This is a genomic window from Marinicauda pacifica, from assembly GCF_004793635.1.
GTDB classification, from domain to species: domain Bacteria; phylum Pseudomonadota; class Alphaproteobacteria; order Caulobacterales; family Maricaulaceae; genus Marinicauda; species Marinicauda pacifica.
Genome location: NZ_SRXV01000002.1, coordinates 336,901 through 782,409 on the forward strand (window position 1 = coordinate 336,901; position 445,509 = coordinate 782,409).

The 445,509-nt window shown below is 65.1% G+C and carries 394 protein-coding genes, 5 tRNA genes and 1 riboswitch (1 of these 400 only partly in view); of the genes, 178 read left to right on the forward strand and 221 right to left on the reverse strand.

Translation table 11 applies throughout. The features are described from left to right. A protein-coding gene (locus E5162_RS08010) for an adenylosuccinate synthase (RefSeq protein WP_135944671.1) crosses the window boundary here: on the forward strand, window positions 1–1,066 show its 3' portion. The gene continues 224 nt to the left of window position 1, outside the view; 1,066 of the gene's 1,290 nt are visible here — the last part of the coding sequence; its start codon lies off the left edge, out of view; the stop codon is at window positions 1,064–1,066. Window positions 1,067–1,141: 75 nt separating this feature from the next. After that, window positions 1,142–2,431 (forward strand): dipeptidase, encoded by a 1,290-nt coding sequence (locus E5162_RS08015; protein ID WP_233342068.1) that lies wholly within the window; start codon window positions 1,142–1,144, stop codon window positions 2,429–2,431. Window positions 2,432–2,436: 5 nt separating this feature from the next. On the opposite strand, the gene E5162_RS08020 is transcribed toward E5162_RS08015, so the two are convergent. After that, window positions 2,437–3,576, reverse strand: a complete 1,140-nt coding sequence (locus E5162_RS08020) for an acyltransferase family protein (protein ID WP_135944673.1) — start codon at window positions 3,574–3,576, stop codon at window positions 2,437–2,439. A gap of 53 nt (window positions 3,577–3,629) precedes the next feature. Then, complete coding sequence (locus E5162_RS08025) at window positions 3,630–4,424, reverse strand: class I SAM-dependent methyltransferase (protein ID WP_135944675.1); 795 nt, start codon at window positions 4,422–4,424, stop codon at window positions 3,630–3,632. 178 nt (window positions 4,425–4,602) lie between these two features. Here E5162_RS08025 and E5162_RS08030 point away from each other — a divergent pair, with 178 nt between their 5' ends. Together E5162_RS08030 and thiC are read left to right on the forward strand one after the other, a co-directional pair. Then, window positions 4,603–4,992, forward strand: a complete 390-nt coding sequence (locus E5162_RS08030; RefSeq protein WP_135944677.1) for a hypothetical protein — start codon at window positions 4,603–4,605, stop codon at window positions 4,990–4,992. A 317-nt stretch (window positions 4,993–5,309) separates the two neighbouring features. Then, window positions 5,310–5,409: riboswitch (TPP riboswitch) on the forward strand. A gap of 86 nt (window positions 5,410–5,495) precedes the next feature. Next, a complete protein-coding gene (thiC, locus tag E5162_RS08035; RefSeq protein WP_135944679.1) occupies window positions 5,496–7,364 on the forward strand; it encodes a phosphomethylpyrimidine synthase ThiC in 1,869 nt (622 codons plus the stop codon). Window positions 7,365–7,425: 61 nt separating this feature from the next. On the opposite strand, the gene E5162_RS08040 is transcribed toward thiC, so the two are convergent. The 6 genes from E5162_RS08040 to cysS all read right to left on the reverse strand — a co-directional run bounded on the left by E5162_RS08040 (window position 7,426) and on the right by cysS (window position 13,025). After that, window positions 7,426–8,079, reverse strand: a complete 654-nt coding sequence (locus tag E5162_RS08040; RefSeq protein WP_135944681.1) for a hypothetical protein — start codon at window positions 8,077–8,079, stop codon at window positions 7,426–7,428. Further along, window positions 8,079–9,374 (reverse strand): AAA family ATPase, encoded by a 1,296-nt coding sequence (locus E5162_RS08045; protein ID WP_135944683.1) that lies wholly within the window; start codon window positions 9,372–9,374, stop codon window positions 8,079–8,081. Before E5162_RS08045 ends, E5162_RS08040 begins: the two co-directional genes overlap by 1 nt. A gap of 442 nt (window positions 9,375–9,816) precedes the next feature. Beyond that, window positions 9,817–10,698, reverse strand: a complete 882-nt coding sequence (locus E5162_RS08050) for a glycosyltransferase family 2 protein (RefSeq protein ID WP_135944685.1) — start codon at window positions 10,696–10,698, stop codon at window positions 9,817–9,819. Window positions 10,699–10,709: 11 nt separating this feature from the next. Further along, window positions 10,710–11,057 (reverse strand): membrane protein insertion efficiency factor YidD, encoded by a 348-nt coding sequence (yidD, locus tag E5162_RS08055; RefSeq protein ID WP_135944687.1) that lies wholly within the window; start codon window positions 11,055–11,057, stop codon window positions 10,710–10,712. A gap of 95 nt (window positions 11,058–11,152) precedes the next feature. Then, window positions 11,153–11,593, reverse strand: a complete 441-nt coding sequence (locus E5162_RS08060) for an iron-sulfur cluster assembly scaffold protein (RefSeq protein ID WP_135944689.1) — start codon at window positions 11,591–11,593, stop codon at window positions 11,153–11,155. A gap of 43 nt (window positions 11,594–11,636) precedes the next feature. Further along, window positions 11,637–13,025: a cysteine--tRNA ligase gene (gene cysS, locus E5162_RS08065; RefSeq protein WP_135944691.1), complete on the reverse strand. Its 1,389-nt coding sequence runs from the start codon at window positions 13,023–13,025 to the stop codon at window positions 11,637–11,639. A gap of 285 nt (window positions 13,026–13,310) precedes the next feature. Between cysS and folE the strand changes: the two genes are divergently transcribed. Then, window positions 13,311–13,940, forward strand: a complete 630-nt coding sequence (folE, locus tag E5162_RS08070; RefSeq protein ID WP_135944693.1) for a GTP cyclohydrolase I FolE — start codon at window positions 13,311–13,313, stop codon at window positions 13,938–13,940. A gap of 182 nt (window positions 13,941–14,122) precedes the next feature. Continuing rightward, window positions 14,123–14,539, forward strand: a complete 417-nt coding sequence (locus tag E5162_RS08075; protein ID WP_135944694.1) for a DUF4168 domain-containing protein — start codon at window positions 14,123–14,125, stop codon at window positions 14,537–14,539. Between the two features lie 63 nt (window positions 14,540–14,602). Here E5162_RS08075 and E5162_RS08080 read toward each other — a convergent pair whose 3' ends face one another. Next, complete coding sequence (locus tag E5162_RS08080) at window positions 14,603–16,318, reverse strand: alkaline phosphatase D family protein (protein ID WP_135944696.1); 1,716 nt, start codon at window positions 16,316–16,318, stop codon at window positions 14,603–14,605. 160 nt (window positions 16,319–16,478) lie between these two features. Beyond that, window positions 16,479–18,869 (reverse strand): TonB-dependent receptor, encoded by a 2,391-nt coding sequence (locus E5162_RS08085; protein WP_135944698.1) that lies wholly within the window; start codon window positions 18,867–18,869, stop codon window positions 16,479–16,481. A gap of 188 nt (window positions 18,870–19,057) precedes the next feature. Here E5162_RS08085 and E5162_RS08090 point away from each other — a divergent pair, with 188 nt between their 5' ends. Further along, window positions 19,058–20,068, forward strand: coding sequence for an RluA family pseudouridine synthase (locus E5162_RS08090; protein WP_135944700.1), 1,011 nt, complete (start codon window positions 19,058–19,060; stop codon window positions 20,066–20,068). Here E5162_RS08090 and E5162_RS08095 read toward each other — a convergent pair. Together E5162_RS08095 and E5162_RS08100 are read right to left on the reverse strand one after the other, a co-directional pair. Continuing rightward, on the reverse strand, window positions 20,065–21,195 hold the full coding sequence (locus E5162_RS08095; protein WP_135944702.1) for a redoxin domain-containing protein: 1,131 nt from the start codon (window positions 21,193–21,195) through the stop codon (window positions 20,065–20,067). The genes E5162_RS08090 and E5162_RS08095 overlap by 4 nt on opposite strands. An 87-nt stretch (window positions 21,196–21,282) precedes the next feature. Next, the gene (locus tag E5162_RS08100) at window positions 21,283–21,855 is read right to left on the reverse strand and encodes a GNAT family N-acetyltransferase (protein ID WP_135944704.1); all 573 of its coding nucleotides are present in this window, start codon (window positions 21,853–21,855) and stop codon (window positions 21,283–21,285) included. A 269-nt stretch (window positions 21,856–22,124) separates the two neighbouring features. Here E5162_RS08100 and rpoH point away from each other — a divergent pair, with 269 nt between their 5' ends. Next, window positions 22,125–23,012, forward strand: a complete 888-nt coding sequence (rpoH, locus tag E5162_RS08105; protein ID WP_135944706.1) for an RNA polymerase sigma factor RpoH — start codon at window positions 22,125–22,127, stop codon at window positions 23,010–23,012. A gap of 7 nt (window positions 23,013–23,019) precedes the next feature. On the opposite strand, the gene E5162_RS08110 is transcribed toward rpoH, so the two are convergent. Further along, window positions 23,020–23,751 (reverse strand): lysoplasmalogenase, encoded by a 732-nt coding sequence (locus tag E5162_RS08110; RefSeq protein WP_158291241.1) that lies wholly within the window; start codon window positions 23,749–23,751, stop codon window positions 23,020–23,022. Between the two features lie 111 nt (window positions 23,752–23,862). Here E5162_RS08110 and E5162_RS08115 point away from each other — a divergent pair, with 111 nt between their 5' ends. Then, on the forward strand, window positions 23,863–24,897 hold the full coding sequence (locus tag E5162_RS08115) for a DUF481 domain-containing protein (RefSeq protein WP_158291242.1): 1,035 nt from the start codon (window positions 23,863–23,865) through the stop codon (window positions 24,895–24,897). Window positions 24,898–25,251: 354 nt separating this feature from the next. On the opposite strand, the gene E5162_RS08120 is transcribed toward E5162_RS08115, so the two are convergent. Next, on the reverse strand, window positions 25,252–26,538 hold the full coding sequence (locus E5162_RS08120; protein WP_233342069.1) for a trypsin-like serine peptidase: 1,287 nt from the start codon (window positions 26,536–26,538) through the stop codon (window positions 25,252–25,254). A 177-nt stretch (window positions 26,539–26,715) separates the two neighbouring features. Here E5162_RS08120 and E5162_RS08125 point away from each other — a divergent pair, with 177 nt between their 5' ends. Next, window positions 26,716–27,195, forward strand: a complete 480-nt coding sequence (locus E5162_RS08125) for a hypothetical protein (protein WP_135944711.1) — start codon at window positions 26,716–26,718, stop codon at window positions 27,193–27,195. Between the two features lie 15 nt (window positions 27,196–27,210). On the opposite strand, the gene E5162_RS08130 is transcribed toward E5162_RS08125, so the two are convergent. Both E5162_RS08130 and E5162_RS08135 read right to left on the reverse strand, forming a co-directional pair. Then, complete coding sequence (locus tag E5162_RS08130; protein ID WP_135944713.1) at window positions 27,211–28,029, reverse strand: PhzF family phenazine biosynthesis protein; 819 nt, start codon at window positions 28,027–28,029, stop codon at window positions 27,211–27,213. Further along, a complete protein-coding gene (locus E5162_RS08135; RefSeq protein WP_158291243.1) occupies window positions 28,026–28,448 on the reverse strand; it encodes a thioredoxin family protein in 423 nt (140 codons plus the stop codon). The genes E5162_RS08130 and E5162_RS08135 overlap by 4 nt, the downstream gene beginning before the upstream one ends. Window positions 28,449–28,646: 198 nt before the next feature. On the opposite strand from E5162_RS08135, the gene E5162_RS08140 reads away from it, so the two are divergent. The 3 genes from E5162_RS08140 to E5162_RS08150 all read left to right on the forward strand — a co-directional run bounded on the left by E5162_RS08140 (window position 28,647) and on the right by E5162_RS08150 (window position 31,989). Continuing rightward, window positions 28,647–29,846, forward strand: coding sequence for an acyl-CoA dehydrogenase (locus tag E5162_RS08140; RefSeq protein WP_135944717.1), 1,200 nt, complete (start codon window positions 28,647–28,649; stop codon window positions 29,844–29,846). A gap of 8 nt (window positions 29,847–29,854) precedes the next feature. Beyond that, window positions 29,855–30,625, forward strand: coding sequence for an enoyl-CoA hydratase/isomerase family protein (locus E5162_RS08145; RefSeq protein ID WP_135944719.1), 771 nt, complete (start codon window positions 29,855–29,857; stop codon window positions 30,623–30,625). Window positions 30,626–30,720: 95 nt separating this feature from the next. Further along, window positions 30,721–31,989 carry an MgtC/SapB family protein gene (locus E5162_RS08150; protein ID WP_135944721.1) on the forward strand — a complete coding sequence of 423 codons (1,269 nt, stop codon included), beginning with the start codon at window positions 30,721–30,723 and terminating at the stop codon, window positions 31,987–31,989. Window positions 31,990–32,075: 86 nt separating this feature from the next. Here E5162_RS08150 and rpsU read toward each other — a convergent pair whose 3' ends face one another. Beyond that, the gene (gene rpsU, locus E5162_RS08155) at window positions 32,076–32,411 is read right to left on the reverse strand and encodes a 30S ribosomal protein S21 (protein WP_371872226.1); all 336 of its coding nucleotides are present in this window, start codon (window positions 32,409–32,411) and stop codon (window positions 32,076–32,078) included. Between the two features lie 181 nt (window positions 32,412–32,592). Here rpsU and E5162_RS08160 point away from each other — a divergent pair, with 181 nt between their 5' ends. Continuing rightward, a complete protein-coding gene (locus tag E5162_RS08160) occupies window positions 32,593–33,318 on the forward strand; it encodes a COQ9 family protein (protein WP_233342071.1) in 726 nt (241 codons plus the stop codon). Between the two features lie 5 nt (window positions 33,319–33,323). On the opposite strand, the gene E5162_RS08165 is transcribed toward E5162_RS08160, so the two are convergent. After that, a complete protein-coding gene (locus E5162_RS08165; RefSeq protein WP_135944722.1) occupies window positions 33,324–34,397 on the reverse strand; it encodes a 5-(carboxyamino)imidazole ribonucleotide synthase in 1,074 nt (357 codons plus the stop codon). Window positions 34,398–34,400: 3 nt separating this feature from the next. Beyond that, a complete protein-coding gene (gene purE / locus E5162_RS08170; protein ID WP_135944723.1) occupies window positions 34,401–34,904 on the reverse strand; it encodes a 5-(carboxyamino)imidazole ribonucleotide mutase in 504 nt (167 codons plus the stop codon). A gap of 155 nt (window positions 34,905–35,059) precedes the next feature. Here purE and E5162_RS08175 point away from each other — a divergent pair, with 155 nt between their 5' ends. Beyond that, complete coding sequence (locus E5162_RS08175; protein WP_135944724.1) at window positions 35,060–35,791, forward strand: GGDEF domain-containing protein; 732 nt, start codon at window positions 35,060–35,062, stop codon at window positions 35,789–35,791. On the opposite strand, the gene E5162_RS08180 is transcribed toward E5162_RS08175, so the two are convergent. The 3 genes from E5162_RS08180 to E5162_RS08190 all read right to left on the reverse strand — a co-directional run bounded on the left by E5162_RS08180 (window position 35,792) and on the right by E5162_RS08190 (window position 37,274). Then, window positions 35,792–36,001, reverse strand: coding sequence for a YdcH family protein (locus tag E5162_RS08180; protein ID WP_135944726.1), 210 nt, complete (start codon window positions 35,999–36,001; stop codon window positions 35,792–35,794). Between the two features lie 119 nt (window positions 36,002–36,120). Beyond that, window positions 36,121–36,633, reverse strand: a complete 513-nt coding sequence (locus E5162_RS08185) for a TIGR02444 family protein (protein WP_158291244.1) — start codon at window positions 36,631–36,633, stop codon at window positions 36,121–36,123. Then, complete coding sequence (locus tag E5162_RS08190; RefSeq protein ID WP_206751076.1) at window positions 36,630–37,274, reverse strand: UbiX family flavin prenyltransferase; 645 nt, start codon at window positions 37,272–37,274, stop codon at window positions 36,630–36,632. The genes E5162_RS08185 and E5162_RS08190 overlap by 4 nt, the downstream gene beginning before the upstream one ends. A 93-nt stretch (window positions 37,275–37,367) precedes the next feature. Here E5162_RS08190 and E5162_RS08195 point away from each other — a divergent pair, with 93 nt between their 5' ends. The 3 genes from E5162_RS08195 to E5162_RS08205 all read left to right on the forward strand — a co-directional run bounded on the left by E5162_RS08195 (window position 37,368) and on the right by E5162_RS08205 (window position 39,436). Next, window positions 37,368–37,550 carry a YdcH family protein gene (locus E5162_RS08195; protein ID WP_135944731.1) on the forward strand — a complete coding sequence of 61 codons (183 nt, stop codon included), beginning with the start codon at window positions 37,368–37,370 and terminating at the stop codon, window positions 37,548–37,550. A gap of 133 nt (window positions 37,551–37,683) precedes the next feature. Continuing rightward, window positions 37,684–38,547, forward strand: a complete 864-nt coding sequence (locus E5162_RS08200; RefSeq protein WP_233342072.1) for a tetratricopeptide repeat protein — start codon at window positions 37,684–37,686, stop codon at window positions 38,545–38,547. A 76-nt stretch (window positions 38,548–38,623) separates the two neighbouring features. Continuing rightward, window positions 38,624–39,436, forward strand: a complete 813-nt coding sequence (locus E5162_RS08205; protein ID WP_135944735.1) for an SDR family NAD(P)-dependent oxidoreductase — start codon at window positions 38,624–38,626, stop codon at window positions 39,434–39,436. An 81-nt stretch (window positions 39,437–39,517) separates the two neighbouring features. Here the strand turns inward: E5162_RS08205 and E5162_RS08210 are convergent, their stop codons facing one another. Further along, a complete protein-coding gene (locus tag E5162_RS08210) occupies window positions 39,518–40,171 on the reverse strand; it encodes a DUF1013 domain-containing protein (protein WP_135944737.1) in 654 nt (217 codons plus the stop codon). 173 nt (window positions 40,172–40,344) lie between these two features. Further along, window positions 40,345–41,331: an NAD(P)H-quinone oxidoreductase gene (locus E5162_RS08215; protein WP_135944739.1), complete on the reverse strand. Its 987-nt coding sequence runs from the start codon at window positions 41,329–41,331 to the stop codon at window positions 40,345–40,347. Between the two features lie 66 nt (window positions 41,332–41,397). Here E5162_RS08215 and E5162_RS08220 point away from each other — a divergent pair, with 66 nt between their 5' ends. After that, window positions 41,398–41,586, forward strand: a complete 189-nt coding sequence (locus E5162_RS08220) for a DUF1192 domain-containing protein (RefSeq protein WP_158291245.1) — start codon at window positions 41,398–41,400, stop codon at window positions 41,584–41,586. Between the two features lie 130 nt (window positions 41,587–41,716). Then, window positions 41,717–42,253, forward strand: coding sequence for a protease adaptor protein RcdA (rcdA, locus tag E5162_RS08225; RefSeq protein ID WP_135944743.1), 537 nt, complete (start codon window positions 41,717–41,719; stop codon window positions 42,251–42,253). Between the two features lie 59 nt (window positions 42,254–42,312). Here the strand turns inward: rcdA and E5162_RS08230 are convergent, their stop codons facing one another. From E5162_RS08230 to E5162_RS08245, 4 genes are all read right to left on the reverse strand, one after another. After that, window positions 42,313–43,437, reverse strand: coding sequence for a DUF3800 domain-containing protein (locus E5162_RS08230; RefSeq protein WP_135944745.1), 1,125 nt, complete (start codon window positions 43,435–43,437; stop codon window positions 42,313–42,315). Between the two features lie 1,508 nt (window positions 43,438–44,945). Beyond that, window positions 44,946–45,167 (reverse strand): 50S ribosomal protein L31, encoded by a 222-nt coding sequence (rpmE, locus tag E5162_RS08235; RefSeq protein WP_135944747.1) that lies wholly within the window; start codon window positions 45,165–45,167, stop codon window positions 44,946–44,948. A 144-nt stretch (window positions 45,168–45,311) separates the two neighbouring features. After that, the gene (locus E5162_RS08240) at window positions 45,312–46,328 is read right to left on the reverse strand and encodes a peptidoglycan -binding protein (RefSeq protein ID WP_135944749.1); all 1,017 of its coding nucleotides are present in this window, start codon (window positions 46,326–46,328) and stop codon (window positions 45,312–45,314) included. A gap of 16 nt (window positions 46,329–46,344) precedes the next feature. Continuing rightward, a complete protein-coding gene (locus E5162_RS08245) occupies window positions 46,345–47,367 on the reverse strand; it encodes a hypothetical protein (RefSeq protein WP_135944750.1) in 1,023 nt (340 codons plus the stop codon). Between the two features lie 329 nt (window positions 47,368–47,696). Here E5162_RS08245 and E5162_RS08250 point away from each other — a divergent pair, with 329 nt between their 5' ends. Next, window positions 47,697–48,149, forward strand: coding sequence for a pseudoazurin (locus tag E5162_RS08250; protein WP_135944752.1), 453 nt, complete (start codon window positions 47,697–47,699; stop codon window positions 48,147–48,149). An 83-nt stretch (window positions 48,150–48,232) separates the two neighbouring features. Here E5162_RS08250 and E5162_RS08255 read toward each other — a convergent pair whose 3' ends face one another. The 5 genes from E5162_RS08255 to E5162_RS08275 all read right to left on the reverse strand — a co-directional run bounded on the left by E5162_RS08255 (window position 48,233) and on the right by E5162_RS08275 (window position 51,879). Continuing rightward, a complete protein-coding gene (locus E5162_RS08255; protein WP_371872227.1) occupies window positions 48,233–49,027 on the reverse strand; it encodes an inositol monophosphatase family protein in 795 nt (264 codons plus the stop codon). Between the two features lie 4 nt (window positions 49,028–49,031). Next, window positions 49,032–49,598 (reverse strand): elongation factor P, encoded by a 567-nt coding sequence (efp, locus tag E5162_RS08260; RefSeq protein WP_135944756.1) that lies wholly within the window; start codon window positions 49,596–49,598, stop codon window positions 49,032–49,034. Between the two features lie 144 nt (window positions 49,599–49,742). Beyond that, the gene (locus tag E5162_RS08265; RefSeq protein ID WP_135944758.1) at window positions 49,743–50,696 is read right to left on the reverse strand and encodes a tetratricopeptide repeat protein; all 954 of its coding nucleotides are present in this window, start codon (window positions 50,694–50,696) and stop codon (window positions 49,743–49,745) included. Between the two features lie 119 nt (window positions 50,697–50,815). Continuing rightward, a complete protein-coding gene (gene thiE / locus E5162_RS08270; protein ID WP_135944760.1) occupies window positions 50,816–51,436 on the reverse strand; it encodes a thiamine phosphate synthase in 621 nt (206 codons plus the stop codon). A 62-nt stretch (window positions 51,437–51,498) separates the two neighbouring features. After that, a complete protein-coding gene (locus E5162_RS08275) occupies window positions 51,499–51,879 on the reverse strand; it encodes a DUF983 domain-containing protein (protein ID WP_135944762.1) in 381 nt (126 codons plus the stop codon). 110 nt (window positions 51,880–51,989) lie between these two features. Between E5162_RS08275 and E5162_RS08280 the strand changes: the two genes are divergently transcribed. Then, window positions 51,990–52,250, forward strand: a complete 261-nt coding sequence (locus E5162_RS08280) for a helix-turn-helix domain-containing protein (RefSeq protein WP_135944764.1) — start codon at window positions 51,990–51,992, stop codon at window positions 52,248–52,250. Window positions 52,251–52,327: 77 nt separating this feature from the next. Further along, window positions 52,328–54,028: a SulP family inorganic anion transporter gene (locus tag E5162_RS08285; protein ID WP_135944766.1), complete on the forward strand. Its 1,701-nt coding sequence runs from the start codon at window positions 52,328–52,330 to the stop codon at window positions 54,026–54,028. Window positions 54,029–54,709: 681 nt separating this feature from the next. Here the strand turns inward: E5162_RS08285 and E5162_RS08290 are convergent. The 10 genes from E5162_RS08290 to E5162_RS08335 all read right to left on the reverse strand — a co-directional run bounded on the left by E5162_RS08290 (window position 54,710) and on the right by E5162_RS08335 (window position 67,158). Then, window positions 54,710–55,066: a DUF1428 domain-containing protein gene (locus E5162_RS08290; RefSeq protein ID WP_135944768.1), complete on the reverse strand. Its 357-nt coding sequence runs from the start codon at window positions 55,064–55,066 to the stop codon at window positions 54,710–54,712. Window positions 55,067–55,130: 64 nt separating this feature from the next. After that, on the reverse strand, window positions 55,131–55,631 hold the full coding sequence (locus tag E5162_RS08295) for an SRPBCC family protein (protein ID WP_135944769.1): 501 nt from the start codon (window positions 55,629–55,631) through the stop codon (window positions 55,131–55,133). Then, complete coding sequence (locus tag E5162_RS08300) at window positions 55,624–56,310, reverse strand: TetR/AcrR family transcriptional regulator (protein ID WP_135944770.1); 687 nt, start codon at window positions 56,308–56,310, stop codon at window positions 55,624–55,626. Before E5162_RS08300 ends, E5162_RS08295 begins: the two co-directional genes overlap by 8 nt. Before the next feature lie 483 nt (window positions 56,311–56,793). Further along, window positions 56,794–57,825, reverse strand: a complete 1,032-nt coding sequence (locus tag E5162_RS08305; protein ID WP_135944771.1) for a class I fructose-bisphosphate aldolase — start codon at window positions 57,823–57,825, stop codon at window positions 56,794–56,796. A gap of 65 nt (window positions 57,826–57,890) precedes the next feature. Further along, a complete protein-coding gene (locus E5162_RS08310; protein WP_135944772.1) occupies window positions 57,891–59,081 on the reverse strand; it encodes a phosphoglycerate kinase in 1,191 nt (396 codons plus the stop codon). Window positions 59,082–59,118: 37 nt separating this feature from the next. Next, window positions 59,119–60,129 carry a type I glyceraldehyde-3-phosphate dehydrogenase gene (gene gap / locus E5162_RS08315; RefSeq protein WP_135944773.1) on the reverse strand — a complete coding sequence of 337 codons (1,011 nt, stop codon included), beginning with the start codon at window positions 60,127–60,129 and terminating at the stop codon, window positions 59,119–59,121. 141 nt (window positions 60,130–60,270) lie between these two features. Then, window positions 60,271–61,425 carry an acetylornithine deacetylase gene (gene argE, locus E5162_RS08320; protein WP_135944774.1) on the reverse strand — a complete coding sequence of 385 codons (1,155 nt, stop codon included), beginning with the start codon at window positions 61,423–61,425 and terminating at the stop codon, window positions 60,271–60,273. Beyond that, on the reverse strand, window positions 61,422–62,123 hold the full coding sequence (locus E5162_RS15135; protein ID WP_277872165.1) for an FKBP-type peptidyl-prolyl cis-trans isomerase: 702 nt from the start codon (window positions 62,121–62,123) through the stop codon (window positions 61,422–61,424). Before E5162_RS15135 ends, argE begins: the two co-directional genes overlap by 4 nt. A 110-nt stretch (window positions 62,124–62,233) precedes the next feature. Then, on the reverse strand, window positions 62,234–65,218 hold the full coding sequence (locus E5162_RS08330) for a M16 family metallopeptidase (protein WP_135944775.1): 2,985 nt from the start codon (window positions 65,216–65,218) through the stop codon (window positions 62,234–62,236). Between the two features lie 83 nt (window positions 65,219–65,301). Continuing rightward, on the reverse strand, window positions 65,302–67,158 hold the full coding sequence (locus E5162_RS08335; RefSeq protein ID WP_206751077.1) for an ABC transporter ATP-binding protein: 1,857 nt from the start codon (window positions 67,156–67,158) through the stop codon (window positions 65,302–65,304). A gap of 146 nt (window positions 67,159–67,304) precedes the next feature. On the opposite strand from E5162_RS08335, the gene E5162_RS08340 reads away from it, so the two are divergent. Further along, entirely contained in the window at window positions 67,305–70,274 is a 2,970-nt protein-coding gene (locus E5162_RS08340; RefSeq protein ID WP_135944777.1) for a PAS domain-containing protein, read from the forward strand. Here E5162_RS08340 and E5162_RS08345 read toward each other — a convergent pair. Beyond that, a complete protein-coding gene (locus tag E5162_RS08345) occupies window positions 70,271–70,993 on the reverse strand; it encodes a PepSY domain-containing protein (RefSeq protein ID WP_135944778.1) in 723 nt (240 codons plus the stop codon). The genes E5162_RS08340 and E5162_RS08345 overlap by 4 nt on opposite strands. A gap of 7 nt (window positions 70,994–71,000) precedes the next feature. Continuing rightward, window positions 71,001–73,583 carry a valine--tRNA ligase gene (locus E5162_RS08350; protein WP_135944779.1) on the reverse strand — a complete coding sequence of 861 codons (2,583 nt, stop codon included), beginning with the start codon at window positions 73,581–73,583 and terminating at the stop codon, window positions 71,001–71,003. Between the two features lie 201 nt (window positions 73,584–73,784). Between E5162_RS08350 and E5162_RS08355 the strand changes: the two genes are divergently transcribed. Then, the gene (locus E5162_RS08355) at window positions 73,785–74,984 is read left to right on the forward strand and encodes a hydroxymethylglutaryl-CoA reductase (protein WP_135944780.1); all 1,200 of its coding nucleotides are present in this window, start codon (window positions 73,785–73,787) and stop codon (window positions 74,982–74,984) included. Between the two features lie 45 nt (window positions 74,985–75,029). Here the strand turns inward: E5162_RS08355 and E5162_RS08360 are convergent, their stop codons facing one another. Continuing rightward, window positions 75,030–75,695, reverse strand: coding sequence for a DUF599 domain-containing protein (locus E5162_RS08360; RefSeq protein WP_135944781.1), 666 nt, complete (start codon window positions 75,693–75,695; stop codon window positions 75,030–75,032). A 49-nt stretch (window positions 75,696–75,744) separates the two neighbouring features. After that, a complete protein-coding gene (locus tag E5162_RS08365; protein WP_135944782.1) occupies window positions 75,745–76,356 on the reverse strand; it encodes a class I SAM-dependent DNA methyltransferase in 612 nt (203 codons plus the stop codon). A gap of 258 nt (window positions 76,357–76,614) precedes the next feature. On the opposite strand from E5162_RS08365, the gene E5162_RS08370 reads away from it, so the two are divergent. Beyond that, a complete protein-coding gene (locus E5162_RS08370; protein WP_135944783.1) occupies window positions 76,615–78,429 on the forward strand; it encodes an ATP-binding cassette domain-containing protein in 1,815 nt (604 codons plus the stop codon). Here the strand turns inward: E5162_RS08370 and E5162_RS08375 are convergent. From E5162_RS08375 to E5162_RS08395, 5 genes are all read right to left on the reverse strand, one after another. Further along, the gene (locus E5162_RS08375; protein ID WP_135944784.1) at window positions 78,426–79,505 is read right to left on the reverse strand and encodes a DUF2855 family protein; all 1,080 of its coding nucleotides are present in this window, start codon (window positions 79,503–79,505) and stop codon (window positions 78,426–78,428) included. The two genes, E5162_RS08370 and E5162_RS08375, sit on opposite strands and share 4 nt — an antisense overlap. 89 nt (window positions 79,506–79,594) lie before the next feature. Further along, a complete protein-coding gene (locus E5162_RS08380) occupies window positions 79,595–80,389 on the reverse strand; it encodes a thioesterase family protein (RefSeq protein WP_135944785.1) in 795 nt (264 codons plus the stop codon). A gap of 99 nt (window positions 80,390–80,488) precedes the next feature. Beyond that, a complete protein-coding gene (locus E5162_RS08385) occupies window positions 80,489–82,006 on the reverse strand; it encodes a flavin-containing monooxygenase (RefSeq protein WP_233342073.1) in 1,518 nt (505 codons plus the stop codon). A 127-nt stretch (window positions 82,007–82,133) separates the two neighbouring features. Next, a complete protein-coding gene (locus tag E5162_RS08390) occupies window positions 82,134–83,837 on the reverse strand; it encodes a carboxylesterase/lipase family protein (protein ID WP_135944786.1) in 1,704 nt (567 codons plus the stop codon). A 150-nt stretch (window positions 83,838–83,987) separates the two neighbouring features. Continuing rightward, entirely contained in the window at window positions 83,988–86,105 is a 2,118-nt protein-coding gene (locus tag E5162_RS08395) for a M3 family metallopeptidase (RefSeq protein WP_371872245.1), read from the reverse strand. A gap of 386 nt (window positions 86,106–86,491) precedes the next feature. Between E5162_RS08395 and E5162_RS08400 the strand changes: the two genes are divergently transcribed. Then, window positions 86,492–88,015 carry an aminoacyl--tRNA ligase-related protein gene (locus E5162_RS08400; protein ID WP_135944788.1) on the forward strand — a complete coding sequence of 508 codons (1,524 nt, stop codon included), beginning with the start codon at window positions 86,492–86,494 and terminating at the stop codon, window positions 88,013–88,015. Between the two features lie 240 nt (window positions 88,016–88,255). Here E5162_RS08400 and E5162_RS08405 read toward each other — a convergent pair whose 3' ends face one another. Both E5162_RS08405 and E5162_RS08410 read right to left on the reverse strand, forming a co-directional pair. Continuing rightward, the gene (locus E5162_RS08405; RefSeq protein ID WP_158291246.1) at window positions 88,256–90,406 is read right to left on the reverse strand and encodes a penicillin acylase family protein; all 2,151 of its coding nucleotides are present in this window, start codon (window positions 90,404–90,406) and stop codon (window positions 88,256–88,258) included. A gap of 73 nt (window positions 90,407–90,479) precedes the next feature. Further along, window positions 90,480–91,424 carry a hypothetical protein gene (locus E5162_RS08410; protein ID WP_158291247.1) on the reverse strand — a complete coding sequence of 315 codons (945 nt, stop codon included), beginning with the start codon at window positions 91,422–91,424 and terminating at the stop codon, window positions 90,480–90,482. Between the two features lie 413 nt (window positions 91,425–91,837). On the opposite strand from E5162_RS08410, the gene putP reads away from it, so the two are divergent. The 3 genes from putP to mnmH all read left to right on the forward strand — a co-directional run bounded on the left by putP (window position 91,838) and on the right by mnmH (window position 97,803). Continuing rightward, window positions 91,838–93,391: a sodium/proline symporter PutP gene (gene putP, locus E5162_RS08415; RefSeq protein WP_135944791.1), complete on the forward strand. Its 1,554-nt coding sequence runs from the start codon at window positions 91,838–91,840 to the stop codon at window positions 93,389–93,391. 181 nt (window positions 93,392–93,572) lie between these two features. Further along, complete coding sequence (ileS, locus tag E5162_RS08420; RefSeq protein WP_135944792.1) at window positions 93,573–96,731, forward strand: isoleucine--tRNA ligase; 3,159 nt, start codon at window positions 93,573–93,575, stop codon at window positions 96,729–96,731. Window positions 96,732–96,741: 10 nt separating this feature from the next. Next, window positions 96,742–97,803: a tRNA 2-selenouridine(34) synthase MnmH gene (mnmH, locus tag E5162_RS08425; RefSeq protein WP_135944793.1), complete on the forward strand. Its 1,062-nt coding sequence runs from the start codon at window positions 96,742–96,744 to the stop codon at window positions 97,801–97,803. On the opposite strand, the gene selD is transcribed toward mnmH, so the two are convergent. After that, window positions 97,784–99,994, reverse strand: coding sequence for a selenide, water dikinase SelD (selD, locus tag E5162_RS08430; RefSeq protein ID WP_135944794.1), 2,211 nt, complete (start codon window positions 99,992–99,994; stop codon window positions 97,784–97,786). The two genes, mnmH and selD, sit on opposite strands and share 20 nt — an antisense overlap. A 254-nt stretch (window positions 99,995–100,248) precedes the next feature. On the opposite strand from selD, the gene E5162_RS08435 reads away from it, so the two are divergent. The 7 genes from E5162_RS08435 (at window position 100,249) to E5162_RS08460 (ending at window position 102,972) form a co-directional block, all read left to right on the forward strand. Beyond that, a complete protein-coding gene (locus E5162_RS08435; protein ID WP_135944795.1) occupies window positions 100,249–100,554 on the forward strand; it encodes a hypothetical protein in 306 nt (101 codons plus the stop codon). 64 nt (window positions 100,555–100,618) lie between these two features. Further along, window positions 100,619–100,789, forward strand: coding sequence for a DUF1328 family protein (locus tag E5162_RS08440; RefSeq protein ID WP_135944796.1), 171 nt, complete (start codon window positions 100,619–100,621; stop codon window positions 100,787–100,789). Window positions 100,790–100,841: 52 nt separating this feature from the next. Continuing rightward, complete coding sequence (locus E5162_RS14900; protein ID WP_174234997.1) at window positions 100,842–100,982, forward strand: hypothetical protein; 141 nt, start codon at window positions 100,842–100,844, stop codon at window positions 100,980–100,982. Between the two features lie 97 nt (window positions 100,983–101,079). After that, on the forward strand, window positions 101,080–101,373 hold the full coding sequence (locus tag E5162_RS08445) for an ElaB/YgaM/YqjD family protein (protein WP_135944797.1): 294 nt from the start codon (window positions 101,080–101,082) through the stop codon (window positions 101,371–101,373). A 14-nt stretch (window positions 101,374–101,387) separates the two neighbouring features. Next, window positions 101,388–101,735, forward strand: coding sequence for a hypothetical protein (locus tag E5162_RS08450; protein WP_135944798.1), 348 nt, complete (start codon window positions 101,388–101,390; stop codon window positions 101,733–101,735). A gap of 54 nt (window positions 101,736–101,789) precedes the next feature. Further along, window positions 101,790–102,623 (forward strand): 16S rRNA (cytidine(1402)-2'-O)-methyltransferase, encoded by an 834-nt coding sequence (gene rsmI / locus E5162_RS08455; RefSeq protein WP_135944799.1) that lies wholly within the window; start codon window positions 101,790–101,792, stop codon window positions 102,621–102,623. A gap of 70 nt (window positions 102,624–102,693) precedes the next feature. Beyond that, window positions 102,694–102,972, forward strand: coding sequence for a YrhK family protein (locus E5162_RS08460; protein ID WP_135944800.1), 279 nt, complete (start codon window positions 102,694–102,696; stop codon window positions 102,970–102,972). Here the strand turns inward: E5162_RS08460 and E5162_RS08465 are convergent. Both E5162_RS08465 and E5162_RS08470 read right to left on the reverse strand, forming a co-directional pair. Continuing rightward, the gene (locus tag E5162_RS08465; RefSeq protein WP_135944801.1) at window positions 102,969–104,180 is read right to left on the reverse strand and encodes an ammonium transporter; all 1,212 of its coding nucleotides are present in this window, start codon (window positions 104,178–104,180) and stop codon (window positions 102,969–102,971) included. The genes E5162_RS08460 and E5162_RS08465 overlap by 4 nt on opposite strands. A gap of 162 nt (window positions 104,181–104,342) precedes the next feature. After that, the gene (locus E5162_RS08470) at window positions 104,343–104,768 is read right to left on the reverse strand and encodes an OsmC family protein (RefSeq protein ID WP_135944802.1); all 426 of its coding nucleotides are present in this window, start codon (window positions 104,766–104,768) and stop codon (window positions 104,343–104,345) included. 119 nt (window positions 104,769–104,887) lie between these two features. Here E5162_RS08470 and E5162_RS08475 point away from each other — a divergent pair, with 119 nt between their 5' ends. Further along, complete coding sequence (locus E5162_RS08475) at window positions 104,888–106,087, forward strand: BaiN/RdsA family NAD(P)/FAD-dependent oxidoreductase (RefSeq protein ID WP_135944803.1); 1,200 nt, start codon at window positions 104,888–104,890, stop codon at window positions 106,085–106,087. Window positions 106,088–106,123: 36 nt separating this feature from the next. Here the strand turns inward: E5162_RS08475 and E5162_RS08480 are convergent, their stop codons facing one another. Both E5162_RS08480 and E5162_RS08485 read right to left on the reverse strand, forming a co-directional pair. Continuing rightward, a complete protein-coding gene (locus E5162_RS08480; protein WP_135944804.1) occupies window positions 106,124–106,618 on the reverse strand; it encodes a DUF892 family protein in 495 nt (164 codons plus the stop codon). Between the two features lie 137 nt (window positions 106,619–106,755). Further along, the gene (locus E5162_RS08485) at window positions 106,756–107,649 is read right to left on the reverse strand and encodes a LysR family transcriptional regulator (protein WP_135944805.1); all 894 of its coding nucleotides are present in this window, start codon (window positions 107,647–107,649) and stop codon (window positions 106,756–106,758) included. Window positions 107,650–107,759: 110 nt separating this feature from the next. Here E5162_RS08485 and cysG point away from each other — a divergent pair, with 110 nt between their 5' ends. From cysG to E5162_RS08515, 6 genes are read left to right on the forward strand one after another with little or no spacing between them, the layout of a single operon-like run. Further along, a complete protein-coding gene (gene cysG / locus E5162_RS08490) occupies window positions 107,760–109,172 on the forward strand; it encodes a siroheme synthase CysG (RefSeq protein ID WP_135944806.1) in 1,413 nt (470 codons plus the stop codon). After that, window positions 109,169–109,447 (forward strand): DUF2849 domain-containing protein, encoded by a 279-nt coding sequence (locus tag E5162_RS08495; protein ID WP_135944807.1) that lies wholly within the window; start codon window positions 109,169–109,171, stop codon window positions 109,445–109,447. The genes cysG and E5162_RS08495 overlap by 4 nt, the downstream gene beginning before the upstream one ends. 6 nt (window positions 109,448–109,453) lie before the next feature. Next, complete coding sequence (locus E5162_RS08500) at window positions 109,454–111,085, forward strand: nitrite/sulfite reductase (RefSeq protein ID WP_135944808.1); 1,632 nt, start codon at window positions 109,454–109,456, stop codon at window positions 111,083–111,085. Then, complete coding sequence (locus E5162_RS08505) at window positions 111,075–112,169, forward strand: phosphoadenylyl-sulfate reductase (RefSeq protein WP_135944809.1); 1,095 nt, start codon at window positions 111,075–111,077, stop codon at window positions 112,167–112,169. The genes E5162_RS08500 and E5162_RS08505 overlap by 11 nt, the downstream gene beginning before the upstream one ends. Further along, complete coding sequence (locus E5162_RS08510; RefSeq protein WP_135944810.1) at window positions 112,166–113,185, forward strand: cysteine synthase A; 1,020 nt, start codon at window positions 112,166–112,168, stop codon at window positions 113,183–113,185. Before E5162_RS08505 ends, E5162_RS08510 begins: the two co-directional genes overlap by 4 nt. 17 nt (window positions 113,186–113,202) lie before the next feature. Further along, window positions 113,203–114,036 carry a ferredoxin--NADP reductase gene (locus tag E5162_RS08515; RefSeq protein WP_135944811.1) on the forward strand — a complete coding sequence of 278 codons (834 nt, stop codon included), beginning with the start codon at window positions 113,203–113,205 and terminating at the stop codon, window positions 114,034–114,036. Between the two features lie 17 nt (window positions 114,037–114,053). On the opposite strand, the gene E5162_RS08520 is transcribed toward E5162_RS08515, so the two are convergent. The 17 genes from E5162_RS08520 to E5162_RS08600 form a co-directional block, all read right to left on the reverse strand. After that, window positions 114,054–114,551, reverse strand: a complete 498-nt coding sequence (locus E5162_RS08520; protein WP_135944812.1) for a hypothetical protein — start codon at window positions 114,549–114,551, stop codon at window positions 114,054–114,056. Further along, a complete protein-coding gene (gspN, locus tag E5162_RS08525) occupies window positions 114,548–115,279 on the reverse strand; it encodes a type II secretion system protein N (RefSeq protein WP_135944813.1) in 732 nt (243 codons plus the stop codon). Before gspN ends, E5162_RS08520 begins: the two co-directional genes overlap by 4 nt. After that, window positions 115,276–115,779, reverse strand: a complete 504-nt coding sequence (gene gspM, locus E5162_RS08530; protein ID WP_135944814.1) for a type II secretion system protein GspM — start codon at window positions 115,777–115,779, stop codon at window positions 115,276–115,278. The genes gspN and gspM overlap by 4 nt, the downstream gene beginning before the upstream one ends. After that, window positions 115,776–117,053: a type II secretion system protein GspL gene (gene gspL, locus E5162_RS08535; RefSeq protein WP_158291248.1), complete on the reverse strand. Its 1,278-nt coding sequence runs from the start codon at window positions 117,051–117,053 to the stop codon at window positions 115,776–115,778. Before gspL ends, gspM begins: the two co-directional genes overlap by 4 nt. Further along, the gene (gene gspK / locus E5162_RS08540) at window positions 117,050–118,072 is read right to left on the reverse strand and encodes a type II secretion system minor pseudopilin GspK (protein ID WP_135944816.1); all 1,023 of its coding nucleotides are present in this window, start codon (window positions 118,070–118,072) and stop codon (window positions 117,050–117,052) included. Before gspK ends, gspL begins: the two co-directional genes overlap by 4 nt. Continuing rightward, window positions 118,069–118,743, reverse strand: a complete 675-nt coding sequence (gene gspJ / locus E5162_RS08545; RefSeq protein WP_135944817.1) for a type II secretion system minor pseudopilin GspJ — start codon at window positions 118,741–118,743, stop codon at window positions 118,069–118,071. The genes gspK and gspJ overlap by 4 nt, the downstream gene beginning before the upstream one ends. Continuing rightward, on the reverse strand, window positions 118,740–119,105 hold the full coding sequence (gene gspI / locus E5162_RS08550) for a type II secretion system minor pseudopilin GspI (protein ID WP_135944818.1): 366 nt from the start codon (window positions 119,103–119,105) through the stop codon (window positions 118,740–118,742). Before gspI ends, gspJ begins: the two co-directional genes overlap by 4 nt. Next, window positions 119,102–119,614: a GspH/FimT family pseudopilin gene (locus E5162_RS08555; RefSeq protein WP_158291249.1), complete on the reverse strand. Its 513-nt coding sequence runs from the start codon at window positions 119,612–119,614 to the stop codon at window positions 119,102–119,104. The genes gspI and E5162_RS08555 overlap by 4 nt, the downstream gene beginning before the upstream one ends. Window positions 119,615–119,650: 36 nt before the next feature. Continuing rightward, a complete protein-coding gene (gspG, locus tag E5162_RS08560; RefSeq protein ID WP_135944820.1) occupies window positions 119,651–120,103 on the reverse strand; it encodes a type II secretion system major pseudopilin GspG in 453 nt (150 codons plus the stop codon). A 32-nt stretch (window positions 120,104–120,135) separates the two neighbouring features. Continuing rightward, window positions 120,136–121,365, reverse strand: coding sequence for a type II secretion system inner membrane protein GspF (gene gspF, locus E5162_RS08565; RefSeq protein WP_135944821.1), 1,230 nt, complete (start codon window positions 121,363–121,365; stop codon window positions 120,136–120,138). Further along, window positions 121,352–122,848: a type II secretion system ATPase GspE gene (gene gspE, locus E5162_RS08570; protein WP_135944822.1), complete on the reverse strand. Its 1,497-nt coding sequence runs from the start codon at window positions 122,846–122,848 to the stop codon at window positions 121,352–121,354. Before gspE ends, gspF begins: the two co-directional genes overlap by 14 nt. Then, window positions 122,845–124,863 carry a type II secretion system secretin GspD gene (gspD, locus tag E5162_RS08575; RefSeq protein WP_135944823.1) on the reverse strand — a complete coding sequence of 673 codons (2,019 nt, stop codon included), beginning with the start codon at window positions 124,861–124,863 and terminating at the stop codon, window positions 122,845–122,847. Before gspD ends, gspE begins: the two co-directional genes overlap by 4 nt. A 1-nt stretch (window position 124,864) precedes the next feature. Next, window positions 124,865–125,719 (reverse strand): type II secretion system protein N, encoded by an 855-nt coding sequence (locus E5162_RS08580; protein ID WP_135944824.1) that lies wholly within the window; start codon window positions 125,717–125,719, stop codon window positions 124,865–124,867. Between the two features lie 152 nt (window positions 125,720–125,871). Next, window positions 125,872–128,574, reverse strand: a complete 2,703-nt coding sequence (locus E5162_RS08585; protein ID WP_135944825.1) for a TonB-dependent receptor domain-containing protein — start codon at window positions 128,572–128,574, stop codon at window positions 125,872–125,874. 78 nt (window positions 128,575–128,652) lie between these two features. Then, window positions 128,653–131,502 (reverse strand): hypothetical protein, encoded by a 2,850-nt coding sequence (locus tag E5162_RS08590; RefSeq protein ID WP_135944826.1) that lies wholly within the window; start codon window positions 131,500–131,502, stop codon window positions 128,653–128,655. A gap of 446 nt (window positions 131,503–131,948) precedes the next feature. Beyond that, window positions 131,949–132,635 (reverse strand): endonuclease III, encoded by a 687-nt coding sequence (nth, locus tag E5162_RS08595; protein WP_135944827.1) that lies wholly within the window; start codon window positions 132,633–132,635, stop codon window positions 131,949–131,951. A gap of 36 nt (window positions 132,636–132,671) precedes the next feature. Then, a complete protein-coding gene (locus E5162_RS08600) occupies window positions 132,672–133,052 on the reverse strand; it encodes a nuclear transport factor 2 family protein (protein WP_135944828.1) in 381 nt (126 codons plus the stop codon). 57 nt (window positions 133,053–133,109) lie between these two features. On the opposite strand from E5162_RS08600, the gene E5162_RS08605 reads away from it, so the two are divergent. Then, window positions 133,110–133,547: an acyl-CoA thioesterase gene (locus E5162_RS08605; RefSeq protein ID WP_135944829.1), complete on the forward strand. Its 438-nt coding sequence runs from the start codon at window positions 133,110–133,112 to the stop codon at window positions 133,545–133,547. Window positions 133,548–133,551: 4 nt separating this feature from the next. Here E5162_RS08605 and E5162_RS08610 read toward each other — a convergent pair whose 3' ends face one another. From E5162_RS08610 to ahcY, 7 genes are all read right to left on the reverse strand, one after another. Further along, a complete protein-coding gene (locus E5162_RS08610; RefSeq protein ID WP_135944830.1) occupies window positions 133,552–134,736 on the reverse strand; it encodes a hypothetical protein in 1,185 nt (394 codons plus the stop codon). A gap of 95 nt (window positions 134,737–134,831) precedes the next feature. Further along, window positions 134,832–135,647, reverse strand: a complete 816-nt coding sequence (locus E5162_RS08615; protein ID WP_135944831.1) for an SMP-30/gluconolactonase/LRE family protein — start codon at window positions 135,645–135,647, stop codon at window positions 134,832–134,834. Between the two features lie 136 nt (window positions 135,648–135,783). Then, window positions 135,784–138,183: an FtsK/SpoIIIE family DNA translocase gene (locus E5162_RS08620; protein WP_135944832.1), complete on the reverse strand. Its 2,400-nt coding sequence runs from the start codon at window positions 138,181–138,183 to the stop codon at window positions 135,784–135,786. A gap of 60 nt (window positions 138,184–138,243) precedes the next feature. Further along, window positions 138,244–139,551: an NHL repeat-containing protein gene (locus tag E5162_RS08625; protein ID WP_135944833.1), complete on the reverse strand. Its 1,308-nt coding sequence runs from the start codon at window positions 139,549–139,551 to the stop codon at window positions 138,244–138,246. 46 nt (window positions 139,552–139,597) lie between these two features. Next, window positions 139,598–142,066 carry a sensor histidine kinase gene (locus E5162_RS08630; RefSeq protein ID WP_135944834.1) on the reverse strand — a complete coding sequence of 823 codons (2,469 nt, stop codon included), beginning with the start codon at window positions 142,064–142,066 and terminating at the stop codon, window positions 139,598–139,600. Window positions 142,067–142,212: 146 nt separating this feature from the next. Then, the gene (locus E5162_RS08635; protein ID WP_135944835.1) at window positions 142,213–142,653 is read right to left on the reverse strand and encodes a TonB family protein; all 441 of its coding nucleotides are present in this window, start codon (window positions 142,651–142,653) and stop codon (window positions 142,213–142,215) included. 149 nt (window positions 142,654–142,802) lie between these two features. Further along, a complete protein-coding gene (ahcY, locus tag E5162_RS08640) occupies window positions 142,803–144,221 on the reverse strand; it encodes an adenosylhomocysteinase (RefSeq protein ID WP_135944836.1) in 1,419 nt (472 codons plus the stop codon). A 334-nt stretch (window positions 144,222–144,555) separates the two neighbouring features. On the opposite strand from ahcY, the gene E5162_RS08645 reads away from it, so the two are divergent. Then, the gene (locus tag E5162_RS08645) at window positions 144,556–146,061 is read left to right on the forward strand and encodes an ICP22 family protein (RefSeq protein ID WP_135944837.1); all 1,506 of its coding nucleotides are present in this window, start codon (window positions 144,556–144,558) and stop codon (window positions 146,059–146,061) included. On the opposite strand, the gene E5162_RS08650 is transcribed toward E5162_RS08645, so the two are convergent. The 4 genes from E5162_RS08650 to E5162_RS08665 form a co-directional block, all read right to left on the reverse strand. Beyond that, window positions 146,058–146,330 carry an HPr family phosphocarrier protein gene (locus E5162_RS08650; RefSeq protein ID WP_135944838.1) on the reverse strand — a complete coding sequence of 91 codons (273 nt, stop codon included), beginning with the start codon at window positions 146,328–146,330 and terminating at the stop codon, window positions 146,058–146,060. The genes E5162_RS08645 and E5162_RS08650 overlap by 4 nt on opposite strands. Further along, window positions 146,327–146,731 carry a PTS sugar transporter subunit IIA gene (locus E5162_RS08655; RefSeq protein WP_135944839.1) on the reverse strand — a complete coding sequence of 135 codons (405 nt, stop codon included), beginning with the start codon at window positions 146,729–146,731 and terminating at the stop codon, window positions 146,327–146,329. The genes E5162_RS08650 and E5162_RS08655 overlap by 4 nt, the downstream gene beginning before the upstream one ends. A gap of 102 nt (window positions 146,732–146,833) precedes the next feature. Further along, on the reverse strand, window positions 146,834–148,459 hold the full coding sequence (locus E5162_RS08660; protein WP_233342074.1) for a stimulus-sensing domain-containing protein: 1,626 nt from the start codon (window positions 148,457–148,459) through the stop codon (window positions 146,834–146,836). A gap of 13 nt (window positions 148,460–148,472) precedes the next feature. After that, window positions 148,473–149,177: a response regulator transcription factor gene (locus E5162_RS08665; RefSeq protein WP_135944841.1), complete on the reverse strand. Its 705-nt coding sequence runs from the start codon at window positions 149,175–149,177 to the stop codon at window positions 148,473–148,475. Between the two features lie 142 nt (window positions 149,178–149,319). On the opposite strand from E5162_RS08665, the gene E5162_RS08670 reads away from it, so the two are divergent. Continuing rightward, a complete protein-coding gene (locus tag E5162_RS08670; RefSeq protein ID WP_135944842.1) occupies window positions 149,320–151,092 on the forward strand; it encodes a hypothetical protein in 1,773 nt (590 codons plus the stop codon). On the opposite strand, the gene E5162_RS08675 is transcribed toward E5162_RS08670, so the two are convergent. From E5162_RS08675 to E5162_RS08695, 5 genes are all read right to left on the reverse strand, one after another. Beyond that, window positions 151,089–151,448, reverse strand: coding sequence for a gamma-butyrobetaine hydroxylase family protein (locus E5162_RS08675; protein WP_135944843.1), 360 nt, complete (start codon window positions 151,446–151,448; stop codon window positions 151,089–151,091). The genes E5162_RS08670 and E5162_RS08675 overlap by 4 nt on opposite strands. 2 nt (window positions 151,449–151,450) lie before the next feature. Beyond that, a complete protein-coding gene (locus E5162_RS08680; protein WP_135944844.1) occupies window positions 151,451–151,672 on the reverse strand; it encodes a Trm112 family protein in 222 nt (73 codons plus the stop codon). A 41-nt stretch (window positions 151,673–151,713) separates the two neighbouring features. After that, on the reverse strand, window positions 151,714–152,349 hold the full coding sequence (locus E5162_RS08685) for an LON peptidase substrate-binding domain-containing protein (protein ID WP_135944845.1): 636 nt from the start codon (window positions 152,347–152,349) through the stop codon (window positions 151,714–151,716). A gap of 94 nt (window positions 152,350–152,443) precedes the next feature. Next, window positions 152,444–153,397 (reverse strand): thioredoxin, encoded by a 954-nt coding sequence (trxA, locus tag E5162_RS08690; RefSeq protein ID WP_135944846.1) that lies wholly within the window; start codon window positions 153,395–153,397, stop codon window positions 152,444–152,446. Window positions 153,398–153,492: 95 nt separating this feature from the next. Beyond that, on the reverse strand, window positions 153,493–154,035 hold the full coding sequence (locus E5162_RS08695) for a prolyl-tRNA synthetase associated domain-containing protein (RefSeq protein WP_135944847.1): 543 nt from the start codon (window positions 154,033–154,035) through the stop codon (window positions 153,493–153,495). 142 nt (window positions 154,036–154,177) lie between these two features. Between E5162_RS08695 and E5162_RS08700 the strand changes: the two genes are divergently transcribed. After that, window positions 154,178–154,252 (forward strand) — tRNA-Gly (locus E5162_RS08700). A 313-nt stretch (window positions 154,253–154,565) separates the two neighbouring features. On the opposite strand, the gene E5162_RS08705 is transcribed toward E5162_RS08700, so the two are convergent. From E5162_RS08705 to E5162_RS08725, 5 genes are all read right to left on the reverse strand, one after another. Next, window positions 154,566–155,327: an HNH endonuclease gene (locus E5162_RS08705; RefSeq protein WP_135944848.1), complete on the reverse strand. Its 762-nt coding sequence runs from the start codon at window positions 155,325–155,327 to the stop codon at window positions 154,566–154,568. A gap of 7 nt (window positions 155,328–155,334) precedes the next feature. Further along, window positions 155,335–159,675 (reverse strand): Eco57I restriction-modification methylase domain-containing protein, encoded by a 4,341-nt coding sequence (locus E5162_RS08710; RefSeq protein ID WP_135944849.1) that lies wholly within the window; start codon window positions 159,673–159,675, stop codon window positions 155,335–155,337. A 3-nt stretch (window positions 159,676–159,678) separates the two neighbouring features. Then, window positions 159,679–162,465 (reverse strand): DEAD/DEAH box helicase, encoded by a 2,787-nt coding sequence (locus E5162_RS08715; RefSeq protein ID WP_135944850.1) that lies wholly within the window; start codon window positions 162,463–162,465, stop codon window positions 159,679–159,681. After that, entirely contained in the window at window positions 162,462–167,660 is a 5,199-nt protein-coding gene (locus E5162_RS08720) for a DEAD/DEAH box helicase (RefSeq protein ID WP_135944851.1), read from the reverse strand. The genes E5162_RS08715 and E5162_RS08720 overlap by 4 nt, the downstream gene beginning before the upstream one ends. A gap of 154 nt (window positions 167,661–167,814) precedes the next feature. After that, complete coding sequence (locus tag E5162_RS08725) at window positions 167,815–168,231, reverse strand: opioid growth factor receptor-related protein (protein WP_158291250.1); 417 nt, start codon at window positions 168,229–168,231, stop codon at window positions 167,815–167,817. A gap of 271 nt (window positions 168,232–168,502) precedes the next feature. On the opposite strand from E5162_RS08725, the gene E5162_RS08730 reads away from it, so the two are divergent. Then, a complete protein-coding gene (locus tag E5162_RS08730) occupies window positions 168,503–168,814 on the forward strand; it encodes a hypothetical protein (protein ID WP_135944853.1) in 312 nt (103 codons plus the stop codon). A gap of 133 nt (window positions 168,815–168,947) precedes the next feature. Beyond that, window positions 168,948–169,409 carry a nuclear transport factor 2 family protein gene (locus E5162_RS08735; RefSeq protein WP_135944854.1) on the forward strand — a complete coding sequence of 154 codons (462 nt, stop codon included), beginning with the start codon at window positions 168,948–168,950 and terminating at the stop codon, window positions 169,407–169,409. A 538-nt stretch (window positions 169,410–169,947) separates the two neighbouring features. Here the strand turns inward: E5162_RS08735 and E5162_RS08740 are convergent. From E5162_RS08740 to E5162_RS08760, 5 genes are all read right to left on the reverse strand, one after another. Continuing rightward, window positions 169,948–171,177, reverse strand: coding sequence for an AAA family ATPase (locus tag E5162_RS08740; RefSeq protein WP_135944855.1), 1,230 nt, complete (start codon window positions 171,175–171,177; stop codon window positions 169,948–169,950). Beyond that, the gene (locus E5162_RS08745) at window positions 171,164–172,132 is read right to left on the reverse strand and encodes a DUF7146 domain-containing protein (protein WP_206751078.1); all 969 of its coding nucleotides are present in this window, start codon (window positions 172,130–172,132) and stop codon (window positions 171,164–171,166) included. Before E5162_RS08745 ends, E5162_RS08740 begins: the two co-directional genes overlap by 14 nt. Window positions 172,133–172,134: 2 nt before the next feature. Continuing rightward, window positions 172,135–172,344 (reverse strand): helix-turn-helix domain-containing protein, encoded by a 210-nt coding sequence (locus E5162_RS08750; RefSeq protein WP_135944856.1) that lies wholly within the window; start codon window positions 172,342–172,344, stop codon window positions 172,135–172,137. 86 nt (window positions 172,345–172,430) lie between these two features. Beyond that, a complete protein-coding gene (locus E5162_RS08755; protein WP_158291251.1) occupies window positions 172,431–173,636 on the reverse strand; it encodes a tyrosine-type recombinase/integrase in 1,206 nt (401 codons plus the stop codon). A gap of 210 nt (window positions 173,637–173,846) precedes the next feature. Next, window positions 173,847–175,538, reverse strand: coding sequence for a LytR/AlgR family response regulator transcription factor (locus E5162_RS08760; protein ID WP_158291252.1), 1,692 nt, complete (start codon window positions 175,536–175,538; stop codon window positions 173,847–173,849). Between E5162_RS08760 and E5162_RS08765 the strand changes: the two genes are divergently transcribed. Beyond that, window positions 175,537–176,970, forward strand: a complete 1,434-nt coding sequence (locus tag E5162_RS08765) for an alpha/beta fold hydrolase (protein ID WP_233342075.1) — start codon at window positions 175,537–175,539, stop codon at window positions 176,968–176,970. The genes E5162_RS08760 and E5162_RS08765 overlap by 2 nt on opposite strands. 425 nt (window positions 176,971–177,395) lie before the next feature. Here E5162_RS08765 and E5162_RS08770 read toward each other — a convergent pair whose 3' ends face one another. Then, window positions 177,396–178,091, reverse strand: coding sequence for an SDR family oxidoreductase (locus E5162_RS08770; protein ID WP_135944860.1), 696 nt, complete (start codon window positions 178,089–178,091; stop codon window positions 177,396–177,398). 330 nt (window positions 178,092–178,421) lie between these two features. On the opposite strand from E5162_RS08770, the gene E5162_RS08775 reads away from it, so the two are divergent. The 6 genes from E5162_RS08775 to E5162_RS08800 all read left to right on the forward strand — a co-directional run bounded on the left by E5162_RS08775 (window position 178,422) and on the right by E5162_RS08800 (window position 190,034). Beyond that, window positions 178,422–183,338, forward strand: coding sequence for an NAD-glutamate dehydrogenase (locus tag E5162_RS08775; RefSeq protein WP_135944861.1), 4,917 nt, complete (start codon window positions 178,422–178,424; stop codon window positions 183,336–183,338). 246 nt (window positions 183,339–183,584) lie between these two features. Continuing rightward, window positions 183,585–185,765, forward strand: a complete 2,181-nt coding sequence (locus E5162_RS08780) for an AGE family epimerase/isomerase (protein ID WP_135944862.1) — start codon at window positions 183,585–183,587, stop codon at window positions 185,763–185,765. 27 nt (window positions 185,766–185,792) lie between these two features. Then, window positions 185,793–186,875 (forward strand): polysaccharide pyruvyl transferase family protein, encoded by a 1,083-nt coding sequence (locus tag E5162_RS08785; protein WP_135944863.1) that lies wholly within the window; start codon window positions 185,793–185,795, stop codon window positions 186,873–186,875. Continuing rightward, window positions 186,854–187,648, forward strand: coding sequence for a glycoside hydrolase family 16 protein (locus tag E5162_RS08790; protein ID WP_135944864.1), 795 nt, complete (start codon window positions 186,854–186,856; stop codon window positions 187,646–187,648). Before E5162_RS08785 ends, E5162_RS08790 begins: the two co-directional genes overlap by 22 nt. 14 nt (window positions 187,649–187,662) lie before the next feature. Continuing rightward, entirely contained in the window at window positions 187,663–188,724 is a 1,062-nt protein-coding gene (locus E5162_RS08795; protein ID WP_158291253.1) for a glycosyltransferase family 4 protein, read from the forward strand. Further along, a complete protein-coding gene (locus tag E5162_RS08800) occupies window positions 188,721–190,034 on the forward strand; it encodes a hypothetical protein (RefSeq protein ID WP_135944866.1) in 1,314 nt (437 codons plus the stop codon). Before E5162_RS08795 ends, E5162_RS08800 begins: the two co-directional genes overlap by 4 nt. On the opposite strand, the gene E5162_RS08805 is transcribed toward E5162_RS08800, so the two are convergent. The 3 genes from E5162_RS08805 to E5162_RS08815 form a co-directional block, all read right to left on the reverse strand. Next, window positions 190,019–191,293, reverse strand: a complete 1,275-nt coding sequence (locus tag E5162_RS08805) for a polysaccharide biosynthesis protein (RefSeq protein WP_135944867.1) — start codon at window positions 191,291–191,293, stop codon at window positions 190,019–190,021. The genes E5162_RS08800 and E5162_RS08805 overlap by 16 nt on opposite strands. Window positions 191,294–191,359: 66 nt before the next feature. Further along, window positions 191,360–192,082, reverse strand: coding sequence for a hypothetical protein (locus E5162_RS08810; protein ID WP_135944868.1), 723 nt, complete (start codon window positions 192,080–192,082; stop codon window positions 191,360–191,362). Then, window positions 192,079–192,339, reverse strand: a complete 261-nt coding sequence (locus E5162_RS08815; protein ID WP_135944869.1) for a spike base protein, RCAP_Rcc01079 family — start codon at window positions 192,337–192,339, stop codon at window positions 192,079–192,081. The genes E5162_RS08810 and E5162_RS08815 overlap by 4 nt, the downstream gene beginning before the upstream one ends. A 247-nt stretch (window positions 192,340–192,586) precedes the next feature. On the opposite strand from E5162_RS08815, the gene E5162_RS08820 reads away from it, so the two are divergent. The 8 genes from E5162_RS08820 (at window position 192,587) to E5162_RS08855 (ending at window position 199,014) form a co-directional block, all read left to right on the forward strand. Continuing rightward, window positions 192,587–193,801, forward strand: a complete 1,215-nt coding sequence (locus E5162_RS08820; protein WP_135944870.1) for a glycosyltransferase — start codon at window positions 192,587–192,589, stop codon at window positions 193,799–193,801. Next, the gene (gene gmd, locus E5162_RS08825; RefSeq protein WP_135944871.1) at window positions 193,798–194,916 is read left to right on the forward strand and encodes a GDP-mannose 4,6-dehydratase; all 1,119 of its coding nucleotides are present in this window, start codon (window positions 193,798–193,800) and stop codon (window positions 194,914–194,916) included. The genes E5162_RS08820 and gmd overlap by 4 nt, the downstream gene beginning before the upstream one ends. 4 nt (window positions 194,917–194,920) lie before the next feature. Next, on the forward strand, window positions 194,921–195,865 hold the full coding sequence (gene fcl / locus E5162_RS08830; RefSeq protein WP_135944872.1) for a GDP-L-fucose synthase: 945 nt from the start codon (window positions 194,921–194,923) through the stop codon (window positions 195,863–195,865). 174 nt (window positions 195,866–196,039) lie between these two features. Beyond that, on the forward strand, window positions 196,040–197,152 hold the full coding sequence (locus tag E5162_RS08835; protein ID WP_135944873.1) for a lycopene cyclase family protein: 1,113 nt from the start codon (window positions 196,040–196,042) through the stop codon (window positions 197,150–197,152). A 9-nt stretch (window positions 197,153–197,161) separates the two neighbouring features. Beyond that, entirely contained in the window at window positions 197,162–197,479 is a 318-nt protein-coding gene (locus E5162_RS08840; protein WP_135944874.1) for a NepR family anti-sigma factor, read from the forward strand. Continuing rightward, the gene (locus E5162_RS08845) at window positions 197,466–198,053 is read left to right on the forward strand and encodes a sigma-70 family RNA polymerase sigma factor (RefSeq protein WP_135944875.1); all 588 of its coding nucleotides are present in this window, start codon (window positions 197,466–197,468) and stop codon (window positions 198,051–198,053) included. The genes E5162_RS08840 and E5162_RS08845 overlap by 14 nt, the downstream gene beginning before the upstream one ends. Window positions 198,054–198,193: 140 nt before the next feature. After that, entirely contained in the window at window positions 198,194–198,406 is a 213-nt protein-coding gene (locus E5162_RS08850; RefSeq protein ID WP_135944876.1) for a NepR family anti-sigma factor, read from the forward strand. After that, window positions 198,403–199,014, forward strand: coding sequence for a sigma-70 family RNA polymerase sigma factor (locus E5162_RS08855; protein ID WP_135944877.1), 612 nt, complete (start codon window positions 198,403–198,405; stop codon window positions 199,012–199,014). The genes E5162_RS08850 and E5162_RS08855 overlap by 4 nt, the downstream gene beginning before the upstream one ends. 53 nt (window positions 199,015–199,067) lie before the next feature. Here E5162_RS08855 and leuS read toward each other — a convergent pair whose 3' ends face one another. Further along, window positions 199,068–201,596 (reverse strand): leucine--tRNA ligase, encoded by a 2,529-nt coding sequence (gene leuS, locus E5162_RS08860; RefSeq protein ID WP_135944878.1) that lies wholly within the window; start codon window positions 201,594–201,596, stop codon window positions 199,068–199,070. Between the two features lie 402 nt (window positions 201,597–201,998). Here leuS and E5162_RS08870 point away from each other — a divergent pair, with 402 nt between their 5' ends. Further along, window positions 201,999–202,370: a hypothetical protein gene (locus E5162_RS08870; protein ID WP_135944880.1), complete on the forward strand. Its 372-nt coding sequence runs from the start codon at window positions 201,999–202,001 to the stop codon at window positions 202,368–202,370. Here E5162_RS08870 and E5162_RS08875 read toward each other — a convergent pair. The 6 genes from E5162_RS08875 to E5162_RS08900 form a co-directional block, all read right to left on the reverse strand. Beyond that, a complete protein-coding gene (locus E5162_RS08875) occupies window positions 202,348–204,051 on the reverse strand; it encodes a methyl-accepting chemotaxis protein (protein WP_135944881.1) in 1,704 nt (567 codons plus the stop codon). The two genes, E5162_RS08870 and E5162_RS08875, sit on opposite strands and share 23 nt — an antisense overlap. Window positions 204,052–204,182: 131 nt before the next feature. Next, window positions 204,183–206,225, reverse strand: a complete 2,043-nt coding sequence (locus E5162_RS08880; RefSeq protein WP_135944882.1) for a TonB-dependent receptor plug domain-containing protein — start codon at window positions 206,223–206,225, stop codon at window positions 204,183–204,185. Window positions 206,226–206,260: 35 nt separating this feature from the next. After that, on the reverse strand, window positions 206,261–206,770 hold the full coding sequence (locus E5162_RS08885; protein ID WP_135944883.1) for a hypothetical protein: 510 nt from the start codon (window positions 206,768–206,770) through the stop codon (window positions 206,261–206,263). 239 nt (window positions 206,771–207,009) lie between these two features. Next, window positions 207,010–207,639 carry a 7-carboxy-7-deazaguanine synthase gene (gene queE / locus E5162_RS08890; protein ID WP_135944884.1) on the reverse strand — a complete coding sequence of 210 codons (630 nt, stop codon included), beginning with the start codon at window positions 207,637–207,639 and terminating at the stop codon, window positions 207,010–207,012. Next, the gene (gene queC / locus E5162_RS08895; RefSeq protein ID WP_135944885.1) at window positions 207,636–208,349 is read right to left on the reverse strand and encodes a 7-cyano-7-deazaguanine synthase QueC; all 714 of its coding nucleotides are present in this window, start codon (window positions 208,347–208,349) and stop codon (window positions 207,636–207,638) included. Before queC ends, queE begins: the two co-directional genes overlap by 4 nt. Window positions 208,350–208,546: 197 nt before the next feature. Continuing rightward, entirely contained in the window at window positions 208,547–209,899 is a 1,353-nt protein-coding gene (locus E5162_RS08900) for an OmpP1/FadL family transporter (protein WP_135944886.1), read from the reverse strand. Between the two features lie 198 nt (window positions 209,900–210,097). Here E5162_RS08900 and E5162_RS08905 point away from each other — a divergent pair, with 198 nt between their 5' ends. Genes E5162_RS08905 through E5162_RS08920 form a run of 4 tightly spaced genes read left to right on the forward strand, consistent with a single transcriptional unit; the run spans window position 210,098 to window position 217,580 of the window. Continuing rightward, entirely contained in the window at window positions 210,098–212,344 is a 2,247-nt protein-coding gene (locus tag E5162_RS08905; RefSeq protein ID WP_135944887.1) for an acyl-CoA dehydrogenase, read from the forward strand. After that, the gene (locus E5162_RS08910) at window positions 212,308–213,609 is read left to right on the forward strand and encodes an acetyl-CoA C-acetyltransferase (protein ID WP_135944888.1); all 1,302 of its coding nucleotides are present in this window, start codon (window positions 212,308–212,310) and stop codon (window positions 213,607–213,609) included. Before E5162_RS08905 ends, E5162_RS08910 begins: the two co-directional genes overlap by 37 nt. 9 nt (window positions 213,610–213,618) lie before the next feature. Beyond that, the gene (locus tag E5162_RS08915; RefSeq protein WP_135944889.1) at window positions 213,619–215,673 is read left to right on the forward strand and encodes a 3-hydroxyacyl-CoA dehydrogenase NAD-binding domain-containing protein; all 2,055 of its coding nucleotides are present in this window, start codon (window positions 213,619–213,621) and stop codon (window positions 215,671–215,673) included. Next, window positions 215,670–217,580 (forward strand): acetyl-CoA hydrolase/transferase C-terminal domain-containing protein, encoded by a 1,911-nt coding sequence (locus E5162_RS08920; RefSeq protein WP_135944890.1) that lies wholly within the window; start codon window positions 215,670–215,672, stop codon window positions 217,578–217,580. Before E5162_RS08915 ends, E5162_RS08920 begins: the two co-directional genes overlap by 4 nt. 516 nt (window positions 217,581–218,096) lie before the next feature. Here the strand turns inward: E5162_RS08920 and E5162_RS08925 are convergent. Next, entirely contained in the window at window positions 218,097–218,321 is a 225-nt protein-coding gene (locus tag E5162_RS08925; protein ID WP_135944891.1) for a hypothetical protein, read from the reverse strand. Between the two features lie 193 nt (window positions 218,322–218,514). On the opposite strand from E5162_RS08925, the gene E5162_RS08930 reads away from it, so the two are divergent. After that, window positions 218,515–220,500: a protein-L-isoaspartate(D-aspartate) O-methyltransferase gene (locus E5162_RS08930; RefSeq protein WP_206751080.1), complete on the forward strand. Its 1,986-nt coding sequence runs from the start codon at window positions 218,515–218,517 to the stop codon at window positions 220,498–220,500. Between the two features lie 342 nt (window positions 220,501–220,842). On the opposite strand, the gene E5162_RS08935 is transcribed toward E5162_RS08930, so the two are convergent. Beyond that, entirely contained in the window at window positions 220,843–223,002 is a 2,160-nt protein-coding gene (locus E5162_RS08935; RefSeq protein WP_158291255.1) for an alpha/beta fold hydrolase, read from the reverse strand. A gap of 295 nt (window positions 223,003–223,297) precedes the next feature. Between E5162_RS08935 and E5162_RS08940 the strand changes: the two genes are divergently transcribed. The 5 genes from E5162_RS08940 to E5162_RS08960 all read left to right on the forward strand — a co-directional run bounded on the left by E5162_RS08940 (window position 223,298) and on the right by E5162_RS08960 (window position 226,783). Continuing rightward, a complete protein-coding gene (locus tag E5162_RS08940; RefSeq protein ID WP_135944893.1) occupies window positions 223,298–224,803 on the forward strand; it encodes a SulP family inorganic anion transporter in 1,506 nt (501 codons plus the stop codon). A 14-nt stretch (window positions 224,804–224,817) separates the two neighbouring features. Continuing rightward, complete coding sequence (locus tag E5162_RS08945) at window positions 224,818–225,687, forward strand: universal stress protein (protein WP_135944894.1); 870 nt, start codon at window positions 224,818–224,820, stop codon at window positions 225,685–225,687. A 79-nt stretch (window positions 225,688–225,766) separates the two neighbouring features. Beyond that, window positions 225,767–226,051, forward strand: coding sequence for a TFIIB-type zinc ribbon-containing protein (locus E5162_RS08950; protein ID WP_135944895.1), 285 nt, complete (start codon window positions 225,767–225,769; stop codon window positions 226,049–226,051). Beyond that, the gene (gene ligD, locus E5162_RS08955) at window positions 226,051–226,245 is read left to right on the forward strand and encodes a non-homologous end-joining DNA ligase LigD (protein ID WP_325063723.1); all 195 of its coding nucleotides are present in this window, start codon (window positions 226,051–226,053) and stop codon (window positions 226,243–226,245) included. The genes E5162_RS08950 and ligD overlap by 1 nt, the downstream gene beginning before the upstream one ends. A 244-nt stretch (window positions 226,246–226,489) precedes the next feature. Further along, window positions 226,490–226,783, forward strand: coding sequence for a GIY-YIG nuclease family protein (locus tag E5162_RS08960; RefSeq protein WP_135944896.1), 294 nt, complete (start codon window positions 226,490–226,492; stop codon window positions 226,781–226,783). 212 nt (window positions 226,784–226,995) lie between these two features. On the opposite strand, the gene glpK is transcribed toward E5162_RS08960, so the two are convergent. Continuing rightward, entirely contained in the window at window positions 226,996–228,486 is a 1,491-nt protein-coding gene (gene glpK / locus E5162_RS08965) for a glycerol kinase GlpK (protein ID WP_135944897.1), read from the reverse strand. A gap of 87 nt (window positions 228,487–228,573) precedes the next feature. Between glpK and E5162_RS08970 the strand changes: the two genes are divergently transcribed. Together E5162_RS08970 and E5162_RS08975 are read left to right on the forward strand one after the other, a co-directional pair. After that, window positions 228,574–229,536 (forward strand): alpha/beta fold hydrolase, encoded by a 963-nt coding sequence (locus E5162_RS08970; RefSeq protein ID WP_158291256.1) that lies wholly within the window; start codon window positions 228,574–228,576, stop codon window positions 229,534–229,536. A 69-nt stretch (window positions 229,537–229,605) separates the two neighbouring features. Continuing rightward, window positions 229,606–230,535 carry an alpha/beta hydrolase gene (locus E5162_RS08975; protein WP_135944899.1) on the forward strand — a complete coding sequence of 310 codons (930 nt, stop codon included), beginning with the start codon at window positions 229,606–229,608 and terminating at the stop codon, window positions 230,533–230,535. Here the strand turns inward: E5162_RS08975 and E5162_RS08980 are convergent. From E5162_RS08980 to E5162_RS09015, 8 genes are read right to left on the reverse strand one after another with little or no spacing between them, the layout of a single operon-like run. Then, window positions 230,511–232,013 (reverse strand): flavin-containing monooxygenase, encoded by a 1,503-nt coding sequence (locus E5162_RS08980; RefSeq protein ID WP_135944900.1) that lies wholly within the window; start codon window positions 232,011–232,013, stop codon window positions 230,511–230,513. The genes E5162_RS08975 and E5162_RS08980 overlap by 25 nt on opposite strands. After that, a complete protein-coding gene (locus E5162_RS08985; protein ID WP_158291257.1) occupies window positions 232,003–233,823 on the reverse strand; it encodes an AMP-dependent synthetase/ligase in 1,821 nt (606 codons plus the stop codon). The genes E5162_RS08980 and E5162_RS08985 overlap by 11 nt, the downstream gene beginning before the upstream one ends. Beyond that, complete coding sequence (locus tag E5162_RS08990) at window positions 233,783–234,688, reverse strand: beta-keto acid cleavage family enzyme (RefSeq protein ID WP_135944902.1); 906 nt, start codon at window positions 234,686–234,688, stop codon at window positions 233,783–233,785. Before E5162_RS08990 ends, E5162_RS08985 begins: the two co-directional genes overlap by 41 nt. Window positions 234,689–234,692: 4 nt before the next feature. Beyond that, complete coding sequence (locus E5162_RS08995; protein ID WP_135944903.1) at window positions 234,693–236,654, reverse strand: acetyl/propionyl/methylcrotonyl-CoA carboxylase subunit alpha; 1,962 nt, start codon at window positions 236,652–236,654, stop codon at window positions 234,693–234,695. A 3-nt stretch (window positions 236,655–236,657) separates the two neighbouring features. After that, on the reverse strand, window positions 236,658–237,455 hold the full coding sequence (locus E5162_RS09000; protein ID WP_135944904.1) for an enoyl-CoA hydratase/isomerase family protein: 798 nt from the start codon (window positions 237,453–237,455) through the stop codon (window positions 236,658–236,660). Beyond that, entirely contained in the window at window positions 237,448–238,623 is a 1,176-nt protein-coding gene (locus E5162_RS09005; RefSeq protein ID WP_135944905.1) for an acyl-CoA dehydrogenase family protein, read from the reverse strand. Before E5162_RS09005 ends, E5162_RS09000 begins: the two co-directional genes overlap by 8 nt. Window positions 238,624–238,647: 24 nt before the next feature. Beyond that, complete coding sequence (locus E5162_RS09010; protein ID WP_135944906.1) at window positions 238,648–240,258, reverse strand: acyl-CoA carboxylase subunit beta; 1,611 nt, start codon at window positions 240,256–240,258, stop codon at window positions 238,648–238,650. Further along, a complete protein-coding gene (locus E5162_RS09015; protein WP_135944907.1) occupies window positions 240,258–241,142 on the reverse strand; it encodes an SDR family oxidoreductase in 885 nt (294 codons plus the stop codon). Before E5162_RS09015 ends, E5162_RS09010 begins: the two co-directional genes overlap by 1 nt. Before the next feature lie 138 nt (window positions 241,143–241,280). Between E5162_RS09015 and E5162_RS09020 the strand changes: the two genes are divergently transcribed. Further along, window positions 241,281–241,700, forward strand: a complete 420-nt coding sequence (locus tag E5162_RS09020; RefSeq protein ID WP_135944908.1) for a MerR family transcriptional regulator — start codon at window positions 241,281–241,283, stop codon at window positions 241,698–241,700. Between the two features lie 43 nt (window positions 241,701–241,743). On the opposite strand, the gene E5162_RS09025 is transcribed toward E5162_RS09020, so the two are convergent. From E5162_RS09025 to E5162_RS09080, 12 genes are all read right to left on the reverse strand, one after another. Beyond that, window positions 241,744–243,225 carry a methyl-accepting chemotaxis protein gene (locus tag E5162_RS09025; RefSeq protein ID WP_135944909.1) on the reverse strand — a complete coding sequence of 494 codons (1,482 nt, stop codon included), beginning with the start codon at window positions 243,223–243,225 and terminating at the stop codon, window positions 241,744–241,746. Between the two features lie 267 nt (window positions 243,226–243,492). Beyond that, a complete protein-coding gene (locus tag E5162_RS09030) occupies window positions 243,493–244,554 on the reverse strand; it encodes an SMP-30/gluconolactonase/LRE family protein (protein ID WP_135944910.1) in 1,062 nt (353 codons plus the stop codon). Between the two features lie 63 nt (window positions 244,555–244,617). Further along, window positions 244,618–245,841 carry a kynureninase/PvdN C-terminal domain-containing protein gene (locus tag E5162_RS09035; RefSeq protein WP_135944911.1) on the reverse strand — a complete coding sequence of 408 codons (1,224 nt, stop codon included), beginning with the start codon at window positions 245,839–245,841 and terminating at the stop codon, window positions 244,618–244,620. A 13-nt stretch (window positions 245,842–245,854) separates the two neighbouring features. Next, a complete protein-coding gene (locus E5162_RS09040) occupies window positions 245,855–246,631 on the reverse strand; it encodes a glucose 1-dehydrogenase (RefSeq protein ID WP_135944912.1) in 777 nt (258 codons plus the stop codon). A gap of 132 nt (window positions 246,632–246,763) precedes the next feature. Further along, window positions 246,764–248,809 carry a S9 family peptidase gene (locus tag E5162_RS09045; RefSeq protein WP_135944913.1) on the reverse strand — a complete coding sequence of 682 codons (2,046 nt, stop codon included), beginning with the start codon at window positions 248,807–248,809 and terminating at the stop codon, window positions 246,764–246,766. A gap of 165 nt (window positions 248,810–248,974) precedes the next feature. Continuing rightward, window positions 248,975–251,017 (reverse strand): S9 family peptidase, encoded by a 2,043-nt coding sequence (locus tag E5162_RS09050; RefSeq protein ID WP_135944914.1) that lies wholly within the window; start codon window positions 251,015–251,017, stop codon window positions 248,975–248,977. Between the two features lie 93 nt (window positions 251,018–251,110). Next, window positions 251,111–252,043 carry a transglutaminase family protein gene (locus E5162_RS09055; RefSeq protein ID WP_206751081.1) on the reverse strand — a complete coding sequence of 311 codons (933 nt, stop codon included), beginning with the start codon at window positions 252,041–252,043 and terminating at the stop codon, window positions 251,111–251,113. Between the two features lie 81 nt (window positions 252,044–252,124). Next, window positions 252,125–253,105, reverse strand: coding sequence for an alpha-E domain-containing protein (locus E5162_RS09060; RefSeq protein ID WP_135944915.1), 981 nt, complete (start codon window positions 253,103–253,105; stop codon window positions 252,125–252,127). Next, window positions 253,059–254,504, reverse strand: coding sequence for a circularly permuted type 2 ATP-grasp protein (locus E5162_RS09065; RefSeq protein ID WP_135944916.1), 1,446 nt, complete (start codon window positions 254,502–254,504; stop codon window positions 253,059–253,061). Before E5162_RS09065 ends, E5162_RS09060 begins: the two co-directional genes overlap by 47 nt. A gap of 123 nt (window positions 254,505–254,627) precedes the next feature. Then, the gene (gene pbpC / locus E5162_RS09070; protein ID WP_206751082.1) at window positions 254,628–256,724 is read right to left on the reverse strand and encodes a penicillin-binding protein 1C; all 2,097 of its coding nucleotides are present in this window, start codon (window positions 256,722–256,724) and stop codon (window positions 254,628–254,630) included. Further along, window positions 256,721–261,607 carry an alpha-2-macroglobulin family protein gene (locus tag E5162_RS09075; RefSeq protein ID WP_135944917.1) on the reverse strand — a complete coding sequence of 1,629 codons (4,887 nt, stop codon included), beginning with the start codon at window positions 261,605–261,607 and terminating at the stop codon, window positions 256,721–256,723. The genes pbpC and E5162_RS09075 overlap by 4 nt, the downstream gene beginning before the upstream one ends. Window positions 261,608–261,694: 87 nt before the next feature. Further along, window positions 261,695–262,279 carry a phosphoribosyltransferase gene (locus E5162_RS09080; RefSeq protein WP_135944918.1) on the reverse strand — a complete coding sequence of 195 codons (585 nt, stop codon included), beginning with the start codon at window positions 262,277–262,279 and terminating at the stop codon, window positions 261,695–261,697. Between the two features lie 94 nt (window positions 262,280–262,373). Here E5162_RS09080 and hemN point away from each other — a divergent pair, with 94 nt between their 5' ends. Next, window positions 262,374–263,759 (forward strand): oxygen-independent coproporphyrinogen III oxidase, encoded by a 1,386-nt coding sequence (gene hemN, locus E5162_RS09085; RefSeq protein ID WP_135944919.1) that lies wholly within the window; start codon window positions 262,374–262,376, stop codon window positions 263,757–263,759. A 36-nt stretch (window positions 263,760–263,795) separates the two neighbouring features. On the opposite strand, the gene E5162_RS09090 is transcribed toward hemN, so the two are convergent. Beyond that, a complete protein-coding gene (locus E5162_RS09090; RefSeq protein WP_174234999.1) occupies window positions 263,796–264,197 on the reverse strand; it encodes a MerR family transcriptional regulator in 402 nt (133 codons plus the stop codon). Window positions 264,198–264,273: 76 nt separating this feature from the next. Here E5162_RS09090 and E5162_RS09095 point away from each other — a divergent pair, with 76 nt between their 5' ends. The 3 genes from E5162_RS09095 (at window position 264,274) to E5162_RS09105 (ending at window position 266,267) form a co-directional block, all read left to right on the forward strand. After that, window positions 264,274–264,912, forward strand: coding sequence for a cation efflux transmembrane domain-containing protein (locus E5162_RS09095; protein WP_135944920.1), 639 nt, complete (start codon window positions 264,274–264,276; stop codon window positions 264,910–264,912). After that, on the forward strand, window positions 264,909–265,394 hold the full coding sequence (locus E5162_RS09100; protein ID WP_135944921.1) for a methyltransferase family protein: 486 nt from the start codon (window positions 264,909–264,911) through the stop codon (window positions 265,392–265,394). Before E5162_RS09095 ends, E5162_RS09100 begins: the two co-directional genes overlap by 4 nt. A gap of 99 nt (window positions 265,395–265,493) precedes the next feature. Continuing rightward, entirely contained in the window at window positions 265,494–266,267 is a 774-nt protein-coding gene (locus E5162_RS09105; protein ID WP_135944922.1) for a DUF2189 domain-containing protein, read from the forward strand. Between the two features lie 226 nt (window positions 266,268–266,493). Here E5162_RS09105 and E5162_RS09110 read toward each other — a convergent pair whose 3' ends face one another. Beyond that, window positions 266,494–266,730, reverse strand: coding sequence for a zinc-finger domain-containing protein (locus E5162_RS09110; protein ID WP_135944923.1), 237 nt, complete (start codon window positions 266,728–266,730; stop codon window positions 266,494–266,496). A 161-nt stretch (window positions 266,731–266,891) separates the two neighbouring features. On the opposite strand from E5162_RS09110, the gene E5162_RS09115 reads away from it, so the two are divergent. Together E5162_RS09115 and E5162_RS09120 are read left to right on the forward strand one after the other, a co-directional pair. Beyond that, entirely contained in the window at window positions 266,892–267,863 is a 972-nt protein-coding gene (locus tag E5162_RS09115) for an ABC transporter ATP-binding protein (protein WP_135944924.1), read from the forward strand. Between the two features lie 74 nt (window positions 267,864–267,937). After that, window positions 267,938–268,309 (forward strand): hypothetical protein, encoded by a 372-nt coding sequence (locus E5162_RS09120; protein ID WP_135944925.1) that lies wholly within the window; start codon window positions 267,938–267,940, stop codon window positions 268,307–268,309. On the opposite strand, the gene E5162_RS09125 is transcribed toward E5162_RS09120, so the two are convergent. After that, the gene (locus E5162_RS09125) at window positions 268,306–270,264 is read right to left on the reverse strand and encodes a potassium/proton antiporter (RefSeq protein ID WP_135944926.1); all 1,959 of its coding nucleotides are present in this window, start codon (window positions 270,262–270,264) and stop codon (window positions 268,306–268,308) included. The two genes, E5162_RS09120 and E5162_RS09125, sit on opposite strands and share 4 nt — an antisense overlap. A gap of 90 nt (window positions 270,265–270,354) precedes the next feature. Between E5162_RS09125 and E5162_RS09130 the strand changes: the two genes are divergently transcribed. Beyond that, a tRNA-Arg gene (locus E5162_RS09130) sits at window positions 270,355–270,431 on the forward strand. A 147-nt stretch (window positions 270,432–270,578) separates the two neighbouring features. On the opposite strand, the gene E5162_RS09135 is transcribed toward E5162_RS09130, so the two are convergent. From E5162_RS09135 to E5162_RS09150, 3 genes are all read right to left on the reverse strand, one after another. Continuing rightward, on the reverse strand, window positions 270,579–271,841 hold the full coding sequence (locus tag E5162_RS09135) for a serine hydrolase domain-containing protein (RefSeq protein WP_135944927.1): 1,263 nt from the start codon (window positions 271,839–271,841) through the stop codon (window positions 270,579–270,581). A 94-nt stretch (window positions 271,842–271,935) separates the two neighbouring features. Beyond that, window positions 271,936–272,430 carry an anthrone oxygenase family protein gene (locus E5162_RS09140; RefSeq protein ID WP_158291258.1) on the reverse strand — a complete coding sequence of 165 codons (495 nt, stop codon included), beginning with the start codon at window positions 272,428–272,430 and terminating at the stop codon, window positions 271,936–271,938. Window positions 272,431–272,970: 540 nt separating this feature from the next. Then, window positions 272,971–276,057, reverse strand: a complete 3,087-nt coding sequence (locus E5162_RS09150) for a TonB-dependent receptor domain-containing protein (RefSeq protein ID WP_158291259.1) — start codon at window positions 276,055–276,057, stop codon at window positions 272,971–272,973. Window positions 276,058–276,207: 150 nt separating this feature from the next. Here E5162_RS09150 and E5162_RS09155 point away from each other — a divergent pair, with 150 nt between their 5' ends. Together E5162_RS09155 and E5162_RS09160 are read left to right on the forward strand one after the other, a co-directional pair. Next, entirely contained in the window at window positions 276,208–277,953 is a 1,746-nt protein-coding gene (locus tag E5162_RS09155) for a sensor histidine kinase (protein WP_158291260.1), read from the forward strand. A gap of 3 nt (window positions 277,954–277,956) precedes the next feature. Then, on the forward strand, window positions 277,957–278,712 hold the full coding sequence (locus E5162_RS09160; RefSeq protein ID WP_135944931.1) for a LytR/AlgR family response regulator transcription factor: 756 nt from the start codon (window positions 277,957–277,959) through the stop codon (window positions 278,710–278,712). Between the two features lie 181 nt (window positions 278,713–278,893). On the opposite strand, the gene E5162_RS09165 is transcribed toward E5162_RS09160, so the two are convergent. From E5162_RS09165 to E5162_RS09240, 16 genes are all read right to left on the reverse strand, one after another. Then, window positions 278,894–279,697 carry a class I SAM-dependent methyltransferase gene (locus E5162_RS09165; RefSeq protein ID WP_135944932.1) on the reverse strand — a complete coding sequence of 268 codons (804 nt, stop codon included), beginning with the start codon at window positions 279,695–279,697 and terminating at the stop codon, window positions 278,894–278,896. A 298-nt stretch (window positions 279,698–279,995) separates the two neighbouring features. Then, the gene (locus tag E5162_RS09170; RefSeq protein WP_158291261.1) at window positions 279,996–281,219 is read right to left on the reverse strand and encodes an MFS transporter; all 1,224 of its coding nucleotides are present in this window, start codon (window positions 281,217–281,219) and stop codon (window positions 279,996–279,998) included. A 160-nt stretch (window positions 281,220–281,379) separates the two neighbouring features. Further along, window positions 281,380–282,744 carry an efflux transporter outer membrane subunit gene (locus E5162_RS09175; RefSeq protein ID WP_135944934.1) on the reverse strand — a complete coding sequence of 455 codons (1,365 nt, stop codon included), beginning with the start codon at window positions 282,742–282,744 and terminating at the stop codon, window positions 281,380–281,382. Continuing rightward, window positions 282,741–285,848, reverse strand: a complete 3,108-nt coding sequence (locus E5162_RS09180; protein WP_135944935.1) for an efflux RND transporter permease subunit — start codon at window positions 285,846–285,848, stop codon at window positions 282,741–282,743. The genes E5162_RS09175 and E5162_RS09180 overlap by 4 nt, the downstream gene beginning before the upstream one ends. Beyond that, complete coding sequence (locus E5162_RS09185) at window positions 285,845–286,930, reverse strand: efflux RND transporter periplasmic adaptor subunit (RefSeq protein ID WP_135944936.1); 1,086 nt, start codon at window positions 286,928–286,930, stop codon at window positions 285,845–285,847. The genes E5162_RS09180 and E5162_RS09185 overlap by 4 nt, the downstream gene beginning before the upstream one ends. A gap of 127 nt (window positions 286,931–287,057) precedes the next feature. Next, window positions 287,058–287,804 carry a metallophosphoesterase family protein gene (locus E5162_RS09190; protein WP_135944937.1) on the reverse strand — a complete coding sequence of 249 codons (747 nt, stop codon included), beginning with the start codon at window positions 287,802–287,804 and terminating at the stop codon, window positions 287,058–287,060. A gap of 92 nt (window positions 287,805–287,896) precedes the next feature. Then, complete coding sequence (locus E5162_RS09195) at window positions 287,897–288,715, reverse strand: transglutaminase-like cysteine peptidase (protein ID WP_135944938.1); 819 nt, start codon at window positions 288,713–288,715, stop codon at window positions 287,897–287,899. A 241-nt stretch (window positions 288,716–288,956) separates the two neighbouring features. After that, window positions 288,957–289,235: a hypothetical protein gene (locus tag E5162_RS09200; RefSeq protein ID WP_135944939.1), complete on the reverse strand. Its 279-nt coding sequence runs from the start codon at window positions 289,233–289,235 to the stop codon at window positions 288,957–288,959. 85 nt (window positions 289,236–289,320) lie between these two features. After that, on the reverse strand, window positions 289,321–290,313 hold the full coding sequence (gene galE / locus E5162_RS09205) for a UDP-glucose 4-epimerase GalE (RefSeq protein ID WP_135944940.1): 993 nt from the start codon (window positions 290,311–290,313) through the stop codon (window positions 289,321–289,323). Window positions 290,314–290,403: 90 nt separating this feature from the next. Beyond that, window positions 290,404–291,090 (reverse strand): sugar transferase, encoded by a 687-nt coding sequence (locus E5162_RS09210; protein ID WP_135944941.1) that lies wholly within the window; start codon window positions 291,088–291,090, stop codon window positions 290,404–290,406. Window positions 291,091–291,245: 155 nt separating this feature from the next. Continuing rightward, on the reverse strand, window positions 291,246–293,477 hold the full coding sequence (locus E5162_RS09215) for a GumC family protein (protein WP_135944942.1): 2,232 nt from the start codon (window positions 293,475–293,477) through the stop codon (window positions 291,246–291,248). 70 nt (window positions 293,478–293,547) lie between these two features. Then, on the reverse strand, window positions 293,548–294,783 hold the full coding sequence (locus E5162_RS09220; protein WP_158291262.1) for an outer membrane beta-barrel protein: 1,236 nt from the start codon (window positions 294,781–294,783) through the stop codon (window positions 293,548–293,550). 114 nt (window positions 294,784–294,897) lie between these two features. Continuing rightward, window positions 294,898–295,326 (reverse strand): hypothetical protein, encoded by a 429-nt coding sequence (locus E5162_RS09225; RefSeq protein ID WP_135944944.1) that lies wholly within the window; start codon window positions 295,324–295,326, stop codon window positions 294,898–294,900. Between the two features lie 181 nt (window positions 295,327–295,507). After that, complete coding sequence (locus tag E5162_RS09230) at window positions 295,508–297,340, reverse strand: O-antigen ligase family protein (protein ID WP_158291263.1); 1,833 nt, start codon at window positions 297,338–297,340, stop codon at window positions 295,508–295,510. Between the two features lie 21 nt (window positions 297,341–297,361). After that, on the reverse strand, window positions 297,362–297,943 hold the full coding sequence (locus E5162_RS09235) for a polysaccharide biosynthesis/export family protein (RefSeq protein WP_135944946.1): 582 nt from the start codon (window positions 297,941–297,943) through the stop codon (window positions 297,362–297,364). Window positions 297,944–298,133: 190 nt separating this feature from the next. Next, window positions 298,134–298,799 carry a sulfite exporter TauE/SafE family protein gene (locus tag E5162_RS09240; protein ID WP_135944947.1) on the reverse strand — a complete coding sequence of 222 codons (666 nt, stop codon included), beginning with the start codon at window positions 298,797–298,799 and terminating at the stop codon, window positions 298,134–298,136. 226 nt (window positions 298,800–299,025) lie between these two features. Here E5162_RS09240 and ccoN point away from each other — a divergent pair, with 226 nt between their 5' ends. The 8 genes from ccoN to ccoS are packed head-to-tail and all read left to right on the forward strand — an operon-like array spanning window position 299,026 to window position 306,976. After that, a complete protein-coding gene (ccoN, locus tag E5162_RS09245) occupies window positions 299,026–300,684 on the forward strand; it encodes a cytochrome-c oxidase, cbb3-type subunit I (protein WP_135944948.1) in 1,659 nt (552 codons plus the stop codon). An 11-nt stretch (window positions 300,685–300,695) separates the two neighbouring features. Then, the gene (gene ccoO / locus E5162_RS09250) at window positions 300,696–301,457 is read left to right on the forward strand and encodes a cytochrome-c oxidase, cbb3-type subunit II (RefSeq protein ID WP_135944949.1); all 762 of its coding nucleotides are present in this window, start codon (window positions 300,696–300,698) and stop codon (window positions 301,455–301,457) included. Window positions 301,458–301,462: 5 nt separating this feature from the next. Beyond that, complete coding sequence (locus E5162_RS09255) at window positions 301,463–301,669, forward strand: cbb3-type cytochrome c oxidase subunit 3 (RefSeq protein ID WP_135944950.1); 207 nt, start codon at window positions 301,463–301,465, stop codon at window positions 301,667–301,669. Continuing rightward, entirely contained in the window at window positions 301,662–302,621 is a 960-nt protein-coding gene (gene ccoP, locus E5162_RS09260; RefSeq protein ID WP_135944951.1) for a cytochrome-c oxidase, cbb3-type subunit III, read from the forward strand. The genes E5162_RS09255 and ccoP overlap by 8 nt, the downstream gene beginning before the upstream one ends. 49 nt (window positions 302,622–302,670) lie before the next feature. Beyond that, on the forward strand, window positions 302,671–304,146 hold the full coding sequence (ccoG, locus tag E5162_RS09265) for a cytochrome c oxidase accessory protein CcoG (RefSeq protein WP_135944952.1): 1,476 nt from the start codon (window positions 302,671–302,673) through the stop codon (window positions 304,144–304,146). After that, window positions 304,147–304,641: a FixH family protein gene (locus E5162_RS09270; protein ID WP_135944953.1), complete on the forward strand. Its 495-nt coding sequence runs from the start codon at window positions 304,147–304,149 to the stop codon at window positions 304,639–304,641. Then, on the forward strand, window positions 304,629–306,809 hold the full coding sequence (locus tag E5162_RS09275) for a heavy metal translocating P-type ATPase (protein WP_135944954.1): 2,181 nt from the start codon (window positions 304,629–304,631) through the stop codon (window positions 306,807–306,809). The genes E5162_RS09270 and E5162_RS09275 overlap by 13 nt, the downstream gene beginning before the upstream one ends. Next, window positions 306,806–306,976: a cbb3-type cytochrome oxidase assembly protein CcoS gene (gene ccoS, locus E5162_RS09280; RefSeq protein ID WP_135944955.1), complete on the forward strand. Its 171-nt coding sequence runs from the start codon at window positions 306,806–306,808 to the stop codon at window positions 306,974–306,976. Before E5162_RS09275 ends, ccoS begins: the two co-directional genes overlap by 4 nt. A 152-nt stretch (window positions 306,977–307,128) precedes the next feature. Here ccoS and E5162_RS09285 read toward each other — a convergent pair whose 3' ends face one another. Then, window positions 307,129–308,139 (reverse strand): glycerophosphodiester phosphodiesterase family protein, encoded by a 1,011-nt coding sequence (locus tag E5162_RS09285; protein ID WP_135944956.1) that lies wholly within the window; start codon window positions 308,137–308,139, stop codon window positions 307,129–307,131. A gap of 65 nt (window positions 308,140–308,204) precedes the next feature. Between E5162_RS09285 and E5162_RS09290 the strand changes: the two genes are divergently transcribed. Beyond that, on the forward strand, window positions 308,205–308,780 hold the full coding sequence (locus E5162_RS09290) for a hypothetical protein (RefSeq protein WP_135944957.1): 576 nt from the start codon (window positions 308,205–308,207) through the stop codon (window positions 308,778–308,780). Here E5162_RS09290 and E5162_RS09295 read toward each other — a convergent pair. Next, window positions 308,777–309,013 (reverse strand): hypothetical protein, encoded by a 237-nt coding sequence (locus tag E5162_RS09295; RefSeq protein WP_135944958.1) that lies wholly within the window; start codon window positions 309,011–309,013, stop codon window positions 308,777–308,779. The two genes, E5162_RS09290 and E5162_RS09295, sit on opposite strands and share 4 nt — an antisense overlap. A gap of 97 nt (window positions 309,014–309,110) precedes the next feature. Beyond that, window positions 309,111–309,329: a hypothetical protein gene (locus E5162_RS09300; RefSeq protein WP_135944959.1), complete on the reverse strand. Its 219-nt coding sequence runs from the start codon at window positions 309,327–309,329 to the stop codon at window positions 309,111–309,113. Between the two features lie 176 nt (window positions 309,330–309,505). Between E5162_RS09300 and E5162_RS09305 the strand changes: the two genes are divergently transcribed. Then, a complete protein-coding gene (locus tag E5162_RS09305; RefSeq protein WP_135944960.1) occupies window positions 309,506–311,437 on the forward strand; it encodes a transglycosylase domain-containing protein in 1,932 nt (643 codons plus the stop codon). A gap of 141 nt (window positions 311,438–311,578) precedes the next feature. After that, window positions 311,579–313,180, forward strand: a complete 1,602-nt coding sequence (locus E5162_RS09310) for a hypothetical protein (RefSeq protein WP_135944961.1) — start codon at window positions 311,579–311,581, stop codon at window positions 313,178–313,180. Window positions 313,181–313,219: 39 nt separating this feature from the next. Here E5162_RS09310 and E5162_RS09315 read toward each other — a convergent pair whose 3' ends face one another. Then, complete coding sequence (locus tag E5162_RS09315; RefSeq protein WP_135944962.1) at window positions 313,220–314,479, reverse strand: polyhydroxyalkanoate depolymerase; 1,260 nt, start codon at window positions 314,477–314,479, stop codon at window positions 313,220–313,222. A 53-nt stretch (window positions 314,480–314,532) separates the two neighbouring features. After that, window positions 314,533–315,180, reverse strand: a complete 648-nt coding sequence (locus E5162_RS09320) for an SCO family protein (RefSeq protein ID WP_135944963.1) — start codon at window positions 315,178–315,180, stop codon at window positions 314,533–314,535. Window positions 315,181–315,544: 364 nt separating this feature from the next. On the opposite strand from E5162_RS09320, the gene E5162_RS09325 reads away from it, so the two are divergent. Beyond that, window positions 315,545–316,906, forward strand: a complete 1,362-nt coding sequence (locus E5162_RS09325) for an ActS/PrrB/RegB family redox-sensitive histidine kinase (protein WP_135944964.1) — start codon at window positions 315,545–315,547, stop codon at window positions 316,904–316,906. Window positions 316,907–317,009: 103 nt separating this feature from the next. Further along, on the forward strand, window positions 317,010–317,561 hold the full coding sequence (locus E5162_RS09330; protein WP_135944965.1) for an ActR/PrrA/RegA family redox response regulator transcription factor: 552 nt from the start codon (window positions 317,010–317,012) through the stop codon (window positions 317,559–317,561). Window positions 317,562–317,596: 35 nt separating this feature from the next. Here the strand turns inward: E5162_RS09330 and mmcB are convergent, their stop codons facing one another. Beyond that, window positions 317,597–318,040 (reverse strand): DNA repair putative endonuclease MmcB, encoded by a 444-nt coding sequence (gene mmcB, locus E5162_RS09335; protein WP_135944966.1) that lies wholly within the window; start codon window positions 318,038–318,040, stop codon window positions 317,597–317,599. 114 nt (window positions 318,041–318,154) lie between these two features. On the opposite strand from mmcB, the gene E5162_RS09340 reads away from it, so the two are divergent. Further along, window positions 318,155–318,562 (forward strand): metallopeptidase family protein, encoded by a 408-nt coding sequence (locus E5162_RS09340; protein ID WP_135945118.1) that lies wholly within the window; start codon window positions 318,155–318,157, stop codon window positions 318,560–318,562. Here E5162_RS09340 and E5162_RS09345 read toward each other — a convergent pair. Both E5162_RS09345 and E5162_RS09350 read right to left on the reverse strand, forming a co-directional pair. Continuing rightward, window positions 318,559–319,266, reverse strand: a complete 708-nt coding sequence (locus tag E5162_RS09345; RefSeq protein ID WP_135944967.1) for an NAD-dependent deacylase — start codon at window positions 319,264–319,266, stop codon at window positions 318,559–318,561. The two genes, E5162_RS09340 and E5162_RS09345, sit on opposite strands and share 4 nt — an antisense overlap. 67 nt (window positions 319,267–319,333) lie before the next feature. Next, window positions 319,334–319,606 carry a histidine kinase gene (locus E5162_RS09350; protein ID WP_135944968.1) on the reverse strand — a complete coding sequence of 91 codons (273 nt, stop codon included), beginning with the start codon at window positions 319,604–319,606 and terminating at the stop codon, window positions 319,334–319,336. A gap of 131 nt (window positions 319,607–319,737) precedes the next feature. Here E5162_RS09350 and E5162_RS09355 point away from each other — a divergent pair, with 131 nt between their 5' ends. Then, window positions 319,738–320,019 (forward strand): 4a-hydroxytetrahydrobiopterin dehydratase, encoded by a 282-nt coding sequence (locus E5162_RS09355; RefSeq protein WP_135944969.1) that lies wholly within the window; start codon window positions 319,738–319,740, stop codon window positions 320,017–320,019. Between the two features lie 25 nt (window positions 320,020–320,044). Here E5162_RS09355 and E5162_RS09360 read toward each other — a convergent pair whose 3' ends face one another. After that, window positions 320,045–320,485, reverse strand: coding sequence for a hypothetical protein (locus E5162_RS09360; RefSeq protein ID WP_135944970.1), 441 nt, complete (start codon window positions 320,483–320,485; stop codon window positions 320,045–320,047). Between the two features lie 114 nt (window positions 320,486–320,599). Here E5162_RS09360 and E5162_RS09365 point away from each other — a divergent pair, with 114 nt between their 5' ends. From E5162_RS09365 to E5162_RS09375, 3 genes are all read left to right on the forward strand, one after another. Next, the gene (locus tag E5162_RS09365; protein WP_158291264.1) at window positions 320,600–321,403 is read left to right on the forward strand and encodes a MipA/OmpV family protein; all 804 of its coding nucleotides are present in this window, start codon (window positions 320,600–320,602) and stop codon (window positions 321,401–321,403) included. Between the two features lie 78 nt (window positions 321,404–321,481). Next, window positions 321,482–321,988 carry a CC0125/CC1285 family lipoprotein gene (locus tag E5162_RS09370; protein WP_135944972.1) on the forward strand — a complete coding sequence of 169 codons (507 nt, stop codon included), beginning with the start codon at window positions 321,482–321,484 and terminating at the stop codon, window positions 321,986–321,988. Window positions 321,989–322,081: 93 nt separating this feature from the next. Next, window positions 322,082–322,621: an alpha-ketoglutarate-dependent dioxygenase AlkB gene (locus E5162_RS09375; protein WP_158291265.1), complete on the forward strand. Its 540-nt coding sequence runs from the start codon at window positions 322,082–322,084 to the stop codon at window positions 322,619–322,621. Between the two features lie 103 nt (window positions 322,622–322,724). On the opposite strand, the gene E5162_RS09380 is transcribed toward E5162_RS09375, so the two are convergent. Next, window positions 322,725–324,566, reverse strand: coding sequence for a DUF262 domain-containing protein (locus E5162_RS09380; RefSeq protein WP_135944974.1), 1,842 nt, complete (start codon window positions 324,564–324,566; stop codon window positions 322,725–322,727). 494 nt (window positions 324,567–325,060) lie between these two features. Next, window positions 325,061–325,136: transfer RNA gene (locus tag E5162_RS09385), tRNA-Ala, on the reverse strand. 183 nt (window positions 325,137–325,319) lie between these two features. Between E5162_RS09385 and E5162_RS09390 the strand changes: the two genes are divergently transcribed. The 5 genes from E5162_RS09390 (at window position 325,320) to E5162_RS09410 (ending at window position 328,386) form a co-directional block, all read left to right on the forward strand. Beyond that, window positions 325,320–325,631: a YggT family protein gene (locus E5162_RS09390; protein WP_135944975.1), complete on the forward strand. Its 312-nt coding sequence runs from the start codon at window positions 325,320–325,322 to the stop codon at window positions 325,629–325,631. 22 nt (window positions 325,632–325,653) lie between these two features. Continuing rightward, entirely contained in the window at window positions 325,654–326,586 is a 933-nt protein-coding gene (gene folD, locus E5162_RS09395; RefSeq protein WP_135944976.1) for a bifunctional methylenetetrahydrofolate dehydrogenase/methenyltetrahydrofolate cyclohydrolase FolD, read from the forward strand. A gap of 89 nt (window positions 326,587–326,675) precedes the next feature. Then, the gene (locus E5162_RS09400) at window positions 326,676–327,083 is read left to right on the forward strand and encodes a DNA-binding transcriptional response regulator (protein WP_135944977.1); all 408 of its coding nucleotides are present in this window, start codon (window positions 326,676–326,678) and stop codon (window positions 327,081–327,083) included. Between the two features lie 48 nt (window positions 327,084–327,131). Further along, window positions 327,132–327,878 carry an SDR family NAD(P)-dependent oxidoreductase gene (locus E5162_RS09405; RefSeq protein ID WP_233342078.1) on the forward strand — a complete coding sequence of 249 codons (747 nt, stop codon included), beginning with the start codon at window positions 327,132–327,134 and terminating at the stop codon, window positions 327,876–327,878. 91 nt (window positions 327,879–327,969) lie between these two features. Next, complete coding sequence (locus E5162_RS09410; protein WP_135944979.1) at window positions 327,970–328,386, forward strand: DUF1330 domain-containing protein; 417 nt, start codon at window positions 327,970–327,972, stop codon at window positions 328,384–328,386. Window positions 328,387–329,440: 1,054 nt separating this feature from the next. On the opposite strand, the gene E5162_RS09420 is transcribed toward E5162_RS09410, so the two are convergent. From E5162_RS09420 to hemC, 7 genes are all read right to left on the reverse strand, one after another. Continuing rightward, window positions 329,441–329,929 carry a hypothetical protein gene (locus tag E5162_RS09420; protein WP_158291266.1) on the reverse strand — a complete coding sequence of 163 codons (489 nt, stop codon included), beginning with the start codon at window positions 329,927–329,929 and terminating at the stop codon, window positions 329,441–329,443. Between the two features lie 149 nt (window positions 329,930–330,078). Next, a tRNA-Thr gene (locus tag E5162_RS09425) sits at window positions 330,079–330,154 on the reverse strand. A 42-nt stretch (window positions 330,155–330,196) separates the two neighbouring features. Continuing rightward, the gene (gene udk / locus E5162_RS09430; protein ID WP_135944982.1) at window positions 330,197–330,919 is read right to left on the reverse strand and encodes a uridine kinase; all 723 of its coding nucleotides are present in this window, start codon (window positions 330,917–330,919) and stop codon (window positions 330,197–330,199) included. An 8-nt stretch (window positions 330,920–330,927) separates the two neighbouring features. Beyond that, entirely contained in the window at window positions 330,928–332,484 is a 1,557-nt protein-coding gene (locus tag E5162_RS09435) for a heme biosynthesis protein HemY (protein WP_135944983.1), read from the reverse strand. Then, window positions 332,481–333,824, reverse strand: coding sequence for a COG4223 family protein (locus E5162_RS09440; protein ID WP_135944984.1), 1,344 nt, complete (start codon window positions 333,822–333,824; stop codon window positions 332,481–332,483). The genes E5162_RS09435 and E5162_RS09440 overlap by 4 nt, the downstream gene beginning before the upstream one ends. 69 nt (window positions 333,825–333,893) lie before the next feature. Continuing rightward, the gene (locus E5162_RS09445) at window positions 333,894–334,616 is read right to left on the reverse strand and encodes a uroporphyrinogen-III synthase (RefSeq protein ID WP_135944985.1); all 723 of its coding nucleotides are present in this window, start codon (window positions 334,614–334,616) and stop codon (window positions 333,894–333,896) included. Beyond that, window positions 334,606–335,574 (reverse strand): hydroxymethylbilane synthase, encoded by a 969-nt coding sequence (gene hemC / locus E5162_RS09450; RefSeq protein WP_135944986.1) that lies wholly within the window; start codon window positions 335,572–335,574, stop codon window positions 334,606–334,608. The genes E5162_RS09445 and hemC overlap by 11 nt, the downstream gene beginning before the upstream one ends. Before the next feature lie 75 nt (window positions 335,575–335,649). On the opposite strand from hemC, the gene tsaD reads away from it, so the two are divergent. The 7 genes from tsaD to E5162_RS09485 all read left to right on the forward strand — a co-directional run bounded on the left by tsaD (window position 335,650) and on the right by E5162_RS09485 (window position 340,915). Continuing rightward, a complete protein-coding gene (gene tsaD / locus E5162_RS09455) occupies window positions 335,650–336,795 on the forward strand; it encodes a tRNA (adenosine(37)-N6)-threonylcarbamoyltransferase complex transferase subunit TsaD (protein ID WP_135944987.1) in 1,146 nt (381 codons plus the stop codon). Window positions 336,796–336,833: 38 nt separating this feature from the next. After that, the gene (locus E5162_RS09460) at window positions 336,834–337,835 is read left to right on the forward strand and encodes an NAD(P)H-dependent glycerol-3-phosphate dehydrogenase (protein WP_135944988.1); all 1,002 of its coding nucleotides are present in this window, start codon (window positions 336,834–336,836) and stop codon (window positions 337,833–337,835) included. A gap of 9 nt (window positions 337,836–337,844) precedes the next feature. Next, window positions 337,845–338,150 (forward strand): YciI family protein, encoded by a 306-nt coding sequence (locus E5162_RS09465; protein ID WP_135944989.1) that lies wholly within the window; start codon window positions 337,845–337,847, stop codon window positions 338,148–338,150. Continuing rightward, the gene (locus E5162_RS09470; protein ID WP_135944990.1) at window positions 338,147–338,482 is read left to right on the forward strand and encodes a Rieske (2Fe-2S) protein; all 336 of its coding nucleotides are present in this window, start codon (window positions 338,147–338,149) and stop codon (window positions 338,480–338,482) included. The genes E5162_RS09465 and E5162_RS09470 overlap by 4 nt, the downstream gene beginning before the upstream one ends. Window positions 338,483–338,555: 73 nt before the next feature. Then, entirely contained in the window at window positions 338,556–339,497 is a 942-nt protein-coding gene (gene rarD, locus E5162_RS09475; protein ID WP_135944991.1) for an EamA family transporter RarD, read from the forward strand. Beyond that, complete coding sequence (locus tag E5162_RS09480) at window positions 339,494–340,480, forward strand: alpha/beta fold hydrolase (RefSeq protein ID WP_233342079.1); 987 nt, start codon at window positions 339,494–339,496, stop codon at window positions 340,478–340,480. Before rarD ends, E5162_RS09480 begins: the two co-directional genes overlap by 4 nt. Window positions 340,481–340,528: 48 nt before the next feature. Beyond that, entirely contained in the window at window positions 340,529–340,915 is a 387-nt protein-coding gene (locus E5162_RS09485) for a DUF302 domain-containing protein (RefSeq protein ID WP_135944992.1), read from the forward strand. On the opposite strand, the gene E5162_RS09490 is transcribed toward E5162_RS09485, so the two are convergent. Continuing rightward, window positions 340,912–341,694, reverse strand: a complete 783-nt coding sequence (locus E5162_RS09490) for a class I SAM-dependent methyltransferase (RefSeq protein ID WP_135944993.1) — start codon at window positions 341,692–341,694, stop codon at window positions 340,912–340,914. The genes E5162_RS09485 and E5162_RS09490 overlap by 4 nt on opposite strands. Before the next feature lie 131 nt (window positions 341,695–341,825). Here E5162_RS09490 and mutM point away from each other — a divergent pair, with 131 nt between their 5' ends. Beyond that, window positions 341,826–342,689: a bifunctional DNA-formamidopyrimidine glycosylase/DNA-(apurinic or apyrimidinic site) lyase gene (gene mutM / locus E5162_RS09495; protein ID WP_135944994.1), complete on the forward strand. Its 864-nt coding sequence runs from the start codon at window positions 341,826–341,828 to the stop codon at window positions 342,687–342,689. Window positions 342,690–342,769: 80 nt separating this feature from the next. Further along, complete coding sequence (locus E5162_RS09500; RefSeq protein WP_135944995.1) at window positions 342,770–343,720, forward strand: IS1595 family transposase; 951 nt, start codon at window positions 342,770–342,772, stop codon at window positions 343,718–343,720. Between the two features lie 177 nt (window positions 343,721–343,897). Here E5162_RS09500 and E5162_RS09505 read toward each other — a convergent pair whose 3' ends face one another. Continuing rightward, on the reverse strand, window positions 343,898–344,692 hold the full coding sequence (locus tag E5162_RS09505; RefSeq protein ID WP_135944996.1) for a hypothetical protein: 795 nt from the start codon (window positions 344,690–344,692) through the stop codon (window positions 343,898–343,900). Between the two features lie 555 nt (window positions 344,693–345,247). After that, window positions 345,248–345,523, reverse strand: coding sequence for a DUF1902 domain-containing protein (locus tag E5162_RS09510; protein ID WP_135944997.1), 276 nt, complete (start codon window positions 345,521–345,523; stop codon window positions 345,248–345,250). A gap of 354 nt (window positions 345,524–345,877) precedes the next feature. Here E5162_RS09510 and E5162_RS09515 point away from each other — a divergent pair, with 354 nt between their 5' ends. The 6 genes from E5162_RS09515 to recF all read left to right on the forward strand — a co-directional run bounded on the left by E5162_RS09515 (window position 345,878) and on the right by recF (window position 352,534). Further along, complete coding sequence (locus E5162_RS09515; RefSeq protein ID WP_135944998.1) at window positions 345,878–346,822, forward strand: TraB/GumN family protein; 945 nt, start codon at window positions 345,878–345,880, stop codon at window positions 346,820–346,822. 155 nt (window positions 346,823–346,977) lie between these two features. Then, window positions 346,978–347,754: an enoyl-CoA hydratase gene (locus E5162_RS09520; RefSeq protein ID WP_135944999.1), complete on the forward strand. Its 777-nt coding sequence runs from the start codon at window positions 346,978–346,980 to the stop codon at window positions 347,752–347,754. Between the two features lie 114 nt (window positions 347,755–347,868). Continuing rightward, window positions 347,869–348,138 carry a 30S ribosomal protein S20 gene (gene rpsT, locus E5162_RS09525; protein WP_135945000.1) on the forward strand — a complete coding sequence of 90 codons (270 nt, stop codon included), beginning with the start codon at window positions 347,869–347,871 and terminating at the stop codon, window positions 348,136–348,138. 522 nt (window positions 348,139–348,660) lie between these two features. Further along, entirely contained in the window at window positions 348,661–350,103 is a 1,443-nt protein-coding gene (gene dnaA, locus E5162_RS09530) for a chromosomal replication initiator protein DnaA (RefSeq protein ID WP_233342080.1), read from the forward strand. 128 nt (window positions 350,104–350,231) lie between these two features. Continuing rightward, window positions 350,232–351,350, forward strand: coding sequence for a DNA polymerase III subunit beta (gene dnaN, locus E5162_RS09535; protein WP_135945002.1), 1,119 nt, complete (start codon window positions 350,232–350,234; stop codon window positions 351,348–351,350). A 53-nt stretch (window positions 351,351–351,403) separates the two neighbouring features. After that, complete coding sequence (gene recF, locus E5162_RS09540) at window positions 351,404–352,534, forward strand: DNA replication/repair protein RecF (protein ID WP_233342081.1); 1,131 nt, start codon at window positions 351,404–351,406, stop codon at window positions 352,532–352,534. On the opposite strand, the gene queG is transcribed toward recF, so the two are convergent. The 3 genes from queG to E5162_RS09555 form a co-directional block, all read right to left on the reverse strand. Continuing rightward, a complete protein-coding gene (queG, locus tag E5162_RS09545; RefSeq protein WP_135945004.1) occupies window positions 352,527–353,663 on the reverse strand; it encodes a tRNA epoxyqueuosine(34) reductase QueG in 1,137 nt (378 codons plus the stop codon). The genes recF and queG overlap by 8 nt on opposite strands. A gap of 250 nt (window positions 353,664–353,913) precedes the next feature. Further along, window positions 353,914–354,591 (reverse strand): FtsZ-binding protein FzlA, encoded by a 678-nt coding sequence (gene fzlA, locus E5162_RS09550; RefSeq protein WP_135945005.1) that lies wholly within the window; start codon window positions 354,589–354,591, stop codon window positions 353,914–353,916. 32 nt (window positions 354,592–354,623) lie between these two features. Next, window positions 354,624–355,634, reverse strand: a complete 1,011-nt coding sequence (locus E5162_RS09555) for a cation diffusion facilitator family transporter (protein ID WP_135945120.1) — start codon at window positions 355,632–355,634, stop codon at window positions 354,624–354,626. A gap of 85 nt (window positions 355,635–355,719) precedes the next feature. On the opposite strand from E5162_RS09555, the gene E5162_RS09560 reads away from it, so the two are divergent. Continuing rightward, window positions 355,720–356,520, forward strand: coding sequence for an undecaprenyl-diphosphate phosphatase (locus E5162_RS09560; RefSeq protein WP_135945006.1), 801 nt, complete (start codon window positions 355,720–355,722; stop codon window positions 356,518–356,520). Window positions 356,521–356,590: 70 nt separating this feature from the next. Here the strand turns inward: E5162_RS09560 and E5162_RS09565 are convergent, their stop codons facing one another. Next, window positions 356,591–357,589, reverse strand: a complete 999-nt coding sequence (locus E5162_RS09565) for a complex I NDUFA9 subunit family protein (protein ID WP_135945007.1) — start codon at window positions 357,587–357,589, stop codon at window positions 356,591–356,593. A 231-nt stretch (window positions 357,590–357,820) separates the two neighbouring features. Between E5162_RS09565 and E5162_RS09570 the strand changes: the two genes are divergently transcribed. Then, window positions 357,821–357,907, forward strand: a tRNA-Leu gene (locus E5162_RS09570). Window positions 357,908–358,016: 109 nt separating this feature from the next. Here the strand turns inward: E5162_RS09570 and E5162_RS09575 are convergent. From E5162_RS09575 to E5162_RS09605, 7 genes are all read right to left on the reverse strand, one after another. Continuing rightward, window positions 358,017–358,397 (reverse strand): response regulator, encoded by a 381-nt coding sequence (locus E5162_RS09575; protein WP_135945008.1) that lies wholly within the window; start codon window positions 358,395–358,397, stop codon window positions 358,017–358,019. 101 nt (window positions 358,398–358,498) lie between these two features. After that, window positions 358,499–359,941, reverse strand: coding sequence for a glycosyltransferase family 2 protein (locus tag E5162_RS09580; protein WP_206751083.1), 1,443 nt, complete (start codon window positions 359,939–359,941; stop codon window positions 358,499–358,501). Then, complete coding sequence (locus E5162_RS09585; RefSeq protein ID WP_135945010.1) at window positions 359,938–360,996, reverse strand: HEAT repeat domain-containing protein; 1,059 nt, start codon at window positions 360,994–360,996, stop codon at window positions 359,938–359,940. Before E5162_RS09585 ends, E5162_RS09580 begins: the two co-directional genes overlap by 4 nt. Before the next feature lie 13 nt (window positions 360,997–361,009). Further along, a complete protein-coding gene (locus E5162_RS09590; RefSeq protein WP_135945011.1) occupies window positions 361,010–361,387 on the reverse strand; it encodes a response regulator transcription factor in 378 nt (125 codons plus the stop codon). Window positions 361,388–361,477: 90 nt separating this feature from the next. Next, window positions 361,478–362,557, reverse strand: a complete 1,080-nt coding sequence (locus E5162_RS09595; protein WP_135945012.1) for a YaiO family outer membrane beta-barrel protein — start codon at window positions 362,555–362,557, stop codon at window positions 361,478–361,480. 94 nt (window positions 362,558–362,651) lie between these two features. Then, on the reverse strand, window positions 362,652–363,839 hold the full coding sequence (locus E5162_RS09600) for a hypothetical protein (protein ID WP_158291267.1): 1,188 nt from the start codon (window positions 363,837–363,839) through the stop codon (window positions 362,652–362,654). A gap of 135 nt (window positions 363,840–363,974) precedes the next feature. Then, window positions 363,975–364,430 (reverse strand): MarR family winged helix-turn-helix transcriptional regulator, encoded by a 456-nt coding sequence (locus E5162_RS09605; protein ID WP_135945014.1) that lies wholly within the window; start codon window positions 364,428–364,430, stop codon window positions 363,975–363,977. Between the two features lie 120 nt (window positions 364,431–364,550). On the opposite strand from E5162_RS09605, the gene E5162_RS09610 reads away from it, so the two are divergent. The 8 genes from E5162_RS09610 (at window position 364,551) to ptsN (ending at window position 370,914) form a co-directional block, all read left to right on the forward strand. After that, window positions 364,551–364,973, forward strand: coding sequence for an organic hydroperoxide resistance protein (locus tag E5162_RS09610; protein ID WP_174235000.1), 423 nt, complete (start codon window positions 364,551–364,553; stop codon window positions 364,971–364,973). A 160-nt stretch (window positions 364,974–365,133) separates the two neighbouring features. Next, window positions 365,134–365,748 carry a ribonuclease D gene (locus E5162_RS09615; RefSeq protein ID WP_135945016.1) on the forward strand — a complete coding sequence of 205 codons (615 nt, stop codon included), beginning with the start codon at window positions 365,134–365,136 and terminating at the stop codon, window positions 365,746–365,748. A gap of 90 nt (window positions 365,749–365,838) precedes the next feature. Continuing rightward, on the forward strand, window positions 365,839–366,528 hold the full coding sequence (lptC, locus tag E5162_RS09620) for an LPS export ABC transporter periplasmic protein LptC (RefSeq protein ID WP_135945017.1): 690 nt from the start codon (window positions 365,839–365,841) through the stop codon (window positions 366,526–366,528). After that, window positions 366,525–367,130, forward strand: coding sequence for an LptA/OstA family protein (locus E5162_RS09625; RefSeq protein ID WP_135945018.1), 606 nt, complete (start codon window positions 366,525–366,527; stop codon window positions 367,128–367,130). Before lptC ends, E5162_RS09625 begins: the two co-directional genes overlap by 4 nt. A 211-nt stretch (window positions 367,131–367,341) precedes the next feature. Next, complete coding sequence (gene lptB, locus E5162_RS09630) at window positions 367,342–368,097, forward strand: LPS export ABC transporter ATP-binding protein (RefSeq protein ID WP_135945121.1); 756 nt, start codon at window positions 367,342–367,344, stop codon at window positions 368,095–368,097. Between the two features lie 8 nt (window positions 368,098–368,105). Further along, window positions 368,106–369,617: an RNA polymerase factor sigma-54 gene (gene rpoN / locus E5162_RS09635; protein ID WP_135945019.1), complete on the forward strand. Its 1,512-nt coding sequence runs from the start codon at window positions 368,106–368,108 to the stop codon at window positions 369,615–369,617. Between the two features lie 174 nt (window positions 369,618–369,791). Further along, window positions 369,792–370,424 (forward strand): ribosome hibernation-promoting factor, HPF/YfiA family, encoded by a 633-nt coding sequence (gene hpf, locus E5162_RS09640; protein ID WP_135945020.1) that lies wholly within the window; start codon window positions 369,792–369,794, stop codon window positions 370,422–370,424. A gap of 28 nt (window positions 370,425–370,452) precedes the next feature. Continuing rightward, the gene (gene ptsN, locus E5162_RS09645; protein WP_135945021.1) at window positions 370,453–370,914 is read left to right on the forward strand and encodes a PTS IIA-like nitrogen regulatory protein PtsN; all 462 of its coding nucleotides are present in this window, start codon (window positions 370,453–370,455) and stop codon (window positions 370,912–370,914) included. A 16-nt stretch (window positions 370,915–370,930) separates the two neighbouring features. On the opposite strand, the gene E5162_RS09650 is transcribed toward ptsN, so the two are convergent. Beyond that, window positions 370,931–371,800 carry an isoaspartyl peptidase/L-asparaginase family protein gene (locus tag E5162_RS09650; protein ID WP_135945022.1) on the reverse strand — a complete coding sequence of 290 codons (870 nt, stop codon included), beginning with the start codon at window positions 371,798–371,800 and terminating at the stop codon, window positions 370,931–370,933. Between the two features lie 145 nt (window positions 371,801–371,945). Between E5162_RS09650 and E5162_RS09655 the strand changes: the two genes are divergently transcribed. The 4 genes from E5162_RS09655 (at window position 371,946) to E5162_RS09670 (ending at window position 376,183) form a co-directional block, all read left to right on the forward strand. After that, on the forward strand, window positions 371,946–372,719 hold the full coding sequence (locus tag E5162_RS09655; protein ID WP_135945023.1) for an SDR family NAD(P)-dependent oxidoreductase: 774 nt from the start codon (window positions 371,946–371,948) through the stop codon (window positions 372,717–372,719). A 158-nt stretch (window positions 372,720–372,877) separates the two neighbouring features. Beyond that, window positions 372,878–373,252 (forward strand): hypothetical protein, encoded by a 375-nt coding sequence (locus E5162_RS09660; RefSeq protein ID WP_135945024.1) that lies wholly within the window; start codon window positions 372,878–372,880, stop codon window positions 373,250–373,252. 125 nt (window positions 373,253–373,377) lie between these two features. After that, window positions 373,378–373,764 carry a hypothetical protein gene (locus tag E5162_RS09665; protein ID WP_135945025.1) on the forward strand — a complete coding sequence of 129 codons (387 nt, stop codon included), beginning with the start codon at window positions 373,378–373,380 and terminating at the stop codon, window positions 373,762–373,764. 160 nt (window positions 373,765–373,924) lie between these two features. Next, the gene (locus E5162_RS09670) at window positions 373,925–376,183 is read left to right on the forward strand and encodes a TonB-dependent receptor family protein (RefSeq protein WP_158291268.1); all 2,259 of its coding nucleotides are present in this window, start codon (window positions 373,925–373,927) and stop codon (window positions 376,181–376,183) included. Between the two features lie 97 nt (window positions 376,184–376,280). Here E5162_RS09670 and E5162_RS09675 read toward each other — a convergent pair whose 3' ends face one another. Beyond that, a complete protein-coding gene (locus E5162_RS09675; protein WP_233342084.1) occupies window positions 376,281–376,799 on the reverse strand; it encodes a CC0125/CC1285 family lipoprotein in 519 nt (172 codons plus the stop codon). A gap of 159 nt (window positions 376,800–376,958) precedes the next feature. Beyond that, on the reverse strand, window positions 376,959–377,621 hold the full coding sequence (locus E5162_RS09680; RefSeq protein ID WP_135945027.1) for a tetratricopeptide repeat protein: 663 nt from the start codon (window positions 377,619–377,621) through the stop codon (window positions 376,959–376,961). Between the two features lie 82 nt (window positions 377,622–377,703). Here E5162_RS09680 and E5162_RS09685 point away from each other — a divergent pair, with 82 nt between their 5' ends. Continuing rightward, entirely contained in the window at window positions 377,704–378,561 is an 858-nt protein-coding gene (locus tag E5162_RS09685; protein WP_135945028.1) for an SDR family oxidoreductase, read from the forward strand. Here E5162_RS09685 and E5162_RS09690 read toward each other — a convergent pair. Continuing rightward, a complete protein-coding gene (locus E5162_RS09690) occupies window positions 378,558–379,325 on the reverse strand; it encodes an alpha/beta hydrolase (protein WP_135945029.1) in 768 nt (255 codons plus the stop codon). The genes E5162_RS09685 and E5162_RS09690 overlap by 4 nt on opposite strands. Before the next feature lie 118 nt (window positions 379,326–379,443). Between E5162_RS09690 and E5162_RS09695 the strand changes: the two genes are divergently transcribed. From E5162_RS09695 to rplT, 7 genes are all read left to right on the forward strand, one after another. Beyond that, on the forward strand, window positions 379,444–380,574 hold the full coding sequence (locus tag E5162_RS09695; protein ID WP_135945030.1) for a glycosyltransferase family 4 protein: 1,131 nt from the start codon (window positions 379,444–379,446) through the stop codon (window positions 380,572–380,574). Further along, window positions 380,571–381,560: a glycosyltransferase family 9 protein gene (locus E5162_RS09700; protein ID WP_135945031.1), complete on the forward strand. Its 990-nt coding sequence runs from the start codon at window positions 380,571–380,573 to the stop codon at window positions 381,558–381,560. The genes E5162_RS09695 and E5162_RS09700 overlap by 4 nt, the downstream gene beginning before the upstream one ends. Window positions 381,561–381,764: 204 nt before the next feature. After that, on the forward strand, window positions 381,765–382,304 hold the full coding sequence (gene infC / locus E5162_RS09705) for a translation initiation factor IF-3 (protein ID WP_135945123.1): 540 nt from the start codon (window positions 381,765–381,767) through the stop codon (window positions 382,302–382,304). 144 nt (window positions 382,305–382,448) lie between these two features. Then, window positions 382,449–383,390, forward strand: a complete 942-nt coding sequence (locus E5162_RS14915; protein ID WP_188634450.1) for a hypothetical protein — start codon at window positions 382,449–382,451, stop codon at window positions 383,388–383,390. Between the two features lie 246 nt (window positions 383,391–383,636). After that, window positions 383,637–385,466 carry a hypothetical protein gene (locus tag E5162_RS09715; RefSeq protein WP_135945032.1) on the forward strand — a complete coding sequence of 610 codons (1,830 nt, stop codon included), beginning with the start codon at window positions 383,637–383,639 and terminating at the stop codon, window positions 385,464–385,466. Window positions 385,467–385,687: 221 nt separating this feature from the next. Continuing rightward, a complete protein-coding gene (gene rpmI / locus E5162_RS09720) occupies window positions 385,688–385,891 on the forward strand; it encodes a 50S ribosomal protein L35 (protein WP_135945033.1) in 204 nt (67 codons plus the stop codon). 32 nt (window positions 385,892–385,923) lie between these two features. After that, window positions 385,924–386,280, forward strand: a complete 357-nt coding sequence (gene rplT, locus E5162_RS09725; RefSeq protein WP_135945034.1) for a 50S ribosomal protein L20 — start codon at window positions 385,924–385,926, stop codon at window positions 386,278–386,280. A gap of 375 nt (window positions 386,281–386,655) precedes the next feature. Here the strand turns inward: rplT and E5162_RS09730 are convergent, their stop codons facing one another. Both E5162_RS09730 and E5162_RS09735 read right to left on the reverse strand, forming a co-directional pair. Next, window positions 386,656–387,297 carry a hypothetical protein gene (locus tag E5162_RS09730; protein WP_135945035.1) on the reverse strand — a complete coding sequence of 214 codons (642 nt, stop codon included), beginning with the start codon at window positions 387,295–387,297 and terminating at the stop codon, window positions 386,656–386,658. A gap of 110 nt (window positions 387,298–387,407) precedes the next feature. Beyond that, complete coding sequence (locus E5162_RS09735; RefSeq protein ID WP_135945036.1) at window positions 387,408–388,319, reverse strand: LysR family transcriptional regulator; 912 nt, start codon at window positions 388,317–388,319, stop codon at window positions 387,408–387,410. A 105-nt stretch (window positions 388,320–388,424) separates the two neighbouring features. On the opposite strand from E5162_RS09735, the gene E5162_RS09740 reads away from it, so the two are divergent. Further along, entirely contained in the window at window positions 388,425–389,177 is a 753-nt protein-coding gene (locus tag E5162_RS09740; protein WP_135945037.1) for an SDR family NAD(P)-dependent oxidoreductase, read from the forward strand. A gap of 643 nt (window positions 389,178–389,820) precedes the next feature. Here E5162_RS09740 and gdhA read toward each other — a convergent pair. From gdhA to E5162_RS09755, 3 genes are all read right to left on the reverse strand, one after another. Next, a complete protein-coding gene (gene gdhA, locus E5162_RS09745; RefSeq protein WP_233342086.1) occupies window positions 389,821–391,173 on the reverse strand; it encodes an NADP-specific glutamate dehydrogenase in 1,353 nt (450 codons plus the stop codon). 99 nt (window positions 391,174–391,272) lie between these two features. Then, entirely contained in the window at window positions 391,273–391,593 is a 321-nt protein-coding gene (locus E5162_RS09750) for a 2Fe-2S iron-sulfur cluster-binding protein (protein WP_135945038.1), read from the reverse strand. A gap of 70 nt (window positions 391,594–391,663) precedes the next feature. Further along, on the reverse strand, window positions 391,664–392,887 hold the full coding sequence (locus E5162_RS09755) for an NAD(P)/FAD-dependent oxidoreductase (protein WP_135945039.1): 1,224 nt from the start codon (window positions 392,885–392,887) through the stop codon (window positions 391,664–391,666). 126 nt (window positions 392,888–393,013) lie between these two features. Between E5162_RS09755 and tsaE the strand changes: the two genes are divergently transcribed. From tsaE to trxA (E5162_RS09785), 6 genes are all read left to right on the forward strand, one after another. Continuing rightward, window positions 393,014–393,463 carry a tRNA (adenosine(37)-N6)-threonylcarbamoyltransferase complex ATPase subunit type 1 TsaE gene (gene tsaE, locus E5162_RS09760; RefSeq protein WP_135945040.1) on the forward strand — a complete coding sequence of 150 codons (450 nt, stop codon included), beginning with the start codon at window positions 393,014–393,016 and terminating at the stop codon, window positions 393,461–393,463. After that, the gene (locus tag E5162_RS09765; RefSeq protein WP_135945041.1) at window positions 393,450–394,556 is read left to right on the forward strand and encodes an aminoglycoside phosphotransferase family protein; all 1,107 of its coding nucleotides are present in this window, start codon (window positions 393,450–393,452) and stop codon (window positions 394,554–394,556) included. Before tsaE ends, E5162_RS09765 begins: the two co-directional genes overlap by 14 nt. After that, the gene (locus E5162_RS09770) at window positions 394,553–395,299 is read left to right on the forward strand and encodes a nucleotidyltransferase family protein (protein ID WP_206751084.1); all 747 of its coding nucleotides are present in this window, start codon (window positions 394,553–394,555) and stop codon (window positions 395,297–395,299) included. The genes E5162_RS09765 and E5162_RS09770 overlap by 4 nt, the downstream gene beginning before the upstream one ends. Continuing rightward, window positions 395,277–398,333 carry a double-strand break repair protein AddB gene (addB, locus tag E5162_RS09775; protein WP_135945042.1) on the forward strand — a complete coding sequence of 1,019 codons (3,057 nt, stop codon included), beginning with the start codon at window positions 395,277–395,279 and terminating at the stop codon, window positions 398,331–398,333. The genes E5162_RS09770 and addB overlap by 23 nt, the downstream gene beginning before the upstream one ends. Further along, window positions 398,330–401,977: a double-strand break repair helicase AddA gene (addA, locus tag E5162_RS09780; RefSeq protein WP_135945043.1), complete on the forward strand. Its 3,648-nt coding sequence runs from the start codon at window positions 398,330–398,332 to the stop codon at window positions 401,975–401,977. Before addB ends, addA begins: the two co-directional genes overlap by 4 nt. A gap of 96 nt (window positions 401,978–402,073) precedes the next feature. Continuing rightward, complete coding sequence (gene trxA / locus E5162_RS09785) at window positions 402,074–402,394, forward strand: thioredoxin TrxA (protein WP_135945044.1); 321 nt, start codon at window positions 402,074–402,076, stop codon at window positions 402,392–402,394. A gap of 76 nt (window positions 402,395–402,470) precedes the next feature. Here trxA (E5162_RS09785) and pyrF read toward each other — a convergent pair whose 3' ends face one another. The 4 genes from pyrF to E5162_RS09805 all read right to left on the reverse strand — a co-directional run bounded on the left by pyrF (window position 402,471) and on the right by E5162_RS09805 (window position 406,033). Next, the gene (gene pyrF, locus E5162_RS09790; RefSeq protein WP_135945045.1) at window positions 402,471–403,157 is read right to left on the reverse strand and encodes an orotidine-5'-phosphate decarboxylase; all 687 of its coding nucleotides are present in this window, start codon (window positions 403,155–403,157) and stop codon (window positions 402,471–402,473) included. A 61-nt stretch (window positions 403,158–403,218) separates the two neighbouring features. Then, entirely contained in the window at window positions 403,219–404,064 is an 846-nt protein-coding gene (locus E5162_RS09795) for an SDR family NAD(P)-dependent oxidoreductase (protein WP_135945046.1), read from the reverse strand. A gap of 90 nt (window positions 404,065–404,154) precedes the next feature. Beyond that, the gene (gene glsA / locus E5162_RS09800; RefSeq protein WP_135945047.1) at window positions 404,155–405,468 is read right to left on the reverse strand and encodes a glutaminase A; all 1,314 of its coding nucleotides are present in this window, start codon (window positions 405,466–405,468) and stop codon (window positions 404,155–404,157) included. A 13-nt stretch (window positions 405,469–405,481) separates the two neighbouring features. Further along, window positions 405,482–406,033 (reverse strand): GAF domain-containing protein, encoded by a 552-nt coding sequence (locus tag E5162_RS09805; protein WP_135945048.1) that lies wholly within the window; start codon window positions 406,031–406,033, stop codon window positions 405,482–405,484. Window positions 406,034–406,165: 132 nt separating this feature from the next. On the opposite strand from E5162_RS09805, the gene E5162_RS09810 reads away from it, so the two are divergent. Then, window positions 406,166–407,392 (forward strand): argininosuccinate synthase, encoded by a 1,227-nt coding sequence (locus E5162_RS09810; protein WP_135945049.1) that lies wholly within the window; start codon window positions 406,166–406,168, stop codon window positions 407,390–407,392. A 236-nt stretch (window positions 407,393–407,628) separates the two neighbouring features. Here the strand turns inward: E5162_RS09810 and E5162_RS09815 are convergent, their stop codons facing one another. After that, complete coding sequence (locus tag E5162_RS09815; protein WP_233342087.1) at window positions 407,629–409,089, reverse strand: SLC13 family permease; 1,461 nt, start codon at window positions 409,087–409,089, stop codon at window positions 407,629–407,631. Between the two features lie 165 nt (window positions 409,090–409,254). Here E5162_RS09815 and E5162_RS09820 point away from each other — a divergent pair, with 165 nt between their 5' ends. Both E5162_RS09820 and E5162_RS09825 read left to right on the forward strand, forming a co-directional pair. Next, on the forward strand, window positions 409,255–409,884 hold the full coding sequence (locus tag E5162_RS09820; protein ID WP_135945051.1) for a hypothetical protein: 630 nt from the start codon (window positions 409,255–409,257) through the stop codon (window positions 409,882–409,884). Beyond that, complete coding sequence (locus tag E5162_RS09825) at window positions 409,881–410,348, forward strand: low molecular weight protein-tyrosine-phosphatase (RefSeq protein WP_135945052.1); 468 nt, start codon at window positions 409,881–409,883, stop codon at window positions 410,346–410,348. The genes E5162_RS09820 and E5162_RS09825 overlap by 4 nt, the downstream gene beginning before the upstream one ends. Window positions 410,349–410,351: 3 nt before the next feature. Here the strand turns inward: E5162_RS09825 and thpR are convergent, their stop codons facing one another. Continuing rightward, window positions 410,352–410,912 (reverse strand): RNA 2',3'-cyclic phosphodiesterase, encoded by a 561-nt coding sequence (thpR, locus tag E5162_RS09830; protein ID WP_135945053.1) that lies wholly within the window; start codon window positions 410,910–410,912, stop codon window positions 410,352–410,354. Between the two features lie 176 nt (window positions 410,913–411,088). On the opposite strand from thpR, the gene E5162_RS09835 reads away from it, so the two are divergent. Then, window positions 411,089–411,850 (forward strand): Bax inhibitor-1/YccA family protein, encoded by a 762-nt coding sequence (locus E5162_RS09835; RefSeq protein WP_135945054.1) that lies wholly within the window; start codon window positions 411,089–411,091, stop codon window positions 411,848–411,850. A 78-nt stretch (window positions 411,851–411,928) separates the two neighbouring features. On the opposite strand, the gene E5162_RS09840 is transcribed toward E5162_RS09835, so the two are convergent. Then, window positions 411,929–412,264 (reverse strand): DUF2794 domain-containing protein, encoded by a 336-nt coding sequence (locus E5162_RS09840; protein ID WP_135945055.1) that lies wholly within the window; start codon window positions 412,262–412,264, stop codon window positions 411,929–411,931. A 392-nt stretch (window positions 412,265–412,656) separates the two neighbouring features. Between E5162_RS09840 and E5162_RS09845 the strand changes: the two genes are divergently transcribed. The 4 genes from E5162_RS09845 to E5162_RS09860 are packed head-to-tail and all read left to right on the forward strand — an operon-like array spanning window position 412,657 to window position 417,030. Continuing rightward, window positions 412,657–413,427, forward strand: a complete 771-nt coding sequence (locus E5162_RS09845) for an ABC transporter ATP-binding protein (RefSeq protein WP_135945056.1) — start codon at window positions 412,657–412,659, stop codon at window positions 413,425–413,427. Further along, a complete protein-coding gene (locus tag E5162_RS09850; protein WP_135945057.1) occupies window positions 413,424–414,164 on the forward strand; it encodes an ABC transporter permease in 741 nt (246 codons plus the stop codon). The genes E5162_RS09845 and E5162_RS09850 overlap by 4 nt, the downstream gene beginning before the upstream one ends. Beyond that, window positions 414,161–416,005: a GldG family protein gene (locus tag E5162_RS09855; protein WP_135945058.1), complete on the forward strand. Its 1,845-nt coding sequence runs from the start codon at window positions 414,161–414,163 to the stop codon at window positions 416,003–416,005. The genes E5162_RS09850 and E5162_RS09855 overlap by 4 nt, the downstream gene beginning before the upstream one ends. Beyond that, the gene (locus tag E5162_RS09860; RefSeq protein ID WP_135945059.1) at window positions 416,002–417,030 is read left to right on the forward strand and encodes a DUF4340 domain-containing protein; all 1,029 of its coding nucleotides are present in this window, start codon (window positions 416,002–416,004) and stop codon (window positions 417,028–417,030) included. The genes E5162_RS09855 and E5162_RS09860 overlap by 4 nt, the downstream gene beginning before the upstream one ends. On the opposite strand, the gene E5162_RS09865 is transcribed toward E5162_RS09860, so the two are convergent. Both E5162_RS09865 and E5162_RS09870 read right to left on the reverse strand, forming a co-directional pair. Beyond that, window positions 417,027–417,755, reverse strand: coding sequence for a DUF1223 domain-containing protein (locus tag E5162_RS09865; RefSeq protein WP_135945060.1), 729 nt, complete (start codon window positions 417,753–417,755; stop codon window positions 417,027–417,029). The genes E5162_RS09860 and E5162_RS09865 overlap by 4 nt on opposite strands. A gap of 75 nt (window positions 417,756–417,830) precedes the next feature. Continuing rightward, on the reverse strand, window positions 417,831–418,370 hold the full coding sequence (locus E5162_RS09870) for an NUDIX hydrolase (protein ID WP_135945061.1): 540 nt from the start codon (window positions 418,368–418,370) through the stop codon (window positions 417,831–417,833). Window positions 418,371–418,492: 122 nt separating this feature from the next. Here E5162_RS09870 and E5162_RS09875 point away from each other — a divergent pair, with 122 nt between their 5' ends. Further along, window positions 418,493–419,035 carry a MarR family winged helix-turn-helix transcriptional regulator gene (locus E5162_RS09875; RefSeq protein ID WP_135945062.1) on the forward strand — a complete coding sequence of 181 codons (543 nt, stop codon included), beginning with the start codon at window positions 418,493–418,495 and terminating at the stop codon, window positions 419,033–419,035. Window positions 419,036–419,057: 22 nt separating this feature from the next. On the opposite strand, the gene E5162_RS09880 is transcribed toward E5162_RS09875, so the two are convergent. Genes E5162_RS09880 through ccmA form a run of 5 tightly spaced genes read right to left on the reverse strand, consistent with a single transcriptional unit; the run spans window position 419,058 to window position 421,888 of the window. Continuing rightward, window positions 419,058–419,591, reverse strand: a complete 534-nt coding sequence (locus E5162_RS09880; RefSeq protein WP_135945063.1) for a DsbE family thiol:disulfide interchange protein — start codon at window positions 419,589–419,591, stop codon at window positions 419,058–419,060. Then, entirely contained in the window at window positions 419,588–419,818 is a 231-nt protein-coding gene (gene ccmD, locus E5162_RS09885; RefSeq protein WP_135945064.1) for a heme exporter protein CcmD, read from the reverse strand. Before ccmD ends, E5162_RS09880 begins: the two co-directional genes overlap by 4 nt. After that, a complete protein-coding gene (locus E5162_RS09890) occupies window positions 419,815–420,567 on the reverse strand; it encodes a heme ABC transporter permease (protein ID WP_135945126.1) in 753 nt (250 codons plus the stop codon). Before E5162_RS09890 ends, ccmD begins: the two co-directional genes overlap by 4 nt. 56 nt (window positions 420,568–420,623) lie before the next feature. Then, the gene (locus E5162_RS09895) at window positions 420,624–421,292 is read right to left on the reverse strand and encodes a heme exporter protein CcmB (protein WP_135945065.1); all 669 of its coding nucleotides are present in this window, start codon (window positions 421,290–421,292) and stop codon (window positions 420,624–420,626) included. Beyond that, a complete protein-coding gene (ccmA, locus tag E5162_RS09900; protein ID WP_158291269.1) occupies window positions 421,289–421,888 on the reverse strand; it encodes a heme ABC exporter ATP-binding protein CcmA in 600 nt (199 codons plus the stop codon). Before ccmA ends, E5162_RS09895 begins: the two co-directional genes overlap by 4 nt. 300 nt (window positions 421,889–422,188) lie before the next feature. On the opposite strand from ccmA, the gene acnA reads away from it, so the two are divergent. The 3 genes from acnA to E5162_RS09915 all read left to right on the forward strand — a co-directional run bounded on the left by acnA (window position 422,189) and on the right by E5162_RS09915 (window position 428,430). Further along, window positions 422,189–424,864: an aconitate hydratase AcnA gene (gene acnA, locus E5162_RS09905; RefSeq protein WP_135945067.1), complete on the forward strand. Its 2,676-nt coding sequence runs from the start codon at window positions 422,189–422,191 to the stop codon at window positions 424,862–424,864. 154 nt (window positions 424,865–425,018) lie between these two features. Then, on the forward strand, window positions 425,019–427,793 hold the full coding sequence (gene polA, locus E5162_RS09910) for a DNA polymerase I (protein ID WP_135945068.1): 2,775 nt from the start codon (window positions 425,019–425,021) through the stop codon (window positions 427,791–427,793). Window positions 427,794–427,833: 40 nt separating this feature from the next. Then, window positions 427,834–428,430: a hypothetical protein gene (locus tag E5162_RS09915; RefSeq protein ID WP_135945069.1), complete on the forward strand. Its 597-nt coding sequence runs from the start codon at window positions 427,834–427,836 to the stop codon at window positions 428,428–428,430. Window positions 428,431–428,463: 33 nt separating this feature from the next. Here the strand turns inward: E5162_RS09915 and E5162_RS09920 are convergent, their stop codons facing one another. Then, window positions 428,464–428,850: a hypothetical protein gene (locus tag E5162_RS09920; protein WP_135945070.1), complete on the reverse strand. Its 387-nt coding sequence runs from the start codon at window positions 428,848–428,850 to the stop codon at window positions 428,464–428,466. A 155-nt stretch (window positions 428,851–429,005) separates the two neighbouring features. Next, the gene (locus tag E5162_RS09925) at window positions 429,006–429,419 is read right to left on the reverse strand and encodes a hypothetical protein (RefSeq protein WP_158291270.1); all 414 of its coding nucleotides are present in this window, start codon (window positions 429,417–429,419) and stop codon (window positions 429,006–429,008) included. Window positions 429,420–429,706: 287 nt separating this feature from the next. On the opposite strand from E5162_RS09925, the gene E5162_RS09930 reads away from it, so the two are divergent. From E5162_RS09930 to E5162_RS09945, 4 genes are all read left to right on the forward strand, one after another. After that, window positions 429,707–430,927 (forward strand): parallel beta-helix domain-containing protein, encoded by a 1,221-nt coding sequence (locus tag E5162_RS09930; protein WP_135945127.1) that lies wholly within the window; start codon window positions 429,707–429,709, stop codon window positions 430,925–430,927. Next, window positions 430,924–432,099 carry an SO2930 family diheme c-type cytochrome gene (locus E5162_RS09935; protein ID WP_135945072.1) on the forward strand — a complete coding sequence of 392 codons (1,176 nt, stop codon included), beginning with the start codon at window positions 430,924–430,926 and terminating at the stop codon, window positions 432,097–432,099. Before E5162_RS09930 ends, E5162_RS09935 begins: the two co-directional genes overlap by 4 nt. Window positions 432,100–432,207: 108 nt before the next feature. After that, a complete protein-coding gene (locus tag E5162_RS09940) occupies window positions 432,208–432,699 on the forward strand; it encodes a hypothetical protein (RefSeq protein WP_158291271.1) in 492 nt (163 codons plus the stop codon). A gap of 207 nt (window positions 432,700–432,906) precedes the next feature. Then, complete coding sequence (locus E5162_RS09945) at window positions 432,907–433,452, forward strand: baeRF12 domain-containing protein (protein WP_135945074.1); 546 nt, start codon at window positions 432,907–432,909, stop codon at window positions 433,450–433,452. 69 nt (window positions 433,453–433,521) lie between these two features. Here E5162_RS09945 and E5162_RS09950 read toward each other — a convergent pair whose 3' ends face one another. From E5162_RS09950 to htpX, 5 genes are all read right to left on the reverse strand, one after another. After that, on the reverse strand, window positions 433,522–434,979 hold the full coding sequence (locus E5162_RS09950) for a methyl-accepting chemotaxis protein (RefSeq protein ID WP_135945075.1): 1,458 nt from the start codon (window positions 434,977–434,979) through the stop codon (window positions 433,522–433,524). Next, the gene (locus E5162_RS09955; protein ID WP_135945076.1) at window positions 434,976–435,299 is read right to left on the reverse strand and encodes a hypothetical protein; all 324 of its coding nucleotides are present in this window, start codon (window positions 435,297–435,299) and stop codon (window positions 434,976–434,978) included. Before E5162_RS09955 ends, E5162_RS09950 begins: the two co-directional genes overlap by 4 nt. A 78-nt stretch (window positions 435,300–435,377) precedes the next feature. Next, window positions 435,378–436,118 carry an extensin-like domain-containing protein gene (locus tag E5162_RS09960; protein WP_135945077.1) on the reverse strand — a complete coding sequence of 247 codons (741 nt, stop codon included), beginning with the start codon at window positions 436,116–436,118 and terminating at the stop codon, window positions 435,378–435,380. Window positions 436,119–436,223: 105 nt separating this feature from the next. After that, complete coding sequence (locus tag E5162_RS09965) at window positions 436,224–436,652, reverse strand: DUF4149 domain-containing protein (protein WP_135945078.1); 429 nt, start codon at window positions 436,650–436,652, stop codon at window positions 436,224–436,226. Between the two features lie 69 nt (window positions 436,653–436,721). Beyond that, a complete protein-coding gene (htpX, locus tag E5162_RS09970) occupies window positions 436,722–437,672 on the reverse strand; it encodes a zinc metalloprotease HtpX (protein ID WP_135945079.1) in 951 nt (316 codons plus the stop codon). A 96-nt stretch (window positions 437,673–437,768) separates the two neighbouring features. Between htpX and E5162_RS09975 the strand changes: the two genes are divergently transcribed. From E5162_RS09975 to E5162_RS09985, 3 genes are all read left to right on the forward strand, one after another. Continuing rightward, complete coding sequence (locus E5162_RS09975; protein WP_135945080.1) at window positions 437,769–437,975, forward strand: DUF1674 domain-containing protein; 207 nt, start codon at window positions 437,769–437,771, stop codon at window positions 437,973–437,975. A gap of 83 nt (window positions 437,976–438,058) precedes the next feature. Continuing rightward, entirely contained in the window at window positions 438,059–438,418 is a 360-nt protein-coding gene (locus E5162_RS09980) for a hypothetical protein (RefSeq protein ID WP_135945081.1), read from the forward strand. Between the two features lie 90 nt (window positions 438,419–438,508). After that, window positions 438,509–438,979 (forward strand): thermonuclease family protein, encoded by a 471-nt coding sequence (locus E5162_RS09985; protein WP_206751086.1) that lies wholly within the window; start codon window positions 438,509–438,511, stop codon window positions 438,977–438,979. On the opposite strand, the gene E5162_RS09990 is transcribed toward E5162_RS09985, so the two are convergent. Continuing rightward, a complete protein-coding gene (locus E5162_RS09990) occupies window positions 438,976–439,266 on the reverse strand; it encodes a DUF2061 domain-containing protein (protein WP_233342090.1) in 291 nt (96 codons plus the stop codon). The genes E5162_RS09985 and E5162_RS09990 overlap by 4 nt on opposite strands. Window positions 439,267–439,455: 189 nt before the next feature. Between E5162_RS09990 and E5162_RS09995 the strand changes: the two genes are divergently transcribed. The 4 genes from E5162_RS09995 (at window position 439,456) to E5162_RS10010 (ending at window position 444,580) form a co-directional block, all read left to right on the forward strand. Beyond that, window positions 439,456–440,220 carry a 2OG-Fe(II) oxygenase gene (locus E5162_RS09995; RefSeq protein WP_158291272.1) on the forward strand — a complete coding sequence of 255 codons (765 nt, stop codon included), beginning with the start codon at window positions 439,456–439,458 and terminating at the stop codon, window positions 440,218–440,220. 64 nt (window positions 440,221–440,284) lie between these two features. Beyond that, on the forward strand, window positions 440,285–440,905 hold the full coding sequence (locus tag E5162_RS10000) for a LysE family translocator (RefSeq protein ID WP_135945084.1): 621 nt from the start codon (window positions 440,285–440,287) through the stop codon (window positions 440,903–440,905). A gap of 9 nt (window positions 440,906–440,914) precedes the next feature. After that, complete coding sequence (gene gyrB, locus E5162_RS10005) at window positions 440,915–443,335, forward strand: DNA topoisomerase (ATP-hydrolyzing) subunit B (protein ID WP_135945085.1); 2,421 nt, start codon at window positions 440,915–440,917, stop codon at window positions 443,333–443,335. A gap of 576 nt (window positions 443,336–443,911) precedes the next feature. Continuing rightward, the gene (locus E5162_RS10010; protein WP_135945086.1) at window positions 443,912–444,580 is read left to right on the forward strand and encodes a hypothetical protein; all 669 of its coding nucleotides are present in this window, start codon (window positions 443,912–443,914) and stop codon (window positions 444,578–444,580) included. Window positions 444,581–445,509: the final 929 nt, after the last annotated feature.

A 445,509-nucleotide genomic window follows, 5' to 3' on the forward strand; every position in this document is an offset into this window, starting at 1 on the left:
CTGGGCCTTCATCGACGAGGTCGAGCGCGTGCGCGCCCAGGGCGTGGACGTCACCCCCGATCTTGTGAAGATCGCCGAGACCTGCGCGCTGATCCTGCCCGTTCACCGCGACCTGGATGCCGCGCGCGAGAACCGCGATGACGGCATGAAGATCGGCACGACACGGCGCGGCATCGGCCCGGCTTACGAAGACAAGGTCGGGCGCCGCGCGATCCGTCTGATCGATCTCGCCGACGAGGACGGGCTGCGCGCCCGTGTCACCGATCTGCTTCACCATCACAACACGCTGCGCAAGGGCCAGGGCCTGGAGCCCTACAAGGCCGACGAGCTGGTCGCCGCGCTGCTGGAGATCGCTCCGAAAATCCTGCCCTACGCCGCGCCGGTCTGGCGCGAGCTGGACGAGGCGATGAACCGGGGCGAGAAAATCCTGTTCGAAGGTGCGCAGGGCGCCATGCTCGACGTCGATCACGGTACCTACCCCTTCGTGACCAGCTCCAACACCGTTTCGGGCCAGGCCGCCGCGGGCACCGGTGTCGGTCCGAGCAAGACCGGCTATGCGCTGGGCATCGTCAAGGCCTACACCACGCGCGTGGGCGAAGGCCCCTTCCCGACCGAGCTGACCGACGAGACCGGCCAGCGGCTCGGCGAGCGCGGGCGCGAGTTCGGCACCGTCACGAGCCGCCAGCGCCGCTGCGGCTGGTTCGACGCGGTTCTGGTGCGCCAGAGCGCGCGCCTGAATGGTCTGCACGGCGTGGCGCTGACCAAGCTCGATGTCCTCGACGGCTTCGACGAGCTGAAGGTTTGCACGGGCTACAAGCTGGATGGCGAGATCCTGGACCGTATGCCGGCCTCGACCCGCGATCAGGCCCGGATCGAGCCGGTGTACGAGACGATGGAAGGCTGGGGCGAGAGCACGTTCGGCGCAAGAAGCTGGGCCGACCTGCCCGCCGCCGCCGTCAAGTATGTGCGCCGCGTCGAGGAGCTGATCGGCTGCCCGGTCGCGATGCTGTCCACCTCGCCCGAACGCGAGGACGTCATCCTGATGGCGGACCCGTTCAAGGCCTGATCGCGGCACCGGCCAGATTGCACTCTCACGCCGACCTCTCTAGCCTCCCGGGAAATTCAATCCGGGGAGAGATGAATGCGTGAACTGTGCGTGATTTCGCTGGCGGCTCTGGCTGCTGGATGTGCGTCGATGCAGCCGGGCACCGCCATGGCGGGTTCTGCCGGCAGTCAGGCCGGGACCGAAGCCCGGACCGAGGCGTCCGGCGCCGACAACCTGCCGGTCAGCGACCGCGCGCTGCACGACCGCGTCTTCACGCTCGACACCCATGTCGACATCAACGAGGGCTATGCGACCTACCGGCTCGATCCGGGCGGCTTTACCCGCGCCCAGGTCGACCTGCCCAAGATGCGGGCCGGCGGGCTCGATGCCGCCTTCTTCATCGTCTATGTCGGCCAGGGCACGATCAGTCCGATCGGCTATGAAGAAGCCGCGCGTATCGCCGACGAGAAATATGAGGCGATCATGCGCATGGTGCGGGCCTATCCCGACCAGATCGCGCTCGCCACGACCGCCGACGAGGTCGAGGCCATCCACGCCTCCGGCCGGCGCGTCGCGCTGATCGGCATGGAGAATTCCTGGCCGCTGGGAGAAGATCTGTCCAATGTCGAGATGTGGGCCGATCGCGGCGTGCGCTACATGTCGGTCACCCATTTCGGCAACAACCAGTTTGGGGGCAGCTCCAATCCCAATCTCGCCGCCGGCGATCCGCCCGAAGATCCCGGCCTGACCGAGCTTGGCCGCGGCCTGATCCGCGAACTCAACGATCACGGCGTGATGGTGGACATCTCCCACGTGGGCAAGCGCACCATGCTGGAGTCGATCGAGCTGTCGCGCGCGCCGGTTATCGCCAGCCATTCCGGCGTCCGGGTGCTGTTCGATCATCCGCGCAATCTCGACGACGAGCAGTTGCGCGCCATTCGCGACAATGGCGGCGTCGCCCAGATGGTCGCCTTCCGCGGCTATGTCGGCGAGATCGACCCCGCGCTGCGCGCCGCCGAGCAGGCGCTGGCCGGGGAGATGGGCCTGGATACGCCCGAAGGGCGCGAGGCGGCCGCTCAGGAGGTCTTCGACACCTATCGCGACCGGCTGGCCGAGCTGCGCGCATCATCGGGCAATGACGTCACGATCTCGGACTTCGTCGACCATATCGACCACGCGGTCGAGATCGCGGGAATCGACCATGTCGGCATCGCGTCCGATTTCGACGGCGGCGGCGGTCTGGGCGGGTTTGACGACGCGACCCAGACCCCTGCAGTAACCGCCGAACTGATCGCGCGCGGCTATTCTGAAGAGGACATCGCGAAGATCTGGGGCGGCAACGTGCTGCGCGTCATGCGCGCGGTCGAAGCGGCCGCCGCGCGCTAGACCCTCTACTCTGCAGGCACGCCGGCGCGCGCCCCTGTGCGGGCATGCCCGGCAAAGCCGGTGCTGAAGACTGCGCTCAGGCGCGGCTTCAGCGCCAGCGCCGGCAGCTCGACATAGCGCCGCAGCAACCAGCCTGCACCCAGCGCGCCGGCCAGCATGGCTGCAAACAAGACGTGCGGTGCGATGTCCGGCATGGCGTTCAGCACGACCTGGCCGATGGGCCAGTGCAGGATGTAAATGCCGTAGGAGACATCCTCCACCTCGCGCACGGCTGCGCCCGCGCGTCCGGGCAGGCGGACGAAGCCGAGCCATAGCAGAACGTAGGCGACGGCGACCTGGCCGGAGACCATGGCCAGCGGCGTGCCGGCCAGCAGGACCGCCAGTCCGGTCAGGGCGAGCGCCGGGACTGCGCCCAGCGGCAGACGGTCGCGCAGCGCGAAGGCCGACGCCCCGATGAGAAATCCGCCGCCGAAGCGCGCCGCCGCATAGAGCGTGTCGTCCAGCGGGCCGGTATAGGGCGCGATGGCCTCGATCACCGACCAGGCCACGACCAGCGCGGTCAGGCCCAGCACGCCGGCCTTCCTGCGCCACACGCCAACAGCCGCCAGCAGGCCGGCGGCGAGATAGCAGGCCAGCTCGTAACGGATCGTCCAGAGCGGCCCGTTCATGTACGTCATGGCATGAGTGTCGAAGACGCCCGGCAAGGTGGCCTGCGGCGAAATCTGCCCGATCACCGCCAGCGGGAACCACCAGGTCTGGGCCTGTTGCAGATAGGCGCCGAGGCCCAGCCGGGTCTCCATCGGTCCGACGATGAGCCACAGCACCAGGACCGTGACGATGAGGCCGGGAAAGATGCGAAGGATGCGCGCAGCGGCAAAGCCGGAGAGCGACGCTCCGCGGAACAGGCTTGCGGTCAGCATGTAGCCCGACAGGATGAAGAAGCCGTCTAGCGCGTACTGGACCGCGCCATCGATCCCGGCGAACCAGGCCCCGGCCTGCTCGACCCCGAAGGGCAGCATCAAGGCGTGGCCGTACACGATGAAGACCGCGAGCGCGATGCGCAGGGCGGTGAAATTGTTGGACCGGTCTTCGATCCGGCCATGCGGGCCTGACAGCAGGGAGGCGGCGCGAAACGGGACGCTCATGGGCGATATCCTTCAGATACGCCCGATACCTCGCAAGATTTGCGCCGGTGCGCCTAGAAGCGCGCCACAACGATGTCCTGAAAGTCCGTCCCTGCGCCGCCGCGCCAGCTTCCGGGCCGGATCTCCACGCTCCGGGCACCGGCCTCGCCGAGCGTTTCGGTGAAGACCTCCGGGTCCAGCCCGACCGCCACCGACGGCGCGCCGGCCTCCTCGACGCGCGATCCCTCGAACACATGTTCGAAGCGGAAGGCGGCACGTCCCTGGCCGAGCGCGTCGCGCGCCCCGGCATCGAGCACGAAGGCGGTGGCATACAGCCGCCCGCCCGGCGCGGTCACGCGCGCGCTCTCTTTCAGGTAATGCACCACCTCGCGCCGCATCATGTGGGTGTAGACGCTCGTCGAGATCGACAAATCCATGCTGTCATCCTCGTAAGGGAAGCGGTACTCGGCCGGCGAGAGCGTCCCCCTCGGATTGTAGAAGCTGTTGGCGATATCGGCATGGTCGAAGCGAAAAGACGCGGCATGCCGGCGCGCCCAGCGCCGGCACCAGCGAATGCCGAACGGCACGATATCGAAGCCGGCATAGGCGATCGCCTCGCCATGGCGGCGATGCAGGGCGAGCGCGTTGCGTCCGATCGCGCAGCCAATGTCCAGCACCCGGTCGCCGGGCATCAGTCCGGTCTCGCGCTCGATCAGGGCCACCGTGTTGTCACCGACCTGCCGGTAATCGCCGCCGCCCGCGAAATTGATCAGGTCCGGCGGCCCGTCCGGCGCATCGAAGAGCGGCGTATAGCGGATCGCGGCGTCGCACAGATCGGCGACGAGCGTGTATTTGAGCCGTCGCAGCATCGTGTCGCCTCGTCCCCCGTCGCCCGTGCGCGCCCGCAGCCTGTATATCGGCGCGCCGGCACAAGGCAAAGCCGGAGCGGCACGTCGGTGAGAAGCCGGGTGTGCGCCCGAATATCGAATGACGGGACGAGCGATAAGTACTACTAAGAAAAGTAGGGTTAATCACCGGGAGGCTTTCATGACCGAGATCACGGCACTGCTCGCACGACTTGTCGGAATTTACTTTCTCGTCGCCGGACTGGGGATCGTGGTGCGGCGAAAGACGATCAGCGAGTTCATCGCGCGCTACCGCACCGATCCGGTCCTCAGCTTCATGGGCGGGGTGATGGCGCTCTGGTTCGGCCTCGTCATCCTCGCCCTGCACTGGCAGTGGGGCCATGTCCTGGCGGTCACGATCAGCGTGATCGGTCTGCTGGCCGTGCTCAAGGGTGTGGCGCTCATCCTGCTGGGAAACCGGCTGCTGGTCCTGGCCCGCCCGTTCGACGAGAATTTGCATGTGGCGGGGATCTGGGGCCTGGTCGTCGCGCTCGTCGGTGCGGGCCTGACCTGGGCCGGCTTCGCCGCATAGGCGAACGCGCAGGCCGTGTTTTCAGGGGCAGAAACAAGTGAACCCCCGGGCGTGTGCCGGGACACAGCACACACCCGAGGGCTCTGCACGCGAGACGGACGTGGCGGAGGCCTTGCGGGGGGAGGGTACGGGTACCGCGACGTCCGAAAAGCTGTCTCACGTGTTGAAAGCGAAACGCGGCCCGCCGACCCCGGTTCCTGAAAAAATACACGCAAGGGATGTTTTTTCCGGGCGGCCTGAAACCGGCGGGCTGCGTGGCTGTCGCGGCGTTCAGAAAGTCGGGGTTGTCAGCCGCTGCGCACTCGCACATGCTGGCCGCGACTTCCAGGGGGTGTCCCGGTGCGAACCGGGGCTGAGACCTTACCCTTTGAACCGGATCCAGATCATGCTGGCGTCGGGATGGAAATGTGACAGGCCGGGCCGCGACTGCCGCTCACCCCCCGTGCCGCCTGCGCTTCTCCTCTCCGGCGATCCAGCGCCATGCCCCGCGTCAGGAGAGCGCCATGAACAAGCCATCCAGCCAATCCGAATTCGCGACGCCGAAAGTCACCACCGGCCCGCTCGCCGGATCGAAGCGCGTCTATTCCTCGCCCGAGGCCGCGCCCCATCTCAAAGTCCCCCATCGTGAGGTCGAGCTTCATCCCACGGCGATGGAACCCGCGGTGCGCGTCTATGACTGCTCCGGCCCCTATACCGACACCGCCCAGACCATCGACGTGGAGGCGGGCCTGCCGCGCATCCGCACCGATTGGGTCACCGCCCGCGGCGGCGTCGAGACCTATGAAGGCCGCCCGCCCTCACCGCTCGATAATGGCGGCGCGCGCGGCAAGCATCTTGCCCGCGCCTTCCCGGTGCGCCACCAGCCCCTGCGCGCCACCGGCTCCGGTCCCCTCACCCAGATGGACTTTGCGCGCGCCGGCATCGTCACCGACGAGATGATCTACGCCGCCGAGCGTGAAAATCTCGGCCGCGCCCGCGCCCTGCCCGGCGCCGCCGAGCGCCATGGCGACGGCGAAAGCTTCGGCGCGGAAATCCCCGAATTCGTCACACCCGAATTCGTGCGCGACGAGATTGCCCGCGGCCGCGCCGTCCTGCCCGCCAACATCAACCATGGCGAACTCGAACCCATGGTGATCGGGCGCAACTTCCTGGTGAAGATCAACGCCAATATCGGCAATTCCGCCGTCGCCTCGTCGGTCGAAGAAGAGGTGGACAAGATGGTCTGGTCGATCCGCTGGGGCGCGGACACGGTGATGGACCTGTCCACCGGCAAGAACATCCACAACACGCGCGAATGGATCATCCGCAATGCGCCGGTCCCCATCGGCACGGTGCCGATCTACCAGGCGCTGGAGAAAGTCGGCGGCGTGGCCGAGGACCTCACCTTCGACATCTTCGCCGACACGCTGATCGAGCAGGCCGAGCAGGGCGTGGACTATTTCACCATCCATGCCGGGGTGCGCCTGCCCTATGTGCCGATGACCGCCGACCGGGTGACCGGCATCGTCTCCAGGGGCGGGTCCATCATGGCGAAATGGTGCCTGGCCCACCACAAGGAGAGCTTCCTCTACGAGCGCTTTGCCGAGATCTGCGAGATCATGCGCGCCTATGACGTCACCTTCTCGCTGGGCGACGGCCTGCGCCCCGGCTCGATCGCGGACGCCAATGACCGCGCCCAGTTTGCCGAGCTGGAAACCCTGGGCGAGCTCACGAAAGTGGCGTGGGAGCGCGGCTGCCAGGTCATGATCGAGGGTCCGGGCCACGTGCCCATGCACAAGATCAAGGCCAACATGGACAAGCAGCTGAAAACCTGCGGCGAGGCGCCCTTCTACACGCTCGGGCCCCTCACCACCGACATCGCACCGGGATACGACCACATCACCTCAGGCATCGGCGCGGCCATGATCGGCTGGTACGGCACGGCCATGCTCTGCTACGTCACGCCGAAGGAGCATCTCGGCCTGCCCGACCGCGACGACGTGAAGACCGGCGTCATCACCTACAAAATCGCCGCCCACGCCGCCGACCTCGCCAAGGGCCACCCGGCCGCAAAACTGCGCGACGATGCCTTGAGCCGCGCCCGGTTCGAGTTCCGCTGGGAAGACCAGTTCAACCTCTCCCTCGACCCGGACACCGCCCGCGATTTCCACGACCAGACCCTGCCGAAAGACGCCCACAAGGTCGCGCACTTCTGCTCCATGTGCGGCCCCAAATTCTGCTCGATGAAAATCACCCAGGAAATCCGCGACGAGTTTGGCAGTGCGCGGTCGCCGAATACGAGCGCGGAGCTGGAAGAAGCCGAAGAGGGCATGGCGGAGAAGGCGGAGGAGTTCAAGGCGATGGGGGGTGAAGTTTATGTGGATAAGGAATAATAAAGTAATAAATACCAACAATGATTTTTGACATCTTCAAAACTCAAAAGCACCGTAGTAATTACGGCCTGCTCAGTTCCTCTCTAAAACATCTAAAAGACGCACTACGGTTGCTTATCTGCGCCGCGTTCGCTGCTGCATCAGATGCTATGTGGCGATAATTATCAAGACTAGCATAGCAACCGTTCCTTGCCTGTCGAAGTAAGGATTTAACATCGCTAGATGGTACTCCCCACACCGAATCAATATCCGCCGATATACCCAAGAGCATCCAACCATCTGTACATGGATCGGGTGTAGCAAATACAATTCGATCTAGCGGAGCGTCAACATCCAGCTCTACAAGAAAATCTCGGATCGCGTCCTGAAATTTGTCTACTTTCTCCGCTTCGCCATCAAACGCTAGGGGAGTATTTCTATAGATTTGGAAAAACAAGTTCGCGATATCGAGATCCAAGTGTATAACCAATAAATCAAGAGGCGGTTGATCCGAGAACAAACCGCTCTCAAACCGTGCCGACAACCCATAACACGCCTCGGATCGAAGGCGCTCAATCAATTGAGTCCATCCACCGGGTACATATTCGTCAGTGCCTGTCGCATCTAAGTCGGGAAAAATTCTTGATATCCTTGGGGATTCCTCCAATAGCGTCCCCAGAAATTCGGGAATCGCCTTGCTATCAAATTTTCCCTCTGCGATTAATCCAATATGCATTAGCCTAGTGCATCCTGAATTTCATTAGAGATATACAATTCAGACAAGTTTTTACCTCGGGCCCTTTCATTCCATTTCTGAGGGGTCATTCCCTCTGGCGGAATTAGGCGCCTAAATTTTGTTTCACCGATGATTTCATGGCTATCAAGGCGAACCCCTTTAACTTGCATTCGTCTGGTTGTGACAAATACCGCATGATTTGAGTCAAATATGTCGAATGCATCTAATGCAGTCGGATTGTGAGATGTTAGGAAAACTTGCTTGTTAGGCTTAGAGTCTTCAGCCCCTTCCGATGAAACCTTAACAATGTGATCTACTAGCCTCCTGACAAGGCCGGGGTTGAGTGTACCGTCAACGTTATCTAGACCGAAGGAGGTTGGCGCCTCTGGATGAGAAAGCAGGGTCGCGACAAATATGAGGTATAGAGTTCCCTCGCTAGCATCATAAGGAGAAAGCATGTTGAAACTTGTTTTCATATATTTATCGCGTATATAGATAACCTCTCCCTCTGTTTTTACTTGCGGGGGGACAATATCATCATTTCGTCGACCAATATTTATGCGGTCTGCCCATCCCGGCGCCCAGATGATCTGAAGAATGTCTTCAAAGCGCTTCTTGCTTTCAAGGCCTTGAACTCGCTGCTTCTCAGACAGTGTCTCCTTGAATGCGGTCGCAAGCCGGGAACCAGTTAAGCCGAGCGGTTCAATAACGCGGCTATCGGTTGCCAAGCCCCTCATAACCGCCGTCTGTGGCGAGTAAATAACGTAACGCGAGAAAGCGTTTATTTCCGCTTCCACTTCATCGGGGATATCCGCAAATGGGCCGAGCACATCCCAAGCCCCCCTGTGAGGAGGAATTTCTTCCCGGAATTCCTCCCAGTCGAAGCCCTTCTTGTGTTTATGAAGCCTAGTGCCGTGGGGACTCCGGCCAATCACTAGCCCCCCATCCACGTAAAGAGACTCTGAATGAAAGCTCAGATTTCGACTCGCACCGCCAGCAGAGAGGGTGCATTTATAAGTAAACCTATCGAAATGGCCAATTAATTGAAATGTCTTAGGAATATTTTGATTACGAAATGATGACTTGAATAATCGTGGCGTAGACAGCCGAACGCCCTTATAGTCTAAGTCTTGTGGCGCCAAGCCTCGGCCCAATGCGGACGCGAGAATTCCAACGGCCTCTAGTATATTAGATTTTCCAGAACCATTTGGCCCGATAAAAATATTCACCTCGCCGAGCTCTATGTCGGCATGATGAATTGACTTAAAGCGGGATATTTCAATTCGTCTAAGCATATAGGCCTTGTTTTCTTTCTTCGTCGAACCAGCATTCGGGGCTTTAAGTTTGGCGCTCAGGCGGGCCTAGATCGGACTTTCGACGACGCGGCCCAGAGCCGATCCCGCCGCTAGCTCGTCGGATGAACGCTTATCACTATAATCCTTCGACATAAACGTTGTATAAGATATTGCGATAGTCGGGGACACACACCCATTTCCGCCCACCAGCCACACGCCCCCCAGAACCTCCCCCACCCTGCAAACCTGTCATCCCGGAAACCGCGTCGCGGTTATCCGGGACCTCGTGAGGGAGGCAGGCTCATACCCGGCACCGCCGCGAGGCCCCGGATCGCCTGCGGCGTCCGGGGTGACAGGGAGCTCTTGCGCTCAAGCGGTGGGGGGAAGTCTCCCTCCTCTCTTTCCCAGCGGACGCTGGGACCCAGAGAGCGTAGGGCGCCCCCTACCGCCGCCGGGCGATGAGGGCGGCGCGGCTCATCAGGGCGAGCCAGACGAAGGGGGCGGCGAGCGCGACGCCGACGCGTTCCAGCGGGCCGGAATAGTCCCAGAAATAGCGGATCAGCCCGTCAAACTTGTGGCGCTCGACAAAGAAGATGCTGGCCCGGCTGGTCGAGCCGTAATGGACGAGCTCGGCGCCCGGATCGAACACGACCTGACCGCCGGCATCGCGCACCCGGCGGCACAGCTCGACGTCCTCGACATGCAGGAAGTAGCGCTCGTCAAATCCGCCGACCTGCTCGAAGCCGGCCCGGCTCATCATCAGCGCGGCACCCGAGACACAGGGCATCTCGGCGGGCCGGTCGGGCAGCGGCTCGTTCTCGCGGTGTATGTCGCGCCAGCCCGGCACGAGACGGGACAGGCCGGTAAAGCTGATGAAGGTGCTGGCCAGGGACAATTCGCCCCGGCGCCCGCCGCGCTGTTCGTGGCCGTCGCGGTCGAGAATGCGCGCGCCGACGATCCACGGCATTGTCAGGCCCGCCCCGGTCCGGGCCATGCGCTGCGCCGTGCCCGGCGACAGCACGGCATCGGGATTGATGAAGAGGAGATGCGTGCCGCGGGCCGCCTTCGCGCCGATATTGCAGCCCTTGGAAAAGCCCAGATTGCCGCCGCTATGGATCAGGGTCAGGCGTGTCTCGCGCGTGTCCAGCGCCTCCAGAGTCTCCACGTCAACGGCCGGGTTGCCGTGATTGACCAGGATCACCTCGTCCACGTCGGCGGCGGCCAGCGCGGCGTTCAGCGACTCAAACAGAACCGGCCCGCTATGCCAGCTGACCATGACAACGCTGATCGAGATCGTCTCGCCGGAAGTGCTCGCCCTGGCCAACGCTGTGTCCTCTACCCCCCGTCGTGCCGCGTTCCGCAGCCCGAGTGATTCACCTTAACCGGGCGCTCGCGAAACGCCCAGATTTTCCACCACGCCGCACGCCCCGCGCTCTCCGGCACCGGGTCATACCCGTGCGTCCCGCCAGGGCGGCAGCGCAAGAACCGGCCAAGCCCCATCCAGCCGCCGCGCCACAGCCCGTGCAGGCGCAGCGCGTCCGCGGTGTAGTGCGAACAGGACGGCTCGTGCCGGCACCTGATCCCGAACGCATACAGGACCGGCGACAGGGCCAGCTGGTAGACCGCGATCGCCAGCAATCCGGCGCGCGCCGGCAGGCCCGGCTTTTCAATTGAATGGGGCATGGTCACCCTTGCCGCGCGAAAAGCGCGCCTTACTGGCCCGGACCGGACAGATTTGTCCAGTCTTCACATCCGTCAGTGTCATGATGGTGCGCGTTCTAGCGCGCGTCGAGCCGGTCCAGCGCCTCGCACGCCGCCTCGAAGGCCAGAAGGATCGAGCCGTGACGGGCCGGATAGTCCCTGGCGGGCTGCAGCGCGGCCAGGGCGGAAAACCGGCCCTGCGGCGCCGGTCCGTCCTGTTTGAGCATGGCCTTGAGCGCATCGCGCGCCTCGTAGACCTCGCCCACACCGGCCCCGACGCCCTCGCACGCCAGCACGCTGGCGGCGGCCTGGCCCAGCGCGCACGCCTGCACCTCCAGTCCGAGATCGGTGACGACGCCGTCCTCGACCTTCAGATCGAGATCGAGCGTGGAGCCGCACAGGCGCGCGACCCGGTGCGCACTCGCATCGGGATCGGCCAGCCGGCCGATGCGCGGAATGTCGGCGGCCAGGCGCAGCACGTCGCTGGAATAGGGCCCGGATGAGGTCTCGCTGGTCATGGCCTCTATGTCCGCTCGCGCGCTGTCCGTTTCAAGAGCGCGCTCAGCCGCGCGACAGGCGCCAGATGCTGCCCTCGGGGCTGTCTTCCATCTGGACGCCCTTGGCGGTCAGCGTGTCGCGGATCTCGTCGGCGCGGGCAAAATCCTTCGCCTTGCGCGCCTCGGCCCGCGCCTCGATCAGCGCGTCGATCTCGGCACGCTCGTCCGGATCCACGCTGTCCAGGCCGAACCAGGCATCGGGATCCTCCTGAAGCAGACCGAGCAGCGAACCGGCCGCGAGCAGCTCGCCCTTTGCGGCAGACTGCGCGTCCTTATCCCCGGCCTTGTTGGCCCGGCCCGCGATCTCGAACAGGGCGGCGAGCGCCTTGGGCGTGTTCAGATCGTCGTGCAGCGCGGTCAGCACCGCGCCCGGTTCGGCGCCGGACGCCGCCTCGACCCCGCCCAGGCGCCGAAGCACACCATATAACCGGTCCAGGGATTTGAGAGCGCGCTCGAGTAGCAGATTGTCCCAGTCCAGCGGGGCGCGATACTGCCCGGATAGCAGCGCGTAGCGCACCGATTCGCCCTTGATTCCGCGCGCCAGCATCTCGTGAACCGTCACGATATTACCTTCCGACTTCGACATCTTTTCGTCGTTCATCGACAAAAAGCCGTTATGAAGCCAGTAGTTGGCCAGCGCCTTGCCGCCATGGACGCAGGCCGACTGGGCAATCTCGTTTTCATGGTGGGGAAACACCAGATCCACCCCGCCCCCGTGGATATCTATTGTCTCTCCCAACTGCGATTCGATCATCGCCGAGCACTCGATATGCCAGCCCGGACGCCCCTCGCCGAACGGGCTGGGCCAGCTCGGCTCGCCCGGCTTGGCCGGCTTCCAGAGCACGAAATCGCCCGGGTCGCGCTTGTAGGGAGCGACCTCGACGCGTGCTCCGGCCAGCATGTCTTCCAGCGGCCGGCGCGAGAAGCCGCCATAGGCCTCGTAGGCCTTCACCGAGAACAGGACATGGCCCTGTTCGGCATAGGCAAATCCGTCCGCTACCAGGCGTTCGATCATCGCGACGATATGATCCATATGCCCGGTCGCAGTCGGCTCGAACGTCTTGGGCAGCACGTTCAGCGCCGCGGCATCGTCCAGATAGATTTTCGTAAAGCGCTGGGAAATCACCGAAATATCGACGCCCTCGCGCGCGGCCGCCGCGTTGATCTTGTCATCGACGTCGGTGAAGTTGCGCGCGAACAGGACCTGGTCCTCGCCATAGCGATGGCGCAGCACCCGGAACAGGACGTCAAAGACGACCTCGGGCCGGAAATTGCCCACATGGGCCGGCGCATACACGGTCGGCCCGCACACATACAGCGTCACCCGGCCTGCATCCTGGGGCACAAAGTCGCGCTTGGTCCGGCTTGCCGTGTCGTAGAGCTTCAGAGCCATGGTCGGTGTCATCACATCAGTGTTAAAAGCGGACAAGGCGCTTTGCCTAAACCGCCAGAATTGGGTAGACACCGCGCTCTCGACTATCCGCGCTGTTTGCAGTGGAAACGGCGTGCATGCAACATATCTAATGGCCATGAATACACCGGCCATCGAACGACCCGGCGCAAAGACGGGCTGATCCTTCAGCTACTTCCTGTGCTGGATCCGGAAACCGGAACTACACCGGCACCGCGCAACGGACCGCGCGGGCCGCAACCCGACAACGAAAGGATCCACGTGAGTATGGACGCCCTTACCGATAAAACTGTGCTCGACGCCGCTTCGGCGTCCGGTGTTGAACGCCCCTCGCGCGACGAAGCCGAAGAGGCCGTGCGCACCTTGCTGCGCTGGGCCGGTGACGACCCGCGCCGCGAAGGCCTTCTGGATACGCCCAAGCGCGTCGTGAAAGCCTATGAGGAATGGTTTGCCGGCTACACCAAGGACGCCGCCGCCGAGCTCGGCAAGGTGTTCGAGGACGTGCAGGGCTATGACGACATGGTCATGCTGACCAACATGGACGTCGAGAGCCATTGCGAGCACCACATGGCCCCGATCCTGGGCACGGCCTGCGTAGCCTACCTGCCCGACCGCGCCGTCGTCGGCATTTCCAAGATCGCCAAGGTGGTGGAGATCTTCTCCAAGCGCCTGCAGACGCAGGAGACCATGACGGCCCAGATCGCCGACGTGATCGAGAGCGCGATGAAGCCGCGCGGCGTTGCGGTCTTCGTGGATGCCAAGCACCAGTGCATGACCACGCGCGGGGTCCATCACCCCAATGTCTCGACGGTCACCACAACCTTCACCGGCGAGTTCAAGGCCAATCCCGAACTGCGCGAGCGTTTCATGCGCCTGTGCGAGCGTAACGCCCGCTAGCGCTCGCTCCGCGCTGAAACGCGTTTCGGATCAAATGGAAAGCGCCCTCCGGAGCCCGTCTCCGGCGGGCGTTTTTTGTGACGATTTCAAGGCGTTCGCAGCTCGGGTGTCGCGTGCATGGATCAGGATTGTTAGGTGGGCGTTGACACACGACAGACATCCGCAACCAAAGAGACGCATTCATGATTACCCGTACGCTGACTGCCGCCCTCGCCGCCGCGGGCATGAGCTTCGCCGCTGCCAGCCCTGCCCTCGCCCAGGCCGGTGCCGGTGCTCAAGGCCAGGCGCAAGGCCAGATGCAGGTCGAGCCGATCGACAATTCCGAACTGACCGACGCCCAGGTTGAAGCCTTCATCGAGGCCGCGACCTCCATCCAGGCCGTGATTGCCGAATACCAGCCCCAGCTCCAGGCGGCCGAAAGCCAGGAAGATGCGGCCGCGCTTCAGCAGGAAGCCCAGGGCCAGCTGGTCATCGCGGTTGAGGAAGCCGGTCTCACGGCCAGCCAGTACCAGCGCATCGCCGCAGCCGCGCAGACCGACGAAGAAGTCGCCGCGCGCCTCCAGGCCGAAGCGCAATCGCAGTCCGAGAGCGGCCGCTAAGGCACCGCACACCTCTGTGCATGACAGTGAAACGGGCGGCCGGCTGGCCGCCCGTTTTCTGTGTCAGGCCAGGCGTTCGACCTGAACCGGCTCGCTGCCATGGGCCGGGCGCACAAGCCACCGGCTGTCGATCCCCGCGACAAAGTCCCGGCTCTTGATATCGGACACCGACACGAAATCGGCCTGCGCCCCGTCGCGGTTCAAGGTCAGGTGCACATAGCCCTTGGTGTAGACCTCGTGATGAAGGATGTGGGCATTGCGCTCTGTCGTCAGCGCACCGAAATCGACGCCGGGCGCATTCACATACTCGAAGTCGGACGGGCTGGTGACCGAGGTCACGCCAAATTCGGTCCCGCGCCGTGTGCCTTGCCCGTCGACCAGGTCGTTGCACCAGAAATTATGCGTATCCCCGGTCAGAACGAGAATATCCGCATCGGCCTCGGCCACCGCCGCATACAGGCGTTCGCGCTCGGCCGGAAACCCGTCCCAGTCGTCCAGCGTCATCGGGATTGAGAAGCGCGATAGCTGAGCCGTTTCCCACACTTGTCCGCCAATCATGCGCATCGCGAAGCGCAGCCAGAGCGGCGTCTGGCGAGTGTAATCGGGCATGGTCTTCGGCGCGATCATCACCTGGTTGATGAGGACCCGCCAGGGCTGGCCCGCCTCGCGCGAGGCCCGCAGCGTCTGCGAGAATGCTGCGAGCTGGGCTTCGCCCATCATCTCGCGGGCCGGATTGCCGATCACCTCGTCGCGCCAGCGCTGGACGGCTTCGGCGACTTCAGGGTCTTCGGGATCGGCATCGACCGGGACCGGAAAGCTCGACCAGTCGACCGGCTCGGTGCGCGCCGACAGACGGGTCTCCATCAGGACCAGCGTTGCCAGATCGCCAATGGTGACAGCGCCCTGGCGGGCGTGGCGCGGCTCGGCGTCGCGCACGGGCAGCCAGGCATAGTAGGCGGCCAGCGCGCCATCGCGGCGCGCGGTCCACTCGCCCTCGCCCTCATTGTGATTCTGCGCGCCGCGGCTCCAGGCATCGTTGGCGGTCTCGTGATCGTCCCAGACGGCAATCCAGGGCGCGCGCGCCTTGAGCGCCTGCAAATCGGGATCGAGGCAGTATTGCGCATGGCGCCGACCGTAATCGTCCGCCGTCACGATTTCGCGGCGCGGATCGGGCACGCGCGACAGCGCCTCCGCATCCTCGGTCGCATACCCGTCCATTCCGTATTCGTAGATGTAATCGCCGAGATGGACGACCAGATCGACATCCTCGCGCCCGGCCGCATCGCGATAGGCATTGAAGAAGCCCGCCGGATAATTGGAGCAGGAAAACGCCGCGATCCGGAACTCGTCCACGCGGCCGTCCGGCAGGGTGCGGGTGCGCCCGACCGGGGAGTACTCGCCATCGCGCACGAAACGGAACATGTAGGCGCGTCCCGGCTCCAGCCCCTCGACCAGCGCCTTGTAGGGAATCGCCGGCTCCATATCCGGGCTCGTCACCGCAGGCCCGGCCGGTGCGGTCTCGCCCTCGAAGACCAGCTCGGAGAAACGCTCGTCGGCCGACACCTCGACACGAACGGGCGCATCGGCGCGCGTCCCGGTCAGGGCTGTCCACACCACCAGACTGGTCTGGTCCGGATCGCCCGACGCCACACCATGTTTGAACGCGCCCTCGGCAACCGCCAGCGGTTCGGCCTGCGGCCGGCTGTCCGAGCAGGCCGCCAGCGTCAGGCCGCCTGCCCCCGCCAGCGCGCCGCGCCGCGTAATCTCGCCAATCTTCATGGATGCTCTCCCCGGCTTTTTTCTGTTTGCTTACTCTTGGCCGCCCGCACGCCGGTGGCAAGCAGGCAGGCCCAAAAACGCAGCGCCGGAACGGGCCCCTCAACCCGTCCCGGCGCGCATCAGCCCCCGCTAATCCCCCCAGCGTCAGGCCAGTCCAGCTCTAGAAGCGGCCGCCGATCCGGACACCGGCCATGCGCGGCGCGCCGGCGATGAAGGTCGGAATGCCGAAGCTGTCACCGGTATTGCCGGCATCGATGATGTATTCCTCATCGAGCAGGTTATCGACGAAGGCCTCGGCCCACAGCGCTTCGCTTCCGGTTTCGTAGCGGACCTTGAAGTCGACGATGCCGTATTCGCCCTGCAGCTCGTCCTGGACCGCGTCGCTGCTTTGCAGGTCGGGACGGTCATTGTCGTTGTCGAAGAAGACCTCGCTCTGCCAGCTCCAGGTCGGCAGGAAGGAGAGCGTGCCCCCCGTCGGCATCTCGAAGCGCGCCTGCAGGCCGATGGCCAGTGCATGGTCCGGCGACAGGCGGAAGGAGTTGCCCGCAAACTCCTGGGCATTGCCCTCGTCGTCGGTGTCGTCGAATTCGGCGTGGTTGTAGGCGTAGCTGGCAAACATCGACAGCATGTCATTGAACGCGTGGGTCAGCTGGCCTTCAAAGCCGTATTGCGTGGCCAGGCCCGCATTGTCGGTGATGAAGACGGCCTGGTTCGGTTCAAAGCGGCTGGTCTGGAAGTTCTCGTATTCAGAATAGAAGACCGAGGCCTGGATGGTGGTGTTTTCCAGCGTCCAGAACGCCCCGGTTTCCACGCTGTCGACCAGCTCGGCCGGAACCTCGACGAAGTTTCCGCCGCTGAAGCTGATGACGTCCGGGCGGCGTCCGCGGGCATAGTTGGCCCAAACGTTCAGCTCGTCCGACACCGTATAGTTGGCTGCGACGCGCCAGGTGAAGTCGTCAAAATCGCGTTGGCCCGAATTCATGAACTGGCCGTTCGTGGACGGCAGGAACAGCGTCTGGCCGAAGGTGATGCGGTTCGGGCCGACCAGGCTGCCGCCATAGATGGAGGCGGTCTTCTCTTCGCGCGTGTAGCGCAGGCCGGCCGTCAGCTCGAGGCGGTCGGTCAGCTGGTAGGACACGTCGCCGAAGATGTCATAGGCGGTGTTCTCGCCAAAGTTCGCCGTCTCTTCCAGGTAGAAATCGCGCAGCGGCACGATCTGGCCGGTGGTGAACAAGGCCGGGACCGAGATCATCAGCGGATTGAACGGATTGTCGAAATTCTGCGCACCCGGCACGCCCATCAGGGCCAGCTGGGCCTCGATCTGGGCGACGGTGGCACCCGCGCCGGCGGCGATGACGCCGGCCTGGAAGGCCTGGGCCACGCCCTCATTGGTCGCCAGCGGAATGCGCTGCTTGGCTTCTTCCTCGAAGATGGACCCGCCGACAAAGCCGGTCAGGCGTCCGCCATTGTCGTAGTTCAGGCGCAGCTCCTGGCTCCATTGCTGGCCGACCGCGTCTTCGCCCACGACCAGCAGCTCGGCCCCGAACCCGTCCGGATCGAAGATTTCAAGGGAGTCGAACCCGCGCCAGCCCGTGATGGAGCTCAGCGAGAACATGTCGTTGATCTCGTAGTCGGTCAGGATGGTGACGCCGTAAACTTCGCGCTCCAGACCCAGATCGCGGCCTTCTTCAAAGCCTCCGAACGTGTTCAGCGCGGCCGGCTCCCACGCCTCCAGCGAACCGCCGGGGAAGGGCGCGATCGCATTGGACTTGAACGACGTCCCGGCCGGCGTATCTTCCTGGTAGTTGCCGATCACCGTGACCGACAGGTCCGCGGTCGGCTCCCAGCGCGCTGACAGGCGGTAGGCGGTCAGGTCGACCGAGTTGAAGTCCTCGTCGGTCAGCACGCTTTCGACATAGCCGTCGCGCGACTTGTCGATCATCGCAAAGCGCAGGCCGAACGTGTCGGTCACGGGCATGTTGAGCATGCCGCCGAACTCGAGCCGGTTATAGCTGCCCGCCCCGGCCCAGACTTCCGCCGCAAACGCGTCGAGATCCGGCTTGTTCTGGATGAGGTTGATGCCGCCGATCAGCGCGCCGCGTCCGAACAGGGTCGGCTGCGGGCCCTTGGCGACCTCGATGCGCTCCATGTCGAACAGCTCGACATAGGAGCCGCGCGACTTGGTGATGGACACCCCGTCCTGGAACACGGCCACGCGTGCCGCATCGGCGCCGCCGCCGCTATCGGAGGTGATGCCCCGGATCACGAAGCCCGGGTTGTTGGGCGATTGCTCCTGGATTTCCAGACCCGGCACGAAATCGGACAGATCGTCGAATTGCTCGATGCCCAGTGCGTCGAGCTGGTCGGCACCCAGCGCGGTCAGGGCGAGAGGGACTTCGGCCAGCGACTGTTCGCGCTTCTGCGCCGTCACCGTGATGACGTCGGAGATGAGCGGGTTTGCCGATTGTGACCCGGCCTGCGCCACGGCCACCGGCGTGAAGCCGGCCAGCGTGATAGACGCGGCACTGAGAAGACGAAGCTTGAAAGACATGATGTTTGTTTCCCCTCGCTGTAGAAGACCCCATCGCCATGAAAGGCGCGGGACTGATCGCGAGGCTGTTAGGCAGTTTGCGTGACAGTCTGGAGACGGGACGATGACAGCTCTTTGACGCACCGCAGCAAGCCGGGTCTTGTTGCCGTGACAACACGTTAGCTGTCACATTTGTGTAAGGAACGACCATGAGCGACGCCGTCGAAAGTCACGAGATCATCGCCGAGGACGCCGATCAGGGCACGCGTCTTGACCGATTCCTGGCCGAACGGCTCGAAGCGCTGTCGCGCACCCGGTGCAAGGCCCTGATCGAGGACAGCCGGCTCCGGGCCGACGGCGCGGTGCTGACCGACCCCTCGGCCAAGGTCCAGGCCGGCTCGACCTATGTTCTGGAGATCCCCGCGCCCGAGCAGGCCGAGCCGGTGGCCGAGGACATTCCGCTCGACATCCTGTTCGAGGACGAACACCTGGTCATCGTCAACAAGGCGGCCGGCATGACGGTCCATCCCGCGGCCGGCAACTGGACCGGGACGCTGGTCCACGCCCTGCTCCATCATTGCCGCGGCAGCCTGTCGGGCATTGGCGGCGTGGAGCGACCGGGCATCGTCCACCGTCTCGACAAGGACACGTCCGGTGTGATGGTCGCGGCCAAGACCGATGCGGCCCACCAGGGCCTGCAGAAGCTCTTCGCCAAACACGATATCGAGCGGGTCTATCTGGCCTTCGTGCGCGGGTCGGCCCAGCCGCGGGCCGGACGGATCGAAACCCGCCTGGTGCGCTCCAGCAGTGACCGCAAGAAATTCGCGGTCGCGCGCGACAATGACAGCGACGCGGGCAAGCACGCCATCACCAACTATGCCACGCTGAAGACGTTCGGCCAGGAGCCCAGGGCCGCGATCGGCACGCCGATGGCCAGCCTCATGGAATGCCGTCTGGAGACCGGGCGCACGCACCAGATTCGCGTGCACCTCGCTCATATCGCCTGTCCGCTCCTCGGCGATCCCCTCTATGGCCGCGGCGGGCGCAGCTCCGCCCTGTCGCGCACCGATGACGATCGCCTGCTGAAGGATTTCCGGCGCCAGGCCCTGCACGCGGCGGTCCTGGGCTTCGTCCACCCGGTCACCGGCGAAGCCGTTCGCGTCGAGACTCCGCTGCCCGAGGACATGAAGAAGCTGCAGGCTTTCCTGGAGTCGCTCTAGCCGCCGCGCGCCTCGCGCATCGACTGTTCGTTGTAGAAATGGCTGATGAGATTGTAGCGTACGCCGCGTGTCGTCTCCTCGATCTCGTGCAGAAGCGAGGAAGAGAAGACCAGCGCCGTGCCCGGCGCCCCGCGATAGCCCTTCTCGGCGTATTCGCGAAACACGAGCTCTCCGCCCTCGTAATCGTCATTCAGGCTGATCGACAGGGCGAAACGCCGGTAGGCACTCGACGCGGCCACATTGTCGCGATGGCCGATCTCGATACCGTCGCGGCGGCCGGAATAGCGTGCCACATGCAGGGATTCGCGCTGGGTCACGTCGAAGGCGAACGCCTTGCGGATCATCGGCAGCACGCGCTGGTGCAGCTTCTGGTCGACGCGCTGCAGGATCGCCGGATCGTGGATCACATGGTCGATCCGGTCCTGGCGGTTATAGTCGCTAACCGGGATTTTCAGGCCTTGAGGGCCCGGGGCGGCGGTCTTGGCAATCGCGAACTCGCCTCCCGCCTCGCAATGTTCGATCAGGAGACGGCAATCTTCCGGGTCGAGCGCATTGGGAAGGATCAGCACCGGTGCATGGCCGGGAATCCAGTCGCGTGCCGAAGCCGCCTCTTCTGCCAGCGCGCGGACCTGGGCTGCGGCAGCATCGGCGGATCCGGCATCGTCCATGATGGACCTCACTTGACGGTTAGGGGTGATGACGACGGTACGCTCGATCAGGCGCCCCGGAATATCGATGCCTTTCACCAGGCCATACTGCGCGAAGGCGGCGCCGTTCGCATCGCCGCAAACAGGTGCTGTAAGGCCGGTCTCGACGCGGAGCTGCCGCGCGCGGCGCCCGTCTGTGTCGGCGGTCACGACAATGAGGTTGGCCCCGGCCGCCGCAAGCATGCCCTGGGTGGCGGCACACCGCTCCAGCACGGCCCGGGTCGCAGACTCGCTCAGGCAGCCGCAGAACACCAGGACGAGCGGCCGGCCCGCGAACGCATCTTCGAACAAGCGCAGGCTCCGGCCGTCCTGATCCATCAGCGTGGCGTCCGGAGCCGGATCGCCCGGCCCGATGTCCTGGACATAGGCTTTCAGGAAAGGTGCGGAGCGCTCGTGAACGGGGCGAAGATCGGGTGTCATGACAAAACCGTAATGCGCGGCATCGGCTTGCCATAGCTAATTCGAAACAGCGTTAGGTTATCATAAGACTACTGACGCCATTCTGCATCACGAACCCAATCCGCCCTGCAACCCCCGGGCGAGGACCCAGTCCTCATAGACCGCCCCGCCGACATCGAAGCTGCGCTCGCCCACGGTTTCAAATCCCATCCGGGCATAGAAACCCAGCGCCTTCTCATTGCCCTTGTAGACGCCAAGCAGGAGGCGCGCTGCGCCCTGCTCCACGCCGAACCGGTAGGCCGCCTCGAACAGGGCCCGGCCCGCACCGCTGCCGTGAAACCGAGATAACAGGTAGATGCGCTTGATCTCCAGATCGCCCGGTCCGGTTTCGACCGGCAGGTCGGGCCCGGTCAGATGCAGATAGCCGACCGGCGCCGCATTCGGTGCCATCTCCGCAATCCACAGCGCCTGTGCCGGATCGGCCAGCGCGGCGGCATAATAGGGCGCGGTCTGGCGCTCCTCGCAATGACGGATGACGGCCTGGCCGTCAATCATCCCGGCATAGCTTTCAAGAAAGGTCGCCTTGCCCGCCAGCGCCAGCGCGGTCTCGTCCCCCGCGGCGCAACGTCTCACCTGCGGTCGCGCCCCGTCCTCGACAGACCGGCCCTCCAGACTAGTCATTCCACGCTCCCCGGCGGTCATTCCTGACGAAACCGGACCGATGTCTTTCTGAATTGTCACTTCAACGCAAGGGGAACCTGCGCCATGATTTTGCCGTTGCGATAGCATTCAATGCCATCGACAGCAGGAAATGTTCACATCGACGTGAAGACCCTCTCGCGCAAGCCGCTTTGCCTGCCTACATGGTAGCGGCGCTGCCTGGCAGCGTAAGATGCGGGAGAGGATGGATGGCACGATCGGCGCCGCCCGTCTTCTGAAGGGAGACACACATGGCCAACGCACCCACATTATCGATCAGTCCGGAAGCGGGTCTGTCCCGGTACCTGTCCGAAATCCGCAAATTTCCCATGCTGGAAAAGGATGAGGAGTTCATGCTGGCCAAGCGCTGGCAGGAGCATGAAGATTCCGAAGCCGCTCACCGCCTGGTCACATCGCACCTGCGCCTGGTGGCCAAGATCGCCATGGGCTATCGCGGCTACGGCCTTCCCGTGGCCGAAGTCATCTCCGAAGGCAATGTCGGCCTGATGCAGGCTGTCAAGAAATTCGACCCGGACAAGGGCTTCCGTCTGGCAACCTACGCCATGTGGTGGATTCGCGCCTCGATCCAGGAATACATCCTGCGCTCGTGGTCGCTGGTGAAGATGGGCACGACCGCCGCGCAGAAGAAGCTGTTCTTCAACCTGCGCCGGATGAAGAGCAAGATGCAGGCGCTCGAGGAAGGCGACCTGAAACCCCACCAGGTAGAGGAAATCGCCACCAAGCTTGGGGTGACCGAAGCCGAGGTCATGTCGATGAACGGACGCCTGTCCGGTCCTGACAGCTCGCTGAACGCGCCCCTGCGCCAGGACGGCGAAGCCGAATGGCAGGACTGGCTCACCGACAAGGACGCAGAGTCGGCCGAGGACACGCTGGTCGAGAGTGATGAATTCGACACCCGCATGACGCTTCTCCAGGAGGCCATGGGCCAGCTCAACGAGCGCGAGCGCCACATCATCCAGGAACGCCGCCTGACCGAAGATCCCAAGACGCTGGAAGACCTCGCTCAGGTCTACGGGGTCAGCCGCGAACGCATCCGCCAGATCGAGGTGCGGGCCTTCGACAAGCTGCAGAAGGAAATGAAGCGCCTGGCCGTCGAACAGGAGCTGGTCGAGGCCTGATCTTGCCCTAGCCGGGTTCAGACCCTGACGCTGCGCCGGCCCGGACCTCGTCCGCGCCGGCGCTTTGCGTTTGCCGCATCTCGGCCAGCTTCGTGCTGAAACCGAGCGCCAGGCAGATCTGCGCCGCGGCATAGGTGATCCAGACCGGCTTGATCTCGGCCAGCGGGCGCACATCCTTGAACCACCCCGCGGCCAGAAGGCTGTCGGAGATCACGAACAGGACCGCCCCGATGGCGAGCAGGCGCGGCCCCTTCACGAGGCCGGACGCCATCGCCATCACCAGGATGATCGCGTTGTAGAGCGTTGCCGCAAACGCCAGATCGCCCATGCCCGGGCGCAGCCAGGACAGCATCGCCGCCCCGTAAAGCGCCAGCGCGCCCGCCAGCACGAGACCGTCCCGCCGCCAGCCCTCGCGCCGTATCATCCAGATGAACAGGCCGAGATAGACCGCATGGGCCGAGGCGAAGGCGGCAATTCCGATCTCCAGACCGCCGCGAATCTCCAGCGAATAATCGCCGATCGCCGACAGGAAGAGCGCCAGCGCCAGCACCGGAGCCCGGCGCATCAGCGCGAACAGTCCCAGCATCACGATGCCCGACGCCTTGATGATCGGCGATCCCGGCACGCCAAGCCCCGCCATGTCGATCACCCAGTAGCCGGCAAGGCAGAGCAGCGCCGTCGCCAGATAGGCAGGCGCGGCCCAGCCCGGAATGGCGCCCGCCTTCGTATCGCCCGACATTTCCATAACCTGCACTCCGGTCTTTAAATGCGCTCCGGGCGGCCTAGAACCTGCCCCCGGTGTTCGACATGTCCGACATGTACGACAGGCGGGAGCAAGGAAGGAAGAGGCATGCGCAAGACGGCAGTGACGGCAATTTCAGGTCTGGTGCTCGCGACAGGCCCGGTCCTGGCCCAGGAGGCGCCGGTTCTGGAGCCCGCGCTCCAGCGCCTGCTCGATGCGGCAGCCCGGAGCGGCAACGCCGACGATCTGGCCGATGCGCTGCGCCTGATCGCGCTGAGCGAAGGGCGCGACGTTGCCTTTGATGCGGCCGCCCGCATGGGACGCCTCGACGCGGCGCAGGGCGTACTCGGCCCCGTGGTTGCCGAGGCTGCCGCCGACCAGCCGGTCGAGCCGGCCCCGGCCGATGACACGCCGCAGGCCGCTCCAGCCGAGTCCGGCACCCCCGCCGCGGCCGTCTGGCGCCGTGCCCCGGCCCAAGTCGCTTCGGCCTTCTACGGCGCTCAGTCCGACCTCTGGGATGGCCGCGTCCGGCTCGGGGCCCGCTTCGACAGCGGCAACTCGGACCGTCAGGACTATCTGGCCGGACTGGAGATCAAGCGCGCCCTGGCCGGCTGGGGCTTTGAGGGCGCGATCGAGTACGCCTACTCCGAGGTCAATTCCTCGGTCGGGCGAGACGAACTCATTGCCAATGCGCGCGGCGAACGCGAGGCCGGGGAACGTTTCACCTACTACGCGTCCGGCGAGTACGAACAGGACGCCCTGTCCGGCTATGACTGGACGACCTTCCTGGGCGCGGGCGTGGGCTACCGGCTCATCGAGAACGACACGACGAATTTTGTCCTGCGCGCCGGTCCCGGCATCCGCGTCCTGTCCGAACCCGATCGGCCCAACCAGGCGCGCGGCGCGCTCGATCTCGGCGCCGACTATTCCACCGCCTGGACGGATGCGGTCAGCTTCTCCTCGGAATCCTCGCTTCTGGTGTCGGACAAGTCGCGGGCCGACCAGCGCTTCGTGGTCTCCACGGCACTGGGCGAGGTCTGGGCGCTCGAACTGAAACTGCGTTACCGCCACGAGTTCGAGCCCGAACCCGGCTTCGAGGAGAGCGACACCCGCACCGACATCTCCATCGTGCGCGAGTTCTAGGCGGAGCAGCGCCTTCGATGCTTCGAGGCTCGCTTTGCTCGCACCTCAGCATGAGGGAGGTGGATTGGCTTTAAGACTTTGATATATCGATGATTTACGTCACTCAATGTCACGCATCCCCCTCACCCTGAGGTGCCCGGCAAAGCCGGGCCTCGAAGGGTCGGATGACGCGCGTCGGAATCTGGCCCTCTCTGGGTTCCGGGTCTCGCTACGCTCGCCCGGAATGACGAAAGGAGAGGGGTTTTTCAAACCACAACAAACCTCGTCATCCCGGACTTGATCCGGGATCCAGAGAGCGTGGAGCGCTGAAATCCCGGGCGGAGCGCGCACACCCGGGACCCGGCGAAGTGCCCCCTACCCGCCCGGCTTTCTGGCCCCGGTCACGCCCGGCTTGCCACCGCCCATGGGGCGGGTGGCGTTCGCCCCGGCTTCGCCCGAGGCGAACGCCTCGAGCCGGTCGACCCAGGCTTCCGCGCCCACGGCGATATTGATGACCGGGCCGGTCTCGACCCGGCGATAGGTGGAATCGCTGCCGATCACGAACCAGTCGCCCTCGTCCTCGATCAGGAAGGGCGAGCCGGAATCGCCCTGCGTGGTGTCGCATTCATGCGCGAACGTGGTGTCGGCGTAGATCTCGACCACGCGGCAATCGGTATTACCCGACAGATTCTCGCCCGTGTCCCAGGAGTACCCGGCCTGATAGATGCGTTCCTCCAGTCCGGCGCGGCGGCCAAGATCGCGGGTCAGCGTGCGCACGCCCAGCCAGCCGACCGTGTCGCCCAGCCGCCGGTCGAGCCGCAGCAGGGCCCAGTCGAGCGGGTCGTCCTGCTCCGTGCCCACGGCCGCGGCGCGACCGGGGTCGGTGAGATAGTCGATGACGCGGGCGCGCACCGGGCCCTCTTGACGGTCAAAACCGGTTTCGAATGTCCCGCGCGCATTCACGCGGCCCTGCTCGCCCTCGATGCAATGGGCCGCGGTCAGGAGGATGTCCGGTCCGATCAGCGTGGCGGTGCACGTGCCGCCCGCGTCCATCGACACCGTGCCGATGCGGCTCCAGGGCGCCTCGCCGGTATCGAGCAGGACCCGGTCGTCGCGGCCGAAGAAATGATCGTCGAAACTCATCGGCCGCTCGCGGCCGGCGCAATCGCTGCGATCGGTCCGCGCCTCGCAGCGCCCCGTGCCTTCGCCCGGCTCGTCGCAAACCCCGTTGAAGGCCAGATCGCAGGCATCGGTGCGAAAGCGCAGCCCGCTCAGATCCCCGCAATCGGCGAGGTCTGTGCCTTGCGTGCACACGCCCGTGCCCAGGCGCGGCTCGTCGCATTCGCCGTCATGGGCCCACTGGCAGGAATTGTCCTCCTCGCCGCTCATGATGCGCCAGCAATCGGACCGGTCCGTCCCGGCCGGGCAGGCGCCGGTACCCACGCCCGGCTCGTCGCATTCCATGTCGTTGGCGTGCTGGCAGCTATCATTGCCGCCGATGGCGCTGACACCGGCGCCCGGTTTGCCGGGCTTCTGAACGCTGGTCAGCCAGTGCTGCAGGTCGCGCGCGCTGAGCCGCTCTGGTGCCGCCGCCTGGCTCCACGCCGGCGCCGCAATCGAAATCAGCGCGAGGACCGCGCACACAGTGTGAAGAACACGCACAAACCGCCCCTGTTTTCCTGTCCGGCCCGTCTGTCCCCCAGCCGGACTGCCAATCCCGCAATTTCGTTCACAAGCATGAACCGGGGATGAAGGATACACCCACGCCGGGTTCAGCTACGGCGCGGCAGAATGGCTCCATCGTGACGCGAAAACCGTCAACTGAATCTGGAGGCCACTATGACCCGCCTGTCGAAACTTCTCGCGACCACCTTGCTGGCTGCCACCGGTGCGGTGGCCCTGTCTGCCGCCTCGCATGCCAATGATCGTGGCGCGCGCTGGCAGGCGCCGCAAGGCCATTTCGTCGTCAGCGCCGCCGCCTGCCCGGACCTGCGCGAGGATCTGCGCGACCGGCGCCATGATCGCTACGACCGCTATGATCGCCACAACCGCTATGACCGGCGCACCGACCGTCGCGACCGCCGGGTGCTGAGCTGCCCCCCGCGCGCCTGGGTCTACGTCCCAAGCCGGTATGAGCGCGCCCGCTACGATCATCGCATGCGACCGACGCATGCCGTCTACAGCCCGCGCCTGAACTCCTATGTCGTCCAGACCCGTTACGGCCATGTGCCGGTCCATATCGACTGGCGCGGTGCCGGGCGCGGCTATCAGCGGGGCCACGGCGTGGGCACGGGGCTGAGCTTCGAGTTCCGGTTCTAGGCCCCTGCTTGCGGGCTAGAGGGTGATCTCGCCTGAAAGATAATCGCGTGCTGTCCCGATCAGGCGCACGCGGCCATCGTCCCCGGTGCGCACACTCAGCGCGCCGGGGCGCGGGCCGATCTGGCGCGCATTCATCTCGCTCCGGCCCAACCGCTCCGCCCAGTAGGGCGCCAGCGTGCAATGAGCCGAACCGGTGACAGGATCCTCGGCATCCAGTCCCAGCGCCGGACAGAAGAAGCGCGACACGAAGTGCGCGCTCTTGCCCTCCGCGGTCGCCAGGACATTGACCCCCGTCGCCGCCAGCGCGCCGGTATCGGGGCGCAGGCGCGCGACATCGGCCTCATTGGCATAGACGAGCATCTGGTAGCGCGCGCCATGGATGCGCGCCACTTCGTACACCGCCGACGGCTCGATCCCGCCCATCGCGGCAACCACCGCATCCAGACGCTCGCCGGGCTTGTAGCCCACTTCAGGGAAGTTCATCTCGAACAGATCGCCCGCCCGGCGCACCGTCAGCCTGCCCGAGGCCGTCTCGAAACGCGCTTCCTCGCCGGTCACGTGATCGTTGCGGAACAGCCAGACGGCGGAGGCCAGCGTCGCATGGCCGCACAGATCGACCTCCTGGCCCGGCGTGAACCAGCGCAAGCGCCACAAATCCTCGTCCTGCTTCAGCAGATACGCCGTTTCCGACAGATTGTTCGACTTGGCGATGCCCTGCAGATCGGCGTCGGGCAGGGCCTCCTCCAGCAGCGTCACCCCTGCCGGGTTGCCGGTGTGCGGCGCATCGCCGTCGGGAAAGGCATGCAGCTCGGCATAGGGAAAGGTGCGCGTCATGATGCGTCTCCGGACGTGGGGGGCAGAATTGTCTCCAGCCAGGCCGCGACCGCGCCCGGATCGGCCGACCGGGCCGTGCGCCAGCGATAGAGATTGTCAGCATCGATCGGACGGCCGCCGGCGTCGAGCACCAGCACGGCCGGCACGCCCTCCAGCGGAACGTCGAGGCCGAAAGCGGCGACCAGCTGCTGATGCCGGTCGTGCCGTCCCACATCGACGAGCACGGTTTCCAGCCGCCTGCCCGGTCCTTCGGTGATGGCCGGTTCCTCGAGAAAGCCGGCAAAGGCGCGCGCATCCGGGCACCAGTTGGCCCCGAAGACCAGCATCAGCGCGCGGCCGGAGTCCTGCGCGCGCTCGCGCGCTGCAGCCACGCAGGGGCTGGCATCTTCGGCTTCGTCAAACGGGCGGGCCTCGCTCATTGCCGGGCTCCAGGCTGCGGAAAGGAGCTTTTCACCTAGACGCGCGCGCCTGTGCCGGCAAGAGGGCGAGACTTGCTCGCCCATGCCGCTCTCGGCTACCAACCGGGCCATGATACGTTTTGCGCTGGCCGCGAGCCGGCGTCCGGCTAGATGACGGCCTGTCGACGTCATCGAGCCGGCGGAAAAAGGACAAGAGCCATGGCTGCCCTGGATGCTGCGAACGAAACGCGCGTGACCTTCTCCTGGGAGGATCCGCTCCACCTCGACCGGGAGCTCTCCGAAGAGGAACGCATGGTGGCGCGCACCGCGCGCGAGTATTGCCGGACCAAGCTCCTGCCGCGCGTCCTGTCGGCCTATCGCGAGGAACGCTTCGACCGCGAGATCATGACCGAGATGGGCGAGCTGGGCCTGCTCGGCGCTACCGTTGCGGAAGAATATGGCGGCGCAGGGCTCTCCCACGTCGCCTACGGTCTGATCGCGCGCGAGGTCGAGGCGGTCGATTCCGGGTACCGCTCGGCGATGAGCGTGCAGTCCTCCCTGGTCATGTACCCGATCGAAGCCTTCGGCACCGAGGAGCAGAAGCAGAAATACCTGCCCAGGCTGGCCACCGGCGAATGGGTCGGCTGCTTTGGACTGACCGAACCCGATGGCGGCTCCGATCCGGGCGCCATGCGCACCACCGCCAAGAAGGTTGAGGGCGGCTATCTGCTCAACGGCTCGAAAATGTGGATCACCAACTCGCCCATCGCCGACCTCGCCGTGGTCTGGGCGAAGCTCGACGGCGAGATTCGCGGCTTCGTGGTGGAAAAGGGCACCGACGGCTTCGACTGCCCGAAGATCGAGGGCAAGATGAGCCTGCGCGCCTCGGTGACCGGCTCCATCTCGCTCAACGACGCGCTCGTGCCCGAAGACGCGCTCCTGCCGAACGTGAAAGGACTGCGCGGCCCCTTCTCCTGCCTGAACAAGGCGCGCTACGGGATCAGCTGGGGCGCCATGGGCGCAGCCGAGTTCTGCTGGCTGGCCGCGCGCGAATACGCCATGGAACGCATCGTCTTCGGCAAGCCGATCGCGGCCACGCAGCTGGTGCAGAAGAAGCTCGCCGACATGCAGACCGAAATCGCGCTCGGCTTCCAGGGCGCGCTGCGCCTGGGCCGCCTGCTCGACGAGGGCGCCTACGTGCCCGAGGCCATCTCGCTGATGAAGCGCAATAATTGCGGCAAGGCGCTCGATATCGCCCGCCAGGCCCGCGACATTCACGGCGGCAACGGCATTGCCGAGGAATATCATATCCTTCGCCACGCGGTGAATCTGGAAACGGTCAACACCTATGAGGGCACGCACGACGTGCACGCCCTCATTCTCGGCCGCGCCCAGACCGGGCTGCAGGCCTTCTACTAGGCGTCGGCGTGACAGAGGCGATCACGCTCGAGACCGACGGACGCGTCGCGCGCCTGGTTCTCGACCGCCCCGACAAGCGCAATGCGCTGAACGAGGCGATGTGGCAGGCCATTCCCGGCCTGCTGGAGCAGGTCGAGACCGACGACCGGGTGCGCGTGCTCATCGTCACGGGGCGCGGCGGCAGCTTTGCCGCCGGCGCGGACATCTCCGAGTTCGAGGATGTCTACGCCACGCCGGACCGGGCGGCGGCCTATTCGCGGACCATTGCCCGCGCGCTCGACGCCCTGGCCGCCGTGTCCAAGCCGGTGCTGGCGCGCATCGAGGGCGCATGTGTGGGCGGCGGCTATGCGCTGGCGCTCGCCTGCGATCTGCGCTTTGCCGCGCTCGGGTCCCGTTTCGCCATCACGCCCGGCAAGCTGGGCCTGCTCTACCCGTTCAACGATCTCAAACGCCTTGTCGACCTGGCCGGCGTCTCGACGGCGAAGGACCTGCTCTTCACTGCGCGCATGGTCGGCGACAAGGAAGCGCTCGCGCTCGGGCTGATCGACCGTCTGGAAGGCCCGGAAGCGCTCGACGAGGCGCTCGCCGCCTATATCGATCTCATCTGTGCGGGGTCGGCCCGCTCGGCCCGGATGACCAAGGCCATGCTCGCGCGCATCGCGGCCGGCCAGGCCGAGGACGACGCCGAGACCGAAGCCATGTTCCTGGACGCCTTCTCCAGCGCCGATTTCGACGAGGGCTATCGCGCCTTCCTGGAAAAGCGCAAACCGCGCTTCTAGGGGCGGACCAGACGTCGGCTCACCTGCTGCTTGCTTAAACCTCTCAGCCATCGGAGGCTCGGGTTTGCAGCTTCAAGGCAGGAAACGGGCGACGCATGGAGTTCTTCGAGATGATGGAGCGGCTCGCCGCGGCCCTGGCGATCGGCTTCCTTGTTGGCGTCGAGCGCGGCTGGAAGCAGCGCGAGGACGTGGAAGGCACGCGCGTCGCCGGACTGCGGACCTTCACGCTGATCGGGCTGCTCGGGGGTCTGTCCGGTATTCTGGGCCTCCTGCTCGGACCGGCGGCGTTTCTTGCCCTGGTCTTTGCCTTCGCGCTGCCCTGGACCCTCTACAAGGCGAGCGAGATCTGGCGTGAGGACGATGTCTCCATCACCGGCCTCATCGCCGGCATTGCGGTCTTCGCACTCGGTGCGCTGGCGAGCCTCGGACACATCCAGGAAGCGGCGGCGGCCGGGATTGCGCTCACAGCGATTCTGGCCGGCAAGGGCCTGTCGCACGGCTGGCTGCGTCAGCTGACCTGGCCGGAGCTGCGCTCGGCCCTGCTCCTGCTCGCCGCCACGCTGCTCGCCCTGCCGCTGCTGCCCGACCGGGCTCTCGACCCCTGGGGCGCCTTCAATCCGCACGAGCTCTGGCTCCTCACGCTCCTGCTGGCCGCCGCCTCCTTTGCCGGCTATGCCGGCCTTCGCATTTTCGGTCCGCGCCACGGGCTCTTTGTCGCGGGTGTGGCTGGCGCTCTGGTCTCGTCCACGGCGATGACGATCGACATGGCCAGGCGCGCCGCAAAGGGCGAGGCGGCGCCCCGCCTTGCCGCCTCGGTCGCCACACTCGGCAATGGTGTGATGATGGCGCGCGTCCTCGTGCTGCTGGCCATTGTCGCCCCGGCCTTGCTGACGACAGCAGGCCCGCCCCTGGCCGTCGCCAGCCTGACCTCCATCCTGATCGCCTTCGGCCTCGGACGCCGCGCGCTCAGGCATGCCGATTCAGACATGCCCGCCACGCCGGGCAACCCGCTCGACCTGCGATTCATCGCCCAGATCGCGCTGCTTCTTGTGACCGTTGTCGTCCTGGCCCGCCTGGCCTCCCATGTCTGGGGCGAGCAGGGTCTGGTGGGCTTTGCCGCGATTGCCGGGCTGGTGGATGTCGACGCCATTACGCTTGCCGCCGGACGGATGGTCACCAACGATACGGTCCCGCATGCCACGGGCGTGGTGGCAGTACTGGTCGCGGTAGGGGCCGACACCGTCTCGAAAGGCGTGCTGGGCGGGGTCATCGGACGTCAGGGATTTGCCTGGCCCTACGGCCTGGCCTCGCTCGCGGGGCTGGCAGCCGGGACCGGCACCTACGCGGCGATGCTCTGGCTCTAGCACCCGTCCACGCGAAAACGCCGCCCCGGCAGCCGGGACGGCGTTTTCTTTAGCTAGCGAGCGACCCTTTAAAGGTGCGCGGACGCCTAGCGGCGTGCGGTGCCGCTCTTGCTCGGCAGCAGACCTTCGCGCTGGGCGCGCTTGCGGGCCAGCTTGCGGGCCCGGCGGATCGCCTCGGCCTTCTGGCGCGCGCGCTTCTCGGACGGCTTCTCGTAATGGTTGCGGCGCTTCATCTCGCGGAAGGTACCCTCCCGCTGCATCTTCTTTTTCAACGCCTTGAGCGCTTGCTCAACGTTGTTATCGCGCACGACGATCTGAACGATGGTACTCTCTCCCTGGACTTCGCAACGGGCCTTGGGCCGCAGACTTGAGTTAAACACGGAACGGGCGCGAGACGTATCCGTTCCCTCGCATCCGCGCATGATCGCTACTAAAGAGGCGCGGGCTTTAGCAGAGGCCGAAGCCGGTGTCCATACAGGCGATGGAGTCGCACGCGCCTTGCTGCTGCGCCAGGACGCACCCGATCGGCCGGGCGGCCGCGCAAACAGGCTGCGTCAGGGCGTCCGCGTGACGCGCGCGCCGACAACCATTATGTAGGAGCTCATGACCCAGACTCAAGACATGCCGCCGCCCGCCGAAGACAGAAGCGAAGACAGCTCCGGCGCCCAGGAGGAGCGTTTCCCGCGCGCCGCTGCGGCCCGCCGCGCTCTGCTGGAGGCGGCCATCCCGGAGGCTGCCTTCGAAGGCTGGAACGAGGCGACGCTGGCGCGCGCGGGCGAAATCGCCGGCCTCTCGCCGGGCGAGATCGAGCTTTACTGCCCGGGCGGGGTGCTGGACCTGCTCGAGACCTGGTCGCGCCAGGGCGACGCCGCCGCGCGCGCCCAGATCGAGGCCGAGGGTCCGCCCAACCGGATTCGCGACAAGGTCACCCGCGCCGTGATGATCCGGCTGGAACAGTATGAGGGTGAGGAGGACGCCGCGGTGCGCGCCCGCGCCCGCCTGCTCCTGCCCGACGCGCTCGACCGTGGCGCGCGCCTCCTCTGGGCCACGTCGGACACGATCTGGCGCGCCATCGGAGACACGTCCACGGACGGTAATTTCTATTCCAAGCGCGCAATTCTCTCGGGCGTCTACGCCTCGACCCTGGCCATCTGGCTGGACGAGCACGATCCGGAAAAGCCGAAAACCCGCGCCTTTCTCGACCGCCGCATCTCCAACGTCATGCAGATCGAGAAGGTCAAGGCGCAATGGCGCAAGACGACGTCCGGCCTGCCCGACCTGACCGCCCTCGCCGCCCGTCTGCGCTACGGCCCGGGCCGGCGGAGCTGAGACCCCTAACCGCGTTCCACGATGTTCACATGGCCCATCTTGCGGCCCTCACGCACCTCGCGCTTGCCATAGAGGTGCAGCACCGCGCCCGGCTCCGACAGCCAGCGCTGCCAGTCATTCGCGTCCTCGCCGATCAGGTTGATCATGCGCGCCGGCGCGAAGGGTTCGGGGTCGCCCAGCGGCCAGCCCGCCACCGCGCGGATATGCTGCTCGAACTGGTCGCAGAGGCAGGCATCCATCGTCCAGTGACCGGTATTGTGCACGCGCGGCGCGATCTCGTTGACCAGTAGCTGCCCATCGCCCAGGTCGAACAGCTCCACACCGATCACCCCGACATAATCGAGCGCTTCGAGAATCTCCGTCGCGATGGCAAAGGCCGCCTCGCGGGTGCGGTCGTCGGCCTCGGCCGGCGCCGCGCTCTCGCGCAGGATGCCGTCCGTGTGCGTGTTCAGCGCCAGCGGATAGGCGCGCACCTCGCCCGACAGGGACCGGGCGGCAATGATCGACACCTCGCGCTCGAACCGGGCAAAGCCCTCCAGGATGGAGGGCGCACCGCCCACCGCCTCGAAGGCAGCCTCCGCGTCGTCCGGCGAGTTCAGCACCGCCTGGCCCTTGCCGTCATAGCCAAAGCGGCGCGTCTTAAGGATGGAGGGCGTGCCGATGGTCTGAACCGCCGCGCGCAGCTCGTCCAGCGTCGCCGCGGCCCTGAACGGCACGGTCGTGCCGCCATGGGCGTTCAGGAAGCTCTTCTCCACATCCCGGTCCTGGGCGACTTCCAGCGCCTTGGGATCCGGGCGCACCGGCGCGTGCTCGGCCGCGGCGCGCGCGGTATCGACCGGCACGTTCTCGAACTCATAGGTGACAACATCCACGCTCTGGGCAAAGCGGCGCACCGCATCGAGATCGGCATAGGCCGCGCGCACCGTCTCGCAGGCGACGCGCCCGGCCGGGCTGTCCTCTTCGGGAGCGTAGATCACCGCATCGAAGCCGAGGCGCGCGGCGGCCAGCGCCAGCATGCGTCCGAGCTGTCCCCCGCCGAGAATGCCGATCCGGGCTCCAGGCTTCAGCGGCGCAGTCATCGTCTAGTCCTCGACGGTTTCAGGCACCGAAGCGGTCTGCTCGGCGCGCCAGTTGTCCAGGCGCGCGGCCAGCTCCGGGTCGCTCAGCCCCAGGATCGACACGGCCATCAGCGCAGCATTCTTCGCCCCGGCCTTGCCGATGGCGAGCGTGCCCACCGGCACGCCGGCCGGCATCTGGACGATGGACAGAAGGCTGTCCAGTCCGCTCAGCGCTTTCGACTGGACCGGCACGCCCAGCACCGGGAGGCTCGTATGCGCCGCGATCATGCCCGGCAGGTGGGCCGCGCCGCCGGCCCCGGCGATGATGACCTTCACCCCGCGCGCCCGGGCCGTCCTGGCAAACTCGCTCAGCCGGTCCGGCGTGCGGTGGGCGGACACCACCTTGGCCTCATAGGCCGCGCCCAGCGCATCCAGCAGCGCGGTGCCCTCGCTCATGGTCGGCCAGTCCGAGCGCGAGCCCATGACAACGGCAATGGGGGCAGCACTGGCGGCGGTCGCGTCGCTCATGATCTCTATCCTGGACGGCGGGAAAGCGCGGCAGATTAATTGTGCGCCGCCGCGCGTCAAGCAGCAGCGCTTGCGCCGCGCTTAACCTTGACCTTTTCTTAACTGGCCGGGGGCCATGTTTTGGGCAGACGACGGACTTCCTGGAAAGGCCCGCCATGCGCATCCGCTCTGGCCAGTCGGTGACCGGCGCCGTATCTGCCCCGGCATCGCGGACCGAACGCGAAAAGACCTCAGGCGCACGCTCCTCGCGCGCGGGCGCGAGCGTGTCCGATACAGCCTCCATCATGGGTGTGCCCCAGAACGAGCTGACGCCGAACGTGCAGCGCGCCCTGCTGTCGCTGATGGGCGAGGTCGATCAGCTGCGCAAGGACACCGATGCACTGCGCTCCAAGGTGCGCGAGCTTGAAACCCTGGCCGACCGCGACGTCTTCCTGCCCGTGCTCAACCGCCGCGCCTTCCTGCGCGAGGTCTCGCGCGCGCTCGCCCTGGCCGAGCGCCACGATGCGCCTTCTGCCCTCGTCTACATGGATCTCAACGGCTTCAAGCAGATCAACGATACCCACGGCCATGCCGCCGGCGATGCGGCCCTGCGCGCCGTGGCCGACATCCTGGTCGCCCATGTGCGCGAAACCGATGCGGTGGGCCGGCTGGGCGGGGATGAATTCGGTCTGGTCCTGACGCTGACACCGGCCGGCCAGGCCGAGCACAAGGCCGGCGAGCTGGCCGAGACCATCGCCAACACCCCGATCCTGTATGAGGGAAGCGAGCTGCGCGTGGGCGCGGCCTGGGGCGTCCATCCGATCGAACGCGGCGTGAGCGTGGAAACCGCCATGAACCAGGCGGACGCGGCCATGTATGCGCGCAAGGCGGCGTCGGCGCGCGCCTGATCAGGCGATAATGTCGGGGTTCAGCTGGTCCTCGATGAAGGTGATCTCGTCCTTCAATTGCAGCTTCTGGCGTTTCAGCCGGACCAGCTTGAGCTGGTCGATCAGCCCGTTCTCCTGCGCCGCGCGCACCTGACCGTCGAGATCGCGGTGCTGCCCGCGCAGCGCGGCCAGGCGTTCGCGCAGGCCGGTATAATCGATTTCTCCGTCCATCAGGCCGTCAAATCCCTCTTGCGGCGCCGCGGCAGGCCGCCGCGCATGAAGCCATCATATCCGGTAGGGGGCCGAGGCCCGACATACGGGTCGTTCGCACTCGGCCGGATCGCGCCATACTACATTTTTTCGAGCGCGGAGAAAATCCTTTCCGCGAATGCCGCTATGCGTACACGATCGACCTGCGTCCCGGCATAGCGTCTCAGTCCGGCCTCGGCGCGCGCCCTCGCGCCGCCCTCGCCGCTCTGCTCGTCCTGGCTCTCGGCCGGTCCGCACGCCAGCCCCAGCGGCTCCAGACGCGCCTGCTGCAGGCGTTCGGCCTCCAGCTCGGCCTTCAGGATGGCCCGGCGCAGCGCCTGCGCCTCCTCGCCCTCAAACCCGTCCGGCGCCGGCTTCAGACCGTTGCGCGCGGCCCGCAGCGGCTCGACCACCTGCTGCTTCCACGGCGCGCTCAGGGCCATCGCCGCGTCGAGCCGGTCCAGCGGCTCGCCGCCGCGCGCCGCGACCCAGCAGATCCACAGGCCCAGATTGACGTCCAGCCCCTCGCTCTGAAAGGCCAGACACGCCGCCGGCACGCCCTCGCCGGCATAGACGCCGGTGGAAAAGCTCCAGAATCCGTCCGGCGCGTTCACGGTGCCCCGTCCCCCCGGCCGCCATCGCCCGGTCCGGACGATCGCGCCGCAGACGGACGTCGACCCTGCTCCAAATCCTCGCCCCAGCGCCGCGTCGGCGTCCAGTCCAGCCCGAACAGGTCGAGCGCCCGGCCCACCGACTGGTTGATCATGTCGTCCAGCGTCTCGGGATGGGCGTAGAAGGCGGTCAGAGGCGGCATGATGATCCCGCCCATCTCGGTCAGCGCCGTCATCGTGCGCAGATGGCCCAGATGGAACGGCGTCTCGCGCACCATCGCCACCAGCCGGCGGCGCTCCTTGAGCACCACGTCGGCGGATCGGGTCAGCAGGTTGGAGGTCACCCCGGTGGCGATCTCGCTCATCGTGCGCACCGAGCAGGGCGCGATCAACATGCCCAGCGTCTTGAAACTGCCCGAGGAGATCGGTGCGCCGACATCGGGCAGCTTGTAGGAATAATCGGCCAGCTCATGCAGCGCGCTCGGCTTCATCCCCGTCTCGTAGGACAGCGTCATCTCGGCGGCCTTGGTCACCACCAGATGGCTTTCCACCCCCAGCTCGCGGCAGGCCATGAGCGCGCGCACGCCGTAAATCACGCCCGACGCCCCGGACACCCCGATAATCAATCGATTTTTCACGCTCATGTCATTCATCCGTGCGCCGGAGCGGTTTTACCCTTTTCAGGGAGGGGGGTCTGGTGTTTCAATACACGTCTCTACATAGCGAAGGAGGCTCATATGCCAACTGCATCGCGTATCCGTGAACTCAATGCCCGGCACAGCAAGCTGGAGACCCGCATTGAAGAGGAACTCAAGCATCCCTCCGCCGATACCCTCCTTCTTGCCAAACTCAAACGGGAAAAACTTCGATTGAAGGAAGAGATTGCCGCCCTCGAACAGGATGAGCCGCTGGCCTCCTGACAGGTAGACCGGAAGGCCGGGAGCACCGCTCCCGGCCTTTTTTGTCACACCACGGCGATTGTCTGCAGACCCGCTCTTTGCGGCGGCGCGGCAAATGGGCAGAGTGGCCCCTTCGAAACGGAGGATGGCCATCGTGAAAGTCCTGCCTGCCTTGACCGCACTGGGCGCCGCTTTCGCACTGACCAGCGCGCCCGCGTGCAGTCAGAGCGCCAGCGAGCGCGCCGAGATCTGCCCTGACGGCTATGACGCCCTGTCGGAAAACGACGCCGGACGGGCCGTGGAGGCCTTCGAGGCCTGCCTGAATGCCCGCCAGTATGACTGGCCGGTCGAGGCGGAGCTGCGGCTGCGCCTGGGTAGTGCCCATCTCGGGCTGGAGCAGGGCCGCGAGGCGCTCATCGCCTTCAACCGGATTTTCGCGCTGATCGAGGATCAGGGCGGCAATGCGGACAACCCGCTCCTGCGCCGCAACCGGGCCGTGGCCTATCTCCAGCTCGAGCGTCCGGCCGACGCGATCGAGGATCTGGAAATCGCCGCCGCCGGCGTGCCCGACGACGCCTTCACCCATGTCCTGCTGGGCTCGGCCCATATGGACCTGGAGCAGCATGCCGAAGCGGTTGCCGCGTTCGACCGCGCCGTGCGCGCCGAGCCCGGCTTCCTGTCCGGCTGGGTCGGGCGCTCGGCCGCCTTCATCGAGCTTGAGCTGTATGAACGTGCCGTCGAGGACGCGCGCGAGGCCGTCGCCATCGAGCCGGAAAGCCCGGACGCGCTGAATGCGCTGTGCTGGGCGCTGGTCAATGACGGGCGCGCCGCCCAGGGCCTGTCCCTGTGCGAGCAGGCGGTCGAGGCCGATCCAGAAAGCGGCGCCATCGTCCACTCGCTCGCCTCCGCGCTCGAACAGGTCGGACGCGAGCGCGAGGCGCGCCGCCTGTTTGCCCGCGCCTACGAGCTCGATCCGGACAGCGACACCATCGCGGAAGACTACGAACGGACCCATTAGGCCGCCGGACCGGTTTACATCCGGTCCCGTCCGCGCGATATGGCGCGCCGGCTTGTTTGACCCGGAGTAAGAGAGCATGGCTCAGTCAGATCGCGTGGCGATCATCACCGGCGGCGCGCGCGGGATCGGCGCGGCGTGCGCGCGGCGTTTCGTCGAGGAGGGCGTCAGGGTCGTCATCGCCGATGTCGAGGAAGACGCCGGCGAGGCGCTCGCCAAGGATCTCGACGCGGGCAAGGGCCGGGCCCTCTTCGTCGATTGCGATGTCTCCGACAAGCTGGCCGTAGCCAATCTGATGGCCGAGACCCGCTCGGCCTTCGACCGGGTCGATGTCCTCATCAACAACGCCGCCATCGTCGCGGACGGCGATATTCTCGATCTCGAAGTGGCCGATTTCGACCGCGTGATGGGCGTCAATCTGCGCGGCGCCTTCCTGGTCGCACGCGCCGTCGCGCGCCAGATCGTCGGCCAGATCGAGGACGAGAGCATGCGCAGCGACGAATGCCGCAAGCGCTACGCCATCGTGAACATGAGTTCGGTCAACGCGCAGGTCTCCATCCCCAACCAGCTCGCCTACTCGATGTCGAAGGGCGCGCTCAACCAGATGACCAAGTCGATGGCCCTGGCCCTCGCCTCCCAGGGCGTCCGGGTCAACGCCATCGGACCGGGCTCGATCAATACCGATCTGCTGAAAGCCGTCTCCGACGACAAGGTCGCGCTCGAACGCATTATGAGCCGGACCCCGCTCGGACGCCTCGGCGACCCGGACGAGATCGCCTCCATCGCCTGGTTCCTGGCCTCGAAAGACGCCAGCTACATCACCGGGGAATGCATCTACGCCGATGGCGGCCGCCTCGCCCTGAACTACACGATGAGCAAGCGGGACGACTGAGTTCACCCGGCGCCATAATAAAAAAAGCCCCCGGCCAGACGTGACCGGGGGCTTTTTCTTCAAAGGCGCTATAACGCCGCGCTAGTCTTTCGGCTTGCCGAACAATTCGTCCAGCGTGGTCGGTGCGCCGGCGCCCTCTTCGGCCTCTTCAGCCGGGGTCAGCGTGTCCTGCGCGGATTCCACCTGGCCTTCGTCTTCCATCTTCTGACGGCGCGCGGAGGCTTTCTTCACCTGCTCGTCGAGCTCGATCTGGCTGCACAGTCCCAGCGAGACCGGGTCGGTCGGCTTGATATTGCTCGAATTCCAGTGCGTGCGCTCGCGCACCGCCTCGATCGTCGTCTTGGTCGTGCCGACCAGCTTGGAAATCTGCCCGTCGGTCAGCTCGGGGTGGTTGCGCACCAGCCAGGCGATCGCGTCCGGACGGTTCTGGCGGCGCGACAGCGGCGTGTAGCGCGGACCGCGGCGCTTCTGCGGGGCATGAAGCTCGGCATATTTGGGCGGCAGCGGCGTCAGGCGGTAGGTGGAATCCTTCTCCGCCTTCTCGATTTCCTCGCGCGAGAGCTGGCCGCCCGCAACCGGGTCGGCGCCGCGCACGCCGGCGGCGACATCGCCATCGGCAATGCCCTTCACCTCGAGGCGGTGCAGATTACACAGATCGGCGATTTGCTCGAAGGACAAGGCGGTATTGTCCACGAGCCAGACCGCAGTCGCTTTCGGCATCAAAATGTCGGCCATCAGTCCTGAAATCCTTTTGGTTAGACGCCATGGTCGCAACACGCAAAAACCCGGCGCCGGGCGCCGGGTTTTCCGTCGTTCCGGCCTCTTTCAAACGAAACGCAGGTCTCAGATGGAAGAGGATTTAACCGCAATATAGCCGCTCGGGGCCGGGTTGAAAACCACACCCGTAATCAGGGACGCAGCAGGATCTTGCCCGCATGTTCGCCTGAGTCCATGCGCGCATGCGCCTCGCGCACCTCGTCGAGCGGGAAGAGGGTATCGATGTGCGGGTCGACCTTGCCCGCCTCGATCCACGGCCACACCGTGGCGTGAACCGCGCGGGCGATCGCGCCTTTCTCCTCCACCGGGCGCGCGCGCAGCGTCGAGCCGGTGATCGTCTGGCGCTTCAGCATCAGGCCCATCAGGTCGACCTCGACGCGCGATCCCTGCAGGAAGGCGATCATGACCAGCCGTCCGTCGCGGTTCAGGCAGGACAGATTCTTCTGCACGTAATCGCCGCCGACCATGTCCAGGATCACGTCCGCGCCGCCCGCCTCCTTCACCCCGGCCGCCCAGTCCTCGCTCTTGTAATTGAAGACGCTATCGGCCCCGAGGCGGCGGCAGAGATCGCATTTGGCCGCGTCTCCGGCGGTCGCGAACACGCGCGCGCCGTGCGCCTTGGCCATCTGGATAGCGGTCGTGCCGATACCGCTCGCCCCGCCATGGACCAGCAAGGCCTCGCCGGGTTTCAGGCCCGCCCGGTCGAACACGTTCGACCAGACGGTGAAGACGGTCTCGGGCAGGCCGGCGGCGTGCTCGATATTCAACCCGGCCGGGGCCGGCAGCACGCAGGGCGCCGGCGCGCGGGCAATATCGCCATAGCCGCCCCCGGCGACCAGCGCGACGACCGCATCGCCTTCGGCCAGGCCTTCAACGCCTGCGCCCGCCTCGATCACATGGCCGGAGACCTCCAGGCCGAGACCTTCCGGCGCCCCCTGCGGCGGCGGATAGAGCCCCTGGCGCTCGAACACGTCGGGCCGGTTCACCCCGCTCGCCGCGACCTTGATCAGCACCTCGCCCGGCCCGGCCGGTGCCAGCGTGCGTTCGACCAGTTTCAGTGCCTCGGGACCGCCCGGCTCGGGCGCGATGACGATGCGCGATGTATGATTTTGACTCATGGGACGGGACTCTCCTCGGCTGCCTCGCTACAATCGCTCGTTCAAGCCACTCTAGGGAGGCCGTCCATGTTCCATGAAGACGCGCCGCGTGCAAACGCTGCGGCCATTGTGCCCGGAGAGGATTTATCCGGGTTCTCCATCGAGGATCTGGAAGATCGCAAGGCCGTACTGGAAGCCGAACTCAAACGCACCGACACCTTCATCGACAGGAAACGCGAAGGTCTGGCCGCCGCCGACGCGGTGTTCAAGATCTGAACCTGGCTGACCTCCCGGTGCACTGCGGTGCACTCCGGCGCACCCCGCGCGGCCCGGTTGGCCCCGGATTTGCTCCTTAGACGTTAATTCGGGACACAGCGTCCCAACCCGGCAACGCAAGAGAAACCAGATGACCCCTATCGAGACCAGCCAGGACGGCCAGATCAAATCGCCCGCGCAACGTGTCGCCGATTTCGCCGGGTCGGATGTGTTTCGCAAGCTGTTCCGCGACGGGATGGATCTGGTCGAGGAAACGGCAGCCTATCTCGACGGGCCGGGCCGCGAGGACGCCAAGCGTCTCGGACGCGCCGGCGCCCTGTCCTACGCGGCCGAGAGCATGGCGCTGACCACCCGCCTGATGCAGTCGGCCTCCTGGCTTCTGGCCCAGCGCGCGGTCGCCGAGGGCGACATGACGCCGGCCGAGGCCGCCGACGAGAAATACCGCCTGTCCGAAGTGCGCGGCTCCGACGCCGCCTGGCCGGCCGGCGACGATCCCTGCCCGGTCCGCCTCGCTGATCTGGTCGAGCGCGGCGTGACCCTCTATCAGCGCCTACGCCGCCTGGACCAGAGCCTCTTTGCCGAGAGCGAAAGCTTCGAGGGTCAGACCCCCAACCCGGTCCAGAGCCACATCTCGCGCCTGGAAAACGCCTTCGGCGCGCGGATCTAGGGCATTTTCAGCAAAAGTGGACACTGGTTTCGCGGCTCGAAAATGCTCTGAAACCAGACCTAGACTTCGAACCCACTGCCGACGGTTCGGAGAAAGATGTTCATTTTTTCGAGGTCACGCGTGCTTATCACGTGGTGCAAAAAAGCGATATTGGCCTCGTCTGAGGCATCGATTAAATCTCTAAGCAGCTCTGCGTTCTTCAAAGCGACACCGTCAAGTGACGCCCTTGCCGTTACGACCTCCTCCGCGGGGGTCTGTACGAGCCAAGTGTACATTTTTCCAATCAGCCCTGCGACAACGTCTGAGATTTGAATGCCAGGTTCGGACTTCGAGTCGGAAAACCTATAATGACCCACAAGTTGTCCGCCTGACGAAAGCTTCATAGCATCGATTTCTTTTTGAACAGTATCTTCGTCGTCAAGAATATGCTCCGAGTTCTTGAAAATCGCAATTCGATTCACATAAAAGATCGAAAAATCCTGTATAAGTTCGTGCGGTTCGAAGCCCTCAATGAATTCCATGCTTGGAATATTGCGTCCAGCCTGAAGCATCCCCTTCAACATCATCGCGTTGAAATCTGGTAGTAGCCCATGTTCGCGCTCCAGAATACAGAGCAAATCGTTCAGGAAAGGCTTTCTATTCTCTGGCGTGAGATTAGGGTAATCGTATCGGTAGAACATGCTTGCTGTCGCGCCCAAGTCGGCTCGCAGCAATGCCGTTAAATCAGCTTTGAGGTCGTGGTGTAGAGCATAAAAATGCGGCTCAGCTAATCCGTGGAGAATAGAGTCTATAATGTCGACTAAGGCCCAATGGATGGGGTCTAGGGCGTGATAGTGAGCAAGTAGGTCGTTATCGGCAATCCATTGCAGAAAGATGGCGATCTTGTTTGACTTCAATACATCAATAAATCCGCCCTTAGCAACGTGTTCGAATTTGATCTCGGGCGCACTTTTCTGGATACGCATCGCATCGCGAAGGGATTGAATGTCCAGCACGCGAGGCGGGCCGCTATGGACGACACCACCCAGGACAAACACGGACGGGTCCGAGACATTGAAGCGGTCTTCTTTGATGCGAAGCTTCTTAATGTTGTTGGTCTCGTCATAATAAAACACATAATGTGAATCTGCTCCTACGAGGCCAAAGGCTTTTATCGGTAAATCTCGAATATCATTGATGTCCATTATTCAATTCAACCTCGCATAAAAAGAAGCAAATTTTTTGCCCATCCCGTTCGGCCTAAAAAAAGGGACACACACCTATTTCTTCTTTTCCACTCCGCCGAGAAGCCGGCTGCATCTGGCAGGCGTCAGCCTATGCTCGCGCCGGTCGACATGAAAGCGCACGCTCGATCCCGGTGTGCTTGGGCGCGAGCCTGCCGGGCGAGCAGTAAAAGGGTGTGCGTCCCCGAATTCGTGTGCTCCCGATTTCCAGCTTTTTGCTGTAGAAGCACCGTTGACGCTCCAATTCATAGCCTAGAGAAGCCCCCTCAACCTGTCCGTTTTCTATTTTTAAGAGTACGTATCGAACCGCAGCGAGGCGATCCAGACCGCAGGACCAATTTGTGTGGCGAATTGGCAAATGGAACTTTGAGACAAGTGACGCTTGCTCCGACCTCTCTGCGGAGAAGACTCCCGCTTGAGATGCGGTGACAATTAACTCATCAGCAGAACGTTCCACATTCCCGTCCAAAAAAAGTGTTCCGCTAAAATTCTCCGGGGCAGCGCTTTCGTCTGTAAGGCAGTGCCATGTGCAGATTCCTTCTGCGTCTTGGACTTCTCCGCAGCCGATTAAGTAGCAAAATGCGGTAATGAGCGTCAGGGGTAGCCAGATAAACTTGTTCATTCGCACCCTCCTGACTGAAACCAGCCAGCCCCTCCAAGACCAAAGCCTGATGGGTGTGAAATAGGTGTGTGTCCCCGTTTAACCCGCGGTCACGAAGCAAAGGATGTGACTCTACGCGCCGACTCGGCGTAGGTGACTTAATCGTCGGCCTGTCAGCATTTTAGGTGAATCGAGATGAGCACCCGAGAAACTCCTGACATTCCCGAAAATCCCGTCTTTGAGGAGTTTCGCGGAATACTAGTCTGGTTGGCGACCGGTAATGGCGTTGGGCTAACGGTCGGATTGTCGACAGCAATCACACTTAGTGTAGAGCTAGATACGAAATTCAGTATTGCCCCGTCTGTCTTTTTTGCGGCAAGCTTGGTATGAAAAAATCGTATTAGGTTCAGGTCGAGATGAGCGCGAAATAAGTCTTTTCTGGATTCTGTTTGGCGCTTCTTCGTTCCTTTTTTCCCTAGCCATTATTTTAACGATTGCGTTGGCTTATAGTATGGTCGGTCGTTCTGCTTAGACGCCACCTATCGGCGGGACGAGGTTAGGTACCGGTCGCACCGGATGGGCCCTATCCATCGCGAAAATGATCGTTTCCGCGATGCTTCGGTCGCGGGCCTTTAGCTCCGCACCCGGAACCGATTTCCCCGTCCCGAAAACCTTCGCGAATTTCCGGGCTACTCGTAAGTTTGATTGTCGGCCTATTAGCCGCGCATCGCCCACACGGCAAAGCCCACACCCCCAAACAGAAAGACGCCCGCAGCTGAGGGGTGCTGCGGGCGTCTCTCAAAAGGGCCTTGGCGCTGGGTCGAAATGGACCCTGACGCCCTCGTGTTGAGGGGGGGTAAGGGCGTGTTTAGACGCCGAAGCCCTTGAACTTGTCTTTGAAGCGCGACACGCGGCCGCCGCGATCAAGCAGCTGCTGGCTGCCGCCGGTCCAGGCCGGGTGGGTGCGCGGATCGATGTCCAGCGTGATCGTCGCACCTTCCTTGGCGTAGGTGGAGCGGGTCTTGAACTTGGATCCGTCGGTCATCACGACTTCGACGAAGTGGTAGTCCGGATGAATGTCTTTTTTCATGGTCGCCGCTCCGGCAGGTCGTTTTTTCAAGCTATTGAGGCGGCCCTGGTCCGGCCGCCCCGCGCACGCAAACTGAATTTCGAGCGGCGGTCTATACACCCCTCGCACCGGGCGCGCAAGGCATAGTGCCCAGCGCTGCGCAGGCTAGCGATCGGTGAGCTTCAGCTCGATGCGCCGGTTGCGCGCCAGCGAGGCCGGATCGCGCCCTTCGGCAATCGGGTGATGCTCGCCGAACCCGGCCGCCAGCAGGCGGCTGGGCGGCACGCCCATGTCGATGAAGGCTTCCACCACCGACAGCGCCCGCGCGGTGGAGAGCTCGAAATTGCTGTCGAACGGCGCGTTGGGGCCAAGCGGAATCGGATCGGTATGCCCGTCCACGCGTAAGATCCAGTCGATATCCTCGGGGATTTCATCGGTCAGCTGGATGATCGCATCGGCAATCGGCTCCAGGCTCTGGCGCCCTTCCGGCGACAGCGTGGCCGAGGCGGACTGGAAGAGCACATCGGTCTCGAACACGAAGCGGTCGCCGACCACGCGCACCCCGGTGCGGTTGCCCAGGATCTCCACCAGCCGGCCGAAGAATTCGGAGCGATAGCGCGCCAGGCGCGCCACCTGGCTTGCCAGCGCCGCGTTCAGCCGCTCGCCCAGATTGACGATCTGGCTTTCCAGCTCTTCCTCGCGCGCCTCGCTGGCCTCCAGCGCCTCGTTGAGGCGGGCCAGCTGCTCGCGCAGGGCGGCCATCTGGTTGTTCAGAAGCGTGATGGTGGCCTGCGCCTCCTCGTTCAACGCCTCTTCCTCCTCCAGCGAGTCCGACACCGCCGCCAGGCGCGCCCCGACCGCGTTCAGCTCCTCGCTCATCTCGGCATTGGCCGCGCTCAGCGCTGCGTTTTCGTCGGTCAGGCTGGAAATCTGCAGGGAGAGCTGCTCGTTCTCGCTGCGCGCCATGTTCAGTTGCTCGGCGAGCGAGGACAGGCGGGCATTGAGTTCGGCCAGCTGCTCGTCGCGCCCGGTCAGGGCCTGGGACAGCGCGAACTGGCCGGCGGTGAACACCGCCAGCAGGAAGATGATGACCAGGAGCAGCGTCGCCAGCGCATCCACGAAGCCCGGCCAGTAATCGCCGCTATCGCTCTGGCTGATCCTTAGATGCTGGGGCAGTGCCAAGGTGTGCGTCCCCCTTCTAGTGGTCGTCGCCGCCGCGCCCGCGGCTCATCTTCGCCTGGGCTTCCAGCGCGCGGATCAGCACCTTGATCTCGTCGCGCAGCATGCGTGCGGCTTCGCGCTGGCTTTCGGCCGCATCCTCGGCAATGCGCCCCATCGTGGTTTCCAGCGCCCGGTTCTGGCGCTCCATCGTATGGGCCAGCCGGTCGAGCGCATCGGTCGTCTGTTCGAGCAGCGCGCCGATATAGGCCGAGCTCATCTCCCCGTCCTCGCTGGGCGCAGCCCCGGCCGGCGCCGCCGCGCTGAGGCGCGATATGGACGACAGCCATTCCTCGATCTCGTTATAGAAACGGTTCTGCGCCCGGCTCGCCTGCAATTCGAGAAAGCCGATGACCAGCGACCCGGCGAGACCGAAGAGCGAGGAGGCAAAGGCCGTGCCCATGCCCGAGATCGGGTCCTCGATCGCGCGCATCAGGGCCGCCGCATCCGCTTCCCCGCCGGTTGCCGTGGCCGAGACCGCGCGCACCGCCTCGCCGACATCGCCGACGACCAGCAAAAGGCCGTAAAACGTACCCAGCAGTCCGAGGAAGATCAGCAGCCGGCCGAAATAGCGCGTGAACGCGCCGCTCTCGGCCATGCGCGCCGCGACACTGTCCAGCACGACGCGGGTGGAGGCCGCCGACAGGCGCGCGCGGCCGTCGGAGGCTTCGGCGACCAGCGTGGCCATCGGCGCGATCAGCGCCGGGGGCGCCGGCAGGCGCGTGGCGTCGTCGCTGTCGCGCAGCCGGACCAGCCAGCGCGCGCTCGGCCCGATCGCGATGGCCTGGGCGAAGGTGTAGACAATGCCGATGACCAGCACCGCCAGGATCACGCCATTGATGGCGGGATTGGCCTGGAAGGCGGTCAGCAACGGCTCGATGATGAGAAGCGCCACGGCGGCCACAGCAGCCAGGAAGACGCCCATCCACAGGATATACTGACCGGGCCCGGTGAACTTCACCTTGCGCGGCGGGGGCGGCGGCGGCAAATCGCGTGCGGCCATGAACTGGACCTCCTCATCACCCGTTCGGATACCATGGATTGCGCGGTCAGGTATCAGAGGCAAGCTCTTTGACTGTTTTTAGGCGGCGCTTTGGCGACAAGCCGGCCATGCTCTGCTTTCCCGGCCCGCCGGTTACCCGGCGCGCCGCGCCGCGGCGCCCTGCCCGTTGCCCCGCCTGTTGCCCTTGCGTCAAAACACCGCATTTTCAAAGGCTTGGTCATTTTGCCGCGGCCAGTTTGCCGCAGTGAATTGTGCGCAGGCCGGCGTATATCGGGTCTCATCCAGACGCGGCACGTGTCGCGCTTCGCGATGATCCAGGGAGATCCACGATGAAATCGCTTTCCGTTATGGCCGCCGCCACGATGGCCGGTCTCGTCTTCGCCGGCTCGGCCATGGCCGAGGACCACCAAATCGAGATGTACACGCGCGGGCCGGATGGCGGCTCGATGGTCTTCGTGCCCAACTATCTCGAGGTCGCGCCCGGCGACACCGTGACCTTCGTGTCCACCCAGCCGACCCACAACGCACAGTCCATTCCCGGCATGCTGCCGGAGGGCGCCGAGCTGTTCACCGGCCGGATGAATCAGGACGTCTCGGTCACGCTGACCGAAGAAGGAGTCTACGGCATCAAATGCCTGCCCCATTACGGCATGGGCATGGTCGCGCTGATCAAGGTCGGCGAGGGCGAACCGGCCAACCTTGAAGAAGCCTCGGGCGTGCGCCATCCCCCGCTCGCCCGCCGCACGCTCGAAGGCCTGCTGGCCCAGGCCGCCGCAGAGTAGCATGGCGCGATCTCAACCGCACAATGCAAAACGGCGCGCCTTCAAGGCGCGCCGTTTTTTGTCCGTCACTGGCCGATTGCAGTCTAGGCCGCGTCGGCGAGGCGCTTTCTCAGCTCGTTCATCATGGCTTCGTTGCCGGCCACGATATCGCCGGTTTCCATCACGTCGCCCGTGCCGGTGATCGATCCGGCATAGCCGCCCGCCTCGCGCACCATCACGATGCCCGCCGCGATGTCCCAGGGCTGCAGCGTGCGCTCCCAGAACCCGTCAAACCGGCCCGCTGCGGTCCAGGCCAGGTCCAGCGACGCCGCGCCATAGCGCCGTATGCCGGCCGCGAACGGCATGATCTTGTGCAGTTCTTTCAGGAATTGCGCGTGGCCCTTCTTGCCGAAATAGGGCGTCCCGGTCGCGATCACGCATTCTTCCAGGTGGCGGCGCGAGGAAACGCGCAGGCGCCGGTCATTCATGTAGGCGCCGCGCCCTTTTTCGGCGTGGAACAGCTCGTCGGAGGCCGGATTGTAGATCACGCCCGCGATCAGTTCGCCTTCACGCTCCAGCGCGATGGAGACCGCGAAATGGGGCTGGGCGTGGAGGAAGTTCAGCGTGCCGTCCAGCGGATCGACGATCCAGCGATGGGTCTTGTCGCTGCCTTCGACCGCGCCGCGTTCTTCCATCAGGAAGCCATAGCCGGGCCGGGCCCGCGACAGCTCGTCGAAGATGATTTCCTCGGCTTTGAAGTCGGCCTTGGAGACGAAATCGGCCGGGCCTTTCTTCGAGACCTGCAGATTCTCGATCTCGTTGAAGTCGCGCGCCAGCCGGCGGCCCGCCTTGCGGGCCGCATCGGTCATCACCTGAATCAGTGCAGAAACCTGTCCCAAGACCCTAGTCCGCCCGTCGCACGTAGCTGCCGTCTTCGGTCGCGACGACGATGCGCTCGCCCACGCCCACGAAGGGCGGCACCTGGCTGCGCACATCGTTGGTCAGGATGGCCGGCTTGTAGGAATTGGCCGCGGTCTGGCCCTTCACCACCGGCTCGGTGTCGATGACTTCCATCTCCACGTGCTGGGGCAGGGAAAAGCCGATGGGCCGCTCTTCGTGAAATTCCAGCGTCACCATCATGCCGTCCGACAGGAAGGCGGCGCGCTCGGTGCCGACGAATTCCATCGGCAGGGCGATCTGCTCGTAGCTCTCGGTGTCCATGAAGGTCAGCATGTCGCCGTCGGAGAACAGGAATTGGTGATCCTTCTGCTCCAGGCGCACGCGCTCCACCTTGTCGGCGGACCGGAAACGCTCGTTCAGCTTGCGGCCGTCGATCAAATTCTTCAGCTCGACCTGGGCGAAGGCGCCGCCCTTGCCCGGCTTGACGTGATCGGTCTTGACCGCGACCCACAGGCCGCCGTCGTGCTGGATCACATTGCCCGGTCTGATTTCGTTACCGTTGATCTTCATCGAAAATGTCGTCCTGGAATGGCGGGCGGAAGGAGGCGTGCCGGCCTGTCATGAAGCTCTCTCGCGCATGATGCGGGCGCGAGGGCCTGTGCGGCGCCCCTTTAACAGCACCGCCCCGGCGGGGCAAGGCAGATGGGCGGCGAACTAGAAGTCGGCCGCCGTCAGGATCGCCTGTTCGCGCACCTGGGCGGCCACGGCCGGATCGAGCACGCGTTCCAGCGCCGCTTCCAGCTGCGCCCGGTCGCTGTCTTCGGCCAGGCTGCCCTGGCCGGGCTGGCCGGCCCGCAACACCCAGAGATAGGCGTCGCGCCGGTTGACCGCCGCGCCTTCGCCGGTCGCCAGCGCATAGGCCAGCAGGAACTGGCTTTCCGCGTCGCCGGCCCGGGCCCCCGCCTGCGCCCAGCTCACCGCGCGCGCCGGATCGGCCGGCACGCCCTCGCCCTGGAAATACAGCAGCGCGGTCTGGCCCATCGCGGCGGGAAGATTCATTTCGGCGGCCATCTCGACCAGTTCGGCGCCGTGCGCCTGGTCTTGCGCGCCCGCTTCGCCAGACAGGTAGAGCAGGCCGGCCTGAAGCGCGGCGTGGGGATCGCCGGCCAGTCCGCCGCGCTCGTACCAGTCGAGCGCCCGGGCCGGGTCGTGCGGGCCGTGCACCCATTGGTCGAGCGCGATCGCATATTCCGAATAGGCCTGGGCATAGCCGGACTCCGCCGACAGGCGCAGCCAGTCCAGCGTGTCCGACGCGCGCGCCGGATCGCCGCTTTCCATCAGGTAGAGGCCGTATTCAAGCGCCGCGCGCGCATCCCCGGTCTGGGCCGCCCGGTCGAGATAATCGCCCGCCTGCCAGGCCGACAGGCCGCCGCGCTCGGCCTGGGCCAGGCGCGACAGGGCGATCAGCGCATCGGGTTCGCCGCGTTCGGCCGCGCGGGTGAACCAGCGCACCGCCGCCCGGTCGTCCGGCTCGCCGTCCAGCCCGTGCAGCTTGATATGACCGGCGAGCGTGGCGCCGCGCGCCTCGCCTGCGGCCGCAGCGCGCTCGGCATGCAGCAGTGCGCCGGCATAATCGCCGACCAGATAGGCGCCCGACGCCTGTGCCATGGCGGCATTGGAGGTCGAGCGGCCCTCGACGGCGTCGCCGGCGCGATTGCGGTTGATTTCGTCGGCCAGGCTCGGCGGGAGTGACGGGTCGTCCTGGGCCAGCGCGCCGAAGGGCAGCGCTAGGAGGAGGCCAAGAGCTGCGAGAAGGCCTCGACCCCGGCCTGCGGTCCGTCCGGATAGGCCCAGACCCCGGAGGACACGGCGATATAGTCCGCGCCCGCCTCGATCAGAGGCCGGGCATTGTCCGGCGTGATACCGCCGATCGCGACACAGGGAATTTCGAATATCTCGCTCCACCATTCGAGGATCTCTATCGGCGCGGTGGCCTTGGGCTGCTTGGTCTGCGTCGGGTAAAAGGCTCCGAACGCGACGTAATCAGCCCCTTTCTCGCCCGCGTTCATGGCCAAATCGCGGCTATTGTGACACGTCACGCCGACGATCGCCTCCTTGCCCATCGTGGCGCGCGCCTCGGCGTAGGGCGTATCGGACAGGCCGACATGCACGCCATCGGCGCCGAACTCGCGGGCGAGGTCCGGGGAATCGTTCACGATGGCCGCGACACCGCGCGCCCTGGCGATCTCGATCAGGCGCGGCAGGTAACTGCGCACCTCCGCCTCGCTGTGCTCCTTCAGCCGGATCTGCAGGGCCGCGACCGGCCCGGCATCGAGCACGGACTCCAGCAGGGCGGGAAAGGCATCGTCGATGCGCGGCGGGGTGAGAAGATAGAGCTGGGCTTTCATGAGGGCGGAGTAGCGCAGGATCAGCCGCGGGGGAAGTGGGCGATACCGCCTGGGGCCAGACTTCAGCGCCCGCTCGACTGAATGCCCATGGCCCAGATCGCCCCGATGAAGCCGCCCTTGACCCGGGGCAGAAGGAGCAGGACCCCCGCCATGAGCACGAAAGCGGACATGGGGATGAGCACGATTTGCGGCGCGCCGCTGAAGGCCAGAAACAGCGCGGCCGGCACGACGACCGGGCCGAGCAGCAGGATGGTCAGCCAGGATGGGCCGTCCTCGGCCCGGATGGCCGACAGGTCCTCTCCACAGCTTGCGCAGGTCGCGACCGGTTTAAGGTATCCGGTGAACAGGCGGCCTCTGCCGCACGCCGGGCAACGATGGCGCACGCCGCGCCAGATAGCCCGGCCGGTCGGACGCGCCGGCGGAGTGGAAAGCCGGTTTGTCATTAAGGGAGGTTCCGGAATGGAGCTGATGACCCTTGCTTCCCGTCTCGGAAGCAAGTTGATATATCTGAACTGATGTTTTAAACATCTATTATCATGCCTAGGATACATAGATGATCACTGGACCTCAAGTCCGCGCGGCGCGTGCGCTCCTCGGCATCGACCAGAAGACTCTGGCCGAACTTGCAGGACTGTCCGTGCCGACAATCCAGCGCATGGAAGCCAGCCACGCCAATGTGCGCGGTGTCGTCGATAGCCTGACCAGGGTCGTGGCGGCGCTCGAACTCGCCGGTGTCGAACTCATCGCGGACGGCGCTGCCAGCACGGCAGGCGGACGCGGTGTGCGGCTGAAGACACCTCCACCCGGACCCTGATCCCTCAACCCCCGCGACGGCGACCGCCGACGACATGCCGACGATCCCGCCGCAACCTTTCCAAGGTGCGGCCACACATGAAAGACCAGACCCCAGGACAGAGCGGCGCTCCTCGCTTCGCCGAGCTCTTCACCCCGAAACTCGTCACCGTCCTGCGCGAAGGTTACGGCCTGGCCCAGTTGCGCGCGGACGCCATGGCCGGGTTGACGGTGGCCATCATCGCCTTGCCGCTCTCCATGGCCATTGCGATTGCGTCGGGCGCCACTCCGGCGCAGGGCCTCTACACCGCCATCGTAGGCGGATTTCTCGTCTCCATGCTCGGCGGCTCGCGCTTCCAGGTCGGCGGTCCGGCCGGCGCCTTCATCGTTCTGGTGGCCAGCACCGTCGCGCTCCACGGAATGGACGGGCTGATCCTCGCGACGCTGCTGTCGGGGCTGATGCTGGCCGCTCTCGGCTTCCTGCGACTCGGCGTCTTCATAAAGTTCATTCCCTTTCCGGTGACCATCGGGTTCACGGCAGGCATTGCGGTGATCATCTTCGCCAGCCAGATCAGGGCGCTGTTCGGGCTGGCGCTGGAGTCTGAGCCAGGCGAGCTTCTGGAGAAGCTTCCCGCCTTGTGGGCGGTCCGCGAGAGCGTCACGCCGGCTGCGGTCCTCCTGTCCGCCGCGACAATTGCAATCATCCTTGGCTTGCGCCGCTGGCGTCCGCACTGGCCGGGCATGCTGATCGCGATCGGACTGGCTGCGGCGGGCGCCGCCCTCCTGGGGCTGCCCGTCGAGACGATCGGCACCAGGTACGGCGGCATCCCGTCCTCGCTGCCGGTGCCCAGCCTGCCGGACCTGTCGATGGACAAGGTCGTGGCGGTGCTGCCGGCCGCGATCTCCTTCACCCTGCTCGGCTCGATCGAGTCCCTCTTGTCGGCGGTCGTCGCCGACGGCATGACCGGGCGGCGTCACCGGTCGAATTGCGAGCTGGTCGCGCAGGGCGCGGCCAATATCGGATCGGCCCTGTTCGGGGGTTTCTGCGTGACGGGAACCATCGCGCGCACCGCGACCAACGTGCGCGCCGGGGCGCACGGCCCGGTCGCGGGGATGCTCCACGCCCTGTTCCTGCTTGCATTCATGCTCGTTGCCGCGCCTCTGGCGTCCTACATTCCGCTGGCGGCGCTGGCCGGCGTTCTGGCCGTGGTCGCCTGGAACATGATCGAGAAGCCCGCCATTGCGATCCTCGTGCGCTCCGGCTGGGGCGAGGCGACGGTGCTGGGCGCCACCTTTTTCCTGACCGTCTTCCGCGATCTGACCGAGGCTATTGTCGTCGGCGTGGCCCTTGGCTCGGTTCTTTTCATCCACCGCATGAGCCGCACGACACAGATCGCCACCAACACCGCCTTCGTCGGTCGCGACGAGGCCGACACGGCCCACGAGCGCGGCGATTATCGCGAGGAGCGGGCCGCAAACCCGGATACCGTCATCTACCGCATCAACGGGGCGCTGTTCTTCGGCGCAGCGGCCTCCATCGGCTCGGTTCTCGACCGCATCCAGGACGGCCACAAAGTCCTGATCGTCGACTTCTCGGCGGTGCCTTTCCTGGATTCGACCGGGGCCAACATGATCGAGGGCCTGGCTCGCAAGGCGCGCAAGCGCGGGGTCACGCTCTGGCTCACGGGGGCAAGCCGCGACATCCGGCGCACCCTGCTGACCCATGGACTGAAGCGGCCCTGGGCCCATTACAGGACGAGCATCGACGCCGCTCTAGCGGCGGGCCGCGCCATCGAATAACCAGCCCCCCTTTCCTGACGAACGTCAGGACCCAGGAGAGGACGGGGCGCCAATGCCCGTCATCCGACCCTTCGAGGCCCGGCTGCGCCGGGCACCTCAGGGTGAGGGGGATGGGTGACATCGGCTGCGGGGGGCATTCGATTCAACGCCTCATCGTCGACCCCACCCACTTCCCTCATGCTGAGGTGCGAGCGAAGCGAGCCTCGAAGCATCGGACGGCAAGTACCGCCCCAACCCTTCGTCATTCCGGGCGAGCAAAGCGAGAGCCGGAACCCAGAGAGGGCAGGGCGCTGCCATCCCATAACCAGCCCCCTCTTTAGTGACGAACGTCAGGACCCAGACCGGCCAGAGCGCCAACGCCCGTCATCCGACCCTTCGAGGCCCGGCTGCGCCGGGCACCTCAGGGTGAGGGGGATGGGCGACATCGGCTGCGGGGGGCATTCGATTCAACAACTCATCGTCGACCCCACCCATACCCTCATGCTGAGGTGCGAGCGAAGCGAGCCTCGAAGCATCGGACGGCAGCTGCCACCCCCTCCCTTCGTCATTCCGGGCGAGCGTAGCGAGACCCGGAACCCAGAGAGGACAGGGTGCTGCCATAGAAAAAGCTGAAACCCCGGCCGAGCGAAGCGAGAGCCGGGGCCTCTCGTCAGCAAACTCACCGCGAAGACGAACTCGCCCTCACCCCGCCGGATCGCCGAGGATGGGTTCGAACCCGCCATGGATCATGCGCTGGCCGTCGAAGGGCATCGTCATCTCGGCCATCGCCGGGTCGTCCATCATCTTCTGCCAGGCCTCGTCGCGTACCGCCCTGGACGGCCAGACCACCCAGGAGAAGACGACGCTCTCGTCCGGCTTTCGCATGACGGCGGTATGCAGGGAGTTGACCTTGCCCTCGGGCACATCGTCGCCCCAGCATTCGACGACCGAGAGCGCGCCGTATTTTTTAAAGACCGGCTCGGCCTCCGCGGCATGCTTGCGATAGGCGTCCTTGTTGGCGGTCGGCACCGCCGCGATAAATCCGTCTACATACGCCATGATCCTGTCCTCCTTGGTGTGTTGATCACGCTTTCCTGCCCGCCGCTTCCAAGGCGGCGGCACCTCACGACGCGGCTTTCCCGGCGCGCCCGGCAATCTCGCGCGCGAGCGTTTCGAGCTGATCGGCGGCGACGCCCCAGCCTTCGTGAAAGCCCATCGCCTCATGACGCTCGCGTGCCTCGACCGACCAGTGACGCGCGCTGGCACGATACAGCGTGCCGCCGCCGGGCGCATCGGCAAACGTAATGCTCGCCGCCATGAAGGGCGTGCCGGAGCCGGGCTGCCAGTCTCCGACAAAGGCGTCGGTGAAGACCAGGCGATGACCGGGTTCGACCTCCACGAATTGACCGCGATTGGGCACCACCTCGCCGTCCGGCCCGTTCATCACCGTGTCGAAGCGGCCGCCGGGACGCAGGTCGATCTTCGCGTCCGTCACCCGCCAGGGTTTGGGGCAGAACCATTGCTCCAGCAGGTCGGGCTCGGTCCAGCAGCGCCACACGGCAGCGCGCGGGGCGTCGAGTTGGCGCTCCAGCACCAGCTCGGTTTCAGACTTGGCGTCAGGCATGTCCGGTCTCCTTCCGGTCAAACAGCTGTTCAAGATAGCGGCGCAGATGAGCCAGACTCTCGCGCGCCGGGCCGGCATGGCCCGCGCCCTTGGCCAGGATGAAGCCACCCTGCAGCACGGCCTGCGTATGTAGAGCCAGGCTCTGCGCGCTCGGTGCGTCTGGCGGACCGCAGAGCGCGAGCGCCTCGGCGAAATCGGCTTCCAGCGTGTGCGCGTGGCCGGTCACGCAGGCATAGGCCGCATCCCGGATCGCGGGGGCGCTCTCATGGACTTCCTGAATCATCGTGCCGGCAAAGCAGGTAAATTCCGGCACCGTGCCGGCCAGCAGCGCATCGCGGAAATCGAGATAGGCGAAGATGCGGTCCAGCGCGTCGTCCGGGTCGTGATAGGGCGCGGTCTCGAACAGCGCCCCGGTCGTCTCCGACCAGTGTGCCGCCGCCGCGACCGCGAGATCGTCCTTGCTGGCAAAATGGTGAAAGAAGGCGCCCTTGGTCGCGCCCGCCTCGGCGCACAGCGCGTCGACCGTGGTGGCCGCATAGCCGGTCTCGCGGATCAGCTTCAGCGCCGCATCGAGCAGGCGCTCGCGGGCATTGGGCCGGCGGCTTGCCGGAACGGACGGGCAGCCGGGTGCCTGACCGGAGGCAGACGAAAGCGGAGAGGGTGAAGCACTCTTGCTCATGACGATCTGAAAAACCCGATACTCTGAAAAACCCCGGCAGTCTGAAATCCCGGCCGGCCGAAGCGAAAGCCGGGGTCTCTGGAAAATCAATCTCCAAAAGGTCCCGGGCCTCGCCCGGGATTTCAGGGCGTGTGATCTGCCTGAATCCCGGGCGGCCCGCGACGCTCACGCGGCTTGATACTTGAACATACCGACTGGTTGGTATGTTCGCAACCGGAATTTGACCGGGGGCCCGAAAATTATCCCCGCCGCATTATCCCCGCCGCCTGGCCCTCTCCGGCGCCCGACTTATCCCCGCTTCGAGCGAGCCCCGCAGGGCGGCTTTATCCCCGCTTCGGCCACGAAAAAGCCGGCGACCCCTCTCGGAATCGCCGGCTCGTGTCGTTTAGTGGCCCGGTCGTGTCGCAGCGCAGGGCGGTAATCGCGACATAGCGGCGTTCAAACGCCCTGCCTGCATGGAGGCTGTGTCAGGGTAGACGCAGGCTATGCGCCCGTCTTCTCCAGCTCGGGCGACCACTCGCCGAGCGCGGCGAGACCGTTCATCCGGGCGCGGTGATTGAAGGCTTTCTGACCCGCCTCGACGTCCGTGCCGCCCCAGGCCTTGAGCGGCGCACCCTGCAGCGCGCGCCCGTAGGAGAAGGTCATCGGCCAGGGCAGGTCGAAGCCGGACGTCATCGCGTTGAGGTGCGCGGTCGCGTCCTCGTCGCTTTGCCCGCCCGACAGGAAGGCGATGCCCGGCACCGCCGCCGGGACCGCATTCTTCAGACATTGTATAGTCATTTCAGCGACTTCATCGCGGCTCGCCTGTTCCGGACAGGTGCTGCCGGAGATCACCATGTTCGGCTTCAGGATGGTGCCTTCCAGCATGATGCCCTGCTCGAACAGCTCTTCGTAAAGGCGCTTCAGGGTGAACTCGGTCACCTCGTAGCAGCGCTCGATATCGTGGCTGCCATCCATGATGACTTCGGGCTCCACGATCGGCACGATATTGGCTTCCTGGCACAGCGCCGCATAGCGTGCGAGCGCATGGACATTGGTGTTTATGCAATACGGGCTCGGGATGAGGTCGTCGTCCTCGCCGCCGATATTGATCACCGCCCGCCATTTGGCGAACCGCGCACCGAGCTTGTAATATTCGGCCAGACGGCCACGCAGCCCGTCCAGACCCTCGGTGATCATCTCGCCCGGCGAGCCGGCCAGATCCTTGGCGCCGGCATCCACCTTGATGCCCGGCACCGCGCCTGCGTCCTCGATCAGCTTGACCAGCGCCGTCCCGTCCTTGGCCAGCTGGCGGATCGTTTCGTCATACAGGATGACGCCGGAGACATGGTCGCTCATGGCCGGCTCGGTGCGGAACAGCATCTCGCGCCAGTCGCGGCGATTGTCTTCGGTGTTCTCGATATTGATCGATTTGAAGCGCTTGCCGATCGTGCCTGTGCTTTCGTCGGCGGCCAGAATGCCCTTGCCCGGGGCCATCATGCGAAGCGCGGTTTCGTAGAGCTGGTCGATATCCATTCAGTCCCCCAACAAGGTCAAAATCTCAAGCATACAAGGCCGGTCGCGTAGATCGTCAGGCGCGTTCAGTCCTCTTTCAGGACCGCCACGCCAGGCAGTGTCTTGCCTTCCAGCCATTCCAGAAAGGCCCCGCCGGCCGTCGACACGAAGGTGAAGTCTTCGGCCACGCCAGCGTGATTGAGCGCCGCGACCGTATCGCCGCCGCCGGCGACGGCCACCAGATTGTGGTTACGTGCGCGCCCGGCCGCGAAGTTCGCCGCTTCGACCGTGGCCGTATCGAAGGGCGGCGTTTCGAACGCGCCCAGCGGACCGTTCCAGACCAAAGTGCGCGCCGCCGCGATGGCGTCGGCCAGCCGGTCGACCGTGTCGGGACCGCAATCGAGCATCATCTCGTCAGGCTTGATGTCGTCGACCTGGGCCACGCGCCGTTCGGCGTGCGCCTTGAATTCCTTGGTCACAACCCCGTCCACCGGCAGCAGGATGTCGCAATCGGACTGGCCCGCAATGTCCAGAATCTCGCGCGCCGTCGTCAACAGATCGGCCTCGTGCAGCGATGCGCCGACATCATGGCCCTTGGCCGCCAGGAAGGTGTTGGCCATCGCCCCGCCGACAAAGAGCCGGTCAACTTTCGAGACCAGATTCTTCAGCAAATCCAGCTTGGTGGAGACTTTAGCGCCGCCCACGACCGCGAGCAGCGGGCGCGTCGGCGCTTCCAGGGCCGCGGTCAGATGGTCGATTTCGCGCTCCATCGCCTTGCCCGCATAGGCAGGAAGGTGATGAGCCACGCCCTCGGTGGAGGCGTGCGCGCGATGGGCCGCGGAGAAGGCGTCGTTCACGTAGAGATCGGCCAGGCCCGCCAGTCTGGCCGCAAACTCGGGATCGTTGGCCTCTTCGCCCGCGTGAAAGCGGGTATTCTCCAGAAGCAGGACGTCGCCGGTCTGAAGTGCTTTGGCGGCCCGCTCCGCGCTCTCGCCGACACAATCTTCGGCAAACAAGACCTTGGTCGCGAGCAGCTCGCTGAGCGGGGCCAGGACCGGACGCAAGCTCATGTCCGGCTCGCGCGCACCCTTGGGCCGGCCGAAATGGGCGGCCAGGATGACTTTCGCGCCATGCGACCGCAGCCACGCGATCGTGGGCAGCGCCGCCTTCAGCCGGGTATCGTCGGTGACCTGGCCTTCGCGCATGGGCACGTTGAAATCGACGCGCACCAGCACACGCTTCCCGTCAACCTCGGCGTCTTCGATTCGGCGCAACATGGCAGGTCCCTTTGTCAGGCAGCAGGGTCGGACGGGTCTAGAGCGTGCGCCCCATGGCGACCGTAGTGTCGATCATCCGGCAGGCGAAGCCCCATTCATTGTCATACCACGTCATGACGCGCGCCAGCCTGCCATCGACAACATTCGTCTTGTCGATGGCCACGATCGAGGAGCGCGCATCGTGATTATAGTCGATCGAGACCAGCGGGATCTCGTCAAAGCCGAGCACTCCCTTCATGGCGCCTTCAGCCGCCGCCTTGATCGCGGCGTTGATTTCCTCCGCCGTGGTCTCGCGCGACGGGGTGAAGACCAGGTCGATCAGCGAGACGTTCGGGGTCGGGACGCGGACCGAAGCACCGTCCAGCTTGCCCTTCAGCTCGGGCAGGACTTCGCCGACGGCCTTGGCCGCACCGGTCGTGGTCGGGATTATCGACATCGCCGCGGCACGGGCGCGGTGCAGATCCTTGTGGTTGCGGTCCAGCGTGGGCTGGTCGCCGGTATAGGCGTGGATCGTGGTCATGTGGCCGCGCTCGATGCCGATCGCGTCGTTGAGCACCTTCGCGACCGGCGCCAGACCGTTGGTCGTACACGAGGCATTGGACACGATGACATCGTCGGCCGTCAGGGATTCGTGGTTCACACCGAAGACGATGGTCTTGTCGGCATTCTTGGCCGGGGCCGAGCACAGCACGCGCTTTGCACCGCTGGCGATATGGGCCATCGCGGCGTCCTTGGAATTGAACTTGCCGGTGCATTCCAGAACGATGTCGATCCCCAGATCCTTCCAGGGCAGCTGGGAAGGATCGCGGTTGGAGACCTTCTGAATCCGGCCGAAACCGGCATCGAACCAGTCCGGCCCGGTCTCGATCTCGCCGGGATAGCGGCCATGCACGCTATCGTATTTGAGCAGGTGGGCGTTGATTTCCGACGTTGCGGAATCGTTGATCGCCACGACTTCGACTTCTTCCCAGCGCTTGTGCTCGAGCACCGCGCGCAGCGCCAGACGACCGATCCGGCCAAACCCGTTGATCGCAACACGAAGGGCCATGAACCCGCTCCTTTGATGGTGTGAAACGCAACGGGACGATGACCCGCGCGCACGGCATTTCCCAGTTGCGCGGCGGTTTAGCCGCTTCCGGTTGCGAGGTCCATAGCCCGCGCCACCCTCAGCCCGCCACGCCGTACCAGGCTAAGCTTCCAGACGGGTCTTGAGCCTCTGCATGAACTCCATGCAGGCGTCGATCTGGGAGAGTTCGATGAATTCGTCGCCCTGGTGGGCCTGCTCGATCGACCCGGGTCCGCATACCACGACCGACAGGCCGGCATCCTGGAACTGGCCCGCTTCGGTCCCGTAGGCGACCGTTCGCGGAGAATTGTCGCCGGTCAGGGCGCGCGCGAGCTCTTCAGCCGGTCCGTTTTCTTCGGGACGTAGCGGCGGCACGTTCGATCTCGGGCTGACCACGATACGCGAATCCGGTGCGGCCTTCTTCATGCGGGCCTCGACCTCGGCAGCCTTCTGGCGCAGGCGTTCGCCGAGCGCCGGCCCGTCATCCCAGGGCGCAGGCCGCATCAGCCAGGCGAACCAGGCGTGCCGGGCCAGGATGTTCACCGCCGTGCCGCCCCCCATCTGGCCGATGGTCAGCGTGCCGTAAGGCGGGTTGAACGGGCTGTCGGCAGGCGCAGCCTGCTTCATCGTTTCAGCTTCCTGGGTCAGGAAATGCATCAGCTCGACCGCATGGGTGACCGCGCACGCGCCGTCATTGACCAGGCTGGAATGAGCTTCCTTGCCATGGACTTCGACCCGCATGGAGAACAGGCCCTTATGGCCCGTCACCACCCGCATGTCGGTGGGCTCGCCCACGATCACGAGAGCCGGGCGCGGTTGTCCGGCGACCATCTTCTCGATCATCGCCGGAGCGCCGAGGCAGCCGACTTCCTCGTCGTAGGAAAAGGCGAAATGAACCGGTCGCTTCAGATCGGCCTTGGCCAGTTCCGGCGCGGCCGCGAGCGCGCAGGCGATGAAGCCCTTCATGTCGCACGTCCCGCGCCCGTAGAGCCGCCCGTCGCGCTCGTCGACCGCGAACGGATCGCTGGTCCAGTCCTGTCCATCGACGGGCACGACGTCAGTGTGGCCGGACAGAACCACACCGCCGTCCACATCCGGCCCGAGGATGGCGTGGAGGTTCGCCTTGCTGCCGTCGGCGCTGGCGGTGCGTTCGATGCGCGCGCCGAGCCCGCTCAGATACGCTTCTACCCAGTCGATCAGCACAAGGTTGGAATTACGGGACGTCGTGTCGAAACCGACAAGCGTCTCGAGTATGGCGCGCGCGTCGCTCGGGCTCATTCGTTACCGTCGCCCGCCCCGGGATCTCCCTCTGCCTCGTCGGCGGCATCTTCGGGCGTCTCGGGCTGGGCCTCTTCCACCGGCAGGTCCAGTAGTTCGAGGCGGAACATCAGGGCCTGGTTCGGGCCGATCGGCCCACCGGGCGTGCCCCGCTCGCCATAGGCGAGCTCGGCGGGGATGAAGAGTGTCCAGGCTTCGCCCACGCGCATCAGCGGCAGAGCCTCGACCCAGCCCTGGATCAGGCGGTCGGACGGGAAGGTCGCCGGTTCGTTGCGCGCATAGGAGCTGTCGAAGACCTGGCCGTCCATCAACTGGCCTTCATAGTGGACCGTCACCCGGTCTCCGCTGGCCGGGCTCGGAGCGGAATCATCGTCGACCGGCCGGTCGATGCGCAGGGACAAGCCCGACTGAAGTGTCACGACACAGGTCTGCGCGCGCGCCGCCTCCATGAAGGCCTGCGACATGGTGCTGTTGAAGACGAGCGGATCGCCCAGCGCCGTCAGCCCCTCGACCGAGAATTCGAACTCGCCCGGCTCGCCACCCTCGCAGGCGCGGGCCTCGGCCAGCACCTCGCGGGTTTCGACGTCGCTGGCGGGCGCTCCGGCGCGCGTTGCCGCGTCGCTCTGGCCCTCATCGGACGCGCCGCCGCCGCACGCGGCCAGGACGAGGAATGACGAAGCAAGAAGAAAACGGGTCACGGGCCAATCCTTATGACAAACAATGGGTAGTGGCCGGGCTCTGACCCGGCCGGGTGTTGCGGCGCACTCTAGCAGGCCGTTTCAGCCAGTCGAGCCCGCCTGCCGGCGCGCTACCGGCCTGCACCTTCGGGGCGGTCGCCTGCGCTCTCGCCGGAGCGGGGCAGGATGGTTACGCGGAAGGCGCGGTCCGGCTGCAGATACCGGGCTGCCGCCTCGGCGATCTCGTCGGCGCCGATCGTGCGGTAGTCTTCCATCATGGAGCGAATCTCGTCGAGACGGTCGGGCTCGCGCTGGGCCCGAGACAGCACACGCAGCCACCAGGGATTGGTTTCCCGCGCCTCTTCGATGCTTTCCAGGATGGGCTGGCGCGCCCGCAGCATCTCGTCTTCGCTGATATCGCCCGCGGCCAGTTCGGCAGCCAGCTCATCGGCGATCTCGTACATGCGGTCGATCTCGCGCGATTCCACGTCGAGACCGACCCACAGATAGCCGTAGTCTTCGAACACATCCGATTGTGTGCTCGACACGATGGCCGAATACGTCGCCCCTTCCTGCTCGCGGAAGCGATCCGTCGCCTTCAGGTCGTAGACTGCGCGCATCAAGGTCAGCACCCGGGCGCGTCGAATGTCCATCCCGTCATCGGTCGGCCAGTACACGTTGGCCATGGCCTGATAGTCCTGTCCGTTGAAGCGGACAATCTCGGGCGTTTCAGTGGCTGCCGGGAACTCGACATCGCGATTCTCGTCATAGGCGGGCCAATCGCTCTCGCGTTCGGGGAGTGCCCCGAAGGTCCGTGCGATCACGGAAACGACTTCTTCGGTCGTGATGTCGCCGACCACGGTGATCTCGACCGGGGCGCTTTCAAGCGCCGGCGAGAGGAATTCGCGACCCGCCTCCATCGAAAAGCCGGCAATCTCGCTTTCCGTCGGGAAGCCCCAGCGCGGATCGCCGCTGCGCAGCATGCGCGCGACGCGGTTGGTGGCCACCTGAACAGCCTGGGCATTCATGCCACGCCGGATCTCCTCGGCGATGGCGCGGAACTGGTTCAGCCCGTCGGCACGCCAGCCGGGCGCGGTCATGAAGGCGGTCATCACCTGCATCTGCAGTTCAAAATCGGTTGGCGTGGTTGTCTCGGAAAACACGAAGCTGTCCTCGGAAACATTCAGCCCGTAGCCGACCGAGCGCCCCGCCAGGATGCGCTGGAGCTCGTCGCGGCTGTGGGCTTCCAGCCCGGCACCGCCGAACACCGCCCCAAGAATGGTTCCCGCTGCCGGGACAGGCTGCGGTGTCAGATCCCCGGCGCCGAACTCGACTCGAACGCGGATCGCATTGTCTTCGAAATCGGTCGTCTTCACGTTCACGCGGACGCCGTTGTCAAAGATCAGCTGGTCGACGCCGAGGTCCTCGATCCGGTCGCGCGACACTACCTCGCCCGGCTCGCCGAACTCGGTATAGGCGAACGCCATGTCGCCTGTCTCGGCCGGCGGTTCGACTTCGGTACCGGCACTCGCCTGCCACGCCTGACGCACGGTCTCTTCAGGGGCATCGACCTCCTGGTTGGCAGCGACGTAGACTTGCGGCGGCGATTGGGTCCAGACGTCACGGAATGCCGCCTCGACCGCCTCGACCGTGATATCGCCGCGATAAGCCTCGAACCATTGCAGATCATAGGCCGGGGTCGTGAAGACGTCGCCCGACTGCCAGGCCTGCCAGAAGGAATCGGCCAGGCTGGCGCTGTCGCGCGTGCCGGCCTGCTCGGCGGAATCCCGCAAGGCCGTGTGCAGATTGGCCATCTGCTCGTTGAGCTCGGCCTGCGTGAAGCCGTGCTCCAGCGCCCGGCGCAGTTCCTGTTCGACGACGCCCAGGCCCTCCGCCCAGTTCTCGGGTGAGGAGACCGCGAGAAGATTGGCCCGCCGCGCCAGGTCGAAATCGCTCGTATAGGACAGATTGGCCTGGACCAGCGGGGAGTTGCCCGAATTGATGAGGCTCTGGAGCCGGCGCTGGACAATCGCGTTGCCCAGCCGGACGCGCAGCGCCCGCTGCCTGTTGGCGATGGTGTCGAGATCGCCCGCCCCCGGCTCGATCACGTCCACACTGATCAAGGTGAACACTTCCGGATCGTAGAAATAGCCGAATGAGGCGTCGGTGACGGGGGGCACGATCCCGATGTCGGGATCTCCGCGCGCGTCGTCGGGCTGCTCCCAGCTGGCAAAACTCGCGACATGGTCGACGTCCAGACCTGGTACCGAATAGTCGAACCCATCGCGAATCTTCGCCTCGATCGCATCCGGGTCAACATCCCCCGCGACGACCAGGAGGGCGCGCTCCGGCGTGTAGTAGTTGTCGTAATAGTCGGCGAACGCCTCGGCTTGCGCGGTCTCGATCACATCGGTCGTGCCGATCGCGTCGCGCTCGGCGATCAGCGTCTCGGGATAGAGAAATTCATAGTAGGCATTGAAAAAGCGCCGCACCGGCGTGTTGCGAAAGCGCTCCTCGCTCAACACGATGCCGCGCTCGCGATCGATCGCTTCGGGATCGAACGTCATCTCCGATGCCGTCTCGCGCAACAGGAACAGCCCGGTCTCGACGATCTGGTCGTCCGTGCTGGGGAGCGCGAGCTGATAGCCGACCACGTCCCGCCCGGTGAAGGCATTGGTATCCGGCCCGAAGGCCAGCCCGTACCGCTCGAGCAGCGGCACCATTTCGCCTTCAGGCACATTCGTCGTGCCGTTGAAGGCCATATGCTCGATGAAGTGAGCCAGACCGCGCTGGTGATCGGCTTCGGCCAGCGACCCGGCATCGAAGATCAGGCGCAGCGCCGCTGCGTCGGTCGGCGTATCGTTGACCAGAATGGCGTAACGCATGCCGTTGTCGAGCACGCCGTACCGGACGTCGTCGTCGGCCGGCAGGTCGCTTGCCTCATGCGGCCAGTCCGCGGCCTCGAAGGCCGCCCGCAGCGCCTCGTTCTGCTCGTCCGCGGGCGACCGGGTCTCGTTCCGCGCATCCGGCGTGTCCGATTGGTCGGGACCGCAAGCCTGCAAGAGGAGCCCGAAAGCGAGAACGAGGAAGAGCGAGAACCTGGACGCCGACGTCATGATGGGAGACGGGCCTTTCCTGATAGAACCGTGTTGCGGTGCGAAGGTAAGCCAGACACGCCTGCCTGCAAGTGAATTCCCGGTCAGACAGCACGTGCACCGTGCGGCTCGTCGGTTGCCGGATCGTGTTCGGCAACCCAGTGACCGGGTGCGACCTCGATCAGTTCTGGCCGGTACTGTTCCGCGGTCTCGTCGTCGATCAGCTTCGACTTCATGAAGATCAGCGGGGCGCGGCTATCCATCGGGCTGGGCAGGTCGCCGGTCAGCCTGATGCGTTCGCGGCTCTTTTCGATCTCCGGATCCGGGATGGGCACCGCCGAGATCAGGGCCCGGGTGTAGGGATGGCGCGCATCTTCGTAGATCGCCTTGCGGTCCGCCAGTTCAACCACCCGTCCCAGGTAGAGCACCATCACGCGATGCGAAATCTCGCGAACGACAGACAGGTCGTGAGAGATGAAGATCAGCGAGAGGCCGAACTCTTTCTGCAGGTCGATCAAGAGGTGGATGATCTGAGCCTGGATCGACACATCAAGGGCCGACACCGCTTCATCGCAAATGACCAGCTTCGGCCTCAGGATCATGGCGCGGGCGATTCCGACACGCTGGTTCTGCCCGCCGGACAATTCGTGCGGATAGCGATTGATCATGTTCGGATCGAGCCCCACGCGCTCCATCATCGCCTTGATCTCGCGCTCGCGTTCCGCCCGGCCCATAAGCTTGCGGAACGTCAGGAGCGGTTCGCCGATCGAGGCGCCGATCGTCATGCGCGGATCGAGCGAGGCGAGCGGGTCCTGGAAGACGATCTGAAGGTCTTCGCGAGCCTCGCGCATCTTCTCCTTCGGCAACGAGAGCAAGTCCTTGCCGATCCAGCTGACCTGTCCGGCACTTGCCGGCACCAGCCGCAGGACAGCCCGGGCCAGTGTCGATTTCCCGCACCCGGACTCGCCGACCACGCCCAGCGTCTCGCCCGGACGCAGATCGAAGCTCACACCGTCCACAGCTTTGAGCGGACGGGTCTTGGGGAATAGCCCGCCACCCACGGTCACCGGGTACCAGACCTTCACATCCCGCGCCGTCAGGACAGGCGTCTTGTCCCGAATTGCCTCATAGGGCTCCGGCTTGGGTTGACCGGGCTTGTCGGGCTGGTCGATACGCGGCATCGCGTCCAGCAGCATGCGTGTGTATTCATGTGCCGGCGCGTTGAAGATCGCATCGACGCTCCCGGTTTCTACATATGCCCCTTGTTCCATGACCTGCACCCGGTCTGCCATGCGGGCCACCACGCCCATGTCGTGCGTGATGAGCGCAATTGCCGCGCCGGTCTCGGCCTTAAGTTCGTCCATGATATCGAGCACCTGGGACTGGACCGTCACGTCCAGCGCGGTGGTCGGCTCGTCGGCGATCAGCAGGTCGGGTTCGCACAACATTGCCATCGCGATCATGATGCGCTGACGCATGCCGCCCGAGAGCTCGTGGGGATACTGGTTCATCCGGCGGCGGGCTTCGGGGATGCGAACCCGTTCAAGCCAGTCGATGCAGCGCTGCTCGGCAGCGGCGCCCTTGAGATTCATGTGAACGTCCAGAACCTCCTTGAGCTGCTGGCCCACCTTCATGTGGGGCGTCAGCGATGTCAGCGGGTCCTGGAAGATCATGGTCATGGACTTGCCGCGCACTTGATTCAGCTTGCGCGGGGGCAGGTTGAGAATTTCTTCGCCCCGGTAGCGGACCGAGCCCTGGGCCCGTCCGTTCGAAGCCAGCAACCCCATCGCAGCGAGAAAGGTCTGACTTTTGCCCGATCCGGACTCTCCGACCACGGCAAGGCATTCGCCGGGCTGAATTTCGAGATCAATGCCGCGGACGGCGTGAACGTCACCGTCGGGCGTGCCGAAACGGATATTGAGGTCGCGGACCTGCAGGATGGGGGACTTGGCATCACTCAAGTTCAGCGTCTCCTTGATCGGGCGCCCGGCGCGCGACCGCGCAGCATAATTACTGGCCCGATGAAGACCAGACCATCGGGCAGTCCACCCGCTGGTAACCATTCGCGCCTAGCCTTCCTGCTTGGAGAAGCAGAAGGGCAACCGGCATGACCGAGATGTCGCGCAGCGTCATCTTCGAGGCGTTTGACGCCTTTCCTCAGGCCTGCGCCGTTGTCGACGCCGACCTGCGCATCCTGCAAACCAATCCCGCGCTCTGCAGCCTTGCCGGCCGGAGCGCGAAGGCGCTCACCGGTCTCGGCTTCAATACCTTGCTTGCGGATCGGCTCGACATTGATCTTGTCCGCTCGAGCCTGTCCACCGACAGTCCCCTCTCCGGATTGTCCTGCCTGATCTCGCGATCAGATGGCGCGCCAGCACCCGTCACGCTTGACGTACGACTATTGCCGTCCTCGCCTGACTGTCGGCTGCTGGTCGTGACACCGAGGGCTTCGCCGGCGTCCCCGACGCAAGAGACCCACGGCTTGAGTGGCACATACCGGCTCGATCTCGCCCATCGCCAGGCTCGCGTCTCTCCGGCGCTCGAACACTTTCTCACAGGCCGGGCACGAGACGGGAGGATTTCTGTCGAGGCGTGGCTGAAGGCGATCCACGCGACCGACCGTGCCCGCATCAAGGATCGCCTCAGGGCGGTGTCCGGGCACCGGCTGGACGTACATGCCTTCGAGTGCAGGATGCGTCGGCACGATGGTGCCTGGCGCCAGATGCGCCATCAGTTTCGCGTTCTCACCCACGGGCGCCGCGGCCAGCCCCTGGCGTTCAGCGGTATCGTTCATGACGCGACGCGGACGGCGGCAACCGGTCCTGAGACCGATCCCCGCCTTCGCCTGGCCTGTCAGGCCGCCGATCTGTGTGCCTGGAGCTATGATTTCGAGGCCGACGAGGGCCACTCCACAGGAAGGCTTCATACCGGCCAGGAAGGACCGTTCTGTTATTCCGATTGGCGTAGCCGCGTGCACCCCGATGACCGCAGCCGGGTCAGTGCGGCGTTTCTCGCCCTTCAGTTCGGCGCCACCATGGAAGAGCGCTATCGCATTCGGGACGAAACCGGCAGCGAACAGACCCATGTCTGTCATGCGGAGCCATGCGACAGTGCAGGGCAGGCCTATGGCTTCACCCGCCTGGCTGAGTCCGCGTCCGCAGAGGCCGTCGCGAGCACGCCGGAAATCAATACCGTCGATCAGGCCGCGGCGCGTTCCATGCGGGTCGCGTCGATAACGGCCTGGACCCGCGACATGACCAGCGACCGCATGACGATCAGCGGCCCTTTGTGCGAGCGCCTCGATCTTGATCAGGTCGATGGCAGCTTTTCTTTCTCGAAATGGAAAGACTGCGTGCACCCAGACGACTGGCCGCGCCTGGTCGACCTGTGCCGCAGCAACTTTGAGACAGCGCCCAACGGGGAGATCAACTATCGCATCCGCGACAAGAACCAGCAGTATATTCACGTACGCGCGAGGGGCGGAGTCAGCGAGCAAACCCCTGACGGGCAGGTCCTGACCCTGGCCGGGGTGCTGAGCGAAACGGACGAGGTCGAACACCTGCGCGAGCAACTTGCTGTCACCGAGCGCGCCCGCGCGGAGGCGGCGGCGGCGGCCAACATTACGGCGTGGTTTCATGAAATCGCGACCGGACGATTGACGCTCGAAGGTCCGTTATGCCCCGCGATCGAGCTCGCTGAGGCCTTCAGTGACGGCGGAACGCGTCTCGTGCTGGATGCGGAAGACTGGCGTTCGGCCATTCACGAGGACGATCTTCATGGCCTCCTGTCCGGGCTCGGCCGCCTTGCGCCGGATCACCAGGAGGACTTCGAGGTCCGGATCAGGACCCGCGATGGCGACTATCGCTGGATCAACCTGCGCGGCGGAGTCTCGCAGGTCGGCCCGGACGGCGCCCCTACCCGGCTCTCGGGATTCATAACCGACATTACCGAGCGGCGCGTACTGGAGAAGGACCTGGCGCTCGAGAAGGCGCGACTGGATTCAATCTACCAGCAGACGCCGGCTCTGCTTCATACAATGGACAAGCATGGCAACACCTTGATGGTGAACCGTCACTGGGTGGCGCGCCTCGGCTATCGCGAGGACGAGGTTATTGGCCGCCCCGGCCTGATCGTGGTCCATCCCGACGACCGTGAGCGGGTTGCGAGGACGCTGTTGCCGCAAACCCTCGAAAAAGGCGAGCTGGTTCGCGAGCCTGTCCGACTTGTCACGAGCCAGGGGGAGGTGCTGGAGACACGGATTTCCGCTTTTGCCGAATACGATCTCTCCGGCACGCCGCGCGCCGCCCATGCCGTGTTCGAGGATCTCACCGATATCCAAGCCGCACGTAAGGAACTCGAAGCGCGCGCAGAAGAACTCGAACGCACAAACCGCGAGCTCAATCGCTTTGCCACTGTCGCCTCCCACGACCTGCAGGAGCCACTGCGCAAGATCGCCGCGTTCTCCGGCCTTCTGCGACGGCGCTATCAGGACCGGCTGGACGAGGACGGGCTGAGCAGTCTGGATTTCCTGGTCGATGCTGCGGGCCGAATGCGAACGCTCATCGACGACCTTCTGGGCTATTCACGCGCCTCAAGCCGCCCCCTGAAGACATCACGCATCGAACTGGAATCCGTGGTCGAAGCGCTGCTCAAAGAGCTGGGCGTCCTGATCGAGGAGACCGGGGCCATCATCGAGATCGACGCTCTGCCGGCGGTTTACGGTGACACAACGCTCCTGCGCCTCCTGTTTCAGAATCTGATCACAAACGCGATCAAGTATCGCGGCCAGGATGCGCCTTATATCCGGATCGGTTCTGTCCGCGCCGGCGATAGCTGGCGAATTCATGTGATGGACAACGGAATCGGGATCGAGGGAAAGTTCTTCAACAAGATTTTCGACCCTTTCCAGCGCCTCCACGCGCGCGGCGACTACGAAGGTACCGGGATTGGCCTCGCAATCTGCCAACAGGCGGCCGAGCGCCACGGTGGACGCATCTGGGTGGACTCCGCACCGGGCCGGGGAAGCAGCTTCTACTTCACGTTACCTACCGGGACCGCTGAAGACGTGCCTGACTAGGCGGCGCGGCCCTTCGAACGTTGAACGAGAATCGACCGTCTGACCCGGATCACGAGCAGGACGAGCCCGGCCAGGACGGTCGCCAGCGCCAGTCCAGCCATCGAAATGAGAAGCGGGTGATTGAAGTTTTCCCGCTCCCTGTAGTCCATCACGTGAAGCATCCAGAAGAAGTCGAAAACTCGCCAGCGGTCATTCCGGCGCGCCGTCACCTCTCCACTTTCCGGCGAGATGTAGAGACGCGTGCCTTCCCCGTCGTCAAACTCGGCGCGCCAGGCCGGACCCGACCGCCGATACTCCCAGGTCGGGGTCTCGAAATAGGTCAGTGATTTTACAGGCGCGACACCGGCATAGTTGGCTTGCGCCGTCTGTCTTGCCGCCGCCTCGTCCAACGGGGAAAGACGAGCGCCCGATTGCGCATCGACCATGACGACGCCGCGCGGGGTCTGGAATCGGTAGACCGGGCGCTCGTTCCAATAACCGAGCACAGCACCGCGCACCGTACTTACTGCCGCCTGCCGGGCCGCGGCTCCAGGGGCAAGAAGCATATCCAGCGCGAGTGGTTCAGTCCGAGCCGCCGGGATGGTGTGTTCGCTGCGTACTGCCTCGATGGGCAGCAGACTCATCACGAAACCGCCAAGGACCCAAAGCAGGATCTGCAGCCCGACAATCAGCGCGAGCCATTTGTGAATGCGCACCGCCCAGCGCGTCACAGCGATCATGTCCGGCTCATCCCTCTTCGGCGGCTGGCACCATGGTCAGCGTGACAGTGAACCGCTCGTCCGGCGAAAGTGCACTGGGAGCGCCATCGGGCGCGTGTTCAGCCCTGAGGATCTGCCGCGCATTGGTGACGGCCTTGATATCCTCCACGGTCTCACCGATCAGAGTCTCGATGTCACCTTCGCCCCCGGAAATCGTGAGGCTCTCCACCTCGGCGCGCATCGACACCTGAAGCTCTGACTTCACCTTGCGAGCCGCGGCGAGTATCGCCACGAACGTGTCACCCCGGGCGCGCAGGGCGTCCGGATCGATCTGATCGTCCTGCCTCGGCCACTCGCCGCGCGCATGCACCGTTCGCGGATCCGTGGTGTCGTTTCCGAGCATGATGTCGTTCAGAACATCGGTCACATAGGGCGTGAACGGCGCGAACAGGCGGATCAGGGTCACACTGGCGTGGTGCAGCGTGTAGAGGGCAGACCGCTCGCCGGCGTCGGGTTCGCCTTCAAAACGGGTGCGATGCTTCACCATCTCCAGGTAATTGTCGCAATAGGTCCGCCAGAAGAAATCCTCGGCGACCCGCAGCGCCTGGGCATACTCGTAATCTTCGAACGCCTCCGACGCGCGTTTTACGGTCTCGGAAAGCCGGCCAAGCAACCATTTGTCGAGAGGATGGACGATGTGTCCCGCCTCCAGGTCCGCACGCGCACTGGTCGGCGTGATGCTGGTGCCCGACAAGGACATATGCGCGAGCTTCACCGCATTCCACAGCTTGTTGACCAGGCGCTTGCCCTGGCCGAGCGTGTTCGGTGAGAGCGCCGTGTCGTGACCGAGGCGCGACGTGCCCGTCCAATAGCGCACCACGTCGCTGCCATGCTCGTCCAGCAACTTGATGGGGTCGATCACATTGCCTTTGGATTTGCTCATCTTCGAGCCGTCGCTGGCCAGGCACCAGCCCGAGATCGCGATATTTTTCCAAGGTATGGCACGCTCGTGGTGGAGCGCTTTCACGATCGTGTAGAACGCCCAGGTCCGGATAATCTCGTGGGCTTGGGGACGCAGCGCCATCGGGAAGAGCCGCTTGTGCGTCTCGTAATCGCCGACCGCGTACGTCTCACTGATCGCCCGCGTATTGAGTTGCGGGGAGACCGAGCTGGTCGCCCAGGTGTCCATGACGTCGCGTTCGCCTTCCACCTCGTGGGCTTCATAGCCTTTGGGCAGATCGGTGGTCGGGTCGACGGGCAGTTCATCGGCTCCGGGCACGATAATCCTGCCCTCCTCGCCCGCGCGCTTGGAATACCAGACCGGAAGCGGCACCCCGAAATGCCGCTGGCGGGAAATGGACCAGTCCCATTTCAGCCCCTCCACCCAGCTCTCGAAACGCTGGCGCATGTATTCGGGGCGCCAAGTGATCTCGCGGCCTTTCTCGAGAATCTGGTCCTTGTATTCCAGCGTCTTGATGAACCATTGCGGCGTGACGATAATTTCAAGCGGCGCGCCCGAGCGCTCGGCAACCGGGACGACCTGATGGGTCGTGTCCTGTTTGAGAAGCAGGCCCTCGTCCTTGAGAATCTCGAGAATCTGCGCCTTGGCCTTCTCCGCCTTCAGCCCCGCGAGCGCTTCGATGGTCGATTGCGCCCTGGCCAGGTCGAGCGTGGGCCAGTCATCGCTGCCGATTTCAAGAGTCTCCTTCATCTTGCCCGCGCGATCGATCACGACCCGCAAGGGAAGACGGTGCGCGCGGAACCAGTTGATGTCCTGAACGTCGCCGAAGGTGCAGCACATGACGATGCCGGTTCCCTTCTCCGGATCGACCGCCTCGTCGGCGATGATCGGGACGGGCACGTTGTAAAGCGGACTGATTGCGCGCTTTCCGACCAGTTCTTTGGCGCGGGGATGCTCGGGATGGATCATCAGCGCGCCGCAGCCGCCAATCAGTTCGGGGCGCGTGGTCGCGATGACGGCCGGTTCGCCGCCGCCTTCGATCTGGAACGGGATCTGGTTCAGCTTGCCTTCGCGCTCGATCTCTTCCACTTCGGCCTGGGCGATCGCAGTGCGGTCGGCCGGGTCCCACAATGTGGGTTCGAGACGGCGCTCCAGCAGTCCTTTCTCGTGGAGATCGAGAAATGACATCTGCGAGATCGTCCGGCTTTCATCGGAAATCGTCTGGTATTCCCGACTCCAGTCGACCGACAGGCCAATACGGCCGAACAGGTCGCGAAATTGCTGCTCGTAGGGGGGTATGACCTCACGGCACAGCGCCACGAATTCCTCGCGCGCCATAGTCCCGCCGCGTACCTTTTTCACCTTCTCCACCAGGCGCTCGGTCGGCAGACCGTTATCGTCCCAGCCGATCGGATACAGGACATTGCGCCCGCTCATCCGGAAGTAGCGCGCAAGGATGTCGGCCTGGGTATAGGAGTAGATGTGTCCGATATGCAGCGCGCCCGACACGGTGGGCGGCGGGGTGTCGATGACATAGTCAGAGTCGGCCGGCGCAGTCGGATCCCACTTGAAAGCCTCGTCCTTGGCCCATCGGTCGAGACACTCGCTCTCTGCCTGGGCGGGTTTGTACTTGTTGGGAAACTCTTTCATGAGATGCGCGCCGTCACTTCCAAAGGGTCGGGAAAGCGCCGGTCTTAACCGATTTTGCCCAGCCGCAAAAGGCGAACGACAGAGCGGGTGTCCGACCGCTTCAACCCGGACCCAGGCCCGGAGCCGGCCCTTGCGGACTCTCCTCCAGGCGCGCTCTGGGGCGTCTTGCGCGTGGCGACTGCGAGCTTAAGCTTGAAGGCGATGACCCAGCGACCCAACGATACCCGTCTCTCCGTCCCTCGTGACACGGAGAATGACTACAGTCTCGACGCCGCTCGGATCCGCCGGGATTTCATTTCGCGGCGGACCGGTGCGGATCTGACCCATACCGGCTCTTTCTCCATCAGCCCGGAAATCACCCGGGGCAATGTCGAGAACTTCATCGGCGTCGCCCAGGTGCCGGTAGGCCTGGCCGGCCCCTTGCGCATCGATGGCGAGCACGTGAACGAGGACGTCTACGTCCCGCTGGCAACCACCGAGGGCACGCTCGTGGCCAGCTATAATCGCGGCATGCGTATCCTGACCGAGGCGGGCGGCGTGCGCACCACGATCCATGAGCGTTTCATGCAGCGCGCGCCGGTCTTTCACTTCGACGATGCCCGGGGCGCGCGCGATTTTGCCGCCTGGATCGATGCCCGGACTGAAGACATTCGCGGCGCGGCCGAAGCCTCATCTTCGATCGCGAAGCTTTCTCACATCGAGCGCTATGCGGTGGGCCCGATGCTGCACCTGCGGTTCAACTATGAAACCGGGGATGCGGCCGGACAGAACATGGCCGGAAAGGCGACCTACGCGGCATGCGAGTGGATCGCGGCCAATCATCCCGGCGGCGCGCGCTACACGCTTTCCGGCGCGATGGACACCGACAAGAAGCATAGCCAGCTCAACGTGCTTCATTCGCGCGGGGCGCGCGTCATCGCCGAGGTGCGCATTCCCAGTGCGCTGCTGCGCGAAAGGGTCGGCGCGTCTGCCGAAACCCTGTTTCGCGCGCGTCTCAATTCCTTTGCCGGATCGGTCATGGCAGGATCGGCCAATAACGGCATGCATGCCGCCAACGCGCTCGCGGCCCTCTTTATCGCCACCGGCCAGGATGCCGCCAACGTGGCCGAAAGCCATGCGGCGATAACCTATGTCCGGCTCGAGGACGATGGGGAGACCTACTACTGGTCCATCACCCTGCCCTCCCTCATAGTCGCAACCTTTGGCGGCGGCACGGGACTGCCCACGCAGGCCGAATGCCTCGACATCCTGTCCTGCCGCGGCCCGGGCAAGGTCGGTCGTTTCATCGAGATCTGCGCCGCGACCGTCCTGGCCGGGGAGGTCTCCCTCGCCGGAGCCGTGGTGGCCGGCGACTGGGTGGACAGTCATGAAAAGCTCGGCCGCAACAGGGGCAAGCGATGAGCTCTCGGCACACCGGAGCCTCGAACCGGGCGGCCCCCGCATTCGTCAGCGCGGTTCTAGCGCCTTCAGGGCCGGACTGGCGAACTGGCGGTAGGCCAAGATGCCGACGATCAGCAACGTCGTGCTGATCTGGGCGACGGGACCGGCAATGAGAGCCAGGTAACCGATAGAAAAGAACAAGGTGCGCATACCCCGGTTGAACTGGCGGCCGGCAACCAGGTTCATCTCGGCCGCGCGTCCGCACGCGGCCAGCGCCGCCTCGGGATTGTCGCGTTCGGCCGCTGCACCAAGCAGGACCGCGGAGTAGTTGGTCAGTCTGTAAGCCCAGCCGAACTTGAAAAAGGCGTAGGCGTAGATCACCAGGAGCCCGAGGCTGATCATCTCCCACTGCGTACGCGAGGTGTGCGCCAGCAAGGGCAGATCGGCCATGGCCAGCATGATCGTCTCTAGCGCGGTCAGGATCGTGAAGGCGGCGCCGATGCCCAGAAGGGCCGTCGACGCGAAGAACGCGATCCCGCTCTGAAGCCCGGCAATGATCTGCGTATCCATGATGCGCACCGGCCGGGCCGCGACCGCGCGCATCCACTGTCGGCGCTCCTCGTTCATCGCCGTGGAAAGCGTATGCCGCGACAGGGGGGAATGGTCGACGATGAAGGAATAAATGCCTGCAATCAGCAGAAAACCGATCAGGCCGAAGTAAACGCTGTCCATGGCGGTCCTGCGAGGCGGCGGGAGCGCGCCGCCTCGCGGACGCGCGGAATTATTTCACCTCAAGCACGCACAGGCGGCACTTGTCGAGGTGGTAGTCGGTTTCTTCGATTTCGCGAATGGCCACAAGACCGTCTTTCTCAAGGGCTGAGAAATGAGCCTCGTAACCCTCAGGCCAGACATCATTGTGCACCGTGGCAACGATGAGCCCGCCTGGCTTCGTGATCCGCACCAGTTCGTTGAAGCCTTTCGGTCCCACATGAGAATGGGTAAACGTCCCGACGCAGATGACCGCTCCGTAGGCATCATCTTTGTAGGACAAGGGCTGGGTCATGTCCTCGACCTGCAGCTCACGATAAGCGCCCTTCTCGCGAGCAATGTCGAGCATATCCGGTGACAGATCCATGCCATCGATCGTGGTGAAGCCCCGGGTCGCGAGCTCCACGCCGGCCAGGCCCGTCCCGCACCCGGCGTCCAGAACGACGGTATCGGTCGCCACAAGCGACTTCAGCTTGTCGGCAGAAATCGCCGGAGCGACATAGCCCATGCCCTCGACCGTGTCCTTATCGTAGGACTTTGCCCAGTCCTTGTAAGTATCACGGCATTCATCCACACCGCCTTTAAGATTATAGATGCGGTCGAGAATCTCGTTTTCGTGTGCCATGACTCGTGTGGTGACCTCTGCGATTTTGAGAAAAGACGACTTACTTATTAACGCATACTGCGGTGCAGCGCAAAACCTTGACCCCATTATTCTTCCGTAGGCACCCCCGACTTGCTCCGGCCACGAACGAATTCTGGCCTGGAATGCGGCCCCTACACCCCGTGCTCGTGTCGTGCGCCTCACTCCAAAAGCAGGATGACAGCCAGGGACCGACTGGGCTAACGCAGGGCTACGCCGCACCGGCCAACAAGGACTGACATGGCTCCGCCTCTTCTCACGCTCCAGGATATTCACCTCACCTTTGGTGCCTCTCCCCTCCTTGCCGGAGCGGAGCTGAGCATCGAAGCGGGAGACCGGCTTTGCCTGGTCGGACGCAACGGTTCGGGAAAGTCCTCCTTGATGAAAGTTGCAGCCGGCCTCGTCGAACCGGATGATGGCGAGCGCTTCTTCCAACCCAACACTACGATCCGGTATCTGGAACAGGATCCGGACCTGTCCTCTTTCAAGCGGGTCATCGACTACGTGGAAGACGGGCTGGCACCGGGCGACGAGGACTATCGGGCGACCTACTTGCTCGAGGCACTCGGACTCAGCGGCGAAGAGGCGCCATCGCGGCTTTCAGGAGGCGAGGCGCGCCGCGCTGCGCTGGCGCGCGCGCTCGCACCCGACCCAGACATCCTTATGTTGGACGAACCGACCAACCATCTCGACCTGCCGGCAATCGAATGGCTGGAAAGCGAGCTCAAGGCGCGCCAGGGCGCGATCGTTCTGATCAGTCACGATCGCCGCTTCATGGAGAACCTGACGCGAGCGGTCGTCTGGCTCGACCGGGGAACGACCCGCCGGCTCAACAAGGGCTTTGCTCATTTCGAAGACTGGCGTGACGAGGTATTCGCGGCCGAAGAGACCGAGCAGCACAAGCTCGACCGCCAGATTGCGCGCGAAGAAGACTGGATGAGATACGGCGTCACCGCCCGGCGCAAACGCAATCAGCGCCGCCTCGCCGATTTCAGGGCGTTGAAAGACAAGCGCCGCACGCATCGCGGCCCTCAGGGCCAGGTCAGCCTCGAAGTGAGTGAAGCAGATACGTCTGGCAAGCGCGTGGTCGAGGCAAAGCATATTTCGAAGCGCTTCGGGGATCGCTCGATCGTCGATGACCTGTCGATTCGGATCAGCCGGGGGGACCGCCTGGCAATCGTCGGCCCGAACGGTGCCGGCAAGACGACCCTTATCAACCTGATGATCGGAAACCTCGAACCGGACAGCGGGACGATCCAGCTCGGGACCAATCTGGAAGTTGCCACTCTGGACCAGCGGCGCGCCGCCCTGCAGCCGGGTTGGACGCTCGCCGACGCCCTGACCCAGGGCGGCGGCGATCAGGTCGATGTTGCCGGCAAGACCAAGCATGTCATGGCCTACATGAAGGACTTCCTCTTCCGTCCGGAACAGGCACGGACGCCGGTGGAGGTGTTGTCAGGCGGAGAGAAGGCGCGCCTGATGCTGGCGCGCTCGCTCGCCCTGCCATCCAACATGCTGATCCTGGACGAACCGACGAACGATCTCGACCTGGAAACGCTCGATCTGCTCCAGGACATGATCGCCGACTATTCGGGAACCGTGATCCTCGTCAGCCACGACCGCGACTTCATCGACCGCATCGCGAGTTCCACACTGATGTTCGAGGGCCAGGGCAAGTGGCAGGAATATGCGGGCGGATATTCAGACATGCTCGCTCAACGCGGAGAAGGGGTGAAAGCGCGCAAGTCCGAAGAGAAGAAAGCTGGCCCCGCCAAGACCGCCCCTGCATCGACAAGCATCACAGCCGCCAAGAACCGGGCCAAGCTTTCCTTCAAGGACAAGTACGCACTCGAGACGCTCCCGGGTGAAATCGAGGCCCTCAGCGCCAGAATCAAGACGCTGGAAGCCGAGATGGCCGATCCGGCCCTGTTCTCGCGCAACCCGGAGCGTTTCGACGCGGCCAGCCGGGAACACGCTGATGCGCTTACCGAAAAGGCCGCGAAGGAGGAGCGCTGGCTGGAGCTGGAGATGCTGCGCGAAGAGATCGAGGGTTAGGCCCGAAGGGTCAACGCCTGCTTTGCCGGCACCTTGCCATCAATCAGGGCGCGATAGCTGGCCAGTGTTGCCTCGGCGCCCGAACGCTCCTCGAACTCGAACAGGGCACGGCCTTCGCTAGCGAAGGCCAGCCATGCCTCGCCATACCGGCGCCCGAATTCGCCAGCACCCCATTCCTTGATCCGGTCGCGCACATGATCGGGAGCAAAAAAGAAGACCGGCTTTGGTCCGGGCATCGCTCCAGGCGGCGCTGAATTCTCCCAATGAGCACCCCCGACCCGAATATTGCCGGCGAGCGCATCGCCGAGCCGGGAGTGGATCGCTTTGTTGACCGCGCTGTCACCCGCGAAATCAATGACCAGACGCGAAGGTTCGGCTTCCATGTCGGCCACATCATCATAAAGAGTCACCCGGTCATAGTAGCCGAGCGCCTCGACAAACCCGCGATTTCCCGGCGAGGTGATAGCCTCAATCTCGATGCCGTGACTGCGATCGCGATCAAGAAGGAAAGCCAGCGCGATTGCGGTCTTGCTCGATGCACTGGTCAGACTGACGCGCCTTGCACCCAGAAAGCCGGTATCGCGTAGATGCAGGTCAATCAGGAATGACGTGATGAAGAGGGGCTGCAGCACCATCTGCACCGCCTCGAGATCGGCGCGATACCCGGGATCCGAAGCGCAGCGCGTGTAGCGATTATAGGCCGACGGCAGGCCTGCACGATGATCGCTGGTGTCGATGAAGCTGCCGGCTTCGATCCGGCCCGGCTTCACGATCAGCTCGGCTCCGGCCGGAAGATAGCCGTAGATGCGTTCGCCGACCTCAAGACCGCCGGCGGCGCGGCAGTCCTCGACTTCTGCGAAGCCCCAGACGGGCAGATGGCCCGTAGTCTCTCCGGCTGGGAAGAAATCCCAATAGCGCATGGCCTCGCCGAAGGCTGCGTAGGTGATGTTGTTGGCCGTCAGTGCGAAACGGTCGACGCGCAACCGCGCCTCACCTTCCTGGAGCGGGCGCGATGGCACCTCGCTAATCGCGGCGGTGGAAATATCATTCTTGTCGATCGATAGCACCCAGCTCATCAAACATCTCCCGTCTCGCTCGATCTGCAGCCTCAAGGCTCGCGACAGACTTTACAAGCGCTTGTGAAAGACCATGACGAAGACGCCGGTCAGGCGAAGATCGCCACCATTTGCCGCGCCTTGATCACGCACTCGCCGTGCGCATTCCAGATGGTCATATCCTGCGTCGAATATCCGTCCCTCGCGTGGTCGGCGCTGGCTTCCAGAAGCCACCACCCCTCCTCGGTCCGGGGGGTATCGACAAGAACGTCGATCATCCAGGTCATCGACGATAACGGGGCGGCCCCGTTCAGGGCCGGCGTGACGGCCGGCGGCAACGCGTCGGCCAGCGCGATCAGGCTCAGCTTGTGGGCCCGGGATTTCAGGTCGCGCAGACGCACCCAGCTGAGTTCACGGGTCTGGCCGCCCCCTGTGAAGGGCGCGCCGTCACTCTTCCACACGAACTCGAGCTGGCGTGTGAAGGACGGAACGCCGCCGGGAAAGACCATGGGGGTGGCGTCGGGCCCAGGAAACGGCATCGCCGAGGCCGGCGCGGCTGGCGGAGCGAGGTTCAGATTGCTTTCGCGCGCCGCCGCGAAGGTGAATGTCGCATCGGCTCCTATGCCGGACGGTCCCGAGAGGCGTGTGTGAACGCTCGATGCCGTGCGACCTTCGCGCAGCACCTCCGCCTCGACGTTGACCTGGCCAGCGCTCGGCCCGACAAAGGAAATCATGGCGCTGCGCAGCGGACGACGCTCATCGACCAGACGCCGGGCCGCCATTAGACAAAGCGCAGCTGTGACGCCGCCGTAGGAGGTGCGTCCTTGCGTCCAGTCAGGACCTATCTCGACCTGCAATCCTCGATCCGTCGATTCAACAGCGTCAAACAGGTCGGACAGCGACATGACAGGCTCCGGCAAAGTGTGAACAGCGTTTACATCCGACTGAGCACACATTGCCCGGCCTGCCAAGAGCGGCGACGGTGCAAAGCTTCGCTGCCGCGCCTAACGCGCCGACTCCAGCAGCTCACCGGACGCAGGCTGCGTCTGGCCGGAAGCCTTGGCAAAACGCATATGGCCATCCTCAATCGGTCCGAACCGGATGGTCATCATGTCCATGATATAGTTCTGATAGGTCTTCCAGGGTGCCTTGGTCCCCTGCCTGGGCAGGGTGGCCAGTGCCCTCTGGACGTAGCCGGACGAGAAGTCGAGCAGGTCGCGGGTCTCGAGATCGGCCGGCGGCTCGGGAACGCAGTAATCGTAGCCCTTGGCGTCCATGTGGTTGAGCAATCGGCAGATTCGCTCATGGGTCAGGTCGATCTTCAGCGTCCAGCTCGCATTGGTGTAGCCAAACGCGAGCGCGCAATTGGGCACACCGGACAACATCATGCCGCGATACGTCACATGAGCGGGCGCGTTAAACCGCTCTCCGTCGATGACAATCTCGATGCCGCCTCCGATCAGCATCTCAAGGCCTGTGGCCGGGATGATCAGGTCGGCCTCCAGATGTTTGCCGGATTTCAACTGGATGCCGGTCGCATCGAAGCGCTCCACATGATCGGTCTCGATTGACGCTTCACCGGACTTCAGCACCTCGAAGAAGTCACCGTCCGGGGCCAGGCAGAAGCGTTGGTCCCAGGGGTTGTAGGACGGCGAGAAATGGGTTTCGACATCGAAGTCCTCGCCCAGCTGGTTGCGAATTTCCTTGAGCACGCCTTTCTTGACGTAGTCCGGGTGACGCCGCGACAGGTTGAAGAAAAACATGCCGAGCCCGATCTGCTTGACCCGCGTCAGCAGATAGGCTGCGCGGGCCGGCAATACCTTGCGCAGCCAGTCCGCGATCGCATCGCGTGAGGGGCGGCTGGCGATATAGGTCGGCGAACGCTGGAGCATGGTCACGTGGCTCGCACGCCCGGCCATCGCCGGGACCAGGGTTACCGCCGTAGCGCCCGACCCGATCACGACAATCTTCTTGCCCGTGTAATCGTAGTCTTCATCCCAGAGCTGGGGATGGATGATGTCGCCCTCGAAGTCGGCCATGCCTGGAAAATCGGGCATGTAGCCGTGGTCATAACGATAATAGCCAGAACACAGGATCAGGAAGTTGGCGCTGAAGCGTTTGCGCTCGCGCCGCTCGCCGACCTCGGCCTCCAGAATCCATCTTGCGCTGGCGCTGTCCCAGTCGGCGCGTACGACTCGGGTCTGGAAGCGGATATGCTCCAGTATGCCCGCCTCGCGCGCGGTGTCGGTCACGTAGCGCTTGATGCTGGGCCCGTCGGCAAACACCTTGCCGTCCGTCCAGGGGCGGAAGTTGAAGCCGAACGTGTACATGTCGCTGTCCGACCGGATGCCGGGATAGCGGAACAAATCCCAGGTTCCGCCCAGATCCTCGCGCGCTTCGAGAATCTGGTAGCCCTTGCCGGGCGAGCGCTGTTGGAGGTGATGCGCGGCGCCGACACCTGAAATTCCCGCACCGACGATCAATACATCCGTGTGCGTTTCCACCGGTGTCGTCATGTCCATGGCGCGTCCTCCCGCTTGCAGGCTCTTCTTCGAAGCGTCTCACAAAAGTGAACAACGTTCAAAAATTTTCGGCAAGTGGGCAGTGCAGCCTTGAAAGCGCGTGACCGGCGCGGCCAGGCGAAGGGTGTCAGCAGTCTACCTGGTCGCGCACACGCTGCGCGGCGGACCGGTCCCACTGCTCGATACGCACCACGATCTCGCATCGTTGTTCCGGCGTCAGACGCGGATCGGTCGCGAGGTCTTCACCGAGCTGCTCGAACGTTGCGACACCCTCGATCACCTCGAGCCCGCCGGCTTGCGGCGTATCGAAGCGCATCAGCTGTCCGCCATCGTCCCAGCGCGGCCATTCGGGAAAATCACCCCCGCCCGCGCCCGGATTTCCGCTGCGTGCGAACTCCGCCCAGTATCCTCCCATCGCCGCGGCGAGGCTTTCGCGCCCTTCCGCATTGGTATCGGTGAACAAGGCTCTATCGAGCCGGCCAAAGAACTCGAACCGATTGAACACGAACGGGATTTCGACGGCATGGCCGGAACCGATCAACTGGCCCAGATCCATGAAAAGGAAGCGCCCTCCCTCGTCCCAGTCGAACCGATAGGCCCAGACATCCTCGTGACCGTCGTCCACCAGGCTCTGGGCCATGCTGTCGACCGCATTGATGCGCCAGACACGTGACTGGTACTGCGCAAGCGCATCGTAGAAGTCGGCGTCTCGGGCAGTATAGAGCACACCAAACCAGGAGCGGACGAGCTGGGAATCGAGGAAGTTGAACAGTTTCATCTCCTCGAAATTCGTGCCGGTGATAACCGGCACGTCGTTGAACCACTCCGGATCGGTCAGGCCTTCGCGAATACCCTCGGCGGGCAAGGTCACGCCATCTGCGATCATCCTCGGCAGCTCAACGCCGAAGGCGAAACCCTCGTGATAGGTCGCGAAGATTTCCTCCAAAGACGCCGAGCGCAGAGCTTCAGCTGTCTGCCCACCAGCGAATTCGGCCGCTGCCTCGCGGGACGGATTGACGATGGCTTCACCGCCCTGTTCAGCGGCTTCGAGCGCGACCGTGTCGAGCCCGCCGCTTTGGATAATGGCCCGGTGAAACAGGCCGCGGGCCGGCGGTGAGACGAGCAGGCCGGCCACGTCGTACCCGCCCGCGCTTTCGCCGAATATGGTCACGCGATCCTCATCGCCACCAAAGGCAGAGATATTGGCCTGCACCCATTCGAGCGCTGCCGTCTGGTCGAGCAGGGCGAAGTTGGCACCGCGGTCGAGATCGGTCCCGGCTGTGTCACGGATGGCCTCGTGGGCGAAAAAGCCGAGCGGGCCGAGGCGGTACTGGATGACGACCACGATGACATTCTGGTCGGCAACAAGCTGGCTGGCATCGTACTGGGCGGCATAGCCCCAGACATTGGAGCCCCCGTGGATCCAGACCATGACCGGAAGGTCGCCCCCCTCGGCTGCCTGTTCCGGTGCGTAGATGTCGAGATAGAGACAGTCTTCGCGGCCCACTAGCAGGCCTGGCTCGATACCCTGGCCCTGGTCGAGCGGTGTCGTCATCTGCGCGCACCGGTCCGAAGACGCCAATGCCTCAAGCCGTCCCTCAAAGGCGGGCGCAGGTCGCGGCGCGCGCCAGCGCAGATCGCCAACCGGAGCGGCGGCGAAGGGAATGCCACGCCAGACCTGCGCTCCGGTGGAAGTCTCTGTAAAGCCAATGAGTTCGCCTTGAGCGATGGTGCGCGCCGTCGCCTCGTCGGGCACCGGCGGAGCGGGCGTATCATCGGCGCCACAGGCCGCGAGCATCAGGCCGATCAGAAGAATGAGTGCGCCGCGCATGAAAGCCTCCCCGCTTATTTCGCGAACCTGGTTCGAGAGGTTAGGCGGTGACCGGGCAACTCGGCAACACACAAAAAGAAACCCCGGCCTGAACGGCCGGGGTTTCCGGAGACGAGGCGCGTGCGCCAACACGATGGCGCAACGTGTCTGCTACTCCTGGTTCTCGCCGCCCTCTTGCAGGTCCTCAGGGACCGGGAAGCCGCGGTCACGCATCAGCGGGGCGATATCGGCATCGCGGCCACGGAACTCGCGATAGGCTTCAGCCGGATCCACAGAGTTGCGCGGGGCGAAGAGCGTCGAAACCATGCGCTCGGCCACTTCGGGGTCATAGAACCCGCCCGGTGCCTCGTCGAACGCTTCTGCGGCATCGGAGGTGAGCACGTCAGCCCACATATAGCCGTAATAGCCCGCCGAGTAGCCTTCGCCGGAGAAGATGTGACCGAAATGCGGGGAACGGTGACGCATCACCAGCTCGTCCGGCATGCCCAGCTCTTCCAGCGTCTCACGCTCGAACGCGTCCGGGTCGATGCCTTCAGGATCGGTCGTGTGATAGTACATGTCGACCAGCGCGGAGGCGAGATACTCCGTCGTGGCAAAGCCCTGGTTGAAGGTCGACGCCGCATTCAGCTTCTCGACCAGCTCATCCGGCATCGGCTCGCCGGTCTCCACATGACGCAGATAACCGTCGATGACGTCGTCGGTCAGCAGCCAGCGCTCGAGCAGCTGGGACTGGAACTCGGTGTAGTCGCGCACGCCGCCGTTCAGCGTGGGATAGGCGACGTTGGACGACAGCGAGTGCAGGGCGTGACCCATCTCGTGGAAGAAAGTCTCCGCATCGTCGAACGAGATCAGGACCGGTTCGCCGGGACTGCCCTGGATGAAGTTGGAGTTGTTCGACGTGAGCGGCGTTTCCTCGCCGTCGAAGGTGGTGTGACCGCGATAGCTGGTCGCCCACGCGCCCGATCGTTTGCCCTGACGGGCGAACGGATCGAGATACCACAGGCCGATATGCTCGCCGCTTTCGCGATCGGTTACATCCCAGACGCGGACGTCTTCGTGGAAGACCGGCACGGAACCATCGGTGATTTCCTCGAAGGCGAAACCGAATAGCTCGCCGGACACGTGGAACATCGCTTCGCGAAGGTTATCCAACTGGAAGTATTGCTTCACTTCCTCTGAATCGAGGTCGTAGCGGTCCTGCCGGACCTTCTCCATGTAATAGCGATAGTCCCACGGCGCGATCTCGAAATCGCCGCCCTCGGCGTCGACGATCTCCTGCATCATCGCGACTTCTTCCTCGACGCGGCCGACGGCAGCCGGCCAGACGGCTTCCATCAGCTCCATTGCCCGCTCGGGCGTACCCGCCATGCGGTTCTCGAGGCGCCACTGGGCGTAGTTGTCGTAGCCGAGGAGTTCGACGCGCTCGTCGCGGAGCTGGAGGATTTCCGCGATCAGGGCGTTATTGTCGAACTCGTCGTCATTGTCGCCGCGCGAATAGTAGGTTTCCCAGACCTGCTGGCGCAGCTCGCGCTCGTCCGAGTAGGTCAGGAACGGATCCATGGAGGAGCGGGTGTTCAGGACCGCATATTCACCTTCATGATCGCGCTCGGCCGCCAGCGAGGCCGCAGAGGCGATGAAGGAGTCCGGCAGGCCGGAGAGCTGGTCTTCCGACAGGTAAAGAACGTAATTCTCTTCGTCGGCCAGGACGTTGTTCGAGAATTGGGTGTAGAGCTCGGCCAGGCGCTGGTCGATCGCGGCGTAACGCTCGGCCGCCTCGCCCTCAAGCGTCGCACCGTCGCGCGCGAAATTGTCATAGGTCAGCTGAACCAGACGCTGCTGGTCCGGACGCAGCTCGCTCACTTCGTCAGAATTGTAGACAGCTTCGATGCGCTCGAAGAGGTCCTTGTTCTGCGTGATCTGGCTGAAATAGGCCGACAGCCTCGGCGCCATTTCCTGCTGAATCTCGCGGAATTCCGGCGAGGACAGGTTGGATGACCAGATGCCGTAATAGGTGAAGACCCGGCCCAGCGTGTCGCCGGCCCGTTCCATCGCGACGATCGTGTTTTCAAACGTCGCCGGTTCGGGATTGCTGGCGATCGCCTCGATCTCTTCGAGATTGCGGGCCATCGCGACTTCCAGCGCGGGCTTCAGATAGACCAGTTCCATCTGGTCGAACGCCGGAACGCCGCCATACGGGCCATCCCATCCGGCAAGGAGGGGGTTGGTTTCAGCCGTCGTGTATTCGCCTTCGCTCTGGCCGTCGGCCATTGCGCCGGCCCCTTCACCGTTCGTCGCAATTTCGCTTTGGGCCGCGTCTGCGTCCTCGGTCGGCCCTTCGGCTTCCGGCGCGCACGCGGCGAGTGCGAGCAGGCTCGCAGTTGTGATCAACAGATGGCGCATGATTGGCCCTCCCCTTTTTGACAACGCAAATCGATGTCTTCGAAACGCGGCAGCCTAGTGTGGCCGTAGCGCCCCGTCATATGAACATTTCACAAGGTTTTGCCTCAAGGCGGTAAAATCGCGGCGCCGAAAGACGATCCCTCGCTACAGAGTTTCGTTGACATTTTGCCTGTGGCGATGTGGTTGGGCTAAAGCTCCGGGCGCCATGCCCGGCGCCACCCTTTCACCGATTGAAATCCTGAGGCCAGTAGCCCGTGTCCCGTTCCGCTCTCGACGTGTCCCAAACCAAAGACTTCCCTGCCTGGTACCAGGCTGCCGTGCGCGAGGCGGACCTGGCCGAGGAGTCCGGCGTTCGCGGCTGCATGATCATCAAGCCCTGGGGCAACGGCCTGTGGGAGCGCATGAAAGCGATCCTGAACGGCGCGATCGAAGCGACCGGGCACGAGAACTGCTACTTCCCGATGCTCATTCCGCTGAAGCATTTCGAGCAGGAAGCCCAGCACGTGGACGGCTTCGCCAAGGAGATGGCGGTGGTGACCCACCACCGTCTCAAGGTGATCGACGGCAAGCTTCAGCCCGACCCCGAGGCCAAGCTGGAAGAACCGCTGATCGTGCGTCCGACCTCGGAAACGATTATCGGCTCGGCGATGAGCCGCTGGGTGCGCTCCTACCGCGACCTGCCGCTGCTTCTAAACCAGTGGGCCAACGTGATGCGCTGGGAAATGCGTCCGCGCATGTTCCTGCGCACGAGCGAGTTCCTCTGGCAGGAAGGCCATACCGCCCATGTCGACGAGGCAGACGCCATGGCCGAGACCGAGCGCATGCTCGGTGTCTACCGGGATTTCGCCGTCCACGCGCTCGCCCTGCCGGTCATAGACGGGCATAAGCCGGAGCATGAACGCTTCCCCGGTGCGGTAGAAACCCTGACCATCGAGGCGATGATGAGGGACGGAAAGGCGCTTCAATCGGGAACCTCGCATTATCTCGGGACCAATTTTGCCAAGGCGCAGAACATCCAGTTCCAGGACGACCAGGGCGAATGGAAACACGCCCACACGACGAGCTGGGGTCTGTCCACGCGGATGATCGGTGCGGTCATCATGGCCCATGGCGACGATGACGGCCTGCGCCTGCCGCCGCGTGTAGCCCCTCAGCAAGTCATTCTAGTGCCCATGCTGAAGGGCGGGGAAGCCGACGAGGCGATCAAAACCTACTGCCAGGAGCTGGCCGAGGCGCTGCGCGCGCAGTCGGTCTTCGGGGAAGCCTTGCGGGTGCGTGTCGATCTGGACGCCGACAAGGCCCAGAACAAGCGCTGGCGTTGGGTCAAGAAGGGTGCGCCGCTGATCTGCGAGATCGGCGCGCGCGACGTTGAGAACGGCAAGGTCGCCTTCCTGCGCCGCGATGCGCTGCGCACCGAGGACGGAAAAATCAACAGCCAGGTCGTCGAACGCGAGGATTTCCCGGCCATGGCGGCCGCGGCACTGACCGAGATTCACACCGCCCTCTATGACCGCGCGAGCACCTTCCTGGCCGAGCACACCCACCAGGTCGAGAGCTTCGAGGACATGGTTGCCCTGTTCAAATCGGGCGAGCCCGCCTTTGCCAAGCTGGCCTGGAGCCGTCCCACGGGCGAAGCGCTGGAAACCGTCATCAAACGCCTGAAAGACCACCAGCTGACCGTGCGCGTCGCCCCCTTCGATCAGGGCGAGGTCCGCGGGAAATGCGTGTTCACCGGCGACCAGGCCGTCGAGAACATTATCGTCGCCAAGTCGTACTGAGGTTCGCCGGACGGCGCAGATGCGATGTTATCCCGGCATGATCGCCGTACGCAGAGCCGCGATGAGTCCGCTATTCGCGCATATCCGTCCACTGTTTCCATGACCTCAGACCGTTACTCCCGTGACGGTTTCCGTGGCTCCTGTCCGGTTATAATTTTGCGGACAGACGGGGAGAAGATGAGCGGCTGACCCGGGGATAGCGGGCGCCCCCGCCGGGGGCGTCTCGTCTCCCCCCGCCGCCTATTCCTCGCCGGGCCGGTAGATCTCGACCGCGGCGCGGCGCACGGCCGCTTCGCTCATCGGCACCGGGCGAAGGCCCTCGCTGGCGAACATCTCCATCTGGGTGGTGTAGTGGTCGGTGCCGGGCCGGTTGGATGCGCCGTACTGGTGGGTGGCCAGAACCGACTGGGTCCCGTCCGCGCGCCATTCCACGAAATAGGTCAGCCCGTCCCCGGCCACCATGCGCAGCGTGCCGTCGTCCTGAGGATCGCCATAGACCGCGCGCAGCGTGTCCGGCCCGCCATCGAGCGGCAGGTTCACCTCGCCGCGCATCAGCCGGTTGATCTCACCCCATTCGGGATCGATCCGCCCGTGATGGGCCGTCAGCCAGTCGACGGCGAGCGGGAAGGCGGTCTCCACCTCGGCCAGCACGTCTTCGCCCTCGGTCATGTAGTAGGTCATGAGGACCAGGCCCGCGCCGCGGTTTTCGCGCGAGGCCGACAGGGTCCACGCCCCGGCACGTTCTGCGGCCTCGCGCACCGCGGCGTCCTCGAACGGCGTGGACGCAATCGCGTCGCGCAATTGCGCGGCCAGGCTCTCCGCGTCGTAGGCGTCGTCATACTTGATCTGGATCAGCTCGCCCTGCGTGGTCCGCCCGTCCAGATCGCCGGCCAGGAGCGAGGTGGCGCGCAGGGCCCGGTTGGTCATGTTGGTCTCGATGCCGAACTCGGCCGGATAATCGGCCGGATCGGGATCGTCCGCGCCCAGCGTCACCTCGAACGGGGAATGGTTGGCGTCCAGAACGTATCCCGCTTCCGGGTCGATCATGTGCGGCAGCGCGGACACCGGCGCGAAATCCTCCCAGATCAGGTCCGAGCGATCACCCGGCAAGATACCCGTCCAGTCCACACCGGCATCGGGGAGGCGGTCGGGCATGCGTGCGACGTAGAAGCGGGCGATGCGGCCGTGACGGTCGGCGACGATGCGGTTGGTATTGCCCATCGCCCCCATTTCGAGCGCGTTCTCGAACTCGTCGAGGCTGCGTGCCTTCATCATGGCGAAGGCCTGCTCGCCAAAACGAATGTCGCCCATTGTGGCATGGCGCACGGCAAAGCTGCCGTGGTCGGCGTGCAGGACCGGGCCGTGCGCCGACCAGTCGGCGGGCCGCGTGACCTGCCAGCCGAACGGGCCGAACAGGCGCACGGTCATACGCGCGGTCCGGCGGTCGAAATCGCGCATTTCGCCATCGAGCTCGTAGCTGTCCCCGTCTTCGGAGACGGTCAGCGCGTAGACATCGATCAGGTCGGGATAATTGACCGTGGCGGCATAGCCGAGATCGGGGTTGGTGCCCAGATGCAGGACCGGCGCGCCGGGAAACAGGCCGCCGGCAAAGTTCAGGCCCTCGCCGCTGATGAGATGGCTCTCATACCAGGCCAGCGCACCGTCGGTGGGCTGGTGGGAATTGACGATCAGGCGCGTCGCGCCATCCGCGGAGCGCGACGGGGCAATCGCGAAGGCGTTCGATCCCAGCGCGACATTCGACCCCTCCTGTAAGAACACCTGCAGCGCCTGGCCCTGCGCGGGGTCGCGCTCGGCCTGCGGCGCCATGATCTCGGCGACGGTGTCGCCGAAGCCGTAAAACAGCGGGCTGAAGAAGGACGACAGCGCGACCACGTCCTGTCCGGTCACAGGGAAGAGATCGCGCGAGACCCGCTCGCCGGGATGATTGGCCGCGTAGAGATTGAGCCCGGCCGCATAGCCCTCGGCGAAGGCGCGCGCCTCCTGCGACAGTTCGGTTTCATAACCCGCCTCGACATCCTCGCGGATGCGCAGCAGCTGGACCAGATAGCTGGTGCGCGCCTCCTCCTCGTTCGCGGCGATCATGCCTGCGCCGAGACCGGCGCGCAGCGAAGCCTGGATGGTCTCGAAATCGTCCTCGGCATGGGCGTAGGCGAGCCCGAAGGCGGCATCGGCGTCGCTGACCCCGATGATGCGCGGCACGCCCCATTCGTCGCGCACGATCTCGGCAGAATAGCCGGCGGCCATCTCGCGGGCGGACTCGGGATCGAAATCGCGTTCCAGTCCCGGCGTCAGGCGCAGCCCCAGGGCGAACGCGGCGACGATGGCGGCGGCGAGCACGGCCGCCAGCCCGAATCCGACAAATCGAAGCATGCCCATTTTCCTCCCGCTGGATTTTTATCGCGCAAGGTTAGGCGCACAGCCCGAACAGGCAAGCGAACAATGTTCACATCCCGCCGAGCCGGACCATCGGCAGGCGCACCGGCCCCTGGCCGTATTGCGGGTCGAAGACGAGGATGGAGGGATGGCCGGGCGTGACGACCTCGATCCCGCCGCGTCCGGCATGGGCGACGCCGGGAACACACGGCTCGACCGGCTCACCCTCCGGGCCGATCGCGCAATCGTATACGTAGAGGCCGGATTCCAAGGCACGAATGGTGCGCTCGACCAGCGGACCGGTATCGGGCTGGGCCGCCGCGACGATGGAGAGGGCGCGGCCCGGCTCGCGGCCGAACACGATCTCCAGGTCGTGGCGATGGCTGTGCGGGCGCATGTGGATGCTGGCCCGGTCCATGCGCTCGTCCCGATCGATATCGACCTCGATTGCCTGCGCCGTCGCGGTCTCCGGGAAAGGGGCAGGGTCGTCATGGGCGATAGCGTCCGCGATCGTTGGCGCTGCCGGATGGTTGACCAGGGCCGCGCCGTTGCGGCAGACGCCATGCCAGATCTCATGGGTGATGGAGTGGGGGATCGGGGCAATGGGAGCCTCGTCATCGCGCGAGACCGTAACGAGCGCCCGGCCGGCGCCATCGTAAACCGTCAGCGGGCCGGGCAGCATATGGTTCTGCCGGCAATCATAGGTATTGCGCTCTAGGGTGTAAGCCTGATCGGCCACACGCTTCGCGCCGTGATTCAGCGTCAACTCGCGCACGACGACTTTGACCGGCCGGGACGGTGCCGCGGCCGGATCGGCCAGCGCACCTTCCTCCATCCAGACCGTATGCCCGCTCGCCCCCGGGGTCATCGTGTAGGTGACGCGCAGCCATGGGCCAGGCGCCGACAGCGCGGCGTCCTCCAGGCGAGGCGGGTCGGCGAAAGCGCCGGGGCCGAAGCCGGCGAACATGGCCAGAAGACAAGCTCCGGCGAGACGCCGGACGAGACACGAACCCATGGACTCCTCGCCAAACAGGCGCGCCGGCCGCGGTTTCCCCGCCACCGTTCGCGCAATGTCGAAGCGGTCAGATTACTCCCGGCGCGCGGCGTCAGCTATCAGATTCATTCAGGCTGGCGCGATGCGGTCTGGCGCCGTGACCGGAAGGGCTGTCTTCAGCGCGGGGCAAGCCGGCTCGAAACGCTGTGTTTGGCGGCTATCCCCATCCGCGCCCTTGACCTTTGTGCGCCCCGCGTGTTGGCTCTGCGCGGCTTTTGCGGGGGCAAATGCCGTGATCTCGTGCGCCTGACCCCGGATGAACGTCCCGGCACGGCCGTCTCACAAGAACACGCCCCGGCACGGCTACGGCCATCCATGGCCGGCTGGCATGGCGCCGGTTCGATCAGTTTTGTGAATTGGAAACGGACACAGACATGGATTTTGGAACGGGCGTTTCGCTCGCCGCCTATTTTCTCATCATGATCGGGATCGGGCTCTATGGCTTCAGAGAATCCACCGACGATTCCTCGGGATATCTGCTGGGCGGGCGCAAGCTCGGACCGGCGGTCGTCTCGCTCTCGGCCGGGGCGTCGGACATGTCCGGCTGGATGCTGCTCGGCCTTCCCGGCGCCATGTTCGTCACCGGGATGAGTGCGGCCTGGATCGCGATCGGCCTGCTGCTCGGGGCGCTGGCCAACTATCTCATCGTGGCGCCGCGCCTGCGCGTCTATACCGAGACGGCCAGCGACGCGATCACCATCCCGGACTATTTCGAGAAGCGGTTCGACGACAAGACGCGCCTGCTTCGCGTCATTTCTTCCATCGTCATCATCATCTTCTTCACCCTCTACACCTCGTCCGGCGTCGTGGCCGGCGGCAAGCTGTTCGATTCCGCCTTCGGCCTGCCCTACACGCTCGGCCTGACCGTCACCGCCGGCGTGGTCGTGCTCTATACCCTGCTGGGCGGCTTCATGGCCGTGTCCATGACCGACTTCGTGCAGGGCGTGATCATGTTCATCGCCCTGGTCATGGTGCCCATCGTGGCCCTGACCGGCATTGGCGGGTTCGAGGGGTTGAGCGACACGCTGAACAATATCGACCCGGCGAGGGCCGAGGAGCTCAGTCTCGCCGACACCTGGTCCTTCTCGCTGATGGGCGGGGTCGGCATTGTCGGCATCATCTCGGCAATGAGCTGGGGTCTGGGCTATTTCGGCCAGCCGCACATCATCGTGCGTTTCATGGCCATCCGCTCGCACAAGGACATCCCGACCGCGCGCAATATCGGGATGAGCTGGATGCTCGTCACCATCGTCGGGTCGCTGGCGACCGGCCTGGTGGGCCTGGCCTACGTGCTCCAGAACGGAACCCCGGAAAACTATCTGGTCGACGGGGCGTTCGACGGAGAGACGATCTTCATCGTGCTCTCGCAGATCCTGTTCAATCCCTATATCGCCGGCTTCCTGCTGGCGGCCATCCTGGCGGCGATCATGTCCACGATCTCCTCCCAGCTTCTGGTCTCGTCCAGTTCGCTGACCGAGGATTTCTACAAGATCTTCCTGCGCCGCGGGGCGAGCCAGAAAGAGCTGGTGCTGGTCGGACGCATCGCGGTCGTCGTGGTTGCCATCGTCGCCTGCCTGCTGGCGCTGGATCCGGACTCCAACGTGCTGACGCTGGTGTCCAACGCCTGGGCCGGCTTCGGCGCGGCCTTCGGCCCGCTTGTCATCCTGTCCCTGTTCTGGAACCGCATGACACGCTGGGGCGCGCTGGCCGGCATGATTACCGGCGCGGTCACCGTTCTGGTCTGGACCTATGTGCCGCTGATGCCGACCGAGGCGGGTCTCGTCCCGTTCAACGATGCGCTCTACTCCATCGTGCCCGGCTTCATCCTGAGCACGCTGACCATCCTTGGTGTCAGCCTGATCACCCCCGGCCCCAAGGCCGGCGTGATGGACACCCATGCCGATGTCGAAGGCCAGATGCGGAGCTAGGCCCGCAAGCCTTCATCGCGACTGCAGCAGCCGTCCCGGCCACACCGGGGCGGCTGTTTGCCGTTAAGGGCCCCAGCCTTGCAATCGCCGGTGCGGATCAATAATCACACAGGTTCAGTTTGCCGCCCGCAGCCGCTCCGGCGCGCGGGACTTCAACGACGTAATAAAGAAAGTATGCGCGATGAGCGGATCATCCTCGCAGGAGTCCAAGTCCAAGACCCATTTTCCCGTGCTCGACAGCCCGGTGAACCTGCCTGCGATCGATCGCGAGATTCAGCAATTCTGGAAAGCGGACGACACGTTCCGCGCCTCGGTCAGCGAGCGGCCGGAGAACGACCAGTTCGTCTTCTATGACGGCCCGCCCTTCGCCAACGGCCTGCCCCATTACGGACATTTGCTGACCGGCTTCGCCAAGGACATCATCCCGCGCTACCAGACCATGAAGGGCAAGCGGGTCGAGCGCCGCTTCGGCTGGGACACCCATGGCCTGCCCGCAGAACTGGCCGCGGAGAAGGATCTGGGCATTTCCGGGCGCAAGGCCATCGTGGAAATGGGCATCGACAAGTTCAATGCCGCCGCGCGCGAAGGCGTGATGAAGTACGCGGCCGAGTGGGAGGAATATGTCACCCGCGCCGCGCGCTGGGTCGATTTCGAGAACGACTACAAGACGCTCGACACCACTTTCATGGAAAGCGGGCTGTGGGCGTTCAAGCAGCTCTGGGAGAAGGGGCTGGTCTACAAGGACTACCGCGTCGTGCCCTATAGCTGGGCGGTGGAATCCCCGCTCTCGAACTTCGAGACGCGGCTCGACAACTCCTACCGTAACCGCACCGATCCGGCCGTCACGATCGGCTTCGAGATCGAGGCGGGCCAGGGCGCACTTTCGGGGTCGAAATTCCTGATCTGGACGACGACGCCCTGGACCCTGCCGTCCAACCTGGCGTGCGCGGCGGGAGCCGACATCACCTACGCGATCATGGAAAAGGATGGCGAGCGCCTGATCCTGTCGGCCAACGCGCTGGAAAAATACAAGAAGCAGCTCGAAGGCTACGAGCAGACCGGCAGCGTACAGGGCCGCGAACTGGAAGGCCTGCGCTACGATCCGCCCTTCCCCTATTTCAAGGGCCGGTTCGAGAACGCGCACCAGATCCTGCTCGCCGACTTCGTCACGGACGAGGACGGCACGGGGATCGTGCACATGGCCCCCGGCTTTGGCGAGGACGATCTGACCGCCTGCCGCGCGGCGGGCATCGGCGTGGTCGTACCGGTCGATGCGGCCGGGCGCTATACCAGCGAGGTGCCCGACTATGAGGGCATGCTGGTGTTCGACGCCAACAAGCCGATCATGCAGCGCATGAAGGAAGAGGGAAAACTCTTCCGCCACGACACCTACGACCACAATTACCCCCATTGCTGGCGCACCGACGAGCCGCTGATCTACAAGGCGGTGGAGAGCTGGTATGTGCGCGTGTCGGATTTCCGCGAGCGCATGGTCGAGCTGAACGAGCAGATCAACTGGGAGCCCTCCCACGTCAAGCACGGCATTTTCGGCAACTGGCTGGCGGGCGCGCAGGACTGGAACATCTCGCGCTCGCGCTTCTGGGGCACGCCGATCCCGGTCTGGGTCAGCGACGACCCGGACTATCCGCGCGTCGATGTGTACGGCTCGATCGAAGAGCTGGAAGCCGAGTTCGGGGTCGAGATCACCGATCTGCACCGGCCCTATATCGACGAGCTGACCCGGCCCAACCCGGACGATCCTACCGGCAAGTCGACCATGCGCCGCGTGCCCGAGGTGTTCGACGTCTGGTTCGATTCCGGCTCCATGCCGTTTGCCCAGGTCCACTACCCGTTCGAGAACAAGGACTGGTTCGAGACCAATTTCCCGGCCGACTTCATCGTGGAATACGTCGCCCAGACGCGCGGCTGGTTCTACACGCTGATGGTGTTGTCCACGATGCTGTTCGATAGCCCGCCGTTCAAGAACGCGATCTGCCACGGCGTGGTGCTGGACGAGAACAAGCAGAAGCTGTCCAAGCGCCTGCGCAACTATCCCGACCCGCTGGAATTCTTCGATTCCTACGGCTCCGACATCATGCGCTGGTTCCTGTGCTCCTCGCCGGTGCTGCAGGGCGGCAACCTCCTGGTGCCCAAGGAATCGCGCGAGATCGCGGCGGTCGGGCGCGAGGCGATCCAGCCCTTCCTGAACGCCTATTCCTTCTTCTCGCTCTACGCCAATCTGGAAGAGCGCCGCCCCCGGCTGATCGAGAATGCCGAGGAGGCGCTCGACCGCTATATCCTGACCAAGGCGGGCGAGCTGGCCCAGTCGGTGTCCGGCGCGCTGGACGCATTCGACATCCCGCGCGCGCACGCGGAAGCCTCCAGCTTCTTCGACGCGCTGACCAACTGGTATATCCGGCGCAGCCGCGCCCGCTTCTGGGGCACGACCGAGCAGGCCTCGCGCAATGGCGCCTTCGACACGCTCTACACCGTGCTGGTCCAGACGGCGAAGGTCATGGCGCCGCTGATGCCGATCGTGGCGGAGAAGATCTACAAGAACCTGACCGGCGAGCGCTCGGTGCATCTGGCGCTGTGGCCGACGGCGGACGCCTTTGCCCAGGATCATGCGCTGTCGCGTTCCATGGACCTGGTGCGCAGCGCGTGCTCGGCGGCGCTGGCGGTGCGCGAGCGCTTCCGCCTGCGCGTGCGCCTGCCGCTCAAATCGCTGACCCTGGTTCATGCCGATGCCGAAAACATGGCGCCCTTCACCGACCTGATCGCGGAAGAGCTGAACGTGCGCGACGTGCGCCTGTCCACCGATCTGGGCGCGCACGGCTCGCTGGAGCTGAAGGTCGATCCGCGCATCGGCAAGCGTCTCGGCCCGGCGATGAAGCCGGTGATGACCGCCTCAAGGCAGGGCGAGTTCACGCTGAATGATGACGGCACGGCGAGCGTGGCCGGCGAGACGCTCTCCGCGGACGAGTTCGAGATGCGGGTGGTGACCCCGGACGGCAGTGCCGCCGAACCCTTCGCGGGCACCGGCGCTATCGTGCTCGACATCTCGGTGGACGAGGACCAGGAGCATGAGGGCCTCGCCCGCGACCTGAACCGGGAAATCCAGACCGCACGCAAGGAGATGGACCTCGATCTCAGCCAGCGCATCGCGATTTCCTACGATGCCTCCGACCGCTGGGCGCAGATCATCGAAAGCCACAACGTCTTCCTGAAGTCCGAAGCGCTGGCCACCGCGATCGTGCGCGAGCAGGGACTGTCGGCGACGCGCAGCGTGGAGCTTGGCGGCGAGACGGTGCGCCTGGCCATCACCCCGGCGGGGAGCTGACCCACAGGCGATGCGCGATCCGGTCGACAGCTTCGACGCCTCCCTGATCGAGCGGTTCGACGACATCATCGACGTGCGCAGCCCGGCCGAGTTCGATGAGGACCACGTGCCGGGCGCCCTCAACCTGCCTGTGCTCGACAATGAGGAGCGGGCGCGGGTGGGCTATACCTACAAGCAGGTCTCCCGCTTCGAGGCGCGGCGCATGGGCGCGGCGCTGGTCTCGCGCAATATCGCGCGCCATCTCGAGACGGCGCTGTCCGGCAAGCCCGCCGGCTACAGCCCGCTCATCTATTGCTGGCGGGGCGGGCAGCGCTCGGGATCGATGGCGCTGATCATGACGCAGGTGGGCTGGCCCGCGGCCACGCTGAAGGGCGGCTACAAGACCTATCGCAGCCACATCCAGACCGCGCTCTACGACGCCATGCCCCTGCCGCCGGTCATCCTGCTGGACGGCAATACGGGGACGGGCAAGACCGCGCTCTTGCCGCTTCTGGACGCTCTTGGAGTCCAGACGCTGGACCTGGAAGGGCTGGCGCGCCATCGCGGGTCGATCTTCGGCGGGCTCGGCCTTGACGCCCAGCCAAGCCAGAAAGGGTTTGAAAGCGCGCTGTGGCACGTGCTTTCACGGCTCGACCCGGAGCGGCCCGTCATCGTGGAAGCGGAATCCAGCAAGGTCGGCCTGCGCACACTTCCCCCCGTGCTGTGGCAGGCGATGGAGGCGGCCCCGCGCATCGAGGTCCGTGCACCGGTCTCCGCGCGCGCCCGTCACCTGGTCGAGGCCTATCCGGAGTTGCGCGCCAACGGCGAGCGGCTCGACGCCTGCCTGCTGGCGCTGAAAGAGCATGCCGGCAAGGCGCGCGTCGCCGAGTGGCAGGATCTGGCCGAAGCCGGCGCGTTCGAAACCCTCGCCGCCGGGCTGATCGAACACCATTACGACCCGGCCTATGCCCGCTCACGCGCCCGGATCGGCGGGGAGACAATCGCGACGCTGGAGGCTGACACTCTGGACGCGGCGGGGCTGGAGACGTTGGCGCGGCGGATCGCGGAAGAAGTCAAAGCGGTCCGAATGTGATCGCAGGCGGGCCGGGGACGACCCGGCCTATAATGGCGGCGGCGTAGCCTGCCGCTTCCAGCGCGGCGCGGCATTGCTCGGCCCGGTCACCGGGCACTCCGGCAAGAAGCCCTCCGGCCGTTTGCGGGTCGAACAGGAGCTGGCCGCGCGGCGAGGCGAGCGGCTTCGCCGACAGCTCCAGCACGCCGCCGGCAGCCGCAAGATTATCGCCATGAATAGAGCTGACGACGCCGCCGGCGATCAGATCGAGCGCGCCCTCCAGCACCGGCAGCCTATCGAGGTCGATGACGGCCCCGGTCCGGGACGCGATAAGCATCGCGCCCAGATGACCGGCGAGGCCGAAGCCGGTGACGTCCGTCATGGCGCGGGCGTGAGGGGCAAGCGTGGCGGCGGCCGCGCCGCTTTCCTGCTGCATGATCGCGAAGGCAGCGGCGACATCGCGGCCGCGCGCTGTCTGGCGCATCTCGCCGGCCAGCAATGTGCCCGTGCCCAGCGGCTTGGTCAGGATGAGCGCATCGCCGGGCTGGAGACCCTCCTGACCGATCGCGCGGCCCTGGGGAACCAGGCCCGTCGCGGTCAGGCCCACCGTGAACTCGGCGCCCTGAGCGGTATGTCCGCCCACCAGATCGGCCCCGGCCGGCTCCAGCGCGCTCTGCATTCCGGCCAGCACCTCGCGCGCGGTGCGAGACTGGAGCGTGGCCGACTGGGGCGGCAGGGTGAGCGAGGCGAGCCCGGCCTGCGGGGCGGCGCCCATGGCCCAGATGTCGCCCAGCGCATGCACGGCGAGGATGCGCCCGAGCACGTAGCCGTCCTGCGTAAAGGCGCGGAAATGATCGGTCGTGACGACCTGCTCGCCGCTCTCGCCCCAGCGCAGCACCGCCGCGTCGTCGCCTGCGCCCTTCACCGTGTCCGCACGGCGTGGCGGGGCAAGCGCGCCAAGCGCGTCGTCGAGGGCGGAGCGCGCCATTTTCGACCCGCACCCGGCGCACAGCATGTCGCGCCTTTCCATGTCGCGCACGCCCAGCGCGACCGGCCCGCGCACCGCGTCCGGCCCTGTCATGGCGGGCAGATCGCTCAGGCGGGCCATGAATCTGCGATCGATCCGGTCCTTCCAGCGCCAGATCCAACCCGCCGACAGCGCGACGCCCCATTTTTCCCCGGCGGCGCGCCGCTCGCCCAGGCTGACCAGTTTGAGATAGTCGCGCTGCGGCCTGAACGCGCAAGGGTCGCCGCCCGAGAGGATGGCGGTGAGATTGGCGTGCAGGGCCCGGCCCGCCCGCACCGCATAGACCCCGGCCTTGGGCCGCGGCGCATGGGAGAGATGGGCGATGTCGCCTGCGGCCAGGATATGAGGATGGCTAAGACTGCGCAGCGTCTCGTCCACGGCGATGAAACCGTCTTCCAGTTGAAGGCCGGACGCCTCCAGCCAGTCTGCCGGCCGGGCGCCCGCCGTCGAGGCGGCGAAGCCGGCCCGCACCGTGTCGCCGCTGTCCAGTACAAGCCCCTCCGCCGTCACGCGTTCGGCGGTATGCGAGGTCAGCACGGCGACGCCGCACCGGTCGAGCTGCGTGCGAAGCTGCCGGGCGAGGGCGGGATGCTCGCGCGACATCACCGTCTCATTGCGATCGATGACGCTGACCCGGACCGGCTGCCTGGAGACCTCGCTCAGGCGATGATGCATGGCGAGCGCGAGCTCGCATCCGCCTGCCCCCGCGCCGATAACCGCCGCCTCGGGCGCCGCGCGGCCTTCAGCGACCGCGTGTATGTAGTCGTCCCAGGCCTCGGCAAAGGGCTGCATCGGTTTGACCCGCTGCGCACCATCACCCTCTGCCAGACCCGAGCGCGAGGTGATGCCGATATTGATCGAGCAGACGTCGAAATCGAGCGGCGGGCGCCCGGCCAGGCGCAGGCGGCTGGACTCAGGATCGATTCCGGTGACCTCATCGAGAATGAGCCGCGCCCCGGCAAAGCGCGCCAACCGCACCAGATCGATCTCGACCTCGTCTGCGGTGTAGTGGCCTGCGACATAGCCGGGCAGCATGCCGGTATAGGGCGCGGTCGGAGCCGGATTGACGAGGGTGACCCGCACGCCCGGCAACGGCTTCATCGCCCACATGCGCAGGAAGACGGCGTGCGCATGGCCGCCGCCCGCCAGAACCAGATCGATCGTGTGAGGTGCCGCAGTCTGCATGGGGCAGGTTTAGCCGAAGCCGGGGCGAGGTCGAAACAAAGCTGACAGACCGCAGTGGGTTTTCGCGCGATCGCGAGCGGCCTGCCCGGCGGCGTGATGCGCCGGGGACCGGCGTTTGAGCCGGCCCCGCGGGGGCGGCGCACCTTCGCCTGGCCAGCAGTGCACGCCGGGAACCGGCCTCATACCCTCACGTTCTCTATCCTGCACGCCGCGCTCCTGTCGGGCGCGGCGGTTGCCAACAAGGATCAAGAACCATGCGTGCGACATACCCGCAAAGTCTCATCCGGCGCGAGATCACGCGCGCTTCGGCAATCTTCCTGATTGTCGCCGGGGCAGCGCTGGCCGTCACACCGATTCCGCTCGGCGCGTTCATGGTGGCGTTCGGCTTTGCGATGCTGATTCCGGTGAGCGCCTATACACGCCGCAAGATCCGCGAGACGCGCGAGTGCTACAGCTGGTTCGACAAGGCGATGACGGCGTGTTCGCGCCCGCTGCCGCCGGGCCCGCGCCGGATCATCGACTGGACCCGGCCTCGCTCGCGCGTCGCAGTTGGGAACTAATAATCCACCCGGCTCGTTTGAAGCCCTGTAACGCCCATAGCACCAGGTTTGCAGGAGGACCGATATGCTGAGACTTGCCCTCGCCTTTTTCATCATCGCCATCATTGCGGCGGTGTTCGGTTTCGGTGGCATCGCCGCCGGCGCCGCCACCATCGCCAAATGGCTCTTCTTTATCTTTGTCATTCTGTTCGTCGTCGCGCTTCTGGCTGGCGCCCTTCGCGGACGCAGGCCCTGACCGAACACCCGCTCACACGATCACCATAAGTGACCAATAGGAGACGAAATCCATGAAACGTACCGCATTTATTGTCGCCGCCCTGTCGAGCATCGGTCTTCTGGCCGCCTGTGAAGACGATGGCCCGATGGAAGAAGCCGGCGAGAACGTCGACGAAGCCGTCGAAGATGCCGGCGATGAGCTGGACGGCTAGGCCGCACGCTTATCGGCCACACCTCGAAGGCGGCCGCTTGGACTCGTCCGGGCGGCCGCCTGAGGTTTGAAAGACCTTGAGCATCAGGAGGTGCCCTATGGCTACCCGCACGACCACCCCGAAATCTGATGACGTGGAGTATGACACCGTGAAAGATGATATTGCTTCCCTGCGCAAGGACGTGAACCAGCTGGTCAGCGACCTGTCCAAGATCGCCCAGCAGGAAACCGACAAAGGCGTGAAGCGCACGCGCAAGGCTGCCAGCAATGCGGCCGACGAGATCGAAGACGCGACCGACGATGTGCGCGGCTATATCCGCAACAATCCGCTGTCAGCGTGTGGCGCAGCCGTAGGCGTGGGCTTTCTTGCCGCACTCCTCATGCGCAAATAGGAATAGGTGAGCTGTTGCGAATCCTACTTCTGATCGTCGCCGCGCTCGGACCGATCGTGGCGCTGATATTCGGGACACATGCCCTGTGGTACTGGCTGGCCGTCACCTGGACGGTGTCGATCGCCAGCGCCGTTGTGGCCGGTGCCTATCTGCTGCTCGCATCCGCGGCCGCCATCACCTTCCTGTTCCGTCAGGAACAGAAGAAGGAGGAGCCGCCCGCCCCGATTGCCGGTCTCATCGGCCTTCTGGAAGATTCCATCCAGAAAAAGCCGGTCGAGACGGTCGGCGCGATGGTGGCGGTCGGTGTCGTGCTGGGACGCCGGCCCGACCTGCTCATGAAGGTGATTCAGAAAGTTCTGTAATCACCGCAAGAGCGCGGCTGTTCGCCCGGCCCTTTCAGGGTTAGAAGACCGGTCATGAATGAAGGCAGGCTGGTTCTCGTTGCCACCCCGATCGGCAATCTGGAAGACATGAGCTATCGCGCGGTCCGGATCCTGTCCGAGGCCGACACGATCGCTGCCGAAGACACGCGCGTTACCCGCAAGCTGCTCGACCATTACAAGATCGAGCCCAAACGCCTCATCGCCTGCCACGACCATAACGAGCGCGCCAGCGCATCGGGGATCGCCGCGCTCGTCGAGCGCGGCGAAACCGTGGCTCTGGTTTCCGACGCCGGCATGCCGGTCATCAACGATCCGGGATACCGCGTCGTCCAGGCCGTGCGTGAGGCGGGGCTAAAAGTCGAGCTGGTTCCCGGCCCTTCGTCAGTACTGGCGGCCCTTGTGCTGTCAGGCTTTGCTCCCGACCGTTTCGTGTTTCTGGGCTTTCCCCCGCGCAAGGAAGGCCAGCGCAAGACCTGGCTGGCCGAAGCGGCGCAGTTTCAATGCACGCTGATCGCGATGGAAGCGCCGCACCGCCTGCCCGACCTGCTGCGCGACGCGCGCGAGGTCTATGGCGGAGATGTGGACGCGGCGGTGTGCCGCGAAATCACCAAGACCTACGAAGAAACCGTGCGCGGGACGCTGGATGAGCTTGTTGAGCGCTTCGCCGAGCCGCCGCGCGGGGAGATCATGGTCGTGATCGACGGGGCCACGATCAAGCCGGTCGACATCGAGGCCGTGCGCGCTCAGGCCAAGCCGGTCAGGACCAAGGGCAAGGGCAAACGCCGGCTCGCCCAGCAGGAGGCCGCCGCCGAGGCCAAGAAGGCCGCGGCGGGCCGCGATGCGGATACCGATACGCAGACGAACTGAAATCCGGCTTGCCACGAAACATGGCGCCGGATTTCCGCGTTGCCCGGTCAGGCAAGACCGGAGGATCGCGATGGCTCACCCGCTTCATGTTCTGATCCACGAATACGGCTGGATCCATACCGGCATCGGTGTGCTCGGCAACACCGCATTCTTTGCCGGAAGCCTGTTCTTCCTGCCCGCCCTGGAGGCCTACAAGACGGTCGGCGTCTGGCTGTTCATTGTCGGGTCGCTCTTCATGCTGATCGGTGCGGCCGGCAATATGGCGGTCAAATACTGGAACTCCGGCTCCGGTGCGCCGAGCCGGGCGGGACGGCGAGGTAGGCCGTCCCGCCCTGCACGACCCGACTAGGCGCTCTCCCCATGAAGCGCCACGTCGAGACCGGTGACTTCGTCTTCTTCCTCGACCCGCAGCTTGATGAAGCGCTCCATCACCCACAGGATCGCGAAGGTCAGGACCGCGCAGTAGGCCGCCGCGGCCAGCGCGCCCCAGGTCTGGGTCCAGACCAGCAGGGCGTTGCCTTCGATCAGGCCCGGCGTGCCGCCGATCGCGCTGCTGGCGAAGACGCCTGTCAGAATGGCGCCGATGAAGCCGCCCACACCGTGCAGGCCGAACGCATCCAGGCTGTCGTCGAACTTGAGCGCGGATTTGAGATGGTTGACGGCTGCGTACGTGCCGCCTGCGGTGAGCAGGCCGATGGCGACGGCCGCGCCCGGCGAGACGAAGCCCGCCGCCGGCGTGATCCCGACCAGGCCCGCGACGGCGCCCGAGGCCGCGCCCAGCACGCTCGCCTTGCCGCGCAACGCCCATTCCAGGCCCGCCCAGCCGAGCGCCGCAGAGGCCGCGGCGATCTGGGTGACCAGCGCGGCGTGACCGGCCAGCGCATCGGCAGCCAGCGCCGACCCTCCGTTAAATCCGAACCACCCGACCCAGAGCAGGCCCGCCCCGATCACGGTGAGCACGAGATTGTGCGGCGGCTGGCCTTCGTGCGGCCAGCCCCGGCGCGGGCCGAGCTTGAGCGCCAGGATCAGGCCGGCCACGCCGGAGTTGATGTGGACCACCGCGCCGCCGGCAAAGTCGAGAACGCCGGCTTCGCTCAGAAAGCCGCCGCCCCAGACCCAGTGCGCGATGGGCGCGTAAACGGCGATCAGCCAGACCGGCACGAAGATGACCCAGGCCTTGAAGCTCAGACGCTCCGCCGCAGCCCCGGCAATGATCGCCACGGTGATGATCGCGAACGTCATCTGGAACAGCACGAAAACGCTTTCAGGCAGCCCGCCAGAGGCCGAGTCCGGGGTCATGCCCGCCAGCCCGAGCCGGGCGAGCCCGCCCACGAAAATGCCTTCTCCGCCGAACGCGAGCGAATAACCGATCAGTACCCAGGCCAGGGTCACGAGCGCTGCCGCCGTCAGCGACTGCATCAGCGTGGAAAGCACGTTACTGCGCCGGACCATCCCGCCATAGAAGAGCGCGAGACCGGGCACGGTCATCATCAGCACCAGGGCGCAGGCGGTCAGCACCCACGCGACGTCTCCGGCGGCAAAAGCACTCGTTTCCATGGGCTCGCTCCTCGTCAATCGAACGAGCAAAGCCTAGGCAGAGTGGACAGGCCGGGAAGGCAAAGCCGCGATTCTTGTTCGCGACTGCACAAACTTGCCGCATAAAAAAGCACGCCTGCCCGGTTCGCGGGCAGGCGCGCCAAACACGTCGGACGCAGACGCCTAGTCTTCGAGCGCGGCGTCCAGGGTGATCTCGATATCGAGCGCCTTGGAGATCGGGCAACCGGTCTTGGCGGCCTCGGCGGCCTCCTTGAAGTCGTCCTCGCTGGCGCCGGGCACCTTGGCCCTGACGGTCAGCGCCGATCTGGTGACGGCAAAGCCGCCCTCGACCTCGTCAAGCGTGACGACCGCCTTGGCGTTGATGACGTCTGCCGTCAGGCCCTTCTGACCCAGGATCATGGACAGGGCCATCGCGTAGCAACCGGCATGGGACGCGCCGAGCAATTCTTCCGGATTGGTCCCGGCTTCATCTTCGAACCGGGTCTTGAAGCCGTAATTATTTCCGTCCAGGACGCCGGACTGGGTGGAAAGGCGGCCCTTGCCGGATTTGAGATCGCCGCTCCAGACCGCAGAGGCATGACGTTTCATGATGTGTCCTTTCTTGTTGATTGATGAGGCCATCAATTGTCTCTGAACAACGCAGCCGGACCTACCAAAGGTTCGTGACAGCTGACATTCGGCGAGACCAGAACAGGATGGCGGCGCCCATGCCCGACCCTTCCGCGCAGGGATATGACGTGATCGTCCTGGGAGCCGGGGCGGCCGGGCTGTTCTGTGCGGGCCGGGCGGGACAGCGCGGCCTGTCCTGCTGCGTCGTGGACCACGCGCGCAAGCCGGCCGAGAAGGTTCGGATCTCGGGCGGCGGACGGTGTAATTTCACCAATATCGACACAATGCCCGAGCGTTTCCTGTCGCAGAACCCGCACTTCGCCAAGTCGGCGCTGGCGCGCTACACGCCGGGCGATTTTCTCGACCTGATGACACGCCACGCCCTGACCTGGCACGAAAAGACGCTGGGCCAGCTTTTCTGCGACCAGAAATCGGGCGCCATCATCGACATGCTGCTGGCCGAACTGGAGGCCGGCGGCGGGGACTTGCGGCTGGACACCGCGATCGAGGCCGTCACCGCGACCGATGACGGTTTCGAGATCGAGACGCCGCACGGACGCCTGACGGCGCCCCGCCTGGTCGTGGCCACGGGCGGGCTGTCCATCCCGAAAATGGGAGCGACCGGCTTTGCCTACGAGCTGGCGCGCCGCTTCGGCCACGACATTGTCGAGCCGCGCCCCGGCCTGGTGCCCTTCACGATGGAGGGCGAGGCGCGCGAGGCTTTTGCGGCGATGTCCGGCGTGTCGACCCCGGTGACGGCGCAGGCCGACGGCCCGGCCTTTACCGAGGCGATGCTGTTTACCCATCGCGGCCTGTCCGGACCGGCCATGCTCCAGGTCTCCTCCTACTGGCAGGAGGGCGGGAGCGTGAGCATCGACCTGTTTGCCGGAGCCGACGGGGCGGGCATCCTGAAAGAGCTCAAGGCGGAACACCCGATGAAGTCGCTGGCCGGAGCGCTGGAAACGCGCTTTGCGCGGCGCCTGGTCGACTATCTGGTAGAGAGCGGACGGGTTTCGAATACCGGGCGGCTCGCCGATACCGGTCATCGCGAGCTCGAGGCCATCGCCAGCCAGCTTCAAGGCTTCGACGTACGCCCGGCGGGCACCGAGGGCTGGCGCACTGCGGAGGTGACAACCGGGGGTATCGACACCGCCGGCCTGTCCTCAAAGACGATGGAAAGCCGCCATCGGCCGGGTCTCTACTTTATCGGCGAATGCGTCGATGTGACCGGCTGGCTCGGCGGCTATAATTTCCAGTGGTCATGGGCAAGCGCCGCGGCGTGTGCCGCGGCGCTCTGAAGTTCTGGTTCGCCGGTCTGGTCGAACGCGCTGCGATCAGGCCGCGCGCTTGTTGACCTTGGTCTCGGCGATCTTGGTCATCTGCTTGTCGCCCTCGGCGGTCTCATCGAGGCATTTCTGGATCGCCTTGGCGTCATCGTCATAGCCCAGACGGCGGGCATAGGCGGCGACGCAGCCATAGCCGGCAATCGCGTAGTGAACCATGCGCTGGTATTGCGAGATGATCATCGCGTCGCGCGCGTCGTCATCGCTGAATTCGGCGTCGAGCGCGTGCGCCTTGGCTTCCTTGACCAGGCCCTGCATGCCCCGGCAGAATTCCTCCGTCGGGTCTTCATTGTGGCTTTTCACCAGCTTGGACATGGTTTCCAGGCCTTCGCCGATGCCTTTGACGCCACGGCTCAGCGCATCGGTCAGCTCCTGGCTGCTGGCGGCGTTTTCAAGCAGGCGCGTGACTTCGAGCGATTGCTTGTTCGCGCTGTAGATATCCTGCAGCTGGTCGATATAGACGTCCTTGAGCGAAGAAAGCGCCATGAAAGGCCTCCATTGGAATGCGGGACGGGAATGCCGGCTCTTGCCGGCGGGGTTGCCTGAATAACGGTCTCACCCGGTCGTGCGTTCCAAGTCCGGCCGGGCCGCGCTCACCCGGTCCTTTCCCAAGTCCTCCCACGCTATAATTCGTCGGCTGCGTCCTCGGCGCGTGCGCCCTCCGCGCGCAACCAGGAGCGCGCGGCCTGGGCGGGCGCCGACAGACGGCGGCCACGCCGCGTGATCAGGAAATGAGCGGCATCCATCACATGGTCGCCATCGGCAAAGACCGGGACCAGACGACGGGCCGCCAGCGCCGGTCCGGCCAGGCTGCGCCGGGCGAGCACGACACCGGCGCCCGCTTCGGCAAGGCTGAGAGCGATCAGACCGTCCTGGGCCTTCAGGGCGGGCGCCGGATCGAGGCCATAGGCACCGCGCCGGGCAAGCCAGGCGCGCCAATCGACGTCGAGGCCCGCCTCCTCGATCCGCGGCACGTTCGAAAGGGCCTCGACCTCACCGATGCGCGCTGCCAGTTCCGGCGTCGCCATGGGGGCGAGGATTTCACGGGCCAGCAACTGGCTCTCATAGCCGGCCGGGGCAGCCGCCGCGAAGGCGATGGCGAGCTCTGCACCCCGTTCGAAGACTGCCTCCGGCGGGCCGGTGATCACCGAGACCTTACGCAGGCCCTCCTCGCGCGTCGCCAGGCGCGGAGCCAGCCACGCCGCCGCGAAATCGGCCGGCGCGCCGATGACCAGCTCCACCTCGCCGGACGCTTCGCGCATGGCGCTGGAGGCTTCGCCCATCAGCTCGAACGCGCGGCCTAGCCGGTCGATTCCCGCCGCGCCGCGCTCGGTCAGGCGCACGCCCCGCCCTTCGCGCACAAAAAGCGGCGCGCCGATCAGTGCTTCGAGCTGGCGGACCTGCTGGCCGATGGCGGCCGGGGTGACGTTCAATTCCTCGGCGGCGGCCACGAAGCTGCCGCGCCGGGCGGCCGCCTCGAAGGCGCGAAGAGCGTTGAGCGGGGGCAAGGCGGACATGACCGCTCCTTCTAGTGCAAAGTTTTTCTTTCTTCAGAGGCTAGATAAGGTCATTTGAGAAAAGAATCCATGTGGGCCATCTCCAAGCTTCAGTCTGGAGGAGGTTCGCCATGGACCAGTTCATGCCCGCCATTGCCCTGAAGGGTGCGCGCGTCGTCGTCATCGGCGAGGGCGAAGCCGCGGAAAACAAGCTGCGCCTGTTCCGCACATCTCCCTGCGCGCTGGTCTGGTACACGCTGGACCGCGAGGCGCCCGCGCCCGCCGACCTGAAGTCCGACACCGAGATCGTCTCCGGTCCCGTGCCGGAGACGGCGTTCGACCGAGCGCGCCTGGTGTTCATCGCGATTGAGGACGAGGCGGTCGCCCGTCCGCTCGCGGACGCGGCACGCCGCGCGGGAGCGCTGGTCAACGTCGTCGACAACATTGCGCTGTGCGACTTCTACACCCCGGCCCTGATCGATCGCGGCGCGGTCACCATCGCGCTGTCGACCGGCGGCGCGGCACCGATCCTGGTGCGCGACATCCGCTCGGCGATGGAAAGCGTCATTCCCAAAGGCGTCGGCCTGCTGGCATCGGCCGGGCGTTCGCTGCGCGGTGCCGTCAAGCAGGTGGCGCCCGGCGTGGACGACCGCCGCCGCTTCTGGGAATTCGCCCTGCGCGGCCCTGCGGCGCGCGTCGCCGATGACGGGGACGAAGCCGGCACACGCCGCGCCCTCATCGAGGCGCTGGATCGGTTCCGCGACGGCGAGGCGCAGGCCGAAGGCATCGTTCACCTGGTCGGTGCCGGACCGGGAGACCCCGAACTTCTGACGGTGCGGGCAACGCGCCTGATCCGCGATGCCGACGTCATCGTCCACGACCGCCTAGTCTCCTCCGAGATCATCGACCGCGCCCGGCGCGATGCGCTGCGCATCGATGTCGGCAAGACGCGCGGCCAGCATCCCGTGCCGCAGGAAAAGATCATCGAATTGCTGATCGAACATGCCAGTCAGGGCAAGCGCGTCGTGCGCCTGAAAGGCGGCGACAGCTTCATATTCGGTCGCGGCGGCGAGGAAGTCGAAGCCGTGCGCGCGGCCGGGATCAAGGTCGAGGTCACGCCCGGCATCTCGGCGGCGCTCGCCTGCGCCGCGTCGACCCAGATCCCGCTCACCCATCGCGACGACGCCCAGGCGGTGACCTTCGTGACCGGACAGCCCAAGGCGGGCGGCCCCGAGCTCGACTACGCAGCCCTGGCCGCCGCCACGCACACAGTGGTGATTTATATGGGTGTGAGAACGGCTGCGGCGACCGCGCAGCGCCTCATCGAGGCCGGGCGCGACGCGGCGACCCCGGTGGCGATCATCGAGAACGGATCGCGCCCGGACGAGCGCAGCTTCATCGCGACACTCGCCACGCTGGCCGAGACGGTGGAGCGCGCTCGCCTGACCGGGCCTGCCATCATCGTGATCGGCGACGTGGTGCGCCGGGCGCCCGAACAGGTTCCGGCGCTGGCCCGCGAACTGAAGGAAAGGCAAGCGGCATGAAAGCCATCACTGCAAACCGCCTGACCGACGGGCGTGTCGTCTACCGACGCGCCGACGCAGGCTGGACGCCCGATCTGAAAGCGGCGGAAGTCTTCTCCGACGACGATAGCGCCCAGCCGGCGCTGGACGGCGCGCTGCGCGACATCCTCACCGTGGTCGGCCCCTATCTCATCGACGTGGTCGATGCCGAGCCGGCCGGGCGCGCGCGCGTGCGCGAAGCCATCCGCCTCACCGGCCCGAGCGCCGGCACGACCCGATCCGCAGAAAGCGCATAGAATCCCATGTACCGTTACGACGAGATCGATGCAGACCTGGTCAAGCAGCGTACCGACGAGTTTCGCGAGCAGGTCGAGGCGCGTCTGTCCGGCCAGCTGAGCGAGGACGCGTTCAAGCCGCTGCGCCTGATGAATGGTGTGTACCTGCAGCTGCACGCCTACATGCTGCGCGTGGCCATTCCGTACGGGGTGCTGTCCAGCGACCAGCTGCGCATGCTCGCCCATATCGCGCGCACCTATGATCGCGGCTACGGCCATTTCACCACGCGCCAGAACATCCAGTATAACTGGCCGGCCCTGGTCGATATTCCCGAAATCCTGGACCAGCTGGCCACGGTCGAGATGCACGCCATCCAGACATCGGGCAATTGCATCCGCAACACGACGACGGACCCGTTCGCCGGGGCGAGCGCGGATGAGGTGGCCGATCCGCGCCCGTGGTGCGAGCTGATCCGGCAATGGTCCACCTTCCATCCCGAGTTTTCCTTCCTGCCGCGCAAGTTCAAGATCGCGGTAACCGGCAGCGAGGCCGACCGGGCCGCCATCGGCGTGCACGATATCGGCCTGCGGCTGGTTCGCGACGAGGCGGGCGCGCTGGGCTTTGCCGTCTATGCCGGCGGCGGTCAGGGCCGCACGCCGCGCATCGCCGCCAAGCTGCGCGACTTCCTGCCCTGGCGCGACCTGCTCGCCTACCTGACCGCCATCCTGCGCGTCTACAATCTCGCCGGCCGGCGGGACAATCTGTACAAGGCGCGCATCAAGATCCTCGTGGAGTCGATGGGCGCGGAGGCGTTCACCCGCGATGTCGAGGCCGAGTTCGAGACGCTGAAGGGCGGCGAGCTGGCCGTGCCCCATGAAGAGGTGGAGCGCATCTCGGCCTTCTTCGCCCCGGTCAGGCCGGGCACAGGCGCAGCAGCACAAGTGATCGATCCCCATTATCGCCGCTGGAAGAGCGTGAACGTGAAGCCGCACCAGGTGGCCGATCGCGCCATCGTGGTCATCAGCCTGAAGCCCGTCGGCGGCACGCCGGGCGACGCCACCGACCAGCAGATGGAGGCCGTGGCCGACATTGCCGAGCGCTACGGCCTGTCGGAAATCCGTGTGACCAAGGAGCAGAATCTGGTTCTGCCCCATATCGATGCTGCCGCCCTGCCGACAGTGTTCGAGGCCTTGAAGGATGCGGGTCTGGCCACGGCCAACGCCGGGCTTGCCGGCGATATCGTGTCCTGCCCGGGGCTTGATTACTGCAACCTGGCCAATGCGCGCTCCATCCCGATCGCGCAGGAGATTTCGCGAGCGATCGAGGCCTCCGGCCTCGAGGAAGCCGCCGGGGAGGTCTCGATCAAGATCTCCGGCTGCATCAATGCGTGCGGCCATCACCATGTCGCCAATATCGGCCTTCTCGGCGTCGATAAGAAGGGCGAGGAAGTCTACCAGCTCACGCTGGGCGGCGTGGCCGACGGCGAGGCGGCCATCGGCGAGATCGCCGGGCGCGCCCTGTCAGCCGACGATGCGGTCAAGGGTGTGATCGCGAGCCTTCGCGCCTACGTCACCCATCGCGAGGCGGGCGAGAGTTTCGTGGCCACGCTCAAACGCACCGGGCTCGAACCGTTCAAGGAGTCGATCTATGACCATTAACGTGGCGCTGAAACCGAGCGATCTCGACACCGCCGAGCGCGTCGAGATCGATACCGCGACGAGCCCGGACGAGGCTCTGGAAGCGGTCACCGGCCAGGACGCGGTCGATATCCGCTTTGCCTCCTTCAAGGACGGGCGGGGGTTTTCGCTGGCCGCAGTGTTGCGCGCGCGCGGCTATGCCGGGCAGCTTCGCGCCGTGGGCGACCTCCTGCCCGACCAGATCGACCATCTGACACGGTCCGGCTTCGACGCGGTGACCCCGGACAAGGCCGACGACCCGCGCTGGCAGCGAACCGGCTTCTCCCACGCCTACCAGCCGGATGCGGCCGGCGCCGCGCCGGCCTACCGCCAGCGGACCTTCGCCGCGCGCAAGGCCAAGGTGGATGCGCTGAACCAGCGCTATCGCGACGCCTCGCCGGACGAGATCCTGGCTGCCGCGCAGGCCGAGTTTCGCGGCCGCATCGCCATGCTCTCCTCGTTCGGGACGGAGTCTGCGGCCGGGCTGGCGCTTCTGGCGCGCAGCGCACCGGATACCCCGGTCCTCTTCCTCGACACCAAGCGCCACTTTGCCCAGACGCTGAGCTATCGCGACGCGCTGATCGAGACGCTGGGCCTGAAACAGGTGAAAATCCTGGAGCCCGACCCGGCGGACGAGTCAAAGCTGGACGCCGACAACCGGCTCTACCAGCGCGACTCCCTGGCGTGCTGCGACATCCGCAAGGTCAAACCGCTGGCGCGCGGGCTGAACGGGTATGACGTGCTGATCACCGGGCGCAAACGCTATCATGGCGGCGACCGGACGCGCCTGGATCCGTTCGAGTTCGACGGCGAGCGCATCAAGGTGAACCCGTTTGCCTCGCTCAGCGAACAGGCCTTCGCGGCGCTGTTCCGCTCGCTGGACCTGCCCGCGCATCCGCTGGTGGCGCAGGGCTATCCTTCGGTCGGCTGCTGGCCCTGCACGGCCCCGGCCGAAGGAAACAGCACACGCGATGGTCGCTGGGCTGGATCGGACCGTACAGAATGCGGCATCTTCGATTCCGCGCGCACGACCCGCGCGCGTCAGGCCAGCTATCGTTTGATATGAACCGCCCCATTCTCGACCTGATCGGCAACACCCCGCTCATCCGTCTCGACGGCCCGTCGCGCGCGACCGGTTGCGAGATCCTGGGCAAGGCCGAATTCTTAAATCCGGGCGGTTCGGTCAAGGACCGCACCGCACTGGGCATCGTGCGCGATGCCGAGGCGCGCGGCCTGATCGCGAAGGGCGGGACGTTCGTGGAAGGCACGGCCGGCAATACCGGCATCGGCCTGGCGACGGTCGCCGGCGCGCTGGGATACAAGAGCCTGATCGTGATGCCGCGCACCCAGAGCCCGGCGAAGAAGGATGCGCTTCTGGCCGCAGGCGCGCAGGTGATCGAGGTCGATCCCGCGCCATTCTCCTCCGAACATCATTTCGTGCACATCTCGCGGCGCCTGGCCGGAGAGCTGAACACGACGCGAGGTGCCGCCTACTGGGCCAACCAGTTCGACAATCCGGCCAACAAGGCGTTTCACGCCGGCACGACGGGGGTGGAAATCTGGGAGCAGACCGGCGGGCGGATTGACGGCTTCATCGCCTCGGCCGGCACGGGCGGATCGCTGGCCGGCGTGGCCCAGGCGCTCCGGACCCGCAAGCCGGACGTGGCGATCGCGCTCGCCGACCCCGCCGGCGGGGCGCTTTACAGCTATTTCACTGAAGGCGAGCTGAAAAGCGAGGGTTCGTCGATCACCGAGGGCATCGGGGTCGGGCGCCTGACCGGCCAGCTCACAGACCTCGCTGTCGATCACGCCTACCGCATCCAGGACGAGGACTTCCTGCCCATCCTGTTCGACCTCGTCGCCACCGAGGGCCTGTCGCTCGGCGGCTCGGCCGGTGTGAACATTGCCGGGGCCATGCGCCTGGCGCGCGATCTCGGGCCGGGAAAAACCATCGTCACCCTTCTCTGCGACGCCGGGGCGCGCTATGCGAACCGGATCTACAACGCCGACTATCTGGCCGCCCGCAACCTGCCGGTTCCGCCCTGGAGCCAGGCGCATGCGGGCCTGTCCACCGCCGTCTGAAAAAAGAGATACTCCCCATGACCGACACCGCTCTGCGCCAGGACGGCGCGCCATTGCCCCATATCGAAGAAAAAGGCGCCTTCTTCGAGGTGGAAGTGCTCGAGGTCCAGCACTACACCGAGACCCTGTTCTCCTTCCGGACCGCCCGGCCGCAGAGCTTCCGCTTCCGCGCCGGCGAGTTCGTGATGATCGGTCTGGAGGGCGAGAAAAAGCCCGTCCTGAGGGCCTATTCCATCGCCAGCCCGACCTGGGACGAGGCGCTGGAATTCTACTCGATCAAGGTTCCCGACGGCGCGCTCACCTCGCGCCTGCGCAACATCGCGCCGGGCGACCGGATCCTCCTGGGCAAGAAGCCGACCGGCACGCTGGTCAGCGAGGCGCTGCGCCCAGGCCGGCGGCTCTACCTGTTCTCCACCGGGACCGGCGCCGCGCCGTTTGCCAGCCTGATCCGCGAGCCGGACATCTATGAGCGGTTCGACGAGGTCATCCTCACCCATACCTGCCGCACCCTGGCCGAGCTCGCCTATACCGAGCAGCTGGTCGAGACGGTCAGGCAGGACCCGCTGGTGGGCGAGTTCGCGAACGGCAAGCTGGTCTATTTCAACTCGGTCACGCGTGAAGAGGGCCCGCGCATGGGCCGGATCACCGACCTGATCGACACCGGAAAGCTGTTCGAGATGCTGTCGCGCGAGCCGCTCGACCCGTCGCGCGACCGCGCCATGGTCTGTGGCTCGTTCGAGATGCTGAACGATCTCAAGCACCTGCTCGAAGCGCGCGGCTTCGAGGAAGGTTCGAACGCGCGTCCCGGCGATTTCGTGGTCGAGAAGGCCTTCTCCGGCGAAGGTATCTGATCGGACGAAGGCGGCGCCTAGCGCGGGCTGGGCGCCACCGGGCTGCCGGTCCGGCAGGTCCGCAAACCCAGCACGGGCTGCACGATTTCCGCACCCGACGGTTGCTCGACGCGCAGCAAGGCGCGTTCGATGCGCGTGCCCGACCGGGTCCGCTCCCCGATCGTTCCGGTGACGGAGAATACCAGATTGTGCGAGGGTGCCGGATAGAGCCGCTCGAAGCTGTCGCCCACGATCATGTCGACGGTCTGGGCGACCACACCGAGCTCGATGATCTCGCCGTCATGGACCAGCTTCACGGCGCGCCGGGACTCGTTCTCGTACACGATGAAGCGGTGGGGGCTGGCGCTGGTCCAGAAGAACAGGCCGCACTCACCGTCCGGCAGGCTCTGCGGCGGCAACGCATCGATGCGGCCGCTTTCCTGACTCGCTGCGCGAACCGGTGCCTGTGGCGCAGGGACCGCGGTCGCGCATCCTGCCAGAACCAGGCCGGCCAACACGATCACACTCGGTCTCATCGATAGCTCCCTTCGCCTTCGGCGCGCCAGACCTGTCCGGTCTCCTCGAAACCTAACGCAATCAGCAGGGCAACAATATCGCTATTCCCGGTCGACGCCTCGCTGACCCAGCGATACCCCTCCGCGGTCACGCGCACCGATCCGGTGACCGTCAGCGCCTCGCTCTGGCCGTCATAGCCAAGGGCCACGGCCTCCCCCGCACAGCTCAGCGTTCCGGCAAGCTCGGGCAGGTCCGCGTCATGGCGCTGGCCGAGCCGGGACAGAAGCGGCGTCGTGACGTCGCCGGACGCCTCGTCGCAGATCCCATCGCGCCACACGATGCGATCAAGCTCAGCATACAGACGTTCTGTCTGCGGCACCGGCAGGGCCCGCAGCCCGGGAACCCGGCGCGCTTCGAAGGCGATGCGGCCATCGCGAAACTCGACGCGTCCGGGGCTGGCGACCAGCGTCCCGCGCGCCGAGGCGGTCTCGTCCTCAAGGGCGATCTGCGCCCGCGCCCGCCCGGTCAGGAGAGGCCAGAAGGCAAGTTGCAGGCGTCCAGTGGCAAAGCGCTGACCTCCGGCCTGGATCCGGTAGAGCCGCGCGTCCCAGACACTGCCGGTTACCAGATCTGCCGTCACACCGGCCGGACGCAGCAGCAGGTCCGCGGCGAGCTTGGCCGGCATAGCCGCGATCGCCGCGGCGAGCAGGCTGACCAGGCCGATGAGAAGCAGGGCGGTCCGGCTCATGCCCCGCCCCGCCCGAGCACGAGTTGCGCGCGCACAAGCCCGGACGCCTCGCGGTCCAGACTGACCCGGCTCGCATGCACGTTGTCGCGGTCGGCGAGCGCCACCAGAAGCGCCATCAGCTGGGCTTCGGGCGCCTGCTCGGCCCAGACGCTGAGCTGGCCGTTCTCCAGGGGCTGGACCCGCGTGATGGTGATCCCCGCCTCCCGCGCCCGGTTGGCGACCAGCGTGCGCAGCGGCTGGTCCTGGCCTTGTTGGGTGGCATTGGCCGTCTGAAGGCCGCGATAGCGTTCGATACCGGCAATGACGGCCATATGATCCTCGACCTGGGCCTCGAAGCCGGCGCGCATGGCATTGCGGTAGGAGAGCGCGGGCGATACCAGCGCGAACCAAACCAGCGCCGCGAGTATCAGGCCGGCACATACCGCCAGCAACACCTGTTCGCGCGGCGTCTGGCGGGTCCAGAGCCCGCGGAGAGCCGTGATCGGCATATCCATCTTCATGAGCGCCTCACCAGGAAATCGCTTGTCACGCCCTCATCGCCCTGGCGGGCGCCGCCTTCCTCGATGACGAGGCCGCGGGTCTGGGCAGCGGCGCGAAAGGTCTCGAAATCCGAGAAATCGGGATAGGTCGCGGTGACAGACAGACCGCCGCGTTCCGACGTATAGCGAAGCGACTGAATGGCCACGGTATCGACTTCCTCCATGACCGCGGCCAGTCCGGCGGCCAGATCGAGGAAGGCGCTCTGGTCCGGCCCGCCGCCGGCCGCCCGCAGCCGTACGCGCAGCTGGGCCGCCGGATCGGTCGCGCGCTCGTCGAACTCGGCCGAGTAGACCGACCGGGCAGCCTGATAATAGGTGTCGGCACGCTGGCCATAATAGATTCCTTCGCCGAGCAGAAGCACGACGCCGAGCAGGATCGCGGTTCCGGCCAGCAGCGCCGGACGCACCCACGGACCCAGCATCGCCTTCCAGTCCAGCGCGCTGACCAGGCCGGTTCCAAAGAAGGCCGGCAAACCGGCCAGCACCGCCTCGCCGGCACGGCTCGCTTCCTCGCGCAGGTCCGGGGCCGGCTGACGCTTCAGCGCCACCCCCGTGCCGTCAGGGGCGATGATGCCGGGATCGATATCGGGAGAGATCAGCATCCGGCGCGGCTCCATACGCTGGCCGAGCGCCGGCAGCACGATTTCGGCGAGGCCGGCATCGATGCCGCCGCAGATCGGATCGGTCTCGGCCACCCGGGCCGCATCGCCTTCCAGTGTCGCGCGGCGCATCAGATCGCCTGCCCGGGTCTGGAAGAGGATCACGCCATCGACCGCAGCGAGCGTCAGGTCGCCCCCGTGCCCGTTCAGAAGCATGGCGTCCGGCAGGGCGTAGACCGGCTTCAGGCCGAGCCCGGACAGATAATCGCGCCAGCTCGACTGGATATGTTTCGAGGTGGCGAAGAGCCAGGCTTCGCCGGTTTCGTTTCGCGCCCCGATAGCCACATGCTGGGTGTCGAGCGGGGCCGCCAGGTCCTCCTCGATCAGAAAGGGAGCAGCCTGCGCCGCTTCGCGGTCGCTGCGGCCGGGAATTGCGAGATACCGGACGAAAACGTCCTGGGCCGGCATCAGGGCGATCACGCGCTGCACGGGGAGACCCTGTGGAATCTCCGCGGCGGCACCGGGAAGGACCCAGCCCTCGGCCTGGACATCGCCGACCTCGCCGACCAGCGCCCACGGAGCCCGGATGTCCGCACCGCCGCCGCCCGGCGGCAAAGAGAGGACCAGAATGCTCATTGTACCGCTCCAAACCGCTGGGCATGCCTGCGCAAGCGCCCGTCCTGTGTCAGCTCGACCCGCTCGCTCAGAGAGAACGCCGTCTCGCCCAGTTCGACCTCGACCTCGATATCGAACCATTGCGTGCGCACAGTGACCGCGTCCCGCAGCGCCAGATCGGGCTCAAGCGCCGCGATCAGCGGGTGATCGAAGAGCTCTGTCGCTGCCTCATAGCCTGTTGGCGGGCGTTGCAAAAGGACCGCTTCGGCATCGCCGACACTCAGGCCGCCGCCAAAGAGCGCGCTCAGCAGCACCGCCTGATCGGGCTGCAGCGTATTGACGTTCAGCGGCGGCTGGGTGCGCTCGTCGCGGACACACAGATAGGGCGAGATACGCGCATACAGCCCCGGCGTGACCACGGGAAGAACCCGCAATTCTTCAAGCTCGACCATGGGCTGGTTGGCGGCGCGCAGCGGCGGCTCGAATCCGAGATAGGTCTGGTCTTCTGCGCCGCCCGCCTCCTGAAACGTGTTGGCGTCGATCCAGTCGATGATCTGGGCCTTGAGCGGTTCGATCCGGTCCGGCGCGACGCCGAGCCGGTCGAGCAGGGCTGAAAACATGAGCTGGGTCGACCGCATGTCCAGACCCCGGCCCGGCGCTTCGGGGGCAGCGCCCGCATTGCCGGCCAGCGCATTGACGTTGAGACAGTTATTGCCGTCGCGCACATGGCCCCGCAGCTGACCGCCTTCGATGGCAAACTGGCGCGGGCCGGTGAGCCAAGGCTCCTGCGGCCGCATGACGAGCCGGTCGGCCGAGCCGGAGCGAAGCAGGATGCTCTCCGAAAAATCGCGCGCGCCCATCGCGTACCAGTAGGCCTGGTCGCGCCGGTCCATGTTCGCCGTCCGGAACAAGGCAAATCGCGTCTGGTCGATCAGCGACACGGCGATGACGGCCATGAACGCCGTCATCAGGATGGCGGTCAGGAGCGCAGTGCCCTCCTCGCGCCGGTCGGCGAATTTGCGCACGAGCCAGTGTCTCATGGCACCAGCTCCGGCACCGGGGTCAGCACGACATGCTCGATCTCGCCCAGACCTTGCAAGGTATATCGCACGCGCACCGCACGCGGCATGGCCGGCCGGGTCTCTCCGTCCGTCACCGCGAGAATATCGGCGCGCCAGGCTGTTCCCACCAGGAATTCCAGGCGCAGGTCGGCCGCCTCCTCGATCACCGTCAGGGTAACCGGCTCGTTGCCACGCGCCGTATCGGGATAGGTCCAGGCCTGGCGCTTCAGCGTGGTCCCGTCATAGAGCCAGGCCACGCGCTGGAGCGAAGATCGCGGGGCCGCGCCGCCCGGATTGGCCCAGCCGCGGCGCGTCAGCACAAGAATTTCGCGTTCCTCGCCGGCCCGTGCAGGTTCGAACGGATCGGCCCCTTCGACATTGCCGGCAAGAGCCCGGCCGTCCGACACCCCCTCCTCGCCGCGATAGGCGCGCAGCACGAGCTGGCCCACATCGTCGCGGAGAAGCGTACGCGCCCGCTGGACCTGCGCGATACGGTCGAGCTGGGTCTCGTAGGTCTGCTCGCTGCGCAGCGCTGCGGTCAGCATGGCGAGCGAAATGGCGCTGATCATCGCGAAGATCATCACCGCAACCAGGACTTCGGTCAGCGTGAACCCGGCTTCGCGGCCGCGCGGAGCATGCATGGCCGTCATGACGGGCTCCGCGAGAAGCTGACGATCTCGGACAGCGGGCCGTGCCGGTCGGAGACGAGCAACGTCACCCGGCGCAGGGCCGGATCGGCGGTGTCCTCCACGTCGATTTCGTAGTCGTAGACAATACCGGCCAATTCATACTCGCCCGACGCATCGACCAGGCCGCGCGTGGGCGAAGCCTCCAGGATCGCCGTGTTCAGGATATTCTCGGCCGCAATCGCACCCAGCGCGCGTTCGCGCGTCTGCACCGCGCTGCGTCCGGCCGAGGTCACCGCGCTCATAAGAGCCAGGCCCGACATCGACAGGATGGCCAGCGCCGCCAGCATCTCGACCAGGGAAAATCCGTCCGCGCGCCGCATCATGATGGGGCTCCGCCGGACTCGATGCGCAAAGCCCCCTCACCGGTCCGCACCACGCGCACATCCCGGCGCGCATCCTGCAGCAGGATCGTGAAGGGCATGTCGAGCCCGGTCGGGTCGAACCACAGGCGCGGGGCCGGGTCGTCGTCGGCCTCGCCGCGGCCCGCGTCACTGCGCGCGGCGGGACCGTCCAGGGTGATGCGCACGCTGTCGGCGAGGCTGCGCGGCGCGAGCGCCGGGTGATCGGGCAGGTCCTGCCAGCGCCCGCCGCGATAGGTCACGAAGCGATAGCCGCCCGCATCGGGGTCGGGCGCGAAGCCGACCAGCGTCCCGGTGACCAATGCCGTTTCCCGGGCCTCGAGGAAGCGTGCCAGCAGGCGTTCGGCCTCCAGCTCGACCGGCGCGGGACGCCCGGTCACGCTCAGCGTGACCGCGCTGGCCATCATGGCGATGATGGCGACGACCACCATCATCTCGACCAGCGAGACGCCCGCTTCTCCCGATCGGTCCAAACCGCGCATCATTCCACTCAAGGGCGCAGGGCGCGCCTACAGCTCCCAGTTTCCGATATCGGCGTTGTCGCCCTCACCGCCCGGACGTCCGTCCGCGCCGAGCGAATACACATCGAAGCGGCCGTGCTCTCCGGGCGAGAGATACTGGTAGGCATTGCCCCAGGGGTCGTCGGGCAGGCGCTGGATGAAACCCTCTTCGGCATAACGTGCCGAGACGCGGTCGTCCTCCGGCGGATTAACCAGCGCCTCCAGCCCTTCGTCCGTAGACGGATAACGGCCATAGGTCGCGTAGAAGGTCGTCAGCGATCCCTCCAGCGTCGCCAGGTCGGCGCGCACCTTGTCCTCGCGCGCACCGCCCAGTAGCGGCAGCACGTTGACCACGACGATGGTGGACAACAGCCCGATGATGACGATCACGACCATCATCTCGGTCAGGGTCACGCCGCGCTCGCTCTTGCGTTTGCGGGTCAGCAGCTTGCGAAGGCTCATCGCGAGCTCTCCTTGAGGTTGGGGCCGGGCGGTCAGCCGCCCATGGCCAGGGTATTGAGACGCAGGATGGGCAGAAGGATGGAGAGGACGATCCCGGCCACCAGCCCGCCCATCACGATGATGATACCAGGCTCCAGCAGCGACAGCCCCGCACCGACCGCACTGTCCACTTCGGCCTCGAGATGCTCGGCGCCGCGCGCGAACATGTCCGCGATCCGGCCCGAGCGTTCGCCGGACGCCACCATGTAGACGACAAGCGGCGGGAACCAGCCGGTCGTGCGCAAGGCGTCGGAGAGGCCCCTTCCCTGCTCGACCTGCTCGATGACGCCGGCCAGCAGGGACTGGAATCGCGTGTTCGCGCTGGCCCGGCGCGCGGCGCGCAAGGCATCGGGCAGCACCGCGCCAGAGGCGATCAGGATGGACATGGTGCGGGCAAAGCGCGCGCTTTCGATCTTGCGCACGAAACCGCCGAGGCCGGGCACGCGCAGGATCGTGCGATCGAGCGCCGCTTTCACTGCGGGCCGCCTCAGCAGGACCGACGCAGCCAGCCCGGCCGCGGCAATTCCCACGAGCAGCCACAGCCAGGCCGCCTGCAGGAATTGGGACAGGGCGATCATGATCCGGGTAATCAGCGGCAGGGTCACATCGAGGCTGGTGAACTGCTCGGCGATGCGCGGCACGATGAAGACCATGAGCACGCCCACCACCAGGATGGCGAGCACGCCCAGCACCCCAGGATAGATCAGGGCGACGCCGACCCGGCGCTTGAGCGCCTCGGACTTTTCCAGATATTCGGCCAGGCGTTCGAGCACGGCGCCCAGCCCGCCCGAGCTCTCTCCGGCCGAGACCATGGCCCGGTAGACCGTCGGGAAGCTTTCCGGGTGTTCGGCCATGGCGTCGGACAGGCGCTCGCCCTCGGTCACCCGTCCGCGAACCGTCATCAGGGTACGGCGCACACGTGTCGTCTCGGCCTGGTCGGCCACCAGACCGACGGCCTCCTCGATCGGCATGCCGGCATCGATCAGCGTGGACAGCTGGCGCGTGATGCTCATCAGGTCGGCAGTCTTCAGCCCGGCCGGACTGCCGAGACGGGGCAGGCTCAGCCCGGAAGTCTCGCGCCGTTCGCCTGCGCGCGCGAGCTTGAGCGGGGCCAGGCGGCGCCGGCGCAATTCGCGGCGCGCGGCGAGCTCTGAATCTGCGGAGAGCAACCCCTTGGTGCGCTTTCCCGCGGGGTCGAGCGCTTCGTATTCAAACGCCGGCATGTCGCTCGCCCTCGTCGCGGCAGACGCGCAGCACCTCGGCCAGGCTCGTCTCGCCCTCGCGCGCCAGCTTCAGCCCCGCCGCGTACAACGTGTCGCGGCCCTTGAAGGCATGGCGGGCCAGATCGCCCTCGCGCGCATCGTCGTGGATCAGCGTGCGCAAGCCCTCATCGACCACGGCGACTTCGTACACGCCGCGCCGGCCGGCATAGCCGAGATCCTTGCAATGCTCGCACCCGGCCGGACGCCACAGGGTGACCGCCTCGTCCGGGCCGGCACCCAGAAGCTCCAGCTCGGCCTGGTCGGCCTGGTAGGGTTGCTTGCAGCTCGGGCAGAGCCGGCGCACCAGGCGCTGGGCCACGATGGCCGAGAGGGTGGAGGCGAGAAGATAGCTCTCCACGCCCATGTCACGCAGGCGCGCTATGGCCGCGACAGCCGAATTGGTGTGCACGGTCGACAGAACCAGGTGTCCGGTCAGCGAGGCCTGGACCGCGATCTCCGCGGTTTCCCGGTCGCGAATCTCGCCCACCATGACCACGTCGGGATCCTGGCGCAGGATCGCGCGCAGGCCGGCTGCGAACGTCATGCCGACCTTGGTGTTGACCTGGGTCTGGCCGATGCCCGGCACCGCGTATTCGACCGGATCTTCCACCGTGAGGATATTGCGGGTCTGGTCGTTGAGGCCGTTGAGCCCGGCATACAGCGTCGTGGTCTTGCCCGCGCCGGTCGGGCCGGTGACCAGCACGATCCCGTTCGGCTGGGAGAGTGCGCGGGTCAGGTCGGCCAGCGCGCCGGGCTCCATGCCCAGCTGGTCGAGCGAAAAGCGCGCGCTCTCCTTGTCGAGAAGACGCAGCACCACGCGCTCGCCATAGCGCGACGGCAGGGTGGAGACACGTACATCAATGCCCTTGCCGCCCAGCGACAGGGTCAGGCGTCCGTCCTGGGGGATGCGCTTCTCGGCAATGTCGAGACGCGACATCACCTTGATGCGGCTGACCAGCGGCGGTGCGACGCGCGGCGACAGGGAGACCGTCTCCTGCAGCACACCGTCGACGCGGAAGCGGACCGAGACGCGATCCTCGAACGGCTCGACATGGATATCGGACGCGGACAGGCGGACGGCCTCCGCGATCAGACCGTTGATCAGGCGGATGATCGGCGCATCCGAGGCGCTGTCCAGCAAGTCCTCGGTCTTCGGAATCTCGTCGATCAGGCGCGACAGGCTCTGGGCGCCGACCTCGTCATCGGCTTCCTCGTTCAGGCCCGCGGCCAGACCGTCGAAGGAATACAGCTCCGACAAGGCGCGGTCGAACGCCTTGGCATCGCAGCGCTCGACGGCGAACGCGCGGCCCGCCGCGCGGCGGGCCTCGACCAGAGCCATCGGATCGGCATCCGCGCGAAGCAGGAAGACGGGGCTCTCCCCGGTGCAAAGCGCCACACCGCGTTCGCGCGCGAAACTGTAGGCGATCGGTGTCCGGGCGGTCATTGCGGTCCTTCAGCCGGCTGGGCCGGAAGCGGGCGATCAAACGGGTCCTGGCCGTCCAGCATCATGTCCACGATCTGGTCCAGGCTCGACCCATTGCCCCGCGTGGCGGCGTTCTGCGCCGCGGTCATCGTGGTGTAGTTCTGCCGGGTCACACCGCGCATGTCCTGCGCCGACCGGATGATCTGTGGGCGGATGAACACCATCAGATTGCGGCGCTGCTGGCTCTGGCTTTCATACCGGAACAGCCGGCCGAGCGCCGGGATATCGCCCAGGAAAGGCACGGATTCGTCGCGATACTGGTCGTCATTCTCGATCAACCCGCCCAGCACGATGATCTCGCCATCGTCGGCCAGCACCGTGGTCTGGATTTCGCGCTGATTGGTGATCAGTTCGCTGAAACCGGCACTGACCGGACCGGCGATGGAAGAGACTTCCTGGCGGATGGTCAGGCGGATCGTGTCGCCCTCATTGATCTGCGGGGTCACGTCGAGCTGGACGCCGACGTCCTGGCGCTCGATCGTGCGGAACGGATTGGTGTTGTTGGAGCCCAGCGCTTCGCCGGTCGTGATCGGGATTTCCTGACCGACCAGAATGGAGGCTTCCTCGTTGTCGAGCACCATGACGGACGGTTTGGACAGCACGTTGGAGTCGGTGTCGGTCTCCAGCGCATTCAGGATCAGGCCGAACAACGTGCCGTCGTCGGTCTGGCCGCCGATCCCGATGAGCCCGCCCGAACTGCCCAGAAGCGAGGCAATGGCCGCCTGACGCAGCGAGACGGGATTGGCCGTATCGTCGTCATCGGACGAGTCCACACCGGCCAGCGCTCCGGTCAGGGCCAAGAGGTCGACCTGGTTGTCGCCAAAGCGCGAATAGGAGAAGGGCACCGCATCGTCCCCGTCCCCAGCCAGGATGTACTGCACCCCGAGATCGCGCGCCGCCCCGTCGGAAATCTCCACGATGATCGCCTCGATCATCACTTGCGGGCGACGGATGTCGAGCTGGCGGATGACGAGATCGAGTTCGCGCAGGACCTCCGGATCGCCGTTGACGATGATCGCATTGGTCGCGCGGTGAAAGGCGATGGACGTACCCGAGCGGGCCGCGCCTGCACCCTCGGCGCCGGCCGCCGGATCGATGGCGCGCGCGAACTGTTCCAGGATCGGCAGCAGCGTCTCGCCATCGGCATGATTGAGATAGATGACGCGAAAGGTCTGGCTCGACTGGCTGACCGCGTCGACACGCCGGGCCAACGAGATCATCTGGGCGACCGAGTCCGGAGATCCACGCAGCAGGATGGAATTGGACGCCGGCACGGCAGCGATGTTCACCGACGCGCTGCGCGAGTCCTCGCCGGTCACCAGGCTTTCGCGCATCCGGTCGAGAATGCGGGACATTTCATCGGCCGACACGTTATCGAGCGTGACCATCTCCACCACGGACGTATCGCGGTCCATCGCCACGAGCACGTCCTCGATGGCGCTGACATTCGATCCGTAATCGACGATCACGACCAGATTGCCCGCTTCGGACGCGTTCACCGCGCCGCTGGGGCTGACGAGCGGACCGACGCTGCGGATCGCCTCGCGCGCGCTGACATTTTCAAGGCGCACGACCGAGGTCAGGAAAATGTCGCCCTCGCGCTCGCCGCCCGCTCGCGGGCCGGCCCGCGGGCCGTCGGCTTCAGGCACGATCTGGAAGACACCCGGGGCGGTGCGCACCGCCGCGAAGCCGTGTGTGCGCAGCGTCGCGAGGAAAACCTGGAAAACCTCGGCTTCTGTCAGGGGGCTCTGCGAGGTGATGGTCACCGTGCCGCGAACGTCTGGATCGACAATAAAGGTGTAGCCGGTGACGATGGAGACGTCGTCGATGAAGGCCTGGATATCCGCATTGCGGAAATTCAGCGTGTGTTCCTGGGCATGAGCCTGGAACGGCGCCGCGGCGGGAAGCGGGCCGAGCACCATCGCGGCGGCGAGGGCGAGTGCGGCGCACGCGCGGGCAGAAAACAAGCCTGTCATCTTACAAATCCACTTCGATTGTACGCGCGTCACCGTCGCGAAGAAGAGTAAAGCGGGCACGCCCGCCCTGGCCAAGCCGCGCCAGGGCATCCAGCGCATCGGCAGGGCCTGAAAGCGGCCGGCCATTGATGGCGGTGATCAGATCGCCGGCCTCAAGGCCGGCCCGTTCGAGAAGGCGCGGCTCGCTGTCGGCGAGCACGCGGTAACCGGAGCCGTCCTCGGCCGGGCGGAGACGGAGTCCGCGTGTCCAGTCCTCGCGCGTCAGCGGCTCGGGCGGCGGCGTTGCCGTGCTGGTGACGGCCTCGGGCGCCTCGCTGGCGCGCAGGAGAGAGGTTCGCCGCGCGCGCTCTTCGCGCAGGTAGAGACTCTCTCGTACGCCGCGGCGATTGATGATCACGCGGTCGGGATAAATCGCTTCGAGGGTCACGCCGGGCGCAATCTCGGCATTGACCGGCAAGGTGCGCTGACCTTCGCCGGGCGCCTCGATGATGGCGGCGCCCGACTGGGCGTCGCCGCCCCGGCGAACCCCGTGAAGCGTCAGGTCCAGCTGGGTCTCGGGGGCATCCTCTACGGCCGCGGCGGCTGGCCCCGCTGACCCGGCAAAGAGGCGCCCTTCGGTGAGCACTGTCAGGTCGGCGGTCTCCTCGCGCGCGGACGCGGTTTGAGGAATGAGCGACGGATCGAGATCGAACCGGTCGATTTCCGCGCCATAGGCGACGAACCAGATCGCCCGCGCCAGGATCAACGCGATCAGCGCGGCCAGCGCAGCCTCCGCCACGGCGCGCGCGATCGCGACGGCCCGGCCGTTGCGGGTCGCCGCCCTGGCGGGCCATGGGGTGCGAAGAACTGGGCTCATGGGAGGTTACTCGGCTCTGACCGGGTTTGCGTCAAGAAATTCGTGTGCCGGATTTCGTGTGCCGGAATTTGTCTGTCTGAGTACGGGCAAGGCGGGCCTCCGTTGAAGAAGGCCCGCCTGCTCGCATGACGTCATGTCTCGTGAGACCGGACTTAGAAGGTCCGCGAGACCGAGATCGAGAAGGTGCTTCCGAGCTCGTAGCTGTCGACAACGACCGAGCTGCTGCCGGCCGACTGCGTGGCGACATAGTCTTCGCCCAGCAGGTTGCGGACCGCGAAGCGGACATCGAACGTGTTGCCGTCCGCCAGGTCGAACGCCCGGCTGTGTACCAGATCGAGCAGGATCGGCGGCTCTTCGATCACGGCCGGCAAGCCGACCGAGACGTTGGCCAGGGCCCGGCTGCGCTCGCCGGTATAGTTGAGCAGAAGCGCGGTACGCGTCTGGGCGTTGGCGTCCTCCCAACCGACCTGGATGTTGGCCAGATGCTCGGACTGACCCTGAAGCGGGTCGCCGTCCGCGATGAAGCCGCGAGCCGGGCCCACTGAAGGCTGCGGCTCGGCACCCGAGCTCGGCTGGGCCGTGATCACCGTATCGGTGTCGCTCGCCGTCATTTCCGAGCTGATGTAGGTGTAGTTCGACTTGAAGAAGAACTCGGCATTATCCCAGAACTCGCCATCGAAGCGGTCGGAGAAATCGAAGCGCTTCTCGAATTCGATCTCGAAACCGGTCAGCGAGGCTTCCGGCGCGTTGATGAACGACGTCGAGAGCGATTCCCCGTCCGGCAGGATGTATTCCACGATCGGGTTTTCGATCTTCTTGTGGAACATGCCGACCGTGAAGAACTGGTCGCGGCCGAAATACCATTCGAACCGGGCGTCGAAGTTCTGAAGCTCCGAGTTCACCAGGTACGGGTTGCCGCGGAAACGTTCGTCGATGTCCGGATCGAAGAACTCGGTGAAGCCGAGTTCGCGGAACTGCGGACGCACGATGGTTTCCGAGTAGCCGAAGCGCAGCTGCATGTTCTCGGCAAACGTCCAGGTCAGCGTCGCCGCTGGCAGGACGTAATCTTCCGAGATGAAGCCTTCATTGTCGCCGACATCGGTCGGGTCCTCGGCCGGGAAGCCGAACGTGTCCAGCGTCTGTTCGCCGTCTTCGAAGCGGACGCCGACAGCGGCCCGCAGGAAGTCGGTGAGCTGGGCATCGGTGCCCGCGTAGAAGGATTCCACTTCCAGTTCGCCGCGATAGGCTTCCGGGGTCAGGATCCCGCCCGTCTCCTGAAGGCGGAAGCGGGTGTCGAGGATGTTCTGATCCGCGAAGATGTAGTCGATGCGGCTGCCGCGCAGATCCTGCGGGATCGTGCCGGTGAAGCGGAACTCGCGGTTGAACGCCGTACGCTCGCGCTCGAGATGGCCGTAGCCGGCAGACCAGGTCCACTCATTGCCGAGCATCATCACCGGAAGGGCGAAGTCGACGCCGTACTCGTCCGTGGTTTCGTCCACGCGCGAGAAGGAGATCGTGTTGCCGTCCCCGGAGTTGCGCAGAAGGAATTCTTCGTTGAAGGGCGCAAAATCGAGCAGACCGTAATTGTCGCCGACGGCTTCGAGCTGGGCGGTCGTGCCGTTCCACTCATAGTCCGCATTGCGCTGGTTCGGCGCATTGCGCGACGCGTCCGCGGTGGACCAGCGCCAGTCGACGTCCAGACCCTGGCCGATTTCGAACGTGTGATCGCCCGACAGCTGGTAGGTGTAGACCTGACGCTCGTACCAGGCCGTCCGGTCGCGGCGCGACAGGGCGTCGAGGTCGGCGTCAATGCCCAGAAGCCGGTTGGCTTCCTTCTCGGTCGAGCGCAGCACGAGGGCCAGCGCCTGCACCGAGTGATTGCCCGCTTCCACGCCGACATTGAGCATGCCGTTGGACTCGATCGTGTTCGTCGTCGCCGTGCGCTCATAGTCCTGGCTCAGCGAGAGCGTGTCGCCGGTCACGCGCGCCTTGGCGCGGCGGCCGATGCGCGTTTCCCAGCTATTGTCGTAACCGGCCGAGGCCAGCACGCCGACGGAGAAGCCGTCGAAATCGTAGCGGTCGCCCATGGTGATCTCGCCACCAAGGTCGGCCGGGATCAGATCGTCGCGCTGCAGGAGCCACAGGCTGGAGTTTTCCAGCGACCGGCCGATTTCCGCGAGCGTGGTCGGATCCTGCTCCGACGGCCCGATTTCCGAACCGTTGAAGATGTCCTTGTACTGCTCCGGGAATTCGCGAATTCCGTCGCCGAAGCCGAGCCAGTCCTGGTCGCCGCCATCATAGGTGAGGCCATGCTCGGCCGTGGTCTGCGTGTTGGCCGCAGCGCTCACGCCGATCTCGATGAAACCTTCCTGCGGCAGGGCCGAGGTCTCGATCTCGACGACGCCGCCACCAAACTCGCCCGGGAATTGCGGGGAGTAGGTTTTCTGGACGGTGATGTTGCTGATCAGGCTGGTCGGAAACAGATCCAGCGGCACGGCGCGGCGGAATGGTTCCGGGCTCGCCAGCGGCGAGCCGTTGATCAGGGTGTTGGAGTAGCGCTCGTTCAGACCGCGGACCACGACGAAACGGCCGTCGGAGATCGACAGGCCGGTGACACGGCCCAGCGCCGAGGCGATATCGGAGTCCCCGGTGATCTGGATGTCGGCAGCGTCCACGACGCTGGAGACTTCCGAGGTCACGCGCTTTTCATCGGGCACGTACTGGTAGCGCACGGTGATGACGTCGTCCGGCTGCGAAGAGCCTTGAGCGGCGTCTTGCGCCCAGGCGGCACTGACAGGGACCATCGAGGTCGTTGCCAGCAGGGCCGCCGAGAGCGCGATGCGGTTCGCTTTCATGATATTCCCCAAATAATTTGCATCGCTAACGCGAGAGCGTGGGTCCGGCCTGAGGCTCAGGCCGGACCCGGCGCGCCCTTACTGCTGCTGGAGCGTCCAGCCCTGGTACCAGGTGTCGGCAGCGTTCTCGACGGCGCCGATATAGGTCACGCTGTCGAAGAAGGCGTCGACGGTGGACGGGTCGATCGCGGTGACGCCCGCTTCCGGACCGGCCGGGGCCGGCACCACACCGCTGGCATTGTTGGCCGACATGTCGGTGATGAAGGAGAAGCCTTCCAGCGACGTCGTCCCGGTCACGTTATTGGCACCGGCCGCGAAGAGGGCGGACGGTTGCGTGGCGGCCGGGTCGCCGGATTCGTCTTCGAAGTTGGTCGGGCAATCGAAGAAGGTGCTCTCCAGGCCCAGGTTGCCGGCGGCAGCCTGGTTGAAGGTCGCCGACTGGTCGATGTCCAGGCAGGCGTCGTTGAAGTCGACGACGATGCCGTTCATCAGGCGGCCCGCGGTACCTTCGCGCAGCAGCATGCCGTAGTCGGAGGACGAGGAGGCCCGCTGACCGATCAGGGTGAAGTTCGAGATGGTCGGGTTGGAACGCGGCAGGGCGTCGTTCGCATCGCCATTATTGTCGAACTCGAAGGCCTGGTCGGCGTCGTCGACGGCGTGCTGGACGATCACGTACTGGACCTTGCCCGTCCAGCCATCGGTGTAGTCCATGGAGTCGTCGGCATTGCCGGTCAGCACGATGTGCTTGGCGTTGACCGTACCGCCGAAGAATTCCACGCCGTCATCGGAGTTGTTGTGGACCTGGATGAAGTTCACGTCCGTGCCCGAACCGACGCCCTGGAAGGCGATGCCGTTCAGCTCGTCGGTGTTGTTGACGCGGAAACCGGCATACTGGACGCGGGTGTAGGACAGCGAACCGGAGTCGTCGTCAGCGGTCGCGCCGCCGAACAGGCCGGACGAACCTTCGCCCGATTTCTCGCAATTCACCGAGCCGCCGGTGGCCGTGCCGTCGATGCAGGCGTTGATCGGCGCGCGGCCGTTGATGACCAGGCCGCCCCACTCGCCGCGAGCGGTGAGCGGGTTGGGCTGGGTGCCTTCGATGTCGGCGCGCGAGGTCATCACGACCGGACGGTTGGCAGTGCCGTTCGAGTTGAGCGACGAGCCGCGGGTCACGACGAGATAGTCGCCGCCCGACGAACCGAACAGGGTCGCACCCGGCTCGATCGTGAGGTTGACTTCACGCGCATTGGCGGTCGGGCTGGCCGGATCGGCACCCGCATCGCGGCCCACGAAGACCGCGCCGACAAGCTCATAGGCAAAGCCGCCGGTCAGCGTGGTGTCGTCGAGCAGCGTCCCGGTCAGGCGGCAGACTTCCTGGCCGTTGATGAGTTCGCCGGTCGCCGTGGTGTTGGTCGGGCAATCGGGATCTGCGAACAGGCCGAATGTCCAGCCGGCGGCCCAGCTTGAGGACGGGCTTTCCGACGGGGAGAAGGCGCCGATGTAGTCGGCGGCGGTGAAGAAGGAGCCCAGCGTGGTCGGATCGACCGGCGTGACCGCCAGCTCGGCCGGCCCGGGGAAGTAGGTGTCGGCGAGCGTGTTGGTCGTCGCGACGTTGTTCGGGTCTTTCGCGAAGAAGGCGGACGGCGTGTTGGCCGCCGGGTCGCCGGCTTCGTCACCGAAGTTGGTCGGGCAGTCGAACAGGGTCGATTGCAGCGAGAGATTGCCCGCGGCAGCCTGATCGAAGGTGGCGGCCTGGTCGATGTCCAGGCAGGTCTCGTTGAAGTCGACGACGATGCCGTTGGCCAGCGTACCCGCCGTGCCTTCGCGCAGCAGCATGCCGGCGTCGGACGCCGAGGAAGCGCGCTGGCCGATCAGGGTGAAGTTGGAGATGGTCGGGTTCGAACGCGGCAGGGCGTCGTTGTCGTCGCCGTTATTGTCGAACTCGAAGCCCTGGTCGGAATCGTCCGGGGCGTGAACGACGAGCGCGAACTGGACATTGCCCGTCCAGCCGTCGGTGTAGTCGAGCGAGTCGTCGCCAATGCCGGTCAGCACGACGTTGCGCAGGTTGGTCGCACCGCCGAACATCTCGATGCCGTCGTCGGTATTGTTGTGAACCTGAATAAATTCGGCCGTGGTGCCCGAACCGGTGCCCTGGAAGGCGATGCCGTTCAGCTCGTCGGTGTTGTTGACGCGGAAGCCGGCATATTTGACCTGCACGTAGCTCAGCGTGCCCGAGCTGTCGGCGGGGTCGCCGCCGCCGAACAGGCCGGACGAACCTTCACCCGACTTCTGGCAGTCGGCGGTGCCGCCGGCGGCCGTGCCGTCGATGCAGGCGTTGATCGGCGCGCGGCCGTTCAGGACGAGACCGCCCCATTCGCCGCGGACGCCGGAGAAGAACTCGCGCGGCGTGCCGAGGCGCTGTTCGACAATGTCCTGCGCCGAGGTCATGACGACCGGGTTGGTCGCGGTGCCTTGCGCGTCGATCGAGGAGCCGCGCGGCACGACGATGTAGTCGCCGCCCGACTGACCCATGACCGTGGCGCCCGGCTCGAGCGTCAGGGTCGGGCCGTTATTGCCGCCCGTGGCGCCTGCGTCGGAGCCAACGAAAACGGCGCCGGAGAGGAAGACGGTCGCATTGGCCGGGACGGTGACGTCGCTGGTCAGGTTACCGGTCAGACGGCACGCCGTGACGTCGGCAGAGCCGCCGCTGAAGGAGACCGCTTCGGTCGACGACGTGGTGCCGCTCGGGCAGCCGGCCGACGGGATGAGGTTCAGCGTCTGGGCGCCGCCGCCACCGCCGCCGCCAGTCGGGGGCGGGGGAACTTGGTTTTCTTCGCCCGGCGAGTTGACGGACGAACCGGAACACGCGGCAAGAACGGCGCAAGACGCACCAATAAGCAGGAATTGCGCGAAAGACTTCGTTGGCATCGGGATCCCCCAAAAGACGCGGTGGCTCAGAACAAGCGAACACGGCAGCCGGTTTTGGACCCGACTGCAGCTAGGGGGCGAAACAACAGGAAGATCACGACAGCCACATCGCAGATCGGTGACAGAGTCGTGACACGGAGGGGGTCGGGAGCGATTTCACCTTTCCGTGGCATCGCCGCCACAGACGCCGGGGGATGAGTTCCTTGGTTGGATTCAACTCGATGGCGCCATCCCGGACCAGCTGGCCGGATGACGATCGCCCGGCGGGGATTTTTTCGCATCCACCCGGATTGGGGAAGCAGCCAGCCCCGGAACCCCCGTGAAGAGGGTCTTCAACCGCGGGTGCGGGCCGACCGGCGTCGGTCGGTCTGAGTCGCAGCCTCCCCTGCCGCCACGCACCGTGACGAAGAGCGGGTCCGGCACCGCCCGGCGGCGGTCACCGGTCCTTACTTGGGCGCCGGCGTCTTGTCGGGGAATTTGCACAGATCGGCGATTGCGCACTCCCAGCACTGAGGCTTTCTCGCCTTGCAGGTATACCGGCCGTGCAGGATCAGCCAGTGATGGGCGCCGCGCCGGTACGCCTTGGGCGTAATGCGTTCGAGCCGGTCCTCGACCTCTTCCACGGTATCGCCGGGCGCCAGCCTGGTGCGGTTGGAGACGCGGAAGATATGGGTATCGACCGCGATGGTTTCCTCGCCGAACGCCTCGTTGAGAACCACGTTGGCTGTCTTCCGGCCAACGCCCGGCAGTGCCATCAAATCCTCGCGCGACCGCGGGACCTCACCTTCGTGATCCTCGATCAGCTGCCTGGACAACAGGTAGACATTCTTCGCCTTGTTGCGAAACAGGCCGATAGTCTTGATGTGCTCGCGAATGGCGTCCTCGCCCAGCTCGACCATGGCCTGTGGGGTCTTGGCCCGTTCAAACAGGCCCGCGGTCGCCTTGTTCACGCCCTTGTCGGTCGCCTGGGCCGACAGCACGACCGCCACCAGCAGGGTGAACGGGTTGGAATAGTCCAGCTCGGTTTTCGGATCGGGAAGCTTTTCGGCCAGACGGGCAAAGACTTCCTCGGCCGCCTCCTTGTTCAGTCCGGGCGGGCGGCGTCTGGATTTCGATTTCGAGGTGCTGGCCATGGCCTTGAGGTAGCCGGGCTCGGGCCGGTCAGCAAGTCAGCTGTCGATCTGATAGCTCAGGGCGGTCACCCGCCACGAGTCCGCGCTTTTGGTCAGCACCCAGAGGTGATGTCCGTGGATCGTGAGATCCTCTCCCTCCCGGTCGAACACTGTGCGGAACCGGGCCGTCTTCCAGGCGTGATATCTTCCGCCGTCGATTTTACGGTCGCTGAGCTCGACCCGGCGTATGGGGAAGGGCGGGCTCAATGCCTGGATCGCTGCGGCACCGGTCACGGACTCGTTGTCGGGCGGGAAGAGCACGAAGCCGGGCGCCAGCAGCCCGGTGAGTTCCGCGTGCCGATTCTCCATTTCCAGTCTCAGCCACGAGGCTTCAAGATCCTCGATAAGCTGACTATCCTGCTGCGATATCGTCATCATACCCGCGCTAAATCTCACCAGGTCTCCCGGCCGCAGAGTGTCTCGAAAGCCCTTCCGATGAAACCCGATCCCGTGCGGCTGCTTGCCGATACCTATCCGCTATTCACCACCGTTCCCAGCCGGTTTCGCGACCTGGATACGCTGGGCCATATCAATAATGTGGCCATCGGCAGTTTCTACGAGGAAGGCCGCGCCCATCTCAACCGCACCGCCTTCCCCGCCGAAACCCGGCACGCGAACGCGATGCGCCTGCTGATTGCCGATACCCATATCGCCTATCTGGCCGAGGCCCATTATCCCGGGGATCTCGAGGTCGGAGCGGGCGTGCTGCGCATTGGCCGCTCCAGCTACACCGTCGCACTCGGCCTGTTCCAGAACGGTGTGTGCGTGGGCACGTCGGAATCGGTGATGGTCAATACGGACGGTGAGAAACCCGCCCCGCTTCCCGAAAACGGCGTGGCGAGACTGGAGCGGTATCGTTTGCGCGAAGCGTAGACGCCTATTCGGCTGCGCGTGCCGGATCGACCCGGTGCTGGACGCTGCCGGGCACGCGCGCCGAAACCGAGCGCGACCAGGCCGACTGGCTGAGTTCTGATTCCCGGACCACGGCGCCTGCCAGATCGGGCAGGATGGTCAGGGCCTCCTCATGACTGACCTGCCGGGTCTCGTTGCGGTCCTTCCAGTAGTCCCAGTAGCTGGTCATGTGGGTGAGCGCCGCCATGTCGTCGCCGATCTTGGTGAACAAGCCCGGCACCTGCAGCAGAAAATCTTTCATCGCCAGGGCGTCGCCCTCATTCATGAAGGCGCCGACCGCATCGAAATAGCGATGGCGCGATGCCACGAGCTCGTCCCAGCGCGACTTGACGCCCTGACGCAATCGCCCGAGCACGGGTTGCAGGGGCCGATGGCGGTATTGCCGGTCCATGATTTCGAGGTCGGCCAGATCGCTCAGGAAACGCGTCAGCCCGCCGGTCAGTTTCCCGGCCGACCAGTCATAGTAGAGCATGCCCTTCCAGCCGTAGACGCCCTGCTCGAACTCCTCGTCGCTCATGCGCAACGCCTCGCGCAACGCATCGCGCGCCTGGCTTTCGGCCTCCCCGAACAGCACCGCGGCCAGGCGCTCGGAGCGCTTGCTGGCCTTTTCGCGGCCCAGCGCCAGCCGGCTGATCTGGTCCATGTGCTCGAGCACGTATTTGCGCAGCACCCGCTCGTCGAGCTCGCTCATGGCAAAGAAGCGCTGATCGATCCGGCGGCCGCTGAAGCGGGCCGACAACAGGAAAGGATCGAAGGACGGGCTTGAGGAGAGCAGCTTGAGCGTTTCCAGATCGGCCTCGAAGACCTGATCGCCGGCACCGCCGAGGCGTCCGAGAAACTCGACCAGCCGGCTCTCCATGTCACCGGATTCGATGAACAGCCAGAACGCGCCCGCGCGCAGGTCCGACAGATCGATGGGCAGGACCAGCTTTGTGGCGATCGGGCGCCGCGTATTGGCCAGATGAAATTCGTGGCGGCGCAGATTGTGCTTGACCACGAAGCACCGGTTGAGCCGGGGCGAGAAGAAGAGCGGCGCGCTGCTCTCTTCCAGATCGGGATAGCGCTCGTGCAGGCTGCACAGGTCCAGGACGCGTGGCGAACAGCCCCGCCGGACCAGTCTGCTCAGATCATAGGGCTTTTGCAGCGCCATGCAGTTTCCGCCTCATCCTGACCTCTCAGAATGACGCGGCGGAATGAACATCCTCTTAGAAATCAGGGTAAATTCACGCTTAACGAGTAAATCGGCTAATTACCCGTGCTTTCGCCGATGCTCCAGGCGGTCAGACTTCCGGGCTCCCAGTTGGGCACGTAGAGCCGGTCTCCGCTGACCGAAAGATCGTTCTGGTAGACCGGAATGGCCCGGCTATCGTGCAGCTCGACGGGCGATGTCTCGCCGCCGGCCCAGTAGAAAATCTGTCCCGGCCATGCGGACAGGAGGTAACCGCCGCCGGTCAGGCCTGCGATGCCGTCGCCGCGCCCGACGCCGGAAGCCAGTGTTGTCAGCGCGCGCGTCTCTCGATCGATGGCATAGACATGGCCGTCCATGGCGATCACCAGGACCCGGCCGGGTTCGACCCAGAGCCCGTTCAGTCCCGAGACCGCATCGCTCTCGAACCAGATTTCGGTGCGATGGGCGGAGACCTTGAAAATCCGGCCCGCCGCCGAGTCGGTTACCAGCACGCTCTCCCCATCCAGCGATGCGACATCGTTCAGAAATTGCGCGCGCCCGATGCGAATGGGCGGAAGAGCCTCCCCGCTGTCCACGTCGAATCGAGCGACCCGATCGATGTCTGCCACGTGCAGGATGCCGTTCGCCACGGCGAGGCCTTTGGGCGCGTCGAGGCCTGTCGCCCAGCTCCGGTCCAGCCACTCGCCGTCGGGGGAGACCCGGCTGATGTAGCCGGTTCCGTCGCGGGCGCCGCCATCTCCGGTCACGTTGGAGACCAGCAGGCTGCCATCGTCGAGAACCAGAGCGCTCTCCGGGGCGTCGAAGCCCTCAAGCGTCCAGGCCGGCTCGATTTCCGGAACAATCTGCAGACACAGGAGAAGAAGTGGGATCATGCCGGCACCCTCTAACGGTTGTCGAACGATACCTTAACCGGTCTTCTCCGGCCCGCAAGACCTCGCCGCCCCGGCCTCGCCTGGTGATAGTCGTAGTAGTAGGAGGCGGCGGGAGCCGGTTTTCAGCCCTGAGGTGTCAGACGTCTTCACGCTCGGGCAGGAAGATCTCGCGCTTGCCGGCATGGTCGGCCGGCCCGATCATGCCTTCGTCTTCCATGCGCTCGATCAGGCTGGCGGCCCGGTTATACCCGATCTGCAGCCGGCGCTGTATATAGCTGGTCGAGGCCTTGCGGTCGCGCGCGACAACGGCGACCGCCTGGTCGAAGAGATCGTCACCCGACCCGCCTTCGGAGCCGAACAGCTCGCCGCCATCGTCGTCGAGGTCTTCGGTGACTGCGTCGAGATATTCCGGCGTGCCCTGTGACTTGAGGAAGTTGGCCACTTCCTCGACCTCGGTGTCCGACACGAACGGACCGTGCAGGCGCCGGATGCGTCCGCCCCCGGCCATGTAGAGCAGGTCGCCCATGCCGAGCAGCTGCTCGGCGCCCTGCTCGCCCAGGATGGTGCGGCTGTCGATCTTGGAGGTGACCGAGTAGGAGATCCGCGTCGGGAAGTTCGCCTTGATCGTCCCGGTAATCACATCCACTGACGGGCGCTGGGTCGCCATGATGAGATGGATGCCGGCCGCACGCGCCATCTGGGCGAGGCGCTGGACCGCGCCTTCGATCTCCTTGCCGGCGACCATCATCAGGTCGGCCATCTCGTCGATCACCACGACGATATAGGGCATGTGATCGGGTTCGATGATCTCGGTCTCGTAGATCGGCTCTCCGCTTTCACGGTCGAAGCCGGTCTGGACCGTGCGTTCCAGCGTCTCATCGGCGGCACGCGCCTTGGCCGCCTTGTCGTTGAAGCCGTCCATGTTGCGCACGCCGACCTTGGACATTTTCAGGTAGCGCGACTCCATCTCGCGCACTGTCCACTTCAGCGCTGCGACCGCCTTCTTGGGATCCGTCACCACGGGGCTCAGAAGATGCGGGATGCCGTCGTAGACCGACAGCTCGAGCATTTTCGGGTCGATCATGATGAAGCGGCAATCGCTCGGCGAATGACGGTAGAGCAGCGACAGGATCATCGCGTTGATCCCGACCGACTTACCCGACCCGGTCGTACCGGCGATCAGCAGGTGAGGCATGCGGGCCAGATCGGCGAAGAAGGGCTCCCCGCCGATCGTTTCGCCCAGCGTCAGGGGCAGCTCGGCCTTGGCTTTCTCGAAGCCGACCGAGGAAAGCAGGGCGCGCAAATAGACCGTTTCGCGCGTCTGGTTGGGCAGTTCGATGCCGATGGCGTTGCGTCCGGGCACCACCGCCACCCGGCAGGCGACCGCCGCCATGGAGCGGGCAATGTCGTCGGCGAGATTGATGACACGGCTGGTCTTCACCCCCGGGGCAGGCTCCAGCTCGTAGAGCGTGACGACCGGACCGGGACGCACTTCGGTGATTTCGCCTTTCACGCCGAAATCGGACAACACCGATTCCAGCAATTCGGCGTTCTGCGCCAGAGCATCGGGCTCTGCCATTTCCGAGCGGGGCTGGGCCGGGTTCAGCAGATCCAGCCGGGGCAGCTCGAAGCCCTCGGCCTGGGCAAACGGCAACGCGCCCTGCGCCTCGCGCGCTTCGCGGTCGGAGGGTTTGGGCTTCTTCTTCGCCGTCACGGTGGGCGTCACGCGCTCGGACGGGGCCGGCGGTTCGCGACGGGGACGCGGCGCCCGGGCGGGACGTTCGGGTCGCGACTTGAGGAAGGCGGGAGCGGTCTCCGCGCGGCCCTCTGCGACGGGCTGTGCCGCGAGCTCTGCGGCGTCTCGGCGCCAGGGGCGCGGAATGCGGCCGACGACCTGATCGGTCCAGACGCGCAGCGTAACCCAGCCGACTTCAGCCGCCTCGGTCGCCGCGCTCAGGTCGCGAGCCGTCAGGCCGAAGCAGAACACGGTGCCGGCAATCGCGATCACCAGCCCGGTCCCGCCCGCGATGAAGAGGCTGGCGGGCACGTTCAAAGAAGCCAGACCGTGCGCTGCGCTGAGTACCAGCGTATCGCCGACAAGGCCGCCCAGGCCCGCGGCAAACGGCCAGTTGACCGGGAGCGGGAGCGCAGACAGCGCCGCGGCGAACCCGGCGATCCCGATCATGGCACTGAGGACACGGAATCCGACCACCGAGCCAGGCCGCCGGCGCGGACCGGTCCAGAGCAGGATCAGCCCCCATCCCAACAGGATGAGCGCCAGCGCAAGTCCGCTCCAGCCGAGCGTCTGGAGCAGCAGATCGGAAGCGACGGCGCCCCTGGCGCCGGCAAGATTGCGCACCGGGCCGTCCGAAGCGACGTTGAGGCTGGCATCGAGCGGGTGATGGCTGATCGCCGCGACGAGCAGGAAGCTGCCCAGGGCAACCATGGCGACGCCTGTCAACGCCGTGCGCACACGCGACAGAACGCTGAAGCGCTCAGCGGCAACCGGCCTGGAAGAGGAGGTTTTGCGGCTCATGTCAGGGACATTGCCGCAAGAGTCTTCAAAGGTCGTAAATGCGCGTTAACCCTCGACCGCTCATTGCAGCGGCCCTACAGGCCAGGTCAGAACCACGGGCGGTCCGCGGCTGGATTCCGCGGCGGGGTCCCGGGTTTCGGGAAAAAGGGACCATTGGGCATTGGCGACCAGGAAGGCGCGATTGTCCTCGATATTCAGGGTCGTCGGTTCGCCGTGCTCGCCGAACGCGGGATGCAGGGTCAGCTCCGGCTCGACCGAACGGATGGCCCCACGCTCGACCGCGATGCGAAAAACGCCCATGGGTTCTGCCCCGTTGCGAACGGCGTAAATCGTTCCGTCCGGTCCCGTGGCAAGGCCGTCCAGACCGATCAGGCTGGTCTGGGGCGCGGGCACAAGCTGTGCCCTCCCGGTATCCGGGTCGATGCGCCACAGCCCCATCGCGTAGTCGGCAACCCAGATCGCACCGCCGGTGACGACGATCCCCTGCAGCGATCCGAAATGGGGATGGGTCGCCACCGTTTCCGGCTCGGCCAGAGGACCGCGGAGGCGGTAGACACGGTTGGCCCCGCCATCCACCGCGTAGACGACGCCATCGCGGACCGTCACGTCCGTGATCCGCCCGGCGCCCTCGATTTCGTGACGCGTCATCAACCCGCCGGTCATCAGATCGAAGGCGAACAAGGCAGTTCCGGGCACCTCGCCGTCCCGCAGCGGGGTCTGTGGCAGGCTGCCCGACGCCACGTAAAGCAGCCTGTTTCGTCCGTCGATCGCCAGGGCGAAGACCGAATACAGGCCGTCCTCGGGGCCGGCGAAGACCTGCGGTTCGCTGCTGCCATGCTCGAAAACGTAGACGGTGCGGTCGGCCACGCCGCCCAGGAAAACGCGCTCGGTTTCGATGTCCACGGCGATCGCCTCGATCAGGCTGTCGGCGAGCGAGACGGTCAGGAGGGTTTCGGCACGGCCCTGCGCGGTCGCATGTCGATCAAGCCGGCTGCGGATCGCGGCGAGCCGGACCGGTGCGGTCTCCTGCAATTGCGCCAGTGTATCGAGCCGGTCGAGGTCGAAAGCCAGACCAGCCTGCGCGATCCGCTCCAGCGCCTGAAGCTGACCCTCGAGATCGCCCGCCATCCCGCTCAGAAGGAGTGCATTGTTCAGAAGGCCCGGATGACCGGGTTGCAGCGCGAGGGCTGCCTCGTTCGAGCGCCGGGCCAGCACAAGATCGGACTGTCCCGCAACCTCGCGTGTGACGTCGCGCAGGTCGCGCGACAGGTCGAGAACCCCGGCCGGCGCCTCTTCGGATTGCGCGCCTGCGGCCGGCTGGGCAACGAAAGACAGGGCGAGAAGAAGGGCAATTACTTTAATTGTCATATGACCACTTAAATCAAGCACCGGTGCGAGACAACCGCGTTGCGGTTCAGGCCCCGCGGGAGCCTTTCAGTTCGAGTTCGGGTGCGGAGTGATCGCCGGAGGCGGTGGTCGGCAGGTGGCACATCACCGTGGTGCCTTTACCCGGTTCGCTTTCCAGCTCGACCCATCCGCCATGCAGGCGGACGATGTCGTTCACCAGCGCCAGCCCGAGACCCGCGCCACCGCCCTCACCGCTCTCGAACCGCTCGAAAATCTTCGCCTGGCGCTCCGGCGCAATACCGCGGCCATCATCATTGACCCAGAGACAGGCGTCATTGCCTTCGATGCGCGCCCCGATCTCGACCTCGCCGCCGGCGTCCACATGATCCATCGCATTGGTGATGAGATTGTAGAGCACCTGCTTGATCCGGTTGGAGTCCGCGCGGATCGCCGCCCCCTCCTCGGCGAAGGCCAGGTTCAGCCGGACGCTTTCGTGTTCCGCCCGGCTGGCGAGGAGGTTGCAGGCTTCTTCGGCCATCTCGTCCAGGCGAACATCCCCGAGTTCGAGTTCGAGCTGCCCGGCATCGATCGCGGCAATGTCCAGGATATCGTCGATCAGCTTGGCCAGCTGGCCGGAGGCGCTCTGGATCGCCGACATGTGGTCCTTCTGACCGTCATTGAGCTCGCCGGCCAGACCCGCCGCAAGGAGATCGGCATAGCCGCCAATTGTCGTCAGCGGTGTGCGCAGCTGGTAGCTGACGTGTTTGACAAACTCGGTCTTGATCCGCTCGGAGGCTTCCAGGGCTTCGGCCTTGTCGCGCAGGGCCGCCTCGATCCGGCGGGAATCGGTAATGTCGTCCCAGGCGATCAGCGTCGCGCCGTCGGGCAGCGGCCGCGTGAGCCAGGTCAGGACCGTGCCGTCCGAGCGGCGGATTTCCCCGGTGGTCGCCTTGCGCGCGTCGGGACCGGGATCGGTGATGCGCGCTTTCAGCTCGTTCCAGCGATCAGGATCGGGGAAGAGCGCGTGACAGGCGTCTGCGACCTGTTCGAACGGCGCGTTCTCCAGCGCTTCGGCGTCGAGATTCCAGACCTTGGCAAAGGCCGCATTGGACAGCTTCAGCTTGCCGTCGGAGCCGAACACCGCCACCGCCTCGTTCAGGCGGTCGAGCGTTGCCCGCTGCACCTTCATCAGCGTCGTATAGCGCGCCTGCAAGGTGAGCTGGTCGGTCATGTCCTCGAAGATGAACAACAGGCCGCCATGGGGGTGGCGTTGACGCGCCACCCTCAATGTCCGGCCATCGGGCAGCGACCACAACTCGTCCGGCGTTTCGTCGGCAGGCGGGTTTTCGTACTGGCTCAGTTCCGCCTCACGCCAGGCCGTGTAGTCGGCCTGCTCGGGCAGCAGGCGCTTTTCGCGTAGCCGGTCGAGCAAGGCTCCATGGCCGGGGCGCTCGTTGAGCATGGCCTCATCCAGGCGGAACAGCCGGGCGAAGGCGCGATTATAGAAGCTGAGCTTGCGCGACCGGTCGAAAATGGCGACCGCCTCGGCCATGTGGTCGAGCGTCTGGTCATGCGCTTCGGCCAGCCGCTCAAGCTCGTCCTTGGCTCCCTCGCCCTCGGTGATATCAAGGGCCAGACCGGCAATCCCGCCCGAGACAGGATACAAGGCCAGCTCCAGCACGCGCCGCTCCGACTCCACGACAGCGGCCTTGATCGAACGGCGCGCCTGCCCGGAGGCGAGGACCTCGCGCCCCTGTTCGCGGATCGAGACGTCGAGGAAGATCTGCGAAGACAGAACGTCAGCGGCATCCTTGGCACCCACCGCGCGCACATAGGCCGGATTGACCCATTCCAGCTTGCCGGACGCGTTCATCCGGAAGGCCGGATAGGGCGCACGGCCGAGCATGTCGAGGAAGGCCAGCGGATCTTCGGACACGGTCCGGCGCGCCTCTTCCAGCCGCCCCCTGGCCCCGGACTCCTCGAGCCCGCGAATGGTGGCATCGGAGAGCCAGAGCACCAGCTGGGCGCCGGCGGCGCGGCCGTCGGCCTCGATAAATCGGCCCGAGGGACCGGCGACGGTGAGCGAAAACGGCTGGCCGCTCTCCATCAGCGTGCGCATACGCTGACGCAGGGTCGTGTCTTCGCCGCTTGCGGAGCGTGCCTCGAAATCGGCGAAACCGTCCAGAAGCGCGGCCGCAACCGTTTCATCTTCGCCCGGCGTGCCGCCGAGATCGGCGAATTTCAACATTGCAGCCAGCGCGGTCGGAGAGCCGTAGACTTTCGGCTTCGCCCAGTTTCCCGCATCGACGTCGGGCGGGGAGTCCCACACGATCACGAGGCCGGGGTGAGCACTGAAGATGCTGTCTGAATCCGACAGCCGGTCTTCCAGCCAGCCAACGCGGCGGCGCCACTGAGCCTGTGCGCGGCGCACGCCGGCGGTCAGGCGAAACGCCCACAAAGCCGCCGCGACACCGAACGCCACGGAGCCGACGGTCACGATGAAGGTCGCGAGCTGGACGGGCTCGGCCACGGCCATGGATGGTTTCCCCTGCTTCGCCCCTGACGCGGGTCCCGCGCATCGCGCCAGCCTCCGCAAGGAGATTGGCCCGATTAACGAATCATAACTTTACCGGAAGGTGAATCATCTGGCGACGGGGAGAGGACGTTTTAACCCGCAGCCGTTCAGCGCACGGTCACCTCGCCCATCTTGAACTCGAAAAGAACGACGCAGCCGGACAGGTATGCGCCTTCGCTCAAGGCCTGAAACCGCCAGCCCTCGACGGCGCGCTGCGCCTCGTGGTCGAAACTCCCCCCCGGCACGCCGCGGGCAATGCGGACATTTTCGACCGTGCCGGCCTGCGCGACATCGAACTGCACGATCGACCAGCCCTGCAGTCCCCGGCTCCATCCGCGTGTGGGATATTCGGGCATGGGCGCGGCAACGGCCCGCAAGGGCTCGCCCGAACAGCCGGCCCCCGACGCCGCCCGCTCGACATTGGGCGGGTTGGGAAAATCCGACCGCGCAATGAATGGACCGCGCTCGCGCGGGTCGGCGAGCGGGCTGACAGCCTCCACCTGCGCGCAGGCGGCGAGAACAAGCGGGATGATCAGAAGATAGCGCATGGGCGCGAGAGTGGCTCCGGCCGGGTCGCGCTGCAAGACGCAAGGTGCAACACAAACAAAAACCCCGCCGGCGCGAACCGGCGGGGTTTCTGATGTCGCATTGGCGCAAGCCCCGGGCCCTGCCTTCGGCGCACCCGGGGTTTCAACGCCTAGTAGCGGTAGTGCTCGGCCTTGTACGGGCCTTTCTGCTCGACACCGATATAGTCGGACTGCTCGGGCGACAGCTCGGTGAGCCGGGCCCCCAGCTTGGGAAGGTGCAGCGCCGCGACCTTCTCATCGAGGTGCTTGGGCAGGATGTAGACATCGTTCTTGTACTGGTCGCCCTTGGTCCAGAGCTCGATCTGGGCCAGCACCTGGTTGGTGAAGGACGAGGACATGACAAAGCTCGGGTGGCCGTTGGCATTGCCCAGATTCACCAGGCGGCCTTCGGACAGGAGGATGATCTTGTTGCCGTCGGGGAACTCGACCAGATCGACCTGGGGTTTCACGTTGGTCCACTGGAAGTTCTTCAGCGCCTCGACCTGAATTTCATTGTCGAAGTGGCCGATATTGCAGACGATCGCCATGTTTTTCATGGTGCGCATGTGATCGACGGTGACGACGTCCTTGTTGCCGGTCGCCGTCACGACGATGTCGACATCCTCGATCACGTCTTCCAGGCGCACAACGGCAAATCCGTCCATGCACGCCTGCAGGGCGCAGATCGGATCGATCTCGGTCACCGAAACCCGGCAGCCGGCCTGCGCCAGCGATTCCGCCGAGCCCTTGCCGACATCGCCATAACCACAGACCACGGCCGTCTTGCCGGACATCATCACGTCCGTGCCGCGGCGGATCGCGTCGACGAGGCTTTCGCGGCAACCATAGCGGTTGTCGAATTTCGACTTGGTCACGGAATCATTGACGTTGATCGCGGGGAAGGCCAGTTCGCCGCGCTTGGCCATCTGATACAGGCGCATGACGCCGGTCGTGGTCTCTTCGGACACGCCCTTGATCGCGCCCTTGGCTTTCTTGAACCAGCCCGGTGTCGCCTTGATCCGGCGGCGGATCACTTCGAAGAGAAATTTTTCTTCCTCCGATTTCGGCTCGCCGAGCACGGACGGATCTTCTTCCGCGCGCGTGCCGAGCTGGAGGTACATGGTGGCATCCCCGCCATCGTCGAGGATCATGTTCGCCGTTTCACCGTTCGGCCAATGGAAGATGGCGTCGGCGAACTCCCAGTATTCAAGAAGGGTTTCGCCCTTGTAGGCGAAGACCGGGATCTTCTTCTCGGCGATCGCCGCAGCGGCCTGATCCTGGGTGGAGAAGATGTTGCAGGAGGCCCAGCGCACTTCCGCGCCCAGCTCGACCAGCGTCTCGATCAGCACCGCAGTCTGGATGGTCATGTGCAGCGAGCCGGCGATACGGGCGCCTTTCAGCGGCTGGCTGTCCTTGTATTCTTCACGCAGCGACATCAGGCCGGGCATTTCGATCTCGGCCATCTCCATCTCGGTCCGGCCCCATTTGGCCAGGGAGATGTCCTTGATGAAATTATCGTTCTTGGACGCTGCATCGTTCAGAAGAGTCATGGATAAACCTTTTTCCGCTTTGTCAGGACATCAGGCGCGACACGCGCCGCCCAGGGAGTGACGTGCCGGGTATACCCGCTTGCCCTCGAGGTCGCAAACGAAGCGGTGACCGCGACCGTCCGCGCCGGGATTGTGACGGTGGCATAGAATCTTCGCCCCGCTCGGCGCAAAGATTCGATTCCCGGCCTCGTTCTTGTATAAACGTTCTGGTAACGCTTCCGGGCGTGCCACGCGGAGACACTGCGTCTTCGAAGAGGGCGGACAGGCGCCGGTCGGATCAGACGCAAGGGGGTTGCGGGTCCGGCGACGCGAAGTTTGAGGGGATGCTAAGCTCATGTCGAACTTGCCGACGGCACATGCGAGCCAGTCATTTGGCCACAGGACCATCGATTTCTACGCTGCGCCGGGACAGCTCACCGGGTCCGACCCGCGCTCGCGTTCGGACGAACGCCGCATTCAGGACATGGACGGCGCGCGTCATGCCGTCCGGCTGAGCGACCGCGACTTTGGCCTGGATGCCGGCGATCTCGCGGCCGTCCTGCGGGCGCAGTCCGGTCCGTCCCACAAGTCGCGGCCGGTGGCGGTGATCAATTACTCATCGAAGACCTGGACACGCACCCAGCCGGACGCTCGCACGCTGCTCTCGAAGACCGGCGTGGCACGCAATGTGAACTGGGCCCTGGCCATGCTCACCTTCCTGCTGGCGATTGCCGTGCTTTTCTGGCCGGAGCTGCGCGCTTTCGCCGTCGAGTTTTTTCCCGTGAGCGCGTCTGTCCTTCCGCAATTCGACGTCTTCGTACAGATCGCGGCGGCGGCACCCGACCTGGCATCCTGGCGGATCGAGTCGAGCTTCGGCTCTCTGATCGAGGGTGCGGAACAGGCGCTGCCGATACTGGCGGGCTATGGCGCCGTCCTGATTTTCGCCGCCCTGGTTGCCGGGGGCGCAGTCGTCACCTACTTCGCGCGCTCCTGGCGGCTCTTGTGGGTGCCGATTCTGATCGCTGTGATCGGGGCGCTGTCGGTCGGGCTTTCCGGGGTCGAACAGGCGGCCGCCCCGGCCGCAGGTGCGCTGACGGGCGTGGCCGGCATTTTCCTTATCGGCGGCCTGATCAACCGAAACCGGGACGTCTGGCGGCTGGAGAAGCGGATCTCGCGGCTGGCCGACCATTTGCTGCGCCACCCGCCGGAAGAGATGGTAACGGCCAGCTATGCCTCCGGATATCGCGGGGCCGAACAGACAGACGGCGCTCAGCCATCAGAGGCCGGGACCGATATCGATACCGAGGCGGATGTAGAGACATCTTCACACGCCGATGCGGCCAATGACACCGGCGCGGATGTCGTGGCCGAGGAGGCCGTGAGCAGCGAAGACATCGCGCCAGACGCTCCGCTTGCGGCCGACGGCCCCTATTCCCAGATCGACGCCGGCGCCGCGGCCGCGGCCGCGGCAGCCGAAGCCGGACACGGTGACGAGACGGACGAGGACACGCCCGTCGCCGGCCACCCGGCAGATGACACGCTTGCCGAACGCGCGTCGGACGAGGCTGAGCCGCTGGAGAACGCCGGCGAGCCGGCACCCGCCATCGAAGACGGCGCTGAGGGCGAGACTGGCGAAAGCGGGAATGAGGGCGAGGCGCCGCTCACCGGCGAAGCCTCGCGCACGGAGCATGAAGCCGAGCCTGCCACCGAAGATCCGCGTCATGCGTCACGCGACATTTCCCTGCCGCCGCCGCCACCCATGCCGAAAGCCACCGAAGCGCTCAAGCCGGATGCGCCCCTGACACATGCCGGATTGCCGCCGTCCGATGAGAAAGCGCCCGATCAGGACGACAGGAGCTAGTCGGTTTCCTCGAAGCCGCAGTCGATGAGCGCAGCGAGCTCCTCGACGGCCTTCTGTTCGTCCTCACCGTCGGCGGTGATGGTGACTTGCGTGCCCTTGCCGGCCGCCAGCATCAGCAAGTCCATGATCGACGTCGCACGCACGCTCTCTGACTCCTTGCTGAGCGAAATCTCGGAGGAATAGGCACGGGCCGCGGCGACGAACTTGGCGGCGGCCCGTGCATGCAGGCCGCGCCGATTGCAGATGGTGACCGCGCGCGATGCCGTCACGCGTTGCCGTCCAGGATGGTGGATGCAACGGCAATATAGCGGCGTCCGGCCTCGGATGCCGCCTCGGCAAGCGCTTTCAACCCGGTATCCGAGCGAGCTTCTGCGAGCTTGATCATCATCGGAAGGTTCGCCCCCGCGATCACCTCCACCTTGTCCTTTTCCAGAAGCGAGATGGACAGGTTGGACGGCGTCCCTCCGAACATGTCGGTCAGGATGACGACGCCGTCACCCTGGTCCACATCGGCGACCGCCTCGCGAATATCCTCGCGCCGTTTCTCCATGTCGTCATCCGGACCGATGGAGATGGCATTGCATGCGTCCAGCGGACCGACGACATGCTCTGTCGCGGCGACGAGTTCATCGGCCAGATGGCCGTGGGTGACGACAACGATGCCGATCATAAGCGCGGTAGGCCCCTTCGAAATTCAAACCCCTTGAGCGGGCATCTAAGCGAGAATGAAGCGGTCCGGCTAGCCCCCAAAGCTGTCGAACGACGCGTGTCGTCAGCGTTCGGCCCGAGGCAGTTCCACGATAAAGCGCGCCCCGGCCACCTCGCCGTCGCGATCAGGCCGGTTCTCGGCCCGGATTCGTCCTCCGTGGGCCTCGACGATCTGTTTACAGATTGAGAGGCCGAGGCCGGAATGATTGCCGAACGCCGCGCCTTCAGGGCGCTGTGTGTAGAACCGGTCGAAAACCGTATCGAGATTGGCCGGCGGGATCCCCGGCCCGTCATCGTCGACAATGAGCCGGGCAAGGCTCCGGCCGCCCTGTATGCGTGCGTGCGCGCTCGGGACGAGGGTCAACCGGACCTGTCCGCCTTCCGGAGAAAAGGTGATGGCGTTATCCACGAGATTGAAGAGCACACGGCTGATCGGCCCTTCATGGGCGCGAACGAGCACCGGGCGCGACTCCCCGGTCACCTCGACAGTCACCCCTCGCTGATTCGAGCGCTCGCTCTGATAGGTGCGGGCCAGGTCCCGGGCCAGCTGGTCCAGATCGACGAGCGCAAGATCGTCGCGCGCCAGCTCGGCATCGAGGCGCGATGCGTTCGAAATATCGGTAATGAGCCGGTCGAGACGTTTGACATCGTGCTGAATGACTTCGATCAGCCGGTCGCGGCGCAGCTCATCGCGAGCCTTGGGCAGGACTTCCGCCGCCGACCGGATCGAGGTGAGAGGATTCTTGATCTCGTGACTGACATCGGCCGCGAAGCGTTCGATCGCATCCAGCCGGTCATAAAGGGCAGTGGTCATGTCCGCGAAGGCCCGCCCCAGATCTCCGATCTCGTCGCGCCGTTCAGGCAGGCGGATAAGCGGTATCCGGCGCCCCCCGGCCAGACGGACCTCGCGCGCATTGTCGGCCAGCCGGCGAATGGGCCAGGCCACCTGGATAGTGAGCGCCAGTGCCGAAACCAGCATGACCAGTGTCGCCGCCACAATATAGGGCAGGATGGCGCGGCGTTCGGCGGCCACAAGGAGATCCAGGTCGTAGGATTCGAAGGTCACGGCGCCGACGACCGCCTGGATGGGTTGAATCGGCAACGTGACCGACACGACCTGTTCTCCGGACGGGGCACGGCGAACGCCTCGAACAATCCGCCCCTCCTCGATCGCCATCCTGACGTCGTCGAGCGCGGTGCGGCTTAGCGCCGCCCGCTCTTCCCGGGACCGGTTCAGATTCTGAAACGACGTCCAGACCGTCTGGACGAAACTCCGGGCCTCCTGGCCCAACCCTGCCTCACCCGCCCTTGGCAGGGGTTCCACCTCGACCGTTCCGGCAATCAGCCGGCTGTCCGCGACAAGCTGGGCTTCCTGATTATAGATGAGGGCGCGGGTCTCTTCGGGAACATAGACGCGGCTCAGGCGCTGCAGCACGGTGCGCGCAGCCTCCGCTTCCAGTTGAGGTTCCGGTGCGGTCTCCACCGCCGTCTCGATGAGCACATTGGCGATAAGGGTGGCCTGAGCGGAAAGCGAGTCCATCTTGGCCTGCACCAGGCCGCGACGATTTTCCGCGATCACGAAGATGCCGGCGATCAGAACGACCAGCGCCAGGATGTGAAAGGCCGCGATCTTCCAGCCGATACGCGAGGTCAGCAGCGTCCAGCTCTGGGCGCGCAACTGACCAGTCATTCGACCGAGGCGTTCAAGACTCCTTGTAACGATAACCAACCCCATAGAGCGTCTCGATCGCGTCAAACGTATCGTCGACCTGACGGAATTTCTTGCGGATGCGCTTGATGTGGCTGTCGATCGTCCTGTCGTCGACATAGACCTGATCGTCGTACGCGGCATCCATCAGATTGTCGCGGCTTTTCACATAGCCCGGCCGGCTGGCCAGCGACTGCAGGATCAGGAACTCGGTGACAGTCAGGCGCACCGGCCGGTCATTCCACATGCAGGCATGCCGGTTGGGGTCCAGGGTGAGCGAGCCCCGCGTGATGATCTTCTGGTCATTTTCAAAAGAGCCTGCTCCGGCGGCGCCCTCAGGCTGGCTGCGGCGCAGCACCGCCTTGATCCTCTTCGCCAGCAACTGGTGCGAAAACGGCTTGGTGATGTAATCGTCAGCGCCGAGATCGAGGCCCAGCGCCTGATCGAATTCCTCGTCCTTGGAGGTCAGGAAGATCACCGGCATGTTCGAACTCTGCCGGACCCGTCGCAGAAGCTCCAGCCCGTCCATGCGCGGCATCTTGATGTCGAACACGGCCAGATCCGGCGGCGTCTCGCTCAGAGCCGTCAATGCAGCGGCCCCGTCGGTGAAGGTCCGCACATTATAGCCTTCGCCTTCCAGGAAGATGGAAACCGAGGTCAGGATGTTCTCGTCGTCATCGACCAAAGCGATCGTGGTCATGCCTACTCCGGATCTTGTGCGTCTTGGGTGGATTCACGTGACCTTATCGGCGGCAGGTCGATAGGCAAAGCCTTGTTGACGCAAGCTTAAGTATGTTTCGGCCAAGTTAGCGCTCCAAAAATGGGGACGGAGCCTGGACCTGATGGCCGGACAGGACACGCATTTCGAGGTTTTCCTCAAGAAAAGCAAGCTGGCGTCCTGGACGCTGGTTGAAGCGCGCCCGAAGCGCGAGGACGCCCTGGCGCTCGGTGAGCAGCTGAAGAAGATGAACCCGTCAGGGTCGATCCGCGTCACGCGCGAGGATTATGACGATACGACGCGGGCGTTTCGATCCATCGCCATTTTCGAATCCGGACCTGAAAAATACAGCGACCCCAAGGACAAGAAGGGTGAAGCCAAGATTCCGTGCGTGACGCCGGCCGATCTGGCCGGCCCGGCTGCACGCGAAACGACCCGGCGCGTGCTCGGTCCCTGGCTGGAACGCCATCAGATCTGCCCGATGGAGTTACTCTACCGGCCGGATATGGTGGAGAAGCTGGATTCCTCTGACACCGATCTCCAGCATGCGATCCAGAAGATCGCGGTGGCGCGCGCGCAGAATTCCGACGCTTCCGTTCATGCCTATGTGCGCCTTCTCACCGACCTTGTGCAACGGGCAATCGATCAGGCGCGCAGGGAAGCGCAACGCAAGGCCAAAACCCCCAAAGCGGCGAGTTTCTCCCAATTGGCCGAGAAGATCGTCGGAGAGGGGAGCCCAGAAAAGCGCCTGCGCACCGCGATTGCCGACGAGATCTCCGATTGCACGAGCATGACCGCCAAAGCGACCAAGCTTCTGGATATGCTCGACGACCTGCCCGAAGACCCCGAAGCGCGCGTCTTTGCCTCGCGCCAGGCCGATGCGTTCCTGGCCGAAGTGCTGTCTTTCGACCGGGCTTTGCGCGGCCTGCTGGGGGAGCCGCGTGACGGGGGCGAGGAGATCGTCCGCCTCACCACCATCTATGAAGGCAAGGCGGATGCAGAGGACCTCGCCCGAGCGCCCGAGACGGCCCGGCGCCTTGCGCGGAAGTTCAAGGCCAAGGGCTTGCCGGCCACACAGGCCGAGGTCGCGGCCCGGATTCTGACGGCCTTGCGCAGTCCCAAGCGGCTGAAGCCCAACAGCGTCATGGACGAGATCAAGCTGGCCCGCTCCCTCGCCATGCGGCTGATTGCATCGTCGGGACCGGACCTGCACCCGGACTCGCTGGTCGAGGCCTTTACCCACCGGTCCGCGCGCCTGCTATCGCCCGATGCGATTGACGAAGCCCTCAAGAATTCGGCGAGCCCGCATGAAGAAATCATGCGCCTGCTTGCCATGGAGGACAATCTCGTCGGGGAAATGAACAAGCAGAAGCTGGCAAGCTATGTCCGGACCAAACTCAGGGCGAACTCGGCCGAGTCCTGGTACTCGCGAGGGCCCGGGCAACCGCTGGAGCGCCTGTCGAAGCTGTCCCAGCTCCAGGCGCGAACACTCGCCGGAACATTTCCCCAGGCCGACAAGACCGAAACCGCCCAGGCCTTCGATGAGCTTGGGCTGAAGGTGCTTGAGTCGACCAAGATCGTGGAGCGCATTGCCTCTTCAGGCCAACCGGCCCTGGCCCGCGTATCTGCCCTGCTGAAACTGGCTGCGCAGAACGTCCTGCCCCAGGGTCGCTGCCTGCAAGATGCCCACGCGCGCGCCATGCGGCTTCTGGCCTCGCCCGAAGGACGCCAGGAAGCGGCCGGGCCTGATGGCGCCGCCCGCCTCGGGGAAATCCAGCGTCTGCTCGTGCAGATCGCACCGCAAATGGAGGAGGCTGAGGCGGCGGCGCAAGAGATCGGCAATGAGGATGCCTCGGCCGGCGCGTCACAAGTCCCTGTGACCGGCACTGGCGGTTAGCGCGAGCGGCCTGTCGCGTTCGCGGCGGCGTCATGATGCTCGGTCAGGCGCGCCTCGGGGTCTTCGCCGAGTTCGTAGAGATAGTCCCAGGAAAAGATGCCGGAATCGTGCCCGTCCGAAAACGTCAGGCGGACCGCGTAACGCCCGACCGGGTCCGCGGCCGTCACTTCGACAGCGTCTTTTCCGGTCAGCCATTTTTTCTGGCCCGGACCGTGCCCCTGAACCTCGGCCGAGGGGCTTTCCACGCGCAGTAGCTCGAACGGAATTCGCCGCTCCTCACCGCCCTCGAACGTGACGCGCAGTTCGCGCTCGGCAGACTTGAAAATCAGCTGGATCGGCCAGGCGCGTTCAGCCATGCCTAATCGCTCAGCTCGCGCGCTTCCTCGGGCAGCATGATCGGGACACCCTCGCGGATCGGATAGGCCAGGCCGGCCGACCGGGAAATCAGCTCGCCAGCCTCGCGATCATACTCCAGCGTGCCACGCGTTACCGGGCAAACGAGGATTTCCAGCAGCTTGGGATCGACCTCGCTGGCGCGCGGACGATCTTTCGTTTGGGAAGGGTCTTGAGATGTTGTCATGATCCCATTCTTACGGACTGGCGGTGAGAAGGCCAAGCCCCTTACCGCGGCGGGTCGCCGGACGCGTCCAGTGTCAGGCTCATCATCGACGCCAGGGTGGCAATGCGCGCAGGCGGATCGACCGCTTCGAGCAAGGCCTGCTTGGCGTCGGCATCGAAGGGCGCCGCCATCGCGACCTTGTCGGCAATGGTGGATACCGGCGCCTGGGCGAGCGACTCCCAGTCTGCGTCGAGACCCATGTGATCGAAGAAGCGCGCCAGGAGGCTTAAAAAGCTCTCCCGGTCGACCTCGGGCGAGAGCGCCTGAGGCGTCAGATCCCCGCCGAAGCGCGCATAGTCGGCGTGCGCAACCCGATAGGGCGTCAGCGGCTCGGCTTCCGCCGAGATGTCGAACCGGATCACGCCTTGCAGGACAATCAGGTAGCGCCCGTCTTCGGTCTCATTGCGACTCGCGATCACGCCGGCGCAGCCGATCGAGCAGAGTTCCGGCTTCTCGCGCGGACCTGAATTTGAGGGCTGGACGATACCCAGATACCGATCGCCGGCCATCGCATCGTCGACCATGTTCAGATAGCGCGGCTCGAAGACGTTGAGAGGCAGGTGCTCTCCGGGCAGCAGAATGCATCCGCGGATCGGGAAAAGCGGTATCTGCGCTGGCGGCTGGATGCCGTGCGTCATGGAAGGTCCTGTGGCCGCTTCTGGTGTTGACGTCGAAACATGAAGCTAGGTCGCGAACAGGCCGTGTCGACCTGGAATGCCCGGCAATTGCGCGTCAGGAGAACAGGATCGAGGACAAGCGCCGGCGGCCGGACTTGGCAACGTCGGAGGTCGGCCCAGCGGCGTCGAAGATCTTGAGCAGAAGCTGGCGCGCCGCGCCGTCTGCATACTCCCTGTCCCGCTCGATGCTGTCGAGCAGATGGCGGGCCGCACGATCGAGATCGCCGGAGCCGATCAGGGCCCGTCCAAGCTCGAAGTGCGCCTCGGCGCTATCCGGCTCGTTCGTGACCCGCTCCTGAAGCGCCGACAGATCTCCCGCATCGCCGCTCTCGCCGGCCAGTTCCATGGCCGCGCGAACACTGGCGATGGCCGGGTCGCTCTTCTTCGGTTCCGGCACCTGATCCAGGATGGCCTGTGCCTGATCGCTGTCGCCCGAGGCCAGGTGCACACGGGCCAGCCCGGCCACTGCCGTCATGTTGTCGCCATCCATCTGGAGAGCGGCGGCGAAATCCTGCGCTGCACCGCCGAGATCTCCCTGGCCGAGGGCCGCCTCGGCGCGCTCGAGAAGCTGCTCGACTTCCTCTCCGTTCACGTCACCGGACAGGCGCGCAATGAAATCCCGGATCTGGCTCTCGGGCAGCGCGCCCATGAAGCCATCGACCGGCTGACCGTTCTGAAACGCGATCACCGCAGGGATGGACTGGATGCGCAGCTGGCCGGCGATGCCGGGATTTTCGTCGATATTGATCTTGACCAAGCGCACCGCGCCGTTGGCCTTGGTGACCGCCGCCTCGAGCATCGGCCCAAGCTGGCGGCACGGGCCGCACCAGGGCGCCCAGAAATCGACCAGAACGGGTACCTCTTTCGACGGTTCCACGACATCCTGGACGAAATTCTGATCCGTCGTCTCCGAAATCAGGGACGCGGCGGAAGCGGCCGCAGGCGCCGCGTCCTCGCCGGTCGAGGACGGGACAGGTTGCGGCTCACCATTGGGACCGAGAATCGACATGGCATGACCCTTTGATCGTGTCTGACGGAACGAAACTTCGCTCCCTAGTTGGCGCGAGCGTCGCGGCGGCGCAAGCCCCGTCCCGGCGATTGGCGTCACTCGGCCTCATCCGGACCGAGCGGCAGAATTTCGGGCTCGCGCCCCAGCGCGCGGACAAAGTGCAGCAGGTCGGCGCTGGCGATCGCGGTGGTGGCGTCATTGCGCAGCGGATGAAAATTGACCAGCGCCTGCTCCATGAGACGGGCATCGAGCACGAACCGAACCTGCTTTTGCGGGTCGTTGATGATGGCGAAAGCCGTCACCGACCCCGGCGTCACACCGAGGGCCGCTTCCAGCCGCTCGGCGGAACCGAACGAAAACCGCCCCAGTCCCAGGCGCCGGTGCAGCGTCTTCAGATCGACGACCGTGTCCTGGGCGGCAGAAACCAGGACCAGATTGTCCTTCTTGTCCTTCAGGAAGAGGTTCTTCGTGTGGGCGCCGGGCAGGGCCGCCTTGATGTGCTCGCCCTCGTCCACGGTGAAAACCGGCGCGTGATCGTGGGTACGCGTGGCAAGGCCGAGCGCATCGAGATAGGAGAGCAGCGCATCGCGGCTGACCGGCGGCGCCGGCGGCACGGGGCGGGAAGCAGGGTCGGTCATGGGCGTTTCCTGCCTGTTCGGGGCGCCGCCTGCAAGTCATCTGAAAAAACCGCTGAAAGCGGGCTGTGCGAAGGCTTGCCAAACCCGTCATGATGGGCGATATACCCGGCCTCCCGGCGCAAGCCGGCACCCCAATGATTGAGCGGGCGTAGCTCAGGGGTAGAGCGTCACCTTGCCAAGGTGAATGTCGTGAGTTCGAATCTCATCGCCCGCTCCATTCTTCCTTGTTAATTTATTGAATTTACTTGTGGTTTGCCGAGCCAAGCGCGCGGCGTACCCACAACTGTACCCATGTTTTGAAGCGCTTGAAGCGGCGTCGTTTGCGACGATTGTCGGCGCGAATGCGTGGGGAGTTGTTACGCGTTGCGCTACCAAGTGATGCGCCACCGACGTGGGTGATCGATCCGGGATGTCTGCATTCGGTCTATCGACCACCCCCGGGGGCGCACCCCTACCCCGCCGATAGGGGTCCCACGATTTCTGCCACCTCCCCTTATGCTCGGGGATGCGAGGCGTTTTTTTGAAACGCCTCAGCTTGCTGCTGAATTTCGAAGCGTGCGTTCACGGTGCTCTCGCAGATAAACCTCATGCTTGTCGGTGACCCAGCGAAGGCGCATGGCGTCGTGGAGCCCGAGGGCGTCCTTGTCGTGGCGTGTGAGAGAGGGCGCGAAGATGATGCGGCCGGCCTCGTCGAACGAGATCAGGAAGGCATCAAAGGCGGCGTCCAGGTTGGCGGCGAGGAGAAAGCCGTTTGCCGTGTCGAGCCGCTGCGCCCTGGTTTCGCATTCCCGCCAGGGGCGCGTGTGGCTGGCCTTGAGCAGCTTTTCATTACTAGCCCCCGTCACCGCGCATTGGCCCTCCCAGTAGATCAGCAGATTGCGCCGGAAGATGTTCTGGCCGACCCGGACGCGCTGGGCCCTCACCGTTTCGGTCTCGCCGAGAAGCCCCAGTTCGCGGATTTTCGCTTCGTACTCGGCGATAGGCTCATCCGGGAGGGTCTTGGCCAGCCGGAAGATGTTCCGCACCAGGCGCTCGAGCGCAGGCAGGCTGTCGGCTTCGAAGGCCGCGAACCCGTCCGGCGCGGCAGCCGAAGCGCGCGGCGCATCGAGTTCGCTTTCCAGGCCGGCGTGGTCGCTCGCAGCGATGTAGTTTCCGTCTTCGCTGCGGGTCAGCCAGAGTCGGGCGCGCAGCATGCCTTCGAACAGCAGCCCGCCGTCCCGCTCGCCGACCGGGTAGGAGAAGCCGTTATCGGTCGCCGCCTTCGTCAGTCGGATGCGGTCGAGCGGCGTCATGGCATTTTTAGGCCCCGACACCGACAAGATCGCCGGTGGTTAGCCGGTCGAAGGCTTCGAGTACCAGGCGCTGGGTGCGGTACTCGCCGAAGCGGCGCATCTCGTTGTACTTCAGCACGCGGAAGGTCTCGGACGGGTAGTCCTCGCCCTTCACATCGGCCGGGTCGAGAATGTAGCGCAGCTCGTCGCGTGTCAGGCCGTACTTGCGCGCGAAGAAGGCGTCGAGTTCGGCCCGAAGCTTCGCGCGCCGGTCCTCATCCCAGGCAAAGGGCGGGCCGGCATAGCCGAGGTCTTCCGCCCAAGGTTTCATGGCGTGAGAGGTGTAGGTGAGTTCAAGGACGCGGACGACGAGATATTCTCGCTCTTCGCGCCCGATTTTATTTCGCCGCAAGAAAGGAAATTGCTTGAGATAAGAATATGTCAGGTGAGTTCCGCCCACCTTCAGTCGCGCGATATAATCTAGCGACAAACAGGACCATTCGGCTAGGAAACAGGCTATTTGAAGGGGCGACGCGTTTGCCCGGAAAAGGGGCATAGTGTGTCCAACACCGAGGAGTGGAAGCACGCTCGCAATCACTGTCCGCTCATCGGTCGAGCGGCATATGTCCCTCCAACCCATCAACCAGCGCGGTTCCTTGCGCTCGATGAGTGCCGCGGCGAGGTCCAGAACGCTGTCCCGCCCTTCGGCCATGAAGGCGAGATCGTCTTCATCGAGCGGTGCGCTCACCTGACCGGCGCCTCCGTTCGCCGCCGCTTTGCCGAGCCAGGTGGAGAACGCGGCGCCGAGTGTCTTTTTCTCCAAAGCGCGCGCGCCGAGCGCCTTCCGAATGGCGTCTTCGGCGAGCTTCGGTTCACGCACGGGATCGGCGCCCATGCCGATGAGCGCACCGACCACCCATTCGGCGAGCAGGGCGTGGCACTTCGTTTCGTCGCCATTGCGCCAGGCCGTCTTTAGGCGCGAGGGGGCGCGTGACGAACGAAGCGTCACCTCGCCCTCGGGCACCCAGTAGCGCGGCTCGGGCTCGAAATTCGGGTCCTGTTTCTCGGCGAGCGTGACATCGCGGGCGCCTTCTTCGTCGCCGCCCGCGTCATAGCTCGCCCAGCGATGATCGAAATGATGGATCATCTTGGCTTCGTAGAGCGGGACGTATCGCTTGCCAGCCTTCACCCATTCGGCGCTATCGCGCTCCCAGCCTTCAGCGAGCAACTCTCCTTTGGTTCGGAACAGGTCAGAGGCCGAGGTCATATTGAAGAGGCCTTGCTGGAAGCTGATGCCCCAAGGGTTCACATCGCCGCCGTTTTCGGCAGGCCGCTCCTCGATGAGCACCGGCGCTTGCTCATAAATTTTCGCCGTCAGCTGAGCATCCGCCCGCGAGCGGAAAACCGGCGCCGTTTTTGTGTTTGGATTGATCGCCTTGATCTGTTCTGGCGACAGGGTGAAGCGCCTTTCCTTATGCTCCAGCTGTTTCGGGTCGGAGAGGAAAAAAGCGAATTCGGCGAGATCGGCCAGGCCGATCGATAAAATAGAGAACTTGTAGCTTCGGTGGACCCCAGGGAAGAGCGCGTCCCGGTTCTCAAAATCGATAAGCGTCGCGATCCGGTGCTGGTCGACCAGATTGCCGAAAAACGCCGCCGTAGAGCTGTCCGTTGCGATGCCTGTCGGCACAATAACGCCGGCCCGTCCGGCTGGTACGCGCTTCACATTGCCCGTTTCGGCAATGACCGCGGCAAGGCTCTTGGCTGGTTCGGGCGTTGGCGCCTGGCGCGCCAAGCGTAAGAAATGCTCCGCGAACAGCGCGTAAGTGTTGATCTTTCCGGATGCCGTGAGTTTGAAACGGCCGCTGGCGCGAACGAACTCGTTCGATCCATCGAAATTGCGCTTATCGAGAACGTAGGCTGCCCATAGTTCTGGATGTTCCTCCTCTAAACGGGCAATCGCCTTCTTTCGCTTGTCACCCTTCAGCGCTGCGATCTCCGGGGCTCGCGCCGAAAAGTACTCGACTTCACCTAGCTGCGAGACCTCCCACGGCGGATTGCCCACCACGGCATCGAAGCCGCCGCGTGCGAAGATCTGCGGAAATTCGAGCGGCCAGTGAAAGGCGCTCTGATCGCCAGCGGTGTCGATCGCATGGGCGGCAAGCGGGCCGTAAATCTGCTCGCCATTGGCCGCGCGCCAGACCGCCTCGGTCGTTGGCATGGTCGCGGTCCTCAGGGCCTGCATCTGCGGCGGCGCCTCCGTCTTCGGCGTGAAGAAGGCCGCGACGTAAAGATCGGAGGCGGTCTTGAGCGACAGCCATTTCTGGCCGGAATGCAGCTTCTCGAACGCCTTGCGCTTGGCCTCGATCTCGTCGAGCGTGTCCTCGGACATGGCGAGAATGCGCTGGGCTTCGGAAACGAGGCCTTCGGGCGGGCCGATCTCCTTCAGGAAACCGGTCGCCGCCTTGCCCTCGCGCTGCTGCTTGTTGATCTTCTTCCAGGCGCTCGCCGCAGCCTTGTCGTCGCCGGTGAGAGGCTTGAAGGCCTCGTCGGGCACGCCCGCCTTCAGCATGGAATAGTCGAACACGCCGATCAGGCTGTCGCCGCAGCGGATATGGCTGTCGAGGAAGGTGAGCGGCTTGCCCGGCTCGATCGCCTCGATCCAGAGGGCGACCTTGCACAGCTCGACCGCCATCGGATTGCGATCGACGCCGAAAATGCAATGTGAGACGACATCGCGCAAGGCGGCCTGCTGAGCCTCCAGTGAAGGCGCGCCGCCGGTGCGGTGGGTCGCGATGCGCGAGGCGGCTCGGCGCGCCGCGGCAAGTAGGAAATGCCCTGAGCCGCAGGCCGGGTCGATGATGGAGAGCTTCAGGATTTCCGAAACCGGGTCGGACGGGTTGCGGGCCTCGGCCGCGTCGAGGACCGGGTCGAGCGTGGTGTCGAGCAAAAGCTGAACGAGAGAGTCAGGCGTGTAGTACGACCCCGTCGTCTTGCGCTCGTGCCCGCCCACGCCGTGATCGAGCCTGAAACCGCGGCCGTCATTAGTGACGCGCGGGGTGAGTTCGAGCAGGCTTTCGTAGATCGAGCCGAGCTCCTCGGTTTCCATGTCACGCCAGTTCACGCGAACAAGACGCTCCCCGCCCTTCGGCATGAACCAGGTCAGGCGCCAGATCGCTTCCAGGATCGCGCGGTTCTCGATTTCGCTCGTCTTCAGGTGGGGCGATTGTCCGTGCCCGAAGAGGCCGCCGAGCGCCGGCAGCCCCAGCTTCGGCTCACCACGCCAAAGGGCCTGGAAGGTCGCCCTGAGGCCCTGCCAGACATCGACATGACGATCCCAGGCCGTGCGCCGAGTACAACGGTCGCGGAGCCGGGAGAGGCTATAGCCGGCCCGGTAAAGCTCGCGCGCCCTCTTCGGCGCCGAGGCTGGGTGGAGCAAATTGCGGTCTTCGGCCGCAAAGAGGAAGATGAGCCGGTAGACGAGCCGGAGAAGCTCCGTGAAGTAGGCTTGCGCGGACAGGTCCCCCTCGCCCATGGCGCGGCGAAGCTCTCCATTGTCGGGATGGGCGAGAAACCCCCGCCCGAGCGCCTGGATCGCGCTTTCGACACCGTCCCGCAGCTGCTCGCGTGCCGCGGCGCCCTCTTCCTTGCCGGTGTCACGCCAGCGCTCGAGCGGACAGTCACTCACCGGCGTACCAGCTACGCCGAAGCGTGTCTGGTGGGCGAGCAGCCAGAGAGCGCTGAAATCGGCAAAGAGCGTTTCGTTGAAGATACGCTCGAGATCGGCCTCGACATAGGCGGACCGTGTCAGGCTGGCATTGTCGCGCAGCAGCCGGAGCTTCACCCCGTCGCTCGCGAGCCCCCAGAGCGCGCCGTCTTCGGCGTTGAGGTATTCCTGAAGCAGGGTCGTCGCCGTGCGCCGGCGCGTCTCGTCGGCAAACGCCTCCTGCAGCGTATCGATGCCGTCCTTCGCATCTTCGGACTTAGCCGCCGGCGCGATGACGATTGGCACTCGCCCGTCCAGCGCAGCGTGGCGGATCGGAAAATCGCGGCCATTGAGATGAACCGTTCCCCGTTTCTCGATCCCCTCGAAGCCGAAGCAGTCGGTCAGCAGGTTGAGCACAAAGTGTTCCGATGCGGCGAGATTTTCGCGGCTGGCCTCGAACTTCTCCCAATGGGCCTGGGCGATACGGAAAGCGCGCGCGATCTCGTCGCGCAAGGCAAGGCCCGGCTTCACCTCGTAGTTCTCAGGCTTGGTTTGCGAGGCCTCGAATTTGGCCACGCGGTTAACCAGGTCGGGAGACAGCAGTCCGCCGATAATGGAGACGGCTTCCAGTTCGAGACGGCCTGCGGAGCGCCGGCGAGACGACATGCGTTATACCTTCGGGAAAATCACGTAATATCCAATGACATCGACGGGCGGGACCGGAGCCACCCTGGCCTCGGCCTCCGACCCCAGCGCGCGGCGGAAGCGCGTATGAGCGTCGGACAGCGCTTGCGCCCGCTCTTCGGCGTAAGCGCGCAGAACCAGGTCGATCTGGCCGAGAACGTCCGGCGCCATTTCGAAATACCGCTGGGCGACCTGCGCGGGGATGTTGCCGCTTTCGCGCGCAAGCAGGCTCATGGCCTTGTCGCCGCTCAACACGGTCGAGAGGTCGCGTGCGTCCAGTGCGAGCGCTTGAGCCTCCTCCGCCAGGGAAAAGCCGGCCGTCAGCTTGCCCCGGGCCTCGATGCGATGGCGCAGGCGCAGAAGAAGCAGGAGCGTCACGTTCTCAACGCCATCGCTCTCCCAAGCGCCGCATCGCGGCAGGACCGCCGGGTCGTCTGGCCCATCTGGATCCTCGAGCGAGAATTCCAGCATCGTTTCGGCCAGAACCGCCGGGAGCGGATGAGCCCGGTGAACCGAGGCAAAGCCGGAAGGCGGCCTCGCTTCGAATGCGATGCGGATCGGCTTTTCGATTTCCAGGCCCTCCGCGAAAAAGCGCTCCTTGAGCGTTTCAGGTGTTTCGCTGAGCGAGGCCGCGAAGGCGTTCTCCCCCTTTAACTGGAGCGGCGCTGCGAGACGCTTCATCGCCCCGGCCACAAAGCGTTCGACATCTTCGAAGCCGCCGAGCGCCTGACGGGTCGCCTCCCACTCTGGCTGAACATCGCCGAGCTTCAACGTGCTCTGCGCGAAGACGGTGCGGGACTTCTTTTCCTGTTCGGAGGCATTGCGCCACGCAATCTCGATCGCCTCGGCTTCGCTGCGCGCTTGCGCAAACAGATCGAGCTGGAGCTGGCGGGACTCCTTCGCCTTCAAGAGAACCGTCGACATCAAGGCTTTGGTCAGACTGCCGCCATCGTCGGGGAGTGGAACGCGAACACCGGTTTCCCGCTCGATCGCGCGCGCCTTGCGAATGATGACCTCGAGCACGGCCCCATCGATCGGGTTGTTCTCGCCATAGAGCAGCACGGTTCGAACCGTCTTGGCTTTCTGACCAAAGCGATCCACGCGGCCTTCGCGTTGCTGATGACGCGTCGGGTTCCAGCTGAGATCGTAGTGAATGACCGAGTCGAAATGGCGCTGGAGGTTGATCCCTTCGGACAGGCAGTCGGTCGCCACGAGGATATGCTTGTCTCTCTGAGAGCCAAGCGCCTCCACCCTCTTCTCGCGGTCCTCGGAGGTGAGTTCGCCCGTCACGACGTCGATCGCGACACGGGGAAATTCCGCCTTTAGCGCTTCTCCAACCGCTTTGGCCGTCGCGATATAGCGGCAGAAGACCACCGGCTGGCAGCCTTCCTTGGTGAAGCGTTTCAAGGTCGCGACGAGGCTCTGGAATTTCGGGTCGCGGCCAAAGTTCGCCGTCAGCCCCTCCGCCTTCGAGATCAGCCCGGCCAGGCGCGGGTCATTGAGTCCGGCGCTGGGCTCCAGATCGTCCTCGGAGAATTCCTCGTCATCGAGCGCTGCGGCTGCAGCTGCTTCGACATCGCCATCCTCGACATCTGTGAGGGCGCGGTTGCGCAAGGCGCGAAGGGCTGCGGCCGGGCTCGACCCAACGCAACGCATGAGCGCGAGCATGCCCCAGAATGCCAGGCGCTGGCGTCGGTCGCCGGCCTCGCTCTCGATCACTTCCGCGCAGTATTCGATGATCTCACGAAAGAACTTCTCGTTTTCGCCGGTCAGCTGATAGGGGACTTCGGCTGAAAGCCGTTCGGGGAAAAGACCAGGCTCGCGCCAATCTGCAATATCGGCGCGGCGGCGTTGAATGAAATGATTTGCGAGCCGCTCGCGCAGACGGCGCCGCTCGTCCGGGCCCGCTTCGGCAATGCGCTCGAATTCGGGGCGGAGCAGACCGAGGAGCGCGTGAAAGGCCGCCTCGTCACCGGAGTGGGGCGTCGCGGTCAGGAGCGCCATGTGACGCTCCTCATCCTCGGCGAGGCGCTTAATGAGCTCGAAACGGCGATGCTTCGCCGCGCCCGCGCTCACTGCGGTGTGGGCCTCATCGACAATGACCATCTCCGGGCAGGCTCGGGAGAAATCATCGATGCGACGAAGGCTTTTTATGAAGTCCAGGCTGACAACCGTGAACCGGTGGGCCTCAAAGACGCTCTCCGCGCCCACAAGCTCACGCTCGAGCCTGGCCGCATGAGAGGCGGTCACGGGCGTGGCCTTGAGCGCAAATTTATCTTCAAGCTCCTCAACCCACTGATCCACAAGATGGGGCGGGCAGAGCACCGCAAAGCGCTCGATCTGGCCGCGGTCGATCATTTCGCGAAGGATGAGGCCGGCCTCGATCGTCTTGCCCACCCCGACATCGTCGGCGATGAGCAGGCGGACCGTCTCCTGCCGCAAGGCCATGATCAGCGGCGCGAGCTGATAGGCGCGCGGCTCGAAATTGAGGCGGCCCGCGCCGCGAAACGGCCCCGCGCCACGGCGCAGCGAGAGGGTCAACGCATCCTTGAGAAGCTGCGCCGCTTCGCGCCCACCTCGCCGCTCGAAATCCGGGGGCGGAAAGCTCGCGTGCGAGACAGTACTAAGTTCGAGCTCAGGGATGATGTCCTCGATGTCTTCCTCGCTGCCCGACATCGGGCGAAGACGCAGCGTTTCCCCCGCCTGGACGACCACCCACTCGCGGCCCCGGGCCCTCACGATCTCACCGGCTGAGAAGTTCTCGACGGTCATGATGCGGTCATCTCCGCGAGTCTGAAGCGAATTTGCTCGATTGCGCCTTCACGCGCCTTGGGCTCCGAGGGCAGGACTACGAGATCGAACCCTTTGGCGTCTGCGGCGGACTGGAGATGATCGGAATAGTCATCCGCTTCGACCGCGCAAAGCCGAGCCCGGCGCCAGACGAGCGCAAGCGCTTTCCCATCCAGGGCCAAAGCCTCCCGGTCCGGATCGGGCCAGCCAGCCGAGACCTGACCGCCAACGGCCACCCCGCTATCGGCCGAGACGGCCTTGGCGGCCGCCAAGCGTAGCAGGAAAGCCAGGGCGACCTGGTTCTTTCGATCTATTAGTTCATGGTCGGGCTGGTTGAAGTAGGACAGGAGGCACTCATAGCAGCCTGCCGCGCAGCGTTCGCTTGCAAGGTCGCTCAGTTCCGCCGCGCCCCTATTGGTATCGATCGAGGCGGGATCGAAGTGCATGATCTCCAAAGCGCACCGCGCGATCTCGGCAAGCTTTTCCGGTTCGCGGACTAGGCGGCCCAAAGCGCCGGCGCCGCCTTCGGAGGCCTCGTACAGCAGGAGCCCAGATCGCTCCTTCGCGGCGGGAACCGGTTCGGCAATGACCTCACCCTCATCGAGCTGGAAAACCGTCCCGATCCCCCGCAGCAACGCATGCTGCACGGTCGCGACCGCACGGCCATCCCTGTCTGCGTCCGACAAGAGGCCAAGATCGGCGAAGCGGAGCAAAAGCGCATTCTTTCGGTCCTCGACGACCGGGGCGATACGCTGGGGCTCCCGATCGGGGTTCTCGTCATCGGGCTCGCCCGGGGCCTCGCGCCATCGGCCCGTCTTGGGGTCGATCCAGAAGCCAATGGCGCTGGGGTTGGCGCGCCGCTTCAGACCCTTGTTTATCCGCCGAATGCGCGCTGAGCTGGCATAAGACCCGCTCAGCAGAACCGTGCCGTCATCCACGAAATCGACCCTGACCCGGTCCGAACTACCGTCGAATGCAAAGGTCGTGACGACCTCAAAGCCCTGCCGCTGACGCTCCTCGTCATTGGCCGTGATGCGTTCGATGGGATAGGTCGCAACATTCTCGATGCGGTATAGATCGCGAAGGAGTTCTGCGTTCGCATTCAGCGAGGCGCCGCAGGCATGACACTCCTCGGGGGCTTCGCGATCATGGAAAGCTCCGCACGAGCCGCAGGCCCAGAGCGAGTCGGTCTCGAGTTTGCCATGCTCCGCCGAAGCGGCCTCCTTGAGCATGGCACGGTCGACACGGTAAGCGCGCCCCTCATGATAGATTACGCTCTTAGGCCCGAATTCGGAAATGGCCAGAAAGCGGGGACGCTGGATGAAGCGCTGGTGGCTCTGGTCGCCGACACCCGGAACGAAGGCCATGAGGGGCAGGCGCGGGAAGTTATAGCCGGGCAGGAAACCTTCCGTCGCGAGATAGCGATAGGTGTAGAAATCCGAACCGAGCTTCTCGCTTCCGCCGAGCAGCAATTCCTGTTGGAGATAGGCGCGGCCCCATTGTGATCTGGCGCTTTTGCGATCGCGCGGCGAGGATTGATGGTCATTGATGACCCGGTCGGCTTCCGCCATCTGCTGTTTGGCTGATTTCAGAAGATTTCGCCAGCGCTCGAAGGCCTGATCAAACGTATCAGGAGCTGCTGCTATTGCTTCCTCAGCAAACGACCGGGCACCTTCGAACCATTCTGGCGGCGCATCTCCGAAATCGGCCTCCAGCAAACAGAGAAGATGCTCAGCTCTTTCGAGCGCGGCCTGGCGGACCCTCTCGCTCTTTGCGGCCTCCATCAGGTCGGGAAGCAGCGAGCGGTTTTCCGACTGCATGTCGAGACTGTCCGCGATGGATGGGCGGAGATCTATCCCGGACGCCGAAAGCCATTCGGCCCAGACATGGCTTTCGACGAGATCACGGTTCTTCAAGTCGATCGAGGGCGGCCGGACGATGCCGCTCACCATCTGGGAGCGATTGCGGAAATAATATTGGTCGTGCGGGCTCTGGGCCGCGCAGTAGCTGACGACAAGCGCGGCCTGACCGCTTCGACCGCCGCGGCCGCTGCGCTGGGCATAATTGGCCGGCGTGGGCGGGACGTTGCGCATGTAAACGACATTCATGGACGAGATGTCGACGCCCAGTTCCATCGTGGGCGAGCACACAAGGGCAGGCAGAAAACTCCGGTCCTCACGCATTTCGCGCAATTCGCCGGCCCTGTCTTCGAGCATGTCCTGGTCGTCGGGGCCGTAGCGAAAGCGCGCCTCGCGAAACTCGCGGCGTGCGCCATCGACCTGAGCGGTATGCTCGCGCGCCTCGTATCCAAACAGCGCCTTGCCGCCGGCGCGCAACTCCTCCGCGATTGCGGAATAGAGCCGCATGAAAAAGGCGTTCTCGATTTTCGCCGTCTCATGGGGTTCGCGCTGTGAGAAGATCACTGCAGAGCCCAGCATCCGCCAGCCCTCGCTGCCCAGCGGCGAGGGACAAGGCGCGACGAGGCCATAGTTTGTGCAGGCCTTCAGCAGGCACTGGATAAGCGCTTCGTAATCGTCCTTGGAAATCCGGCTTTCAAAGAAGGAGAGCCGTTTCAATGTCCGGCCCAGCAAGGATTGAGGACCGGCGCGCAGCAGCAGGGTTTCATCCCTGGCCTTGACCTCGCGGCGGCGCGGCCCGGCGAGCACCAATACGGAGGCACGAGTCAGGCGCTCTCGTTCGTCATCCAGCGCCCATGGCGGCTTGATGACCTTGCGCATCTTGCCGCTGAGCGCCTCGGTGCGCTGCTCGTCGAGCGCATCACATTCCACGGCGAGCCCGCGACGCATATGGTCGAGCAGGTGTGTGAGCACCTCGCTTCGCTGTTCCGGTGTCATGCGACGCAGGCTGGAATTGTTTTCGAATTCCTCATCGTCCGTCGCGAGCTCTTCAAGGGCGCGATAGACAGGCTTAATGAGGCCAAGCTGTTCGAGGTTCGGATTGGTGAAACGCCAGCCCCTGCGCTGATCTCCCCAGAACCGATAGGAAAGCCCTTCGCGCATGTATCTCTCGGCATCGAGAACGGCTGCGCCCTTGATGGTCGGTTCGAAGAGCCACTCGGCCCGGCGTTCCCGGTTTTGAGCTTCGAACCCCAACGCGGAAACGATGGCCTTACCGAGGTCTTCTTGGGCCAGCCCATCGCTGCCCGCATCGCGCAGGGCCGCGAGGATGGCGGAGCGAAGCAAGGTGACGAAGATGAAGTCGTTGAAGTGGCCGGCCTGCAGCGCGGCGTCCTGGCGATTATCCGTGAAGGCCAGGAGCTTGCGCGCGTTCTCTCTGACAACATGATCACCTTCATTCATCCAGCTCAGCATCGAGGCGACGAGCACGGTCGTTGCGGAGCTGCGCCCTTCCGCGCTGAGAGACGCCAGGCGGTTGATGTCACGCGTCGAGTCGGTGTGGTAGTCGCCGCATGCCGGGCAGAACTTGAACTTGCCGGGCAGAAACCAGGCCGGACTTCCCGCCATTCCGGTGGTCCCATCCGAATTGACGAGCACGCGCTCAGGCTGGGTGCGCCGATAGGTGGGCTTGAGCACGACTTCGCCCGACCGTGTTTCCTGCTGCCAGGCTTCCGGGAAATCTTCGGCCCGCCCGGAAAAGGCGAAGTTCTCCGCCGGCTCCGGCATAAGGAAGCCCCAAGTTGGGGTGGCCTTCGTCTCCTCCCTGGCGGGAAGGTCATCGATTTCACGGCTCAGGAAGATCGCCGGCTCGGCATCGTTGGCTCTCAAAGCGACCGGGTGGTGCTCTTGACCGCAATTGCGGCAAAAGTGAACCGGGTAGAGTCGGCTCCCTCCATCCCGGGGCGAGAAGACCTGTCCGTTTACCGTGACCTCGCGCTTTCCGGCCGCTTCCAGCGTGGCGTACAATCGCCCCGCCCCGGAAATGAACTGGTGAAGCTTGAAGGCAAAGAGCGGCTCGTCCGACCCGCCTTGAACGCCGCGATCCTTTTCCGACAGGCTGAAGGCGCGCAACGCATTTTCCAGCGCGGACCGGCAGGTTTCCACGGGAAGGCTCGCGTCTTCGGCCAGATGCGCGGCCGCGTCGCTGGTTGAGATTGGCCGGGCCCGTTCAGGCTTTTCGGTTTCGAGCTTCTGCAAGCCGAGCCTCGCCTCGATCCAGATCGCGAGAGGATCATCGATCAGGGCTCTGTTGGGTTTGCCAAGATAAACGCTCTCTGCCGCGCTCGCCCTGACGGCTTCCGTCAAGGCAAAGGCCTTCCCGTCTAGGAGGCGGCGGACATGGGTCACCGGTTGAAGGGTCTCGGTGACGACGCTGGAGGAGTCGATCGCGGCGCCGAATATCTTCGAGGCCACGCTTGCCACCGCAGCGTTACGTTCCGCCTCGGCAGGTCCGCTCGACATCGTCGCCGAGGTGCCCACGCAGATCGGTTCGCGACCGGCGAATGTGCGGGCCTTTAACCGCCGCATCAGAAGCGCGACATCGGCGCCTTGACGACCGCGATAGGTATGCAGCTCATCAAGCACGATGAATTTCAAGCCGGTACAGTTCTTTATGATGGTCCGATCAAGCTCGGCCTGCCGCGTCATCAAGAGCTCGAGCATCATGAAGTTGGTCAAGAGAATGTCTGGCGGGTTCGCCGCAATCTCGTTGCGCTCAGCCTCCCCCACATCGCCGGTGAGCCGCTTGTAGGTCACGCCCTTGTCGCCAAGGAATTTTTTCAGCTCTTCAAGCTGGCTGTTGGCCAGGGCGTTCATCGGATAGACCACGATCGCCTTGGTCGACGGCTTCTCTCCGGCATCCTTGGCCTTGAGCACGGCGTCCACGATCGGGATGAAGAAGCAGAGCGACTTGCCCGAACCCGTTCCCGTCGTCACGACGAAGCTGCGATGCTCCAGCGCGATCGCGACTGCATCGGCCTGGTGACGCCTAAGGGATATCGGCTTGCCATCGAAGGCGAAGATATCGGCGCAGCCCGGATGCAGCGCATCTGGCCCCGCGCCGCACAGATCGGAAAGCGAGCCGCTATCCCTGTAATGCGGGTTCAGCTGGATCAGCGGCTCGGGCCAGAATGTTTGGCCGGCATAAATTTGATCGACCCGTTCACGGATATCGGCGGCGCGAATTTGCGTGAACGATCGCGCAAAATCCTCGTAGCGGGACAGGATTTCCCGGTTCAGCGCAAATGCGTCAAAGGTCATCCTATCCCCCGCGTACCCCTATCAAACAAAGGCTACACAACCTTTGCTGGGACTGGAAAGGCCCAAATGCGGTTAGGATCAGGATCCCGCCTCAAGGCGCATTCGAACCGGTGGACAAGCGGGCAAGGCGTTCGCGCCATATATCGCGGGTGCGCTAAGAAACGGGGGTCTCCCCATTGCTGACCCTCTCCTCGACGAAGTGGAGAAAACGCCTTGCCTCGTCGATGCCGAGAAGAAGAGCGGCAGCCTCGAGGATGCGAGTGATGCGCAGGTGGTTGTGATCCTTCGGCGCCATCCAGGCATCGGTCTCGGAATAAAACTTTCTCATCCGCGCCAAGGCGCGCCTGAGATATACGGCCGCAACGCCGGACTGACATATGCCCTCGATTTCGGCCTCAGTGAGGACCGGCGCGCTCCAGTTGAAGCGGCTTGGCTGCCGATTGGGAAAGACCCACTGGATGAATTGATGGTCGCGTTCAAGCTGGTCGTTGGACGACGCCAATATCTCATCGATGGTCAGGCCGTGGCCGGGAAGGCCTTCGCCTTCGAGAAACTCCAACAAGGCTGACACGCAAGCCTCCTCATTTTGGCCGAGCGTCAGAATGGTGCCAGCCGACGTTCCCTTTTCAAGCCTTGATCGAGGCGGCTTTCAAGCGGATGCCGCTGACGCCTGTGGGTGCGCGGCCGCAAAGTCCCTTCGGGACAGCGCGCGGGAAACGCATGCGATGCGCGCGAAGTAGGCCCCGTAGGGGCCCGCGCGTAGGCACGCGCGCCTCCCCTGAAAGGGGACTTAATAGATGTCGGCAGTTTGGCCGGCTTTTTCGAAAACCGGGCGACGCCCCATGATGACCTCTGAAAACCTTCGCGCTGCGCTCGTCGAATATCGCGAGACAGAAAGCTATCGCGGTGCGCGCGACCACTCCCCGCGCTTCTCGAACGAGGCCGCCGAGGAGCGCAAGCTCGGCATTCTTCGTCGCGTCATGATCGAATACCTGGTTTTGCATCGTCCGATAGATTTCCGGGAGTGGCTGGTTGGCCTGCCCGCCCATATGAAGCGCACGGCAGACTGGGGCAATAATCTACACCGCGTGAAACCAATCCTCGCCATCATGATCCGTCACACGAGCTCAGCCCCCCGCTTAGAAAGCGTTTAAAGGGCGATTTGAGCGCCGCTGACGCGCATCTTTTGCCAATGTGACTTTACACGCACATAAACCTCTAGCGGCGCTCCAGTCCCCCTTCCTGAGGCGTTTGGGGGTGTCGCGACTTTTCTGGAGTTGATCAAGCATGTCGAATTCCACGCGTACGACCATCTTGGCCGGCCCCGAACTTCTGCCCGAAGCGAGGGCTGCATTGAAAGGCGCGACGCAGCATTATGGCGAGGCGTTTCGTAGGTTCAACGCCGAAACCGTCATCGAGATGCTGGCAGACGATGTCGTTTACGAAAGCCAGGCCTTGCTCGAGCCGATAACCGGCAAGCACGCCGTGGCGGAATACCTGCGAAAGCGGTATCGATTTTTCGCAGAGAATATGGGCGATCAGATCGAAATTATTCCAGCCGAGATTGGCCTTCCTAAAGCCGCGAAACATCCTTGCCTCATTCTCGCGCGGGGCGAGGAGAGGGATGCGCTGCTAGTGCTAACCCTGGATGGAACAGAGAAGGTTCGCCGGATTGATTTGCTGTTCGCTGCGCCAAGGCCGGAGGAGGCGCGGGTGATGGTGAAAACCTCAGCGCGGGCTCGGCAATAGGAGAGTCCACCTTCACTTGAGGGTAGAACATGGTCCCTGGTTGCTTAAGCGCCCGCGAGACCGACAAAAAGAAAGGCAAATAGGGGACCGATGATTGCTACATTTTTGGTATTCAGTGGCCTTAGCTGGCTCGCGTTTTTCATCGGAATGCCGCTCTGGGAAGGTGAAGAGATCAAGCTGCCGGCGGGTGCCGAAGGATGGTTCGGAAGCCTGATCCCGGCGGTCCTCGGAGGCACTTTCGCGACGATCCTATTGATAATGTTTGGCGTCGTAAGCGTAGAAACATCCGACTCTCCTGCATGCGATAGATGGGAATTTCGCGGCCGGGGAATGGAGTGTGTCGACTAGGCAGCGCCTGGGAGCCGTTGGTTATTTCTTCGGCAGCGGCGGTTCATTAGTCCTTTGCTGAAGGGTACGGCTTGAACGCCAATGCTTCTGTTTTCCGCCTGCAGTCACGGTTGTCACGCCCCTAAAGGGGGGGCGTGACATGACGTGACGTAGCAGATTTGGGCCTCGTCATAGTTTGCGTCACTCTGTGTCACACCCCACTCGGCGCCCCGATATTAATCGTTGACCAGACCCAGGCGCGGTCGAAGTCGATTTTTTCCTTATCCTTCAATGTCATAAGTCGGCGCCTCATTGCCTCGCGTTCTGCGCCAGACTTTCTTTCCGTGTCACGGCCTTTGTCACGCTGAAGCGAGGCATTGTCTGCCACCCTCTGTGCCTCACGGAAGGCGGAGTAAAGTGCGTCACGCGTTACAGCGTTCACTACTCCATAGCCGGACGCATCATAGTCCTGGCCCAATTTGGCAAGCGAGCTCACGATAACGTCGAGATCACCCGCCTCTTTCGCCGTCAGCGATCCTCCTTTCCGGTCTCGGCGCGAGGCGATCTTCGCCAATTCGCTTTCGCTGCGCTCAATCGCCCGGAAGCTTTCGATCGGGTCTCCGTCTTCATCGACCCCCAGCTCAACTTTCTCGGAGCCGAAGACCAGGCTCTCGAAGTCAGTTCCGTCTTTCAGGCGCTCCGGCACAACGACAACGTCGCCTTTCTTGATATCGCCATCCAGGCGCAAGGCCGTATCGGAGGCCGCCCATTTGCCGGACCAGCCCCGCGGCCTCTTCTGTGCGTCCTCACTCCAGCCTGTGTGGTCGATGCAGACAACGACCGCATTCGTTTCGGTACGCAGGCGGTTAATTGAGGCAAGCGCACGCCCGCCGGCTTCGGAACCGTTTTCGTCTCCGCCTGCCGTCGCTTGGGCCCAGGTATCGATGACGATCATGACAACGCCGAGCTTCTTGGCATGCTCGATGAGTTCGGTGACGAAGGCTTCGGAGCCGGCCTCGCTCAGGCTAAACGGTTGCTCAATCAGATATAGCTCTTTCGCAGTTCCGTGCTCGTCCTCAAGCGCTTTGATCCGGAGGCGGAAACCCCGTTGCCCTTCCAGGCAGACATAGAGCACCGGACCTCCGCGCACGCGGCGTCCATAGATACGTTCACTACGCTGCGAGACCCGGAAGGCTACGTCCGCCGTGAACAACGATTTTCCGCACCCTGCCTTCCCGTAGATAATCGTGAAATCACCCCGGTTGATAAGACCCTTGATGACATAGTCTGGTGAAGAGGGCGGGCCCAATTCTCCGGCGCTCAAGGGGAAGAGCTTCTGCCCGGCCGTCTTAGGAGTCTCTTTTTTCGAAGCTTCGGGCGCCGCCCGGGCGGATACGGCCGTTACCTCGAGCTTATCGGTATCTGGATTATGCAGCGACATGCTGGGCCTCCCCGATGAAGTCGGCGAAGTCACCCTTGGCTTTCGGCCTCATGTAGACAGCTTCGCGCCCGGCTTGAGCCCATGCCCGGCATACGACGCGGGCCGCCTCCTCCCCCCGGCCGCTCGCATCATTGTCGGCAAGAACGGTAAGATGCTCGATGCCTGTAAGCACGGGAAAGGCTTCGAGACTGCCCGCCGACCCGCAGGCCCAGACGGGTGCGAGCCCATAGAGATGCACCGCTGCGAGTGCCGTCTCGATCCCTTCGGCAAGGTGAAGGCCTTCGGCAACGTCCTCGTCAGGATAGAGGCGAATAACGCCTTTCGAGCCGAGCATGCGTTTGCCAAGCGGGGATTTGCCTCCCGCAGCGGTGAGGAAGGTCCGGTGGATGCCGGAGGGCTCGCCGGTCAGAGGATCGGTCATGACCGCGATAAGGGCCGGATGACAGCCGCCATCGGTCCAGACCTGGGGGTGGAAGCGGAGCACGCCTGTCAGATCGTGGTGCGGCAAGCTCCCGCAGCGCGCTTCCAGATAGGTCTGGGCCGGCGTTCCATAGATAGGACCGGCGGCGCGCCAGATACGGCCCGCGAGCGTCTCGTTCTTCCGCTTGTCGTTGTGCAGCGCCGAGACATCGATTGTTTCAACCGACGGCGTTGCTCTCTGCTGAGGCACGGGCCGTCCGAGGAAGGCGGCGGCCCAGCTCATGGCTTGGCGGGTCGAGCTTTGCTGGACGTGCGCGACGAGATCGAGGGCGTCACCGCCGATGGCGTGCTCGTGGCTGTAGAACCGCCCTTTCTTCGGTCCGAAGCGGACAACGGCGAGCGAGCCCTTCCGGCCGAAGCGAAGCTCTTTCCTGGAGGAAAGCGGTGAGCGCTGCAGGCCGAGCGCGGGGCAGACATCCTCGATGCGATCGGCGAGGGACAGGGAGAGCTCGCGTGCGGCGTTTACGCTTCCCATGATCAGGCCTCCGGGAGCGCGTTGAACCACGCTTCGGCGGCCGTCACGGGAACAAGCGTGCGCCGTCCGACCTTCACGGCCCGCAATTCCCCGGCCTTCAGCAGCTCGTATGTCTTGGCGCGGGAGATGCCGTAAGCCCGCACGAAGTCGGCAATGGTGAGGGCGCGGGCGGGAAGCTCACGAGATTTGTCTGTGGTCGTTTGGGGGGACATGGGTGTCTCCTGAGTGGTTTCAGATGACACCCCAGAGACACCATGGACTTGGACCCGGTCGTCCCGGTCAAAGCAGTTTTTGCAGTTCAGCTGCGCGGCGCGCTCCGCGCTGTTTTCATCAGCCCGTCGAGATAGTCATTCCACTCCGCGACCATGCGGGTGCGGCCCTCCAGATACTCCGCCGCGTTATAGGCTCCGCGCACCTTGTTGCTCTCCACATGGGCCAGCTGGCGCTCGATCCAGTCCGAATTGTAGCCCTGCTCGTTGAGGAGCGTGGAGGCGGTGGTCCGGAAGCCGTGGGAGACGTGAACCTCTTTGTAATAGCCAAGGCTTCGCAGCGCCTTGTTGAAGGTCATGTCGCTCATGGGCTGGCCAGGCTTTCTGCTCGACCCTGCGACCAGCGCGTCGTCGGCCCGCAATTCGTAAAGCTCCTCGAAGAGCGCGATGGCCTGAGCAGGCAGAGGCACGATGTGCTCCCGGCGCAGCTTCGTGCGTGAGGCCGGGATACGCCAGACGGCGGCTTTGAGATCGATCTCCTCCCACCTCGCCTCCCTGAGTTCGCCTGGCCTCACGAAGAGGCGGGCAAGCAGCAGAAGGCAATTTCGCGTGACCCGGTCGCCTTGATAGACCTCGATATCAACGAGCAGGCGGCCGAGCCTGTCCGGATCAGTGATCCCCGGATGGCCCTTCACGACAGGCGACCGAAGAGCGCCCTTTATCGGCTCGGAAATATCGGTGGCCGCTCGTCCTTGCGATACGGCGAACTGATAGATGCGGCTCGCGAGAGCGCGCGCTTCGCGCGCCATCGTGACGCGCCCGCTCTTCTCCACCTTCTTCAGGACTGCGAGAAGCTGGAGAGAATTGATCTCGCGAATGGGCAGCGCGCCCAACTCGGGAAGAAGCACGGTGAGAAGCGTGCGGTGCTTCTTGATGGTGCGCCAGGCGGCCCCTTCCGCCTCGCGCTTTTGCACGAATTCCTCGGCGAGCTTTGCGAAGGTGTCCTCGCTCGACTGTCGCGCCTCCAGACGCTCGACCCGCCGCACGAGGCTCGGATCCCTGTTCTGGGCGATAAGTTTGCGCAGGCGATCTCGCTCAGCCCTCGCCTCGGAGAGCGAGACGTCGGGATAGCTGCCGAGACCGAGCATTTTTTCCTTGCCGTGAAGCCTGTACCGGAGGCGCCAGAGTTTCTGGCCGCCCGGCTTCACGAGCAGGGTGAGGCCGCGGCCGTCTGCTTTCTTGTAGGGCTTGTCTGCAGGCTTGAAAGCCTTGACCGCAAGGTCGGTGAGGGGCATGAAGGCACTCCTTTCATACCCGCATATGTACCCACACATGATTTGGATTTCAATGGAAGTTCGTGGACGATTGCGGATGGTATATAGTCACTAAGTTATTGCTATAATGCGAGTTTATAGAACGGCACGAGATAAGGGCGGACAACGCCAGACGGCGCTCTGGAGCTCATCGCCCGCTCCATTCTTCTCCTCCTGCTACTACCACGACTATCACGCGGTCGGGCCCCGGCCTGACACGGTGCTGGCGAGCACGTCGCGCACGCGCGGCATGACGCGCCGGCTGACCGGGACGCCGTCTCCATTGTCCAGGGTGAGGCGTCCGACGCCGCTTGCTGCTCGGTCCAGCGACACGATGTGCGACATGTTGACGATGTGAGAGCGGTGCACCCGGACAAAGGTTGCCGGCAGCTTCTCCTCCAGACCGCTCAGAGTCGCGTCGTGCAGAAGCGTGCGCCCGTCCTCCAGCAGCAGTTCGACATAATCGCCCGCCCCGCGGCAATGAACGATGACCCGTGTGTCCACCAGCTCCACCCGGCCTGCCTCGGCGATCTGAAGACGCTGTGGATTGCGCGCCTGTCCGACATTGGCAAGAGCGGCCTCAAGCTGCCGGGCCCGGCCGGCCTCCTCGCGCCGGCGCTGCACCAGACCGGCCAGGAAAATGGCCTGCTGCACGAAGAGGACGAGCAGCAGCCCGGCCATAAGCTGGAAAAACGCAATGTCGAGTAGGTGCCGTGGCATAACAATGAGGAGACCGGCAAAAACGAGCAGCATCCCGGCCGGCACGTACGCGCGGCGCCGATCGCGCCGGCGCTGGACCGCGAGCGCCCCGATCGCGAACACGATTGGAAGCAAGAGGCCCAGAAACGTCTTGAGGTCGTATCCCTGAGCAAACGGGAGGACCAGCGCGGCAAGCGCGAGAGCGCCGCAGCCGACCGGCAGGTGACCACGGTCGCGCACCCGACTCCACGCAAAAAGCGCCAGCATCACGCCGGTGAGCGTGGCGAGGACTGTTATCAGAACCAGGCGGACGTCGTGAACCGGATAGGGATAGGCCCACAAGCCGCGCAAAGCTTCGAGAATGAGCTGAGCGGCGGACGCGCCCGCCGCAGCGGCCAGCGCTCCCGTCGCTGCAGACGCCAGGCCGCGGGCCGCAACAACAGCAAAATAAAGCGCCCCGATTGCCAGCGCGCCGAATATTGCCAGAGCTGGAAGATAATGAGCAGCTATCGCTCGCGTCGGATCGCGGTAGACGCCGATTGCCAGCGCGTGGATCGGAGAGTCCAGATGGATCCGGCTATGATGGCCGGACATGAACATCACGATCTCATTCTCGCCTGCGCGCAGAACGCCGGACGGCAGGTAGAAGACCGTGTCCATAAATCCGGCCACTTCGCTCGCCCGGTCAAAGCCCGGCTGCCCGTTCTGACCGACCGGCCGCCCGTTGACATAAGCGGCGCTGGCCGCCTTGCCGGAAAAGAAAAGGCCAAGCGGGCGGCCCGCCTCAATAAGCGCGGGCGGCACGGTTACCTGAAGCGTTAGCCACAGGCTGCGCTGCTGAGGGTCGACCTGCCAGAGCCGCCGGTCCTCGCATTCCGCGCGGGTCGGCGGCGCGGCCTCACCGGGCCGGGCCGGGCATACTGTGACGACCGCGTCCCACCGCACATCGACATGGAGATCCCGGCCATCACGCGCGGCGGCCTCACCACAGATCGCGGCGAAGAGAAGCGAGACCGCGAAGAAGTGTGAAATCCACGTCATCCCACTACCGTCTACCGACCGACCGGGACCGCCCGCCCGCTTGCCGGATTTCCCGTACCGCTCACCGATGGGCGCTGGAGATGCCGGCACCGCACATTCCAGCATGGCACGTTCCACACCCAGCGTGAAAAGGATGCGTACCATGAAATACATATTAGCCGGCCTGGCCGCCGCCCTACTCTCGGCCACCGCAGCAAACGCCGAATGTGGCAGTGAGCCGGTCATATTCGAGGCTCGGTCAGGCGAGCAGGTCGAGGCCTGGCGAGGACGGCTGAACGTACCGGAATATCGCGGCGATCCCGGGAGCCGAACCCTCGAACTCGGCTATATCTGTTTTCGGGCAACCGGGGAACAGCCGGGCATGCCCATCGTCTATCTGGCCGGCGGGCCGGGCGGAACAGGCACGGGAACCGCACGCGGAGACCGCTTTTCGCTCTTCATGGCGATGCGGGAGTTCGGCGATGTGATCGCCTTCGACCAACGCGGGACCGGCTTGTCGGACTCCACCGAGCCGTGCCGGTCGAGCATTGTCCTCGATCCGGCTGCCCCGATATCCGAGGACGCCTACACCCGTGCATATCTCGATGCCGTCGCAGAGTGCGCGGCACGGTGGCGCGAACAGGGGATCGATCTACGCGGCTACACGACATTGGAGAGCGTGCACGATCTCGATGCCCTGCGCGTCCATCTCGGCGCGCCGAAAATCTCGCTCTGGGGTATCTCCTACGGCAGCCACCTTGCCCTTGCCGCACTCGAGGAGATGGGGGACCGCATCGAGGCAGCGATACTGGCCAGCGCCGAGGGTCTCGATCAAACCGTGAAGCTGCCTGCCCATACCAATACGTATTTCGGACGTTTGCAGGCGGCGATCGATGCCCAGCCCGGTGCGCGCCAGCGCTACGGCAATGCGCGCGATCTGGTCATGCGCGTTCATGCCGCTCTCGATGAAGAACCGATATTGCTGACCTTGGCCAGTGAAGCGGGAGATGTGGATGTCCTGGTGCGGCGTGCGGACATGCAACAGATCGCCGGAGCGATGATCGGAGATCCGGAGAACGCCGAGACCCTGCTCGACATCTACACCGCCCTAGACGCCGGCATTCATGAGCCGCTGAAGGGTTTGATGGGCTATTTCTTCGCGCCGGGCGAACCGATCACGCTTCGCGCCATGCCGACGGCGATGGATCGGGCTTCGGGTATCAGCGCGCCGCGCTTGGAAGCCTTCCGGGCGCAGGCTGAAACCAGCCCGATCGGGGCGTATCTGAATTTTCCGATGCCGCAGATTCTGCCCGTCTTGCCGGAGCTGGATCTGGGCGAGGACTTCAGGACCGGGCCGCGCAGCGATGTACCCGTGCTCTTGTTCTCGGGCACGCTGGATGGACGAACCTATCTGGAAGGTCAGCGCGAGGCCGTCGCCGGTCTTAGCCAGCTCACCCATATCGAGGTGGAGAACGCTGGCCATAACCTTTTCATGAGTACCCCCGAGGTCGCGGAGATCATGGCGCATTTCCTGCGCTGCGAAGAGATTGACACCACACGCATCGCCGCCCGGCGCGTCCCCTTCACAACACCCTGAGCGATTACTTCCGGGCCGGAAGCAGAGTTTTCACGCTGTTGTGAAGCGCGCGCCGTGGCATTCGCCCGGATGCGGCTCCATATGCCAATCCATCACCGCCTGGCGGATTGGCGCAGCGCGGCAAGAAAGAAGACGGATTGGAAAAATGGTTCGGTTTGTGTCTCTCGCTCTCGCGGCTGCAATTTTAGCGCTTGCGACAGTCGTCGCTGCTTGCAGCGGCTCGGACGGGCTCTACATGATTGGGTGAACGGATTCGACGAGATGAATTCGTTAGATAACCAGGTCTCAATTGTGCGTCCCCCCAGCCTGCCAATGAGACCTGTCGGGTCACCGGACTCTCCTGTCCCCGTCCGGTGACCCAAAACGAACGCCCCGCGGATCCTGTCCGCGGGGCGTTCTGCATTTCGGTCCGTGCACCACCGCGCCTACCAGGGAAGGTCCTGGCCGTTGACGTGATAGAAGCGTCCGCTCATCGCCGGGTTGGCGCGCGCGATCAGATCGAGCTGGCCCTCGACACATTCCTCCACCGTCAGCAGGCCCTGATCGCCGCCCATATCGGTGCGCACCCAGCCGGGATGCAGGATGAGAACGATCACGCCCTTGTCCTTCAAGTCGACGCTGAGCGACTTCCCGACGGCGTTGAGTGCCGCCTTCGAGGCCCGATAGGCATAGCGTCCCCCTGAATCGTTGTCCGCGATCGACCCCATGCGGCTCGATTGCAGGGCCATCACCTTCAGCGCGGAGGCCGAGACCTGATCGGCAAAGGCTTCAGCGAGCGCGAGCGGCGCCATAACATTGACGCGCTGCGCATCGAGATACGCGTCGAAATCGAGATCGCCGAACCCCTGGGCCTTCGGCCCCATCACGCCGGCATTGGCAAACAGGATATCGAGCGGGCCGGTCACCTCGCGCGCCAGCTTTTTCGCGGCGTCGGGTTCGCGCGCGTCATAGCTGTGAATGACAAGCTCGCCATCGTAACCCGCCTCGCTCAGCGCCGAGAGGTCCTTGGCCCCTTTCGGATCGCGCACGGCGGTATGAACGGTCCAGCCGCGCTCGAGCAGGGAACGGGTGTGTCCGAGGCCAATTCCCCGGTTGGCGCCTGTAATCAGGGCGGTGGGCATGGTGTGGTCTCCATCAAGAATAAGTGCGCTCGCACAAACGAACCACATGCCAGGCAACGGGGTCCAGACGGGAGCGCATGGGCGTGGGGGTGGTTCAATAGAGGATTGTCATCGGCGGGATAATAGCCTGCCCCCGGCCGGATGCACCGTCTTATCCCCGCGCCGCTCACCCGGCCCATCGCAAGCCCGCTGCCCGCCAACTGATTTATCGCGCTGCAGCATCTGACGCACCGCTTGAAAGCAAAAGCGGGCGCGCTAGGCTGCGCGCCATTCGAAAACCGTGGGGCCGCTTCAGGCGGGTCCTGCCACAAAAGACTCGGAGCCAACTCCATGAATGCCGTGGTCAGCGTTGCGCACGCCTATGAGCGGGAGACCTTCCTGAAGGAAGCTCGAAAACGCTGGAAGGCGGCCTACGGCGAACCGGGCCCGGAGGCGGAAAGCTTTCTGACCCAGATCTGGAGCGACGCGCTGGCCGAGGATCTGCAACAGATCGCGCTCGACGACCTGCTCAACATGGCCGAACAGTTCTGGACGTTCGCCGGTCAGCGCCCGTCGGACAAGATCCTGGTGCGCGTCCGTCCGGCCGAAGACGTTGAGGGCAACGCGATCGGCCGCGATATCCTTGAAGTCGTCAGCCGCGACCGCCCCTTCCTCGTCGACTCGGTGATGGGCGAGATTTCGTCCATGGCGCTGGACGTGCGCGCCATGTTCCATCCGATCGTGCAGATCCGGCGCGACGAGGACGGAGACCGCGTGGAGTCGGGCGGCCGCGTGATCGCGGAATCCATGATTCAGGTCCATCTCGAACCGCTCGACGAGGCGAGCCGCGCCCAGCTGACCGACGGCGTACTCGCCACGCTGTGCGATGTGCGCGCGGCCGTCGACGACTGGACCGACATGCGCGCCCAGATGGACGAGGCCATCGATCATCTCAAAAACGCCAACACCAAGGCCCCGCGCGAGGAAGTCGACGAAGCGCTCGATTTCCTGGCTTGGCTGCGCGACAACCATTTCGCCTTCCTGGGCTGCCGGGCCTTCGAGTTCGATGTCGACGAGTCCGGCCAGCTTCGCTCACGCGAGCCCATCGTCCTGAACGAGACGGGGCGCGGCGTGCTGCGCGATCCCGATGTGCACGTTCTGCGCAAATCGGCCGAGCCGTCCCATATCAGCGAGGCGGTGGAATCCTTCCTGCGCGCGCCCTCCCCGGTCATCGTGGCCAAGGCCAATCTGAAGAGCCGCGTGCACCGGCGCGTCTACATGGATTATATCGGCGTCAAGCGCTATCGCGAGGATGGCGTCGTGCTGGGCGAGACCCGCTTTGTCGGCCTGTTCACCGCCGAAGCCTATGACCAGATGGCGCGCGACGTGCCGCTGATCCGGCGCAAGGTGCGCCGCGTTCTGGAGAAGGCCGCCAAGACGCCGGGCAGCCACTCGGCCAAGAAGCTTCAGAACATCGTGGAGAATTATCCCCGCGACGAGCTGTTCCAGACCACCGAAGAAGACCTGCTGGAAATCTCGCTGGGCATCCTGCACCTGTTCGACCGGCCGCGAACCAAGCTCTTCCTGCGCCGCGACCAGTTCGACCGCTTCGTCTCCTGCCTGCTCTTCGTGCCGCGCGAGCGCTACAGCTCGCGCGTGCGGCAACTGGCCGGAGAGGTTCTGCGCGAGGCCTTCGACGGCCGGCTGTCGGCCTTCTATCCCAATTTCGGCGACGGCCCGCTGGCCCGCGTTCACTTCATCATCGGGCTGGAGCCGTTCGAGCATCCCGAACCCGATCCGCTGGAGCTGGAGCAGGCCATCGCCGCGCTGACGCGCACCTGGGAAGACGAGCTGGAGACGGCGGCCTGGGACCACGCCGACAGCGATATCCGCAGCGCCGTCAAACGGTATATCCAGGGGTATTCGGCCGGGTATCGCGAACGCTTCGCGCCCGACGAGGCGCTCGCCGACATCGAACGCATGGAGATGGTCTCCGGCGAGATGCGCACGGCCGCGCGCGCCTATCGGCTGGCAAGCGACAGCGACACCCAGATCCGGGTCAAGCTGTACCGGCTCGGTCAGCCGGTCTCGTTGTCCTCGGTCCTGCCGGTCCTGGAAAATCTCGGCGTGCACGTCGAGGCCGAGGCCGGTTACGGCGTCAAGCGGATGGGCGCGGACGGCGAAACCGAAACGGTCTGGGTGCACGAATTCGACATGCATTCCGACTTCGGCCCGGTCACCGACGTCCAGTCGGTCGCCAGCGGCCTGGAAGATGCAATCCTGGCCGTACTGGATGGACGCGCCGAGGATGACGGGTTCAACCGCCTGATCCTGTCCATCGGCATTTCCTGGCGCGAAGCGGCCTTCCTGCGCACCTGCGCGCGCTACCGCCAGCAAACCGGTCTCGACCCGTCCCAGGTCATCCAGGAAGAGGCGCTGACGCTTTACAGCACGATCGCCCGCCACCTGCTCGAATACGCGGCGACGCGCTTCGACCCGTCGCTCGGCCTCGACATGAAGGCGCGCGAGGAGCGGGCCAAGGAGATCGCGGCCTCGGTACGCAAGGCGCTCGAGGACGTCTCCAGCCTGGATCACGACAAGGTGCTGCGCCGGATGCTGAGGCTTCTGGAAGGCACGCTGCGCACCAATTTCTACCAGCGCGGCGAGAACGGACAGCCCAAGCCCTGGATCTCGCTGAAGATCGCCAGCAAGGACCTGCGCGAGCTGCCGGAGCCCAAGCCCTATCGCGAGATCTTCGTCTGGAGCCCGCGCGTGGAAGGGGTCCATATCCGTTTCGGCCCGGTCGCGCGCGGCGGCCTGCGCTGGTCGGACCGGCGCGAGGATTTCCGCACCGAAGTGCTCGGCCTGGTCAAGGCGCAGCAGGTCAAGAATGCCGTCATCGTGCCGGTTGGCTCGAAAGGCGGTTTCTATCCCAAGCAGCTGCCGCGCGGCGGCGACCGGGAGGCCTGGCTCGCCGAGGGCAAGGAAGCTTACAAGACCTTCCTGCGCGGCCTGCTCGATATCACCGACAACATTGTCGACGACACCGTGGACCGCCCCGACGACGTCGTGTGCTGGGACGACGAGGATCCCTATCTCGTGGTGGCCGCCGACAAGGGGACGGCCACCTTCTCCGACCTGGCCAACTCGGTCGCGCAGACCGAGTACGATTTCTGGCTCGGCGATGCCTTCGCCTCGGGCGGTTCGGCCGGCTACGACCACAAGAAGATGGGGATCACCGCGAAAGGCGCGTGGGTCTCGGTCCAGCGCCATTTCCGCGAGATGGGCAAGGATATCCAGACCGAGCCCTTCACCGTGCTGGGCGTCGGCGACATGTCCGGCGACGTGTTCGGCAACGGCATGCTGCTGTCCAAACAGATCCGGCTGGTGGCGGCGTTCGACCATCGCGACATCTTCATCGACCCCAACCCGCAGGACCCCGACCGCCTGTGGGAAGAAAGAAAGCGGATGTTCGAGCTGCCGCGATCGAGCTGGCAGGACTATGACCAGACGCTGATCTCCCAGGGCGGCGGCATCTTCCCCCGCTCGGCAAAGTCGATCACGCTGACCGACGAGATTCGCAAGCTGACCGGCCTCAAGCAGAAGGCGGTCTCGCCTTCGGACCTGATTTCCGCGCTGTTGAAGATGAAGGTCGAGCTGATCTGGTTCGGCGGCATCGGAACCTATGTGAAGGCCTCCACCGAGCAGAACTGGGAAGTCGGCGACAAGGCCAATGACGCGCTGCGCATCGACGCCAAAGACATGAGGGCCGCGGTCATCGGGGAAGGCGCCAATCTGGGCGTCACCCAGGCCGCGCGCATCGAGTTCTCGCGCAAGGGTGGACGGTGCAATGCCGACTTCATCGACAACTCGGCCGGCGTCGACAGCTCCGACCACGAGGTCAACATCAAGATCCTGCTCAACCCGATCGTGCGGGACGGCAGGATGGAGCTGGCCGACCGCAATGCGCTTCTCGAGCGCATGACCGACGATGTCGCGCGCCACGTGCTCCAGCACAATTACGACCAGTCGCTGGCACTGACCATCGCGCAGGCGCACGCGAGCGAGGATGTCGACGCGCACGAGCGCATGATGGAGCGGCTGGAAAAGGCCGGGCGCCTGGACCGCAAGGTGGAAGGTCTGCCCACGCCCGAGGCCATCCGTCAGTTCAAGGATCAGTCGCTGGGTCTGGCGCGGCCGGAGATCGCGATCCTCCTGTCCTACGCCAAGCTGTCGCTGTTCGACCGCCTGGTGGCCTCGGGCGTGCCCGACGATCCCCATTTCGAGCACACGCTGGTCAGTTATTTCCCGCAGCAGCTGGAAGACTTCTCCGAAGCCATGCAGGGCCACCGGCTCAAGCGCGAGATCATCGCCACGCGCCTGACCAACGACATGGTCAATCTGGGCGGACCGACCTTCGTCCACCGGGCCATGGAATCCACGGGCGCCGAGGTCGATGCGATCGCGCGCGCCTTCGAGGCGGGGCGGCACATCTTCCGCTTCAAGGATTACATCAAGCGCATCAACGAGCTCGACAACAAGGCCCCCGCCAGTGTCCAGCTGGCCCTGTATGACGAGGTCATCCGTCTGATGCGCCGCCAGACCTACTGGCTGGCGCGCCGCGGCCGCGGGGTGGATGCGAGCCATGCTGCCAATATCGACGATGTGGTCGCGACCTATCAGCCCGGTGTGGACTCGCTGAAGACCTGGGTGGCCGATATCATCTCCGACCACGAGACCCAGGGCGTGAAAGCGCGCTACGAAACCTATGTCGAGGAGGGAGCGCCGGAGGACCTGGCGATGGACGTCGCCCGCCTGCGGCCGTTGACCTCGTCATCGGATGTGATCGACCTCGCCCTGACGCAGGACTGGCCGCTGGAAGCGGTCGCGCGGCTCTACCACGCCGTGGGCCGCCGGTTCAGCTTCGACCGGCTGCGCGGTGTCGGCTCGCAGCTCTCCTCCACCCTGCACTGGGACCGGCTGGCCATGCGCCGCCTGATCGAGGACCTGTATGCCAGCCAGCAGACCATTGTTTCGGCAATGATCGCGCATGCCCGCAAATCGGGCGGCCAGCTCTCCGCCGGGGCCGAAGCGCCCGATGGCGATTGGGCCTCGGCCGTGGTCGACGCGTGGCAGACGGAGAACGAGTCCGAGGTCGACCGGGCCGATGGCGCCGTGGAGGAGCTGACCAATTCGGGAGCCTGGACGCTGTCGAAAGTCGCCATCGCCTCCACGCAGCTGCGTGAACTGGCGGTTCAGGGGCGATGATCCAGACAGGCCATCGTCCTTGCGCAGGCCCGGCGGCGGCGAAATGGCGCTGCCGGTCCAGGCGCAGAGAGGCAGAACAATCGTCCTTGCACAGAGAAGAACGCGCGAAGCGGGGCGCTGCAGCCGGGTTCAGGCGGCGGTTTTCGACCACACCCGTCCAGATATTTACCGGGCGCCCTCTAATCTTAGATTGATATTCGCCGGCCTTTGCTGCATACGCGAAGAGGCAGTGGGGACAAGCGCAATATGCCAATCAGGCCGGTCATTCTGTGCGGTGGGAGCGGCACCCGGCTGTGGCCATTGTCGACTGCGTTGCGCCCCAAGCAGTTCCAGCCCCTTGCCGGGCCGGTGTCGATGCTGGAGCAGACCGCACTGCGTGTCGCCGCGCCAGCCGGCGGCGGAGCGAATCCGCCCGCATTCTCGCCTCCACTCATTGTCGGGTCGCTGAACAATCGTGAGTTGATCCAGTCCTGCCTGGGCGATTGCGAGCTGATCCTCGAGCCGGTCGCACGCAATTCCGCACCCGCGATTGCCGCCGCCGTTGCGATGGCAGACGACGACGAGCTCCTGCTCGTCCTGCCGGCCGATCACCGGATCGGCGATGTCGCGGCCTTTCACAAGGCGATTTCGGCGGCCGTCGGGCCAGCCACAGACGGCCAGATCGTGACCTTCGGCATCCAGCCCGTCCATCCGGCCACGGCCTATGGCTATATCGAGGCGGGCGGCGGCGATACGCCCGTGCGTCCGGTCCTGCGCTTTGTCGAGAAGCCGGACGCGGAGACCGCGCGCGGTTATCTGGAGACCGGGCGCTTCTACTGGAATGCCGGCATCTTCCTGTTCCAGGCCGGGGCCATGGCCCGAGCGCTGGAGCGCTGCGCACCGGAGGTGCTCACCCAGGCGCGCCTTGCGCTGGGCGAGGCACGCGGCGGTGTGCGCGTACTCGACAAGGAGGCGTTCAGCCAGGCGCCCTCCATCTCCATCGACTATGCCGTGATGGAGCCGCTGAGTGCAGAGGGCCAGGTCAGCGTCGTTCCGGTGGACATGGACTGGAGCGATCTGGGCGATCACGACGCGCTGTACGAGGCGATGGCCCGGACGCCGGACAATCTGGCGCGAGGACCGGTGCGCACGCGCGAGACCGAGGCCTGCTCGCTCTATTCGGACGGGCCGCACCTGGCCGTGATCGGGGTCAAGGACCTGGCCGTGATCGCCTGCCGCGAAGCGGTCCTGGTCACGCATCGATCACGCGCCCAGGAGGTCCGGCACATGGCCGAGGCTGCGCGCGGCTTCGGCTTTGCAGACCTGTTGCCGGAGGCCACAAGGAGCCGGGTGCGCGACTGGGTGTTCGACCGCATGCTGCCCGTGTGGGATCGCCATGGCTGGGACGACACCCATGGCGGCTTCAGGGAAGACCTGACACTCGACACTCCGTCGCAGGAGCATGCGCAGGTCCGGCGCGTGCGTGTGCAGGCGCGCCAGATCTACGCCTTCTCCCACGCTCATATCCTGGGCTGGAGCGGAGCGGGCCGCGACCGCGCCGCGCAAGGGCTCGACTATCTGCTGACCCGGGCCTGGCAGCCTGGCCTCGGCTTTGCCCATCGTCTCGACCGCACCGGCCGCATCGTCGACGGCCGGGCCGACACCTACGACCACGCCTTCGTCCTGACCGCGATGGCCTGGGCCCACCGCGCCGGAGTGGCGTTCGATTTCGACCACTGGACCGGGCAGGTCCTGGAGACGCTGGACACGCGTCTGGCCACCGGCTTCGGCGGCTATCGCGACAGCGACGCGCCGGAGTCAGGCCTGCGCGCCAATCCGCACATGCATCTGCTGGAAGCCTGCCTGGCCCTGTACGAGGCGCGGCGCGAGCCGCACTGGCTGGCGCGCGCTCAGGCCATCGTGGAGTTGTTCGAGCGGTATTTCTTCGACCCCGTCCATGACTGCGTGATCGAGCATTTCACCGGCACATGGCAGCCCGACCCGGAGCGCGCCAACCGGATCGAGCCCGGCCATGCCTATGAATGGGCCGTGCTGCTGGCCCGGTTCGAACGCCATTCGGGGCGCGACCTGACCAGCTGGGTCCGGCGCCTGATTGCCGGGGCGGACCGGATCGGGCGCGACCGCCGCACCGGCTTTGCGTATAATTGCGTCGCACCGGACGGCACGCCGATCGATGGCGGGCGCCGCCTCTGGCCGCAGACCGAGATGCTGCGCGCCCGCCTGGTCGTGCCGGGCGTGACCGGGCTGGACCAGGCCGACGCCCTGATCGCGGCGCTGTTCGACACCTATCTGGGCGATGCCGGTCCCGGCCTGTGGATCGACGAGTACGACGCGGACGGCAAAGCGAAAAGTGACGCCGTTCCCGCCAGCATAGTCTATCACCTCATGACCGCCTTCGCGCCGGTCATCGATCCGGCCAGGGCCTGACCGCCCGCGCCCCATGGAGCTTGTTGAATGAGTGACACACATACGGTGCGTGCCCCCCGGGTGGCCCTGGTTTCCGGCTTCTGGGGCCAGAATGTCGGCAACGCCTTCTTCAATATCGGCGGCAAGTGGATCCTGGAGCAGATGTTCGGCCAGGGCGAGGTCGAGTTCATCCAGGACCAGCCCGGCTACCGGACCTTTCACGATCAGCTGAAGGGCAATCCGAAAAACGATGTCGAGTATCTGCGCCTGCTCGATCTCGACTATATCGTGCTGCAGGGCCCGCTCCTGACCACCGGTTTTCGCCATTTGTGGGAGCCGACCTTCAAGGCGCTGACCGCACGCGGCACGAAGATCATCCTGCTGGGTGCGGCCTTCTTCAAGTTCCGCGACAGCGAGTTCGAAGCCGCGCGCAGCTTCCTTGACGAATACAAGCCCGCGCTGATCTCCACGCGCGACAGCGAGAGCTACGCCATCCTGAGCGGCTGGGACCTGGGCGTCCCGCTCTATGACGGGATGGACAGCGCCTTCTTCGCGCCCAAGGCCTATACCCCGTTCAAGGTCGCCGGCGAGCGCTATTACGCCTTCAACTTCGACCGCTATCCCGAGCCGACCATCACGCTGGGCGCGCAGGACCCGGAAGCCGATTTCAGCTTCGAAGCCGATGGCACGCGCTGGAATCTGACTACGCCGAACCTGACCTCGCGCCTGGCCCACCGGTCCAAGGTGCAGGCCTATCTCGGCCATCTGCTCGACCGGCGCAAGCTGCCCGCCGAGCTGAACGGACGCCTGGTGATCCGGCCCGAGCACCGCACCAATCCGCACATGACCTACAAGATCTACCAGCATCCCAATGCGGTCTGCTCGGACGAGCCGTGGACGTATTTCACGATCTACGCCAACTCCGCCCTGACCCTGGCCGACCGGGTGCATGCCTGTGTCGCGACGCTGGCCTACGGCAATCCGGCCATGCTGTTCACGCCCAGCCCGCGCGCCGCCCTGTTCGCCCGCGTCGGCGCCGGCGAGATCAAGACCCGCCCCGTCCAGCTGGACATGGACTGGCTGGAGAACGAACGCACACAGCAGGTGGCATGGCTCCGCTCGCACATCTGATCGCGGCCGGGCTCGCGCTCTCCCCCGCACCCGCCGCCTCTCCCGCTCCGGCCGGACTGGAGGACGCGGGCGCAGCGTGGACGCTCGTCTTCGAGGACAGGTTCGAGGGCGAGACCCTCGATCCGGCCGTCTGGGCCATCGAGTCCGGCGCGCCCGGCCACATCACCTCCAGCCGCTGGCCGGAGAATGTGGAGGTGCGAGACGGCCTCCTGCATCTGGTCACGCGCCAGGAGGCCCGCGACTCCAGTGATAACGAGGCCCGCAGCTGGACGACCGGCCATGTCTGGACGCACCGGACCTTCGGCGACGGCGTGTTCGAGGCGCGGCTGAAACTCGCGCCGCAGGCCGGGCTGAACAACGCCTTCTGGCTCTTCCCCGCGCGCCATCCTGCGTTCTCAGATCTCGGCCCCGGCGAGACCGCCTGCGAGATCGACGTGATCGAGGCCACCCACCCCGCGCGCATGACCTATAACCTGCATGTCTTTACCGCCGGCACGCAGGAGGTTGCGCGCGACATCTACCGCCTGACCAATCCGTGGAGCGCGCCGGAGCCCAATTCGGCCCGCTTCATGGTGCTCTCGATCGAGCGGGACGGCGAGACGCTGATCTGGCGGCGCGACGGTCATGTCGTGCGCCGCGCCGAAGCGCCCTGCGCCGGGCCGCTGACCGTGCGCCTGTCCACCGCCACCGCCAGCTGGCTCGACACCCCGGACGACGCCCTGGACGGAACCGCCATGCAGATCGACTATGTCCGCGTGTGGGAGACAGAGTGATGGGCGCGCGGGGGATGCTGAAGATCGTCGCAGTCTTTCCGCCGCCCACCACAGGGATGACGCATGTCACCAAGGCGATTGCGGAGCGGCTTTCAGAGACCATTGACGTTCGGCGCTTCGTTGTAAGCAAAACAGATGGAAAAGCGCGCTTCTGGAGTTTCAGAAAGCATCTTGCGCTCGTACGCCAGCTTACACGCGCGATTTTTTCCGATCCGCAGAAAGCGCCTGTTTATATTGTTCTGGACGCTGGCCAAGGCGCGTGGGGAAGTCTGGTGCTCGTCCTTCTGGCCAAGTTGAGCGGCGTCCCTCTGATCATCCACCACCACGTATTTTCCTACGTGGAAGCCCCTACGCTGGCCACACGATCTGTCTTTGCTGTCGCGCCTGCCAACACGCTGCATATCACGCTATGCCCGTGTATGGCTGACAAGCTGAAGCGGCTCTATGGCGACTCTGTAAGGACGAGCGTGCTCTCTAACGCCGCGTTCATTGCCCCCTCCGAGGCCCGAAGATCACCCGCCCGAGCGCTCAACTCGGTTGGCTTCCTTGGCAATATTACGCGGGAAAAGGGTATCTTGCTTTTCCTCGAAACCATGCGGGTTCTGGAGGACCGGGATATCACCCTGAGCGCTATCATCGCCGGTCCCATCTCAGACGTTGAAATCCGGTCTGAGGTCGATGCATTCATCGCGGAGGCTCCCGAGCGCCGTTCATACCGAGGTCCTGTCTATGGGGAGGACAAGGCAGCGTTTTATCAGGACATCGACGCTCTCCTGTTTCCCAGCCAATACCGCAATGAAGCGCAGCCAGTTACAATCTACGAAGCCCTGGCTGTCGGATGTCCGGTATTAGCGACCGACCGTGGGTGCATTCCCGATCAGCTTCCAAGCGAATGGGTCTTTGATCAGGAGTGCTTTGTCGCATCCGCAGGGATAGCTATTTCCGGTTGGGTTCGCCGCCACGAAAATTTTGGGCAGGCGACAAGATTGGCAGAGCAATTCTATAGCGACGCCTGCCGCGAGGCCTCACGATCTTTGGCGTCCCTAGTCTCTGTAATAAAAAAGGCCAATAAATGACTTATATTGCGCTTTTATTAGCAATACTCAGCATCTTTGTATTATTAATTTGTAACAAACGTTACGGATTAATATCACCCTCTGGCATGGTTATTTCTTTAATTATTCTAAATATAATCGGTTTTGTATTAGTAGAATTTTACAAAATTCATTCCGATTCACAAATCATACATAGTTATAAATTTGATTATTCTTATATACCAATTCAAATGCCATTTATTATATATTACTCTATCGCTCTCTTATTTTTTATATTTATATCAGAACTATCACGCGCGAGAAAGCAAAGCCCGGCAAGATTTGCATTCTCAATACCACGTACAAAATCAACCTTCATAATTTCATTTTTCGCGATATCATCTTTACTAATAGTAGCCGGCATACATGCCATTATAACAGATATGAGCTTCCTGAAAACATACAATCTATATCTACAATTAAGAGACCCCAGATTTTTTAATATTGATAACCGCGCACTACAAGTCATTCATGGGTCTGTCGGCTTTCTCGGATTTATTTCCGCCGGCGCCCTGTTTTTATCTATTAAACTCAGAAACATCATACTCGTTACAATGTCTATTATTGTATTTTCATATTTTGGCGCGTTTCAAGCCGCAAGCCTTTCCCGCTGGTTAGCTCTTCAAATAGGATTTTTAGTACTGTTACTACTGTCAGATAACAAAACACGTACGAATATTATCACTATTATAGGATTATTTGCTGCACCGGCAGCCTACTTCGGGGCTATGAATGGGCGCGATAGTAATGATCTTGGCATAGGAGCATTCTTTCAAGGTATATTCTCTGGAGCGAGTTCAGATTTTTTTATTCATACAATCGCAAATATCTTTGGTGGTGGCCTAGTGTTTTCTGAGGCGGCGACGCGATCTGGAACTACTTATCCTTTTATATTTAAAATTTTATCTTTTTCACCACTTCCATCCGCCATCGACAACTTCCAGAGCGTTCGGGCCATTCACGATGTTAGAATTAATATTTTTGGTCCGTTTAGTACTTACGCGGAGTTATATTGGTTTGACCCTCAATGGCTTATTTTATTCTTGATAATAACTGGAGCAAGTCTTTACACGAGCCAACGCGCTTGGAATATATCCAGCAATAAATTATCAACTAGAGTTTTAGCTCTTTTATCTTTCAGTATGACTGTTTACGGCCATCTTTTTACTCATCAGTATCCCATACGGAGTTCACTTAGATGGATTATTATTGCTGGAATTTTAGGATGCATATCGATTTACATCGAACACAAGGATCAGCGGAGCAAGCCTCGACCTCAAATTTTTCGATGAAACGAGCTCCACGCTCCCAAACCACTTATTAGACCGTGAACTATAACCGAAACTGTCAGAGAGATCGCCGCGCCTAGGGCCGTTACCGGCAGCAAGGACACCGTCATGACCAATGCGACGAACCCAAGAAACGTTGCCATAAGTTCAATGTAAGCCCGACCTAGAACCAAGAGGAATAAGTCGGACACACCAGCAAGAGAACGAATAATCCGTGCACCTGCTAAGATTTGCAACCCAAGACCCGCGTTGGCGAGCTCCGGCGAGACCGCAAACAGGGCCAGGAATTGGTCCGGAAAAAGAAGGATTGGCAGCATCAGAACGCCGACACCCGCGAATGAAATCGCCGCCGTCAGAGCAAACAGCGCCTTCAGCTGATCGGGGAATTTCTGGGCTGCTCCGACTCTCCGCGCGAAGGAGGCATTCACGATCCCCGTGAAGGTGGCCGCGAGGCCGGCAAGGCGCGCCGCAACGGCCACGAAGCCGGCAAGGACCGGCGACCCGAGTCCGGCTGCGAGCAAGACCATGACGTGGCTGGCGCCGCCGGAGAACACCCGCATGAGCGCCATGGAGGCCAGGTCGACCGGTGACATCGCCTTCAACAAGGCAAGGGCTCTGGACGCGGACAAGTCCACGCGCGTCGAAGTGGACATGAAAATCATGACGAGGCCCAATCCGCTCACGATGTGTGTCAGCACAAGGGCTGTCAGCACCTCATGCGCAGGCAGCAGAATCGACACGGCGAGGTAGCCGAGCGGCGCAAGGATGGTCGCGAAATTGGTGATGAAGAGCGAGAGTTCGGCCTTGCCGCGCCCGCGCATTTCCTCGCTGAGCAGCAGATTCAGGGAAAACACCACCGGGCCGATTGCCGCGATCCAGGGTAGATCGATCTCCGCTTTAGAGCGCAATACCCAGACCAACGCCACGCTGGCGGGCGAGGCAACCAAAGCGGCCAGCAGTGCGCCGAACCAGAATGCAGACCGCCAGCGTTTCAGCCGCGCGAACGACCGCACGTCGATAAGCGCTGCGCGTCGCATCAGCATCTCTGGAAACCCAGCAGAGAAAAAACCTCCGGCTAAGGTCGTGAATGCCAGATAAGATGCGAACGCACCGATCGCGTCTCCTCCGTGCAGATGCCCGAGCAGCGCGAATACGGCGAGATTGGCGAGCGTGATGGATCCACGAACACCGCCCACGCGAAAGAGGCGCCAGATCCCGATTTTTCGAAATAAGCCAGTCAGACGAGCGAGAACGGTGCGCATTGAGCCCCCCAAAGCCGGCGCCGTCTTACACCAGACGGGCACCGCCTGTCGTCACCTTCTGCGTGCTCAATGTCCGGCGATAAATTCCAGGCGCCCTTCGTCGAGCGGAGCGGTCCAGATTGCAATCGCTGCCAGCGAGCCGTTCAAGTACCCATCGGACGCCCGGGCGCCTAAACGCATGTTGGCAAGGCCAACTGGCCGGTCGATTTCCGGATCAACAATAATTGATCCGCCGTTGATCGAGCCTGAAATCGAATTCGCACGAAGGGATACGGCTAGCCTTGAGCGCCCTTGCAATACGGTCGAACTCAAAACCCCCTGTAGCGGCCCGACGCTGGACGACGTAAACACCTGCGCATTGCCCGCGTTGTGGGCCCAGATCTGGGGCCAGCGATTGCTGGTTGTGCCGTCGTCGATCGTCAGGGCGGCCTGAAGTCCGGTGAGGGCGGGCAAATTCCATTCCACCATGAGCGTGAAGGGCTGGAGCGGGTCGAAGCCGAGCGCCGGCAGGTCGGTAAGCGAGATCGTGTCCTCCGGCCCGTCCACGCGCAGGCCCTGCGGCGTCAGGCGCGGCGCGGCGGCGCCCAGGACCGCGCCGGGCAGGTCGGCGATGGTGTCGTAGACCCGGCCGCGTACCGCGTGCCGGTCCCGCCCGCCGGTGAAGTTCAGCACCAGGCCGGTGCGCGCCGCCTCGTGCAGCAGGGCGCGCGGCCCGGACATCCCTTCAAGGCAGGGGGCGAGGCGGTCGGCCGCGGCGGCCGGCAGGCCGGTGGCCAGGCCCAGCCTCATGCCAGCCCCACAAGGCCGCTCGCGCCCGTCCCCGTGGCCAGGACACGCCGCGCGCGAATGGCATACTGGATGCCGGGCAGAAGGCCGGGCAGGACGGCCGTGTCCCCGCCCACGGTCAGGACCGCGACATCGCCCTCGCCGGCCACCATCAGGCCGCGCGTGGGCCGGGCCAGCTCCGCGCCGTCGTCTGGCACGATGGCAAAGGCGTAGGCGGGCGGGCTGTCGAGCCCGGCGGCACGCGCATCGAAGTCACTCATGGCAGGACGTCCTCTCTCTCAACCGACAGGCGCCGAGCGTAGAGCCGCGGCCACAGGGCGGGGATAAAAGCCCGCACCGTTATCTACTTGTGATTGACGGCTATGCTGCGATGCGGCATCAAGATCGGGTCGAGTACGGGGATAGCACGATGACAAAAACGGCACTGGTTTGCGGCGCGGGCGTCAGTTGGCGCGAGAGCGCGGCAAACGCCGCCGCAAGCCCTCAATCTTGACCAGTGTCCGATCCATGTCTCCGGTCATCATCTCGCAGTATTTCTTTCCCGAACCGACCGGCAGCGCTCCGCCGATTACGGATCTGGCATTGTGGTTAGCCGAGCAGGGGCACGAACCTGCAGTCGTCACGGCCCGACCGAACTATCCAGATCGAGTTGTCTTTGAAGGCTACCGGCAAGGCGAGCGTGATCGGGAGGTCTGGTCGGGGATTCATGTCCGCCGGCTGGCGAGCCTCGTCACACGGGGATCAGGATTGTTCGGGCGACTGATCACCGAAGGAAGCTTTCTCCTCGCCCTGTGCCTTCACAGAGTGTCTCGTCGCGCCTCAAATTCGGTGATTTCGGTTTGCCCTTCGATATTTGTCGCGCTGGGCGCGTCCCTGTTCGTGGCTCCGGCGGGGCGGCATCTCGTAATCGTGCACGACGTGCAATCCGGCCTGGGAAAGGCCACAGGAGCATCGGGATCGGCAATGCAAGCCCTGCGGCTTCTTGAACGCTATGCGCTGAACCGTGCTGACGTGATCGTCACATTGTCATCCGGGATGGCAGAGGCCATTCGCGAGCTGGGCGTTAGAACACCCGTAATTGTGGCGCCGCCGCAACTTGACGTGCACAAGTTCAAAGTTCTGCCAGAACCCGCGAACCCGACCGTGGTTTACTCCGGAGCGATGGGCCGAAAGCAGGGACTCCATCAGATTCTGGCGGCCGCCGAAGTTTTGAAGACCAGAGATTCCGAAATTCAGATTGTGATCCGAGGCCAAGGGGGCATCAAGGACGAGCTGGTCACGCTGGCGCACTCGAAGAACTTGACGAATGTAAGGTTCGAGCCGCTCGCGCCGTTCGATCAGCTCAACGAAGCAATGGCATCAGGTCATATTCATCTCGTCCCCCAGGCCTCCGACGGGGCAGATTTCGCAGTTCCGAGCAAAATTTTCTCGATTATGGCCTGCGGCCGCCCGTTTATTGCCACAGCGCATGCCGAGTCGCCGCTCGCGGACCTTGCAGAGCAGAGCGGCTCAGGCGTGGTGGTTACGCCTGATGATCCCTTCGCGCTCGCCGACGCCATAACCTCGCTGATGAAGTCGGAATCTACCCGTCTGAACTATGGCGCCAATGGTCGCAGATACGTGGAACGGTGCGTGGACCGCTCGGTCGTGTGCGAGAAAATCTGGGATGCGCTTATCAACAAGTCTGTGGCAGTGAACCGGATAGGAACGGAAGCAGTATGACTAAAACCGCACTCATTACCGGTGTAACGGGCCAAGATGGGTCCTATCTTGCTGAGTTCCTTATAGAAAAAGGATACGTCGTTCACGGCATAAAGCGCCGCGCCTCACTCTTCAATACGGCGCGCGTCGATCACATCTACGAAGATCCCCATACCCAGGATGCAAGCTTCAAGCTGCACTACGGGGATCTCACAGACACCTCGAACCTGACCCGTCTCATCAGTGCCATCGAGCCGGACGAGATTTACAATCTCGGCGCCCAATCCCACGTCGCGGTGAGCTTCGAGGCCCCCGAATACACAGCAGACGTAGACGCGATGGGGACCCTCAGATTGTTGGAAGCCATGCGCTTTCTCGGGCTGGAGAATAAGACTCGTTTCTACCAGGCGTCGACTTCTGAGCTGTATGGACTGGTCCAGGAAATTCCACAGCGCGAGACGACTCCATTCTACCCCCGTTCCCCTTACGCGGTAGCCAAGCTCTATGCTTACTGGATTACCGTGAATTACCGAGAAGCATACAACTTGTACGCATGCAACGGAGTGCTCTTCAATCATGAATCACCCCGACGGGGAGAGACATTTGTAACGCGGAAGGTCACAAGGGGACTATCGCACATCGCGCTCGGATTGGAGTCTTGCCTGTACATGGGCAACATAGATGCTCTTCGCGACTGGGGTCATGCGAAGGACTACGTGAAGATGCAATGGATGATGCTCCAGCAGGAAAAGCCGGAAGATTTTGTAATCGCTACCGGCAAGCAGTATTCCGTACGGGAATTTATAACCTGGTCCGCATCTGAACTTGGAATAACTCTGGAATTCTCTGGCGACGGTGTGAACGAGATTGGCGTTGTAGCCAAGACGACGGGAAACCTGGCGCCTGCGATGAAGCCGGGCGATGTCATCGTGCGCATCGACCCACGCTACTTCCGCCCGGCGGAGGTCGAAACTCTCTTGGGCGATCCGACGAAGGCCAAGGAGAAACTCGGCTGGATTCCGGAAATAACCGCGCAGCAAATGTGCGCGGAAATGGTCGCCGAAGATTACAAGTCGGCCAGACGAACGGCACTCTTGCGCGAACACGGGCTCGAACTGCCCATGAGTCTGGAGTAGCAATATGGAATACCAACTGACCAACAAGCGGATATGGGTTGCCGGCCATCGCGGGATGGTCGGTTCTGCCCTCGTCCGGCGACTGCAGTCTGAAGGCCCAGCGACTATCCTGAAGGTGACCAGACAAGACGTAGATCTAACTGATCAGGCTGCGACGGTTCGCTGGATTGATAAATCCAAACCCGATGCAGTGTTCGTGCCGGCCGCAAAGGTTGGCGGAATACTTGCTAACCAAACTTACCCAGCAGATTTTCTCTATCAAAACCTTATGATCGCCGCGAATATTATCAATTCGGCATATCAAGTTGGGGTAGAGAAACTTTTATTCTTAGGGTCATCCTGCATCTATCCAAAATTTGCTGAGCAGCCGATTGTAGAAGACGCACTTCTTACCGGCCCTCTTGAGCCGTCCAACGAGTGGTACGCAATCGCGAAAATCGCAGGGGTCAAACTTTGCCAAGCTTACAGGGGCCAGCATGGCGCTGATTTCATTTCTGCGATGCCTACGAACCTCTATGGCCCTGGCGACAATTATGACCTGATGACAAGCCATGTCATCCCAGCATTAATCCGCAAGGCTCATGACGCGAAGACGTCCGGAGCGCAAACAGTCGAAATTTGGGGTACTGGCACGCCACGTAGAGAATTCCTGCATGCGGATGATTGCGCGGATGCCCTGGTCCATTTGATGAAGACATATTCCGAAGCTCAACACGTCAACGTTGGCGCGGGTGAAGACATCACGATTGAGAACCTAGCTCGACTTGTCATGGAGGTGGTCGGTTTCGAAGGTGAACTGACCAAAGATTTGTCAAAACCGGACGGCACACCACGAAAGTTGATGAGCGCAGACAAGCTCCAGGCTCTGGGCTGGCACCCTTCGATCGGGTTGCGTGAGGGGCTGGCGTCGGCGTATCGCGATTTCTGCGCGCGCTACGGTGAAGCCTAGAGCCTCCTCGTTCTGCCAGGGCGAGAGACCCGCCGGGTCCGGCATCCGGTGATCGGGCGCTCCCGATGCCAAGCTCTTGAAAGCCGCAGCCAGAAGCGCCGTCCGGCCTTTGCAGCCGCGCCGTTTCGGGCCACGCTTGCGCCGGTTGAAACAGCGAATGCAGACCGGTTGCCCGTGTCCGACTCCATAGATACCGATTTACTGATCATCGGCGGCGGGCTCGCGGCCATGGCGCTCGCCAACCGCCTGATCGAAAGCGGGGCGCGCTTCCAGGTCCGGATCATCGAACCGCGCGACGATTTTGCCCAGAACCGCGCCTGGGGCCTGTGGGCTCCGGCCCGTCATGCCTTATCCCCCTTTGTGAACGCCCGGTGGACGCGCTGGTCGTTTTCGCGCGACGGCGGAGGTGGCGCAGAGCACGCTATCCCCGGCCTGTCCTATCAGCTGGTGGAGAGCGGGCCGCTTTTCGCCCGGCGGCGCGACCGGATCGGCGACGCGCCTCACATCCGGCTGGAGACGGGGATAACCGCGCACCAGACCGGGCATAGCGGCGGATCGGTCTTCGTCGAGACCAATGCCGGCCGCCTGCGGGCGCGCCATGTGATCGACACGCGGCCGGTTTCCGCGTCATCGTCTCAGATACCGGTCATGTACCAGTCTTTTGCAGGGTGTTTGTCGCAGGATGGCGGCGGGACCGCGTCCCCGTGCGCGGAGATCATGACGCGGATGCGGTGCGATAGTGCCGGTCTCGCCTTCGATTATGTCCTGCCGCTCGGCAACGGCCGCGTCCGCACCGAGGCCGTGCGCTGGAGCCCGGTTCCGCTTGAACGCTCCCGGCTTGAAGCCGAGCTTGACGAGCTGCTCTCCCGGCGCCGCTGGACCAGGGCCGGACCGGTCAGCTACGGCGTCCTGCCCACCGGCCTTCCCGCCCCTCGCGAGCACCCTGTCCGCGGTCTGGTCGCAGCCCGGATGCAGGCGGGCGGCTGGCGGGTGGGGGCCGGTCAAAGCCTGCTGAGACTGGAAAACTGGGCCGGGACGGTCACCCGCCGCCTGCTCGCCGGGCGCGCGCCGCCGGCCTTTCACGGTCCCGGCCTGGTGGCCGGACTGGCCAACCGGCGCCTGCTCTCTGCCCTGACCCGCGACCCGTCGGCGATGGACCGGACCGTGCTCTCCCTGGCCGGGTCCCTGTCCCCCGCCACGCTGGTGCATGTCATGACAGGCAATCCCGGCGTGCGCGACAGCGCCCGGCTCATGCTCCATCTGCGCGCGCGAGCCAACACGTCCTGAGCCGCGCGCTTGGGCCAGGCCAACCAGCTGCATCGCCTTGCAAAACAGCATGTCCGGAACGGAACTCCCGACCGCCATGGGAGTTCTTACGGCATCGAGGGCAAAGGGTTGGAGCCTGCTTTGGCGGAGAATTCAAAAGCGCACGACACCGACGGGCACGCCAGGCGCTCCAAGGCGGAGGCGGGCGACGCCGAGCTTGGCGAGTTCGGCAAGCGGCTCAGGCAAATCTATCAGGACACGGTCGACGAGCCGATTCCCGACGAGATGAAGTCTCTGCTCGACAGGCTGGACGACAACAGTAATGGGCGCTCCGATGGCGCAAGCTGACTCTTCGGCGTTCAAGACGGAGCTGGCCGAACTGATCCCGCATTTGCGGGCATTCGCCCGGAGTCTCTGCCACAACGCGGCCGAGGCCGACGACCTCGCGCAGGAAGCGCTGGTCAAGGCCTGGCGCGCCCGCGAAAGCTATACGCCCGGCACGAATTTGAAAGCCTGGGTCTTCATGATCCTGCGCAATCATTTCTATTCCGAACGCCGCAAGGCGTGGCGCAAGAACGAGGTCTCCACCGAAAAGGATATCGAGCGCCCCGGTCCGGCCACGGCCGCTCAGGATGCCTCTGTCCAGCTCGAGGAAGTGCGCCAGGCGCTCGACAGCTTGTCCGAAGAACAACGCGAGGCGCTGATCTTGGTGGGCGCGGGCGGGTTTTCTTACGAGGAAGCGGCCGAGATCTGCGGTTGCGCGGTCGGCACGATCAAGAGCCGCGTAAGCCGTGCGCGTGCCAACCTGCTTGAACTGCTGGAACGCAAGCAGTTGAAAAACAAGACACCTCATACCAGTTCGGTCATCGACACGCTGATGCAGGAAGCGGCCACGCGTGCCGGTGAACGCGAGCCAAAATGACCGTCCCGGCCCGCGCGCTCTTCGTGAAATCTGCTTTGTTTACCTGATTATTCGCCTACCCGGCGCTTTACGCGGCGAGCCGGACACCTATATGTTCAATGACTGGTGTATTATGATTTTAATATTTCGATCGGTGAATAATGAACGACTTTCCCGAAGACCTGAAGCCGTCGCAGGGCGCCAATCTCGGTGCGACCGAAGCAGGCGAACCTGAGGAAAGGATCAGCGAATCGCTCGATGCCTTTACCAAGGGTTTGAAAAATCTCTTCGATCAGACACTGGCAGAACCGATACCAGACAGCTTCAACGAGCTTCTCGACAAACTCGATGAGAAGTGGGAGGGCGATGAATGAAGACGCACACCACTCCGGGGCCCGACCCCAGCGATCCGACGGCATTCAAGAACGCGCTTGCCGAGCTCGTGCCATATCTTCGCGCCTTTGCTCGCAGCCTCTGCTCGAATGCGGCCGAAGCCGATGACCTGACCCAGGAGACGCTTCTCAAATCCTGGAAGGCCCGGATGAGCTTTCAGGCCGGGACCAATCTGAAAGGCTGGACCTTCAGGATCCTGCGCAATCACTTCTATTCCGAACAGCGCCGCGCCTGGCGCAAGAATGAAGTCTGTGACGAGGACGCCGGCGTCTCCACGGCCCGTGAGGCCAGCCAGAACTCGGCGATCGCGCTGGCCGAAGTGTACGAGGCCCTCGACACGCTCCCGGCCGATCAGCGTGAAGCGCTGATCCTGGTGGGAGCGGGCGGATTCTCGTACGAGGAGGCCGCAGAGGTCTGTGCCTGCGCCGTCGGCACCATCAAGAGCCGGGTCAGCCGGGCCCGCGCGACCCTGCTCGAGACGGTCAACTCAACCGAGACTTATCGCGACAAGAGCGCGAACGGCCGGGGGGCACTGAACAAGATTCTGAGCGAAGTCGAGCATCTCTCAGCCGATCTGGCCTCCAGCTAGAGTCCGAATCTACGCCGGGTGGGCCGGCGGACCGGTCTCCCGGCCCACCCTCCCTATTTCGGTTTCACCACGAAATTCACCAGCTTGCCGGGAACCGCGATCTCCTTGATCACGGTATTCTCCGCAAGCAGAGTCTGGACGCGCGCATCGGCCTTGGCCAATGCCATCAGCTTTTCCCGGTCCAGATTGGCCTCGCCATCAATCTTGTAACGGACCTTGCCATTCACCTGCACGACATATTCGGTCAGGTCGTCCTTGGCGAGATCGGCGTCGAATTGGGGCCACGGGGCATAGGCCAGCGTCTCTTCATGACCCAGCTTGCTCCAGAGCTCCTCGGCAATGTGAGGTGCCATCGGGGCCAGCAGCAGAACCAGAGTCTCTACAACCTCTCGCGGGCGCTCCTCGGTGCCGGTCAGCGCGTTGGTCAGCTCCATCAGGCGGGCGATCGCCGTGTTGAATCTGAGCCCTTCCAGGTCCTCGGTCACGGCCCGCACCGTCTTGTGGCGCAGTCGAACCAGCTCCTCCTGGCCGGCAAAATCGCCGACCTTGAGCGTATCGAGTTCGTCCTCGTCGTTCAGCACCACCCGCCACACACGCGACAGGAAGCGCTTCATGCCGCCCACCCCGCTGGTCTGCCACGGCTTGGTGACATCGAGCGGGCCCATGAACATCTCGTAGAGGCGGAGCGAATCCGCGCCATATTCAGACACGACGTCATCAGGATTGACGACGTTGTAGCGCGACTTGCTCATCTTATCGATCTTGCGCGTGACCGGCGTGTCTCCGGCAAAATACTTGCCGTCCCGGTCCTCGACCTCGCCCGGCTCGTAATACTTGCCCGCCTCGTCGCGATAGGAATAGGCCAGGATCATGCCCTGGTTGAACAGGCGCTGGAACGGTTCGCGGGTCGACACGACGCCGAGATCGTAGAGCACCTTGTGCCAGAAACGCGCGTAAAGCAGGTGAAGCACCGCGTGTTCAGCCCCGCCCACATACAGATCGACGGGCATCCAGTATTTTTCTTTTTCCGGGTCGACGAGCATGGACTCGTTGTCCGGATCGATGAAGCGCAGATAGTACCAGCACGACCCGGCCCATTGCGGCATCGTATTGGTCTCGCGCAGAGCCGGCTCGCCGGTTTCGGGATCGGTCGTGCGCACCCAGTCCTCGGCGCGCTCGAGCGGCGGGCGGCCGTCCTCGGTCGGCTTGTAGTCGTCGAGCTCCGGCGGCAGCAGCGGCAAGCTGTTTTCCGGGACAGGCACGATAGACCCGTCGGCCTTGTGCAGGATCGGGAAGGGCTCGCCCCAATAGCGCTGACGCGAGAAGAGCCAGTCGCGCAGCCGGTACTGGACCTTGCCCGCGCCGAGCTTCTCCTGCTCGAGCCAGGCGACCATCTTCGCCTTGGCATCGCTCACGGTCATCGCGTCCAGGAAGCCGGAGTTGACCGCCACGCCGTCGCCTGTCCAGGCCTCGGCCTGGATGTCGTGGCCCGGAGGCGACTGCACGACTTCGCGAATGGGCAGGTCGTAGAGCCTGGCAAACTCGTGATCGCGCGTGTCGTGGGCCGGGACCGCCATGATGGCGCCCGTGCCGTAACCCATCAGCACATAGTCCGCGACCCAGATCGGAAGGCGCTCGCCATTGACCGGATTGATGGCGTGAGCGCCTGTGAATACGCCAGACTTGCCCGCGTCCTCGCCAGTGCGTTCCTCTTCATCCTTCTCGGCCGCTTTCTTGCGATAGGCTGAAACCGCCTCGCGCTGCTCGTCAGCCGTGATCGCATCAACCAAAGGGTGCTCCGGAGCAAGGACCGCATAGGTGGCGCCGTAGAGCGTATCTGGACGGGTGGAGAAGACCGTGAAGCGCTCGCCGACGCCTTCAATCTCGAACGTGATATCCGCGCCTTCGGACCGACCGATCCAGTTGCGCTGCATCGCCTTGATGCCTTCAGGCCAGTCGACGTCCTCGAGGTCCTCCAGAAGGCGATCTGCAAAGGCGGTGATCTTGAGCATCCACTGACGCATCAGGCGTTGCTCGACCGGGTCTCCGGTCTCGACATACTTGCCGTCCTTCACCTCTTCATTGGCCAGCACCGTGCCTTGCGCCGGGCACCAGTTGACCGGCACCTCCGCCTGGTAGGCCAGACCCTTCTTGTAGAGCTGGAGGAAGATCCATTGCGTCCAGCGAATGAATTTGGGATCGGTGGTCGAGAGCTCGCGGCTCCAGTCATAGGAGAAGCCCAGTCGCTTGATCTGGCCGCGGAAGGTCGCGATGTTCTTCTTCGTGGTCACAGCCGGGTGCACGCCCGTGCGCATTGCGTAGCGCTCCGCGGGGAGCCCATAGGCATCCCACCCCATCGGATGAAGCACGTTGAATCCGCGCATCCGCTTGTAGCGCGAGTAGATATCGGTTGCCGTGTAGCCTTCGGGATGGCCGACATGAAGGCCGGCGCCAGACGGGTACGGGAACATGTCGAGGACGTAGATTTTCTCCCTGGAGAGATCCATCTCGGTCTTGAAGACTTCGTTCTCTTCCCAGAAATCCTGCCATTTCGGCTCAATCGCGCCGGCATCGTAAGCCATGAAACGTCCTCGTATGGCGTCTGAGCGCCTGCCCGTCACCGCGGGGTCGGGCAGCCCGTCCAGCGCATCTCTTGTTGAAAAACGGACACCCGGCGATGCAGGCACCCTGATCAGCGTTGAGCGCTATCGCTTCGCCAGTCAAATTTCAAGGCAATGCTGCCTTCGCGGCCATACCTCACGCGCGGCTGCACGGAACGCGGCCCTGGCGCCATGCTCGATTCAAGCACACACGCTGAATATCTTATTAGTCTTTGATCGCGTGTAATCTCTGTATTTACACCCGCGAAGCGCAGCCGATCACGGCTGCGGACTTTTCTGGAGGATCAGGCGATCTCTATCTCGGATTGGAAAATCGACGACCGCATGCTGGTTGTTGTTCTGGAAGACTGCAGGACGCCCGGCATGTTGGTCAACGGGATTTGCGAACTCGTCAGTATGTGTCCTGAGGTCAAGCCCTATGGCGTCATGATCGCCAGCGGGCCGCGCCTGTGCAGCAAGAGCTGCGCTGAGCCGCCCCTTCAAGACGATACCGGGGCCGCTTTGGTGTCGGCCGGGGTCGAACGTCTTGCCTTCGTCTGCGAGCAGGGCCTTCAGAGCATGGACGCGCTGGGCAAGACCTTCGTCGCTGTTGGCGGTGCCTATGCGTCTTTTCATGACACCCGCGAGGCGACTGAATGGCTACGCCTCAAAGAGCGAAGCGGGCCCGGCGCGGCCCCGGAGGACGCGCCGGACCTGATCGATTGGCTGGACGTTAAACGGCGCGCACGCGGTTGAGGAACTCACTGGTCTGAGCATCGAGCTCAGAGGTTTCACGTTCCACCGAGGTCGAGATCTCGACCACGGACTGCGCCTTCTGGCCGGTCTCCTGGCTTGACCGGGTCACACGCTGGATGCTCTCGGACACGCGCCGGGTATCGCCGGCCGCGCTCTGGGCCGAGGAGGCGATCTCGTTGGCGGCGCCGCGCTGCTGGTCGACCGCAGCCGAGATGGCCGAACTGACGGCATTCAGCTCGTCGATGACGCTGCGCATTTCCTCCACCGCCTGACCGACCGACTGGGTTGCACCCTGCATCTGGGCGATCTGGTTGGAAATCTGGCTTGTCGCGCTGGCCGTCTGGCTGGCGAGCGTCTTGACCTCGCTGGCGACGACCGCGAAGCCCTTGCCCGCTTCGCCGGCCCGGGCCGCCTCGATGGTGGCATTGAGGGCCAGAAGATTGGTCTGCTCGGCAATGTCGGAAATCAGTTTGAGCACTTCGCTGATCTGATTCGATGCCGTCGTAAGCTGGGCCATCTCGCTGCCCGCGCGGTTGATGCGGTCGAGGGCCCGCTGCGACACGCTCGAGGACCGGTCGACCTGCTGGACGATCTCGGAGACCGAGGCAGACAGTTCCTCAGCGGCAGACGCGACCGTCGCCACGGCACCGGACGCCGTTTCGCTCGCACCGGCGACGTCGCTGGCCTGGCCTTCGGTTTCACCCGAATGGCTCAGCATTTCCTGCGCGGCGGCGTTCATGGAGCCGGCCGACCGCGTCACGCTCTCGAGCGCACGCTTGGCCACGACTTCGAATTCGTGAACGAGGGCTTCGATCTGGCGGGCGCGCTGGGCCTGCTTTTCGCTGGCTTGAAGCTGCTCGGCTTTCAGGCTCTCCGCCTGACGGCCGTTTGCCCGGAACGTGGCGAGACTGGACACGATGGCGCCAAGCTCGTCCGAGCGGGCCAGATGACCGGTTTCGGTATCGAACCGACCCGCGGCGAGGCTCTCGGTCGCCTCGGCAATGCCGCGAACCGACCGGCCCACGGCCCGCCCGAAGCCCCAGGTCAAGGCCGCCAGGGCCAGTGCGGCCACAATGATGACCGCTGCGAAGATCTGCGTTGCCCGGTTGCTCGCACGGTCTGCTTCGGTTGCGGTCTGCTCAGCTTCAACCGCAGCACTCGACGTGAGAACGGTGATGTCGGCATTCAGGGTATCGAAAACCTCGTTGAACGGATCAAGGAAGCCGACCGCGCTGGCGAAGTCGAGTTCGAGCATCGAACCCACGACTTCCAGCCCGCCCTCATAGAGTTCGAGTTGTTCGACAATGCGCGCCAGGACAGCCTGACGGTCTGGGGTGGCCGCTTCGGTTTGAAGCGCGGCGACCTCTTCACGAAGCACCGAGACCCGGTTCATGAGCCTGTCAAAGCTGGAGGCAACGTCCGCGGCCCGACCGGCGGCCTGCTGGGTCAACAAGCGGTAGACGTCAGCGTCGATGGCCTCCAGGGCGCCAACCAGTTCGACCAGCTCGAGAGAGGCGTCCATCTGGCTGACCGTGCGTTGCTTCATCTCGGCAACCGAGTTCAGCGTAGCGACACCCAGCGTTGCCACACCCAGAAGGACCAGGACGGCCAGCGCAGGGGCAAAGGCAAACTTGATCAGGAAGGGCCAGTTGCGGAAAGCAAAGCGATTAGGGTGCGTCATTGACGTTCTCTCTCGTACAGGCACCTGTCCCGAAAACGATGCCGAATATTTCTGTCTTTAAAGTCGCCTTGGTAAACAAAGCGCTGCCAGACCGGGTGGCCAAGTGCCACCCGGTCTGGGCGACGCGGGATCTAGAAGGAGGCTGTCACCGACGCCCACAAACGGGACTCGAGCTCGGGTCCAGCATTGACGCGTTCGCCGCCGCCGTAGTTCAGCTGCGCGGCATTGGCTTCAACGGTGAGCTGATCAGTCAGCGCAAATGCAGCTCGAGCGGACAGTTCGATCTGGCTGTCAATCGCCTCGCGCGTGATAAGTCCGAACTGCGCCTGCCGGATTGCGGTGTGCTCATCGGTCACAGACGCAAAACCATCAAGGCTCCAGCGACCCTGGGTCCAGCCCAGATCGGCCTTTAGACGATAGCTTGGGGTGCTCGCTTCGAAGTCCACAGGATACACAAAGGCAACCTGGTTGACCGTCAGGTCGTCCTCGACGTCCAGAGCCGTAGCGCTCAGACGCCAGCGCCAAGCATCGGCTTGATTGGCGTCCTCAAGGCTAAGCTCCAGACCATTGACGGTTGTATCGCCTTGATTAGAAAACAGGAATTGCAGCGTCGGTGCGGCTGGCGGCAGCAAATCAGGGGCGGTGCCGAAAATCCCCTTGTAGTCTGCGGTCTCGGTCCGGAAGAGCGCCGCTTGGAAGCGTGCCGACTGGCCCAAGCCTGTTTCATAGGCAAGCTCGTAAGCCGTCACGATCGCAGGCTCGATCGATGGGTCTCCGGAGATACCCACAGGTATCGTGCCGAACGGCGTCGAAACCCTGGTGGAATGAGCCAGGCCGAACTCGACCAGGCTCGGGACCTGGACCCCTCGTGCCGTACTCGCACGAACCGTATGGCCGGCGGCCGGGATCCAGACGAGTGCAAAATTATATCCAAACTCTTCGATCGTGCGATCGTAGTCAGCCTGTTCAAAGACCGACAGGGCCGGATTGGGAGAGGCCGTACGCGAAAGGCTCAATGAGTCGAAACGAACGGCACCCGTTGCTTCGAGTGTGGCGGTCAGCGTACGATTCCACATCGCCGACAAGGAGGCGACATCGTACTCGGTAACACCATCAGAAGCTGAGAGCGTGGGATCCAGCTCGTTATGCCGGTACTCCGCCCCAAAGCGAAGCGTATTGTTGGCTCCGACTTTCGAAAGGAGCTGGAGCTGCCCGACCGTAACGGAGTTATCGAACGGGATATTGTCGCTCTGCGCCGAGGTGGTCGAGTAACCAACATAAGCGTCGTTGCGGTACACACGGGCGCTCAGGAGCCCGAGTCCGGTATCGGCCTCAAGCTCGCCCTTGTAGGAGGCAAGCTGGGTATCGGTATAGCCAAGCTGGTAGTATGGCAGCAATTCCGTTTGGATCGTATGTGCATAGGTCGCTTCTGCACTGAAGCGGATCGAGTCAGTCAGTTGGCCCTGGAGCTCGAGTGCGCCGCGAACACGATCCCAAGGCTCGTTCGCAGTGTAGCCTTCCTCCGAACCGCGCACACCCCCGTCGAACTCGTCGGCTTTTCCGGCGCCGAGACTGGCGCGAACGGCGAACCGCTCTCCGAGCTGGCGGCCAAACACGCCCGAGGCTTCACGGTACTCGCCACTCCCTGCACTTGCCGTTACGGACGCCCATTCATCCTGGCTCGGGTCACGCGTAATGATATTCACCACACCGGAAACCGCGTTGAACCCGTATAGGGCTGCCTGGGGGCCTTTCACGACCTCGATCTGCTGAATCTCATCCAGCTGCACGGGCAGAGCCGACCAGTTCACGTAGGCATAGTGATCGAGATAGACCTGTCGTCCGTCGATCAGGACCAGAAGACGCGGGTTGTACGGCTGATTGTATCCGCGGATGGATACGTCCGCCTGGCCGCGCGTGTAGCGGTCCACATCGACACCAGCATAGCGGCCAAGAATGTCGGCGATATCAAGCGCCGGGAAACGAGCTATGTCCTCGCGCGTGATGATGATCATGGTGGCGGGCACTTCGGACGCGCGCTGAGGGGCGCCGGTAGCGCCGAGCGTGACCGGCTCGCCGAACATGTCTTGCATGGTGGCGTAGTCGATGGACTGTGCAGAGGCGGAGGCGGCCGCAACAAGGGCGGCGACCGAGCCGAGAAGAACGGTTTTCATGGGGAGTATCCTGATAGAGATATGTATTGGAAGGGTCAGAGTTCTTCGACCATCATCGAGAATGCGGTCTCGAAGCTGACGTTGGCTGTGCTGGCCGCGCCGCGGTTCAGCAGAATCCGTACGGCCGGGCTGCTTTGCACGCCCATCACGCACGCGCCGCTCTGAACGCAACCGAGGTCGGTCGAGACCGTGAGGACGCCTTGCGAGGTCACGGCCGTAGCGGTCGGGCTGGAGGCGGCGGCGCCAAGCATGATCGCGGCATCCGCACCAGCGACGGAGGACGCATCGCTTGCAGGAACGAGGCGCGATGTCAGCGTCACCCGACCCGCCGACATGCCACCGGACATCAGCGCGTGCAGCGCCTCCGCCTCTGCCGCGCTGGCCGCGTCGTAGACGATGGCCACGGTGCGATCGCTTCCGCTCCCGCCCTGCATGAATGATACCGCGCGACCGATGACTTCGAGGTCGCGCTGGGTCGTTTCAGCGTGCGCTGTACCAGCCATCAGCAGACCGCCTGCAAGCGCTAAGAAAAGGGTGTGTTTCATGTATCTGTCCCGTTAGATCCTGCATCAATTGGGTTGATGAAGCCGCTTCATGGGACCGAGAATGCTTCCAGATCGTTACTACGATATCAGTAGGTTATTAAAAATTATTACCTGCTCACTGAGTGGGTTCACTAAATGGCTATTTTAATTGGCCTATTTTTGTAATTTTGCCCAACCAAACCTGTGTAGAATTTTTTATTCACGTCTTGCGGGATAGTGAGAATGATTGTCGCAATCAGTTAATCGACGCCGATCCATTTATGCGTTTGCAGACTCAGCGCCCATTTCGGGTGGCGGAGACAATACTCAAACGCCTGTTTTGCGTTCGCCATCTGCTCCGGGCCGTCCATGGGCTGAAGCCGGAAGGTCTCGAAATCGAGATGCTCGAAGGCTTCCGGCGGCGCATCAGCCTGGGGGAAGACAAGCTTGAGTTCGTGACCGCGGGTCTGCACGAGAGGCGCGGTTGATTTCGGGCTGACACAAATCCAGTCCAGTCCGGCGGGCGCGGCAATTGTGCCGTTGGTTTCTACCGCGACTTCAAAGCCGCGCGCATGCAGCGCGTCGATCAGGGCAGGGTCAAGCTGGAGCAGGGGCTCCCCGCCGGTGCAGACGACCAAGGGTCGGCCGCCTCCAGGCCAGAAGGAAAGAACATGTTCGGCCAGCGCTTCGGCCGTCTTGAACTTGCCGCCATTCTGCCCGTCCGTGCCGACAAAATCAGTGTCACAGAACCGGCAGATCGCCGTTTCGCGGTCGCGCTCCAGACCGGTCCAGAGATTGCAACCGGCAAAGCGCAGGAACACGGCAGGGCGCCCGGTTTGGCCACCCTCCCCCTGAACGGTCAGGAATGCTTCCTTGACGGAATAGGTCATGAGGCGCCGCCGCTGAATCCATTCCAGCCGTGCGCGCGCAACTCGCAGGCCGGGCAATCTCCGCACCCGTATCCCCAGGCGTGGAGCGTGCCCCGGACGCCGCGATAGCAGGTATGGGTCTCCTCCACGATCAGGTGGACAAGCCGGTCACCGCCCAGCGACTGGGCCAGCTGCCACGTCTCGGCCTTGGTGAGGTCCATCAGCGGCGTCTCGATCTTGATCGGCTGGTCCAGACCCAGGGCCAGCGCGCGTTCCTGGGCTGCGAGGGTGTCGGCCCGGCAATCGGGGTAACCGGAATAGTCTGTCTGGCACATGCCGCCGACAAGCACCGCGGTGCCGCGCCGGTAGGCATGCGCGGCAGCCACGGTCAGGAAGACGAGGTTGCGTCCCGGCACGAAGGTGGTCGGCAGCCCCTTCTCCCCCATCTCGATCTCGCGCTCGGCCGTCAGCGCGCTCTCGGCGAGGCGACCATATCCAAAAAGATCGACCAGCAGGTCGTCACCAAGTCTGACCGCCCAGTCCGAATTGATCTGGACGATCTGCTCACGCACGCGCTCCCGGGCTCGAAGCTCCACCTCGTGGCGCTGCCCATAATCAAAGCCGATCGTCTCCACGCGCTCATAGCGCTGCAGCGCCCAGGCCAGACAGGTGGCAGAATCCTGGCCGCCGGAGAAAAGGACGAGCGCCGATGACGAGTCTGTTTCAGACATGGTGTGCTCCAGAGCCTGAGAGTGCGCTCACCAAGGAGATGAAGCGCCGTTCCATACGCGGATTGGATCGCGGGCGCAAAAGCCGTGCGCGAGTAGCCGCGATATGGGATCGCGTGAACCCTCTGTCGAGCGCCTGAATATGAAACAGGCCCGGGCTGAGCCCGGGCCTGCAGATGGTGCCGATCTGACGCTGGCGCCTACATACGCCAGTTCAGCGAAACGCCAACAATATCAGCCGAATTGTCGAATTCACCGACCAACCGGTCTCCGGAATTTCCGGCCTGATCGATCGGGGCATCAGCAAAGAAGAGATGCTGGTAACCGGCATCGACCGTTACGCTCTCGCGCGGCGTCCAGGACAGGCCAAGGGCTGCGATCACGCGATCCGCGTCCGGCGTGCGCGCAGAGCGGAAATCGCCCTCGGACGGGCTCTTGTCGTAGGCGAGACCGGCGCGCAGGGTGAGATCGTCCCAGCGGCTGTACTCGGCGCCGATGGCATAGCGGAACGTGTTCTGGTAGCGGAGCTCTTCCACCGTCCTGGGCTGCGCCGGGTTGGCATAGTTGACCTCGAGCGCTTCAAGATTGCCCTCCCAACCGGTCCAGCTCACATCGCTCATTACGGCCCATTCGCTGTTGAGCTGATGGCGGATGCCGATAGAGGCAGTTTGCGGCAGGTCCAGCGGCGCGCTCGCGCCGGTATCGGTAAACGCCGGGTCGATAATCTGGCCGATAGCCGTGGGGACGGTGAAGTCCGCCTCACCCTCCAGGTCGTGGCTGACTTCAGAGCGATAGGCGATACCGATCCGGGTACCCGGACTGACGTCGAGCAGCACGCCCAGATTCCAGCCAAACGACCAGTCATCGCCCTCCAGGTGGACAAACCCGTCCGCCTGCTGAGGCAGAGCACCTATGGCCGAACACGTTCCAGGCGCGCCCGGTTCAACCTGCGACAGACAGACCGCGCCGAAATCAATCGCGTTGCTGAGTTCCACATCGGCGTATTGCGCGCTCACACCGCCACCGAGGGACAGCCATTCATTCACGCGGTAGCCGAGGCTGGCGTTCAAGTCGACCGCCATCAGATTGGATTCGACCGCATGATAGCGTCCGATCCAATCGGGCTCATAGTCGGTCGACAGACCAAAGGGTGCCGCCACCGATGCGCCAACCCACAAGCGGTCGTTGATCGGCGCGGCAATGTAGAGGCTGGGGACAGCCGTGTCCTGGAACAGATCTCCGCCATCGCCGCCCGAGAGCGGATTGCCGAGGGCATCGACAGAGCCGCCATCCGAGAATTCGCCATCGCCGATAATATATTGCAGGCCGCCATTGACCTGCAGCCCGTCCAGCTTGGTCATCCCGGCCGGGTTGGAGAAAACGGTGGTCGCATCCGCAGCCAGCGTGGTGTTGCCGGCCTGTGCGAGGCCGAGGTCGCGCGCGGAGTATTCCTTGATCTGGAACCCGCCGGCGAGCGCCGGCGCCGTTGCGCTGGCCGCCGCAAGTGTGGCGAGGGAGGCAGAAACTGAAAAGGCACGGAGGGGGAGAGCCATGGTATCATTGTCCTGAAGAAGCGTATGTTCGGTTTTTGCGCCTGCGAAGCACGGCGGACAAAGCTGAGCGCTGGCACAGCTGCAGCGCAGCAAAATGCACGCGTGCGTCGCCTTGCCGCCCTGTCGTCGAAGGAACTGCGCTCCTAACTCTTGCGTTCCACGAGGAACAAGTTCCGGTCTCAGTTGGGAGGGCCTTCGATGTCGAATTGGCGTGCGAATACCATCAGCAAGCCGCTGATGAAGTGGTACGCAAGCGTGCTGCCCGAAATGTCAGACACAGAAAGCCAGGCCATCGAGGCCGGCACCGTCTGGTGGGATCGTGAACTCATGTCCGGAAAACCGGACTGGGAGTATCTGCAAAAACTATCCGTCGGGACGCTGAGCGACGCCGAGCAGGCCTTCATCGACGGCCCGCTGCAGACCCTGTGCGCAATGCTGGACGATTGGGAAATCGAGCATGAGCAGCGCGACCTGCCCGCGGAGGTCTGGAAGTTCCTGATCTCCAACGGATTCTTCGCGATGATCATTCCGACCGAGTACGGTGGCAAGGGCTTCTCGGCCTATGCCCACTCCGAGATCGTGCGCACCATAGCCACTCGCTCGATCACCGCGGCCGTGACGGTCATGGTGCCCAACTCACTCGGCCCGGGCGAGTTGCTGATGCTCTACGGAACGAAGGAACAGAAGAATCATTACCTGCCGCGCCTGGCCAGCGGCGAGGAGATACCCTGCTTCGCCCTGACAGGGGTCGAAGCCGGCTCGGATGCATCCGCGATGACCGATTTCGGCGTCGTGGTGGAGCGCGAGGTTGACGGCGAAAAGACGCTCGGCGTCGAGATCACCTGCAACAAGCGCTACATCACGCTGGCCCCGGTTGCGACGATTGCCGGCCTCGCCTTCAAGATGTCCGACCCTGACGGCCTTCTGGGTGGTGAGAAGGATCTGGGCATCACGGTCGCTCTGGTGCCCACCGATACGCCGGGGCTCGACACGGGCCGACGACACCTCCCCTCGGGCATCTCGTTCATGAACGGGCCGGTGCGCGGCGAGAAGGTCTTCGTGCCCCTGACCCAGATCCTGGGTGACCGTGACCAGATCGGCCAGGGCTGGAAAATGCTGATGGGCGCTCTCGCAGCGGGCCGGGGCATTTCCCTGCCTTCCATGAGTTGTGCAGGCGCCGCTGTCGCTGCGCATTCGTCCGGCGCCTACGCGCGCATTCGCCATCAGTTCGGACTGCCTGTAAGCGCATTCGAGGGGGTCCGCGAACCGCTGGCCCGCATCGCCGGGACCGCCTACCTGCTGGATGGCGCCCGCCTTTTGACAACTGCCGGGATCGACGCGGGCGAGAAACCCGCCGTGGTCTCCGCGATCATGAAATACCATGCCACCGAGCGGCTTCGCATGGCGGTCAACGACGCCATGGACATCCATGGGGGCAAGGCGATCTGCGAGGGGCCACGCAATCACCTGTCGACCGCGTACAAGTCCATCCCCGTGGCGATTACCGTGGAGGGCGCCAATATCCTGACCCGCAGCCTGATCATCTTCGGTCAGGGTGCGATCCGGTGCCATCCCTATATTCTCGACGAGATGAAAGCGGTCGCCAACACGGACCGCGAACAAGGCCTGAAAGACTTCGACAAGCTGCTGTTTGCCCATGTCTGGCACGATATCAAGAACTTCACCCGGAGTGTGGCGCACGGCCTGACATTCGGCCGGTTTGCCTACGCGCCGGAAGGCGCAGACGACCTGGCGTCCTATTACCGCGCCCTATCGCACGCGAGCGTGCGCTTGGCGGTGATGTCTGAAACGGCACTCGGCGTGCTAGGCGGCGCCCTCAAGCGCAAGGAGACGTTGTCTGCGCGGCTGGGCGACGTTCTGGCCGAAATCTACCTCTTGTCCGGCGCTCTCAAACGATTTGAAGCCGACGGCCGGCCCGAGGCCGACCGGCCACTCCTCGACTGGTGCTTCGAAGACGGGCTCTACCGGATTCAGGAGCGCCTCCAGAGCGTCGTGCGGAACTTCCCCGGCCTCCACTGGCGCATGCTTACCTCGGCCGTACTGGCCCCGGTGGGGATGCATCGCAGCCCGCCCTCCGACAAACTCATGAACAAGGTTGCGGATCTGATCACCACGCCGTGCGCCACGCGCGACCGGCTGACCCGAGGCGTTTTCGTAGGCAAACCCGACGAGCCGCTGGGCCGGATCGAAGCCGCCTTCGCGGCAGTCGTCCAGCGCGACGAATTGCTGAAGAAGGTGAAGAAGGCCGGAGTCAAACTTGATACCGCCGTAGAAAACGGCGTGTTGACCGAGGAACAGCGCGCCGAGATTGATCGGACGGACAGCCTCATCCGTGATGTGCTTGTCACGGACGATTTCGAACCCGAAGAACTTCAGGGAGCCACACTATCGCCCAGCGCACGCAAGGATCAGGACGCCGCGTAGTCGTCATTGACGGCGCGCGCACACCCTTCATCAAGGCCCAGGGCCGGCCGGGGCCATTCTCGCCGGTCGATCTGGCCGTGGCAGCCGGACAGGCGCTCATGTTGCGCCAACCCGAGGCCATGGCCGCGGTTGAGGAGGTTATACTGGGCTGCGGGGCGCCAACCTCCGAAGCGCCGAATACGGCGCGCGTGGCCGCGCTGCGCATCGGACTGGGTGAGGACATCCCGGCGTTCTCGGTGCAGAGGAATTGCGGCTCAGGCATGCAGTCGATCGATACCGGCTACAAATACATCGCGGACGGCCGGGCCGACGTGATCCTGGCGGGCGGAACCGATGCCCTTTCGCATGCGCCGCTGGAATTGAAATCGGAAACGGCCGAATGGTTGGCCGATCTAAGAAGCGCGAAATCACCGCAACGCCTGAAGGTCGCTGCCGAATTTCGCCCGCGCATGGCCGAGCCGGTCGTCAGTCTGATCAGGGGTCTGACCGACGATGTCGTCGACCTCGGCATGGGCGAAACCGCAGAAGTTCTCGCCCATGAATGGCAGATTACGAGAGAGGCCGCCGACACTTACGCGCTAGGCAGCCACAATCGACTGGCCCGGGTGCAGGACGAGGGCTGGCTGGAAGAAGAGGTCGTCACGCTCTTTTCTCCCGACGGCAAGGTTTACGACCGTGATGACGGCGTGCGTCCGAACACATCGATGGACAAGCTGGCAAGTTTGGACGCTGCCTTCGAGCCGCCCCACGGCCAGGTCACCCCGGGCAATTCCTCCCAGGTCACGGATGGCGCGGCCTGGCTGATCCTGGCCAGCGAGGAGGCCGCCGAAAAGCTTGGCGCCGAACCGCTGGGCGTGATCGAGGACAGCGAGTGGGCGGCACTGGACCCCAAGCGCATGGGCCTTGGCCCCGTGCTTGCCTCCACGCCCGTGCTCACGCGGCACGGACTCTCGCTGGACGATCTCGACCTTTGGGAAATCAACGAGGCATTCGCCGCGCAGGTACTCGCCTGTCTGGCGGCCTGGCAGGACAAGGCATTCTGCAAGGACCGCCTCGGCCTGGACAGCGCATTGGGCGCGATCAAGCGCGACAAGCTGAACATCGATGGCGGGGCCATCAGTCTCGGCCATCCGGTAGGAGCGAGCGGAACCCGCATCGTGCTGCACGCTCTCAATGCGCTGAAGCGCACGGGCGGCAAGCGTGCCATTGCGACTGAGTGCATTGGCGGCGGCCAGGGCGGCGCCATGCTTGTCAGCAGCCTTTGAGGAAACCCGATGGCCGATATGTGGACAATCGAACGCGACGATGAAGGCATCGCCTGGGTCGGGCTCGATGCCCCCGGCAAGAGTACCAACACGTTGGACCGTCAGGTTCTGGATGCCTTTGAAACCGTCATCTCCGGCTTCGAGAAGAATCCGCCCAACGGGATCGTGCTGTATTCGAAGAAAGAAGCGGGCTTCATTGCCGGCGCCGATATCGAGATGCTGGGCGAACTTGAAGAAGAGGTGCTGCGCGGCGTGCTCGAAGACGGCAAAGCCTTGCTCGACCGCTTCGAGGCGCTGCCATGCGCAAGCGTTGCGATGATCCACGGCCACTGCCTGGGCGGCGGCCTGGAAGTGGCTCTGGCGTGCGACCGTCGTGTGGCACGCACCGACGCTGAGGCCGGGTCTCCCGAGGTCAAGCTGGGACTGATACCCGGTCTTGGCGCCAGCTATCGCCTGCCCGCTCTCCTGGGCGCGGCCGAGGGCATGAAACTCGTGCTCACGGGCAAGACCCTTGATGCCGAAGCCGCAAGATCGGCCGGCCTGTTCGACGAGGTCGTCCCGGAACGCCATCTGCGCACAGCCGCTCGTGCCGCAATCAGGAAGGGCAAGCGCGGGAAGAAGGCGCACAAATCCTTCAAGGAGGGGGCGCTGGACACCCGCCCGGCACGCGCTCTTACCGCCCGTCAGATGCGCAAGAAGACCTCTGAGAAGTTGCGCGAAGAGCACTACCCCGCACCGTTCAGAATGATCGACGCGTTCGAGGAGTACGGGGTCAGCCGCGATCTTCTCGAGGAAGAGACCGATCTCTTCGTGGACCTCGCCCAGACTAAAACCTCCAGAAATCTGCGCCGCGTCTTCATGCTGCGCGAGAAGATGAAGCATCAGGCCGAGCTGCCTCCCGGCAAGCTGGAGATCGGTCATGTCCACGTGATCGGTGCCGGGGAGATGGGCGCGGAGATCGCGGCCTGGGCGGCGCTGAAGGGATTCGAGGTCTCCCTGACCGACATCGACAGGGACGTTCTGGCAAAGGCCGTTCAAAAGGCGCATCGCCTCTTCGAGACCGAGGACGACGAAATCAAGTCGCGCGGCGATTTGCGTCCACCGCGCAACCGTTTCATCGCCGACCTGGCCGGGGACGGGGTGAAGGCGGCTGATCTCGTCATCGACGCGTTGCCGGAAAAGCTCGAGCTGAAAAGCGACGTCTTCGGCGAGCTGGAAGGCCGCATGAAGGACACGGCGCTGATCGCGACGAACACGTCGAGCCTGCGTCTCAAAGACATGGCCGGCGCGCTGAAGAAGCCGGGGCGCCTTGTGGGGCTGCACTTCTTCAATCCGGTTCGCAAGATGCCGCTGGTCGAGGTGGTCAAGGCCGGGCGCACCACCAAGCGCGCCATGACACAGGCCGCCGCCTTTGCCGTCGCGATCGACAAGACGGCGGTCGCGTGCGCGGATTCGCCAGGCTTCATCGTCAATCGCGCGCTTACGCCCTACCTGCTTGAAGCAGCCCGCATGCTCGAGGAAGGCTACAAGCCGGAGCTGATCGATGCTGCCGCAGAACGCTTCGGCATGGCACAAGGCCCCGTCGAGGTCGCCGACCATGTCGGTCTGGACATTGCGCTTGATGTCGCCCGCCACCTCAAGGAGGCCTTTCCCGAACAGGTCGGCGAAATTCCGCAACGTATTTGCGACCTTGTGGAAGAGGGACATTTCGGCGTCAAATCGGGCCGTGGCTTCTATACCTACCAGGATGGCGAGCCGGAGAAGGACGACCTTGATGACGACGAATGCGATCCGGAGAGTCTCGACGCCATGGCCGACCGGCTGATCCTGCCCTTGCTCAATGCCTGTGCAGCGCTGATCCGCGAGGAGGTCGTATCGGACTCCGACGAAATCGACGCTGCACTGATTTTCGGAGCCGGTTTTGCGCCCTTCCGGGGCGGGCCGATCACGTATGCGAGGGAGCGGGGCGTGAAAACGGTCGTATCCTCCCTGAAAGCGCTGCAGAAAGAGCACGAGGCCGCGCGTTTCAAACCGGATGATGGCTGGAAATCTCTCACCGCATGAGCGCGCCTGCCGCCTTCACCCTGCCCGAGGGGCGCTCGCACTTCACGAACGCGGACGCGGTCGTCGAGCAGACCATCGCCCATGTCGGTTCGCGCATCGTGCTCGGCCTGCCGCTGGCTCTGGGAAAGGCCAATCACCTGGCCAATGCGTTCTACCAACGCGCCAAGGCCGATGCCTCGATCGACCTGACCATCTATACCGCGTTGACATTGCAGGCGCCCCGGGCCCCGAACGCCCTGGCCGCCCGCCTGCTCGATCCGATTTCGCAGCGGCTCTACGAGGGCTATCCCGAGCTGGACTACGCCCGCGACAGGTCGCGCAACGCACTGCCGGACAATGTCACGGTGAAGGAGTTCTTCCTGCCGCCGGGATCGCTTCTGAACAACGCTTATGCCCAGCGCAATTATGTCAGCTCGAACTACACGATGGCGGCTCGCGATATCCTCGATGCCGGGCTGAACGTTATCGCCCAGATGGTCGCCCCCGAACCCGGGGGAAAAGGCTTCTCGCTGTCCTGCAACCCGGACCTGTCCCTGGACCTGGTTCCGGAGCTCAGACGGCGCGCTGCGCGCGGCGATAACGTCGCTATCCTCGGAGAAATAAACGCTAGTCTGCCATTCCTCGGACATGAAGCCCGTGTCGAACGCGACTGGTTTGACGCTATCTACGACGCGGGGCGCTACACGCTCTTCCCGGTTCCCGCTCCGTCGGTCAGCGCGGCCGATCACGCCATCGGCCTGAACGCGGCGAGCCTGATGCGCGACGGTGGAACACTGCAACTGGGGATAGGCGCGCTGTCGGATGCCGTCAGCCATGCCCTGAGATTGCGCGAGAGCGAGAATGCGGTCTTCAAGCGGATCTTGCTGGCCTTGCAGAGCCCGCAGGACCGCGCCGTCCGCGACCGGCTGGGCGGCGTGGAGCCCTTCGCAACCGGACTTTACGCCTGCAGCGAAATGGTCACCGACGGGCTGCTGACCCTATTCGAGGACGGGGTGGTGCGGCGCCAGGCCGAAAACGGCATCAGCCTGCATGGCGGATTCTACCTGGGGCCGGCGCGCCTGTACGAGCGCCTGCGCGATCTCGAGCCGGAGCTGCGCGAGGCCCTGTCGATGACCCGGATCTCCTTCATCAACGACCTGTTCGGCGACGAAGCCCAGTCGAGGCGCGACCGGCGCGACGCGCGCTTCTTCAATTCGGCCATGCGGGTGAACGGGCGCGGCGCGGCGCTGTCCGATACGCTGGAGGACGGGCGCGTGGTGTCGGGGGTGGGCGGCCAGTATAATTTTGCCGCGATGGGCCATGCGCTGGAAGATGGCCGCTCGGTCATCCTGGTGCGCGCGACGCGGTCGTCGGGCGGGGCGGTGCAGTCCAATATCGTGTGGACCGGCGGCGAGGTGACGGTGCCGCGCCATCTGCGCGACATCGTCGTGACCGAGTACGGGATTGCCGACCTGCGCGGCCAGACCGACCGCGAGGTCGCGGTGCGCCTGGCCCGCATCTGCGACAGCCGGTTTCAGGACGAATTCCTGGACGCGGCCCGGGCGGCCGGCAAGGTGGAGCCCGGCTTCACCCTGCCCGACGAGGCCCGGCAGAACACGCCGGATCGCGTGAAGGCAGCACTGAAGACGGCGCGCGAAGCCGGCCATTTGCCCGACTATCCGTTCGGCAGCGACCTCACCGGCGAGGAGCAGGCGCTCAAGCTCGCGCTGGAGTGGCTGAAGGAGCGTACGGCGACGAAGCTGGACCGGGCACGCACAGTGGCGCGGGCGGCAAAATACTGGAACCCGCCGAACGGTCTGAGGTCCTGTCTGAAACGCATGAAGCTCGACCGGGTCTCGGGACCGGGCGAGAAGATCGAACAGATGCTGATCAGCCTCGCCGTGACCGAAACCCGCAAGGCCGATTGAGGGACTGTTCTCTCAGGTCCTCAGGTCTGCGCTGCGCTCCGCCGGCCGAAGGCCGAGCCGGGGGCCTCTGAAGGAGAGGACTGCCTCTCTTTCCTGGCGAAAGTCAGGACCCAGGAGAGGACGGGGCGGCGTCATCGGATCACGGTGCTCTACGCTCTCTGGGTCCCAGCTTTCGCTGGGAAAGAGCAATTCTTAGCGCTGTGAAATAACCCCCACCTTTCGTCATTCCGGGCGAGCAAAGCGAGACCTTAGACCCCAGAGAGGACAGGGTGCCAACGTGCGTCATCCGACCCTTCGAGGCTCGCTACGCTCGCACCTCAGTGTGAGGGGATGGGCGACATCGAGTGACGAAAACCATCTATATATCAAAGCCTTAAAACCAACCCGCCTCCCTCATGCTGAGGTGCCCGGCTGACAGCCGGGCCTCGAAGCATCGGAGGGCAAATACCCCTGCGAGGTCCTTAGGTCGGCGCTGCGCGCCGCCCGGGATTTCAGGGGACCGGAATTTTCAGCGCGTCACGCGCTCGCCTGGACGCCGGCCTCGCTGGCGCAATGGCCGCAGCAATAGACCGCGCCATCCGCTTCCAGCCCGTGGCCGATCACGCGCGTGCTGCACTGCGCGCAACGCGGGGCGAGCTGTTCGATGGCGCATTCGAAGCAATCATAAGTGTGCGACTTGCCCTTCATCGTGATCTCGATGGGCGAGTGATAATCGTTTCCGCACTGTTCGCACCGGGCCATGGAGTCAACCTCCTTTTTCGCGTGTGTCCTCCTGACGAAACCCGCTCGCCCGCGCGCGTGTTCCCGGCCGGTACGGCCGCGCCCACCCGGAACACGTCAGAACCGGGGCGCGTTTCGCTGTCATCGAGCGGGACGGTTCCGGCTCGCCATGCCGCCGTCCGCGCGTTCTCAGAGCGACAGACGGGAGACAGCCATGGCCCAGCGCGACTTCTACGCCGACGACCGCGGCGCGATGGTGACCTTCCAGCTCGCCCGGCGCGGCATCGCCACGCCCGCCGTGCTGGACGCGATGAAGGCCGTACCGCGCGAGGCATTCATTCCCGAGGATCTGCGCGAATTTGCCTATGAGGACTCTCCTCTCCCCATCGCGGAGGAGCAGACGATTTCCCAACCCTTCATCGTGGCCCGGATGATCGAACTGGCCGGCCTCGATCCGTCAGACACCGTACTGGAGGTCGGCGCGGGCTCCGGCTATGCCGCCGCGGTCATGGGCAAGATCGCCGACAAGGTCTACGCCATCGAACGCCACAAGGCGCTGGCCGAACAGGCCCGGAAAGTCATCGAAAAACTCGATTACGGCAATGTCCGCATCATTCACGGCGACGGCACAAAGGGCCTGCCCGGCGAGGCGCCCTTCGATGCCATCATCGTCTCGGCCGGGGGCGACATGCCCGCCGCGCTGAAGGAGCAGCTCGCGGTCGGCGGTTGCCTGATCATCCCGCTCTCGGTCGACGGCCACCAGGTGCTGACCGAGATCCGCCGCATCGACGAAGACGAGTATGAAACCATCGAGCACGACGCGGTCCGATTCGTGCCCTTGGTCGCCGATCCGGACAAGCCGGGCCATGTGCAGCCCGGCCACAAGACGCCCACCGCGACCCGGCCGGGCCACAGCGCGCCCGACCTCGCCTCGGTCATGGCCGAAGCCGCCGAGCCCTTCGATACGCATGACGACCTGGCCAGGATGGCCGAGCGCTTTGCCGACCGGAAGGTCGTCTGTCTTGGCGAGTCCACCCATGGCACCAGCGAGTTCTATTCGGCCCGCGCAGCCATCACCGAACATCTGGTGCGCGAGCACGGCTTCAACATCGTCGCGGTCGAGGCCGACTGGCCGGACGCGGCGATCTACGACAAGGCGATCCGCGAAGGCGCGGGCGAGCGCCAGCACGCCGCAGAGCCCTTCGCCCGCTTCCCGCGCTGGATGTGGCGCAATGAGGAGACCTGGGCGATGGTCCGCCGGCTGCGCGAGATCAATCGCGGCCGCGAGGAAACATACCAGGCCGGCTTTTACGGGCTCGACGTCTATTCGCTGTGCGCCTCGATCGAGGCCGTCATCGAGTTTCTGGAAGGCGAGGACAGCAACCTCGCGGATGCCGCGCGCGAACGCTATGGCTGCCTGACCCCGTATTGCAGCGAACCGGGCAGCTATGCCCGCATGCGCATCGGGAACGGCTTCCGCAAATGCGAGGACCGGGTGGTCTCGGTCCTGACCGAGCTGCTCAAGGAGCGCGTCGAGAACGGGGAAGGCCTGTTCGATGCCGAGCAGAATGCGCGCATCGTCAAGGAGGCCGAGAAATACTACCGCACCATGTATTATGGCGACGCCAATAGCTGGAATCTGCGCGACAGCCATATGGCCGATACGTTGGACCGCCTGCTGGAGCATCGCGGGCCGGACGCCAAGGCCATCGTGTGGGCGCACAACTCCCATATCGGCGATGCGTCCCAGACGGAGATGGGCTGGATTCGCGGCGAGCACAATATCGGCCAGCTGGTGCGCGAAAAATACGGCGATGACTGCGCCCTGATCGGGTTTTCAACCCATGAGGGCGAGGTGGCCGCCGCCGATGACTGGGACGGCAGGATGCGCGTCAAGACGGTTCGTCCAGCGCTGGAGGATGCACACGAGGATCATGCCTTCCGCACGGGCATCGGCCGCTTCCTGCTGGATCTGGGCGCGCTGGACGAGACGCAGCGCCAGCGCCTGTCCGAGCCCAAGCTGCAGCGCGCCATCGGCGTGATCTACCGGCCCGAGACCGAGCGCGCCTCGCACTATTTCCGCGCCAGCCTGGCCAGCCAGTTCGATGCCTGGGTCTGGTTCGCGGTCACACGGGCCGTCGAGGCCAAATCGGCGAGCCCGGCCGAAGGCGAAGACGAGACCTGGCCCTTCGCGGTCTGAATCCGGGCATGGCCTTGTGGCCGTCCTCTTTGGGTTCCGACAGAAAAGGCCGTCATCCGACCCTTCGAGGCTCGCTACGCTCGCACCTCAGGGTGAGGGTGTGAGTGACATCGAGTGAGGCAAATCATATATATATCAAAGTCTTAAGACCATTCCACCTCCCTCATGCTGAGGTGCCCGGCTGACAGCCGGGCCTCGAAGCATCGGAGGGCAAATACCCCTTGGAAAATCCTTAGGTCTGCGCAGGCGAGCCGGCGCCTCGGGTCGGTACAAGCTCTCTTTCCTGACGAAAGTCAGGATCCAGGAGAGGACGGGGCGGCATCAGATGGAAGCCGCGCCGCCCTAGAACGGCGCGAGGTCCCATACGATGGCGAAGGCGGTCAATGACATTGCGGCCAGGCCGGTCAGGGTGATGCCGGCCAGCGTCCCGACGCGCATGCCGTGATGGGAGGCGCGGGCGCGCCAGACCTGGACAATCGCCAGCAGACCCAGCACGCCCGCGATCAGCACGAGCCACGCACCGGCCCCGGCCGGAGCCGCGAAACCGGCCAGCAGGGCGAACAGTGAGACCTCGCTCGCCTGGTAGCCGCCGAGCGCGACGAGGGCCGCAAAGCCGAGCCCCGAGGCGGCAGCGAGAACGGCCAGCCAGCGGGCGCCGCCGGTTTCGGCTCTGAGCTCGCTGGCCGGGCGGCGATCGATTGCGCGCGCGATCCATCCGAGCGGAAAGGCGAAGACGGCAATCAGCAGGGCCAGGACGGACACCCCGGCCCACGCTCCCGGTCCGGCCAGCGATTGAGGATCGTCAGTGGCCATGATGCCGGCGCGGCGCACGGCGCTGGTCTCGAACAGATCGAGATAGACGGGGGCCTCCACCCCCTCTTCCAGACACGCGGCATCAAGCGCGGCGGCGTCGGGATTGTCGAAGAAATCGGTCAGGACCTCGCCGGCACACTCGCTCATGGAGCGGGTCGGACCGTGCCCGGCGAACGGTACCGCGATATAGCGGCCATTGGAGAAGCCCCGGGCCACCCGTTCGGCCAGCGGCGGCGGCGTAACCGGGTCCCAGGCCCCGTTAACGATCAGGGCGGGAATGTCGGTCTCGACCAGCTCGTAGGCGTCGCGATTGCGCGGGCCGAGCCCTTCATCGACACAGACCTGGGCCTGATAGGCGGCGCCTTCCGGCGTGAAGATGAGACCGGCAAAGTGCGGGTTCTCTTCAAGATCGCTTTCCGCCACCCGGGCCGAGGCCGCGTAGTAGCCGTCATTGCAGCGGATGGCATTGGCCATGCCGAGCGAGATCGACATGCCGGCGGCACCGCCCATATCCCCGGAGGCGAGCAGGTCGTAGACCGTCATGTCGTCGGTCTCGACCGCCGTGATGAGCGTGTCCATGACCGCGGGGATGGCCGGATGCTCATCCTGCTCGTACATCATCATGAAGGGCGCGAAGGCGAGGATTTCCCCGCCAAAGCGTACGCGGCCCTCCGGGTAGAGCTCGGTATTGTCCGTCTCCACCACGACGGGCTCGGCCTTGGCTTGCTCCAGCGCCGCGGCAAAGCGCGTCTCCAGATCGTTGCAGACCGACGCATCCTCGCAGGTGGAAAACACATTCTCCAGCACCAGGCCGCCCCAGCGGCCCATGCGCATCAGATCGCCGATATCGTTCGGGACGATGGCGTCCAGAACGATGGCGCGGATCCCGTCCGGGTCTTCGCGCACCAGCATCTGGCCGAGATGCGAGCCGTAGGAAATGCCCCAGACATTCCACGCCTCGAAGCCGAGCGCCTCGCGCAGGGCGCGCACATCGCGCGCATTCTCGATCGTGTTGTAGCCGGACAGGTCGATGCCGGCGGCCGCCGCCGTCTGGAAGCAGGCGCGCATGCGCTCGGCGGCCTCGACTTCGGCCTCGTAGACGCTCTCGGTCCACAGGGCGGCCCGGTTGGTGTCGGTGAAATACGGACAGAGATTGCCGCTCGCGCCGATCCCGCGCTGCTCGAGGATGTAAAGATCGCGATGGCGGACAAGGTCATGTTCGCGAAGGCGCGACACATAGCTCGTCACGCCCACGCCCGGGCCGCCGGTCAGATAGATGACCGGATCGTCACGCGTCTCTGCCGCGTCCCCGGCGTCATCCTCTCCGGTCGCGGCGATCTTCACGTAATGCAGGCGGATCAGACGGCTGTCCGGGTCGGAGCGGTTTTCAGGCACGGTGATGAAGCCGCACTCGATCTCGCCCGGCTCGTAATCGACTTCGCTGCGGAACGGGCAGACGAACGCAACCGGTCCGGGCAGGTCCTGCCAGGCGCGCGGCTCGGCGGTTGCGGCGTCCAGACCGGGACCGGGGCCGGCGTCGATGTCGGGAGACAGAGTCTCGGCGGCATTTTCCAGCGCCGCCCCGGCCGGGGTCTGGGACGCGGCCTCTTCTCCGTCCTGAGCCAGAGCGAGCGCCCCGGCACAGGACAATCCGGTGGCCAGTGCCAGAGCCGTCATCAAAATGCGCATTGAATAGTCCCCCAAGACCCGATGCGCGTGCGCATCCCCTCGCCGATCATGGGAAAACCGGTGCGAGAGCGCAACGGGAAACTCGAAGCTCGCCAGAACGAGGGCCTGTGCCCGTACCATGCGGCAGCGCAGCAACAACCCGGCCTGCAATACCGCATAGCCGCCGTGCAACCCACACCCAGACCTTGTCTCCCGGCGGACGGTGGCGTACGCGCTCCTCCACCTATTCCTGTGTCCGCCCAGACTTGATGCGAGACCGGTGCGTCCTGCGCGCCGGCGAAATGATGAGAGCCTGATGAGCCTTTCCCTGGATACCGATCAATTGCTGCGCCACGTGAAACGCGACTGGATCGGCAATGTGCGCGGCGATCTGCTGGCCGGCCTGGTGGTCGCCCTGGCGCTGATACCCGAAGCGATCGCCTTCTCGATCATCGCCGGTGTCGATCCGAAAATCGGCCTCTACGCCTCCTTCTCGATCGCCGTGATGATCTCCTTCACCGGCGGGCGGCCGGGCATGATCTCGGCAGCGACGGCGGCGACGGCGGTTCTTTTCATCACGCTGGTCAAGGAACACGGCCTGCAATATCTGTTCGCGGCCACCATCCTGGCCGGCGTGCTGCAGATCGGCGCCGGCGCGCTGCGGCTCGGCAATCTGATGCGCTTCGTGTCGCGTTCGGTGCTGACCGGTTTCGTCAACGCGCTCGCCATCCTGATCGCGATGGCCCAGCTGACCGAGCTGATCAACGTGACCTGGCTGACCTATGTGATGGTCGCCGCCGGGCTGGGGATCATCTATGGCCTGCCGCTGATCACCAAGGCCGTCCCCTCCCCGCTGGTCTGCATCGTGGTGCTGACCGGGATCGCGGTCGCGTTCGGCCTGGATGTCCGCACCGTCGGCGACATGGGCGAGCTGCCCGATACGCTGCCGGTCTTCCTGCTGCCGGACATTCCGCTGAATTTCGAGACGCTGATGATCATCCTGCCCTATTCGGCTGCCGTGGCGGTCGTCGGGCTTCTGGAGTCGCTGCTGACCGCGCAGATCGTCGACGATCTGACCGATACGCCGAGCGACAAGAACCGCGAGTGCATGGGCCAGGGGTCGGCCAATATCGTCACCGGCTTTCTGGGCGGCATGGGCGGGTGCGCGATGATCGGCCAGTCCATCATCAACGTGAAGTCGGGCGGACGCGGCCGGCTGTCGACCTTCAGTGCCGGCGTGTTCCTGCTCTTCATGGTGCTGGTGCTGGGCGACTGGGTCGCGATGATCCCGATGCCGGCCCTGGTCGCCATCATGCTGATGGTCGCGGTCGGGACGTTCAGCTGGTCGTCGGTCAAAAATCTGCGCACCCACCCGTGGAGCTCCAGCGTGGTGATGATCGCGACCGTGGCCGGGGTGATCGTGACGCACAACCTGGCGATCGGCGTGCTGATCGGCGTGCTGCTGTCGGCGCTCTTCTTCGCCTGGAAGGTGTCCAACCTGTTCCGCATCGACTCGGTGCTGACCGCAGACGAGCGCGCCCGGGTCTACACGGTGGAGGGCCAGCTCTTCTTCGCCTCGTCCGAAGACTTCCTGAAGAGCTTCGATTTCAAGGAAGCCGTCGACCATGTCACGCTGGACTTGAGCCGGGCGCATATCTGGGACATTTCCAGCGTGCAGGCCATCGACATGGCGGTGCTGAAATTCCGCCGCGAGGGCACGCAGGTCGCCCTGGTCGGCATGAACGAGGCGAGCAAGACGCTGGTCGACAAGCTCGGCCGTCATAACGAGCCGGGCGCCGACGACATGTTGTCGGGCCATTAGGGAGAGGACGCATTATGGACCGTATCGTCGCACTGATTGACGCCTCGCCCTATTCAAAGAGCGTGATCGAGCACGCCGCCTGGGTCTCGGCCCGCACCGGCTTCGCGATTGACCTGTTGCACGTCGTGCCGCACCGGCCGAGCGCGGATGCGCCGATCAACCTGACCGGCAATCTGACGCTGGGCGCGCGCTCGGAGCTTCTGGAAAAGCTGTCGCGCCATGACGAGGAGGCCGCCCAGCTGGCACGCGAGCGCGGGCGGGCCCTGATCGACGGCGCCAAGGCCCAGGCCGAGGGAGCCGGCGCGGAGGAGGTGCACACGCGCCTGCGCACCGGGGGCCTGCTGGAATCGGTGCAGGAGCTCGAAGACGAGGCGCGCCTCATCGTCATCGGCAAGCGCGGCGAGCATGCCGACTTTGCCTCCATGCATCTGGGTTCGAACCTGGAGCGGGTCGTGCGCGCGGCGAAGACGCCGGTCCTGGTCGCCTCGCGCGCCTTCAGGGCGCCGCAGCGCGCGCTGATCGCCTTCGATACCGGGCCGAGCGTGGCCAAGGCCGTCGATCACATCGCCAAGGGAAAGCTGTTCAAGGGCATGACCTTGCACCTGTTACATGCCGGCGAGGAGTCGCGGGCCATCACCGATGGCATGGACGCGGCCTCCAACACGCTGGAATCAGCCGGCTACACGGTGGAGACCTCCATTGTTTCCGGCGAACCGGAAACCGTGATCGCCGAACAGACCGGCGAGGGCAAGGCCGACCTCCTGGTGATGGGCGCCTACGGCCATTCGCGCATCCGCCGCCTGATCATCGGATCGACCACGACCCAGATGATCCGGAAATGCCTGGTCCCGGTCCTGCTCTTCCGGCCCGACACGCACGGATAATCGGCGCGCGGGCCTCTTGATGAAGGCCCGCGCCGTCCTACCTGCAAGGCGGTCACATCCCCAATGCAGGAGACGCGCGATGCAATGCCCCGTGGACAATGAAACCCTCGTCATGACCGAACGCCAGGGCGTTGAAATCGACTATTGTCCCAAATGCCGGGGCGTCTGGCTCGACCGGGGCGAACTCGACAAGATCATCGAGAAGAGCGCGGCCGCCGAGGCACGCGGCCCGGCACCGCGCGGCGGATATGACGAGCGCAGCCGGGACGAACGCGGCCGGGAAAACAGCCGGTCCGGCTCCTATGGCGGGCACAAGCCGAAGAAGCGCGAAAGCCTGCTCGGCGAGATCTTCGACATCTTCTGATCGGCGCCGCGGTTGCCACGCCCTTGCGCTGGGACGAGCTGTCACGCATCAGCTCAGGCCACGACTACACGGTCGAAACCCTGCCCCGCCGCCTCTCCAGCCTGAAATCCGATCCCTGGGAAGGCTATTTCGACCACGCCGCCCCCTTGAAGAGCGGCGCGCTCGACTGGGCGCGCAGCGCGCTGGAGGATTAAATCTGCACCACTCGCTGAAATCCCGGGCGAAGCGAAGCGCAGACCCGGGACCCCGCAGAGGCTAATCACCCCAAGGCCCCGGCGCTCCCTCCCGGTCGGCCGGGGTTTCACCATATTATAAGTTTTGAAATCCCTGGCGGAGCGAAGCGAAGACCCGGGACCTTGCAGAAGCTAGCCACCGGAATGCAACTTTTCGTTGCCACGAAGTGCGCGCCTGCCCACAATTCCCCCAAGGGAAGAAATAATGTATCGCGCCTTCGTCTACATCCTGACGAACAAGCCGCATGGCGTTCTCTATACAGGCATGTGCAATGACACCCTGATACGGCGGATCTGGCAGCATCGCACGAAGGCGTTCCGGGGCTTCACGGCGAAATACAATTGTACCCGGCTGGTCTATTACGAGGCACACGATCACGTCACCCTCGCCGCCGAGCGCGAGCGCAGGATGAAACGCTGGCATCGCGCCTGGAAAATCGACCTCATCGAATCGATGAATCCGGACTGGCGCGATCTCTACGAGGACCTCACGGTTTGAGGCTGAGGCGAAGCGAAGATCGCCCTTCCGGCAAAATCACACTCCCTGAAATCCCGGGCGAAGCGAAGCGAAGACCCGGGACCCCCGCAGAGGCTAATCACACCGAGGCCCCGGCGCTCCCTCCGGTCGGCCGGGGTTTCACCATATTATTAGTTTTGAAATCCCGGGCGGAGCGCAGCGGAGACCCGGGACCTCAGAGAGGTTGCCCCCCCCTAAAGCCGCGCCCGCTCCACCGCCTTGCGCCAGCCGGCGACCCGCGTGTCCCGGCGCGCGCTGTCCATCTGCGGGGTGAAGTGCCGGTCGGCGCGCCAGACTGCCGCGGCGTCTTCAAGTCCTGAGAACAGGCCCGCCCCGAGCCCGGCCAGGAAGGCCGCGCCCCAGGCCGTCGTCTCGGCATTGACCGGGCGGACGACCTCGGTGTTGCACAAATCGGCCAGGCGCTGCATCAGCGCATCGTTGACCACCATGCCGCCATCGACTTTGAGCCGTGCGACATCCGCGCCGTCGGCGGCCATGGCCGTCAACAAATCCCCGGTCTGGTAGGCGACGCTATCCAGCGCCGCGCGGGCGATCTCGGCCCGGCCGGCCCCGCGCGTCAGTCCGCAGATCAGCCCGCGCGCGTCCGCATCCCAGTGCGGTGCGCCCAGCCCGGTGAATCCGGGCACGAGGTAAATCTCGCTCTCCGGGTCCGCATTCGCGGCCAGCGGCTCGACTTCGCGCGAGTGCGAGATAATGCCGAGTCCGTCGCGCAGCCACTGGATACTCGCTCCGGCTGACAACATCGAGCCTTCCAGCGCATAGCTTGAATGTCCGTTCAGACGCCACGCCGTGGTGGCCAGGAGCCGGTTCTGCGAGGCCACTATCCTCGATCCGGTGTTGAGCAGCATGAAGGCGCCGGTCCCGTAGGTCGACTTCATCTCCCCGGGGACAAGGCAGGCCTGGCCGATGGCCGCGGCCTGCTGGTCGCCCGCCGCGCCGGTGATCGGATAGCTTCGCCCGAACAGGCCCGCATCGCTGTCGCCATAACGGCCCGCGCAATCGACGATCTCCGGCAGGAGGGCGCGCGGAATGTCGAAAAGGGTCAGCAGGTTATCGTCCCAGTCCTGCTCGGCGAGATTATACAGGCTGGTGCGGCTGGCATTGGTCGCGTCGCTGACATGGACCCGCCCGCCGGTCAGGCGCCAGATCAGGAAGCTCTCCACCGTGCCGAAGCACAGCTCGCCGCGCGCCGCGCGCTCTCGCGCACCGTCGACCGTGTCCAGGATGTAAGCCAGCTTGGTGGCCGAGAAATACGGATCCAGGACCAGGCCGGTGCGCGCCGCCACGTCCGCGCCATGACCCTCGCGCTCCAGCCTGGCCGTCGTGCCCGCCGTGCGCCGGTCCTGCCACACGATCGCGTTATGGACCGGGCGCCCGGTCTTGCGGTCCCAGACCAGCGTGGTCTCGCGCTGGTTGGTGACGCCCAGGCAGGCGATCTGGAAGCCCTTGCGTTCCGCGGCGTGGATCGCGCTGCGGGTCGTGGATAACACGGTCGCCCAGATCACTTCGGGATCGTGTTCGACCCATCCGGGACGGGGATAGATCTGGGAGAACTCCTCCTGGGCGAGACAAACCACCTCTCCGGCCCGGTCGAACACGATGGCCCGGCTGGAGGTTGTCCCCTGGTCTATGGCGAGAATGGCGGTGGTATCGGTCACATGCATCTCATGGTGTGCGCGCTGTCATAGCGGGTTAGGCTGCCCATGACGGGGCTTAGACGCAAGCTGCAAGACGGTAATGAAGGGGCTGGCATGACAGAGGAATTTGCAATCACGCACGTGGAGAGTCCGACCGGAGCGAGCCTGGCGGTGCGCATCAAGGAGCCCGAGGGACAGGCCCGGGCCATCGTCATGATCCACCACGGGCTGGCCGAGCATGCCGGACGTTATGCCCGCTTCGCGCGCTTCCTGTCGCAGCGCGGCTTCATTGCCTGCGCTCACGATCATCGCGGTCACGGCCAGACCACCGCTCCGGACGCGCCGCGCGGCGTCTTCGCCGGGGATCATGGCTGGGACAAGGTGATGCAGGACGCGATCTTCCTGCGCGGCTATCTCACTGAACGTTATGGGAATTTGCCGGTCATCGTTTTCGGCCATTCGATGGGTGGCGTCGTGGCGATGAACCATGCCCAGCAGGAGTACGAGCGTCTGGCCGGCGTTGCGGTCTGGAATTCCAATCTGGTTCTGGGCGGCATGACCGGTCTCATGCGCGCCGTGCTGTGGCTAGAAGGCCTGTTCAAACCTCAGGCGGCCACTGCCACGTGGCTGAATGCGCTGACCTTTTCCCAGTTCGGCAAGACGGTGAAAGACGCCCGCACCCCGTCCGACTGGCTGTCGCGAATCCCTGAAGAGGTCGATGCCTATATCGCCGATCCCGATTCGGGCTGGCGCGCCTCGATCTCGCTCTGGAAGGATCTGGTGACCGGGTTCGAGCGCGCGGAGTCCAGCGACCGGATCGAGCGCATGCGCCGGGACCTGCCCCTCCATCTGGCCGGCGGCGGCCAGGACCCGGCGACGGACAAGGCCAAGGCCATGCGCACCCTGGCTAGCCGTTTGAAAGCAGACCGCTTTACCGACATCACCTTGCGCATAAACCCCCAGGCCCGGCACGAGACTTTGAACGATCTCGGCTACGAACAGGCGATGGAGGACTTCGCCGAATGGGCCGAGCGCGTCGTGGCTCAGGCAACGGCGGGCGAAGCACCCTCTAAATAATTGAACTGTCGTTCAAAAAAGTGGCAGACTGCCCCCGAACGCTGAATATCCAATCGGGGAGCCTCCTTCATGATCGAACATATTCCGGCGCGGCCCGGCCTTTCGCCCCGGCGCTGGCTGGCCCGGCGCATGGCCCGCAAGGCCGGGCGGACCTCGCTCTCCCCGAACCAGCCCGCCGAGGTGCAGCGCGCCCGCATGGACAAGGCTGGCGACGCCCTGCCGACCGCAAGCGGCGTGGAGGTCAGCCGGATCGAGTATGCCGGCCGGCCCGCCCTGCGCTTCGTGCCGGAAGGCGCGCGCGATGGTGTGCTGCTTTTCCTGCACGGCGGCGGGTATTCGCGCGGCTCGGCACAAAGCCACAAGCCGTTTGTCTCCAACCTCTCGCGCGCCCTGCGTCTGGAGGCGGTCTCGCTCGACTACCGCCTCGCACCCGAGCATCCCTGCCCGGCCGCCATTGACGACGCGCTGGCCGCCTACCGCACACTGCGCAGCGACACGCAGGGGCCGATCCTGATGGCGGGCGATTCCGCCGGCGGCGGACTGGCGCTGGCGACCACGCTGCGCCTGAAGGCCGATGGCGACCGCCTGCCGGATGCGCTCTACCTGCTCTCGCCTTGGGTCGACCTGACGATGTCGGGGGAGTCCGCGCGCACCAAGGACGGCATCGATCCGATGCTCAAAACCTCGTACCTTCACAAGGGTGCGGAACTCTATCTACATGGCGCGGATGGGCAATCGCCCGACGCCTCACCCCTTTTCGCCGATCTGTCCGGCCTGCCGCCCACCTATATCCAGGTCGGCAGTGACGAGATCCTGCTCGACGATTCCGTGCGTCTGGCCGAAAAGCTCGCCGAGGCCGGTGTCGCGGTGAAATGCGAGATCTGGGAGAAGCTCTGGCACGACTTCCAGCTCTTCGCCCCGCTGCTCCCCGAGGCATACAAGGCGATCAAGCGCGTGCCCGACTGGGCCGCGCCCTATCTTTCCTCCCAGGCCGACTGATCGGGCCGGGCGAGCGTCAACGCAAAGGCGCTCGCCAGTCCGGACCAGTTATTGGTGATGCGCCCGTCTTCGGTCTTGTACCAGCTCGGGCATGCGCCGGCCCAGACGGTGCCGGCGAGGCTCCTCTGGACGCGCGCATCGAACGCGGCCTGGGCCTGCGGCCGGACGCTCAAGCTCTTCAGGTCGTGCGACAGGAGCCGCTCAACCTTGCCCGCGACATATTCGGCCTGGCGCTCGGTCATGAAGATGATGGAGTTATGGCCGAGATTGGTGTTCGGCCCGTAGAGCATGAAAAGATTGGGAAACCCGGCAACCGCCACGCCGCGATAGGCCGAGGGCGAGGCGCCCCAGACCTCGGCCAGCGTGCGCCCATCCGGCCCGGTCACGCTCAGGGTGGACAGAAATTCGGTGGCCTTGAACCCGGTCGCAAGGATGACCGTATCGGCTTCGATCCGGTCGCCGCCTGCCGTCACGATGGCGTCCGCCTCCAGGTGCGAGATAGGGTCGCTGACCAGCGATACATGCTCGCGCGCCAGCGTCTGGAAATAGGTGTTGGACAGCAGCACACGCTTGCAGCCCGGCGCGTAGTCCGGGGTCAAAATCTCGCGCATCGCCGGATCGGGCACGGCTTTTCTGATCTTGCGCTCAAGCTGCCAGCGGGTGAAGCGCGCTGCGAGCGAGCCCTGGCGGAAGGCCGCAAAGCGCATCTCGTGGATCAGGAAACTGCCCGTACGGTAAAGCCGGCGATAGCCGGGCAAATTGCCAAACAGCCAGTGCTCGGCCCGGGTGAATGTGCGGTCCGGCTTCTCGATCACCCAGTTTGGCGTGCGCTGGAAGACGCTCAGCGTCCTTGCCTGATCGGCCACGATGGGGATGAGCTGGATGGCGCTGGCCGCATTGCCGATCACCGCCACGCGCTGACCTGTCAGGTCGGCCGAGCGGTCCCAGCGCGCGGTATGCATGACCCGGCCTTCGAACCGGTCGAGCCCGGCCAGGTCGGGCGTAAAGGGCTCGGACAGCTGGCCCACCGCGCTGATCACGCTGCGCGCGCTGATCCGCCGCCCATCGTCAAGCGCCACGGCCCATCGTCCGGCCTGCGCATCGAATTCGAGCGTTGTGACCGATGTGTTGAACCGGCAATGGCCGACGATATCGAAGCTGCGCGCGACATCCTCGAAATAGTCCAGGATCTCGTCACGGGGCGCGAATTTCCGGCTCCAGTCGGCCTTTGGCGCGAAGGAGAAAGAGTAGAGATGGCTGGGCACATCGCATCCCGCACCGGGATACTGATTATCGCGCCAGACACCGCCAACCCCGCCGCTCTTCTCCACGATCACGAAATCGTCGATGCCGCGGCGCTTGAGCTGATAGGCGATAGCGAGGCCGGACATGCCCGCCCCGATCACCAGCACGTCCACGCGGTCCGGCGGGGCGGCCGGAGCCGGGCGCGGACGCGCTTCCGCCCTCTCAGTCCTCATCGTACATGGCGTCGATCAGAGCCTTGTTGCGCTCGATCACGATGCGGCGCTTGACCTTCATGGTCGGTGTCAATTCGCCGGTGTCCACGCTCAGCGGCGCGCCGAGCAGGCGGAATTTGCGGATATTCTCCACCCTTGCATAGCGCTGGTTCATCGCGTCCACGCCGCGCTGCACCTCCTCGATCACGGCTGGATGCTCCGGTCCCGCATCGGCGAGCTTGTGAGCCTTGGAAAACGCACTCAACGCATCCGCGCTCAGCGTCATCAGCGCCGTCAGGTAGTGGCGCCCGTCCCCGACCACGACTGCATGCTCGACCAGGTCGATATTCATCAGGTCGGTTTCCAGATTGGCCGGCGTGATGTTCTTGCCGCCGGAGGTAATCAGGATGTCCTTGATCCGGCCGGTAATGGTGACGAAGCCCTCCTCGTCCACCTTCACCACATCGCCGGTCCGCAGGAAGCCGTCCTCGGTGAAGGAGTCCGCGGTCGCTTCGTTATTCTTCATGTAGCCGGAAAACAGGCCCGGCCCGCGCACCAGAAGCTCGCCCTCCTCGCTGACCTTGGTCTCGATACCGTCGAACGCCTTGCCCACCGTGCCGAGCTTCGTGGCGCCGGGCAGGTTGGCCGTCGTGGGCGCCGAGGTTTCCGACTGGCCGTATCCTTCCAGGATGACCATGTCGATGCCGGTGAAGAAGCGCAGGACTTCCGGGGAGATCGGCGCCGCGCCGGAAATGAAGGTGTCTGCCTGGTCCAGGCCCATCGCCGCCTTGATTTTGCGGGTGACCAGCGCATTGGCAAGCCCGCGCTGGAGCGAATTGCCCATACCCGGCGACCGGCCTTCGAGCCTGGCCGCATGCCAGTCGCGATTGACCTTCACCGACCAGTCCAGAAGCGTCTTCTGCAGGCCGCTCGCCTGCTTCATCCGCCCTTTCAGGGTTTCGGCCATCTTCTCCCACACCCGCGGGACACCGAAGAACATGGTCGGCCGGGCGTGCTTGATGTCTTCGGCCAGCGTCTCCATCGAGCGCGCGAAATACATCGCATTGCCCCGGATCGGGTGGCAGTGGAGCGACGCCTGCTGCTCGGCAATATGCGCGAGCGGCAGGTAGGACAGGCCGCGCCCGTTTTCATCGCCCCCGAAGGAGCGGGTCAGAAGATCGGCCGTCCAGGCAATGGCGCCGTGCGACAGCATGACCGCCTTGGGCGGGCCGGTCGTGCCGGACGTGTAGATTAGCGAGCCGATATCGGCCGGCTTGATGGCGTCCAGACGAGCCTCGACGCTCTCCTGGAACCGCGCCTCGCCCAGCGCCAGGAAGTTGGCCCAGGACATCACGCCCTCTCGCGCCGGCTCGCCGTCCATCACCACGATGGTGCGAAGGTCCGGGCAGTCGCCGCGCACGCTGTCCAGCTCTTCGAGCTGATCAAGCGACTCGATCAGCAGGACCGGCGCTTCGGAGTGCTGCAGGATATAGGCGCTCTCGGGCGGAGCGCTCGTCCAGTAGATTCCCGCCGGGCGGGCGCCGATCATCATCGCCCCGTTGGCCATGATGGTCCATTCGGGCCGGTTGAAGCCCAGAATGGCGACCGAGTCGGCCGCATTGACCCCGAGCGAGACAAGCGCACGCGCAGCCCGCTGAGCCTTGTCCGCATAGTCGGCCCAGCTGGCTTCGATCCAGTCCGATCCGTCATGGACCAGATAGGCGGTGGCCTCCGGCCGTTTCCGGCCCTGCTCGATCAGCCAGGCCGGAGTGGACGCGAAGCGCTTCTCCTCACCGAGCCGCGGAAGTGTGTTCCACGCCGTCTGATCCATGTTGCTCCTCCCCGAGCTGCATGATGGCGCGCGCATCGTCGGGCGAGGCGACATCGCGTCCCGCATTGCGCGCGCATTGTGCCAGGGCCTCGATCAAGACCCCGTTGCCGGCGGCGCGTTCGCCGTCCGGCAGATAGAAGGTATCCTCAAGTCCGGTACGAAGCATCCCGCCAAGTTCGGCGGTGCGCTGATGGACCGGCCAGATCTCCTGGCGTCCGATCAGCGTGGTCTGCCAGGGCGCGCCCTCGCGCTTGTAACCCAGCAGGAGCTCGAGAAGCTTCGCATCCACCGGCATGCCCGAAGCCACGCCCATCACGAAATTATAGTGGGCGGCCGGGGCCATGCCGTTCTCGATATACATGTTGACCGAGCGCACAATGCCGACATCGAAGCACTCGAACTCGGGGTGCGCGCCGGTCTCGTCCATGGCGTCCAGCATCTTCTGGATTTTCTCGACCGGATTGTCGAAGACCATGGGCGGCCAGGCCCAGCTCTTGTCCTTCTTCAGTTTCAGATAGTTCAGCGACCCGGCATTGCAGGCGGCAATCTCGGGCCTGATCCGCTTGATCACCGCAATCGGGCCAGACACGTCCGGGCCGACGACGCCGGTGGTCTGGTTGATGATCACGCCGGGGCAGGACGCGCGGATGGCGTCGACCACCTCCTCGCACAGATCGGGGTCCCAGCTCGGGAAATGACCCATGCCCTCGTCCTGCATGCGGAAATGCACGTGCATGACGCTCGCCCCGGCATCGTAGGCTTCGCGCGCGGACGCGGCCATCTGCTCGGGCGTGACCGGGACCGGATGGGTCTTCGGATTGGTGAGCACCCCGTTGAGCGCGCAAGTCAGTACGGCCTTGTCCATGGGTCTAGTCCTGTGTCTGCAGATCGAGTTCGATCAGGATGGTGCCGCTGGCGGCCTGGCTCGCCTCGCTGGCATGAACTTCAGAGACCACCCCGTCCGCCTCGGCGGTCAGGCGCATCTCCATCTTCATCGCTTCCATCACCGCCAGCACGTCCCCGGCCTTGACGGCCTGGCCCGGTTTGACGTTGACGGCGACGACCGTGCCGGAAACCGGGGCGGTGATCTTGGACGGATCGGCCTCGGCGTCCGGCCCCCAGGGCGAAGCTTCGCGCACGGTGACGATCTGGTCGCCGAGCGCCAGCCACCAGCCGCCATCGGCCAGGCGCACGCCCTGCGTGCTCTGCGCGATGCCGTCCAGGCGCCAGTCGATCAGCGCGCCCTCGCCGCCGAGATACTCTGCCTGCCAGCTTTGCTCTCCGGCCGTCACCTCGACGGTGTCGGGCCCGGCCTGTGTCACGAGAACCGGGGACCCCTGTCCGTTCAGCTCCAGATCGAGGCCGAACGTCCTCACCGAGTGCGCACGTATCGCCTCGCCGGGCGCGCGCGCCATGAGCAGGGCGGCCAGCGCCAGCGCCATGTCCGGCGGTTCGGCCGCGGCGAACGGCCCGCTGCCCGCTTCCGACCATTGGTCGAGATCGGCCACGCAGATCTTGCCCGTGCGGAAGGCCTCGCTGTCCAGAAGGCGCAGCAGGAAATCGCGATTGGTCTTCACCCCGAGCAGCGGGCGCACCATCAGGCTGGCTCGCAGCCGGTCGATGGCCTCCTCGCGCGTCTGACCCCAGGAGATGAACTTGGCGACCATCGGGTCGTAGTCGGTCCCGATCACATCGCCGGTCTCGACCCCGGCATCGACGCGGTCGTCATAGGGTGTGCGCGGTTCGAACAGGGCGATCGGCCCGCTCTGCGGCGCGAACCCGTTGGAGGGATCTTCCGCGTAGAGCCGCGCCTCGATGGCATGTCCGTGAAACTCGATATCGCCCTGTTCGCGCGGCAGGGGCGCACCCGCCGCGACGTCGAACTGCAGCTGGACTAGGTTCAATCCCACGACGGATTCGGTGACCGGATGCTCCACCTGGAGCCGCGTATTCATTTCCAGGAAATAGAAGGCGCCGGACTCGTCCAGCAGGAATTCCACTGTGCCCGCACCGACATAGCCGACCGCCTTCGCCGCCGCGACGGCCGCTTCGCCCATGCGTTGGCGCAACGCCTCGTCCACCGACGGCGAAGGCGCTTCCTCGATCACCTTCTGGCGGCGGCGCTGAGCCGAGCAGTCGCGCTCGCCCAGATGGATGGTGTGGCCGTGGGTGTCGGCAAAGACCTGGACTTCCACATGGCGCCCGCGCTCGACATATTTTTCAAGCAGCACTGTCTGGTCGCCGAAGGCCGACTTCGCTTCGCGCCGGGCCGAGACCAGCGCGTCCTCGAACCCGTCCGCGCTGCGCACCACCCGCATGCCGCGCCCGCCCCCGCCGGCCACCGCCTTGATCAGCAAGGGATAGCCGATCTCGTCCGCGCGCGCCTTGAGCTGGCCTTCCGACTGATCCTCACCCTGCCAGCCGGGCAGGGTCGGCACGCCTGCCTCGATCATCAGCGTCTTGGCCTTCGCCTTGTCGCCCATCGCCTCGATGGCATCCGGCGGCGGGCCGATCCAGACCAGGCCGGCCTCGAGGACGGCGCGGGCAAAGGCCGCGTTCTCCGAGAGGAAGCCATAACCTGGATGGATGGCTTCCGCGCCGGTACGCCGGGCCGCATCCAGAATGGCCTCGATATTAAGATAGCTCTGCGCCGCCGGGGCCGGGCCGATGCAGACCGACAGGTCCGCAGCGCGCACGAAGGGCATGTCGGCATCCGCGCTCGAATGAACCGCGATGGCGGTAAACTCGCGCTGCCGGGCTTCCTCGATGACGCGCAAGGCGATCTCGCCGCGATTGGCCACCAGGACAGAAGAGAAGGGCCGGGCCTTCATGGGCTAGCCCTCCGTCCAGCGCGGGGCGCGCTTTTCCAGGAAGGCGGTCAGGCCCTCGGCGCCCTCGTCGCTGCGCGCGGCCCGGGCAAAGCTCTTCGCCGCGTCCTGGATCAGATCGCCGGCCGGTTCCAGGCGCGCGCGGCGGATCAGCGCCTTGGTCGCGGCAATCGCGTTCGGCGCGCCGCGCTTGATGTCGGCGAGGGTCTGAGACAATGCTGCCGCACACGAGTGCGCGCCTTCGCACACGACATGAACCAGCCCCAGGCGCAGGGCAGCGGCCGCGTCGACCTTGCCGCCGGTCACGGCGAGACGCCGCGCCTCCGAATAGCCCAGGCGCTCGACCAGGAAGGGTGCGATCTGCGCCGGGACCAGTCCCAGCCCCGTTTCGGGCAGGCGGAACACCGCCGTTTCACGCGCCAGCACCACGTCGGCGACGCATGAGAGTCCGAAGCCGCCGCCCATGACGGCGCCTTCTACTACGACGACTACCGGCAGGCCGGAGGCCGCATAGGCTGCGCACAGCTCGCCGAAACGGGCATTGACCCCGGCGATGGGATCGGCGCCATTGTCCGGCTGGGCCTGGGCAGCGCCCATGTCCTTCACGTCTCCGCCCGAGCAGAAATGCCCGCCCGCGCCCGCGAGCACGATGGCGCGCGACCCGTCGGTCTCGGCGGTATTCAGCGCGGCCAGGAGCTCGTCGACCATTTTCAGCGACATGGCGTTGCGCTGTTCTGGCCGGTTCAGCGTCACGTGCGTGATGCCGGCAGAGCGCTCGACCAGGAGGGTTTCGAACTCAGGCATTGCCGGATTGTGCCTTCTTCGGCTTCTCCGGCAGCGTGCCTTCCAGCTTGCAGATAATGCCCAGCATGATCTCGTCCGCGCCGCCGCCGATGGAGATCAGACGGCTGTCGCGATAGGCGCGGCTGATCGGATTTTCGGCGGTAAAGCCCATTCCGCCCCAGTATTGCAGGCAGGAATCAGACACTTCGCGCGACAGGCGTCCGACCTTGAGCTTGGCCATCGACGCCAGGCGCGTCACGTCCTCGCCATTGATGAACTGCTCGGTGCAGCGATAGGTCAGTGCGCGCAGCGCCTCGACCTCGGTGCGAAGTTCTGCCAGCCGGAAATGGATGGACTGGTTGTCCAGAAGGCGCTTGCCGAACGTCTTGCGCTCCTTGCAGTACTCGATCGTCAGGTCGATCTGCTTGTCCAGCGCCTTGAGCGAGGAGGCCGCCCCGTAAAGGCGCTCTTCCTGGAATTGCAGCATCTGGTAGAGGAAGCCCGCGCCCTCCTCCCCGATCCGGTTGGATTTGGGCACCCGCACCTCATCGAAGAAGAGCTGCGCGGTATCGGAGGAATGCATGCCGATCTTCTCGATCTTCTGCTTCTCGATGCCCGGCAAATCCATCGGCACGATGATCAGCGATTTGTTCGAATGGACCGAGCCTTCGGACGTGTTGGCCAGCAGGCAGCACCAGTCGGCCTGAAGCCCGTTGGTGATCCACATCTTGGTGCCGGTGATCACGTAGTCATCGCCATCGGAACGCGCGACGGTCTTGACCGCGGCCACGTCCGAACCGCCGCCGGGCTCGGACACGCCCAGGCACCCCACCATGTCGCCGGCGATTGCGGGCGCGAGAAACTGCTCGCGCAGCGCGTCCGAGCCATAGCGTGCGAGCGCGGGCGTGCACATGTCGGTGTGAACGCCGATCGCCATCGGCACGCCGCCGCAATTGATCAGGCCGAGCTCCTCGGCCAGCACGAGCGAATAGGAGAAGTCGAGCCCGGCTCCGCCATATTCTTCCGGCCAACGCAGACCCAGCAGACCCAGATCGCCCATCTTCTTGAAGACTTCGTGGGCGGGGAACTGACCGGCCGCCTCCCATTCGTCGACATACGGATTGATGTCCTTCTCGACGAATTTGGCCACCGTCTCGCGAAGCTGTTCGTGCTGCTCGGTGAATTGCATAGCTGGTTCTCCTGTTGCGCGCCGCTAGAGACGGGCCACGCCGAACGTGTTGGGTTTCAGAGCGCGCGCATCGCCGTCTGCGCAGATCGAGAGCGTCTCGATCAGCACGGCGCGCGTGTCGCGCGGATCGATGATGCCGTCATCCCACAGCCGGGCCGTGGCAAAGAGAGGCTGGGACTGATCGTCCAGCGAGGTGCGGATCATCTCGCTCATCTGGGCAAGCGAGTCCTCGTCGGTCTCCACGCCGGCGCGCTCATTCTTGGCGCGCGTGATGATCTCCATCACCTTGGCCGCCTGTGCGCCGCCCATCACCGCCGTGCGTGCGGTCGGCCAGGCGAAGATGAAGCGCGGGTCGAAGCCGCGCCCGCACATGCCGTAATTGCCCGCGCCATAGGAGCCGCCGAGCACGATGGTGATCTTGGGCACCCGTGCATTGGCCACCGCCTGGATCATCTTCGACCCGTGCTTGATCGCGCCGTCGCGCTCGGCGCGGCTGCCGACCATGTAGCCGGTCGTGTTCTGCAGGAAGACGAGCGGGGTATCGGACTGGTCGCACAGCTGGATGAACTGGCCCGCCTTGGTCGAACCCTGCGGCTGGATCGGCCCGTTATTGCCGATCAGGCCGACCAGCCGGCCGCCGATGCGCGCATGTCCGCACACGGTTTCGGCGCCGTAGCGCGCCTTGAATTCGAGGAAATCCGACCCGTCCACGATGCGCGCGATGACATCTTTCACGTCATAGGGCGTGCGCTCATCGGCCGGCACGACGCCCATCAATTCCTCGCGCGAATAGACGGGCTCGGGCGCGTCTGCGCCCGGCACAACCTCGTCCCAGTTCAGCTTGTCCATGATCTCGCGCGCATAGGCGAGCGCCTGGCCGTCATCCTCGGCGACGTATTCGCCAAGCCCGGTGACCTCGCCATGCAGGTCCGCGCCGCCCAGCTCTTCCTCGTCGGCATCCTCGCCGATGGCGGCCTTGACCAGCGGGGGGCCAGCTAGAAAGATTTTCGACTTTTTGCGCACCAGCACGACATAGTCCGACAGGCCCGGCAGATAGGCCCCGCCCGCCGTTGACGAGCCGTGCACCACGGCGATCTGGGGCAGGCCGGCCGCCGAAAGCCGCGCCTGATTGGCGAAGCTGCGCCCGCCATCGACGAAAATCTCGGCCTGGTAGAGCAGGTTCGCACCGCCGGATTCGACCAGGTGGATCATCGGCAGCCGGTTGGCGAGCGCGATTTCCTGCGCGCGCAGCGCCTTCTTCAGCCCCATCGGCGCAACGGTGCCGCCCTTGATGGCGCTGTCATTGGCCGACACCACCACCCGCTTGCCGCACACCGTGCCGATGCCGATGATCGAACCGCCGCCCGATGCGCCGCGCCCGCCATCATCGTCATGCATCTTCAGCCCGGCGAGCGGCGCGATTTCCAGGAAGGGCGCATCGCGATCGACCAGTCGCGCCACGCGTTCGCGCGGCAGAAGCTGGCCGCGCGCGTCGAACTTGTCTTTCTTCGCAGCCGAGTTGGCCCGCACCGTCTCTTCAGCCGAGCGTACCGCAGCGAGCTTCTCGCCCATCGCTTCGGCGTTGGTCTTGAAGCCGGCGCCCTCCGGCGACAGGCGTGACCTTAGTACCGGCATCAGCCGCCCTCCCCGCGCAGAACATCCGGCTCGACGGCCCGGTGAAACCCGTTCCAGACATCGAACCGGTCGTGATCCTCCAGCGGGAAGGCCGAATTGCCAAGCGGCGCGCCGCCATCGATGGGCAGGGTGATGCCGGTGATGAAGGAAGCCGCCGGGCTCAGCAGGAAGACGATGGCCGCAGACACTTCGGCCTCCGATCCCAGTCGCTTGGCCGGCAGGTGCTGGCGCAGATAGGGGATCATCGCCTTGACCGCACCGCCATAGGTATCCATGCCCGACGAGGCGATCCAGCCGGGCGCGACCGCATTCACGCGGATGCCGTAGCGCGCCCATTCATAGGCCGCCGTCATCGTCAGATTGCTCATGCCGGCACGCGCCGCACCCGAATGCCCCATGCCCGGCATGCCGTTATGCATGTCGGCCGTCATGTTGACGATGGCCCCGCCCGTCTCCTGCATGGAGGCCTTGAACACCTCGCGCATGACCAGGAAGCCGCCGGTCAGATTGGTGGCCAGAACCGCCTGCCAGCCCTTGAGCGAGATATCCTTCAGCTCGGCGGGAAATTGCCCGCCGGCGTTATTGACCAGGCCGTGGATCGGCCCGTGCGCCGCGATCAGGGCCGCCACGGCCTCCTGTACGGCCGCCTCGTCGCGAATGTCGAAAGCTGAGGTCGCGCATTTGCCGCCATCGCCGGTGATTTCCTCGGCGACGGCCTCGAGCTTGTCCCGATTGCGCCCGGTCACAATCACCTGCGCGCCCAGGCGCGCCAGCTCGTGCGCGGTGCACCGGCCAATGCCGGACCCGCCGCCCGTCACCACGATGGTCTGCCCCTTGAACAGATCGTCGCGGAAAATGCTGTCATAGCGCGCGCGTTCGCTCATGGCGGCGTCCGTCTCCTCCCAGACTGGCACGGGGCGGCCTCTCTTCCGGACCGCTCTCGCAAGGGGACCATCTCCTTGCCTGACGTATACGTCAAGAGGCTCTTGTTTAAGGAAGTCAGTTTCGCTATTGGTCGGAATATGGACGATACCCACGCCCCGCACCCGGCTTCGGACACGACGCTCTACGGCATTGCCGAGCTGGCGCGCGCCTATGGCGTGACGCAGCGCACGATCCGCTTTTATGAATCCAAGGGTTTGCTGCATCCGCAGCGGGTGGGCACGCAGCGCGTCTATACCGAGGCGGACAAGACAAGGCTGGGCCTGATCCTGCGTGCCAAGACGATCGGATCGAAGATTTCAGAGATCAAGACCTTCCTCGACCTCTATGGCCGGGAAGGCGAAGGGCGCGAGCGCCAGCTCAATTTCGTGATCGACAAGACGGCAGAGAAGATCGCCGAGCTGGAAGACAAGCGTGATCAGATCGAGACCACGCTGTCTGAACTGCGCGTGATCCATTCCGGCGCAAAGGAACGACTGGCGGCCCGTCAGCCTCGCTGAAGGACCGCCTGCACCCTGATCACAAGGTTCGAGTGATGAAGCCTCAGGCGACCTGCTCGGCCAGCGCCTTGAGACGGCCTGCGGCTTCTTCAACGGACTCCGATGTCTGAGCGATATCGGAAATGGAGTCGTTGACCGACGTCACGCCGCCGGCTGCCGTCTGCATGTTCATCGAGATATCCTGGGTCACCGCCGATTGCTCCTCCACCGCGGCAGAGATGCCGCTGGAGATGTCGGAGATCTTCTCGATCACTTCGGCGATGGAGCGAATGGCCTTGGCCGCGCCGCCGGTCCCGTTCTGGACCGCCTGAATCTGCTGCGCGATTTCGTCGGTCGCCTTGCTGGTCTGGCTGGCGAGCGATTTCACTTCACTGGCGACGACCGCGAAGCCCTTCCCCGCCTCCCCGGCCCGGGCCGCCTCGATGGTGGCATTGAGGGCCAGAAGATTGGTCTGCTCGGCAATGTCGGTAATCAGCTTGAGCACTTCGCCGATGGCCTGGGCGGCGGTTTCCAGCTCGTCGATCGTGTCGCCGGTCTCGCGCGCCTGCGTTACCGCCTGGCTCGAGATCGTGTTGGATTCGGCGACCTGGCGGCTGATTTCCTGAATGGAACTGGCCAGCTCCTCGCATGCCGACGCCACGGCGTTGACGTTCTCGGTCGCGCCGCCGGTCGCCGCAGCCGCGCTGGAAGCCTGCTGGCTCGACTGGGTGGCCGCCGCCGCGACGGTCGCGATCTGCTCGGCCATGTCCTGGAGAATCTGTTCACGGCGCATACGCTCGCGCACGGCCGATGTCCGGTCCACCGCAAACTTGACCACTTTGTACGGCGTGCCGTCCGGACCCAGAACCGGGTTGTAGCTGGCCTGGATATAGACTTTCGAGCCGGTCTTGGAGATGCGCGTGAACTCGGCCGACTGAGGCTCGCCATTGTTCAACGCCTGCCAGAACCTGGCATACTCCGGTGAGCCGCGCTCGGCCTCGTCCATGAAGATGGCGTGCTTGCGCCCTTTGATCTCTTCGAGCGTGTAACCCATCGCGTTGAGGAAATTGTCGTTGGCGGTGATGATCGTGCCGTCCATCTCGAACTCGATCACGGCCTGGGAACGCCGGATGGCGTCGACCTGACCGCTCAGGTCGCGATCGCGCAGCGCGCGCTCGGTCACGTCGCTGGCAAACTTGACCACTTTCATAACCCGGCCCGCCTTGTTCTTCACGGGCATGTAGGTCGCCTGGATGATGACCGGACCGCCGGACTTGGTAAGGCGAGGAAACTGCGCCGTCTGGTGAGTTCCCGAGGCCAACGACTTCCAGAACTCGGTATACGCGGCCGATTTCACGATGTCGTCCGGTACGAAGGTGGAGTGATGGCGGCCTTTGATTTCATCGAGCCTGTATCCCATCAGCGAGAGAAAGCTCTCGTTCGCCGTGAGGATCGTCCCATCGGGAGCAAACTCGATGATGGCATGCGATTGGTTGAGCGCCTCAAGCATGGCGCGCGGGTCGGAAGAGGCGGATCGGGTAAACATAAATCATGCACCTCAGCGGTCGAACCAGAAGGGGTTGAAGGTCGAGCGCACCGCCCCTGACCTCGTGTTCGGGGCGATACTGAGGAAACACCCTTAATCAGCTCCTAATATTTTCCAGTATTCGCGACGATTAGCTTGAATAATTTATACCGTTTTTCGAGACTATATGTCTGACGATTGATTAATTTCGAAATCCACCTTCAATGAACACAGTCAAACTCTCCTATAAGGGGATAATACTAAATTCTATTCTTCGAAAAAGTGTGATTACTGTCGTAATTCATAAGCTTCAAATCCGTCTCGCTCCAGGCCGGCCGTCCACAACCGTCCCTGCCAGGGCACAACCGTAGTGATCCCGAAATCCTGATCATCCGGCCCGTAGAGCGCGTATACCGGCTCTCCCTCACCCGTCACAGCCAGCCCCATGACGGGGCGCGGCGGCAGTTCGGGCAGGCCCGCGACCTGGATGCAGCGCCAGGCAAGGCGCTTGATCCGCGGGCGCGGGTGCAGCGGCTCCAGCTCGGCGCTGCGGCGCGACGGCAGGGCGATCCACACCAGGCCGGTCTCCTCGTCGACATGAAGATTATCCGGATAGCCCGGCAGCCCCTCGATCAGCACGGTGCGCTCCCCGGTATCGGGGTCGAGCGTCCAGACCCGCCCTGCCCAGGTCTCGTTGACATAGACCGTGCCCGTCGCCGGATCGTGGTCCACTCCGTTGGCGAAGCCAAAGCCCTCGGCCAGCACCGCGTACTCGCCAGGCCCGGTCACTGTATAGATCACGCCGGTCTGCTCGCCTTCGATGAAGGAGGTCATGTACTCGCCATAGCCATGGCGGCGCGAGGCATCGGACAGGATGACGCGGCCATCGGCCAGGACGGTCAGGTCGTCGGTGAAGACCAGCGGCCCGCCTTCGCTTTCGTCGGCAAGCCAGACTTCAAAATCAGAGCCGGTGTGCCGCAGCAGCCCGCGCAAGGCATCGGCCACGAACAGCGTGCCGTCCGGGCCGAAGGCGAGGCCCAGCGGACGCCCGCCGGTATCGGCAAACACCGACCAGCTACCCTCCGGCGCACTTTCACGCACCAGGATGCGCCCGTCGGCCAGGCTGGAATACAGGCGCCCGTCGGGGCCGGGTTCCAAATCCTCCGCGCCATACCAGCCCGCTTCGTGCAGCTCCGGGCTCTGCTCTTCGGCGAACAGGGCGTCGAGCTCGGGTTCGGTGGACGGGGGATCGAAATACTGCGCATCGAGCGAGCCGGGGCCGTACAACAGTCCCCAGACCAGAAGCGCGAGCACGCCCAGCACGACGACAATACGAACAATCCAGGCCATCACATCCTCCCCGTTTTCATGCCGGGCAGAGTGCGGGCGAACGCTCAGGCTGGCAAGGCGCGATCAGGTGACGGCTTTGCGCACGTTGAACTCGGGCCGCTCATATTCGCGCGTTTCGACGACCTCGATCATCTGGCGCGCCGCCTCTCCAACCTCGCGATAGGACAGGTAGAGCGGATTGAAGCCGAAGCGCATCAGGTCGGGCGCGCGGAAGTCGCCGATAATGCCGCGCGCGATCAGCGCCTGGGCGATGGCGTAGCCGTGCTCATGGCGCAGGCAGACATGACCTCCGCGCCGCGCGCCGATCCCGGGCGAGATTGTGTCGAGACCCAGCTGCGCCCCGGCCTGGAGGAAAATGTCGCCCAGCGCGCGCGCCTTGGCCTCGACCTCGCTCAGCGCCATGGCGTCATAGGCATCGAGTGCAGCATTGAGCGACGTGATCGCCAGGATGGAGGGCGAGGAGGTGATGAAGCGGCGAATGCCCTCGGCCGGGCGGTAGCCGTCCACGAAGTCGAACGGCGTATCGTGACCGAGCCAGCCGGTGACCGGGTGGTCGATGCCGGCAATCTCGTCGCTTCGGCAATAGACGAAGGCCGGCGCGCCCGGACCACCATTGAGAAACTTGTAGCCGCACCCGACCGCAAAGCGCGCGCCGTCCTGTTTCAGCTTCAGGTCGACGAGGCCGGCGGCGTGGGAGAGGTCCCAGATGATGTCCAGCCCGGTTTCGCGCGCCTCCCTCTCCCAGCGTGCGATGTCGGCGATCTCCGCAGTCTTGTAGTGGACCGCGCTGCGCACCAGCACGCCGATCTCGGGATCCAGCGCAGCCGGCGATGTGCCGGGCTCGACATATTTGAAGGCGCAGCCGGTCAGCGCCGCGAGACCCTCCAGCACATAGCCGTCGGTGGGAAAATCGCCGCGTTCGACGGCGATCGCCGCCTCCGGCTTCTTGCGCGACAGGGCCGAAGCCAGCTTGAAGATCAGGATGGTGACGGTGTCCAGGCAAACCACCTCGTCGCCGTCCACCCCGATCAGCGGCGCCAGCTTGCGCCCGGTGGCGAGCGGAAGCTCCATCCACCCGGCATCGTTCCAGGACTTGATGAGACCCTGCCCCCACTCCTCGCGCGCCGCCTCTTCGAGGCGCTCCAGCGCGCGTCTGGGGGGCGGGCCGAGCGAGTTGCCATCGAGATAGATGATGCCGTCGGGAAGGGCGAAACGGTCGCGCGCGGCGCGCAACGGATCGGCCGCGTCCAGGCGGGCAAGCTCAGCCGCATCGGGCAGGGCATTCATGATCAAATCGTCCTCAGAGCGGGCCGCGAGTCAGGATGCCGCCGTCGATGACGAGCGACTGCCCGGTCATGTAGGCGGATGCATCGCTGGCCAGGAAGTGGATGGCGGCCGCCATGTCTTCAGGCTGACCAACACGCTGGAGCGAGAAATTGCGCTTCATCATGTCGGCAAGTTCGGGATTTGAGGTGAGCGCCGAGGCCAGCTTGGTCTCCGTCAGACCCGGGCAGAGCGCGTTGACGCGAATACCGTCCGCGCCGTGCTCCTGCGCGAGGACATGGGTCATGGAGATCATCGCGGCTTTCGAGATCGAATAGGCGCCCTGGAAGAAGCCCGGACGCACACCGTTGATCGAGGCCACGTTGACGATGGATCCGCCGCCGGTTTCCTTCATCAGCTTGATGGCATCGCTGGACAGGAAGAACGGCCCCTTCAGATTGACGTCGAACGTCTTGTCCCAAGCGTCTTCCGGCGTATCGGCGGCAGCGCCGAAATAGGGCGAGGTCGCGCCGTTATTGACCAGTACGTCGAGCCGGCCCTCTTCCGACTTGATCGATTCCAGCGCCTTGGCGCGATCCTCGGCCGATCCCAGGTGCAGCGTCATCGCGCGCGCCTTGCCGCCCTCCTTGCGAATCTCCTCGGCGACGCGGTCGCAATCGGCAATCTTGCGGCTGGACACGACGACCATCGCGCCGTTGCGCGCCAGACGCTTCGCCGTGGCCTCGCCGATACCCCGGCTGGCCCCGGCGACCAGCACGACCTTGCCGTCCAGCGACAGATCTTTTTCCGACATGAATTTCCTCCTCCGATTGGTTGGGCGAGACCCTAGCCCGGCGGTTTGCCTGTGGCGAGACCGGCCCGGCATGCAAATGCGGCGGCCCGCATCTCTTAAGACGAACCGCCGCATGCGTGGCTCAACCTGCGCCTAGTCGCTGTCTTCGCCAGACTCGATCAGCTCGCTGAACGGCAGGTCGGACGCCGGCGGCCCGCCGCCTTCGCCCTGCAGATAATGATCGAACCAGCGCATCATGCGGTGGGCATAATCGAACTGGGCCGCCGCCTTGCGGTTTCCGTGACCCTCGCCGGGATAGAAGATCAGCCGCACCGGGGCATCCGAGCGCAGCTTCAGGCTGCGATAGAGCTCCAGCGACTGGCCGGGATAGACACGGGTATCGTCCTCGCCGTGCAGGATGAGGGTCGGCGTCTGCGAGTCCCCGGCATGGAAGATCGGGCTGCGTTCCAGCAGGTTCTGCCAGTCCTCCCACGGCCATTCGCGCGAATGGACCAGATAGGCCTCGTTGGGAATGTCGGTGGTCAGGAATTTCGAGATCTGGTCGGAAATCCCGACAAAGGCGACCGAGGCGGCGAAGTGCTCGGTCAGGGCCGTCGCGCCCCACATGGACGCATAGCCGCCATAGGAGCCGCCGGTGATGCCCACCCGGTCGCGATCGGCGATCCCGGCCTCGACCAGCGCATCCACGCCGTCGACCAGGTCGTTGAACTCGGTCCCGGCATAGTCGTTCTGGTGGGCCTTGGCGAACGCCTCGCCGCGGCCGGTGGAGCCGCGATAGTTGGGGTAGAAGACCGCATAGCCATCGCCCGCGCCGATATGGCCGGGATCGGAATAATTGGTCAGCCAGCCATTGGAATCGTGGGCTTCCGGACCGCCATGCACGGTCAGGATGAGCGGCCAGCCGCCGCGCGGCGCGTCACCCGGCGGCGTGATGAGCACGCCTTCGATCTCGACGCCATCGCGCGCCTCGAAGCGGAAGACCTGCTGGTCACCCAGGGTGCGCGCGGACAGGAATTCATTGTGATTTTGAACCCGCTCCAGAGCGCCGTCGGCACTCACGAAGAAGGCTTCGCGCGGATGGGTCGGCGCATCCGCGGTAGCGGCAAAGCGGCTGGCGCCGGCCTGCCCGTCCAGGGAACGCAGGACCACGTCGTCCTGAACGCTGCGGGCCGTTTCCTCGCCGTCGAGCGTATAGGTCACCAGCGCGCTGGCCGTGCCCACATGGGCGAGGGCAAGAACCGACTCGTTGTCGATCCACGCCATGTCCTGAATGTGCTGTTCGGCGGCACGCGCGACCAGGGCAAACTCGCCACTGCGCACGTCGGCAATCGCCAGCGTTCCCGCAGTCGGATCATGCCGGTCCGCCCCGGCGATCAGCGCGAGATGACGGTCGTCGGGCGAGAAGCTCACCCCGCCCGTCTTGCCTTCGGTCTCCAGCGTGGACCGGATCTCTCCGCTTTGCGTGTCGACCACATGCCAGCGCCGGTTCATGTAGTGATCGTCGATCAGCGGAGTTGGCGCGATGGCGACGGCGATGAGGTCGCCGGAATGGGACATGGACAGCGCGCTGACATGGCCCTCCAGCTCGACCTGCTCGGCTTCGGGCTCGGTCCCGGCTTCGGGCTGGACCGTCCACAGATGGGCCGGCTCGACATCTTCCTCGTAGACGCGCGCATTGAAGCCCTGGTCGGTATAGGGCTCCTCGTCCTCTTCGGCCTTGGCGACGAAATAGAGCGTCTCGCCCTGCGGGCCCCAGACATAGCCGGAAATGGCGGTGTCGTGGGCGAACAGGCGGACTGCCTCGCCCCCGGTCGGGTCGATCTCGTACAGCGCGCTGTGCTCGTCATCGCCGCGCTTGGCGGTGAAGGTCACCGTGCCGGCACCGGGGCGCCAGGCAATATCGGACACCGAGATGTGGCCCGAAACGTAGGAACGCGTACCGCCGCCGGCCTCGCCGATCCAGAGATGAACGTCCGGCGGCCCGTTCTCCTCGCCCTCGACCACGTTGCGCGGATCGCTCAGCGTGTAGGCGATGTGGCCTCCATCGGGGGACAGAACGGCCGAGCCGGCCTGTGAAATCTCGAACAGGTCCGCAATCTCCAGCGGCGCTTGCGCCGCCGCGCCTCCGGCCAGCGCCAGGCCCGCAGCCGCGCCGGCGATAATGCGTGAGGTTTTCATCGTGAGCTCCTCCGGTTTCGGGTATCGGGATCAGGTTATACCGTGACAAAGGACCCGGGCCACCCTTGCCGGCAACCCCGGGCGCGGCAGCACGCCTGGAAGCGAAAAGGGCCGGGCGTTGCCGCCCGGCCCTCTTGCAGTTTGCAGTCTCGGTGAGGCCGCTCTCTAGTCGTCCAGGCCGAGCAGCTCGCCATAGGGCAGCTCATGGGCCGGCGGCTCGCCGCCCTCGCCCTGCAGATAATGCTCGAACCAGCGCATCATGCGCAGGCCGTAATCGTACTGGGCGGCCGCATTGCGGTTGCCGTGCCCCTCGCCGGGATAGGTCACCAGACGCACCGGCGCCTCGCCGGTCATCTTCAGATAGCGGTAGAGCGCGTAGGACTGGGAGGGATCGACCCGGGTATCGGCTTCCCCGTGCAGGATCAGCGTCGGGGTGGTCGAGCCCTGCGCATGGCGGATCGGGGAATGGTCGAGATAGCTCTCCCATGCCTGCCACGGATATTCCATGAAGTGCACATCGACCATCTCGACCGGAATTTCGGTGGTGCCGAAGAAGCTGATGAGATCGGTCAGGGCCACGAAGGGCACCGAGGCCGCGAAATGCTCCGAGGCAATGGTCGCGCCCCAGGCCGAGGCAAACCCGCCATAGGAGCCGCCCGTGATACCGGCCTTGTCCGCATTCACGATCCCGTCTTCGGACAGCGCGCCGATCGCATCGACCAGATCGTTGAACTCCTCGCCCGGCCCGTCCTGGTGATCGAGCTCGATGAAGGCTTCGCCCCGTCCGGTGGAACCGCGGTAATTGGGATAGAAGACGGCAAAGCCCTTGCCCGCGCCGATATGGCCGGGGCGCGAATAGCCGGTCATCCAGCCATTGGAATCGTGGGCTTCAGGTCCGCCATGCACCGTCATGATGAGCGGCCAGCCCCCGTCCGGCGCCTCGCCGCGGGGCGTCACGAGCACGCCCTCGACCCGCACGCCGTCGCGCGTCTCGAACGAATAGCCGCGCTGATCGCCGAACGCGATCTCGCCGAGCCAGTCATTGGACGTCGTCCAGCGTTCGAAATCGCGCCGGCGCGAGACGAACAGCTCGCCGGGATGGGTCGGGGCATCGGCGACCAGCGCCAGGCGTCCCGACTGCGGGTCGCGGTCCATCGTGCGGGCAACGAAGTCGGAGAACACCGTGCGGCGCGTCTCGTTTCCATCGCGGCGGTATTCGACCAGCGCGCTCTGAAGACCGGTATGGACCAGCACGGCGAGGCTGTTGTCGTTCTGCCAGGCCAGGTCCACGCCATGCTGCTCCGCATCGCGGGCCAGAATCTCGAACGTGCCGCTGGAGACATTGCCGACGTGCACCGTCTGGGCGACCGAATCGGCCCGGTCGACGCCGGCCATGAAGGCGAAATAATCCCCCTCCGGCGAGAACGCGCCCTGGCCCAGCTTGCCGGGTGTCTCGAAGGTCGCGCCGACCTCGCCGCTCACCGCATCCATGATGCTCCAGCGCGTCTCCATGTAGAGATCGTCGACCAGCGGAGTGGCCGACAGGGCTACGGCGAGATGCTCGCCGTCCGGGCTGACCACGAGATCGCTGGCATGGCCTTCAAGCTCGAAGACCACCGCCTCGGCCTCGTCCTCGGACAGATCGACCCGCCAGACGCGGCTATACGTCATGTCCTCTTCGTAGATATTCGCGCGGAAGCCGCGATCGTGCAGCGTCTCCTCATGCTCGCCGCCCTCGTCGGGCGCGATGAAGAACAGCGTGTCGCCGTCCGGCGCGAACGCATAGGCGCGGATCGCGGTGTCGTGCGCGAAGAGTTCGCGCGCCTCACCCCCATTGGCGGGAATTTCGAACAGCGCGGTCGGCCCGTCCTCCAGGCTTGAGGTGAAGGTCAGCCGCTCGCCATCGCGCCAGTCCAGACCACCGATCGAACGGTCCTCGATGAAGAGGCGCGACGTGTTCGGGCCGGACGCGACATGAAGCGAGCTGACCGGGGTGCCGTCCGCCTCGCCTTCAACCACGTCACGGACCTCGTAGCGCACATAGGCGACCTGATCGCCGCCCGGCTGGACCGCGATCGAGCCGACGCTGGACAGGTCGAACAAATCTTCCAGCTGCATGGGACGCTGGGCCTCTGCCGCGCCCAGCGTGCCGGCGGCGAGCGCGGCGCCAAGGCCGGCCACGCCGAGTTTCCGGAATGTCTGTGTCATGGGGTTTCCTCGTGAGATGTCTGGTTTTTCCGGCAGGCTACACCCGCACGCACGCCGCGGCCAGCCGGGACCGGCCAGGCTAAGGCGCGACGTCTAGCGTCCGCTGGTCAGCGTCGGGACGAGGCGGGTGACTTCCACCTTCACGTCCATGCCCGCCACATCGGTGGCGCTGCCGCCAAAGCTGCCGGCCAGCGGCACGGCCTGGCTGGCGGTACGCGCGACGCCGGTCTTGATCAGCGCGCCGGAAGCCACGCCGCCATTGGTCGGATCGAACTCGATCCAGCCCGCGCCGGGGACGAAGATCTGCACCCAGGCATGAGTGGCCCCGGCGCCGAGAATGGCCTTGTCCTTGGCCGCCGGATCGCTGTCCAGCGAGGGATCGTAGAGATAGCCGGTCACGAAGCGGGCTGCGAAGCCGAGCCGGCGGGCCAGCTCGCACATCAGCACCGCATAGTCACGGCACGATCCGGCGCGCTGGGCCAGCGTCACGGCCGGCGGCTGCACGCCATGCTCCTCGCGGCGCTGGTAGTCGAATTCGGAGTGGATTGCGGTGTTCAGGTTTTCCAGGATCTTCCAGGTCTCGCCGCCGCCCTGCGCGGTGAAACGCCGCGCAAAGGACTGCACCGTCCCGTCCGGGTCCGGGTAGTGGGACATGATGGACGGGGCCAGATCGACCTGCTGGTCGGGATTGTATTCGAACGGGTAGAGACGGGCATGCTCGTCGATGGGAAATTGCGGCTCGTCGACCGCCGAGCGGATGACCTGGAAGGTGCAGTCGACCTCCAGCGTCTCGCTCTCGCCCATGAAATCGAACACGGTCACCGCGTTGGAGAACACGTCGTGGACCCAGTGCACCGCCGATTCCGGCTTCGTGTCGAAGCGGATCGACAACAGGCGCAGATCCGGGGAATCGATCGGGCGGAACATGCCGCGGTGCTGACCGAACGCGACCGGACGGCTGTAGTGATAACGGGTTGTATGGCGAACCTGGAACAGGTCGGTCCGCACGCGGGAAGCCTCGGTCACATCAAACTCGCCTGATGGGAGGGACGTTGGCAAGGATTGTGTGGCGATTCTGGTCTCCTAACGAGCGGGAAGGTGCTGTGTTCAGCCTCCGTCAAAATAACGGTCGGCGATCGCGTCCGCAAACGCGATCAGGTCCTTCTGCACCTCATCTAGATAGGCATGCAATGTCTCTCCCGCCAGCGGCTCGGGACGGTTCTTCAACCGTGAGGACAGTGCGGTGCGCGCTACCAGAAGCTTCTGGCCCGGCGCGGATTGATAATCGGTTTCCAGCTCGTCCAGGCGCGAGAAGGCCTGCAGCACCGACAGGCGCACCGAGCGCGGGAAGTCGGAATCGAACAGCAGGAAGGCCGCCGCGTCGGCCGGTTCGGCATTGATCTGGTGCTTGCGCCGGAAGGCCTGGTAGGCCGAGGCCTGGCGCAGCAGCCAGTTCCACCAGCTCTTGGTGGGCAGAAGAGCATTGTCGGATGCCATCAGCTTGTAGTTGGAAATATCCATCAGGCGCGTCGTCTCGTCGGCGCGCTCGATCTCGCAGCCCAGCTTGTGGAACAGCCAGGCCTCGTCGCGATACCAGGTGGAATCCACCACGCCGAAATGGGCCTGACAGCCGAGCCGGACCTGCTCGCAGATTTCGTTCAGCCGCACCAGCGTCACCTTGCGGGCGGTCAGATTGGCCACGTCGGCGTGCAGCATGTTGATATGACGCCACATCTCGGTTGGTATGAGATGGCGCAAGGCGCGGGCATTCTCGCGCGCCATGGTCAGGACCGAAATCACCGAGTTGGGATTATCCCGGTCGATCAGATACCAGCGCGCGATCAACAGGCCGGTTTCAGACTTGCCGGTCTCGCGATAGGCCTCCTCGTCCTGGAAGGTCTGTATCAGCGAAACCCAGCTGTCGCGGTCCTCACTGTCGGCCGACAGCGTTTCGGTGACCGCGAGGAGACGCGCAAGATTCTCCGCGCGCTCGACATAGCGTCCGAGCCAGAACGAATATTCCGCGAAGCGCGAGAGGAGATTAACCGAGGACCCAGGTATCTTTTGACCCTCCCCCTTGGCTGGAATTGACGATGATCGATCCGCGGCGCAGTGCCACCCGCGTCAGACCGCCGGGCATGACCCAGGTGTCCTTTCCGGTAAGCGCAAAGGGGCGGAGGTCGACATGGCGCGGCGACAGGCCCTCGCTGGTCAGCGTGGGACAGACCGACAGATTGATCATGGGCTGGGCGATATAGTTGGAGGGATCGTCCTTGATCGCCTCGGCGACCTCATCCAGCTCCTTGCGGCTCGCCTTCGGGCCCACAACGATGCCGTAGCCGCCCGACTCGCCCACCGGCTTGACCACCAGCTCGTCGAGATGATCGAGCACATAGGCCAGATCGTCCTTCTCGCGGCAGATATAGGTATGGACATTGCCCAGCTTGAGATCTTCGTCGAGATAGTAGCGAACGATCCGGGGCAGGTAGGCATAGATCGCCTTGTCGTCGGCCACGCCGGTGCCCGGCGCATTGGCGATCGTCAGCTTGCCCGCCTTCAGCGCGCGCATCAGGCCGGGCGTGCCCAGCTGGGAATCCTCGCGGAAGACTTCGGGATCGAGGAAAGCATCGTCGATGCGGCGATAGATGACGTGGACCGGCTCCGGGCCGGCCACCGTGCGCATGTAGACTTGGTCGTTTTCGTCCACGAACATATCGCGGCCTTCGACCAGCGGCACGCCCATCTCGCGGGCCAGGAAGACGTGCTCGAAATAGGCCGAGTTGTAGATGCCCGGCGTCATCAGGACGATGCGCGGATCGCCCACACCGTCCGGTGCGGTTTCCGACAGCTTTTCGCGCAGACGCTGGCCGTAGTCGGAGACCGGACGCACCTTCGCCCCCTCCATCAGGTCGGGGAAGAGCCGCATCATCAGATGGCGGTTCTCCACCACGTAGGAGACGCCGGACGGTGAGCGGCAATTATCTTCGAGCACCAGGAATTTGCCGTCGGTATCGCGGATCAGGTCGGTGCCGCAGATATGGGTGTAAGTGCCCTGGGGCAGGTCCACGCCCATCATTTCCTTCAGGAAATACTTGTTGCCCGTGACCAGATCGGCCGGTACGACGCCATCCTTCAGGATATTCTGATCGTGATAGATATCGTGCAGGAACAGATTCAGCGCCTTGATGCGCTGAATCACGCCGGCCTCAAGCTCGGCGAAGTCGGCCGCGGTGATCGGACGCGGCACGATATCGAAGGGCAGAATCCGGTCGATCGTCTTATCGCCGGAATACACGGTGAAGGTAATGCCCAGATTGTAGAGCTCTGCCTCCGCGCCCTTCTGGCGCCGGGCCAGGGTTCGAAGATTGCGGCCCGCAAGCCGCTTGAGAAAGAGGCGCGATACGTCCGGGTCGTCATTACGCCCGGTGACCTCGCAAAATCCGTTCTCTACGCCGTAGTCGTCAAAAAGCGACTGGTGTGATGGCATTCGCCCATCCTGATTGCTGCACTGCAACGTTAGCACAGCCGTGAAGAAAATGTGACTGAAAGAATAAAACGGCCTGCAAGCGCCGTAAGTTCCCTGCCCGGAGAGGTCACTCAGGACCGCTGGCTAGCCTTGGCCCGGTGTGCGGACGCGCACGCGCGCACGCGTCTCGCGCCCGGCCGGATCGACAACGCTGACCGCGTAGAAGCCCGGGCCGTCGGGCAGCCAGACCGGCGCACCCCCGGCATCGCGGGCAACCGGCGCGCCTTCCACATACCAGGACAAGGCCCCTTCCCCGCGCGCCGACAGGACGAAGCCGCGCTCCTCGCCATCCATCCAGACCTCCGCCCCATCGGGCGGGAACAGGATTTGCGGCGGCCTCGCGCCGGGCTGGAAGCGCGCGAGCGAAACCGGCGCGGCGGGGGTGTCGTGCGGCCCGGTCCTCGCCCGGTCAAAGCCGGGGTCAAGCCGGGCCACGATATCGAAGGTATCGAACAGGACCGGCAGGGCCGCCTCGCGCCCGGTCACGCCGGGGCGCGGCGCGCCGTCCGGGCGTCCGATCCAGACCACGATTGCATAGCCGCCCGACACCCCGGCCGACCAGGCATCGCGAAACCCGTAGGAGGTGCCGGTCTTGAAGGCGATACGCGGGGCATCCAGAGACAGGCCGGCCGGCATCCGGCCGGGCGGCGCCGGGGCATCGGAAAGGATATCCAACACTTCACGCGCGCTCTCGCTCGAGACCAGGCGCGCGCCGGCCTCGCCACGCCGCGCCTCCGCCGCGTCTTGCGTCCAGGAGAGCGGTCGCGCCACACCCTCATCGCCCAGCGCCGCATAGAGCACGGCCAGTTCGCGCACCGACAGGCCAAGCCCGCCCAGCGCCAGCGCCAGGCCGACATCGGTGCCATGACTGTCAGGGAGCACCGGATGACCGCCGGCAAATTCCAGCGCCGCGCCGAACCGGTTCGCGCCCACCACGTCCAGCAGATGCACCGCCGGCACGTTCAGCGAATGCTGCAGCGCCTCGGCCACCGTCACTTCGCCGCGAAAGGTCCGGTCGAAGTTTTCCGGCCGGTAGCTGGCAAACCGGCGCGGCAAGTCCTCGATACGCGTGCCCGGCGCGGCAATACCGTCATCGAAGGCCATCGCATAGATGAGCGGCTTGAGCGTCGAGCCGGGCGAGCGCGCCCGGTCGGTCAGGTCGATCCATCCGCCCGCCCGATCGCGGCCCGCCGACCCGACCGCGGCGCGCACGGCCCGCCCGTCAATCTCCACGGCGAGCAGCGAGACCTGGACGCCCGGCCCGGCCCGCTCGGCGACCGACATCGCCAACCCCTCCAGCTCGCTCTGCATGCGCCGGTCGAGCGTTGACCTCAGCTCCGCCGCATCCGGGTCGAGTGCGCGGACGGTGTCGCTGGCATGCCAGGCATCGAAGGGGAAGGCGTGACGCACCGGCGCGGGCTCGTCTGCCGCCTCGCTTGCCCGGCCCGCCTCGATCAGGCCGTAAGCGGTCATCCGCGTCAGAATTCTGGCCCGCGCTGCGATCGCGTTATCGGGGCGCAGATCGGGCCGGCGCGCTTCGGGCGCCTGCGGCAGAGCGATCAGCAACGCGATCTGGTCGGGCGTCAGGGCGTCGGGCTCGCGTCCGAACCAGGCCCAGCTTGCCGCGCGCACGCCTTCCAGATTGCCGCCATAGGGCGTGAGCGTCAGATAGAGTTCAAGGATTTCGCGCTTGGACAGGCGACGCTCGAGCTGAACCGCGCGCATCATCTCGATGAGCTTAGATCCCAGGTGACGCGGGCGCGGCTCCAGCAGGCGAGCGGTCTGCATCGTGATCGTGGACGCGCCCGACACGATCCGCCCGGCGCCGATGGCGCTGGCCGCAGCCCGGCCGACCGCAAGCGGGTCGACGCCGGGATGGCGGTAGAAACGCTCGTCCTCGACCGCGACGAGGGCCTCGATAAAGTCAGGATCGATCCGGTCGAGATCGGCGGCGAGACGCCAGCGTCCGTCCTCCACCGGAAAGGCCCGCAGCGCGCGCCCCTCGCGGTCGGCGACCACGGTGGACACCGTCCGTCCCCGCTCGATCGGCGGCGGAAACAGCGCATCCAGCGCGGCCACGGTCAGAAGGACGACAGCCAGCCCGATGGCAATCCCCGCGCCCAGCCGCCAGCCCGCGCGGGTCAGCGCGAACCTTGCGGTGAAGGAACGCCCTTCGCTCACGGTTGGATCGTGATCCGCCCGGCCTGCGACCGGGCAAAGACCGCCGGATCGTACATGTCTTCGGCCACCGCGCCGGGATAGGCGAATTCGCCCGGCGTCACGGCGCGCACGATATAGGCCAAGCGCCGCGGATCGGTGTCGGTCACGTCGAGCGCGGCCACGAAGCGGTCGTCGCGCGCCTCGGCGACATCGGTCCGCGACAGGTTGCCGATCCAGCCATAGGCCCCGGTCTCTCCGGCATCGGACGGGTTGAGGATCGCCTCGATCTCAAACCCGGCCGGCAGGAGGTCGGCAATCACCACCGGATGGCTCTGACTGGTCTTCGACTGCAGGGTCAGCACCACCACGACGCGGTCGCCCTGGGACACGCGGGCGAGATCGATGCCCTCGCCGTTCTGGCCGGCGAAGCGCTTGGCGATGGTCAGCCCGCTCTCGGCCGGGGCGGGCGCGGAGGCCGGGGCGCCCGTCGCCAGGCTGGTGCGCCAGACCGGCCCGTTGCCGGTATTGGTGAACCGGCCCGCCTGTTCGAGGCCGGCCTGGTCGAACGTGACCCTTGCCGGGGTCTGCACCTCGCCCGAATAGGTTACCGGGATGGTTTCGTTGTCGCCGGCCAGCGCCCGGGCGGCCATGATCAGGAAGGCCTTTTCCTGCGTGGTCAGGCGCGCCGGTTCGGGCAGGTCGCGCGCGACCCGGTCGGCCAGCTGCGTGACCACATCGTTCAGGCCCGCCTCTCCGGCGAGCGCCAGCACACCGGCCAGATCGCGCCGCGGCGTCTGATACCAGTCGCCTTCATTCACGTAGCCGAGCCGGTCGATGGCGGCCTCGAACGCGCTGGCTGCCCGCGCCCGGTCGCCGATGGCGGCCAGCGCCGCGCCGATATGGGCGCGGGCCAGCGGGCTGTCGATCTCGCTCAGGAGCTCGTCGTGTAGATAGCGCAGGCGCGAACGGTCGGCCTGCCCGGCCCGGGCGAGGACATAGGCCGCATACGCCGAGGAGCGGTGGGTCAGATGCTCGCTCGTGTCCCGGCTCCAGGGCTGGTTCACATAGTCGTACTCATACCCACTCGCGCGCCACAGCTCGCCCTGCATGACCGGAAGCAGCGCGGAGAGCGCGCGCTCCAGCGCGGCGTCGGGCACCGGATAGCCAGCCTGCTCGGCCCGCCACAGGAAGTCGGTCGCATACGCGCCGAGCCAGGCATTCGCATCCTGGTCGCCGACCCGCCACAGGCCGAACGCCCCGTCTGCGCTCTGGCGTGCCAGCAGCGTCTGGATCGTGGACTGCACGTCGACCACCGCATCGTCCGCTGACTCCTCGCCGGTCAGCCCCGCGAGCTGGTCGGCATAGAGCAGCGGGAAGGCCCGGCTGACGATCTGCTCGCTGCACGAATAGGGATAGCGGCTGAGCGACTGAAACAGCGCCGAGACATTGATCGGGGTCAGCGAGAAGCTGACCTGCAGCTCGCCCGACCCGTCCACATAGCCCTCCAGCAGGGCAGGATCCGGGCTGTAGCTCTCGCCCGGCTGCAGCACGCCGGTGTCGATCCGGCTCGCCGGCAGATAGGGCGAGCGAACCTGGATCGGATAGGCGCTGGACGCCTGGAACCCGTCCGGGCCCTCGACGGACAGCGAGATTTCCGCAATGCCCTCCTGCGCGGAGTTCAGCGCCACCGCGCTGTCGCTGCGCTCGCCCGCGTCCAGGGACACGCTCTGCGAGGCGTCTTCGACCTGGACCGGACCCGTGGCCTCGACCGTGATCGCATAATCGCCCGGCTCGCCGGCGACATTGTCCAGCGTGGCGGTCGCCAGCGCTTCGTCACCCGGCGCCAGGAAGCGCGGCAGGATCAGCTCGGCGGTGACGTCGTCGCGCACCGTCAGCGGCTCGGAAGCCGCGCCCAGCCCTGTCCGCGACCAGGCCACTGCCATCAGGCGCAGCTCGCCATTGAAGTCGGGCAGGTCCAGCGCGATGGTCGCGCGCCCCTGCCGGTTCAGGCGGACCGGCCCGGAGAACAGCGCGACGGTCTGCGTCGGCACCACCGACAGCCCCGCCCCGCCGATCTGGTCGCCGCCCGAGCGCACCGGCGCCGCAGCGCCCTGGTTCGGGTCGAGCAGGCGTCCGTAATCGTCCAGCAGGTCGACGCCGAGGCGGGTCTGGCCGAAGAACCAGTCGGCCGGCTCCGGCGACTGGAATCCGGTCAGCAGCAGGATGCCCTCGTCGACCGCGGCCAGCGTCACCCACGCCTCTTCGTTGACCGGTCCCCCGATCGCGTCGATGACGACGTCCAGCGTCTGGTCCGGCTCGGCCACATCGGGCGTCTCGATTTCGAGGTCGAAGCGGCGTTCCTCCACATTGACCGGCACATAGGCGACGCCGACGGCGCGGCGCGGCCGCGGCTGGCTCACCGGGTCGCGCGGCGTGTAGACAGTCACCATCACATAGGCACCCGCGCCCCAGTCTTCGGTCACGGGCAGGGTGATCTGCGTCCCCTCCTCACCAACCTCGATGCTGCGCGTCTCGATCACCGAATCCGTCGCGACGGCGATTTCGGCCAGGCCCGCATAGGGCGCGTTGATCGCAATGCGCACCTGGTCGCCGATTTCCGGCGCGGTCGCCGGGCCGGAGACCTGGACCTGGTCGGGCGCCTCGACGCCCTGTGAGTCCGTACCGCCCCAGCCGGCCTGGAAGCGTGTGCTGGCCACCGGCGTTTCGCCGTCCAGCAGGATCAGCTCGTGCTCGCCCCAATCGAGCTCGCGCGTCACGATGGCGGCAGGCACCTCCCCGTCGAGCGAAATCTGCCCGGTTTCCAGCGGCACCACGCGGCGCGTCCGGCGCCAGCGCCAGTCCGAACCCTCGCTGCGATACCAGTCATAGTCCCAGTCCACACGCACCAGGCGCCAGGACAGATCGGCCGCGACCGGATCGCCTTGCCGGTCCAGCGCGATCGCGTCGAAGCGGGCCGCCTCGCCGCGCTCGACCCGGCCTTCGCCCTGCTGGCGCAGGCCCGCATAGCGGTCCTGGGGACGGTAGGGCAGGATCACGTCGTCGCTCACGGCCCGCCCGCCGGGCTCCTGCACGCTGATTACCGCACGCACGCGCAGCGGGAAGCGGGAGTCAGCCCCGCGCGTGCCCGGATCGAGCGGGATGGAGGCCTGGCCCGACCCGTCCGCCGTGCTGGCGGGCAGCTCGAACAATTCCTCCGCGAACTGCTCGTCATGCAGTCCGAAGCTGTATTCGCCGTATGCCTCGAACGGACTCGGATCGCGCTGGATACGCGCCCGGCCCTCGATGGGCAGGCCCGCGCCCGGCGCGCCATACAGGAAGCGCACATCGGCCTTGATCAGGCGCGTCTCGCCCGGTTCCAGCGCGGTCTCGCTATCCGCCTCCAGCTCCAGCGCCACGCGCTGGGGCACGAAATCCTCCACGTTGAAGCTTTCCGTCGCGATCGTGCCCGATCCGTCCAGCGACAGCTCCAGCCGCCAGCTGCCGCGCGCGGCCGCCTCGGGAATCTCGAACTCATGGGTCAGGCCGCCCGCATTGGGCGCACCGTCAAACCGGTAGCGCGCCTGCTCCAGCCCGTTGGGCGCATACAGGGTCAGCGTCCCGGCCCGCCCGGTCAGCGCATCGCCTTGCCCGTCGCGCAGGAGCGCGGACGCATGCACGCTCTCGCCGGGCCGGTAAATGCCGCGGTCGAGATAGATATAGCCGTCGAAAATGCCCGGACGCGCGCGTCCCGAGACCGGCTCGTCGGACAGGTCGACCGGCGCGCGCGTCAGGTCCAGAAGCGCGAAATCGCCCGACCGGCCATAGGCCAGCAGCAGGCGCGGCGCATTGCCCTCTTCGCCATTCATCAGCGCCCGCGAGAAGGAGACATGCCCGTCCGCGCCCGTGGTTTCGCTCGCCAGCACCTCGTTGGAGCGCGCGACCAGCTGCACCTCGACCCCGCGCTGAAGCTCGGCGGTCTGCAGCGAGCGCACGCTGGCCTCCAGCCCGTGATCGCCGCGATAGGCGGTGAACGCCAGGTCGGTCACGATCAGCCAGCGCCGCGCGCGGGCCGGCTCGTTGTAGCTGCCGTCATCGAGCCCGGCGACATCGTCGACCTCGACGAAATACGCACCCGGCTCCAGCGTCCCGATGGTCTCGGCCAGCGGAAACACCGTCACGACCGCGGTGTTCGCCGGGCCGGGCGTGTCCATGCGCCCTTCCCAGACCGTGACCCCGGCCTCGCCCGGTTCCTCGTTTTCGGGCAGCCATTCCCACTCGCCGGCACTGGCCGAATAGCCCGAGGTGATCGAACGGAAGGCGAGCGCGCGGTCGTCGACGCGGGTCAGGCGCACGCGCACCTCGTCCACATTGACCGTCTCGATCGGCAGGCCGTCCGCCTCGATGCGCGGCAGGATCACCCCGTCGCCGGAAAAGCCCACAAAGGCCGGGCGGCTCGCAAAGGACAGCGTCTCGGAAACTTCGGCGGACAGTTCCCGCCCGTCCGCGCTCGGCAGCCCTTCGCGCAGCGTTACAGTGCGCGTCTGGCCAAAGCTCAAGCCGCCGATGCACAGACGCGAGCCCTCCACATTGAGCGCGACGGGCTCGTCCACGCTGACATAGGCGGAATAGTCCACCTCGGGGTCGAGCGCGTCCGAGAAGGCCAGGCAGAGGCGCGGCTGCTGCCCGCTCAGCTCGGCCGAGTAGCGCAGATATTCAAATTCTGTTGCCTCTTCGGCCCCGGCGCGCGGCGCATCCTCGTCGCGCGGCTGCAGCAGGTCGCCATTGCTGGCCTGGCGGCCAGACCCGTTACCGTTTCCTGTGTCCGCGTCGTCGCCCGATCCGCAGGATGCCAGCACCAGTCCGGCAGCCAGAGCCCACAGGGCCAGATGAATAGAGCGAAGCATGGCACGTCTCCCTGTCGCGTGACTCAGGCGTGCATACTGACATGCAGACGCGCCCAGCACACCCGCCAATTGGAGATTTTTTAAAGGCTATTTGCGGGCGGTCCCGGGGCGTCCGGCCGCGTCGGCGAATCCGGCCGGCACACGCTTGTGCTGTGCGATCTCGTCCGGCGTCAGGCCTTCCAGCTCGTGCGGGAAGACCAGCCAGCGCGCCGTCTCGTGCACGTAATAGTCCGGCGCCAGTTCGGTCTCGCGCCGTGTCGGCTTGTACCAGACGCAAGCCGTCTTCACCTCGCCCGGCATGGCCGGTCCGCACACCTCGCGAAGCCGCCCGATCAGCGTCTCAAGACTGTGGCCGCGGTCGAACACGTCGTCCACGATCAGCAGGCGATTTTGCGGGGTGAGGCAGTCGGCCAGATATTCCAGTCCGTGCACGGAAACTTCGCGCCGCAGCTTGTCGATCGAGGCATAGGCCCGCGTCCGCACCGCGATATTGTCCGCCTTGATGCCGTGATATCGGAAGGCCTCTTCCACCGCGACCGCCACCGGCGCGCCGCCGCGCCAGACGCCGACCAGGTGCGTGGGTTCGAACCCGCTCTCCAGCACGATCTGGGCGAGGGCGAACGCATCGGCGAGCAAGTCGTCGGCGCTCAGGAAGAGCTTGTCGTCAACCATGGCGCCATATGCGACGGCTCACGGTGCGAACACAAGATGCCGCGCGACACCCTGTCACCTTCGCGCTGCTTTTTTCCGCGGATAAACCCGCACCATGAGCAAGGTTATCGAGTTTCGCCCCGCCCCGTCCCGCGATTCCGGTCATCGCCGTGAGACGCTGCTGCGCTTCGCGGCGCGCCACAGCCCGCGCTATACCAGCTACCCGACCGCGCCCCATTTTCATGACGGCGTGACGGGGGAGACGGTCGCGGGCTGGCTGGAGGCGCTGCCCCCCAACGAGGCGGTCTCGCTCTATCTTCACATTCCCTACTGCCACACCCTGTGCTGGTATTGCGGGTGCAATACCACCGCGACCCAGAAGCGCGCTCCCATCGCGGCCTATGTCGATCCGCTGCTGGCCGAGATCGACCGCATTGCCGACCGCCTGCCCGCGCGCATGCGCGTCTCCCACCTCGCCTTCGGGGGCGGCACGCCGACCATCCTCAGCGAACGCGATCTGGACCGGATCATGGCGCGCCTCCACGCCCGCTTCGATCTGGAGGCCGGCGCCGAAATCTCCATCGAGATCGATCCGCGCGAGTTTGACACCACGCTTGCCCCGGCCCTCGCCGCGCACGGCGTGACGCGCGCCAGCACCGGCATTCAGACCTTCGACCTGAAAACCCAGCGCGCCATCAATCGCATCCAGTCGCTCGACATCACACGGCGCGCCTTCGACCGGCTGCGCGAAGCCGGCATCGCTGACATCAATGCCGACGTGCTCTACGGCCTGCCGCACCAGACGTGTGAGTCCAGCGAAGCCACCGCGAAGGACGTGCTCTCGCTGGAGCCCTCGCGCCTGGCCGTCTTCGGCTATGCCCACGTGCCCCACATGAAGGCGCATCAGCGTCTCATCCCCGACAAGACGCTGCCCGGCCCGGCCGAGCGCCTGGACCAGGCCGATGTGATGGATGACGTGTTCTGCACCGCCGGGTTCGAGCGGGTCGGCATCGACCATTACGCGCGCGTCGATGACGCCATGGCGCTCGCCAGCCGGGCCGGCACGCTGCGGCGCAATTTCCAGGGCTATACGACCGACCGGGCCGAAACCCTGATCGGCATCGGCGCCTCCTCCATCTCGCGCACGCCCTCAGGCTATGTGCAAAATCACACCGGCGTACGGATGTGGCGCGACAGCCTGGACAAGGGCGAACTGCCCGTCGCGCGCGGCGTCGCGCTCAGCGCCGAAGACCGGTATCGCGGCGCCATCATCGAACAGCTGATGACGCAATTGTCGGTCGATCTCGACGCGGTCAGCCAGATTCATGCCCGCCCCGTGCCCGATGTGGATCTGAGCGAGCTCGAAGCGGCCGGCATCGTGACGCGCACCGGATCCCATCTCGCCATCCATCCCGATTACCGCCCTCTCGCGCGCCTGGCCGCCGCCGCCTTCGACACCTATCTGACGGGCAGCGGCGCCAGGCACTCGGTGTCTGTCTGAATCGCGACTGCCGTCACGTATTGAGCAGACCCCGGCTCAGGAGCCGGTCAGCGCCTCCAGCACGCGGCAATCGGCAGTCCGCCCGCCTTCGCAATCGGCGATCATGCGGGCCAGCTCGGCGTCCAGCGTTTCAAGCCGGCGAATGCGCGCCTCGATCTCCGCTTTCTGGCGGCGCGCAATCGAGTCCGCATTGCTGCAGGACTGCTCGGGATAGCGGGCAAGCTCGAGCAGCTCGCGAATGGCATCCAGTTCGAAGCCAAGCCGTCTGGCCTGCCGGATGAAAGCCAGCTGGTCGCGCTCTGCCGTTGTGTAGCGCCGGTGTCCGCTCGCGGTGCGGGCGGGCCGGGCCATCAGGCCGATCGTCTCGTAATAGCGGATCGTCGTCACCTTCACCCCGGTCGCGCGCGACAGGGCGCCAATCGTCATCTCGCGCACCATGAAAATTTCCCCTTGAATCTACAGCCACTGTAGAAATTAGGGTGGCGACCGGATTTTGGAAAGAGGAGACGCACCCATGAGTGGATGCGGATGCGACCCGGCCGTTTTCGACGGTCAGTCGCGCGCCTACCGGCGCGCCCTGATGGCGGTCATCGCCATCAATGCGGCCATGTTCCTGGTCGAGGGTGTCTCCGGCTTCGCAGCCGGATCGCAGGCCCTGAAGGCCGATGCCCTCGATTTTGCCGGCGATGCCGCGACCTATGCGATCAGCCTGGCCGTGATCGGCATGGCGGTCACGATCCGCGCCAGCGCGTCCCTGATCAAGGCGCTGTCGCTCGGCGTCCTGGCGCTCGCCATCGTCGCGTCCTCCATCGCACGCCTCTTCTCGGACGGCACGCCGCAGGCAGAGATCATGGGCCTTGTCGGCTTGCTGGCCCTGGCCGCCAATCTGGTGAGCGTTCTCATCCTGCTGCGCTGGAAGGATGGCGATTCCAATGTCCGCTCCGTCTGGCTGTGCTCGCGCAATGACTCCATCGGCAATGTCGCGGTCATGGGCGCGGGCGGGCTGGTGGCCCTGACCGGATCGGTCTGGCCGGACCTGCTGGTCGCCTTCGCACTCGCCGGTCTGTTCCTGCGCTCCGGGGCCGCCATCGCCGTGCAGGCCTTAGGCGAGTTGCGCGATCCCCGCAACGCGGGCACCGGGGCACCGCAATGACCCGGTTTACCGCCGCCTATAACCGCATCTTCGGTTCCGGTCCGGCCATCGCGCTAGCCGGCGCGGGCGCCCTGCTGATCGGACGTGGGCTGGCGCGGCTGACGCCGGAGCTGGCGCTGCCCGTCCCGGCCAGCCTGCGCCTCGCCGGTCTCGTCCTCGCCCTGGGCCTCGGCTCCGCGTTGATCGCATGGAGCGTGCGCACGCTCACACCGGAGCGCCGCGGCCGGGCGCTGGTCACGGGCGGGCCGTTCCGCTTCGTGCGCCATCCGCTCTACGCCGCCTTCCTGTCCATCCTCGCCCCCGCCCTCATCCTTGTGCTGGCTCACCCGGCCTATCTCGCGACGCTGGTGCTGGCCCATGCCGGCGCCCATCTCGTCATCGGGCACGAGGAGGCTCTGATGGAGGAGTGGTTTCCCGACAGCTACCCGGCCTATCGCCGCCGCACCGGCCGTTTCGTGCCGCGCCTGACCGTCTTCCCCTGAGTCCGGCCTGAAAACCGCTCGAACGGCCTCAGCGGGCGAATTGACGCCCCTTCCATTCCTGCACACACTGTAGGGATAATCATAACGGGGAGGAGCATCATGGTTACTCTGGACAGCGTGCGCCGGGACGCGCCCTGGGCGTGGCTCAAGGCCGGCTTCGCCGACATGATGGCGAGCCCGGTCATCTCCATCGGCTACGGGATCGCTTTCACCGTGACCGGTCTCCTCATCACCGCCGGCCTCTGGTCGGTGGGTCAGGCCGCGATGGTGCCGGTTCTGGCCGGCGGTTTCGCGCTGATTGCGCCCGCCTTCGCGGTCGGCATTTATCGCATCAACCACGTGCGCGAGAGCGGTCAGACGCCGCGCCTGCTCGATTTCTGGAGCCTGCCGCCCGGCCGCATCGGCCAGCTGGCCCTGCTCAGCGTCCTGCTGCTGGTCTTCTTCCTGACCTGGGCGCGTCTGGCGCAATTTCTCTACGCCGCCTTCACGGTCGGCAACACCATGCCGCCGGGGCAATTCCTGCAATTCGTCCTGACCGATCCGACCGGACTTGCCCTGCTTGTCGTCGGAACGCTCATCGGCGCGGCGCTCGCTTTCGTGACGTTCGCTGTCTCCGCCCTCGCCTTTCCGATGCTGACCGATCAGGACGTGGACGCGGTCACGGCGGTCGTCGCCAGCGTCAAATCGGTCCTGGCCAAGCCCTTCGTGATGATCACCTGGGCCTGGCTGATCGCCTTTTTCGTGGCCGTCGGTAGCGTGGTCTTCTTCATCGGCCTCGCCATTGCCTTCCCCTGGCTCGCCCACGCCAGCTGGCACGCCTACAAGGATTTCAACCCCAGACCCGAACCGGGCGCCAGCGCAGTGAACGGGTAAGGCGCCGAGCACCCCGCCTGAAACCCCGGGCGGAGCGCAGCGAAGACCTGAGGATCTCGGAGACGGCGGACATCGCGCGCGACGGGGCTGCCGTGCTTAATCCCCGCCGTGCTGTCACGCTCCATACTGCGCGCCGGTTGCTTCCCGCTTCTCGCGCACGAGCCGGGGCAGAATGAGAGTCGTGGTAGTAGTAGGAGTCGGTAAAGCCGTGAGAGTCCGGTCTCGCTCAGCGCTCGTCGGCGGGCCCGGCTTCGAGGATGAAGCGGCGGTCGCAATAGCCGCACTCGACAAAGCCGTCATCGCCCATCTCGTAATAGACGCGCGGATGGCCGAGCGCGCCACCGCCCCCGTCGCACATCACGCGATGGTCACGCGTGTAGATCGTTTCCGGAGCCGGAAAGCCGGTCGCTCCGGCGGCCCGGGCGCGCGCTTCAAGGTTCGGATCGGTGGGCAGCTTGCTCATGACAGGGGCCGTGCTCTTCATGTTCGCCAGGGTGTGCGGGCCATGGACGCGGCTGGCCGCGCCCCTTAAGTTCACCCTCGTGATTAGGTCGGCTGCGCGCCTGCGTCAACGCGTGCGCGCTCTTCCGCTTCCACTTCTCAGACCCGTTCAAAGGACACGCCATGTCTTCTACCCCGCCCGATTACGCGCTCGAGGCCGAGGGCCTGCAGAAGACGTATGCGGGGTCGAAGTCGAGTTCGCCCAAGCACGCGCTCAAGGGCGTGGACCTGAAGGTGAAGCGCGGCTCCATCTTCGGCCTTCTGGGACCGAACGGGGCGGGCAAGTCGACCTTCATCAACATCTTTGCCGGCCTGGTGAACAAGTCGAGCGGCACCGGGCGCATCTGGGGCATCGATATCGACCGCCAGCCGCGCCAGGCGCGCGCCGCGATCGGCATCGTGCCGCAGGAAATCAACATGGACGTGTTCTTCACGCCGTTCGAGACCCTGGAATTGATGGCCGGCTTCTACGGCGTGCCCAAGAGCGAGCGGCGCACGGACGAAATCCTTGAGGCAGTGGGCCTGGCCGACAAGCGCGACGCCTATGTGCGCATGCTGTCGGGGGGGATGAAGCGCCGCCTGCTGGTCGCCAAGGCACTGGTCCACAATCCGCCCGTCCTCGTGCTCGACGAGCCGACGGCGGGGGTCGATATCGAGCTGCGTCGCCAGCTCTGGGAATATGTCGTCGAGCTGAACAAGGCCGGGACGACCATCGTGCTGACCACGCACTATCTCGAAGAAGCCCAGGAGCTATGCGACGAGATCGCCATCATCAATGAGGGCGAGGTCGTGGCCTGCGAGCCGAAGGACCAGCTCCTGCGCCGGCTCGACCGCAAGACGCTGGTGATCGAACCGGTCAATGCGCTGAGCGAGGTCCCCGAGGTTTTCGCCCGGCTGCCCCATACCGAGGTCTCGATGCGGGGCGGGGCCATCGCCATCACCTACAAGTTCGGCGAGGTCTCGGTCGCCGACCTGATCGAGCGCTTTCGCGAGACCGGCAACCGGATCAACGATCTGCGCACCGAGGAACCCGACCTGGAAGATGTCTTCCTGTCGCTGACCTATAACCGCGCCAAGCCGGACACGGCGGCCTGACGCCAGGCGTGGCGGGGGACGCGGCGGGGCCTCCTGTCTTGTTTTTGCCCCATCGGGCGCGCAGACTCCCGGGCATGATACGCTTTTTCCGCCGTCTGGCTGCTTTCACGATCGCGCTTGTGACCTTCGCGGTCGCACTTTTCCTGATCCTTCAGCTCGAACCGGCCTCGCTCGGCGGCTGGGTCCTCCTGGCGGTCCTGTTCCTGGGTGCCGTCGCCGGCAGCCTCTATGCCTACCGCGCGCTGATGGGCAGCGATTTTGCCCCCGGCATGGTCACGCCGGACGGACAGGATCGTTACGCGCCGGGCCTGGCCTTCGGCGCTTCGGCGGGTCAGTCGCGCCGCCGCAGGGACGACGGGGACGAGGATATGGATGCCGCGGCCGGCTCGCGCGGGGGTGACGCGGGTGACGATCCCACCGGCGCAGGAACTGGGGCAGGCCTCTAGTCGGCCGGAACGGAGTCCAGCACGGCGCGCACCTGCTGGATATAGGCGGGCCCGTCTGCGGCATAGGCGCCCAGCGTCCCGGCCAGCCCTTCGGCCTCGATCGGACCCGGCCCGGCCCGCATCTCGGCGCGTTGCGCGCGGAAGGCGGAAAAATCGGGATGGGTGTTGAGCAATTGCGCATAGTCGCTGGTGGAGAGCGACAGCGTGGCAAAACCGTCCAGCCCGCCGGCTTGCCCGAACAGCGCATTGCGCTCGATCGCCTCCCGGCTGCTACCCCAGCCCGTCGCCAGCGCGGCCTGCGCCACGGCCAGCCGCGGCGGGATGATGTCGACACGGGTCAGCAGGGCATCGAGGTCGTCATACCGGCCGCCATAGGACCGCGCGAGCTGCTCGCGCTCGGCCTGCTCGGACAGGGACAGCACCCGGCCTTCGGCCTCCCACTGGATCAGACGGCGCAGGGCCGTCCGGTCTTCGCGGATCTGGGCGTTCTCCGCCGCGATCAGGCGCAATACGAGGTCTGTGAAGAGCGGGCGTCGCTCCTCGAGGGGCAGGTCCGGCCAGTCGCCGGGAAGGCGCTCGACGCGGATGCCGGCCTCTAGATCGGACCGGGCGAGCGCCTGGCGCAGCTCGCCGACCGTCTCGGCCTCGATGACCGTGCCGCGCTGGTCCAGAATGCCGGCCCCGATATACATCGCGGCGGCCATCGCCACGAACCCGCCGGCGGCAATGCCGAAGGCGCGCACCGCGTGCCGGCGTGAGCCGGCGAGCCGGGGCGGCGCCACCTTGAACAGGCGGGTGACCGGTCCGGCCGTCCAGCCCTGGATGACCAGCGAGGCCAGCACCACCGCAAATGCCGTGGAGAAATAGAGATTGGCGTTTTCCACCCCCGCAATGACCGGGAAGCTGCCCAGGAAGATCGGCACCGCACCGCGCAGACCCATCCAGGCGATGAAGGCCCGCTCATTCATCCGGAAGCGTTCAGGCAGCAGGAGGAGAAGCACGGTCACCGGACGCGCAATGAAGATCAGCACCAGCGCCAGCGCGATCGCGGGCAAGGCGACCGCCGCCGCATGGGAGGGCACGACGAGCAGGCCAAGCATCAGGAAGAGCCCGATCTGCGACAGCCAGGCCAGACCGTCGGAAAACCGCTCCGTCGCGGCCTTGGCCGGCCCCGCACTGACACTGCGCAGGGACACGCCGGCCAGGTAGGCGGCCAGGAAGCCGGACGCGCTGATCGACTGTGCCAGGGCGAACAGGAAGACCGCCGCCGTGACCGAGAAGATCGGATAGAGGCTCTCGGGAAGATGAACGCGCCGTTCGACCAGCGCGATCGCCCGGCCGCCGAACCAGCCCACCGCCGCACCGGCGGCCAGCGCCCAGATGATGGAGACCGCCATCAGGGCAATGTTGGCCGCGCCTTCTGTGGTCAGAACCTGGACGCATGCCGTAACCAGAATCACCGCGACCGGATCGTTGAACCCGGATTCAGCTTCCAGAGTCGTCACAACCCGCTGGCGCGCCTGCATCTCCCGATTGCCGATCAGGGCCAGCACGGCTGCGGCGTCAGTAGACGACACGATAGCCCCCATCAACAGGGACTCCACCCAGCCAAGGCCGAACAGGAAATGGGCCGCCACTGCGGTCAGTCCCGCCGTGAGCAGGATGCCGAGCGTGGCCAGGGAAAGCGCGGGGCGCAGGACCATGCGCAGGCCGCGCAGACGCGTGCCGAGCCCGCCATCGAACAGGATGAGCGCGAGCGCCAGCGACCCGAAGAGATAGGCCTGGTCGTGCGCGTGAAAGTCGATCTGCCCCGGTCCCTCCACCCCGGCCAGCATGCCAAGGCTCAGGAAGACCAGCAGGAGCGGCGCCCCCGCCCGGCTCGTGGCCGCAGCGCCGGCAACCGCCAGCAAGACCAGGCCCGTGGCGGCCAGAAGAATGAAATCGGCATTGTCCATCGCGGCGCACTATGGCCTGCGCTGCCCATGGACCGAAAGGGATGATTGAACCTTGCCGCGTGCGCCTGTAAGACACTCGCCTAGATCGCTGCACCCATAGCTCAGCTGGATAGAGCGCTGCCCTCCGAAGGCAGAGGTCCCAGGTTCGAATCCTGGTGGGTGCGCCATATTTTTCTTTCGGGTATAGTTTTCGACAGGGCGCGGATCGGCGATCGGCTGGTGCGCGAACTCCTCGCACCGGGACCACGCGCCGATCCGGCTCTAGGCGGCCCGCCCTCGAAAATGGACGGGCCGCGCTGCACTCAGCTGACGTTTCAAGCCCTGGGCTTCCTCGACCCACGCCAGCCGATCCAGGCGCCGCCAATCAGGATGAGCAGTGCGCCGCCCGCGATCCAGAGCAGCATGCGCTCGATGGCAAGTGCGAACATCAGATTGTCCACCTTCCCGGTTTTCCAGAAGACCCACTCTCCGGCGAGCCGGGTTGCGAGGAGCCGGCTTCCCGTTTCCAGAACGACGATCCCGTCGCCGGTGGCCGGGTCGAACCTGGCCGCGGTGTTGATGGCGGGTTCGTTGTTTCCGTCGTGGCCGATGATATGGCCGCCGTGTCCGTTCGGGGCGTAAAGCATCACGCCGAGCCCCCAGATGTCCGCGCCCAGTTGCGAGGCGTGCGGCGTGCGCATGAGTTCGAGGGTTTCTTCGGAGAGCACGTCCTGGCCGTCCTCGTCCGTCTGAGCCTCAATGAAGCGGGCCATGTCCGCGGTCGTGGTAAAGAGCGAAGCCGCGCCCAGCGCTGTATAGTGGCGATAGGGCTCGGTCGCGCCTTCAGGCGTGTAGTTTTCCGCAAAACCCAGATCCTGCGCCCGCGCGTAGTCGAACGTCGTGCGGTTCATTCCCAGGGGCTCGAAGATGCGCGCCTCCATGAACTCGCTGAACGCGTCCCCGGAGACTTCCTCGATCACAAGCTGCATCAGCGTGTAGCCTCCGCCGGAGTAGTCCCAGCCCGAGCCGGGCTCCGCGCCGATACGCACTGCCCCGTCATTGCCGGGCGAGGCGTCTTCGGCGCGCGTCAGGGACTCCTCTAGTGACTGCACGTCGCCGGCGCTGTCGAAACCGTCATAACCGAGCCCGTCTGAAAGCCCCGCAGTGTGGCTGAGCAGCCGCCGGAGCGTAACGCCGGAAGGATCGAACTCGCTCTCGGGAAGCGTCCAGCGGGTCAGATAGTTTTCGACCGGCGCGTCGAGATCGACTGCTCCGTCTTCGACCAGGACCATCACACCCCAGGCGGTGAGCCACTTGCTCAGCGAGGCGACCTGGAACACGCTGTCTTCATCGACGGGCGCGCCGGCCGAAATGTCGAAACCCCCCGCCCCGTCGCCGTCTTCGATCAGCATGAGGCTGAGAGTGCCGCCCGATTCCTCCTCGGCGAGGCGCCGGGCAGCCGCGACGAAGGCGTCGGGCGTGTCCGAACTGGCGAGGGGCGTTCTGATCCAGCCTTCACTCACGGAAAAGAACACTAGGACCGCCCAGATGAGGGCAGCCACAAGGGTTCCGACCGCGAGAAATATGAGCCTGAGCATGGAAGTCTCCTATTCGTCCAATAAGTGCGTTATGTCGTGGCGCCGCAGCGATCGAGGCGGCCGCGTAATGTCGTCGCGAGATCCCGGCTTTCTTTCATTCCGTCAGCAGCGCGACGCCGGTGACCAGGTAGAGGCCGGCGGTGAACAGGCTGCCGAGCGTGCGGATGTGGTTCAGCCGCGTCCAGACCCGTCCGTATTCAGACCAGTATGCCTCGGTCTCGCGCGCGTGAGGGTCCAGGCCGGCAAGCCGGTTATTCATCGGTACATTCCCGAAGACCGTGACCAGAAAGACCATCGTTGTGTAGACAAGCGCGGCGCCGAAAGACGAGATGCGCGCGAGGCCGTCGAACGCGCCGAACCCGTAGATCGCGAAGCCGATCGATATGGGCGGGATCAAGAGAATGCCCGCGACGAATTGTGTCCTGAGAACGGAAACGTTGATCTGCTGCATCGCATCCACGCCGCTTGCCGGCGCGGCGCGAGACAATGCGCGCATCACAAACTCGGAAAAGGCGGAGAACACGCCTGCAATGACGGCGGTCCAGAGCGCAAGAAAGAGACTGAAATGGACCGGCCAGTCATCGGTCATGGCGCAATATCCTTCTTGGGCTGCGCGACCGGCCGCAACGCGAACATCTAAGGCCGGTAAGATCGGTGCTGCCGGAGGGGCGAACCCGCTCCCCTGCGAGTCTCGTGACAGGAGGACAAGCATTGTAAAGCACAATGTCTGAATAGAGAAATGCCGCATTTCCGGGTGGCCGGCGCTATTCTTGCGCGGGCCCCTGGGGATTGTGGTTGAACCAGCTTGCCCGGACGATCGTCCGTTCAGCGTGTCTCGCAGGCCCAGTCGAAGGCGGGCATGCTGGAACGTGAACCGATCCGGACCGTGCAGCCGCTGGCCCGCAGCCTTTCGGCAACGCGGCGTCCGGTCTCTTGCCGGAGGCGCCGATCACGACTACCGGCCCGTCAGACGGCCCGGAAGGGGTGTTGAAACCCGCCACATGGTCCTCTTCGATGATTTGACCGAAGACGATACGCAGATCCGCAGGCTGCCGGGGCGAGCGGGTAAAAAAAGGGTGGGAACTTGCGTTCCCACCCTCGCCCCCTTTGTGGTGAGGCAGTCAGGCGCTCAGTATCGCAGGACGATCTGACCGAATACGCGCCGGCCCACGACGTCGAACAGGGACGGATCGGTGCCGGACTGCACGTTCGGCGCATATTCCGGGGGCTGCTCGTCGAACAGGTTGTTGATCCCGAGGCGGACCGATGCGCCCTCGGTAACTTTCCAGGTTGCACCTACGTCCCAGTACCAGATCGCGTCGGTTCCGGTGAACGAGGTTTCACCCGGGAAGATCACGTTCGCGCGGTTCTCCATCGAGCTGATGTACTGGCCACGCAAGTCGAACTCGAAGTCGGATACCGACCATCTTGTGTTCCACAGTGCCTTCCACTCCGGGAAGGACGTGCCCAGCCCCTCGCCGAAGAAGGAGGCCGTGCCGGAGAAATCCAGGACCGGAAGGTCGGACAATTCCTGCTGGTTCCACTCCAGAAGATGGGTCAGGAGCAGCTGGGTCTGGATCGAGCCGGCCCAGTCGGGTGCTCCCATCCAGTTCAGGTCGAAGCCGTAATTGAACTGGAAGTCGAGCCCTGAGGCTTGCTGCGTGCCGCCATTAACCCCGGGGAACAGACCGTTCGGATCGTTGGGATCGACCAGGAAGAAGATATCCCCGCCACCGCGCACAATTGTCTGGCAGCTTGAATAGCCGGCGTCATAAGCCTGGTTATTGCCATAGTAGTTATAGCAATCAGCGACGAGCTGGTTCACCCCCGGCGACAGGATGGGCGAGCTGATATCGATATACCAGTAGTCGATCGAGCCTTGGAACCGCTCGGTCCACTGGTTCTGGACCGGCGCGGAGAACACGACCCCGAGCGTATAGGTATCAGCCGATTCCGGATCGAGGTTGGTATTGCCCGACGTTGTGACGGAGGCTTGGGTACCGGGCGTCTGGGCATAGAGATCCGGCGCCGCCACGCCTGTTGCCGCACACAACGCGCGAACCTGGGCGCTATCCGCGCCAGTCCGGGCCTGGGTGGTGACTGAGCACGGGTCGAAGTACTGCGGAGCTGCGCCGCCGCCGCCGAACAATTCACCGAAGTTCGGTGCCCGTACGGCCTGCTGGTAGCTGGCACGGACCCGCGCATAGTCCAGAGGCGTCCAGCTCAGCTCAGCCTTGTAAGCGCTGTCTTCGCTGCCGCCGGTATCACCGGTGATCCCGTCGGTGAATTCGGACCGGGAGAAGCGGTAGCCCAGCGTGAGTTCCAAGCTCTGCGCCCAAGGGTGATCACTGGCGAGCGGAATGAGGGCCTCGCCGAAGATGTCCTCGAAGCTGTTGGTGCCCGAATTGGGATTCTGGGCGTTGAAGCCGGAGATCGGACCGCCGCCCGAACCCGGGTCGAACGAGAAGTCGAACCCGCGATACTCTGCACCGAGAACAGTGGAGACCGTACCTGCAGGCAGTTCCAGCAAATCGCCGGTCACGTAGAGCTGAGCGACAGTCTGGGAGAACTCGGTCGTGGCGGTCGAGCTCACCTCCAGATAATCGATACACTCCTGAGATAGCGGTTGCCGGCCGAACGGGTTGAACCCGCCCGAGCAGATGGAGTCTCCACCGTCGGCCGCTTCGAGCAGTATCTGAAGCCGGTTTGTATCGATATTGCCTTGCTGGGTCCGGTCGATCTCGGTGTCGCCTTCGGAGACATAAGCGTTCCAGCGCCACCCCGACGCACCGATCGGCCCGGAAACGCCGAAGGTCACATTGCTGACCGTGTTCTCGAAATTGGATTGGCGCAGTCCGGCCGACAATGTGCGCTGGCGCATCTGGAACGGCTCGTCTGCCCCGGATCCCACGAGATTGGGATCGTCGCCGGTCCGGCTCGCCAGGATAAGCGCGAGGTCGGCGGGAATGAACGGGTTCGTGACCGGAATGATCAGCTGGTTGGCAACCGACCGGCCCGGCTCTATCAGCGCGGAGACCGCCTCGATCGCGCTATTTTCCCCCGGCGGACGGATTCTCACGGTGGGAATCGGCGTCGGTGCGAGCGCTTGCGCGGAGTTGTATTGGCTATAGGTCACGTTGCCGAAGACTTCGACGTCGTTGTCGAAGCGGTATTCGGCCTGCCCCATGAAGCTGTCGCGTTCCAGCGGCAGGGTAAGCAGATTCACGAAGTCGAAATTGTATGAGTAGGCGTCCGGAAAGATGTTCTGGTTGACGTTGCCGTCGATATCGTACCGAAAGTTCTCGACATCGGAGGGGTTGTTGAAGACACCGGCCGAGAAAAGCGTGCCGTCCAGGTTGAATCCAAAGCGATTGCCGGCAGATACCCCGCCCGGCGCGACGCCGTATCCGGCGAAAACCGCGTCCACCGCCGCTTCGGTTGGCGCATTCGCCGCACCGAACAGCAGCGAGCCCTCCGGGAAGAAGCTGGTGGTAGACGTGGCCTGTTCGGCAAATGGACGCTGGCTCTTGATCATCCCTTCACGCACAGACCGCTCGATCGCAAGCACGGCGTTGCCCCGGTCACTGCCAAAATTCCCGCCGACCACGCCGGAGACCGAATACTCCTCTGCATCCCAGTATTCAGTAGAGTTCTCATAGCTGACACGTAGATCCATGCCCTCGAAATCATCCTTGAGGATGATGTTGACTGCCCCGGCCACCGCGTCGGCGCCGTAAACAGCGCCTGCGCCGCCGGTCACCACTTCGATCCGGTCGATCAGGGCGGCGGGGACTGTGTTGAGGTCGACCGTCAGGCTCGCGGCAGACGGCATCATGCGGCGGCCGTTGAGCAGGACGATATTGCGGTTGGCCCCGAAGCCGCGCAGGTCGACATTTGCTTGGCCGCCATTGCCGGGGTTGTTAGAGGTGGTGGTGCCCGCCGGGTTCACCTGCGGCAACGTGTTCAGATACGTGTCCACGGTGATATCGGCGTTCGCGGTCAGCGCGTCGCCCTGGATTGTGACAACCGGACTGTCCGCCGCGAAGTCCTGGCGCACGATCCGCGAGCCCGTGACGATAATGCGGTCGGACGCGTTGGCGCTTTCCTCCCCGTCTTCGGCTTCCTGGGCGTAGGCGTGCCCGGCGGCAAGGCTCGCGGCTGCGGCTCCGCCGAGCAGGATGGCCCGCAGGCCCCGCTTCTCAAATAAGGATTGCATCGTATTCAGTCCCCCGTTCTTGACATAAGGCGCAGCGCGCATGCGCCGCGGGACGGCGCCCGCCGTCCGTGTCCTGAAACTGTCACGGGAGTGTCGCGAACCGCGCGGGTCTTGCGGCAGGACGTTGGCCGAGCGCGACAAACGGCGCGCTTGGCTGAGTTCGTGCCGGCTCTTGCGATGAACCGCGCCTGGCGCGCGACCAACAGCAAGCAGGCGCCTTCCCAAGGTCCGGTGTCGCGCGTCTATAGTGTCGATATGACAACACTGGACCTCCCATATGAACGCGGGTCTGGCTCGCCGGGCACAGCCTCGCAGGGGGCAGTCGCACGCTGGCGGACAATTGCGATCCTTACCGCTGTGGTCTGGGGCGCGATGGTCGCACTCTCGGTACTCGGCTCGCTCCACGCGATCCAGGCTCAGGATCTTGCGGTCGGTCTGATCTGGCGTCCGATAACGGCAGATGTGTTCGGCGCCGTATTGAGCGCGACAACCGCATTCGGTCTTGCCAGATTGCGGCGCTACTCCATCCTGGCACGCGCGGTCACGGCAGTTGCGGCGAGCCTTGCAGCATCCGTCATCTTCTCGTTCGTCTCGATCGGCCTTATCGAGCCGCTCGCCGGGCCCAGCTTCCTCCAGGCTGGTTTCGAGGCGCGGCTGATTCGCATGGCCTCCCTGCATGTCTGGGTCTTCGCTGCCTACGCTGGGTTCTTCCTTCTCCTCGACCAGGAAGAGCCTCGGAACATGGGCGGGGCTTCAGCGGCGGCTGCCGAGACACTCCGGCTGGGCTCACAAGAGGGCTATCCTGGCCTCGACGCGCGCTGGTTCTGGACCTTCCAGGCCGCGTTCTGGTCGGCACTTGCGCTGTTCTCAATCGCCAATTCGATCAATCTTGGCGACAGCCCGACCCAGGCTTGGCGAATCCTCCTCGCCGAGGCGGGCGGCTTCGCAGTGACGGGACTGGCTCATTACACCTTGCTGCGTCCGAGCCGCTTGTGGTCGCTGGGCCGACGCGCCGCGCTCGCGCTTACGGTCTCGGTTGCGACCACCGCGGCCTATGTGCTGGGTATTTTCGTTTCCTATTTCATCATCGCCCCGGTCGAGGGGCCTCCGTCGCTGGCGACCGGCGAGATCACAAGGCTGGAATTCTTGCTGATGTCGGCGCCGCGGTGGATGTTCCTCAACTTTCCGGTCTTCGTCGGCTGGTCGGGCTTCTATCTGGCGCTGGACAGCGCCCGCCGGCTTCGTGCGCAGGAGAAGCGGCTCTACGAGTCCATGATGCTGGCCAAGGATGCGCAGGTGAAGATGCTGCGCTTTCAGCTCAACCCGCACTTCCTGTTCAATACGTTGAATGCGGTCTCCAGCCTGTTGCTGGACAAGCGCACCGAGGATGCCGACGCGATGCTCGGCCGTCTCGCCCGCTTCCTTCGGTTCGCGCTCGAAGTCCTGCCTGACGATGAAACGACACTGGAAGACGAAATCGCTGCGCAGCGGCTCTATCTGGAAATCGAACAGATCCGGTTCGAAGAACGGCTCCAGATCGCGTTCGATGTGGAAGCCGGTTGCCTGCCTGCTTTGGTGCCGACCCTGATCCTGCAGCCATTGCTGGAGAATGCGGTCAAGTACGGTGTTTCGCGTTCTACACGCCCGGTTCATGTGCGTGTGTGCGCGCGCCGAATTGATGCAAACCGCCTTGAATTGTGTGTGACCGATGACGGGGGCGGGATCGCGCATCCCGTGAGTTCGGGCGGCGGTGTCGGTCTCGCGAACGTGGCAGCGCGGCTGCGTACGATCTACGGGGCTGAAGGCATGCTCGACTCCGGCCCAATGGAGGGTGGAGGCTTCATTGCCCGTATCGTGCTGCCTTTCGTCACCGTCTCCGAAGCCGCGGAGAGCTGAGCCATGCGCGTCCTGATCGCCGACGATGAACCGCTTGCCTGCCGCCGCCTTGAGATTCTTCTCTCGCGCCGTGCCTGGGTCGAAGTGGTCGGTAGTGCTCGCGACGGCCGGTCGGCGCTGGAGGCGATTGAGACGCTCGCGCCAGATGCAGTGCTGCTCGACATTCAGATGCCCGGGCTGGACGGCCTGGAGCTCGCCGATTTGATATCCCGGCGCGGCAATCCGGTGTCAGTGGTGTTCGTCACTGCCTACGATGTCTTCGCAGTGCGTGCCTTCGAGGCGAATGCCTCCGATTATCTGCTCAAACCGGTTGAGCCTGACAGGCTCGACCAGGCGCTCGGCCGCGCCCGCCAGAACCTTGCCACACGCGATGCTCAGGCCCGGGCGGACGAGCTCGAGGCGCTTGTACATACATTGCGCGGCGAGGAGGCGGCGCTCTGGGTGAAGGACCGTAGTGGCCGGGTGCGCATAGATCCCGCTCGAATGGACTGGCTGGAGGCAGAAGGAGACTATGTTCGTCTCCATGTCGGGGCGCAATCCTGGCTCCATCGAGCGACCTTGACGGGTCTTCTCGAGACGCTCGACCGCCGCCTTTTTATTCGCGTGCATCGCTCGGCTGCGGTCAATTTGTGCAGGATTGAACGTCTGTCGTGCGACGCTGGCGGAGCAAAGCGCCTTCATCTCGATTGCGGGGCGCAGGTCCGTATCGGGAGAGCCTACGAGAAATCGGTTGCCGAGGCGCTGGCCCGAACTCGATGACAGGTGGGGGACGGCGGCCTTGTTGCCAACCGCCGTCCCCCGGGTTGGGATTTTATCGATCTTGGGGTCGATCGATGCACTCACGCTGCGCCTTGCCCCGGCGCGGCGCACGCACTTTGCGGCAAGAGGCCACTCAGATGCGATGAACGACGCCGGGCCAGCAGAGCGTGCGCGCAACTGGCTACGCCTGCATGATCGCCCACATATTGTCGTTCGTCGGCAGATTGGCGCTCGGCACACCCTGGACCGAGTATCCGGCCCGGCCGCCCATGTCGGCGAGGCTGTCCCAGGTGAAATAGTTGACGTGATCGGGCAGGCGTACACCGCACCAGCCCCGTCCCATCACCGCGGCGTTCCACGAGCCGTAATTGGGGACTTTCACGATGACCGGGGCGCCGGGTTTCATTTTCGGCTGGAGCGCTTCCAGCACTTCGAGGGGGCGGGTATCGTGCTCGAGGTAGGAGTTCAGGATTGCACCATCGAAAAAGCCGTCCTCGAACGTCCCGATACCCGACAAGGAATCGGCGGAAACGCAATGACCGCCCCGTCCTGCAAACGCCTTGTCGGCCGCCTCGGCAAGGACCGGCGCGATCTCGACGCCAAATGGCGTGTAGGCTTCGGAGAGGGCCATCGCGTGGCGGCCGTCCCCGCAACCGAGATCGAGCACATTTCCTGACCCGATGGCCTTTTCCAGGAATTTGCGGCTTTCAGGCCGCTCGAACATGTGCAAGCGCCACCGCGTCTTTCGGTCGAACCATTGAAGCACCGGCTGTTCGGCCTTGCGTCGCACCGATTCGGTTTCGACTGTCTTGTCCCAGCTAAACTCGGCCATCAGCTGTTCGAGGGCAGGCGGATTCTGCAGATAGACAAAGCTGCAGTCCTCGCATCGTGCCACCCGCCAGGGATCACGAGAGATGCGTTCCGCGGTGTAGCCTTCCGAGTTGCAGACCGGACAGGCGCGCGTGGCGTTTTCATTCGTGATCACGGGGATTTCCTTCGCGATACGGGGAGAGGTGACGGCGTGACGCGGACGAACAGAGCGTCTTTGGCGCAAGAAGAGCGTCCGCGTGCGATTGGCCGGCGCGTACCGATCAGATCGCTCTGCGCTTACTCCTAACAGACGGTACGGTTCGATGGAATGGCGCCTTCTACTGCGCCCATGCAGGCCGGCCGATGCGTGTCCGGGCGGCAACGCGTGCTTTCTTCCGGCGCGACCCCGGTCTGAAGCAGACAATCGTGTTGGAGAATGCCGTCTTGATCGGCGAGCCGACCCGGGCCGGATATCAGCCTGGGCTCGGCGCAGTCTTGAACATGAGCGCCACGAGCGAGAGGGCGGACGCGGCGAGGCCTGCGAGGCCCATGACTGCGGCAATCGTGGCTACCCCCAGGTCCGCGTCGAATGCGCCGCCGACAACGGCTGGGCCCGATGCGGTTCCCACCACCATCAGCATGACCGCAAGCGACCGGATCGTACCCATGCGCTCAACGCCATACACTTCTGCCCACATAGCCGCTACCGACGTCTGGGATAGCCCGGCCGAGGTGCCCAGAAGGCCGAGGAATGCTGCCAGCATGACCGGATCAGAAACGGTAGCGAGCCCGGCCAGCCCGAGGAAGAATGGCAGGTTCATTGCCGGAAGCATGACCTTCGCGTTGAAGCGGTCGATGATCCGGCCTGAAACGATCAGCCCCAGGACATGACCTCCGGCGAAGACAAGAAATCCCGGGCCGATCAGGCCGATGGGCCATCCCTTGGAACTCGCCAGGGTCTGGACGTGAAAAATCAGACCCGTCGACGCGAAGGGCAGGTACAGCACCACCGGCAGCACCAGCCAGAAATACGCGCTCGAAAACAGGATGCGGGCTGCGCTGGCCAGTCCGCCGCGGCCTGTGCGTTCGGTGGCAGTGACGTTCGCGGACGCACAGAAGCGCTGCTGGTCCTTGAGCAGGACTAGCAGTGCCGGGGTTGCGATCAGGAGGACGCCTGACGCGACCAGAAGGTAGCTCTGGCGCCACCCGAACCCGGCAATCATGGCGACTCCTGCCGCCGGGGTCAGTGCCTCCGCGAGTGGAAAGCCGAGCGCGACGACCGCCAGTGCCCGCCCGCGCCACGCTGTAAAGAAGCGCGCCGTCGAGGTTACGGCAATATGCGACATGAGCCCTTGGCCGGTAAGGCGAAGGCAAAGGAGGCCAAGGAGCAACATCAACGGTCCCTGGGCTAGCGCCGTAATGATGCAGGCAATCGTGAGCCCCGACAGCGAGAGCGCCGTGTAGCGCTTGAGTTCGAGATGATCGATCCAGCTTCCAGCAAGAGGCAGGAGGCCGGCGGCCCCGAGGGTCGCGGCCATGTACACAAGTCCCAGCTCGCCCGCGCTGATGCCTGCAGCCTCCGCCATCGAACTGGTGAAGGCGGCGATGAAGAAAGTCTGTCCGGGGCTGGAGAGGAAGGCGCAGAGAAGCGCAAAGACAAGCACCCGGCGGTGCACAAGTATTTCTGGCGCGATCATGCCAAGCCCGCCTGGCCAGCCAGAACGCATCTTGATCTCAGGTCAGTATGCATCCGGGCTCCTTTCCTGGCGCTATCCTCAATCGCCGGTGCGAACGCTACGCCGGGCACTCCGGCTGAGAAAGCTCGGGTGGCGTGGCGGGAATTGTCGCAACGTATTGCTAGACGGGCGTGTGATTGACGCCGAGTGCGGTTTGCAGGGCGATGACGGCTCTGGCCAGCTCCGCGCGCGAATTCACATAGGCTTCCCGGCTGTCTATGAGCGTTCGTTGCGCGTCGAGAATGTCGATGAAGGTGGCCAGACCCTCGCGATAGAGGGCATTGAGCTGGTTGAACGCGGACTCGCTGGCCTCCACGGCACGAAGCAGTTCGGCCCGGCGCGCTTCCAGCGCCCGGATGGTGACGAGCGCGGTTTCCACATCGCTCAGGGCCAGGAAGAGGGTCTGCTCGTAATCGGCAAGTGCCGCTGCCGCACGCGCCTCAGCCGCCTCGATATCCGCGCGCCGGCCGCCCGCGTCAAAAAGCGGAATGTCCAGTATCGCGGCGATTCGGGCAACGGCATTGCTCCCGAGCGAACCTGCATCGCCGAGATCCGCGCTGATGCTTCCTGGCAGGGCCAGGCTCGGATAGAGGTCTGCCGTCTCGATCCCGATTTCGGCTGTTGCCGCCGCGAGCTCGGCTTCGGCGGCGCGGATATCGGGCCGGCGCCGGATCAGTGCTGCCGGGACGCTCACATCGACCGACGCCGAGTAGGTGGGGATTTCTTCGGTGTCCGGCGGCGACCAGACGCCGGCACGCGCCCCGGTCAGAACGGCCAGCGCGTTGGCTGCGTCGGCGGCCGCAATGTCCAGCGTGCCGCGCTGGGAGCGGGTACGCGCGAGATCGGCTTCCGCACGGCGCACCTCGAGCTCGGCCGACAGTCCGACCTCATAGCGCTGCTGTACGATCTCCAGCGTCTGGCGCTGCAGGTCCAAGGAGGTTTCCAGAAGGTCGAGGCGGGCCCTCGCGCGCGTTAACTCGACATACTGATTGGCCACGGCCGCGGCCGTCAGGCGGCGCACATCGACCAGAAAAGCGGCTTGCGCCTGCGCCGTCCTGCGGGCGGCTTCCACGGCCCGCCGCTGGCGTCCGAACAGATCTGGCGTGAAGGCGAAGACACCGGCGGCCGTGGCGGAGTCTTCGCCGGCATCGCCATCAAGCTCGCCCGATGTCTCTACGCTCACCTCGCCGTCCAGCTGGGGAAAGAGGCTGGAGCGTTCGGCCCGGATAATTGCGCGGGCGGCATCCAGGCGGGCGAGCGCCGCGCCGATCTCGCGATTCTCCTCGAATGCAGCCTGCATGAGCGTATCCAGCTCCGGGTCTTCAAACCCGGTCCACCAGGGAATCGGCCCCGGCCCGGTCTCGTCGATCTCCAGCGAATATGTGTCGGGCCACGCGAAGTCCGGACGCTCGTAATCGGGGCCGACAGTGCAGGCTGCCACCGCGAACCCCGCGGCGATAGCCGGTAACAGGCGGGAGGACGTCATTGAGCCGGCGCTCCTTGCGTCTCTTCGGCTTCTTCAAGCTGGGTCTTGAGCTTTTCCAGATCGAAGGTGCGCGGCGTGCTGAAACGCGCCAGGCCGAGATAGACAACCGGGGTGAAGAAGAGGGTGAACAATCCGGCCAGGCCCAGCCCGGCGAAGATGGTCCAACCGATGGCGGCGCGCGCCTCGGCCCCCGCGCCGCCGGAGACGATAAGCGGGACTGCGCCAAGCACGGTGGAAATCAGCGTCATCGCGATCGGGCGAAGGCGCACGCGCGCGGCTTCCTCGATCGCCTCGCGCACCGATTTGCCGTCCGCACGCAATTGGTCGGCGAACTCGACGAGCAGGATGCCGTTCTTGGCCATCAGCCCGATCAGCATGACCAGACCGATCTGGGAGTAGATGTTGAGCGACGTCCCAGTCAGGAGGAGAGCGTATACCGCTGCGGCCAGGGCGAAGGGCACCGTGAAAACGATCACGATCGGGCTAGTCAGGCTCTCGAACTGGGCAACGAGCACCAGGAAGACGATGACGAGCGCGAAGACGTAGGTGAGCAACAAGTCGCGCGACGTCTCGCCCAGCGTCTCCGCCTCGCCCTGCAGCAGCATTTCGATGTCTTCGGGCAATGTCTCTTCGGCTAGACGTTCGATCTCTGCGACCGCATCGGCCAACGCTGTCCCGCTCGCAATGTCGGCTTCCAGCTCGATCGAACGGCGCTGTTCGGTGCGATCAAGTTCGGCGGCAACGCCCTGCTCGACAATCGTGGTGAGGCTGGAGATCGGGACCAGGTCTCCGTTCTGCGAACGAACGTACAGATTGCGCAGGTCTGCCGGGCTGCGGATCGCGCCGGTAACCGACTGGAGATAGATCGGGATGGCCTGGTCGCGAACGTTGAGGTCGACCAGGTCGTCGCCGTCGACCATCACACGCAGCGTTGCGGCCAAATCCTCCAGCGACACACCGAGATCTGCTGCCCGGCGCCGGTCGATCTGAAGCGAGATCTGTGGCTGTGTCGGCTGGTAGGACAGCTCGGAATTGGACAGGATATCCGATTGTGTCTCGACCGCGGTGACGAGGGCGCGGGCCGCCGTGTAGATCTCGTCATACTGGGCTCCGGTCAGGGCAACCTCCAGCCCGCTGCGCCCGCCGCCTACATCGAGGCTTCCGCGCCCGAACACCGAGACTCGCGAGCCAGGAATGCGCGAGAGAGGCTCTTCCAGCGCCGCGATCAAGTCCTGCTGCGAGATGTCGCGCGACTCCCAGTCGGCCAGGCGCACGGTCATGCCGATCCGGTTGAGGTCATAGCGCCCGATGACGGTGAATACGGACTCTATAACGCCACTATCGAGATAGGGCTGGAGGACCGCCTCGATCTCGACGGCTTCCTGCTCCATGTAATCCAGGCCAACCCCGTCCGGCCCGGTCGCAAACACGCTGATCTGGCCGCGATCCTCCTCAGGCACCAGCTCGCGCTCGAGCGCAAAGACGCACGCGACAGCCCCGGCCGCAAGCGCGACCGCGATCGCCGTGGTCGCCCAGGGCCGGCCGAGGGCGAGCGAGAGCACGGATGCGTAGCGCGCATTCAGCCAGCTGCCGACCCGGTCGAGGCGCTTGCCAACGCCTTTCGGTTCGCCCGAAAGGGTCAGGCGCGCGCCCAGTGCCGGCACCAGGCTCAGAGCGACGAAGGAGGAGATTGCGACGGCAATGGCGAGCGTGAAGCCGAATTCGCGGAACAACCGCCCTGCCGTCGATGGCAGGAAGGAGATTGGCACGAAGACCGAAATCAGCACGGCGCTGGTCGCGACCACCGCAAAGAAAACCTGCCGCGTGCCCAGCACCGCAGCGGCTTTGCGCCCGATCCCCTGCCTCTGAAGACGCTGGATATTCTCCAGCACGACAATGGCGTCGTCCACGATCAGCCCGGTGGCCAACACCAGGGCGAGAAGCGTCAGAAGATTGATTGAGAACCCCATCGCCCAGATGCCCACCACGGCCCCGATGAGGGCAGTCGGGATGGCGGTCGAGGGGATGAGCGTGGCGCGCGCCTTGCCGAAAAAGATCCAGATCGTGACCATCACGATGGCCACGGTGATGAGGAGTGTGATCAGAACTTCTCGAACCGATTGCTTGATGAAGACCGCGTCGTCTGAGGTCACGACAAATTCCAGATCGTCAAAGCGCGCGTTGAGCTCGCCGACGATCTCGTTGGCGGCGTTGGAGATTTCGATGGTGTTCGATTGGGCCTGACGCACGATGCCCAGCCCGATGATCGGGCTGCCATCCAGCCGCACGAAATTCGTGGCGTCGGCGGGCGCGAAGAAAGCTTCGGCGACATCGCCCACGCGCACCTCGTCACGGATCAGAACCTCCCTGATCAGTTCCGGGGTGCCAGCCGTGGCCTCGGCCCGGACAAGCAGGGATTGCTGAGTGGAGGCAAAGCTGCCGACGGGAACATCGTAGGGCGCCTGGCGCAGCGCATCGGCGACGTCGGTGACGGTCAGGCCAAACCGGTTCAAGCGCAGCGGATCCAGCACGACACGAAGCTGGCGTTCCCGCGTGCCGAACAGATTGACGCTGGCCACACCGTCTATGGCCAGGAATTCCGGGACAATGTCGTTCTCGATGCGCTCGGTCAGGGCCTGAACATCGTATTCGTCGGCCAGCACGGCGATCTGCATGATGGCGGAGGCATCTTCGTCGGCCTTGACGACAACCAGTTCGTCGACCCGGTCGGGCAAATCCTCCTCAACGCGGTTGACGGCTTCGCGCACATCCGACGCCGCTGTATCGAGGTCGATACCGGGATTGAATTCTACCCGGATACGCGAGCTATTTTCTTCGCTGGCCGAACGAATTTCGCGAACTCCGGAGACCCGGGCAACGGCGCCTTCGAGGAGCGAGGTCACTTCGGAGTCCACCGTTTCCGGGGCGGCGCCTGGATAGGCCGCATCGACCGATACGACCGGCCGGTCCACATCGGGCAATTCGCGCACTTCGATACCGAAAATCGCTGCCAGGCCCGCGATAATGATCAACAAATTCATCACACCGGCCAGCAAGGGGCGCTTGACCGCCAGTGCGGGCAGATCGGAAAGACCGGTTTTCATTGCGAGGCCTCCCCGGTTGCATTCAGGGCGGGTGAGCCGTCGTCGGAGACCGGCGTGACCGGCGTCCCTTCACGCACTTTCTGCACGCCCTGATCGACGATCAACGAGCCTTCTTCAAGTTCACCGCGGACCAGCACGTAACCCTGTTCGCGCGAAACGATGGTGACCGGAACGCGGTGTGCCTGCCCGTCGCGCACCGCCCAGACATACGAACCTTCGCCGCCCCACAGGATCGCTGCCTCCGGGATGGCAGGATAGGACTGGCCCGGAATGGAGAAGCCCACCCGGAAGCTCATCCCGGGCCGTAACAGGTCGTCGGTGTTGGGAATGGCCGCGCGCACGGCAAAGGTGCGTTGAACCGGGTCGATCTGGGAGTCGATGGCGCGAATTTCGGCCTCTATCGAGCGGTCCGGCCCGGAAAACGGACGTGCCTGGACCGTGTCAGATATCGAAATCTGCGAGTAGACCTCTTCGGGAACGGCGAAATCGACCGTGAGAACGGACCGATCGTCGAGCCGGGTGATGACGGTCGTGGATGTGATCCGGACCCCGGCATCGATATCTGTCAGCCCGACATGGCCGGAAAACGGTGCGCGGACTGTGCGCTTGCGCAGGGCGAGCTGGGCTTGTTCGAGCTCGATGCGCGCCGAATCCAGGGCGGTGCGGGCCTGATCGATCTGCGCCGCGGAAACCGCGCCTGTGCCCTCAATTCTCTCGTAGCGTTCGAGGAGCTGCTCGGCCTGAGCGACGGCGACGCGTGCCAGGCGCACGGCCAGCTGCTCTTCCTCGCTGTCGAGCTCTGCCAGCGTCTCGCCTTCCTCGACATAGTCGCCGGCCTCGAAGGCAACGCGCGTCACCTCCCCGCTCGTTTCGGGATAGATGATTGCGCTCTGCCGGGCGCGAGCGCTCCCGACAACCTCGATGCGCCGGTCTTCCTGGCGGTAACCGATCTCATGGGGAACGATGCGCACGTCCTCGGGCTCGCGCGCCGCCGGTTCCTCTTCCGCACACGCGGTGAGTCCGGCAAACAATCCCAGGAGGGCGAGGCGTACGAGCTGCTTGGGGCCGGCGCGATAAACCATCGGCGAGGACGTCCTTTCAACTGGAGCGCTGCGCAAGATAGGCCGGGCGCGGCGCGGACCAAATGGAATCCGGGACGGCGCGCGTTTGTCGTCTCGACCTGGGCTGCGCGGTGCGCCGGTGAGGAGCTCAGGTGGACAGAAAGCGGACCGTGCCGTGATCAAGACGCGCCGCCGTCAATCGGTGCGTGGCGTAGGCGCCGGTATCAAGCCCGATCCGCCGGCCGTCATTGACCGGAGTGTCCTCGGGCGTATGCCCGTGCACGATGATGCGTTCCAGCTTGCGGTTATCGTTCAGGAAGGCGTCGCGAATCCATAGATATTCCGCCTCCCCCTGTCCGCTCAAGGCGAGGTCGGGGTCCACGCCGGCATGAACAAAGAGATAGCATCCGCGTTCGATCGACAGCTCGAGTGACGTATAAAAAGCGAGATGGTCTGCCGGCAGAAGCGATGTGAAGCGTTCCTGGATGGAGTCCCAGCGCGTTCCGTCGGTCAATGCGGGAAGGGAAACGCCGTAGGAGACCAAGGTCTCCAGTCCGCCGAACTGCGCCCAGCTCGCACCGACTTGAGGGTCGTCGAGAAAATCAAGCAGGGTGGCTTCGTGATTGCCCTTCAGGAACCGCGCCGACAGTGTCGCGTGGCCACGAAAGGCGAGGAGACGATCGACGACGGCGCGCGACTCGCGACCCCGATCGATATAATCGCCCAGAAAGATGATCTCTGCGTCGCGACCGGCTGCGTCGTCCTCGATCTGGCCCAGAAGGCGTTCAAGCAGGTCGCGGCGACCATGAATGTCCCCGACCGCATAGATCAGATTCTCCGGCGCGGCCGGGCGCACGACGTCATTGCGCAGCGCCTTGATGATCTTCGCAAACATCACACCGGTCCGTCCGTTCAGCCGATGGCGAGCTTAGGGGCCGGCGCTATGCAATCAAGACTTGGCGGCAGGCCCCGGCCGAGCGGCTCAGCCTAGCTGATCCGGCGCCAGTCGAGCACATCTGCGCTCGCCTGCATCGTGAGCCAAGTATAGCCGGTCTGGTCCCAGCCGCGCACCCAGGGCGAGGTATTGTCCAGGACAAAGTCACCCGCGCTGGTGCGAACAATGAGCACGGCATGCATGCCGGTCGCGTTGGAGTGCGCGGTTGCCAAAGCCAGCGCCTCCTGCGGCAGACCGGCCTCGAGCAACATGGCGCGTTTCTCCAGTGCGAAGTCTTCGCAGTCCCCGACCGGGGCGCGGTTCTCGCGCAACGGCATCACCCAGTACTCGCTCAGCCCGTAATTCTCCTCGTCGGGGACCCAGCGAATCCGGCCATTGATGACACGGTTCACGCGCGCCAGCTGGGCGAAGAGTTCAGGTGTCGCCTCCAGCCGCTTCGCGTCGTTTCGAGCGGGCTGGACAGTTCGCGCTTCGGCCAGAATATCCGGCTCGACGGTCGCCGGCGCCGCGCTGGCAAGAATCGATTTGGAATAGACGCCGGCAGGGGCCGCGATCTTGATGTCGGTCATGTCGGGTGCGTTGGCGCCGCCCCCGGTGGCCGGTGTCGAGATCGAACCGTCTGTTTGTTCGAGCTGGCTGCGGCTCGAGTGCTCCCCGCACGCCTCCGGCGTCGCAACGCAGAATACCTGCAAGCCGGTCGGCGCATCGACCCTCGGTCCCAGGGCGATGGAGGTGGAGGTCGGGCTGGTCGTTGCGCAGGCGGCGAGCGCCATGAGCCCGGCCAGTGCAAGGCTCGCACGCGACGCCGAACGCGCAATTCTGGAAATGGTTCTGGCGACCGGTTTGGACATCGGTTTCACTCCCGCTTCTCTGGGGGAATGAAAGACCGGCAAGCACTAATCTTTAATTATGATATATAGTGAACCGTAATTAACGTTAAAAACGTAATAACCAACTATATTGAATATCTTCAATATTGATAACAGAGTCGTAAAATATATGGTTAATACATGGTAACGTTGTACACATGCGAAAACGCCGCTGCAATTGGCAGCGGCGTCTATCCAATATTTCTAGGTGAGTCTGGAGGCGTTAGCCGACGATCGTCATCAGCGCGTAGATCGCACCGCCGAGTGCGGCCCAGAACGCGGTGCAGGCGCCGATCAGCAGGGCCGTCGTCTGCCTGGCCGACCATGGCGTGCTGTGCGTGGGTGCGTAGAGCGAGCGGCTGAGCGTGTCTTGCAACGCAAGCGCGGGCGATGGTGCATAGCTCGCGCCGGAAAGGTCAGTCGTCAATTCGGGGCGCGCATCCTTGATCTCGCTCAACGGCGTGATGGATGTGGTATCAAATGATTTCAGCCGTGCAGCCATGGCTTCTTCCCCTTCGGCAACCCTTGAGTGAGTCTATAGGGCAAGGCCAGCTAAAATTTCGCTAAGCACTATGCTTAATAAGGCGTCACACCCCCCACCGTGGGGCATGAAACCGCCATGCATCGGCAATTATAGTTTGCGGGTCAGAGCGTTGAGGGGCGAAGCCTAGAACCTCACGGGCGAGTGTCGTGTCGGCGAGCAGGCGTTCGGCATCGCCCGGGCGCCTGGGATGAACGTCGTGAGGCACGCGCTGACCGGTGACCGTTTCCACCGCATCGAGAATCTCGCGCACCGAAAAGCCATTGCCCGTGCCCAGATTGCAGGCGAGTCCGCCTTCGACCTCGAACAGCCGGTCGAGCGCGGCCAGGTGGGCATCGGCCAGATCCATCACGTGAACATAATCGCGAATGCAGGTCCCGTCCGGCGTGTCGTAATCTTCTCCGAACAGCTTCATGCGGCCACCCAACCCCGCCGCGGCCCTCAGGGCGTTGGGGATGAGGTGGGTTTCGGGATCGTGCTCCTCGCCGATCTCCCCGTCCGGGCTGGCGCCGGCCGCATTGAAGTAGCGCAGTGCCGCGTAGCGCAAGCCTTCGCCACGCGAGACGTCGCGCAGCATCTGCTCCACAGCGAGCTTGGTGCGCCCGTAGACGCTGACTGGGGTCTGGGGCTCGGCTTCGGTCAGAGGCAAGCGCTCCGGCTCGCCATAGGTCGCGCAGGTGGAGGAAAAGACCAGCTTGTCATTGCCCGCGCACTTCATCGCCTGGAGCAGGGTGATCACGCCGCCGACATTATTGTCCCAGAAGTCGAGCGGGCGCTGCTCGCCGATGCCGACCTCGATAAACGCGGCGAAATGCATGACGGCATCGGGCGCATATTGGGAAAAAGCGCTGTCCAGATCCGCGCGGCTGCGGACATCGCCCTCGACCAGCGGACCCCATTTGACCGCGTGGCGATGTCCGGAGGACAAATTATCGAAGACGACCGGCCTATCTCCCCGGGCCGCAAGCGCCTTGCAGATATGGGCGCCGATATATCCGGCCCCTCCGACCACCAGGACTGTCTTGGCCGCCTTGCTCATCATGGTCTCCTGACTTGCCACCATGCGGCAACGGAGCCGAGCCCGCGGCCGCGGTCAATGGGCCTTTTCGGGAAGGGATGTAGACTGGGCCTAGAACGCGCCCCGGCGCAGCAGCACGGCCGGCACCGTCAGCAGAATGATCCGGAGATCGCTCCAGATCGACCAGGTGCGGACATAGTCGGCATCCATCTCCACCCGGGTATCGTAGTCGATATGATTGCGGCCGGAGACCTGCCATGCGCCGGTCAGCCCGGGACGGGTGGCCGCGTAGTACTTGAAGCGATCACCGTATTTGATCACCTCTTCGTGGACGATCGGCCGGGGCCCGACAACGGACATCTGGCCGCGCACGATATTGATGAGCTGGGGAAGCTCGTCCAGACTGGTCTTGCGCAGGAAGGCGCCGACGCGGGTAATGCGCGGGTCGTGGCGTAACTTGTGATCCTTGGCCCATTCGGCTGCCGCATCAGGATTGTCGGCCAGATGCTGACGCAGGCGATCCTCGGCATCCACCACCATCGAGCGGAATTTCAGGCACTGAAAGGTTCGCCCGTGCACGCCGTATCGGCGGTGGGCAAACATCGCCGGCCCGCCATCGCCAAGCTTGACCAACAGGCAGATAAGAAGAAAAGCGGGAGCGAGAAAGACCAGCGCGAGCGATGCGAGGGTCACATCGAGAGCGCGCTTGGCCACGCTGTTTCGCGGGAGCTGTTTGATATGGTTCTCACCCATGAGCTGGGCATCAGTGAGGCCGGCGCCGCCGATATTCGTATTCACCCCAGCCTCCAAGCCCAGAAAGGAAAGCAACTATTCCACTAGGGCAACTTATACGCGAATTCCACGACAGTTTATAGCGGCTGCGCTCGGGATTCATCAATCTGTTGATCGGTGTGGCATTGCTGCACCGCAACATAGGACACGCGGCGCGCACCCTACTCCGAATAGTATTTACGGTAGGCCTGATAGTAGTATCCCGACGTCGCGTAGCCGTAGTGGCGCTGAGCATTCATATCCACATTGTTCAGCACGACCCCGAGAATGTTCGCGCGAACCGACTGGAGCGCCTGAATCGCCGTGCGCGCAACTCCGGCTGAACTCTTGCCCCAGAGGGCCGCGTACACGACGCCATCGGCCAACCGCGCGATCGTGCGGGTATCGGCAACCGCGAGGATGGGTGCGGTATCGAGCAGCACAAGGTCGTAGCGCGTCTTAAGCTCTTCCAGAAGCTGAGCGAATGCGTCGGATTCAAAAAGGTCCCGTGGCGTGAAGTTCGTCTCCGCAAGTGGCAGGATATCAAGCGTCGTGTCGGTGTCGCGGACCATGGCCTTGTCCAGCGAGACGTCACCGCTCAGCACCTGAACGAGCCCGGTGGTGCAGTCCGGCGCAGCCACAGCGCTGAGCAAACGCCGTCGCAGGTCGCAATCCACGGCAACGACCCGTGTCTGCGCCATCGCCGAAACGCGGCCAAGACCCAGAGTCGTGGTGGTTTTGCCTTCGCCGGGCAATGCCGACGTGATGGCGACCGTCTTCAGCGGCGTATCGATGCCAGCCATGCGGATAGCGGACCGGATGGTCCGGAACGCCTCGGCGAAGCTCGACAGCGGCTTGTCCACGACGAAGCGTGCCGGACTAGGCGCCTCGCGCCCGGTAAAGCGGCTTAACGGACCGGCCTTTAGCCGCGGAATTGAGGCAATATGCGGCTGATTGAGATCGCGCTCCACGTCTGCCTCGGTGCGAAGTGCGTTGTCCATCATTTCCAGCACGAAAATGGCGCCGATGCCCGCCAGACCGGCGAGAACCACGCCGAGCGCCAGGTTCAGCATCACGTTGGGCGCGCTCGGAGAAACCGGGACCGAAGCGGTCGCGACGATACGGGCGTCCGCGTCGGTGAGCGTACTCGCCTCATCGTTCTGGCGGAATCGGCCAAGAAAGGATTCGAACAATGCGCGGCTGGCTTCGGCGTCCCGCTCCAGCTCGCGCAAGCGGACCAGCGCGCTGTTATTCTCCACCAGCTCACTGCGGAGCTGTCCGAGGCTGCCACTCAGCGAGGCGACGCGGTTGCGGGCGACATTGACCTCGTTTTCAAGGTTCATCACGATCCGTGCAACTTCCTGCTCAAGCTGGGTCTCGATGTCTGCGATCTCGCGATTGACGGTGACGAGCTCGGGATGACGTTCGCCATAGCGCGAGGCTAGCTCGCTGCGGCGGCTGATAGCGGCCGAGTATTGCGCGCGCAGATCGCGGATCACGTCCGATCGCAGGACTTCGCCGATGGAGTCCGGCGAGACGCCGCGATCGATCTGCTGGCGCACGTTGTCGAGCCGTGCCTGGGCCTCCGCCAGCTCCGCCCGCTGCAACACGAGCTGGGAGTTCAGATCCGAGATCTGCTGCTCGGTCAGCGAGGAGCCTTGTGCGTCCAGCAGCCCTTCCTGGGCGCGATAATTGGCAACGGCCCGCTCTTTGGCGCGAACGTCCTCGCGCAGGGATTCCACGCGCCCGGCCAGCCATTCATTGGCGCGTTCGGTTGCTGTGAACTTGGCCTCCAGCTGGGCGAGCAGGTACTGGTCCGCGAAGGCATTGGCGACATCGCGCGCGAGCCTTGGATTGCGCGACGTCGCCGAGATATTGACTACAAAGGTCAGCCCGACGCGGCGTGCATCGGTCGCTTCGATCAGCCGGGCAGTCACGCGCTCGAACGCAAGCTGCTCGGCGTCGAACGCGTCAGGGCCGTTGATTTCGCCGGGCATCAATCCCTTCACGAAGGACTTGGCGCCATCGACCAGTCCGCCGAAGAATCCAGGGTCTTCAAGCTCCCGGTTGAACTCGGGCACCGCCGTCAGGTTGAGCGAGCGCACCACGGCTTCTGCCAGGGACCGGCTCTCGATGATCTCGACCTCAGTGTCCACCACGGCAGAATCCGGCGGCAGGCCGGACATGACGGCTTCGAAATCGATTCCAGGAGATTCCCGGTTCTCGATCATGACACTGGACGACGCCGTGTAGAGGGGGGTCGTCTGAAGTGTAAAGAGAACAACAGTCAGGAGAACAAGAGCGGCAACCGCAAAGAAAAGCCCGAGGCGGCGGCGGAAAGTTTCAATCAGCCCGCGCAAGTCGAGCAACTCTTCGCCGGAATCCTGCGAAACCCGGTGATCGGCGTCGTTCATTCCAGTCCCCTAAAAACACCTATGACCGCGTACGCAATGTACGCGGTCCAGATGCATGATGCATTTGAAATTACAGAGACCAGACCAAGCTGACAGCGACGCGGTTCACTTCGTAGTCCTGATTGCCGACCGCTCCCGAAGAATCCTGCCTGAAATGGTTCACGCTGGCGCGAACACCGATATTCCGGTTCAGGAAGTAAGTCGCCGCCAACTCGGCATTGAAGCGCTCGTCGGTACGGTCGATGCCATCATAGTCGTCTTCGGACAGCTGTACGGTAGCTGATACGATCAGATTGCGGCGCAGTTCGTGATCCACCGTGGCGGAAACATTCGTGCTGAGATAGCCAGCCGCGCCCTGGATCGCGGCGTCTTCAACACTGCGACCGCCCCGGAAGGTTACCGTGGTCAACTGGGTAGGAAACCACTCGACGAGTGCGTCCACGCTGATACCGTCAATCGTAGAGAAGGCCGCGCTCTCGTAGTCCTGCTCGAGGTAGCCGACTGCCACCGCGCCGCGCGCGACCCCACCGAGATCGAAGTCTGCGCCGACTTCAGCGACATAGCCTTCAGAGTCGCGCAGCAGCGGCACGCTCGGCGGGCTGAGATCGTAATCGCGGTCATTATACTTGATACGGGCAAAGAGAGCCGTATCCGGGCTGACCGCATAATCGCCGCGAACCTGATAGAGCATCTGGTCGCGGTCTCGGAAGTCCTGATCCGCCACGCCGCCGCCGAACAATACGGCATCATCATAATCGCGTGTGGACCAGTCCGCCCCGGCCTGCAGGCGGATGCGGTTAACGGTGCGCTGGAACTCGGCCCCGATCAGGCCGGTATCGTACTCGATCGGTTCGGCAGCCTGACCCGCTGCGCCCGCGGACGTGCGGGGCTCGGTCAGATGGGCATAAGTGCCGGCGACCTCAACGAAGGTGTTTCGGACAAAATCCAGACGCCCCAGCGCCCCGACATCGTAATTCCAGACGCTCTCGTCGCTGAAATCGAGATACTCGCGACGCGTCGCCGAGGCATCGGCGGAGAAGCCATGACGCGACCAGGTCGATTGCGCGGCGATCGATGGATTGAAGACCGCAACAACGTCCTCCTGTTCCTGATCGGAGGCTGCGAAGACGTTGTCGGTATATTCCAGGCCTACAACGACAGAGGGCTTGTAGATGAAGGCACCGACTTGCGTCCCACCGGAGTCATATTCCGGACGGGGACGCTGCAGCACACTCTCATTCCTGTCGCGTGCGAACATGCCTTCCCCGGCGCTGCCGACCTGGGCCAGCGCGGACGGCGCACTCATCGCCATGAGAAGTCCAGAAATCAACACTAGCCGAGCACGCATTTGTCCCACCACCTGTCACCATGTCTAACCCAGAGAATAGGCCCGGTGTTACCGGGCCTTATTCCGATTTCATCAATAGTCGGAGGTGCCACCACCACCCGGCGGGGGAGGCGGAGGCGGAGCCGGAGGCGTCCCGCCACCGGTGGCGCCGCCACCCGTCGGGCCGGAGCCCTGACCCGTCGCGGCTACCGTCTGAGCAGCGCTGTTCGCGGCTGCGCGAACCGCGGGCCGGCTCGATCGTGCGGCTACTGCCACGATCGCGGCCTGAGCTACGACCGGATCGACACCTGCCACAGCCGCCAGGATTGCAGCCTCGATCTGCGCTTCGGTCGCATCCTCGGGCAGGGCATCGATGGCTGCTTCGATGACCGCTTCAAGCTGTTCGACTTGCTCGGCGGTCGTCATCGCCGTCTCGTCAGTCTGCGCGATGGCCGGAGCGGCCGCGAACAGGCTGGAGGCAGCAAGGCCTGTTACGGCCAGGATTTTCAATTGGATCGCCACAGCTATCCCCTCTCGTAAGTTCCGTCCCCAACAGGTGAAGACTGGTAAACTGGCGCCAAGATACACAATCCTAGCGCGTAGAGGAAGAGGAGATTTATGGATTCTTAATGACGTTGCTGCGGAGCAACAAGCCATGCAGACTGTCTATCCTGACGAATTGCCACCCATTTTGTGCGCCGCGTCAATCGGGTGTAGCGCGGACAAGTGCTTCCATCCAGCGGGCGCGCCGTGCTTCTGGCTCCAGGCGGAGTTCGCGCAGCACAGCGGCCCGGGTCGATGGGCTCAGTTGACGCCAGACCTGGCTAGCGAAAGCAAGGCGCCAGCGGCGAAAGGCGGCGTTCGCATAGGGCTTTCGCCAGTAGGATTGGGCCAGCGCGGCATCGACTCCTGCCGCGTTTTCACCCGCCAGGAAGCGGGCATAGGCCAGTCTTGCCCAATTGTCTCCATCCCTCGGTTCGGCCGCGAGAACATCCTCGTACAGGCTGGCAGCCAGTTCGGGCTCAATACCAAGCTGAAGCGCGCGGTCGGCGAGGGCCTGACGTCGCGCCAGGAAGCCGGGCCGGGCGTGCGAGGTCTCGGCGATCCGTGCCAGGCCTGCTTCGTCCAGTCCCATCACCTGGCCTGCCCGGGCATGGTTGATGCCGTTCCACCCAAAGACCACCGCCAGGGCAAGCAGGCCGAACCCGAACTGCACAGCGAGGAAGCGCCAGGCAGGGGCCGGCCGGCTTGCAGCCGCCTCGCGTTCACTCCGGGCAAAGCCGAGACCCAGTCCGAGGATCCAGGCGAAAAGCCAGAGCACACCGGGAATCTCGAGAGCAAAGTCGACGAGCCCATGGGCGGCGACCAGAACGGTCACGGCGAGAACGGCGCGCAATTCGGTGCGGCCGCGGCGGCGCCTAGCAAGCCCGGCCCAGATCGAGGCGATCATCCCGGCCACGGTGCCGAACATGACGAGCGCGCCCAGCCAGCCGGCCTGAAGCAGCCATTGAAGGTAGACATTGTGAGCGGCGCTCTGGCGCACAAGCGTGGGCGCGGTATGCGCGTCGGCTACTAGATCATTTATGAACCGGAACCCGCCAAGGCCGTGGCCGAACAAGGCCGCATATCCGGTCGCGTCCCAGTACGCAGAAAACATCAATGAGCGTGTTGCGGTATCGTTTCCGACACGCTCGAGGCGCACACCGAGCACTTCGGTCAACGGGAGCAGAAGGACGAGCGCCGTCAGGCCAAGCCCCAGCCCTGTCAGGCGCGGCGTCCAGGACCGGCGTTCTTTGCCGGATTTAAGCGGTTGACGCAGCGTATCCCAGATGAGGAGAGCGCAGCCTGCTCCCAGGCACAGAAGCACGCCCGCCCGCGAGGCGCTCATCAGGACGCAGGCCAGCGCGAGTACCGAGACGCTTAGCGGCAAGGTCAGTCCGGCCAAGCCGGTCTCGACCCAGCGCTTTGCGCCGGGGCCCTCTATCCGGCGCCATTGCTGGCAGACCGAGGCGAGCGCGAGAAGAGCGATCATGGCGAAGAAAGTTGCCGCCGTATTCGCCGAGAGGAACGGACCTGTCAGCCGGTTGGTGTGAAAGGGCCGTGTCTGTCCGAACCAGGCGGCAGGCTCGACGGAAAACTGCAGAATGCTGATCAGCGCCAGGCTGCCGCCCAGGATCAGTGTCCACGACCAGAGGCGGCGCCCCTGCTCGAGTTTGACCGCGCCGCTACGCGCCATCAGAACCACCGCACCGGCTGCGGCCAGGCTCGCGTACTCGCCGAGGCCGCTCACCAGCCACCCCCGCCAGGCTGCGATCAGCAGGAAGACGAGATAAGCGCCGGCCAGGGCGAAGCTGACGCGGGGAAGGTATATCACACCCGCGATCAAGCCGATCCCGGCGAGTGCGAGGATGAGGGCAGAGATCACCAGGCTGGCCGCAACAGAATCCGCGCCGAATGCAAAAGCGGATGCGGCAAATAGAAGGACCAGGCCAAGGCCGGGGCCAACAAGCCGGGCTGAGGAGCTGAACCGAACCACGAGGACCGCCCGGCGGACCGTTTAGAAGAACCGCTCTGCGACCCGGACCGTATCTCCCGGATTGACAGTCGTTTCCGGCGTCAGCGTGAATTCCAGCTCGCGAGTCGACCCGGCGCGTTTGATATAGACCACACGGGTGTTTGCCCGGTAGGTGAAGCCTCCCGCGGTGGCGACGGCATTCATAACCGTGAGACCGGAATTATAGGGGTATTCGCCGGGCTCCTGAACCTCGCCGAGAATATAGTAGGGGCGGAAGTTGAGCACTTCGGCATTCACGCGCGGGTCGTTGAGATAGCCTTCCTGCAGCGCTTGGCGCACAGCGCCTTCGAACTCGCGCAACGTCAGACCTTCCGCGTCGACCTGTCCGATCAGAGGCAGGGAGACGCCCCCGGAACTGTCCACGACGAACTCACCGGACAATTCTTCTTCGCCAAACACGATGATGCGAAGCTGATCGCCCGTATCCAGCCGGTATTCAACTCGCTGAGCGGTCGCCGCCTCGGTCTGTGTTCCGGGATCGACACCGGGCGCCGCACCCGACGTGGACGCACACGCGGTCAGTAGAAGCGCCAGAAGCCCGGCCAACAGTCGAGTGAGCACCATTTTCTACCCCTATGCGTCAAATATCTGCTTCTCTTAACATGAGTACTGCCGAACGCGGGAGCTTTTTGTTCCAGATCAGCGCGGTCAAGACGAGGGCACGGAAGCCGCCAGCTTTGGCTGTAACCTCTCAACGGGTTACTCATCGGCATCAAAGCCTCGGGGTGCATCAGGACCCGACACCGGCGCCTGGTTAGAGCAGGCTGACGACGGCGAAGGCGATCAGGAGGAGGCCAGCGCCGATTCGCAGGGCGGGTTGGCGCGCGAGGCTGGCGAGCGCGCCGGCGCCAGTCGCCGCGGCCGTCAGGGCGGGCAGCGTGCCGAGACCGAATCCGGCCATCACCAACGCGCCCTGTCCAGGATTGCCGGTCAGCCCGGCATAGCCGGTCATCAGCCACACCATCGAACAGGGCATCAGCCCCCAGGCGAGCCCGGTGCCCACTGCGCCGACCCGGTGCAGATAATGGAGGCGCTTCAGGACCGGCGAGGCCAGACGCGCGCCAAGGCTCGGCATCGGCGACCATCCGGCAATAGAGAGGCCCATGACAACCAGCACCAGCGCGGACAGCCAGCGCAGGACCGCCAGGCCGCCGGCCGTGTCGAATGTCAGGCTGGCGCCGGCCAGGCCTGCTGCGGCGCCAAGTGCAGTATACAGAGCAACACGGGCGATCTGGGCCTGCATGAGAAAACTCAGGCGCGAGGCCAGCACGGCACCGCCGGTTGATCCAGCGGGTGCGCCCCGCATCGAAATCGCCGTTGCAATCGCGCCGCACATGGCCAGGCAGTGGACACTGGAGGCGACACCTGCGACAAATCCGCTGACCAGTCCCAAAGTGCCATCGCCGCACTGGGACAACATAAAGTGGAGGCTGTGTCCCGCGTGATCCACGCCGGTCTCCCTCTCGCCCACGCCGCCTGTTGGCAGGCCAGGTGTCGTGATCGTCCGGTCCCCTGCGTAACGCCTGAGGGGATGAACTCCTAGACCCGAGCTGACCTGCCGCGAACTGAGGCATATTGCCCTACTTGCATTGAGGTCTTTTAACCGCAATACGGGTGGGGAAATTCATATTCGTACGGAGGGGCTTATGAGCGCACTCGCTCAACCCAAGCGGTCCGGCTTCGATACCAGCGCCATGGCGATGACCGCCGTGTGCCTGTTGGGACTCGTCTGGTCCATTCTCGCGGCGGCCAACGGGGCGGACGCCGCGATGCGCACGCAGTCTTGGCTGATCGGCGCCGGCTTCCTGTTCGGCCTGCTCGCAATTGTCGGAATCTACGGCGAAGGCGGGGTGAAGACCGAACCCACCGAATACAATGAGAGCGTCGTGAAGGCCGGGGCCATTGCCTCGATGTTCTGGGGCGTGGTGGGGATCCTGGTCGGGGTCGTGATTGCCGCCCAGCTGGCCTTTCCCGCCCTGCTGAGCTGGGACGCCTTTCCGCAGCTCAATTTCGGACGCCTGCGGCCGCTGCACACCTCCGGGGTGATCTTCGCCTTTGGCGGCAACGTACTGATCGCGACGAGCTTCTATGTCGTCCAGCGCACCTGCCGCACGCGCATCGCCTCGGATGCCGGGGCCTGGTTCGTCTTCTGGGGCTATCAGTTCTTCATCGTGATCGCCGCGACCGGCTATCTGCTGGGCATCACCCAGTCGAAGGAATATGCCGAGCCGGAATGGTATGCCGATATCTGGCTGACCCTGGTCTGGGTCGTGTACCTGCTGGTCTTCCTGGTGACGCTGGCCAAGCGCAAGGAACCCCACATCTACGTGGCCAACTGGTTCTACCTGGCCTTCATCGTGACCATCGCGATGCTGCACGTCATCAACAATCTGGCCATGCCGGCCAGCCTGCTCGGTTCGCGCAGCTACTCCGCCTTCGCAGGCGTGCAGGACGCGCTGACCCAGTGGTGGTACGGCCATAACGCGGTGGGCTTCTTCCTGACCGCGGGCTTCCTGGCGATCATGTACTATTTCATCCCGAAACGGGTGGATCGGCCGGTCTATTCCTACCGGCTCTCGATCATCCACTTCTGGTCGCTGATCTTCATCTATATCTGGGCCGGCCCGCACCACCTCCATTACACGGCCCTGCCCGAATGGGCGCAGACGCTCGGCATGACCTTCTCGATCATGCTGTGGATGCCCAGCTGGGGCGGCATGATCAACGGCCTCATGACCCTGTCCGGGGCGTGGGACCGGCTTCGTACCGATCCGGTCGTGCGCATGCTGGTGATTTCGGTCGCCTTCTACGGCATGTCGACCTTCGAAGGCCCGGTGATGTCGATCCGCGCGGTCAACTCGCTGAGCCACTACACCGACTGGACCATCGGCCACGTGCACTCCGGCGCGCTGGGCTGGGTCGGCTTCATCAGCTTCGGGGCGCTCTACTGCATGATTCCGTGGCTGTGGAAGCGCAAGGGCATGTACTCGCGCGCCCTCATCGAGTGGCACTTCTGGGTCGCGACCCTGGGCATCCTTCTCTACATCACCTCGATGTGGGTGTCCGGCATCATGCAAGGCCTGATGTGGCGTGCCTACAACTCGCTCGGCTTCCTGGAATACTCCTTCGTGGAAACCGTCGAGGCGATGCAGCCCTACTACATCATCCGCATGCTCGGCGGCGTACTCTACCTGGCCGGCGCCCTGCTCATGGCCTGGAACGTCTACAAGACGATCAAGGGTGATGTGCGCCACACCGAGGACGTGGCTCAGCCCCAGTCCCACAAGATCCAGCCGGCCGAGTAAGGGGAAGACTCATGGCGAAGAAACGCGAAAATCCCGTCTGGGGCTGGCACAAGAAGGTCCTGGAAAAGAACTCCATCGTTCTGACCGTCGGCATTCTGGGCACGGTCGCCATTGGCGGCCTGGTGGAAATCGCCCCGCTCTTCTACCTCGACACCACGATCGAGGAAGTCGAGGGCGTGCGGCCCTATTCCCCGCTCGCCCTGATGGGCCGGGACGTCTACATCCGCGAGGGCTGCTACAACTGCCACTCCCAGATGATCCGTCCGCTGCGCGACGAGGTGGAGCGCTACGGTCACTACTCGCTGGCGGCCGAGAGCATGTATGACCGCCCTTTCCAGTGGGGCTCGAAACGGACCGGACCGGATCTCGCCCGCGTCGGCGGCAAGTATTCGGACGAATGGCACCGCGACCACATGCGTGATCCGCGCTCGGTCGTGCCTCAGTCGATCATGCCGCCCTATGCCCAGCTGGAGAACACGCCGCTGGAGGTCGAGGTGGTCGAAGGCCGGATGCGGGCGCTGGCGCGCCTCGGCGTGCCCTATACTGACGAGATGATTGCCAACGCGGTGAACGACATCGAAACCCAGCTCGACCCGTACGCATCCGACTACGACAATTTCCTGGCCCGCTATCCCGGCGCGCCGGTGCGTGATTTCGACGGCAATCCGGACATGGTCAGCGAGCTGGATGCGCTGATCGCCTACCTCCAGATTCTGGGCACGATGGTGGACTTCTCCACCTATGAAGCCTCCGCCGACGAGAATCTGAGGTAGCGGCCATGTATGACGCGCTAGCAGGCTTTGCCCAGACGTGGGGACTTCTCTTCTTCGTGGTGATCTTCGCCTGCGTGCTCGTCTACGCGCTCTGGCCGAAGAACCAGAAGAAGTTCGACGAGGCCGCCCGCGTGCCGCTGGAAGACGACGACAAGCCGGCCGCCGCCGAGGAGCGCGCGCTGGACGAGGACAAGGACAAGACCAATGGCTGAGACCGACAAGAAGGATATCGATGCCCACACCGGCGTCGAGACCACGGGCCATGAATGGGACGGCATCAAGGAGCTGAACAACCCGCTGCCGCGCTGGTGGCTGTGGGTGTTCTACGCCAGCATCGTTTGGTCGGTCATCTACATGATCTTCATGCCGGCCATTCCTGCCTTGCCGGGCATGCAGGGCTACACGCCCGGTCTGCGCGATCACACCGAGCGCGAGAATGTGCACAATGCGCTGGCCGATCTGCAGACCGCGCGCGAGCCGCAATTCGAGCGCCTGCAGCAGGCCGCGGCCGAGGGCGGCATCGAAGCCATCGAGGCCGATCCCGAGCTGCTGCGCTTCGCGCTGGCGGCCGGCGACTCCGCGTTCGGCGATAATTGCGCGACCTGTCACGGCGAAGGCGGCCAGGGCGCCATCGGCTATCCCAACCTGAATGACGATATCTGGCTGTGGGGCGGCACGTTCGACGAGATCCGCCACACGCTGGAAGTCGGCATCCGGTCCGATCATCCCGAGGCGCGCTATTCCCAGATGCCCGCCTATGGCGCGGACGGCCTACTGGAGCGTCAGGAAATCAACGCCGTGGCCGACCATGTCATGACTCTGGCCGGCCTGATCGAGCCAACCGAGGCGGGCGAAACCACCGGGGCCGAAATCTACGAGTTCCAGTGCGCCGCCTGTCACGGTGTTGATGCGACCGGAGACCGCATGGTCGGGGCGCCCAACCTGGTCGATAACTACTGGCTATACGGCAGCGAGCGTGAGCAGATCGTCAATTCGATCTGGCGTGGCCCGTTCGGCGTCATGCCCAACTGGGGTGAGCGTCTGAACGACCCCACCATCACGGCGCTGGCAGCTTACGTTTATCTTCTCGGCGGCGGCGAGCCGGACGAGTTTGCAGAAGCGGCTCTGCTGGACCGCGATCCGGGCGGGGAGGCTGGCCAGTAGCCGGTCCCTCACCACCCCGCGTTCCGGCAGATTGCCGGAGACCCACGTCATGAATCTGATCGACCGACGTCCGCAAATGGCCCCCGGCATCGCGCGCAGCGATGCCGAGGCGGTCAACGACAAGGACACGCGCGAGCTCTACCAGAAGCGCGAACCGATCTATCCCAAGCTGGTGAAAGGTCCGTTCCGGCGTTTCAAATGGATCTTCATGGCGCTGGCGCTGGGGCTCTATTACGTCCTGCCCTTCGTGCGCTGGGACCGGGGTCCAAACGCGCCGGACCAGGCCGTGCTGGTCGATTTTGCCAATGCGCGCTTCTATTTCTTCTTCATCGAGATCTGGCCGCAGGAAGTCTATTACATCACCGGCCTGCTGATCCTGGCCGCCCTGCTGCTCTTCCTGGCGACCGCGCTGTTCGGCCGGGTGTGGTGCGGCTATGCCTGCCCGCAAACGGTGTGGACCGACCTGTTCATCGCCGTGGAGCGCTTTTTCGAGGGCGACCGCAACAAGCGCATGAAGCTCGACAAGGCGCCGAGGAGCTTTGACAAGGCGCGCAAGAAAATCTCCAAACACGCGGTCTGGCTGGTCATCGCGGCGGCCACGGGCGGGGCCTGGATTCTGTATTTTTACGACGCTTTCGACCTGGTGGAGAATTTCCTCACCGGCGAGGCGGCACTGACGTCCTACGTCTTCTTCGTCCTGCTGACCTTCACCACCTATACGCTGGCCGGCACGATGCGCGAGCAGGTGTGCACCTATATGTGCCCGTGGCCGCGTATCCAGGCCGCGATGACCGACCGCGAGGCCCTGAACGTCGCCTACCGCGTGGATCGCGGCGAACCGCGCGGCGCGCACAAGGCTGGCGACAGCTGGGAGGGGCGCGGCGACTGCATCGACTGCAAGGCGTGCGTGGCGGCCTGCCCGATGGGCATCGACATCCGTAACGGGCCGCAGCTGGAATGCATTGGCTGCGCGCTGTGCATCGATGCTTGCAACGACATCATGGACAAGGTCGGGCGTCCGCGCGGGCTGATCGCCTACGAGACCGACGACAATATCGACCGGCGCCTGAAGGGTGAGACACCGCGCTACCGCTTCATCCGGGTGCGTACGCTGTATTACGGGATCACCGCGCTGATCGTGGCCGGGATCATGCTGGCCGGTCTGCTGAACCGCACCGAACTTGAACTGAATGCCGACCGGGACCGCAACCCCAACTATGTGATGCTGTCGGACGGATCGGTGCGAAACGGTTATACGGTCAAGGTGCTGAACAAGGCGGGGACCGAGCGCGATTTTGTCCTGTCTGTCGAGGGCAACCCGGCATTCGACGTCCGTGTCCTGGGCGAGGAGACCGGCGAGACGCTGACGGTGGATGCCGACGAGACGCGCGATTTCCGGGTATTTCTGACACTGCCGCCCGGCGCGATCGACAGCGCCAGCGAGCCGGTGACTTTCGTGGTCGAAGACCCGGCGAGCGGGGAACGGGCCGAAACCCAGACCGTATTCCAGGCCGGAGGCCGATAGATGACGACCGACAATTATGTAGATCGTGAGCCGCCGCGCTTCGTGATCAAGGGCCATCACGTGCTGTTCGGGTTGATCGGGTTTTTCGGCGTGACGATTGCGGTCAACGTGCTGTTCATCACCCTGGCCCTGCGCACGTTTTCCGGAGAGGACACGCCGCGCTCCTACGTGCAGGGGCTGGAGTATAACGAGGTCATCGAGGCGCGCCGCATGCAGGCCGAGATCGGCTGGCAGGCGGCCGTCAATCTGGAGGACGAGCAGGTCTTCGTGGCCCTGGAGTCGGCCGAGGGCGAGCCGGTCTCCGGCGTGTTCTTGGAAGGGCGCCTGCGCCACCCGGCCGATACCGCGCTCGACCGGCCGCTGGCCTTTCACGAACGCGAGCCGGGCGTCTATGTGGCCGAGGCCCGCGACCTGCCCGAGGGCGTGTGGATCCTGACCGCCCAGGTGGACGGGGCGCGCCCGTTCGAAATGGAGCACAGGCTATGGCGCCGCTAGACGCCGCCGATATTCGGAGTGACGACCCGACCGCCTTCGTGCGCGAGACCGGCGAGGTCAAGGCGCTCGACCTGGCGGTGGAGGGCGCGCACTGCGCGGGCTGTATCGCCAAGATTGAGACAGGGCTGGCGGCGCTGGGCAGCGTGCGCAGCGCCCGGCTCAACCTCTCCACGGGGCGGCTGGCGGTGACGTTTGCCGGCGCCGACGAGGAAGCGCGCACGATTTTGAAGACCGTCAAGTCGCTCGGCTATGCGGCCAGCCCCTTCCAGCCGGAAACCGGTGAGGATCCGGGCCGGTCCGAAGAGCGCCGCCTGCTGCGCGCGCTCGCGGTGGCGGCCTTTGCAGCGGCCAATGTCATGCTGCTCTCGGTCTCGGTCTGGGCCGGAGAGGGGGAGATGGACAGCGGGACCCTGCTCCTGCTGCATTACATCTCCGCGGTGATCGCCCTGCCTGCGGCCGCCTTTGCCGGACGGCCCTTCTTCGAAAGCGCGTTCCGGGCGCTGAAGGCACGCAGCGTGAACATGGACGTGCCTATCTCGCTGGCGGTGATCCTGGCGCTCGGCCTGTCGCTCTACGAGCTCTTCATCGGTCACGGCGATACCTATTTCGACGCCGCGGTCATGCTGCTCTTCTTCCTCCTGATCGGGCGCTATCTGGATTCGCGCCTGCGCGCGAAAGCCGGTCAGGCGGCGCGCCAGCTGGCGGCGCTGCAGGCGAGCGTGGCGCACCGCATCGACGCGGACGGCAAGGTCAAGGCGATCCCGGCGCGCGAGGTAGTCCCCGGCGACCGGCTGGTCGTGGCGGCGGGAGACCGCATGCCGGTCGACGGCGAGATCGTGGAGGGACGCGGCGAGATCGACGCCTCGCTGGTGACCGGGGAGACGCGCCCGTTGCACCTGGAACCGGGCGACAACGTGTATTCGGGCATGGTCTCGCTGTCGGGCACGCTGACCATCACGGCGACGGCAGCGCGCGAGGATTCCCTGCTGGCCGAGATCGCGCGCCTGGTCGAAGCCGGCGAGCAGAGCCGGTCCACCTATGTGCGCTGGGCCGACCGGGCCGCGCGGCTCTACGTGCCGATGGTCCACTCGCTGGCCGCCCTGACCCTGATCGGCTGGGTCGTGATCGGCGGCAGCGTGCATGCGGGCATCCTGAACGCCATCGCGGTACTGATCATCACCTGCCCGTGCGCGCTGGCGCTGGCGGTTCCTGCGGTTCAGGTCGTGGCCTGCGGGCGGCTTTACCGCGAAGGCGTGCTGGTCAAGTCCGGCGACGCGCTGGAGCGGCTGGCGACGACGGACCGGGTGCTGTTCGACAAGACCGGCACGCTGACACTCGGCAAGCCCAAACTGCTCAACCCCCATGCGCTGAGGCCGGAAACCATCGAGCTCGCGGCCAAGCTGGCGCGCAGCTCCCACCACCCGCTCTCGCGCGCCGTGGCCGATGCCGCCGGCATGGGTGATACGGCAAGCGACATCGAAGAGGTGGCCGGAGGCGGGCTGCAGGGCAACTATGAGGGCGAGCGCCTGCGCTTCGGCTCGGCCGGCTGGCTCGGCGTGGACTCAGACTCCTCCGGTCCCCAGGCTCATGCCATGGAAGCCTGGTTCCAGCGCGGCGACGCGGCCCCGGTGCGCTTCGTCTTCTCCGATGCGCTGAGGCCGGATGCCGCCGAGGCAGTGCAGGGCCTGCGCGCGCGCGGCCTGACGAGCGAGCTTCTGTCCGGGGACCGCGAGGGTCCCGTCGCCGCGGTGGCGCGCGACCTGAAGATCGACACCTATTCGGCCGAGCTGAAGCCGACCGAGAAGATCGCCCGCATCGAGGCGCTGGCCGGCGAAAACCCGCTCATGGTCGGCGACGGGCTGAACGACGCGCCGGCGCTGGCCGCCGCCCATGTCTCCATGTCGATGGGATCGGCGGCGGAAATCTCGCGTTCGGCGGCCGATCTGGTGATCCAGGGCGACCGGCTGTCGGCGATCCCCGTCGCGATCGACGTGGCCCGCGCCGCCCGGATGCGCGTGTTCGAGAATTTCGGTCTCGCCGTGATCTATAACTGCATCGCCGTGCCACTGGCCGTGTTCGGCTTCGTCACGCCGCTGGTCGCCGCGATCGCCATGTCGGCCAGCTCGCTCCTGGTCACCGCCAACGCGATGAGGCTGATGCGCAAATGACGGCCCTGCTCTGGCTCATACCGATTGCGCTTGGCCTCGGCGCGGCCGGCCTGGCCGCCTTCTTCTGGAGCGTGCGCTCGGGCCAGTACGAGGATCTCGACGGCGCCGCAGAACGCATCCTGATCGATGACGAAGGCCCCATCGTGGACGAGGATGAGGAGCGGTAGGCCCTGGTTCTTTCTGTCCACGGGCTCCTGGGTCTGCGCTTCGCCCGGGATTTCAGAGCATTTGACCCATCGGACGGCACTCGCAGTGCCTCCTACCCGGCGAACGTCAGGAAGGAGGAGGGAGGCCGGAAAGCCTCCCCCCCGCGCGATCGCTATTCGCCCATCTGTGCGCGGACCCGCACTGCGGTGGCGGGGAAGTCGGTGAAGACGCCGTCGACGCCAAGCGCGTAGAGCGCGCGCAGCTCGTCCTCGACGGTTTCGCCAACGAGCGGCGCGCGGTCATCTCGCACCGTCCAGGTGTGGACGACGAGCCCGGCCGCATGAGCCGCCTCGACATAGCCGGTGGAGTCGCCGTCAGGGGTCATGAGATTGGCCTTGTACGGGCCGACGCCGTCGGCGAAGGCGGCGATCTCTTCGAGCGTCAGCCCGCCCGCATTCGCGTCCGCCTCGTCCGGTCCGCTATAGAGCATGGCCAGGCGCACATCGCTGACCGCATCGAGGCGCCGGAGAAATTCCGGGTCGAAGGACTGGACGATGACGGGGGCATCGGCCGCGTTCAGACCGCGCGCGTCCAGCGCCGCGATGAGGGCCGGCAGCGGATCGAGGCCGAGCGCGGCGTATTGCGCGGGCAGCTTGACCTCGGGCTCGATCGCGACGCGGCAGCCGCACTCGGCCTGGCGCGCCTCGACGAAATCGAGAAGAGCCTCGAAGCTCAGCACGCGATGCCGGTCGTCATGCGCGTCGCTGCGATCCTCCATGGTCTGACGCGCGAACAGGCTCTGAAGCTCGGCGGCCGTGAAGTCGGCCACCCACCAGTCCTCCCGCCCGAAACGCTCGGCGCGGCGATCGGCAAATTCGGGCCGGTCGGCGACATCGGTCGAGCTGGACAGATAGGGGTCGTGCCGCACGATCAGCACGCCGTCGCGCGACATCTGCAGGTCCGGCTCGATGATGTCGGCGCCCTGCTCCAGCGCCACCTCGTAGGCGGCCAGCGTGTGTTCGGGACGCAGCCCGCTCGCGCCGCGGTGGGCAATCACCAGGGGCGGCGTCCCGTCCAGCGTGGCCCATCCGGCCCCGGGCGCCTGCGCTGCCGTCATTCCCGTCGCGATCCCCATCGTCATTCCCGCGACCGCGATTGCGGTCCATGCCGTGATCTTTCGCATGATAATACCCTCCCTTTGAGCGCACGCGTTCTCTAGTCTGAGGCCATAACGGAGAGGAATGACAATTGAGCGACACTGACCCGAAGACGGCGTCCCCGTTCGACACGCTGGCCGATTCGGCCGAGCGCTACGGGACGCTGAGCCTGGAGAATTACTCGCGCGTGCGCTCGCTGGCCGAGGCGATCAGCAACGGCTTCTGCCAGTATCTCGGCGGGAGGCCCGAGGCCCGCTGCTGCTATCTGGTCCCGCCCGAAGGCGCATGGACGCCGCAGGATCACCAGTCGGGCGCCTTCTCGGTGTCCGGCCAGCATTTCCTGCCCCTCGCCCCGATCCGGTTCGGCCTGGGCGTACGCGTCAGCCGGAATGGCGACTGGATGCGCGTCGTGCTGATTGCCGCCGCCAACGGCACCGTGATGGACATTCATATCGAGGGCGGGAAGACCTACAGCTTCGAGACACCGCGCAATGACGCGGTGATGCAGGCCTTCTTCGCCCATCTGGTCCAGCACCTGGTCGACTGGTTCGATGACCAGTCGCGCCGCTACGAGCACGGCGAATACGGCGGGGGCGGCGGAATCGGCTTCGATTTTCTCGAACGCGAAGAGGCTGCCAAGGCCCCGCCGGCACCCGAAGCCCCCTAGAAGAACCAGCCAAAGAACAGGGCGCGCACCTGGTCGAAGCGCCAGAGCCCGGCCAGCGCCCCGATCACGCCGAACAGGAGCAGCGTGAATTTGCGGCGGTTGAGCGCCGCCAGCATGGCCCCCATGGCCGAGACCGTTTCACGCAGACCGACCAGGCGCACCGGGATGGCAAGCGACAGGCCGGCCACCAGGGCGATGGCGGCGATCATGATTTCATCGGGCACGGCGGACATGACGGGCTCCCCACGCTTGTTGCACGCGATGGCCACCCTGACCGGTCCAGTCTGAGCGCGCGCTGAGCGGCGCGCTCATCCGGCGTTCAGCCTGGCCTCAATAGGGGCCGCTGGGGTCGATCGGGTCGTCGACCGGCCCCGGCCCGCCCGGATCCGCCTGGCCGCAATAGGGCCAGCTATCCGAATTGGGGCCCTGATCGGGGCAGACCGTGTCGCCTTCGGGCAGGTTGACACAGGCCGTGAGCGCGCCGGCCGCAGCCAGCATGGCGATGAACAGACCCGTGCGCGTACGGCGGTCGGCGATCTCTGCGAGCATGACAGCCCCCCTTCAATTGGCCCCAGTGTTGTCCGTGTTTGGCCATGGAGCAAGCGCAGAAAATGCGCGCCGCCCGCCAACAGGGTTCACGCGGCCTTAACACCCGATCGTGTTTCGTGAGCGAGCGCGCACGCTGCAGGCGTGACGCCCCGATCTGGAAAGACGCAAGACCGCCCATGGCCCGCCGCAAACCCGCCCCGCCTTCCAGACGATCCCGCTGGACGCTGCTGCTTCGCGGCGCGCTCAGCCTTGCCGTCGTCGGCGCGCTGGCGGCCGGCTGGCTGGTGATCTGGCTGGCGCGCGACCTGCCCGACACGACACAGCTCGCCCCCGCCGAGCGGACCGGCGCCATTACGCTTCTCGATCGCGAAGGCCGGGTCATCACGCGGCGCGGCGGCGGCGTTGGCGTGGCCATCACCGCCGACCACCTGCCCGAGCGCCTGGTCACGGCCGTGCTCGCAGTGGAGGACCGGCGCTTCTATTCGCACTTTGGGATCGACCTCATCGGCACCGGCCGCGCCGCGCTGGCCAATATGCGCGCGGGCGGCGTCGTCCAGGGCGGGTCGACCATCACCCAGCAGCTGGCCAAGAACCTGTTCCTGAGCCCGGAGCGCACCTACCGGCGCAAGGCGCAGGAGATGATGCTCGCCCTCATGCTGGAGCATCGTTATTCAAAAGATGAAATCCTCGCCCTCTACCTGAACCGGGTCTATTTCGGCGCCGGGGCCTGGGGGGCGGACGCGGCCTCCCAGCGCTATTTCAGCCAGTCGGTCCACGATCTGAGCTGGGGCGAGGCAGCGCTTCTGGCCGGGCTGCTCAAGGCGCCCTCACGCTACTCGCCGGCCAGCGATGCCCGCCGCGCGGCCGTGCGCGCCACCGTGGTCCTGGACCTGATGCACGATACCGGCGCCATCAACGAGGCCGAACGCGTGGCCGCCGCCGAAGTGCCGATCCGCGTCTCGCGCGGACTGTCCAGCCCGGGCGCGGGCTGGTTCGCCGACTGGGTCGTCGGCCAGGTCCGTGAGCAGACTTCGGTGCGCGACACCGACCTGGTCGTCTACACCACGCTCGATGTCGATGCGCAGCGCGCCGCCGAACTCGCCCTGACACAGGGTCTGGCCGACCCGGAGATCGCCCGCGGCGCGCAGACCGGAGCGCTGATCGCGCTCGATGGCGCGGGCGGGGTGCGCGCTCTAGTCGGCGGCACCGATTATACGCGCTCACCGTTCAACCGCGCGATCAACGCACGGCGTCAGCCCGGCTCGGCCTTCAAACCTTTCGTCTATGCTGCCGCTTTCGAGGGCGGCTTCTCGCCCGACGATGTGTTCGACGACGCGCCGGTCAGCTACGGCACCTGGTCGCCGGAAAACTATAATGGCCGCTATGAGGGCCGGATGACGCTGGAAGAGGCCTTCGCCACCTCGTCGAACGCCATTGCCGTCCAGCTGTCCGAAGCGACCGGCCGCGGCTGGGTGCTGCGTACCGCCCAGCGCATGGGGATCGAGAGCCCCATGGAAAATACGCGCGCGGTTGCGCTGGGGGCCTACGAGGTCACGCCGCTCGAGCTCGCCGGCGCCTACGCACCCTTCATGAATGGCGGCTTGCGCGTCGACCCCCATGCCATCACGCGGATCGAGACAGCGGCGGGCGAGACCGTGTTCGAACGCGAGATACCGGCGCCGGAACTGGTCCTCGCCGCCCGCGTGCGCAGCGACATGGACCGTCTGTTCGCCGCCTCGGTCGCGCGCGGGACCAGCCGCAACGCGGCCGTCCCCGGACGCATTGTGCGCGGCAAGACAGGCACCACCAACGACAATCGCGATGCCTGGTTCGTGGGCTGGTCGGACGGGCTCCTGACCGCGGTCTGGACGGGCAATGACGATGGCTCGCCCACCGACCATGCGGTCGGCGGTGCGGGGCCGGCCCGGATCTTCGCGCGCTTCGTGACCAATGCTCCGGCGGTCGGCGCGCCGTCGACGACGATGGTTGGCGCCCGCGCGGAGCCTGGTCCTGCCGAGGCCGGGCCTGACGCCGATGCGTCCGTCTCGTCGGCCGCCGGCAACGATGCCATCGGCGCGCTGCTCCAGCGCCTCGGCTCGGGCGAGTAGCGGCCGGTCAGGCCCCGGCGTGCGGCGCGTTCGTGCGCTGCGGCTCGCGAAAGGCTCGCATTTCCGCCCGATTTGCCGGTAGTCTGGAGCCCAGGGGCGCGCAGCCGCGTTGTGCGCATAGCTCAATCAAGAGGACACGACATGATGAAGGTATCCGCTCTCGGCTCGGCGAGCGTGCTGGCACTCGCGCTGGGTCTGACCGCCTGCGGCTCAGGCGACACCGGCACGCCGGGACGCGAGAGTGCGCCGACCGAAGTCACGCTCAGCCAGGCCGAAGACGGGCTGGCAGCCCTGAACCTGGTCGCCAACGAGGCGCTGAGCTGGGAGGAGCAGAGCTTCGAGGACGGGGTCTATACCTTCACCAATCTGACTTACGCGCCGGCCGATGCCGAGGAACGCGGCTTCACGATCGAGGAGCTGGTCATCGCCGCCCCCCGCGTGACCGAGGCCGGCCATGTCGCCTTCGACCGGCTGCATGCCACGGGCATTGCCGGTGACGCGGAGGGGCCCGATCAGGTTCAGATCGCGCGGGTCTATATCGATGCGCCCGGCCCCGGCCTCGCCGCCCTGATCGGCGACGTGATAAGCGGACGCGCGGACGCCGAAGACTATACCGCGCCCTTCCAGGACATCGCCGCATACAGCTTTGAGGGTCTGGGCGTGGACTCCGTCTCGATGACGACCGTCGAGGACGAGACCCCGCTTCAGCTCCGGCTCGGCGCCCTGGCCATGGACTCGTTCGACGGCGAGACCCTGTCCTCTTTCGTCATGGACGATTTCGCGGCGTTTTCGCAGGACGCCACGCAGCCGGTGCGCTTTTCGCTCGACGAGGTACGCGCCGAGGGCCTGAAGGCTGGCCTCGTCCAGGCCCTGTTCGAGGGCGGCGAGAGCGGCATGGATCCGATGAGCGACATGCTGCTGCCGGTCAACCTGTATTCCAGCGTCGCGCTGCGCGGGCTGAACGTGGATGCCGACGGGGTCGTGGTGACCATGGAAGAGCTGACCGGCACCTCTCGCGAACGCGGCGGCGAGCTTGTCCAGGTCTCGGAGATGCCGCTTCTGCGCGTCGCGGCGCGCGAGGGCACCCAGGCCGGCGATCAGGTGGCCGGCGCGTTGGAGATGCTGGGCTATGAGGCGTTCGACTTTTCCATGCGCGGGGAGAGCGTCTACGACACCGAAGCCGACCGCATGTATACGCGCGGCGAGAATTATCTGCGCCTGGAAGACGGGTTCGAGATCCGCTTCGATCAGGATTTCTCCGGGATCGAGGCCTACATGGAGCGCTATGGCGCGGCCATGGCCGACATGTTCGACCAGACCGAAGGCGCCAAGACGCCCGGCGCGCTCAGCCCGGCCCAGATGGATCCGGCGCTGAAGGCCGCCTATGAGCCCTTGATGCTGAACCGGATGCGCATCGCGATCGAGGACCGCTCGCTGCTGGACCGGGCCCTGGACGCCGCTGCGACGCGCCAGAATGTCGATCCGGCCACCGTGCGCAGCCAGATGATCGGCATGCTGGGAATGGGGGTCATGATGGCGCCGCCTGAAATTCCCCGCCCGCTTGTCGGTTCGGTCTCACAGGCGCTGACCCTGTTCCTCCAGGAAGGCGGAACGGTGGTCATCAGCGCCGATCCCGAAGAGCCGGTCTCCATCGGCAGGATCATCGAGGCCTCCGAAGAGGGCCGTTTCGATCCCGCCATGCTCAACGTCACCGTCCGGCACGAGGGCGAAGACCAAGAGTAGGCCGGAAGAGTCCGGGCCGGACAAGCCGGCCCGGGCGGCTTATTTGCGAGCGTGGCGCGCCATGAAGGCGCGCATGCGCGGCGCGATCTCGTCCGCGAAGCGCGAGCCGTTGAACACGCCGTAATGGCCGACGCCCGGCTGCACGTAATCCTCGCGCAGGCTGTCGCTCAGCCCCGTGCACAATGTGTGAGCCGCCTGGGTCTGGCCGATGCCGGAGATATCGTCATTCTCGCCTTCCACGGTCAGAAGGGCGACGTCCCGGATCGTATCCGGGCGCACCGGGCGCCCGCGCACGGTCATGTTTCTCCGCGCCAGCTTCTGCTCCTGGAACACGTCGCAGATGGTCTGCAGATAGAATTCCTCGGTCAGATCCATCACCGACAGGTATTCGTCGTAGAAAGCGCGGTGATTGTCCGCACTGTCCCCGTCCCCGGCGACGAGCTCGTTGAAATACTGCCAGTGCGCATCGACGTGGCGGTCCAGATTCATGTTGATGAAGCCGGTCAGCTGCAGGAAGCCGGGATACACGCGCCGCAGGGCGCCGGGATAGCCGGCCGGGACGGTGTGGATCAGCTGGTCGCGGAACCAGGAATAGGGCCGCTCCTCGGCCAGCTTGTTGGGCACGGTGGGCGATTTGCGCGTGTCGATGGGCGAGCCCATGAAAGTCATCGTCGCCGGGCGGGCCGGATCCTCGTCCTCGGCCATCAGCGCGACGGCTGCCAGGGTGGCAGGCCCGGGCTGACAGACGGCCACGACATTGGCGCCCGGTCCCGCCTCGGTGATCATGGCGCGCACATAGTCGACGAAATCGTCCAGGTCGAACGCGCCCTCGTCCACCGCCACCATGCGCGCATCGGCCCAGTCGGTGATGTAGACGTCGGCATCGGGCAGGAAGGTCTGCACAGTGCCGCGCAGGAGGGTCGCGTGGTGGCCCGACATCGGCGCGACGATCAGCACGACCGGATCGTCAATGGCCTCCGGCGCCACACCGCGCACCTTGGCGAGCGCCTCCCGGTCGCGCTTGAAATGGACCAGGGAACAGAACGGCTTCGACCAGACCGTCTCGATCTCGACCGGCACGTCCAGCCCGTTCACGCGGGTGCAGTCGAACCCCCAGTCCGGCTTGCCGTACTGGCGCGTCAGGCTCTCGAACACGTCGGCGGACGCGGCCATGGCCCGGCCGGCCAGCGTATCGGCCACCGGATTGTGCGGGTCGCGCAATGCCTCGCGGGTCGCGTTGGCGGCGGCGCGCCAGGGCATCATCGCCGCACGGCTCATTTCCAGAAAAGAGTAGAGCATGGGTCAGGCCTCCTGACCTGCGCGCACACGGCGCAGGCTCGGGTCAAGGACGATCAGGACGCACGCGCGTCATTGGCGAGAAACTGGCGCAGCCGCGAGGCGATAGTTTCCGGATCGGCCGTATGGGGAAAGACGTCGACGAACCTGCCCTCTCTGTCCATCAGGTAGATGAGGCTCGTATGGTCCATGGTGTATCCCCCGGTCGTCTGGGGGTCTTCGGCGCGCGCATAGTACACGCGGTAGGCGCGGGCCGCCTGGCTGACCTGCTCGGGCGTTCCGGTCAGGCCTTTCAGCCGGTCCGGGAAGGCCGGCGAGTCAACATATTCGGCGAGCACTTCGGGCGTGTCCCGCTCGGGGTCGACGGTGATCAGGAGCGGCTGGAATTGCGCGCGCTGCTCTTCGTTCAGCCGCGACAGCGCGTCGGCGAGGATCTGCAGGCTGAACGGACAGATGTCCGGGCAGTAGGTGAAGCCGAAATAGATCAGCATCGCCTGGCCTTCGAAATCGGCGTTCGTGACGGTCGCCCCGGTCTCGTCGACCAGGGTGAAGTCCCCGCCCACCTGGGCCTCGCCCGAGGTGCGCGTGGCCGGCAGGCTCCGACCGTCTCCCCCCGCGCCGCGTACGACCAGCAGAGCAAACACGGCCACGAGGGCCAGAAGGGTCGCCAGCACCGGCAGGAGCCAGACAGGACGGTTCTGCATAGACTTTCCTCACTGTGGCCGGCCATCGTCGCGGCGCGCCGGCTATTGGCGCGATCCTGGCGAGACGCCGGGCGATCTCGGGGCGTGTGCGGCTGCACACAAGGCCGCCCCACATCAAGGACGCCCCCTATACACGATGTTGGCGCGACCGGCGAGATGCCCAACGTTGTAACCGTCGATGTGCCCGGCGGTCGCGGGATCGGGCCGCATGCTGCAGCGCAACACCTGCCATGTCCACACCCCGGATCGTCCGGTGCGGCGTTCGGTCCCTTTCGCCTTGACCCGGACTCTGCTTCTCTCCGGGGCTGGCACAGTCTTTCCAGCCGGCAGTTCCGGCCCCGACCCCGCAGGCGAGCGACATCCGATGAACGATCCTGAATGGCACGCCGTGGCCAGCGAGATGTCCCTGTCGCCGATGTTCGGGCGAGTGCGCCTGCGCACGCTGATCATGCTGCGATGGCTGGCGGTCGCGGGCCAGACCGCCACCGTGCTCGGCGTCAATCTGGTCATGGGGTTCGACCTGCCGATCGCAGCCTGTCTGGGCGTGATCGCGGCCAGCGCAGTGCTCAACGTCTCGCTCGCCGTCACCCAGCCGACCCAGCGCTTTGCCAAGGACTGGGAAGCGGCAGCCCAGCTCGGCTATGACCTGATCCAGCTCATGGTTCTGCTCGCGCTCACTGGCGGGCTGACCAACCCGTTCGCGATCATCATGATCGCCCCGCTTGTGATCTCGGTGGCGTCGCTGCCGCCGCGGCTGTGGATTCCCCTGGCTGGGATGGCGGTCGCCGGCTCCATCGCGATCAGCCTGTGGCACCTGCCCCTGCCCTGGCAGGGCGCCTTCCCGGTCACCTTGCCGTCGATCTACCAGGCCGCGATCTGGTTCGCCATGGCGATCACGATCGCGTTCACGGCCGTCTATGCCTGGCGGGTGGGCCGCGAAGCCAAGCGCATGGGCACGGCTCTGGCGGCGACCCAGACTGTCCTGGCGCGCGAGCAGCGCCTGTCCGCGCTCGGCGCGCTGTCGGCTGCGGCCGCGCACGAGCTGGGCACGCCGCTGGGGACGATCCAGGTCACCGCCAAGGAGATGCTGCGTTTTGCCGAAAGCGATAGCGTGCGCGAGGACGCCGCGCTGCTGGTCAGCCAGGCCGAGCGCTGCCGCGACATCCTCAAACGCCTGTCCCAGACCCAGGAAGCCAGCGACAGGATGCACGACCGGCTGGCGCTGGGCGATGCGCTGGAGGAGGCGGCGGCCCCGTTGCGCGGTCTCGGCGCCCAGATCGGCATCCACCTCAATGCGCTGGAAGACCGTCTGGACCCGCCGCTGATCCGGCGCAGCGCGGAGATGCTCTACGCGGTCGGCAATTTCGTGGAAAACGCTGTGGACTACGCCCACACCCGCGTCGACATCACCGGGCGCTGGGACCCCGAGCGCATCATGGTCGAGATCGAGGATGACGGACCGGGCTTCCCGCCCGATATCCTGGCCAAGCTGGGAGAGCCCTACGTCACCACCCGGCGCGGGCGCGAGGGCAGCGGCGGCATGGGGCTCGGCGTTTTCATCGCGATCACCCTGACCGAGCGCCTGGGCGGACATGTCGACTTTTCAAACAGTACCGCCCGCGGCGGGGCCCGCGTCCTGCTGACCTGGCCGCGCGAGGCGCTGGCCGCCCCCGCCGACCCGGAGGAAGAGGCCGAGGAAGAAGAGATTCCCGGGACGCTGTCCTAAGGTCTGCAATCTCACCCACCCGCCTGCGGGGGGTTTGAGGCCGCGCGCACGCAGTCTATATCCCTGTCATAGCCCATCAGTGATTTGAGACTGGATACGAGCCATGAGCGATGCAGAGCTGAACCTGCCCGAGGATAAATCCCTCCTCATTCTCGACGATGACACGCCGTTCCGCACACGGCTCGGCCGCGCGATGACGCATCGCGGTTTCAAGGTCGTCGAGGCGGCGAGCGTCGCCGAAGCGCTCGAGATTGCCGGCAAGAACCCGCCTGCCTTCGCGGTTGTCGACCTGCGGCTCGGCGACGGAGACGGCCTGCAGGTGGTCAAGGCGTTGCACAGCCATCGCGCCGACTGCCGGGTGGTCATGCTGACCGGCTACGGAAATATTGCGACCGCGGTCGCTGCCGTGAAATCCGGCGCGGTGGATTACCTGTCCAAGCCGGCCGATGCCGACGATGTCGCCAAGGCGCTGCTGGCTGCGCCTGACGCCAAGCCGGCCCCGCCCGAGAATCCGATGAGTGCGGACCGGGTGCGCTGGGAGCATATCCAGCGCGTCTTCGAGCTGTGCGATCACAATGTCTCCGAGACCGCGCGCCGCCTGAACATGCACCGCCGCACGCTGCAGCGCATCCTGGCCAAGCGCGCGCCGCGCTAAAGCGTTGTCAGCGAAAGTGGGAACCGGTTTCGCGTTTACACCCTCAGTAGTCTTTCCGCCGCATGCCGGGCGAAGCGCAGGGTCAGGGCCTTGCGCCGGGCCGGAGCGAGCTTGTCCACCGGGCTCTCGCGCACGATCCCCGCACCGAAGGCATCCGCGACGATAAGGCCGGTCTGTTCGGGCAGGACGGCAGCGGGAAACCGGTCGGAGACCGCGAAGAAGAAGCGGTCGCACCAGTCGAAATAATCCGGCCATTTCTGGTCCGTGCGGAAATCGGCGATGCCCGACTTGATCTCGACGATGACGATTTCGCCCTTCGGCCCGAGACCTGCCAGGTCCGCCCGGCGCCCGCACGGCAGGGTAAATTCGGGGATGGCATTAATCCCCAGATCATAGAGAAGACGGGCCGTCCCGCGCATCAAGGCATGCGCGTCGTCAATGGCCGGATTGGTGGCGGAGGCGAGGCTGGCACGGGTCATCGCGTCAATATGTTCAAACTTTGTTCCGCGCGCAAGCGGTCGGGTTCACGACCGGCGCTTGCCCGGCGCGGCCACGGCGACTACCTGCTGACCACGCTCAGACCGGACCCGACCATGACCCAGACCGCCGCGCCCGAACTCGCCCCCTCCCAGGAAGAGATGCTGACCCTGGCCGAACAGGCCTGGGAAGCGCTGCCCGAGGCGTTCCGGCGCATGTGCGGCAATGTGGTGATCCAGGTCGTCGACTTTGCCGACGAGGAGACGCTCGCCCATTTCGGAATGGAGAGCGCGTACGAGCTGTCCGGCCTCTATCACGGCGTCGACCTGACCCAGAAATCCAGTGTCGACCCGGGCGGGCCCGACTATGTCTTCCTCTACCGCCTGCCCATCCTGCTGGAATGGTGCGAGCGCGGCGACGTGACGCTGAAGGATCTGGTCAGCCATGTGCTGGTGCACGAGATCGGCCATCATTTCGGCCTCTCGGACGACGACATGCACGCCATCGAGGATGCCGCCGACTAGGCTTTCATCCGCTCGGCCCAGTCGCGCACCACCTCCGTCGCCGGGCCGTAATGGGCCTCGTCGAAGGCGGGGCTGATCTCGCCGGGCTCCAGCGTCAGTTCCACCGTACGTGCGCCCGCCAGGCGGGCCTCCTGCACGAAGCCGGCGGCCGGATAGACCGTCCCCGACGTGCCGATCGCGACGAACACATCGCAGCGCGCCAGGGCGTCATAGATCGCATCGAGATCGAGCGGCATTTCCCCGAACCAGACCACGTGGGGTCTCAAGCTGCCGGTGCGCGCACAGGCCTCGCAGGCGCGGTCGACCGACAAGGCGTCATCGTGGCCGAACAGATGGCCGCAGTGATTGCAGCGCGATTTGAGAAGCTCGCCATGCATATGGACCGGCGCGTGCGATCCGGCGCGCTCGTGCAGATCGTCGATATTCTGTGTGACGAGGAGGAATTCGCCGCGCGCATACTCGCGCCAGTGCGCTTCAAGATCGGCCAGCGCGGTATGGGCGGCATTGGGCCGGGCGGCGGCGAGGCCGTCCCGGCGGGCATTGTAGAAGGCGTGGACGGTGTCGGGATCGGCCGCGAAGCCCTCGGGCGTCGCCAGCTTCATCGGGTCAAACTTCGCCCACACTCCGTGCGTATCGCGGAAGGTGCCGAGCCCGCTTTCAGCCGACACGCCGGCTCCGGTGAGGATGACGATGTTTTCGGCCATGGCGCCCGCTCTCCCTGTCCTGTCAGGCAGGGTAGGCGGTTCAGGCAGTCCTGCCCAGACGTGGGTGTCAGGCCACCCCGATACGCGGCTCGGCATCGCCGCCGGATTCCGGCGGCCCGAAAGCCCGGTCGAGAATCGTGGTCGAGCTTTGCGCCAGCTCGATTGCGGCCGTCAGGTGGTGAAGCACCTGCATGTTGTTGGACAGCACCTTGAGGGCCTCGGGACGCAGATCGCCCGAGATCTTGGTGCAGCGCACGAGCACATCGGCCCGCAGCTCGATCAGGATATCCTCCAGACGGCGCCCGTCCGGATTGGAATCCGATTTGAGAAAGTGCGTCATGACACGCCTCCTTTCCAGGATTGAGGAACAAGTCTGACATGAAACCCGTCATTATTCGGTAAACGCCTTGAAGACCGGCGCGCGAAGGGCAAACTGCGCACTACACCCATCGATCGGACAAGGAGGCCATCATGGCTGAGACAATCGGCGCCAAGCGCGCGGCCGGAACGCTGTCGGGCTGGAGCGCGGCGCAAGACCGCGATGCCATCGAGAAGACGTTCAAGTTTGCCGATTTCAACGAGGCGTTCGGCTTCATGGCGCGCGTGGCAATCTTCGCCGACAAGATGGACCACCATCCAGAATGGTCGAATGTCTACAATACGGTTGAAGTCGCCCTGACCACGCACGACGCTGGCGGCGTGACCGACAAGGACACGAAAATGGCCGCCTTCATGGACAAGATCGCGGGCTAGGGCCTGCCTCCGCGGGTGTGCCGCTCTAGCGCCCGTTCACCATGACCAGGCTGAGCAGCACCTCGGCTCCGTCCTGGCCGAGCGTCTCGTCGGTCGCGCGCTGCAGCATGGACGCGATCAGCTCGGGATCGGGCATCTCGCCGAAGCGGTAATGCACGCCGGTATAGACCGCGATGGACGAGTTGTAGGCGTTGCGAAGGCGGGCCATGCGCTGCTCGATCTTCGCGCGCAGGCTGGCATCCTCGGTATTCAGACCCAGCTCGATATGAATGACGCCGCGCAGGCGCATGTCCGACTGGACGGCCGCCAGGATCGGATCGAAGGGCACATAGCTTTCCACATGAGTGATGGAGCGCCCGCCCCGGCTGGGCGCTTCTTCGGCGGCAGGCGCAGGGGCACCGCCCCCGGCATGAGCGGCCGGCAGGGAGGCGAGGAGCAGGGCGAGAAGACAAAACATGCGGGTCATGGCATCCATCCCTAGCGCGAATGCGTAAACAACCGGTTGGGACCCGCGCGAAATTGCGCGCCACCGCCCGTGTCCCGTGCCGTCCTTGCGTGGCTGAGCTTTATGGAGACTGACATGATCCGACTTCTTCCCGGCCTGCTCGCTCTCGGGTTGACCGCCCCGGCCCTCGCGCAGAAGCCGGAAAGCCCGGTCGCTGTCGCGCCGCGCGATTTCGTGTCCGCCGGCGTCGCGGTGCTGCCCGACTACACCGGCTCGGACGAGTATCGCTTCCTGCCCTTCGCCGCCGCGCGGGTCGAGATCGGCTCGGTGACGTTGCAGACCGAAGGCCCGGGCCTCGTGGCCACGCTGTACGAGTCCGGTCCGGTCGAGCTTGGCGTCTATGCGCGTGCCTATGGCGGCCGCGACGACGACATTGACGACGCGGTTGTGCGCCGCCTGCCCGAAATCGACACCGCCGCCGTGATTGGCGCCTTCGCCCGCGCCGACCTCGCGCGTGGCCTCCTCTCGGACTACGATTCGATCAGCGTCACCGCGCGCGCCGGTGGCGACGTCACCGGCACGTTCGGCGGCGCGATCTGGAGCGGCGAGATCCAGTACGGTGCGCCGCTGTCGCGCACCTCCTTCGCCGGCATCGGCCTGTCGGTGACGGGTGTCAGCGAGGATTACGGCGACCTTCACTTCTCCATCGACCCGGCGGGCGCGGCCGCTTCCGGCTTGCCGGTCTACGAGGCCGGGTCGGGTATTCGCGATATCAGCCTGACGGCGATCTGGGACCAGGGGATCACGCCGGACTGGTCGGTCACGACGATTTTCGGCTATTCGCGCCTTCTGGGCGATTTTGCCGACTCGCCCATCGTCGCCGAGCGCGGCAGCCCCGACCAGGTCTTCGCCGGCATCGGTCTCGGGCGGAAATTCTAGGCGGCGGAAAATCTCGATAATCGCTTGAGCCGCGGCATGATCCGCGGATAGAACTTGCCCAACCTGTGGGAGGGCAAGATGAAACGGATTTTGACCATCGCGCTGGCCGCCATCGCGGTCAGCTGCACGTCATATGGGGATATGGGCCTGGCCGGGGGCGTTTCCGATCGCCAGATCGGCGAACGCATGTGGGACATCCGCTCGAACGGCAGCGCCTTCGCCAACCTCACCCAGATCGAGGACTACATCTATCTGCGCGCCGCCGAGATCGGCCGCGCCAACGGCTTCTCCCACTTCACGCCCCTGTCGGAAGCCAGCGGGTATGAGGAACACCTCTACACCGACAATACCGAGACCTTCTCGACCACGACCGATTGCTATGGCCGGTCCTGCAAGACCGAGGGCACGGTCACCGGCCCGTCGACATCGAGCTACCGCACCCCGCACGCCGACGCGCGCATCCTGTTCTTCACGCCAGCCGAGTACGACGATCTGCCGGCCGAAGAGCGGGTCTACATGATGAGCGTCGACGCGATCTGGAATGACCTCGCACCGCGCTACATCCCGGAGACGCGAGAGGGGTAGGGACGCAGAATGAGCGAGAGCGCCAGGCCGCCGTCGAGGGAAAGCCCGGCGGGAAGGTCCAGGGGCGGATCGCCATTGCCCCGCGGAGCACGGTTGTGTCTCGACTACCTCCCGGCCGGGGACGCCCCGCGTCTGCGCGACCTGCTGGATGGCGGGCCATGGCGCGATGATCTGAAACGCCGGGTTCAGCATTATGGCTGGCGCTACGACTACCGGGCGCGGAAAATCACGCACGCGCTGCGCCTTGGACCCTTGCCGCTCTGGCTCACCCCGCTGGCAAGCACTATCGGCGACCTGCCGGAGTTCGAGCGCGTCCCCGACCAGGTCATCGTCAATGAATACTGCCCCGAACAAGGCATATCCGCCCATGTCGACTGCGAGCCCTGTTTCGGGCCGGCCATTGCGTCACTCAGTCTCGGCGGTGCGGTGGAGATGGTGTTCAGACACCGCCAGAGCGACAAAAGCGCGAGCCTGGTCCTGCCACCCTTGAGCCTTCTCGTTCTGACCGGCGAGGCGCGCTATGACTGGACGCACGAAATACCCGCGCGCCGCTCGGACACGATTGACGGGATGCGCCTCCCGCGCACGCCCCGCGTGTCGCTGACCTTCCGCACGGCCATCCGCGAACCTTGATCGTTGGAGAGAGATGGAGGGCGCGCCCCTCCCCGAACCCGAAGGTTCGCAAGGGCAACCGCCCGCCCGCGCTACACCTATGTAAAAAACGAAACAATTTCGCTCATATCCAGAGGTATTTTGCAATCTCAAACAAAAGCTTCTGACGCCTTTCTAATTCATCAGGACCAAAGGCCGTACACGATTCAAACTCTAAATGCGTCCTACTTATAAACCCCTCAAAATCCTTTTTAGATTTATAGCTGTCTTCACGAAGTGACTCATTCCAATGTAGCGTCTTCGCATATGATTTAAGTTTGAGATTATATGACTCGTTGTTACTAGAAATGTTGTCTCTTCCCTTTAGAAGAAGAACCCCACCCAAACGATTCCTCTCTGCCTCGAAACGCTCTTCATCTCCACCATAAATATTTATGTTTTCTTTATTATAAGATAGAATATGTTCAATATGAAATCCATTCTTCGCACCAGTCTTTGTTACCAAATCTCCGAAAGGATGTTTTTCACCAGAATTGGTTTCTTTCGCGATCAAACGGTCCACTCGCGCGAAAAAGTAACGCGTAAAGCGTGTGGGAATATCAGAGACAGAAGTATTCCGAAACTGTCCATACTCGAATGCATTGGCGACCTCAGCGCCTCTTCGTTTTGACAGAAGCTCAATAAGTTTTCCTTCGAAAACAGAGGCGATTTCTTTTGCCGTCTTTTCTCGTATTTCAACAGAAATTTCAAATACTGTATCAGAAAATTCATTGCTATCATAAGAACGCTGAAGTCGCAGTAGCGAAAATAGCCTATCTACATGATATGATACGAATTTAATTTTGATATCTTCCTCTGGATCATTTACCTTACAGCTTGCAAGTATAAGTAGGTATTGACTATCCATTTCATTTAAATTGTTATAATAAACCTCTTCAAAGCCATCTACTTCTTCAGAAGCGAGTGTCATTATGCGATCATATAATTTAGTAAAATATTGCAGCTCTTTATTAATAAACGACTTTGCTCGATTCGGATTGCGTTCGAGTTTCAAATCTTTGTTTAGGTCCGGTTTAAAAATTTCTCTATGATAATCTCGATCGAAACGCTGGCCGGATTTACGAGAATCTGAAAATTTTGATTTAAGATAGTAGACAAAGAATTCATCTATTTCATCATCAAGGTGCTGATTTACTCGATCTACGCACTGCTCCCACTTTTCATTAAACTTACCAGAGTCCAATTCAAGCTTATCAATCTGACCAAGCAATTTGCCCTTCAAAATCTCATATGGACGGAGCCTTACACCGCGGTCATTTATCACCTCGAACACCATCGGGACGTCTGTTTGCTCGACAGCCAGATTGATAAGAACGAGACGGTGAAGAAAGTAGAAAATAAATGTTTCTAGCTTGTGCTGATCTGTCAGCTTGTCGCTCAGATAATCATCAATCACGCGATAATTTCTGAGCATATTTTCGGCGGTTAGACCGCTTTCAGTTGGCACAGCCTCATTGCCACGGAACAGCGCCTCTAGGGTCGCTGTATGGCGCTCGTGGTTCATCCAGAACTGCGTATCGAAGCCAGCCTGTCCGGCGATCTTGTTTTTCACCCAGCCTGCTAGTTTGGACTGCTTAGTTTCAGCGCGATGCATCAGACTTATAAGGACTAACGTCAGAGTTGTCAGGCGCTGTTGCCCATCAACGATGTATACACGCCCATCAATTGTGTTAGTGACATAAGTGTTCAGGTAATACCATGGATACTTAGCTGCGACCGTTTCAGGTTTTGGATCGATGCTTTCATTTATTTTATAAGCTACATCGAACGCGTAGAAAATATCATCTAAAAGGCGGGTAACAGGCTCTTCATTCCACTTATAGTCTCGTTGATAGAAATCAATAGAGTAGACAGTAGTGCCAAATAGTTTTTCTATATTCTGTTTATCTGGTGATATATCTACCATTATTTAATTACCTCGCATTCTTATAGAAAGAAGTAGATCGTCGACGTTCATTACAGCCCGATGCGCCAGAAGCTGCAAGTAAATTACGTCGAACAGAGGTCGCCGCGAATCTCGTTTGCTAACAGCAAAAAAACCGACTTAAAAGCGCGTCGCGGGTACCTTGTCGTTCAGTGGATTGCTTGCTGCGCGGAGCGGCGTCAATCGACGTTAGCGACTGCGCCCGCCGAACCCCGCAGAGTAATTGAGTTAGCGATTTAATTTTCTCTGCTCAAATGGGGCTGCGGTCGCCGCTGATCGAGAGCTCCTCTAATGTAGGAGAAATATTAATCAATCTCAGATAATTGGCCAAAATTCAGAGTGAGGTAATTCTTGGTCACCAATTCACACATTTGAGTTTCATGGCTTACGCTTACGAGCTGAAACGTCAGCGAAAAAAGGGGGCGCTTCCGAAACGCCCCGTCAAGCCCATTATCTCAATATGTTGTGGGAAGAAGTGGTGGAGCCGAGGGGAATCGAACCCCTGACCTCGTCATTGCGAACGACGCGCTCTCCCAACTGAGCTACGGCCCCACAAATCCCGTGTCGAAACGAGAGCGCTGACCTACGGCTCAGCCCTTCTCCTGTCAAGCAGGCGCGTTCATATGCGCGCCTGCGCCGGGCCTTTGCGCCGTCGAGAGGACTTGATCGCACCGCCCTTGCGCGTCTACAGGACGGGGGCGTTTTCTAAAACTCCCTTCCAGCGTGAGGCACGAGATGGAACTTACTTTCGGTCAGGCGATCCTCGCCTATTTCGTCAGCCCGCTGCTGACCCTTCTCACCATCGTCGTGTTCGTGAACGTGATCATGAGCTGGCTCGTCGCGTTCAACGTGGTCAACGCCCACAACCAGTTCGTGCGCATGGTCTGGCAGACGACAGAGGCCATCGTGGCCCCGCTGCTCGCGCCGATCCGCCGTATCCTGCCGCCGCTGGGCGGCATGGATTTGTCCCCGATCGTGCTGCTCCTGCTGATCGCCTTTGTCCGCAACTATATTGTCGGCCAGGTGCTGTGGCGCCTGTTCGGCTAGGGTCCGCCCGGAAAGAAACCGCATGAGCGACGCCATCAAGTCCGTCGACGGCGCAGCCTCCCTTCTCGATGGCAAGGCGGCCGCCGCGCTGATCGATTCCCGTGCCCAGGCCGGGGTCGAGGCGCTGTCCGGCCCGCTCGGCCGCGCGCCCTGCCTGGCCGTCGTGCTGGTCGGCGAGGACCCGGCGAGCCACGTCTATGTCCGCAACAAGGTCAAGCGCACCGAAGCCTCCGGCATGCGCTCGATCGAGATCAAGAAGCCGGCCGATCTCTCCGAGGACGCGCTGGTCGCCATCGTCGAGGACCTGAACGCGGACCCGGGCGTGGACGGCATTCTGGTCCAGATGCCCCTGCCCGATCACATCGACTCGCGCCGCGTGATCGAGACCATCGACCCGGACAAGGACGTGGACGGTCTGACCGCGGCCTCTGCCGGGCGCCTGGTCCAGGGCGCGCCCGGCCTGCGCCCCTGCACGCCGTCCGGCTGCGTCTGGCTGGCGCGCGAGGCGCTGGGCGATCTCTCCGGCCTCCATGTCGTGGTCATCGGACGCTCCATCCTGGTCGGCAAGCCGGCCGGGCTGCTCTTCCTGGAACAGAACTGCACCGTCACGCTCGCCCACTCGCGCACGAAGGACCTGCCCGGCCTGTGCGCGAGCGCCGACATCCTGGTCGCCGCAGTCGGCCGGCCTGAAATGGTCAAGGGCGAGTGGATCAAGCCCGGCGCCACGGTGCTCGATGTCGGCATCAACCGCATCGATGCGCCCGAGCGCGGCGAAGGCAAGACCCGGCTGGTCGGTGACGTGAACTTCGAACAAGCCGCGCAGAAGGCCGCCTTCATCACGCCGGTGCCCGGCGGCGTCGGACCGATGACGATCGGCTTCCTGCTGGTGAATACGGTGCGTGCCGCGGCCGCGCGTGCGGGCCTCGACTATCCCGCTGCGGTGGCTGATCTCTAGGCGTTTTTCGTATTTTGCGGCGAGAACTTAACCGAGTGTAAATCACTTTGCCCGTATAACCGCAGCCTTCGCGGGGGTGGAGACGGACGATGGGAACTGCACTTAAAGTTCTGCATGTCGAAGACGATTTTGCCGATGCCATGCTGCTTCAGCATTCGCTCTTCGATGCCGGTGTCGACGACCTGGAGCTCGAAGTGGTGCGCACGCTGCACGATGCGCGCTGGAAGCTGGAGCGGAACCCCTACGACCTGGTCATTCTCGATCTGCGCCTGCCGGACTCCGTCAATCCCCAAGACACGATCCGCACCGCCGAGCAGCATGCCGGTGCGACGCCCCTGCTGGTCCTGACCGGTTCGGCCATTATCGATGGCGACGTGATCGGCCCGCATATCAACCTGCTGGACAAGAACGAGTTCTTCCACGGCAAGGACCCGCTGCGCACGCAGCGGCTCGCCGGGTATGTGCGCGCAGCCGTCGGCGGTGCGCTTCTGGTCTGAGGCCTTTCCCGGACCGGCCTGCGCTCTAGCTCCTGTCCGATGACAGAGATGAGCCATTTTCCTTCCGATTACCGCGCCCTCGTCGTGGGCAGCACGGGCGGCATCGGCGCCGCGCTGACTCGCGCCTTGTGTGAGGACACGCGCTGCGCCGCGGTCTATGCCGCCTCGCGCCGAGGCACTGGTCCTGATCCAGGCCCCGGCCTCGAGAAGGCCCACCCCCTCACCCTGGATCTTACCGACGAGACCAGCATCGAGGACGCGGTCGCCACCGCGCGCGAGGGCGGCCCGCTCCATCTGGTGATTGCCGCGACCGGCTTCCTGCACGCCGAAGACATCTCGCCGGAGAAGACCTGGCGCCATCTCGACGGTGACGCCCTGATGACCGCCTATCGGATCAACGCCATCGGCCCCGCCCTGCTCGCCAAGCATGCGCTGAAGGCGATGGCGCTCGATGAGCGCAGCGTCTTTGCGGCGCTGTCGGCCCGCGTCGGGTCCATCTCCGACAACCGGCTCGGCGGCTGGCACGCCTATCGCGCCAGCAAGGCGGCGCTGAACCAGATCCTGAAGACGCTCTCCATCGAGCTGGCGCGCAAATCGGACACGGCCGTCATTGCCGGCCTGCACCCCGGCACCGTCGATACCGGCCTGTCAGAGCCGTTTCAGGGCAATGTGCCCGATGAAAAGCTGTTCACGCCGGACTACTCGGCCGGATGCCTGCTCAGCGTGATAGACGGGCTGGACCCCGGCCAGAGCGGGCGCGTCTTCGACTGGGCCGGCGAGGAAGTCCTTCCCTGAGCGGGGAAAATCGCGCCGCCCGCCTTGCCATCGATACAAAATCCCGCTTCGCTGGGCGTTTGCACAGCAGTTGTCAGACGGGAGCCCCCTCATGAGCCATATCGATCCGGAACGCGACGCCTTCGAAGCCTTCAAGGGACTGGACCGCGACCACCCCATCGAGATGCTCAACCTCATCCGCCTGCGCGACAAGGCCGCCTATCCCGACGGGCGCGACGTCACCGGGTTCGAGGCCTACAAGACCTATGGCAAGGCGTCCGGCCCGATCTTTTCGCGCGTCGGCGGCACGATCATCTGGCGCGGCCGGCCGCAACTCCTGCTGATCGGCCCGGCCGACGAACGCTGGGACCTCGCCTTCATCGCCCGCTATCCCAGCGCCAACGCCTTTCTGGAAATGGTCAAGGACGAGGTCTACCAAAACGAAGCCGTCCCCCACCGCCAGGCCGCCGTCGAAGACAGCCGCCTCCTGCGCCACAAGCCCCTGGAAGGGTTGAGCGAGTTCGGGTGAGAGGAGCGGGCCGGCAGCCGGCAGTCGGACAATCGGACAAGGGCGTTCGGCTTGCTGCCAGTCCGGCGTCATCGGGATTAGCCATGGCGAGGGCAAAGCCCTGCATTCACAATCGCCACGCGCTGATCGATGCCCGGTCCGGAGATGCGGCGCCGCAAGAGCTGGCCGGACGTGCTGTCGTGTTCTGGAAAACTCGGGGCACACGCCCATTTCTCCGCCCGCTTGAGCGTCCGGCACAGCCCGGCTTCCGGGCCTGTCTCGTCCATCGGGCGATGCGGCAACCCTAGCCGCCGAGCGCGAGCAAGAAAATCGCCTTATTGAGAAGGGGGGCGGAAAATACGTGTGTGCGTATCCGCGTTTATCACGCTTTTTCTTGAGGGCGCCGCTTCTTGCCTTTGCCAAAGCTACTAAAGAGAAGCCAATTTCCGCCCACGAGAAACATGCCCAAGAAGGCCCCGGTTAAGGCTAAGGAGATATCGCTGTCTGTCGCAAAATGGATCCGCATTGCCACCATCATTCCAACTGCGGCTCCAATTACGGCGAAAAATCCTAGCATTCTGATCATGTTCAACACCCATTTGGATTTATACAAGCGCGCGAATGTTCGCGACCGACGGCTTTTGTCGCACCGACGCTGCCCCTAGACCGAGACAAACTCCCCCCAACAAGCTCTCCTGTAGCGGCATCAAATTTGAGGCTTCCGTTTACAACTCCACTTTCGTGGTCGAGTGGAAAACGCGAAAGCCATCACCGTGGCGACTGTCCAAGCCAGAATGCTATCGAGGCAAAAACTCAGGGCACACGCCCATTCTCCGCCTGTTTGAGCGTCCGGGACGGCCCGGTTTCCGGGCCTGTCTCGCCCATCGGGCGATGCGGCAACCCTAGCCGGCGAGCGTAAGCAAGAAAATCGCCTTATTAAGGAGGGGGCGGAGAATAGGTGTGTGTCCTCGTTTTTTGTGTTTTAAAGACTGCGCCGTGTTTTACTGTTGATCTGATCGGCGCGACGGTACGACTGGCGCTAAACATCCAGTCGGATTCCTCTTCGCTCCCAGCACTAGTCGCCCGATTCCCTGATCCGACCGGTCCAAAGCCATTGGGCCCAGGTGATTGCCAAAAATGTAGCGAGGGCCGCCGCGATACTTATTACAACCCAGTATACTGATTGGCCGATAAAGCGGTAAAGCCGGGCCGAATAGGCCGCATTAATTTCGTTCTTAAAAGAAATTACGACGGGACCGAATTCACTCGGGGGAAGCCCAATCGTATTACAGAGAAAATGCCCTCGATACTCAAGACCCAAATTATTTTGATGGCCTTCAACGGACTGGTGGCGACTAATGCACTCAGCCATCCCTTCCAGGGTGGTTGCCGCCGGATAAAAGGCTTCTTCGCGTTGGTAAGGCTCCCACGAATAGGCCGCGGGTGCGCCGCTATCGAAATAGCTCATCCAAACGTAAAATTGGGCGCCCAAAAACAAGAGCGCGAACACACTTAAGGCGGCTCGGCGCTTTCGATTGGACGTGAGATGGTGAAAGGCCTTCAAATTGTTGGCTCCCCGACGCGCACCGGAGCCTAGAGCGCCCTATCGGTTCGTGGAACTCTAAAACATCTTTGAATTGGACGAGTGTGGGTACCGGGTGCTTCCAAATCGCGGAATACCCCAAGGGCGAAAAGCAGTAAGCAATAAAAAAATGGTGCCGCTTGCGTGACTCGAACACGCGACCTACGCATTACGAATGCGTTGCTCTACCAGCTGAGCTAAAGCGGCTCCGGACGGGCCTGTGACGGCCTCGTTTCAAGGCGCCGGAAACTAACCGAGCTTCGATCCGCTCGCAAGCGCCGTTTGCGGCTGATCTTCGGTGGGCCTGGCATGAGGTTTTCCGCCCGCGCGCAGGCGCCGGATTTCAGCCACGGCAGGCTCGGCGAGGCGGTCGAAAAATGTCGAGAGATGGTCGGCCGGACGCGCCGCCGCGGCATCGTTGCGGATGGTCAGATCGGCGTGGATGCGCCCTGGATGGGTCCATTCGTGATGCATGGGCCGCACCGTGCCCAGATACTGGTTGACCACCGAATGGGCCGTACGCCCGCGCTCGTTCACATCACGCAGGAGGCGGCGCGAGAGGCGGATATCGTCGGGCGCGTCGACATAGACGCGCAGGTCGAACGCATCGCGCAGATCCGGCGTGCAGAACAGATGGATGCCCTCGACCAGGATGACATCGGCCGGCTCGATTCTGCGCGTGTCGGAGCGGCGCCGGTGAATGGTGAAATCGTAGATCGGCGCCTTTATGGCCTTGCCCGCCCGAAGCTGGCCGAGCTGGCGGGCCAGAAGGGCATGGTCGCGCGATTTGGGATGGTCGAAATTATAGATGGACGGGTCGAAATCGGGCTTCGAGCCGTGATCGCCGTAATAATCGTCCTCGGCGATGACCAGCGCGGACAGGCCCGTCAACGCCCGCGCGGTGGCGCGCGCCACCTCGGTCTTGCCCGAGGCCGAGCCGCCGCTCACGCCCACCAGAATCCGCTTCGCCATGATCTGCCCTAGGTCTGACCGTCCTCGTCCACCCCGGGATCATCCGGGGCGCGGCCCGGTTCATAATAGCGCGAGGCCCGCTTGTCTTCGTCCGATTGCGCCCCGGTGTCAGTAGCCCCGCTCTTGTTGGACGCAGGTCCGGCCGGCGGGGTGGACGACGGAGTGGCCGGCGGAGTGGCTGGCGGGCCGGAAGGCGTGTCGGGCGCGCGGCGCGCAGAGGGCGCTTCGAGCAGGGCGGTTTCCGGTACAGCCTCGGCGAGATCCTCGAACCGTTCATAGCGCGGGTGGATCAGGCGCGCCTCGTCGCCCCAGGCAAACACCATGCGCTTCCAGTCCTCGGGCGCGTAGGGGAAGACCTGCCCGTCCTGATCCATGTCCGACCAGTTGGCCTCGACCGGCGCGTGGGCCGCGCGCGCCATCAGCCGACGCGCCGCCTCCTCGTCGCCCTCGAGCCGGGCCAGGCGCGAGGCGAGCGCGCACAGGCGGGCCGTCTTGGCCCGCTCGGCCATCAGCGGAGCCAGCGCGAACCGGGCCGCTTCCAGATTGCGGTTTTCCAGCGCCACTTCGGCCTTGAGCAGGCGCGCCTCGCGGTGTTCGGGGTTGAGCGCGGCCAGGGCGCGCAGGCGCTCGGCCCGCTTGGCCTTGGTGTCTGACTTGCGCAGATCGCCATAGACGCGCGCGAGTGCCGGGTGCGGATTGGCCTGCCAGGCGGTTTCGATCAGCTCTGCGGCGCGGCGGTGACGCCGGCGCGCGGCCAGGAAGCGGGCGGCCAGCGCTGCCGCCGGCGCAAAGCCCGGCGAGGCGGACGCGGCCCGTTCGGCGAGTTCGCTCGCCTTGTCGGGCTGGGCCTCGCCGCATTCGATCGCCTCCACGGTCAGCAGGACGGCTCGCCGGCGCGCGGCGCGGTCGGGCGCGATATCCTTGCGCTTTTCCGCCTCGGTCAGCGTCTTGCGCGCCGCTTCCCAGCGCCCTTCGGCGACCTGGGCATTGAACAGGGAGTCGAAGGCCCAGCGCGTGCGGGACTCGTCGAACGCCTCGCTGGCATGGGTGATGGCCAGCTGGTGGTCGCCGCGCGCCTCGGCGATCGAGGCCAGGCCCCGGCGCGCGACCAGGCGGGTGCGCGAATCCTCCAGCATCAGTTCGTAATGGCGCTGTGCGCCTTCCAGATCGCCCGCCGATTCCGCCGCGCGGGCCGCCAGCAGGCGCGACAGGGCGGGGCGGTCGAGCAGGGCGTCGGCGCGCGCGGCCTGGCGCACGGCCAGCTCGCCCTGGCCGGCCGCCGAGGCGATGAGCGCGCGCTCCAGCGCATCGAAGCCGCTTTCGCGGCGGCGGCGCAGCTGGAATTTGCGGAAGCTGTCCGGCGCGGTCCAGATCTTCACCACCAGCCACCACACAACGACCAGAAGGAAGGTCGCGATCAGCAGGATGCCCATGGCCAGCGCAAAGCTGGTCTGGGCCTGCCAGCCGAGGAATTCGAAATTGGCGGTGCCCGGATTGAGCGTCAGCCAGACCGCGGCGATGGCGGTCAGCACGCACAGGGCAATCGTGATGATCAGGCGGATCATGGGCGGGCCTCGTTTTCAGCAGCCGCTTCACTCAATTGGGTGCGCAGGGCGTCCAGCCGCGTCTCGATCTCCAGGCGTGCACGCGCGCCGCGCAGCCAGTCGGCCGCCGCTTCGCCGGGCGCGCCCTGCAGGCTGGACACCGCATCGGCCGCGCCGGAAAGATCGTCCCGCGCCAGGCGGGACTCGGCCCGGTTCACAAGCTCGCGCGGGCTCTCTTCGCCCTCTGCGGCACTGGCTTCCGGCCCCTGCACCTCAACCAGGCCGAACAGGGTCCGGCGCGTGCCGGCCGCGTCGCGAATGGCCTCGACGGGGAAGCGCTCGGCCAGACCCGTGCGGGTCGGCGCGCCGGAGCGGGCGACCGATTCCAGCGCGGAGAGATCGCGATTGCCCGGCCAGACGCGCGCCAGCGCGGCGCGTTCCGCCTCAAAGGGCTGCGCACGCGAGGCCGCATCGGAAAGCGCGGCCAGTCCCAGCGCCCGCGCCGAAAGCGTACGCAGCGCGTCGTTATCGCTGCCCGGGCCGGTCTGGGCCGACCGGGCCAGTTCGGCGGCCTCCTCGATGCGCGCGTCGAGAGCCGACAGGTCCGATTCCAGGCCGGACAGGCCCTCGCGCACCGTGTCGACACGCTCGCCGAGGCGCTCGTCCTCGCCGGCCAGGCTGTCGCGCAGCTCGCCGACGCGGGTTTCCAGCGCGGCGAGGCGGTCCTGAATATCCTCGACGGCTTGCAGATTGGCGGCGGGCGCGGAGTCTTGCGAGACTTGGCCGCGCAGATCCTCGACATCATCTTGCGCCGTACTTGCGGCAGCCAGGGCGTTCTCGGTGCGCTCAGCCAGTCCTGCGACCTGCTCGCGCAAGGCGTCGAGCGCATCGGGATCGATGCCGCCTCCGGGCTGGGTGCCTCCGTCATCACTCTGCGAGGAGGCGGCGCGGCGTCCCAGCACCTCGATCCTGTCCTCCAGCCCCGATACCGATGCCGCAATCTCTTCGACCTGTGGCTCCAGCCCGCTCAGGGCCTCGACCCGCGCCTCAAGGGCCTCGAAGGTCTCGGCAGACACCGCCCCGGCCGCCGGATCGCGCGCTTCCAGCTCGGCGATGCGGGCCTCAAGAGCGCCCACGCTTTGCTCTTCCAGGCGCGGCACGGCATAGCGCGTCAGCGCCCAGGTCACCGCCGCCGCGATAAGGGCCGTCAGCAGTACCAGGACCACAAGGGCGAACCAGCCCGGCCCGCCGCGCTTTTCACGCTTGGCCTTCGCGTCATCCTCGCGGTCGACCGGCTCGAACTCGGCGTCGACCGGCTCGGGCTCGCCGGATTGGGTGTCTTTGTCGTCGGGGCCGGCCATGGACGTCCTCGTCGCTGTCGGGCTGATCTGAAAATCGGCTGTGAGTCTAGGCCGCGTCGGCGCTGAACGCTACTGGCCCTCTGGCTCGCCGCCCAGCCGGTCGGCCGCGTCCAGAAGCCCGGCATCGGTCGGCGCGTCTGCAATCTCTACCGGCGCAATGCCTGCCGCGCGCAGGGGTTCCGCCGCGGCGGGACTTATCGCTGCGGCGAAGAGTCCCGCCGGGATACCGCCGAGGGCCTCCAGCGCCGCGACAAGCCGGCTCGCACCGCCCGGCGAATGCACGGCCGCGATGACCGGACCCTGCTGCAGGGCGGCGCGCGCCGGCTCGGTGAAACTCGAAACCGCGTGGGTCCGGTACACGATCAGGGGCAGGACCAGAATGCCGTGCCCGGCCAGCAGGCCGGACAGGTCACGCGCCACGATTTCTCCCCGGGCATGGAGGATGCGTGTCCCCGGCATCATCCGATCACTTATCAGCTGCGCGAGGCCCGCCGCATCGGAGTCCGCGTCGGTGATCTCTGTAAAGCCCGCCTCGCGCGCCGCCTCGGCCGTGGCGCCCCCGACGGCCAGCACGGGGAGGCTCCGCTCGGGCGTTAGACGCGCGAACGCGCGGGCCCCGTTCGGGCTGGTCAGCGCGACGGCGTCAATTGCATCCAGAGACACGTCTGCATGCAGCATTTCGACGCGCGCCAATGGCGAAACAACGGGAGAATAGCCGCGTTGAGTAGCGAGATTTGCAGTTTTACTCGCGCCGGGTTCGGTCCGGGTGATGAGAATCCGCTCAGTGCTCATCGACCGACGCCAGGGCTGCTTCCAGCGCTTCGCCCCCGCTCTGGCGCACCGCCTCGCCCAGGCGCGTGCCGATTTCGGCTGCGGCTGCACGCGGATCGCCCTCCAGCGGTAGCGTCACCGACTGCGCCCAGCGATGCGTCCCGTCCGGGCTCAGCACCTCGCCGGCGAGGGAGAGCGTGCCGTGGCGCAAGCTGGCATGGGCGGCAATCGGCGTCCGGCAAGAGCCGTCCAGGGCTGCCAGCACTGCGCGTTCGGCCAGGACGCAGATATGGGACTCCGCATGGTCGAGCGCAGCCAGCGCCTCGCGCGCCGCGCCGTCATCGCTGCGGATCTCGATGCCGATCGCGCCCTGCGCCGGGGCAGGCAGCATCTCGTGCAGCTCCACCGCAGGCCGGCTCGCTTCCTCGCGTCCGAGGCGCTTCAGCCCGGCCAACGCCAGGAAAGTCGCGTCGATCTCGCCGCTGCGCACCTTGGCCAGGCGCGTGTCCACATTGCCGCGCAGGAGCACGATCTTCAGGTCGGGACGCAGGGTCAGCGCCTGGGCCTGGCGCCGGATCGAGGCTGTGCCGAGCACCGCGCCCTGCGGCAGGTCCATCACGCGGGCCGCCCCGGTTTCGGTCAGCAGCACATCGCGCGGGTCCTCGCGTTCGAGAATGCACGCAATCTCCATCCCGTCCGGCAGCCGGGTCGGCACGTCCTTCATGGAATGCACCGCGAAGCTCGCTTCCTTGCCCTGCAGGGCAATCTCCAGCTCCTTGGTGAACAGGCCCTTGCCACCAGCCGCCAATAGGGCGCGGTCGGTGATCCGGTCGCCGGTCGTGGTCAGGCCCAGGATCGGGAAGGCCGCATCGGGGTCGCTGGCGCCGTTCGCCTTGGCCAGCTGGCTCTGCAGCATGCGCGCCTGGGCCAAGGCGAGCGGCGACGTCCGGGTCGCGATGATTTGCGGTTTGAGGGCCAAGGCGGGCTCCTGGGCGTGAGGCGAGTGGCAGGTGGCGTTGTCAGCCGGATCAAGCAGCGCTAACCAGCTTTGGTGATGGCGTTAAACCACGACACCCGAGACGCGCAAGCGCGCGATGGCCGCACGGTGACCGTGCTGGGTCTGGAATCCAGCTGCGATGACAGCGCGGCGGCGATCGTGCGCCGTCATGGCGACGGCAGTGTCGATATCCTGGCCGACGCCGTGATCGGCCAGAATTCAGAGCATGCCCCGTTCGGCGGCGTGGTGCCGGAGATTGCTGCGCGGGCCCACGCCGAGCGCATGGATACGCTTGCTGCCGGCGTTCTGGCCGAGGCCGGGCTGACGCTGGCCGACATGGACGCGATCGCGGCAACCTCGGGCCCGGGACTGATCGGCGGGGTGATGGCCGCGCTGATGACGGCCAAGGGCCTGGCGCTCGGCGCCGACAAGCCGCTCATCGCGGTCAATCATCTCGAAGGCCACGCCCTGTCGGCCCGGCTCACCCACACGGTTGAGTTTCCCTATCTGCTGCTCCTGGTCTCGGGCGGCCATACCCAGCTGGTCCGGGTCGACGGCGTGGGCGAGATGACGCGGATGGGGTCCACGATCGACGATGCAGCCGGAGAGGCGTTCGACAAGACTGCCAAGGTGATGGGGCTCGGTTTCCCCGGCGGCCCGGCCGTCGAGGCCCTGGCCAGGACCTCGACCGACCCCCAGCGCTTCGCGCTTCCGCGCATGCTGTCGCGCGACAGGGGCTGCGACTTCTCCTTCGCAGGCCTGAAGACCGCGGCCAAGCGCGCCTTCGACAGTCTTGAGACGCCGACGCAGGCCGACAAGGCCGATCTGGCTGCCGGGGTCCAGCGCGAAATCGCGCGGCACCTGGCCGAACGCGCCGGGCGGGCCATGGACATCTTTGCTGACTCAGCCGGCGAAAACGCGAAAGGGCTGACCCTCGTCGTCGCCGGCGGCGTCGCCGCGAACGGCGCCGTCCGCGACGCGCTGGAACTTATGGCCGGTTCAAAAGGCTTTACCCTGATAGCGCCGCCGTTGAAATATTGCACCGACAACGCGGCCATGATCGCCCTGGCCGGCGCGGAACGCTTCGTGCTGGGCCGGATCGACGGCCTGGATGCGCCCGCACGGGCGCGCTGGCCGCTGGACGAGACCTCGGCCGCCGCCAACCCGGCGAGCGGCGCGGGGCGCAAGGGACCGAAGGCCTAGAGGCCAGGACGGCAAGAACTCCAGGGGACGAGGGCGGGATGAACACGTTTCACAAGATTGGGGTCATCGGCGGCGGCGCGTGGGGCACGGCCCTGGCCCAGACCGTGGCCAAGACCGGCCCCCAGGTGACGATCTGGGCGCGCGAGACCGAGGTTGTCCAGTCCATAAACGACCGCTGCGAGAATTCGCTCTTCCTGCCCGGTGTCGCGCTGGATCCTGCAATCCACGCAACGTCCGATCTCGGCGAGCTGGCCAGCGCCGAGATGGTGCTGATCGTGACGCCCGCCCAGCACATGCGCGCGACGCTGAAGGATTTCGCCTGCCATCTCCGCGTCGGCTCCCCACTCGTCCTGTGTTCGAAAGGCATCGAGCAGGGCTCGCTGAAGCTGATGAGCGAAGTGCTCGCCGAAACCATTCCCAATGCCCGCTCGGCCGTGTTGTCGGGACCGTCCTTTGCGGCCGATGTCGCACGCGGGCTTCCCACCGCCGTCACGCTGGCGTGCGCCGACCGGGGTCTGGGAGAGGACATCATCGCCACGATCGGATCGGCCAGCTTCCGGCCCTACTACGCGCCCGACGTGATCGGCGCCGAGGTGGGCGGCGCGGTCAAGAACGTCCTGGCCATCGCGGCCGGCATCGTGGACGGCAAGGCGCTGGGCCGGTCGGCCCATGCGGCGCTGATCTCGCGCGGCTTTGCGGAAATGACGCGGCTGGGCGTGGCGCTCGGCGGGAAAGCCGAGACCCTGGCCGGACTGTGCGGCCTGGGCGATCTCATCCTGACCTGCTCCTCGCCGCAATCGCGTAACATGTCCTGCGGGCTGGCGCTCGGGCGCGGCGAGAGCCTTGAAACCATCATGGTCCAGCGCAATTCGGTGACCGAGGGCGTCGCCAGCGCCCCGGCCGTGGTCGCGCTTGCCCGCCGGCACGGCGTGGAAATGCCGATCTGCGAAGCCGTCAACTCCGTCGTCTCCGGCGCAGGCACGGTTGACGAAGCCATCGCCGCCCTGCTCTCCCGCCCCTTTACCAGCGAGAACGCCTGAGGAATCCGCATGCTGTTTGTCGTCACCTGTCAGGACCGCCCCGGCCATCTGGCCCTGCGCCAGGAGAACCGGGAGGCCCATCTGGAATGGGCCAACACGAAAGACAGCCCGGTCAAGATGGCCGGACCGCTGCTGGACGAGGCCGGAGACCCGGTCGGGTCCCTGCTCGTGGTCGAAGCCGAGAGCGGGCCCTCGCTCGAAGCCTTCATGAAGGACGACCCCTACGCGCAGGCCGGTCTGTTCGCGCAGGTGACCTATGCCCCCTTCAAGTGGACGGTCAAACCCCCCGCAGATCTTGGCGGTCCGGCCCGATGAGCGGCGAGCCGGCCCCCGGCACCGTCCTCAAACGTCTGGACGAGATTCCCGACCCCGGCGGCGCGCCGGCCGATTACGACGCCCTGCCGATTATCGTCCTGCGGTCCGGCGATACGGTGCGCGCCTATGTGAATGTGTGTCCGCATGCCGGGCGTCCGTTGAGCCTGCCCTCGGGCAAGACGCTGGTGAGCGAGGGACGCTATGTCATCTGTCCCTTCCACGGGGCGAGCTTCGAGCTCGGCACCGGGGCCTGCGCCGGCGGCCCGGCCGGCAAGTCCCGGCTCAAGCCGGTCGCGATCGAGGTGATCGAGGGCGAGGTGCGCGCGCGTTAGCCCAGTTTGCACGCAGCGGGCGAGTGCAGTTTTTGGACATGACGCCGGGCGCGGCGCGGAGTAAGCGGGAGGCATGGCACCTCAACGTTCCGCCCCCGCCCAGAGCGGCCCGCCCGAACCGGGACGCCTCGATCCGGTCCGCGCCGGCGCGGCAGCCTTTTCCGGCTATCTCATCTGGGGCCTTTCGGCCCTGTTCTACAAGCTGATCAGCTATGCCGGGGCGACCGAGATCGTGCTCCATCGCGCCTTCTGGTCGGTGCCGTTCCTTGCGCTTCTTCTGGTCATGGGAAAGCGCTTCGGCGCGGCGATGCGCCTGCTCGCCGACCGGCGCGCCATGGCCACCCTTGTCGCCACTGCCCTGCTGATTGGGGCCAATTGGTGGATCTTCATCTTCGCGATCAATTCCGGCCAGGTGCTGGAAGTCTCGCTGGGCTATTTCATCAACCCGCTGATGAATGTCGCTGTCGGCGTCTTCATCGCGCGCGAGCGCTTCGGCGCGCTCCGCGGCGTCGCGGTGGGTCTGGCGGCCCTCGGCGTGCTCAACCAGATCCTGATTGTGGGCGCCGTGCCGGTCATGGCGCTTTTCCTGGCCGGGACCTTCACGCTCTACGGCTATCTGCGCAAGACGATCACGACGGACGGGCGCATAGGCCTGTTCTGGGAGACGGTGATCATCGCCATACCCTCCATCGTCGCGCTGAGCTTTCTGGAGACCTCCAGCGCGGGCCATTTCCTGGACGGCCCCTGGCAGGCGCTCGGACTGATCATGACCGGGCCGATGACCGTCGCCCCGCTTCTGCTCTTCGTGATCGGCGCGCGCGGGCTGCACTTTGCCACGCTCGGCGTGCTGCAATTCATCGCGCCGAGCCTGCAATTTGCGATCGGGCTCGCAACCGGTGAGCCATTCAGCCCACTCTACCTGATCACCTTCGTGCTGATCTGGGCTGGGCTGGCCGTCTTCGTCATCGATCTTCTAAACTTCTCCCGCAAGCAACGCCGCGAGAAAGCCCGATGACCCATCCAGACATGCCGCCCGCCCGCCGGATCGATGTGGGCGAGGTGAACTTGTCCGTTCACGAAGCCGGGCCATCGGACGGCGTTCCGGTTCTTCTCCTGCATGGCTGGCCGGAACTGGCCCTGTCCTGGGCGCAGCAGATCGAGGATCTGAGCGAAGCCGGGTATCGCGTCATCGCGCCGGATAATCGCGGCTTCGGCCAGTCCGATGCGCCCCATGAGGTCGAGGCGTACGGGCTCGATCGTCTGGTCGGCGACGTCACCGGGCTGCTCGACGCGCTTGATCTGGAAAAGGCGGTCATCGTCGGCCATGACTGGGGGGGCATCCTGATGTGGCAGGCCGCTTGCCTGGTGCCGGAACGGTTTCTGGGCGCGGTAGGCGTGTGCACGCCGCACCTGCCCCGCGGCGCGGCACCGCCGACCGAGGTCTTCCGCGAGCGCGCCGGGGACGAGCACTACATCATCCGCATGCAGGACGAGGCGTTCGACGATTTCTGGGTCGGCCGCGAGAAGGAATTCTTCGAATTCATCTTCCAGCCGCCTCCGCCGAGCGGCGATCTGGACAAGCTTCCCCCCTCGGTCAGTCATCTGCCCAAGCGGTTCGAGACCTGGCTGGAACGCGGCGGACTGAAAAGCGGGGAGGACTGCGTCGTGCCGCCCGATATCCGCGCGCGCTATGTCGACGCCTACAAGCACAGCGGATTTCGCGGCGGCTTCAACTGGTATCGCAATTTCGATGCGAACTGGGAACGCATGGGCGGGGTCGATCACCGCCTCGCCATGCCCTGCCGCATGATTGCCGCCGAATGCGACTTCATGCTGCCGCCCAAGCTGACCCAGTTCATGCCCGTCCTGTGCCGCGATCTCGATCTCGACATCGTGCCGGAGAGCGGCCACTGGATGCAGTATGAGGAGCCCGAGATGCTCACCGCCCACCTGCTAAGCTGGCTCGGACGGCGCTTTCCGGCTCGGCGGGGAACGTAAGCTTCGCCGGACGCATTTCCTCAGCACTTAGTCAAAGAGGATACGGCCATGGCCTATTATGTCGCCCGCACGCTCGATACCGACGAGATTGCGGAGGCGGAGGAGCGCATTACCGCAGCCCTCTCCGACGAAGGCTTCGGTGTGCTCAGCCGCATCGATGTCGCCGAAACCCTGAAAAAGAAGCTCGACGCGGACTTCCGGCCCTATCTTATTCTCGGGGCCTGCAATCCGGAATTTGCTCACAAGGCGCTGCAGGCCGAGGACAAGATCGGCACCATGCTGCCGTGCAATGTCATTGTACAGAAGACGGACAACGGCGTGGAGATTGCGGCGATCGACCCGGTCGAATCCATGCAGGCGGTCGGCAATGATGCGCTCAGCTCGATCGCGGCGAGTGTGCGTGACCGCCTCAGACGCGCCGTCGAGGCCGCCTAAATCTTCCAGCCGGTATGCAACGCGGCGATGCCGCCGGAGAAATTGGTCACCGAGACGTTCTTGAAACCGGCTTCCTCCACCTCGCGCTTGAAGGCGTCCTGGTTGGGGAAGCGGCGGATGGATTCCACCAGATACTGGTAGCTGTCGCGGTCTTTCGCGATGAGCTGGCCGAGCCGCGGGATCGCGTTGAACGACCACGCATCATAGACCCGCGACAGGGCGCGCGTAGTCGGGTGGGAAAACTCCAGGCAGAGGAAACGCCCGCCCGGTTTCAGCACGCGGTGCATGTCGGCCAGCGCCCTGGCCCGGTCGGTCACATTGCGGATGCCGAAGCCGATCATCACGCAATCGGCGGTCGCGTCGCCGAAGGGCAGGCATTCGGCGTTGACGCAGGCCCAGCTTAGCCGCTCGTCCTCACCGCGCTTGCGCCCGGCCTCGAGCATTTCGTAATTGATGTCGGCCACAACGGCGCGGGCCGGATCGCCGCCATTGCGCGCGCGGCGTTCTTCCGCGCGGTCGACGAAGGCGCGCGCCAGATCGCCGGTCCCGCCCGCAACATCGATCAACACCTCGCCCGGACGCGGATTGGCCCGGGTGATCGTCATGTCCTTCCAGGCCCGGTGAATGCCGAGACTCATCACATCGTTCATGAGGTCGTAGCGGCGCGCCGACCGGTCGAAGACGCCGCGTACCAGCGATTGCTTCTGGGTGCGGGGTACTTCCTTGAAACCGAAGGAAGCCGTGTCGTCGGATCGGGAAGTCTGGAACGTGTCGGTCATGCCTGACTACATAGCCGCCCGTGCGCAGGCTTGCCAGCCTGAAACCCTGCGCGAAAGGGCCGCGCCCGGACTGGCGGTCAGGCCCGCGCGCCGCTACATCCCGGGCTAATGCCTCCGATCCAGGAAACGCCATGCCAGAGCTGCCCGAAGTCGAAACCGTCCGCCGGGGTCTGCGCCCGGCCATGGAGGGACGGCGCATCGTGTCCGCCCTTCACCGGCGGCCAGACCTGCGTTTTCCCTTTCCCGAACGCTTTGCCGAGCGGCTGACCGGCGCGCGCATCGACCGCCTCGACCGGCGCGCGAAATACCTGCTGGCCCGGCTGGATTCAGGCGAGACGCTGCTGATGCATCTGGGCATGAGCGGACGCTTTACCGTGGAGGCCGAGAGCATCGCGCAGCAGCCCGGCGACTTCGTCTACGCGCCCGGTGCCAATCCGGCGCACGACCATGTCGTCTTCACGCTCGAGGGCGGTGTGACCGTGACCTATAACGATCCGCGCCGGTTCGGATTCATGACGCTGTTTGCCACGGGCGAGGAGGCGACCCAGCCTTTCCTCGCCGGCCTGGGGCCGGAGCCGGACTCCAACGCCTTCGAGGCGGTGTATCTGTCCGGTGCGCTGAAGGGCCGGCGCACGCCGGTCAAGGCGGCCTTGCTCGATCAGAAAATCGTCGCCGGGCTCGGCAATATCTATGTCTGTGAAGCGCTGTGGCGCGCGCGGATCAGTCCGCGGCGCCTGGCAAGCTCCGTGGCCGGAGCACGCACCGAGCGGCTGGCGCCGGCGGTGCGCACCGTCATTGCCGAGGCGATCGAGGCGGGCGGGTCGACCTTGCGCGACTTTGCCGGCGCCGACGGGGCGCTGGGATATTTCCAGCATCGCTTCGACGTTTACGGGCGAGAGGGCGAGCCCTGCAGGCGCGAGACCTGCGCAGGAAGCGTGCAGCGCCTCGTCCAGTCGGGCCGATCGACATTTTTCTGCCCAGAGTGCCAACGATGATCTTAGTCAAGGGTGCTGGACATTATGCACTTTACATACCGGAGGTGATGGAGTAGGTTGTTGGTCAAGGAGTTAAGCCAATGACCGATCTTACGCACCCGATCTACCACGACGAAGAGAAAGCCCGCGAGCATTTCGAGGCGATTCGCTGGCCTGAGGGCCGTGTCTGCCCGCATTGCGGTGAGGTCGATAACTCCACCCTTCTTCAAGGCAAGTCGCATCGCCCTGGCCTCTACAAGTGCAAGGGCTGCGAGAAGCCCTTCACCGCGACGATGGGCACGGTATTCGAGTCGTCTAAGCTCCCGCTCAATAAGTGGCTACTTGCCGTTCACCTCATGGTGTCCAGCAAGAAGGGTATTAGCGCGGCCCAGCTGCAGCGTAACCTTGGCCTCGGCTCTTACCGCACTGCTTGGTTTGTCGCTCACCGTATCCGCGAGGCTATGCGCCAGGGCGAGCTACAGCCCCCGATGGGCGGTGGCGGCGGCGACGTTGAAGCTGACGAAACTTTCATCGGTCGCGACCCGGATGCGCCGCAAAGCCGCACACCGTTCCGCAATATGTGCAAGGTCCTGACGCTTGTTGACCGCAAGACCGGCCATGCCCGCTCGTTTGTCATCAACCATCTTAATACCGCGACGCTCGCCCCGATCCTGCGGGAGAATATCGCTCGCGAGGCGCGGCTTATCACTGACGAAGCCGGTCACTATCGCGGCATCGGGAAAGAGTTTGCGGCTCACGGCTCGGTTGCCCATGCTCGCGATGAATACGTTTCGCGTGAAGACCCGACGATCAACACGCAGACCATCGAAGGCTTCTTCGCGATCTTCAAGCGGGGCATGCGCGGTATCTACCAACACTGCTCCAAGCACCACCTGCACCGCTACATGGCCGAGTTCGATTTCCGGTATTCCAACCGGATCGCCAAAGGCGTTGATGACGATGAGCGGGCCGTTCGCGCCCTAGCTGGCACCGTAGGCAAGCGCCTCAAGTATCAAAGGCCTCACGGCCAAGCGGCGGCGCTCTCCAGCTAAGAAGCGTCGTTCCCGCTGGCGGACGAAGAAGCGCCGGGGATAGGCCTGCCCGGTTTTCTTCCGGGTTTGGCCTTCGGCCTTTTCACCGGCGGCGTGGCGAGCATGATTTTCAGCACCTCGTCACGTTTCTCAGCTGCACGCCGGTCCGCAGATGAATCTGCTGCCGAACAGGTCGCTCTAGTTTTGATTTTCGCCATCGTCACGCTCACCGCTCGGCTGTTTAGGATGGGCTAGAAAGCCCTTCAACGCGTTGATTGCCTCGACCAAACCCTCTGCATCCGCAGGCCGCTCCAATCGGAACACACCTTCCAGGCCGCTCGGCGTGATAGACACCCGATACGGCTCCGAACCGGAAAGCGGACGTGGAGGATTCTGCGGGGCAGGAGGGGTTTTTCGAGGGGGCGCTTGGCGCTCCATTTGCGCTGACTCCATGAACGTTTCCTCCTGCTCAGGATTAGGCTCATCCATATCAGAATCGCCGAGTCCTGCATAGCCAACAGTGGCATCATATACCCGCAGGAACGTCTCAGCTGCCCCTTGCGTGAAGCCACCCTTAAGGACAAGCTCATCCAAGCATACTTCGTCAGGTGGACGATCCGCGCCCCATTTATCCCAATACTTTGAGATCGCCTTCGGCTTGAGCGCGGCGTCCTCTAACACCCCTCGCTTGACGCTCTCTTGCTGCGCCCGAAGATATGTTCGGCCTTCATCAGTGATTACCGCCTCACGGCCTGGCCCACTTCCGCGATACTCCACGAATCCAAAGGATTTAAGCGCCGCTAGCGTCTGAGCGGCCTGGCTACTTCCGGGCTTCAAGTCCCAAGCTAGGCCAGCTTTGTCCGCCGGGGTCGGGTGCCGTCCAAACTTCTGGTCCAAGGCGACTAACCGCTCTGCCGCCGTCTGCAGCGGGATAAACGGATAGGAGGGGCTTCGCTCCTTGGTTCGCTTCGCCTGCGCTTCTTCGTTTGTCATTTTGTGACCTCGTTCCCGTAAAACCACTTTACGGGTCCTTATCACGCAGTCGTTGACAGGACAAGCAATAAGCGTATCATGCCCCTCAGAATCGCGAAAAGGAGCGCGCCATGATCAGAAGGGCGAGAGCCCGCATCGCTTTCGCCGACCGGCGGTGCGGGCATGGACAAACAGGAGAGGCCGCGGTCCCTTGCCCCTAGGAAGGACGGACCGCGGCCTCTAATCGGCCCCTAGGGGTTGAACGCCCCGGAGCGAGTAACTATGTGCGCGCGGCAGGCAATTACCGCCTGCAGATTTCGACAACCAGTTATTTCACAGGTACAACATGGCAGCTGATCAAGAAGAAGACCCGCCGCAGGACGGTCCCTCCGTTGACGAGTTTTGGGCCTGCATTAAGCAGCTCGGCATTCGGTCTCCGCAACCATCCACAAAGCGGCATTTCGTTGGCACGACCCGTGAAGGGTCTACGGCTTCGGTCCCGAACCCCTCGCACTTAACGCCATCCGAGAGGCAGGCGGCGCTCGACTTGCTCAGGCGCGTGCACGGCGATTTTAACTAGGCCGCGTCGACTAATTCGTAGGTTGCCACTGCACGAGCCGACTCATATTCGGCCCAGCCAGAATGCTCGCGCGGATCTAGGTCGACTCCGAGGACTCGGACATTTTTCTTAACGTTCTCGCGCATCAGAACCTCGATCATCGGCGGCAATTCTTCAATCAGCACGTCCACGGTGCGGCCAAAAACGAGCAAGCCAGGAAGCTCATCAGACATGGCTGCGAGCAGGCCGGTGTCGTGGTGGCGGCGCAGCGTCAGATTTATGCGTTCGCTCATAATGTCGCTCCGATTCAAAAGGGCGCGGCGGTTACCTCGACTCCGGCAGGGAGTCAAGACGATTATACAACGCCTCTCCTACAATCTAGTTACCTAGGCAGTGGTTCCGCAACGCCAAAGCGCCTTTGCAAGCAGTGAATTTTGCACATAGTGACAGAAATGCACCTTTCTTCAGGAAAAACAAATCAAGAACGAAACGCCGGCCTGTCTTGCTCTATATGCCCGATTTGCGACGGTATGTAAAGTGCATAATGTCCAGGGTGCTTGACTAACACTCGAACGCTATGTAAATGTCCCTTTACACCGCGCGCAGGAAAGCCGCGCGGAGCTGGTCGATCAAAAGGAGACACCGTCATGCGATTTTCGTGCATCTGGAAAGAAGTCATCATCGGCGGCGCCATCCTCGCCGCAGCCGCCCTGTCACAAAGCCCTGTCTTCGCGCAGGCCGATCCCGCGCCGGTTCGCCAGGTCGAGGTCGCCGATCCCGCCCTGTGGGTGGTCAGCGACGAGGATTCCACCGTCTATCTGTTCGGTACGGTCCATATCCTGCGCCCGGAACTCGACTGGATGACGCCCCAGGTCGAGGCGGCGTTTGCGTCGGCCGATACGCTCTATATGGAAGCCGACGTCTTCAGCGCCGAGGCGCAGACCACAATGCAGGCGATGATCCCGCAGGTCGGCCTGCTGCCGCAGGGCGAAAGCCTGACGTCGAAAATGAGCGATGAGGCCCTGGCCGATCTCGACGTCATCGCCGGCCGTCTCGGCGCCCCGTCCGAAACGATCCGCGCCGGGATCGACCCCCTCAAGCCCTGGCTGGCCGGCCTTCAGCTGGCCGTCGCTCAGATGCAGGCTGCAGGTTACGATCCCAATTCCGGCGTCGACAAGCATCTAGCCGAGCGCGCCACCGAGGCCGGGAAATCATTCGGCTATTTCGAAACCGCCGAGGAACAGATCGGCTTCCTCTCCGGATTGCCCATGGAGACCCAGCTTGCCGATCTCGAAATCGGCCTGGAACAGGCCGTCGAGAATCCCGATCAGCTGAGCGATCTGGTCTCGGCCTGGGCGCAAGGGGATATGGGCCGGCTCGATGCCCTTCTGAACACCGAGATGCGCCAGACCTCGCCGGAGCTTTACGAGCGCATCATCGTACAGCGCAACCGCAACTGGGTGCCGCTGGTCGAGGAGATCGTCGCCGGCGAGGGCGTGGCCTTCGTGGCGGTCGGTTCCGGCCACATGCCGGGCGAGAACGGCCTCATCGCGCTGCTGCGCGATGCCGGCCACGACGTCACCCGGCAATAGGCTGCCAGCGACGCATAGCCGCCTTGCGCTGAGAGCACACAGGCCCGGCTCCGGGGTGTCGACCCGGAGCCGGGCTTCATGTATGGGTTCCGGCCAACTTGCGTTTGCCAACTCAAGGAACCCCCTGAGGGGTGGCTTCAGATGCGGAGGGCCGGATGGCCTACAAAACGATCCAGACCAAGACCGAGGGCCGTGTCGGCGTCATCACGCTCGACCGCCCCAAGGCGCTCAATGCGTTGTGTGACGAGCTGACCGGTGAGCTCGCCGACGCGCTCGCCGAGTTCGAGGCCAACGAAGACATTGGCTGCGTCGTCCTGACAGGTTCGACCAAGGCGTTCGCCGCAGGGGCGGACATCAAGGAATTGCAGGAGAAGGACTTCGTGTCCCTCTACCTGAACGATCCCTTCGCGAAGACCTGGGAGTCCGTGGCGCGCTTCCGCAAGCCGATCATCGCTGCGGTATCCGGCTACGCCCTCGGCGGCGGCTGCGAGATCGCGATGATGTGCGATTTCATCATCGCGGCGGAGAACGCCAAGTTCGGCCAGCCTGAAATCAATCTCGGCGTGATGCCGGGCGCCGGTGGCACCCAGCGGCTTCCGCGTGCGGTCGGCAAGTCCAAGGCGATGGATATGTGCCTGACCGGGCGCATGATGAATGCCGAGGAAGCCGAGCGCGCCGGCCTGGTTTCTCGCCTGGTGCCCGTCGACGACCTGATGGACGTCGCCATGGAAGCGGCCGAGGCGATCGCCTCGAAATCGCTGCCCATCGCGATGATGACCAAGGAGTCCATCAACCGGGCCTTCGAGATCGGCCTGAGCGAAGGCATCCGGTTCGAACGCCGGGTCTTCCACTCGCAGTTTGCGACAGAGGACCAGAGCGAGGGCATGGCCGCCTTTGCCGACAAGCGCGCGGCGCACTTCAAGCACCGCTAGAGTACAGGCATTCCCGGTTGACGGCGCAGCGTACCGCCGCTATACGCCGCGCCTCATGTTTCCACGTGCGCGCCGCCCTTTTCAGCGCGCCGTTACTCAGACAAGGCTTCATCCATGGCGAACACTGCCTCCGCTAAAAAGATGGTGCGCAAGCTCGCGAGCCGCACCGCGATCAACAAAGCCCGCCGCACGCGCATGCGCACCTATGTGAAAAAGGTCGAGCACGCGATTGCCGCCGGCGACCAGAAGCAGGCCCGCGATGCGCTGCGCACGGCAGAGTCCGAAGTGATGTCTGCGGTGAGCAAGGGGATCATCCACAAGAACACCGGTTCGCGGAAGGTCTCGCGCCTGTCGGCTCGCGTCAAAACGATGACGGCCGAGTAAACTCCGTCATTGTCCGGAAGATTGATTGAAGGCCTGCGCGATATTCCGCGCAGGCCTTTTTTCGTGTTATACACGTAGACGGCCATTGCCCGGATGACCTGCATGGGAAGGGCAACCGGACGTTCGGCGGCGGGGTCGCGGCGTGTGCCAAAACGAGGCTGCAACCGGTAGATTTACGAACGCTTTGAGAACAAAAAAATCGCGTGAAAAAAATTTTCCGGCCAACGCCAAAGCGCGCTTAGGGAAATTCTCTGTCAAGCGCAAAAAGGGGTCCGGGCACCGGTTTATGCGGTTGATTCGATCCCGCGTCCGGGTACTCTTTGCCTCCTAGCGCAAGTCTTCTCCATACGGACGAGATTAAAACACTGGGGCCGCCAAGAAAAGGTGCACCTCAGAGCGGGAGAACTGCGCCTGAATACAAGTACTTGACTGCAAGACTAACTTGCAGCGCGAAACTGAGGTTTGGGGACTATGGGGCTGAATAATTCGGCGCTTTTCGCCGCTTCCGGAAACAATCAAAGCATGACTCACGCGACACCTGTTTCTGTCACGTGGCGCGAGGTGCGTGCCCGCCTGCGTCAGGAATATGGAGACCTTGTCTACGCGTCCGACATTGCACGCTTGCGTGTGGAAGAGGACAGCGCGGGACGCGTGTGCATCATCTGCCCGACCGAATTCGGCCGGGCCTGGGCCGAGGACAATCTGGGCAGCCGCCTGCGCGCGCTGTGGGCGGCTTTCGACTCCCAGCCGCGCGATATTCTCATTCTGGCCGAGAGCGGCGCGGGCGCCAGTCATGCGCGCTCGGTGCGCGCCGCCAGTGCCGCCTCTGTGAGCCACGCGGCGCTGCGCCCGGTTGACGAGCCGTCCGGCGGCATGGCCGCAGCCGCGCAAGCCCAGCTCACCCTGGACGCGCCGCGCGCGACCGGCGGCCCCTCTGCGGCCGTCGTGCGCTTCACCTTCGACACCTTCATGGTCGGCTCGGCCAACGTCATGGCCGCAACCGCGGCCAAGGCCATTACCAATTCCGGCCCGCCGCCGTTCAACCCGGCTTTCTTCCATGGCGATTACGGGGTGGGCAAAACCCACCTGCTCGCCGCCATCGCGCACGCGGTCAGCCTGGGCGAGTCCAAGCGCAAGGCGCTGTATCTCACGGCGGAAGAATTCCTCAACGGCTTCCAGTCCGCCCTGCGCGCGCGGGACGTCCAGCCCTTCAAGGATCAGGTGCGCAATTGCGACGTGCTGCTGATCGACGACGTGCATTTCATCGCCGGCAAGACCAGCACCGAGAACGAGTTCCTGCACACGGTCGCGGCGCTGATGGCGGACGGCAAGCAGGTGGTGCTCGCCTCCCACGCCTCACCCGACCAGCTGCAGGTTTCCGACCCGCGTCTCAAATCGCTTCTGCGCGGCGGCTTTGCCTGCCCGCTGCACGGACCGGACCTGGACCTGCGCCGCAAGATCATCGATTGCAAGATTGCCCAGGCGCGCAGCCACTGCCCGAACCTGGAAGTCCCCGAAGCGGTACGTGATTTCCTGGCCGCACGCGTGACCAGTTCGGCCCGCGAACTGGAAGGCGTGCTCAACAACGTGATCGTGCGCACCGCCTATCTGGACCGGCCGGTGACGCTGGAAACCGTCGACGAGGCGCTGACCGAATTGCCGCTGAAGGCGGAGCGCCGCGTCAGCGTGGACGAGATCCAGAAGACGGTCGCCGCCTATTTCAACCTGTCCGTCGATGACATCCTGTCGAAACGCCGGACCCAGTCGGTGGTCCGCCCGCGCCACATCGCCATGTATCTGGCCAAGACCATGACGACCCGCTCCCTGCCCGATATCGGCAAGCGGTTCGGCGGCCGGGACCATTCCACGGTGATCCACGCGGTCAACAAGATCACCGAGCGCCTGCCCGCCGACGCGGTGCTGGCCGAAGACGTGGAGGCGGTCAAACGCCGCCTGCGCAACTAGCCTCAACGCCCCTCAGTGCAAAACGGCGGCAATCTGGTTATTGCCGCCGTTTCCTTTGGTCTATGGTTTGTGCCAATCTGACCGGCGAATCCGTTTTCTGATTCGTCCCCCTCTAAGAGGCGACAGCGATGAAGCTCACAATCGAGCGCGCGGTGCTCCTGAAGGCCCTCGGCCACGTCCAGTCCGTCGTGGAGCGGCGCAACACGATCCCGATCCTGTCCAACGTGCTGATCCAGGCGAGCGGCGACCATGCGCGCCTGACGGCCACCGATCTAGACATGGAGATCGTGGAAGAGGCGCCCGCGCGGGTGGAGCGCGACGGCCAGGCGACGGCCCCGGCGCACACGCTCTACGAGATCGCCCGCAAGCTGCCGGACGGGGCCGATGTCACGCTGGAGCTCGGCGGGGACGATCCGCGCGTCTTCCTGTCTGCAGGCCGCTCCAAATTCCACCTGCCCAGCCTGCCGCCGGGCGATTTCCCGGTCATGCCGACCGAGGATCTGGCCGTCAGCTTCTCGCTCCCGGCCGAAGACCTTGCGCGCCTCATCGACAAGACCCGCTTTGCCGTGTCGACCGAAGAGACGCGCTATTATCTCAACGGCATCCACATGCACCCCGCCGAGCGCGATGGCCGCAAGGTGCTGCGCGCGGTCGCGACGGACGGCCACCGCCTGGCGCTGGCCGAAGCGGACCAGCCCGGCGGCGCGAGCGAGATGCCGGCCGTCATCATTCCGCGCAAGCCGATCGGCGAGCTGCGGCGCCTGCTCGAGGACCTCGACGACGACATCGAGATGAGCGTCTCCGAAGGCAAGATCCGCTTCCGCCTCGGTGCGGCGGTCCTGACCTCGAAACTCATCGACGGCACATTCCCTGACTATGAGCGCGTCATTCCGCGCGGCAACGACAAGATCATGCGTGTCGATCGCGCGCCCTTCGCCCAGGCCGTGGACCGGGTGGCGACGATCAGCCAGGAGAAGTCGCGCTCGGTGAAGCTGTCGCTGTCGGACTCCAACCTCGTGTTGGCGGTCAACAATCCCGAGAGCGGCACGGCGAGCGAGGAGCTGTCGGCCGACTACTCATCGGAAGAGCTCTCCATCGGCTTCAATGCGCGCTACCTGCTCGATGTCGCCGGGCAGATTGTCGGCGACGAAGCCATTTTCGAATTTGCCGATTCCGCCTCTCCGACCCGCGTCACCGACAGCGGCGACCCCAATGCGGAATACGTGCTGATGCCGCTGCGCGTGTGAGCGCAGCCGGTCCGGACACCCCGCCTTCCACGGCCGCGCCCGCAAGCGCGGCCGTGACGCGTTTGAAGCTGACCAATTTCCGCAATTACGCCGAACTCGACCTGTCTCTCGATGCCCGTCCGGTCTGCCTGTTCGGCGCGAACGGATCGGGCAAGACGAACCTGGTCGAAGCCGTCTCCTTCCTCGGACCGGGACGCGGGCTGCGCGCCGCCGGCGCCGACGCGGTCCGCCGCCACATGGCCGAAGGCCCGGCGGATATCTGGGCGGTCTATGCCGAGGCGCTGACCCGCGACGGGCCGGTCAGCCTGGCCACCGGCGCGGACCCGGCCGATCCGGCGCGGCGCCGCACCCGGCTTGAAGGAGCTGCGGCCACGCAGAGCGAGCTCGCCCGCCTCTTCCCGATGATGTGGCTGACCCCGCGAGAAGATCGTCTCTGGGCCGGGCCGCGCGCCGACCGCCTTCGTTTCTTCGACCGTCTCGTGCTGGCTGGCGAGCCCCATCACGGCCAGACCGCAATCGCGTATGAAAAGGCGATGCGCCAGCGCCAGCGCCTGCTCGACCAGTGGGCGGAGACCGGCCGTATCGATCCCGACTGGGTCCATGCCCTGGAACGCGAAATGGCCAGCGCCGGCACCGCGCTCGCGGCGGCACGGCTCGATGCGCTCGTGCGTCTGCAGGGCGAGATCGACGAGCGGCCCGAGACCCGCTTTCCCAAGGCCGATCTGGGGCTGGAAGGCACGCTGGAGGCCTGGCTCGCCGAGGGCCTGAATGCGAGCGAGGCCGAGGATCGGTTTCTCGACGCGCTGGCCGGCAGCAGGCGGCGCGATTCCGCCGCCGGGCGCTCGCTGACCGGGCCGCACCGCACCGAGCTGACCGCCCGCCACCGCGCCAAGGATCAGCTCGCCGCCGATTGCTCGACCGGCGAGCAGAAGGCGCTTCTGCTGGGGCTGGCGCTGGCCCAGTGCGCGGCGCTGGCACGCGCGCGCGGCGCGGCCCCGGTGCTCATCCTGGACGAAGCCTGTGCCCATCTCGATGCAGCCCGGCGCGAGGGCCTGGCCGCGGCCATTCTGGAGGTGGGGACGCAGGCCTGGCTCACCGGAGTGGAACGCCAGCTCTTCGAGCCCTTCGGCGCGCAGGCCCAATATGTCGAGGTCGAGAACGGCCGGGCGGGTGCGGTCAGCTGAGCTGTCCCTGCGGACCGGCCTGCCATTCCTCGCGCACTTCGCCTGACTCTTCGCGCGCCAGCGCCTCCGTCTTCAGCGCCTCGAACGCCTCCGGGTCGAGACGGCCGAGCGCCCAAACCGCCGCCCCGCGCACCAGCGCGCTGTCATCGTCCAGCCGCGCCCGAATGGCGGCAAGGCTTTCCGGACCGTGCGAATTACCGAGCGCGATCAGCACATTGCGCACAAAGCGATCGCGTCCGATCCGTTTGATCGGACTGGCGGTGAACAGTTCGCGGAAGGCCGTATCGTCCAGCGCAGCGAGATCGGCCAGGCGCGGCGCGGTCAGGCTCTCGCGCGGGTGAAAGGCCGTCTCCTGCGTGCGGCTGGCAAACTTGTTCCACGGACAGACCGCCAGGCAGTCGTCACAGCCATAGATGCGATTGCCCATGGGCGCCCGGAATTCGCGCGGGATCGGCCCCTTGTGCTCGATGGTCAGGTAGGAGATGCAGCGCCGCGCATCGATCTGGTAGGGCGCCGGAAACGCGTTGGTCGGGCAGATGTCCAGGCAGGCGCGGCAGCTTCCGCAATGGTCGGTCTCGGTCTCGTCCGGCTCCAGCGCCGCCTCGGTCAGCATCACGCCCAGGAACAGCCAGGACCCATGCTCGCGGCTGACAAGATTGGTGTGCTTGCCCTGCCAGCCCAGCCCCGATTTGTGCGCCAGCGGCTTCTCCATCAGCGGGGCGGTGTCCACGAACACCTTCACGCCGTGGCCGGTCTCCTGATGGAAGGCCCGGGCCAGACGTTTCAGCCGCTTCTTGATGAGGTCGTGATAATCGCGATTTTGCGCATAGACCGATATGGCGGCCCGGTCCGATTGCTCCAGAATCACCAGCGGATCGTGATCCGGCCCGTAATTGAGACCGACCACCACAGCCGATTTCGCCTCCGGCCACATCGCATTGGGATGGACGCGCCGGTCCAGCGTCTCCTCCATCCACGCCATACTGCCGTGCCGGCCCTCGCCGACATACTCGCGCAGCCGCTCCCCGGCCTCCCACGCCTCGTCCGCGCGCGCGATCCGCACCGCATCGAACCCGATCTCGCGGGCGAGCGCCTTGATGGCATCGGTATCGGTCAGCGTGGCCGTCATGGCTGTGGAGTGGGGACGACGGGAGGTGAGGTCAAGGTTTTCTGCCATGAGCGGGCGGGCGCTGCGTCCAGTCAAATTCGACGGCGAGTTGAGACTGATCGGCAGCCATGGCGGGACGCCCGCTCAATTTTTCGATTTTCATCCTCACAGAGTGTCATCCCGGCCAAGCGCGAAGCGCGCGGAGCCGGGACCTCGCGTACAGTGACGGGAAAGCCAATCGTCCCGATACGCGGGGTCCCCGGATAACCCTTTAAAAATCCAGATCCGCATACCAGCTGGCCGGGCCCACGCCGGGCAGGCGGTCTTCCAGGATGGCGCGAAAGCTGGGGCGGCACTTGATGCGCTCATACCAGGCTTTCGGCGCGGGAAACTCGTCCCACGGCACGTCGCCGAGATAGTCGATGCAGGACAGGTGCGCCGCCGCCGCGATATCGGCCAGCGTGTAGCGCGGGCCGGCGAGCCCCTCGCGCACATCGAGCAAATTGGTCAGATAGTCGAGATGCCAGCGCAGGAAATCGCGCCCGGCGCGGATCGCCTCCATGTCCGGCGCGCCGAGCCCCTGCAGGCGCTTTTCCAGCTTCTCGTGCAGCAGGAAGGCATTCACCTCGGAATCGAACTTGCGGTCGAACCACTGGCAGAGGCGCCGCACCTCTGCGCGCTCGCCCGCCCCCGAGGGCAGCAGGGCCGGTTCGGCCTTGGCCTCTTCGAGATATTCCAGGATGGCGCGCGCCTCGACCGCGACCACCCGCCCCTGCGCGGTGTCGTCGACCAGAACCGGGGTCAGGCCGGCCGGATTAAGCGCCATGAGCTCGTCCGGCGCATCCCAGGGCCGCACGAAGCGCAGCTCGAAGGCAAGCTGCTTCTCGGCCAGCGCAATGCGGACCTGCCGGGACCAGGGATCGAGAGGCCAGTGGTAGAGCGTGCGCATGTCCAGGACGCTAGCCTGCTTCGCGGTAAGGTTTAAGCCGGATTGTCCGCTCGCGCCGCGCCGGACTCATCCCCGCCATCGCTCTCTTCGCCGCGCTCGGCCTTGAAATAGGCGTTGCCGTGCGGTTCCGCCTCCCCCTTGGGATCGGGGTGGATCAGCACATCGGCTGCCGGATAGGCCGCCATGATGCGCTTCTCCGCCGCCACCACGATTTCATGCGCCTGCGACAGGGTGAGGTCGGGGGCCAGATCCATGTGCATCTGGATATGGACGAACGGCCCGGACGCCCGTGTGCGCAGCTGGTGCACGCCCAGAACGGCAGCATCGTCGGACGCGATCTTCAAGATGGCGGCGCGCTCCTCGTCGGGCAATTCGCGGTCCATCAGGCTCTCGAAGGCGGCCGAGCCGACCCCCCACGCCGTCCAGACCAGCCACAGGGCCACGGCAAAGCCGACAATCGGGTCGGCGCGAACAATGCCGAAGCCGCTGGCCAGCACCAGGCCGGCAATGACCACGCCGTTTGCGCCGAGATCGGCAAAGTAATGGGCCCGGTCGCCGGTGACCGCGAGCGAGCCTGTCTGGGCCACCGCCCTGTTCTGCGCCCAGACCAGGACCAGCGTCAGGACGATGGACACGACCATGACGGAGAGCGCGATCCCGCCCGCCTCGATCGGCTGGGGCTGCAGGAAGCGCAGCACCGATTCCCGCATCAGCAGCCCGGCCGAGAGCAGGACCAGCAGGGCCTGCATCAGGCTGGCGAAAGCCTCTGCCTTGCCGTGGCCGTGCCGGTGCTCGCGATCGGCCGGGGAGGCCGCATAGCGCACCGCAAAGAAGGTGGTGAGCGAGGCGGCGAGGTCCAGCGCGGAATCGGCCAGCGAGGCCAGCATCGCGACCGATCCCGACAGCCACCAGGCCACCAGCTTGGCCACGACCAGCGTACTCGCCACGCCGACGGAGAGCGCCGTCACCCGGCTCGTGATCTTGCGGGCCTTGGCCGGGGCGAGCTTGCCCGGTCCGCCTGTGTCGAGACCGTCATGGGCCATGGAGGTAAGACCTGTTCTGCGCTGCAGCAGCGTGCCATTGTCCGTTCGCAAGTATAACGCGCCGGCGCAAGGGAACAGGCGGCAAATGACTCTCTTTCAGCTTTTCATTCTCGCTCTCATCCAGGGCATCACCGAATTTCTTCCCGTCTCCTCCTCCGCCCACCTCATCCTGGCGCCCTATCTGACCGGATCGGACGACCAGGGCGCGCTGATCGACGTGATGGCCCATGTCGGTACCCTGCTCGCCGTCCTGCTCTATTTCCGCCGCGACGTGATGGCCGTCCTTTCCGGCGCACCGGCCCTGCTGGCCGGGCGCATGACGCCGGGCGGACGGCTTTTCCTGATGGTGGCTGTGGCCACGCCGCCCGCCATCCTTGTCGGCGGCGTGCTCTACCTGACGGGCTGGGTCGACCTGTTGCGCTCCCCGGCTGTGATCGCCTGGGCCACGCTCATCTTCGCGCTGCCGCTCTGGCTCGCCGACCGTTACGGCGCACAGGTCAAGACCAGCGAGACGCTGACCTGGCGCGACGCCATCCTCATCGGCCTCGCCCAAGCCATCGCCTTCATCCCCGGTGTCAGCCGGTCCGGCATCACCATGACGGCCGGGCGCGCGCTCGCCCTCACGCGCAGCGAGGCGGCGCGCTTTTCCATGCTGATGTCGATTCCGCTCATCGCGGTTCTGGGCCTGTCGGCCATTGCCGAGCTGGCGACCGGGGAAATGGCCGGCGTGGCGCTCTTGGACGGCGCGCTCGTGGCCGCGCTCTCCTTCGGCTCGGCCTTCCTGGCGATTGCCGCCCTCATGGCCGTCGTCGAACGGGTCGGCTTCCTGCCCTTCGTGATCTACCGCGTCCTGCTGGCCGGCGTCATCCTGATCTGGCTGATCTGAGCGCACATACACCAACGCCCGGGGCGCAGGCTCCGGGCGTTGATCCATTTCTGCGTGACGATAATCGCGTCTAGGCGCGGGTTTCGCGTACCGTCTCGTAATCCTTGTCCGCAAACTGGCCGCCCTTGCGGTAGCGGATCAGATAGCTGGGCACTACCGACTCGATGGTCTCCGCATCGATGCCGAGATCGGCCAGCGTGGGATGGCCCTCATCGGTCGCGCCGACCACATTGTCGCTCTTGAGCAATTCGACCTGGTCGCGCGTCAGGAAAGGCTGCACGAAAGGCAGCTTGCCCGCGATTTCACCCAGCAGGCCCAGCGCACCGGCCGCCGGAAACGGTACCGGCAGGAGCAGGCGGCGGCGCCGGATCGTGCGCAGGATGAATTCCATCAATTGCTTGAAGGTGTAGACCGACGGTCCGCCGAGCTCGTAGGTGCGCCCCGCGGCAGCTGGATCGAACAGCGCCTTGACTGCCGCTTCGGCGACATCGCCGACGAAAACCGGCTGGAAGCGCGTCTTGCCGCCGCCGATCAGCGGCAGGGCCGGCGCGAAGCGCGCCATGTCGGCAAATTTGTTGAAGAACGCGTCCTCGGCTCCGAACACGATGGAGGGGCGCAGCACCGTGGCGCCGTCGAAGGCCTCGCGCACCGCACGCTCGCCTCTGGCCTTGGTCTGGCCGTATTGGGAAGGGCTGTCGGGATCGGCGCCGATGGCAGAGATGTGCACCAGGGTTTTGACCCCGGCCTCGCTCGCGGTTTCGGCCACGGTGCGCGCGCCGCGCTCCTGCAGGCCGGAAAAAGTCTGTCCGCCGCTTTCGTAGAGAATGCCGACCAGGTTCACGACCCCGCTCGCGCCCTCGACGGCGCGCGCGACACTGGCCTTGTTGCGCAGATTGGCCTGGGCGAGCTGGATCTGGCCGGGCACGCCCATCGGTTTCAGCTCGTAGGCCAGGTTCGGCCGCCGCGTCGCGACGCGCACCCGGTAGCCCTGGCGCGCCAGCTCGCGCACCACATAGCGTCCGATAAAGCCGGACCCGCCGAAAACCGTGATCATTTCATCGCGCAGCATGTCGTCATTCGCCTTTGAGCGTGGATGAACAGCCGGCCGGGCCGGCAGCTCGAACCGGCCTGACCCGCTTTCAAGATAGGGCTATGGCGCGATAGACCAAAAAACTTCGCCCCTGTCCATGCGCCGATACGCTGCAGGTGCGCTGCAGGCCGCCGCGCCGGAGCCGGTTTTGACAGCCAAGCGGCGTTGACACGCGCCGCGTCCTTCAATATTTCAGCCGCTCCTTCACTTGCCCAGGTGGCGGAATTGGTAGACGCGCTGGCTTCAGGTGCCAGTTCCCGAAAGGGAGTGGAAGTTCGAGTCTTCTCCTGGGCACCATTACCGGTCCTGAAGGACCTCCAGACACACAGGAGCCGCGCTGACGCGGCTTTTTCTTTGTCCGCCCGGTCCGAGGCGGGACGCCCGCGCTGTGGGCGCCCGGCTTGAATCAGGCCGCGTCGGTCGGGCAGCCGGACACGCCGATCTGGCCGAGCGCCTCGCGCAGATCCTCCGGCATGAAGGGCTTGGCCAGGAAGGCCGCGGCCGCCCAGGCCTCCGGCACGGTTCGGCGGTCCGAACCGCTGGTCAGGATGAAGGGGATGTTGCGGGTGGTCAGCTCTTCCACCAGCGACCAGGCCGCCCCGTCCTGCAGGTGGATGTCGACCAGGGCGCCATCGGGGCGTGAATCGTCGAGGACTCTGGCGGCGTCGACCGTATCGCGCACCGGCCCGATCACCACGCACCCGCACTCTTCCACGACGACGGTCACGTCCATCGCGATCAGCGGATTATCTTCCGCCACAAGAATGCCCAGCGGCTCGTCTGACATGGTTTCACGTCCCGTATGATCTGCTTCCCGAGTTTTTCTACCATGACGGGAAGGTAATGATACATCCGGTGCCGCAGCGCGAGCGGCGCCGTTGCAGCCGGCTATTGCGACTTGCGGTCCGGGGAAGAAGGCGCAAATCCCTTGCGCGTCATCGTGCCCCACTCGCCGCGCTTGCGGGCAAACTGCCACCAGCCTTTCAGGCGCCAGATCGTGTTGAGCTGACGGTAGCCGAAATTTTCAAGCACCGCGACTGCCAGCAGGAGCGCAAGCTGGCTGATCTTCGGGAACCGGCGCAGCTGGCGCTCGGCGAGCAGCAAGGTCGCCACGCTGATCGCAACGCCAAAGGCGAAGGTCACGGCCAGGAAGGCCAGGAACCAGGGCAGTGACAGGAATCCGCCCAGCCAGAGCAGCGGAATGAGAATATAGCCGCAAACTTCCAGGGGCGGCCCCACCACATAGACCAGCAGCATATGGAGCAGGCCGAGCAGTCCGACCCGGCCATAGCGCGGATTGAGCGTCATGCTTTTGTGGGCAAAATAGCTTTCCAGTGCGCCGCGCTGCCATCGCGCTCTCTGGCTCGCCAGCGCGCGCAGGGTCTCGGGCACCTCGGTGAAGGCCAGCGGCTCGGGCAGATAGGCAATGCGGTACGCCTTGCCGCTGCGCTGCATGTGGTGGTGCAGGCGCACGACCAGCTCCATGTCCTCGCCCACCAGATCCGTCCGGTAGCCGCCCGCCTCGATCACGAGGCCCCGGCGAAACACGCCGAACGCGCCGGAGATGATCGTCAGCGCCCCGGCCTTGCTCCAGGCCAGCCGGGCCACAAGGAAGGCGCGCAGATACTCGACCGTCTGAAACAGGGCGAGCAGGTTGCGCGGCAAGCCGATCTCGGTGATCCGGCCAGCCTCGAAGCGGCAGCCGTTGGCAATGCGGATGCTTCCGCCCACCGCAATGACGCGCGCGGGATCCTCGATCATCGGACGCACGGCGCGCAGGAGGGCATCGGGCTCGAGCAGGGTGTCGGCATCGATGGCGCAGAAAACCGGAGCACGCGCCAGGCTGATGCCGGCATTGAGCGCGTCGGCCTTGCCGCCATTCTTCTTGTCGATCACCACCAGGCTCGGAAAGTCCCGCGAGGTGTAGACCGCCCGGATCGGGGCATGATGAAGCACTGTTTCATGCGCGCGCACCGAGGGTTCCAGTGCGAAAGCCTCGATCAGCCTGTTCAGCGTGTTGTCCGACGAGCCGTCATTGATGACGATGATCTCGTATCGCGGATAGCGCAGGGCGAGCATGGTGCGCACGCTCTCAACGACGGTCAGCTCCTCGTTATAGGCGGGCGCCAATATGGCGACCGGCGGGACGAGATTGCCGTAGCGCCGCCACAGCAGCGCCGCGCTTTCCACAGGCTTGTCCCGGCTCAGGGATCGCGCGGCGACGGAAAACTGGATCAGCTGTACCGCGTTCTGCAGCACGCCCGACGTGATGATCACCAGCGATATCGCCTGTGCGGCCAGAATGCCGCCACCCAAGAGTGCGTCCATCATGCGGCCTGCCGCTCGGCCAGGATCATTTGCGCGGTATGGGGCCCCGATTGGCCGCCCTCGCGCGCTGCAATCTGTTTGAGCCGGCCAATCCCCGCCTCGCCGAGCTGGGCCAGCGCCCATCCGGCCTGAAAGCGGACCTCCCAGTGCGGGGCTTCCAGCATCTCCGCCAGGCTGGAGGACAGGGAAATCAGGCCCAGCCGGCCGATTGCCTCGGCCGCCAGCGCCTGAATGTCCGGTTCGCCGTGCCGGGCCGCCTCGTCCAGTATGTCGCTGTCTCCCGGCCCGCCCAGCACGCCCAGCGCCTTGATCCCGGCCGCGCGTACGGCAAGGTCGTCGGCGCGGGCGCTGCGCCGCACGGCCTCGATCGCTGAAACTGCGCGGGCCCGCACCAGGGCCTCCACAAGCTGGATCTGCAGGGACGGGTGCAGCGCGCCAGTGTCGAGCGCGCCGGACAGACGCAGCGGGTCGGCCCGGGCGATGTCCAGCAGAAGATTGGCGAGTTCGGCCGGCGCACCGCGCCGATGCCCGTAGACCCGCTCGAGCAGGCGGTCGAGATCGGGCGTGATCCCGATACCATGCAGGGCCTGCGCGGCGGCGACGGTTTCGCGCAAGGTCGGACAGGTTTCAAACGCCCGCTGAAGCGCGCGGCGGGCTCCCGCACCGCCGACAATTCCGATGGCCTCGATCGCCATGAGTCTTGTGTCCAGTCCGGGCTTGTCCAGAAGGCGGGAGATGCGCCGCGCGGCCCGGACCTCGCGAAGGGCCACCATGGCGCGTTCGAAGTCGCGCCCGCGCACCAGCGCCGACAGCTCGATAACGGCGAGCGCCGTGCGTCTGGGATGGCGGATCAGCGCCCGCAGCCGGGTTGAGGGCAAGGCACCAGCCTCCATCTGCACGATGAGCGTCTCGGCAAGTTCCATGGCCAGACGGGTCGACCGCCTGGCCCAGTAGCCGCCGAGCCAGCGGCGCACGAGCATCGCGGCGAACAGGCTCAGCGCTGCGGCCGCCAGGAGAAGCGCCCCGGTCCAGATTGCAATGAAGAGACTGTCCACCATCGCCGGGGAACGCCTAGGATGCCGGCGGCGCGAGATGCGTCGCGGCACGTTCGACAAGCTCGGAGGGCGCGAAAGGCTTGGTCAGGTAATCGGCCGCGCCGGCATTCAGGGCACGCGCGATGTCGGCTTCGTCTTTCAGGGCTGATACAATGATCACCGGAATGGAACCCAGCGGGCCGGCCTTCAACCGCTTCAGCGTGGTAAAGCCGTCCAGGGCGGGCATGATGAGGTCGAGCATGATGAGGTCGGGCGACCAGGCGTGCACCTGATCGAGCACTTCCATCCCGTCGCGCGCGGTGAGGACCTCGTAGCCGGCATCGGTGAGCCGCGACTGAGCGATCTGCAGCATGAGCGGATTGTCGTCGGCAATCATTATCCGGGGCTGGGTCATGGTCGTGCGGCCTCGTCTGGGGAGGGCTGGATCGGGCGCCTGGGGAGGCCGGATGCATCCGGAAGGCAGACCGGATGCCGGGCTTGCCGGCTAGAAGCGGCGATTGGCCGAGATCGTGATCTCGGTCCTGTCATAGGCCTCGCGCGATTCATGAACGAGGCCGGCCTGGAGACCAAGCCGGTCGGTCAGCTGGTAACGCAGGCCCAGCGCCGCCGACTGCACCTCGCTCGTGCGCCCGCTCTCGGTGTCTGGGGCATCGGTATAGCTCGCGATGAGACGCGCCCGGTCGGACGCGCGCAGCTCTCCGGAGACTTCCCAGCCAGTCTGCAGGGCACGGGTTTCGTCAAGGTAAATCATCGCGCGCAGACCCAGCCGCAGCCCGTCCGAACGCGCTAGATAGCGCACGCCGGGCTGCACGGCGAAGACATCCCCCACTCCATACCGCGATGCCGAGGCCTCGACCGTGGCTTGAACGCCGTCTCCACCGGGCGCGGTCGGGCTCTCGTAACCGCCCCTGATGGCGGCCTGCGCCCGGAAGTCGGCCTGCGGCGCGCCACCGAGCGTGACGTAGGCCAGGCCGCTGTCTGGCAGGCCGCGGGCATAGGTGAGGGAGAGATAGACATCCTCGTCGTCGAAACGCCGGCTCCAGTGCGCAAGCCCGGTCAGGCTGGTCTCCTCGTCAATGCGCCGGCCCAGCGCCACACCGGCCTCGCGCCACGGGCTGAGCGGTCCGGACAGGGAGCTGTAGGCGGCAAACACATCGGTACGCCAGGGCGAGCGGGCCGGACTTTCGCGAGCCGCGTCGATCCGCGCGCGCAAGTCGGGGGGCGTCTGATCGTCGGGCAGGGCCGCGGCCAGCTCGGCGGCGCGGTCGAGGTCGCCGCGATAATAGGCAAGCCGTGCAAGCGCGATATGCGCATCGGTGTAATCCGGCGCGAGATCGAGCGTGCGCTGCAATGCCGCTTCGGCCTCATCAAACCGGCCCAGCGCGGACAGGGTCAGGCCCAGCTGAAGAAAGACGTCGGCATTGGCCGGTTCGCGTTGCGCCACCTCCGCCAGGATTTCGGCCGCCTCTTCGAAACGTCCGTCGAGACGCGCGTCCACGCCCGTCTCGTAGGTCGGCGCCTGCAGAACCAGCGCTGCAGACAAAAGAAAACCGGAAATAGTCATGAGGAGGAAGATGCCTCGCGTGGCCGCGGGAGAATCGGACGGTCTGGGGTCCGGCGCGCGGCAAGCAGGCCGCGCAAAACGTCGAACGGGTGCGTTACTCGATCAGGCCGTGAATGACGAGACCGGCATAGCTGCGAAAATCGAGAAAGCGCGGTTCCACCGCCTCCGCTGCCGAGGCCAGTGCGGCATAGTCGCCGCTGAAGCTGATACGGCTCGCCGGAATCGTCACCGAGTGGCTGTAGGTAAAGGCGGGTTGCCCCTCCCTGCCCGGCACCGTGCGGCCGTGCAGTCTGGCATTTGCGGCCTCGCCGGTGTCTGCAAGTGTGAGCTCGCCGCTGTCCTCCCTGCGATAGACCTCCGCGGTTTCGTCGGGCAAAGCGCCCATCTCCAGGGCCACAGCGACGGGCACGCCGTAGGTATCGCCCCAGGACAGCAACGGCGTGGCCGCCTGCAGGATCGCCTCTGGCGTTGTGCGGTAGGCCATTACGGTCAGGCGGGTCGCGCTCGGTGCGGCTGCAGCGAGCGCCGCCGCACCGCCCGGCACGGCGGTGATCCAGAACGGCACCACGATTTCGACCGGCTCGCCATAGGCCGCGCTCAGCGCGGCCAATGCCTGCGCCCATTGCGCGAAGGTCTGCACCGGGGCGCTCGCATACTGATCCAGCAGGTAGGGCTCGATGTCGTACTGCAGCCCGGAGAGCGGCGTGCGCGGGTAGGCGGCATTGAAATGGGCCAGCGCCTGGGCACGCTGACGGGCATGCTCGAGACCGTAGCCGGAGATCATGCGCGGATCGCCTTCGACGGCGTGAACTGCCACACCCCGCGCATTGGCGCGCCGGATCAGACGGGATAGCGCATCGGGCCGCTCGATCGCGCCCTGACGGATGGGCACGGCGATGTAGAGTACGGACAGCCCGGCGGCCTGGGCGCTCTCGATCAGGGCTGCCGGATCTTCGGCCCAGACGGCTTCACGCCAGACCCAGGCGCCGCGCACGCGTTCTGTGGACATCTCGCCTGGCTCCGTCGCGGCGCCTGCGAGTGCCGGCAATTCAGGCGACGCGCACCGGCGCGAGCCGACTTCCGCGTGTCCGTAAGCGCCTCCGGACTCGCGGGGATTGCCGAGATAGAGATGGATGCTGGCGACGCATTCGGGCTCGGCCTCGGGTACCGCGCCGGACCAGATGGCCTCGGGTTCGATCTCTTCCTGCGCCTCGGCAATGCCCGTCTCCGCCCCTGCGATGGCAAGAACAAACAACAGTCCGGCTATCGCCGTGTCGCGCATCAAACATCCCTGGCTTCTGCGGGTCATCCTCGCCTGTTTCAGGCGTCACCTCAACAATCGGTCCGGAAGATTGCAGATTCGTTGACGCGCTGAGCGCGGCACAACCCGGACTTGGGGCCCGCAGCGGACGGCCGGTCAGGTCGCCTTGGCCGCTTCGAGCGCCTGCTCGCGCAGGGCGGCCAGCGCCTCGATCCAGACATCGAGATCGGTGCCCGCCTCCTCGGCCAGGGTGTGAATGCAGGACAGCGCGTCGGACGCCTCGCCCTGGAGCGCCCGCCCGCCTTGTGTGAGCCGCACGCGGACCACGCGCTCGTCGCGCGGATCGCGGGTGCGGGTCAGATGCCCCACCGCCTCGAGCCGCTTGAGCAGCGGGGTCAGCGTGTTTGTCTCGAGAAACAACCGCTTTCCAAGCTCGCCCACCGTCACGTCATCGCGCTCCCACAAGGCCAGCAGAGTGATGTATTGCGGGTAGGTCAGGCCCAGCTTTGACAGGTGGGGCCGGTACATCCGGTGGATCGCCGCATTCGCCGAGTAGATCGCGAAGCAAAGCTGCTGGTCGAGCGTGCCGGGCCGGCCGGTTGGCGCAGACATGGGCGTGTGTCCTCATTTTTATCGTGCACGATTATATCGCCATACCTTGACGACGAACAGGCCCGGCTCTTTATATCGTGCACGATCTTTTCGCTCACGATTCTTTTGAAGGAACTCCCGATGACCCCGCTCTATACCGCCAAGGCAACCGCCGATAAGGGCCGCAAGGGCCGCGCCGTCAGCGATGACGGCCGTCTGGACGTCGGCCTGTCCACGCCGAAGGCACTCGGCGGCGACGACGGCCCCGGCACCAATCCGGAACAATTGTTCGCCGCAGGCTATGCCGCCTGCTTCATGAGCGCGATGCAGCTCGTGTCCGGTCAGACCGGCATCAAGCTGCCCGTCGAGGCGCGCGTGCACGCCGAGGTGGGCATCGGTCCGCGCGAGGCCGGCGGGTTCGGTCTTGCCGTCACCCTGACCGCAGAGCTGCCCGGCCTTGCCGAGCAGGACGCCCGCACGCTGGTGAACGAGACCGAGAAGGTCTGCCCCTATTCCAACGCCACGCGCGGCAATGTGAGCACAGTGCTCAACGTCGCGGGTTAGCGAGTAACGCGTCCCGACCGGCGCGACCCCCGCGGGTGCCAGTGCGCGCTGGCGCCCGCGAAGGTCCTGCAGCGGGGGCGTCGCATTGACGCTTTTGCGCAAACGGCCGATACCGGGCCCTGATTTTCCTGTTCGAGACAGAGGCGACGGAGCGGCGCGCATGACCATTCACCTTCACCGCGGGGACCTGCCCACCGGGATCGATTTTGGCGACGCGGTCGCCGTGGATACCGAGACACTGGGTCTCTCGCTCGTGCGGGATGAATTGTGCCTGGTCCAGCTCTCGGCCGGCGATGGCGACGCGCATATCGTCCAGCTCGACCGGTCGAGCTATCACTGTCCGAATCTGAAGGCGCTGCTGGCCGACAACGCGATCCAGAAAATCCTGCACTTCGCGCGCTTCGACGTGGCGATGTGCGAGAAATATCTCGGCGTCACGCTCGCCCCGGTCTTTTGCACCAAGATCGCGTCCAAGCTGGTGCGCACCTATACCGACCGGCACGGTCTGAAGGACGTCGCGCGCGAGATCGCCGGCGTCGAACTGTCCAAGCAGCAGCAGAGCTCCGACTGGGGCGCCGCGGAGCTGAGCGAGGCTCAGCTGCAATATGCCGCCTCGGATGTGCTTCACCTTCACGCCATCCGCGACGGGCTGAGCGCCATGCTCGGCCGCGAGGGGCGCAGCGAACTGGCCCGGGCCTGTTTCGACTTTCTCCCTCACCGCGCCCGGCTGGATCTGGCCGGCTGGCCGGATACCGACATCTTTGCGCACTCCTAGGCGCGCCGCGTACCGCCGCGTGCGCCTTGAAACTGCCGCTGGGTCCGGTCACAACGGGCGCGCACAGTTTTTCAAAGCCGCAGGCTGACGATGGCCCATACCGCCGACATGCTGGCTGAACGCCTGACCCCGCGCCGGGCCGACGCTTTCGCCGCCGCCCAGCGGCGCTCGGTCTTCGTGCGCCGCCTGCGCATCGCCCTGCTGGCCGGCATCGGCCTCATCGCTCTGAACATCGTACTGCAGAACATCCTGCGGGCACCCGATGTCTCCGGCGGCACGCCGGAACAGCCCACGGGAGAGCTTGAACGCATCGTCAATCCGCGCTTCATCGGCCGGGACGAGGACGGCACGCCCTTCGTGGTGACCGCCGACAGCGCCGTGCGCCGTCCAGGCAGCATTGTCGGCCTGACCGAGCTTGAAAACCCGCGTCTGGACTATTCGATGCTGGGCGAGGGGCTGGAAGCGGGCCCCGGCGCGGTTCTCGCCAATCTGGGCGTCTACAATCCAGAAACGCGCAGCCTGGAACTGAACCAGGCCGTCAACCTGTCCACGCGCTCCGGCTACCGCTTCGAGACCCCGAGCGCGACCATCCAGCTGCCGCAGTCGCGCATCGTGGGCGAGGAGCCGGTCTATGGCGAGGCGCCCTGGGGCGCGATCCGGGCGGGCGGGTTCGAGGTGCACGAGGAAGGCCGGCGTGTCATATTCACTGACGGCGTCACGACGCGGCTATACCTGAACGAGCGGTCCGACGAGACACGCGATACGGAGACTGGTCCATGAAATCTGCCCTCCTGCCTGCCCTTCTCCCGGCCCTTCTGGCGCTTGCCGCGGCTGCCCCGGCCAGCGCCCAGGTCGGCGCGCTGGGCTCGCCCGGCGACGGCCCGCTCGATATCAGCGCGAACGATCTCGAGGTCTTCGACCAGGAGAACCGCGTGGTCTACAGCGGTGACGTGAATGCGATCCGCGGCACCGCGCGCCTGCGCGCCGACCGGATCGAGGTCTTCTTCGAGCCCGGCGGCGGCACCGGCTTCGGCGCCGTCCAGCGCATGCGCGCAACCGGCGATGTCTTCTACGTGACGGCCACAGAAATCGCCCGCGCCGACGAGGGACTCTACGAGATCGCCGACGAGCGTATCGTGCTGATCGGCGACGTCGTGCTGACCCAGGGCTGCAATGTCTCCACCGGCCAGCGCCTGACGGCAAACCTCGCCACTGGCGTGTCCGAGCTGGCCGGCGCCACCGGTGAGGCCGGTGAAACGCGTGTGCGCAGTGTCTTCTTCCCCGATAGCGAGGAGGAAGAGGGCGCCGAGCCTGTCGTGCGCGAAGACTGCCCGGTGCCGGAAATTCCAGGCGACGGTCCGCAGCCCTTCGAAGAGGGCTAGAGGCCCGGCCGGGCCCCTTAGCGCCCCCTGTGCCGGCTGCCTGCCAAACCACGTCCGGCCCGCTCCCCTGGCCTGCATGGTGGGCGCGAGCCCGTGTGAATCGCCTCATGCAGGCGGCGCGCGGGAATGACCTCTTGCAATAATCGCGCCGAGTTGGCGTGTTTCACCAAATCTTAGGCATGGACCGCTAACGATGAGCGATATGGAAACGATGCAGATAGAGCAGCCCCCCTTCGCGACCTCCGCCGCAGCAGGCCTGCAGGTGGAGCGGATCGGCAAGGTGTTCGGACGCCGCGCGGTCGTGAAATCGGTCTCGCTCTCGCTGCAACGCGGCGAGGTGGCCGGACTGCTCGGACCGAACGGCGCGGGCAAGACCACCTGCTTCTACATGATCACCGGGCTCATCTCGGCCGACCACGGACGCATCCTGCTGGACGGGCGGGACATCACCAATCTGCCCATGTATCAGCGCGCGCGTCTCGGCATCGGCTACCTGCCGCAGGAAGCCTCGATCTTCCGGGGCCTGTCGGTGGAAGACAATGTGGCCGCCGTCGCCGAGATTGCCGAACCCGACCGCAAAGCCCGCGAGACGCTCGTCGACGAGCTGCTCGGCGAGCTGCGCATCGACCATTTGCGCAAGTCGCCCGCGCTGGCGCTGTCCGGCGGGGAGCGCCGCCGCGTGGAGATTGCCCGCGCCCTGGCCGCGCAGCCGAGCTTCATGTTGCTCGACGAACCCTTCGCGGGCATCGATCCGCTCGCGATTGCGGATATCCGCGAACTGATTGTTTACCTTAAGCAGCGCGGAATCGGCATTCTGATCACCGATCACAATGTGCGCGAGACCCTCGAAATCACCGATCGCGCCATGATCATTCACGACGGGGAAGTCCTCTTCGAGGGCGCACCCGACGAGGTACGCCAGGACGCCAATGTGCGCCGGGTCTATCTCGGAGAAAGCTTCAGCTAGGGGGCAGAATGGCCGGCCTGGGACAAAAACTCGAAGTCCGTCAGGGACAGGGTCTGGTCATGACCCCGCAGCTGCAGCAGGCCATCAAGCTGCTGCAGATGAACAATCTGGAACTGAACGAGTTTGTCGAGGCCGAGCTGGAGCGCAATCCGCTGCTCGAACGCGACGAGCGCTCCGAGGCCGGCGGTGAGGAGAACGAGCCCCCCGCCAAGTCGGCCGAATCCAGCGAGGAGCTGAGCTTCGACGGCGCGCAGGCCGCCAAGGCCAGCGAAGCCCTCGATGCCGACAGCGAGACGATGTATTCGGACTCCCGGTCCGACATGGCCGGTTCGGGCAGCGAGAGCGCCGCCGGTCCGGTCGACTGGTCGCGCGCAGGCAAGGGCGGCAGCTTCGACGGCGAGGATTACGATCCGGGCGCCAACAGCTCTCGTGCCAAGACCCTGTCCGAGCACCTGCACGATCAGCTTTCCGAACTCGCGCTCAATCCTTCCGACCGCATGATGGCGGCCCATCTCATCGATCTGGCCGACGATGACGGCTATATGCGCGCCGACCTGGCCGAAACCGCGCAGCGCCTGGGCGTCACCGTCTCCGAGCTCGAAGCCATCCTCGACAAGCTGCAGACCTTCGAACCGGCCGGCATCATGGCCCGCACGCTGCAGGAATGCCTCGCGCTCCAGCTGCGCGCGGCCAACAGCCTCGACCCCTTCATGGCGGCGCTCATCGATCATCTGCCCTTGCTGGCCAAGCACGATTACGATGGCCTCCAGGCCGCGTGCGGCGTAGACGGCGAGGAACTCGACGAAATGGTGGCCGAGTTGCGCCGCCTCACCCCGAAGCCGGGGCTGGCCTACGGCAGTGAAAGCACGCGGGCGATCCAGGCCGATGTCTTCGTGCGCGAGCGCCCCGACATGGGCTGGTCGATCGAGCTGAATACCGAGACGCTGCCGCGCGTCCTCATCAACAATCACTACGCCGCTGAGATCGCCGGGGCCGCGCGCAAGGATGCCAAGGCCCAGGAATTCATTTCCGAATGCTCGCAGAGCGCCTCCTGGCTGGTCAAAAGCCTCGATCAGCGCGCCCGGACCATCCTGAAGGTGACCTCCGAAATCGTGCGCCAGCAGGATGCCTTCTTCGCCAAGGGCGTGGCCTGGCTGCGCCCGCTGAACCTGAAGACGGTCGCCGACGCGGTCAGCCTGCACGAATCGACCGTCAGCCGCGTCACCTCGAACAAGTATGTCGCCACGCCGCGCGGCCTGTTCGAGCTGAAATACTTCTTCACCTCCTCCATCGCGTCCGCCGACGGGGGAGAGGCCTATTCGGCCGAAGCGGTGCGCTATCGCATCAAGGCCATGATCGACCACGAGACGGCCGACGACGTGATGAGCGATGACAAGATCGTCGACCGGCTGCTGGCCGACGGGATCGAGATCGCGCGCCGCACCGTGGCCAAATACCGCGAGGCGATGAACATCCCCTCATCGGTGCAGCGCAGGCGCATTCTCAAGCGCACGGGCTGACCACATCTCCACTGCCGGACCTACCAACATCGATTGACGCTCACCGCGTTTCGCCGCTACCGTTGACCGGTTCGACAAGGGAGGGGTGGCCGAGCGGATTACTCGCAATCAGGCCCGCCCACATGACATGGGTCGGCCTGTCTGCGGGTCTCGTTTACTGCAGATGGAGGTCCCATGCATATCCAGTTCGTTTCCAAGAATATCGACGTCTCACCGGCGCTGCGCGAGCGCATCGAGGACCGCGTCATATCCGGTACCGGCAAGTATTTCAGCCGGCCGGGCGAGGCCTTCGTGGTGGCCACCAAGGAAGGCAGCGGCTTCAAGGTCGACTGCTCGCTTCACCTGCCCTCGGGCGCCTTTCTCCAGGCCTCTGGCACGGCCGGGGATGCCTATGCCGCCGCCGAGGCAGCCGTCGAACATCTTGAGAAGCGTCTGCGCCGCTACAAGCGCCGGCTGAAGGACCATCACGCCGACAACAAGACCGCGCTCCCGGCCGAAGAGACCTCCATCGTCGTGCTGCGCGGCGAACGCAAATCGGCTGACAATTACGATGACGCGGCCGAGGACGATGGCGGCGCCGAGGGCGGCGACGAGCCGGTGATCATTGCCGAGGCGCCCGGCGAGCTCAGCACGATGTCGGTCAGCAATGCGGTGCTGGAGATGGACGTGATCGACGCGCCCTTCCTGGTTTTCCGCAATGCCGCGAACAAGGGCGTGAACATCGTCTACCGCAGGCCGGACGGAAATGTGGGGTGGATTGATCCGGCTCGAGGGGCTAAAGAGCGCCCCGGCGAAGCGGCGGAGTAGTCCGCCGCAGGCTGAACGAAGGCCGTCCATGACCCTTTCAGACCTGATCCCCTCCGGCGGGGTGGCGGTGGATCTTGCAGCGACCAGCCGCAAGCAGGCGCTTCACGCGCTGAGCGAGCTGGCCCATCGCCGCCTGGATATCCCCGCCCGTCCCCTGCTCGAAGCCGTGATGGAGCGCGAGAAGCTCGGCTCGACCGGGGTCGGCGATGGCGTGGCCATTCCTCATGCCCGCCTGCCCGGCGTCGAGCGTACGTGCGGCCTCTTCGCCCGGCTCAAGCAATCGGTCGATTTCGATGCGGTCGACGGCCACCCGGTCGATCTGGTCTTCATGCTGATCGCGCCCGAGGACAGCGGGGCCGAGCACCTCAAGGCGCTCGCACGCGTGGCGCGGATGTTCCGGCGCGAGGAAATCCGCCGGGCCCTGCGCGCCGCGCCGGATGCCGACGCAGCCTACGCCATTCTCGACGGCTCTGTGGTCAACGCGGCGTGATACCGGACGTCCGCGCCTAGGTTATGTCCGCGGTGATCTCGCCGTCCGGGTGCACGATGGCGTGCTTCATGCCGGGCGAGTTGTAGAGCGCGGCGATCTCTCCGTCCGCGCCGACCGAGATGATGCCGCCATCCCCGCCCAGGCGTTTCACATCGTCCAGCGCGCCCTGGACCGCCGACTTCAGGTCCGCCCCGGCGTAGCGCATGCGCGCGGACACGTCGGCGGCCGCGCAGGCCCGCATGAACATCTCGCCCTGGCCGGTGCACGACACCGCGACGCGCTCGTCCGCCCAGGTGCCGTGGCCGATGATCGGCGTATCGCCGACCCGGCCCCAGCGCTTGCGCAGCGTGCCGCCGGTCGAGGTGGCCGCCGCCAGGCGCCCCTCGCTGTCGAGCGCCACACATCCCACCGTGCCCGTGGCGATGGCCCGGTCGTCGGCCACCGCCGCCGGCACGTAGTAGCCGACCGGGTCGCGTACCGGCTCCAGCTCCGCCTCGCGGGCGAATTCGGCCGCGCCGCCGCCGGACAGGAGGACGTGCGGCGTGCGTTCCAGCACGGCGCGCGCCACCTGGATCGGCGAGAGAAAACCTTCCAGCGCGCTCACCGCCCCGGCCTCGCGCGTATCGCCCTTCATCACTGCGGCATCGAGCTCGTAGCGCCCGGCCGCGTTGGGCGCCGTGCCCTTGCCGGCGACATAGAAGCCGGACGCCTCCAGATTGCGCACGATCTCGACCACGACATCCAGCGCGCTCTCGCCGTGAGCGAGCCGTTCGCGGCCCTCCTCGGCCAGGCTGCGCATATGGGTGATTTCCTGGGCGTAGGAACGGTCGGCCAGAAGCCCCGCTCCGCCATGCAGAACGAGGGCGGTTTTCGATTTCGCAGCCATGGAAGCCTCAACAAGAATTGGGTCGGTCGAACCGGCCTCTTACCACCGCGGTCCTTTTCACCCAACCGCGAAGGCGCTATGTCGCTTGCACACGCCGCCGGCAATGGCGGTCCGGTATAAACCTGAACGGGGAGGCCAGAGCGCCATGGATGTGAAAGATGTTGCAGCGATCGTGACCGGTGGGGCGTCGGGTCTGGGCGAAGGCACGGCACGCCGCCTGGCGGCCGAGGGCGCGAAAGTCGCGCTGTTCGACCTGAACGAGGAGCGCGGCGAAGCGGTCGCCAAGGAACTCGGCGGGATTTTCTGCAAGGTCAACGTGGCCGACGTGGACAGCGTCGAGGCCGGCTTTGCCAAGGCGCGCGAGGCGCACGGCCAGGAACGCGTTCTGGTCAATTGCGCCGGCATCGGCTGGGCGGAGAAGACGGCCCGCCGCTCCTCGTCCGGCGACATCGTGCGCCACCAGCTCGACAAGTTCGCGCTCGTCGTGACCGTGAACCTGATCGGCTCGTTCAACTGCGCGGCCGTGGCTGCCGAAGGCATGCTCAGCCTGGACCCGACGAAGAGCGGGCGCGGCATCATCGTCAACACCGCCTCGGTCGCGGCCCAGGACGGCCAGATCGGCCAGGTCGCCTACGCCGCCTCCAAGGGCGGCATTTACGGCATGACCCTGCCGATGGCGCGCGATCTGGCGCGCGAGGGCATCCGCGTGAACACCATCCTGCCCGGCTTCTTCGAGACCCCGATCTACGAGCAGATGCCGCCGGAGGTGAAGCAGAACCTGGCCAGCCATCTGCAATTTCCCCAGCGCTTCGGCACGCCGGAAGAATACGCGGACCTCGTCGCCTTCATGGTCGGCAACGACTACATCAACGCCGAATGCGTCCGCCTGGACGCCGGCGCGCGCATGCCCCCGAAATAGCACGGCGCGGACCCGGGCGGCGGCCGCCGCCCGGGTTCCGATCCGGGTCTCGAAAGCTCTTGAAAAGGCGGGGTTCGGTGCTAACGTCGAATTCCGCCGAGGCTGTGCGGGGAGCCGGTTGACGGTCTGCCGGGCCGGCGGTGTCAGCGCGGGTGAGCATGACCGATTCCCAGAGCCGAGTGGACCGGACCTATCTTGAAGACATCGATGCGGTGCTCGTCACGATCGAAGGGCGGCGCGAACCCGGTGACATCGACGTCGTCTGGCCGCCCATCATCGAAAAGCTGGAAAAGCACGGCACGCATCGCATGATCCTCGATGTGCGATCGGCCCATTACGAGTTCGACCTGACCACGGCCATCGACGTCTTCATGCGTGTCGCCACCCCTCTGACGGGCCTGGCGCTGGCCATCGTCATCCGCCCCGACCAGCGCGAGGTGGGCATCGTCATGAAGACGGCCACTCGCGCCTTCTGGAACGAGGCCAAGCTGCACACCTCCATCGAGGAAGCGGTGGACTGGCTCGACAGCTGATCCCGGGGGCGGGCCGGCTGGACCGGTCTCGCGCATGAATTATTACCAAACCCCCGAAATCAATTGACAACTCAAGCCGGAGACAGTGTGCTCCAATACTTCGCCGGAAGCTGAAGGGTGAGAGCGTGCTGGAACCGGGCATCCCTGGAATCGAATATTCCTACGATGAAGAGCTCGACGCGATCGTTGTGCGCACGCACGGCAAGCGCTCGCTGGACATCACGACGGCGGGTTTTGGCGCAATCCTTGAGCTGATGCGCAAGCATGGCACCTCGCGCACGCTTCTCGACGTTCGCGACGCCGAATACGACCTGCCCGACCAAAGCCGGATCGAGGGCTTTGCCAGCATCGCCCCGAACGCGCAGGGCCTGCAATTTGCTGTCATCGTCACCGAGGCACAGCGCGAGATGGGCCTGATCCTGGAAACGCTCGGCGCGGTTCGCTGGAACATGGTGCGCCAGTTCACCAGCGAAGCCGAAGCGCGCGCCTGGCTGGACGACAGCAATTCCTGAACCTTGCGCGGCGCGTGCGGCGCTGCAACTGCCGATGAAAATCATTCTCACGAAGCTCGACAGGCCGGAACCCGTCCTGTAGATGCGGCCCGACACAGTGCCGACCGCAAGCCCGACAGGGCGATGGGGTCCGCGCGCACGCCAGACCGGGTCCTGCACGATGAAACACCTTCTCCTCGCTTCCGCCGCGGGCATTTTGAGCTATAGCGCCGCCTTCGCCGACAGCGGTGAAGGCGATGCGGCCGGAACCGCCGCCCTGCCTGAAATCGTGACCGTGATCGGCCTCAGCGGAGACGCGGGCGACGTGACCGGCTCCGCGGCCGTGATCTCGCCGGAAGATCTCGATATCCAGGGCTATGGCGACATTACGCGTATCCTGCGTCAGGTGCCGGGAATCTACCTCCAGGAAGAGGACGGGTTCGGGCTACGCCCCAATATCGGGCTGCGCGGCACCGGGCTGGACCGTTCGGCCAAGATCACGCTGATGGAAGACGGCGTGCTCATCGCGCCGGCCCCCTATGCCTCCCCGGCAGCCTACTACTTCCCGCATGCCGCCCGCATGGCCGGCGTCGAAATCATCAAGGGCGCGGCCGGTGTCCGCTACGGTCCGCAAACCCAGGGCGGTTCGATCAACCTGCTTTCCACGCCGGTGCCGGACGATCTGTCCGGCGCGCTCGACCTGCGCATCGGCGAGGAGAACAGCGCCAGCGTCCATGGCTGGTTCGGCGGCATGGGCGATATCGGCGACACCAGCCGTCTTGGCGGCCTGTTCGAGGTCCTGTCCTCGCATTCGGACGGCTTCAAGACGATCGACAATGCCGCCGGGACCGGGACCGGCTTCGACATCCGCGATTTTGTCGGCAAGCTGCGGTTCGAAACCCGCGCCGCGGGCGCCGACCACCTCTTCGAACTGAAAGGTCAGGTGTCCAGCGAGCTGTCGAACGAAACCTATCTCGGCCTGACCGACGCCGATTTCGCGGCCTCGCCCTATCGGCGCTATGCGGCCTCGCAGTTTGACGAGATGGACGCAGATCACAGCGAGATATCTCTCCGCCACCAGGCCCTCTTCGGCAACGGGCTGGAATGGTCCAGCGTGATCTACCGCACCGATTTCGAACGCGACTGGTTCAAGACCGACCGCGTCGATTTCGACGGCAGCGGCCCGGGCGGGGCAGTCGGCATCAGCGCCATTCTGGACGATCCGGTGCGCTATTCGGACGAGTTTGCCGTTCTGCGCGCGCCGGCCGGCTTCGTCTCCGCCGACGATGCCCTCCTGCTCAAGCACAATAACCGCACCTACTTCGCGCAAGGCATTCAGAGCGAGCTGGCCGGAGACCTGGCCATTCCCGGAGGGCAGGCGAGCTGGCGCGTGGGCGCGCGCCTGCACGAGGACGAGATGGACCGCTTCCAGTGGTATGAGCGCTTCGCCGCGGACAATGGCAACATCGTCCTGACGGGGCGCGACGTGCCGGGCACCGAGTCCAACCGCATCGAGTCGGCCGAGGCCGCCGCCGTCTTCGCGCAGGCAGAGATGAGCTGGGGCGCGCTGACGCTCGTGCCGGGGCTGCGCTACGAGAGCGTGGAGCTGACGCGCCGCGACTATGGCAAGGCCGACCCGCAGCGCACCGGAGCGAATCTTGCCGTGCGGGAGAATTCCGTCGACTGGGTCGCCCCGGGCCTGGGCGCGCGCTACGAGATCGGCCCCCGGTTGTCGCTGTTCGGCGGCATCCATCGCGGTTACGCGCCTCCGGCGCCCGGTTCGACCACGGCTGAACCTGAAGACGGCACGAATTACGAAGCCGGCCTGCGCTATGCCGGTGAAATCGGCATGTTCGAGCTGGTCGGCTTCTTCAATGACTATGACAACATTCTGGGAAGCTGCACCCTGTCCACCGGTGGCAGCTGCACGGTCGGCGACCAGTTCGACGGCGGCGAAGCCGAGGTCCGCGGGGTCGAAATCGTGGCCGAAACCGATCTCGGGGCGCCGTTCGATACCGGTTTCGCACTCCCGATACGCGCCGCCTACACCTATACCGACGCCGAGTTCTCCACCGGCTTCAACTCCGACTTCGAGCCCTGGGGCATCGTCGAGCCCGGCGATGCGCTGCCCTACATCCCCGAGCATCAGCTCTACCTTTCCGCGGGCCTCGTCCTCGACCGGGCCGGCGCGCAGATCGCCGCCAATTGGGTCGATGACGTGCGCACCGTCGCCGGACAGGGCGAAATCCCCGGCAACGCGCTCATCGAGAGCCGCTGGGTCGCCGATCTGGCTCTGTGGTACACGCTCACCGAGCGCGTCGAACTGCGCGGTGAAGTGCGCAATCTCTTCGACGAGACCTACGCGGTGGCCCGCCGCCCTGCAGGCCTGCGCCCGGGTGCTCCGCGTGCGGTGACGGTCGGGGTCAATTTCGACTTCTAGCGCGGCCCGCACACGCCGGCACTCCGGCACGCGCCATAAAAAGGGGCCCCCGCACGGGAGCCCCTTTTGCATGCGTATTGATGGCAACTAAGCCGCATCAGCCTTCCGGCATGCGCACCGCATCGCCCAGATTGGCCACGACTTCGCTGGCATCGAACGCGTCCGGGTCTGCCGGCGCCGGGCCGCGTCCCATCACGATCTCGCCGATCGCTTCGTAGCGATTGACCTCGCGCATGGTGGCGTCGTTCCAGAACGGGTCCCGCCAGCCATACCAGCCATAGGCCGGGTGGTAGTAGCGGTAGCGCACGTGGAAGGCGTCATAGCCGCCCGACCCCACGAGCCGCGTGTCTTCCTCGGTATCGCGGCGCACCACGGTGAAATGATCGTATCCGCGTTCCAGCGTCAGCTCGGCGGCGCGGTAGAGCAGGAAGGTCTCCACCGTGCGCCGGTCGGTCAGCGAATTGCCGGTGAAGGTGACGAGAAAGCGATCGGACTCGATCTGCTGCTCGTCATAGCCATACCGGCTGCCGTCAGCAGCCTGATAGGGCGTGGACTGGGCGCAGGCGCCCAGCAACAGCGCCGCGCCCGTCATCGCGATAGCCAGTCGTTTCATCATCGCGAAACTCCTTGTTTGTGTGCCCTCGCGCACGCGGTGAGACTAGCACGCGGTTCGCGCAAAGGGCAGTGTCTTCAGACTCCTGCGAACGGGCCTCCGGTTCGAAGAGTTCCACATCGCGGCCCCGGCCGGGCCCCGGCCGGGCCTCGAGCCAGCGCTCTAGCCGTCGCTGCGCCGGGCCTCGTTGATGTCGCCGCGCAGGAGCAGGACCTCGATATTGTCGGGATCGAGATCGCGAGCCATTTCCATGTCGTCTTCGGCTGCGCCGACCTGGCCTTGTTCGAGCCGGGCGCGCCCGCGCAGGCGATAGCCCTCGGCCGCGTCCGGATCGAGCCGGACGGCCTCCTGCGCGGCGGTCTCGGCGACTTCCCACAAGCCCGCGTCGATGGCCGCTTCGGCCCGGCCCAGCGCCAGACCCGGATCGCGGGGCAGGAATTCCTGGCCGCGCGTGAAGGCGCGCAGCGCATCGTGCGGTTCGCCGGCGGCAAGCCAGGCATCGCCGGCCTGTCCGAACATGACCGCACGCGCATAGTCGCCGGCGGCCACGGCGCCCTCGGCATTGATCTCGAGACGCCGGGCGCCTTCGGCAAAATCTCCCGTCGCCACGATAGCCAGCCCGATGCAGTGATTGGCCGGCCAGCCGCCCGACTGGGCCTGCCACGCCAGCCCGGTCTCGAAGGCGGACAGCGCATTCTCGTCAATCTCGGCGATGCAGGCTTCGTAGCGGTCCTGGTCGACCGCCCGGATCGACTGCCCGAAAGCCGGCGCGGCCAGAGCGGACAGGCCAAGCGCGAGCATCACTGGACGCACGAAATGGGTCATGAAACTGTCCCTCCCTCAGACCGCCCCTCAGACCGCAGGGTCTTGCGGTCGCGATCTTAGGCCATGGCGGACGAAGGGGTCCATGAAAGAAACTGTGACACTGCTTCTGATCGGTTATGGCTATGTCGCGCGGGCCACAGCGCGCGCGGCATCCGGCCACGGCGCGCGGGTGATCGCGACCACGCGCAGTCATGACACCGCACGGGAAATCGACGCGGCCGGCTTCACCCCCGCCGTCTGCGATCCGGCGACGGCGAAGGGCGCCGAAACACTTCGCAGTCTGGCGCGCGAGGCGACCCACATCGTCTCCTCGGTCCCGCCGGGACGCGGCGGCGATCCGGTGCTGGCCGCGTTGAGCGACGCGCCGCCGGACCATGCCTGGATCGGCTATCTGTCCACGACCGGCGTCTATGGCGACCGGCAGGGCGGCTGGGCGTTCGAATGGGAGACGCCCACGCCGGGCCAGGACCGCTCGGTCCGGCGGGCCGAGGCCGAACAGGGCTGGACGGGCCTTGGCGCGCGCCTCTTCCGGCTCTCGGGCATATACGGTCCGGGCCGGTCGGCCTTCGACCGGCTGCGCGAGGGTCGGGCCCGGCGCATCGACAGCCCCGGACAGGTCTTTTCGCGCATCCATGTCGACGACATCGCGGCGTGCCTGTGCCTGGCAATGGAGCGTTCGGAACGCAAGGGCGCCTTCAATCTGTGCGATGACTGGCCCTCGCCCCAGAGCGAGGTCGTCGAGGGGGCGGCGCGCCTGCTCGGCCTCGATCCGCCGCCGTGCGAGACGCTGGAGGAGGCGGAGATGAGCGAGATGGCCCGCAGCTTCTACGAAGAGGTCCGCCGGGTTTCGAACGCGCGCGCCAAGGCCGCCTTCGGCTGGCGCCTCGAGTATCCAAGCTGGCACGAAGGCCTGCCCGCCGTGCTGGAAGCGGGTGGCTAGCTCACGTCCTCAATGAGGGCGAAGAGCCGCTCCAGGTCGCCGGCCTGTGTCAGGCGGTGATCGCCCGATTTCAGTAACTCCAGCCGCACATCGGACGCGTTGAGCGACTCCATCAGGCGCACGGCGTGCGACCACGGCACGTCCCGGTCCTGCCAGCCCTGCAGGATACGCACGGGGCAGTCGATCGCGATGGGCTCGTCGAGCAGCAGCCAGTTGCGCCCCTCCTCGATCATCGTGCGGGTAATCTTAGTCTTTTCCCCGCCACTGCCCGGCAGTGTCCAGCGCCCGTCCAGCATCAGCGCCTCGCGCGCATGCTGGGGCAGCGCGTCCCAGATCAGCGTCTCGGTCAGGTCGGCGGCCGGGGCCACCAGGACCAGCGCCTTGACCCGGTCCGGGCGCGCCAGTGCCGCGAGCAGGGCGATCCAGCCGCCGAGCGAGGAGCCGACCAGGATTTGCGGGCCGGCCGTGATCTCGTCGAGCACGTCCAGCGCGTCGGTGCGCCATTGCCCGATCGTGGCCCGGTCCCAGCTCCCGCCCGACTGGCCGGTGCCCGAATAGTCGAACCGGGTCAGTGCCCGTCCCTTGGCCTGCGCCCAGTCATCCAGCGCGCGCGCCTTGTTGCCGTCCATCGTCGCGCCGAACCCGCTGAACCACACCAGGCCCGGACCGGCGCCTGGGCCGTCGCCTGGGCCGGCACCCGCGCGCTGCCTGACGGCAAGCCGCGTCTCCGGGTCGCGCTGAAGAAACTCGACATCCTGGCTCATGATCGTCCTCTGGCTGCGGGCGGTTGCTGTGATTGCGGGTGGAAGACGCGGCGGGTATGAGACGGGGGCGAGACGGCGCGCGGCATTTTTACACGAACCCCGTCAGGGACCCCTCTTGGTGAACATCCTTCAGGTCATACCCGAACTCGATGCCGGCGGCGCGGAGCGCACGACGATCGAGATCGCCGAAGCTGTCACGGCAGCAGGCGGCCGCGCTCTCGTCGCCAGCCAGGGCGGCCGGCTGGAGCGCGAACTGTCTGCCGCGGGCGGAGAGTTGGTTCATCTGCCGGTGAAGTCAAAAAATCCGTGGACCATCTGGAGGAATGCCGCCCGCCTGGCGCGCCTCATCCGCGAACACGAGATCGACCTCATCCATGCCCGCTCGCGCGCGCCTGCCTGGAGCGCCTTCTGGGCCGCGAAGCGCACCGGCGCCGCCTTCGTGACGACCTATCACGGCACCTATAATGCCCGGTCGGGGCTGAAGCGCCGGTACAACTCGATCATGGCCCGCGGCGACCGGGTGATCGCCAATTCACACTTCATCGGCGAGCATGTCACGCGCGAACACGGCGTACCGGCTGACCGGCTCGCCGTCATCCCAAGGGGCGTCGACCTCGCCCGCTTCGACCCGGCCCGCATCAATCAGAGGGCGGTCCAGACGCTGCGCGCGAAATGGCGCGTCGAGCCGGAGCAGATCCTGATCCTGTTGCCCGCCCGCCTGACGCGCTGGAAGGGCCAGGAGCATGCCATCGCCGCGCTGGCCCTGATCGCGGACCAGACCTCGAACGCAGTCCTCGTCTGCGCCGGCGATGCGCAGGGGCGCAGCGACTACGCCGAGACCCTGCGCACGAAAGCCGAAGCGGCCGGCATCGCGCTGCGCCTGCCCGGTCATGTCGAGGATATGGCCACCGCCTACGCAGCCGCCGATCTGGTGCTCAACCCCTCCATCGAGCCGGAAGCCTTCGGGCGCAGCGCCGCCGAGGCGCAGGCGCTCGGGCGTCCGGTGATCGTCGCCGATCATGGCGGGGCGCGCGAAGTGGTCGAGCACGCCGTCACCGGCTGGCGCGCGCCGCCTGGCGACGATCAGGTGCTCGCCGACACGATCGCCACGGCGCTCGGCCAGACGCCGGGAGCGCGCGACACCATGGCCCGCGCCGCGCGCGAGCGCGTCACCGACATGTTTTCCAAACGCGCGCTGCAAGAGAAGACCTTGCGGGTCTATCGCGAGCTTCTAGACTGCCGGTCATGACAACAGACGACATGCCCTCCAAGGAGCAGGTCCTGATCCTGCATGATGGCGACCTGACGCAGACCGTGCGCATGCTCGCCGCGGCCCGGCGCATTCGCGCCTATCATCCCAAGGCCCGCGTTACCCTGCTTTGCGGCCCCGATTTCGAGGGGCTTCTGAAGCATTGCGTCTATTTCAACGCGGTCGAGCCGACCCTGCCCGATCTGGCCCAGAAGGGCTTTTTCGAGCGGCGCAAACTGGCCAGGGCGAGCCAGTTCGATGTCGTCTACGATCTTGATGGCGGCGATGCGGCCCAGAAGGTGCGGCGCGCGCTGAGCTTTTCCTCCACGCGCTGGATCCGGGCCCTGCCCGAGCCGGCGGGCCGCGGTCATCCGCTCGATCTCGTCGCGGCACGCCTTGGCGAGGCGGGGCTGGGACAGACGCATTACGCGCTCGGCGAGGCGCCCGGCCCGGAAGTGGACTGGATCGATTTCGTCGCCAAGCGCTCGCGTACGCTGGAGCCGGCCTATTTCGGTCTTCAGGGGCCCTATGCCCTGTTCACCCCGGCCGGGGACGACGTGAAGCCAGCCCTGCGCTGGCCGAAGGAGCGCTGGGCCTCGCTGGCGCACCAGATTCTCGAAGCGGGCATCGAGCCGACCATTATCGGCGGACCCAATGCGCGCGAGGTGGGGCGCTATATCGCCCATGTGGCGCCGGGCGCGCGCGACCTGACCGGGCGCGCCAACCTGGTCCAGCTCGCCGGGCTCGGACGCAAGGCCAATTTCGCCTTCGGCGAGGATGTCGGCCTGCTGCACCTGATCGTGGCGACCGGGGCTCCGGCGGTGATGTTCTCGCCCGGCGAGGACGCCCCCCATTTCGACGCGCCGCGCGGACGCCATCCCACCTTGCTGATGCACGCGCCGACCCTGGCGCAGATCTCGGTCGCCGAGGCCGTCCAGGCGATGCGTTTCGCGGGCGGATTTGCCAACGCGCCCGAAGCGGCGTGAGCGCGCGGGCCTGCGCTGCGCACCCTTCGCCCGGTATCGGCGCTTGATTTATGGCCCGCGCCTACGATATTGGCGTGCCTGATCTGCTTGAAAGTCGCAGCCGCGCTCGAACCACATTGAAATCGGCGCGTTCTTTTGAGAAGCCAGACGTGCGATATTATCGTATCGTGTCACCATCCAAGGCAGTTACCAGGGAGAATACGCATAGCACGACGTCCGCATGCCGCGCCGCCGCCCAAAAAAGAGGGCCCGCGCGTAAACCGAGAGATCCGCGTGCCGCGGGTCCTGCTCATCGACGCTGAAGGGGAGAAGCAGGGCGAGGTTCCGATCGAATCCGCGCTCGAAGCCGCCCAGGAAGCCGGTCTCGACCTCGTTGAGGTCGCGCCAGGCGCGAACCCGCCTGTCTGCAAGATCATCGACTACGGCAAGCTCAAATACCAGGAGCAGAAGCGAAAGACCGAGGCGAAGAAGAAGCAGAAGACCCAGGACGTCAAAGAGATCAAGATGCGTCCGAACATCGATCAGCACGATTACGAGGTCAAAACCAAGGCCATGCACCGCTTCTTCGAGGACGGTGACAAGGTCAAGGTGACGCTGCGCTTCCGCGGCCGCGAAATGGCCCACCAGGATCGCGGCATGGACGTCATGAATCGCGTCAAGGCGGACTTCGCCAATGTCGCCAAGGTCGAGTTCGAGCCCAAGCTGGAAAACCGGCAGATGACAATGGTGATGGCGCCGCGCTAGTCCTGGCCGCCATTGGTATGAGTGTGAACGCGCGGGCCGGCGGCCCGCGCGTTTTATTTCATACCTGTCGTGAAATTCATTGAGCGGTCATGTTGGCTGATCTAGCTTTCCCGCGGCTGAAACACTCAAGGGGACGCTAAAATCATGACACGCATCATTCAAACTGCTCTTGCCGCCGGGGCTGTGGCCCTGGCCTTCTCCTCCGTCGCCTCGGCTCAGAACTGGCAGGCCAGTCCGAGCTACGGGGAGACTTATCTCTCCTCCGGCTTCACGCCCGACCCGCATTCGGTTCGCCTCAACGCCGGCGGCTCGATCCGCGCCCAGGACCGCTTCTCCGATTGCCGCGGCTATATCGCCAATGCCCCCGATTACCGGCTTCAGTACAGCGCGGGCAGCCTGCCGCTCTATCTCAACGTGGATTCCGATACCGACACCACGCTCGTGGTCAACGGCCCGGACGGACGCTGGTATTGCGACGACGACGGTGCGGACGAAGCGCTGAACCCGCTGCTCTACTGGAGCAATCCGCCGTCCGGCCAGTACGACATCTGGGTCGGCACCTATTCCTCGGGACGCTCCGCCCCGGCCACGCTCTTCATCTCCGAACTCGGCGAACAGACCGAGCAAGGCAGCTATAATGGCGGCTACAACAATGGCGGCGGGTACAATAGCGGCGGGTATGGCGTGGACATCTCGGCCCCGGCCGAGTTCGGCAATGTCACACTCAACGGCGGCTACCTGCCCGACCCGTGGACGCGCAACGTCACCGCCGGCGGCAATCTGCGCGCCGACGACGCGGTCAATTCCAGCTGCCGCGGCTACATCTCGTCCAATCCGAGCGTCGAGCTGAACTATAACGGCAGCGGCAGCCTCTACATCTACACGACTGGCGATGCGGATACCGTGCTGGCCATCAACCGCCCCGACGGCAGCTGGGTCTGCAATGACGACGGCGCCAGCGGCGTGAATGCCGGCCTCGAGTTCAACGGCAATTCCGGCGGCGTGTACGACATCTATGTCGGCACCTATGGCAGCGACCGGCGCAATGTCACGCTGAACGTCTCCGAAATCGAGATGGGCTACTAGGTCTCGCGCGATAATTGCGAGAGCCTGCAAGGATGCACGCGGACCGGCCGGTCCGCGTGCATCTGCTTTTCAGGGCCGGGGGTGGCCTCGCTGAGCGCAGATATTTTCGCTCCCGGGCCGATGCCCCATTTCCGCCCGGATAACACCGCTGTAATAATGGCCCGGAGCGTCGCCTGAAGCTGGCTGCGCTGCACGGGTCTGAAATTTCAGAGCCCATATAGTCCAGACTTATTTCAGGAGGCCGATATGGTCCGCAATTGTGTTGGTACGCTCGCCGCCGGAACGGCGCTGTCTCTGGTTTTCGCGGCTGCGGCCGCCGCCCAGTCTGCCGATCTGTCGCCCGCGCAAGGGTCGGCCGAGCTTCGCGCCGGTTTCGCCGACGATCCCCATTCCATCGGTGTGCGCGCAGGCGGTCCGTTCGACGCCCAGGCGCTCGCCGGCAGCTGCTACGGCTATATCAACGAAGCGCCCAACGCGGTTCTTCAATACCAGGCCGGCGATTATGACCTCTTCCTGTCCGCGGCCTCGGACGAGGACACCATGCTGGCGGTCTCCGCCCCGGACGGCAGCGTGATCTGCGACGACGATGGCGCGGGCGAAGGCTTCAATCCCGGCATCCATATCGAAGACCCGCAAAGCGGGCGCTATGCGATCTGGGTCGGCACTTACGGGGCCGGCGTCGGCCTCCCGCCGGCCATGCTGCATATCTCCGAGACCGGCTTTCATAGCAGCAACCCCTATTCGCGCACGATCGAGCCGGACATGGCTCCGGCCGAACGCGACCGGCTGCGCGCCGGCTTCCGCAACGATCCGCGCCGCTATGAGGTGAGCGCAGGCGGCGATCAGTCGCTCGCCTCCGGCGGAACCGGCTGCTACGGCCAGGACACCCAGGCGCCCGATGTGTGGATCGACTATTCGGCCGGCGACCTGCCGCTCTTCATCACCGGGGAGGGCGATTTTGACGGCGTGCTCGCCGTTCACACCCCGTCCGGCGGCTATCTGTGCGACGACGACAGCGCGGGCAGTCTCAATCCCGGCATCGCCATCGGCGAGCCGGAAAGCGGGCGCTATGCGATCTGGTACGGCACGCTCGGCCAGGGTCCGGCCCAGCCAGGCACCGTGCTGGTCTCCGAGATCGGTTTTTCGGGCGTCGACAGCTCGCTCGACCTGTCCCTGCCCGCTCGCCACGGCGATGTGGCGCTGACCGGCGGCTTCCCCGAGGATCCTCACACGGTCGCCATTCAGGCGGGCGGGGCGAGCGCGGCGAATCTGGCAACCGCCGGCCAGCTCGTCGCGGGCGGCTACTGCACCGGCTATGTGACCCGCGAACCCGCGGTCGAACTCGATTTTACCTCCGGCGACCTGCCGCTCTACATCTCCGCGGCCGGCGAGCAGGACCTGACCTTGATGGTCAACACGCCCGACGGCGCCTGGTTCTGCGACGATGACGGCAGCGAAGGCGTCAATCCGGGCCTTGTCTTCGAAAACGCCCGCTCGGGCATCTACGACATCTATGTCGGAACGTATTCACAGGCCGACACGCTGGTGCCCGCCGAGCTGTTCATCTCCGAACTCGGCTTTGGCGCAACCGGCGACTACACCCCGGAAACCCACGACACCTATGAGGAATTCGACTGGCAGGAGGAAGAAGGCGAGCCGCTCGACATCTCGCTCGACGCGGTGTTCGCCACGATCGAGCTGACGGAGGGCTTTACGCCGTCGCCTTACGTGATCGACCTCCAGGCGGGCGGGGAAGAACCGGTCTCCAGCGGAATCGAAACCGACCAGTATTGTGCCGGCTACGCGACGCAGGCGCCCAGCGTCGAGCTTGCCTATTCCGGCTCCGGACCGCTGGCTATCTACACCCAGGGCGACCGCGACACCACGCTCGCCATCAACCGGCCGGACGGCAGCTGGGCCTGCGACGACGATGGCAGCGCCTCGCTGAATGCCGGGCTCAGCTTCTCCGGCGATGTGCAGGGCACGTACGACATCTATGTCGGCAGTTTTGGCGGGGACACGGTACCGACGTCACTGGTCATTTCCGAGGGCGCCCTTCCGGCCGGCGCTTACTAGGCGCTTCGAGCCGCGCACGACAGGAACGCCCCGGCTCCGGCCGGGGCGTTTTTTGTCGGGCTCTCGCTCCCGACACCTGCCGTAGCGGGCTTGCATTGCTGGCGAGGACGCGTATAACCGCGCGTCTTGAATTGAGCGGGCCTACCCGGCCCACGACATGCCGGGCGGCCTTTGAAGCCTCGTCCTTCGTTTCGGCGCGGGACTGAACAATGGAGAGCAAAATGTCGAAACTGAAGACCAAGAGCGGCGCCAAGAAGCGCTTCAAGGTCACCGCCACGGGCAAGGTCCTGGCGGCCCAATCCGGCAAACGTCACGGCATGATCAAGCGGACGCCCAAGCAGATCCGCCAGAAGCGCGGCACCGACACTCTGTCGGCCCCCGACGCCAAGATCGTGAAGCAGCATTACCTGCCGTACAGCCGCTAAGGCTGACGCGTAGCGTTTAAAGGAGACCTATCATGGCTCGAGTTTCTACCGGCCCTGCAAGCCACGCCCGTCACCGCAAGGTCATCAAGGCCGCCAAAGGCTATTACGGCCGCCGCAAGAACACCTTCCGCATCGCCAATCAGGCGGTGGAGAAGGCCGGCCAGTACGCCTATCGCGACCGCCGCGCGAAGAAGCGCACCTTCCGTTCGCTCTGGATCCAGCGCATCAACGCGGCCGCGCGCCTGAACGACCTGACCTACGCCACCTTCATGAACGGCCTGAACAAGGCCGGCATCGAGCTGGACCGCAAAGTCCTGTCCGACATCGCCATCCGCGAGCCGGAAGCCTTCGCCGCCCTGGCCACCCAGGCGAAAGACGCGCTGAAGTAAGCGACGCATTTCACGGCTTTTAAAAAACGCCCGTCTGCCCCGCGCAGACGGGCGTTTTTGCTTTTAGGGCCTCTGCCGATCCAGCCGAACCCACTGAAACCCCGGACGGCCGCGGGCGATCCCGGGGCCTTGTGGCAATACGAGCGCTCTTTCCTGACGAAAGTCAGGACCCAGGGGAGGACGGCGCGGCATCATCGGATGACAGCGCTCCACGCTCTCGGGATCCCGGATCAAGTCCGGGATGACGAAGCAATTGTTTTATATTGATAATTACAAACCTCGTCATTCCGGGCGAGCGTAGCGAGACCCGGAATCCAGAGAGGACAGCTGGCAAGAGAAAAGGCCGTCATCCGGGTCGTCACGCACGCTCGCCGCCTACTCTTCCGTGTCTTCGGCCAGCGCGGCGGAGAGGCGCGAGAGGCCGGCCGAGACGCCGCATTCACGGTGATAGTCCGAGATCCGGGCGGCCGTCGTGGGAAGGTCGATGTCGGACTCCTCGAGTTCGGCGGTGATGTCCGCGCGGATCTCGTTGCGGGCGGTCGAGACCGCCTGGAGGATGATCGGCATCGATTGCTCGGACAGGAGATCGCGGCGCAGGGCATCGCGGGTGCCGCCGAAAATCGTCGAGACGCCGGACCAGGCGTTCGCATTCGCCTCGGCAAACGACCCCACGCCGCTGGCAACCACCTGTCCCGTCGACAGGCTGCCGGTCAGGACAGTGTCGGTCAGCGTCAGATTGGCAAAATAGGCGTCACAATGCTCGTCGGCGGCGAGCAGCATGGCCGTGGCGAGCGCACGCGCACTCGCCTCGGACGCGCCTTCGGTCATGAGCAACGCAACCAGCGTATTCGCCCGCACCGGGCGGCCGCTGTCATAGCGCTGACCGCTCAGGACCGCGGCGGTTTCGCCGTCGATGACAAGCTCGTATCGCCCGATCTTCGCGCCCGCGGCGTCCCGGCTGAGACAGCCCGTCACCAGAAGTCCACCGGCGATGAGGTATGCAACTGTTCTGATCATGGCACCCACCCTGGACTTGACCATATACCCCTGGTTGTTGCCCGGGCAAGCGAAACCGCAAACACAGGCAAGGGCAGGGAAAGCGGCGCGGCCTCTGGCGGTAACCCGCCTCAGGAGGCCAGGAAGCCCTCCGCCCGGACGAGATCGCTCAGCCAGTCCATGAAGACCGTCAGGCGCGGCGAGGCGGTCCGGCGGCGTGGATAGACAAAGGACAGGGGCAGGTCGGGTGGAGGAAAGTCCGCCAGGACCTCGACCAGCGCCTGACCCTCCTCGGCCCGGTCCGCCAGATGATAGCGCGGGATCTGGACGATGCCGCGGCCATGGCGGGCGGCCGTCCAGTAGGCTTCGGTATTGTCGACGGTGACACGGCTCTTCAGCGTGCGCCGGATCAGCCCCTCCGGCCCCAGACCTTCCCAGACATGGGTATCGGGTGCGCCCCACGGCCCGTAGCCGACGATGTAATGATCAAACAGATCGTCCGGGTTTTCCGGGACGCCATGGGTATCGAGATAGCTGCGGGACGCGCAGCTGGCCATCCCGATCGCGCCGATCTTCCGGCAGATCAGTTCAGAATCGGCCAGTTCCGCAGCCCGCACGACCAGGTCCACCCCATCATGGACCGGATCGATCAGCCGGTCGCTCGCACCAAGTTCGAGTTCCAGGTCCGGGTGCCGGGCCTGAAACGACGCCAGGTTTGGCAGCACGATCCTTGTGGCGAGCTGGCTCGTCATGTTGACCCGCAACCGGCCGCTGACCGGCCCGCTCCGGCTATCGAACAGGGATTCGGCACTCCGCATCGAGTCTGCAAGCTCGCGCGCAACCTCGAGAAACTGCTCGCCTTGCGGGGTGGGACGAACCTGGCGCGTCGTACGATGGAGCAGTTGCTCGCCAAGCCGGTCCTCCAGCGCGCGCAGGACCGTCGACACCGTGGAGCGCGGCAGGCCGAGCGCTTCGGCGGCGCGCGTGAAATTCCCGCTCTCCACGATCTGGATGAAAATCTCGTACTGCCGGATCCGGTCCATAGATTGTTCGCCCTTTTCGACAAGTCTTGGCAAATCTGCGTGACTGTTTCGTAAAAGTCGAACGCATTAGGTGTCCATCCGTCAGCTTTTGAAAGGAGCCAACAGATGGGCATCGTACTTGTGACAGGCGGAAGCCGGGGATTGGGACGCGACATGGCGCTGAAACTCGCCCAGTCCGGCCATGACGTGATCCTCACCTATCGCAGCCAGGCCGGCGAGGCCGAAGCGGTCGTTCAGGCGATCCGGGAGCGGGGCCGCAAGGCGGCGGCGCTCGCGCTGGACGTCGCCGACAGCGCCGCATTCCCCGCTTTCTTCGAAAAGGTCCGGGCTGTGCTTGACTCCCAGTTCGGGGCGCAGGCGATCGACTATCTCGTCAACAATGCCGGGTCCGGCCTTCACGCGCCGTTCGCCGAAACCACATCGGAGCAATTCGACTCGATGATGAATATTCATCTCAAGTCGGCCTTCTTCCTCACCCAGGGCGCGCTCGGCCTGCTCAACGATGGCGGCGGCGTGGTCAATATTTCCAGCGGACTGACCCGGTTCAGCTATCCGGGATATGACGCCTACGCCACGATGAAGGGCGGGGTGGAGACATTGACCAAGTACATGGCCAGATCGCTCGGCGAACGCGGCATCCGGGTCAACGTGCTCGCCCCCGGCGCCATCGAGACCGACTTCAATGGCGGCGCCGTGCGCGACATGCCGGAGCTGAACGAGGCCTTGGCCCAGCAGACAGCGCTTGGCCGGGTCGGCGTGCCGCAGGACATTGGCGGCGTCGTCGCCTTCCTGTGCTCGCCGGACTCGCGCTGGATCACCGGCACGCGCATCGAAGCCTCCGGCGGCATGTTCCTCTAGGCACGCCTGGCCAAGATGAAACCGAGACCTGAAACCCCGGCCGGCCAAAGGCCGAGCCGGGGCCTCGGTGCGGATAAGAACGCGGCCTCCGAAGACTCCCCTTCACGCTCTCTGGATCCCGGATCAAGTCCGGGATGACGAGGTTCGTGGGGGTTTGAAATCTCTCAAACCTTCGTCATTCCGGGCGAGCAAAGCGAGACCCGGAACCCAGAGAGGACAGGGTGCCCACGCGCGTCATCCGACCCTTCGAGGCTCGCTGCGCGAGCACCTCAGGGTGAGGGGGTGGATGACATTAAGCGACGTAAATAATTTATATATCAGAGCCTTGAACCAACCTGCCCCCTCATGCTGAGGTGGCCGCGCAGCGGCCCTCGAAGCATCGGATGGCAAGCTCGAACCTCTCCCATGAGGCCCGGCGCTCCCTACCGGTCGGCCGGAGTTTCACTCGATTATTATCCCTGAAATCCCGGGCGGAGCGAAGCGCAGACCTAAGGACCGTTTGGAGATTGCCCAACCTGAACACTCCCTTCTCTTTCCCAGCGAAAGCTGGGACCCAGGGATCGGAGGGCTCTGCCCGTCTTCTCCTGGATCCTGACTTTCGTCAGGAAAGAGAGTTCTGCTTATCGGAAAGGCACGCGGCACCCTACACCAGCCCTTGGGCGACCAGCGCATCGGCCACGTGGCGGAAACCGGCAATATTCGCGCCGGCCGAGTAGTCGATCTTCCCGGCAGAGGTCTTGCGCTCATTGCAGATCTTGGCGTGGATGCTCGTCATGATGTCGCGCAGCGAGGTGTCCAGCGTCTCGCGTTCGCGCGACTGGCGCTGGGTGTTCTGCTGCAGCTCCAGGCCGGATACGGCCACGCCGCCGGCATTGGCCGCCTTGCCCGGTCCGAACAGCACGCCGGCCTCCTCAAAGCGCTCCACCGCCTCCGGCGTGCAGGGCATGTTCGCGCCCTCGGCCACGACCGTCACGCCATTATCGATCAGCGAGCCAGCAGCGTCCGCGCCAAGCTCGTTCTGCGTGGCGCATGGCAGCGCCACATCGCACGCGAGCCCCCAGGGCTGCTCGCCGGAGCGCCAGTCGCCGCGTCCGCAGTCCTGCGCATAGTCGGCCAGGCGCTTGCCGTCATCGAGCGTGTGCGTCTTGAGCCAGGCCAGATCCTCGCGCGTATAGCCGTCCTCCATCACCAGCGTCCCGTCGGAATTGGACAGGGAGATGACCTGCGCTCCGGCCTCGATGGCCTTCTCGGCAGCATGGATCGCCACATTGCCGGCGCCGGAAATCGCGGCGCGCTGACCGTCCAGCGCCCGTCCCTCAGCCTCCAGCATCGCCTTGAGGAAATAGACCAGGCCGTAGCCGGTCGCCTCGGTGCGAAGCCGGCTGCCGCCATAGGACAGGCCCTTGCCGGTCATCGAGCCCTCGAACTCGTTGCGCAAATTCTTGTAGGCGCCGAACAGATAGCCGATCTCGCGTTCGCCGACATTGATGTCGCCGGCCGGGATATCGGTGCGCGGGCCGGTGAAATGCCAGAGCTGGCCCATGAAGGCCTGGCAGAAGCGCATGATCTCGCTGTCGGAGCGGCCCTTGGGATCGAAATCCGATCCGCCCTTGCCGCCGCCGAGCGACAATCCGGTCAGCGCATTCTTCAGCGTCTGGTCGAAGGCAAGAAATTTCAGGTCCGACAGGGTGACCTCGGGGTGGAAGCGCAGCCCGCCCTTGTAGGGACCGACCGCGTTGCACGCCTGGACGCGCCAGCCGCGATGGACTTCCGTCCCGCCCTCGTCATTCTGCCAGACCACCCGGAAGGCGATCACCCGGTCGGGGATGGCCAGGCGTTCCAGCACACGGTCCCTGCCATAGGCCTCGTTGGCCTCGACCAGGGGCAGGACATTGCGGGCCACGTCGCGCACCGCCTGATGGTAGGTGTCTTCGCCCGGCGAGCGTGCGCTCACCCAGTCCATGAACATGTCCAGATCGCACGGCGTGCCGGTCATCGCCACTCTCTCCCTCCGGTCGCTGATTGGCTAAGGGGCGAGTTAGGCCGAACGGGTCACTCCGGCGAGCCGTTCCTGAAATCGGGCAGGCGGACGTCTTCAGCCCTGCTCTTCGGGCAGGCGGACGACGAGGCCGTCCAGCGCGTCGGAAATCTTGATCTGGCAGGACAGGCGCGAATTGTCCTGAACGTCGGTCGCGAAATCGAGCATGGAGTCCTCCATCGAGGCGCGTTCGCCGGTCCGGGCGGTCCAGGCTTCGTCGACATAGACGTGACAGGTCGCGCACGCGCACGCGCCGCCGCAATCGGCGTCGATGCCGGGGACCATGTTGCGGATCGCCGCTTCCATCACTGTCAGGCCGTTTTCCGCCTCGACCACATGCTCGGTCCCGTCGTGCTCGATATAGGTGATTTTCGCCATGGGCTCTGGAATGTCCTGTCGCAGAAGGTGCGCGCAGCGCGCGGCAAGAAGAATGGGTGCTGGCGCCTATTTAGGACAGGAAGTCGCGCATCGCCACACTCAGGTCACGCAGACGTTCAGGATCGGGCGTCGCGCCCGCCGCAATCATGCGCTGGGCGGCCATGTATTCGGGTCCGCAATTGACCGCCTCGCACGCCACCAGACGCCCCTCGCGCAGGTGGAACAGGGAAAAACAGCCCTCTTCGGGATCGCCGCGGCGTATCATGGTGTCGGCGCCCTCAATAAGGCCGGCGATCTGCAGTTTGAGTTCGTACTGGTCCGACCAGAACCAGGGCACCGGATCGTACTCGGCCTCGATACCGAGGATGGACTGGGCCGCGGCCTTGCCCTGCTCGATCGCGTTCTGGACCGATTCCAGACGCAGATGCCGGTCATAGCGTTTCGAGTAGAAGCGCGCTGCGTCTCCGGCCGCATAGATGTTCGGGTCGCCGGTGCGCGCCTGACCGTCGACGCAAATGCCGTCATCGACCGTCAATCCGGCCGCCTCCGCCAAGCTCGTTTCCAGCTCCAGACCGGCCGCGATCAGCACCGCGTCGGCCTCGATCGTCTTGCCGTCCGTCAGGCGCACACCTGTAGCGAAATCGCCGCCGGTAATGGAATCCACGCATGAGGATACTCTCACATCCACGCCATAACCGCGGTGGATTGCACCGAACCAGCCCCCGAGTAATGGGCTGGCCGTGCGCGCCATCGGGCGCTCGGCGGCCTCGATGACGGTGACGTCTATCCCCCGCTTTCGCGCGGAGGCCGCGACCTCAAGCCCGATATAGCCCGCGCCCACGATCACAAGGTGTTTGAGCCGGCTCATATGCTCGGAGAGCTGGTCGGCCTCGGCCAGGTTGCGCAGCACATAAACGCCGGGAAGGTCCGCGCCCGGCAGGGGAAGCCGGCGCGCCTGTCCCCCGGTCGCCAGAATCAGATGATCGTAGGCAATCCGGCTTCCATCGTCGGTCAGCACGGCGCTCGCGCTGCGGTCGATGGCCTTGATTCGTGTGTTTTTACGAAGACTTACATCGGCTTTGGCGAACCAGGCTTCCGGCTTCAGCCACAGCCGCTCCAGCGCCATTTCGCCCGAAAGATAGGCCTTTGACAAAGGCGGGCGCTGGTAGGGCAGGGCCGGTTCGTCCCCGATCAGCGTGACCGGACCCTCATACTTGCGCTTGCGCAATTCTGCAGCGGCCGACAGGCCGGCCTGTCCGGCCCCGACAATGACAACCCCTGCCTGATCGCCCATGCGCCTGTGATCTCCCGGTTTTCTGGTGCCGCTTCACGTCCGCGCCATGCCAGCGCCCGGCCGGGAGGAAGTCAAGCCGCGCTGACCGCTTGCAGGGCCTTGCGCCGCGTCCTATCAGCGAAAGCCATGAGCGCGCGAATTCTCGACCTGCCCGATCCGGACGCCGCCGCCGCCTTCGCGCGCCGGCTCGCCACGCAGCTCGGCGCGGGCGATGCGGTGCTGCTCTCGGGCGAGCTGGGCGCGGGCAAGACCACGCTGGCGCGCGCCGCGATCGAGGCCCTGACCGGCGAAACCAACATTCCCAGCCCCACCTACACACTGATCCAGAGCTATGAGACACGCTCCGGCATCCCGCTCGCACACGCCGACCTGTACCGGGTCGAGGACCCCGACGAACTCGATGAGCTGGGCCTGGAAGAGAGTTGGCGCGAGGGTATCGCCCTGATTGAATGGCCCGATCGGCTGGTCGAGTATCCCGGCCGCCGCATCGAGATCGAGCTGGAGTTCACACCCGGCGGACGGCGCGCCGTCCTGCGCGGATTTGGCGGATGGGAGACCCGTCTTGACGACATCTGAGAACGATCGCGGCGGGGCTCGCCACGACTTTTTGCAGGCCCATGGCTGGGGCGATGCGCGCGTCATCCCCTTTCCCGGCGACGCGTCGACGCGCAGCTATTTCCGGCTGGATGACGGGGCCCGGCAGGCCATCCTGATGGATGCCCCGGCGGCGCGCGAAACGGCGAGCTGCCCGCCCGGCGCCTCGGTGGAGGAGCGGCTCCAGCTTGGCTATACGGCGACGGCGCGGCTGGCGGGAAACAACATCGCCGCCTTTGCCGGGATCGCCGAAGCGCTGACCCAGCGCGGGTTTTCCGCGCCCCGCATCGAAGCGGCCGATCTCGACGCCGGACTGGCGATCATCGAGGATCTGGGCGACGGTTTGTTTGCCCGCCTTATCCCCGACGCGGCGCACGAGGGTATACTCTACGCCGCTGCCATTGATGCGCTGGCCGCTTTGTATCGTTCCAGTTTTCCCGACACGGTTCACTGGCGCGAAGGCGGGCGCTGGGATGTGCTGGAGTATGACGACACCGCGCTGATTGCCGAAAGCGAACTGTTTCTCGACTGGTACGCGGCCCAGCGCGCGGGCGTGACGGTCAGCGACGACATGCGCGATCACTGGCGCGGGCTGTGGCGTGACGCGCTGGCGCAGAGCCGCACGGCCGAACCCGGCCTGGTGCTGCGTGATTTTCATGCGGAGAATTTGATCTGGCTGCCCGAGCGCGAGGGGCTTGCCCGGGTCGGGCTTCTCGATTTTCAGGACGCGCTGTTCGGCCACCCGGCCTATGATGTGGTTTCCTTGCTGGAGGATTTGCGGCGCGATGTCAGTCCGGGCCTGCACCAGGCGCTGAAGGACCGCTTCGTCGAGAAGGCGCGCCTGACAGATACGAAAGGGTTCGAGGCCGCGTATTCCATCCTCGGCGCCCAGCGCAACATGAAGATTTACGGCTTCTGCGTGCGCACCGCAGTGCGCGATGGCAAGCCGAAATACCTGCCGCTGCTGCCGCGCATGTCGGCCCATCTCAATCGCGACCTCGCCCATCCGGCGCTGGCTGACGTGCGGACCTTCGTGGAGCGGTATGTACCGGGCGCGCTGGAGGCCCAGCCATGAGCGCTAAGAGGCCGAAACGCGCCATGGTCATGGCCGCCGGGCGGGGGACGCGCATGCGCCCGCTGACCGACGACCGGTGCAAGGCGCTCGTCGAGGTCGCCGGCCGGCCCCTGATCGACTGGACGCTCGACAAGCTCGATGCGGCGGGCGTCGAGGAGGCGGTGGTCAATGTCCACCATTTCGCCGACCGGCTCGAAACGCATCTGCAAGCGCGCCGGCGCGGTCCTCGCATTCTGATCTCCGACGAGCGCGAGGGCCTGCTCGACACGGGCGGAGGCCTCGTCAAGGCTGCGCCAAGTCTTGGCCAAGACCCTGTTTTCGTTGCCAATATTGACGCCCTCTGGATTGACGAAGGCGAGGCGGAGCTCGACCGGCTCGCGCGCGGCTTCGACCCGGACCTCATGGATTTCCGGCTGCTGCTGTCTCCCATCGGGCAGAATCTGGGCTTCCCCGGCGCGGGCGATTTCCACCTCGAAGCCGACGGCCGGGTCGCCCGCCGGGGCCAGGGCAGCGGACCGCTGCACGCCTATGCCGGGGTTCAGGTCATGCATCCGCGTGTGCTCCAGGGTCAGCCGCAGGAAGCCTTTTCTACCAACCGTTTATGGGATGGAGCGCTGGAGAAGGGCCGGGTATTCGGCACGCCCATGCAGGCCTTCTGGATGCATGTCGGCGACCCTCAGGCGAGAGACGAAGCGCAAAATCGTCTAGGCTTGATTCGCAATGACATCTCCGGACCTGTTTGACCCCCAGCGCCCCAGCGTTTTCACCCTTCCCGCCTCGGCCGGGTTTCTGGACGCGCTTGCCCGCACGTTGAACCGGGCCTTTCCCGACCCGGACGCCCTTGCCGGCCTGACCGTCCTGGTTCCCACGCGGCGTGCCGGACGCGCCCTGGCCGAAGCCTTTGCGCGCACTCGCGAAACCGGCGCGGGCGTTGCGCTTCTGCCGGCCATCCGCCCCATTGGCGACGTCGATGCCGACGAACCGCCTTTCGAACCTGGCGAACTGGCCGATATCGCACCGCCCGCGGTCGATCCCGCGCGGCGCCGGTTCGAGCTGGCCAGCCTCATTCTCAAGCGCGAAAGCGCCAGCCGGCGCTCGATGGGGGTCGGCGCGGCGCTTGCTCTGGCAGACGATCTGGCCGGCCTGATCGACGACATGGCCACCGAGGAAATCGCCGACCTGTCGCGGCTCGACGAGACCGTGCGCAGCGTGCTGCCTGCGCACATGCAGGAAGCGGCGATGTTTCTCGACATCGTCATGGCCGCCTGGCCGGCCCGGCTGGACGAGCTGGGCGTGACCGACCCGGCGGCCCGGCGCTCGGCCCTGCTCAAGGCCCTGGCGCGTCGCTGGCGCGATCATCCGCCCGAAGCACCTGTAATCGCAGCCGGTTCGACCGGCTCCATTCCCGCCGCGTCCGAGCTTCTGGTCGCAGTCGCCAACCTGCCCAGGGGCGCGGTCATCCTGCCCGGTCTCGATCACGAGATGGACCAGGCCGGCTGGGACGCGATCGACGACTCCCATCCCCAGCGCTCGATGAAGAGCCTTCTCGACCAGATGGGGCTGGACCGCGGCGATGTACGCCTCTGGCCGGGCGTCGCGACTGGGCGCCAGGCGGCGGCGCGCGCCCGGGTCATGGGCGAAGCCCTGCGGGCCGCCGAGGCGACGTCGGACTGGGTCTCTCGCGTTGACGATCTGCGTCAGGGCTGGGGCGAGCGCGTGTTCGAAGATGCCTTCGACGGCTTGTCCATTGTCGAGGCAGGCAGCGAATCCGAAGAAGCGCGCGCCATCTCCCTCATGCTGCGCGAGACATTGGAGACCCCGGGCCGGACCGCCATCGTCGTGACGCCCGACCGCGCCCTGGCCCGCCGGATCGCCACCGAGATGCGCCGCTACGGCGTCCCGCTGGACGACTCGGCCGGGGAGGCGCTCTCCGACACGGCATCGGGCGCGTTCCTGATGCGGATTCTCGATGTCGCGCTGGACCCGGGATCCGCCCTGGCTCTGGCCGCGATGTTTTCTTCTCCTCTTTTCACACTGGGCCGCGAGCGGGCTACGCTGCGCCCTCAGCTTGGCCTGATCGAACGCCGGGCCTTGCGCGGACGACGCCCGGGCGAGAATTTTTCCGATGTGCGCCAGCGGGTTGCGGAGGCTTTCCCGGAGGAAGTCACCGGTCGCCCCTCTCCCCAGTCGCTTCTCGGAGCCGTCGAAGACGCCCTCACCCCGCTGCTGGAGCTCTCCGGGGACCAACCGGCTGCGCGCTGGGCCGAGGCGCTGGTGCGCGCCGGTGAAGCGCTGAGCGCGGACGAGACCCGCTCCGGGGCGGATCGGTTGTGGGCCGGGGAGGCCGGAGAATCGGCCGCCCAGCTGATGCGGGAGTTCCTCCGAGAAGCCGAGATCCTGCCGGAGATGGGATTGCGCGATTTCTCACGCGCCCTGCTGGAGACAGCCCGCACGCGGCGCGTGCGGCCGCGGTTTGGCACTCACCCCCGCCTCGCCTTGCTCGGGCCGCTCGAAGCGCGCCTGGTCTCGGCAGACAGGGTGATCCTGGCCGGCCTGAACGAAGGCGGATGGCCGCCGCGCGCCAAGGTCGATCCCTTCATGTCACGCGGTATGCGCGCGGCGGTCGGCCTGTCCGCGCCCGAACGCCGCTTCGGCCTGGCCGCACACGATTTTGCGCAGCTGGCCATGGGGTCCGACGTGATCCTCACCCGTTCGCGCCGTGTCGACGGCGCGCCGGCAGTGGCCTCGCGCTGGCTCTGGCGCCTGCAGACACTGGCCCGCGGCGCCTTGGGCAAGGAGGCCGAGCACGCCCTGGCGCCGGCAGTCGACTATTGCGGTTTCGCCCGTCGAACCGACACGCCCTCGCGCGAGTTCGGGACCGCGATCCGGCCGCCTGAGCCCGCACCGCCGGTCGAGGCCCGGCCTCGCCAGCTTTCGGTGACCCGGATCGAGACCTGGATTCGCGATCCGTACTCGATCTACGCGCGCTATATCCTGGAACTGAAGCAACTCGATCCGCTGGACCGGCCGGCCGGTCCGCCCGAACGCGGCACGGCCTATCACGACGCCCTCCACCGCTGGACGCAAACCCTGCCCGACTCCGAGGTCCTGCCGGGCGATGCCGTGGAACGCCTGGTCGAGACCGGGCGCGAGGCCCTGCTCGCAGCCGGCTTCAGCGAAGCGGAGCTGGGCTTGGAACTGCCGCGCTTTGCCCGCGTCGCGCGCTTCATTACCGAGTGGGAGACGGACCGGCGGGAGATGGAAATCCGGCCCGTCGCGCTGGAATGCGAAGGCAGTCTGACATTCGAAAGCCTCGCAGGGCCTTTCACCCTGACCGCCCGCGCGGACCGGATCGACATGAACCAGACCGGCGCTCTGGAAATCATCGACTTCAAGACGGGACGGATTCCGGGGAAGAAGGAGGTCGAGGTCGGCTTCGCACCGCAGCTGCCGCTGGAGGCCGCGATCGCGGCCCATGGCGGCTTTGCCGACGCGCCAAGCCACGAGAGCGAAGACCTGCTCTATGTCCGCATATCAGGCGGGCGCGAACCCGGCATGGAAGCCTCCGCCGTAGGCAAGACCGAGGCCATCGAACTGGCCGAGACCGCGCTTTCGCGCCTGCAGGACTGGGTCGCGAAATTCGATGACCCGGCCCGCACCTATCCCAGCCAACCGCGCGCGAAATACACGCACGACTATGGCGAGTACGACCATCTTGCCCGGCGCAAGGAATGGGCGAGCGCGCCCGAAGCGGGTGACGGGGGAGCGGGAGGATGAGCGCACCCGGTTTCGATCCGGCCATCGTGAAGTCTGCCAGCGACGCGCAGCGCGCCGCGGCAGCGCCGGATATCTGCGTCTTCGTCGAAGCCAATGCCGGATCGGGCAAGACGCGCGTTCTGGTCGACCGCGTCGCACGGCTGCTGCTGAAGGGCGCCGAGCCGGAGCGCATACTCTGCGTGACCTTCACCAAGGCCGCGGCGGGAGAGATGCAGACCCGTCTCTTCAAGAAACTGGGCGAATGGTCGACCCTCTCGGACCCTGCCCTCTCGGCCGAGCTGGAAAGCCTTGAGCCCGCCATGGCCGGCGACCGCGACCGGCTCGCGCGCGCCCGGCGCCTGTTTGCCCGCGCGCTCGAGACGCCGGGCGGGCTGAAAATCCAGACGCTGCACGCCTATTGCGAACGCCTGCTGCGGCAGTTCCCGCTGGAGGCCGGCCTGCCGCCGGGCTTCGAGACTCAGGACGAGTCCGAAGCGCGCGCACTGCAGCGCGCCTGTCTGACGCGGCTGTATGCTCGGGCGTCTGCCGATCCGGGCGGGGAGATCGCGCGCGCGATCGCGACCTTGCTCGACCTTGCCGGGCCCTCCGGGCCGGAGACGCTCGCCGGTTTCGTGACCGCCAAGCGCCATCGTTTCGGCCAGGCGCTTGCGCAGGCGGGCTCGCCCGAGGCCTTGATGGACAGGGTCAGTGCCGCACTCGGCGTGCCCCCGAGCCTGAGCGAGGCGGCGGCCAAGGCCGATGGCTGGATGGAGACCGATCCCGGCGACCTGGAAGCGGCCCAGAGCGCCTATTCGGCCGCGACCTCGACGCAGGATATCGAACGCGGAGACCGGCTTGCCGTGGCTCTGGCGGCCGCGCTGCTCCACCCGGTGCACGGGTTCGACGCCTATTGCGACTTCCTGCTGACCGGCAAAGGCGAGTTCCGCAAGAGCTTCTTCACAAAGAAGCTCGGTGAAACCTACACGATTCTGCGCACGCTCTACGGCGAGGAAGGCTCGGAAATCCACCGCATGCGTGACGAGGTGCTGCCGCGGGTTCGGGCCGCAAGTACCAATACGCTCAGCCGCGCCGCCATCCGGCTCGGCGCCGCGCTGCTGGAAGACTACGAAGCCCAGCTCGTCCAGCGTCGCAAGGTCGACTTCTCCGATCTGGTCGTGCGCGCCCGCGGACTGCTGACCGATTCCGACGCGCGGGACTGGACACTGTACAAGCTCGACCGCGGGCTCCAGCACATCCTTGTGGACGAGGCCCAGGACACTGCGCCCGATCAATGGGCCGTGGTCGATGCCCTGAGTGAAGAATTCTTCGCCGGCGAAGGCGATACCAGCGACACCGTCGTGCGCACCGTGTTCTGCGTTGGCGATGAGAAGCAGTCCATCTACTCGTTTCAGGACGCAGATCCGCGCCTGTTCATCGCTCAGGGAGTCCGGCTGCACGCCCAGGCCGAAGCAGCCGGGATCGGCTTCGCCCGCCCGCCCCTGGATGTCTCCTTCCGGTCCAGCCCGGAAGTCCTGCGCGCCGTAGATCTCGCCTTCAGTGCAGAAGAGGCCGCGCTCGGCGTGCCGACAGGCCAGGCAGGCGGCTCGCTGGAAGTCAAATTCCTGATGTCAGCGCCCGAAACGGCGCGCGAGCGGCAGCCGATCGCGTTTCATGCCTATGCCGGCCACCGGGCCGCACGCGTGGGCACGCCGGGATGTGTGGAAATCTGGCCCCCCGTGCCGAAGCCGGCTCAGCCTGAGGAGGAGTCCATCGATCTGACCCCGGTCGACACCGGCCGCACCGACTCGGCCCGCAATCAGCTGGCCGAAGCCGTGGCACGCGAGATCGAAGCCATTCTCGGCCGCGGTGACCGGGTGTGGCAGGAGGGGTCCGATGGTTGGCAGCCGCGTGCGGCCGAACCGGGCGATATCCTCATTCTGGTCCGCAAGCGCAGCGGACTTTTCGACGAGATCATCCGCCGGCTGAAACTCAAGGATCTGCCCGTGGCAGGGGCCGACCGGATGACGCTGACCGACCAGCTCGCGGTCGAGGACATGGTGTCGCTCGCCCGCTTCGCGCTCCTGCCCGAGGACGATCTGTCGCTCGCCGAGATTCTCAAGAGCCCGGCCTTCCATCCGATCGGGGCGGCGCCGGTGATCGACGACGACGCGCTGTTCGACCTCAGCCGCCGGCCCGAGCGCCGGCTCTGGGATAAGATGCGCAATAGCGACGATCCCCGCTTCCTGGAGGCGCGCGATGCGCTCGACCGGGCCCGGGCGCGTGTCGACCGGGATGCGCCCTACGCCTTCTTCGCGACCTTCCTCGGCGAGGTCTCCTCAACCGGGGAATCCCGTGTGTCGCGCTTCTTCGCGCGGCTCGGCGAAGAGGCGCGAGACCCGCTGGACGAACTCCTGAACCGGGCGCTGTCGCATGAACGAGAAGGCGCACCCTCGCTGACCCGCTTCATCGCCTCGCTGGACGCCGATTCGGCGCAGATCAAGCGGGAGATGGAAGGGGCAGGCAGCCAGATCCGCGTGATGACCGTGCATGGCGCCAAGGGATTGGAAGCTCCCATCGTTTTCCTGCCCGACACCACGCAAATCCCCAAAGCGCGCGGCGCTTCGCTCTTCGTTCATGACGAGGCCGGACTGGTCTGGGCGCCGGACGCCAAGAATGCACCCGAGCTGGTCAGCGAGCTGCAGGAGGAAGACGAGCTGAGTGCGGACGGCGAATACACGCGCCTGCTTTACGTCGCTCTGACCCGGGCGCGCGACCGGCTGGTCGTCTGCGGCCACACTCACGGCATCGGCGGAAAGATTGACCCGGGCTCCTGGCTCGATCGCCTGGCTCACGCGTGGACCGGGCCGGGTTGGGAAGAGGTCCGCACGGCAATTCACGACATTGCGGAGGATTATGAGTGGGAGGCGCCGCCGGCCCGGCGTCTCGGCGATGCGCCGCCCCCCATGAAGCGGGATCGCAGCGGCGAGACGCTGCCAGCCCCATTGCCCGCATGGACCTCGGCGCAAGCACCCGAGGAGCCTCAGGCGCCGCGTTCGGTCGCGCCCTCCCGGCTTGTCGAAGAGGACGGCGAAGACTTTGCCCCCGCCTCGTTATCGCCCCTGTCGCCCGGCGGCGAGGCCCGCTTCCGGCGCGGCGCGGTCATCCACAAGCTCCTGCAGACGCTGCCTGACATCGAGCCCGACCGACGTCAGGAGTCTGCCCGGCGCTATCTGCAATCGCGTCAGGATCTGGAGCCGTGGCAGCGCGATGAGATTTTGGCCGAAACCCTGGGCGTCCTCTCCGATTCCCGCTTCGCGCCCATCTTCGGTCCCGGGTCGCGCGCCGAGGTAGCCATCACCGGATCGGCTCCCGGCCTTCCCCCCGGCGTCACCGTGAATGGACAGATCGACCGTCTTGTCGTGACCGAGCGCGACGTGCTGATCATCGACTACAAGACCAACCGCCCGCCGCCGGCACAGCCTGAGGACGTCGCCCCGGTCTATCTTGGCCAGATGGCGGCCTATCGCGCGCTCCTGAAGGCGCTCCACCCCGGCAAGCCTGTGCACTGCGCGCTCTTGTGGACCGACGGGCCGCGTCTGATGGCGCTGCCGGATGCGCTTCTTGATGATGCGCTGACGCGCTCATCAAGGCGGCCAGACGCTTGACCGGGATGCGGCGGCTTCCTAGGTCTGTAGCAAGTTGTTTCGACCCCCGGCTCGGCATGGGCCGGCCATGGTTTTGACTTTCAAGGAGAAAGCCCGATGGCGATCAAAGCCGTTTCCGACGAATCCTTCGATTCCGACGTCCTCAAGGCGGACGGGCCGGTTCTTGTCGACTTCTGGGCCGAGTGGTGCGGGCCCTGCAAGCAGATCGCCCCGGCGCTCGACGAGATTGCCGCTGAAAAGGACGATGCAATCACGGTCGCCAAGATCAATATCGACGACAATCCGATGACGCCGGGCAAGTACGGCGTGCGCGGGATTCCGACGCTGATGATCTTCCGCAATGGCGAGCCGGTCTCGTCCAAGGTCGGCGCGATGGCCAAGGGCAAGATCGAGGAATGGATCAACGAAACGCTCTAGGCGCTTCGGCACTCTTTTTTCGACGACAAGATGCCGGTGCGGGCTCAGCCTTCACCGGCATTTTTATTAGTATGCGTCAGACGCGTGCCATCTCCGCCAGGATCGCCGTCGCGGCCGCCTTCGGGTCCGGGGCCGCCGATATCGGACGCCCGATCACCAGATGACTGGCACCCGCGCGCAGCGCCTCTGCCGGTGTCGCCACGCGCTTCTGGTCGCCCGCATCCGTCCCGGCCGGCCGGACACCGGGCGTCACGATCAGAAAGCCCCCGCCAAACCGCGCGCGGATCTCTTCGGCCTCCTGCGGTGAAGCCACGACCCCGTCCAGACCGCATTCGAGTGCCTGCTCGACCCGGCGCAGCACCAGATCGCGCGCGCCGCTGCCATAGCCCATCTCGGTCAGCATCGCGTCGTCATAGGCGGTCAACACCGTGACGCCGAGAATCTTGAGGTTCGACCCTTCCCGGCCCGCGTGCGCCGCACGCATCACCGGCGGTTCGGCGTGCACGGTCAGAAGATCGGCGCCGGCTGCGGTGATGGACCGGGTTGCCTTTTCCACCGTGGCCGGAATATCGTGCAACTTATAGTCCAGAAAGACCTGCTTGCCGTGCGCCTTGAGTCTGGCAGCCAGGTCCATACCGCCAACCGGCAGGAGCTGAAGCCCGATCTTGTAGTGCACGCAGACCTCGCCGAGCGTGGCGACCAGGGCCTCGGCCTCGTCGATCGTGGGCAGGTCGAGGGCGGTAATCAGGCGGGGATCGGACACGGCGAACTCCTGGAAAAGCGGCAAGTCACCGGCGCGCTTATTGCCGCGCGCGTCCCGCAATTCAACCCGCCGACGACGTCCCGGCCGCTGCCCCTGCCTGCGCCGCCATCCGTTTTTCCTGCATTCGCATCAGCGCACGGCCGACCGGGTCCGGCAGAACTTTGGCAACCGCCACAAGGAATTTGTACCAGGCACCCGGGACGCGCGTGACGACACCGCGCGAGACGGCATCATATCCGGCGGTCGCAACATCCTCGGCTGTCAGCATCCAGAACTTGGGCAGGTTAGAGACCGTCTGCCGGGCGCCGTTCACGTCGTGGAACTCCGACCAAGTATAGCCCGGGCACAAGGCGGTCACATGGACATTGTCGTCTTCAAGCTCGAGCGCCAGGGCTTCGGACAGCTTGATCAGCAGGCTCTTTGCTCCGGGGTAGAGTGTGCCGGAGAAGCGCGTGTGAGCCTTCGCGCTCGGCAGAAGCGCAGAGACCGACGAGACGTTGATGATACGCCCGAAGCGGCGCGCCTTCATGCCCGGCGCGATCAGGTGGACCAGGTGCAGATAGCTGGTCACCATCAGCTGCAGGAACCGGTCCTGATCGGTCCAGTCCGTCTCGGTGAACATGCCGGGCTGCCCGGCGCCGGCATTGTTGACGAGACCGTCAATCTGGCGCCCGGCATCGGCGACGGCCTTCACGATGCGCTCGGGCGCACCGGGTTCGGACAGGTCGTCGGCGATGATCAGGCTGTCCACGCCGTATTTGGCCTTGAGCTCTTCGGCCAGTTCGCCCAGCCGGTCTTCGCGCCGCGCGACGAGGGCGAGGTCCCAGCCATGATTGGCGAACTCACGGGCAAGTGCCGCGCCGATTCCCGAACTGGCGCCAGTAACAAGACAGAGACGGCGGGACATGGCGGATACCTCATTCTTCCTGGAAAAAAGAAGGGTGAAGCGTCATCCCGGCCTTGTCCAGCGGGCATTTTCGATGCCGCGAGACAAGGCTCAACGCGCGATATTCGGGTCGGATACGATCGGCGCATAGACATGCCAGGGGAAGCTGCGCACCAGCTGACGCGAGAATTCCACTCCGCGCTCCGGGTTGCCCTGTGCACCCAGGCGCGGCGAATAGAGGGCCAGACCCACCACACCCGGGACCACGATCATCATCGTCCCGGACACTCCCGACTTGGCGGGAAGGCCCACGGTGAAGGCGTACTCGCCGGAGAAATCGTACATGCCGCACGAGAGCATCAGGGACAGGACGTCCTTGACCGTCTCACGCTGGAAGACCTGACGTTCGGTCACCGGATTGACGCCGCCATTGGCCAGCGTGGCCGCCACGGCCGCGAGGCGGCGGACATCGGTCTGGATAGAGCAGCAGCGAAGATACAGCTCCATCGTCGTGAACAGGTCCGCTTCTTCGGGAAAGCCCCCGTGCTCGCGCATGAAGTAGGCGAGGGCGTAATTGCGGTCGGCGTGATGGCTCTCGCTTTCGAACGTCGCCCGGTCGAAGCTGGAGGCTTCGCCCCCGGACGCCGAGCGCCAGACGCGCTGGACGAAATCGAACCGCGAATTCATGTCGTGCGTCGGCCGGATCAGCGCGCTCGTCATGATCGCCCCGGCGTTGATCATCGGATTGTGCGGCCGGCGGAGCCGATCCAGCGTGATCTCGTTGAAGCTCTGCCCGGACGGTTCACGGCCGACATAGGTGTGGACCACCTCCTCGCCCAGCAATTCCAGCGCGATCGCATAATTGATGGGCTTCATGACGGACTGGACGCAGAACTCGCGCGTTTCGTCGCCCTCGTTCAGACCGATCGACAGGCGCTGACCGTCAATCGTGCAACCGCCGAGCGCGAACGCGTCCGGATCCGCCTTGGCCAGTTCCGGGATATAGGCCGCAACCTGCCCGCCAGTCTCCTGGGAGGCGTAGTGGAAGAGGTCGTAGACGCGCTGACGAAACGGGCCGAACTCCCCGGTGACCAAGGCTCCGGCAACGGCCCGGCTGACCAGATGGCATTCATCCCGCGGAAGGCAGTCGCAAAAGGTTAATGCGTCGAACGGCGTGTCGGGCGCCCGTCCCAGTGCGGCCCAAGTCCCTTTCAGGCGGGGATCGTCATGCTCCAGACCCTGAGATTCGAGACGCTCGGCCAGGCGCCGCGGCGTGACCGGACCGGTTCGGGCCATGGCCTCGAACGCATCCCGGGCGGTCTGGCGAGCCTCTTCGCCGGCCTCGGCCCGCTCGAACTGGGCCGGGCGCGTCGTGAACGCGCTTATGGGCCGCGCAGGCGGCTTGTCGGGCGAGGATTGGGTCAAGATGAATCCGGAGTCAGCCAGGCTGCAACAACGCGCTCACCGTCTCACTGGTTGCCCCGTGCAGCAACCGGACTCTGCCTCCGGAAAAAGCAAGGTGGCTCGCGATCGCGGCCAGGTGGGCAAGCGCCTCGCGGTCGCCCTCGCTGAAGCGGAAGCGCGGCTCGGTATCGATGACGGCCACGGCGCCGAGCACCCGTCCGTCAGGCGCCGTGAACGGAGCACCGGCGTAGAAGCGCAGGAAAGGCATATCCTTCACCAGCGGATTCTGCCCGTGAACCGGATCGCTCGCCGCGTTCTCGATCACCAGCATGGCGCCCGAGTCGATGACGTGACTGCAGAATGCGACACGATAAGGCAAAGAAAAATGAGGGGCGCCGTGGCGCACCACGAACGAAATCTCGTCATTGCCGCTGAGCGAGACGACAGCTGCGCCCGCGTCGAACGCGTGTGCCGCCACATGAAGGACGCGCTCGAGATGCGGCCGCGCCCGGCGGATACGGATCTTGAGCGCTTCGTAATCGGCGGGAAACGGTTCCTGCGCTGGTGGGTCGGTCGAGATGGGCATTGGGGTCTCTGTTCAGACAGGACGTGCACCGATTGTCGCAGCCGAGGGCTGACGTCAGGTTAATTCTGCCATACACACTGCAGCGATGCGGAGACCCGCCTTTCCGACCGTGCCGATTGCAGGAATGAAGCCATGAGCAAATCCATCAAGAAAGTCGTGCTTGCCTATTCGGGCGGGCTGGATACCTCCGTCATCCTGAAATGGCTTCAGGATGCGTACCAGGCCGAGGTCGTGACATTCACGGCCGATCTCGGCCAGGGCGAAGAACTCGGCCCGGCGCGGGAGAAAGCGGAGAAAGCCGGCATCAAGCAGATCTATATCGACGATCTGCGTGAGGAATTCATCCGCGACTACGTCTTCCCGATGGTCCGCGCCAATGCGGTCTACGAGGGCGAATACCTGCTCGGCACCTCGATCGCGCGTCCGCTCATTTCCAAGCGGCTGGTGGAAATCGCCCATGAAACCGGCGCCGACGCCGTCGCCCACGGGGCGACCGGCAAGGGCAACGATCAGGTCCGCTTCGAACTGGCTGTCGCCGCGCTCGACCCCAGCCTCAAAGTGATCGCGCCCTGGCGCGAATGGGATCTGAACTCGCGTACCAAGCTGATCGCCTACGCCGAACAGCACGGCATTTCAGTACCCAAGGACAAGCGGGGCGAAGCGCCGTTCTCCGTCGACGCCAATCTCTGGCACACGTCCAGCGAAGGCAAGCTGCTCGAGGACCCGTCCGAGGAAGCCTTCAACGAGGTCTGCCTGCGCACCTGCCATCCCGAAGATGCGCCGGACAAGGCCGAATACATCACGATCGGCTTCGAGCGCGGCGACGCAGTCAGCGTTAACGGCCAGGCGCTGTCTCCGGCGGGGCTGGTGACCAAGCTCAACGAGCTGGGATCCAAACACGGCATCGGGCGTCTCGACCTGGTCGAGAACCGCTTTGTCGGCATGAAATCGCGCGGCATCTACGAGACGCCCGGCGGCACGATCCTGATGACTGCGCATCGCGCCATCGAACAGCTCACGCTCGATCGGGGTGCCACCCACCTCAAAGACGAGCTGATGCCGAAATACGCCAAGCTGATCTATGAGGGCTTCTGGTTCAGCCCCGAACGCGAAATGCTCCAGGCCGCCATCGACCACTCCCAGCGCTATGTCTCCGGCGAGGTACGCATGAAGCTCTACAAGGGCCACGCGCTCACCGTCGGGCGCTCCAGCCCGAACTCGCTCTATTCGCTGGCCCACGTCACCTTCGAGGAGGACGAGGTCTACGACCAGAAGGATGCCGAGGGCTTCATCCGCCTGAACGCGTTGCGTCTGCGCCTGATTGCGGAGCGCAAGCAGCGCCTCGGCGAAAACGACTAGCCGGGGTCTCCGGCCGCCCGAGTGAGACTCCGCAGGTCAAAGCCGGGCGCTGGCCTCCTACTACTACGACTATCACGGCGCTCGTATCCGGGCGGCGCTGAGGTCTGGGTTTTCACGCCTGAGAAAGAGCCTGACGAGAGTAGACCGCGCCGACGGGGGCGGGGAGAGGCGAGAGGGTGGAAGACTGCGAGCCGGTCGCGCCGCGCCTCACTCCTGTGGCGAGCATCCGCTCAATCTCACCCGTACATCCACGGTCCCACCAGGCTGGCCAGCAAAGCGATCACCGGCGCGGCCACCAGATTGATGCGGAACCCGGCCTTGATCATCTGCGCCATCGAAACCTCCCCCGAGGCGTAGACGATGGCGTTGGGCGCGGTGGCGACCGGCAGCATGAAGGCACAGCTCGCCGAGAGCGCCGCCGGGACGATGAGCAGCTCGGGCGCCACTCCGACCGCACTCGCGAGGGCCGCCAGGACCGGCAGAATGGCAGAGACCGAAGCGACATTGCTGGTCAGCTCGGTCAGAAAGACCACGAGGAGGCTGACGATCAGGATGATGAGCGGCAGTGGCAGGTCCGCGATGATGGTCAGGTTCGAGCCGAGCCAGCCGGCCAGACCCGTCGCCTGGATCGCGGCGGCCAGCGACAGCCCGCCGCCAAACAGCACGACCACGCTCCATGGCAGCCGTGCCGTGGACGTCCAGTCCATCAGCACCTCGCCGTCTTCCCTCCCGGACGGGATGAGGAAGACCGCGACCGCGCCCATCATCGCGATCTGCATGTTGGAGACGGACAGCAGGATGGGCAGGTCCAGCGCCTGTGACAGCCAGGTCAGGACCGGATTCCAGACATATTGCTGACCCATCCAGAGCAGGGCGACAATCGCGAAGGCACCCGCCACGCGCCGCTCCGGTGTGGTCATCGGGCCCAGCGCCCTCAATTCGGCGAGCACGGTTTGGTGCCCGGTCTCGCTGGCGATACGCATGTCGACCTTGAAGGCGAAGCGGGTGAGAATCAGCCATGCGGCCGGGACGAGCACCAGGGCACACGGCACACCGATCACCATCCAGTCGACGAAGCCGATCGTGCGGTCGAAACTGTTTTCCAGAAAGCCGATGCCGATCAGATTGGTCGGTGTGCCCACAGGCGTCGCGAGCCCGCCGATCGACGCCGCATACGCGATGCCCAGCACCAGGGCCGGCGCGAACATCTTTGCGTTCACGCCCTCCTTCTGGACGGCCTCGGACACCTTCAAGGCAATCGGGATCATCATCAGCGTGGTCGCCGTGTTTGAGATCCACATCGAGAGCAGGGCGGCCGCGGCCATGAAGCCGAGAATCATCGCGGACGGGCGCGATCCGAACGCCGCCACCACATTCAGCGCAATGCGCGCGTGGAGCATCCAGCGCTCGATGGCGAGGGCGATTATAAAGCCACCCAGCAGCAGCATGACGATCGGACTGGCATAGGGGCTGGCCGTGGCGCCGGCCGATGCGATGCCGAACAGGGGAAAGGTCGCGAGCGGCACCAGGGCCGTTGCCGCAATCGGGATCGCCTCCGTGGCCCACCACGCCGCCATCAGCACGGCGAGGGATGCAAGGATCCAGGCCTCGCGCGACAGCCCCGCGGGCACGGGAATCAGTTGGATGACCAGCGCCAGCGCGATCCCGGCGGCAAATCCGATCCGTTTGGAATTCACGTGCACCCCTCCCCCTGTGCCTGGCACAACCGGGCCACGCTACGCGGGCCGATCACACGCGCGCAAGCCTTATCGGACCGGAAAGAAACGCTTTGGCCTCCAGCCTGCTTACGCGGTCTTTACCCCTGTGTGGCAAGGTGGAAACCTCAATATCTGGAGAGTTCGATGACCTGGTTGCGCCTCTTGACCGCCTGCCTCGCCCTGCTGGCAGTGTCCGCATGCGGAGACCGGTTCGACCGGTCTGAATTGTTGCAGGCTGCGCAAGAAGACGAACTCGATGCGTTGCGTCAGGCCGATCGCCACATTCTCGTCGTGCGCCATGCGCGCAAGATTGACGAGGCATGCAACGGCCTGGAATGCGAACTCTCCGCGCAGGGAGACGCCATGGTCGACCGGCTCGGTGTGCTTCTCGGCCCGCGTCCGATGGACGCCGTTCTGGCCTCGAGCGCATGCCGGACGGTCCTGACCGCACGCGCCGGGCATGCGGATGTGGTCCAGCACCAGCCCGCCCCCGGGCTGGATCAGGCCTGCGGCAGCGACGAGCCCATCACGCGATCGCGCGCGATCGCCATGCTTGAGACCGAGGAAAGCCGGGCGCGCTGGACCCTGGTCGTGGAGCATTCCAACACGGTCTGCACCTGGATCGCCGCCTTTGCGCCGGACGCCCGAAGTGCCTGCGAGGAGGGGAGCCTGCCCTCCAGCGCCTATGGCGACATATTCTGGCTGCATCGCCTCGACGGCGACTGGCATCTGGTAACGCTCGATGACGCGTTCGACGTCGAGGCGCCTCAATGAAGACGCAGCGTATCCTGTTCATCTGCACCGGAAATATCTGCCGCTCACCCATGGCCAAGGGCGTCGCCATGGCGATGGCCGACCGTTTCGGTCGCTCGCGCCTGACCTTCGATGCGGCCGGGACCGGCGACTGGCACGTGGGCGAGGCGCCCGACCCGAGGGCCGTCGAGGCGGCGGCCAGGCGTGGCTACAACATCGCTCATGAGCGCGCCCGTGCGGTGACCAGTGAGGATTTCAGTCTGTTCGACCATCTGGTGGCGATGGACGAGGGCCACAGGCGCTGGCTGGTGAACGCGCGGACCAGCCGGTCCCTGCCCGACCGCCCCATTTCGCTGCTGATGGACTGGTCAGTGGGCAGGGCGGGCACCGATGTACCCGATCCCTACTATGCCGACGAGAATGCGTTCGAACACGCCCTCGACCTGATCGAGCGGGGCGTCGAGGGCCTGGTCCGGCGCGCATGACTCTCAGGCCATGCGCCTGTGGAAGAGCGGATATTCTGCCTCGACCTGATAGTCGTTCGGGCCCTTGCGGCGCTGATGGCTCGAATAGAGGTAGAAGCGGTCGGCGATGAAGGGCGGGGTTTCCAGCAGATTCCATTGCTGCTCGAACCGTTTGAGCTTGACCAGGTCGATTTCGCCCGGGTCGATATAGGCCACGGTGAGGTGCGGCAGGTAGTTGCGCTTTTCCACCGCGATGCCGAGCCGGGCTGCGACGCGCCGGGTCTTTGCCGCGAGATCGGCCAGCGCGGACGGCGCCTCCACGCCGAGCCAGAGCGCGGTCGGCTCGTCCTTGCCGAAATGATTGGCCCCTTTGAGCGCCAGCTCGAACGGCGCCATCTCGATGCGCGCGAGTTCGTGATCGAGCTCCTCGACGGCAGGGATTTCCAGCTCGCCGTAATAGCTCAGCGTGATGTGAAAATTCTCCCGCGGGCGCCAGTTCGCGCCGGGGACGCCGTCCAGCAGCGGATCGACGATATCGGCCACCTCATCGGGGATCGGCAGGGCGGAAAAGACACGAAGCGACATCGCTTCAGCCCGGCATGGCCGCCCGGGGAAGTCAAGCCGGACCGCAGGTGGTGCTCACCCGCGGCCGGGTATCGCGCCCGCGCAGCCGGATTCGCTTGAAATCGCCCTGTTCTACCCCGATATTGAAAGCTGTCGCCTGCCATCGTGCGGGCTCAACCAACGGGTATGAAACTTCGATGAACCAGTCTCAGCGTACGACCTATGGCGCGCAGTCGCTCGACACCTCGCGTGACGAAGGCCTGCGCAGCTTCATGCTGGGCGTCTACAACAAGATGGGCCTCGGCCTCCTGCTTTCGGCTGTCCTGGCTTACGCCTTCGGTACGATCGCACCGCTGACCCAGGCGCTCTTCAACACACCGCTTCTCTATGTGGTCCAGTTCGGTCCCATCGTGCTCCTGTTCGGCTCGATGTTCTTCATGCGCAATCCGTCGCCCATCGGGGCGGCCGTCCTGTACTGGGCCGTCGTCTCCCTGATCGGCGCAGGCCTCAGCGTATGGGTGCTCATGGCGGTGGGCGGACAATCGGCCGAGACACTGACCGGCACGATTTCCATCACCTTCGGCACGATCGCCCAGGCCTTCGTGGCAACCTCGGCGGCCTTTTTCGGCCTGTCGCTCTGGGGTTACACCACCAAGCGCAACCTGCAGCCGATCGGCTCCTTCCTGGTAATGGCGATCATCGGCGTGGTGATTGTCAGCCTGATCAACATGTTCTTCCTGGAGTCCTCCGGCCTGCAATGGCTGATCCAGTTCGCGGTGCTTGGCCTGATGGCCGGCATCGTCGCCTGGCAGACCCAGGGGCTGAAGCTGATGTATAGCGAGATTGCGGGCGACGAACGCTCCATGGCCGTGATGACGTATTACGGCGCGCTCAACCTCTACATCGCCTTCGTGAACATGTTCCAGATCATCCTGATGTTCATGGGCAATCGCGAGTAGCGCCTGGCTTCACAAGCTCACAGCAGAACGCCCCGGCCGTCACGGCCGGGGCGTTTTCATGTCTGGAGCGATTTATTGTCAGTGCCCGCCCGCCAGCCGCAGAAGCTGGCGATCGAAGACCTTGAGCACCTGCTTGAGGTCCTGCCCGCGTTTCAGGATGGCGCCGGTCGCCGCGACGACCTTGTAGGCCCCCTGCCGGCGCGCGTCTGCGGGGGTCTTGACCACACGGTAGATCGGCATCTCGGAACTGTGACGGAAGACCGAAAACTCGGCCCGGTCGCGCAGCCCGTCAATCGCGTAGTCGCGCCATTCACCGGACGCGACCATGAAGCCGTACACCCGCAGGATGGATTCCAGCTCTGCCCGGTCGAACATGACCTGATCGGCGCCCCGTCCCGTCGTCACTGACTGCATGCCGTACGTGCCCTGCCTCTATTCCTGACTCTGGTCTATGCCGGAAATGACCAAGAGTTCATGTAGTGCCCCAATCCGGTCATAATCTGGCCTCCCGAACGCCCAAACCCAAATCCAGTCTGCCACTCGTCGGCCGGTTTGGTAACCCAAACGCTCTGATCCTGGTTTCACAGCCCCCCCAGCCCCCCGGATCGAGCGGCTGGACCGGTCGACGCTCATATATCCCCCTCGCCAAGGCGTGCCGCCCCTCGATTCGGCACGCCTTGTGCGTTCCAGACCGGCTTTCGCGTTCCGCGCCGGACTGGGCTGTGGTGTCCGGGCGCGTTTCCCGCTATCGCTTGAGATGTCCGGGGCTCCGGCAAGTCGCAAACGCAAGTGGGTGACGCCTCTCCATGATAGTTGCAGACACGCTGGTAAAACGCTTTGGCCGCCACCTGGCGGTCGATCGGGTGTCCTTCACGGTCAAGCGCGGCGAAGTGCTCGGCTTTCTCGGACCCAACGGGGCAGGCAAGTCGACCACGATGCGCATGCTGGCCGGATGCCTGGAGCCTGATTCGGGCGCAGCGCGCCTCGCCGGCTACGATTCCAGCCTCGACCGGCGGGCCGCCCAGAGCCATCTCGGCTATCTGCCCGAGGGAGCGCCGGCCTATCCCGCGATGACCCCGCGCGGCTTCGTCCGCTTCCACCTGAGGGCGCGGGGCTTTTCCGGCAACGCGCTGCGCGAGGCGGAGCGGCGCGCGCTCGACCTGGCCAGTGTCGGCGAAGCGGCGGAGAAGCCGATCTCGGCGCTCTCGAAAGGCTATAAGCGCCGGGCCGCGCTGGCGGCCGCCATCGCGCACGACCCACCCATCCTGATCCTGGACGAGCCCACTGACGGGCTGGACCCCAACCAGAAGGACGGGGTCCGCGCGCTGATTCGCGAGATGGCGCGCGACAAGGCCATCATCATCTCCACCCATTTGCTCGATGAGGTCGAAGCTATCTGCACCAGGGCGATGGTCATTGCCGACGGCCGGCTCCTGGCCGACGAGACGCCGCAGGGACTGGCCGCGCTCGGCGGGGCGGGCGATATCGGCGCGGCCTTCCGCACCCTGACGCGCCAGGCCCATGAAAGCATCCAGGCGCGCGACACCTCCTCCCCGCCGACGGGAGCCGCGCAATGACACCCCTGATTGCGGTTCTGCGCCGCGAGCTTGCCGCCTATTTCGAGACGCCCCTGGCCTATGTCTTCCTGGTCGTGTTTGCCGTGGCCGCGCCGAGCTTTGCCTGGCAGGTCGGACGCCTGTTCCAGACCGGACGCGCCGATCTCGCCCCCCTGTTCGACTACATGCCCTGGCTGCTCCTGGTCCTGATGCCGGCGCTGGCCATGCGCGCCTGGGCGGAGGAGCGCGATAGCGGGACGCTGGAAATGCTGCTCGCCTCGCCGATCCCGCTCTGGGCGGCGGCCGGCGGCAAATTCCTGGCCGCCTGGTGCGTCGCAGCCCTCGCCATCGCGCTGACCCTGCCGATGTGGATCGCGATGAATTATCTCGGCGACCCGGACAATGCTGCCATCGCGACCGCCTATATCGGTACGCTGCTGCTGGCCGGAGGTTATCTGGCGCTGGGCCAGGCCCTGTCGGCGGTGACCGGGAACCAGGTCGTCGCCTTCGTGCTGGCGGTCGGGGCGTGCTTCCTCATCACGATTGCCGGACTGCCTTTCGTGCTGGAGGCCCTGTCGGCGCGCCTGCCCGGCGCTTTCGCCGAGGCGCTGGCCGAGCTTTCGGCGCTGGCCCGCTTCGATTCCCTTCGCCGCGGCGTGCTGTCGGTGGAAGACCTGGTCTACTTCTTCAGCCTGATCGGCCTCGGCCTGTCGCTGGCGATCACCCTTGTCGACACCCATCGCGGAGGCGGACGATGAGTGCGCCGCGCTTCCTCCTCGTCATGGTGGCCGGCCTGCTGGCCCTGTTTGCCGGGCTCAACCTGACCGCAGGCGCGGTGCTGGAGTCCTGGCGCGTGGATCTCACCGAGCGCGGCCTCTACCGGCTGAGCCCTGGAACGCGCGATGTGCTGGAGCGTCTGGACGAGCCGATCAGCCTGGATTTCATCTATTCGCGCGAGGAGGCGGCACGCTATCCCGCGATCCGCGCCTATGGCGCGCGCGTGCGCGAGATGCTGCGCGGCCTCGCGGCGGAGTCCGACGGCATGATCCGGCTGGAGGAGATCGATCCCGAACCGTTTTCCGCCGCGGAAGACGCCGCCATCGCTGCCGGCCTCGACCCCATTCCCACCGACGACGGCACGCAGCTTTTCTTCGGTCTGATCGGGCGCAACACGATCGATGACCGGGCCACGATCGCGTTTTTCGATCCGGCCGGCGAAGCGCGGCTGGAATACGAGATCGTGCGCGTGATCGCGGAGCTGGACCGGGCGCGCCAGCCGCGCCTGGCGGTGATCTCCAGCCTGCCTTTCGAGCCGGACGCCGAGGGCCGCTCCGGCAACCGGATCGTGAACGATTTGTCGAGCACCTTCGAGCTGATCTGGCTCGACCCTGAATTCACCACCCTGCCCGACGCGGACGCGCTCTTCCTGCTTCACCCGCCCGAGCTGAGCGAGGGTCAGGCCTATCTGGTCGACCAGTTCGCGCTGTCGCAGGGCCGTGTCCTGGCCGCGCTCGACCCGATGGCCCATGTGGCGCTCAAGCCCGGACCCGACGGTCTGCCCCCGCTGCGCGCCGAGCGCGACAGCGCGCTGCCCCGCCTTCTTTCCGGCTGGGGGGCGGCCTACGATCCCACCGTCACCGCGATGGACCGCGCCCACGGCCTGCCGGTGCAGATCTCCGAAGGTGGACGTGCGCGCATGCGCGCCTACCCGCTCTGGTTTTCCATCCCCCCAACGGGCATGGACCGGGAATTTCCCCCTGTCGCAGCCCTGTCGCGCGGCGTGAATGTCGGCTCTCCCGGGCTGCTGGCGCCGGTCGAGGGCGCCACCACGGCCTTCGCGCCCATCCTCTCGACCAGCGCGGAGGGTGCACGCCTCGACGCCGACATCGCATCGGGATCGCCCTCGCCCGACGAGCTGGCCCAGCGCTATGAGCCGGCGCCGGACGCGCCCCTGGTCATCGCCGCTCGCCTGTCCGGGCCGCTTGCCACGGCGTTTCCCGACGGTCCGCCAGCCGGCGAAATCGCCTTCGATGCGACGGCCCATCTCGACCGGAGCACGCGCGACGCCGACATCATCGTCATCGCCGATGCCGACTGGCTCGATCCGGCCTTCTACATCAATCCCGATCCGGTCCAGGGCGACCAGGTCGTGGCCGACAACCTGTCGCTGGCGCTGAACTTCGCCGATGCGCTCGCCGGCGATCCTGCCCTGGTCTCCTTGCGGTCACGGTCCAGTTCGGCGCGCCCGATGACCCGGGTCGAGACCCTGAGAAGCCAGGCCGAGGCGCGCTATCTCCAGCTGCAGGAGCGCCTGACTGCCGAGCTGGCGGAAGCCGAGGAAGAACTCGCGAGCCTGAACCGGCAGGGCCAGGCCTCCGCGCTATCCGGCGCCGGTTCGGACGAAACGGCGCGCGCCAGCGCGCTGCGGGCTCAGATCGTGGATGCGCGTCAGCGTCTGCGCGATATCGAGCGTGGCTTCCGCGTGGAGATCGATGCGCTGGAGCGCTCCCTGATCGTGTGGACGGTCTGGGTGCCGCCTTTGCTCGTCATGCTGGGCGCCGTCCTATTCCTGGTGATCCGGCGCAGGAGGCGCAGATGAGGGCTCACACATCGGCGCGCCGCCGCGCCCGTCTGGCAACCGGGATCGCACTGGCCGGCCTGCTTGTGCTGGCCGTGGGCAGTTATGCGGTCTGGCGCGATGCGCGCCTGGATGCGCGTCCCGACGCGTCGGGACCGGTCCTGGCCGACTGGCAGCAGAACGCGGCACAGGCCCGTGTCATCGAGATCGAGGGGCCTGACGGATCGCTCCGCTTGGAACGCGGGCCGGCGTCGCAAAGCGGCTGGGTCATGGCCGACCGGGGCGGCTATCCGGTGCCGCCCGAGCGTGTTGCCGAGCTGGATGCCGCCTTGTCCCAGCTGTCCTACAGCGCCGCGATGACGCAGGATCCGGGCAAATTCTCCCGCCTGGGCCTGGTCGGGGCGGCCGAGGGCGGGCAGGGCGTGCGCCTGACCGTGCGGAGTGCAGATGATAGGCGGCTTGCCGATCTGATCATCGGTGCGGACCGCGGCGATGACGGGCTCTTCATGCGGATTCCCGGAAGCGGCCGGGCCTACGCGGCGCAAGGCCGTCTGCCCGACCTGGACGCCGTCGATCACTGGCTTGGGCTCGATTTCTTCAACCTGGATCCGGCCAGCGTGGCGCGCGTGCGCATCCAGCCCGAAACCGGTGAGGCCTATGCGCTGGCCAAGGCCGGGATGAGCGCGCGCAATTTCGAGCTTCGCGAACCGCGCGGCTGGCGCCTGATCACATCGGGCGCGGCGAACGGCGTGGCGGTCGCCGGAGCGCGGATGCGGTTTCGCGATGTCAGACCGCAAGAGAGCCTGATCGGCGCCCCCGTCGCGGCCCATGCGGCAGTGACCTTCGATGGCCTGGCCTATTCCTACACGGTCTTCGATGAGGGCGGACGCCACTGGGCAAGGCTGGAGATCACGGCAGCGGCCGACGATGCCGAGGCCCGGGCGCAACGCCTGGACGCGGTTGCACGCGGCTGGGCGTTCGAGGTCAGCGACGACGCCTACGAGCGTCTGACCCGGCCGCTCGACCAGATCGCGGAACGGTTCTAATCGCCCGCTTGATGCGCGGGCTCCCGGTTGACGGCCGGGATACGGCTCGCGCCAAGGATCGGGCCGCCGCGCGAAGCCTGAACCAGAACCGCGCAGGACAACGAGTCCGGGCAGGCCGCAGGCTCTGCGGTCACGGTATATTCGGCGCCGCTCCACCCGGGCAGGGCGGTGAGATGGCGCACCGTATTGAAGTGAACCATGTCGAGCCCCGCATTGCTGCCGGCCTCGATTGTCCGCTCGATCGTCCCGGTCTCGTAAGCGGCCAGCCAGACGGTCGCGGCTTGTTCGCGCGCGGGGCCGTTCAGGCGCACCTGAGGACCGTCCGGCGTGCGCAGGAGCGATGGATGAAGGGCGACCGGCTCCGCCCCGCGGACCGCGCCGAGAATCTGCCCGCGATCGAAGCGCAGGGTCTGTGGAGCGCCGTTCACCACGAAATGGGGCGTGTACACACGATGGGCCGGCCCGGCATCGACATAGTCCTGCTGGCGCTGGTTGAACTCCGGCCGGGCAAACTGGTCCGTCCACCCGTACATGTCCCAGTAGCTGACGTTGAACGCCAGCGCGAGCGTGTCCTCCTGGGCGCCGAGCTCGGACAGCAGGCGGTTGGCATCCGGGCACAGTCCACAGCCCTGGCTGGTAAACAGCTCGACGACGACCAGGTTGCGGCGCGGCTCCGCAGGGTCGGGACTGGCAGCCAGAAGGAGGAGGAGGGCGAGCGCGGTCATGTATCCCTTCTACGCCCGGCAGCCGGACTTGGGAAATCACAGGCGCGTCAGATGCGGCCCCCCGGCGCGCAAGGCTCAGTAGGGTTTCACCGTTTCGTCCTGGCTGCGCATGGCAGGGATCGCACGGTTCTGGCCGAGGCGCTCGCGATGATCGTCCAGGGCCCATTTGACACTGGGGAAAGCCAGCTCGCCCCACGGAATATCCTCCCAGGCAAGGAAGGCGACTTCCTGGCTTTCCGGACCGGCCGCGACCCCGGGTTCGGTGAGGCGCGCGCGGAAGAAAATCTGCACCTGGCTGATCCGCGGAATGGAGTAGATCCCGAGCAGGTCGGTCGTTTCGATTTTCGCGCGCGTCTCTTCCCACGCCTCGCGCCGGGCGGCCGCGTCGACGCTTTCGCCCTCTTCCATATAACCGGCGGGCAGGGTCCAGTAGCCGATACGCGGAGCGATGGCGCGCCGCGCCATCAGAATGCGCCCCTCCCCGTCGGCAATGACCGACCCGGCAACGATTTTCGGATTGATGTAGTCGACAAAGCCGCAGGTCTGACACACGCGGCGCTCGCGGTCATCGCCATCGGGAATTTTGTGTGCGAAATCAAACGAGTGATCACTCATCGCTAATCATCCTTTAAAAACAACGCGTCCTTTTGTTTTCCGTGCGCAGATAAATTGACATTGAATCGTGACAATAAGCAGTTAGCTTGTCGATCCATCCGTTGCCGGACAGAGGGGTAGTTATGTCCGAGGAAGCGCTTTTCGACCTCCGCCTGTCGCCGGGCCATCTGTTGCATCGCGCGCAGCAGTTTGCCGCCGACCGGTTCAATGAAGCCACCGGCGGGGTCCAGATCACCCAGCGCCAGTTCGCGGTCCTGACCGCCGTGTCCGACGAGGAGGGTCTGACCCAGACCCAGCTGGTCAAGGCCACCGGCATCGACCGCTCGACCCTGGCCGAGCTGGTCGCCCGGATGACGGCCAAGGGCCTGCTGATCCGCGAGAAGGCGCCCGGCGATGCCCGCGCCAACTCGGTGCGTTTCAGCGATGAGGGCCGCAAGCTCTACGAGACGGCGCTGGCCGGCGCGAAGGCGGCCGACGAGGCCATTCTCGCCGCCCTGCCCAAGGGCAAGCGCGCGAACTTCGTGGAAAGCCTGACCCGGATCGCGCGCACGATCGAGCTCGATGCCGAGGCGCTGAAGCAGGAAGCGAAGAAGGCCAAGAAGGCCGTCGAGAAGCAGGCCGACGCCAAGGACAAGAAGAAGCACAAGAAGAAAAAGAAGAAATAGCCCGGCGCCAGGGCGCTGCGGGTCAGTTCTCTTCTGCCATCGCCGCCTGCCAGGCCGGCTCGAACTGGCGGTCCCACACCGGCTCGCTGACCGCGCCGCGCCAGCGCGCGCGCACGACACCCGATCCGTCGATCAGGAAAGTTTCCGGTACGCCGGTCACGCCCAGCTCCAGTGCGGCCCGGCCCTCCGGGTCGGCAGCGAAACCGGCAAACGGGTTGCCGAGCTCGGCCAGAAAGGCGCGCGCATCCGCGCGATCATCCTTGTAGACCACGCCATAGATCGGAATGCCGCGCTCGGCGAGGTCCATGAAGACCGGATGCTCGATGCGGCACGGGGCGCACCAGCTGGCCCACAGATTGAGCAAATACGGGCCCTCCACCGCCTCCGGGTCAAAGCCGGGCATGGCGGGATCGAACGTCTCCAGCGGAAGTTCGGGCAGAGCCTCGCCCTGCAGGGGATCGGCCGCGTCACGGCCCGGGCCGAGCAGCGCCACGGCGAACACCACCATCAATAGCGCGATCGAGCCCAGCGGCGCCCAGAGCAGTACGCGGCTCATAGCGTGTAGCCCGTTTCGTCGCTGCGCGGCGCGTCTCCGCGCGGCAGGGAGTCATGTGGGGAGCGGGAGTCCTCGGCGGTCTGCGCCTGAATCCGCGCCAGACGCTCCCGGGCTCCGCGGCGACCGGCCAGCGTCCACCAGGTCAGCGCGCCGATCACCGCGAGCGTGAGGCCATAGCTGCCCCAGACATAGGCGCCATAGCCGCTCATCGAGAGAAAATCGCTCATTGGCTGGCCTCCCTCGCTTCGGCTTCGAGCCGGCGTTCGCGGGCGCGCTCCAGCGCGTCGGCGCGCTTTTCCAGCAGCAGCGTGCGCATGCGCGTCAGCACCAGAACACCGAACAGGATCGTCAGGGCCAGCGCCATCACGCCCAGCGGCCACAGCTTGCTGGCATGGATGGTGGGTCCGTCGAAACGGAACACGCTGGCGGGCTGGTGCAGCGTATTCCACCAGTCGACCGAGAATTTGATGATCGGCAGGTTGACGAGGCCAGCCATGGCGAGGATCGCGCCGCTGCGGGCAGCCAGGCGCTCGTCCTCCAGGGCCGCGCGCAAGGCCATGTATCCGAGATACAGCAGCAACAGCACCAGCATGGAGGTCAGGCGCGCATCCCAGACCCACCACGCGCCCCAGGTCGGCTTGCCCCACAGCGCGCCGGTGACCAAGCACAGGGCGGTGAAGGCCGCGCCGAAAGGCGCGATGGCGCGCGCGGCGAGGTCGGCCAGATTATGGCGCCAGACGAAGAAAACGAAGCTGGAGACCCCCAGCGCGCCATAGGCAAACAGCCCCAGCCACGCAGCGGGAACGTGGACATACATGATGCGCACGCTCTCCGACTGCTGGTAGTCGGGCGGCGAAACGGCCAGCGCCCAGGGCAGGCCGACGGCCAGCAGCGCCAGCGTCAGGCCCCACCCCCACGGGATGAGGGTGCGGGCCAGCCGGTCGAAGCGTTCGGGATTGGCAAAATAGCTCAGCATCTGGACCTGCGACTTAAGCCCGGCGGGCGATTTGGGCAAGCGTCAGCACGCCGCACCTATTCCAGACGCGCCTTGAGCGCCGCCGCGATTCCGGCCGGAGCCAGCACCAAAGCGGCGAGCGAAAAGGCCGCGGTCAGAAGAAGGTTAGCGCCCGCCGTGCCCGTCTGGTCTATGGCGGCGCGACCGGCGCCGGCGGCAAAGACCAGCACCGGCACCTGGAGCGGGGCGGCGATCAGCGCGATCAGCAGGCCGGCCCGCTTCAAGCCCGCGGCGAGCGCGCCGGCAAAGCCGGCGACCAGGGCCAGTCCGGGCGCGGCGAGACCGAGCGCCAGCGCCAGCACAAGGCTGGCCTCACCGCTCATGCCGTAGGCGATGCCGGCCAGCAGCGCGATCAGGGGCGCCGGCCAGAACACGGCCAGGGCAAAGGCGAGGCTCTTGACCAGGCAGATCAGCGCGAAGCTCTGCCCCGACAGCACGTAGAGCTCCAGCGTCCCGTCGCCCGCGTCCTCGCTGAACAAACGCTCGGCCGATTGCAGCGTGGAGAGCAGCATGGCGAAGGCGATGATGCCGGGGGCCGCGGCCAGCAGGATATCCGGCGCCGGTCCGATCGCGAGCGGCGCCAGGGCGAGGGCGGCCAGGTTGAACGCCGCCGGTCCGGCCGTGCCGCCGCCCCCGGCCCAGGCAAGGGCGAATTCGCGCCGGAAAAGGGCGGCCAGCGCACTCACGATCCAAACTCCAGCGTCCGGGCCCCGGGCCAGCCAAGATCCACATGGGTGGCGGCAATCACGGCGCCTCCGGCGGCGCAATGGCGTTCCACGGCCTCGGCCAGCAGGGCGCGCCCGCGTGTGTCGAGCGGGGCGGCCGGTTCGTCGAGCAGCCAGAGCGCGCGTCCAGAGAGCACAATGCGCGCCAGGGCAACGCGGCGCCGCTGGCCGGCCGACAGGCGGCCGCAGGCGCGCCGTTCAAGATGGGCGATGGCGAAACGGGACAATGCGTGCTCGACCGTCATCTCGGCGCCGCCCTGGAAGGCAGCCCAGAACCGCAATGCGTCGCGTACCGTCTCGCCCGGTTTCAGCGCATCGGCATGGCCCAGGAAGGCAATCGCCTCCGGTGCCGGGCGTTCGATCTCGCCGGCAGCGGGATTAACCAGCCCACCAAGCGCGCGAAGGAACGTTGTCTTGCCCGAGCCGTTAGGTCCGGTAAGCACGAAAGCCTCGCCGGAACGCACACGCAGAGCGAGTCCGGTCACCAGCCGGCGCCCGCCGCGGTCCAGCGTCAGGTCCTTGACCGATATGAGAAAGGGCGCGCCACCGGTGCTCATGACCGTCCGCTTACGCGATCTTGATCGGGCGGGCAAACGGTCAGGAAGCCGCAGCCCGGGACCGGGCCCGCGGGAAGGAGCTGGACCGGCGACACGCGCGGACCGGACTGGTTTGGACATGTGAGAGTTATTCTCATTTGCAAAACAGGGGCTTCGATGTCCCGCTTATTGCAGGCCGGGCCGGTGAAGGCTAAAACGCGCGACAAGAAATGATGCGCCGCAGCGTCCCTGGCGATGCGAGGCAGCCACTCTCTGGAAACGCCCCCTGTTTCCGCCCGATCGATCGAACGAGGAATTCTCATGGCTTCAATGGACAGCTTCAACTGCCGCCGCGACCTGGATGTGGACGGCAAGACCTACACGTATTTCGATTTGACCGAGGCTGAGAAGAACGGTCTGGAGGGTGTCTCGAAGCTGCCCTACACGCTGAAAGTCCTGCTGGAAAACCTGCTGCGCTTCGAAGATGGCAAGTCGGTCACCAAGGCCGACATCGAAGCCATTGCCAAATGGACGAAGACCGGCAAGTCGGATCACGAGATTGCCTACCGCCCGGCGCGCGTGCTGATGCAGGACTTCACCGGCGTTCCCGCCGTGGTCGATCTGGCCGCGATGCGCGACGCGACCAAGCAGCTCGGTGGCGACCCCAAATCGGTCAATCCGCTGGTTCCGGTCGACCTGGTCATCGACCACTCGGTGATGGTCGACGTCTTCGGCACCGACCAGGCCTTCAAGAAGAATGTCGAGCGCGAATACGAGCGCAATGGCGAGCGCTACAAATTCCTCAAATGGGGCGCGAGCGCATTTGACAATTTCCGCGTCGTTCCGCCGGGCACCGGCATCTGCCACCAGGTCAACCTGGAATATCTCGCGCAGACGGTCTGGACCAAGGACGAGGACGGCAAGACCTACGCCTATCCCGACACGCTGGTGGGCACCGACTCCCACACCACCATGATCAACGGCCTGGCCGTGCTCGGCTGGGGCGTGGGCGGCATCGAAGCCGAAGCGGCCATGCTGGGCCAGCCGGTTTCCATGCTGATCCCGGAAGTCATCGGCTTCAAGATCACCGGCAAGTTTCCCGAGGGCGCGACGGCGACCGATCTGGTCCTGCGCGTCACGCAGATGCTGCGCGAGAAGGGCGTGGTCGGCAAGTTCGTCGAATTCTACGGCGAAGGCCTCGACCACCTCTCGCTGGAAGACGTGGCGACCATCGCCAACATGGCGCCCGAATACGGCGCGACCTGCGGCTTCTTCCCGGTCGACGACGCCACGATCGACTATCTGACCGCCACCGGGCGCGACCCGTCTCGCGTGAAACTGGTCGAGGCCTATTCCAAGGCGCAGGACATGTACCGTCCTAACCGCACGACCGAGCCGGTCTATACCGACACCCTGCATCTCAACCTGGATGACGTGGTGCCGGCCATCGCCGGGCCCAAGCGTCCCCAGGACCGGGTGCTGCTGACCGACGCCGCCGACGCGTTTGCCACCGAGCTGGACCGCGAGTTCAAGAAGCTCGAGGACGGCAACAAGCGCGTGAAGGTCGAAGGCGAGGACTATTCCATCGGCCATGGCGATGTCGTGATCGCCGCGATCACCTCGTGCACCAACACCTCCAACCCGACGGTGATGCTGGGCGCGGGCCTTCTGGCGCGCAACGCCCTGAAGAAGGGCCTGCAGGTCAAGCCGTGGGTGAAGACCTCGCTCGCGCCGGGCTCCCAGGTCGTCACCGACTACCTGCTCAAGGCCGGTCTGCAGGACGATCTCGACGCGCTGGGCTTCAACCTGGTCGGCTATGGTTGCACCACCTGCATCGGCAATTCGGGACCGCTGCCGGAGAAAATCTCCAAGGCGATCACCGAAGGCGATCTGGTCGCCACCTCCGTCCTGTCGGGCAACCGCAACTTCGAAGGCCGGGTGAACCCGGACGTGCGCGCGAACTATCTCGCCTCGCCGCCGCTGGTCGTGGCCTACGCGCTGGCCGGCTCGATGAACATCAACCTGACCGAGGACCCGATCGGCTATGACGACCAGAACGAGCCGGTCTATCTGAAGGACATCTGGCCGAGCTCGGCCGAAATCGCCGAAACGGTCAAATCGGCCGTCACGCCGGAGATGTTCGCGAGCCGCTATGCCGACGTGTTCAAGGGCGACGAGGACTGGCAGAAAGTCGAGACGTCCGGGGGCCTGACCTATGACTGGCCGGACTCCACCTACGTGGCCAACCCGCCCTTCTTCGAGGGCATGTCGACCGACGTGACCCCGCCCAAGGACGTCAAGGATGCCCGCATCCTCGGCCTGTTCGCGGACTCCATCACGACCGACCACATCTCCCCGGCCGGTTCGATCAAGGCTGACAGCCCGGCCGGCGAATACCTGCAGGCGCACGGTGTCGAGCCGCGCGAATTCAACTCCTACGGCGCGCGCCGCGGCAATCACGAGGTCATGATGCGCGGCACCTTCGCCAATATCCGCATCAAGAACCAGATGGTTCCCGGTGTGGAAGGCGGCGTGACCAAGCTGCAGCCGTCCGGCGAGGAAATGCCGATCTACGACGCCGCCATGAAGTACCAGGAAAAGGATATTCCGCTGGTTGTCTTCGGCGGCAAGGAATACGGCACCGGCTCCTCGCGCGACTGGGCGGCCAAGGGTACGCGCCTGCTCGGCGTGAAAGCCGTGATCGCGGAAAGCTTCGAGCGCATCCACCGCTCCAACCTGATCGGCATGGGCGTGACCCCGCTGGTCTTCACGGGCGATGACAGCTGGGAGAGCCTCGGCATTACCGGCAAGGAAACCGTCAGCCTGGACGGCATCGAAGGCCTGACGCCGGGCGCGACGGTGAAGATGACGGTCGAGTTCGAGGACGGCTCGACGAAGACGGCCGACCTGAAGGCCCGCATCGATACCGAGAACGAGCTCGATTACCTGAAGAATGGCGGCATCCTGCACTACGTGCTGCGCCAGCGCGCCGCCTAGGCCTGTTACCGCCCGCCTTCAAGAACCCCGGTCCGTTTGGCGGACCGGGGTTTTTTTGTAAGTCTTGTCCGGACGCAGGCTGGCCGATTGCCCCGCCCGGCACGGCCCACTACCTTGCCGCTCCAGTCACGATCACTCCCCCGGAGACCTTCCCATGGCCGTCACTCGTGCGCTCGACGCGAACTCTCATCTCTATCTCGTCGACGGGTCGGCCTATATCTTCCGCGCCTACCACGCGCTGCCGCCCCTGACGCGCTCGGACGGGACGCCCGTCGGCGCCGTCCAGGGCTTCTGCAACATGTTGTGGAAGCTGCTCGAGGACCTCAAGGGCGAGGATCAGCCGACGCATATGGCGGTGATCTTCGACCATTCGGCCAAGACCTTCCGCAACGAGATCTACGAGCACTACAAGGCCCACCGGCCCGAGCCGCCCGAGGATCTCGTGCCGCAATTCTCGCTCATCCGCGAGGCGACGATCGCCTTCGACCTGCCCTGCATCGAGATGGAGGGCTTTGAGGCCGACGATATCATGGCGACCTATGCCCGCCTCGCCGTCGAGTCCGGGGCGCGCGTGACGCTCGCCACCAGCGACAAGGACATGATGCAGCTGGTCAACGGGCAGGTGACCATGCTGGACCCGATGAAGAACAAACGGATCGGACCGGACGAGGTGCGCGAGAAGTTCGGCGTCGGCCCCGAGCGCGTCATCGACGTGCAGGCCCTGGCCGGCGACAGCGTGGACAATGTCCCCGGCGTTCCCGGCATCGGGATCAAGACCGCCGCCCAGCTGATCGAGGAATACGGCGATCTGGACGGGTTGCTGTCGCGCGCTGACGAGATCAAGCAACCCAAGCGCCGCGAGAAACTGATCGAGAATGCCGAGCTGGCACGCATCTCCAGACAGCTTGTCACGCTGAAGACCGATGTGGCCGACGTCGCCGCCATGGATGACTTCGGCACCGCCGATCCCGATCCCGACCGCCTGCTGACCTTCCTTCGCTCGATGGAGTTCCGCACCCTGACGCGCCGGGTGGAAGAAGGGCTGGGCGCCGGGCCGGCCGACGAGACCGGAGATGCCACCGCGCCGGTGGACCGGTCCGCCTATGAAACCGTCCAGACGCTGGCTCAGCTCGAAACCTGGATTGCCCGCGCCCGTGAAGCCCGCGTCGTCGCGGTCGATACCGAAACCGACGCATTGTCGGCCACACACGCCAATCTGGTCGGCATTTCGCTCGCCGTCGCCCCGGGCCAGGCCTGCTATATTCCGCTTGCCCATGAAGGCGGGGACCTGGCCGACGGCGGAGGGCGGCCCGAACAGATCGATTTCGACACCGCGCTGGGCCATCTCAAGCCGCTTCTGGAAAGCCCGTCCGTTCTCAAGGTCGGCCAGAACTTCAAGTATGACCTCTCCGTCTTTGCCCGCTACGGCATCGCGGTGGCGCCCTATGATGACACCATGCTGCTGTCCTATGTGCAGGAATCCGGCCTTCACGGGCACGGCATGGACGAGCTCGCAGACCTGCTGCTGGGACATACCTGCATCACGTTCAAGGAAGTGTGCGGGTCGGGAAAATCGCAGAAGCATTTCGGGCAATGCGACCTGAAGAGCGCGACCGAGTACGCCGCCGAAGACGCCGATATCACGCTGCGCCTCTACGAGCTGCTCAAGCCGTCTCTCGCCCAGCGCAAGTTGACGACCGTGTACGAGACGCTCGAGCGGCCCATGCCCGCCGTGCTGTCGCGCATGGAGCTTGCCGGCATTCGTGTCGACGTGGCCCAGCTCTCGCGCCTGTCCTCCGATTTCGCGCAGAAGATGGCCGAGAGCGAGGAAGCCGCCCATTCACTGGCCGGGACGCGCTTCAATCTCGGCAGCCCCAAGCAGATCGGCGAGATTCTGTTCGGCCAGATGGGTCTGCCCGGCGGCAAGAAGACCAAGGGCGGAGCCTGGTCGACCGATGCCAGCGTGCTCGACCAGCTGGCCGCCGAAGGCCATGAGTTGCCCCAGGCCTTGTTGACCTGGCGTCAATTCGCCAAGCTGAAATCGACCTATTCGGACGCGCTGAAAGACGCGATCAATCCGCATACCGGCCGGGTTCACACCAATTTCTCGCTGGCCGCGACCTCCACCGGACGCCTGTCCTCGTCAGAGCCCAACCTTCAGAACATTCCGATCCGCACCGAGGAAGGGCGCAAAATCCGTGAAGCCTTCGTGGCCGAGGACGGCCATGTCCTGGTCGCGGCGGACTATTCCCAGATCGAACTGCGCCTGCTGGCGCACATTGCCGGAATTGACGCGCTGAAAGAGGCCTTCAAGGCCGGTCACGACATTCACGCCATGACGGCGTCTGAAATGTTCGGCGTGCCGATGGACGAGATGGACCCGGTCACCCGGCGCAAGGCCAAGGCGATCAATTTCGGCATCATCTATGGCATTTCCGCCTTCGGCCTGTCGGCCAATCTGGGCATCGGGCGCGACGAGGCGAAGGCCTATATCGACGCCTATTTCGAGAAGTTTCCCGGAATCCGCGCCTATATGGACGAGATGAAAGCGGCGGTGAAAGCCACCGGCCACGTCGAAACCCTGTTCGGGCGCCGCATTCACCTGCCCGGCATCAAGGACAAGAACCCGTCCGTGCGCCAGTTCGCCGAGCGCCAGGCCATCAACGCGCCGATCCAGGGCGCGGCCGCCGACATCATCCGGCGCGCCATGATCGTGATGGAATCCCGCCTGCAGGAGGCCGGCCTCAAGGCGCGCATGCTGCTCCAGGTGCACGACGAACTGGTGTTCGAATGCGCCGAGGACGAGGCCGACCGGCTTATTGTGCTGGCCCAGACCGTGATGAGCGAGGCCGCCTTGCCCGCGGTCCAGCTCTCGGTCCCGCTCGACGTCGAAGCCAAGGCGGCGAAGACCTGGGGCCAGGCCCACTAGGGCGAAGCCTCCTCGATGCGTCGGAAGAAGGAAGGCGTGTGTGAGCTATATCGACTCCTACCCTCACGAGCTTGTCGGCTATTTCGGGCCTGTCCCGGTGTATCGTCCGCTCGAGGACATTCCCGGCTTCGTGACCGAGACCGGATGGGATGGAGATTTTGCCTGCCGCACCGATCAGATCGTGATCGGGGGCGGGTCCGGCGAGCGCCCCGGCACGGTGCTCGAACGCCCCGCGGCCGCCATGGCGTGCTTCGCGCTCGAACATGACGGCTTCGATCTGCCCGACAGCCTGCGCGCAGCCTACCAGGCAGAAGCGGGCAAAGCGCCGATCGCGCGCCACTATGGCTTTGACGCCGAGGAGCATGCCGCCTTCGCCGCGCTGATCCGCTCGGATGGCTTGCTCAACCCATTTTATGACGGCCCCGACCTTACCCCCGAGACCTGGCTTGCCTGCTCGCTGGGTGAATTTGTCTATGCCGCCATGCCCGATCTCGCACCGGACCGGGCCGCCGAGCTGGCCCGGTTCGAGCGCGGCCGGGTTCATACGCGCTACAACAATATTCTGCTGCCCCCGCCCGGCCTGCCGGTCTACGCCAATGGCGGAACGGCGTTCGAGGCAGTGCGCCGCCGGCGCTGACCGGGGCGTGCCTGCTCGGCCTGGCCGTGGCGCCTAGCCGTCGGCAGCGTCGGAGCGGGTCTGTTCAAGCCAGTGCCTGGCGTCGGCTTCCTCGAAGAAAAAGCGTGCATGGTTCCAGGTTGCATCGCCGATTGCCGGACCGGCGGCGATGAAGGACACATGTTCGGGCCGGCACATGATCGCGACCAGTTTTCCCTGGACGGTCTTGACCGTGCCGGCGAAGAGGGTGAAGGCCTCCTGGGCATCGAACGGGTAGGATTGCTCTCTCACATCCAGCAGGATGCACGAGACACCGCGCTCTGCGCAGGCCTGCATCGTCTCGCGCCACTGCTGCTCGGCCGCGTCGGCCCGCCATAGCCCGGACACCCGGACGACGACGATGCGGGCTGCGTCATCGTATGAGATTTCATGGGTTCGCATGCCGTCCTCCTGCGCCGCCCTCGCTGTGACCCTCCGGCAAGAACAAGGTGCACTTCGCATTGTGCTGACTGTCAAGAAAATACCATATGGCCGGCGCGGAAATTCCCTGCGTTTTAATACGTTGCCGGAGCCGGCCTGGTTCAGTTGCCGTCTTCTCAGGCGTAGGCAGCCGCGGCCGGCGGTTCAGAGTTGCCGGCGCGCGCCTCACGGCAAAGCCAGGTCCGCGCCGCTTCCTCATCGAGAAAAAACCGTACCTCGTTCCAGACCGATTCCCCGGCCAGCATCCCGGCCATACCGATATCGCGGTGCGTGTCGCGGTGCACGGTCGCGATCGTCTTTCCGACGGCCCGCTCGGCCAGCCGTACGAAGCCGGCAAAGGCCAGAGACGGGTCGACATCGTAGTCGCGTTCGCGCGCATCAAAGAGGATGAACCGGGTATGGTTCGCCTTGCAGACCAGATCGATCTGCGACCATTGGCGTTCCGCCTCGGACTGCTCGTAGCGGCCAGCGACCTTTGCCACGACAAGGCCCGTCGCTCTTTCATACATGATCTTGATATCGCCAGACACGCAGTCCCCGCTCACTGTTCAAGTCAGCAACGTGTTAACCCTACAACTCCTTGGTGAGTACCGCTATTAATGCATAGCTGACATTCCTATTGTTTTCCCCGCTGGACCGCGCCGGCCGATATGAATATTTAATGCCACTTCGTGCCAGCCGAATACAACGCTGCGACACGGGTGAAGGCCTTGACTATTCTGTTGGCCGGCGAGCCTCTCGACAGACCGGCGCTTCCCGGCATAGGCTCTCTGTGAACGTGGTTCATGAAATCACGACGGGACAGGGAGGACGTATGATGCGTAGCGCTTGGATCAGCATGGCCGGGGCCGCCCTATGGCTGGCCGCCTGCGGTGGCGAGACCGAAACCCGCGATGTCAGCGAGGCTGATCGCGAGTACCAGGAGACGCTGATGACGGCGCTGCTGGACGCCCGGCCCGGCGACGTGATCGAAATCCCGGCCGGTGTCTTCGTCATCGAGCGCGGCCTGTCGCTCACCGTCGACGATGTGACCATTCGCGGCCAGGGCATGGACGAGACCATTCTCTCCTTTGCCGAGCAGCGCCAGGGCGCCGAGGGCCTGCTGGTATCCGGTGCGGACAATTTCACACTGGAAAACCTCGCCATAGAAGACACGATCGGCGACGCGGTGAAGATCACCGACGGCGACAATATCGTGATCCGCGGCGTGCGCGTCGAATGGACGAACGGCCCCGCGACCGAGAACGGCGCGTACGGGCTCTACCCGGTCCAGACCACCGATGTTCTGATCGAGGACTCGGTGGCCATCGGGGCGTCCGATGCCGGCATCTATGTGGGTCAGTCCGACCGGATCGTCGTGCGCAACAACCGGGCCGAGTACAATGTCGCCGGCATAGAGATCGAGAACTCCAACCACGCCGACGTCTACGCCAATGTCGCCACGAACAATACCGGCGGCATCCTGGTCTTCAACATGCCCAACCTGCCGCGTCCCGGCGCCGGCACACGCGTCTACGACAATGAAGTCTACGAGAACAACACCGCCAATTTCGGCCATGAGGGCACGCCGGTTGCCAGCGTGCCGGCCGGGACGGGCATCATCGTGAACTCCAATGACGATGTGGAAATCTTCAACAACACGCTGCGCAATAACCGCACGGCGAACGTCATCATTTCCTCGCTGTTCAGCGCCGGCTTCTCCGAACTCGGCGTCAGTGACGATTTCGACCCTTATCCCGAAGGCATCTACATCCACTCCAACAGCTATGAAGGCGGCGGTGGCAATCCGGACGGGCTGGAGCTGCAGGCTCTCAAGCTGGCCGTCGCCGGGCCGACAGGCCGCCTGCCGAACGTGCTCTGGGACGGCTATGTCGACGCGGACAAGATGGTCGACGGGCAGATGCCCGCCGCGTTGCGTATCTGCGCACCGGGCACCGAGACGCTGAACATTGACGGGCCGAACGACAATGCAGACATCCAGCGCCTGACGCTCGACTGCACGCTTGAGCCGCTCGATCCGGTGGAGCTCGAGCTTTGAGGTCAGCGCGCCATGCCGCGGGGCTGGTCTGCGCCCTCGGGGCCGCGCTGCTTGTGCTGGCGGCCTGCCGGGGCGAGGCAGCCGCGCCGCGATATCACGAAAGCGCCAACCCGGAGGCCCTCTCGCAATGGGGCCAGCTCTCCATCATGGACGGTCGGCTCGTACCCGGTCCCGGCGTCCTGCCCTACGATCTGAACACCGCGCTGTTTTCAGACTACGCGGTCAAGCTGCGCACGGTCTGGCTTCCCGACGGCGCGCAGCCGGCTGCCTATGACCCGCAGGACAGCTTCGACTTTCCCGTCGGCACGGTCATCACGAAGACCTTCTACTATCCCCGCGCCGGGGCGGGAGACGGGGAGAGCTTCGACGCCGTGGCGCGCACGCGCGAGTCCCTGATCCATTTCGAGCAGGGCGGGCTGGACCTCTCCCGGGTACGCCTGATCGAGACGCGTATCCTGGTGCGCCGGGAGGCGGGATGGGACGCGCTGCCCTATGTCTGGGACGAGGATCAGCGCGAGGCGCATCTGTCCCGCTCGGGCGCCTTCGTGGACCTGACGCTGGTCGATGCCGGCGGCATGCGCGAGCCGCTCTCCTACATGGTGCCGAATGTGAACCAGTGCGCCAATTGCCACGAGACCGACACCGGTGACGGCGGCATCCGGCCGATCGGACCGGCCGCCCGCCATCTCAACCGCGAGTTCGACTATGCGCAGGGGCCGGCCAACCAGCTCGCCGAGTGGCGCGCCCGCGGCCTGCTGGCAGGCGGGCCGGAGGCTGGCGAGGCTCCGGCCAACACGGCCTGGTCGGGCGCGATGCCGCTCCAGGCCATGCTTGAGCCGGCGGCGCGCAGCTATCTCGATATCAATTGCGCGCATTGCCATTCACGTACCGGCCCGGCCGACACGTCCGGGCTCTATCTCAACCGGGCCGAGCCATCCGGGCCGAATCTGGGCTTTTGCAAGCCGCCGATCGCCGCCGGCCGGGGAACGGGCGGGCGCCGCTATTCGATCATCCCCGGCGATGCGCACGCCTCCATCCTGGTCCACCGCATGGAAAGCGACCGGGCCGACATCATGATGCCGGAACTCGGCCGGTCGATTGCCGACCGCGAAGGCGTGGCGCTCGTAGCCGCCTGGATCGACTCACTCGCCGGATCCTGCGAGGACGCCTGAGCTTTCGCCGGATCGAAGCGCGAAGGCGCGCACACGCCCCTTGGCGTGCGCATCGATCCGGGGCAGTTTGATGCGCGTCCCGCTTCTTCTGCTGAACAGGTCATTGCCATGCTTCGCCGCTTCATCTTCCCCGCGATGGCCGCGGGCCTTCTGGCCAGCGCCTGCGCCACCACGCCGCAATGCCGCCCTCCGACCGATGCCGAGCGCCAGCTTTTCGGGGCGATCGTGGCCCACGACGAGGCAACGGTCGCCAGCGCGATGGCGCCCTCGGCCAGCGCCACCGCCGCGCGCCTGCGCAACCTGGACCCGGCGCTCGAAGCCCAGGTCTTCGGCAGCCGCATGGGCGACCGCTCGGTGCGCACGGTGCTGATGCGCCCGCCGCTCTGCCTCTACGATGCGGCCGACGGGCGCAATGCGCGCACGACCTATGTCTTTGCAAACGGACGTTTCGACGCGCTGCAGGCGGCGAGCCCGTCTCAGCTGGCGCTTGGCACGCCGGGGGTCGATCACGCCGCCTGCCGCTTCGTCGAGATCGACGGCGTGTGGCATTTGGAAGACGCTTGCCTGTCCACGTTCAGCGCTACGGCCTCATCCAGCTGAGAAGACGCTTGAATCCGGTCCCGAATAGGCCCTAGCCTTGTCCACGCGGGGCTCGCAAGAGCGCCGTACTCAGACGCGAGTGAAAAGCCCGGCACGCCTGATGGTGCGCCGGGCTTTTCGTGAGTGGCCTGACTCCTTCGCGGAACCGCGCTCCTGACTGCGGGGTTTGTCAGTTATCTGACACCCCTGAACACAGGAGGATATCGCATGCGACCGATGCCCGACCGCAAGCTCTGGGTGGTCGCCTTTGACGGCGGCAAGGCCCTGTTCCTTGAAAACCAGGGATTTTACGACGCGCCCGACCTGAAGGTCGTGTCCTCGTTCGACAACGATAATCCCCCCGACCGCGAACAGACCACCGATGCGCCCGGGCGCATGCAGGATGCCGGCAGCGGGTCGAAAGGCAAGGGCGTCGACGCGCAGGCGGCGCACGGACGTTCCTCGGTCGAGCAGACGGACCGCCACGAGCTGGAGAAGGAGCGCTTTGTCGGACGCATGATCGAGCGGCTCAATGAAGAGGCGCGCGTGGACACGTTCGACCAGCTCATTCTGCTCGCACCGAGTACGGCACTGGGCGAGGGCCGCGAGCATTACTCTCACAAGCTGAAGGACAAGGTTCTGCTCGAAGAGGATGTCGATGTGGTCAACGAGCCGGTCGACAAGCTGGAAAAGCGGATCAAGGCCCTGCTCGCCGATGCGATTGACGAGCCGCGCCCCTCTCACAGCGAACTCTCCGGCCCGGGCCAGGGCTAGGAGGCTTGCGAGCGACAGAACAAGGCCCGCCCGGAGGCATCCGGGCGGGCCTTTTTACGGTGCCAGTCTTCAGGCGGCGTCGATCTGGCGCGTGAAGGTCTGCAGGGTCTCGTCCAGCCGGCCCGCCGCCTCGCGCAGATTGCCCGAGGCCGCCTCGAACCGGCGCGCCGCCGTTTCGGTGCGCTGGGCCACGGCCGTCACCGTATTGGCTTGCGCACCCACCTGGTCGGTCGATTGCGAGGCGCTCGACGCCAGCCGGGCAATCTCGCCCGTTGCGCCGGACTGTTCGGCGAAATTGTCGTGCGCGCTGCCCGAGGCCTGACGCACTTCCTCGATGGTCTTGCCGATCCGCTCGAGGGCTTCCCCGGCGCCGTCTGCCGCCTTGCACAGCGCCTCGATGCGCGAGGAAATATTGCCCGTGGCCTTTGCGGTCTGATCGGCCAGCGCCTTCACCTCGCTGGCCACCACCGCGAACCCCTTGCCTGCATCTCCGGCCCGGGCGGCCTCGATGGTGGCATTGAGGGCAAGCAGGTTGGTCTGCTCGGCGATGTCCCCGACCAGGCGCGCGATATCCTCGATTTCACGCGCCGCGGTATTGAGTTCATGGATGCTGCTGCCCGCGCGGGTGGCTTCCTCGGCTGCCCGTTCGGAGATGGCATCCGCCCCCTCCAGCACGCGAGCGACTTCGGAAATCGAAGCCGCCAACTCCTGCGCCGCGGACGCCACCGACTGGACATGGGCAGAGGTATCCTGGGCGAGCTTGGCCGAGCTGTCGGCGCCGGTGCGCGTCTCGCGCGCGTCATTGGTCAGTTTCCCGGCCAGCTCGGCCATCTCGGCCGACGCCGTCTCGATTTCGCCAAGGACGCTCTTCACGCCGTCCTGGAAGGTACGGGCGGCCGCGCTGGCAACCTGACGCGCCCGCTCGCGTTCGGAGTCGCGTTCGCGCTCGGTGGCCATCAGGGCGCGCGCCTGCTCGTTGGCCGCTTCCGCCGTGACGATGGCCTGCTCGGCTTCCTCGAACGCCACGGTGATCCGGTGCGAGAGCCAGATCAGCGCAGCGGTCTGGCCCACCACGATGACGGCATGCAGCACGACACGGGCAAAATCGCCGCCTTCGGGGAAGACCGCCCAGGGCAGCAAGAAGTTCAGCGCCAGGTGGTGCAGGGCCGTGGCACCTGCGGCGGCGAGTAGCGCACGCCAGTCGCACAGCAGGGTCACGATCGCCAGACTGGCGAAGAAGGTCATGTGCATGTCGAGCTGCCAGGCGCGGCCGCTCATCATGAAGGTCAGCACGGCGGGCAGCCCCATCATCGCGATCGCGATGGTGGCACGCGACACGCTGCTGGCGGGCGCGTTGCGCCAGGACATGAAAGCCACACCCGACAGCGCCGCGAGCATGGCCGTGCCCGCGATTACCTTGTCGGGCGCTACAAACAGGCAAATACCGGCGAATATTCCTGTTCCGATGGCCAGGATCAGAAGAAGCAGGCCCGAAGCCTGGTTCTGGACGCGCGCAAGACGGGTCATGCCGTAGCTCCGATGGGGCGAGTGCCGGTCAGGCAGCCGCCAAGAATGAGGGGGTCAAACACAAACAGGGCGCCGCCGGCGCGCAGGGCTTTGGCGCCGCCCGGGCCGGGTGCGAGGATCGCGATATTGGAGATGCTTCCAAACCGGACGATCCGGGCTTCCCCGCGCGCCGTCTCGGTCAAAATGCGGGCCTGACTCCAGCCGGGCGGGTAGAGCGCGGCGACCTGTCCGTCCGGGACCGGGGTCAGCAGCGCGCCGGCCACGGGCACGCTGATGACCATGAGGCCGGCGAGCAGAGGCCAGAGAAGCGTCGATTTCATGGAGCCCGTCCCGGTCTGTTATATCGTGAATGACCTGTTATGACGTCTTGAAGTAAACGCTTTGTTGTCGACCGGCTCCTAACGGCAGAAGTCCCAGGGGCCCATGTCGAAATGGAAGTGATCGAGATGCCGGCTGTCCCCGTCCGGTCCGATGACGCCGCGGAAGACGTCGCATCCGCCCTCGTGGAGTTCGCGCAGGAAAGCGCGCTCGTCGGCCTCGCCATTCCAGCCGCTTTGCACCCGCACGACACGTCCCCCATTGAGGCGGACCCCGGCGATATCGATGGCATTCGCATAGCTGTGCTCGCTCAGCCGCGCGCCTTCGCGTCCGTTCACCGGGCGGCAGCTATAGGTGCCGTAGTGCAGGATCTCGGTGACCGGCTCGCCGAAATGACGTTCGGCCGCGGGCAATAGCGTTTCTCGCTCCCAGAGATTGAACGCGGCGGCCAGGGCACAGCGCGTCACCACGGGCTGCGGCCCGGAGAAGGGGGCCGAGGCTTCCTCGATCACGATGGCCTCCTCCCACCCGCACGCGCCCGCGCCATCGCGCTCCTCTGCAATGGAGAAGCCTAGCGTTCCGCTTTCGAGCGTGGTCAAGCAGGCGTCGAAATCGCCGCGCAGCTGAGCCAGCTTGGTTTCCACCAGCGGGCCGGACGGCACGTCCAGGGTAAGCGGTGTCCACGGCTTGTACCGGTCCGGGGTCAGCATGATCGACAGCCCGACGAGCGCGCCGAGGCACGCCGCAGCCATGATCCAGGCCAGTATGGTCAGCCGGTGAAGCCAGCGCGAATGCGCTGTATCGGGGTCGGGTTGATCCATCACCGGTATATGGGCCCGTCATGTGCCGTGCGCGTGTCGGTAATGCGGCGAGGCAGAGGCGCCGCCCCCGGTAGACCGCGCTCGTGAGCGGTGGCGGACCCGTTTCTAGAACTGGCCCGCGATCAGAAGGATTGCGAGGACGAAGCCTGCGATCTGGACGATGTTGACGATGACCGCGCGCCGGTGAAGCTTCTTGTACACGCTGCGGTCCTCGCTTTCGCGTGCCGTGTTGATCGCCGGCGTCAGCAGGAAGCGTCCATAGGCGAAACCGCCAGTGACCAGCGCCAGAAGCAGGGCGGCAAACTCGGCCTGGGCGAGCAGGGCGAACAGCGTGGCCAGGCCCGCCAGGATCAGAAAGAACAGGTAGTAGACCGGGAACAGGGCCCGGACGAACGGGCCGGCTGCTTCCTCGCCCAGACTCTGGAAGGCGGTCGGCGTCACGATGGCGGCGAAGAAGACCATGGTGGCGATTCCCCCGCCGATCGACAGGAAGGCCAGGATGGGCCAGAGGGCAAAGACGCTCTGTTCGTTCATGGGGGGTACCTGTGAAATCAGCTTCGCTGACTCACTATAAGCCGATGACGGCGCATTTGTATCCCGCGCCTAGCCCCACGGGCCGCGCACCGGCGGCTCGGACTCGTCCTCGTCCAGGCTGCCGCCCCAGGGGCCGCGATGACCCCACGGGCCAGCGGACGGTGCAGGCGCGGCTCCGGACAGCTCTCGCAGGCGGGCGATCCGGTTGGCGGTGGACGGGTGGGTGGAGAACAGATTGTCCGCACCCTGGCCGTTGAGCGGGTTTATGATGAACATGTGCGCGGTCGCGGGATGGCGTTCGGCCTGGTCGTTGACGCCGCCGCGGGCGAACCGCTCGATCTTTTCCAGCGCGCTGGCCAGCCAGAGCGGATTGCCGCAGATCTCCGCCCCGCCCTTGTCGGCGTCGTATTCGCGTGCCCGGCTGATCGCCATCTGTACCAGGCCCGCGGCCATGGGCGCCAGAATGGCGATCAGGATGCCGGCCAGCATGCCGCCGCGCTCGCGTCCGCCGCCGAAGAAGAGCGCGAAATTTGCCAGGAAGCCGATCGCACCGGCAAGGGTCGCGGTGACCGTCATGGTCAGCGTGTCGCGGTTCTTCACGTGCGCCAGTTCGTGGGCCATGACGCCCATGACTTCCTGGCGGTTCAGGCGCCGCAACAGGCCGCTCGTGGCCGCCACGGCGGCATTGGACGGGTCGCGCCCGGTCGCGAAGGCGTTGGGCTGGTCGTTCTCGATCACGAAGATGCGCGGGCGTGGCATGTGTGCGCCATCGGCCATCGAGACCACGTCGCGCGCATATTGAAGCAGAGCCGGATCGCGCTCGTCAGGCCCGATCTCGCGCGCCTTGTACAGGCGCAGCACGATCTTGTCGGCATTCCAGTAGGCATAGGCATTCATCGCCGCGGCGATGACGAAGGCGATCAGCGCCCCGGTCAGTCCCCCGACCAGATAGCCGACGCCCATGAACAGGCCTGTCAGGGCCGCCAGTAGAACAAAGGTGCGTAACCCGTTCGCGGTCATGGTCTGCTGATGTCCTCGTGTCCAACGCACGCGCCCGGCTTTGCCCGGGCGGTTTTCATGCCTATCTAGATGGGAAAGCGCAGAAAGGCCTGCAAGATGAGTGAGACCCCGGATAGCCAGGACGAGCGCGCCGCCCGCGTGAAGGCCGCCGCCGAGCGCGCGCTGGCCGAAGCGGAGGCGCGGCGTTCGGCAGAGCCCCGGCCCGATGCCGCCCCGGATGAAACCGAGATCAACGGCCCGGCCGGACCCGAACCCACACGCTTCGGCGACTGGGAGAAGAAGGGCATTACCTACGATTTCTAGGGCCTGTTCCCGGCGCCTGCCGCGCCTCGCCCCCGCCGAGCCGGCAGGCGACAGAGAGTTAACCCTGTGCTAACCTGAAACACATGCTGGTTACCGGACTTCTCGCCCTCTCCCAGAGTCTGGCCGGCGCCCCATCGGGCGGCGCCGACGCCTATCAGGCTGAGACGCGAACGGCAGCGGTTGAGTCCGACCGGTACGACACCCGGTACGACGCCCGATACGCGCCCCGCCATGGCGACCGGCATCACCACTCCGAGCCAGCGCCGGTGCGCGCCGGCGACCCGATCTCGCTCGATGCTGTCGCGCTGGTCACTCTGACCGGAGGCGTCGAGCAGGGTCCGGCCTGGTCCTATATCTACGCCCGGCCCTATCGCGCCGGCGAACGCCCGCTTGTCCTGCCCGGTGCCGGACGCCAGGCCTACCGGGTCATCGGACCGCGCTGACGCGCGAGTCGGGCGGGCAAGGCCAGCCGATCCCGGCGGATGGCAGGGACTTCTCTTCCCAGCAAAAGAATTTTTTCCTATATTCTGGGCATGTTCGGCTCTCTGTCCTCTGTTGGCGCGATTGCGGCTCTTGCCCTGACCCAGCCTGCCGCCCTGCCCGGCCCGATTCCGGCCGAAATCGTGCGCGTGATCGACGGAGATACGATCGCGGTGCGCGCGCATATCTGGCCGGGTCACAGCGTGGAGACCCGCGTCAGGCTGGCCGGCATCGATACGCCGGAAATCCGCCGGCCGGACTGTGCGGACGAGCGGAGCCTGGGCGAGCTCGCGGCGCGCACCGTGCAAGGCTGGCTGCCCGAGGGCGCAACGGTCTTCCTGACCGAGGTATCGCTGGGCAGTTTCGCCGGTCGTGTCGTCGCCCGGCTGCAGACTGCGGACGGCCGCGATCTCTCCGCGCAGCTGACCGCGCTCGGCCTGGCGCAACCCTATGGCCAGTCGAGCTGGTGCCCGGCCGAAGATCCGGCAGAGCGTCCGGCCGAAGGCACCGCCTCGCGCGACTAGGTCTGCGGGGCGCACCGATAGCGATGGCCGCACGCGGGCGATCCGCCCTGCGCCGCGCCGGCCCGCACCCAGGCGCGTTCGTGGAAGGTGTAGGCCAGTGTCTGCACCGCCGGCTCGATCAGCCCGATGGCGAGAGCCGCCTTCCAGCTGCCGGTCAGCAGATAGGCCACGCTCATCGCCACGCTCAAATGCATGAGCGAATAGGAGAGCGTCTTCAGCACGCCGCGCGGCAGGCGCAGCTGCGGCGGGAAGGCGGCAGACCGGATTTCACGCATCGCATCGGACATCGGGGTTTTCCTCGTCAGTTGTGCGAATGAGAATAGTTCGCAAATTTGCATCTGGCCAATGAAGACTTCCGATGCTCTGTGAAGGCTGCGTCTATGGTAGGCGGCGAATCTTTCCGGTCTTTAATTTGCCGCGGCGCGGTGCAAGGCTTACCCGCGACCGACCGGTTTCAACGATGGACTGCGATATCAATGGCTGCGCGCAAACACGCTTCGTCCTCTCCGCGCCTGACGCTCGCCCCGGACCTGGACACAGGCGCAGCGCGCGCGGACTTCGAGGCCCACGGCTATACCGGCGTGGACGGCGTGCTGGCCCCGGACAGCGCGAGCGCGCTGGTCTCGCGGATCAAGTCCTGGCCCTACTGGGCGCTGGTGACCCATATCGAGGGCCAGCACCGCTCCTTCGACGCGGCTGCGATGGAGACTGTGCCCCAGAGCAAGAAGGACGCCTTCCACGCGCTGGTCAATCGCGAGGCGGTGTCCGGCTTTCAGTATCTCTACGAAAATTTCGCCCTGTATGAAGGCGGCCGCAACGGCACGCTGGACGATCCGGTCCTGCGCGCCGCGTTCGACCTGGTGCGCAGCGAGCCCTTTCTCCAGCTTCTGCGCGAGGTGTCGGGCGAGGACGATATCGCCTTCACCGACTGCCAGCTGACGCGCTACCGCGCCGGCCATTTCCTGACCACGCATGACGATGATGTGGCGGGCAAGAATCGTCGTGCCGCCTTCGTGCTCAACCTGACCGAGGGCTGGCGCGCCGATCATGGCGGCCAGCTGCAGCTGCTCGACGAAGCCGGCGATGTCTGGCGCGGACTGGTGCCGCGCTTCAACCGGCTGATGCTCTTCAAGGTGCCCCAGCCCCACGCCGTCAGCGTGGTCGCACCCTTCGCGCCGGACGCGCGCTATGCCATCACCGGCTGGGCCCGCGCCGGGGCCGAACCCGCGCTTGGCGCCTGAACCCGGCAGGCGCGCCTGATACGGTGCTTTTCCCGCCCGTCCGGGCAGGCTATGGGCTCGCGCCATGACGCTGCATTCCCTGGCCCTGTTCGCGGGCGCGATCTTTGTCCTGTTCATGACCCCCGGTCCCGGCAATGCCGCGATGATCGCGCGCACGCTCGACCGCGGCCCCGCCCATGGCGTGGCCTACGGGCTGGGAATCCTGACCGGAGACATCTTCTGGCTCACCGTCGCCATTACCGGACTGTCGGCCGCCAGCCAGTTCGACAGCCTGGCTCTGATCATCAAGTTCGCCGGCGCCGGTGTGCTGCTCTGGTTTGCCTGGAATGCCTTTAACGGCTTTCTCAAGCCCAAGCCGGCCGGCGCGCCGATTCCTGCCGTGACAAAGCGCGGTCTCGCCGCCACCTATCTGGTCGGCATCACCATGCCGCTCTCCAACCCGAAGGCGATCGTGTTCTACCTCTCCTTCCTGCCCGCCTTCTTCGACCTGTCACAGGTCACGCCGGTCAGCTATGCGGCCATGATCGCCATCATGCTCGCCATGTTCGTACTCTTCGCCGGGGCCTATGTGGGCCTGGCTCACCGGGCGCGCGACTTCCTGCTCACACGCGGCTTCCGGCGCTGGGCTGATCTTGCCACAGCGCTCGTGATGCTAGGCGTGGCCCTCCTGCTTCTCCTGCGCTAGAAACAACCCATGTCAGACGATACGAATCAGGAATATGGCGCCGACTCCATCAAGGTCCTCAAGGGCCTGGACGCCGTGCGCAAACGCCCCGGAATGTATATCGGCGATACCGATGACGGTTCCGGCCTGCACCACATGGTCTACGAGGTGGTGGATAACGCCATCGACGAAGCCCTCGCCGGCCATTGCAGCGAGGTCACCGTCGCGCTGCATGCCGACGGCTCGGCCAGCGTGATGGATGACGGGCGCGGCATCCCGACCCAGATCCACACCGAGGAAGGCGTCTCCGCCGCGCAGGTCATCATGACCCAGCTGCACGCCGGGGGTAAGTTCGACCAGAATTCCTACAAGGTCTCCGGCGGCCTGCACGGGGTGGGAATCTCGGTCGTCAACGCGCTGTCCGAATGGCTGGACTTGACCATCTGGCGCAATGGCGAAGAGCATGCCATGCGCTTCTGTCATGGCGAGCCGGAAAACGGGGAAGATCTGAAAGTCGTCGGCAAGGCACCGATGCGCGAAAACGGCAAGCCCCTGACCGGCACGATGGTGCGCTTCCTGCCGAGCCAGGAAACCTTCTCCGACATCGTCTTCGAACGCACCCGCCTGCAGCACCGCCTGCGCGAGCTGGCCTTCCTCAATTCCGGCGTGCGCATCGTCCTGCGCGACGAACGCGAGACCGAAATCTGGGAGGATGTGCTGCAATACGAAGGCGGGGTCGCCGCCTTCGTCAAACACCTCGACCGCACCAAGTCGGCGCTGTTCACCGAACCGGTCCTGGTCACCGGCGAGCGCGAGGGCGTGACCGTCGAGGCCGCGCTGCAGTGGAATGACAGCTATCACGAGAACGTGCTCTGCTTCACCAACAACATTCCCCAGCGCGATGGCGGCACGCACCTGGCCGGTTTCCGCGGCGCGTTGACGCGCGTCATCAACACCTATGCGGCCAATTCCGGGATCGCCAGCAAGGCCAAGGTCGCCATTACCGGCGACGATGCGCGCGAGGGCCTGACCTGCGTCTTGTCGGTCAAGGTGCCCGATCCCAAATTCTCGTCCCAGACCAAGGACAAGCTGGTCAGCTCCGAAGTGCGTCCGGCCGTCGAGGGCCTGATGAACGAGAAGCTGAACGAGTGGCTGGAAGAGCACCCGGTCGAGGCCAAGCAGATCGTCGCCAAGATCGTCGAGGCCGCGACCGCGCGCGAGGCCGCGCGCAAGGCGCGCGAGCTGACACGGCGCAAGAGCGCGCTCGACATCACCTCGCTGCCCGGCAAGCTGGCCGACTGCCAGGAGAAAGACCCGGCCAAGTCCGAACTCTTCATCGTCGAGGGTGATTCCGCCGGCGGCTCGGCCAAGCAGGGCCGTCACCGCGAATACCAAGCCATCCTGCCCCTGCGCGGCAAGATCCTCAACGTGGAACGCGCGCGCTTCGACAAGATGCTGGGCTCCGACCAGGTCGGCACGCTGATCACCGCGCTGGGCACCGGGATCGGGCGCGACCAGATCGACTACGACAAGCTGCGCTACCACAAGGTCGTCATCATGACCGACGCCGACGTGGACGGCGCGCACATCCGCACGCTCCTGCTCACCTTCTTCTACCGCCAGATGCCCGAGCTGATCGAGCGCGGCCATCTCTATATCGCCCAGCCGCCGCTCTACAAGGTCACGCGTGGCAAGTCCGAGCGCTACATGACCGACCAGACGGAGATGGACAATTCGCTGATCGAGGAAGGCTCGGCCGAGGCCGCGCTGGAGCTCGATAACGGCGAAGTCCTCACCGGCCAGGATCTCGCCGAACGCGTCAAGGAAGCGCGCGGCGTCGTGCTGGCGCTGGAGCGCCTGACCGCCCGCGCCCCCGCCTTCGCTCTGGAAGCGGCGGCCCTGTCCGGCGCACTCCATCCCGACGTGACGCAGGCCCAGGCCGAGGATGTGGCCGCCCGCCTGGCGCGCTCCTCCGACGAGGGCGAGCAGGACTGGTACGGCACGGTGGCCCCGGAAGGCTCGCTCATCGTCAAGCGCGAAGTGCGCGGCGTGACCGAGACCGTGATCCTGGACAACAAGATCCTCGCCAGCCCCGATGCGAAACGCCTGTCCGAACGCGCCGCGAACCTGGCGCGCGACTATACCGGCCCGGCCATTTTCCGCCGCAAGGGCGACGAGGCCGTGATCTACGGCCCCTGGGGTCTCGTGACCGCCGTCCAGAAAGCCGGCGCCAAGGGCATGAAGATCCAGCGCTACAAGGGTCTGGGCGAAATGAACCCGAGCCAGCTCTGGGAAACCACGCTGGATCCGGACGCCCGCTCCCTCCTGCGCGTCTCCGTCCAGGAAGCCGATACCGCCGACGAGCTCTTCAGCAAGCTCATGGGCGACGTCGTCGAACCGCGCCGCGACTTCATCCAGGAATTCGCCCTGGAAGCGGAGGTGGATGTTTAGGGGTCTACTTTGACGCCAGCAGAGCAAAAGGCGCTGGAAGCGTCTAAGATTCAACCCCTTCTGGGAGCTTTGGCGGCCATCGCAAGCGGTGGTTTGCTTTCGCTTGGAGCCGAAGGTGCACCGTTATTTACGGCCTCTCTAGTCTCGCTCGCGGTTGCCTATGTATTTTGGAATGGCGTTGACAACTCTTTCGCGCTCCAAACACAAGTAAGCCAGTGGCGTCATGGTGAATTGATCAAGCGGTTGTCGTTAGTACCCCGAGCCATGCGTTTCCAGTTTGTGATGATTGCCTATTCCGTTATTGGCGTTTTTTTGCTCATCTTCGGATTTGCCGCAGCCCATAGTTCATTATCTACAGGAATTAGCGTTGAGTATGGATTCGGACTTTGCGTGGCCTACGCTGTGGGCTCAGTTGGGCATGCATGGTGGGAGGTATATAGGCGAAATCGTAAGACCCTCCGCATTGTTCAGTTAGCCCCAAAGCTCCGGAGCTGACTCCGCTTCGTCCCGCGGACGATTAGCCTGCCTTCACTACAACTACGAATCGCCTCCTTCTAGTCGAAGGAGGGCAGTTCTGTGAGTGTACATCACCCCCATCTACGTAAAGCGCTATGTCTCTCAATGCTAAACGGAGCTTCTTTAGATCGCGAGCTCCGTAAAGATATTCGACAGGTGATCCGAAAAGACGAAGGACAAAGTGGAGGCGGGCCTGACTTCCATTCACCTTTTTGGGCGGATGCCAAGGATTTTGTTTTTCGCGATGCTAATTTGGGCGAAGCAACAGAAGATAGGATAGAGCGGAACCACAATCGGGAACGACTTTATCGCTTGCTGCAAGGTGGCTTTCTTCGCTGGTGGGCACCCTTTCGCGCTCAACGCAACGAACCCATTCGACCGTATCAGGAAGAACTTCGTGGCGCATGTCTGCTTCCAGGCGCGAATGTAGAAGTTAAAATCCAGAACCTTCTCAGTATTTCTGCCGGAACTAGCTATCATCGCTTTATCTATCCGTATTTCACGGAAGAGCCCGGACTAACCACCCATTCTGCAGAATTCGCCTTAGCGACGCTACGCGCGGCATTCCCCGACGATGATCCTGATTGTTTTATGGTTCTCGACGTTTTGAGAGGACGCGGCTTTAGTTTCGAGCATACGAATGTGCCGGACGGTGCTATCGAGCAGTTTGACGCCCGGTATCAACAGATCTTGCGTAGATGGGAATTATTGAGAGGCGAATACAGGTGACAGAGGGACCCAGTGCAATCGCAAATTCGCCTTTCGGCGGAGTATTCTCCGCTTTGAACTCAAGCTTATCCCCCTCCCCTCAATTTCGCCCATACTGCTCTCACCTCACCGTGACTGACGGGGGCGCCTTCCGGAGCGTCCGAAGTGTGTGGCGGTGGGGGCGATGCCTCGAGTTCGCGCGGTCTAACGTCCCGCGCGGATGAAAGAGCGGCCGGTGGTGCTGTGCGGTCTGAAAGGGCCGCATTCCAGATACCGCCTCGCAGGATCGAGGAGGCGTGAAGGTCCGCCGGGGAGCCGCGTTGCCCCGCTTTAGATCCGGTGGAAACCCCGCGCAGACGTCCCGGCAGTGTCCGGGACACGATCCGGCAGGCAGGTGGAAATCCGCTACGCCAAAGGGTCTGGACGGCTGTAAAATCATCGTGGCGCGGGAGGCCCGTGGGCCTATCAACAAAGCGCACTATTCCTACCGGTTCGCGATCCCTCCCGCGTCCCCCGTCTCCCATCCCTGCGCGGCGAAACGCCGGCGCAGGTGAAGGTGCTGGGGGTCACACGCACGCACACCCCACGCTGAAACCCCGCCATTCCATCTCCGCTCCCGGCCTGCGCCGGGGAGCAAGGGTCACTCTCTGCGTTTGCCCTCCGATGCTTCGAGGCTCGCCTGACAGCGAGCACCTCAGCATGAGGGGAGCGAGTTGGGGCTATGACTTTGAAATATATTTTCTATGTCCGGGTCAGATGTCACCTGCGCCCTCATCCTGAGGTGGCCGCGCAGCGGCCCTCGAAGGATCGGATGACGGAACCCCGCCCTCTCTGGGTTCCTGTGTGTTGGAGCTGTGCCAGATTAGGGGCGCGAAGGAGACCGTTGGGTTCCTGACCCCCTTTGGGGAGGTCGCGATCCGGCCCGGTCCCTTCGCGCTGAGCTTAATCAG

Excerpts from the sequence above, each read along its gene's own strand:
- E5162_RS08345 (WP_135944778.1), bottom strand. The coding sequence starts at position 70,993 with ATGATCGCTGTGACGCGCTGGGCGGTGCGCATTCACAAATGGCTCGCG.
- E5162_RS09345 (WP_135944967.1), bottom strand. The coding sequence starts at position 319,266 with ATGGCCGAAAACATCGTCATCCTCACCGGAGCCGGCGTGTCGGCTGAA.
- gdhA (WP_233342086.1), bottom strand. The coding sequence starts at position 391,173 with ATGACCGGCACGCCGTGCGATCTGGACATGTTCATGGACTGGGTGAGC.
- E5162_RS08695 (WP_135944847.1), bottom strand. The coding sequence starts at position 154,035 with ATGACCGACCCTGCTTCCCGCCCCGTGCCGCCGGCGCCGCCGGTCAGC.
- rarD (WP_135944991.1), top strand. The coding sequence starts at position 338,556 with ATGGCACCTCAACGTTCCGCCCCCGCCCAGAGCGGCCCGCCCGAACCG.
- E5162_RS09845 (WP_135945056.1), top strand. The coding sequence starts at position 412,657 with ATGATAGTTGCAGACACGCTGGTAAAACGCTTTGGCCGCCACCTGGCG.
- E5162_RS09180 (WP_135944935.1), bottom strand. The coding sequence starts at position 285,848 with ATGAAAACCGGTCTTTCCGATCTGCCCGCACTGGCGGTCAAGCGCCCC.
- E5162_RS09660 (WP_135945024.1), top strand. The coding sequence starts at position 372,878 with ATGACCGATTCCCAGAGCCGAGTGGACCGGACCTATCTTGAAGACATC.
- rplT (WP_135945034.1), top strand. The coding sequence starts at position 385,924 with ATGGCTCGAGTTTCTACCGGCCCTGCAAGCCACGCCCGTCACCGCAAG.
- E5162_RS08920 (WP_135944890.1), top strand. The coding sequence starts at position 215,670 with ATGAGCGCGCCTGCCGCCTTCACCCTGCCCGAGGGGCGCTCGCACTTC.
- E5162_RS08995 (WP_135944903.1), bottom strand. The coding sequence starts at position 236,654 with ATGAAGGCCCGGCCCTTCTCTTCTGTCCTGGTGGCCAATCGCGGCGAG.
- E5162_RS09240 (WP_135944947.1), bottom strand. The coding sequence starts at position 298,799 with ATGTTGTCCCAGTGCGGCGATGGCACTTTGGGACTGGTCAGCGGATTT.
- E5162_RS09795 (WP_135945046.1), bottom strand. The coding sequence starts at position 404,064 with ATGTCCCGCCGTCTCTGTCTTGTTACTGGCGCCAGTTCGGGAATCGGC.
- E5162_RS14900 (WP_174234997.1), top strand. The coding sequence starts at position 100,842 with ATGAAACGTACCGCATTTATTGTCGCCGCCCTGTCGAGCATCGGTCTT.
- ccmA (WP_158291269.1), bottom strand. The coding sequence starts at position 421,888 with ATGAGCACCGGTGGCGCGCCCTTTCTCATATCGGTCAAGGACCTGACG.
- E5162_RS08905 (WP_135944887.1), top strand. The coding sequence starts at position 210,098 with ATGTCGAATTGGCGTGCGAATACCATCAGCAAGCCGCTGATGAAGTGG.
- E5162_RS08190 (WP_206751076.1), bottom strand. The coding sequence starts at position 37,274 with ATGAGCGTGAAAAATCGATTGATTATCGGGGTGTCCGGGGCGTCGGGC.
- fzlA (WP_135945005.1), bottom strand. The coding sequence starts at position 354,591 with ATGCGCACGCTCTACCACTGGCCTCTCGATCCCTGGTCCCGGCAGGTC.
- E5162_RS08470 (WP_135944802.1), bottom strand. The coding sequence starts at position 104,768 with ATGAAACGTCATGCCTCTGCGGTCTGGAGCGGCGATCTCAAATCCGGC.
- E5162_RS08815 (WP_135944869.1), bottom strand. The coding sequence starts at position 192,339 with ATGAGTGACTTCGATGCGCGTGCCGCCGGGCTCGACAGCCCGCCCGCC.
- gspF (WP_135944821.1), bottom strand. The coding sequence starts at position 121,365 with ATGCCGGCGTTTGAATACGAAGCGCTCGACCCCGCGGGAAAGCGCACC.
- E5162_RS08730 (WP_135944853.1), top strand. The coding sequence starts at position 168,503 with ATGATGACCTCTGAAAACCTTCGCGCTGCGCTCGTCGAATATCGCGAG.
- E5162_RS09000 (WP_135944904.1), bottom strand. The coding sequence starts at position 237,455 with ATGCCTGAGTTCGAAACCCTCCTGGTCGAGCGCTCTGCCGGCATCACG.
- E5162_RS09220 (WP_158291262.1), bottom strand. The coding sequence starts at position 294,783 with ATGAGTGCGCCGTCCGCGCTGGCCCAGGTCGGCAGCGCCGGGGAAGGC.
- gspN (WP_135944813.1), bottom strand. The coding sequence starts at position 115,279 with ATGAGCCGGACCGCCCTGCTTCTCATCGGCCTGGTCAGCCTGCTCGCC.
- E5162_RS09030 (WP_135944910.1), bottom strand. The coding sequence starts at position 244,554 with ATGGCCTGGATTGTTCGTATTGTCGTCGTGCTGGGCGTGCTCGCGCTT.
- E5162_RS08915 (WP_135944889.1), top strand. The coding sequence starts at position 213,619 with ATGGCCGATATGTGGACAATCGAACGCGACGATGAAGGCATCGCCTGG.
- E5162_RS08265 (WP_135944758.1), bottom strand. The coding sequence starts at position 50,696 with ATGGCACAGGCGTCGGGCGCCTATCTGGTCGGCGATTATGCCGGCGCA.
- E5162_RS09380 (WP_135944974.1), bottom strand. The coding sequence starts at position 324,566 with ATGGTAGATATATCACCAGATAAACAGAATATAGAAAAACTATTTGGC.
- E5162_RS08180 (WP_135944726.1), bottom strand. The coding sequence starts at position 36,001 with ATGGACGGAGAAATCGATTATACCGGCCTGCGCGAACGCCTGGCCGCG.
- E5162_RS09865 (WP_135945060.1), bottom strand. The coding sequence starts at position 417,755 with ATGACCGCGCTCGCCCTCCTCCTCCTTCTGGCTGCCAGTCCCGACCCT.
- rsmI (WP_135944799.1), top strand. The coding sequence starts at position 101,790 with ATGAATGAAGGCAGGCTGGTTCTCGTTGCCACCCCGATCGGCAATCTG.
- dnaN (WP_135945002.1), top strand. The coding sequence starts at position 350,232 with ATGAAGCTCACAATCGAGCGCGCGGTGCTCCTGAAGGCCCTCGGCCAC.
- cysS (WP_135944691.1), bottom strand. The coding sequence starts at position 13,025 with ATGGCTCTGAAGCTCTACGACACGGCAAGCCGGACCAAGCGCGACTTT.
- E5162_RS09965 (WP_135945078.1), bottom strand. The coding sequence starts at position 436,652 with ATGAACGAACAGAGCGTCTTTGCCCTCTGGCCCATCCTGGCCTTCCTG.
- E5162_RS08210 (WP_135944737.1), bottom strand. The coding sequence starts at position 40,171 with ATGGCCGACATTTTGATGCCGAAAGCGACTGCGGTCTGGCTCGTGGAC.
- E5162_RS08945 (WP_135944894.1), top strand. The coding sequence starts at position 224,818 with ATGGACCGTATCGTCGCACTGATTGACGCCTCGCCCTATTCAAAGAGC.
- E5162_RS08985 (WP_158291257.1), bottom strand. The coding sequence starts at position 233,823 with ATGGATCAGACGGCGTGGAACACACTTCCGCGGCTCGGTGAGGAGAAG.
- E5162_RS09500 (WP_135944995.1), top strand. The coding sequence starts at position 342,770 with ATGACCGATCTTACGCACCCGATCTACCACGACGAAGAGAAAGCCCGC.
- E5162_RS09090 (WP_174234999.1), bottom strand. The coding sequence starts at position 264,197 with ATGGTGCGCGAGATGACGATTGGCGCCCTGTCGCGCGCGACCGGGGTG.
- gspG (WP_135944820.1), bottom strand. The coding sequence starts at position 120,103 with ATGAGCCTTCGCAAGCTGCTGACCCGCAAACGCAAGAGCGAGCGCGGC.
- E5162_RS08205 (WP_135944735.1), top strand. The coding sequence starts at position 38,624 with ATGGCTCAGTCAGATCGCGTGGCGATCATCACCGGCGGCGCGCGCGGG.
- gmd (WP_135944871.1), top strand. The coding sequence starts at position 193,798 with ATGACTAAAACCGCACTCATTACCGGTGTAACGGGCCAAGATGGGTCC.
- thiE (WP_135944760.1), bottom strand. The coding sequence starts at position 51,436 with ATGAAAGCCCAGCTCTATCTTCTCACCCCGCCGCGCATCGACGATGCC.
- E5162_RS09880 (WP_135945063.1), bottom strand. The coding sequence starts at position 419,591 with ATGAGCCGCGTACTGCTCTGGGCGCCGCTGGGCTCGATCGCGCTATTG.
- E5162_RS08330 (WP_135944775.1), bottom strand. The coding sequence starts at position 65,218 with ATGACGTCGGCGTCCAGGTTCTCGCTCTTCCTCGTTCTCGCTTTCGGG.
- E5162_RS09685 (WP_135945028.1), top strand. The coding sequence starts at position 377,704 with ATGAAAGAAACTGTGACACTGCTTCTGATCGGTTATGGCTATGTCGCG.
- E5162_RS09185 (WP_135944936.1), bottom strand. The coding sequence starts at position 286,930 with ATGGTTTATCGCGCCGGCCCCAAGCAGCTCGTACGCCTCGCCCTCCTG.
- gspI (WP_135944818.1), bottom strand. The coding sequence starts at position 119,105 with ATGATGCGGCGCGCGGACGGATTTTCCCTGGTCGAGATGCTGGCGGCG.
- E5162_RS08670 (WP_135944842.1), top strand. The coding sequence starts at position 149,320 with ATGGCCGGACAGGACACGCATTTCGAGGTTTTCCTCAAGAAAAGCAAG.
- selD (WP_135944794.1), bottom strand. The coding sequence starts at position 99,994 with ATGCAGACTGCGGCACCTCACACGATCGATCTGGTTCTGGCGGGCGGC.
- E5162_RS09950 (WP_135945075.1), bottom strand. The coding sequence starts at position 434,979 with ATGACCCGTCTTGCGCGCGTCCAGAACCAGGCTTCGGGCCTGCTTCTT.
- E5162_RS09755 (WP_135945039.1), bottom strand. The coding sequence starts at position 392,887 with ATGGGCGATCAGGCAGGGGTTGTCATTGTCGGGGCCGGACAGGCCGGC.
- E5162_RS08775 (WP_135944861.1), top strand. The coding sequence starts at position 178,422 with ATGAATGCCGTGGTCAGCGTTGCGCACGCCTATGAGCGGGAGACCTTC.
- E5162_RS08940 (WP_135944893.1), top strand. The coding sequence starts at position 223,298 with ATGAGCCTTTCCCTGGATACCGATCAATTGCTGCGCCACGTGAAACGC.
- E5162_RS08760 (WP_158291252.1), bottom strand. The coding sequence starts at position 175,538 with ATGGTACGCATCCTTTTCACGCTGGGTGTGGAACGTGCCATGCTGGAA.
- E5162_RS08980 (WP_135944900.1), bottom strand. The coding sequence starts at position 232,013 with ATGAGGACTGAGAGGGCGGAAGCGCGTCCGCGCCCGGCTCCGGCCGCC.
- E5162_RS09960 (WP_135945077.1), bottom strand. The coding sequence starts at position 436,118 with ATGGATCAACCCGACCCCGATACAGCGCATTCGCGCTGGCTTCACCGG.
- E5162_RS09305 (WP_135944960.1), top strand. The coding sequence starts at position 309,506 with ATGGCCCGCCGCAAACCCGCCCCGCCTTCCAGACGATCCCGCTGGACG.
- E5162_RS08410 (WP_158291247.1), bottom strand. The coding sequence starts at position 91,424 with ATGGGTTCGTGTCTCGTCCGGCGTCTCGCCGGAGCTTGTCTTCTGGCC.
- E5162_RS09870 (WP_135945061.1), bottom strand. The coding sequence starts at position 418,370 with ATGAGTGATCACTCGTTTGATTTCGCACACAAAATTCCCGATGGCGAT.
- E5162_RS09325 (WP_135944964.1), top strand. The coding sequence starts at position 315,545 with ATGAACGATCCTGAATGGCACGCCGTGGCCAGCGAGATGTCCCTGTCG.
- E5162_RS08735 (WP_135944854.1), top strand. The coding sequence starts at position 168,948 with ATGTCGAATTCCACGCGTACGACCATCTTGGCCGGCCCCGAACTTCTG.
- E5162_RS09945 (WP_135945074.1), top strand. The coding sequence starts at position 432,907 with ATGCGACCGATGCCCGACCGCAAGCTCTGGGTGGTCGCCTTTGACGGC.
- gspD (WP_135944823.1), bottom strand. The coding sequence starts at position 124,863 with ATGACAGGCTTGTTTTCTGCCCGCGCGTGCGCCGCACTCGCCCTCGCC.
- E5162_RS08075 (WP_135944694.1), top strand. The coding sequence starts at position 14,123 with ATGATTACCCGTACGCTGACTGCCGCCCTCGCCGCCGCGGGCATGAGC.
- E5162_RS08355 (WP_135944780.1), top strand. The coding sequence starts at position 73,785 with ATGACCCAGCGACCCAACGATACCCGTCTCTCCGTCCCTCGTGACACG.
- E5162_RS08230 (WP_135944745.1), bottom strand. The coding sequence starts at position 43,437 with ATGGACATCAATGATATTCGAGATTTACCGATAAAAGCCTTTGGCCTC.
- E5162_RS09975 (WP_135945080.1), top strand. The coding sequence starts at position 437,769 with ATGAGTGAGACCCCGGATAGCCAGGACGAGCGCGCCGCCCGCGTGAAG.
- E5162_RS08585 (WP_135944825.1), bottom strand. The coding sequence starts at position 128,574 with ATGAAAGCGAACCGCATCGCGCTCTCGGCGGCCCTGCTGGCAACGACC.
- efp (WP_135944756.1), bottom strand. The coding sequence starts at position 49,598 with ATGAAGATCAACGGTAACGAAATCAGACCGGGCAATGTGATCCAGCAC.
- E5162_RS09195 (WP_135944938.1), bottom strand. The coding sequence starts at position 288,715 with ATGTCCAAACCGGTCGCCAGAACCATTTCCAGAATTGCGCGTTCGGCG.
- E5162_RS08020 (WP_135944673.1), bottom strand. The coding sequence starts at position 3,576 with ATGAGCGTCCCGTTTCGCGCCGCCTCCCTGCTGTCAGGCCCGCATGGC.
- E5162_RS08025 (WP_135944675.1), bottom strand. The coding sequence starts at position 4,424 with ATGCTGCGACGGCTCAAATACACGCTCGTCGCCGATCTGTGCGACGCC.
- E5162_RS08875 (WP_135944881.1), bottom strand. The coding sequence starts at position 204,051 with ATGACGCACCCTAATCGCTTTGCTTTCCGCAACTGGCCCTTCCTGATC.
- E5162_RS09350 (WP_135944968.1), bottom strand. The coding sequence starts at position 319,606 with ATGACGCACTTTCTCAAATCGGATTCCAATCCGGACGGGCGCCGTCTG.
- E5162_RS08960 (WP_135944896.1), top strand. The coding sequence starts at position 226,490 with ATGTATCGCGCCTTCGTCTACATCCTGACGAACAAGCCGCATGGCGTT.
- E5162_RS08295 (WP_135944769.1), bottom strand. The coding sequence starts at position 55,631 with ATGCCTGACGCCAAGTCTGAAACCGAGCTGGTGCTGGAGCGCCAACTC.
- E5162_RS09200 (WP_135944939.1), bottom strand. The coding sequence starts at position 289,235 with ATGGCTGCACGGCTGAAATCATTTGATACCACATCCATCACGCCGTTG.
- E5162_RS08600 (WP_135944828.1), bottom strand. The coding sequence starts at position 133,052 with ATGATGACGATATCGCAGCAGGATAGTCAGCTTATCGAGGATCTTGAA.
- E5162_RS08785 (WP_135944863.1), top strand. The coding sequence starts at position 185,793 with ATGAGTGACACACATACGGTGCGTGCCCCCCGGGTGGCCCTGGTTTCC.
- E5162_RS09890 (WP_135945126.1), bottom strand. The coding sequence starts at position 420,567 with ATGCTGAGCTATTTTGCCAATCCCGAACGCTTCGACCGGCTGGCCCGC.
- rcdA (WP_135944743.1), top strand. The coding sequence starts at position 41,717 with ATGACCCCTATCGAGACCAGCCAGGACGGCCAGATCAAATCGCCCGCG.
- htpX (WP_135945079.1), bottom strand. The coding sequence starts at position 437,672 with ATGACCGCGAACGGGTTACGCACCTTTGTTCTACTGGCGGCCCTGACA.
- E5162_RS09020 (WP_135944908.1), top strand. The coding sequence starts at position 241,281 with ATGGACGATACCCACGCCCCGCACCCGGCTTCGGACACGACGCTCTAC.
- E5162_RS09615 (WP_135945016.1), top strand. The coding sequence starts at position 365,134 with ATGACCATTCACCTTCACCGCGGGGACCTGCCCACCGGGATCGATTTT.
- hpf (WP_135945020.1), top strand. The coding sequence starts at position 369,792 with ATGCATATCCAGTTCGTTTCCAAGAATATCGACGTCTCACCGGCGCTG.
- E5162_RS09285 (WP_135944956.1), bottom strand. The coding sequence starts at position 308,139 with ATGCGAAAGATCACGGCATGGACCGCAATCGCGGTCGCGGGAATGACG.
- E5162_RS09875 (WP_135945062.1), top strand. The coding sequence starts at position 418,493 with ATGTCCGAGGAAGCGCTTTTCGACCTCCGCCTGTCGCCGGGCCATCTG.
- E5162_RS08480 (WP_135944804.1), bottom strand. The coding sequence starts at position 106,618 with ATGGCGCTTTCTTCGCTCAAGGACGTCTATATCGACCAGCTGCAGGAT.
- E5162_RS09360 (WP_135944970.1), bottom strand. The coding sequence starts at position 320,485 with ATGACCCGCATGTTTTGTCTTCTCGCCCTGCTCCTCGCCTCCCTGCCG.
- E5162_RS08885 (WP_135944883.1), bottom strand. The coding sequence starts at position 206,770 with ATGAAACACACCCTTTTCTTAGCGCTTGCAGGCGGTCTGCTGATGGCT.
- acnA (WP_135945067.1), top strand. The coding sequence starts at position 422,189 with ATGGCTTCAATGGACAGCTTCAACTGCCGCCGCGACCTGGATGTGGAC.
- rpoN (WP_135945019.1), top strand. The coding sequence starts at position 368,106 with ATGGCCGGCCTGGGACAAAAACTCGAAGTCCGTCAGGGACAGGGTCTG.
- E5162_RS09595 (WP_135945012.1), bottom strand. The coding sequence starts at position 362,557 with ATGACTATTTCCGGTTTTCTTTTGTCTGCAGCGCTGGTTCTGCAGGCG.
- rpmE (WP_135944747.1), bottom strand. The coding sequence starts at position 45,167 with ATGAAAAAAGACATTCATCCGGACTACCACTTCGTCGAAGTCGTGATG.
- E5162_RS09715 (WP_135945032.1), top strand. The coding sequence starts at position 383,637 with ATGGTCCGCAATTGTGTTGGTACGCTCGCCGCCGGAACGGCGCTGTCT.
- E5162_RS08925 (WP_135944891.1), bottom strand. The coding sequence starts at position 218,321 with ATGGCCCGGTGCGAACAGTGCGGAAACGATTATCACTCGCCCATCGAG.
- leuS (WP_135944878.1), bottom strand. The coding sequence starts at position 201,596 with ATGGCTTACGATGCCGGCGCGATTGAGCCGAAATGGCAGGATTTCTGG.
- rpmI (WP_135945033.1), top strand. The coding sequence starts at position 385,688 with ATGTCGAAACTGAAGACCAAGAGCGGCGCCAAGAAGCGCTTCAAGGTC.
- E5162_RS08485 (WP_135944805.1), bottom strand. The coding sequence starts at position 107,649 with ATGTCCGCCTTGCCCCCGCTCAACGCTCTTCGCGCCTTCGAGGCGGCC.
- E5162_RS08765 (WP_233342075.1), top strand. The coding sequence starts at position 175,537 with ATGAAATACATATTAGCCGGCCTGGCCGCCGCCCTACTCTCGGCCACC.
- E5162_RS09105 (WP_135944922.1), top strand. The coding sequence starts at position 265,494 with ATGGTTACTCTGGACAGCGTGCGCCGGGACGCGCCCTGGGCGTGGCTC.
- gyrB (WP_135945085.1), top strand. The coding sequence starts at position 440,915 with ATGTCAGACGATACGAATCAGGAATATGGCGCCGACTCCATCAAGGTC.
- udk (WP_135944982.1), bottom strand. The coding sequence starts at position 330,919 with ATGGCGAAGCGGATTCTGGTGGGCGTGAGCGGCGGCTCGGCCTCGGGC.
- E5162_RS08460 (WP_135944800.1), top strand. The coding sequence starts at position 102,694 with ATGGCTCACCCGCTTCATGTTCTGATCCACGAATACGGCTGGATCCAT.
- E5162_RS08135 (WP_158291243.1), bottom strand. The coding sequence starts at position 28,448 with ATGAGCGAGGCCCGCCCGTTTGACGAAGCCGAAGATGCCAGCCCCTGC.
- E5162_RS08300 (WP_135944770.1), bottom strand. The coding sequence starts at position 56,310 with ATGAGCAAGAGTGCTTCACCCTCTCCGCTTTCGTCTGCCTCCGGTCAG.
- E5162_RS09140 (WP_158291258.1), bottom strand. The coding sequence starts at position 272,430 with ATGACCGATGACTGGCCGGTCCATTTCAGTCTCTTTCTTGCGCTCTGG.
- E5162_RS08090 (WP_135944700.1), top strand. The coding sequence starts at position 19,058 with ATGAGCGACGCCGTCGAAAGTCACGAGATCATCGCCGAGGACGCCGAT.
- E5162_RS09370 (WP_135944972.1), top strand. The coding sequence starts at position 321,482 with ATGAAACGGATTTTGACCATCGCGCTGGCCGCCATCGCGGTCAGCTGC.
- E5162_RS09560 (WP_135945006.1), top strand. The coding sequence starts at position 355,720 with ATGACTCTCTTTCAGCTTTTCATTCTCGCTCTCATCCAGGGCATCACC.
- E5162_RS09955 (WP_135945076.1), bottom strand. The coding sequence starts at position 435,299 with ATGAAATCGACGCTTCTCTGGCCTCTGCTCGCCGGCCTCATGGTCATC.
- E5162_RS08125 (WP_135944711.1), top strand. The coding sequence starts at position 26,716 with ATGACCCGCCTGTCGAAACTTCTCGCGACCACCTTGCTGGCTGCCACC.
- tsaE (WP_135945040.1), top strand. The coding sequence starts at position 393,014 with ATGAGCGCGCGAATTCTCGACCTGCCCGATCCGGACGCCGCCGCCGCC.
- E5162_RS08465 (WP_135944801.1), bottom strand. The coding sequence starts at position 104,180 with ATGGAAACGAGTGCTTTTGCCGCCGGAGACGTCGCGTGGGTGCTGACC.
- E5162_RS09110 (WP_135944923.1), bottom strand. The coding sequence starts at position 266,730 with ATGAGCAAGCTGCCCACCGATCCGAACCTTGAAGCGCGCGCCCGGGCC.
- E5162_RS08305 (WP_135944771.1), bottom strand. The coding sequence starts at position 57,825 with ATGGATATCGACCAGCTCTACGAAACCGCGCTTCGCATGATGGCCCCG.
- E5162_RS09610 (WP_174235000.1), top strand. The coding sequence starts at position 364,551 with ATGACCCCGCTCTATACCGCCAAGGCAACCGCCGATAAGGGCCGCAAG.
- E5162_RS09580 (WP_206751083.1), bottom strand. The coding sequence starts at position 359,941 with ATGATGGACGCACTCTTGGGTGGCGGCATTCTGGCCGCACAGGCGATA.
- E5162_RS08870 (WP_135944880.1), top strand. The coding sequence starts at position 201,999 with ATGTTGGTCAACGGGATTTGCGAACTCGTCAGTATGTGTCCTGAGGTC.
- E5162_RS09690 (WP_135945029.1), bottom strand. The coding sequence starts at position 379,325 with ATGAGCCAGGATGTCGAGTTTCTTCAGCGCGACCCGGAGACGCGGCTT.
- E5162_RS09005 (WP_135944905.1), bottom strand. The coding sequence starts at position 238,623 with ATGCAATTCACCGAGCAGCACGAACAGCTTCGCGAGACGGTGGCCAAA.
- purE (WP_135944723.1), bottom strand. The coding sequence starts at position 34,904 with ATGAGCGACGCGACCGCCGCCAGTGCTGCCCCCATTGCCGTTGTCATG.
- E5162_RS09680 (WP_135945027.1), bottom strand. The coding sequence starts at position 377,621 with ATGACCCATTTCGTGCGTCCAGTGATGCTCGCGCTTGGCCTGTCCGCT.
- E5162_RS08950 (WP_135944895.1), top strand. The coding sequence starts at position 225,767 with ATGCAATGCCCCGTGGACAATGAAACCCTCGTCATGACCGAACGCCAG.
- E5162_RS08850 (WP_135944876.1), top strand. The coding sequence starts at position 198,194 with ATGAACGACTTTCCCGAAGACCTGAAGCCGTCGCAGGGCGCCAATCTC.
- yidD (WP_135944687.1), bottom strand. The coding sequence starts at position 11,057 with ATGCCCCATTCAATTGAAAAGCCGGGCCTGCCGGCGCGCGCCGGATTG.
- E5162_RS08900 (WP_135944886.1), bottom strand. The coding sequence starts at position 209,899 with ATGGCTCTCCCCCTCCGTGCCTTTTCAGTTTCTGCCTCCCTCGCCACA.
- E5162_RS09190 (WP_135944937.1), bottom strand. The coding sequence starts at position 287,804 with ATGTTTGCGAAGATCATCAAGGCGCTGCGCAATGACGTCGTGCGCCCG.
- E5162_RS09320 (WP_135944963.1), bottom strand. The coding sequence starts at position 315,180 with ATGCAGAACCGTCCTGTCTGGCTCCTGCCGGTGCTGGCGACCCTTCTG.
- E5162_RS09275 (WP_135944954.1), top strand. The coding sequence starts at position 304,629 with ATGGCGCCGCTAGACGCCGCCGATATTCGGAGTGACGACCCGACCGCC.
- E5162_RS08975 (WP_135944899.1), top strand. The coding sequence starts at position 229,606 with ATGATCGAACATATTCCGGCGCGGCCCGGCCTTTCGCCCCGGCGCTGG.
- queG (WP_135945004.1), bottom strand. The coding sequence starts at position 353,663 with ATGACGGCCACGCTGACCGATACCGATGCCATCAAGGCGCTCGCCCGC.
- ccoS (WP_135944955.1), top strand. The coding sequence starts at position 306,806 with ATGACGGCCCTGCTCTGGCTCATACCGATTGCGCTTGGCCTCGGCGCG.
- ccoG (WP_135944952.1), top strand. The coding sequence starts at position 302,671 with ATGAATCTGATCGACCGACGTCCGCAAATGGCCCCCGGCATCGCGCGC.
- E5162_RS08515 (WP_135944811.1), top strand. The coding sequence starts at position 113,203 with ATGACCGACACCGCTCTGCGCCAGGACGGCGCGCCATTGCCCCATATC.
- E5162_RS08610 (WP_135944830.1), bottom strand. The coding sequence starts at position 134,736 with ATGGCGCTGCAAAAGCCCTATGATCTGAGCAGACTGGTCCGGCGGGGC.
- putP (WP_135944791.1), top strand. The coding sequence starts at position 91,838 with ATGGATTTTGGAACGGGCGTTTCGCTCGCCGCCTATTTTCTCATCATG.
- E5162_RS08220 (WP_158291245.1), top strand. The coding sequence starts at position 41,398 with ATGTTCCATGAAGACGCGCCGCGTGCAAACGCTGCGGCCATTGTGCCC.
- nth (WP_135944827.1), bottom strand. The coding sequence starts at position 132,635 with ATGGCCAGCACCTCGAAATCGAAATCCAGACGCCGCCCGCCCGGACTG.
- E5162_RS08520 (WP_135944812.1), bottom strand. The coding sequence starts at position 114,551 with ATGAGACCGAGTGTGATCGTGTTGGCCGGCCTGGTTCTGGCAGGATGC.
- E5162_RS09315 (WP_135944962.1), bottom strand. The coding sequence starts at position 314,479 with ATGCTCTACTCTTTTCTGGAAATGAGCCGTGCGGCGATGATGCCCTGG.
- E5162_RS09770 (WP_206751084.1), top strand. The coding sequence starts at position 394,553 with ATGAGCGCTAAGAGGCCGAAACGCGCCATGGTCATGGCCGCCGGGCGG.
- E5162_RS08080 (WP_135944696.1), bottom strand. The coding sequence starts at position 16,318 with ATGAAGATTGGCGAGATTACGCGGCGCGGCGCGCTGGCGGGGGCAGGC.
- glpK (WP_135944897.1), bottom strand. The coding sequence starts at position 228,486 with ATGCATGTGACCGATACCACCGCCATTCTCGCCATAGACCAGGGGACA.
- E5162_RS08855 (WP_135944877.1), top strand. The coding sequence starts at position 198,403 with ATGAAGACGCACACCACTCCGGGGCCCGACCCCAGCGATCCGACGGCA.
- E5162_RS09045 (WP_135944913.1), bottom strand. The coding sequence starts at position 248,809 with ATGAAAACCTCACGCATTATCGCCGGCGCGGCTGCGGGCCTGGCGCTG.
- E5162_RS08130 (WP_135944713.1), bottom strand. The coding sequence starts at position 28,029 with ATGACGCGCACCTTTCCCTATGCCGAGCTGCATGCCTTTCCCGACGGC.
- E5162_RS09655 (WP_135945023.1), top strand. The coding sequence starts at position 371,946 with ATGGATGTGAAAGATGTTGCAGCGATCGTGACCGGTGGGGCGTCGGGT.
- ccmD (WP_135945064.1), bottom strand. The coding sequence starts at position 419,818 with ATGAGCGATTTTCTCTCGATGAGCGGCTATGGCGCCTATGTCTGGGGC.
- E5162_RS08100 (WP_135944704.1), bottom strand. The coding sequence starts at position 21,855 with ATGACTAGTCTGGAGGGCCGGTCTGTCGAGGACGGGGCGCGACCGCAG.
- E5162_RS09470 (WP_135944990.1), top strand. The coding sequence starts at position 338,147 with ATGAGCGGCGAGCCGGCCCCCGGCACCGTCCTCAAACGTCTGGACGAG.
- tsaD (WP_135944987.1), top strand. The coding sequence starts at position 335,650 with ATGGCGTTAAACCACGACACCCGAGACGCGCAAGCGCGCGATGGCCGC.
- E5162_RS08710 (WP_135944849.1), bottom strand. The coding sequence starts at position 159,675 with ATGTCGTCTCGCCGGCGCTCCGCAGGCCGTCTCGAACTGGAAGCCGTC.
- E5162_RS08475 (WP_135944803.1), top strand. The coding sequence starts at position 104,888 with ATGCCCGACCCTTCCGCGCAGGGATATGACGTGATCGTCCTGGGAGCC.
- E5162_RS09295 (WP_135944958.1), bottom strand. The coding sequence starts at position 309,013 with ATGTCCGCCGTGCCCGATGAAATCATGATCGCCGCCATCGCCCTGGTG.
- E5162_RS08215 (WP_135944739.1), bottom strand. The coding sequence starts at position 41,331 with ATGAGTCAAAATCATACATCGCGCATCGTCATCGCGCCCGAGCCGGGC.
- E5162_RS09025 (WP_135944909.1), bottom strand. The coding sequence starts at position 243,225 with ATGTTTACCCGATCCGCCTCTTCCGACCCGCGCGCCATGCTTGAGGCG.
- E5162_RS09520 (WP_135944999.1), top strand. The coding sequence starts at position 346,978 with ATGGCCTACAAAACGATCCAGACCAAGACCGAGGGCCGTGTCGGCGTC.
- E5162_RS08280 (WP_135944764.1), top strand. The coding sequence starts at position 51,990 with ATGATCACTGGACCTCAAGTCCGCGCGGCGCGTGCGCTCCTCGGCATC.
- E5162_RS09010 (WP_135944906.1), bottom strand. The coding sequence starts at position 240,258 with ATGCCGGTACTAAGGTCACGCCTGTCGCCGGAGGGCGCCGGCTTCAAG.
- E5162_RS08045 (WP_135944683.1), bottom strand. The coding sequence starts at position 9,374 with ATGCTTAGACGAATTGAAATATCCCGCTTTAAGTCAATTCATCATGCC.
- E5162_RS08385 (WP_233342073.1), bottom strand. The coding sequence starts at position 82,006 with ATGGACATGACGACACCGGTGGAAACGCACACGGATGTATTGATCGTC.
- E5162_RS08500 (WP_135944808.1), top strand. The coding sequence starts at position 109,454 with ATGTACCGTTACGACGAGATCGATGCAGACCTGGTCAAGCAGCGTACC.
- E5162_RS09160 (WP_135944931.1), top strand. The coding sequence starts at position 277,957 with ATGCGCGTCCTGATCGCCGACGATGAACCGCTTGCCTGCCGCCGCCTT.
- E5162_RS09435 (WP_135944983.1), bottom strand. The coding sequence starts at position 332,484 with ATGATCCGCCTGATCATCACGATTGCCCTGTGCGTGCTGACCGCCATC.
- E5162_RS09355 (WP_135944969.1), top strand. The coding sequence starts at position 319,738 with ATGGCTGAGACAATCGGCGCCAAGCGCGCGGCCGGAACGCTGTCGGGC.
- E5162_RS09490 (WP_135944993.1), bottom strand. The coding sequence starts at position 341,694 with ATGACCGACACGTTCCAGACTTCCCGATCCGACGACACGGCTTCCTTC.
- folE (WP_135944693.1), top strand. The coding sequence starts at position 13,311 with ATGGACGCCCTTACCGATAAAACTGTGCTCGACGCCGCTTCGGCGTCC.
- E5162_RS08675 (WP_135944843.1), bottom strand. The coding sequence starts at position 151,448 with ATGGCTGAACGCGCCTGGCCGATCCAGCTGATTTTCAAGTCTGCCGAG.
- E5162_RS08755 (WP_158291251.1), bottom strand. The coding sequence starts at position 173,636 with ATGCCCCTCACCGACCTTGCGGTCAAGGCTTTCAAGCCTGCAGACAAG.
- E5162_RS09820 (WP_135945051.1), top strand. The coding sequence starts at position 409,255 with ATGACCTGGTTGCGCCTCTTGACCGCCTGCCTCGCCCTGCTGGCAGTG.
- E5162_RS08445 (WP_135944797.1), top strand. The coding sequence starts at position 101,080 with ATGGCTACCCGCACGACCACCCCGAAATCTGATGACGTGGAGTATGAC.
- E5162_RS08715 (WP_135944850.1), bottom strand. The coding sequence starts at position 162,465 with ATGACCGTCGAGAACTTCTCAGCCGGTGAGATCGTGAGGGCCCGGGGC.
- E5162_RS09235 (WP_135944946.1), bottom strand. The coding sequence starts at position 297,943 with ATGGTGCTCACTCGACTGTTGGCCGGGCTTCTGGCGCTTCTACTGACC.
- E5162_RS09405 (WP_233342078.1), top strand. The coding sequence starts at position 327,132 with ATGAGCCATTTTCCTTCCGATTACCGCGCCCTCGTCGTGGGCAGCACG.
- E5162_RS09120 (WP_135944925.1), top strand. The coding sequence starts at position 267,938 with ATGATACGCTTTTTCCGCCGTCTGGCTGCTTTCACGATCGCGCTTGTG.
- E5162_RS09585 (WP_135945010.1), bottom strand. The coding sequence starts at position 360,996 with ATGGTGGACAGTCTCTTCATTGCAATCTGGACCGGGGCGCTTCTCCTG.
- E5162_RS08930 (WP_206751080.1), top strand. The coding sequence starts at position 218,515 with ATGGCCCAGCGCGACTTCTACGCCGACGACCGCGGCGCGATGGTGACC.
- E5162_RS08795 (WP_158291253.1), top strand. The coding sequence starts at position 187,663 with ATGCTGAAGATCGTCGCAGTCTTTCCGCCGCCCACCACAGGGATGACG.
- E5162_RS08750 (WP_135944856.1), bottom strand. The coding sequence starts at position 172,344 with ATGTCCCCCCAAACGACCACAGACAAATCTCGTGAGCTTCCCGCCCGC.
- E5162_RS08340 (WP_135944777.1), top strand. The coding sequence starts at position 67,305 with ATGACCGAGATGTCGCGCAGCGTCATCTTCGAGGCGTTTGACGCCTTT.
- mmcB (WP_135944966.1), bottom strand. The coding sequence starts at position 318,040 with ATGACCCGTGCCAGCCTCGCCTCCGCCACCAATCCGGCCATTGACGAC.
- E5162_RS08085 (WP_135944698.1), bottom strand. The coding sequence starts at position 18,869 with ATGTCTTTCAAGCTTCGTCTTCTCAGTGCCGCGTCTATCACGCTGGCC.
- E5162_RS08505 (WP_135944809.1), top strand. The coding sequence starts at position 111,075 with ATGACCATTAACGTGGCGCTGAAACCGAGCGATCTCGACACCGCCGAG.
- queC (WP_135944885.1), bottom strand. The coding sequence starts at position 208,349 with ATGTCTGAAACAGACTCGTCATCGGCGCTCGTCCTTTTCTCCGGCGGC.
- E5162_RS09460 (WP_135944988.1), top strand. The coding sequence starts at position 336,834 with ATGAACACGTTTCACAAGATTGGGGTCATCGGCGGCGGCGCGTGGGGC.
- lptC (WP_135945017.1), top strand. The coding sequence starts at position 365,839 with ATGGCCCATACCGCCGACATGCTGGCTGAACGCCTGACCCCGCGCCGG.
- E5162_RS09080 (WP_135944918.1), bottom strand. The coding sequence starts at position 262,279 with ATGGTTGACGACAAGCTCTTCCTGAGCGCCGACGACTTGCTCGCCGAT.
- E5162_RS08800 (WP_135944866.1), top strand. The coding sequence starts at position 188,721 with ATGACTTATATTGCGCTTTTATTAGCAATACTCAGCATCTTTGTATTA.
- rpoH (WP_135944706.1), top strand. The coding sequence starts at position 22,125 with ATGGCCAACGCACCCACATTATCGATCAGTCCGGAAGCGGGTCTGTCC.
- E5162_RS09565 (WP_135945007.1), bottom strand. The coding sequence starts at position 357,589 with ATGCTGCGCGATGAAATGATCACGGTTTTCGGCGGGTCCGGCTTTATC.
- E5162_RS09015 (WP_135944907.1), bottom strand. The coding sequence starts at position 241,142 with ATGAGCGAACGCGCGCGCTATGACAGCATTTTCCGCGACGATCTGTTC.
- E5162_RS09075 (WP_135944917.1), bottom strand. The coding sequence starts at position 261,607 with ATGCTTCGCTCTATTCATCTGGCCCTGTGGGCTCTGGCTGCCGGACTG.
- E5162_RS08290 (WP_135944768.1), bottom strand. The coding sequence starts at position 55,066 with ATGGCGTATGTAGACGGATTTATCGCGGCGGTGCCGACCGCCAACAAG.
- E5162_RS08370 (WP_135944783.1), top strand. The coding sequence starts at position 76,615 with ATGGCTCCGCCTCTTCTCACGCTCCAGGATATTCACCTCACCTTTGGT.
- E5162_RS09835 (WP_135945054.1), top strand. The coding sequence starts at position 411,089 with ATGAACCAGTCTCAGCGTACGACCTATGGCGCGCAGTCGCTCGACACC.
- thiC (WP_135944679.1), top strand. The coding sequence starts at position 5,496 with ATGAACAAGCCATCCAGCCAATCCGAATTCGCGACGCCGAAAGTCACC.
- E5162_RS08375 (WP_135944784.1), bottom strand. The coding sequence starts at position 79,505 with ATGAGCTGGGTGCTATCGATCGACAAGAATGATATTTCCACCGCCGCG.
- E5162_RS08380 (WP_135944785.1), bottom strand. The coding sequence starts at position 80,389 with ATGTCGCTGTCCGACCTGTTTGACGCTGTTGAATCGACGGATCGAGGA.
- E5162_RS08245 (WP_135944750.1), bottom strand. The coding sequence starts at position 47,367 with ATGGCCGCACGCGATTTGCCGCCGCCGCCCCCGCCGCGCAAGGTGAAG.
- cysG (WP_135944806.1), top strand. The coding sequence starts at position 107,760 with ATGGACCAGTTCATGCCCGCCATTGCCCTGAAGGGTGCGCGCGTCGTC.
- E5162_RS08140 (WP_135944717.1), top strand. The coding sequence starts at position 28,647 with ATGGCTGCCCTGGATGCTGCGAACGAAACGCGCGTGACCTTCTCCTGG.
- E5162_RS09340 (WP_135945118.1), top strand. The coding sequence starts at position 318,155 with ATGACCCAGACCGCCGCGCCCGAACTCGCCCCCTCCCAGGAAGAGATG.
- E5162_RS08660 (WP_233342074.1), bottom strand. The coding sequence starts at position 148,459 with ATGACTGGTCAGTTGCGCGCCCAGAGCTGGACGCTGCTGACCTCGCGT.
- E5162_RS08095 (WP_135944702.1), bottom strand. The coding sequence starts at position 21,195 with ATGACACCCGATCTTCGCCCCGTTCACGAGCGCTCCGCACCTTTCCTG.
- E5162_RS09675 (WP_233342084.1), bottom strand. The coding sequence starts at position 376,799 with ATGATGAAACGACTGGCTATCGCGATGACGGGCGCGGCGCTGTTGCTG.
- dnaA (WP_233342080.1), top strand. The coding sequence starts at position 348,661 with ATGACTCACGCGACACCTGTTTCTGTCACGTGGCGCGAGGTGCGTGCC.
- E5162_RS08790 (WP_135944864.1), top strand. The coding sequence starts at position 186,854 with ATGGCTCCGCTCGCACATCTGATCGCGGCCGGGCTCGCGCTCTCCCCC.
- trxA (WP_135944846.1), bottom strand. The coding sequence starts at position 153,397 with ATGTCGATTCTCGGTCCCAATGGTGAGCCGCAACCTGTCCCGTCCTCG.
- E5162_RS08440 (WP_135944796.1), top strand. The coding sequence starts at position 100,619 with ATGCTGAGACTTGCCCTCGCCTTTTTCATCATCGCCATCATTGCGGCG.
- E5162_RS08665 (WP_135944841.1), bottom strand. The coding sequence starts at position 149,177 with ATGACCACGATCGCTTTGGTCGATGACGACGAGAACATCCTGACCTCG.
- E5162_RS09300 (WP_135944959.1), bottom strand. The coding sequence starts at position 309,329 with ATGCTCGCAGAGATCGCCGACCGCCGTACGCGCACGGGTCTGTTCATC.
- E5162_RS09700 (WP_135945031.1), top strand. The coding sequence starts at position 380,571 with ATGACAACAGACGACATGCCCTCCAAGGAGCAGGTCCTGATCCTGCAT.
- gap (WP_135944773.1), bottom strand. The coding sequence starts at position 60,129 with ATGGCCCTTCGTGTTGCGATCAACGGGTTTGGCCGGATCGGTCGTCTG.
- E5162_RS08820 (WP_135944870.1), top strand. The coding sequence starts at position 192,587 with ATGTCTCCGGTCATCATCTCGCAGTATTTCTTTCCCGAACCGACCGGC.
- ahcY (WP_135944836.1), bottom strand. The coding sequence starts at position 144,221 with ATGACTCTTCTGAACGATGCAGCGTCCAAGAACGATAATTTCATCAAG.
- E5162_RS09650 (WP_135945022.1), bottom strand. The coding sequence starts at position 371,800 with ATGGCTGCGAAATCGAAAACCGCCCTCGTTCTGCATGGCGGAGCGGGG.
- E5162_RS08495 (WP_135944807.1), top strand. The coding sequence starts at position 109,169 with ATGAAAGCCATCACTGCAAACCGCCTGACCGACGGGCGTGTCGTCTAC.
- ccoP (WP_135944951.1), top strand. The coding sequence starts at position 301,662 with ATGGCTGAGACCGACAAGAAGGATATCGATGCCCACACCGGCGTCGAG.
- E5162_RS08435 (WP_135944795.1), top strand. The coding sequence starts at position 100,249 with ATGCGTGCGACATACCCGCAAAGTCTCATCCGGCGCGAGATCACGCGC.
- E5162_RS08990 (WP_135944902.1), bottom strand. The coding sequence starts at position 234,688 with ATGGACAAGGCCGTACTGACTTGCGCGCTCAACGGGGTGCTCACCAAT.
- E5162_RS08060 (WP_135944689.1), bottom strand. The coding sequence starts at position 11,593 with ATGACCAGCGAGACCTCATCCGGGCCCTATTCCAGCGACGTGCTGCGC.
- queE (WP_135944884.1), bottom strand. The coding sequence starts at position 207,639 with ATGACCTATTCCGTCAAGGAAGCATTCCTGACCGTTCAGGGGGAGGGT.
- E5162_RS08635 (WP_135944835.1), bottom strand. The coding sequence starts at position 142,653 with ATGCGCTATCTTCTGATCATCCCGCTTGTTCTCGCCGCCTGCGCGCAG.
- E5162_RS08350 (WP_135944779.1), bottom strand. The coding sequence starts at position 73,583 with ATGAAAGAGTTTCCCAACAAGTACAAACCCGCCCAGGCAGAGAGCGAG.
- E5162_RS09480 (WP_233342079.1), top strand. The coding sequence starts at position 339,494 with ATGACCCATCCAGACATGCCGCCCGCCCGCCGGATCGATGTGGGCGAG.
- E5162_RS08165 (WP_135944722.1), bottom strand. The coding sequence starts at position 34,397 with ATGACTGCGCCGCTGAAGCCTGGAGCCCGGATCGGCATTCTCGGCGGG.
- E5162_RS08745 (WP_206751078.1), bottom strand. The coding sequence starts at position 172,132 with ATGGGAAGCGTAAACGCCGCACGCGAGCTCTCCCTGTCCCTCGCCGAT.
- E5162_RS08680 (WP_135944844.1), bottom strand. The coding sequence starts at position 151,672 with ATGACAACATCTCAAGACCCTTCCCAAACGAAAGATCGTCCGCGCGCC.
- E5162_RS08310 (WP_135944772.1), bottom strand. The coding sequence starts at position 59,081 with ATGTTGCGCCGAATCGAAGACGCCGAGGTTGACGGGAAGCGTGTGCTG.
- E5162_RS09510 (WP_135944997.1), bottom strand. The coding sequence starts at position 345,523 with ATGAGCGAACGCATAAATCTGACGCTGCGCCGCCACCACGACACCGGC.
- E5162_RS09390 (WP_135944975.1), top strand. The coding sequence starts at position 325,320 with ATGGAACTTACTTTCGGTCAGGCGATCCTCGCCTATTTCGTCAGCCCG.
- E5162_RS08740 (WP_135944855.1), bottom strand. The coding sequence starts at position 171,177 with ATGTCGCTGCATAATCCAGATACCGATAAGCTCGAGGTAACGGCCGTA.
- gspK (WP_135944816.1), bottom strand. The coding sequence starts at position 118,072 with ATGAGACACTGGCTCGTGCGCAAATTCGCCGACCGGCGCGAGGAGGGC.
- E5162_RS09505 (WP_135944996.1), bottom strand. The coding sequence starts at position 344,692 with ATGACAAACGAAGAAGCGCAGGCGAAGCGAACCAAGGAGCGAAGCCCC.
- E5162_RS09365 (WP_158291264.1), top strand. The coding sequence starts at position 320,600 with ATGATCCGACTTCTTCCCGGCCTGCTCGCTCTCGGGTTGACCGCCCCG.
- E5162_RS08655 (WP_135944839.1), bottom strand. The coding sequence starts at position 146,731 with ATGATCGGCATCGTTGTCGTCACCCACGGCCATCTGGCCGATGAACTC.
- fcl (WP_135944872.1), top strand. The coding sequence starts at position 194,921 with ATGGAATACCAACTGACCAACAAGCGGATATGGGTTGCCGGCCATCGC.
- E5162_RS08015 (WP_233342068.1), top strand. The coding sequence starts at position 1,142 with ATGCGTGAACTGTGCGTGATTTCGCTGGCGGCTCTGGCTGCTGGATGT.
- E5162_RS09170 (WP_158291261.1), bottom strand. The coding sequence starts at position 281,219 with ATGATCGCGCCAGAAATACTTGTGCACCGCCGGGTGCTTGTCTTTGCG.
- E5162_RS09730 (WP_135945035.1), bottom strand. The coding sequence starts at position 387,297 with ATGATCAGAACAGTTGCATACCTCATCGCCGGTGGACTTCTGGTGACG.
- E5162_RS08805 (WP_135944867.1), bottom strand. The coding sequence starts at position 191,293 with ATGCGCACCGTTCTCGCTCGTCTGACTGGCTTATTTCGAAAAATCGGG.
- E5162_RS08685 (WP_135944845.1), bottom strand. The coding sequence starts at position 152,349 with ATGACGCACGGCATCCAGCCGCCAGCGCAGATACCGCTTTTCCCGATC.
- E5162_RS08625 (WP_135944833.1), bottom strand. The coding sequence starts at position 139,551 with ATGACAATTAAAGTAATTGCCCTTCTTCTCGCCCTGTCTTTCGTTGCC.
- E5162_RS08250 (WP_135944752.1), top strand. The coding sequence starts at position 47,697 with ATGAAATCGCTTTCCGTTATGGCCGCCGCCACGATGGCCGGTCTCGTC.
- E5162_RS09860 (WP_135945059.1), top strand. The coding sequence starts at position 416,002 with ATGAGGGCTCACACATCGGCGCGCCGCCGCGCCCGTCTGGCAACCGGG.
- E5162_RS09940 (WP_158291271.1), top strand. The coding sequence starts at position 432,208 with ATGCTTCGCCGCTTCATCTTCCCCGCGATGGCCGCGGGCCTTCTGGCC.
- E5162_RS08970 (WP_158291256.1), top strand. The coding sequence starts at position 228,574 with ATGACAGAGGAATTTGCAATCACGCACGTGGAGAGTCCGACCGGAGCG.
- gspM (WP_135944814.1), bottom strand. The coding sequence starts at position 115,779 with ATGAAGATGGATATGCCGATCACGGCTCTCCGCGGGCTCTGGACCCGC.
- E5162_RS08275 (WP_135944762.1), bottom strand. The coding sequence starts at position 51,879 with ATGACAAACCGGCTTTCCACTCCGCCGGCGCGTCCGACCGGCCGGGCT.
- E5162_RS08040 (WP_135944681.1), bottom strand. The coding sequence starts at position 8,079 with ATGCATATTGGATTAATCGCAGAGGGAAAATTTGATAGCAAGGCGATT.
- E5162_RS09810 (WP_135945049.1), top strand. The coding sequence starts at position 406,166 with ATGAGCAAATCCATCAAGAAAGTCGTGCTTGCCTATTCGGGCGGGCTG.
- E5162_RS08935 (WP_158291255.1), bottom strand. The coding sequence starts at position 223,002 with ATGCGCATTTTGATGACGGCTCTGGCACTGGCCACCGGATTGTCCTGT.
- E5162_RS09040 (WP_135944912.1), bottom strand. The coding sequence starts at position 246,631 with ATGTCGGAAAAAGATCTGTCGCTGGACGGCAAGGTCGTGCTGGTCGCC.
- E5162_RS09590 (WP_135945011.1), bottom strand. The coding sequence starts at position 361,387 with ATGACCCAGCCCCGGATAATGATTGCCGACGACAATCCGCTCATGCTG.
- gspL (WP_158291248.1), bottom strand. The coding sequence starts at position 117,053 with ATGAGCATTCTGGTCCTCTCTTTGCCGCCGGGCGGCGGCGGTGCGGAC.
- E5162_RS08845 (WP_135944875.1), top strand. The coding sequence starts at position 197,466 with ATGGCGCAAGCTGACTCTTCGGCGTTCAAGACGGAGCTGGCCGAACTG.
- E5162_RS09575 (WP_135945008.1), bottom strand. The coding sequence starts at position 358,397 with ATGTCAGACGAGCCGCTGGGCATTCTTGTGGCGGAAGATAATCCGCTG.
- gspE (WP_135944822.1), bottom strand. The coding sequence starts at position 122,848 with ATGACCGCCCGGACACCGATCGCCTACAGTTTCGCGCGCGAACGCGGT.
- E5162_RS08175 (WP_135944724.1), top strand. The coding sequence starts at position 35,060 with ATGCGCATCCGCTCTGGCCAGTCGGTGACCGGCGCCGTATCTGCCCCG.
- E5162_RS09465 (WP_135944989.1), top strand. The coding sequence starts at position 337,845 with ATGCTGTTTGTCGTCACCTGTCAGGACCGCCCCGGCCATCTGGCCCTG.
- E5162_RS09150 (WP_158291259.1), bottom strand. The coding sequence starts at position 276,057 with ATGCAATCCTTATTTGAGAAGCGGGGCCTGCGGGCCATCCTGCTCGGC.
- E5162_RS09330 (WP_135944965.1), top strand. The coding sequence starts at position 317,010 with ATGAGCGATGCAGAGCTGAACCTGCCCGAGGATAAATCCCTCCTCATT.
- E5162_RS09740 (WP_135945037.1), top strand. The coding sequence starts at position 388,425 with ATGGGCATCGTACTTGTGACAGGCGGAAGCCGGGGATTGGGACGCGAC.
- E5162_RS09400 (WP_135944977.1), top strand. The coding sequence starts at position 326,676 with ATGGGAACTGCACTTAAAGTTCTGCATGTCGAAGACGATTTTGCCGAT.
- E5162_RS09135 (WP_135944927.1), bottom strand. The coding sequence starts at position 271,841 with ATGCTCAGGCTCATATTTCTCGCGGTCGGAACCCTTGTGGCTGCCCTC.
- E5162_RS09410 (WP_135944979.1), top strand. The coding sequence starts at position 327,970 with ATGAGCCATATCGATCCGGAACGCGACGCCTTCGAAGCCTTCAAGGGA.
- E5162_RS09115 (WP_135944924.1), top strand. The coding sequence starts at position 266,892 with ATGTCTTCTACCCCGCCCGATTACGCGCTCGAGGCCGAGGGCCTGCAG.
- E5162_RS08880 (WP_135944882.1), bottom strand. The coding sequence starts at position 206,225 with ATGAAAACCGTTCTTCTCGGCTCGGTCGCCGCCCTTGTTGCGGCCGCC.
- E5162_RS09625 (WP_135945018.1), top strand. The coding sequence starts at position 366,525 with ATGAAATCTGCCCTCCTGCCTGCCCTTCTCCCGGCCCTTCTGGCGCTT.
- E5162_RS09995 (WP_158291272.1), top strand. The coding sequence starts at position 439,456 with ATGGCTGCGCGCAAACACGCTTCGTCCTCTCCGCGCCTGACGCTCGCC.
- E5162_RS09065 (WP_135944916.1), bottom strand. The coding sequence starts at position 254,504 with ATGCCATCACACCAGTCGCTTTTTGACGACTACGGCGTAGAGAACGGA.
- E5162_RS09175 (WP_135944934.1), bottom strand. The coding sequence starts at position 282,744 with ATGACGTCCTCCCGCCTGTTACCGGCTATCGCCGCGGGGTTCGCGGTG.
- E5162_RS08395 (WP_371872245.1), bottom strand. The coding sequence starts at position 86,105 with ATGGCCGACGGCCAGAGCGAAGGCGAATACACGACGGCTGAAACCAAC.
- polA (WP_135945068.1), top strand. The coding sequence starts at position 425,019 with ATGGCCGTCACTCGTGCGCTCGACGCGAACTCTCATCTCTATCTCGTC.
- E5162_RS09605 (WP_135945014.1), bottom strand. The coding sequence starts at position 364,430 with ATGTCTGCGCCAACCGGCCGGCCCGGCACGCTCGACCAGCAGCTTTGC.
- E5162_RS10000 (WP_135945084.1), top strand. The coding sequence starts at position 440,285 with ATGACGCTGCATTCCCTGGCCCTGTTCGCGGGCGCGATCTTTGTCCTG.
- E5162_RS08770 (WP_135944860.1), bottom strand. The coding sequence starts at position 178,091 with ATGCCCACCGCCCTGATTACAGGCGCCAACCGGGGAATTGGCCTCGGA.
- E5162_RS09445 (WP_135944985.1), bottom strand. The coding sequence starts at position 334,616 with ATGAGCACTGAGCGGATTCTCATCACCCGGACCGAACCCGGCGCGAGT.
- E5162_RS09850 (WP_135945057.1), top strand. The coding sequence starts at position 413,424 with ATGACACCCCTGATTGCGGTTCTGCGCCGCGAGCTTGCCGCCTATTTC.
- E5162_RS09600 (WP_158291267.1), bottom strand. The coding sequence starts at position 363,839 with ATGCGCGACACGGCGATAGCCGGACTGTTGTTTGTTCTTGCCATCGCA.
- hemN (WP_135944919.1), top strand. The coding sequence starts at position 262,374 with ATGAGCAAGGTTATCGAGTTTCGCCCCGCCCCGTCCCGCGATTCCGGT.
- E5162_RS09980 (WP_135945081.1), top strand. The coding sequence starts at position 438,059 with ATGCTGGTTACCGGACTTCTCGCCCTCTCCCAGAGTCTGGCCGGCGCC.
- E5162_RS09990 (WP_233342090.1), bottom strand. The coding sequence starts at position 439,266 with ATGTCCGATGCGATGCGTGAAATCCGGTCTGCCGCCTTCCCGCCGCAG.
- thpR (WP_135945053.1), bottom strand. The coding sequence starts at position 410,912 with ATGTCGCTTCGTGTCTTTTCCGCCCTGCCGATCCCCGATGAGGTGGCC.
- E5162_RS08605 (WP_135944829.1), top strand. The coding sequence starts at position 133,110 with ATGAAACCCGATCCCGTGCGGCTGCTTGCCGATACCTATCCGCTATTC.
- E5162_RS08705 (WP_135944848.1), bottom strand. The coding sequence starts at position 155,327 with ATGACGCCGCTCGACCGCATCCGACTGACGAAGGCGGCGACCGATAAC.
- E5162_RS09930 (WP_135945127.1), top strand. The coding sequence starts at position 429,707 with ATGCGTAGCGCTTGGATCAGCATGGCCGGGGCCGCCCTATGGCTGGCC.
- E5162_RS09485 (WP_135944992.1), top strand. The coding sequence starts at position 340,529 with ATGGCCTATTATGTCGCCCGCACGCTCGATACCGACGAGATTGCGGAG.
- argE (WP_135944774.1), bottom strand. The coding sequence starts at position 61,425 with ATGAGCCCGAGCGACGCGCGCGCCATACTCGAGACGCTTGTCGGTTTC.
- E5162_RS09035 (WP_135944911.1), bottom strand. The coding sequence starts at position 245,841 with ATGAATGCCCTGCCCGATGCGGCTGAGCTTGCCCGCCTGGACGCGGCC.
- E5162_RS08615 (WP_135944831.1), bottom strand. The coding sequence starts at position 135,647 with ATGATCCCACTTCTTCTCCTGTGTCTGCAGATTGTTCCGGAAATCGAG.
- E5162_RS09515 (WP_135944998.1), top strand. The coding sequence starts at position 345,878 with ATGCGATTTTCGTGCATCTGGAAAGAAGTCATCATCGGCGGCGCCATC.
- E5162_RS09825 (WP_135945052.1), top strand. The coding sequence starts at position 409,881 with ATGAAGACGCAGCGTATCCTGTTCATCTGCACCGGAAATATCTGCCGC.
- E5162_RS09050 (WP_135944914.1), bottom strand. The coding sequence starts at position 251,017 with ATGACACAGACATTCCGGAAACTCGGCGTGGCCGGCCTTGGCGCCGCG.
- E5162_RS08390 (WP_135944786.1), bottom strand. The coding sequence starts at position 83,837 with ATGCGCGGCGCACTCATTCTTCTGATCGGCCTGATGCTCGCGGCCTGT.
- E5162_RS14915 (WP_188634450.1), top strand. The coding sequence starts at position 382,449 with ATGACACGCATCATTCAAACTGCTCTTGCCGCCGGGGCTGTGGCCCTG.
- E5162_RS08160 (WP_233342071.1), top strand. The coding sequence starts at position 32,593 with ATGACCCAGACTCAAGACATGCCGCCGCCCGCCGAAGACAGAAGCGAA.
- E5162_RS09125 (WP_135944926.1), bottom strand. The coding sequence starts at position 270,264 with ATGGACAATGCCGATTTCATTCTTCTGGCCGCCACGGGCCTGGTCTTG.
- E5162_RS09270 (WP_135944953.1), top strand. The coding sequence starts at position 304,147 with ATGACGACCGACAATTATGTAGATCGTGAGCCGCCGCGCTTCGTGATC.
- E5162_RS08720 (WP_135944851.1), bottom strand. The coding sequence starts at position 167,660 with ATGACCTTTGACGCATTTGCGCTGAACCGGGAAATCCTGTCCCGCTAC.
- E5162_RS09440 (WP_135944984.1), bottom strand. The coding sequence starts at position 333,824 with ATGGCCGGCCCCGACGACAAAGACACCCAATCCGGCGAGCCCGAGCCG.
- mutM (WP_135944994.1), top strand. The coding sequence starts at position 341,826 with ATGCCAGAGCTGCCCGAAGTCGAAACCGTCCGCCGGGGTCTGCGCCCG.
- rpsT (WP_135945000.1), top strand. The coding sequence starts at position 347,869 with ATGGCGAACACTGCCTCCGCTAAAAAGATGGTGCGCAAGCTCGCGAGC.
- E5162_RS08645 (WP_135944837.1), top strand. The coding sequence starts at position 144,556 with ATGTCGAACTTGCCGACGGCACATGCGAGCCAGTCATTTGGCCACAGG.
- E5162_RS08360 (WP_135944781.1), bottom strand. The coding sequence starts at position 75,695 with ATGGACAGCGTTTACTTCGGCCTGATCGGTTTTCTGCTGATTGCAGGC.
- lptB (WP_135945121.1), top strand. The coding sequence starts at position 367,342 with ATGCAGATAGAGCAGCCCCCCTTCGCGACCTCCGCCGCAGCAGGCCTG.
- mnmH (WP_135944793.1), top strand. The coding sequence starts at position 96,742 with ATGCGCGATCCGGTCGACAGCTTCGACGCCTCCCTGATCGAGCGGTTC.
- E5162_RS08620 (WP_135944832.1), bottom strand. The coding sequence starts at position 138,183 with ATGAGCCGCAAAACCTCCTCTTCCAGGCCGGTTGCCGCTGAGCGCTTC.
- E5162_RS09095 (WP_135944920.1), top strand. The coding sequence starts at position 264,274 with ATGAGTGGATGCGGATGCGACCCGGCCGTTTTCGACGGTCAGTCGCGC.
- E5162_RS08590 (WP_135944826.1), bottom strand. The coding sequence starts at position 131,502 with ATGCCAACGAAGTCTTTCGCGCAATTCCTGCTTATTGGTGCGTCTTGC.
- E5162_RS08285 (WP_135944766.1), top strand. The coding sequence starts at position 52,328 with ATGAAAGACCAGACCCCAGGACAGAGCGGCGCTCCTCGCTTCGCCGAG.
- ccoN (WP_135944948.1), top strand. The coding sequence starts at position 299,026 with ATGAGCGCACTCGCTCAACCCAAGCGGTCCGGCTTCGATACCAGCGCC.
- ptsN (WP_135945021.1), top strand. The coding sequence starts at position 370,453 with ATGACCCTTTCAGACCTGATCCCCTCCGGCGGGGTGGCGGTGGATCTT.
- E5162_RS09670 (WP_158291268.1), top strand. The coding sequence starts at position 373,925 with ATGAAACACCTTCTCCTCGCTTCCGCCGCGGGCATTTTGAGCTATAGC.
- gspJ (WP_135944817.1), bottom strand. The coding sequence starts at position 118,743 with ATGACGGCCATGCATGCTCCGCGCGGCCGCGAAGCCGGGTTCACGCTG.
- E5162_RS09555 (WP_135945120.1), bottom strand. The coding sequence starts at position 355,634 with ATGGCCCATGACGGTCTCGACACAGGCGGACCGGGCAAGCTCGCCCCG.
- ccoO (WP_135944949.1), top strand. The coding sequence starts at position 300,696 with ATGGCGAAGAAACGCGAAAATCCCGTCTGGGGCTGGCACAAGAAGGTC.
- E5162_RS08115 (WP_158291242.1), top strand. The coding sequence starts at position 23,863 with ATGCGCAAGACGGCAGTGACGGCAATTTCAGGTCTGGTGCTCGCGACA.
- E5162_RS08780 (WP_135944862.1), top strand. The coding sequence starts at position 183,585 with ATGCCAATCAGGCCGGTCATTCTGTGCGGTGGGAGCGGCACCCGGCTG.
- E5162_RS09100 (WP_135944921.1), top strand. The coding sequence starts at position 264,909 with ATGACCCGGTTTACCGCCGCCTATAACCGCATCTTCGGTTCCGGTCCG.
- E5162_RS08030 (WP_135944677.1), top strand. The coding sequence starts at position 4,603 with ATGACCGAGATCACGGCACTGCTCGCACGACTTGTCGGAATTTACTTT.
- E5162_RS09920 (WP_135945070.1), bottom strand. The coding sequence starts at position 428,850 with ATGCGAACCCATGAAATCTCATACGATGACGCAGCCCGCATCGTCGTC.
- E5162_RS08630 (WP_135944834.1), bottom strand. The coding sequence starts at position 142,066 with ATGGCCGTGGCCGAGCCCGTCCAGCTCGCGACCTTCATCGTGACCGTC.
- E5162_RS09855 (WP_135945058.1), top strand. The coding sequence starts at position 414,161 with ATGAGTGCGCCGCGCTTCCTCCTCGTCATGGTGGCCGGCCTGCTGGCC.
- trxA (WP_135945044.1), top strand. The coding sequence starts at position 402,074 with ATGGCGATCAAAGCCGTTTCCGACGAATCCTTCGATTCCGACGTCCTC.
- galE (WP_135944940.1), bottom strand. The coding sequence starts at position 290,313 with ATGAGCAAGGCGGCCAAGACAGTCCTGGTGGTCGGAGGGGCCGGATAT.
- ileS (WP_135944792.1), top strand. The coding sequence starts at position 93,573 with ATGAGCGGATCATCCTCGCAGGAGTCCAAGTCCAAGACCCATTTTCCC.
- addB (WP_135945042.1), top strand. The coding sequence starts at position 395,277 with ATGACATCTCCGGACCTGTTTGACCCCCAGCGCCCCAGCGTTTTCACC.
- E5162_RS08810 (WP_135944868.1), bottom strand. The coding sequence starts at position 192,082 with ATGAGGCTGGGCCTGGCCACCGGCCTGCCGGCCGCCGCGGCCGACCGC.
- E5162_RS08580 (WP_135944824.1), bottom strand. The coding sequence starts at position 125,719 with ATGAGCCCAGTTCTTCGCACCCCATGGCCCGCCAGGGCGGCGACCCGC.
- E5162_RS08195 (WP_135944731.1), top strand. The coding sequence starts at position 37,368 with ATGCCAACTGCATCGCGTATCCGTGAACTCAATGCCCGGCACAGCAAG.
- E5162_RS09985 (WP_206751086.1), top strand. The coding sequence starts at position 438,509 with ATGTTCGGCTCTCTGTCCTCTGTTGGCGCGATTGCGGCTCTTGCCCTG.
- E5162_RS08110 (WP_158291241.1), bottom strand. The coding sequence starts at position 23,751 with ATGTCGGGCGATACGAAGGCGGGCGCCATTCCGGGCTGGGCCGCGCCT.
- E5162_RS09840 (WP_135945055.1), bottom strand. The coding sequence starts at position 412,264 with ATGCAGTCAGTGACGACGGGACGGGGCGCCGATCAGGTCATGTTCGAC.
- addA (WP_135945043.1), top strand. The coding sequence starts at position 398,330 with ATGAGCGCACCCGGTTTCGATCCGGCCATCGTGAAGTCTGCCAGCGAC.
- E5162_RS08365 (WP_135944782.1), bottom strand. The coding sequence starts at position 76,356 with ATGGCACACGAAAACGAGATTCTCGACCGCATCTATAATCTTAAAGGC.
- folD (WP_135944976.1), top strand. The coding sequence starts at position 325,654 with ATGAGCGACGCCATCAAGTCCGTCGACGGCGCAGCCTCCCTTCTCGAT.
- rpsU (WP_371872226.1), bottom strand. The coding sequence starts at position 32,411 with ATGCGCGGATGCGAGGGAACGGATACGTCTCGCGCCCGTTCCGTGTTT.
- E5162_RS08510 (WP_135944810.1), top strand. The coding sequence starts at position 112,166 with ATGAACCGCCCCATTCTCGACCTGATCGGCAACACCCCGCTCATCCGT.
- E5162_RS09215 (WP_135944942.1), bottom strand. The coding sequence starts at position 293,477 with ATGAACGACGCCGATCACCGGGTTTCGCAGGATTCCGGCGAAGAGTTG.
- E5162_RS08150 (WP_135944721.1), top strand. The coding sequence starts at position 30,721 with ATGGAGTTCTTCGAGATGATGGAGCGGCTCGCCGCGGCCCTGGCGATC.
- E5162_RS09805 (WP_135945048.1), bottom strand. The coding sequence starts at position 406,033 with ATGCCCATCTCGACCGACCCACCAGCGCAGGAACCGTTTCCCGCCGAT.
- E5162_RS09310 (WP_135944961.1), top strand. The coding sequence starts at position 311,579 with ATGATGAAGGTATCCGCTCTCGGCTCGGCGAGCGTGCTGGCACTCGCG.
- E5162_RS09735 (WP_135945036.1), bottom strand. The coding sequence starts at position 388,319 with ATGGACCGGATCCGGCAGTACGAGATTTTCATCCAGATCGTGGAGAGC.
- E5162_RS08405 (WP_158291246.1), bottom strand. The coding sequence starts at position 90,406 with ATGCTTCGATTTGTCGGATTCGGGCTGGCGGCCGTGCTCGCCGCCGCC.
- E5162_RS09750 (WP_135945038.1), bottom strand. The coding sequence starts at position 391,593 with ATGGCGAAAATCACCTATATCGAGCACGACGGGACCGAGCATGTGGTC.
- E5162_RS09255 (WP_135944950.1), top strand. The coding sequence starts at position 301,463 with ATGTATGACGCGCTAGCAGGCTTTGCCCAGACGTGGGGACTTCTCTTC.